Here is a 461373-nt window from a genome sequence, read left to right as displayed (position 1 = left end):
CCGGGCGCCGAGGCCGACGCGTGCGTCGGGTAAGGCCTTGCAGGGCTTGCGTTACGTCTGGGGACATCCGGAACTGCGGGCATGCCTGCTGCTGGTGGCCGTGGTGGCGCTGATCGGCCAGAACTTCCGCGTTGTGCTGCCGTTGCTCGCGCGGGACACACTCGGCGGTGGTCCGGAGGTCTACGGATGGCTGACATCCGCGCTCGGCGTCGGCGCGATGCTCGGGGCGTTGGCGAGCGCAGGCCGCCGATCGGTGACGTCGTGGTCGCTGCTGCGGTGGGCCTGGATCTTCGCTGGTGTCAATGCTTTCGCCGCGTTCACGCCGTGGCTCGCCGCCGCACTGGGCATGATGGTGGCACTCGGCATCGCGAACATCTCGTTCAACACGCTCGCCCGCACAATGCTGCAGATCGGTACGGAACCGCAGATGCAGGGCCGGGTGATCGCCTTGCACAGCCTGGTGTTCCTTGGCAGCACGCCGATCGGTGGCCCGCTCACCGGATGGCTGTGCGAGCAGTGGGGTGCCGGGGCCGGGTTCCTGCTCGCCGGTGTGGCGTCCGGGGTCGCGGCGCTCGCGGGCACACCGTTGCTGCGTCGCTCCCGGTCAGCCGTGTCCGAGATGAAGGCGGACGCTCAGGAGGTCTGAGCGACGCGGTCCGCCGTGCGCTGCAGGTGTGTGCGCATGATCTCGGTCGCGGTCTCGACGTCACCCGCTGCCACCGCGTCGACGAACTTCGCGTGTTCGGTCGCGCCCTTGCGGCCCATCAGCGGCGCCCGTGTCTTGGCTTCCCTGAGCGACATGAGCATCGGGCCGTGGAAGCTTTCCACCAGCATCTCGATGGCGGGGTTGTGTGTGCACGCCGCGACCTTGGTGTGGAACTCGGTGGAGAGCGTGAGCGAGTAGGTGCCGTCCTTGAGCGCGGCCTTCTGCCGGTCGCAGATCTCGCGCAGTTCGGCGATGTCCTCCTCGGTGGCGCGCTCGACCACCATCGGGACGATGCCGAGTTCGAACACCATCCGCGCCTCGGTGACCTGGGCCGCGGTCAGCGGGCTGAGCCGGAGCAGATCGGCGAGGCCTTCGCCGAGGCGCGAATTGCTCGGCTGGGTCACGAAAGCGCCGCCGTGGGCGCCGACGCGGATGTTGACCAGACCACCGGCTTCCAGTACCCGTAGCGCCTCGCGGACCGTCACGCGGCTGACGCCGAACCGGTTGCACAGTTCGCGCTCACTCGGCAGGCGGTCACCGGGGCTGAGTTTGCCCTCGTGGATGAGCATCTTGATCTGGTCGACGATGACCTGGGAAACGCGCCCCAACGAGACCGGGCTGAACAGGTCCGGCTCTGGCGCCGGCTTGCCGGAACCGGTCTTCTCGTCGACGGCCATGGGCCCATCCTCCCTCGTCGAGCCACGTGGCGCGACGCTGACGCGCGGCCGGGGTCGCGGTTGACGACCTACGGACTAACCGCAAAAATAATCATACCAATAGTCCATAACAGGCTGGGGAGGAATCCCTGAAGAGGACGGTCGCCCAGGCGTGCCGCGTGCTCGCGAACGCCGGTCTGGCCGAGGACATCCTCGGTCATGTCAGCCTGCGCACCGGACCGGGCACGATGCTCGTGCGGTGTCGAGGACCTCGTGAGGAAGGCCTGCTGTTCACGCTCGACGAGGACATCCGGCAGGTCGGCCTCGACGGTGGTGGCGCGGACCTGGAGGACTGGTCGGCGCCCCAAGAACTGCCCATCCATGCGGAAATCCTGCGGACCCGCCCTGACGTGGACGCCGTCGTCCATTGTCATCCGCCGTCCGTGCTCGCGGCCGCACTCGCCGGTGTCCAGTTGCGCCCCATCTTCGGCGCGTACAACATTCCTGCCGCCCGGATGGCGCTCGACGGTATTCCCATCTATCCGCGCAAGGTTCTCGTTCGCACCACGCAACTCGGCCGCGAGTTGGTCGATGCCATGGGCCAGGCGCCGGTGTGCGTGCTGGCAGGCCATGGCATCGTGACGGTCGGGTCGGGGGAGTACGCCGTCGAGCAGGCCGTCGTGCGTGCCCTGAACCTGGACGTGCTGGCCCGGATCAACGTCGAGCAGGCGCGGCTTGGCGCCCGCGCCGCCGACCTCACGCCCGAGGACATCGCCGAACTGCCCGATCTGGGCTCGTCGTTCAACGACCTGAACCTGTGGCGCCACCACATCGCCCGGCTCCGGCTGGCCGGGCTTGACCTGGGCTGAGCCGGAACCATCCCGGGTGACGTAGTTCCGATATGGCTGCTCGTAAGGTATTATGGTTAGACCATTGGTCATTCCGTCCGGCGAGAGGACCCGACAGTGCCCAAGGTCACCTACGTCGCGATCGACGGATCGCGCAGCACGATCGACGCGGTGGCCGGCGACTCGGTCATGTCGACGGCGGTCCGCAACGGCGTGCCCGGCATCGTCGGGGAGTGCGGCGGCAACATGTCCTGCGCCACCTGCCACGTCTACGTCGACGACGAGTTCGCCGCGCGGGTCGGCCCGCCGGGCGACCTGGAGGACGCGATGCTCGACCTCGGTGTGTCCGACCGTCGCGCGACGAGCAGATTGTCCTGTCAGATAGCGATTTCCGAAGAACTCGACGGTCTGATCGTGGCAACCCCCGAAGAGCAGCCGTGACCGGCGGGGCGCTGATCGTCGGCGCGGGCCAGGCCGGCGTGCAGCTCGCGGTGTCGTTGCGGGACAACGGGTACGACCGGCCGATCACGTTGGTCGGCGCCGAGGCCCGGACTCCGTACCAGCGGCCGCCCTTGTCGAAAGCGTTCCTCGCGGGCGCCGCGGGCGCCGCGGGCGCCGCGGGCGCCGCGGGCGCCGCGTCGCTGGAGCTGCGCACCGCGGCGTTCTACGACGCGCACCGCATCACCGTATGGCCCGCTGAGCGGGTGACCAAGCTCCACTTGTCCTCAGGGCCGCGTGGCAGCGGAGTCGTGTTGACGGACCACGGCTGCACGATGGTGTTCGACCGGCTCGCGCTCACGGTCGGCGCGCGACCGCGGCGGATCGACGTGCCCGGCGCTGACCTCGACGGCGTCTGCTACCTGCGGACGGCTGACGACTCGGACCGGCTGCGTGCGCACCTCGCGGTGGCGAGCGACGTCGTCGTGATCGGCGGCGGGTTCATCGGGCTCGAGGTGGCATCGGTGGCGCGATCTCAGGGCAGGACGGTCACCGTCGTGGACGTGGCCGACCGGCTGATGTCCCGCGCGGTCGCGCCTGTGGTGTCCGAGTTCTACCGCCAGGCACACGTCCGCCGAGGGACCGCGGTGCGTCTCAGCACGGGGGTCGCGGCGATCGAGGGCGTGGGTGACCACGTCACCGGTGTCCTCCTCGATGACGGCACCCGCCTTCCCGCCGACGTGGTTCTGGTGGGTGTCGGAGTGGTGCCGCGCACCGAGTTGGCCGAACAACTGGGGCTGGAGTGCGTGGGCGGGATCGTCGTCGACGAGCTCGCCCGCACCAGCGAGCCGTCCGTGGTGGCAGCAGGCGACTGCACTGTCATGCCCAACCCGTTGACGGGCGAGGGCCGAATCCGGCTGGAGTCGGCGCCCAACGCGATCAGCCAGGCGAGGATGGCCGCAGCGACACTCATGGGGGCACCCGCCCCGGCGCCCGAGGTGCCGTGGTTCTGGTCGGACCAGTACGACTTGAAGCTGCAGATCGCCGGTGTCGCCGACGGTTACGACCGGTACGAAGTGGACGGTGACCCCGACGCGGAGCGGTTCTCGGTGCGGTACTTCCGTGGCGGTCGGCTGTTGGCCGTCAACGCGGTCAACAGCGCGCGGGACTATCTGGTGGTGCGCAAGGAACTGTCAGATCACCGCCGACTCGCCTGACTCGGGGGCGAACAGCTCCTCGGGGCTTAGCAGGCGTTTCGACAGGCCTTGCTCGTGGTGATAGTGCAGGAACGTCTCCAGCGTGTGGCGGTTGGACTCCAGGCCGTAGGACCAGTAGTCGGTGCCTAGCGTCCGCTCCGCCTCCTCGATGTGCTGGTTGAGCCACGGCACCATGAACCGCAGCGCCGAGGAATCGTAGAGCTGCTTGCGCGCTTCCTCTTTGGCCAGAGCGAAAGCCTTGTACAGCGACGCGGCGACCCAGGGCGAGCGTTCGTAGACGTCCCGCCGGATCACGACGACGTGCATGATCGGGAAGATCCGGGTCGCCGCGAAGTACGCCTGCTCCGCGCCGACCACGTCGTCGAAGAGCCGCCGCACCCGAGGATCCCGCGCGGCGAACGGACTCGGGATGCGCGGGGTGATCAGGGCGTCGAGGTCTCCGCGTGCCAGCATGTCCGACAGAGTGCGTCCCGCTTCGACGCGCTTGACCCTGATGTCCGCGGGCAGGTTGAGTGCCTGCTTCTCGACCCGGCCGGGCTGTTCCTGCCCGCCGGTCAGGTGGGTCATCGACTCGATAGGGAGGCTGTGGTGCTCGGCCAGGATGCCCCGGATCCACACTGACGCGGTGAGCTGGAACTCCGGCGTGCCCACGATCTTGCCTCGCAGGTCGGCAGGTGTGGTGATCCCCGCTTCGGCGTTGACGTAAACCGAGCTGTGCCGGAAGCTGCGCGACGTGTACACCGGGATCGCGATGAACGGTGCCGGATCCTGTTGCAGCGAAACGACATACGAGGACAGTGACATCTCGGCCACCTCGAACTCCTGATGCCGCAGCATCCGGAAGAACGTCTCCTCCACTGGCAGCCGCAGGTAGGTCAGCTCGATGCCGTCCGGCCGGATCGTACCTTCCCCCAATGCCCGCGTGCGGTCGTAGTCGCCGCATGCCAATGTCAGCCGTAGCCGGGCCATGTCACCTCACAAGTAGCTTGTCCAGTCTGGGGTACACGCGCCGCGCGTTGCCTTCCATGATCTTCGCGCGGTCTACTTCGGACAGATCCAGGTTGTCGATGTAGCGCTTGGTGTCGTCCCAGTGGTGCCCGGTTTCGGGGTCGATCCCTCGTACGGCGCCGAACATCTCGGACGCGAACAGGATGTTCTCGGCACTGATCACCCGGTGCAGTAGATCGATCCCGGCCTGGTGGTACACGCAGGTGTCGAAGAAGACGTTGTTCATCACGTGCTCCGAGAGCGGCGGCCGGCCGAGCCGGTCGGCGAGCCCTCGGTAGCGGCCCCAGTGGTAGGGCACCGCGCCACCGCCGTGCGGGATCACCAGCCGCAGTGTGGGGAACCTGCCGAACAAGTCTCCTTGCAGCAGCTGCATGAACACACTCGTGTCGGCGTTGAGGTAGTGTGCGCCGAGCGTGTGCGCCGCGGGGTTGCACGACGCGGAGACGTGGATCATCGCGGGGACGTCCAGCTCGATAAGGGCCTCGTAGAGCGGGAACCAGTACTCGTCGGTCAACGGCGGGGCCGTCCAGTATCCGCCGGACGGATCGGGATTGACGTTCGCGCCGACGAACCCCAGCTCATCGACACAGCGCCGCAACTCCGCGATCGAGTCGTCGAGCGTGCCACCGGGGATCTGCGGCAGCTGGCACGCGCCAGCGAAGTGGTCAGGGAAAAGTTCGACAACCCGGTGCACGAGGTCGTTGGACGCCCGCGCCCATGCTCGTGCCGTCGGCGCGTCGGGCACGTGGTGTTCCATGCCTGCGGCCTTGGGAGAGAAGATCATCAGGTCGCCGCCGCGCTCCCGCAGCATCGCGAGCTGGGTGGTCTCGATGCTTTCGCGGATCGCGTCGTCGCTGATCCCGGCGGGCGCCGGGGCCGGCAGGCTCGGGTCGGCCAGCCTGGCGAGTTGGGCGTCGCGAAACGCTTGGTGCTCGCCGGGCGCGGTCGTGTAGTGGCCGTGCACGTCGATGATCATTCGGTCCGCTCCTGGTCGACGTACGTAAGTCCTTTGGCAGCGAGCCTGCCGCGCATGTCGGACACGTCAAGGCTCAGCTCGCCGGCAAGGTAGCGGGCCCGTGAGGCGGCTTCCTTCTCGTCACGGGCCTTCGATGCGGCGAGGACCGACTCGGCCGCGTGCCGAGGGACGACCACCACGCCGTCGTCATCGGCGACGACCACGTCACCAGGCCGCACCAGTTGGCCCGCGCACACGAGCGGCAGGTTGACGTCGCCGAGCGTTTCCTTGACCGTGCCGGTCGCACATACCGCGCGTGACCACACGGGGAATCCCATGTTGGCGAGCTCAGCGACATCCCGGCAGCCCGCGTCGATGACCAGCCCGCGTACACCTCGTACGTGCACGGCTGTCGCCAGCAGCTCGCCGAAGTAGCCTGCGTCAGACGGCGACGTGGGTGACGCGACAAGGATGTCGCCCTCCCGACATTGCTCGACGGCCACATGCAACATCCAGTTGTCACCGGGCGGCACGCTCACGGTGACAGCGGTGCCGCTGACGTGCGCACCCGCGTAGATGGGACGCAACCGCGACGCCATCAGGCCAGTTCGGCCCTGCGCCTCGTGGATTGTCGCCACCCCAATCGATCCCAGTTCGTCCACGATGGACTTGTCCGCGCGGGAGATGTTCCTGACGACGACTCCGGTCATAGTGACTCCAATCGGAGGATGCCCCTGCCTTCAGGTGCGGAGTGGAAGCTGAGCCGGCTGGTCCGGGCGTGGCATGACAGGTGGTGTCGGTCCTGGCTGCTAACGTTAGGTCTGTGTCTCGTTACCGGTTGTCGCCGACGCTGGAGCAGGAGTTGGGGCTGCTGGAGCACTGCGCGCAGGCTCGGTTCGTGTGGAACCTGGCGGTTGAACAACACTCGTGGTGGCGGCCGGGGCGTGCTGCGGCGCCGGGGTATGTGGAGCAGGCGCGGCAGTTGACCGAGGCGCGGGCGGAGTTCGCGTGGTTGCGGGCTGGGTCGGTGACGGTGCAGCAGCAGTCTCTGCGGGATTTCGCCCAGGCGATGCGGAACTTCTTCACGGGTACGCATCGCAAGCCGTCGTGGCGTAAGGCGGGCCGGGATGAGGGCTTCCGGCAGGTCGCGGTGAAACCGGAGCACGTTCTGCGGCTCAACCGCAAGCGGGGGCGAGTGTGGGTGCCGAAGGTCGGATGGGTTCGGTTCCGTTGGTCGCGTACCGTCCCGAATGGAGTCAAGTCGTATCGGGTCACCCGTGACCGGGCAGGTCGATGGCACATCGCATTCGCTGCGATCCCGGATCCGATTCCCGCGCCCGGCACCAACAAGGTTGTGGGGGTGGACCGAGGCGTGGTGGTGTCGGCTGCGTTGTCGACTGGGGAGCTGCTGAGCGTGCCCGGCCCGACATCCGGTGAGCAGCAACGGTTGGATCGCCTGCACCGCGCGTTCTCCCGCCGTCAGCGGGGATCGAACCGGCGCGGTCGGGTCCGGCGTGCGATCGCGCGACTGACCGCGCGTATCACGGACCGGCGCAAGGATTGGGTGGAGAAGACTTCCACCGGTCTGGCGCGAGGGTTTGATGTGGTCCGGGTGGAGGATCTGTCCATTCGGGGTATGACCCGTTCGGCGAAGGGCACTGTGGACAAGCCGGGCCGTAATGTGCGGCAGAAAGCTGGGCTCAACCGGGGCATCCTGACCAACGGGTGGGGGTTGTTGGTGACCCGGCTGGAGCACAAAGCGTTTGGCCGGGTGGAGAAAGTCAGTGCCGCGTTCACGTCGCAGCAGTGTTCGGCCTGCGGGCATATCGCGCCGGAGAACCGCAAGAGCCAAGCGGCTTTCCAGTGTGTCGCCTGTGGGTTTGCCTGCCATGCCGATGTGAACGCGGCAAGGAATATCGCCGCCGGGCGGGCGGTGACAGCGCGGGGAGCCTTCCAGCCACTGGGCGAGGCTGTGAACCGTGAACCTCAACTCGCTCCTCTCGCTTTCTCCAGTGGTGGTTGTGGGTTGGAATCCCCCGGCTTGAGCCGTGGGGAGGACGTCAAGGCAACACCGACACGTGGATGGCGCCCTCGTCACCCGAGGCAACGGTCTTGATCGCACGGTCCACGTCGGACAGTCCGAATGTGTGGGTGGTCAGGCGTTCCAGCGGGAACCGGCCGGACGCCAACTGCGCGAGGGCGAGTTCGACGGCGCGGTGGCTGTGCCCACGAGCGCTCTTGATCGTGATCGCTTTCTCCGTCACCTTCTTTACCGGGAAGTCCGGGAACGCGGCCAGTTCACCCTGGATCACGAGCGTGCCCGCACGACGCTTGAGCGCGTCGATGCCGAGCAGGACAGGTGCTGTACCGGCGCCTGCGGTGCAGTCGAGGACGACGTCGACGCCCTTGCCGCCGGTGATCTCCCGGACCTTGGTGAGCGGATCCTCCACCAGGACGTCGGTGACGTGGTCGGCGCCGAGGGCCTTCGCCAGCTCCAGGCGCGCGGCATCCCTGGTCGTACCGGTCACGATGATCAGCGACGCGCCTGCCTGCTTGCACGCGACCGTCTGCGCGAGTCCCTGCTGACCGGGCCCCTGGATGAGGACCGTGGAGTCGTAGCCGACGCCCGCGTCGAACAAGGCCCACTCGATGCCGTTGGACATCGGTGTGACGATCCCGGCGAGCTCGGCTGACACGCCGTCCGGCACCTTGTGCACCACAGCGTTCCACGGCAGGTACAGGTGGCTCGCGAACCCGCCCCACAGGTGGTACTGGTTCTCCGCTGAGGTGTAGCCGTAGCGGCGGGCGTCCGGGTTGGTCCGCCAGTCAGTCCACTCGCAGTGCTGGTACTGACCGAGGTGGCACCACTCGCAGCGCCGGCACGGGACGTAGTGCTGGACGAACGCCCGGTCGCCCTCCGCGAAGCCCTGGCGTTCGCGGAACGTCCGCCCGGCCTTCTCGATGACGCCGACGTTCTCGTGCCCCATGATCACGGGATCCTTGATCATCGGCTTGGCGTACATCTTCACGTCCGTGCCACAGATGCCGGCCACCTCGACACGCAACAGCGCGCCGTCGTCGGGGATTTCCGGCATCGGGTACTCGCGGTACTCCGTTGTGCTGGCGCCCGTGCGCACGGCCGCGACCACTGTGTCAGTCATGGTCTTATGGTATAACAATTAACATGCCGAGGTTACCCGTTCTGCGGACTGTGACGAGGACCCAGGGCAACAACCAGGCCCTCAAGGACGGCCACCTCACGCCGCGCGGCTTCACCTTTGAGTTCGAGGAGGTGCCGGTTCTCGTCGACGCGTTCCGGCGGATGGTGCGTGGCCTGGAGTTCGACGTCAGCGAGATGGCGTTCACCACTTACCTGTGCGCGAAGGCGTACGGCAAGCCGATCACCGCGGTGCCGGTGTTCCTGGTGCGCGGGTTCCACCACGGCGCGATCGTCCACAACGGAACCTCTGATGTGGCGGGCCTCGAAGGGCGTCAGGTCGGCGTCAACCGCGGCTACACGGTCACCACAGGCGTGTGGGTGCGTGGCATCCTGCAGGACTACTACGGCGTCGACCTCTACAAGGTGACGTGGGTGCTGTCCGGCGACGAGCACGTCGCGGAGTACCGGCCACCTGCGAACGTGGTGCCCATGCCGCCCGGTGGCGACCTGGCGACGATGGTGGCGGATGGTGAGCTGGCAGCGGCCATCGGGGTGAAAGGACGCCCGCTGATCCCGGACGCACAGGAGGCCGCGTACGACGCACTGCGCCGAGACGGCCTGTACCCGATCAACCACCTGGTAGTCGTCCGCGACTCGCTGCTCGCGGACCACCCGGGCCTGGCGGCGTCCGTGTTCGACGCTTTCGCACAGGCGAAACAGAAGTACGTGCAAGGGCTCGACGACATCACGGACCCGGCTCCGACCGACGTGATGTACCGGCGCGTCAGGGAGATCACTGGCACCGACCCGCTGCCATACGGCATCGCGCCGAACCGCCCGATGATCGACAAGCTCATCGACCACGCGATGCGGCAAGGGATTCTCGACCGCAGGCCGGCCGTCGAAGACCTGTTCGCGCCGGACACGCTCGACCTGACCGCTTGAGGGGACACCATGCGCATCGCGATCGCGGCCGACCACAACGGCGTGCCGATGAAGAAGGAACTCACCGAATGGCTTGTCACGCAAGGGCATGAGGTCGACGATCGCGGCGCACACGACGCCGAGGTGGTCGACTACCCGCCGCTCTGCGCGGACGTCTGTGCCGAGGTCGTCGGCGGGCGTGCCGAGCGGGCGATCGTGATCGGCGGAACCGGCGGCGGCGAGGCGATCGCATGCAACAAGGTCCGCGGTATTCGCGCGGGCCTCGGGCACTCGGTGTTCCTCGCCGAGATCTCCGCGGCCCACAACAAGACTAACGTGCTGGTGCTCGGCGCGAAGGTGATCTCGGCGCAGGACGCGGTCGAGATCACGCGGACGTGGCTGACCACCCCGTTCAAGGGCGACCGGCACCAGCAGCGCCTCGACCAGATCGAGGAGATGGAGAAGAACTTCTAGACCTGGTCGAGGAACGCCATAACGCGTTTCGGTGCCGTCTCGGCCGTTTGCTCCGCGACCGGTGCGTCCCAGAACTCCGCGTGGGGCAAGCACTCCTGCAGATATCGCGCCGCCGACGGTGCGTGCGAGGTGTCCTCGCCGGGCACGATCAGCGCCGGAATGTCCAGCAGCATCAGGTCCTCCGGCTCAGGGCCAGGCACGGTGTCACGATCGAAGAGCAGCCGGGACATGCCAGTGACGACCAAGGCGTAGCGGGCTGCATCGTAGGCCGCGTAGCTCTCTGCGAACATGGTGTCCCGACGGAGCACCGTGACCCACGGGCCCACTCGCGGATCCTGGGTGAAGCTGTCGGAACTGTTGCGCGCCAACTCGACGACCGCGGCGAGGCCGTGCTCGGCGACGTACGCGAGGTGTCGACCGAGGCGCGCGTGCTGCCCCATGCGGTAGCGCGGACCGCCAGCGGGGGAGTAGAGCACCATGCTTGACACCCGGTCGGAGTAGGTCACGGCCGTCATTGTGGCGATTGAGCAACCGATGCAGCCGCCCATCAGGTGCGCCCGCTCGATATCCAAATGGTCGAGCAACCCGATGCCCTGCGACGCGTACGACGCCCAGCCGATGCGCTCGATCCGGCCGCCCGACTCGCCTGTCTCGCGCTTGTCGAACGTGATGCACGTGTACCGCTCCGCCAATTGGGGGAGCAGATCGAGCCGCCGGTAGATGCCTTGGGTCCGCCAGGTTTCCAATGAGGCGTTGAAGCCGCCCGGCGAGAACATCAGCAGCGGCGGCCCGTCACCGGTCACCTCATAACGGGTGCGGATACCGTCGATTGTCGTTGTGGGCATGGGTCAGCTGCCTTTGATCTGGCGGCCGCCGCGCACGTCGTCCGCGTATGTGCTGATCGCGTCGAAGCTGATCCGCGCCACGTTCGCGTACGTGTCCGGCGGATTGTCCAATCCGGACGCCGCGTAGCCGATCGCCGCGTTGGCCATCCGCATCCGTCCGTCGAGCCATGGTCCGCCTCCGAAGCCGCCGACGACCGGCACGGACACCGATCGGGCCACCTCGGCGCCGACAACCGGCCCGGAATTGGTGAAGTTGAGCAGCACCGCACCCGCTGCCTCGAGCGCCCTAGCCTCGGCGACGAGTTCCGCCGTCATCTCTTCCGGCACCTGCGCGTTCGACGCGCCCGTGTACGGCACGCCATAGCGCAGCGCGGTTTGCGGCGTGATCCCGAATTGGGCGAACACAGGGATTCCCGCGCGGGTGACTGCGGTGACGGCGTCGAGGTGGTCGGCGGCGCCGTCAAGCTTCACCAGGTCGACGCCTGCCTCCTTCACGAGCCGGATCGCGGCCCGCACCGCGCTGTCCGGCCCCTCTTGCAGCGGTCCGAACGGGAAGTCGGCGCTGACCAGCGCGCGCTTGACTCCCCGCCGGACCGCCTGGGTGACGATGATCATCTGGTCCATCGTCACCGCCAACGGGTTCGCCTGACCCCAGAGGTTGACGCCGACGGTGTCGCCGACCGAGACGATGTCGACGCCCGCCCGGTCGGCGATCCTAGCCATCTGGTAGTCCCAGACCACCACACCGACGATCTTCTTCCCGGCCGGCTTCATCGCCCGCAGCACGGGCACGGTGATCTTGTCGTCCATGCCGTCCCTCACGCCCGCAGCGCGGTGAGCACTTCGGACACATCGTGCTCGTCGTAGGTCACCATGATCACCCTGGCATGCGGCCGCAGCGCCGACACTGCCGCTCCGGCGTCATGACTGCCGGCCAGCACCAGCCCGGCGGTCATGATCCCGCGCAAGGTGCAGGCGTCGCCGATCGCGGACGCCGCCGTGGCTCCGTCGTTCTCCGTCGCCACCATCACCACTACGTCCGCCCCGGTAAGGACCTCGGACAGGCGAGACTCTGAGCCGTCCGAGGAGATCAGCACGAGGTCGGCGACGTTGCTCGAAGACCCGTTGCCAGCCGGGGACTTGCACGTGAAGAACCGTGCGTCAGCCCACGGCTGCCCAGCGACGCGGTGGACCACCGCCTCGGCCCTGTGATCCAGTGCGATGACGCGAGTGGCCCTTGCCGGCGCGATCGGCGCGTCGATCCGGAAGCGGGCCTCGGCCGTGGTCGCGGCCCGCGCGCAACTGTTGAGCAGGATGGGTTTCATCGTCACACCGAGTGCTGCGGGACGCCGGGCATCACGGTGACCGCGTCGCGGCTCGCCTCCAGAAACGACTCCTGTTTGGGAAGCAGGACCGCGGCGGACCGGACCCGGTGGTGCGCCGGATCCACGCCGGGCGGAGCGATTCCCTCGTCCCGAAGCGCGAGCGCCGCCTGCCGCAACTTCTGGCGTGCCTTTATGATGCCGCTGTCCGCGGCGACGAGCCGTTCCTTGGTGCGGTCGACGATCGGGCCGAGACTCTCCTGCAGGGACGCGTCCTGGATCGCGATGCCCCGGACACCCGAGTAGTGCTCGCCGCGCCGTTGCGCCGCACGATCCATCTGGTAGTCGTTGTCCTTGTTCTGCACCGGGCGGTAGGTGCCGGGGATGTTCTCGCTGTGCACTCCGAAACCGTCCATCATGGCCTGGCGCTCCTCGGGGGTCAGTGCGCGGACCGGATGGTAGTCGAACGTGTAGACCCAGCAGTTCTCGTCGTCGATCGGCACCCAGAAGTGGCCGTGCACGGGGTGATCGCCGCGCGGTGGGACAAGTGTGAACGCGGGCATGACCCACGGGGTGATACGCCAGTAGTAGTTGCCGTCCTCGGCCGTGCGGCGTGCGCCGACGAACAACCCGCCGTCGGCCTCGGCGACCTCGAAAAACGGCTTGAGGTCGTTCATGTTGTACTTGTTTCCCCTGGCGCCCTTGAACAATGGGTCACTCTTGAGAGCGCCGGAATGCAGCCACGACACGTGGCTCGAGTCGATGCCGCCTTCGAGCGCCTGCAGCCAGTTGCTCTCCTGCCAGCGCTTCGACGTGTACGTCTGCTCCGGTGGGACGTGGACGAACTCGAACTCGGGCGGCGGTGGCTGCTTGGCCGGGTCGCCCATGTACGTCCAGAGGATGTCACCGATCTTGACCAGCGGGTACGACGTCAGCTTGACGTTCGTGCAGAAGGTGCTGTTGTCCGGTTCGGACGGCACCTCGAGGCACTGGCCGGTGATGTCGTACTTCCAGCCGTGGTAGGCGCAGCGCAGCCCGCCTTCCTCGTTGCGGCCGAACCACAGCGACGCGCCGCGGTGGGCGCAGAACTCATCGATCAGGCCGTAGCGGCCGTTGCTGTCACGGAAGCCGATCAGCCGCTCGGAGAGGATCTTGAGACGCACCGGGGGACAGTCGTCCTCCGGCAATTCCTCGGCGAGGAACGCGGGGATCCAGTACTGACGGAAGAGGTCTCCCATCGCAGTGCCAGGTCCTGTCTGCGTCAACAGCTCATTGATCTCTCGTCTGAGCATCCTCGTGCCTCCCGACGCCTGAAGTGCTAACTATCATACCATTAGACAGTAGCAGTGCAATCGGCACACAGACGAGAGCCTGCTGCCTCGCGGGCGGCAGGCATGCGGCTTTCAAGGATCAGTTCTTCGTCAGGATCCGGGCGACACGACTTGGTTCAGCAGGATCCGGAGCGTGCGGCGTGCCAGGTTCTGGTTCACCCCGACCACCGCGTCCTGGGCAACCCGATCGAGGCGCATTTTCGGGCAGATTAGGTCCACAATGGATGACGACAGCAGGGCGTTGCCCTGTCTGCGGCGAGTATCTGGTGTATGCCGATCACGCCCCCAAAGCCCCCAGGAGTAGGAACTGTGGTTTACCGTCGTCCACACCGCGATGCGCAAGCAGCACATCGTCTACTGGGGACGGGACACGCCGGACGAGAGCGAAATCCGTCTCGTTCACGTATACGGCCAACGCTGGGATGCGAACCAAACCTGACCTCAGATCGGCGGTACACACTGGAGATGAGCCAGCCCGCCCGTTCCCACGAGATAGAACCGGCGGGCTGACCGTGACGAACGTGCCGAGGGGGAGGTGCACGCCCATCAGGGCGGCTAGTGTTCACTTCGTTCTCAACACCGTCAAACCACGAATCAGTGGTCGTGTCGACGAGAGCTGGAACTCCAGCTACTCGCCCACGGCCGCTGCGACGGTCGGATAGACACCGAGAACCCCCGAGAGGCCTGCAATTTCGCGCACCCGGCATGCAGGCCGTGCCGGAGAGACCACGAACCGCATCGTGACGTGGCGTTCTTCGGCCATCTGTTGTGCTTTCAGATGCGCTGACATCCAGGCCGACGCCAGGAATGCGTGGCCGCTCAGGTCCACCACCAGCAGCCTGTTCACCGAGTCGTTCAGCGTCGCCACCATGGCCCTGTCCAGCGGAGGAGCCGTGGCGAGATCAAGTTCGGCCGTGACCACCAGGACGATGGCACCCTCGATGTCCTCGAGCACTGTGATGTCAAGGGATGCGCCAGCGTGGGCTTCCCGTACGCCGAGTCTCGGCATGGCTGTGTCGGTTGGTGGGGATCACGAATCGCTATCGAGCTGATGCGTTTTCTGGGTGGCCGTCGATGGCACGCTACGGTAATTGGTCGGGCGCGTTCCGTTAATCGCGCAGGGGAGGGGAGGCGCCGGTGGGCATGCCGGACGCGGCGATCGTGCGGGTGTTCCGCGGGCGGGAGCCTGTCGGTATGGGCTGCCTCGTCGGTGACCGGCATGTCGTTACGTGTGCACATGTCGTGGCCAGGGCGCTGGGGGTCGATGGGTCGGGCCCGGCGCCGGCGCTGCCGGTGCGTGTCGATTTCCCTTTGGTGGCGCCGGATCAGCATGTCGAGTCGACCGTGGTGGCGTGGAGTCCGTACGGCGACGGGTATGACGTCGCGGGTCTTGTCCTGGAGACTGCGCCGGAGCGGGCTCGGCCTGCCCGGCTGGTGTCGGCCGACGCGTTGTGGGGCCATGAGGTCCGCGCTTTCGGGGTGCCGTCCGCGCATGACGCGGGGGTATGGGCGACTGGCGTGTTGCGTGGCAGTACCGTCGGCGGGCTCGTGCAGATCGACGATGATCGCACGGCCGGATTCGCTGTGGCGTCTGGGTTTAGCGGCACGCCGGTGTGGGACGAGACGGTTGATGCGGTCGTGGGTATCGCGGCGCAGGCGGAGCGAGACAGCGGGCGCCGCACGTCCTACCTGTTGCCCACGGGTGTGTTGACCAGCGCTTGGCCGGAGCTGACCCGACTGTCTCTCGTGCGCTCGCCCTTCCGCGGGTTGCGCCCGTTCCGCGAGGTCGACGCAGCGAACTTCCACGGTCGCTCCGCGCGTGTGACGGACGTGGTCGATGCTCTGCGGCGGGACCGGTTCGTCGCGCTTGTCGGTCCGTCCGGTGTCGGCAAGTCCTCGCTGGCCATGGCCGGTGTCGTGCCGGCTCTGCGGCGTGCGGGCCATGCCGTCGCGGCGATGCGGCCAGGCGTGGAGCGGTCGATCTGGGCGGCGCTGGCCACGGCGCTGGCCCCGCTGGCGCCGGAACGTGAGATCACTGCGGACGCGTTGGGGGTGCTCACGCCCGAGTCGCTGCCGGATCTGCTGCCGGGGCAGCCTCTTGACGCCGACCCGCGGCGGGTGCTGGTGGTGGTCGACCAGTTCGAGGACGTCCGTCATGACGAGGATGCCCCCGACACGGTGCTGCGTGCCCTGGCCGCGTTGACGGCACCGCGGGTGGGCTGGTCGGTGTCGGTGCTGATCACGGTGCGCGGCGACATGGTCGGCGACCTGGTCGAGCACGCGGGCGTGGCCGGCATTCTCAATGATCGCGTGGTGCTGCTCGGCCCGCCAGACGCCGATGAGTTGCGGGCGATCATCGAGGAGCCGCTGCGGGCGCCCGGGATGCCGCAGTACGCACCGGGGCTGGCGGAGCGGATCGCCGCCGACGCACCGTCGGTGTCGCTGGCGTTGCTCCAATTCAGCCTGACGATGCTGTGGGAGCGGCAGCGCGCCGGGGTGATCGAACACACCGGCTACGCCGAGATCGGCGGTATCACCGGCGCGGTCGGCCGCTACGCCGAGGGTATCTGGACGGACCTGGACCCGGAGTCGGCCGACACGGCGTGGCGGCTGTTCCTCCAACTGTTGAGCCCGTTCGGCGACACCGGCTATGCCCGGCGGCGCCTTGACATGTCCGCGTTGAGCGACCCGCTGCGCGAGGTCGCTGACCGGCTCACTACCACTCGCCTGATCACCGTTGACGACGACGGCCGGGGCGGGCGGATGGTCGAACTCGCGCACGAGCAGCTGGTCGCCGGATGGCCCCGATTACGCGGGTGGGCCGACCGCGAACGCCAGTTCCGCCGCTGGCAGGACGACATCGCCAGGCAGACCGACCGCTGGCGGGCGGCGAACCGAGAGAGGGCCCTGCTGCCGCGTGGCAGCGAACTGCGCACCGCCGTGCGCCGCGTCAACGAGCATCCGGACAACGTGCAGCACGGTGAACTCGAATTCGTGCGGGCCGCCCAGCGGTCCCGCAGACGCACACTGGCGCTGCGTGTGGGAGCGGTCGTGGCCGTCGCCATGGTTCTCGCGGTCGCCGGATTCGTGTGGTGGCAACGTGTTGCCGACCGCCGGGCCGAGGAACTGGCACAACTGCAGGCGGACGCCGATCGGACACTCGACGCCATTGACAGCGCGCCGCGAACCGTACGGGAACGGCTCCTGATCGGCCTGCGCGCGGGAGCGGTGGCGGCGACTGAACGGACCGATGCCCGCCTGTCCGAGGACGTCGTCGCTCTGCGCCACGTCACCACCGTGACGGACCTGCGGTCAACGGCCATCGACCACGAAGCGGTCGACCCGACCGGGACACGCATGGCCCGCACGGACGGGCTGACGAACCGCGTCACGATCACCCCGCTCAATGGCAACGCCGCCGCCACCTTCTTCACGCTCTCCCCAGACCTGGATCTGGCCAACCGGGTCACGTTCGTCGACGCCGACACCGTTGCGGTGTCCGCCAAACGCCTTGCTCCCAGCGACAAGGTGGTGGGCGAGGACGTCATCGAGTTGCGGGATGTCACGACCGGCACGCTGGCCAGGTCGATCACGCCGAATCCCGGGAAGCTGTCCAGTGACAACCCACAGGCTCTGAACGTCGACCGCACGGGCCGCACCCTGGCCTACGGCGAGCCGAAATCCCGCACGCTGTCCCTGATCGAGCTGGATGGGCCGGGCCGGGTCGATCTCACCCTCGACACGCCGTTGCGCGGCGAGAACTCTGCGGGCTCGACCCTGGTCGCCGTTCGCGGCCCGGACAGCGTGATCCTGCTGGAACCCAGAGGCCCGGATGGCACCTATCCGCTGGTCAGCGTTTCTCCCGCCGGTCGCATCCGGCTGCCGACCATGCCCAACGGAGGTCTGGTTCACAACAACGCGGACGACGTGATCATGGCGGGATGCTTCGACGACAAGGCTGTCAAGCGGCACGTCGTGATCGGCCTCGCCGAGCGGCACATGTACCGGGAGCGGGAGGTGCACGGGTCAACGTGCGACCCGGACGAGCTCCGGCTCGACCGGACCGGACGCTGGCTCATCGCCCGGTTCCGGGCGGGCACGGGCACGGATGTGCTGGCCGTGTGGTCGCTCGATGGGGCGCAGCCTGACCGCCGGTTCGCCGTACCCGCCGTCGTCCCCGGCGAGGACCGGGCAATCGCCGCGGCCGATATCGCCGCGGACGGTTCTGGCCGGGTCGTGCTGCGGGACGACGAGAACGCCCTCGGGGTCCATATCCCCGCGATGTCCACTCTGGACTCGACACTGGCCGCGGCCGAGGTCGTCCAGTTCTCTCCGGACGCCACCCACGTCTACGTCCTGTGCATCGACGGGTCGCTGCAGGCCTGGGACATGCGAAGCGGGGCGATGGTTGGCGCGGGCGAGACCAAACGCCCGCGTGACCCGTACGCCGAAGTGGTCGAGCAGGCACTCGCGGTATCCCCGGACGGGCGGTGGGTCGTGACCGCAGACCTCGACGGCGGGCCGAACCGCATGGTCGACATCCACGAGGCGCCCGGGTTGCGCAAGATCGGCGAGTTGACGCTGCCTGAGCTCTCACTGGCCGATGTGGAGTTGGCCTTCACCGGTCCGGACGAACTGCTCACCCACATCGGCCGGCACGTCATCACCTGGGACCTACGCACCATGCGGGAGCGACGTGCCGTCGAGATCCCACAGCGCCAGGACAACGAAGGCCCGGTCGGGCCCGCCTACGTCCTCCCCGCCAGCCGGGAAATCGTCGTGGTCTACACCGATGGCACCGTCACCCGACTCCACAGCGGCGGCGGCAACCACATGGCGGACTTCCGCCTGCCCTACGACGTGAGCCGCGAGGTCGTGGCCGCCGCCCACGACAGCGGAATCCTCGCACTCGCCCTGGCCGACCGGGTGGAATTGTGGGACCTGGCGACCCGCGCCCGCGTCGACTCACTGCCCGTCAGTGGGCGCGTCGGTCACCTGGAGGTCACCAACAGCGGCGCAACCGTCGAGATCCGATACGCCACACGCGACAAACGCCCGGAGAACCTGCCTGCCGACAACGGTGTCCACCACCCCGACCCGCTCGGGCCGAACACACTCCGGTGGGAGCGCAACGGCGTCTTCGCAACCGGCACAGCAACCCCGGGACACACCTCCGACGGCGGCCACCTGCTGAACATCCACCCGGTTCCCGCGCTCGTCCCCGCCGACACCGCAACAGCGCGCGCCGCGATATGCCGCGTCGTCGGCACCGACGACCTACCCGCCGAGCTGACCAACACACTGCCCGAACCGGCCCGACGGGTCACCGGCTGTCCCTAACCTGGAGACGACATGACCGAATACCTCTCGATTCCCACCGAAACCGGCGAAACCGTCCTCGTCGAAGCCGCCGACGACACAGGCCGAGCCCCCATCGGCCGGGACGAGCAGGACACAACCACCTTGGAATCCCGCCTGGCCGGCCTGCGGCGCGTGCTGGTGTCAGCCGTGAGCACACTCGCCGACATCCCCCGCAAGCCCGACAAACTCACGGTGGAAGTCGGCGCGAAGTTCGTAGCAGGCGCGGGCGTCGTCATCGCGAAAACAAGTGCCGAAGCCAGCATCAAAGTCGTCGTTGAATGGAACGGCACCCGCACCGCGAGCAAGCCGGACGACACCGCGGCCACCGACCACGAAACCAACGCCACGTAGTTGAACCGGTAGGTCGTGCCGCCGTTGAGCCCGGTGACGTCGACGGCGAGTGCGTCATCGCCGAGCGCGACTGTGGCGTGGTGGTTGGCGACCTGCATGGCCACCGCACCCTCGGTGCCGGTCGAGGTGAACGCGGTGCACCTCGACAGTGCGGTCCGGGTGCCGATGAGCGTCCACTCGGCGTCTGCGGTGGCGAAAGCGGCGAGTTTGACGTTGTAGAGCACCGATTTCTTGGCGTTGTCGCGCAGGGACTCGTCGACTTCTGTGATCCGCCTGACCAGTGTGTTCACGTCGGCGAGGTGGTCCAGGATCGGTTGGCACTCGGCCGCGGCCCACATGCGGAATGATCCGTGGACTGCCGGCTGACGAGGCATTGCGTTTTGGCATCGGCGGACCTGGGTAGCCGGGTGCTGACACTGGTGAGGTGACCTCTCAGTGCGGCAGTTTGAAAGTCATGGTCCGCGGGCGAGGGGCCCGGCGGTTGTGTGGGCTGGGCTGGATCGCGGGCCCGCTCTGGTGGTGGTGGATCCGGCCGGTGAGGCTAGGCATGCGACGCTGCCCGCGACCTGGCGGCCGCTTGCCGAGCGGTTTCAGGTTGCTTGGTGCCGGGTACCGGCTAGTGGCGGGGCGTTGTGGGATGTCGAGGACGTGCTCGAGACGTTGGCGCAGGAGCAGGTCCAAGCCGACCTGGTGGCCAGCGGAACGGTGTCCGATGCCGCGATCGCCCTCGCCGCGCAGTTTGGCGCCACCGTCCGATCTGTGTTGCTGGTCGACCCAGGACCCGGCGAGCGTAACTCGCCAACGCTGTCCAGCGACCGGGGTGTTGCCGCGGGCCGGATGCGGATTCGAGTTGTCGCGCGCAGCGTACGCGATCACCGGAACCGGGTAGAGCCGCCGATGCCTCTTGGCCATCCGGATGTGGTGGGAGGTGTCCTCACCGCGTTGGCGGAGACAGACCAGCAATCCACAATCTGATGTCTTCAACGGCCAAACACCCGGGGCGCATCTGTCCTATGTAGACGCGGAACTGTGTTGTCCGGGCTGGCTGTCGGCTGCGTCCAGTTGATGTCTCGCCCGCTCAACGCATCCCGTATCCGGGTCGCTGGCGTCAGTGCTCGTCGTAGTGGTCTCCGTGAGCGGCGTGACGGTGGCCGTCATGCCCATAGTCCACGTGATCACCATGCGGTACGGCCACATGGCCGCAACTCTCACCGTGTTTGTGGTCGTGCCCATCGTGGATGGCGTGCTCGGTCAGCTCACACTCGTCGTAGTGCCCCTCGTGGCCCCGGTGCAAGTGGCCGTCATGCGCATAGTCGACGTGATCACCATGCGGGAGAGCAACGTGGCCACAGCCGTCGCCGTGCATGTGGTCGTGGCCCCCGGTGTGCTCGATGTGAGCGGTTGTCATCGATTCCAACTCCCCTCAGGTATGGCTCAATTGCCTCAGCATGTACCCGACACCATGCGCAATCACGCCGCTGGCGTTCATCCGCCATCACGAGCCGGCCAAGCAGGATGCCCTCACCAGATCGGGGCGCTGATGCGCCACCTAGCACCGAAAATATGCGCACGCACGATGCTGGAACGCCAGATTCCAATGCCCCATCGAAGAACGGTAAAAGGGGTGACTTCCGTATGGCCGGTGCTCGACGCGCGCTGGGGTGCGAGGTCGATGCCGGCGTCGGTGAGATCTGCCACACGGTCAGGTCGCTGTGGCGTTAGTCACTCTGTCCTCTGGTGAGGACGCCCGTTGAGGGGTGAAAATCGGTGTTGGCTGCCCGCTGACGTCGTTGTCTCTATGGTCTGTGAAGGCCGTGCGTTAGTCGGACGCTGGGAGCCCTTGGTGGGCCCTTGATTGTTGCTTCGAGCACGCGGATCAGATTCGTTGTTGCCTGGGCTCCCGCGGGTAGCCGCCCCGCCGGACGCTCGGGGAGAGGCCGATGTTGGAGCAGACACAGGACAACGAGGAGATCATCGCGCGGGTGGCCGCGTTGGATATCGGTAAGGCCGAGGTGATGTGTTGTGTCCGGGTGCCCGATGAGGCGCGTCCGGGTAAGCGGCTGCAGGAGGTCCGGCCGTACTCGACGATGACCCGGTCGTTGCTGGTGCTGGCTGATCGGCTGGCCGGGCTGGGCGTGACCCGGGTGGTCATGGAGTCCACATCGGACTATTGGAAGCCGGTGTTCTACCTGTTGGAGGCGCACGGGTTCGAGACCTGGCTGGTCAACGCCCGCGATGTCAAGCATCTGCCCGGCCGGCCGAAGACGGATCGATTGGACGCGGTGTGGTTGTGCAAGGTGGCCGAGCGGCAGATGATCCGGCCCAGTTTTGTCCCGCCGTCACCGATCCGCCGGCTACGGGATCTGACCCGGTATCGGCGTGACCTGGTCGAGGTCTGCACCGCGGAGAAGCAGCGGGTGGAAAAGCTCCTGGAAGATGCCCAGATCAAGCTCTCGGTGGTGGTCTCGGACATCTTCGGGGTGTCCGGCCGGGCCATGCTGGCCGCGCTGGTCGCCGGGCAGCGGGACCCGAAGGTACTCGCGCAGCTGGCCCGCACCTCGATGCGGCGCAAGATCGGCAGGCTGGAAGAGGCGTTCACCGGGTTTTTCACCGATCATCACGCGTTCCTGTTGTCGACCATGCTGGCCCGGGTGGATGCCGGGATCGCTGACGTCGCCCGAGTGGATGCCGCGATCGAGGAGTTGATCGCCCCTTTCGCCACAGCGGTCGACCAGCTTGATGAGATCACCGGCGTCGGGCGCACCGCCGCCCAGGTAGCCATCGCCGAGATCGGGCTGGACATGGCACGCTTCCCAACTCCGGGCCACCTGTGTTCCTGGGCCAAGTTCGCTCCCGGGGTGTCGGAGTCGGCCGGCAAGAAGAAAGGCAAAGCTGCCACCGGGCACGGCAACCCTTACCTGGCCCGAATCCTGGGCGAGGCCGCAGTGTCCGCCAGCAGGACCAACACTTTTCTCGGCGAACGCTACCGGCGCATCGCTCGCCGCAGTGGCGCCAAGAAGGCCATCGTCGCGGTCGGCCGTTCCATTCTCGTGATCATGTGGCACCTGTTATCCGACCCCAACGCCCGGTTCCGTGACCTCGGCGCCGACTACTTCGTCCAGCACACCAACACTCAACGCAAGGTCCGCAACCACATCAGCCAACTGGCCGCTCTGGGCTATCGCGTCACCCTCGAACCCGCGGCCTGACAACCCAACTACCAACCCGGCTCCGCTGCGCTACGCCGGGTGCCTTCGGCCTGCCCACTCACCATCGATTTTCGGATCAGCGTCGGCGGAGCAGGTCGCGATGCCAGCCTAGGACGGTGTCCGGGCGAACCAGCAGGGCGGAGTCTGGGCAAGGTCTGGCGTGTAGTCGGTGCGGGAGTGCTCAGGTGGTTGCGTGGTTGGTGGGGCGACGATCTTGAGCTATTCGGCCTACGAGCCATGAAGATCACGACCTACCGCGGCCAGGGCGACACGGTTGGCCTGCTCAGCCGTTGTGTTGATCTGGTGCTGTGGTCTGGCCGGGGGCCAGGAACGTGACGGGCGTGATGGTGGTGGGACGGTGACGTGGCGTGGCAGTGAGGGGTTGTCGTGCTCGCGGTGAGCCGGGTGGGTGGTGGGGCGTCCGCGCGTGGCGGGATTCCGGTCGAGCGGGGGCGGGTGGGGGTGTGGTGAGTGCGCGGCGGGCGTTGGTGATCCACAGTGTCCACATGGCGTGGTCGCGGTGATCGGCCATCTGGGCGTGCAGTGCGGACAGGATGCCGCGCACGCGCGCGGCCAGGACCGGATGGGTGCCGACGGCTGTCCACACCGGACTGGGCGTCGAGCCGCCGCGGACGAGGCGGCGGATATGGTCGGTCAGATCTGGGTGCGGCATGGCGAGCCACTGCTCGACGACGGCGTGGTGCTCAGGCACAGCGGCGGCTCCTGCGGGCGAGACGGGTACGACGCGTGATCATCTTTACCCATCGTGGTGGGGTCCGACACCGGTCGTGCCGGGTCTTGAATTCTCGCTCATCGGGACGATGCAGGGGAGGGTGCTGTTGACCCACCGCGGGAGCGCTCCCGGCTTACGGCGATGCCGTCCTACATACGACCGCAGTGCTCGGGTTGACACACGACACGGGCGGTGGAGCGGACCGCCTTGCCCGGTAGCAGGTTCATGTGTCTTCGGACCTGGGTATTCCGGGGTGCATGCAGTCCGTCGTCGGCGGTGGGGGAACTCTGCCGGGCGACCCGGGAGCTGCACTCGGTGTGCTCGTGCACAGTGTGGCGGACGGGGGCGCGGGCATGCCGGCCTGGTCGGATGTGTGCTGGTAGGACTCGGTGAATCCTGGTAAGCCGGTTCACGATTCGGTCGCCAGTTGCCTGCGGAGTTCGGTCAAGCAGGCGCCGAGGTGATCCAGGATGATGGGCGCCGAACCCGCGCCTTCGTCCACGATCGCGCCAGAAGGTCGGCCGGGCCGACACGCTGGCCGGGCGCGGTGCCAGGGGTGGTTTGCCCAGGGACGGTCGGGTCGCTGCCCAGGTTCTGCCGGGCCTGGTCGGTGTTGGTGGCCGGATCCACGTCCGTCGCGCGTGAGGCGTCCGCGTCGCTTCGCTGACCCAGGACCCGGTGCCGGCAGCCGCTCGGCTGGCACGGCCTTCAGTGTGATCCCGTTGTGGGCGCGAGTATCCCGCCGCCGGCGGTCCGCTCGTCGCCCAGCCCATGCAGTGTGGTACACCGCAACAGCAGAGCAGCACTTTCAGCAGTCGCTACGCGGGGAATGGGGTCAGGGGGTGCCGTGGCCTTGGAAGAGTTGATGGGCTTTAGTCCAGGCGCGGCGGCCGGTTTGCTGGCCGAGTTTGCGGGCTTCCTCGTCGCCTTCCTCGAGGTGGATGCCGCCGTAGCGGCGGGAGATGCCGGCTTCATCGGCGGCGGTACTGAATGTCGGCCAGGACAGGGCGACGTCGGTGCCCGGCGTGATCTCTGGTTCGACCTTTGAGGAACCGGCCCGGATGGTTGCCGTGAGCCCGAACCTGTCGCTGTGGGTGAATGCCTTCAGCACCTCTGCCGCGGCGGCGCTGAAGGTGGAGTGCCCGGAGGTGAACTCGGCGAACGGCGGGGTCGGGAAAAACGTTGGTTGGTATGGCTTCCAGGTGCCGCCGTCGATCGTCCGGGTACCGAGGCCGGGGCCGGCCCAGGCTCGCACCTGCTGCCCGCGGAACAGCAACCGCACGGCGGTGATCGGCCGGACCGAGTCGTAGAAGCGTTTGTTGTCCCAGGCGCCGATGCTGGCGTCAAGCAGCGCGTTGGTCACGGTGAAGAACAGCTTGACATCGGCGTCGAGGGTGTTGCCGTCGCGCTGGGACACGAACTGGGCGAACAGGCACCAATGGCCCGGGGGTGTCTCGCTGCGAGGGCCGTCCGCCCAGTATTCGGCGGTTGCCTTGTGCCGGTCGGTGAGATTGGCGCTGATGGTGAGCATCTCGCGGGCCTGCCGTTCGTAGGCCTTCTTGTCGAAGATGGCCGGGCCGGTGGGGCTGCGCAGTTCATCCCCGGACTTCAGCGCGAACGGGACGACCTTGCTCCAGTGCGGGGCGAGGAAGCTCTGCGTGACCTGTCGGCCGGACTGGTCGGGGAACACCAGCGGCTGCCATTTGTTCGGGTCGCGGACCGTGGCCGGGTCGATGGGCGCGGCCACCGTCATCGGGGCGTTGACTGGGTGGTAGCCGGTGTAGTCGGCGTACGGGCCGGGGGCGAGGTCGCCCAGTTGATTGGCGCCGTCGTGGTGCCGGAAGGACAGCACCGCCGCGCAGGCGGTTACCCCCACGCCTGCGGGACTGGTGGGATCTGTCGGGGTGTGCTGGGGGTCGTAGCCGAGGTGCCGCATGAGGTCGGCGAACTGTGGGCTGCTTGCCGGGTACAGGTCGACTGCGGCCCGGTAGGCGGCGAAGCTGATCGCCTCGTTTTTGTTCGCCAGAGTGCGTTCGTGGGGTGGGCGGCGCAGGTGCCCGCCCAGCCGGGTGCCTGCCGCCTTGTCGTCGTAGGCGGCCCAGGCGTCGTAGGCGCAGGTGTGCACGATGGCCAGGGCGCGGGCCACCATAGGTGGCCCGAGGGTGCCGGTGCGGATGGCCTGCAACAACGTCTGGTTCCAGCGCACCACGACGCTGTCGGTGCTGGCACTGGTGACGGCGTGAGACATGGATGTGGCCGGGAGGCCACTTGCTGTGGTCGTGATGGCGGTGACGGTCGCGGCCGCCACCAGCCAACCACGGATGAAGACACGTGTCGGCACGTCAACGCCTTTCTCGATGCTTGCCCCTTGCGTGAAAATGCGCGCTGCTACCCCAGCTGGAAATTTGGAATCTCTGGAATCGGAATCCGACGAGGACGCAGACGTGCTGGGTCAGCGTCGGATTTCCTGGTGTTTCGGACCACATGAAACGAAACAAAACGTTACAGCGATGCGAGAACTACGCCCGACCGGCGAACCATCGCTGGTTCTTTTTGTAATTGTCGCAGTACTCGGTCACCACGTACGCGCCGTCCTCGCGGTCGGAGCGGTAGACGCCCATGCACATGTCCGTGGCGGGGTTGTAGAAGACATGGTCGCCACGTCCCACACCGGTGATGTGCCATCGCTGGGTCACCCGGTAGTGGTCACAATGGTGGAGTACGAGATACGCGTCGTAGGCCCCGGTCACATCCAGGCATTTGTCGCTGTATCCGTGGCGGACGAGATACTCGTCGCCGCCGTAGTAGTCACCGGTCCAGATCTGGCTATAGCGCCGGTAGTCGCACCGGCGCTGCACGACGTACGTCTCATCGGATTGGGCGCCCTCGCTGGTGTCGCCGTACTTGATGTCCAGGCACTTGTAACTGTTGCGGTTGATGATCCTGTGCGGCGGCACCGCGAACGCCGCGACCTCGCCCGCCCCGGCCGGGCCGGGCGCAGCGGGCGTCGCGGACGCGACGGGACCGGCGACGGCGGTGATCCCGCCGGCTAACAGTGCGCATAACGCACCCAGGGTCGCTCGGGTCAGAACTTTGTTTGCCTTCCTGGCCATAAGCTCTTCTCCATCCAATGGTCTAGTCAGGACGTAACCAGAAGTAGGAAAATGGACGTAAGAATCTCTACGCTTGGCTGCGGGAGTGGTGCGCCATCTCCCTGCCCGTCCCGACGAGACACCCCCGTCAGGAATAAATGTGAAAGGAAGAAACTAAAGAGCAAAGTTTAGTGATGTGGCCGCGGGGCTTCAAGCCTGTCCTGTGGCGCCTTGTGGTCAATGTCGCGCTTCCGGCATTTCGTACACCACAGAACCATAATGCGTCGCTGGTCGCACATTGTCGGCCGCCGGGACGAGAAGGCCAGCAACGCGGGTGAGGCCGGCTGACAGTGTGGACTTGCCCCGCACGTCCACCGACCTCGTACGAGCGTCGCGACGGCCAGATCTACCACTGGAAGAGGGACCCGGGCCTTGGACGCTCGTAATGCAGATCACGGCTCCCACGGTCGTCATCCACGGAACGTCGGACCGCATGTGCCACTACTCTGGCGGTGAAGCGACAGCCGCCGCCATCAGCGGTGCACGACTCCTGCTCATTCCAGGCATGGGCCACGACTTCCCGCCCGGCGCATGGCCCACGATCGTCGGCGCCATCGTCGACAACGCCCACCGCGCCAAGCACACGGCTGGGCCCTCAGAAGGTCATCTCCTCGATGCAGATCGTCCATAGTGAGGACCGCCTCGGACGGAGACGCCAGGCGCTCCAGCGGAGCCCGTATCACCAACTGCAACTGGCACAAGGCGAGGTGGTGTTCGATCCGGTGATCGCGCGCCGGTTCGCCGACTATTTCTCGGCCGCATTGGCTACAAGGGCGGTTGCCTGGACTGCAGCGGGGCGACGACGATCGCATCCTTCGTGCTCTCGACGATAGCGACGAGGTCCTTCTCCTCCGCGCTCGATACCTCGAACTTCGCGAGCGACTTGTGCAAGTCATCCAGGAAAGCGGCCCACTCGTCGTCGGTGATGTTGAGGTGCCGGTGCGAGTCGCCCAGCGACCGCCCCGAATACTGCTGTGGTCCGCCGGAGGCGGAGCACACCATCTCCGTGACGAGGTATTTGAATCCGGGCGGGGAAACCCGATGATGTGCCTGGTCGACGGCCGGGTTCTTGTTCAGCCGGTCGTCGGTCATGATCCGATTGATGAAGTCGTCGACGACGGCGGCAATGTTGTATACGCCACCGAGGCGATCGTACAGCGACGGGAGCTCATCAGACTGCATTGCACCTCCTTCGCTCGCGGCGACGCGCGAGCTCGCCCACAGCGTCACCGAGCGGAACGTGTCGGCATTACCCGAGTCTCGTCAGCGCTCGTGATCAGGTCAACTCGGTGGCCCGTCCGGATGTCTGAGCACGGCAAGCGCGTCAGACGTCCTGCCGGGCGTACGGGCCACGGTGTGAGTTGGCCGCCGGGGAAGGGCAGGGGTCGTCAAAGTCGGTTTGTGCTGGTTGGGGTCGGGATTCCGAGCAGGGTGAGGGGTAGCGCTCGCCCCCGTCAGATGTCATCGCGACGACGTTGTGATGGGGACCCAGCCGTTGGGCGACGGCTAGCGCGATGAAGACGGCGGCGCCCGATGAGCCACCGAGCAGCAGGCCTTCGTTGCTGGCGAGCAGTCGGCGCGTGCTGAATGCTGCTGTGTCGCCACACCAGTAGGCCTCGTCGATTGTCGCCGGGTTGAAGTTGCCTGGGTGAACCCGGAGCCGAGGCCGACCAGCAGGTGCTGGTCCATGGGGCCGCCGATCGCGGCCGTCCACCGCTACCATCCGGCAGTCACGCCGGGTCTGTTTGATCTGTCGGCCCTATTCCGGTGATCTGGCCGCAGCTGCTGGTGGTGCACACCGGACTCGTTACTCGTCCGTGGTGGCCTGGTGCCTGTCTGTCTGGTTGATCTGCCGCGAGCCGTGCGCGGGCGTCGGTGCGGGGCCGCAGGCGGTGCTGGCGCGGCGGTCGGTGAAGGTCGTCATGCCGGGTACCGCCAGCGTCACGACGGCGGCGGCGATGACCAGCACCCCGCACGTGGTGAGCACGACCGGCCCGCCGGCGGCGTCGATGACCGCGGGCAGCGCGGCCAGGCCCAGTGGGCTGATGCCGTAGGAGACGAGGAAGTCCACAGAGGACACCCGGGCTTGGAGGTGTTGGGGGACTTCGCGTTGGATGGCGGTGAACCAGGGGATGTTGAAGATCTCGATGCCTGTGCCGCCCACAGCGCAGCAGGCGATGATCACCCAGGCATGCTGGGCGTGTGCCAGGGTCAGTGGCACCAGGCCGTAGCTGCCCAGCATGATCATCGCTGGGATGCCGGGTCGCCGGGGTCGCCAGCGGCTCATCAGCAGCGCGCCGACGATCGCGCCGGCCGAGTAGGCGCCCAGCGAGGCGGCGATCAGCCAGTCGCCGCCGAACCGTTCCCGGCCGATCACCGGCAGCATGAGGTACTTGGCGGCCTCGCCGAGCGCGAGCCACACCGCCAGCGCGCCGAGCCCGGCCAGGAACCAGCGGTGCCTGCGCGCCTCGGCTAGTCCCTCGGCGAACTCGGCCACCACCCCGCGGGGGGTGCGGGTCGGGTCCGGCCGGGCACCGCCGATCCGCGTGGCCAGTGCGGCGGCCAGCAGCCACAGCCCGGCGGCGAGCAGCAGGCTGGTCGTTCGGCCGGAGGCGGCGTACAGCCCGACCGCGGCGGTGGGCCCGCCGACCAGGCACACGCGCAGGCTCAGAGTGGTGGCGGCGTTGGCGGCCTGGCGGTGCCGCTCGGCCACCAGCTCGCCGATCAACGCCTGGTAGGCGCTGCGGAACAGCCCTTCGCCCGCGCCGGCCAGGAACACGGCGGTGCACGGCGCGACTATCGGCAGGTCGACGAATATCGCCACGATCGCCGCCCCGGCCGCTCTGATCACGCTGGACAGGGCGAGCACGGCGGCCCTGGGGTATCGGTCGGCGATTACCCCGGCCGGCAGCGACCCGGCCACGAAGCCGAGGGTGCGGGTACCGAGCACCAGGCCGAGCACCGTGAACCCGTCGTGGCGGTCCAATACCGCGAGGGTGAGTGCGGTGGGCAGCATGCCGGTGGCTATCGCCGAGGCGGTGTGGGCCAGCCACAGCCGCAACACCACGGGCTGGCGCAGGGTGGTGATCATGCCGCTCATCGCGCGTTCGCTGGGAGGTGGGTGGTGGTGGGTGTGCCGAGTGCGGTGGCGAGGTCGGGTCGGTAGTTGGCGCATTCCTGTGCGACCCGGGTCGAGGTGGGCCGCAGCCGGTCGGCGGCGGCGCGCAGTCTGTCGACGCTGGTGTCGGTGGTCAGGCTGTGGGCGCGCAGCCACTCGTCGTTGAAGGCTGTGGTGAGGTAGCGTTCGCCGCGGTCGTTGGCCAGCAGCGCCACCCGCTGCGTTGCCGGACGGTGCAGGGCTGCGGCCAGCGCCACGATCAGGGCGGCGCCGGTGGACACGCCGGCCAGGATGCCTTCGGCGCGGGCCAGGGTGCGGCAGGCGCGGTAGGCGTGCTCGTCGCTGACCTGGTAGACGGCATCGATGCGGGACAGGTCGTCGAGGTTGGCAGGGGTCCAGCTCAATCCCATTCCGGGGGTGAGGTAGGGGTGGGCGGTGCCGCCGAACACGGTGGAGCCCTCGACGTCGACCCCAATGATCGTGATGTGGGGGGCGCGGTGTTTGACCAGGCGGGCGATACCGCCGAGGTGACCACCGGTGCTCACCGTGCACACGATCGCCGACAGCTCGGGCCCGCATTGGGCGAGCAGTTCCTCGGCGGTGGTGCGGTAGTGGGCGTCGCTGTTGAGCGGGTTGAAGCATTGATCGGGCCGAAACGAGTTCGGGATCTCGCGGTGCAGCCGGTTGGCCAGTGCGATGCGGGTCTTGTGGTATGAGCCGGCATCGTCTGGCTCGTCTACCACGATGATCTGCGCGCCGAACGCCTCCAACAGTGCTCGGTTGGTCGGCGTCAGCTTCGGGTCCACCACCGCGATCACCCGGTACCCACGCGCCGCGCCGAACATCGCCAGCGCGATGCCGAAATTGCCGGACGACGATTCGATAATCGTACCGCCAGGTCGCAGATATCCGGCGCGTTCGGCGTGTCGAAGAATGTGCGCGGCGGGGCGGTCTTTCAGACTGCCGCCCGGATTACCGCTTTCCAATTTCGCCACCAGGTCTGCTTCACCGGGTCGGGTGAGGCGAGTCAGGCTGACCGTGGTGGTGGACCCGATCGCGTCCAACAGGTGCGGCACGACGGTGCCGGTGTTGGTGGTGTGCATGAGAAATCTGTTCATGGTCCTGGTCCCTCGAGACAACTGATGCGGGAAAGGTCGGATGAACCCGCAGCAGTCGGCGCACACCGAGACGTCCCAAGCGGATACAGGCGCTCAAGACAGTGGCGTGATCAAGTGAGGTGACCGGATACGGACGCCAATCGCGCGGCCGAACCAGCCACGATCGTCACCGACCGCCGCGGCCGATCCCAGATCAGGTCCGCGCAACACAAACAGAGAGCAGGATGGCACGCCCACACCGGCGACCATCAGGTGGAGGACGGATTCGATAGACACGACGCTGGGAAGACGAGTGTGGCCACGTGTCGCCCGCCGCCAACAGCAACAGCACGACACACGCCAAGAGCGCGGCGAGAAAAGCTACATTCTGAGATTTGGCAAGACTGTGCAGCCCGCAGGGAGCATGGATCAGCAAGCCGCAGCCATCACTGCCGGAGTGGTGGTCATGATGATCGGAGGCTTGCGGAGACAGGACTACCGCAGTCGAAACGAACGGCACCGAACTCGACCCATGATCGCGTTCGTCATTAGTGCAGGCTGCGAGATAGAGAGCAATGAATCCTGAGAGTACCAAGCAGGCCATCTCTGCGGACAACCGCGGGTTGCCGCACCGCATGCCTCCCCTAGCTCGCACAATCACAAAAGCCTACCCCTGAACAAGGGGCGTCATCGGCTGGCGAATCGGCCGGAAATGACGAAATATGGCCAATGTCGCCAAACGTCCACTGTGTGCTTCCCGTCACTGGACGCGCTGGCTGCCGTACTATATAACCGGAATTCGAGGATCGAGCCGGGATTCCGCAGCTTGTTCGTGGGTTTCCCGGAAGGGTCCTTGGTGTTGCCGACGCTGTCGGTGGCGACGTAGACCCGTTTGCTATCGGGGCTGATCGCGGTGTCGCGGTACCGGTTGGTGGTCCGCCACAGCGGCTTGACGGAAGTCACCTTCTTGCCGTCTGGGCTGAGAGCCAACCGATAAACCGTGCCTTCCTTCAGCACAGGCATGAGCAGTGAGCCGGAGACGTAGTCGAGGCTGGCAGGAGCGACTGTCGGCCAGCAGAGGTGCCAGATCTTGCTTTCGGCACACTTCGGGTCCTTGAAGTCGTGGTCACTGGGCACGGTGTGGAACGTCCTAATAGGAGCTGCGAAGTCCCGGCTGTGCCAGTCGGTTTCCTTGTTCTGCGGCACCGACGGCGGGATCGTGTAGTCGTCGAATGCCAGCTCCTCGCAGTCCGGCGCCGCTGACCAGTTGCCGTAGACGTAGGCTTTGTCGTCACGGAAACCAGCGACATGAGGCCAGCCGTAGTTCGTGCCACGGCTGATGATGTTGACCTCGTCGTCGGTCTTGGGCCCGTGCTCGCTGGAGTACAGGGTTGCGTTGGAGCCGAAGACAAGGCCTTGCGCGTTGCGATGGCCGTAGCTGAAGACGTGGCTGCGGACGCCGGCGAGAACTGGGTTGTCGGCCGGAATCGAGCCGTCCTGGTTGAGCCGCAGGACCTTTCCTTGGTAGGCAGTCCAGTCGCGAGCCTGCACCTCCGCGGCGGTCGGCAGTCGCTGCGCGAGGTTCGGCTCGCACTTGGCCGCGAACTGGTTCGCGCCCTGGTCGCCGATGGTGTAGTACAGCTTGCCGTCCGGGCCCAGCACGAGCCGGGCCGACTGGTGGTCGACGCCGCCAGGCAGTCCGATGATCACGCCGCCCGGGCGGACTAGCCGCTGCGACTGGATGTCGTAGGTGTAACGTGCGATCTTGGTCTGGTGCACGACGTCTGGGCCGGGGTCGACATCGTAAGTGTACGCGACGAAAACGAAATTCTCCCCGTGGAGCAGACCGGGATGCAACGCCATGCCCAGAACCCCGTCCTGGGCCGAGTGGATCGCGTCGGGAATCGTCACCGCGGTTTTCTGCGCACCCGTCTGGGGGTCGATCCGCACCACCCGCAGGCCGCTTTTCTCCGTGGCCCAAATGAATCCGTCCGGTCCCCAGGTGATCTCGTACGGGTCGGCAAGCCCGGACGTCACGACTCTGCTGACAACGGCGTCGCCGGTTTCCGCGGCAACCGGCGACGCCGCGAGGATCAATGTCAACGCAAAAGCGAGGCGTCTCACGCGCCCTCCCAGATTGTTTGACGGAACGTTGTGGGTGCCGACAACCCCATCCGCACGCCTTGACCTGCGCACCTCCGACACTCATGAAGCCTGCCGGTGGACAATGCACCAAGATGCGCCGTCGTGCTGCGACCCCTCTACCTCGCGCTCTCCAGCGTGTTCGCATTGCTCCGGCTCCTGCCGACAAGCAACACCGACAAAGACATCGAGATCCTCGTCCTACGCCACCAGTTGACCATCCTGCAACGACAAATCAGCAAACCGCGCCTCACCCCACCCGACCGCACATTCCTCGCCGCTCTGCTACACCACATCCCCAGACCCACACTGCGCCAACTCCACCTGATCATCTCCCCCGAGACTGTCTTGCGCTGGCACCGTGACCTCCTCCGCCGTCACCACGCCCGAGCCTCTCGGCCGAAACGACCCGGCCGACGGCCCACCATCCGCAGCATCCAAACCCTCGTTCTCCGGCTCGCCCGCGAGAATCCGAGCTGGGGTTACCGCCGCATCCACGGCGAACTGGCCACGCTCGCCATCAAGATCGCTCCGTCCACCGTGTGGGAGATCCTCAAAACCAACGGCATCGACCCAGCATCACGCCGCAACCAGCAAACCTGGGCCACGTTCTTGCGCAGCCAGGCACACGCCATCCTCGCCGCGGACTTCTTCGAAGTCCGAACCCTCACCGGCGCCAGGCTGTTCGTCCTCGCCGTCATCGAGCACACCACCCGGCGCATCCGCATCCTCAGCGCCACCGCGCATCCCCACCGCAGCCTGGACCACTCAACAGGCCAGAAACCTCATCATGGATCTCCAGGACACCGGAGCCACAGCTGTTCGGTATCTGATCCGGGACCGCGACAACAAATACACCGCCGCCTTCGACGCCATCCTCGCCGACAGCGGCATCACGACCATCACCACCGGCATCCGCCTGCGGGACTGTCAAATTTTCGGTGTAATTGGATCTTGATAAGGTTAGATTCGGTCGGCGGACAGGCGTCCGTCGAAGGCGATGTCGAAGGCGTTGAGGGCGGCTTTCCAGCGCATGGTCCAGCGTCCTCGGCCTTTGCCGGTCGGGTCCAGGCCCATCAGGGCCATGTACAGGCACTTGAGTGCGGCTTGCTCGGTGGGGAAGTGTCCGCGGGCATTGACCGCCCGACGCAGCCGGGCGTTGATGCTCTCGATGGCGTTGGTGCTGCAGATGACCGTGCGGATCTCGACGTCGAAGGCCAGGAACGGGGTGAACTCGGCCCATGCGTCGGTCCACAGCCGCACGATCGCCGGATACTTACGTTCCCATTTCTCGCTGAACTCGGCGAACCGGTCTAGCGCGGCCTGCTCGCTGGGTGCGGTGTAGACCGGTTTGAGGTCCTTGGCCAGCACGCCCCAGTCCTTCTTGGAGGCATACCGGAAGCTGTTGCGCAGCAAATGCACGACACAGGTCTGCACGATCGTTTTGTCCCACACGGTGTTCACCGCGTCGGGCAGGCCTTTCAGTCCGTCGCAGACGAGCATGAGCACGTCCCGCACGCCCCGGTTCTTCAGTTCGGTCAGGATCCGCAGCCAGTACTTGGCTCCCTCACCGTCGCCGTGCTCGCCGGCCCACAGCCCGAGGATGTCGCGGTCGCCGTCGATGGTGACCCCGAGCGCGAGGTAGATCGACCGGTTGGCGACCTGCCCGTCGCGGATCTTGACCCGGATCGCGTCGATGAACACCACCGGATACACCGCGTCCAGCGGCCGGTTCTGCCATTCGGTCATGCCCTCCAGCACCCGGTCGGTGATCGCCGAGATGGTGTCCTTGGACACGCTGGTGCCATACACCTCGGCCAGATGCGCGGAGATCTCCCCGGTGGTCAGACCCTTGGCCGACAGCGACAGCACGATCCCGTCGATGCCGTCCAGCCGGCGCTGGCGTTTGCGCACGATCGTGGGTTCGAACGAGCCGTCCCGATCCCGCGGCACGGTGATCTCGACCGGGCCGGTCTCGGTCAGCACGGTCTTGGCCCGCGTGCCGTTGCGGGAGTTGCCGCCGTTGCGGCCGGCCGGGTCGTGCTTGCCGTAGCCCAGGTGAGCGTCCATCTCGCCCTGCAGCGAGGACTCCAGCACGATCTTGGTCAGCTGCGCGATCAGCCCACCCTCACCGCTGATCGCCATACCCTCGGCTTGTGCTCGCTTCGCCAGTTCGGCCACGAGCTTCTCATCCACCACCGGGCTGGCCGCCGTCGTGGCCTGAGTCTTCGTCCTGTCAGTCACAGGTGTACCCTCCACTTTGGACAGTTACACCGAAATTTTTACACTCCCCCGCCTGCCGCGCATGAAACAGTTGGCATCAGACTGCGCTCCTTGTGGTTGATGTGGTGGTTGTTTCGGTGGGTGGGGCTGGTTTGCGGGGTGGTCGTCCGCGTCGTGGGCGGGCGATGTCGGGGCTGGGGAGTTGGTAGAGGTATTCGTTCTTGTCGTTGGCTCGGCGGCCGGTGAGCAGCCCTTGGTTGCGCCAGGTTTTGACGGTGCTGGTGCCGACTCCGAGGTGGCGTGCGATGTCGTTGAGGGTGAGCAGTCCTTCGTCGCGCAGGCGCTGGGTGTGGCTGCGTAGGTGGTAGGCCTTGCCGATCTGGCGGATGAGTCGGGCGTGCAGGGGCTGGCCGGTGCCGCTGACCATGCCCTTGCTGGTGAGGATGGCGGCGATCTCGGAGTCGGTGTGTTCCTCCAGCAGGGTGTCGATCGCTGATACGACCTCGGCCGGTGTCTGACGGATTTGCCATGCTGCCAACGGGATCGGTAGTGACAAGGTGCGATCCTGTCCTCCTTTGAGTCTGATATGGACAGTGATGGTGCTGTCGGTCCTGGCCAGGGTGGCGTCGGTAAGCAGCAGGCGGATGACGCGTTTACGTTCCCGCATCGGGGTGGCTGGATTCGCCCAGAGTGCGGGGAAGTCGGCGGCCAGCGCGGTGACGGCGTCGCGTTGTGTTTGGCTCAGTGGTCCGGTGTGCTGTTCGCGGGCGCGTTCGTAGGTGTCGGTGGCCTCGCCGAGCTCGCGCAGGGTGGCGTTCCAGGCGGCTTCGAGTTGGTCGGCGACCAGCCGGTTGGCGGGATCGACCGCGAGGTAGCGGCGGCGGGCCAGGTCGGCGTGGTATTGGGCGCGTTTCACGGCGGCGGCGCGGATGCGGTCGGCCTCGTCGGCGCGGGCGGTGAGCTCGTCGGCGACGGCCAGAGCGGTCTCCAAGGCCAGCGGGGTGACCGTGTCCAGGAGCAATCGGCTGACGGCGGTGTCGATCCCGGCGCCGGGGATGCGTTGGCAGATCGTTTTCCCGTGCTGGATGCCCTCGGATTGGCAGACGTATTCGGGGACGTGGTTGCCTTTGCGGGTGTGGTAGCGCACGGTCATCCGGCCGCCGCACTTGCCGCAGACGACCAGCCCTTGCAGCAGGGCGGGGCCTTCGCGGGGTGGGCTGGCGCGGCGGTCGTTGCCGTGGGCGGTGGCGTTGGCGGCCAGACGGGTCTGGTTGACCTCGAACTGTTCCCAGCTGATGTAGCCGGGATGGGAGTCGGTGATCAGCACCGTCCATTCCTCGCGCGGCAGGACGCGGGTGGTCATGGTGCCGTCGGCGCGGCGGTGATCGGTGCGCCGACCGTAGAAGAACGCACCGGCGTAGCGGGGGTTGTGCAGCACCTGCAGTACCCGGGAGTGTTGCAGCTGGCCCCAGACCAGCTCGCCCTTGCGCGGGCCTGTTTTCAGCCTGCGCGGGAACAGCAGCCCGTCAGCGGCGAACGCCTTGACCACGGCCAGCGCTGAACCGGTGGTGGTGAACGTGCTGAACACGCGCGCCACTGAGCCTTGGACGCTGGTGTCGGGATCGAGCACGACGTTGCCGACGGGGTCATAGACCAGGCCGACCGGCAGGGCCTGGACCAGCTCGCCGCGTCGGGCCTTGGACAACACCCCGCCCCGCAACCGCGCTTTCAGGAAATGCAGTTCGGCCTCCTATGCGAACCCGTCCGTTATGCCGACCTGGCGGGGGAAGTTGTTTGCTCCCAGCAAAATCTGGCTACCAAGTTCGGCGTAATCAGCGTCCTTGATCAGCGTCTCCTTTTCGCTCAACACCTTGATGGAGAGGAGAAGGTCATGACGACAGTTCCGTGTTGGGCTCGGGTGTGCCTACCGTTAGCTCCTTATGCTGATGGTTACCGGGCTGAGCTGGAGCGATTGGGTTACACGCCGCTGACCGCGGCGGCGCATGTGCGGTTGATGGCGCACCTGAGCCGATGGCTGGCTCGGGAGGGTCTGGAGACGTCGGAGTTGACCCCCGCGACGGTGGATACCTACTTCGTTTACCGCCGCGCGGCCGGCTACGTCAACGAGCGCACCGCACGAGCGCTGCGGCCGCTGGTGGGCTACCTGCAGCATCTGGGGGTGGTTTCAGCGTGGGTCCCTGCGGCCGCGACAACCCCGGTGGAGCAGTTACTGGTCCGCTATCGCGACTACCTCACCACTGAGCGAGGACTGGCCCAAACGACGGTCGCGCTGAATGTGCGCCTGGTACAACCGTTCCTGCTAGAGAGGGCGAACAAGACCGAAGATGACGTTGATCTGGAGCGCTTGACCGCGGGTGAGGTGGCCGCGTTCGTGGTGGTGCAGTGTCGGAAGCGGCCTCGGTCTGCTCAGCGGATCGTGACGGCTCTCCGGTCCCTGCTTACGTTTCTGTATCTGGAAGGTGTCATCGACCAGCCGCTGGCCACAGCCGTGCCTTCGGTAGCGGGCTGGACGCTGAGAGGTCTGCCTCAAGCGCTGGAAGCCGACCAGGTGGTCGCGTTGCTGGCCTCGTGTGATCAGCAGACCTCGACAGGGCGGCGGGATCTGGCGATCCTCACGTTGCTGTTTCGGCTCGGGCTGCGCGCTGGTGAAGTCGCCGCGTTGGGATTAGACGACATCGACTGGCGACTCGGTGAGATCACGGTGTGGGGCAAGGGTAATCGGCGTGATCGGATGCCGCTGCCGGCTGATGTCGGGGAGAAGATCGTCGCCTATCTGCGCAACGGACGCCCTGCCGCTGCCCAGGGCCGGACGGTGTTCGTTCGTGCGCAGGCTCCGTATCGGGCGTTGAGCACCGGCGCTGTCACGACTGCGGTGGCCTCCGCGGGCCGACGGGCTGGTATTGGCGTGGTGCACGCTCATCGGCTGCGGCACTCGGCGGCCACCGCCATGCTGCGTGGAGGTGGCTCGCTGAGCGACATCGGCCAAGCTCTACGACATGTTCGCCCGCTGACCACCGCGATTTACGCGAAGGTTGATACCGAGGCGCTACGGGCACTGGCCCGGCCTTGGCCAGGTGAGGCGGCATGACACAGTCACGTCCCCCGCTGCGCCGCGCGCTCGCGGACTACTTGGATTTGCGTCGCGCTGTGGGTTTCCGCTTGGCCAACGCCGGCCGCTTGCTGGGTCAGTTCGTCGACTACCTCGAACACGACGGCATCGACACCATCACCACCGAGAACGCGTTGGCCTGGGCGACGCTACCCGCTGGGACATCCCTGCATTGGCTGGCGATCCGCGTCAGCGTGGTGCGCGGCTTCGCCGCCTACCTGCACAGCCTTGACCCCTGTGTGGAGGTTCCGCCGGCCGGGGTGATCCACGCCGTGGGGCCCTGCCGGGCTACTCCGTACTTGTATTCCGAGGCTGAGATCCGGTCACTCATCCAGGCCGCGGCCATGCTGCGTCCGCGCCTTCGGGCCGCCACCTACCAAAGCCTGATCAGCCTGCTGGCGATCAGCGGCCTGCGGATCAGTGAAGCGATCGCCCTTGATGACGAGGATCTCGACGTCGAGCACGAATTGCTGATGGTGCGTGACACCAAGTTCGGCAAACACCGCCTGGTTCCCTTGCACCCCAGCGCGATGCGAGCCCTGACCCGCTATCGACAGTGTCGGCAGGAACGGCTGCCACGACCGGCCAGCCCAGCACTGTTGCTCTCCAGCAGGGGGACACGGTTGCTACACAGCAACATCAGCCTTGTCTTCGCCCGCCTGGCCGAGGGGTGCGGGATCACACGCCGCTCAGCGTCCTGCCGGCCACGAATCCACGACCTCCGGCACAGTTTTGCGGTCGCGACCGTGCTGGACTGGTACCGCCAGGGCGCCGACATCCCGGCCATGATGCCCAGGCTGTCGACCTACCTGGGCCACACCGACCCGAAACACACATTTTGGTACCTCTCTGCCGCACCGGAACTGATGGCCCTGGCCGGGCAGCGCCTGGCCGAACACCTGGCAGGTGGCGCATGAGCGGCACTCTGGCCCCGACCCTGCAAGCATTCTTCACCGACCGACTGGCCCGGCAACGCCAGGCCAGCGGCCACACGATCGCCGCCTACCGCGACACCGCCAAGCTATTGCTGATCTTCACCGAGAAACAGACCGGCAAACAACCCTCCACTATGGACATCACCGATCTGGACGCTCCGCTGATCGGCGCGTTCCTGACCCATCTGGAAACCGACCGCGGCAACAGCGTCCGCACCCGCAACGCCCGACTGGCAGCCATCCACTCGCTGTTCCGCTACGCAGCGCTGCACCATCCCGACCAGGCCGCGGTCATCCAGCGGGTCCTGGCAATCCCACCCAAACGGTTCGACCGCACCCTGATCACCTACCTCACCGAGGACGAGATCACCGCGCTGCTGGCCGCCCCGGACCCGAGCAACTGGACCGGACGCCGCGACCACGCCCTGCTCATGCTGGCCTGCCAGACCGGGCTGCGCGCCACCGAACTCACCCGCCTGAGGATCAGTGATCTCCACCTGGGCACCGGCGCGCACGTCAGTTGTCTGGGCAAGGGCAGAAAACAGCGGATTACCCCACTCACCGCTGGCGCCGTCATGGTGCTTCGTGCCTGGCTTGCCGAACGCGCTGGTTTGCCTGCCGACCCGTTGTTTCCGACCCGCCGCGGCGGCCCCATGAGCCGGGATGCCTTGCAGCGCCGGGTTTCCATACATGCAGCCACTGCAGCGCGATCCTGTCCCACCTTGGGTGAGAAGAAGATCTCACCTCACGTCCTGCGGCACTCCGCCGCGATGCGGCTGCTCCACGCCGGTGTTGACATCTCCGTCATCGCGTTGTGGATGGGACACGAAAACACGGCCACCACGCAGGTTTACATCCATGCCGATCTTGCACTCAAGGAGCGGGCGTTGGCCCGAACCGCACCCCGCGACGCACCACCAGGCCGCTACCAACCCCCCGACACCATCCTCGCGTTCCTCAACGGTCTGTGACTATAACGAACTTGGTAGCCAGATTTTGCTGGGAGCAAACAACTTCCCCCGCCAGGTCGGCATAACGGACGGGTTCGCATAGGAGGCCTTATGTGGACGTCCACATAAGGCCTCGGACATTGTCCCTTTGAGACCGAGCAGGAGCCGGTCGTTGAAGTTCGCCGGGTCGTAGAGGCCGTCCTCGTCCAGGATGAGGGTGCCGGCCAGCGCGCAGATCTCCAGCAGCCGGTGCCAGTCGGTGTTGTTGCGGGCCAGCCGGGAGACTTCCAAACCGAGCACGATCCCGGCGTGTCCCATGCCGACATCGGCGACCAGTCGCTGGAACCCTTCCCGGTCCGCGGCTGAGGCGCCGGACTGGCCCTGGTCGGTATCGATGACGATGATCTGCGACTCGGCCCAGCCGAGTGCGACCGCCCGGCCGCGCAGCGCGTACTGCCGCGCGGTCGACTCGGTGTTGGACAGGACCTGTTTCAGCGTGGATTGACGGACATAGAGGTAGGCGTCACGCCGCAGGTGCTCGTGGGTGACCTTGCCCGCCGCGCTGGCGGCGCTGGTGTTCACAGTCTTCTCCTTGATCGCGTGCGGGGTGATCGTGTTCGGGCCGCAGCGCTGCCAGTGCCATGCCGGCCAACACCCGCACCAGTTCGGTGGCATGGCCGGTCAGCGCGGCCGTCGTCGGGGCGGGGCGAGGTTCTGGATCCTGTTGTGCGGCAACGGGAATCTGTTGTTGCGCCGTGGTCCAGGCAGCCATGCCGCGGCCGGTCAGCACGCCCCAGCCCAGCCGCCATCCCTCGCCGTGGCCGGACAGCACCGCCGCGCGTAGTTCTTCGTATCGCGCGGCGGTGTCCGCGCCGTGGGTGGGGATGTCAGGGGCTGCTTTTGGGTCGCTCCTTGGATTCCGTGTGGCGGCGAGCCAGCGCCCGCTCGATCGAGCGTGGGTGCACGCGCGTGCCGAACCGCTGCTGGATCAGCTCTGCTAGCGCCGACGATCGCAGCGTGGGGTCGGCGGCCAGGAGTTCCTCGAGATGGTCGACGACCTCGTCGGTGAGTTTGCGCGGACCCTTGGGCCCCGGTTTGGCGGGAACCAGGCCGGCTGGTCCGCTCTCGGCCACCGCGGCCGCGGCCTGGTAGTAGCTCTGCCGGGAGAACCCGAACGCCGCCGCCGCGGTCGTCACCGAGACACCGTCGACTTCGACCCGGCGCACCATCTCGTACTTGACTTGCACGAGGTCGCGGGCGTCGAAGAACTCCGAGTCGGTGAACCGCTCGTCGGCCACCGACTCCGGATGCGGGTTCAGTGTTCGCGACTCACGCAACGTCTCGGCTTTCGGGTCTGCCCGTCGCCTGCCCATGCCTGCTCCACCACCATGATCTTGTCTATCTAACTTTGACGCGATGGGCGGTGACTCTAACCATGCGATGTTGTACTTCTCCAGCAGGACAACCGCTATTCACTCGGTCGTGTGCCTCCGTGAGCAACGAATGATGACCATTGTCGGCATAGTTGCCCTGACATTCGCGGCGCAATCTGGTTGACACGTGGATCAAGCTCAGACGGTCAGGGACGCAGGCTCGCCAGCACATCGGCCAACGCGAGCAGGTCCTGGATCCGGAACGGCGAACGGCCGGCCGCCATCACCACGAACGGATCCGGCTCCACCACGTCGGTCCAAGCCGTGGGCAGGGACTTCAGCTCACCGCGCTCATCATGGAAGCAGACCCGATCCTCACCCCAGTTGTTGCGGCGCGCCACGAACTCGAACTCCTGCCCACGCAACGGATGGAACGGATGCGTCACCCGCACAACTCGTTGCTCACCGGCTCCATCGGGTGCATTCGACGACTCGGTCCAACGCGATCATCGAACGCTGGATCCGCACCTGCCGAACCGAACTCCTCGACCGCACCCTCATCCTCAACCAAGCACATCTCCTACATGCGCTCCGCGAGTACGAAGACTTCTACAACCAGCACCGACCCCACCGCGCCTTACACGCCGCAGCACCACAACGATCACTTCCCCCACCCATCACAAAACCACACGCACTCGAACATCTCGACATCCGGCGACAAGATCGACTCGGCGGCATCCTCCACGAATATCACCACGCCGCTTGACCTGTACGGATGGAGTTTTCGGCACCTACACCGCCACAACTACTACCAGCGACAACGCATCAAACATCCCAGACTGCGGTTGCCGTATTAGCGGTGCGCCGAGTGCGACGACGACCGCGAGCCATACCGGGACTTCTACCGTCTTCATGCCCGGAACCTATTGCGGTCGTTGGCATCGAGCTGCCGTCCGGCGCGACTATCCGACCCGTTTGGCCTCGACAGGTCTGTCGAGCAGGTCAGTTGGGGTCGAACCGCAGAAGCGGAACGTCGTAGAGGTCGGGTTGGCGGACGCGGTGCATCTGGGGAGCGGCGACTTCGATGACGAGCATCTCGGTGAGGAACTGGACTTGTGCGCCAAGGAGGTGGCTGGTGTGGCCGACGGCGCTGTGTTCTTTGAGGCCGACCGCGACGTGGATGTGTGGCGCGACGCTGTTGTTGGTTGGGTCGTAGGCGAGGGTGCCGCCGCCGAAGGCTTCGACGTTGGTCAGGTGGACCTTGGTCCACACGGGTGCGTTCGGGTCGTCGAGTTTGTCGCAGGTGCCGACGATCTGGACCTCGCTGAATCCGGCGATGAAGCCGGGGATGTAGCCCTGACGCACCCCGTTGTCGCGGCAAAAGTCGGTGAGGGCAGTGAAGAAGTGGTCTCCGTGGTCGAAGGCGACGGCGAAACTGCGGCCAAGAGTCAATTCATGGCTACGCACGGGCGGCTCCCGGGACGGTGGTGTTGGCATGGTCGGGTTGCTGATCGAGGCTGGCGTAGCCGCCGGCGCGGGCGAACGTGGCGCGGATACTGGCAAGGTCGTGTCGGCTCGCCAGGAGGCGATGCAGCAGGATGCGGGCCTTGAAGGGGGCGAGGAAGCCTGCGGAGATCAGGCCCCTGCCCAGCAGGTCGGATTCGGATCCAGGGAAGGCGTAGGTGCGGGAGAGCACCGATCCGGCTCCCGTGCGGGAGGCCAGCACCACGGGCATCGCCGCAGCCAGTTCGGTCAGCGTGTCCACGACAGTGGCGGGGACGTGGCCGACGCCGAACCCGGCCACGACCAGCCCGTCGCAAGTGCCGGCGACTGGGCGCAGCAGGGCGCCGGTGTCGCCGAGCACCACCGTGACCAGCGCGACGTCGACTGAACGGGGTTCGACAGCTGCCGGGATGGTGGTGCGGCTTGTTGGGTGGTTGAGGACGCGGGCTTGGCCTTCCACGACGTAGCCAAGGGGTCCGCCGTTCGCGGAGGCGAAGGTGTGGCCGCTGGTGGAGTGGGTTTTGCGGACGCGGGCGGCGGCGTGGATCTCGTCGGCGAACACCACCAGTGCGCCGAGGTCTCGGGCGTCCGGGCTGGCGGCGGTCTGGATGGAGGCCAGTAGGTTGCCTGGCCCGTCGGCCCCGGCCAAGGTGGGGTTGCGCATGGCTCCGGTGACCACGACCGGTTCCGGCCGGGTGTGTGCGAGGTCGAGCAGGTAGGCGGTTTCCTCGATGGTGTCGGTGCCTTGGGTGATCACCACGCCGTCCACGCCCGCGACGAGCCGCGCTTCGATCGCGGTGGCCAGCGCGGTGAGGTCGTCGATGGTCAGGGACGCGCCGGGGACCCGGCGGAAGTCCTCCACCTCGATGGAGATGCCCGACTCGGCCAGGCCGGGCACGGCCGCGACGAGCTGATCTGCGGACAGCGCAGGCACCACACCGCCGCCCGAAGTGGAGGTCATGGCGATCGTGCCGCCCAACCCGAACAGGACCACGCGGCGTGCCGAGTTGGTGGAGAATTCGGGCACAGGACGCCCCTTCCCTGGGTCGATGTGGGATCGGTGAGGCAGCCTAGCGCGACGTTAGGCGTCACCTCGCCCACGACGCTGGGCTGCTTGCTTCGCCTCTGGATTGGTCTCAGTTCAGCAGTGAACGGCCTGTGCGAGGAAGCGGCAGGCTTGATCGACGCCGTCGGTGGACAGCAGGCGGCTGCGGGGTTGGGCGATGCCGCTGCTGCCGTACTCGCCGAGTTCGGCGCAGCGGCGGACCAGCCAGGCCCAATCGAGGTCGAGGTACTCCGCCAACGCCCGCAGTCGTTCGTCCGGTGTCTCGGCGGCGGCGATCGAGTGGGCGCGGGCGTATCCGGTGGCGTCGGCGAACTCGCGCAGCAGCGGCGAGGTGTCGGTGACGTCGACCTGCCAGATGCCGTCGGTGCCGACCCAGTTCGCGACGATTGCGTGCCGTTGGCCGTCGAAGACGAAGCCGGGGACGGCGGCGTATTCGGGCTCCGCAGTTACGTTGACGGTGATACCGAACGACTCCATCAGCGCCATCGCGAGCAGCAGCATGATCCGTTCGGGACGGCTGGAGTCAGCCACGGCCGATGGTGGGATGCAGAACGCGCGGGTGGGCGCAGTATCCGATCCGGGGCGTGCGCCGCCGGATTGACGTAGGTAGGCGTACTTGTGCGCGAACAACAGCCAGGTGCTGGCTTCTTCGCCGCGCTGCTCGCGGGTCCAGAACGCCGGGATGTCGGTGAGTTTTTCGGTGTGGCGCAGGATGTGGCTGGCGCAGAACTGCGAGCCCAGCCACATCTGCGACACCGGCGCGAGGTCGCCGGCGATCTCCCGCCCGGCCGCGGAACGGGGCAATCGCTCGTAGGCGGCCAGTTGCCCCCGGCTGTCGTCCAAGGGCCCGTCGTCGTCCAGCAGTGCCTCGTCGAGGTTGGCCACCGCCCAGAGGATGCCGAGGGTGAGGTCGTCGAGCGCGTAGGCACGCGACATCAAGAGCCGCGCCTGATCGGGTGTCCCGGCGAGGCGGCGGCGAGCCTGCCGGGTGTCCAGCCCGAACAGGCCGGGACCGTGCCCGTCCCCTTGGGTGACGCCGACGACCAGTCCACGCCGGGGCCGCCGCAGGAACGGATCGTCGGCGAACCCGGTCGGCACGGTGGCGAGGATGCGGCCGTCGTCGCTGGCCGGATACGCCCTGGCCGCGATCTCGGTGCCGGTGAAGAACCGGCCCGCCGGTGCTTGCACCGCAACCTCGTCCTCGGAGCTACGCCCGGTGCCCAAGGCGAGCCCGGGGACACCGGCGGGCGGCGGGCCGGGGACCGGGATCGATATCCCCGCCACCAGCGCGCCGGTGCGGGAGCGGCGCCGTGCTTGCTTGGCGTTTTCGGCTTCCTCACGCAGGCCGAGCAGCGCGCCGTCTGCGCCCAGGCCGTGGTCGAGGGCGCGAACCAGGTCGGCGGAGGGCAGGCCCTTGCGAGGCCGCTCGGCAAGCGACACGTACTGCCGGGAGTACCCGATCTTCACCCCGAGCTGGGCGTGGCTGAGGTCGGCCGCGAGACGGCGGCGCCGGATCTCCTCGGCGAGCAGGGCCGCTGCGGGCTCGACGTCCCCGCCGCCGGCCGTGGTCTCGGCCGTGTCGTCCGTCATCGTGGGCTCCTGGCGCTGTGCGTGTCACGGAGGGGGCAACAAGGTCCAACCACACGCTGTCGCGGATTTGCCCCATTCCGTGAGCATAGGTGTTCCTGGTCACATGGCAATCAGCTCACCGGACATCACGTCAGGAGGCCCTTGTGACGCTGCTGCTCGCCCTGGCCGAACAGTCCGGCCTGGACTGGCCGGGGTCGGTACGCGTCGCGCGGCTGCCCGGCTTCGACCGAGCCGACGAGCCCGATCGGCGAGGAGAACTGTGGTGAGCGTTTCACTCGAAAGGCCGATCACCATCGGCGTGCTTGGTACCCATTCCACGGGCAAATCCACCTTTGTGGCCCGCCTCGCGCACGAACTCCGGCTGCAGGACATCGACGTCGCCACTGTCACTGGTCTTGGGGAACAAGCACAGCGCCTTGGGTTGCCGATCGCGTTCAACCACACCTTCACCTCCACCCTGTGGATCATCACCCGAGGGATCAGCAACGAGCTGGAGGCGTGGCTGCACGCGGATGTGGTCCTGGTCGACCGTGCCGTTCCCGATGCCTTGGGTTACTACCGCGCCGCATTGGCCTACCGCAACGAAGAGCCCGACATCGCCGCCGTGGCCGACCTGGAATCCCTGGTCAAGGCGCACAGCCGCCACTACGACCTGATGCTGTGCACCACTCTGGACCCCAGCACGGCCCCGGGCGGGTACAAGATCCGCGATTCCCACAGTGACTTCCGCGTGTTGGCCGATCATTACGTCAGCCGGGTCCTGCACGAGATGCGGCTACCGCACGAGCTACTGCCCGCCGACGGCCACGACCAAGCTCTGGCCCGTGCCCTCGCGTTCGCCACCGCCCGGTTGTCCGGTCTGCACACCGGCCGATCACGTGACGGGCCAGCATCTGGGGCTCCCCCGGGCGAGCGGCTCCCAACGCCACCTCCAAAGGAGTGATTCACATTTCCAGTGTCGTGATGCAACACGATCCCGTCTCCGCTAAACACCACCAGGGCCACCGGCGCCTCAAGATTCCGCGTGCCGCGACAGTGGTGCGAGCGTTTAGCCACCCCGGTGAAGCCGGCGACCGCGACGTAGTGATCGCGGTCGCTGCGAAGCTGGCCGCCGAGCATCACATGCGCGCGCAGGCCTTCCAACTCATCCACGATCCCCACGCCGACGACCACGTGATGGCCGCCGCTGCTCGCACGCTCGCCGCGCGGGAGACCGCCTGCGCGGTGTTGATCGAGCAGATCGATCGCTGGGCGGCCGTCGAGTTCGGCGAAGCCCGCGCCACGGTGCTGAACACCGAAACCCTGGGCCAACTCGTTGACCGGCTCGCATCGGTATGGGCCCGCTCCCGTCTGATCACCAACAACGCCACTGGCCCGGCCGCGTCCACGTGGGCCCGGTTGGCTCTGCACCAACTCGGCGAGTTGTGTACCGGCTTCGACGACCTGGTTACTGACGTCGAGTGCGGCCGACGTCGCCTGCCGGTCTACCAGACCCCGACCGGTCCGACGTGAATCATGGGCGGGATACGCGAGATCGTCGCCGTCATCGTCCCGGCCGACAGCTCGGTCGGCCGGGCCGCCCAGGCGATCGACGACATGTCCGCGCACCTGCCGCCGCCGGACGATCCGCGTGCGTGCCCGCTCTGCTCCACCCAATCGTGGCCCTGCGCCCGTTTCGAGAACGCCGCCCACCATGTCCAGGCCGCCGGTGTTCGGCTGGGCGAACTGGTGCCACCGGACCTGCACACTCGCCTCTGGCCGCTGGCCCGGCCATAGCCGTCACCGCCCACCACTCGCCAGTCCGACACCCGGCTCGACAGGGAGCAGCACGATGGATGAAATTCTCGCTGGCACCATGCGCGATGCGGTGTACGGCCGCCTGGACTACCTGGACCAGCTCGTGGCCGACGGCGATGAGCCGTCCCGCGCCGCCCTTGCCAACACGGAGATCTCGCGGCTCACCACCGGTTGGCGAGACTTGCTCGCCGCGCACCACCCTGATGAACACGGCCGATGCCCACAGTGCTCCGGGTGGCGACGTCCTCGCCGCCACCCCTGTTCGGTGTGGACCACCGCCCACCGGCACCTGATCGCCGACGACGGACCTCGTGGGGCCACCTCCGGCAGGCACGCGGCTGCCACCGGACAGCCGACCGGCGCGGTACCCCGGGTCTCCTGACGAGGGACGTGCCAGCCGGCTCACGTCGGCCAAGTTTCGTTCTGCAGGACCGAGGAAGGAGGGCCACATGAAGGCAAAGGCTACGAGCGAGAATTCCCTCGCAGACGAGCAGATCACCATCTCAGAAAGGTTTGACTTCAGTGCCAGCCACGAACTGAGGCTGTTGCCGGACAGTCACAAATGTCACCGCAACCACGGGCACAACTATTCGGTTACTGCCTCGGCGCTCGTACGTGACGGCGCACGAGAGAGCTTGTCAGCCCTGGGGGACTACCTCGCCGAGACATTCGACCACCGTCTCCTCAACGACCGGGTCCCCTTCCACCCGACGTGTGAACATCTCACTGCTCACCTCGCCGAGTGGTTCCGGGACACCATCGAATCGGCTGCGCCGATCATGCTGGTCGCAATGGTGGTGTCGGAGACGACGACCACCTCGGCTCGTTGTGACGGCGTCACCGGCGAGATCACGATCTCGAAGACCTTTCCGACCGGCCACGGCGACATCACGCTGGTCCTGGGAGCGGACGACCTCGACGAATTCGGTTTCGTCACCGACTTCGGTGACCTGAAGCCGTTCGCGGCACACCTGCGTGCGGTCGGCACCGATGAGGGGCTACGCCGCGCGGGTCCCGCGCTGGTCGCCCACCTCGCCCACTGGTTCGTCGACAACCTCGAGCCGAAGATCCGCGGTCGCCTCGTGTCCGCACGAATCGAGTCGGGAACCACCACAGGACTGTGGGAACGGGGTGGGGCAGCGTGAACGCCCCTGCGCTGCTGCCCGAGCGCGTGCAGGGCACCGCGATCCTCACCGAGAAGTTCGAGTCGTTCCAAGGCGAGGGCCCATGGACCGGTCAGCGCTGCGCGTTCGTTCGGTTCTCTCACTGCAACCTCCGGTGCGGCTTCTGCGACACCCCGGAAAGCTGGGACTGGACAAAGTACAACCCGACCGAGGTCAGCGAGAGAGTCCCCGTCACCGGACTGGTGTCGTGGGTGCGCGAACGCGCCGTGGACCTGGTGGTGCTCACCGGCGGGGAACCCATGCTGCAGCAACCTGCCATGGTCGCCGTCGCCCGCGGCGTTGGACCATCGCGGGTGCAGGTCGAGACCAACGGAACGAGGATACCCATCCCCGAACTGGTGCCCCTGGTCGATCTGTGGGTGGTGAGCCCAAAACTCGCGAACTCCGGTATGTCCTATGGAGTTCGGATCAAGCCCGATGCGCTCGCCGCGCTGGCCGGGACTGGTCGTGCGGCGTTCAAGTTCGTCGTTACCGACCCCGATCATGATCTCGACGAGATCGCCCAGCTCGTCAAGGAATACCAACTGGACCCGGTGTGGGTGATGCCGGAGGGCACCGCCCGCGAGAAAGTACTGGCCGGCATGGACGCGCTCTACGACCCGGCAACCGCCCGAGGGTGGAACGTGTCAACTCGGCTCCACATCCTGACCGGTGCCCGATGATGCCAACCGAGTATCGCCGAGTACGAAGGCCAACTTTCCTACGTACCAATTATTCCGGAGCAAGTGCATCGGAAGGCTACGGCTGAATGTCTGATGAGGACCGTCCGGGTCGTCGCGGATTTCCCGGCGGGGCGCCTTCCCGGCGCGCGTACATATTCGACCTTCGTCGTGCCCAGCCCAGTTTCTCCAGTCACGCGGAAGCGAGGAAACGTCTATGACCAACACCGTCTGCAGCCCTGCGGTCGGCGGGAGTCTGGCTTTGGCACCGCAGCTCCAGCCGACCCCGCCGGGGCCGGTCGACACCGAGCGCGTCGCCGATCTCGTTAGCCAGCTCCTGGCCGCACTCGGTGAAGACCCCGCACGGGACGGACTGGTGGACACGCCGAACCGAGTCGCCGCGTGGTGGAGCACTTTTCTCTCCCCGGACTCGTCGGCCGCGCCGACGTGCTTCATCGAGAGCAGCCTGAGCGGCCAGTTGGTCGTGATCGGCGGCATGAGCGTCTGGTCGTTGTGCGAGCACCACCTGCTGCCCATGCACCTCGACGTCGCTGTCGGCTATGTGCCCGATGGCGAGGTGCTGGGCCTGTCGAAGTTCGGCCGGATCGCGCAGCGGCATGCGGGCCGCCTTCAGGTGCAGGAGCGGTTCACGCGGCAAGTCGCGGATGAGATCGCTGCATTGATCGAGAGCACGGACGTGGCTGTCACCGTGCGCGGCACGCATCTGTGCATGAGCGTACGGGGAGTGCAGATGGAAACCGCCCGCACCACCACACATCAGGCCGGCGGCCGGTTTCACAGTGACCCCGTTCTCTCCCAACAGTTTCTCACTTTCGCCACCGGCACATGGCAGGTCGGCTGATGACCAAGAACATCGACAAAGCGGTGATACAGCGCGTTTTCGAGCACCGGCGCATCTGGCGCCTCACGCAGGACGCCTTCGCCTCCGCTGCCGCGTTGATCGCCGGGCAGGAGCCGACGCCCGACGTGGTGGTCGGGATCGCGCGCGGGGGAGTTCCGTTGGCCCAGTTGCTCGCCAGCCACTACAGCGTGCCGGTTGTCGAGCTGACGGCCCGCCATAATCACAGCGACGACCTGCACGTTCCCGCGACCGGGAAGGTCGAGCTGCCGAAGGAACCCGATGCGGCGCTGGCGGCGCATCACGGTGCCCGGGTGCTGCTGGTCGACGACATCTGCGGCACCGGCTCGACCTATCGCGCGGTGATTCCGTGGCTGGCTACGCACCTGGCGCCGGCTGCCGTGCGTGCCGCAGCGCTCTGCCGCAGCAAGGCGTCGGCCTTCACACCGGACACGTGGGTGTGGGACACGCTGGACTGGGTCGTCTTCCCGTGGAACGAGCCGGTCCTGACCAGCGAGGACCTGATCGTGCCAGCCTCGCTGCGGGGCCGCTCCGCGCTCAGCGAATCCGAGGTCGAAGCCAACGAACGCGGAGACCACGGATGAGCGGGCAGAACCGGACGTACTCCGGCGGGCCGGACCCGCGCCGGTACGCCGTCACGGCGGCGCCGGCACTCCACCTGGACGATCCACAGGGAGCACATCGATGAACGCTGCGCAACTGCCGGAGCAGTACGCGACCCGGCCAGGAACCCCGATGGTGGGGCCCTACAGCACGAACCAGATGGACGACTTCTACCACGCACTGGGCCGCGGTGAAGCCAAGGCGTCGGGCCTGATGAACCTCCTGCAGCACCTGATCGTCGCTGAGCAGTGCGCGCCGGACTCGCGGGTGCTGGATGTGTGCTGCGGCCGCGGGCTGGCGCTGCCGCTGCTCTACCGCTACGCGCCGAAGATCGCGCGATACGTCGGACTGGACATCAGCGTGGACAACCTCGATGAGGCCCGCGAGCGGATCGAGGCTCTGCGCGCGAGGTACGGCGACCCGTTCCCCGTGGACCTGGTGGAATGCGACGTGGCCCAGCCCTGGCCAGCGCTGCCGTCGTTCGACATCGCGCTCTACACCTCGGCACTGGAGCATCTGCCGTTCGAACTCGGCGCGCAGAGCCTGCGTAACACCGCCGCCGCGCTGGCGCCGGGCGGAGTGCTCTACCTGTCCACCCCCCGCAGCCGTCGGCCCCCCGCCGCGCCCGCTGCAGTACCGCGTCCATGTTTACGAGTGGTCGCGAGACGAGGTCGAGCAGGTCATCGGCGAGACGGGCCTGGTCATCGAGAACGTGCTGGGCCTGCTGCCGCCCGCACCGGACGTCCTGGCGACCGCGCTCACGGACCGCTACGGGGACACCGCAGCCATCTGGTACCGCGACCTGGTCGAACGCGTGCCCAAGGCGCTGCTGGACGCGGTCTCCGCCGTCGCCGTTCCCGAGGTCGCCACGGAACTGCTCTACGTCTGCAGGAGGCCATCATGACGATGTCGATCACCACGCCGATACCTGGTGCCACGCCGCTGTGGGTGAGCATCGAAGGTATCAACGGCGTCGGGAAGACGAGCGCGGCCCGTTCGGTCGCCGCCACGCTCGGTGCGCGAGGTCTGCTACTGGATGAGCTGACCGACCAGCCCGGCGACACGCTACCCGGGCTGGTGATCGCCGCGTTGAGCGCCGAGGGCGACCCGTTCCTGCGCACGGGCCACCCGGTCGTGGAGACCCTCGCTCTGCTCGCGCTGCAGGTCCGCAAGGCCGAGCGCCTGGCTGAGCGAGACCTGGCCGGAGTCGACGTGATCATCGAGGACCGCGCCGTGGACTCCGTCGCTGTGTACCAGGCGGCGATCCTGTGCTCGCAGTATTCGGAGGCGTCGCCGGAAGCGGTGGTGCGGCACGTGCTCTCGAGTCTCCGGCGGTGGAGGGCGTTCCCGGACGTGACCATCCTGCTCACGGGTGACCCCACGGTGTGTGCGGCGCGCTTCGCCGACCGGATCGGGCATCCGTTGGTGCCCCCGGACGTACGGGTGATCGAACAGATCGACGCGTTGTACCGGGCGGCGGCGGATGACGATCCCGGGCGGTACACCCTCGTTGACGTGGGCGACTTGTCCCCGCAGGACACTGCCGCCGCCGTCGAGGACATCGTGACCACGCTGCTGGATCGGCAGGCCGCCCATGCCTCGTGACGTGACGTTGCTGTGGGGCCTGCGTTCCCCGTGTGCGTTCGCGTGCCCGCATTGCTACTTCGGCACCATCGAGGAGCACAAGGACAACCCGCCGGGGCAGGCAGGTGTCCTGTCGCACCTGTCCCGCACCGACCTGTCCGCCGAGGCTGTGACAGCGTTCGCGCGCACGCTGGCCGGCTCGGACGTCGAGAGGGTGGTTATCGCGGGCGGCGAGCCGCTCGACTGGCCCGGCACGCTCGGAGTCATCTCCCTGATCAAGGACGCGGGCTGCCAAGTCGTCATCGCGACGAACGGTGTCCCGCTCACCCGCCCGCACGTGGCCGAGCGCCTCGTCGACCTCGGCGTCGACGGCGTGTCCGTATCGCTCGACAGCGCGGACGCGGACACCAACGACCGGATGCGACCCTCGCGGTCGGGCCGTTTCGGCTACCACGACGTCCTGGATGGCATCAAGACTCTGCTCCGCGTCCGCGCCGGACGGGCCGCGCCCAGGGTCGGGATCTACACCGTGGTCACGCGATCACGTCCGCAAGAGATCACCGAAGTGGCGCGGTTGGCCGCCGACCTCGGCGTGGACTACTACGTGCCGCAACCGATTTCCCTCGCGCCCGACCACAAGCTCTTTCACCAGATGTCCCACACCTCCGGCGACGTCGCCGACGTCAGCGAGCAGCTCGACCGCCTCTACAGCGACCCCCACGGGCTGAACCTGCCCGACCCCTCGTACGTCCAGCGCTTTGTCGCCGCGATCTCCACCCACGACAGCGGACATGTCCCCGACTGCTTCGGCGGCGCTCGCCTGTTCTTCATCCAGCCCGACGGCTCGGTCTGGGACTGCCCCTCCGATCGCCGGATCGCCGCCACCACGTCCGAACGGCGAAGCACCATCCGAGACGGCGACGCGCGCACGCTGTTCGCCACGAGGCCGAAGTGCACGGACTGCTCACTCTTCAGCCGAGACTGCGTGAACATGTGGCCCCTCGTGCCAAGCATGCCGCAGCTGCTGCTGAACGAGGGGGCTGCCCGATGACGATTCCGCACACCCCCGGCGACGCACAGGCACTCGAAGATCGGCTCGGCGCGGCACTCCGGCAGATGCCTGACCCGAGCGGCGGACCGGTCGCCGCGGAACTGGAGCGCGAACTGGCGACTGCGTTCGGTGTCCCGCACGCCGTGGCGGTCGCCTCCGGCACCGCAGCTCTGCACGCAGCCTTGTCTGCCTGCGGTATCGGCCCGGGCGACGAAGTTCTCGTTCCGGCGCTGACCGTCGTGATGACGGTGGCGCCGCTGCACGCTCTCGGGGCAACGCCGGTGTTCGTCGACAGCGACCCGGCCACCCTGGACCTGGACTACGACGACGCCGCCCGGAAGGTCACCTCACGAACCCGGGCGATCATCCCGGTACACCTGTGGGGCCGGATGGGGAACCCAACAGACCTGACGTCGTTCGCCTCCGAGCACGACCTTGACGTCGTCGAGGACACTGCGCAGGCCGCCGGCACCACGCGCGACGGGCAGCGGGCGGGCACGGCGGGCACTGCTGGCTGCTTCAGCATGAAGGACGGCAAGATCCTGTGGAGCGGAGAAGGCGGCTTCCTGCTCACCACCCACCACGAGGTGGCGGAGCACGCGAGGGCGTTCCGCAGCCATTGGCAGCAGGCTCCGGCGGGCGAAGCCCCGCTGAGCCGCCTGGCAACCAACTCCCGCCTCGCCGCCCCCTTGGCCGCGATCGCCCTGGCCAACCTCCGGAGGATCTCGCACCTGGTCGAGCTGCGCCAGGAACAGACCCGCCGGGTGCTGCACGCCCTGGAACAGACACCCGGCTTGGCCGCCCTCGCCCCAGCTGCGGGTGAGGAGTGGAATGGCTTCGCCCCGTTGCTGCACATCGACCTGCCGAACCCTCGGGCGTTCGCCGAACATCTCGCGCAGCAGGGAGTGCCGAACTCCACCGGCAGCTTCCGACTTGTGCCCTGCGACACCCGGCCCATGTTCACCAGCCCTGACCGGCCGTGCCGCGGCGCCGCGCAGATCCTCGACCACACCCTTGCCGTCGTTCTCACCGAACGCGACACCGAGACCACGCTCGACCGCTACGCCGCCGTCATCGCCCGAGAGGCCACCGCATGGGTTCCGTAACCGACACCCCACAACCAGCATCGACAAATCCCTCGGGACCGCCCCTTCCGACAGCGCCTTGTCCTTGTCCCCGAACGGACCTGCCCGCATGACGACCACACAGGTACGCCACTCCTGTACCCGCGGCCCGCTGATTGCCGCCGAGGGCATCAACGGAGTCGGCAAGACATACCTGACCAAACGCGCCATCGACGCCCTCGACGACAAGCCGCTGATGCTCGACGGGTTCTCCCAGCGGACGACCGGGCGTCCGGGACTAGACAAACTTCTGCTTCGCGCGCTGCGCGAGGCCAGCGCCGGGGACCCGTTCCTGCGCGGGGGCGCTCCATTGGCCGATGCACTCATCCTGCTAGCCATCAAGCGCCATGACCTGGACACCGTCGTACCCGCGCTGTCCAGCGGACGTGCCGTCGCCGAGGGCCGCAGCGTCGACTCCACAGCGGTATGCCAAGCGCTGCTGCTGCACCCCGACAACCCGGACGCGGCCCTTCGGACGGCAACCGCCTTGCTAGACCTTGCGTCCTCCTACCGGCCGCTTCCCGACCTCACGATCCTCGTCACCGACGACGCCGCACAAGCCGTTGCGCGCGCGCAACAGCGCGACCAATGTGTCCTTACGACTGAGCAGGCCGTGTTCATGCGTGACGCAGCCGCCCTCTACGAGCGGGTCGCCGCCACCGATCCGGCACGCTACCGAGTCGTGGACCGGCGCAGCGTCGGCGAGCACGAGGCTGCCGAGCAGATCCGGGCATGGATCCATGGCGCCAGGACCGGCCTGGGCTGCGTGCGAGAGCCGTGGCAGGGCCCCGGGGCCCGGTGCATGTGCTGCGGCCGTCGTGGGGATGCGGCGCCGGCATGAGTCGGACGGCGCACCCTTCGATCGGCCCGGACTCAGCTCCAACGAGGAGCTGCGTGCCCGCGATTCCCGATGGCGTCGAGGCCCTGGTTTTCGACTTCGACGGCACCCTCGCCGACACGATCGACAGTCACGAGCAGGCGCTGCGAGCGGCGCTGCAGCCATATGGCCTCGACCTGGACCACGACTGGTATAGCCGTCACGTCGGCCTGTCCATCCACGACCTGTTGACGACGCTCCCGGGCGGCCAGCTGCTGCCCCACGACGAGATCATCAGACACAGCCGTACACATCTGCTGGCCACCGTGCACATGATCACCCCTATCGCGTGCGTCGTCTCGCTGCTGCGCGCCGCTCGCCGCGCTGGACTGCCCTGCGCTGTGGCCTCGGGAGCCAGCCGACTGCTGGTCCATCCCGGGATCGAGGCGCTGGGCCTGATGGACGAGTTCGCGGCTGTCGTCGCACGAGAGGACGTCATGCACGGCAAGCCAGCTCCCGACCTGTTCGCCGAGGCTGCCCGCCACCTCGACGTTGCGCCGGACCGGTGCCTCGCCGTCGACGACGCTCCCGACGGTGTCACCTCCGCCCGCGCGGCCGGAATGCAGGTCATCACGATGATCGACGGCCACCTGGCGACCGACGAGGATGGCGCTGTGGCAGCCGCACGCTTCGCCACGAGCGCCGGGACGCCGCAGCACCGCCAAGATCGGCGGACTCCGCCAGATGACGGCACGAGGCCGTCGCACCAGGGAGCATGATGCCCGTCCTCCACTCGACCAAGAACCTCGAGATTCTCGAACCGCCCACGGCAACGAGGGAGGGGGTCGGAATCTTCGAGTACACGGACAACTACACGGTGTTCCACTACGGCAGGATGCCGGACCTGATCCCTGGGAAAGGCGAGGCGACCTGCCGCATGGCCGTCTTCAACTTCGAGATGTTGGAGGCGGCGGGCGTGCGCACGCATTTCCGCCAGTTCATTGCTCCGAATCGGATCGAATTCGCTCTCGCGCGCGTCCCGGACCCGGACGCGAGGCCGCGAACCCCGGACGCTGGAAACTACCTGGTTCCTATGCAGGTCCTCTTCCGAAACGAGCTCCCTCAAGGAAGCTCCGTTCACCGCCGACTCGCAGCCGGCGCGCTGACACCGGCCGAGGTCGGGCTCGACGGCATTCCCGCCGTCGGCGAAACGCTGCGGCATCCGATCATCGAGTACGCGACGACGCGGGAAGACGTCAACCGGTTCATCGGCGGGTCCGAGGTCCAGCGCCTCGCCGGCCTAAGTGACGAGCAGTTCCAGGCAATGCACAACACCACCGTCACCGTCAACGACGTGCTGACCAGGCACGCACGCGAACTCGGGTTGCGTCACTCCGACGGCAAGATCGAGTTCATGATGTCGAGCGATGCGAACCTCGTGCTTGCCGACAGCCCCGGCACACCAGATGAAAGCCGCCTGATGTTCAACGGCGTGCACTGCGGCAAACAGGTCATCCGGAACTGGTACGTCGACAACGGACTCGAGGTGCCGGTCAACAGGCTGATCGCCGAGGGCGTGCCCCGGAGCCGGTGGCCGCGGCCAGCGCCACTCCCGCCCGAGTTCCTGCCGGTGATGTCGGACCTGTACCGGTCCCTGAGCGAAACCTGGACAGGCGAGCGCCTCTGGGACGCGCCGGACCTGCAGACCGCCACGCGGGCCGTTGCTCTCCTCGATCCGGCGGGCCAAGGCCGCAGGCCGCCACGGAACCTACGAGAACGGTGAACATATGGGCTTGACCGAAGACCCAGCCTTCCTGGCGACGACGTTCGTGGTCATCGACTTCGAAACGACGACCCCCACGGGCTACCCGGCCCAGCCCATCGAGATCGCTGCTCTCGCGCTGCGCTACGAGGAAGGAACGTGGGCGACGGTCGGCAGGTACGCCTCACTCATCCGCCCACCCGCGTTCGCCCCGGTGACCTCCGCCGATACGGCCCAGACCGGCCTGACCCCTGAACAGGTGAAGCAGGCCCCCAACCCGGCCGACGCGCTGGGCGCACTGGATCGGCGATTCACCGCGAACACCCGGTACCTGCTGGTGGCACAGCACGCAGCCACCGAGGCCAACGTCATCCACAATCAGCGTGAGCACTGCCCAGCGCTGGCCTGTGTCGACTTTCTCGACACGATCCCGCTGGCCAAACACCTCGTTCCAGGTCTGCCGAACTACAAGCTCGACACGCTGCTGGCACATTTCTCCGTCCCGCTGCCGGCGAATCGCCACCGGGCCACCGCCGACGTCGATGTCACCGCGGAGGTGTTCTTCCGGCTCATCAACGCTGCCGCCGAGACCTCTCAGATCAGCGATCTTGCGGCACTGGTGAAAATCGCCGGGCGCACGGCCAAATGCAACATCCCCGTCCAAAGTGGATTATTCGACATCTAGGACTGCCAACAGGAAAGGGCACATGCAAATCCGAACTCAGATTGGAAGGTGATCATTCTCGTGATCAAGGAACAGGCGGGCCGCCACGAGGTGCCGTTCTGGTTCGATCCGCTGTGCCCCTGGGCATGGATCACCTCGCGCTGGCTCCTGGAGGTCGAGCAGGTTCGGCCAGTGTCCGCCGACTGGCGGATCATGTCGCTGGCCTACCTCAACCTCGTCCAGCGCGAGGGCAAGGGCCTCAGCGACGAATACCGCCAGATGATGACGAACGCGTGGGGGCCGGTGCGGGTCTGCGCGGCAGCTGCTGAGCACAGTGGCAGCAGCGTCCTCGGGCCGCTGTACACCGCCATCGGCACCCGGCTCCACAACCACCGACGCCGCGACGATCCCACCGTCATCACCGAAGCGCTCGCGGAGGCAGGTTTGCCCGATTCGCTGGCGTCGGCCGCTACGAGCACGGAGTTCGATCAGCGAATCAAGGACTCCCACGACGAAGCGTTCAACGAGGTCGGCCTCGATGTCGGGACTCCCGTTCTCCGCATCGGCGGCACGGCCCTGTTCGGCCCCGTGGTCACGCCAGCCCCGCGCGGGGAAGCCGCAGGTCGACTCTGGGACGGCCTGGTCATGGTCGCCGGCACTGACGGCTTTTTCGAGCTCAAGCGGAGCCGGGACCGGAAACCGTCCTTCGAGTGAGTGGGCACCCGGCTACCTTGACCGGCGTCGGCTGAGGGTGCGGCCGTTGACGGTCTGCGTGCGTCTCGAAAGATGCGACCAACCGCCGCGCAGCCTCGGCCGGTCCGCACGGTGATCCGCTGCCGACCAGGAGCGTCTGAAAGGCCCAGTCAGCCGATCTGGGCTGGTGCGCTGATCGCCCGCGCGATGCGGGGCCCGACAAGGCGCTCGGCCACGGCGAGTGGGTACCAGGCGGCACCCGTCACCTCGGACTCCTGGATGTCCCCGATGTCCGCCTGCGCCGTCGTGAAGGAGTAGCCGATGTCGAGGTGGTAGTGCTCCGGCTCGTCCTTCGCCGGTCGTGCCGGGACCTGGCCGTACTCGATGTAGATGGGGGTCGGCGACGCTGGGACGACCTTGCCGGGGTCAAGACCGGTCTCCTCCGTCAGCTCGCGCACTGCCGCGTCGATCAGCGTGGTGTCGGTCGGCTCGAGGTGGCCTCCCGGCTGCAACGTGATCCCGTATGCGCGGTGCTCGACAAGCAGGATCTCGGCATCGTTGCGGACCAGCAGGGCGCCGACAGTCACGTGCATCGGGAAGGTCCGCCGCGAGGTGAAATTCTCCCCCGTACGCAGCAGCCGCATCGGCTCAGACAGCTGCGCGGCCTCGTCCGGGTAGCGCTCGAGGTAGGCAGAAAAGGCGCCCGAGATGTCCGAGTCACTGATCGACATGGGTCGCTTCCGCGCCAGTCCGAGGGCGCAACTCTCCGGGACTTCCTGCTCGGATGTGAACGATAAGACGCGACACAGTCAGCTCCGTAGAAAGCGCATAGCGTACGAGAAGATCCGTACTCTACAAGCTGGGCGTGAGCCGGTGCGCGCATGCCACGCCGAGGTCAAGCGGTAGGTCTCGGAGCAGGTTCGTTCCGGGCCTGCCATCAGGCCGCGCCGCCGGTGCTCGAGGCACGGGAGGGACACCGCGCCCGCCACCAGCTCGGTGACGCCGCCACGCGAAGCCACCTGGACCGCGGGTCCGTGCGATTGATCGCCCACTGCGTGACGGACTGATGGTGTACCAGCGACAGGCGTCAACGAGTGGCGATCGACTGTTCGGTCGCCAAGCGGCGCACGTGTGCGCGAAGACGGTCGCGATCCTCGGGAAACGCGCTCTCCCACGTCTCGTCCAGGTCGAACCACCTCGGCGGCTGGCCCCGTTCTCCGCCGAGCGGAGCGTCGCGGTCGACTACGGCGGCATAGGACAGGCCTAGCGTCGGCGACCAGTCAGCCCGATACAAGCGCACCGAGACGGCAGCCGGAATCGGCAGCAACTCGCCGGACAACCCGGTCTCCTCCGCGAGTTCGCGGGCGGCGGCCCTCCGAGGCGTCTCACCCGGCTCGACCGTGCCGCCGGGTGGCACCCATCCGCGCACGCGGTGCCGCACAAGAAGGACCTCGCGGAAAGACGGCTCGGTCACCCAGACCTCCGCCGCGAGCGGCGGCATTGGAGCATGACGAGCACGGGTCAGCCAAGCCCCGCGTCGTCGAACTCCACCAGGGCAAGGCGAGCCATCGGCGACCGCCGCTTCCACGGTCTCATGGTCGATCACCCAGCTCACCCTAGCTCCTTGGATCGCGTCATGGCTGGCAGAGCCGTGGGTGCACCACGGGAAGACCGGAGGCCCCGGCGTTCTCGACGACCAACTCGGGATCTTGTGCAGGAAGGACACCGAACTCGCGGCGACGATCGGGGAGTGTCACCTGACGGAAGAGAAAATTCATGATCCGTTGAAACAATGTCCGCTGCGGTACGGCCGCTGAGCCTCGCGTGCGGGCTGCCGTTTCGTTCGCCGGCAGGAGACGCACCGCGCCAGAGCCGCGCTCCGGCGCGGTGCACTTGGACTACGTGGCTGCGGGAACGCCGCGAGCGGTGTCGTAGATCCAGCTGCGGAAGTACGGCGAGCTCGTGTACACGGTTGGTCCGACGCCCGCGTACTGCGTGGCCGCGCGGCTGCAGCCACCCACCAGCTGCGGCACGCCGCGCACGTACTTCACGGCGGGGCCGCCCGAGTCGCCGCCACCGGGGCCATCCGTGCGGTTGGGGTTGTCGGTGCAGATTTCGCCGGCGGACTGCCCGGCGTCGGCGCAGCGGGCGGGCGCGACGACCTTGGTCGTGAGCTGCTGCAGTTGCGTCGGCAGGGTGGGGGTCGGGTCCGGCGTGTCGCTGATGTGAAGCCGAACACTGAGTTCTGCACCGTCGAGGCAATGCCCCGAGGACGGGCGTCGTGAAAGCCCTTCATGAATCGGTCGCTCCACCGAACAGGTGAGGCGACCGATTCGCCGCCGTCGTCACCCCACTGGTTGTGACGGTGTGAAGGCGGACAACCAGGTGGGTGACCGGCAGACGCGATGGCCGGGGGTCGTGCCTGCCGCGTCTGCCGGGCCCACAGCCGGGTCCACAGTTCAACTGCTGGGAGGTGGTGGATCCGGCCGCTCGGGTACGGCGAGCGATGTGTTCGCCTCGCCGCACAGCGCAGGTACCGCAATGACGGCACGATGACTTGGACGGCGTCACGCCGCGACAGTCGGCTTTCTGCCGGTCGGGACCATTGCGGGCGCGACATCGAGTCTGACCACACCGGACTGTGGTGCGTTCTCGGCACGTGCACCTGCCCGGCATGACGTGGTGGCGCTGGTGTCCGATCTCGCGGTGAGTATTCGGCCACAGTGGCATCGCATCCAGACACGGGAAACAACGCGAACGCCGGTCCAGGCGGCGACTGGTATCTGTGCGTCGATCTATCCATTGTAGACATTTTCTTGGAGGTGGTCACCGCGGCGCGCGGGTGCAACTCGGTGGTGCGCTGGGCCAACCCAACGATCATTCGCGTTGTTGAGGCTGCCGTTGCGTCAAAGGTTGACCATTCGCGCGGTCCAGGCGGCATTCCACTGGTAAGCATCCTCGGCCTGGGATGGTCAGCCACGGACAGCACTCCCCTCGTCCGTCAGGTTCCGTTCCTCGGGTGGCTCGGGGAATATCGGGGCCGGTGATGCCGGACGATCGTGTGTGGGCGGGTCCACCGTCGTGCCGCTGCGCTCGGCGATCCGCCGTTGATGCAGGAGTCGGCACATGAGGTTGTAGTGCCGCAGCAGGAACCGCCCGGACAACGGATGCCGGCGTAGGCTGGTGGTCAGCGCGTCGGTGTCCGATGTGTTGAGAAGAGTGCCGTGTTGGGCGGCGTGACATATTTCCAGCAATGTGTCGATGTGCCGTTCAAGCGGGCGCAGGTCGGGCAGTCGGCCACCAAACCACGCCTCGACATGAGCACGGGGCGTCCATTCCCACACAACCGCATGGCTGACGCCGCCGATCACGCGCCGGGAGGATACGAGGTGAAACAAGCGCACATCCTGCTCGGTGTGCCCCGGAACATCCGGCCGTGCGCTGACGATAACCGGACCGGTCCACCCACCACGGCTCGCGAGGTGTGCGGGCCTGCGTCGTAGATGGTCTGCGAAGCTCAACGCGAGCCGGTCGCTTGCCGTGATCCGCCCGCGGGGTTGGACAGCGATGGCGAGCACACCTTTCTGCCGCCGGATTTCGCGCGCTCGCCACAGTGGCTGGTCGGTGTGATGGTGCAGTACGTTTCCGTGGGAGCCAACCCGCGCGAGTCGCTCGTAGCCGGGTCGCCTGGTCCATTCGACGTCAGAGTCGACCAGGAGCAGCAATCCGTTCCGCGTGACCCCGGGCATCACCGGCAGGACAAGTGACTGGCTTGCGGCAGACCGGTGAACCTGCGGCGGCGTACCAGTGTCCAGGCGGTGGGACGTGGCGGTCGCTGGTGTGGTGAATTCGTGTGACATCTCGAACCTCATTCCGCGCTACAGCCAGGGTTGGCGCATCAACGCGCGGACACGGTCGTGTTGGTCAGCGAGCTTGTTCGGGAACACCTGGCGTTGGTCCCACAGTTCACGTAGCCAACGCAGCGCGCTGGTTCGTTGCGCGGCAAGGAATCGGCGACGTCCCTCGGTGTCATGAACGCCGAGATCAGGCAGCAGCGAGATCCAGTCGTCATCGGTGAATACCCGCGCCGTCGGGTGCTCGATCAGATCGGCCGCGTCGCAGCAGACATCGCTGTGGCCGGTGGCTGACCAGTCGACGAGGTGCACCGTGTTCGTCTGGACGTTCCACAACCAGTGGTCCAGGCTGGGGTCGCCAGGAGACAACACCCGCGTGGCAGGCTCTCGCAGGGTCGCGGCGTCGTCGAGATCAATCCACCGGGTGGCCAACGGCAGAAGAGCGCAGGACAGGCTGTCGTCATGGGCGGACAAGGCTTTCGGCCATTCGACGGTGAGGTCATGCAGGACGTCGAGAGGTGCGTCGCCGCGCGGGCGGTTGTCGAACGGGCCGAGCGGCAGCGCGTGAATACCTCGCACGGTGGCCACGATCGCGTCGAGGACGTGCGGCGGCGCCATCGGCGTGGCCGAGATCGGGTTCCCATCCAGCCAGGTCATCGTGGCCGCGGGCAGGGTGGGCTCTAGGTCATGCCACAAGAAACGCGGAACGTCCGCAACCTGTTGCTGCGCGAGGTGCTGCAGGGCGACGGCTTCACACCAGGCCCGAGACGGATCCGATGTGTACAGCTTAAGACACACCGTCGCGTGAGGGTCCCAGTCTGGCAGGTGCGGCACTCGCCAGGCGTAACACCGGTTGCGAGATCCCCATGGCAGTCGCTTGAGCTGAAACCCGTCAAGGTCGCTGTCAAGCAGGTCGGGGCTGGCCCCGTGGAAATGCCGCAACTCGTGGACCAAGCCGATCGGCGCGAACATTGAAGACACAACAGTTCCTTCATAACGAGAGCGCGAGACGTTGGACGGCGGCAGAAGCACGTGCGGTGCCACGAGCATCTGATGTGGACGCTCTAACAGAGCGCCAGCTCCGCTGGCCCGGTGGCGAGTCATGAGGTCAACACCAACGCGCCGGCCGCGATCGTGGTGACCGTCGCGACCAAGACGCGCAGCACTTGGGCGGGCAGGTGGTCGGTCAGCTTCTGACCGAGAACGCCGCCGACTGCCATGGAGACGGCCAAAACAGCCCATACGGGCCAGAGAACGAGGTCCGAGGCGGCGTACACCACGAAACCGATTCCGCTCGTCACCAGGCACAGGAGGTTCTTTGTCGCGTTGATCTGTTTCCAGGGCCACGAGGTGAGCCTTGATGCCACCGTCAGGATCATCACGCCCACTGAGGCGCCGAAAGCCCCTGCGTATAGCGACGTCACCGAGTATCCCATGGTCAACAGTGCCCGTGTGCTCTTCGGGGAGAACCGTTCTCGCCGGGCGCCGTCGTCGATACGCTGACGTACACGCTGGAAAAACAGCAGAACCACGACGCAGCCCACGAGTACATACGGGGTCACGGCACGGAATTGCGTGGGCGTTACCAGCTCGGCGACAATGAATGCGCCGACCATGGACGCAAGCGCGGAAAAAACGAGCGGAACGGCCATGACGCGAAGTGGGACGTCTTTGATTTCCCACAAAGCCCGAAGAAAAGATAGCGGTGTTGCGGCAAGAACCGTCGCGTTGGCCACCGGCATCGGGATGCCGAACCAGACCATGACGAGAAAGGGAACAATACTGCCCGAGGCAGCCGCATAGTTCAGGACCCCAGCGGCAAGCCCGACGAATGCCGTCACGACCAGCTGGAGTTCCTTCACAACAGGCTCCGAACCTGGATTTCCCATACCGCTTTGTGTAGTCGAGCAGTGATAGATTCACGGTCGGCCGAGCGAAGACGGGAACGCCGCCCCTCCAGTGGGTCGGACACATACTTGAGCAACCGAATTGCCACACTGACAGGCATGGAAAGCGTGACCACCCGTTCTGGTACACCCATCGCGGAAACCCTTTCCGGGCGCGCGGCAACGACATCCGCACGGGCCGAATGGCGACCGTCGGGTTATCGCACCGCTGAATCTGAGTGATCACCATATGCCTCCGCTGAGGAAAAAAATAATCCGCCGATAGGTGAGTGTTTGGCACAGGACAGGACCACTGGGAGTTGGGCGACTTCCATCGAACGCACGTGCTATCGCGAGCGACTCTCACGGAGCGCGATTGCGGACCCTCCGGGTTCCACCTATTAGCGGTTGACTATGACGCTCAGATGGCTCGCTGTCGGAGTTATTGGCGATGATGCACGGGATCATGGACCGAGAGCCAAGGTGCCTGCTCCGGCGGCGATCGCGGAGAGTGACGCCACGTCGGTGGCGCAGTCCGCGCCTCGTCACGGGCTTGGCTGACTCTCGTCGCTATCGATGGTCCGCCCCGCTGCTGCGCTAGTCATCCTTACGGTCTTCCGCTATCGCGGACTGACTTGGTGGGGGCGCCTGGTGCGGTTCGTGTGTGGTGGCCAGCAGGCCATCGACGCGTTTCGCGTCCTCATACTGCCCTGCGCCTGTGTAGTGCTCGGCTGCGAGGAGGTAGCAGAGGTTCGCGAGGTCGGCTTGGCCGTTACGCTCTGCCGCCCGTCCGACGGTCGTGGCAATGTCCGCGGCCTCGACTTCCGGCAGCGTGCCTGTGAACTTTCGCACCAGACGGGCCAATTGCACGCCGACGGCGTCAGCCTGGCCAGCGATCGACAGCTCGTTCGCCCGCTCGACAAGCAGCGCAGCGTACATACGTGGGTCCGGACCGACGGTCAGAGATGCTGCTGCCCGGTCAAGCGGGGTGATGGCATTGGAGACGCGGGCTGTGACACGGTCTGGATCCGTGCGCAAGACGGAACGATCGTCGAGCGGCGCATGCCGGACCGCCCGCAGGGCCGCGCGTTCGGCAAGCTGGTAATCCTGCACTGCCGCGACAGGATTATGACCCTGGTGATGGATTTCGCCGCGAACCTGATAGGCCGAGGCGAGCAGATCGGTGTTCGCTGCCTCGTGGGCGTGCAGCACCGCAGAGGTCGCGGCCCTCACCGCGTCATCAGTCCGCCCTGTCGCGCTCAGCACTTCCGCGTGCCTCATGGACAATTCCGCGCTGCGCTCGTGATGAATCGCGGCTTGTGCTTCCTGCGCGATCCCCACGGCGACCGCTGCGTTCTCAAACTGGTCCACCGCAAACCACAACCGTGCAAGTCCGTCAGCCAGCCTGCGAGCTAGCCCGGCCCAGCCGTGCTCCCACACGATCGTCAACATCGTCTGCGCCCGAACACCGTGCGTGCCGATCCACTCGCGCACGTCCTCGGGTACCGGAATGTCACGTGGAAGGCGTTGATTTAGTGACCGCATGTCGGCTTCACCGACCAGGCGTGCCAACCGGTCAGTCTCGTCAGACACTTCGCTGACCACGTTGTAGAAGAGTCCCGAACGTCCGCCATGGGATCGCCGCAACACTATGATGCGGCCGGCGTCGCCAGATTGGATGTAGCCGGCCGCATCAAGCTCGTCGACAATCACCTGAGCGACATCGCGCGCACAGTCCAGAATGGACTCAATGTCGGACACGGAGATTCGGTACGAATCGTGGCCAGGATCACGTGCCACGTGATTCAGCACATGCTGCGCCCTTACCGAAAGCGCACCTCCAGCCATGGGGCTTACCTCTCGCATTGCGACTACTGTGGACAGTGGACCGGTGGGGAACGGGCCGCCGTCCAACGCATACCGGCGAGAGTCACTCGTCGTTGCCTGGCGAGGGGCGCGGGGTCACGGACGCTCGAACGGCAATGGCGCTGTCGGCGGTTTTTCCGCCTTTACAGGTGCAATCAGCGCGAGCTACGAATCGAACCAGTTGGGGTCAAGATCCCTGGCGTTGCGCGGTACGTCGTCGCAGTCGCCGAGCGTTTCGCAGGCTGCGCGCAACGCTCTCTGGCCTGCTTTGTTACATGACCACGCGATAAACGCTGGATCGTCGAACCGACTCCATGCCCGCTCGGTCACGCTCTTCGTGCCAAATTCGACGGTCACGGTGACCCGCACTGGCGTGGTGGCATCCGGCTGGGTGTGTTGCTGACGGATCCATTCGCGGAAGGCGTGCCACGCGGCCCGGTCGTCGTGCGTCATGTCCACGCCGCCATCGCAGGTGTAGTAGGGCTGGGTCGTCATTGTTGGCGTCCTTTTCGGACAATCTCCACGAAAGTAAGCAGGTCGCCAGCGAGGAGTTCCGCCTCGTGGTCGTTGAGGACCGCTTGATCTCCGAAAGGCGTGGTGAGGGTGATCGCGTCTTTGTGTAGGTGTGCGGTCAGGGTCCGAATCTGCCCCTCCTTGTTGCGACAGGGCAGGGATTTCTCATAGTCGGTCACATGATGTCCGTGTTCGTGAAGTAGTAGACGATCGCGTTGCGCAGGGCGTTGTGCAGCATTGAGGCCTCGGCGATCGTCAGGACAGCGTTGTCGGCGAGGACGATGGTCGACCCCCGCAGGTCGACGGTGAGCTCGCGGGGAACGCCGTTCGAGTCATGGCACGGCACAACCCGTGGCTTGATTCCCGGACTCGGTGAGGTGGCGGCCGATCCGTTGTCTGAGACGAGACGGAGGTGCCTCTCCGACGTCGGAGCCGGTTGCGGGATCGGGTCAGTGAGGGCCTCGAAACAGTCGTTGCACCATGTGCCAGCGCCGTTGCGAATGATCTTGTCTTGTGTGACGACGTGTCCGCATGCTGCCTTGAGTTCCATCTCGACGAAGCCGTCGAGCGCATCGAACGAATGCACACGGTCGTCGATAGAGGAAAGCCATCTGATGGGAATCACGCTGCACTCCCGATCGGGAGTGCAGCGAACAGTGGAGCACCGGTCGACGCCGTGGTGAGGGGCGCGACGTCGACCGGTTGTTTAAGGCCTGTACCGATGCTTTCTCGCCGAGCGGCGCCCCACCCCAGCGGCTTGCGCTCCACGCCGCCAAGCGCCGACTCGCTTACGTCGCTGCTGCGGAACGAGCCGTTATCGGTTATCGCCTCGCTTAGACCGCCGGTGCGGAACGAGCCGACATCGGTACAGGCTTGCCCCAGGTTGCTGTCGGAGCTCTTGTCGCCCTGGGGACAGTGCAGCAACCCGGAGTTCGAGGCCTGCCCGCCGGGGCTGGTGAGTGCTGAACCGGCGGGCAGGGGGTGGACCGTCGCCTTCTCGCCGTGCTGCGACCTATTGCTCGCGGCTGCTAGCGCTGACCCATGTGAGTCCGGGTGCTCGTCGGCACCACGCGATGGGTTGACAACGGTCCGGACCTGTCCAGCACCAGGGCAGTCTGTGTGAGCAGCCGTGGCGGACAGGGGTTCTAGGCCCGCACCCGGGCAGCCTGGGGAGGCCCCGGGTGCGGGCTGGGACCGGTCGCCCACCACGACGACTGGGTCCCGTTTGAGGCCTGCGCCAGGCGAAGGGGCGATGACCCCCAGGCGCAGGCTGGGGGACTCGACGCTTGTCGGACAAGCGGAGTCCCGGTCAGTTCCCATGCCGAGAATCGAGGGAAAACCCTGCGCGGGGAACCGGCGGCCGTTCACGACACAAGCCCCGTCTGCGCGGCCCACCACGAGCAGTCCGGGCATCGGGAGGTCACAGGCGGGTACTCCCGCTTGTGGACGTCCGCAGTGCGGTCATCGACGGACTCGACCCAGAGATGGCCGTCGGCAGCGTGGACCTTCCCGTTGATGTTCGCCAGATGGACAAGGCCGGGCCGGAACATGTCCACACGCCATTGATAGTTGGGCGTCAACGACTCAGGGTCGTCCACGGCACCTGACTCCAGCGTGCTGAACCAGTCAGAGACCGGTTGCTGCTGTTGGCGGTCCATACGTCACTTCCCGATGCACTGGATGGATCCGACCCGGCTCCGTCGGCGGACCCCGGCAAGGAGTGGCCGACGGAGCGGGCCGCCGATAGCGAGCCACGGCCCATGTACCGTACATCATGGACCGTCCGTCATGAGATAAGCCGATCAGGGGAATGAGGGACCACGCTCTGTACGCACGGGTGCACACTTGGGCGGCCAGCCCCGACCCGAGGAGCACGATGACCGATGAGCCCGGCCCCGCAATCAGAAGGCGCCAGCTTGGCCGCCAACTCAAGGAGTTGCGTCTCGCCGCTGGCTTCAAGACCATGGACGCCGCAGCCGAGGCAACCGACCTGAGCCGAGCAACCATCTCGCGGATCGAGTCGGCCAAACAGGTGATCCTGCCGAAGACCGTACGAACGCTCTGCCATGCCTACGGTATCGGTGCGCCGATGCTCGACCACCTGGTACGACAAGCTGAGGAAAGCGACGATCGAGGTTGGCTGCTGGAGTACGCCGAAACCGTCCCAAACTGGTTCGAGCGATACGCCAAAGAAGAAGCCGAAGCACTCAAGATCTGGGGATACGAAGCGGAATTCGTGCCCGGCCTGCTACAGACCGACGAGTACACCAGGGCCGTCACCACAGCAGCCCGCGAGACGGTCACCCCCGCAGCGCTCGACGAATCAGTTGCGTTCCGGCGGGCACGACAAGCCCGGCTCGACACCGACACCGCACCCGAACTCTGGTTCGTGATCAACGAAGCCGCCGTCCGCCGACAGGTAGGCAGTCCACAGACCATGCGTGACCAGTTGGAACATCTTGTCGTCATGGCTCAGCGGCCGAACATCACGCTGCAAGTACTCGCGTTCAGCGCAGGCGCACATCCCGCCATGGTGGGCGCGTTCAAGCTGCTGACCTTTCCCGCCGAATCCGGGCTTGGAACCATCTATGTCGAGGTTCAAGGCGGCGCGGTCTACCCGGACAGGCCAGCCGACTTCGACCGGTACGGGTGGGTCTTCGAGACGCTGTGTGATCTTGCACTGTCACCCGAAAACACGATTTCCCTGCTTACTAGGCTGACATCGGAGTAACCCCGGCAAGGAAAGGTGGTGCGGGACGTGAACCCGGACACCACTGGAAAGTGGAGGAAGTCCAGTCGATCAAGCGGCCAGAACGGCGACTGCGTCGAGGTGAACCCCGAAGTCGGTGTACGGGACAGCAAGAATCCCGACGCCGTGCTCATCATCGGGTGGGACAGGTTTCAGCACGTCGTCACCGCCATCCAGGCAGGCCAGCTTGACCGGTGACCCGACCGGCCCCCGCAGGTGTGCGGGGGCCGGCCCACAACACAAGCGTGACCAACGCGCTGCACTCGGAGAGGAAACCCGCGACACCGGGGCGTCTCAGCCACGAATCATCGGCTGGCCGGGGCCCTGTCACGACTTCAGTCACCGCAAGGATTCACCCGCGGTCAAATCTCGCGAACAATAACCCCCGCGACCCCACCGGCTGCGGTCACCACCGACCAACAACTGCGGTCACATCAGACGGATGAAACCATAGCGCCACCGCTCGGGCAGATAGGCCGGTCTCGTAGGCGAGCGTCTCGTCGAATGTCCGTGGCCAGTGAAAAAAACTGAAAGGCCATTGACAGTCGAAGTTGGCGGAGTGCGCGACGCGGGGCGGCACATGTGAGTGCCCTGGTCATCCTCTGCTGGGTTTCTTCTTCCGAGCCTTTCCCCCTGGTGCGCGGTCATACTTGCGGTCACTTGCCGGCGTGGTGACGTCGCTGGGAGTTGGACGCCCGATCGGAGGACGCCGATGACCATGAGCCTTGGTGTTTCGGTGGGGCTGCGCGTGACGGGCGTGACGGGCGTGATCCAGACGCTGTCGTCGAGGCTGGTGTACCCGGCTGTGTGGGGGCCATGGTCTCCGACGATGAGGATGCCGAAGGGAGGGCCGGTAGCGGTGTAGTTCGTGGCTTGCGGCAGGTGGTCACGTTCCACCGCGATCCGGGTGGCTTTGCTGGATCGCCGCTTGATCTCCGCGACAAAGCGGTTTCCTGGTTGCGGGGTGTAAGTGATGTCGGTGCGGTGCGGCCCGCGGAGCTCAGCGGCTTTGCCCACGGGATCAACGCACTTAAGGCTCGGAGTGACCGCAGACAGGGCCGCGTAGCCCCTGTTCAGTCCACGTCCTAACAGCGGTTCTGATGTGAGAGCATCCGACCCCGCGATGTACATGGCGGCGTAATCTAGTAGTAGTCTGTTTCGTCGTCCTGGCAGGAGTCACAATGCGCGTGAGCAGTACCGGAACCACTGTTCGGACACGCGACGGCTTGCGTTTGAGCGGCACGTTCACGTCACCTGATGAGACACCTCAGCATGCTGCACTTCTCGTCCATGGTGCTGGCGTAACTCGGGAGGAAGGTGGATTCTTCGCCCGACTCGCGAACGGGCTGTCAGAAGTAGGAGTCGCGAGTGTGCGATTTGACTTGCCGGGCCACGGGGAAAGCGAAGGTCGACAGGAAGACCTATCGTTGTCGGCTCTGCTAAATGCAATCGACTCCGGCGTTGACCATTTGCGCGGCATGGTGAGTACACCCTCGATCAGCCTGATAGCAGCGAGCTTCGCAGGAGGCGCGTCGGCGTACTATGCTGCACATCGTTCGGGTGACCTTTCCACTCTCGTGTTGATCAACCCATTGATCGACTATAAGACCCGTTTCGTAGATGAGAAGCCAGCGTGGAGAAACGGCTATATCTCAGAAAAAGCTGGGCGTCAACTGCTCGAACAAGGCTATGTCGGGCACTCGCCTACATTCAAACTTGGACGCCCGATCCTAAATGAAGTCTTCTGGCTTCAGCCCCGGCCTGTATTGGCCAAGATCACGTCGCCAACACTCATCGTCCACGGCACCGAAGACACGTTCATTTCTGTGAACTCGTCACGCGAGGCGGACAAGCAAATGACGTGCAAGCATAGGCTGATAGAGCTTGACGGTGCACAGCATGGCATCGCTGTGCACGACGATCCCGAGTATGCTGACCCTCAAACGCAGGAATGGCAAGCGTTTGTGATCGGCGAGGTTGGAACGTGGATTACACAGAAGGTGTAAGGTCGTTCGGGTGCATCGCTTCGCGCAACTCCTTAACGGCGGGACGATGCTGCCACGGTTGCAATGCAACTAGAACACGCTGCAACTCTTGTTTAGTGCGCCGCGAGTCAGCGTTAGTTGCCCGCATAGCTGAGGCGATACCGGTCTTGGCAGGGTGATCGGGCTCACCAGCTACGGCAAGCGAGGTAGCCATCCAAGACAAGAAGAAGCCGTAGTCTCGCGGAGAGAATACGTCTTCTCTTAGAGCGTCCGCATACAGATCGACGGAGCGGCGCGGGTTTCCGGCTTCCGTATAGCAAATTGCGGCCTGCATCGTCAGGATGGTTTCATTATAGTGAGCCCCAAGCGCAGTATCTGAATTTATCGGATCTGCGGCCAGGAGTAGACTCCGGGCGCGGTCTAGTTTTCGTTCTACTGCATCGGTGGACGCTCCAAGCATTGCGTCCGCACGAGCTTCCTGCTGCACAGCCTCAGCTCTCAGCCGAGAAGGCAGCTCCCAAGGGCCATTCTGTGCAGCCTGGGCAAGGGTGAGCATGCGCGAAGGCTCACGGTCATCAAAAGCCAGCTGAGACTTTCGTATGAGAACATACCCTTGCATGCCAAGGTCACCGGTCTCTTGTGACCATTCCATTGCCCGATCGTGCCAGTACAAAGCTTGCGGGACATTGCGAGTGTCTCGGTATAGCCAACCGGCAAACTCCGCACCATCGGCACCGACCGAAAGCAATTCGCGCCGAATTTCTGGCCTGGCATCACGGGCACGACTTTCGATCGCCGACAAGATACCAAGCACCACCGGAAGTGTGGCACCAGATCCCAGCGTTCCGTCATCAGATTTACATTCTGCAAGTCGCTTGCGCAGGTACGTCACGACCGATCTATCCATGTACCGGGAGTCGTCCATCGCCAGCGCAACGTGCCGCAACTCGGACTTATCGACGGACGAGATCGCCGTAGCGAGCCCGGCCTTGAGAAGGGCGCGTCGATTCAGGGGGTTCATGGGCTCCACTTGCTCCGTAGCAGCAGGGCTTTCAGACTCGCCACGTACTGTCAGCTCATCAAGGAGAGCACCGAGCTCGCTCGTTGCCATCGTGCGGCCGTCGACCGGTACCAGCACGGTCCGGTTCCCGATCAAGACTGGCAACAACAGCCCACCGATCATGTGTCCATGACGAGACTCTTGTTCGCTTTGTGCACGTGGCTGTTCCGCAGTCTCCGAGCTCGTCAGCCTCGTTGCCGCTCTCGGTGCCCTGAACCACCATAGATCCTTAGGAATGCCCAGCACACCAGCCCAACGCATAAGTTGAGGCACGTCGTTGATCTTGACACCGTTCTCAATACGACTTAGCCGGGACTGGGTAAGACCAACCCAACCCGCGGCTACCTCTTGAGAAATGTCCTTGCCGTGGTACGTGTGGGTGCGGAACGCGCGCATCACCGCCGCCATGTCGCAGGCGTCGAGAGCGCTCCGCATTTCAGGGGTCTCCCAGAAGCTTTCCGGCACCTTTGGGGGGATGAAGCCGCAGGTTATGGTCACGTTTGGCGCAAGCCGTACACACCAGTGATCGGTTGCTTTGCGCGAGCCGAGTCCCGCATCGACAGTGCCGCACCTGTTGCTGCGATCCCATATGTACCCAGCTCCACCCCGTGGCTGTTCACCCTTCGAGCAAGCTTAGTGACTCTACGCGAGTGTCAATCCCCTCAGATCGTGGAGACGGTTTATGCCACTTCGGTTCTGACCTGCGTCGCTGATACTGCTCGTGCGTGTGCCATCTGATGCTCGAACGGGATCGGGGCCAGGCCGTCGTTGGCGCTGTGCCGGCGGGTGGTGTTGTAGAAGTCCGCGATCCAGGTCGCGACCTTGATCCGCGCCTCAGCTCGGGTAGTGAACCGGTGTCGGTGTACGAATTCGACCTTGAGTGTGCTGTTGAACGCCTCGGCCGCGGCGTTGTCCAATGCGGACCCGACCCGGCCCATCGACTGCACCACACCCAGCGTCCGGCAGGCCGCCGCGGTCGCTGCGGCGGTGTATTCCGATCCGCGGTCGGTATGGAAGATCACCCCGTCCACGTCCCCGCCCCGGGTGGTCGCGGCCATCCGCAGCGACGCCACCACCACAGCCGCGTCATGGTGGGCGGACATCGCGTAACCCAGCATCCGGCGGGAGAACAGATCCTCAGTGGTCGCGAGATACAGCGGCCCCTCATCGGTGTCGATCTGCGTGACATCCCCGCACCACAACACATCCGGTGCCACCGCGGTGAAGTTCCGCCGAACCAGATCGCGAGCCACTGGCCGTTTCCCCGGCCGGGTCAGCGACCGCCGGCGTTTCGGCGGTCGTCCGGCCAGACCGAGCTCGACCATCCGCGCCGCCACGGTGTTCTCCGAGACCTTCCAGCCGGCCTCCCGCAGGTCACGGGTGATCCGGGGACTGCCATAGGTCTCACCCGAAACAGTGAACAACCTCCTGATCTGCTCATCCAACTGCTCCCGCCGCTGATCACGGGCAGTGGGCTTGCGGTTGATCCACTTGTAGAACCAGGACTGCGAGACCTCCAAGGCCCGGCAGGCGATCGCATGCGGGACACCGTGCTTGGTCCTCTGGGACGCGATGAACTCCGCCACGATCACTGGTTCATCGCGTCCTTCACCCACAGGACCACGGAGCGCTTGAGCACATCACGCTCCATCTCCAACTCGGCCTTCTCCTTCGCCCACTGTGCTCGTTCGGCCCGCAGCCGGGCCAACTCCGCACGCTCGGCCTCGTTCAACCCGTCTGCGGGCTGCCCGGTCTGGCGCCGGTCGGCCTGTACCCAGTTGTGCAGGGTGTACGCGCTGATCCCCAGATCCCGTGCGACCTGCGCCACCGACTTGCCGGTCTCGGACACGATGCGCACCGCACCCGCCCGAAACTCCGGATCAAACCGGCGCCTCTTATCTCCCACGACCTGATCATCTCTCTTGGTTCAGGTCTCCACGCTACGAGGGGAAGCACACGAGTTCGGCGCGGACGTTCATGCCAATAAGGCATGAGAGGTCATGCGGAAGGCAAATGATCGTTTGGCTTGCTCACGCCCAGGATCGAGGTAGGTACCCGGCGCCGGTTGGCCCCTCAGCGCGTCTCAGCCACCCCAGTCTTGAGGCTCGTTGAACCTCTTCCCGTCGGTGTCGGGTGCCACCCACCAATCACCTCCATCCTTCCTGGGGAGCGGCCAGCTATGCCTCGTCTTGTTCGTCGTCTGTCAGCCGTCGCCTTAGCTGCGGGCTTGCTCATGCTGACCGGCTGTGGCCTGCTCGGTGGGGCCTCGCCAGACGCGAGCCCGAACGACAAGGTAGAGAAGTCCACTATCCGGGTCGGCCGCTTGGCCCTGGTCGATGCCATACCGCTGCACATCGCGATCGACAAAGGGTATTTCGAAGCCGAAGGTCTCAAGATCGAACTGTCCACGATGGGCCGAGGCTCAGATGGCGTTGACAAGCTCGCTGCGGGTGAGCTTGACGTTGGCCTGACGTCCTACCCTCAGCCGCTCATCGCCCATACCAAAGGCGTGGCCAAGCTCAAGGTGGTGGCCGACGCTGTCGAGACGACGCCCGATCTCATCTTGGCGGTGGTGAAGGAAAACGGCCCGATCACCGATGCCCGGCAGTTGGCGGGCAAGAAGATCGCCATCTCCTCCAAGCGTGGCATTTCGGAGTTGGTCATGACCGACCAGCTCACCTCAATGGGCGTTGACCCCAAGGCGGTCAGTTTCATCAGCATGCCGATTACTGACATGCCGGCGGCGCTCGGCCGGGGTGACGTTGCGGCGGCGATCATCGCTCAGCCACCGCTGGAGGAGGCCAAGCAGCAAGGGGCCATGAAACTGCTGGACCCGTTCACGGGACCAACGGTGTCGTTTCCGTGGTCCGGCTGGTTCGCTACCGAACAGTTCGTGCGGGACAACCCGAGGACTGTTGATGCGTTCCGCCGTGCGCTGAGCCGAGGCGTGACTAATGTCTCGGACCGCAACGTGTTGGAGCAGAGCGCAGTCAAGAACCTTGGTACCAAAGAAGGGACGGCCAGGATGATGACCGTTCCGAGGTTCCCGAGCACGACTGACCCGGTGCGTCTTCAGCGGGTCGCGGATCTCTTGGCTAAGTACGGCGAGATTCCCAAGGTGGATTCGCCCCAAGGTGTGCGGGCTGAGCTGGACATGCGCTCGATGGTGCTGCCGCCGCTACCGCCAGCCTTGTGGGCGACAACTACCACCGGTAATTAGAGGGCTGCTACCAAGCCATGCGCGCCGGGGGAGGTGCTGCGCGACATGGCCCTAGCCCGAAGCACAGGTGACACAGTCATGGGAGTACGTATCGTGGATCACCACAGCAACAGCAACGTCATTCCCTTGTATACCAGCAGAACGCCGTCCGATCGAGATCGGTCGACAGTAGTCGGACTCGAATTGCCTGACCTGTCGTTCGTCGATGCGCCATTGCCAGAGCCTAGCCAGCTGTATGGGCTGATTGTCTTGGCGTTCTTGCTACATAAGCCAACACGTGCGCAGCGGTGTGTCCGTTGTGGAACGCGCTGGCCATGTGAGCACCTGCGGTTGGCCTACCGTCTGCGGGAGGCGTTCTAGTCGTGCAGCTCTCGCAGCGGAAGTACCGTCAATCCGCTCTATCGGTTGCAGAAAGCCTTGTAAGGCAACAGGAAGAAGCCGTCGACAAGTCGCCGCCCCGCGGTCGTGGGCAACGAGCGCGAAGTAGTACGGCGTCGGCCACAACCCGGAATCGGTCGCTGCCCGCCGCGTAGCGGGAGGAGTACGAAGTGGATACGCATGAGGAACGCGTTCTTAATGCGCGCCTGGGCAGCCTGAACTCGGATCTCGCTCGTTTCGTCGTTGCGGTGATTGATGCGGATCATCAGAACAAGCGTTGGCCTCACACGCGTGAAGCAGAGAGCGAGCTTGGGACTCGGCTGGTAGAGGTTGGTCGACTCCTCCTGGATCACGCTCAGCGGCTGCCCAGCGCCGAGCCGATCGAACAGCGTGACCCACGCGTGATCGAGGGTGCTTTTCAGGTGCGACGTGAAGGCTGAGAGTCAGCACAATGAGGTGATCTCAGCGACTTTCACGCGATCTTGCCGTGTTCGAAATGCGTGAGGACAAGGGCGGCTTTGACGATGTCGCCGATCTTGCTGGGGTTGGCGGTGAGATGCCGCAGGCTGCGCCAGCGTCCGGTGAGTAGGGCGAAACCACGTTCGCCCAGACACCGTAGGCCACGCAGCAGAGCGTTGCGTGTGCGGGTGTCCACGTCGAGGACCTGGCCATCGGCAGGCTGTTTGACCGGGGTGTGCACGCCGATGCCGGCACCGTCGTAGCCGCCATCGGCCAGCGTCGGCAGATCAAGGTGCGAGGCGGCCCAGTACAGCGCACCCAGCACATGCTCGCGCGCCACGGTCAAGTCATGGAGTGAACCGGGCTCGACATCCGAGACCCACCACGGAAAACCGTCCGGCGCGCACAGCGCTTGGATGTTGCCGCCGTGCTCGCGGGCTTTGCCGGAGTACCACAGGTCGATCGGCTCGCCTTTCACGCTCAACGTTTTCTCGCTACAGCGATCGGCGGAGAAGACCTTTCCATCGAGGATCACGTAGGCCGTGCCCTCATCCTTGGCCCGCTGCAGGGCCTCATGCAGGTCCGGCGCCTGCTCGGCGAGCACGATGACGACCTCATCCAAGTAGCGGTAGCCGGTGGCGCGGGAGATGCCGTGATCGCGAGCCAGGGCGGGGACGTCGGTGTTCTGCCGGAACCAGCGCAGGCCCAGCACCGCGTGGCGAAAGCAGGTCAACGCCCTGCTGTTCTTGCGGGTGCCGCGTCGGCGGCGTTCGGCGTGCAGCAGCCGGCTGAGGTAGAGGGCCAGTTCACGCGGGACATCGAGCATGGCACGATACGCAATCACGGGGAGCCTTCTGGTCCGGACTTGATCTTCGCAATCCAGTTCTACCAAGGGCTCCCCGCCCATCTTTCCCCGGGTCGCACCACTCCCCAGTACATCGACCAGCGCTCGTCCGAGCAGCTTCGCGGCTCAACAAACGAACCAGAATCTTGGTGAGATTACCTCAATGAGCGCTCAATGGTTGCCAGCAGTCGTGATAGGGACTTTCATCGTTTCCGGCGTGACACGGTACCTGATCGACCTGCGGAACGACGTCAAAGCGGCCAAAGCGCCATTCCCGTTATATCGACACGAAGGAAGTCATGAGTTTCGCGTTCAAGGCGATCGGGTTCTTTGTCGCCGCGCTGGTAGTGGTCGGCCTGGCCAAGGGTGGTCTCGGGATAGTGAACGGCACCGACACCCCGGCCTCGGTTCCCTACCGCATCAACCAGGAGTTTGCTGAAGTCGGCCTGTCCGTACCGGCGCAGGGCGGTAGCTATGGCGGGCGTCAGCCGGTGCCGTACCAGAGCGTCCCGCAGGGCACCAACCTGGAGCGCCAGCTTCAGGAGCAGGCATTCGGGCGCTGAAACACTGCACCATTGATAACAACAGCTTCAGGTCCGTGAGCTGGGGATCGATGAATCGACTGCCGCGCTCATGACTGTGCCGACTTTCCCATCCACCACTGACCCGGTTCGCTTGCAGCGGGTTGCCGATTTGTTGCAGAAGTATGGCGAGATTCCGGGGCGACTGGACATGGTCACGATGGTGCTGCCGCCGGTCGCCTGATCACCTATCCCGGAGTATTTAAACGTGTGCCAAATGCCAGGTCAAAATAATGGCGTCCATCTATCGTCGCATGTGCAGTTGTCATTTGGGGACTACTTACTGGATGACGAGTCCACAGATTCAGCTCTCCTTGAGTTTCATCCGATGGCCGAACTTGAACTGGAGACTCTTTTCGTCCTGCTAGCGATGTTAGAGAGTCCGAAGGTAGAGATGGACGCAGCGACTCTGCATGACCGTGTTCAAGCGGTAGATTTGGAGTTTACGTCGTCGATCTTGGAGCGGCTGGAAATGGGCGGGTGGACCACCACGCGCTGGGAGCTATACGACATAACTGCCCAAGTAGGAGGCGGACGGCTGTTCTACAGATTCACGACAGCCGGATGTGCGACAGCCTATGCACTCCTGGACCCTCTCAAAGATCGTCTATTCGGCCACCTTGCGCGTCTGCTGAACTTCCGACTCGACTACATGTTTCCCGAGTTGGGTCCAGAGTCGGCCTGAGATCCCAGTTGCGCCTTCGTTCGACTGTTCTGCGTCAGATGGACGATCAGAAGCAACCTCCCCGCAGCGCGGCTGAGCAGGTTTCCCAAGAGCGAGGGCGGTCAGGGTGCGTCGACCTTCTCGCTAATGACCACCCTGGCTTTAGCAACATTCCACAGGAAGGTAATGATGGCGACCGTTGCCGAGGCGTTGATCGCGCATTTTCGGCCGTGGGAGTTTTTGCCCCCGGCGGATTGGGTCGACCCGGCCCACTGCGTACATCCGGGGCCGTACACGGCCTACCGGCCGGATGTCTGGCACTGCAACCCGTGCGGGCATCCGCTCATGCGCGCCGAGATCTCCGGTATCGCAAACCGCTCTGTGATCTTGCCGGGTGCCAGACCGACCACGTAACGCGACATCTTCTCTCGTTTCATCACATTGTGTGCAATCGGAGATACTCCCATGCCTAAAATTCAGTCAACTGTGGACAGTCGTCTGGAATGGCTGATGTTCCTGGCTGACCATCCCGAGCTACTACCCGGTCCGGTGGCGTGCTCTCATGCCACGACGGTCCACTACGGGTGCGGTCGGCACTGCACCATCTGCGGAGCATCCCTCCACGGCGCATGCAACTGATTTGGATCTTTCTGCATCGCCTTTGGCGCAAGCAGAGGATAACCGCCATGCGGCGACCTTGCGTGACCTGTAGCTGCAGCAAAGGGTCACCGCATGCTGGTCGTTAGCCTTACGTTCCAGTCGCATTGTCCGATGGAATTTGAACCATGACATTTCTGAAGAACGCGGAGTCCGGATGTGCTTTTTATTGTCAGCGGCTTCACCGCGAGCGGCAAGACAACATTTTGTGACATAGTCGCCAACATGCTGCAAACGCGAAGTATGCGAACATCCGACTTTCTCCTTCAGGAATACAGTGAGGTAATCTCACCAAGATTCTGGTTCGTTTGTTGAGCCGCGAAGCTGCTCGGACGAGCGCTGGTCGATGTACTGGGGAGTGGTGAGACCCGGGGAAAGATGGGCGGGGAGCCCTTGGTAGAACTGGATTGCGAAGATCAAGTCCGGACCAGAAGGCTCCCCGTGATTGCGTATCGTGCCATGCTCGATGTCCCGCGTGAACTGGCCCTCTACCTCAGCCGGCTGCTGCACGCCGAACGCCGCCGACGCGGCACCCGCAAGAACAGCAGGGCGTTGACCTGCTTTCGCCACGCGGTGCTGGGCCTGCGCTGGTTCCGGCAGAACACCGACGTCCCCGCCCTGGCTCGCGATCACGGCATCTCCCGCGCCACCGGCTACCGCTACTTGGATGAGGTCGTCATCGTGCTCGCCGAGCAGGCGCCGGACCTGCATGAGGCCCTGCAGCGGGCCAAGGATGAGGGCACGGCCTACGTGATCCTCGATGGAAAGGTCTTCTCCGCCGATCGCTGTAGCGAGAAAACGTTGAGCGTGAAAGGCGAGCCGATCGACCTGTGGTACTCCGGCAAAGCCCGCGAGCACGGCGGCAACATCCAAGCGCTGTGCGCGCCGGACGGTTTTCCGTGGTGGGTCTCGGATGTCGAGCCCGGTTCACTCCATGACTTGACCGTGGCGCGCGAGCATGTGCTGGGTGCGCTGTACTGGGCCGCCTCGCACCTTGATCTGCCGACGCTGGCCGATGGCGGCTACGACGGTGCCGGCATCGGCGTGCACACCCCGGTCAAACAGCCTGCCGATGGCCAGGTCCTCGACGTGGACACCCGCACACGCAACGCTCTGCTGCGTGGCCTACGGTGTCTGGGCGAACGTGGTTTCGCCCTACTCACCGGACGCTGGCGCAGCCTGCGGCATCTCACCGCCAACCCCAGCAAGATCGGCGACATCGTCAAAGCCGCCCTTGTCCTCACGCATTTCGAACACGGCAAGATCGCGTGAAAGTCGCTGAGATCACCTCAGTGACTCGCGACCGAAACAGCAACGCCTCGCGAGTTGGATATCGCATGACCGAGTAGCCGCAGCGAGTCGGGACGATCTAAACAAAGGAATGCGCGCCGATCGGCAACATCTTCTCTATATCGCCAGCCATGGCACCTCGACAACTGTGCACGAGTCTGTTGCCTTACCCTATCTGGCGATTGGTGGCAATAAGGTTACCGTCTGGCTCGATTGCGACTTGGAGTTGCGAGTGAGCCGGCTAAGGCGTCAGTACGACTTTACTCAACATCAGGCAAAGTTGATTCTCTTACGAAAGGACGCCCGTACCGCAGACTATCTGCGGCAAGCTTATGGCGTCGACATCTACTCGCAGAATGGCTTCGACGTGACCCTCACCTGTCGTGAACGGTCGTTTCAAATACGAAATGGGTGGGTTTCGGTTTCATTGTGAGGCCAACGTCGTTCCCATTGGCGAGTGTCGTATAATCTCGCGCATGACGAATACTGTCGCCATCGTCAGTGGATATTTCAACCCGCTGCACGTCGGGCACGTTCGAATGATGAAAGCAGCTAAGCAGCTTGGAGATACGGCGAACCGTGCGTCGTCGCTGACCCGCGTCATCGGTCCCTGCGCCACAGGCAACGCGGTACCGAGGGTTCGCGCCAGCGGCGAATTCTCGGTGAACACGTCGGCCGCGGTCTGCGATGACACGGCGTCGTACACCGCCTGACGGACACCACGCACCACTGCCGCTGTTCCAGACCAGCGGCGCGCGAACGCCGCAGCGAGCCAGCCGTCCTGGCCGATCGGTAGCAGGTGGTCTCCGTACCGCAGCCTTCGCAGGTCATCCTCGCGAACGACTTCGCTGCCGTCCATCCGCCCTACCAGCGCGCGCAGCTCATCCGGAAGAACAGCCTCTGGCTGCATCAACAACTGGCTGTCCAGCACGACACCCGCAGCCCCACCGACAATCGCGGCGGCAGCGGTACGTTGGCCGATACCGCCCGCCACCCACACCGGCACCGTTACCGCCTCGTCGCTGAGCAGCTGTTGCATCAGTACGAACGCGCTGAGTTCGCTGACCCGGCCGCCTGATTCCATTCCGCGCGCGACGAGTCCCGCCGCACCCGCGCACACAGCCGCGTGAGCCTCGGCCAGATCGGTCACCTCGACAACAACCTGGTGGTCTGCGACCAATTCAGCGATCGGCCACGCAGAATCCGCCGTCAACAGCACCACGGCGGGCCGCTGCCCCAAGGCACGTTCCACTTCGGCCGGTGAGAACGCACAGTCTCCGCCGATCCGCACTCCCAAGTTCCCCCGGGCTCGCCTGCCGCATTGTCGAAGGGCGCGTGACATCCACGCGTCACCCGCCGCGAGGTCGACAACACCAAGGCCGCCGCCTCGCACGACCTCGCCGAGCAGGTGCGGGCTGGGCTCCATTCCTGTTCCGCCAGTGATGGCGACGACAAGATGGTCCGGCTCAGGAACGGGTGACCTGTTCAATGAAGCCTGTCCTATGTAGAGGAAAGCAGACAACCTACTGTCCAATTAAGACGCACGTCAACCGATACCGGACACGACCCCAATATCACACCGAAAACGATCGGGACAACCGCACCCATCACGCTAGCCGGTTCTTCATACCATCAGTCCTCTGTGGATGGCGTGAACACGGGCTCGATGTCCTCGTGCGCACCGTTCGGTATCAGCGAGTTCATTGCAAACTATCGGGCGTTGCTACACAACTGGCTCGATTCAATGAACGTTGGCGTGAACATACCCTGGCCATCAAGTGCGGTCGCAGCGCCATCATCCACCTATAGACTCGACTGACCGGAAGACCATGCTCATCAGGTTCACAAAGGACATCCAATGACATTGGGACGACAACGAGTGGTGGTCGTCGGTCAGGGATACGTGGGCTTACCGCTGTCGCTCAGCGCAGCACAGAGTGGACACACAGTCATCGGTTATGACGTGGACGAAGGAAAAGTCAAGCGGCTGAGCGCGGGCGAATCGTTCACCGACAACGTGTCAACGGATCTGCTTCGGCAGATGCTCGGCCTTGGCCGCTACACGCCGACAACGAAATCGGACGATTGCGCCGAGTTCGATGTGGCGGTACTGGCTGTGCCGACACCACTACAGGACGGCGTTCCGGACATCTCCTTGCTGCGCACCGCAACACGCGAAGTGGCGGGTCACCTGCGACCAGGGGCGACAGTGATCGTCGAGTCGACGACTTATCCCGGCACCACCGCGGACATCATCGCACCGATCCTGCAGGACGGCTCCGGTCTTGTCGCGGGCTCCGACTTCCACCTCGGCTTCAGCCCGGAACGCATCGACCCGGGCAATCGCGTCTGGACGCTGACGAACACACCGAAGATCGTCTCCGGAATCGATCCGGCGTCACTCAAGGCCGTGCAAAGCTTCTACGAAACCGTAGTGGACCGAACAGTCCCGGTGTCCACCACCCAGGTGGCGGAGTTGGCGAAACTATTGGAGAACACATTCAGGCACGTCAACATCGCACTGGTGAACGAACTCGCGATGCTCAGCCATCGAATGGGCATCCCGATCTGGGAGACGATCGACGCGGCGGCGACCAAACCATTCGGGTTCATGGCATTCCAGCCAGGTCCTGGAGTCGGCGGACACTGCCTGCCGGTCGATCCGACGTACCTGTCATGGCATGTGGAGCGGACCTTAGGCTTGCCGTTCCGGTTCATCGAATTGGCCAACGGCATCAACAGCCGCATGCCGGAGTACGTCGCATGGCGTATCCAAAAAGGATTGTCCGAACGCGGCAAGCCGATCGACGGCGCCCGCATCATCTTACTTGGACTGGCGTACAAGAAGAACATCGGTGACACGCGGGAATCGCCCGCGGTACCGCTGGCCGAACTGCTCACCGCGAACGGGGCACAAGTCTGGTGCAGCGACCCGCACGTCGCCGCTCCACCGCACATGATGTCCACGACATCGCAACTACATCCCACCGCAACCGAACTGGCCGAAGCGGACGCCGTCGTCCTCGTCACCGATCATGACCTATTCGACCTGGAGATGATCCAGCAAGAGGCTCAGTTCGTACTAGATTGCCGGAATCGGCTCACTGGCGCCGCCGTCGAAGCTCTGTAAGCAGCGGCACCAACGTCCGGTCGTGGTGTTCCTGTGCACCTCGACGCGCGGACTACGACAACAATGCTGTGCTGGAAACATGGTGTAGGCGGAAGCCATTCGCCACAGCCGACGGTTGGTTCTTCCCGATCGCCGCTGCCGAACTCCCATCGACAGCGGCTCGATTCGCCTCTCGTACAGCGCGAGTGAGCGCCCTGGCGGTGGCAGCCCCGATCCGCAGATGCTTGCGCACCGTCTCCGCAGATACCGGCCGGCCTGCTTGGGCCCAGTGGTGCTCGTTGAGCCGCATCGCCTCCGCTAGCTGTTCGCCGTCTAGTCCACTCTTAGCCGTACCATCCACGGGCTGCGCCGTCTGGTTCCCGGCCTTGCCGGACACTGCGGCCTTGTCGCCGTCCTCACCGTCCATAAGCGACCTGAGTCGAGCACACGCTTCCGCCGAGCACACACCGGTTCGCAACATCCACACCAAGTCCGCGGGAGCCTTTCGCTTCCACCGGCTGCCATAGCGAATTTGCAACCGCGCATACGCCATGCGAAGGTTCAACTCCTCATCCAACGCCTGCCGATAGCTGGTGACCTGCCAGAGCACCATCCGCCGCCACAACAGCCACGTCCGCCACGGCGAGAGCAGCCACCGGCCCAACGGGATCCGGTCGCGCGCAGTCCCCGCCGCGTATCCGATGCGACGCAACAACACCACACGGGCGGCCTCCACCATCACCAGCAACATGACCGGCGCAGCCGAATGGAGCCCCACCGCGATCGGATCCGGCCAACCAGCAGACACATTCGCCGCAACAGTGCCCGCAGTCAGCAGCCGCGCAAACTGACGAAGCCAACGTCCACGCCAGCACCAAATCAAGGACCACCACACCGACAAACCCGCCATCGATACCCACCGGCACCCACGACGGCAACGGAACACCAACCCGGGAAGCAAGATCAGCAATCGTCTGGTACGACCCCGCCGCACCATAAGCCGCCAACCCCAGCCCGATCCCAGCCGCCACGACAAGCGCACACCGCTGCACACCGGTCAGACGCCGCACCTGCACCGAGTCAGACATGCGACACCTCCTCACCAGGCACCGCCGACACCGCATGACAGCACGTCGGCGTAGTCCTTCGAAGTGCCCGAGGGGAGCCCGAGAGTTCCGACACCACCCGACACATCACGGCACGATCCGGCACACCGTCATGGACACAACCAGCGAGATCGGCATCTGGCGACATCACTCGTCACCACCCGACAGCCCCGAAAGTTGGCTCTTAACCAGCGGGTTCGGGGTTCGAGTCCCTGGCGGCGCACCCCCAAAGCGCAGGTCAACATCCAAGTTGACCTGCGCTTTTTGGTATTCACGGCCGCATAACCCTCGATCGGTTCTCCGGCAGCGAGTGCAACCCCGCCGAAACGATCTCGCCGCCACGCACGGTCCGCCCCGCCCGCGATCTTCCCAGTCTTGCTGTGTCCGACGGCTCCAGGAACAACGTATGGCCACGTAACGCACCTGCAACCATTCGAGTGCGCGCAATAAAACGACAGTCTGACTATGCGGGGCAGAAACCACCGACGAATAAGCGGAACAACCGCATAAAGCCGGAAAGATGTTGTGGCGGGAACACGCCGTGTGGCGCCGACCTTTCGGCATTAACCTCGGCCTTTCGCGCAGTATTTAGTTGATCTTGCTTGTGGTTTTGTCGATCTTGCCGTGAGTGTTTCCGACTGTGAGCGTGGCTAGTACGGCAGCAGCCATTCGGGTTGTGACCTGTGGGGATGTGTAGCTGGGGCCGGTGGCGACATGGGGCAGCCGCCTGTTGATCATGTGTTTGTGAGAACTACAGGATCGCAGGCGGCTGCGGCTGCCAGGATAGGTGCTCGGTTGGCTGGGCGGAAACTGGGTGAGCTGTCCGAACGGCTGCGTTCGTGTTTTCGGCGGATCGAGCCGTTCGTGCAGGCGCGTAAGTACGTGCGGGCGGTGACAAGCGAGCTGCCGAAACGGAACGGCTGGACCATCGCTGAGTATGTCGGGGACCGGACACCGGATCGGACGCAGCGGCTGCTGAACCGGGCGGTGTGGGACGAGGCCGAGGCGATGGCGCAGATCCGGCGGTTCGCGGTGTCCGGGTTGGAGGAAGCGGCCCGCAAGGGCGGGCGCCGGCGCGGGAAGTTGGTGATCGGGGCGCTGGATGAGACGGGGCAGCAGAAGAAAGGTGAAGCCACCGCGGGTGTCAAACGGCAGCATCTGGGCTGCGCGGGTCGGGTGGAGAACGGGATCAACACGGTGCACCTGTCCTATGTGCGCGAAGGTGTCGGGCATGCGTTGATCGGGTTCCAACAGTGGATTCCCGAAGAGCACATCAGCGACCCGGTGACGTCGCTGCGCTCGGCGCTTCCCCTGGATCTGACGTTCCGCACCAAAGGACAGTTGGCCATCGACATCTGCACGACGGTGGCCGCGGACGGGTTCCGGCCTGATTTCTACTGCGGGGACGAGGTTTACGGCAGCTGCACCGAGTTGCGGGCCCACTTCGAGGCCGACAAGCAAGCCTATGTGCTGCGGGTTCAGAAGAACTTCCGGATCATCCTGTCCAGCGGCATGGAGCTGTCCTGCGACCAGGCCACGAAGACATTGCTGAAACGCGAGCGACAGTGGGAAATCCGCTCGGCCGGCAAGGGCTCCAAAGGCGACCGGTGGTATGCCTGGGCCTGGATCGCCACCAACTCGGCCCGCCACTACCTCCTCATCCGCAAACACCTGCGCACCGGCGAGTTGGCCTTCCACTACTGCTACGTGCCCGAAAGCGCACTGCTCACCAAGACCCGGCTGATCCGCGCCGCCGGGCTGCGTTGGCCTGTCGAGGAAGGATTCGAGTTCGGCAAAGACTGTTTCGGCCTGGACCAGGCTCAGGTCAGGCTCTACACCGCGATCGCCCGACACGCCGTGCTTGTATGCGCCGCTCTTGCGGTCTGCGCGGTCACCGCCGCACTGCTCCGCGACCGCACCGACAGTCAAGCCCCCGAACCCCTACACCCCGACCAGCTCCCACCCGCTGATCCCGGCCTGATCCCGCTCACCATCCCCGAAATCAAGCATCTGATCGCCGGCACCACCACACCCCGACCACCTGGACACGCAACCCACTGGGTGAACTGGCGCCGCAGGCATCAAGCACGATCACGCTGGTTCCACAAACGCGCCAGACTCGCCCGCGACATCAAGATCACCCAGGTCAGCTAACGAATGGCTGCTGCCGTACTAGCCCGCCGACCTGCTTGTGTCGGCCGCTCCGGTTCTTGCCGATCGTAGGGACAGGGGTGCGGATCAGGTGAAGGCGGCGCGGATCTTCAACCAGCCCTGGGCGATCGCGTGGGCATAGGCACAGGTTTCATCGATGCGGATCCGGACTTGCCGGGCACCACGAGTGATTCGGGCGCCCACGTGCAGCACCAAGTTCCGGAACGTAGCGATCTCGGCGCGCGCCAGCACGGGTGTGCCGGTGAAACCCAGGATTTTCGCCCAACACACCAGATCAGTGGCCGCCAGTAACGTCTCCAGCCAGGCGGTGTTCTCCGCGAACCCACGACAGGGCAGGTTGCGCAGGCCGGTGGCCTTGGCTTGGCGGATGCGGTCTTCCACCCGGGCGTGCTGGCGGTGGTGCAGTTCCAGACCGGCGGTCTGACCGGGGATGACCCGGTCGGGGATGTCGGTGATGAACGCGGTGATCCGATGCCCGTCCACATCGGTGAACCTCAACTGGGCGCCGGGATGGGGACGTTCAGCACGCACGATGACCTTCGATCCGGCAGGCCAACTCGACAGGTCGAGCATTCCGGTGATGTCGGCGACCCAGGCACCATCCCGGATCCCGCCCGCACGGTCGATGGCCGATTCCCATGCCTGGTCGGGAATCTGATCGACCACGACCTGGATGCGGGCATCCACCGGGAACCCGAAGGAGAACCACACTCCCCGCTCCCGGCACGCCTGCGCGAACGCGAGGGTGGCACCGGCGGAGTCCGAGCGGGCTACCACCCGCACCGAGTCCGGATCACCCGGACGTGGCCGGGCATGGGCGGGTAACGACGCCAACGCCCGCTCCAGCACCGCGATGTGGTCTGCTGCCGTGTTCGACCCGGCGTTACCCGCCCGCAGCAGGCCCGCCAGTGCTTCGCCTCCCGAGACCTCTGGGCGGTCCAGAAACGCCAACAACGGGTGAAAACCAAACGTCCGTTTCCAGGTTTTGGCCGCGTTCTCCTTGTCCTCAGCATGGGAAATCGTGACCGTGGCGTCGAAATCGATCCGCAGCAGCCCGGTCAGGTCCGGGCCGGCACCCGCGGCCCACGCCCGTTCTCGGGCCGCCGCCCGCGCGGCGAGTATCCCCGGCAGATGCGCTTCGTCGATCCGGTCCAGCATCCGCCAGGCGGTCGGCATGCTGGCCACCGGCCCGCACACCGCATGCTGGTCACCGAAGACCTCGATGTGCGAGACACAGTCGCCGCCATCGGCGATGGCCACGGCCATGTCGGCGAACACCTGTCCTGGTGCATGCATCCACGGACCGGCATACGTGTCGACCAACGCCTCGTTCACCCCCGCGACCAGGCCGGTGTCCTGGGCCAACTCCCGCAACATCCCCACCCCGGCATGCGACACCACACCACGCCCATCAGCACTGACCTTGACCCGCCTCGACCGCTTGCTACGCTTCACCTACGGAGTGCCCTTCTGCTTGGGATCTGCTGTCATCGCAAACAACAGTTTCCCTTGCAGGACGGCACTTCCGTGCATCTATAGCCCGTGTCGCACTATTTCGCGCGAAAGACGCAGGTTAACGTATCAGTGTTTTCCGTAGGGAACTGCACGAGTCAGGTGAATCTCAATTGAATGTAGACGCCTTCAGTTTCGGTGTCGCGATCTCCGCCCCGGCCAACGACATCCAGGTCCTCGCCGCGCGCACGGCGGACCTCCAAGCAGCCGACTTCCTCATCCTGACCGGAGGCGCGGGCGAGCGCGCCGGTCTGGCTCCGATCCCTGCGCTGGGATTCCTCGCACCACACACCACAATCGGTCTGGTGGCCGAGGTCGATGTCAGCTACGTCGAACCGTTCTTCGCATCGCGAGAACTGGCAACCCTCGACCACGCCACCGTAGGCAGGGCCGGCTGGCAGCTGAAAGTCGATACGAGTGGCGAAGCGGCACGCAAACGAGGACTCTCCGCCCCCTTGCCGCCCGACGAGCTGGCCGAGCGCGTCGTCGAGTACACCACTGTCGTGTGTGACCTGTGGGATAGCTGGGATGACGATGCGGTAGTCCGTGACCGGGCTCGTGGGATTTTCATTCGCGCTGACCGCGTGCACCGCCTCGACCACGTCGGCAAGTACTTCAGAATGCGCGGACCCGCGAACCTTCCCCGGCCGTTCCAAGGCCATCTGCCGACGTTCGTCAGCCTCACCGGCGACGCGCACAGCAGCCGTCTCGCTAGCGAAGTGGGTGAGGTCATCCGCATCCGTGCCACATCGGCCGATGAGGTCGGTGCGGTGCGTGCGCGGTTCCCGCAAGCCCGCGTGCTGGTGGACGTTCCGTTCACCGGTATGTCGGCCACGCTCGCCGCTATCGACGGGGTTTCCGAGGTGGCGCAAGGAATCGTCGTGGAGCTCGATGCCCTGGATCTCGGCGGCACGCCGCTTACGGTCCTCGCCGCCGAACTCACCAAGCGCGGCCTGCGTGGTGACGCCCCCCGCACTGGAACCTTCCGCGAACGGCTTGGACTACCCGCGGCCATCAGCCGTTTCGCCAGCAAGGAGATTTCATGAACTCCGCACGCCACATTCCCATCGGCAGCGGTTTGTACAGTACCGGCGAACCGGTCGCCTGGGCCCATCCCGACTCCGGTGACGTGATCGAGTTTTCCGCACATCGGCATTTCGCCACCGCCGCGGAGGCAGCCAAGATCGACTTCATGTTCTACGGCGAGACCCTGAGCATGGACGAAGCAGACGGCAAGATCATCGAATCGTACTCGGATGGTCGTTTCGACTCGCTGACCATCTATTCGGCCCTTGCCGCCGTCACCTCGAAGGTCGGGTTGATGGCCACCATCAACACCACCTACTGCGACCCGTACGAGCTGGCGCACCAGTACGCCTCCCTCGATGCGATCTCGGGCGGGCGCGCCGGGTGCAACCTGGTGACCTCGGCGGACCCGACGACAGCAGCGAACTTCACCGTGGGTGAGGTCCCCCGCGAGGAGCGTTATCCGAGAGCAAGCGAGTTCGTCGAACTGACCAAGCGGCTCTGGGCTTCCCCCGCGCAAGGTGTGTCCTTTCACGGCAAGTACTTCGACGTGACCACCCATGCCGGGCTGCCGCAAAGCCCGCAGGGGCGCCCGGTGCTCATGCAGGCCGGTGAGTCCCCCGCCGGGCGCGACTTCGCCGCGTCCAGTGCCGACCTGGTGTTCACCGGATTCGGCTCGGTGGAGCAGGGGCAGCCCTTCTACGCTGACGTCAAACGACGGGTCGCCGAGCACGGGCGCGATCCGGACGCGGTGAAGATCATGGCAGCCGCTTTCGTACACGTCGGCGAGACCGACGCCGACGCCGCAGCGGAGTTCGCCGAGATACAGAAGTCGCTTGCGACCCCCAGCATGGTGCGGAACTACCTCGGCCGGTACTTCGGCCGGGACCTGTCAGCCTACGACGTCGACGATCCTCTGCCGGATATCGAACCGGACTGGCAAGTCGCCAACGTGTACACGGCCAACCGCATCCGCGGCGAGCGTGATCCGCGCAAAGCCTTCGCACAGCTCAAGGAAATCGCGGAACGCGAAAACCTGTCGATGAGGCAATTGGTGGGACGTGTGTTCGACGACGCCTTGATGGCCACCATCGTCGGCTCGCCGTCCACAGTCGCCGATCTCATCGAAGACGCGGTGGACCGGCGTGCCGTGGACGGGTTTGCTTTCAGCTCCTCCCTGCAGCCCTACGGGATGGACCGGTTCTACGACCTCGTGCTCCCGATCCTGCGTGAACGTGGCCGGTTCCGTGAGGACTACACCGGCAGCACCCTTCGAGAGCACTTGGGCCTGCCAGCCTGAGAACCGGGCCATCGATGACTATGACGTGCTGACGCGAAGGCCTTTCACCAGTTCGGCGACCGAGTGGGTGGCGGCTTTGAGGCGTTCGGCGCGGTCCGCGTCATCCGGTGCCGCGGCGACCCACTTGGACGCGTTGGACAGTGCGCCGATGAGCATCGTGGCGATCGCGGTCGGCGAGATCTTCTTCGGAACGTCGCCGCGGTCCTTCGCCTCTTGGACGATCTCGGAAAGCGTTATGACGGCATCTTTGACCACCGCGGGCGCGTCACTGAACACGATCTGCTGGAAGACCGGGTCTTGCGTCTTCTCGATGTACGCGCGGACGCGAAGCACGAGCGCGCGCAGGGGATCCTTCGCAGAGCGCGGGAGCGCCTTCAGCTGGACGTTCAGCTCGTTGTCCATTTTCCTGACCACCGCGTCCAGCAGCCTGCTTCTTAACGCCGAAGTGGTGATATGCACCGGCTGCGAAGGAATCCGCCGGGCAGTCCTGCGTACCTACGGCAAAGGCCGGGGCGACAAACCGGTCAGCAAGTCTGAACTCGCTCCACAGCTATGTGAGGAAGTAGTGTCGGCCCGCCGGAGATCATCCGACGGGCCGACACGACGTTTATGATCAGCTGGATCATCCGGACAGGTTCTTACCGTAGACGACGTTGTTAGCGCCACGAATGAAAATGAGGATCGCGATACCGATGGCGTAGACGACTGGCGCCGAGAACGTGCGCCAGTTCTGCGGATCATTGTCGAATTGTCCACTCCACCCTGGGCCGCCGGTGAACCGTGTGCGGGTGATCGTGCGGCCGTCGTTCTGCGCAGGGTCGGCCCGTAGTGCGACAGCATCCATCTGGTTACCCGCGGCTACGACGCTCGGGCGCCCTATTACCACCGGTGAGCCTGGGATCATTTGGCTGCCGCTCCACGGCCCGTTTCCGTTTCTGGTTGCCCAGTACAGGCGGTTTGGTCCTGAGCGTCGGTAGACGAGCACCTCTGTTCCGGCGAAATTGGTGAGGGCAGGCGAACTCGGTGATTCCGCGCCGGTGTTCTGGCCGTTGCTCCAGGTGATCGCGAAAGTGCTGGTGTCCAGCGTGCCGTCGATGGTCGAAAGGACCGGATTGTTGCCTGCGTTGCGGTACGCGACCGTGACACGCCCGTTGATCTCGCTGATCACCGGGGTCGCCGACGTGCTGATCGGCCTGCCATCGAAATCCGGGATGGCCCGAGGCCTCGTCCACGTGAAGATGCCGTTACCACCCGAGTTGGGGTTGACCATGTAATAGATGCGGCTGTCAAAGCCTCGGTAGACGATCACGAAGCCGAACCGCAAGCGTGCCACCGATGGGGCATTGGCGGTGGCGTTCGCGATACGCAGATTCACACCGGTCGTGCCACCGCCGGTCCGAGCTTCGTACATGATCGAGTTATCCGCCGTATGCCAGACGACAATCGCGGTGTTTGTCCCCGGATTGTACGCAGCCGCTGGCGTATCGTCCGTTACGGCGCGATTGCCGTCAAAAGCACCCCACTGGGTTTCTCCCGGAAACGCCGCAGTGGCAGCGGAAGCATTTGCCGCAGTCAGCAGCAAAGCCGACATAGCGACACTGAGGCTTATTCAGGATGATTGTACTGCTGCGCATCGCCGCAGCTCAGGTGCGGTGTCGCAGGATCCACCTCGAGTCCGTGAATAAGCCTCACTGAGAATGATTATGGTAAATCTCCGGTGACGTGAGTTTTGCCGATCTTTGCTGAGCAGAGTCATCGAGTCTCCTGGTACGAGAGTTTCGGAGAAGGCGACCATTTCCACTCATCCGAGACTAGCCTGCGTCTTTCGCGCGAAATAGTGCGACACGGGCTATAGATGCACGGAAGTGCCGTCCTGCAAGGGAAACTGTTGTTTGCGATGACAGCAGATCCCAAGCAGAAGGGCACTCCGTAGGTGAAGCGTAGCAAGCGGTCGAGGCGGGTCAAGGTCAGTGCTGATGGGCGTGGTGTGGTGTCGCATGCCGGGGTGGGGATGTTGCGGGAGTTGGCCCAGGACACCGGCCTGGTCGCGGGGGTGAACGAGGCGTTGGTCGACACGTATGCCGGTCCGTGGATGCATGCACCAGGACAGGTGTTCGCCGACATGGCCGTGGCCATCGCCGATGGCGGCGACTGTGTCTCGCACATCGAGGTCTTCGGTGACCAGCATGCGGTGTGCGGGCCGGTGGCCAGCATGCCGACCGCCTGGCGGATGCTGGACCGGATCGACGAAGCGCATCTGCCGGGGATACTCGCCGCGCGGGCGGCGGCCCGAGAACGGGCGTGGGCCGCGGGTGCCGGCCCGGACCTGACCGGGCTGCTGCGGATCGATTTCGACGCCACGGTCACGATTTCCCATGCTGAGGACAAGGAGAACGCGGCCAAAACCTGGAAACGGACGTTTGGTTTTCACCCGTTGTTGGCGTTTCTGGACCGCCCAGAGGTCTCGGGAGGCGAAGCACTGGCGGGCCTGCTGCGGGCGGGTAACGCCGGGTCGAACACGGCAGCAGACCACATCGCGGTGCTGGAGCGGGCGTTGGCGTCGTTACCCGCCCATGCCCGGCCACGTCCGGGTGATCCGGACTCGGTGCGGGTGGTAGCCCGCTCGGACTCCGCCGGTGCCACCCTCGCGTTCGCGCAGGCGTGCCGGGAGCGGGGAGTGTGGTTCTCCTTCGGGTTCCCGGTGGATGCCCGCATCCAGGTCGTGGTCGATCAGATTCCCGACCAGGCATGGGAATCGGCCATCGACCGTGCGGGCGGGATCCGGGATGGTGCCTGGGTCGCCGACATCACCGGAATGCTCGACCTGTCGAGTTGGCCTGCCGGATCGAAGGTCATCGTGCGTGCTGAACGTCCCCATCCCGGCGCCCAGTTGAGGTTCACCGATGTGGACGGGCATCGGATCACCGCGTTCATCACCGACATCCCCGACCGGGTCATCCCCGGTCAGACCGCCGGTCTGGAACTGCACCACCGCCAGCACGCCCGGGTGGAAGACCGCATCCGCCAAGCCAAGGCCACCGGCCTGCGCAACCTGCCCTGTCGTGGGTTCGCGGAGAACACCGCCTGGCTGGAGACGTTACTGGCGGCCACTGATCTGGTGTGTTGGGCGAAAATCCTGGGTTTCACCGGCACACCCGTGCTGGCGCGCGCCGAGATCGCTACGTTCCGGAACTTGGTGCTGCACGTGGGCGCCCGAATCACTCGTGGTGCCCGGCAAGTCCGGATCCGCATCGATGAAACCTGTGCCTATGCCCACGCGATCGCCCAGGGCTGGTTGAAGATCCGCGCCGCCTTCACCTGATCCGCACCCCTGTCCCTACGATCGGCAAGAACCGGAGCGGCCGACACAAGCAGGTCGGCGGGCTAGCCACGCTCACAGTCGGAAACACTCACGGCAAGATCGACAAAACCACAAGCAAGATCAACTAAATACTGCGCGAAAGGCCGAGGCTAGTCCCGAATAGCGCTATGCCACCGGCACCATGCCCGAAATACTTCCCGGCCGTGCCCGTTGATTCAGGAGCCCGATTTACGCACATTTCAGTAATGCGATCAGCTGCTTGAATCATCCTTTTTATAGAGATTGATACGTCAGGTCAGAGTTCACCGGCGCTCTGGTACAGGCTTCGCACCGCGTCAGTGAAGGCCGCGGAGTTGACGTCCAAGGTGACGTTGTTCTCGTCGGTCGTTCCGCCACTGGTGACAGCGAAGATGGTTCCATTGCCGGTGGCCGGGTTGAAGTTCCGCAACCACGGGCCGCCGCTCGCGCCGCCCGCGAGGTCGCAGTTCGTCTCCCAGAACGACTGAACCGAGTCGACCTTGAGCGTGGCGGGTTTGACGCAGGACACCAGCGCCTGGCCGCGTGCCAGCTCGGACACCGGGTAGCCGAGGATGGTCGTGTTCGCGGGCGAAGGCACCTTGTCGAACGAGATGTCCTGCGTCCCTGCCACGTCGGCGACATGCTTGCCACCAACAGGGTCCAGCGCGATCACCGCGTCGTCATCAACCCTGCTGGACGGGCCCTCATACGTTTTGGACCAGGCGAACGCCCGCACCGGGAAAATCCCGTACGGCGTCTTCGCGTGGTCGTAGCCCGGCACGAACACCAGGTTGATCACCTTGACCGGCCGGTCGAGCGGGTCCAGACCGCCGTTCACGCAATGCCCCGCCGTGAAGGCCACGTCCTTGGTGCGGCTGGGCACAACGGTCGCCGTGCATGTCTCGTCGCCGCCAGGCACCTTGGTGAAGAACAGCCGCCCAACGCCCGTAGGCAAGGGTCCTTTCCACAGCTTGCTGATGGTCTCAGCCGGGGCTACTTCGTCGGTCTCGAAGAGCGTTCGCATCCGGTCCGGCGTCCAGTAGGACAACGCCGAGGCTCGATCGGCTTTGCTCACCTTGGTCACGACCTGACCGCCATAGGCCGCGGTTGCCGGAACGGCCATCGCCAGCGCGGCACCGACGACCGTCAGCAGCACCGCGGACCGCCGCAAGCTCAGCTTCTTCCAAATCATGGTTATTGGACGCCGCAAGTCCGGCTCGGTTGCCCCACCACAGTGCTGTACACCGTGGGGTGCGTCGCACGATCATTCCGAATCCCGGTCAAACCTTGTGCCGATGGCGATGTCTTCGCCAATCCCGGGATCACCTTGGCCGAAGGCGAGCAGGTGTTGCTCGGATACGAACCCCGAGGTGCTCCATAATGGACAATTCCTCGACTGACCCGGATACCTGGTGACACCAGTGAAATCCTGGTCACGCCGGGCGCGCTGGCTTCGGCGAGCTCGCTCGTGCTCATTCGAGCATTCGGATCCAGAAGACCGGCGGCCCTGTGCGGATCGAGAACATTCGCAACGCCGTCGGCCGCCTCGGCTGGAACGGGGTCGTCTTCTCGGCAGGGACGAGCGGGGACGCGAATTACCTGCTGATCAGTGCGTTCATCACGTTGCTGATAGCCATCGCGAGCCTGATCGTCGTGGCATTGGAACAGATGCGGGAACGCCGCCGTTCGCTCGCCGTGCTGAGCGCGAACGGCGTCCCACGGTCCACTTTGGCCAGAGCATTGCTGTGGCAGACAAGCATTCCCGTCACCGTGGTAGTGGTTGTCGCGACTGTCGCCGGACTGGCGCTGGCAGCCGTGTTGCTCACGGCTACCGGTCGCCCAGTCGACATCGACTGGGCGACCGTCGCCCTCCTCGGCAGTGCCGCCCTCGGCTCTGTTCTGCTGGTCACCGTGCTCACGCTGCCCGCGCTCTGGCAGGCGACCAGCACTACCGCGCTACGGGAGGTCTGACAGCCGAACCCGTTGAGCCACCAGCGACAGGCTGACCGCGCCCGGTTCGACGTCGATGAAGAACAACGACTGGTCGGCGCACGCGTCGTCGCCGCCCCAGCCGACGACGCGGTCGAGGTCCCGGACGATGGCACGTGCGGCGACCACCTGCGGCGCGAACAACTGGTTGCTCAGCCGGATGCGGATGGCCGTGCCCGAAGCGAGGTTGGACTCGGGCAGCAAGTCGTCCACCGCGTCCGGCGGGCACCAGCCGGTGACGTCCCCGGCGCGTAACTCGATCACTTCACTGTGGACTCTGCGGATCACGTACGTCAGCAGGGTTTTCACTTCACCTGTGCGAACCTGTACTCCCCCGAGCGGGGTTCCCGGCACCGGATGGGTGTGAATCCGGCCATACGTGTCCGCCGCCGACTCCATCTCCCAGCCGTTGAGCGACTTCAGCCCGGTCCGCACCCCGTCGTGCCGCTGCCGCAGCCGTTTCAGCACGTTGTCCAGGTCAGATGTTTCCGCCAGCAACGCCATGCTCCCAGCCCCCCAGCTAGCTCACATCGAATGGCCGGACCTTGACATAGTGCGCTGCAGCACGGCTGCAGTCTCACGGAAGTCCACTGGTCAGCGGTACTCTGCACGCACCAGGAGAGGGGGCCGGGGTATGCCGGGTGTCCGGTTTGGCGTGCTGGGACCCGTCACGGCGTGGCGCGGAACCCAGCCGGTGGGACTCGGCACCAGCAAATGCCGCCAGGTGCTGGGAATGCTCCTGCTGCACGCCAACCGCCGCGTGGACCGTGAGCAGATCATCGAAGGCGCGTGGGGCTCGAATCCGCCGCGCAGCGCGGTCAACCTGGTGCAGAAGTACGTCGGCGACGTACGCCGCGCGCTGGAGCTCGACGGCGATTCGCTGGTCACGGTCGGCACCGGGTATCTGCTGCGGGTCGCGCCCGACCAGCTCGACAGCACCCAGTTCGCCTCGGATCTTGAGCACGCGCGGGAGACGAAGAACGGCGGCGACCTGGACCGGGCGCGCCAAACGCTGGCCGACGCGATGGCGTTGTGGCGTGGACCGGCGTTCAGCGGAATCGACACACCCACGGCGGACACCGAACGCGCGCGCCTCGACGAGTACCGGATCGGGGCGCTGGAGGACATAGCCGAGCTCGATCTGCTGCGCGACAACCACGCCTTGGCGGTCGCGGAGTTGTCGCGGCTCGCGAGCGAGCATCCGTATCGCGAGCGGGTCCGTGAGCTGCTGATGATCGCGTTGTACCGCAGCGGCCGTCAGGCTGACGCGCTGGCCGTCTACCAGGACATCCAGCGTCTGCTCGCGGACGAACTGGGCACCAACCCAGGTCATGGGCTGCAGCGCGTACACGCCCAGATCCTGCGCGCGGATCCCGCGTTGTCCGAGGGCGCCGCGCCGCGTGAGCCGGAGTCGCTGCCGGTGTGCCAGTTGCCCGCGGACATTCCTGACTTCACGGGCCGCGCCGAGCAGCTCGAAGACGTCCTCGGCCTGCTGACCGGCGGCCGGAACGCGGTCATCGTCGGAGCGCCGGGGACCGGGAAGTCCACGCTGGCCGTGCGTGCGGCGCACCTGGCGCGGGAGATGTTCCCGGACGGGCAGCTCTACCTTGATCTGGCCGGGACCGCCGACGTCCCGCGTGACACGGCGATGATGCTGGCCGAGTTGCTGCGCGCGCTTGGCGTGACGGACGCGGTGATGCCGGACGGCTTGCACGAGCGGGCGGCGCTGTACCGGTCGCGGCTTGCGGGCCGTCAGATGCTCGTGTTGCTCGACGACGCCGCCGGAGCGCATCAGGTACGTCCGCTGCTGCCGCCGTCGACTGGCTGCGCGGCGCTCGTGACCAGCAGGCACCTGTTGGGCGATTTGACCAGTGCGCATCATGTTGAGCTGGACGTTTTGCCTAGTGAGGACGCCCGTGCGTTGCTCGCGGGCATTGTCGGCAGCGATCGGACCGACCGTGAACCTGAGCAGGCCGTCGCGATTGTCGAGCGGTGCGGACGCCTGCCGCTGGCGATCCGGATCGCGGGCGCGCGGCTGGCATCCAGGCAGGCCTGGACGCTGCAGGTGCTGCAGGACCGGCTGGAAGACGAGTCACGGCGGCTGTGTGAACTGCGTGTCGGCGATCTGGACCTGCGGGCGAACTTCGACCTGAGCGTGCGGATGGTGCCAGCCGACAGCGCACGCGCGTTCCGGCTGATGGGCCTGCTCGGCGCGGAAACCCTGCCAGGCTGGGTGATCGGCGCGCTAATCGACCAACACGACGCCGACGACGTGCTCGATGCGTTGGTGGACGCCAACTTGGTGCGTCTGATGGACACGGACTCGGTCGGCCAGCCGCGATACCGGCTGCACGATTTACTGCGCGCGTACGCAGCCAAGGCGGCCGAGGAGCATTACCCGTTGGAGGAACGGCGTGCTGCCGTCGAGCGGGTACTCGGCGCGTGGCTCGCGTTGACCGAGCAGGCGCGGGATCTGTTCTACCCCAGTCTTTTCGAGCCGACGCGCGGCGCCGCGTCGCGCTGGCAGCCGGTCTACAAGGTGGTCGACCCGATCGCGTGGTTCGACGTCGAACGCGGCAGGCTGTTGCACGCGATCCAGCTCGCGGTCGACTGGGATCTGGACGAACTCGCGTGGGAACTCGCGGTCGCGGCCGTGCCGTACTACGACCACCGGAGCCTGTACCAAGACTGGATCCGAAGCCACCGGATCGCGCTGACGTCCCGCACCCTGCGCGGTGAGGCCGCGTTGTTGCAAAGCCTCGGCCAGGTGCACATTTACCTTGACGAAGACGCCAAGGCGCTGCGGGCGTTGAAGCGCAGCGTGCAACTGCACCACGAAGCTGGCGACAAACGCGGGTCGGCGCTCGCGTTGGCAGGCCTGGCCACCATGCGACGCGTGCACGGCAACTACGACCTCGCGCTCGGCGACGCGTGCGCAGCTTTGAACCTGTGCGTCGAAGTAGGACACCAGCACATGGAAGCGCAGCTGCGCAGCGCGATCGGCCTGATCCGGCTCATCCAGGGCAACCTCGACGAGGCGAAAGAGTGGATCGACAGTGGACTGGCCGTGGCACGCCAACTGCGCGACCGGCACAGGCAAGCGGTGATCCTACGCAACTCCAGCAAGTACTTCCAGCAGGCCGACGACACACCGGCGGCGTTGCGGTGCTTGACGAAGGCGTTGACGATCTTCAAGGACCTCAACGACGAACGCTGCGCGGCGTACACGGAACAGCGGGTCGGCAACGTGTACGCCCAACTCGACGACCACCCACGTGCCCGATACGCCTTGCAGCGCGCGGCTGACGTGTTCTACGTCAACGCCGACCGTCGCAACGAAGCCGAGTGCTGGCAACAACTCGGCGAACTGGACGTCCGGCACGGCGAACTCGACGCCGCCCGCACGCATCTTGGCCGCGCATTGGAACTCTGGCAGGCAATCGAGCTCGCCGACCGTGCCGCGGCGGTGGAAATCGCGCTGCAGCGTATCAATTGACAACGTTCGGGTTGTCATGGAAGGTTTTTCAGCATGGATCTTGACCTGGTCCTCGTCCGTTCCTTTGTCGTCACAGCGGAAGAACTGCATTTGCGGCAGGCGGCCGATCGCCTGTTCATCACCCAGCAGGCGCTGGCGCAGCGAATCCAACGACTCGAGGACGGGGTCGGGCTCCGGCTTTTCCGGCGGACCACACAAGGCGTCGAGCTGACCGGCGCCGGTCAGGAGTTCCTGTCGTCGGCAAGGGATCTGCTCGCCATCGCCAAGCAGACCGCCGCGAAAGTGCTCAACCGGGACATGCGGCCGTTGCGGATCGACGTGGTCGACGAACGACTCTCGCCGCTGCGGCTCGTTCACCGGCTGCTCGCCGAGGAACCGGGCGTACCGCTGAAACTCACCATGCACCACGCCCTTGCCACGGCTTTGCCCAACATTTCCGCTGGTTCCCTTGACGCCGCGTTCGGCTGGGTCGACGGGGTCACTGGGCCGTGGCCGTCCGGTATCAAGCATCGGTTGATCCGCCTCGAACCGCTCGCCGCGCTGATCCCGAAGGATCACCCGCTGGCCGACCGGCACACCTTGCACCCCAAGGATTTACGTTCGTTTGGGCTCTGGACGCCGCATTACAGTGACGAATGGGAGCACTACCTTCAGGAATTCTCGGCTGCTTTCGACGTCGCGCTGACCATCTCGGACACGGTGGCGAGCGATTCCCATTTCCTGGCTGGCTTGAAACGGCGCCAGCCGCTCGTCTGCCTCGGTGGTGTGGAGGTGTCGTCTGAATACATGACGGCCTCTCGGGTGATTCCGCTGATCGAGCCGACTCCGGTCTATCCGTGGTCGCTGGCGTGGCGCGCGGACGACCCGCATCCGCTCATCTCCCGGCTGCTCGAGTTCGCCGAGGAAACCGCCGTGGACTACGTGCCCGGCGAGCACTGGCTGCCTCCTCTCACGCAGGGCTGAAGGTATGCCGATCTTCGGGCACGAAACGCCGCGGTGAGCTACGGTCATGCCCTGACGCGGGCAGGACTGGGGGCAGGACACAATGGACACCATCGAGGCCAAGCGGATCGAGGCCACGAACTACGAGCGCTACCAGTTGGCGACTGGCTATGGCTGGCAGTTCTGGGCGGACGTGCCCGCCCTGCTTGACCGGTGGCAGGTGCTGCCGTTCAACCAACGCGGGGACAAGCGGCTGGCGTTCGGCGTGGTCCAAGGCAACTACCAGGGCATGCCGTTCACGGTGTTCGATTTTCATCGGCGCCCGGTCGTCACGAGCGTGCACACGCGGTGGACGAACAAGAAGGTCAACGAGCTCGACACGATCACCATTGATTCGGTGTGGGTGATTACGCTGCCGGTGGCGTTGCCGTTCTTCCAGATCGTCGGTGACACCGAGCCGACGTTCGACACGGAGCCTTACCCGGAGCCGCCGACGCCCGACCGGAAGTTCAACCGCTGGTACAAGATGATCGATACGGATCCCAATGTCGCCATGCGGGTGCTGACGCCGCCGTTGATGGCCGCGATGCGGCAGCTCAAGCTGCACAACTGGTCCCTGGTCGGCAATGAGCTGCTCTATGTAGAGCACCCGATCTTCGGCCGGACGAAGCCGGACGAGATCGTGGAGACCCTGGGCAAATTGGCACAGTTGGTGCCGTTGTTGCCGCTACACCAGCCCGCTCCCCCAGCGCCACAACCGATGGCGCCGCAGTATCCGCAGCAGCAGTACCAGCAGCCTTATCCGCCGCAGCACCAGCCTTATCCGCCCCAGCAGCCTCCTTACGGATACCCTCCCCAACACCGTTACTGAACGGATAAGCTCGCCCCCAGCCAATCACGGGCCCTGTTCCTGGCCGACGCATCGTGCCTGGTCAGAGCTCGTGAGTGGTTAAGCGTGTTCTAACCCGCATAACCACTCACGACATCTCACCGGGGGGGGACTGTGGCTGAGCGCGTCACGTCGTGGTGGCGGATCGGCTTCATCTGTGCCGTTCTGCTGCTTGAGGGGATGAGCTCGTCCAGCATCAACGTGCAGATCGGCGCCCTTGAGCGGCATTTCGGCCTGTCTCCTGCCCTGCTACAGCTTGTCGTCGGAGCCTTCCTGATCGCCTACGCTGGACTGTTGCCATTGGCCGGGAGGTGGGTGGACACTCGCGGCGGCCGGACCGTCTTCCTGTGGGGTGTGGCGCTGTTCGGGCTCGGCTGCATTGTCTGCGCGGCGGCGATGTCTGGGTTTTGGCTGGTAGTCGGCAGATTCGCGCAGGGGGCGGGCGCGGCGCTCAGTGCCCCGGCAGCAGTTGCGTTGATCATCGCGGGCTTGCCGCCTGGACGGACACGTAATCAGGCGATGGGGTTGTACGCGGCGATGGGCGCTGTCGGGTTCTCCCTCGGTCTTGTGCTGCCCGCGTTCTTGGTGACCGAACTTGGTTGGCGTGCGAGCTTTCTCGTGTACCTGCCGCTCATCATCCCGATGTTGATCATCGGGCAGAGCATCGAGCGGACCCCAGCGCCTGGCGGAAAGATCGACCCACGGTCCGCGATCGCGGTGACCGTGGCGATGATGGTCGCGGTACACGCCATCGCCGACATCGGGAACGCTCCACTGTGGAGCACAGTACTGCAACTGGCAGCCGCAGCCGCACTCGGACTGGCCGTGAAGCTCAGCAAAAGGCGCCTTTTCCCAAGGGAAGTCACGACATCCCCAGGAGTGCTGAGCGGGAGTTTCGCACTCGCCGGGGTTTTCTCCTCGCTGATCACCTCGATGTACGTGGCCAGCCTTGCCCTGCAGGCGAAGTACACGGCCTTCGAAGTCGGCCTCGCCCTGGTCCCGCAGAGCATCAGCAACGCGATCGCCACGATGTTCGGCGCGAAGCTCGTCACCCGGTTCGGTGCACGCAAGATCCTCGCCATAGGCATGGCACTGGTCGTGGTCTCGCTCGCCTACCTTGGCACGGTCGGCATGCGGTTGCCTTACGCCACAGGGCTTCTACCCGCGTTCATCATCATCGGAATCAGCATCGCCCTGTGCTACCCTGCCGCGTCGATCATGGCCGTGGACTCAGTGCAGCCCGAGCATCACGGCTCAGCGGCCGGGTTGCTGACGACCTTCCAGAACATCGGCGGCGCGGCCGGGCTGGCCATTGCGACGGCCGCTGCCGTCGTTCCGTTGCCCGGCAGTGGTGTGCCGCCGGAGCCTGGTCAGCTGTTGTCGATGGGGATGATGGTGGTCTTCGCCCTGATTGTCGCCGTGATCAATCGACGGACCCGGCTGACCACGCGCGGCTGAGGATCTCGTCGACCGTCTCGTCCGGCGTCTGGTCGGACGTGTCCAGCCACAGCCCGATCTTCGGCGTGTCCTCGCGCAGGCCCTTGTCCAGCAGCTCGATCGTCCACTGGTCGTACGTGTCCGCCTTCGACCTGCCCTTTTCGCGGGCGAGGACGGCCTCCGGGCGCGGCGCGAGCACGACGACCAGCAACGGGCGCTGCTTGATCATGCGCACCATCTCGCCGAGTGGCTCACCAATGATGACGTCCTGAGCCACGACCGTGAAGCCTTCACGGAAGTACTCGTCGCACGCCATCGCGGTTTGCCGGTACCGCATCCGGAGTTGCCGCCACGCCTCGTCGGACGGGTTGGGCGTCATGTCCTCACGACCGTTGACGATCATGCGCCGGAACGAGTCGCCTCGCACGTGCACCGACCGTTCGAGCCGCTCGGCCAACTTCTGCCCGATGGTCGACTTACCGGCCGCCTGTATCCCGGTAATCAGGATGATCGCCTGCTGGGTCATAAGGGACATCTTGCCCGCTAAGGCAACGGGATTCGGATGACCTTGCCCGTACCAGGGCAAACACCGCAGTCGGAGACGTACGCGGCGCCGTCACGCAAGGCCAGTCCGCCCGGTCCGGTGAGCGCGGTCGTGACGATCTGGTGCGGTCCAAACCGGAGGCAACGGTGGTTGTGGCGTGCGCAACCCCCGGTGTGAGCGCGACAGTGAGCAGTGCGGCCCCGAGTACGGCGAGCGATCTCATGGATTCCCCTTCCGCTGAACAGCAGTCCAGCTCAAGGGGATACCGCCGCCCGCGGCCCCGGTTCAGCCCCTTTCGGCCCCTACCAAGCGATCCCGCAGCAAGGGCAGGTCGTCCGCACTCACGTATCGGCTGATGTCCAAGAAGCGCACGGTTTCCAGTACCAGCGCCCTGGTCGTCGTGCCGCGTCGTTCCACCATCGCCTTGGTGCGCTGCTCGTAGTCCTCGATACCGAGCGTCTGCGCCATCAACGTCAGCCGGGGAAAGCTCGCCTCGTAGTCGTCCGCGATCACCTCGCCGGACACGCCTGCCAAGGCCAGCAACAAAAGCGCCATCAAACCCGTCCGATCACGGCCGGCCGCACAGTTGATCAACACTCCGCCGGGCTTGGCGTGCGTGATCGCGCGCAGGACCGTCCACGGCAGATGCGGGAATCTTTCCAGATATGGCTGGAAATACAGGGCGGTGCCGTGCAGGCCGGTTCCCCATTCGGCCCAGAATTCCACGTCGTCGACCGGGTCCATCCGGACGTTGACCACGTCGATGTCGGCCAGTTCCGGCATTTTGTCGCGCTCGGCCGGGTTTCGCAGGTCCACGATCGTGCGGATGCCGTACCCGCGCAGGGCCGCCCATCCTCGCTCGGTCAGTTTGTCCGGCGCGTCCGAGCGGACGACCGCCTTCATCCTGGTGTGTTTGCCGTCGGCCGTGGCCAGTCCGCCGAGATCACGGACGTTGAAGCACCCCGGCCAGTCCAGCTGTCGAGCATCCATGATCCATACAGACGCCGTACCGCGTGATCAGGTTGCGTGGCCCATGCTGGAGACATGCGACTTGACGTTTCCGGCAAGACCGCACTGGTCACCGGCTCGACCCAGGGCATCGGCTACGTGGACTCGATCCTGCCGTAGACGGTGTGGCCGGACGACATGATCGTCATGATGCTCGGTGATCGCATCGACTGGGATGAGATCACCGAGCTCATTCCCCTTGGCTGTTCACTTCATTTCTTCAGCGCGACCTTCACGACACTGCCCTCACCCTGGCACGTCCCACAGTTGGAGATGTAGGCCGCGTTGTCCTTGATCGTCAGGCCACCCGGCGCGGTCAGGCCGGTGTCCAGCACGGTCTCGTGCGAGCCGTCCTTGTTGACCTTGATCAGCGCGCCGACCGGGGGACCACCCGATGCAAGGCCGTCCTTGGCGATCTCCAGCACGTACAGGTTCCCGCGCTGGTCGAAGGCGACGTCGATGATGTTGGTGAAACCGTCCGCGAACACCTTCGGTTCCTTGCCCGGCCACACCTTGTAGACCTTCGCCGAACCCGGCTTGAAGGGCACACCGGTCAGTTCGCCCACGTAGAACGCGCCATCCGGGCCCTGCGCGACCGAGGTCGGCACCGCCTGCGCGCCATCGTGGTTGGCGAACGTGGCGACCGTGAACAGGTGACCGCCCGGACCCACACCGACCAGCGAGTTTCCACCCGCGTCGGCCGCCGTGTAGCCCCACGGGCTCACGACAAGCGACGTCGGGTTGCTGTCCGGCAAGCCACCGTCGGGATTGGCCGTGGCCTCGTATTCACCCAGGTCAGCGATGGTCTTCAGGCCTCGGTAGCCGTCAGTGCGCAGGGTGGCCAGTCCCTTGGCTGCCTCGGGCAGCTTGCCGCGTTGGGCCGGGTCTGAGCCGAGGCCGACCGTGATGGCGAGCGAGCCGCCCTTGACCGCGACGTCGGTCGGGCCGAGTGCGTTGGTTCCAGCCGGGGCCGCGACCGAAGGAAGGCCGGTCAGGATCCGTTTCTGCTTACCCTTGGCGATCTTGGTGACCGCGCCGGACGAACCGAGGCACGCTTCACCCTCCGGCCCGGCGAAGCACCCGTCCGTGCCGCCCTTGCCGGATTCGGCGACGTACAGATCGCCGTCGAGCGAGAACGTCAGCCCGCGCGGGTTGTCAAGTCCTGTTGCGATCGTGGTGACCTTGGCGCCTCCGGCGTTCGCGACACCTGGGACCAGTGCGGCGGCGATCATTCCCGCTGCCAGTACAACAATCGTTCGATTCATCCCGACCTCCCCAATTGAGTCTATTTCGGACAGTTGGCTGCCGCGACTCGGCAAGAACGCTAGTCCCGTAGCACGTTGTGAATGAATGTCCGGAAGGGACAGCCGAGAAGGCCTTTCAGACACCCCAAGCCAACCGGCCTAGCCAAGGTCACCCCTCGTGAGTGGTTGGCCGCGTTCTAACACTGATAACCACTCACGAGGGGTGAGCTGGGAGAATGGCTGGCATGCGAAGGATTCTCGTGATCGGTGTCGGTGCTGGCGACCCTGAGCACATCACCATGCAGGCGGTCACCGCGCTGCGCCAGGTCGATGTGTTCTTCGTGCTGGACAAGGGTGAGGTCAAGCAGGAACTGGTCGACCTGCGGGAGGAGATCCTGCGGCGGTACGCCCCCGACGGCGACTACCGAGTGGTGTACGGCCGTGACCCCGAGCGCGACCGGACAACCGACGCGTACGTCGAGGCGGTGGACGACTGGCGCAGGCGCCGCGCGGACGTCTGCCAGCAGATGATCACCGACGAGCTTGCCGACGGACAGACCGGCGCGTTCCTGGTCTGGGGCGACCCGACCCTCTACGACAGCACGCTGGCGATCCTCGACGACATCGCGACCCGCGGCTTCGAGCTGGACATCGAGGTGATTCCGGGCATCAGCAGCGTGTCCGCGTTGGTCGCACGGCATCGCGTGCCGCTCAACCAAGTGGGCAAACCGGTCCAGATCACCACCGGACGCAGGCTCGCCGAGCACTGGCCGTCCGATGTGGACGATGTGGTGGTGATGCTCGACGCACGCACTGCTTTCACCGGATACCAGGACGCGGACATCTACTGGGGCGCGTACATCGGGACCCCTGACGAGATCCTGATCAGCGGCAAACTGTCCGAAGTGGCCGACGAGATCGTGGCCAAGCGCGCCGAAGCACGGCAGCGCAAAGGATGGATCATGGACACATACCTATTGCGCCGCATCCAGCCTGGTCAGGACTCGTGAGTGGTTAGGCGCGTTAGAACGCGCCTAACCACTCACGAGGGTTTTTCAGCGGCCTTGCAGCCGCTTGACGTTGTTGCCGAACGTCCAGCTCTTCGAGCCGTCCCAGTTGATGGACCAGGTCATCAGGCCCTTGAGGGCGCCGTTGTACCCGGTCCACGCCTGCGACACGAGGCTCGTGGACATGTAGCCGCCGCCCGCGCCTGGCTGCGCGGGCAAACCGGGCACCTGCTTGTCGTACGGCACACGGATCGTGGTGCCCTGGATGACAAGGCCACGGTTGAGGCAGTCGGTCTGCGCACGGAACCCTTGCACAGTACCGGCCTGGTAGGAGTCACCGGAGCAGCCGTACATGCTTCCGTTGTAGTACTGCATGTTCAGCCACCACAGCCGACCGTTGTCCGCGTACTTCTTCACGATCGGCAGGTACGCACCCCAGATCGAGCCGTAGACCACGCTGCCGCCGGTGACGTACGCGGTCTCCGGCGCCATCGTGAGGCCGAAGTTGGACGGCATCTGCGCGAGCACACCGTCGATGATCCGGATCAGGTTGGCCTGTGACGGCGACAGCGAGTTGATGTTGCCGCTGCCGACCAAGCCGGTCTCGATGTCGATGTCGATCCCGTCGAAGTTGTACTTCTTCAGGATCGGCACGATCGTGGCCACGAACCTGTTCGCCACGGTCGCGGAGCTGAGATCGATCCCAGCCGTCGCGCCACCAATGGACATCAGGATGGTCGAGCCAGCGGCCTTGGCCGCGCACATCTCCGCGGGTGTCGCGACCTTCACCGTCGCGTCCATGCCGTCTTCCCACAGCACGGTCCCGTCGGAACGGATCACCGGGAACGCGGCGTTGATGACGTTGTATCCGGCGTCACGGATGCGCACGTCGGTAATGGGCGTCCAGCCGAACGGCGGGTGCACGCCATTCGAGGCGCCATCCCAGTTCTCCCAGTAACCCTGGAGCACTTTTCCGGCTGGTTTGGACTTGACCGCGCACACGTCCGCCTGGACCTGTACGGGGTTCGCTGTCGCGGGAACGGGCACGGCGGCTGCGAGCAGCAGGCCGACGCCGATGGACAGCAGACGGGACATTCGAGCCATGACGGCTCCTTCCAGGGCACAGCCTGGCAACCGGCGTTACCACCGCCGGTTCGCGCCGCCAGAAACCGATCTGCAGGGTCCCTCGACCGTAATGGACTAGACCAGTCGGTCACAACCCCGCGATTGATGGCGCTCGAAACCTGTCGTCCCAGCGGTCGGTGCAACTCGGGCGGCGAAGATGTCCGATTGATCCTTGCCAGCCATGGGGAACACCGGGACGAACGAGCCACCCGAGGCCACCAGACCGTGGTAGTCCCCCAGGTACAGCGACTTCACCGGACGATCGACCGTCGGCGCGCCCGCGTAGTCGAACGACGCGACCTGCTGCTCCTGCCAGGTAACGCCATCACGGGAAGTCGCGAGGGAGGACCGAGTTGGCAGAGTCGCGGGATCCGAGGTGTTGTCGCGCAAGTCGTAGTACGTCACCCCGACCGTCCCGTCCCGCAGCACCGCCAGAGCAGGCGAAAACGCTTGCGCGCTCACCTGAACCGGAGTGCTCCACGTCCGGCCGCCATCACTGGAACCTCACTGCATTCCCGCGCGAACGGCGACGGCCCGGACACCTTGGACGTGTCCACGGTCAGCAAGCTCGCGGTCAGCGCGGTGATTGCCAGCAGTAGCATCCCTTGAACCCCCGGTCCCGAGTGCCGCGTCCACAGCATGGCATGGTTTTGCCATGGACGAAGTACTGGGGAAGGACGGTTCGTGGACGTTCGACCTGGAAACCCTGCGGATCACGCCAAGCCATAGCCGCGGCGTGCACAAACTGCGGCAGGCGATCGGGGAACTGTCCATTCCCCTCGAAGCGATCAACAGTGTCGTCTACGAACCCGGCCGCAAGGGCGGCAAGCTGCGATTGCGGCTGCGTGACGGCGCCGACCCGCTGCACCAGGTCACGGCAGGCCGCCTGTCGGACAACGCGGATCCATACCAGCTCGCCGTGGACGCCAACCAGGTTGGTACCAGCCAATACTTCGCCGAAGCCGTACGGACCGCGCTGATGGTCCATCAGGTGCCGTCGACTCCCGTCACCAGTTATCTGCTGCCACCGCAGGGTGTGCCGATCACCGCGACCGCTGGCGATGGGACCGCGACCTTCGACGGCGAAAAGATCCGGTTGGACTGGAGCTGGATGGCCGAGGACAGCAAGTCCGCGCCTGGTCCCGTCCAGCTGGCACTGTCCGATGTGACCGGCGTGGAATGGCAGCCGCAGAAAGGCGTCAGCTACGGGTTCCTGCGGTTCAGGACGAAAACCGACACGGCCGCCGTCGCGCCGGAGCACGACCGGCACTGCCTGTCCTGGGGAATTCAGCGGGAGGGCGGGACGACCGTCCTGGTCGCCGCCGCCGTCCTGTCCCGTCTGCCGCACCCGTCCGCCGCGCGCGAATTGCCCGAGGCGGCTGAACGGGCCAAGGCCGACGATGATCCCGACGCGATGCTCCGTCGCCTGCGTGAACTCGGTGAGCTGCACAAATCAGGGATATTGACCGATGAGGAGTTCGCCGCGGCCAAACGGAAATTCCTCGGTCTTTAGAGTGGCGGGAACTGCTCGACGGGCTTGCCCTTGAGGTAGTCGTTCATGAACCGCTGCCAGACCTGGCCGGGCAGGCCCTTGCCGGTCACGGCCGCGCCCGTCTTGTCCTTCAACGCCGAGTTGTCGTCACTGCCGAACCACACCGCGGTCGAGATCTGCGGGGTGTAGCCGGTCATCCAGGCCGCGCAACTGTCTTCGTTCGTCGTCTTTTGCGTGAGCGAACAGCCGTGGTCGCCTGGTTTGCTTGCACACGGCCGGTTCTCGGCGCACGGCAGGCCTGCTGGCAGCAGCGATTCGGTGACGGTACGGGCGATCTTGGCGTTCTCACTCACGTCAGACCGGGAGAACGCGGGCTTGGCGACGGTGGATTCATCTCCGGACCACACCAGTTTGTCGCCGTCCGAAGAGACCTTGACCGTGGCGACGATGTGCGGCGCACGCTTGGCGCCGTTCGCCGCGAAGGTCGCGTACGCACCGGCCATGTCGACCGGCCTGGCGACATACTTGCCGCCGCCGAGCACGATGTTGATGTCCGGGTTAGTTTCCAGCGGAATGTTCTGCGGGCCGATGTTCGCCGGGATGCCCGCTTCGATCGCAGCCGTGGCCACTGCCTTGAGGCCAGTCTCGTTGAAGGCGATGTCCGCGAAGACCGTGTTGTTGGAAATCCTCATCGCCTCGGCGACCGTGCACTGCTCGCCGCAGTTGCTGCCCTGGGCGTTGTTGATGGTGACGCCGCCGAACTTCCGTTCGGTGTGGCCGTTGTACGTCGCGTCGAGGCGTTTCCCCTTGTGCAGAAAGGCGACCAGGGCGAAGGGCGTGAACGCCGTGCCCGGGTTTTGCCAGCTGCGAGCGTAGTCGATCCCCTGCTTCTCTCCCTGATAGCCCATGTACGCGACGATCCGGCCGGTTTTCGGCTCCACCGCGACCAAAGCGGAACGCAGGGTGCCGGGTTGCCCGGCGCGGGCCTCGGCGACCGCCGCCTCGGCGAGCTGCTGCGCCTTCGGATCGACGGTCAGCTCGATCGTATAACCGTTCTTGTACAGCTCGTCCTCGCTGATCCCTGCTTCATTGAGCTCGGCCATCGCCTTCTTGATCAGCACATCGTCCCGCGGCTTGGCCGGGTCGAGCGCGGTGCCGTCGGCGAAGTGGAACGTGGGCGGGTTAACGGGCCTCGGCAGTGTCACCGTCTCGGTCTCCGCGTCACGCCCCCAGAAGATCACCACCGCGGCGATCACCCCAACGACCACCACCAAAGCCGTGATCCCTTTGGTGAAAGATCTCTTGTTCATCCGCACCCCCGTGCGAGTCATCCCCCGGTTCGGGGACGAAGTATGCCGGGGTCACACTCGACGAAGACGACCGGCCCACCAGAAAGCGAAGGCGAACAAGGCAACGGCGACAACGGTGAACAGTCCCGCTTCGATCCACTGGAAGGTGCCAAGCCGGTCGGCTGTCTGGAATTCAGCGAAATGCCCGGGCACGCCGTTCACGTATTCCACGCCGCTGTCCACCCGACGACCGTCCCAAGGCACTTGGTAGACATACGGCCCTGGCCCGTCCGCACGCGACGTCCGGATCGGCGGCAAATACCGCTCCCGCAGGAAATAGACGGCGAACATGCGCGTACCGACGAAACCGACGAGCGTGAGGCCCATTGACAGCAAACTGTTTCGGGTCAGCACACTGAAAGCCAGACCCAACGCGAAGCCGAACAGGGTATGCCCGATCAGAAGCGGCACGCTGGCGTCAAAGGACTCCGCGGCGAACGGCGCGATCGGGAAGAACGCCGTCCCCATGGCCATCTTGAGTTCACTGAGCAGGTTGATGACCAGCACGCCGAGCACTGCCGAGAACACGACAGCGATCCCGCCAAGGAACAACACTTGGCCAGCCAGCCACCGCCGCGGGCGGACATCCTGTGTCCACGCGAAAAGATGGGTCCTGTTCTCGTATTCGCGGCTGACCAGTGGCGCGGCGACGAACACCGCCATGATCGCGCCGAAAACTGTTGTACGACGCCAAGAACATGCACACGCAGCAGAACATGGTCACGCTCGACATGCTGTCGAACACGATCATGCGGGCGCCGGGCGAGGCGATCGGGTCGTTCGCGCTGGAGTCGGCGATGGACGAACTCGCCTACAAGCTGGACATGGACCCCGTCGAGCTGCGGATGCGCAACCAGCCCGCGCGTAACCCGATTAGTGGCAAGAGGATCGGCCACCGCATGCTGCGTGAGGCCTTCGCGCGCATTTCTGCGAGGTCAGGGTGGATCGGGACACCGGCGAGATCCGGATCTCCCGGTTCGTCGGCGCGTTCGACGTCGGCACCGTGATCAACGCCAAGACCACCGCGAGCCAGCTGCGTGGCGGCATCGTGATGGGACTGGGCATGGCGCTGTCCGAGGAGTCGCTGGTCGACCCGCGCAACGGCCGGATCATGAACCCGAGCCTGAGCGAGTACCACGTTCCCGTGCACGCGGACGTCCCGCGGATCGACGTGCACTGGCTGGGCGAGCCGGATCCGAACATGCCTCTCGGGTTGCTGGGCATCGTCGGGGTGGCCGCCGCCGTGGCCAACGCCGTGTTCCACGCGACCGGCAAGCGTGTCCGTGACCTGCCGATAACGCTCGACAAGCTGCTGTGATGATGGACGTATGGCGCAGGAGTTCCAGCGGGCGCGCCGCCCTGAACAGAAACAGCAGCGTTACGACGCGATCCTGAGTGCCGCGCGTGCTCTCGCCGAGCGTGACAGCGTGCGCGACACCAGCCTCGCCGACATCGCGGCCGAGGTCGGCATGCACAAGTCGGCCTTGCTGAAGTACTTCTCCACGCGCGACGAGATCTATCTGAAGATCGCCGCGGCGGACTGGCTGGACTGGTCCGCCGCGATGCGCGAGGGCCTGGCAGACGCCGACTCGGTCGAGCAGATCGCCAGCGTCGTCGCCGAGACGCTGGCCGCCCGCCCACTGTTCTGCGACCTGATCGCGCACGTCGGGCTCAACCTCGAACGAACCGTGCCGCTTGAGTCGGTTCGCGAGTACAAGCTCGCGATCATGCCCGCGATCTACGACATCCTCGCCGACGTCCAACGGATCCTGCCGTCCCTCGACGACAAGGCCCTGCTGCACCTGATGGCCACGATCACGGCGGTGGCCGCGAACCTGCACCAGCTGGCCAACCCCCGACACGCTGGCGCAGCTCTACCGGGAGATGCCCGACCTCGAGCATGCCTGGCTGGATTTCGAGCCAACGCTGCGCCAGATCATCGAGGATTTCCTGCGCGGCCAGCAGATCTGACCACAATGCCGTGAAGGCCACTTGGCGGCATCCAACGCGTCAAGGGAGGCCCTCACGCGTCTAACGCCGCCAGGGTGACCTTCACGGCACAACCAGACTGACGGTGCCCTTGCCGCCGTCGACCCGGATGTGGTCGCCTGTGGACAGCAGGTTCGTGGCGTTGCCGCAGCCGACCACGGCCGGGATGCCCAGCTCGCGGGCCACGATCGCGGCGTGCGACAGTGGCGCCCCGATGTCGGTGACCACGGCGGCCGCGCGCGGGAACAAGGGTGTCCAGCCGATGTTGGTCACGGTTGTCACCAAGATTTCACCGTCCCGCAATGACTCGGCCTCTTCCACTGTGGACACGACCCTGGCCACCCCTTCGACCACCCCTGGAACGCCTGGGAAGCCCTTGATCTCGGACGAGTCGTCTTCCGATGACCAGTGCGCCGGGTCGAAGCGGCCGCGGATCAAGGTCGGGTACGGCGGCAGCGCCGAGTAGTACTCGTACGCCGCGCGCCGGGCTGGGATCGCTTCCAGCGGCTCGGTCGCACCTTCCAGCACCGTGACGATCTCGGTGAACGGCAGGAAGAACAGGTCATGGCCGGTCAGTTCGCTCGCGCGCAGGATGAAGGCCCGGAACACCCAGAAGGACCGGGCGAACTCCGAGCGGGCACGTTCACGTTTGCGGGCCGAAGCCGCCGCCTTCGCCAGCTGCCGCGAGATCCCCTGAGCCTTCCGTGGATGTGCTGCCTTCAATCGTTCCCAGGCCGCTGCACGAGATTCCGCCTGCCTGGCAAGGAGTTCCTCCGGCGACCCGGTCATGCCGTCGAGCAAGCGCTTGATCCACGCGGGGTCCTCGCCCGAGCGCGGCACCGAGACCTCGAACTCGTCATGGCCGCGATGCCCCCACGCCTGCATGTACTCGTCCGTGGTGATCTCGCCGCGCCGCAGCCGCGCAAGGCCGATCATCGGGCCGAGGCTGACCAGTTCATCCGACGACGTGTGCAGCCCGGACAGCAGCAGCGCCGCGTCGGCGGGACCGACCAGTTCGGACAGTTTCACTCCGAACCGCGCCGCGGAAGCCTGGCGCGCACCCGCGTCGAACGTCCGGCAAGCAAGCAGTAGGTCAGCAATATCGGAGTGCCACAGCGCGGCGAGCGAGGACACCGAACAAGCCGCGGAGATCTTGGCACGCAAGGAAGAACACCGCGCCGGGTTCGCCGAAACCAACGAGTCCAGGTTCTTGCGGTACTCCCGGAAATCCCCCGCGACACGCACGCCCGCGGCCACGGTCGCCCGCAAGACAGCGAGCCGGGACAACGGCAACCGAGGAATGTCCATGTCGTCAGGAATCTCGCCGAAGATCTGACCGGCCATCCGCCGCGCCACACCGCCAAGGCCGAGCGCGGTCAAAGCAGCAAGGCCCGTACTGATGTTCAGATAGAACCGGCCGCCGATGTTGCCCGAAGTCGGATGCCCGGCGAGCGGTGGCAAAGCAAGCGATTGCGCGAGGGACCATGTCGCCGGGGTCATCACGCTCGGCACGGCCTCGCGCAGGTTCGCACACGTCCACAAATAGTCCCCGAGCAGGGAATCGTTCCAGACCTCGAACGACGGCAGCGTGGTGATCGGCCGGGCCTGCAAGATCATGAACTGTCCCTCGTGGACGGCCCATTCGATGTCCATCGGCATGCCGTACAAATCCTGGATTCGCGTGCCGAGCGCGGCAAGCTCCCGTACCTGCTCGTCGGACAGCACGGCCTGGGAGCGCTTCTGGTCGGCAACTGGTTGCGTCGCAGTGCCACCAGCCGTTGGGACAGTCATCACTGTCTTGTCGGCGATCTCCGAACGCAAGGAGTCACCAGTCAGGACATATGTATCCGGCGTCACGTCACCGCTGACCAATGCTTCGCCGAGGCCCCATGTGGCATTGATCATGATCGTGTCCCGCGCACCGGTGATCGGATCGGCGGTGAACATCACCCCAGCCGCCTCGGCCGGCACCATCTCCTGCACCACAACGGCGATCGCGATGTCCGACGTGGACACGTCATTACGAGCGCGGTAGCGAACCGCGCGGTCAGTCCACAGTGACGCCCAGCAACGCTTGACCGCGTCGAGCACATCATCGAATCCGACGATGTTGAGGAACGTGTCATGTTGGCCGGCGAAAGACAGGTCTGGCAGGTCTTCCGCGGTCGCCGACGAACGCACAGCGACCGGACCGGACAGTGCGGAATAGGCCGAACGGATGGCGGTTACGACATCCGAGGGAATTTCGGTGCCCGAAGCTGATACACAATCGCGATACACGCTGGTGGTCACGCAGAAACCCGGTGGCACGGGCAATCCGGCTTGGGCCAGACGGCTCAGCGACGCGCCTTTGCCGCCTACAGTGGCCAGGTCCGCGCGGTTGTCGGGCAGCGAGAGGATCAGCGGATGGGTCATGACCCACATCGTCCCAGGTGAGGTGTCCCACTAACCGGAACCGTACGGGCGGCCTTCCGTGCGTTAAATCGACGCAAATTCCGCCATCCGGCAGTATCTGCGCTGCATGCGTGAGTGATCAGGTACTTGCGGTGGTCGCTAAGCTGTCCGCCGGGAGGCGAAGGGCGTCGGGCTCTGCGCACGGTTCGCTAGGTATTAACGAGGGAAGCGGCCGGTTTTCGCAACGAGTCCTCTCGACGTTCGCCGGCGAAACATTGGCGTGGAGGGTAAACCAGGATGACCGGGTCTGGTGACGCTCCGTTGTGCGTTGATCACGGGCCGCGGGTCCGTCATCACGTTCGACGGCAAGCAAAGCTGCGTACGCGGCGTGTCATCGGCCACGGACCGCTTCCGGGTCTGACTGTTTCCGAATCCATCAAGGACACACGCGTCCCCATGTTCTCCCGTGAGGAATTCCCAAACATGGCGTTCCTCAAAGCACCGTTCGTTAAGGACGTTCGCATCCTCTGCACCGAGACCCGGTTCGGGCAATCGGGAATCCGCCGGATTCGCGTACCGCGCCGCCACGGCTATGCGCTGCGCGCATTGCCGTCCGGACGCGGTGGAGATCACGTCCGGACGTACGGGCAGAACTGAGAAAGCAAGATCAAGCACCGCTGACAACCACATAGCCGTCTATTCGGAACTCCCTACCCCGTCCCCCTGGAGTTCGTTGTGCGATCCCGTCCCCTTACCCGTCTACTCACCGCGGTCCTGTGTGCCGTCGGAATGCTCGGTGTGGCAGGCCTTTCCGCCTGCAGCAGCTCCGACGCGTCGGCAGGCGGCAAGATCACCATCGGTTTCTCGGCCTGGCCAGGCTGGAACGTCTGGCAGGTCGCACAGGAACAGAACCTGTTCGCGAAGAACAACGTCGAGGTCGAACTGAAGTGGTTCGACGTCTACACCGACAGCCTCAACGCGCTGGCGACCGGCGCGGTCGACGCGAACAGTCAAACTCTCAACGACACCTTGATGTCGGTGAGCGGTGGCGCCAAGCAGACCGTCGTGCTGGTGAACGACAACTCGACCGGCAACGACAAGATCATCGCCCGGGAGGGCATCGCGGGCGTCGGTGATCTGCGGGGCAAGAAGGTCGCGGTCGAAGAAGGTACGGTCGATCACTACCTGCTGCTGCTCGCCCTCGCCGAGGCGAAAATGACGGCGAAGGACATCGAGTTGGTTCCGATGCCGACCGATGCGGCTGTCGCCGCGTTCGCCGCCGGCCGGGTCGATGCCGTCGGCGCGTTCGCTCCGTTCACCACGAAGGCGCTTGAGCGCCCGGGCAGCCGCGCGATCGCCACGTCCGCCGAGTTCCCCGGCGCCATCCCGGACCACCTCGTGTTCAAGGCCGATGTGGTGCGTGACCGTCCACAGCTCGTGCAGGGCATCGTGAACACCTGGTTCGACACGCTGGCGTGGATCAAGGAGAACCGCGACCCCGCGGTCGACATCATGGCCAAGCGCAACGCGGTGACCACCGACGAGTACAAGGCCTACGACTCGGGCACGACGATCTTCACCCGCCAGCAGAACGTCGACGCGTTCACCCCTGGCACCACTCCGCAGCACCTGAACCACCAGGCCCGCCTGGCATCGGACTTCTTGCTGAGCACGGGTTTGGCGAAGAACCCCCCGAACCTTGACGGTCTGTTCAACGACACCTTCATCAAAGCGGTGCCGCAGTGAAACCGGGAGTGACTCCGGGTTCGTCGGTCGACGAGCAGGCAGCGGCCGCGCAACGCTTCCTCGAAGCCGAGCGGGCAAGCCGGGCCGCGGCGACGGTCACCACCGCGCCACGGCCGGAACACAAGGAATGGCCCGCACTTCCGGTGCGGTCAAGGCCGAAACCACCGTCGGCGTTGTTGAGCATCCGCAAGCCGGTCACGGCGAAGGCACGGCTGACGCTGTTGGTGCTGTCGTTCGCCATTCCGTTGTTCGCCTGGGTCGTGCTGAGCGCGACCCAGGTGGTCCCGGAGACCTTCCTGCCTGGGCCGGTGGCGACTTTCCAGGCCGGACTGGAGATGGCCCAGAACGGCCAGTTGCTCACCGACCTGTGGGCGACCGTGCAGCGCATCCTGACCGGGTTCGGGCTCGCCGTGCTCGTCTCGGTGCCGATCGGCATCGTGATGGGCACGTTCGCGGCGGGCAATGCGTTGTTCGAACCGTTCCTGAGCATGATGCGGTACCTGCCGGCGAGCGCGTTCATCCCGCTGATGATGATCTGGCTGGGTGTCGGTGAAGAGCCCAAGATCGCGGTCCTGTTCCTCGGTACGGTCTTCTTCAACACGTTCATGACCGCCGATGTGGTTCGATCCGTGCCGCGCCAGCTGATCAACGTGTCGTACACGCTTGGCGCCCGGCGCAACGAGATCCTCCGCAAGGTGATCATCCCGCACTCGGTCCCCGGCATCATCGACGCCGTGCGGGTCAACATCGCGGCGGCGTGGAACCTTGTCGTGGTCGCCGAAGTTGTCGTGTCCACGACCGGTTTGGGCCGCAGGATCATGCAGTCGCAACGGTTCCTCGAGACCGACCAGATCTTCGCGATCCTGATCCTGATCGGAATCTGTGGCGTGATCATCGATGTGGCGTTGCGCCTGCTGCGCAACCGCGTTGGACGGTGGGTGGCGTGACTGCCGAAGATCTGCTCGCAGGATCGAGAATCAGCACAGCTTTGCTTGAGATCCAAGGCGTTGCCAAGCGTTTCGATGTTCGCGGGCGTGAGGTGCAGGCACTCGACGGCATCGATCTGCGCGTCTCGCGCGGGGATTTCCTCTGCGTCTGCGGGGCGAGCGGGTCGGGCAAGTCGACGCTGCTGTCGTTGGTCGCCGGTCTCGATGTGCCGTCAGCGGGCCAGATCCTGCTCGACGGCGCACCGGTCACCGGCCCTGGGCCGGACCGGGGTCTGGTCCCGCAGGCCGGCAGCCTCTACCCTTGGCGAACGGTGGAGCGAAATGTCGCTTTTGGACTAGAGCTGCTGCCGGTGAGTTCAGCCGAACGGGCCAAGCGGGTCGACTGGTACCTCGCCGAGACGGGGTTGTCGAAACTGCGGAAGTCGTTGCCACGGCAACTTTCCGGCGGTCAGCAGCAACGTGTGGCGATCGCGCGGGCACTGGCGTGTGAACCGGAGGTGCTGCTGCTCGACGAGCCGTTCGGCGCGTTGGACGTGCAGACCAAGGAGGACATGCAGGTGCTGATCCGCCAGGTCTGGCAGGACACCGGCACAACGGTCGTGATGGTCACGCACGATGTCGAGGAGGCCGTGTTCCTCGGCCAGCGGGTGGTCGTGCTCGAGTCCAGCCCTGGCCGGGTCGCGGCGGACATCACCGTCGACCTTCCCACAACCCGGAAACTCGGCATCAAACGCACCCCCGAGTTCCTCGCTCTGCGGGCGAGGATCGAAGATCTCGTTCGCGCACAGCACAACAAAGCCGGCTGAGGCCGCGCGAGAAGATGCAGGAGGAGGTGGCATGAAGCACCTGAAGAGACCGCCGGGACGGGAAGCGAACAACACCACACTGCTCGGCAGGCTCGGCATCAGGGGCAAGCTGAACCTGCTCCTCCTGCTGCCGCTGGCAGCGGTGCTTTTGGTCGCGACGCCGTTCGTCATCGTCCAGGCCAACAGCGCCGCGTCGGCGGGACAGACAGCCGACGCGGCCCGCTACACGCGGGAAGTCGGCGGCCTTGTCTGGGAACTACAGCGGGAGCGGCTGCTCACCGCCGCGTACCTGGCCTCGCCGAACTCCGACAGCGGGGTGATGGAACGCCAGCAGCGCAAGGTCGACGAGACCGTCGGGCAGGTTCGTACCTCACTTGGCGACGAGATGTCCGACGAGCTCGCGTCCGCGCTCGTACGAATCGGCTCGCTGAACGAGCTTCGGCAAGGCGCGCTGCGCCGCGGTATTTCCGCTGACAGCGTGGCTCGTACGTACCACGCGATCGTCGAGGCGGTCATCGACTCGCTGCGGCTCGTGCCGCAGGTGACCAGTGACGCCGAGGGCACCCGGCAGCTGACCGCTCTCGAGGCGCTGTTGCGCGCCAACGAATGGGGCGAGCTGCGCGGTATGGCGTTGATCGCGACCGCGCTCAACCGGACCACCGGTGAAGTCCTGCTGGAAGACGCGACCCAGCAGGCCAAGATGTTCACCGAACGCTTCGTCCAACAGGCCGACGCCGAGCACGCCACCTTGGTCGTGCAGGTGGCGGAAGGCGACCCCGCGACGGCCGTGGAAGGCCTCGCCGCGCGGCTGCCTCCGGAAACGCCACGCAACCCCGTCGCCATCGAGGCGTTCGCCAACGACGCGCTGACAACCGTGGGGGCGCAGTCCGGTCTGCGCCGTACGGTCCAGGACCGCGTGACGAGCCAGCTGACCGACGCCGCGTCGGAACGTGCCGACAGCGCGCAGACCATCGCGTGGCTCGTCGGTGGTGGCGCCGCCGCGCTGATCGCGCTGGTCGCGTTCCTGACCGTGATCGTGAGTCGCGCGATCGCGTCGCCGCTGAAACAGCTGACCGACGCGGCATCGAACGTCGCCGAGCTCGCCGAGTCCGAACTGGTCCGAGTGAGCGACACCGAAACCGCACAGGCACAAAGACCACGGCTGACCGAGATCAAGGTCTCGACAAGCGACGAGATCGGCCAGCTCGCGGTGGCGTTCAACCGCGTGCAGTCGACCGCCGCGCGGCTGGTCGAACGGCAGGCCATCACCCGGCACAACGTCAGTCTGATGTTCGCCAACGTCGCACAGCGCACGCAGAACCTGGTGGGCCGCCAGCTGGCACTGGTCGACGAGCTGGAACGCAACGAGCAGGATTCCCGTCTGCTGGAACGGCTCTACCAGCTCGACCACCTGTCCACCCGCCTGCGCCGCAGCGCCGACAACCTGCTCGTGGTCGCCGGTACCCGGACCGACACCGGGCTGGCCGGGCCGATGCTGCTGTCCAACGCGATGCGCTCGGCACTGGCCGAGATCGAGGACTACCAGCGAGTTCACATCGGTGACACGCACGAGGTCACCTGTGCGTCCTCGCTCGGCGCCGACCTCGTGCTGGTGTTCGCCGAGCTGTTGGAGAACGCGACGTCGTTCTCCCCGCCGGACTCGACCGTCGAGGTCAACGCGTCGTTCACCAACGAGGGCGCGTGCGTGATCAGCATCGTGGACCACGGCATCGGCATGAAGCCGCCACAGATGGCCGAGGAGAACCGCCGTCTGGTCGACCGTGAACGCCTCGACGTCGCCCCGACGAGTGTGCTCGGCCTGTTCGTGGTCGGTCGGCTCGCGCGGCGGCACTCGCTGGCCGTCGACCTGATCCCGACCCATGGCGGCGGTGTGACCGCGCGGGTGGCCATCCCGTCCGCGCTGTTCTCGCGTCCGACCCCGGCCGCTCCACCGCCGCAGCCCGCTGCCCCGGCAGCTCCTGCGGTGGCACAGCAGTCGGCGGCGGTCGCGGCACACCAGGGCGCGGCGCGTGCCCGGCTCGAGGTGCCGAGCGTGCCGGAGATGCGGATCCCACCGGCTCTGCACGACACCGGGTTCTCGTGGTTCCCGGAAGGTGACTTCTCCGGCGACTTCGAACCAGCCCCGGCGGCGGTCTCACAGCCACCAGTCGCGGCACCCGTCGCGGCACCCGCTCCCCCACCAGTCGCTGAACCTCAGCCAGTCGCGGCCGCGCCTGCTGGCGAGCCCGAGACCCGTGGCGGGTTCAAGCGACGGGTCGCCGGAGCGCAGATCCCCGGCGGCGCGACCGTCCCGAAGACGCCGCCGACCGTGGTCACGGCGCCGGTGGCGAAGCCGGAGCCGGTCGCGGCCCGGCACGCACAGCACGACCCGGCAGCGGCCCGTGCGGCCATGGACGGGTTCCAGGAAGCTTTCGCCAAGGCAGCGGTCGCCCCGGCCACCCCGGAGCCTGCCATGGCGGCCTCCACCGCCCAGCCTCCACCGGCCCAGGCCCCATCAGCACAGCCGCTGATACGCGACGGGCTCAGCCGACGAGTGCCGGGTGCCAACCTCGCCCCAGGGTTGCGCACGATGAAGACGACGAGTGCCCCTCCCTTACGGGCCAAGCCGAAGTACAAGGCACGTGATCCGGAAGCCGAGAAAGCGTCGCTTGACGCGTTCTCCAGTGGTCTGGCCCGTGCCGGAGTACGGGAGGAACCCGTTGACACTGATCCCATGAAAGAGAGCACCACATGATCACGCCCCCCGGAGTCAGCACCGAGGCCCAGAACTTCAACTGGCTCGTGAGCCGCTTCGCACAGGGCACCGCCGGAGCGATCGCCGCGATCGCGGTTTCCGCCGACGGCCTGCTGATCGCGATGTCCTCTGACCTGGCACGGCAGAACGCCGACCGGCTCGCGGCGATCTCGTCGGCGATGCTCGGCCTTGCCAACGGAGTGTCCGACACCCACCCGCTCGGCCAGCCCGACAAGATCATCATCGAGCTGGAGCGCGGCTACCTGCTCGTCTGCACGATCAGCATCGGCTGTTCGCTGGGAGTTCTCGCCACGAAACAAGCGAGTCTTGGCACGATCGCCTACGAGATGGCAATGTTCGCCAATCGGGCCAGCGCTGTCCTGACACCGCAGTTGATCGAGGAACTCAAGAACTCCGTCGGCGCTTAGGGGAGGTAGGAAGGCATGAGTGGTAGAGGAGACGATCCCGACGTTTCCTTGCTGCGCCCGTACTTGATGACTTCTGGGCGTACCAAACCCGTCGATCACACCATTGAGATCGAAGCACAGGTGATGACCAGCAATCTTGGCGCCACCTCGGTACAGAACCTGACGTTCGAGCGGCGCGACATCCTGGCGCTGTGCCGCAAGACGATGTCGGTCGCCGAGGTCGCCGCGATGCTCAAGCTGCACATCGGCGTCGCCAGGGTGCTCGTCGCCGACCTCGCCGCCCTCGGTTACGTCGTCGTCAGACGGCCGGAAACCGAAACCCCGCAGGACCTCCGCATGATCGAAAGGGTCATCCGTGGACTCGAAGCCATCCGCTGAACCGATGTCGGCCCCGCGCAAGCCGCCGACACCGGTCAAGATCGTCATCGCCGGTGGCTTCGGTGTCGGCAAGACCACCGCCGTCGCCTCCATCTCCGAGATCCCGCCGCTGCGCACCGAGGCCGTGATGACCTCGGCGGCCGCCGAGATCGACCGGACCGGGCACGTGCCGTCGAAGACGACGACAACCGTGGCGATGGACTTCGGCTGTATCACCATCGACGAGGACGTCAAGCTGTACCTGTTCGGCACGCCCGGCCAGGACCGGTTCGGTTTCATGTGGCACGACCTGGTGGTCGGCGCGCTGGGCGCGCTGGTCATCGTGGACACGCGTCGGCTCGACGACTGCTACCCGGCGGTCGACTACTTCGAGAAGGCCGGCGTGCCGTTCGTCGTGGCGGTGAACAAGTTCGACGGCATGCTCAACCACGACCTCAACGACGTGCGCTGGGCCTTGGCCGTGTCGGACGAAGTGCCGCTGGTGACGTTCGACGCCCGCGAGAAGCTGTCGGTCCGTGACGCACTGCTCGCGGTGCTGCGTAACACGTTCTCCAGGGCACAGGCTCGCACTGCCGCGACCTGAGCCGGTGAGATTCGCGGTTCTCGGGCCGCTGCGTGCCTGGCGCGAAGCAGCCGAGATCGACCTTGGGCCGCCGCAGCAACGTCTGCTGCTCGCGGTGCTGCTGGTCCGCGAAGGACGGCCGGTCGGTGTGGACACCTTGGTGGACCTGTTGTGGGAGAACGATCCGCCGGCCAGCGCGGTCAACGTGGTGCATCGGTACGTTGGCGCGCTGCGGCGATTGTTCGAACCTGGCCTGCCGCCACGGGCGCAGGGTTCGTGGTTGATCAGGCAAGCGGGTTCGTACCGGCTCGCGGTGACGGCCGAATCGTGCGATGTGGCCGAATACCGGGACCTCACCGCGAAGGCACGTGAACTCGCCGGTGCGGACGCTTTCCAGGCGTACGCGGCGGCTCTGCAGCTCTGGCACGGCCCGGCCGCGTACGGTCTGACCGCTCCGAGCCGAACGAAGTCGCTCTTCCTTGACCTGGACCACGATGGCTGCCGGACGGTGTGCGCGGCCGCCGATCTGGCACTGGAGATCGGGTGTGGCGCGGACATCGTCGCGGACTTGCGCCAGATGGCGCGGCTGGACGAGTACAACGAGGCCATCCAGACGCGGCTGGTCCGGGCGTTGGCCGCGGCAGGCAACCAGACGGCCGCGCTGAAGGCCTACGAATCCTTCCGCCGCAAGCTGGCCGACGACCTAGGCGTCGCTCCGGGACCGGAACTGACAGGCGCACAGCGTGCCGTGTTGTCCGCGCCACAGCCGGAAGCACGGCTTTCGGTCAAACCGGGAATCCGGCCCGCGCAGCTGCCATCGGACCTGCGTTCGTTCGCCGGGCGGCGCACCGAGCTGGACGAGCTGGACGGCCTGCGGTCACGTGGCGTTGTCGCGATCGACGGGATGCCCGGCTCTGGCAAGACCACACTGGCCGCGCACTGGGCGCACTCGATAGCCGACGAATTCCCCGACGGACAGCTGTACGTCAACATGCGCGGATTCGACGTCCGGCACGCCCAGCTGACTCCGGCCGAGGCGTTGCGCGGATTCCTCGGCGGGCTCGGCATTCCGCCGAACCAGATACCAGGGTCCATCGAAGCCCAGTCGGCGCTGTACCGCACCGCGTTGGCCGACCGGCGGGTGCTTGTCCTGATCGACAACGCCCGGCACGCGGACGACGTCCGGCCGTTGCTGCCCGCCGCGCGCGGTTGCCTTGCCGTCGTGACGAGTCGCAACCGGCTGGCCGGGTTCGACGCGATCACGTTGCACCCGCTGACCATGGCGGAGGCCAAGCAAACACTGGCGATGCGTCTTGGCCAGGACCGCGTGGACTCGCAGGCCGAGGCGGTCGAGGAGATCATCGCGCTGTGCGGGCGTCTTCCGCTCGCGCTGGCGATCGTGGCCGCTCGTGCCGTGGATTACCCGCACTTCCCGCTGAGCGCTGTGCTGACCAGGATCAAGCAGGCGAAAGGGACACTGCACGGCCTGAGCGGCGACGACTTGGACATGCACACCGCGTTCTCGTGGTCGTACCGGATCCTGAGCCAGGACGCGGCCAGGCTGTTCCGGCTGCTGTCGGTGCATTCAGGGCCCACGACATCCGTCGAGGCCGCGGCAAGCATCGCCGGGCTGCCGGTGTCGCAGGCCCTCGCGTTGCTCAACGAGTTGGCCCGTACGAGCTTCCTGACCGAACAGGAGCCCGGCCGATTCGGGGCACACGACCTGATCCGGACGTACGCGGGCGAACTGTGCGACGAAGCCGACTCCGATGACGAGCGGCGAGAGGCACTCGGCCGGTTGCTCGACTACTACCTGCACACGTCCTACCAGGCTTATCTGTTGATGGGCATGCCGAACGTGATCGCCGCCCCGGCACCTGCCCGCGCGGGTGCGGCCGTCGTGCACATCGCCGACCAGACCGCCGCACAGAACTGGTTCCGGGCCGAACAGCGCGCGATCGAACAGCTCGCGCGCACCGCCGCCGAGCACGATTTCCTGCCGTACACCTGGTACCTGGCTCTCACTCTGCAGAACCACTACCACCGCCAAGGCCGCGCCCATGACTGGCTGACCACGATGACCACCGGGCTGAACGCGGCCCGCCGGGCGGGCGACAAGCAGGCACAGGCCCGCACCCACCGCGCGGTCGCGGGCGCGTACTACCAACTTGAGCGGTACGAGCAGTCACTCGATCACCTCAAGCAGACCGAGCACCTGCTCATCGAACTCGGCGACACCGCTGCCCTGGCTTACGTGTACAGCAACTACGCACGGGTGGCCACCGAGATCAAGCGGTCCGATGAGGCGGTCGAGTACCACTGCAAAGCACTGGCCCTGTTCAGGCAGAACGGCGACCGCGAGGGCGAGGGAACCACGGCGGGGCTGCTGGCGCTGGCCCTTGCCGAGATCGGCGAGTTCGACGAGGCCATCCCGCTTGGCCGGCTGGCGATCGACATCCAAGAGGGCAACGCGGACCGGCACGCACTCGGGGGGAGCTGGGACATGCTGGGATGCGTGTACAGCTTCATGCGGGAGCACGAGCAGGCTGCCCAGTGCCTGCGGCGTGCGGTGGAGATCTACCAGGAGACCGACGCTCCCAACCACGTCGCCGACGCGTCGTGGCGGCTTGCCGACGCACTGCGTGCCCTCGGCAAGACCGACGAGGCGTTGTCCGCGTGGCAGACCGTGTCGGACCTGATCGATGAGCGGGACATGTTCATCACCGATGAGGCACGGGCTAGGCTCACCGACCTGATCGCCGCGGCGACAGCCGATCTTGGTCGCCTCAGCGGATGATGGCATGATTGCGCCGGGAGCAGACCTCTGGGGAGCAGGGAGAGGTGCTGGTGAGCCCAGCCGTCAGGTTCGCGCTGCTTGGGCCGTTACGGGCATGGCGTCACGGGGTTGAGATCGAACTGGGTCCACCCCAGCAGCGCTTGCTGTTGTCGATGCTTTTGGCGTACGCGGGCAAGCCGGTCAGCCTGGACACCCTGGTCGACCTGCTGTGGGAGGACGAACCGCCGTCCAGCGCGGTCAACGTCGTGCACCGCTACGTCGGCACCCTGCGGCGGCTGTTCGAGCCTGAGCTGCCCACCCGCGCCACTGGTTCGTGGCTGATCCGGGAGGCGGGCGCCTACCGCCTCGCGGTGGACGCCGAATCCTGCGACCTCATCGAATACCGCGAACACACCGCGAAAGCCCGCAAACTGGCGGAATCCGGCAATGCCGCCGAAGCGGTCTCCACGTACGTCCTGGCGTTGCGGCTGTGGCAGGGCCGGGTCGCGCACGGTGTCGCGGCGCCTGCCAGGGCCAAGGCGATCTTCCTCGACTTCGACCACGAGGGCTGCCGGGTGATCTGCGAGGCGGCCGACGTCGCGTTGCCGATCGGCCGGACCGCGGACGTGGTGCCGTATCTGCGCCTTGCCGTGTCGCTGGACGAGTACAACGAGGCCATGCAGGCACGGCTGATGCTGGCCTTGGCCGCCGCGGGCAACCAGGCGGCCGCGCTGCAGACTTTTGAGACGATCAGGGACAAACTGGCCAACGAGCTCGGCGTGGCCCCTGGTCCCGAGCTGACCGCGGCCTTCCGTAAGGTCCTGACGCCACAAACGGTCGAAGAGACGCCGCTGATCACGCCGATCGTCCAGCCCGCACAGCTACCGCCGGACCTGCCCGCGTTCGCCGGGCGGGAGGCCGAGCTCAAGCACCTGGAGTCGTTGCTGCCGCAGGCGTCGACCGGCCTGGTCACGGTCGCGATCGACGGGATGCCCGGTTCGGGCAAGACCACGCTCGCGGTGCACTGGGCGCACTCGGTGGCCGACCGGTTCCCGGATGGCCAGCTGTACGTCAACATGCGTGGTTTCGACCCGGATCACGTGCAGCTGACCGCCGCTGAGGCATTGCGCGGATTCCTTGACGCGCTTGGCATCGCGGCGAGCCGGATTCCGCCTTCGGTTGACGCGCAATCAGCGTTGTACCGCAGCGTGCTGTCCAACCGGCGGGTGCTCGTGCTGATCGACAACGCGCGCGAGATCACGGACATCCGGCCGTTGCTGCCTGGCGCCGCTGGCTGCCTGGTGATCGTGACCAGCCGCAACAGGCTTGGCGGACTGGTGGCTGCCGAGGGCGCGCAGGTGCTGACGCTGCACTCGTTGTCGGCCGAGGAGGCCAGGGAGACGCTGATTCGCAGGCTCGGCCGGGAGAAGGTGGAGACCGAGGCCGAAGCGGTCGAGGAGATCATCGCGTTGTGCGGGCGTCTTCCGCTGGCCTTGGCCATCGTGGCCGCGCGGGCCGCGGCCTATCCGCATTTCCCGCTCAGCGCGATCATCACCAAGCTCAAACAGGCGAAGGGGACGCTCCAGGGTTTCCGTGACGACGACGGCGAACTGGACGTGCACACGGCTTTCTCGTGGTCCTACCGGATTCTGAGTCCGGACGCGGCCAGGTTGTTCCGGCTGTTGTCGGTGCATATCGGTGTGGACACGTCCATCGAGGCCGCGGCCAGCATCGGCGGTTTGTCCGTGCCGCGCGCCCAGGCGTTGCTGGACGAACTGACCCGGATTCGGTTCCTCACCGAGCACGAGCCCGGCCGATATCTCTCGCATGACCTGATCCGGACGTACGCGATCGAGCAGCGTAGACAGTTCGACTCGGCCGAGGACCAACACGAAGCCCTCGGCCGGCTGCTCGACTACTACGTGCACGTGTCGTACCAGGCGTACCGGAGTTTGCCGCCGCACCAGATCTTCCCGCCGCCGCCACCGGCGCGCCCCGGCGTGACCACCAACAAGATCTCCGATCTCAAGGGCGCGCTGCACTGGTTCAACAACGAGCGGCACGTGATCCAGCTGCTGGTGAAAACCGCGGCGGAGCACGGTTTCCTGTCGGCAACGTGGTATCTGGCGATCACGATCCAGCATTACTACCAGCGCCGCGGCCTTGCGCACGACTGGGAGACGAGCACCCGGATCGCGTTGGACGCCGCGATCCAGGTCGGTGACACGTATGTGCTCTCGCGCGTGCACCGGAGCCTTGCGGGTGCGTACTACTTGTTGCAGCGCAACGAAGAAGCACTCGAGCACTTGAAGCGTACCGAGGAACTGCTCACTGAGCTCGGCAGTACGACCGATTTCGCGTACCTGTACAGCAACTACGGCACGGTGTACTCCGACCTCGGCCGGGAAGAGGAAGCTGTTTCCTACCACCGCAGGGCGCTTGTCCTCTACGAGGAAGCAGGCGACCGGAAGGGTGAGGCGATCTCACTGCACGCGATGGCGGTCGGCTTGTCCCTTTTGGACAACAACGTTGACGCCATCGGCCTCGTCAATCGGGCGATGGACATCTACAAGTCACTTGCCGACCGGCACGGCGAAGGCAACTGCTGGGAGTGCCTCGGTGTCATCCACAAGAACATGGGCGACACCGAACAGGCCGTGAACTGTCTGAAACGAGCGGTCGAGATCTACCACGAGGTGCACGCGCTCGCCGAAGCCGCGAACGTGCTGATCATGCTTGGCGACACCATGAACCACGCCGCCACCGCCACCAGGGAAGCGCTGTCCGCATGGCAAACCGCCTTGAGCATTTACGAGGAACTCCGGCTGCCGAGCGACGGGGTGCGCGCCCGGCTGAGTGAGTTCACCGACAACTAAGCCGATTCGAGGTAGACCTCTTCACCGGCGAGAACCATCGCCTGCAGGCGCCGCAAAGCCGGGTTGGGGTCGCGGATCTCGCGGTACAAACCGAGCGCCTCGGCCCTGCGGTCGCCGAGAGCGAGCGCCATCATCAGCAGCTCGATGAACACCTGGCGGTCCGGGTAGGACATCACGAGGTGCTCGAGGTTGGCGATCAGGTCGTGGTGCACGCCGCGCTGAAGCTTGATCCGGTACAGCTCTTCCAGTACCTGCAACCGGCGCTCGGCAAGGCGGCGTCGCTCCGAATCGGCCCACGGTCCCGGCACTTTCTGCAGCGCGTCGCCGCGCCACAGGGCAAGGGCCATGGTGAGTGCCTCTTCGGCCTCACTCGGGTTGCGGGCGGCTTTCCCGCGCCAGTAAAGGCGTTCGAAGCGGCCGACGTCGAGCTGGTCCTTCTCGACCCGCAGGACGTACCCGCTCGGCGCGGTCTCCAGTTCGGTCTTCAGTACCCGGCGCAGGCCGGAAATGTAGCTGTGCAGGTTGCTTGCCGCACTCGCCGGCTCAGGTTCGCCCCACACCGCACGGATGATCGCGTCCCGGGAAACGACCTGTCCGGCGTGGGACGCCAGCACGGCGAGCACTGCCCGTTGCCGCGCCGGGCCAAGGGGCAGCTCCTTGCCGTCTCGAAGGACCCTGACCGGTCCAAGGAGCTCGATAGCTGTCATGGCTAGAAGATTAGGGATCAAGTGTGGACAAAGAGTGAGTGCTTAGTTACCGAGTCAAAGAAAGGGTAAAACCCCTGATCAGACCCCGGTTTTCGGGTGCCGCGACCCGCTGTTGTTACCGCCCTTGGTCACACAGGTGCAGTCAGGTCACTTCGTGTCCGAACGGGTGACGTTTGGGACATGAACTCCTCTCACATGATGACAAGTGAGTTCCTACGGCGATGTAGTGAACAGTCACCGACACGTGGGGAGGGTTCATGATCAGGGCCGCAGACAGCAGATTCCGCACCAGATCGGCCGATCCGTCGACGTTCGGACTCGATTTGGCTGCCTTGGGGCGAAAGCACCCGACGGTGTTCGACGAACATATGGGAGCGCTCCTTGTGCTGCGCCACCAGGATGTTTCGGCAGCACTGCGCAACCACGACACGTTCAGTACGAGTTTCTACGGTGTGGGGCCAATGGCGTCGATGATGATTTCCCACAACGGCACGGAACACACACGCCAGCGCCGTATCCACAACCGCTTCTTCAGCCCAGCAGCCAGTGCACGCTACGCCGCCCGGGTCGTCCCCATCGCCGAGGGCACGTTCGAACGGCTCGTCGGACGCGATCGGGCCGACCTTGTCGAGGATGTGCTCGCGCGCTATCCGATGGAGGTTTTCCTTGACCTCTTAGAGGGCATCTGATCTTGGTTGGGGCGATATGTCTGTGTCGGGTGACGGCTGATACCTTGATCAACTTGTGGGGCCCCGGCGTGCGTACCGCAGCGACTTGTCCGATACTCGCTGGGCGTTGATCGAGCCAACGCTGACGGCGTGGCGTGCTGCCCGGCGTGGGCCGGGAACCGTGATGCGCGTGCATGACTTGCGGGAGATCGTGAACGCGATCCTGTACGTGTGCCGGACCGGGATCGCCTGGGAGTATCTGCCGCACGACTTCCCGCCCTGCAAGACGGTTTATGACTACTACGCCAAGTGGGAAGCCGATGGCACAACGGAAACGCTGCATGACCTGTTGCGTGACCAAGTCCGCGTCGCGAAAGGCCGCGCTGCTGCCCCGACGGCGGCGATCATCGACTCGCAGAGCGTGAAAACCTCCTGCAATGTCAGCGAATCCAGTCAGGGTATCGACGCGGGCAAGAAGATCAAGGGCCGCAAACGGCACATCGCCACCGATGTGCTCGGCCTGCTGCTGGCGGTAATCGTGACCGCGGCGTCGGTGCAGGATTCCGCTGGCGGGCAACAGGTTCTCGATCATCTCGCCGCTGCGCATCCGACCGTGTCGGCGGCATGGGTGGACGGCGGCTACAACAACACAGTCATCCGTCATGGAGCCCAGCGGGGTATCCGGGTTGAGGTCGTCAAACGCCCTTCTGCCAAGGGATTCCACGTGTTGCCCCGGCGGTGGGTAGTGGAGCGCAGTCTGGGCTGGCTGATGCAACACCGCCGACTCGCGCGCGACTACGAAGCCCTGCCCCAGCGGTCGCGCACGATGGTCCACTGGGCGATGACTAACATAATGAGCCGCACCCTGACCGGGGAATCCACCCAAACCTGGCGAAACGATCCACCCAAAGCAGACATTCTTGCCTAACTAAGATCAGATGCCCTCTTAGGGATCCCGAACGACCTCGGTGACCAAGGCCTGGAATGGGTGCGCAAGATCGTGGCGTGGACCGGCTCGCCAATGAACGAAGAACTCGCCGCGCCAGGACAACAAGCATTCGAAGAACTCAAGGCATACGCCGGGGAACTAGTTGGCAAACAACAGGTTAACTCGAGCGACAACCTGCTGGGCGAGATAGTCCATGCCCACCTGGAAGAAGGCGGTTTCTCGGTCGACGCCTGCACAGTGGCTGTGGTCAGCCTGCTGCTAGGCGGTTTGGAGACGACCATTCAGATGTTGTCGGCGACCGTGGCCTCCCTGCTGCTCAACCCTTCGGCGCTCGCGCGGGTTCAGTCGGACCGTGCTTCGCGCGATACCGCTGTGGATGAGGCGTTCCGATGGGCAAATCCGTCCGCGGGCCTGTACCGGCTGGTCACCTCGGACGTCCAGATCGGTGGGACAGACGTGAAAGCCGGTTCGATGGTGTACCTCTGTATAGCGGCGGCCCACTTCGACGAGCAGGCATACGCCCGGCCCGAGGTTTTCGACCTGGACCGGCAGGGCGGCCAGCACCTCGGTTTCGGCCTCGGCCCGCACTACTGCGTCGGAGCGCCCTTGGCACGTATCGAAGTCCGTGCCGCATTGGACGCCCTGCTGGACCGCTTCCCCCGCATCCGTCTAGAACGTCCATTGGACTTCCGCTACGGCGCACGAGGATTCGTTCAGCACGGGACAGAGGAACTGCCTGTCCTGCTGAACTGAAGGTGCCTCGCCAACGCCGCCAATCCCAACACGGCGACCAACCCGCAAACCCCGGGCCATCCAAAGAATGCGTAGGCCCGTGACCCGAGCCAGGACCCCGACGCGCCACCAATGAAGGCACACGTCATATAGGCGGTGCTCAACCGGCTGCGCGCGTCGGGCCGCAAGGCGAAGTTACGGACAACGTTGGCGATCATGCCCGACTGCATGGCGACATCAAGCACCAACGTCCCCATGGCGAGTGCCACCAAACCGAAAACCCCACCCACAGTCCCGCCAAGCATGACCACAGCCGAGACAAGGACGCCGATCATGCACACAAGGTTGACCGGATCCGGCCCCCGCCGATCAACCTGACGGCCCGCGTACGGCGACGTGATCATGGTCGCCACATTGACGAAGGCCAAGACGCCAACCGCATGCACCCCCAGCCCGTAGGTCGGGCCGGTCAGCAACAAGGCAACGCCCGTCCACACCGCTTGGAACGCACCAAATATCAGCATTTGATAGAAGCACGAACGCCTGAGTTCCGGCTCCTCACGCACAAGCCGTACCGACGCCCCAACCAACGCCAGGTACGTTTGCGTTTGCCTTGACGGCGGCGTGGTCTCCGGCAACACGAAAACCAACACCAGCGCCAAGGTCAGAGCGACTCCCGCAGCCACCAGATACGGCGCCCGCCAGGTCAACCACTCGCCCAGCACCCCACCGAATGCCCGCGACAGCAGCATTCCGCCGATCGACCCGCTCAGCAACGTGCCCGTCACCGCACCTTGCCTGTCCTGCGCAACCAATCCCGCCGCAATCGGCGTGATCGCAGGCGCAAGCACAGTCGTCACTCCGACAAGGACACTCGCACCGAACAGCGGCGGCAGGCTATCGGCCGAACTCGCCACCACCAGGCTCAGGCCGGTCAGCACCAGCAACGTCACAACCAAGGGCCGCAACGCAATCCGGTCCCCCAACGGCACGAGCAGGAAGATCCCGACCGCGTAACCCATCTGCGCCGCCGTGACCACGAGGACCGCCGAGTCCACCGGGATCCCCAAGCCGGAAGCCACCAACGGGCTGATCGCCTGCGGGAAGTAGAGGTTGCCCACCGCGACACCACAGGTCAGCGCCAGCAGTAAGACGACTCCCCGACCGATCACCGGCCAAGACAACCACCCATGGCCAGCCCCCAGCCAGCCATTTTTCCCAGCGTAGGCCTCGTGAGTGGTTAGCCGCGTTCTAACGCGCCTAACCACTCACGAGGCCGCCTCCACATCCTCAACCGGGAAGTTCAGGATGGTGAACGTAGCCGGGACATGGTCCTTCTTCGGACACACCAGCGTGTCCCGGTCACCGGCGATGTGCAGGGTCAGCATCCCGTTGGCCTCCGAGATCCGCAGACCGAGCACTTCACCGTAGAACCGCCTGGCCGCGTCGATGTCGTCGACGGAGAAACCACTGAAAGCCTTGGTGTTCTCGAACACGTTGCCTCCTCCTCACGGCTGAAGGTCGAGCGCGGCGCCGAACGTGCCGTCCATGTAGAACGGCGTCGAGCTGTGCTCGTGGGTGACCCGCCAGCCGCCGTCGATCTTGCGCAGGCAGACCGTCACCCGGAACCACAGGTCGAACGCCGCCGGGCTGCCGACCGGAGTCGCGGAAAGCCGGTGCAGGCTGTGGGTGTACGCCACGTCCTCGCCCGCGATCACTTCGAGGTCCCGGATCTCATACGAGACCGGGCCCGCGAAAGAAGCGAACCAGTTCGTCAAAGCCTTCGCGTCCAGCGGCGCGACGTTGCGCAGGGGCGGCGCGAGGTCGTACTTGACGATCTCCGGCGCGTACTGGCCGACGATCGCCGCGGCGTCGCCTGCGATCATCGCGGCCTGCTTGTCGAACGTGATCTGCCGGATGCGGGTCTCGTCCTGGCTGGTCATGATGTGTTTCCTCTCGCGAGTGAGTACCTTGCATCCGGGACGTAGAGACCGGGCTCGAGATTTCGACACAGGTTCTGAACGACGCGCGAGATTTTTCTGGGAGGCACGCGTGAAGTACTTGATCATGATCCAGATGAACCCGTCGGCCAGGGCGATGTGGGAAGGCATGACCGACGACCAGCGCGCCGAGGGCTACCAGATCCACAAGGAGATGGTGTCGAGGCTGGAAGCGTCGGGCGAGCTGGTCATCTCCGAGGCGCTCGGCGACATCTCGCTGAACAAGCGCCTCAACGTCCAAGACGGCGTCGTGACCACGACCGACGGCCCGTTCGCTGAGGTCAAGGAGTACCTCGCCGGTTTCTATCTCGTGGACTGCGAGAACATCGACCGGGCGATCGAGCACGCGGCCCGGCTGCCGGAGGCCGAGTTGGGCCTGGTCGAGGTGCGGCCGGTGATGGAGCTGCCGTGAACACGCTCCTCCGGGACCTCGCGCCGCAGGTGCTCGGCGCACTGGTCCGGAAGTTCGGCGACTTCGACACGTGCGAAGACGCCGTCCAAGAAGCATTGCTCGCCGCCTCGGTGCAGTGGCCGGAGCAGGGCATGCCGGAAAACCCGAAAAGCTGGCTGATCACGGTCGCCTCGCGCCGACGGATCGAGCTGTTGCGCAGCGACACCGCCCGTCAGCGTCGCGAAGAAACGGTCGCGGCAACAGCGCCCGCAGATCCGGCGCTGGTACCGGGCGTGGACGACTCACTGACCTTGTTCCTGTTGTGCTGTCACCCGTCGCTGACCGAGGCTTCGCAGGTCGCGCTGACCTTGCGCGCAGTCGGCGGGCTGACCACGGCGGAGATCGCGCGGGCCTACCTGGTGCCGGAAGCGACCTTGGCGCAACGAATCAGCCGCGCCAAGCAGAAGATCAAGGCCGCCGGAGCGTCGTTTCACGTTGCAGGCGACGTCGAAGCGGTCCTCAAAGTGCTCTACCTGATCTTCAACGAGGGCTACACGGCCAGTTCAGGCGAGTCGTTGCACCGGGTCGAGCTCAGCAGCGAAGCGATCCGCCTGGCGCGGCAACTGCGTGCGCAACTGCCGGACAACGGCGAGGTGACCGGTCTGCTGGCGTTGATGCTGCTCACCGACGCCCGCCGACCCGCACGAACCCGTAACGACGGCGCCTTGGTCCCGCTCACCGACCAGGACCGGACGTTGTGGGACGCAGCGACGATCAACGAAGGTGTGGCATTGATCAGCTCGACCTTGTCCACCTCAGAGCTCGGGCCCTACCAGGTCCAAGCCGCGATCGCCGCCGTGCACAGCGAGGCGCACAAGGCCGAGGACACCGACTGGCCACAGATCCTGGCGCTTTACGACGTACTCGACCGGATCGCCCCGGGCCCCATGGTCACCCTCAACCGGATCGTGGCCGTCGCGATGGTGCACGGTCCCGCGGCAGGTTTGGCGCAGTTGTCCACGGCCGAACAGGATCCGGCGCTGGCGGGACATCACCGGGTGCACGCCGTCCGCGCGCACCTGCTCGACCTCGATGGCGATTCGGACAACGCGCGCGCCGAGTACGAACTGGCCGCGCGGCGCACGCTGAGCCTGCCTGAGCAGCGTTACCTTCGATCACGGGCCGAGGGTCTGGCGTAGATTCTTGGTATGGAACCGTGGGCGCGGCCGGAGGACATCCGGTGGATCCTGGAGAACTGCCAGACCTGGGCGATCGTCGGCCTGTCCGACAATCCCGGCCGAGCCGCGCACGGCGTGGCGCGTTTCCTGCAGCAGAAAGGAAAACGCATCGTCCCTGTGCACCCGTCAGCGCAAACCGTGTGGGGTGAACAGGGTTACGCCACCCTCGCGGACATCCCGTTCGCCGTCGACTGCGTCGACGTCTTCCGGCGCTCGTCGCAAGCAGGCCAGTTCGCCGACGAGGCCGCGCAGATCGGCGCGAAAGCCGTCTGGTTCCAGCTGGACGTCATCGACGACGAAGCCTTCACCCGGGCAACCGAAGCCGGGCTGCGCATGGTGATGGACCGCTGCCCCGCCATCGAATGGCCACGTCACGGCTCGTGAGTGGTTAGCCACGTTCTAACCGTGCTAACCACTCACGAGGGATTCAGGCGACGTAGTCCTTGAGGTGCCGTGCGGTCAGCGAATCGCTGGTCGTGATCAGCTGCTCTGGCGTGCCGGTGAACACGACCCGGCCGCCGTCGTGACCGGCGCCAGGGCCGAGATCGATGATCCAGTCCGCGTGCGCCATCACGGCTTGGTGATGCTCGATCACGATGACGGTGTTGCCGTCGTCGACAAGCCGGTCGAGCAGGCCAAGCAACTGGTCGACGTCCGCGAGGTGCAGGCCGGTGGTGGGTTCGTCGAGCACGTACGTGCTTGCCTTCTCCCCCATGTAGATCGCCAGCTTCAGACGCTGCCGTTCACCACCGGACAATGTGGTCAGTGGCTGGCCGAGCCCGAGGTAGCCGAGTCCGACGTCGACCAGCCTTGCCAGAATCGCTTTCGCCGGGCCGGTCGTGAAGAACTCCCGCGCCTCGGTCACCGACATGGCTAGGACCTCGCTGATGTCCTTGCCGTTCAACTTGTATTCGAGAACCTTGGGCGTGAACCGCTTGCCCGCACAGTCTTCGCACACCGAGGCGACGCCAGCCATCATCGCCAGATCGGTGTAGACGAGCCCGATGCCCTTGCACTTCGGGCACGCGCCCTCGGAGTTCGCGCTGAACAAAGCGGGCTTGACGCCGTTGGCCTTCGCGAAAGCCGTCCGAATAGGATCAAGCAAACCGGTGTAGGTCGCCGGGTTGCTGCGCCGCGCCCCACGGATCGGCGACTGGTCAGCGACGCTCACGTCCTTGCGTGTCGACACCGAACCGTGGATCAGCGAACTCTTGCCCGACCCGGCGACACCGGTCACGACGGTCAGAACGCCGAGTGGGATGTCGACACTGACGTCCTTGAGGTTGTGCAACTTCGCGCCTGTGATGGACAACTGTCCCTTGGGCTGCCGGACGTTGTCCCGCAGCTTGATCTTGTGGTCAAGGTAGCGACCGGTCAACGTGCCAGACTCGCGCAATCCAGCCAGATCGCCCGCGTAACAGATCTGACCGCCATTGCTCCCGGCGCCAGGACCGAGGTCGACCACATGGTCGGCGACCGCGATCACCTCAGGCTTGTGCTCGACGACGAGAACAGTGTTTCCCTTGTCCCGCAGGCGAAGCAGCAGATCGTTCATCCGCTGGATGTCGTGCGGATGCAGCCCGATGGTCGGCTCATCGAACACATAGGTCACGTCCGTGAGACTGGAACCCAAGTGTCGCACCATTTTCACGCGCTGCGCCTCACCACCGGACAACGTGCCAGATTCCCGGTTGAGGCTCAGATAACCCAGCCCGATCTCGACCAAGGAGTCGAGGGTCTCCCGCAGGGTGTGCAGCATCGGCGCCACCGATTCGTCGGTGACGCCCTTGAGAAACTCGGCCAACTCGTTGATCTGCATGGACGAGCACTCAGCGATGTTGCGCCCATCGATCTTGGAGGCCAGCGCTTCCTGATTGAGCCGGGTCCCGTCGCAGAGCCCGCATGTCGTGAACGTGACCGCGCGATCCACGAACGCGCGGATGTTCGCCTGCATCGATTCGCGATCCTTGGTCAGGTACAACCGCTGCACCTTGGTGACAAGACCCTCGTAGGTCATGTTCGTCGTGCCGACCTTGACCTTGGTCGCCGGCTTGTACAGAAAGTCCTGCCACTCCTGCTCGGTGTAGTCGGCAAGGCGGACCTTCGGATTGACGAACCCGGCCAGCGCGAGGCTCTGCCAGTACCAACTGTCCACAGCGAACCCGGGGACAGTGATCGCGCCTTCGTTGAGGGACAGTGACTTGTCGACGAGCTCGTCGACATCGACAGCCGAAACCCGCCCCATGCCTTCACATTCCAGGCACATACCCTCAGGAAGGTTGAAACTGAAGGCGCCTGACGTACCCACGTACGGATCTCCCAAGCGGGAGAACACAATCCGCAGCATCGTGTACGCGTCGGTGGCGGTCCCGACGGTCGAACGGGAGTTCGCGCCCATCCGCTCCTGGTCGACCACGATCGCCGCACTGAGGTTGCGCAGAGCGTCCACATCCGGCCGGCCGACGTTGGGCATGAACGACTGGATGAACGCGGTGTAGGTCTCGTTGATCAGTCGCTGCGACTCGGCCGCGATCGTGCCGAAGACCAGCGAGGACTTACCGGAGCCGGAAACTCCGGTGAAGACGCTGAGCCTGCGCTTGGGGATGTCGACCGAGACGTCCTGAAGATTGTTCTCGCGCGCGCCCCGAACCTGGATAAGGCCGTGGCTGTCCGCAATGAGGTCCCCCATACCGACCCTTCTGATTGCTTACGCCGTAAAGAGACAGCGTAGCAGCACGTTGTCAAGCCCCCAAAAATCGACCGCTGACCTGCAGAAACCCAGAACTGTCGGCCCCCAGGAGTAACGTTAAAGCAAGGGCTCCCCTGGATGGCGGGATTTGTCGCGGAGGGCGGTCGAGACAGCAAAACGCCCCGCAGCCGTCAGGCCGCGGGGCGTTCGTGAAGTCAAGCTCAGCCGATGGGCCGCTTGGCGGCGAAGAAGTCCTTGCCGCCCTTCTCCATCGGCGCGGACAGCACGGGAATGCCGTAGTCCGAAGCGTGCACGATCATGCCCTTGCCGATGTACATCGTCACGTGGTGGATCGAAGCCGCACTGGAACCGTAGAACAACAGGTCACCAGGCATAAGCTCGTTCTTGGACACCGGACGGCCGACCTTGTACTGCTCACGGCTGGTGCGCGGGAGCTTGTAGCCGTGCTGCGCGTACGCCCACATCATCAGGCCGGAGCAGTCGAACACCGGCGGCTTGCTGCCGCCGAGCGCGTACCGGTCGCCGCGGCGGCTCAACGCCGAGGTCACGGCCTTGCCCGCGATGCTGTTGCCGGGCGCGTACGTGCCCTTGTCCAGTTCGCCTTGCAGGGCCGCGCGGTCAGCGGGCGACAGCTTGTCGAGCGACGAGATGATCTCGGCGATCTGCTTGTCCAGCTCGGTTTTCTTGACCTTGATCTCGTCAGCCAGCTTCGCGGCGGCGTCACGGGCCTCGGTCGCGGTCTTCTGGGCGTCAGCGCCCTTCTTCTCCGCGGCGGCCGCCTCGTTCACCGCACCGACCAGTTCCTTCAGGACGGTGTTGTTGTCCGTGGCCAGCACGTTCAACGCCGACGAGCGCGCGAGGAAGTCCTTGGCCGAGGTGCCGGTCAGCAGAGCTGACAGCTTGTCGAACCTGGCGCCGCGGAAGGAGGCCTTCGACAGCGTGTCCACCTGGCCACGGAAAGCGTCCTCTTTGACCTTGGCGTCGGCCTTCGCCTTGTTCGCCGTTTCGATGTCGCGGCCTGCCTGGGTGATCTCGGCCTGGCGCTTGTCGCGGTCCTCGACGGCCTTGAGGTAATCCTCGTTGACCGCCTTGGCCTGCGTGTTCAGTTCGCGGTACCGCGTCAGGGTCGGGGACTCCTGCTGTGCGTACGCCGGTACTGGCAGGGCTGCGCCGACAAGTGTGATCACGGCGGAGGCAACCATCGCCCCGCGCTTGAGTCTGCTCGACACGCGCGCGTGTCTCCTTCTCATCCGATCGAGCACCTGTTGGCCGTGACACGTCGGCCAAAGATCTCGGCAAGATTACGAAATCACTCAGCGTGAGTCCACAGTGGGTGCGCGAGACGCATTTCCACACCGGAAGCCGATAGAAAAAGCCCAGGTCAAAGGGGGATTTCACGGTGTCAATTCCTGGCGGCGGTTACCGGACAGCGGCAAAGTCCGGCGCCGATCAGCGGGACCAAGCAGCCACTTCCGGGAGCTCCGCCTAGACCACCGCGGCATCACGGGACGAAAGCATCGATTCCCTGGAGCTCGACCAAACCTCGGCAGCCATCACCGGACCGAAGCCGCCGCCTCCGCGAGCTCAGCCATCCTGGTCTCGGTCAATTCCACATGGAACACCGCGGCGATAACCTGTGCCCAGCCGTGAATGAAGTACCGCCACCCGTCGACGATCAGCAAATCGTCGGCGGCCTGCCGGTCACGCGCGATCGCCAGGAAGTCAAGGCTGCCCCGGTAATTGATCTCCCACACCATGGATCCCGGTGGAAAGCAGCAGTGTTCCGAAATCGGCGACCCTGGAGTGTCCTTGCCCATGCCGGTCGCGTTGACCACGAGGCTGCCTGGCGGCATCAGTTCGATCAGACCGTCAGCGGGACCGGTGACCTCCACCGTGTCCAAATGGGACGTGGAGATCCCGGCGCGCCGAAGCATCGCGCGCAACGCAGCGAGTTTCCGTCTGGACGTATCAGTACAGAAGATCCGCTTGGGACGATCCACTCTGTGCATCAGGTACCAGACGATCGCGGTACCCGCACCTCCTGTGCCGAGGCAGAGCAGTTCGCCGCCGGTGCGCCGGAAATGGTCCTGTGGAATGAATTCCTCCATCGCCAGACCGGCGGTGACGGCGTCGAGCGCGTGCCCGACCAATCTTCCGTCCTTTTTGGAAACAGAGGAGATCTCACGGAACCGTTGCGCGTCCGGGTCCACTTCATCGAAAAGGTCCGCGGCCGCGTTGTAGACAGCGAGCTTGTGCGTGGTGATCAGCGCACCGGGCATCGCGGGATCGTCGGCGATCCGCTTGACGACATCACGGTACTGGTCACGGTCCGCGTCGAGCGGTAAGTCGAAGCCGGTCAGCTCGCGCGTCGGCAAGCCGAGGATCTCCGCCCACTGCGGGAAGACCCGTCGGATCGACGACTCGCCGGTGCTGACCCCGACGAACCCCATGCTCACCGCTGAACCTCCTCGATCCATGACTGGCCGTGCCAAATGAACGTAGCAAAGCCCACCGACAGTACTGATGGTCCTCGCTCCGCTCGGACGGGCTTTTGTCGCTGGAAGCCAGCCATTTCCACACCGCCCCACGCAGCCGACACCGCTCAGTGCCTGCTCTCCTCTGTGGCCGGGGCGGCATCGGGCGTGTTGCGGTGCGTAAATGACCGGCGCGACAAAGCCAGGTGCCCGCGAAAGCGACTATCCCGTCAGGAAATCGTCGATCAGCGCGTTCACCTCATCGGGGTTCTCCAACCCAGCCAGGTGCGCGGTATCAGGCAGGACAACGAATTTCGCGCCAGGGATGGCATCGGCCATGGCCTTGGTCTCCGCGACAGGGAAAGTCGCGTCCTGCGCCCCGGCGACGACCAGTACCGGCACGCTGATCTGCTTGAACAGCGGCAACTGGTTCGGCCGTCGGGGAACGACACTGGTCACGGCCCGTCCCGTTGACCGGACATCAATCCGCCGGATCGCCTGGTCGATCCTGGCCACCACCTCGGGCCGTGAGCACCGGGTGGTCGGGCCGGTGAAAGCGTCCACAGCCGACTTCACGAGCGGGCCACGCATGCCGATCACCCGGGAGATGTGCCGGAGCAGTCCATATTCGATCTTCTGCGCGCGCGGCGCGGGCGATCCGGTGCAGTTCATCAGTACGGCACTGATCACGCGGGACGGGTAGTGCGCGGCCAGCGTGCCGCCGATCATCCCGCCCCACGAATTGCCGACAAAGTGAGCGCGTTCCGCGCCGATCCCGTCGAGGATTTGGGTTACGCAGCGCGCGCACTCGTCGAAAGTGAACAGTTCGGTCAGCGGGTCGCTCTGCCCGTGTCCCGGCGGGTCGACCAGAACGACTTGGTAACGGTCGGCGAAGTGCTTCTCCTGCGCGGTCCACATCGAGCCGTCCATCAACAGGCTCGACCAGAACACGATCGGGGTACCCGATCCGCTCACCTGGACGTGGATCCGGCCCAGGTCGGTGGAGATGTGCACATCCTCAAGGGTCCTCCAATCGGCGCAGGGTGACGCCAAGATCTTCTGGTCGCAATTTTCGTGTGTGAGCTGCGTCATGGACTGCAAATTGCAGCGTCTCCATGCTGACAACACAGCACAACCTGGAGCGAACCGTGGCTATCCGTGACCGTGTCATCCCCGTCGGGCAAACTTTGCGGGTTCAGGTCCTGCCCAGTGCTATCAAAAACGGGGCAGTGAAAAACGTCGGCAAGCCCCGTGTCTACGGCTACGTCTGGGGCCCGGCGGACAGCACTGTCCACTCAGAGAACCAGGACCTGCTCACCGCGTGGACCTTCGAGCAGGGCTGGATGTTGAGCAAGGTCTTCCACGACGACCATCCCGGCTTCGGCCCGGGGATGACGGAGCTGCTCGAAACCCTGCGGACCACCGACGTCCACGCGGTCGTCGTCCCGATCAGAGACAGGTACGCGAGGGCGATCGCCCGCCGGATCGAGCGTTCGGGAACGTCCTGTCTGGTCGTTCCCAACCAGATCCGCGCCTAACCCCGCGGCACGCGGACAGCAGCGAACTGGTTGGCCTGTGCGACAACCCGTCCGCTGCTGTCCCACGCGAACGCGGCCTCGTCCATCCGATTGTTGGTCACGTCGCTGGCGTTCAACTGGACCTGGACAGACCCGGGAGCGGGCAACCGCCTGATGTACGCCGACATCTGCAAAGTAGGCGCCCACCCAGGTGCGCCGAGTTCGAAAGACACCGGCGGAACGGGATCCAGCGCGACGAGCAGGCTCAACGGATCCCAATCCGACCCGTCAGCCAGCCGTTGCCACGTCGAGATCGACCCCGTCCGGGTCGGCTCGCCCATCGCCCACCCGGTCGTCGACGGATCGATCCGTGCCTCGACCACATCAAGGATCGGGACTTCGAACGTAGCGCCGGGCGGCTTGCCCGCGAACCGCACACAGTCCTGCTCGGCAAGCATTTCCGGCGCTTGGAAGTTGGTCCACCAAGGGTCGTTGTCGGTCAACGTGCCCTGGGTGATCAGAGCTTCGACGCACGGCTTGCCGTTCTGCGACAGCCGGGCACGCAACTGCGTCAAAGTACGGCTGGCCTGCAGGAATTCAACGTGCACGGTCGCCGGGCCGGGGTCGGGCGCCATCGGGAACGAGCCACTGATGGCCGTGAGGTGCGGGTGCTCGGACAACTCGGCCGCGGCACGGCCGAGCACAGCCAGCAGATAGCCGCCGTGCAGTTTGGTACCCACACTCCACTGCGCGTCCAGGTCGGCCTTGAACTCACCGTCGCCGACCTTTTCGACCGCCGTGGCCTCTTTGAAGGACCCCATGGCGACACACTGACAGCCTAACTTGTCAGTGTCAAGATTTCTCTCTGGGTACGAGTTCTACACTAACCAGGTGATCCGGCGTGATGTGCGCGTCGAAGGGGTCGTCCAAGGAGTCGGTTTCCGGCCCTTCGTGTACTCCCTGGCCACCGGCCTAGGCCTGGCCGGGCGAGTAGGCAATGACGTCAACGGCGTCTTCGTCGAGCTCGAAGGCCCACCGGCCCAGATCGACGAGTTCCTGACCACGCTACGCACCCAAGCGCCACCACTCGCCGAAATCGAGCGGGTAACCGTGACATCGGCCGAGGTCAAAGGCGACACGGAATTCACCATCGCAGCCAGCGAAACCGGCGGCCCACGGCGAACACTGATCAGCGCGGACAGCGCCACCTGTGCGGATTGTTTAGGCGAGATGTGGGACCCAGCGGATCGGCGCTACCGCTACCCATTCATCAACTGCACCAACTGCGGCCCACGGTTCACGATCATCCGTGACGTCCCCTACGACCGTCCGTTCACGACAATGGCCGGATTCGAGATGTGCGCCGAATGCGCGGTGGAGTACCACGATCCGGCCGACCGACGCTTCCACGCCCAGCCAACATGCTGCCCAGCCTGCGGCCCCAGCCTCACCTTCACCGGCCCACCCGGCGACCCGATCCAAGAATGCGCGAACCTGCTCAAAGCAGGCAAGATCGTGGCGATCAAAGGCTTAGGCGGCTACCACCTGTCCACACTCGCCACAGACCCCGACGCCACAGCGCGCCTCAGACACCGAAAACACCGTGAGGACAAGCCATTCGCGGTCATGGTCGCGGACATCGAAACCGCCCACGAACTGTGCCAATTCACCGACGACTCCTTATTGACCAGTCGCGCCAGGCCAATTGTCCTACTCCCCAAGCAGATCGAGCTCGCGCCAGCCGTCGCACCAGGAAATCGACACCTCGGGCTGATGCTCCCCTACACCCCGTTGCACCACTTGCTCATGGACGCGGTCGGCGCGCCAATCGTGCTCACAAGCGGGAACGTCTCAGATGAGCCGATCGCCTACAAGGACGAAGACGCCTTCGAGCGCCTGAAAGACATCGCGGATGCGTTCCTGACCCACGATCGTGCGATCCACATGCGAACCGACGACTCCGTGGTCCGCCCGAACGGCGTAGTCCGCCGTTCACGCGGCTATGTCCCAGAGCCCATCAGCATCTCGCGGGCACAACGGCCGATCCTCGCCTGCGGGGCCGAGCTGAAGAACACGTTCTGCCTGCTGCAGGATCGGCACGCATTCATGTCACACCACATCGGAGACTTGGAGAACTACGAGACCCTGAAGTCGTTCACCACCGGAATCGAGCATTTCAAGCGCCTGTTCGACATCCGGCCGGAAGTAGTCGCCCACGACCTGCACCCGGAATATCTGTCCACAAAGTACGCACTGGACCTGACCGATGTGGACCATCTAGGAATCCAGCACCACCATGCACACATCGCGTCCTGCCTGGCGGACAACGGTTTCAGCGACCCGGTGATAGGCGTGGCCTTCGACGGCCTTGGCTACGGAACAGACGGCACGATCTGGGGCGGCGAATTCCTCATCGCAGACCTGGCAAGGTTCGAACGCGTCGGCCACCTCGCCCCAATCCCAATGCCTGGTGGTACAGCGGCAATCAAGCAGCCATGGCGGATGGCAGCGGCCTACCTCGACGCGGCCCAGCTGACGGTCCCGTTGAAATGGGAGAACATCGTCAAAGTGGCCCGCAGTGGCGTGAACTCTCCGCTCACGTCCAGCGCGGGCCGACTGTTCGACGCCGTCTCCGCATTGCTAGGCGTACGCGAGACGGTGAACTACGAAGGCCAAGCCGCCATCGAACTCGAACAACTAGCCGACCCCGGCGAGAAAGGCCGCTATCAAGCGGAGATAGCGAACGGCATTGTGTCCGGTGTGGACCTGGTGAAGGCGGTGTCGGCGGACCTCGCGGCAGGAGTCGGCAAGGACATCATCGCCGCAAGGTTCCACAATGGAGTTGCCGGTGTGGTCGCGCGCGTCTGTGCACAGTTGAGAGACGAGCATGACCTGAACACTGTGGCGCTGTCGGGTGGCGTGTTCCAGAACCTCCTCTTGCTCAACAGAGTGAAGGAAATGTTGCAGGGAAAAAGCTTCCATGTGCTGACGCATTCAAGGGTGCCGACAAACGATGGTGGAATAAGCCTGGGGCAAGCAGTGATCGCCGCAAGAAAAGACCTCGTGAGTGGTTAGCAGGGTTAGAACACGGCTAACCACTCACGAGGGTGACCGGTCGAGCAGGGCGATCAGCGCGCTCTCCCACGTCGGCAGGGCGTGCCTGGTTTTGTACCGCCGCAACGAATCCAGGGTTTCCCGGTGCACCTTCAACCACGCGCTGTTCGGGAAATGCACATCTATCGACTCACGCCAAGCCTTCACTGGCAACGGATACGAGGTCTCCTTGCTCCAAGGTACCTGCTGTACCTGAAGTTTTCCGGTGGAAGAGGAGAAAACCGTGCCGCTGAACAACAACAGCAGCGGGATCGTGCCGTCCGTCAGGCCGTTGAAGTACTTCGTGGTCGCGATCTCCATGTCGTACGTGAGCGGCAGCAAAAGGTCCACAGTGGCACTTCCGGTGAAGCCGGGAACCATCACCGACAAGTTGGCCAGCTGCATGGGTTTGAGAGTGTCGGCCCACCGGTCCGGCGAGCCGAAGAGATCATGCAGGCTCTCCGCCTCCTCAGCCGAATAACGCCGCCGATGAGGTTCGACCCGGATCTGGCAGCGCAAAGCGATCGCGTCGATCCGCACGCCCGAAGTTTCCGTGATCCGAAGTTCCAGCGTCATGGACGGCGTGACAGCGTACCGCTCAACACGTACGCCAACGCAGTCGAACACGAGCTGGTCCACCTCACGCTCCCGCCTTCGAGCGGACATCGGCGAAGAACGCCTCAATCGCTGACAGAGCCTCGGTCCCGCCGTCAAAACCCTTCCAGTACAACCGAACCGTGCCTACAAGCTGATAGCACGCATCGATCGGCACGAGATAACACTCGACGGTCCCGGAAACCTCCCTGATCAAGATCGCCTCAACCTCTGGCCGCGCCGAGGCGAGCAACGGATGCGACGACGCCAGATCGGTCCACGCAGCCAAATCGAGCAAGCATTCGGTCGCACCCGCGGGGCTCGGGTAGAACGCCGCCAACCCGGTTTCACCGCGCAGGAAGAACGCCGTCCCCACCGGTATCCCCAACCCTTGCCATTCCCCCAAAGTGAGTGACGGGTCCGACAGATACCGCTCAGGCACGGCCCGGAACTTGCCTGTATCACTGCGTGTGAACAAAAGGAAGCATGGGCGGCACACGCACAGCAAAGCCCGGTGGTCGATATCGACCACATGGTTGTGCGAAGACGCGACGTCCACGCCACACATTTCGCACCGCTCAAGCGCTTGCTTCGGCGATGGCGACGGAGGCGGCGCGCCGACGAACTTGCGTAACGAAGTCACGACGCCTCGGCTCCGGTCGCGGGACACACCGTGCCCGGTGCGTGCCAGTCAGGCGGCGGTCCCATCCCGACCTGCAACAAGCCGGGCTGGGACACGCCGGCCACATCGATCCCGGCGACCTCGGGGGCAGCCGCCGTTATCGCTGTCTCGATCGCCATCTTCACGGTGATGGTCGACGAAGGGCAGCCATGGCAACTGCCCTCCAGCCGAAGCCGCACGATCCCACCGGAATCCACACCCAGGTAGTCGACACCGCCAGCGTGGGATCCCAGATACGGCCGCACCCGATCAAGGGCACGTTGGATTCGGGTGTCCACATCGACCGGATGCAGATCGTGCAGCAGCAACAGGCTTTCCACCAACTCGTCGCCGGCGAGCCGGTCGAGCAGGTCCGGATCGTTCTTCAGGATCTGCACGATCCTGCTCAGCCCGTCGCCGTACATCTCGACGAGCAACCGGACCAGCTCCTCGGCGATCTCCTTGTCCCTGCCGGGACGCAGTGAGTCCAGCAGTTGCTCGATCTTCTCCCCGATGGCCATGGCTACGCGTACTCGCCGTTGAAGGCGTGCGGAGTGTGCAGCTTCTTGAGCACCTTTCCTGTTCCAAGGGACATGTGCACACCGCAGGGCAGGCACGGGTCGAAACTGCGGACCGCGCGCATGATGTCGATGCCCTTGAAGTTCTCCGGCGGGTTCTCCTCGAAGATCGGTGTGTTCTGCACCGCGTCCTCGTAGGGCCCGGGAGTTCCGTAGACGTCACGGACGCTGCCGTTCCACGGAGTCGGTGGATACGGGTGGTAGTTGGCGATCTTGCCACCGCGAATGACCATGTGGTGCGACAGCACACCGCGAACGGCCTCGGTGAAGCCACAGCTCACGGCCTCGTCCGGGACCTTGAACTGCTCCCACGTCTTGGTGTGCCCAGCCCTGATCTCCTCGAGCGCCTTCTGGCAGAAGTACAGCGCCAACCCGGCCGAGTATGCCTGGAAGTACGTCCTTGCCCGGTTGCGTTCGAGCGCGTTGCTCCACTTCGGAATCTTCCACTCGAAGGTGACCTCAGGTTTTGTCACTGTTCGCGGCAGGTTGATCAGGACACTGTGGCCAGTCGCCTTGACATGCGGTGTGTCCACAAGTCCCGCCAGCGCGGTCGTCCACAGGCGAGCGATCGGGCCACCACCTGTGTCCAGGGGCAGGTAGTCGTTGCCGTCGAACCACCGCGGCGACATCGTCCACGAGTACTTGTCGTCGAAGTCCCGTTTGGCCGGTCGTGGGATCGTGTGCTGGTTCCACGGATGTCGCCGGTCGACCGGGTTGCCAAGCGGGTCACGGGAGACGAACATCTCCTGGTCTTCCCAGTCCTCGTAGAACGAGTGTCCCAAGAGGATCCGGATACCGAGGTTGATGTCCACAAGGCTCGTGGTGACGAGCTTGCCATCGACGACAACGCCTGGGGTGACGAACATCTTGCGGCCCCAGTCGGCCATGTTCTCGTAGGTGAAGTCGCAGTGGTCCGGGTCGTTCAGGCTGCCCCAGCAGCCCAACAGGATCCGGCGCTGGCCGACTTTCTCATAGCCCGGCAGGGCTTCGTAGAAGAAGCCGAACAGGTCGTCGTGCATCGGCACGACCCGTTTCATGAACTCCACGTACCGCATCAGCCTGGTCAGATAGTCCGTGAACAACTGGACTGTCGCGACCGTACCGACACCACCCGGATACAAAGTGGACGGATGGACGTGCCTGCCTTCCATCAGGCAGAACATCTCCCGCGTGTACCGGCTGACTTGCAGGGCCTCACGGTAGAACTCGCCTTCCAACGGGTTGAGCGACCGCATGATGTCGCCGATCGTGCGGTAGCCGTGCTCGCCCGCGTGCGGCGCTTCGGTGCGGTTGGCCAGTTCCAGCACACCAGGGTTGGTCTCCGCGACCATCTTCTCGCAGTAGTCCACCCCGACCAGGTTCTCCTGGAAGATGTTGTGGTCGAACATGTACTCGGCCGCCTCGCCGAGGTTGATGATCCACTCACCGAGGTGTGGCGGGCGGACGCCGTATGCCATGTTCTGGTTGTAGACCGAGCACGTCGCGTGGTTGTCACCGCAGATCCCGCAGATCCGGCTGGTGATGAAGTGCGCGTCGCGCGGGTCCTTGCCCTTCATGAAGATGCTGTAGCCACGGAAGATCGACGACGTGCTGTGGCACTCGACGACTTCCTTCGCGGCGAAGTCGATCTTCGTATAGATCCCGAGGCTGCCGACGATCCTGGTGACCGGATCCCACGCCATCTCGGTGAGTTCACGGCCCGCTGTGCCGGTGTCCGCACTACGTTTCGTGCTGGTCATCACATCACCAAGTGCTCTTGTAGCCGGTCAGAAGCTCCGAACCCTTTTGCCGCCACTTGGGTTCCGCGTCGACGGACTTCATCGTGAAGCCACGCAACGCACGGATCACCGTGCCGTACATGCTGCTCGCGGCGGCCGACACACGCGCGCCCGGCGGTTCGTCCATGAACGGCATGAACTTGTCCGGGAAACCCGGCATGGTGCACGCGATGCAGATGCCGCCGACGTTCGGGCAGCCGCCGACACCGTTGATCCAGCCGCGTTTCGGCACGTTGCACTTGACCACAGGACCCCAGCACCCCAGTTTCACCAGGCACTTGGGCGATCCGTATTCCTTGGCGAACTCGCCTTGCTCGTAGTACCCGGCACGGTCGCATCCTTCGTGGACAGTCGCACCGAACAGCCACTGTGGACGCAGTGCCTCATCCAACGGGATCATCGGCGCCTGCCCGGCCGCTTGGTAGAGCAGGTACAGGATGGTCTCGGCGAGGTTGTCGGGGTGGATCGGGCATCCTGGCACGCAGACGACCGGGATTCCGGCTTTGGACTGCCAGTCCCAGCCGAGGTAGTCGGGAACGCCCATCGCGCCGGTCGGATTGCCAGCCATGGCGTGGATTCCGCCGTAGGTCGCGCACGTGCCTACCGCGAGGACCGCCAAAGCCTTGGGAGCAAGCCGATCCAGCCATTCCGATGTGGTCATCGGTTGCCCGGTCTCCGGGTTGTTGCCGAACCCGCACCAGTAGCCCTCGTCCTTGATCGCCTCGTTCGGGATCGATCCCTCGACGACCAGCACGAACGGTTCGAGCTCGCCGCGGTCTGCCTTGTGCCACCACTCGATGAACGTGTCCGTGCCTTGCTCGGGGCCGCATTCGAAATCAATCAGCGGCCAGTGCACGGCGATCTTCGGCAGGCCAGGCAGCGCACCGAGGACGATCTCCTCGATGCTCGGCTGGGTGGCCGCGGTCAAGGCGACCGAATCGCCGTCGCAACTCAAGCCACCGTTCATCCACAGAATATGGACAACAGGTTCTTCAGCTTCGCTCATGATCGAGCTCCAGACGAATACACCAGAGGTAGGAGTCCCCTCGTTTCGCGTCTTCCGACGCAGTGCCGCGTGATCCGGTTCCCTTGACCTTGCTGGGGCGAAAGGGAACCGGATCACCCGACACTAGACTTGGCCGGACGGTGCGGCAAGACATAGGCTTATATCGTGGAACCGGTCGAAGTACTCCCCGTCGTGGTGGTGTCGAAAACGTTTCCAGCACGCCCTTCCTCGATTCCGGAAATCCAGGAATTCGTCCGGGCGAGCCTGACCGATTCGCCACTCACCGAAGCGGGAAACCGGGAGCTGACCCAGACGGTGTTCCGTGCGCTGCTGGCCGCGGCCGGTCCGGTCGGCACGATTCAGATTTGTTTCCGGATCTTCCCTGAACACGTCGAGATCGACGTCCTGCACTCGCATTCCGGTATCCCGGCTGATCCTCGCACCGACGGCCAGAATCCCGCTCAGACGAACACGTTCGCCGAATGGATGACCGAGGTGCTGCGCAGCGAAGGCCTGACGCCACAGGACGTAGCCAAACAGCTGGGTGTGTCGGTACGGACGGTGAGCCGCTGGGTCGGTGGCGAGACCGAGCCACGGATGCGTGATCTTCGCCGGTTGCAGGAACGGTTCGGCGATCTGCCACTGGCATGACGGCCTCGGCGGTCTTACTGTGCGTACATGCGTATCGGACCTGAAAACGGCAGGCTGCTGCTCCGCACCGGGCGGCAAGGTGTTGCCGCACAAGCAGGTCACGACCTGACCATCGAAGTCACCCGATGGTCGGGCGAGCTCGTGATCGCGGACGATCTCGCCGACAGCACGCTCACGGTGACCGCCGAAACCGCGTCACTGCGGGTGCTGGAAGGAACCGGCGGGATCAAGCCGCTGTCCGAAAGGGACAAACGGGAGATCGGCGTGACCGCGCGGCGCCTGCTGGACACCGAACGGCATCCGGAGATCACCTTCACCAGTACGAAGATCACCGCTAACGGCGATAACGGAACCGTCGACGGCACGCTGAGCCTGCACGGGAGGGACCGGCCGCTGACGCTGAGTGTCGGCCATCCGAGTGAAAATGTGTATACCGCCACCGGCTCGGTGATCCAGTCCGAGTACGGGATCAAGCCCTATTCGGCATTCCTCGGCGCTCTGAAACTCGCCGATTCGGTGAGTATCGAAGCAGAGGTCGACGTGTCATGAAATTCCTCGTGCTGTGGCGGATGGAACTTTCCCTGCTGTCCGGCGAGATGGCCGCCGCGGTGGCACGAATGCCCAAGTACGCTGGGCCGTTGGAACACAATGGCAAGGTTGTCGCGCGTTACCACCTGGTCGGCCAGCACGGTGGCGCGTGGATGTACGACGTATCCTCCAATGAGGAACTCGAGCGACTGCTCGCGATGTCGCCGGTCTACAACTTCGCGCGTTACGAGATCCATCCGCTCGCCGAGATGCCGGATCCATTGAATCCATGATTCTTTGTTCGTAACGTTTGACGCGCCAGCGTGACAGGACGACACTTGTGTCGTTCCCCAGCGGACAGAGGTGTCCGGTGACTGCTGCCAGAACCATCAATCCGGCGCGCGAACGCCATTGGGTTTGCGCGCAACGTATTCGAGAACGCCGGTTGGCGCTGGGCATGACCCAGCGCGAGGTCGTCGCGAGATTGGCCGAGCGCGGCAACCAGACCACCAACCGGGGCCTCAGCGCGATGGAGAACGGCCGCGGGCTTGACCTCGGCCTGCTGCCGGAGCTGTCGATCGCCTTGCGCTGCACGGTGACCTACCTGCTCGGATTGACGCCCGACCCGCAGTCCTGGCGCCCATCCGCCAACGGAACGCCGGTACGGCATGTGCCCACGCCACGGGACTCACCCCGGCAGGGAACGGGAATACTCGGTCCTGACGTACCCGTGAACTGGGTGCCAAGAAGAAGGTGACCTGACCGCTCTCCCATCACTTGAGCTGACAATCGAAGAGGAAGTGTGGACGTGACAACTGTGTCACTGTCCGGGCGGGTCGGCGCGCTGCTTGAGCGCCGGACCGCTCCGTTGAACGACCTCGCCGATCATGCGACCGACGTGGCCGGTACGTGTTTCGCCATGGCCCGGCGTTTTCACCGGGGTGGCAAGCTTGTCGTGTTCGGCAACGGCGGGCCGAGCACCGACGCGCAGCACGTCGCCGTGGAGTTCGTGCATCCAGTGATCGTCGGCAAGCGCGCCCTGCCCGCGATCTCGCTGACATCGGACGTGGCGACGGTGACAAGCGTCGCAAACCGGGTTGGCCTTGCCGAAATTTTCGCGCACCAGATCGAGTTCCTCGCCGAAGCACCCGACATCGCGCTCGGCCTGTCCACCGACGGCCAGTGCGAGAACGTCCTACGTGGCCTACTCAAGGCCAGGTCCCTCGGTGTGTTGTGCATCGCGCTGACCGGCGGGGACGGCGGCCGGATCGCCGCACGCGGTGTCGCTGACCACGTACTGATCGCCGCGTCGCGCGATCCCCGTGTGGTCAAAGAGGTGCACGTGACGATGTACCACGTTCTGTGGGAACTGGTGCACGTGTTCTTCGAGCAGCCAGGAGTTCTCGATGCCTGAGTGTCACGACGATGTGTGCGTTACGTGTTCGGACATCGCGGTCGAGGTGACCGTGGTTCGTCTGCTCGACGACGAGATGGCCGTCGTGCGCACACCGGCGGGCGACGAGGAGGTGAGCGTCGCCTTGGTGGACGCCAGCGTCGGCGACACGATCCTGGTGCACGCCCGCGAGGCCATCGCTGTGGTGGGGCAATTATGAACCACGACATCGAGTCGCTGTATCCGTTCCTGTACTCCGATCAGTCCAACGTGGCCGCGGTGATGGAACAGGTGCGTCAGTCGACTGTGGACAAGGCACGGGAGATCGTTCAGCTTCGTGCGCGGGTGTTCGAGCGTGACGGGGTTCGTCTTGCCGAATGCGCTGAGGAGATAGCTGCTCGGTTCGCCCGTGGCGGGCGCCTGCTGACGTTCGGCAATGGCGGCAGCTCAACCGATGCACAGAATCTGACCAGTGTTTTCCTTAGCCCAGCTGGGTCCGCGCGACCGTTGCCCGCGTTCAGCCTGACCAACGACATCGCTGTCATCACGGCACTGTGCAACGACGTGGGTTTCGAGGTCGTGTTCGCTCGGCAGATCGCCGCGTTCGGCAGGCCGTCAGACGTCGCCATCGGGTTGTCCACCAGCGGCAACTCCGAGAACCTGTTGCGTGCCTTCGATGAGGCCAGCAGGCTCGGGTTGTTCACCGTCGGGATCGCTGGCTACGACGGCGGCAAGATGGCGGAACTCGACAGCATCGACTACTTGTTCGTAGTTCCTTCTCCGTCGGTGCACCGGATTCAGGAAGCCCAGACGACGCTTTACCACGTGCTGTGGGAGCTGACGATCATGGCATTGGACTCGCCATGATGGATCAAGCGCGTGCGATCGCCGACGCGGTGTTGTACGAGGGATATCTGCTCTACCCGTACCGTGCGTCGGCCGCGAAGAACAAGGTCCGCTGGCAGTGGGGCGTGCTCATGCCGCCCACCTTCGCCGCGAACGACACCGGTGAGCGGTCGATGGCACAAAGCCAACTCATTGCCGAACCACGCTCGCCTGTCCATCTGCGACTCCGTTTTCTCCAGTTGCAGGCCAGGTGCGTGGAAATCGAGGAAGGCGCCGGGTTCCGCGCGGTGGGATCGGTAGTCCTTGACGATGTCGAGTACACGACCTGGGACGAGGCCGTCGAACGTGAAGTCGATGTCGAGCTCGACGGCGACCCCGCCGACCATCAGATTCCGTTCACTGTAGACGGTGGCCAGGAGTTGGAGCCCTTGTCCGGCGGCCGCGTCGTTCGCCGACGCTATCCCTTGCAAGGAGCGGTCGTGGTCCGGTCGAAGCCGCTTCCGGGCCCGTTCGGAGGCGTGCAGCTGACCGTTCAGGTCAAGAACACCTCACCTGTGACCTCCTCCTCCTGGCCCGATGCCCTACGGCACGCCTTCATCGCCGCACACGTCCTGCTGTCGCTGGATGAAGGTCAGTTCCTGTCCCAAGTAGACCCGCCGGAGTGGGCGTCGCTGGCGACCAAGGAGTGCGTCAACGACGGCATGTGGCCGGTGCTGGTCGGTGGCAGCCAAAGCGTGCTGTGCTCGCCGATCATCCTCTACGACCAGCCAGAGATCGCACCGGAGAGCGCGGGAAACCTGTTCGACGGCACCGAGATCGACGAGATCCTCACGTTGCGCACTATGACGTTGACCGACGCGGAAAAGCGCGAAGCTCGGTCGACTGATCCGCGTGCGGCCGAGTTGATCGACCGAGTGGACCACCTGCCTGCTGAGCTGGTCGAGCGCCTGCACGGCACGATCCGCTACCTTCACTCGGTCACACCGCCGGAGAATCCCGCGGAGACCCCCTGGTGGGATCCGGGCGCCGACGCGTCCGTCTCGCCGGAGGCTGACAGCGTGCTGGTCGCTGGAGTCGCGGTGTCCAAAGGCTCGCGGGTTCGGCTCAGGCCGGGTAAGCGGGCTGACGCACACGACATGTTCCTCGCCGGCCGGACAGCCGTCGTCGAAGCGGTGTTCCAGGACGTCGACGACACCTGTCACTTGGCTGTGACCATTGAGGACGATCCGGGCGCCGAGCTTTACGCCTACCACGGACGATTCCGTTACTTCGCTCCGGATGAGGTCGAGCCGCTATGATCTTGGTGGCCGGAGTTGGCAACATTTTCCTCGGAGACGACGCTTTCGGCGTCGAGGTCGTCCGGCGGCTGTCCAAGCAGGACCTGCCATCGTGGGCCCGCGTTGTCGACTACGGCATCCGGGGCATGCACCTCGCCCATGACATGGCGAACGCCTCATATCCCGCGACGATCCTGATCGATGCCGTCGACCGTGACGATCCACCTGGGACACTGTCCGTGATCGAACTGGACACGGCGGCAATGGACGAAGTGTCCAGTTTGGACGCGCATGGCATGCAACCGGAACTCGTACTGGGACTGGTAGGTCTGCTCGGCGCGAAGCCGGGCCGGGTGTTGCTGCTTGGCTGCCAGCCGCAGTCCCTTGATGAGCATATGGGGCTCAGCCCACCGGTCAACGCGGCTGTCGGTGCCGCGGTCGTCGTGGCACAGGACCTGATCGCCGATCTGTGGAAGGAGCTGGCATGTGCCTGGGTATCCCAGGGGAAGTGATCGAAATCATGGCCGACCGGCCCGACCTCGCCAAGGTGGACGTCAGCGGGGTGAAGCGGGCGATCAACATCGGGCTGTTGGCAGACCAGGAGATCGGCCCTGGTGACTGGGTACTGATCCACGTCGGCTTCGCGCTTTCGAAGATCGACGAGGAGGAAGCCAAAGCCGCGATGGAGTTCCTCGAAAGCATCGGCAAAGCCTACGAGGACGAGATAGCCGCACTCAAGGAATCCCAAATCCTTTAGAGTTCCTAACAGAAGGTTTTGACGTGTCGGTAGCAGATCACGCATGTGGCCAGACCGAGGAACGCCTCGTGGATGTCGGCGCGGCGTTCCCATCGGATACGCAGGCGCCGCATCCCGTGGTACCACGCGATTGTGCGCTCCACGACCCACCTGATCGCGCCGAGCCCGGAGCCGTGTTCCCTTCCACGCTCGGCGATCTGTGGGTCGATGCCCATACCGCGCAACTCACCACGGTGTTGGGCAGAGTCATAGGCGCGGTCGGCGTAGAGCTCGTCGGGGCGGCGGCGAGGACGCCCGCGCCTGCCCCGCACTGGCGGGATTGCCTCGACCAGCGGGAGGAGTTGAGTGACGTCATTGACGTTGCCACCGGTCAGGCCGACGGCCAGCGGGATGCCGCCGCCCTCGGTGATCACGTGGTGCTTGGAGCCTGGCCGGGCGCGATCGACCGGGCTCGGCCCGCTTTTGGGCCGCGGCGCGCCGCCCGCGCGTGCGAGCTGTCGATCACCGCTCGCGACCAGTCCAGCCTCCCGGCCGCGTTCAGCTCGGCCAAAAGCGCCTCGTGCAGCCGTTGCCACACCCCGGCATCGTTCCACTCCGCCAGGCGCCGCCAGCAGGTCATCCCTGACCCGAACCCCAGCTCCTGGGGCAGGAACTCCCACTGGATACCGGTGTGCAGCACGAACAAGATGCCTTGCAGGACGAGACGATCCGGCAGCCGCTTGGGGCCTGGCCGGGACAACGCGTACTCCCAGCGCGGCAACAGTGGCTCGATTCGTTCCCACAGGTCGTCGGGGACGATCCATGGCGGCTGCTCACCTTTCCTCACTCGTTTCATGATCAACGATCACGAACCTTCAGGCACCACAAGTGATCAACTTGTTAGGAACTCTTAGAGGGCATCTGATCTTAGTTAGGCAAGAATGTCTGCTTTGGGTGGATCGTTTCGCCAGGTTTGGGTGGATTCCCCGGTCAGGGTGCGGCTCATTATGTTAGTCATCGCCCAGTGGACCATCGTGCGCGACCGCTGGGGCAGGGCTTCGTAGTCGCGCGCGAGTCGGCGGTGTTGCATCAGCCAGCCCAGACTGCGCTCCACTACCCACCGCCGGGGCAACACGTGGAATCCCTTGGCAGAAGGGCGTTTGACGACCTCAACCCGGATACCCCGCTGGGCTCCATGACGGATGACTGTGTTGTTGTAGCCACCGTCCACCCATGCCGCCGACACGGTCGGATGCGCAGCGGCGAGATGATCGAGAACCTGTTGCCCGCCAGCGGAATCCTGCACCGACGCCGCGGTCACGATTACCGCCAGCAGCAGGCCGAGCACATCGGTGGCGATGTGCCGTTTGCGGCCCTTGATCTTCTTGCCCGCGTCGATACCCTGACTGGATTCGCTGACATTGCAGGAGGTTTTCACGCTCTGCGAGTCGATGATCGCCGCCGTCGGGGCAGCAGCGCGGCCTTTCGCGACGCGGACTTGGTCACGCAACAGGTCATGCAGCGTTTCCGTTGTGCCATCGGCTTCCCACTTGGCGTAGTAGTCATAAACCGTCTTGCAGGGCGGGAAGTCGTGCGGCAGATACTCCCAGGCGATCCCGGTCCGGCACACGTACAGGATCGCGTTCACGATCTCCCGCAAGTCATGCACGCGCATCACGGTTCCCGGCCCACGCCGGGCAGCACGCCACGCCGTCAGCGTTGGCTCGATCAACGCCCAGCGAGCATCGGACAAGTCGCTGCGGTACGCACGCCGGGACCCCACAAGTTGATCAAGGTATCAGCCGTCACCCGACACAGACATATCGCCCCAACCAAGATCAGATGCCCTCTTAGAGGGCATCTGATCTTAGTTAGGCAAGAATGTCTGCTTTGGGTGGATCGTTTCGCCAGGTTTGGGTGGATTCCCCGGTCAGGGTGCGGCTCATTATGTTAGTCATCGCCCAGTGGACCATCGTGCGCGACCGCTGGGGCAGGGCTTCGTAGTCGCGCGCGAGTCGGCGGTGTTGCATCAGCCAGCCCAGACTGCGCTCCACTACCCACCGCCGGGGCAACACGTGGAATCCCTTGGCAGAAGGGCGTTTGACGACCTCAACCCGGATACCCCGCTGGGCTCCATGACGGATGACTGTGTTGTTGTAGCCACCGTCCACCCATGCCGCCGACACGGTCGGATGCGCAGCGGCGAGATGATCGAGAACCTGTTGCCCGCCAGCGGAATCCTGCACCGACGCCGCGGTCACGATTACCGCCAGCAGCAGGCCGAGCACATCGGTGGCGATGTGCCGTTTGCGGCCCTTGATCTTCTTGCCCGCGTCGATACCCTGACTGGATTCGCTGACATTGCAGGAGGTTTTCACGCTCTGCGAGTCGATGATCGCCGCCGTCGGGGCAGCAGCGCGGCCTTTCGCGACGCGGACTTGGTCACGCAACAGGTCATGCAGCGTTTCCGTTGTGCCATCGGCTTCCCACTTGGCGTAGTAGTCATAAACCGTCTTGCAGGGCGGGAAGTCGTGCGGCAGATACTCCCAGGCGATCCCGGTCCGGCACACGTACAGGATCGCGTTCACGATCTCCCGCAAGTCATGCACGCGCATCACGGTTCCCGGCCCACGCCGGGCAGCACGCCACGCCGTCAGCGTTGGCTCGATCAACGCCCAGCGAGCATCGGACAAGTCGCTGCGGTACGCACGCCGGGACCCCACAAGTTGATCAAGGTATCAGCCGTCACCCGACACAGACATATCGCCCCAACCAAGATCAGATGCCCTCTTAGGGGAGTCATGCGTTTCGTAGACGAGTTCCGGAACGCCGAGACGGCACGGGCGCTGTCCGCGAAGATCGCCCGGCTGTGCGAACCCGGCAGGGAGTACAAATTCATGGAAGTGTGCGGCGGGCACACGCACACGATCTACAAGCACGGCCTCGAGGACTACCTCCCGTCGAACATCACGCTGGTGCATGGCCCCGGCTGCCCGGTGTGCGTCATCCCGATGGGCAGGATCGACGACGCGATCCACATCGCGCGTCAGCCGGGCGTGCTGATGACGTCGTTCGGCGACATGATGCGCGTGCCCGGAAGTGACGGGAACTTCTTCGACTCCAACGCGGAGGGCACCACCATCCGGATGGTCTACTCGCCACTGGATTCGTTGAAGATCGCCAAGCAGAACCCGGACCTGCACGTGGTCTTCATGGCGATCGGCTTCGAAACCACGGCCCCGTCAACGGCGATGACGATCCTGCGGGCAACGAAAGAAGGGATCGAGAACTTCTCGGTCTTCGGCAACCACATCACGATCATCCCAGCGATCAAGGCAATCCTGGACTCACCGGACCTGCGCCTCGACGGGTTCATCGGCCCAGGGCACGTGTCCACTGTGATCGGTTGCCGGCCGTACGAGTTCATCGCTGCGGAGTACGGGAAGCCGATTGTGGTGGCGGGGTTCGAACCGCTGGACATTCTGCAGTCGATCTACATGCTGATGCTGCAGTTGACTGAGGGACGTTCGGAGGTCGAGAACCAGTACTCACGGGTTGTTCCTTGGGACGGGAACGTCACGGCCTTGCGGGCTATTGGTGAGACGATGGAGCTTCGGCCGTACTTCGAGTGGCGTGGTTTGGGTTTCATCTCGAATTCGGCTTTGCGGATCCGGGCGAAGTACGCGCGGTTCGACGCTGAGCTTGCCTACTCCGTGCCCGGGGTGCGGGTTGCCGATCCGAAGTCCTGTCAGTGTGGCGAGGTGTTGAAGGGCGTGCTGAAGCCTTGGGAGTGCAAGGTTTTCGGCACGGCTTGCACGCCCGAGACGCCGATTGGGACGTGCATGGTGTCGCCAGAGGGTGCTTGTGCGGCTTACTACAACTTTGGGCGGTTCACCCGGACCCGGGTGCGTGAAGCGAGCTTGTCATGAACGAGATATCGGTGCGAGAGCAACAAGTCCTCGATCGGATCGAGCGAGCTCGGCGGCGTCGGCCCAGGGTGAAGGAGGATCGGATCACACTGGCTCACGGGTCCGGCGGGAAGGCGACACAGACGCTGATCGAGGCTGTGTTCGTGGACGCGTTCAGCAATCCTCTGCTGGATGAGCTGGATGACGCGGCCTCCTTCTCGATTGGTGGTTCCCGTCTGGCGTTCACGACGGACTCGTTTGTGGTTTCGCCGCTGTTCTTTCCTGGCGGGAACATAGGCGACTTGGCCGTCAACGGGACCGTGAATGATCTGGCTGTGTCGGGCGCTCGGCCGTTGTATCTGACCGCGGGGTTCATTCTGGAGGAGGGTTTTCCGGTCGCGGACCTTCGTAGGATCGTTGCTTCGATGCGAGATGCCGCGTTTGCTGCGGACGTGCAGATTGTCACCGGCGACACGAAGGTCGTTCAGCGGGGTAAGGCGGATGGGTGTTACATCAACACCGCTGGGGTTGGTGTGATTTCCTATCCAACGAAGCTGGGCGCTTCTTCGGTTCAGCCTGGGGACGCGATCCTGGTTTCCGGTCCTGTCGGTGAGCACGGCGTGACCGTGATGCTTGCTCGGGGTGAGCTTGATATCGAGGCTGACCTTGAGTCGGATACCGCTGCTGTGCACGGCCTCGTGGCTTCTTTGTTGGCAGCGACTCCCGGGGTTCGCGTCATGCGGGACGCGACTCGCGGTGGCGTGGCCACGATTCTGAACGAGGTCGCCAAGGCCGCTGAGGTCGTCGACGAGGATCAGGTTCCCGTGGGGACTGAGGTTCGCGGGGCTTCGGAACTGCTTGGCATTGATCCGTTGTATGTCGCGTGTGAAGGCCGGATCGTGGCTTTCGTTTCCGGGGACTCGGCTTCGGCGGCGTTGGCCGCCATGCGGGCCCATCCGCTTGGAGCTTCGGCCGCGATCGTTGGCCGGGTGAAGGCGGATCCACCGGGGCTGGTTCTGTTGAACACCGTCTTCGGCGGGACCCGGATTTGCGACCTGCTGGTTGGCGACCCGCTGCCCCGGATCTGTTGATGCACGAGCTTTCCATTGCCCAGTCGATCGTCTCGCAGATAGCCGATCGGCTGGGCTCCACACGGGTTGTCACTGTCACGCTGGAGATCGGCAAAATCTCCGGGATCGTCGTGTCCTCCGTCCGATTCTGCTTCGACCTGGTGGCTTCAGGGACCATTCACGACGGTGCTTCCCTGGTCGTCCTAGAGCCGGTGGGGCGCGCGATCTGCCACGCCTGTTCGGAGGAGTTCACTACGACAGACCCCATTGTGCTTTGTCCATCGTGCGGCACTGCTTCGGTGGACGTCGTGGCCGGACGGGAACTTCGGATCAAGTCGGTTGAGGTGATGACATGTGCGGAACCTGCGGATGCTCCGAAACCGTGACAATAGAGGAGAAGGTGCTGGCCCGCAATGACTCGCTAGCATCACACAACCGCGCCGCACTGGCTTCGGCTTCGGTGTTCGCGGTGAACCTGATGTCCTCCCCTGGGTCTGGGAAGACAACTCTGTTGGAGCGTACCGTCCGTTCGTTGGACGTGCCTGTGTCTGTTGTGGAGGGTGATCAGGCGACGAGCTTTGACGCCGATCGCATCCGTTCGACCGGTGTCGCCGTCACTCAGATCAACACCGGCGCTGGCTGCCACCTTGACGCTTCCATGCTGCACGAGGCTATTCACACCTTGTCCCCTGCCCCTGGGTCCGTGTTGTTCGTTGAGAACGTCGGGAACTTGGTTTGCCCCGCACTGTTCGACCTTGGGGAAGCTGCTCGGGTCGTCATCATGTCGGCGCCTGAAGGTGTGGACAAGCCGTTGAAGTACCCGCACATGTTCCGCACCGCGGATCTGATCCTGTTGAACAAGGTAGACCTGTTGCCTTACCTGGACTTCCCGCTCGACGTGTTCAAGACCCAGGTCCGCCAGGTCAACCCCACAGCCCCGATCCTCCACGTCTCAGCAACCCGAGGCGACGGCATGGACACCTGGCTCGACTGGCTCAATTCCCACCGAGCCGCCCACTCACCGCCCCAACTCGGCGTGTCCACCAACCCCACACCATGAAATCCACGTTCCAGCACACCGTGTCCACCGTTCCGGCACACCGTGTCCACCGTTCCAGCACACCGTGTCCACCGTTCCAGCACACCGTGTCCGCCTTTCCTGCAAGCTGTCTTGACCTTTGCCTCCCACCACTCCTCGCGTTCACTTGTCCACTGCAGCGTTGTCCAGCGTTGGCACCCAATCGTGTGGTTGCCTTGTATTGCAGGGACTTTCACGTTGTGGCGGCGTAATCTGGAGGCATGGGGGAGATCACATCGACACACTGGCAGCTCGACGATCGTGAGCTTGTCGCGTGCATCTCCGCTTCGGAACGCAAGCTACGCCGAGACTATGCCGAGCACCTTGCTTTTCTGGCCGAAGCGGATGCGCGGGGCACCGCGTACTGCTTGGGCTACAGCAACACCACCGCGCTTCTCATGCACACCTTGAACATCACGCGCCAGGAAGGCAACCAACGGCTCGCCCACGCGGCCGCCCTGAACGACGCCAAGACACCCACCGGGACTGTGGTTGCGGCTTCCATTCCCTTGACTGCCAAGAAACTCGACGCTGGCGAGGTCAGTATCGGACAGGTCGAGGTGATCCGGAGGTTCGTCGCAAGCTTGACCCACCTTCAACCCGACAAGGTGTCACTGGCCGAGGAGTTGCTGATCGAACGTGCCGCGCAGGACGATCCGAACGCGCTAGCCCGGTTCGGCGAACGCGTCGTGCGCGACATCGTCGACCCGGACGGGAAACCACCGAACGTCGACCAGCCGCACCGACCGGAACGGGAGTTGCGGCGACACACCTACAGCGACGGACACCTCGAGTTCAAAGGGCGGCTCGATGCTGAAACCGCTGTCTTGTTCAACGAACTGCTCAAACCGTTCGAGAAGTACGAGGCCGACGACCCTCGCGGCTACGCCGAACGCGGCGGCGACGCGTTCGCCGACGTCCTGCAACAGGCCGCCAACTGTCCAGACCTGCCAACACACAATGGCCTCAAAACCGAAATCGCCGTCACCATCTCCCTCGACGCACTCAAGACCATGGCAGCCGACCGTGTCCTGCCGGAAACCCAACTGACCGCAGCCGAGGCACGACGAATCTGTTGCGATGCCCACGTTCTGCCTGCCGTGATGGGCGGTGAATCGAAACCACTCGACATCGCCGCGCCTTCCTACACCATCCCCGCGCACATCCGGCGGGCCTTGGTCCTTCGCGATCGCGGATGTACCTTCCCCACCTGCGAACGGCCAGCGAGTGTGTCCCACGGGCACCATATAGTGGAATGGCAACACGGCGGGCCTACCGCCGTCGACAACCTCGTGCTGCTCTGCGGTCGCCATCACAGACTAGTGCACCGCAGCGACTGGAAAGTCGAGCTGAAAGACGACGTCGCCTGGTTCACCCCGCCGGACTTCGTCGACCCCAATGCCGCTTAGTTAAGCGATCTTGCTGAAGACGTGCAGCTCAGCCGGTTTGTCGTAACGTGCGCCGATGTGGTTGGGGCGTTTGATGAGCTTGTCACCGACCTGACTTCGTTTCACCACTCGGGGATACGAGCGATGTCGACGTCCACGGGTGCGGCGTTGTCTGATCTCTTCACACGTCTCGATGATCGCCCTCTTCAGGCGATGAGGGGAAAAACCCGCCTGGTTGGTAACCTGGCGGCGGACAGCGTTGAGGCTGCGAACGAACGACAGCTCGTCGACATCCAGCCCATCATCAGGTCCGGCGTCATCTGCGGCCTCATGCATCAGATCCCGCACCGCGTAATGTGTCAGCAGCAGAGCCCAGATTTCTTGCCGGACTAGATCGGCCGATTTCGACCGTAGCACCCTGCTATGGGATATCTGATGGGTTTCGACCTCGTCCAGTGTCAACTCGAACTCCCATCGCTGCCGATACAACGCCGCTAGCTCCGCCGCGGCCGCCAACTCGTGATCCATGATCGTGGTGATCAACCGGATCGTCTCGGGCTGATCACCACGGTTGGTCACCATGTACTCCACCACGCGGATTGGCAGCCGCATCTCTGGACGCACGGTGCGTTGCTTGCCACGCTTGAGATCCACCTTGACCTGTCTGGGCAACAACTCCGAGCGGAACGAGCCATCCGGCAACCACTCCAGCACCGGCACCTCAACGCTATTCTTCAACCGCCACAACAAATCAGCACCGGTCTCGGTCGCCTGTTTCCACAACTCATAGCCAAAGAAACCACGATCAGCCACCACTAGCATGCCCGGCTCGAGATCATCCAGAATGCGCGTCAGCAACTCGCGCTCATAGACCCGCCACGAGTCGATCGCCGCGGCCACGATCGCATGGGTGCCGCACTCGCCCAAGCCGACGACGCGCACCTGCGGGAACGGGCTTTCCCCACCACCATGCGATTTCTTACCGAACACCGCGACGTTGTCATCAGTATCCGGCACGTCCAGCACCAGCCCATCCACGGCCATCACCCGCCACCCGTGAAACCAGGCTCCCTTCGTGCCTGGCCGAGCCATCGGCACCGCGACCCGCTCGAACAAGACCTGCAACGGTTCCGCACCCAGCCGTTGGCGTGCTTGGGAAAGCGCACTCGTGGTCGGCACATGCCAGTCATCCCGCCAGGTACCCAGAAACCGCAGACCGTTGACCAGCTTGCGCATCACCTCTTCATAACTGTCTTCGAAGAACAGGCATAGCGCCAACACCCAATAGACAACCACCCTGGCTGGCAGCAACCGTGTTCGCTTCTCCCGTCGACCCGTGTCGGCCAGCACCTCGTCCACCAGATCACGATCCAACAAACGTGTGAGAACACCGATACTGATCCCGTCGGTGAAGCGCCGGGATGGTGTGGCGGGCACGGTCACATGAGCAACGTATACGCCACTATTTCCATGCGCTACAAGGGGTTTTCTCCGAAGCCGTACACGTCATCGATCCACAGGAGACAGAAATATTTCATGTCTCCGCACCACTCACCACCCGCTTAACTAAAGATCTTTCGGTAATAGGGTGAGTCGTTGCGGGTGATTCGCCTTGCCTGGTAGGACAATCGTGGTATGCCAGAACCGTCACGATCGGCCGGCCAGCGTCGGAAAGCCCGGAGCGGCAAGAAAGTAGCTGCCCGCCGTGATTTTGAGGCGTTGCGGGAACGCCGGATGCGGGCTGCGGAGATGTTCGATCGCGGCAAGCGGCAGGTCGATGTGGTGGTGGAGTTGGGAGTCTCGGCGCAGACCGCTTCACGGTGGCACCGGGCGTGGTCGACCGGCGGACGGCAGGCATTGGCCGGGGCTGGCCGTGCCGGGCGGCTGCGTAAGCTGACCGATGAGCAGGTAGCCGCGGTGGCAGGCGCGCTGGCGCAGGGGCCGAAGGCGAACGGATTCCCGACCGACATGTGGACGCTGGCGCGGGTGGCCAAGGTGATCGAGAAGGTCACCGGGGTGCGGTACTCGCAAACCCAGACCTGGACGATCCTGCGCGAGCGGCTGGGCTGGAGCAGGCAGCGTCCCGCCCGCCGCGCCACCGAACGCGACCAGGAGGCCATCGACAGGTGGGTGAAAAAGGAGTGGCCACGCATAAAAAAAGCGCCCGGCGCCGAAGGGCCTGGATCTGCTTCCAGGACGAGTCCGGATTCTCCCTGCTGCCCGTAGTACGGGCCACCTGGGCGCCACGCGGCCAGACACCGGTGCTGACCCACCGGTTCTCCTGGAAACGCCTGTCGATGTCCGGCGCGCTGGCCTACCGACCCGACCGCAGCGAGGCGGTGTTCGTGTTCGGCATCAAAGAAGGCGCCTACAACACCGCCTCGCTGATCGAGTTCCTCACCGCTCTGCACGAGCACCTCGACGGCCAGAAAGTCACCCTGATCTGGGACGGCCTGCCCGCCCACCGATCGAACGACATGAAGGCATGGCTGACCACCCAACGACACTGGCTGCACGTGGAACCGTTGCCCGGCTACGCCCCCGACCTCAACCCGATGGAAACGGTATGGGGCAACGTCAAAGCACGCGAACTGGCCAACTTGTGCCCCGACACCCTCGACGAAGCCCACACCGCCGCGCAGACCGGCCTGGAACGCGTCGGCAGCAGCTACCAACTGTGCTTCAACTTCCTCGACCACACCGGCCTTTCCCTATGACATAACTCACTCAAATACCGAAAGGTCTTTAAGCGGCATTGGACTGAACCTAAAACAAAGGAGACAAGGCAATGAACGACATCACATCGACCTGCACATCGAGCCGGTCCTGCTCGGCGACGGCGTCCGGCTCTACGAAAACCCGGCCACCCGTGCGGCCAATGCCACTGACTTAATTTAAGAGAGTGAGCACGGCGTACCCGCGCCACCGATGGACGGGACTGTCCACAGTGGCCTTCATTCGGGCTCGTCACGGTCCGTGAGGGGAACCTTTGGCGCGTTGGACGCCGCGAAGGTGACCTTCACGGCGCCAACCCGGTTAACAGGAGTGACGTGCGGGGTAAGTGAGACTGATGTGACGATTAATCGTCTATTGTGGACATCAACGGCACCGGCAATCGGCCCTGCGCCGCTCGCGACCAGCCGGAATGCTTAAGTCAGTGGCATTGTCGTCGACCCTGAACGCAGGCGGAGACGGAATCTGTTACACCGGTGATCAGGTTGGGGTGTCTGGCAATTCGAGAGTTACCAACGCTCCGCCATCTTCGGCGTTGGCGAATGTGAGGGTTCCGCCAAGGACCTTTACTTGGGCGACGGCGATCGTCAGGCCAAGGCCATGGCCGGTGCCGCGATCGCTACTGCCCGTGCGGAAACGGCTTGGGCCGTCTCGAAGCAGTTCCTCCGAGAATCCCGGGCCGTGGTCTCGGACGTTCACCGAGAGGCCGTCTACCGTTACGTGGATTGGAGGTTTTCCGTGCTTGGAAGCGTTCACGAGGAGGTTGACCAAGACGCGTTCCAGGCGGCGCGGGTCCGTGCGAGCGGAGCGCTCCTCAAGCACCGAGACAACGGCTTCTGGTGCGACACCGGCAACTCGGCGGCGGACGAACTCGCCCAACGCCAACTCGGACAGCTCCGCTCGTTCGGTCGCTGTGTCCAGACGGGCGACCTCAAGAATGTCCTCGACCAATACTCGCAGCACTCGCACGCGGTCTTGGACCAATTCAGCTGGGCGAGAAGGGGGCAACAGTTCCGCTGCGCCAACCAAACCGGTCACAGGGGTGCGGAGCTCGTGGGCGATGTCCGCGGTTACCCGTTGCTCAGCGATCAGGCGTTCCTGCAACGCGTCCGCCATGCCGTCGATGGCTTGGGCCAGTTCGGCGGCTTCATCACGAGGGCGGTCACGGATGACGTCACGAACCCGGGCGGTCATATCGCCGTCGGCCACGCGGCGAGCGGCCCCTGCGGCGAGCCGCAGGCGGCGGGACAAGCGGGAGACAAGGAGTACACCGAGGACGGAACTCAGGACGACTACCGCGACCGAGCCAATCAGCAGGACCCGGTCCAGGCGGCTCAATGCCTCGTCACGGTCGGAATACGGGCTGCGTAGCGACAGCACCTTCCCGCTGGTCTCCGCTGCGGCCCAGATCCACGAGCCCTCAGGGGTTCGTTGCAGGTAAGTCGCGCGGTTTCCGCCCCGGACCGCGCTCAGCAGTTCCGGCGGAATTGTCGGGGAGTCCAATTCGCTGCCAAGGGCAGCTTGGCCCGTCAAGGCGTATTCACGGACCACCAACTGGATCCGCTGGTCCTGAAGCTGGCGGGCATCGGTGAGCTGGGTTTGCGCGAACTCTGTACGCACGAGCAAGCTCAGGGCGGTCGCTACCAAAGCGCTGACCACGGCGATCGCCGCGCTCAGCCGCCACCGCATCGAGGGTGGTAGCAGCTTCATGACCCGGTCTTCAGTTTGTAACCGAAGCCCCGCACTGTCTCAATCCGGTCCTGGCCAACCTTCGCCCGCAGCCGCTGCACGTGCACGTCAACGACCCGGGAGTCGCCACCCCACTGGTAGTCCCAAACCTGCTCAAGCAGGACATCACGGGTCAGCACGTTCCCTGGAGAGTCCACAAAGCACAGCAACAGCCGCAGCTCGGTCGGCGTCAACTCCACCGGCTGCCCAGCCACGCGGACCTCAAGGCCGTTGCGTTGTACCTCAAGGTCGCCGAAACGCAAGGGCTGCTCGTCGTTCACGGCCTCGGCCCGGCCCATCCGACGAACCACTGCCCTGATCCGCGCGACCAGCACTGTGCTGTCGAAAGGCTTTGTCACGTAGTCATCCGCCCCGGCTTCCAGGCCGAGGACGACGTCGATCGGGTCTGACCTTGCCGACATCATGATGACCGGCGTCGGGCTTTCTTCCCTGATCTGCCTGCAGAGGCTCACGCCGTTCATTCCCGGCAGCATCAGATCCAGCAGCGCCACGTCCGGGGCCTCGGCGCGGAACTTCTCGAGGCCGGTGATGCCGTCTTCGGCCACCGAGACCGTGAAACCGTCCCGTTCCAGGGAGAGCTGGGTTGTTTCCCTGATCACCGCGTCGTCTTCGACCAGCAGGATATGGGTCATCACTTGATTCGCTCGAATATCGTGCCGGTCCATTTGTAGTACGTGAAGGTTCGGGCTGACGGACAACATGACGGGTCGTTCGACCGGTACTCCCACTGGGTCACCTGCACCACACCGTCATTCTGGTCGAGAATGTAGCCCGGTTGGTCCACCGCCAGCAGGTCGACCGGCGGTTTCGCGACCACGTCGTACACATAGGTCGCCACCGAGCCGAAACGTGTGTCGATCACTTTGCCCACCGGGATTGTGGTGTCACAGTATGTGACCGCCACGATCATTTCCGCCACTCCGTCGCCGGTCAGGTCGACATAGCGGGAATCCACCGGGAATCGGCCGCTCTGCGGGCATGGCGTCAGCAAGCTCTTGATCTTGTCGGTGACCTTTGAATCCGTACGCAGCAGGGCGACCGGATCGAATGAGGGGATCACGCCACTCGGTGGCGGCGGTGTCGACGGCGGCGGTGTGACCTGGGTCGCTGGCCCTTCCACCTTGATTCCACCGGCCGTGGCACATCCGCCCAGCAGCATGAGGCACATCAGCCCTACTGCCACTCCGCGCATTCGGCCCTCCTTCGTCACTCCATTCTGCCGACGCCCACTAGCCCGGCCACTCGACTGTTACAAGCCCGCCGGAATTCTGCGGGCGGGCTGTTACACGACCGTCGGACTACCGCCGAAAAGCGTCCCTAACTTCGAAGGAGATCACGTTCTGGAAAACGTCGGGGAGTCAGGGGCCATGCTCGAGCGTCTCAAGCCGTTCCGCTATGTGGCATTAGCGGTGTTCGCGCTGGTGTCCGACACGTACGCCCGCGAGTTCCGGCCCGGCTCGATCGTGCTCACGCACTTCACCCCGAACTTCGAGAAAGACGTGGCGGCCTTCGTCACACGAGCCAGGACCAACGGCCTGACACCCGCACTACTGACGGACTGCCTGCGATGAGAACCATGAAGATCCTGTCGATCCTCACCAAGGGACTGGTCGCGACCGTCTCGTTGGCTGTGCTCGCGGTCACCGCGACCGGCTGGTGGACCTACCGGACCGCGACGACGAACCTGGCCACGGACGACGTGATCGTCCCGGACACGCCCGCGCCGACCACGAGCGGCGCGCCGACTCCGCTGCGTCAACCGCCGCAGGACACCACGATCCTGCTGGTCGGGCTGGACAGCCGCACCGACGCGCAGGGCAACCCGCTGTCTGCTGAGCAGCGTGCCGAGTTGCAGGCGGGCAACTCGACTGGTGAGCAGAACACCGACACGATGATCGTGATCCACGTTCCCGCGGATCCGACCAAAAAGGCCTGGGGTGTCTCGCTGCCGCGTGACTCCTATGTGAACATCGCGGGCGGGTTCGGCATGCACAAGCTCAACTCCGCTTATGCACGGGGAAAGAACGCCAGAGCCAGCCAGCTGCGCGGCCAGGGCGCCGATCAGGCCACTGTGGACCGTGAGTCGACCACGGCAGGCCGTCGCAACCTGATCGCCACCATCAACAACCTGACCGGTCTGCACATCGACCACTACGCCGAGATCAACCTGCTCGGGTTCAGCGAGATCACCAACGCGGTCGGCGGCGTGCCGGTGTGCCTGAACAACCCGGTACGTGACTCGTACTCGGGCGCGAACTTCCCTGCGGGACAACAGACTCTGCAGGGCGTTGACGCGCTGAAGTTCGTCCGCCAGCGGCACCAGCTGCCCAACGGCGACCTTGACCGGGTACGGCGCCAGCAGGCGTTCCTGGCTGGTCTGGCCAACCGGATGTTCAGCGCGGGCACGCTCACCGACCCGTCCAAGATCACCGGTCTTGTCGAGGCGCTGACGAAAGCCGTTGTCCTTGACAAGAACTGGGACCTGCTGTCGTTCGCGCAGCAGTTGGGTGAGCTGAGCGCGGGCAACATCACGTTCCAGACGATCCCGACCGGCCGGATCAACCTGTCGACGCCGAGTGACGGCAGTGCGGTCGAGGTCAGTCCCAACCAGGTCCGCCAGTTCGTCCAGGACCTGCTCGAACCGCCGGTACAGCAACAACAACCGCAACAGTCCAACCCGGACTCGACGAAGACCGAGAAACAGCAAAGGGTGCAGAAGATTGCCAGTGTCGAACCCATCAACGCCGGAGCGATCCCCTGTGTGGACTAGAGTTCCGCTGGTCCCAGGCTGGCTGGCAGTGCTCGGCCCTGCTGCCATCGCGGTCGGTGGTCTCATCGCGGGTGGTGTCTTCTTCCCGCTTTCGATCATCCTCGGTTGCGTTCTCGCTGCCGTACTCGCCGAACGGGCCGCGTTCTTCGCGGTCGCCGTCCAGCCGCCGCTGATCACCGCGGCCGCTGTGGCCGGTGCGGTGATCCTCGGCGAGCCTTTGCTCGACGGCGCAACGCAGTTGGCCGAGACGTTCCCGTACCTCGGTGGCACGATCGTCGCGGTGCTGGTCATCTTGGCGTTGCGGACACGGGTGCGGAAACGCCTCGTGGAAGCTGTGTAAGTCCACTTCAGACGATCTGCAGGACCGCTTTTCCGTCAACTCCGCGTGCCGACAAGGACTGTGCGGCCGTAGCGAGCTCGGTCCACGGCACCTCAAGGCCGACTTGAGCCGTCAGCGATCCGTCGGCCACAAGATCCGACAGGACTTTCAGGTCGGCGCCGAAGTCGGGACCGGACGCGTAGGACATGAAGATCTGGATCCGCGCGTTCTCGTGTCCTGGTGCGAAGTCCCGGAACGCGAACGGTGTGGCTTTGCCGGAGCTGAGTCCGAACACGACGATCAGGCCGTGCGGCGCGACCCGGCCGATCGCCTCGGACAGGCTCTCGCCGCCAACCGACTCGGTGATCAGGTCGAACGTCCCCTCAGCAGCCGCGGGGCTGCTCACAACCTCAGCGGCACCCAGCTTCAGCAACACTTTCTCGTGCTTGTCTGAGGCGACGGCCGTGACCCGCGCACCCTGCAACGCGGCCAGCTGTACCTGGTAGCGACCAACGCCACCGGCAGCGCCCGTGACCAGGACACGCTTGCCCAGCAGGCTTCCGCCCAGCCGCAATGTCCGCAGCGCAGTGGTGCCCGCGATGGGCAGCGTGGCGGCGTCGCCGAAGGAGACACGGTCGTCCAGCACCGCGATGCGGTCGGTGTCGACGGCCACGAGTTCGGCCCATCCGGAGTCATCGGCCAGCGCGACCACTCGTGTGCCCACGCTCGGCCCGGACCCGTCCTCGGCCGCCTTCTCGACGACGCCAGCGATGTCCTGACCAGGGCGCCATCCTGCGGGGCGGGTGGCCAGCAGGCGCAGCTCGCCACGGTTCAGCGAGCTCGCATGCACGCGGATCAACGCGTCGTGCGGCCCTGCGGTGGGTTCGTGGACGTCGGTCAGGCGGACGAACTCGTCCGTTCCAGGGGCATTGACCAGGGCTTTCATCATCTTTCTCCTTGACTTGCGGCTGCGCCTGCCCCTACCGTCGCATCGTTGGGAACTTTTAGTAAGGAGGTACCTCAAGGTGCCTACCCCCGCGTACAACGCCTTCAGCGCGGCCTGCCCGACCAGGGAAGTGCTGAACCTGATCTCCGGCAAATGGGTCGGCCTGACGCTGACCGCGTTGGCCCAAGGAACGCAGCGCTACGGCGAACTCGCCGGGCGCATCGGCGGCATCAGCCACAAGATGCTCACCCAGACCCTGCGCATGCTTGAGCAGAACGGCCTGGTCGAACGCAAAGTCACGCCGACCATCCCGGTCACCGTGGACTACTCGCTCACGCCATTGGGCAGCACGCTCGTGCCCGTTGTCGCCGCGGTCAAAGCGTGGGCCGAGGCCAATGTCGAGCAGGTTCGCGCCGCGGCGGCGAGCTACGAGATGCCGTTGGGCGGTGGCGCGGAGACGGCCGCGCTGGTCGCCGAACGCGCGTCGGTTTAGGCAGGCGAAAAGTTCCAGTGATCGAGAGCACCTTGCCTGGCCACTACCCCCTAGGGGTATAAATGCCGGGGTAGGCCGAAAGGGGATCTCGACATGTCACAGTCGACATACACGGTTGAGGGAATGACCTGCAACCACTGCGTCAGCTCGGTGACCGAGGAGGTCGGGCAGATCGCGGGCGTGCAGAGCGTTGACGTCGACCTGACCACCGGCACAGTGACCGTCACCAGCGATGCCGATCTGAGCGTCGACGACGTGCGGGCCGCGGTGACCGAAGCCGGTTACCAGCTCGCCAGCTAGCTAATCCCGCGCTTCCAGGGCCAGCAGCACTTCGCGCAACGCGTCGGCTGCGGCCCTTGAAGTGTGTTCCGGCACGGCTTTCAGCAGCTGTTGCTGCGCCTCCGCGGTCAGCCGGACCGCTTCCTCAGCGACCTGAACCCCTTGACGCGTCAGCTGAACCCACGAGCTGCGCGCGTCTTCTTCGTCCGCCGCACGGGAAATCAGCTCGGCTTCAGTCAGCCGACGCAGCACATTGCTTGTCCCGCCGGACGAAAGCCATAGCCTCGCAGCGAGTTCCGTCGGCTTGAGCCGGTACGGCTTGCCGGACGCCCGCAGCACCGCGAGCACGTCGAACTCCGCTTTCGTCAGCTTGAGTTTGCCCAGCACACGGCTCGCGGCCTCGTTGAGCCGCGCGTACACCGACCCCGCCCGTTTGCCGAGCTCCAGCTCGATCCCGAGGACGCCGGGAAGCTCCACATCCCACGCCGCGACGACCCCGTCGACCTGGTCACCCATGGTCCACAGAATACCTTGCGCCCTGAAAGCTTTCGAGATAGCTTTCTGAAAAGCTTTTGCGAAAGCAGGGCGCCTCGGATGAGTTCGACAACAAGGTCGAAATCTGCGCCCGTTGTTACTGGAGGCAGTCATGAGTGTGGTGTTCAAGGGTGGGTACGTCCTCGGCCATGGCATAGCCGATCTGCTCATCGAGAACGGCATCATCCAGGCGATAGGCGACGATCTGCCTGGCAAACGCGCGATCAACGCGTCCGGCAAGCTGCTCGTCCCCGGCTTCGTCGACACGCACCGGCACATGGCCCAGGCGCCGCTGCGCGGGTTCGGTCCGGACATGACCCTCGGCTACTACATGCAGCAGGTCGTCCAGCACGTCGGCGCGAGCATGAGCGTCCTGGACGTGCGCAACAGCCTGAAACTGGCCGCGGCCGAGGCGATGAACGCCGGTGTGACAACGGTTCTGGACTGGAGTTCGGTGTCGGATCCTGAGCAGGTCGACGCGGCGATCGAGGTGTTGCACCAGACCGGGTTGCGAGTCGTGTTCGGACACAGCAACCCGGACGACATGCATCCCCAAGCGGATGCGGTGGCTTCACTGGGCCCGGATTACCTTCCGGTTGACGACGTCGCTCGGCACATCGGGCTGGCGCGCGACCGCGGCCTGATCACGTCGATGCACGTCGGCGGCCAACAGGGCGGCGGTGTCCGTAAGCTGCACGATGCCGGGCTGCTGGGTCCTGACCTGCATTTTGTGCACGGCAACCGTCTTGAGGACGACGAGTTCAAGATGCTCGTCGACTACGGCTCGACGCTCACGGTTACGCCGGTCACCGAGCTGATGATGGGTCACGGCGACCTGGCGTACCGACGGTTCGCCGAGGCGGGCGGGGAACCCGCGCTCGGCGTGGACGTCGAGAGCGGCAATCTGCCGGACATGTTCAGCGAGATGCGTGCCGGGTTGATGGCCGAGCGTGCCACGGGTCCGCTCGCCGCACGCGACCTGCTGCAGGCAGCGACCATCAACGGCGCCAAGGCAATCGGGCTCGGCGATGCGATCGGGTCACTGGAGGTCGGAAAGCAGGCCGACATCGTCCTGCTGAGCGGCCTTGAGCACTTGTTCGGCGAGGACCCCGAGGTGCTCGAAGGCGCGGTGGCCACCAGTGTGGGGACCGAGGACGTGCACACCGTCCTGATCGACGGCACAGTGGTCAAACTGGACGGTGTGCTGGTCGATCACGACCTGCGTGAGCTGCGTGAACTCACGCTGCGGATCGCACGCCGGACACTGGCTGCGGCCGGCTGATCCCCGAGACGGCGCAGTACACGTCCTCGAAGGTCGTCAGCGTCCGGCCGATGTCGTGGTGCTCGATCATCTGGCGGCTGGCACTGCCCATCGCGGCGGTCAGCGCGGGGTCACGGAAGACCTCGTCGATCGCCGCGGCCAGGATCGCCACATTACCTGGCGGGAAACGGAATCCGTTGACACCCGGGTCGCACAGGTGCGGCAGGGCCATCGCATCCGCCACGACGACAGGCAATCCGGCGGCCATGGCCTCCATTGTGGCCAGACTTTGCAGTTCGGCCGTGCCTGGCATGCAGAACAGGTCGGCGCGCTGATAGGCGCGGACAAGCTCCTCATCGGACACAAAACCGAGGAAATCGATGCGGTCACGCACTTTGAGGCTGTCCGCGAGCGCGGTCAGCTTCTCCCGGCATGAACCGTCGCCGACGATCTCGGCACGTACTTCCGGCAGCCGGGCGACCGCTTTGATCAGCTCGTCGAGGTTCTTCTCCTCGTCGAGCCTGCCGACGAACAGCACCTGCTTGCCACTGGTTTGCCTGGCCGGATAGTGGTCGAGGTCGATCCCGCACGAGATCGCGCGCGGCGAGCCCGGCAAACCATTGGCAGTCAACAATTCCACCGCGCGCGGCGTGGGGGCAGTGACGAGGTCGGCGGTGCGGAAGACCTTGACCAGGTCCCGCCATGCCCACCGCACGGCCGCGGCACGCACAGGCTTGGGAATCGGGACGTAGCCGATGAGGTTCTCCGGCATGAAGTGATTCGTTGCGATCACAGGGATTCCGTGCCTCTGTGCCGCACGCAGAACCGCTCGGCCGACCGGGAAGTGTGACTGGACATGCACGACGTCCGGTTGGATGCGCTGGATCATCTCCTCGGCTTCCTTGGCGGCCTGCCAGGGCAACGAGATCCGGAACGTCGGATGGAACGGCGTTCGCTTGGACGTCACGGGATGCATCGTGATTGCCCCATCGTCTACCGGCACGGCGTGTTGCGGGCAGGCCACGTGCACGTCGTGACCGCGTTCGGCAAGCCCGTGTGCCAGTCGGCCAGCGAAGTTCGCCGCGCCGTTGATATCGGGCGGGAACGTGTCCGCGCCGATCAGAATCCGCAGCTGGCCGTTCTTTGCGAGCCCGTTCTTTGCGAGCACAGTCTTCTCCTTGGGTTGAGGATCTTTGGCCAGCGCTAGCACGCCGACGACGGACAGCAGGGCGAACCCAGCCAAGGCGAAGGCTTGGACAGGTGTGAAAAGCGCGGCTTCGCCGTAGACCCACAGGCCGACAGCGACAGCCGTGAACGGGTCGAGCACAGTCGTGCTCGCGATCACAGTGGACGTCGAACCGACCGCGTACGCCTGATGCACGAGCCAGCCGCCGATCAGGATCAGCGCGACCGACTCAGCACCGAGAACGAGCATCAGTGAGAAGTCCCCGGAGATGTTCACAGTGGCCGCGCGGATCAACGCCGAGCCTATGCCGAACATCACCGCCGCGGAACTGGCCAGCAGCAGGCAGTTTCGTACAACCAAAGCAAGGCAAGCGAACCCGAACGCGCCAAGCACGAAAAGCTGGATGCCTCCAGTTTGGACACCGGACATGTCGGCCCCAGCCGTGGCGGCGATCAACACGAACCCGGCCGTCCCCACCCCAACCAGTACCACGGCGATGGTTTGCCGTGAAGGCCACCTTCGCGGCGTCTGACCTGGATTCACCGTTGATCTTGGGTTGTGGTTGTGGTGGTGGGTGGTTGTGGTGGTGGGCTGGTGGTGTGTGGTGTGGTCGTGTGGGAGTTGCTGGTCTGCCCAGCTTTTCCACTGTGGTCTTTCGGGTTGGGCCTGGTCAGGCGGGTGGTTAGGGGTTCAGGCGGGGTGGGGTGGGGCGTGGATGGTGGTGAATAGTTGGGTGAAGTCGGTGGCCCAGGGCCAGTCTTGTGGTAGTCGCAGGGTGATGTGGCGGGCGGTGCGGGTGACGCGGGCGGCGATGGTGATCAACCGGCGGCGCAGGGTGGTCAGGCGTGTTCGGGCGTGGGTGGGGCCGGCCAGGGTTGCGGTGGCGCGGAGGAGGTTGTGGGTCAGGGCGGCCAGGGAGAGCCAGGCGGCGTTGGCGGCGAACAGTCCGGACGGGAAGTGGGCCAGTGGGCCGGCGGCCAGTTCGGCGAAGACGTGTTCGATCGCGCCGCTGCGTTGGTCGTGCAGACGCCAGGCGGTGGCCGTGTCGAAGCCGGCCGTGTCGGGCTCGGTGGTGTCGGGCCTGGTGGTGGCGGGCCTGGTGGTGGCGGGCCTGGTGGTGTCGGGCCTGGTGGTGGCGGGCTTGGTGGTGGTGGGTGGGAGGTTGGTGGACACCGCGTGGTAGCGCCTGGCTGGGAACAACTCGCCCTGCTCGTCGCGGGTGGTGATCCGGGTCCGGCGGACCAGTAGCCGGGCGGTGGTTTTCTGGCCGGGGTTGACGGTCGGGTTGGTGAACGCGGTATGGCTGGTCTCGGCGATCTGGGCGGTGTGGATCAGCTGCCCGGTGTGCGGGTCGAGGACCGGGTCGCGGTAGGTGTGCTGCTGCCAGGCGTGCTCGCTGATCGCGTCGATCGCCTCCCGGATCGCGGAATGTTGTGGGGCGGTGATGGAGAACCAGACCCCCTTCCCGCACCAGCATCGTGATCAATTCCCCGACATAGAACCCGGAATCGCCGCGTACCAGCAGCGGCCCGGTCGCGCCCGCGGCGCGGGCGGTGCCCAGCGCGCGCCGGGCCAGCGAGCTCACCGCGCGGCGGGTATCGGCGTTGCCACCCCGTAACCGGGTCGCCACGATCACCGGCCTGCCCGCCGCTGTGGTCAGGGTCGCGGCCAGCGTGTTCAACCCCAACACCCCGGTATAGCCGAACGCGGCCCCGTCTTTGCCCCGCCCGTAGACCTGGCTGATTTTCGAGTCCAGATCCAGCAACCCCAACCGGTCGGCCCCCGCCAGCAGCGGCGTCAGCTCCGCCAAGCGGGCCAGCAGCCGGGCGGAGAGTTTCTCCAGTTGAGCGACATGACCCATGCTGAACCAGCGCAGGAACGTGCCCACAGTGGACGGTGCGCGGATCCCGGTGAACAACCCCGCCATCCCGCCATGCCGCACCAGGTCCAGATCACTGATCGAGTCCGCGCCCGCGGCCATCCCGGCCACGATCGTGCTGATCTTCGCGCCCGCGTTCGCCCCGACCGGACCACCCAGCCGGACCAGCTCACCGGCCAGATCCGACAACCCCGCGTCCTCGGCCAGCCGCATCACCGCCACCAGCCCCGCGTGCGACACCAATCCCGGATCGTCGAACCTCACCGACACCGCGCCACGCGTATGCGATGCTTTCACTCAGCAGATGCCCTCTCACTCGGTCCGATATGTTTCTGTCATAAGAACAATCGTCCCAAGTCAGAGGGCATCTGCCCGTCCACGACACGACCAACCCACCAAGATCTTCGGTGAATCCAGGTCTGACGCCCCGAATCTTCCCCTCGCGCGGAGAACAGGACCGTCAGCACGAGGCTCAGCACACCAATTGGCTGAACAATCACCAGCGGTGCCAACCACAACGCGACAACGTGCAGACCGGCACCGAGAACCGCGAGCGAGGTCCCGACCAACCACCGGCGTGACTTCAATACCCGCAGGGAGAACCCGCTTTCCTGGACCGCGCCGTGCTGCATCGCGACCGACAGGGCGAAGCAGCACGCGGCCACGACCGCGAGCAGCACGGCGAGAGCGATCATCGGGCGGCCCTCCGGATGGTCAACGCGAGCACGACAACCAGCGCGACTTCAGCGGCCAACGCGAACCGCTCAAGCAATCCCTGCGGCAGCCACGTGACGAACTGGGCTACTCCGAACGAAGTCGCAGTCAGCACACCGACGACCGCGACCCCGCGCAACCGGCTGGCCGTCACCATCCACACAGGATGGTCACGCAGTGACCTCGCCAACAGCCAGCAGGCCACCGGAAGGGAGGTAAGGAAGACCGCACCGACAAACCGGTGAATCTCGCCAGCGACCGTCGACACATCGACACTCGGGTTGCCAGGGAAGACGGCGACAAGGGCCAGTCCGACGAACCAGAGTCCGAACAGGACCTTCACAAGGCCGGAATGTGGCACTCCCGCCCTGGTCAGGCCGGTCGCGACGGCGAAACCGCCGCTCATCAGCAGCAGCACCGACAGCACGAACGCGACACCGTTGTAGTGGACGTAGTCACTGACTGGGTCGAAGATCGGGCTGACCTGCTGGACCAGGGCGATGTTCAGGTACGCGACGAGCAGCATGGCGCCTGCCGCCGTGGTCACGGCGATCCGGCTCAGGTGCAGCACTGGGTTCACGCATCCGAGGCTAGGAAGCCGTAGGCAAACGGATGGTTAGCCCGGGTTACCGGAAGGCTGTCGTTTGAGTCGCTAGTGTGAGGTTTGTGGCCACACTGCTTCTTGTGGAAGACGACCGGACCATCGGTGAGGCGCTGGACTCGAGCCTGCGGCTGCACGGCTACGACGTCTGCTGGGCTCAAGCCGGTGCGTTGGCGCTGCACCAAGCCCAGCGAACGGCGTTCGATCTGGTGCTGCTCGACCTTGGCCTGCCCGACCTCGACGGGGTCGAAGTGTGCCGCAGGCTGCGCACGATGCAGCCGCAGGCCGTGCTGGTGATCGTGACCGCACGCCAGGACGAGATGGACGTGGTGGTCGGCCTGGAGGCAGGCGCCGACGACTACCTCGTCAAACCCGTACGGCTGGGCGAACTGCTGGCAAGGGTACGCGCGCACCTGCGGCGCGGGCCTTCGAGCGCACGCCACACCATCTCAGTCGGTGAATTGTTGGTCGACACCGCGAGCAGGCAGGTGACCGTGTGCGGGCAGGAGGTCGCGTTGCGGGCCAAGGAGTTCGACCTGCTGGCCCGGCTGGCCGACGCGGTTGGATCGGCGGTCAGCCGGGACACACTGATGACCGAAGTATGGGACGAGCACTGGTACGGCTCGACCAAGACCCTCGATGTCCACATCGCGGCGCTGCGGCGCAAACTGGCCGCCGTCGCGTCGTCACCGGAGCAGGCGCCGCGCATCTCGACGCTGCGTGGCCACGGCTACCGGTTGGAACGTCCGGCGGGCTGATCCATGCGCAGACGAATAGTCATTCTGGCCACGATGGCGGCGGTGATCGCCACGACACTGTTCGGCGTGCCGCTCGCGGTGTTCGTCGGCAGAGGCAACTGGGACAACGAGCGTACCGACCTGGAACGCGTCGCAACCGCGTCCGCATTGGCAGTCGCCAACGATTTGTCCGGGTCTGCCACGCCCCAGTTGCCGCTCGTTCCCACGGACGTCATCCTCGGCCTCTACACCCCGACTGGTGAGTTGCGGGCGGGCAGAGGACCGTCCGTAGCGGACCGCACGGTGCAACGCGCCACCAATGGCTATATCGACGCGACGGACGCGAAAGACGCGATCGTGATCGCGATTCCGATCATGGACGAAGGCCAGTTGCTCGGCGTCATGCGGGCGATGAAGACCCATACGACCGCCACAGCGAACACGATTTCCGCCTCGCTGGCCATGTTCGGGTGTGCGATCCTCGCGGTCGCCTTGACCTGGTTGCTGGCGCGTCGGATGGCCGCACGACTGGCCCGACCGTTGGAAGACCTGTCGGTAGCGGCGAAAGTGTTGGGAGAGGGCGACTTCACGGTCCGAGCCCGGCAAAGCGGAGTGCCGGAGATCGACTCGGTCGGGACGTCGCTGAACAACACGGCCCAGCGCATCGGGGACACGTTGGACCGCGAACGGTCGTTCTCCGCGAACGCCTCGCACCAGCTCCGCACTCCCCTAGCCGGATTGCGGCTGCAGTTGGAGGGAGCGCTTGAGTCCCCTCAGGACCCACGACCCGCGATCCGCAAAGGTATTGACGCCATCGACCGTCTGGACAGGACAGTCAACGACCTGTTGTCGTTGGCACGGGACGAGAACTGCGCACCAGTTGCGGACCTGGACGCGCTGCTGGCCGACGTCGAAGCGACGTGGCGAGAACCACTGGCTTCAATGGGACGGTCCTTGGAGATCAGTGTGAATGGGGCGCCAGCACCCAGGGCAGCCGAGGCCGGATTCCGGCAGATCCTGAATGTCTTGGTGGACAACGCCTTCACCCACGGTTCGGGCACTGTGCGGGTGCTCGCCAGGGACGCTGGCGGCGCGCTGGCCGTTGACGTGTCCGACGAAGGCTCAGGAGTACAGCCGGGCGTTGACGTGTTCACGCGACGCGCCGACGTCCACAACGGACACGGCATCGGCCTGGCGTTGGCTCGCAGCCTTGCCGAAGCAGACGGCGGGCGGTTGATGCACGCCGACGGCTCGACTTTTACGCTGCTGTTGCCGTCAGCAATGGAATCAGCTGATCCTCCGCCGTGAGCGACCCGTGCTGGCCGTTCAACGCAGACAACCTCGACTCCACTTTGGAGCGCGTGATCGCCGCATTGCCCTGTGCCGCAACGACCAAGTCACCGATGCGACCGCGTGCGTAATCCGCCACGCTCGGCCCGAACCACCCAGCCGCGATCGCCTCGTCCCTGGTCAGCATCCACGCGTGCTCGCCGACCAACGAGCCCCACGCGGCGTGAACATCAGTCAGCGCCCCGGGTTGGGTGTACACGTGCCGGACTCGTGGCTCGCCGCCGAGCATCCGGACACCGTTACGGAGTTCAGGAATTCCGTCGAAGTCGATCCGGTCGTTCTCCCCCACCGCCACCATGCCGTGATCGGCCGTGACGACAAGCATTCCGTCCGGCGGCAGTTCTTCGGCAATGGTCTGAGCCAGCCGGTCCACCTGCCGCAACTGGAATCGCCATGCCCGGCTACCCGGCCCGAACACGTGCCCGAGCAGGTCCAGTTCGGAGTGGTACGCGTAGCAGAACGCACGGTCACCGCCTGCCAAGGCATCCACAGCGCTGACAGCCAGATCACCGAGCGCCATCACGCCATCCAGATCGCCGCCACGGAACGCGGCCCTGGTCAGCCCGCTGCCTTCGAACATCCGCTGAGTCGCCAAACGCACGCACACACCACTGTCCGCCGCGCGTTGGAACATCGTTTCGACCGGCTGGAACTCCTCGGGCACGTACTTCTCCCGGAAGTCCTCATTGCGGCCACCGGCGTGCAAACCCCAGCTCAGTGCGTTGATCAGCTCATCGTCCGACGCGGCGAAGGAATAACCGACGATCCCATGAGTACCGGAGGGGACGCCTGTGCCGATGGTCGTCAGGCTCGTGGCCGTTGTCGCCGGGAAGCCTGCCGTAATCTCGTTGCCTGCCAAGCTGTTGAGGAACGGCGCGTCCTCAGGGTGCGCGCGAAGCTGTGGCCAGCCAAGACCGTCGACCAGCAGCAGGCAGACTTTCCTTGCCTCGGGCAAGGAAACGGTCGCGGACACACCGGGCACGCCAAGCCCTGCCATGATCGACGGGACCACGTCGGACAGTGCACCCGCGCCATAGTTCGGTATCAAGGGCGAAGCCATGATCCCAACTTAGCCGAACAACATCTTCAGTTCAGCCGGAGCCACCTGCTCGAGTTGCGCATAGGTGCAGGATTCCGGCGTCCGGTCCGGCCGGAAGCGCACCAGGCGGCTGCCGTGCCGGAACCGCCAGCCCTGCAAATGTTCATAACGGACCTCGGCAACCCACTCGGGCCGCAGCGGCTCCCATGACAAGTCTTTGCCGACCGACCAACGGCTGTACCCCAGGCCCTCGGTCTGCGCCTCTGCCCACTTGCGCCACGGGTGATCTTCCAGCGCGTTCTCTCGCAACGGCGCCAACTCGTCCACGAGTTCACGGCGGCGGGCCGCGGTGAAACTGGTTGCCACGCCGACCGGTAGCAACTTGCCTTCGTCATCAAACAGCCCGAGCAGCAAGGAGCCCACGGACTCGCCGTCCTTGTGCCACCGAAACCCTGTCACGACGCAGTCGGCTGTCCGAACGTGCTTGACCTTCCACATCACGCGTTTGTCCGGCAGGTACGGCTGATCCATCGGTTTGGCCATCACGCCGTCGAATCCGGCCCCTTCGAACCGGGTGAACCAGTCCTGGGCGACGTCCGGATCCGTGGTGATCGGTGTCAGGTGCACGCGTGCGAGCTTGTCGTCGAGCACGCTTTCCAGCAGCCGCCTGCGCTGCGCGAACGACTCGTCCAGCAACGAACGGTCATCGAGAGCCAGCAGGTCGAAGGCGACAAAGCTGGCCGGTGTCTCCTCGGCCAGCTTGTTCACCCGCGATGCCGCCGGGTGCAGGCGCAGCTGGAGCGCCTCGAAATCCAGGCCGGTGTCCGAGACCAGGACGATCTCACCGTCCACTACACACCGTTGCGGCAGGGCTGCGCGCAGTAGGTCGACCAGTTCCGGGAAGTACCGGGTCAGCGGCCGGTCGTTGCGCGAGCCCAGCTCGATCTCGTCGCCGTCCCGGAACACGATGCACCGGAACCCGTCCCATTTCGGCTCGTAGCTCAGCCCTGGCGTGCGCGGGACGTCGTGCACGGCCTTCGAGAGCATCGGTTTCACCGGTGGCATCACGGGTAGGTCCACGCCTGGAACACTAAAGCACTGGTCAGGGGGATGCGAGCGCTTCGGTCGGAGTCAGCGAGGACGCCCTGATCGCCGGGTACACGCCAGCCAGCACGCCGATGGTGACCGACGCGGCGAACCCGCCGAGCATCGCCTCACCCGGGATGACCAGCGGCCATCCTTGCAGGTGGGCGTACGCGGCGGTGCCCGCGATACCGAGCACCGCGCCCGCGATACCGCCTAGTCCACACAGGACTATCGACTCGGTCAGGAACTGGCCGCGGATCTGGCCCTTGCTCGCGCCGAGTGCGCGGCGCAGACCGATCTCACGCTTGCGTTCCAGCACCGAGATCACCATCGTGTTGGCCACACCGATCCCGCCGACAAGCAACGCCACCCCGGCAAGGCCGAGAAGCAGTGTGCCGAAGGCGTTCTGCGTGATCCGTTTTGCTGCCAAGGCGTCCGATGGCCGGTTGATCTGGACGAGACTGGGTTGTTCCGGGTTGAGGGTGCGCGGCAGGACTTGCCGGACGTCCTCGATCGCGGCCTCGTTCGACCGGACGTAGATGACCGTCGGCTTGCCGTCGAACCCGAGTTGGGACTTGGCCGCGTCCCAGCCGATCAGCACCGACCGTTCGACGTCCGGCGCCAGCGGCATCGGGTCGAGCACACCGATCACCGTGAACCACTTGTCCCCCAGCTTGATCTGCGGCGCCAGACCGTCGGGGATCTCTGTGATTCCCAGCCAGGTGGCGGACTTGCCGCCGAGCACGACCGTGGGGAACTTCTCGGTCGCCGCGCTCAAGAACGTTCCGGAGTGGACTTTTCCATTGAGGACTCGCAACAGGTCCGGGGTCGTGGCAAGGGTGGTGATGCCACTGCCTTGGAAGTTGATGTCCGACCGGCGGACGTCGGCGTGCACGTTGGCCACGCCCTCGACCTGTTCGGCAGGTCCGATCCGGCGTGCCATGTCGACCGCCTCGGGCGGCATGCCCGCTTCCTTGTTGTTCAGCTCGTCCCGCGCGGCCTGTGCCCGCAACAGGTTCGGGCCAAGCGCGGCCAGTTCGTCCACAACGGCCTGTTGGCTGGACGCCGGGATGCCAATGACCACAAGCATGGTCGCGATACCGATCGAGATCCCCAACGCAGCGAGGACGGCACGCAACGGCCGGGTCCGCAGACGTGCGAAACCCAGTGACAGCAAGTCAAACAGCGACACGGTCGGCCCCTATCCGCCCGTCCCGGATCTCCACAACGCGCGGCATGCCCGCGGCGATCTCCCGGTCGTGCGTGATCACCGCGATCGTCGTGCCTTCCGCGTGCAACTCGTGCAGCAACGCCAACACCGCGCGGCCGTTCGCGGTGTCCAAGGCGCCGGTCGGTTCGTCCGCCAGCACGAGCGCGGGCCGGTTCATCAACGCCCGAGCGATGGCGACACGTTGGCGTTCTCCGCCCGAAAGCTGGTGCGGCAAGTGTTTCGCCCGATTCGAAAGGCCAACGCGGGCCAACGCTTCCAATGCAAGCGGCCGACGCTTGCGGCGCGGGACACCCGCGTAAAGCAGCCCGGTGGCCACGTTGTCGGCCGCGGTCTGCCCGTCGTTGAGGTGGAACTGCTGGAACACGAACCCGATCTCCTTGCCACGCAACGCCGACAGCCGCCGGTCCGACAGGCTGGTCACGTCCTGCCCTTCCAGCTCGACAACGCCTTCCGACGGTTTGTCCAAAGTGCCCATCAGATGCAGCAAAGTGGACTTCCCTGAGCCGGACGGGCCGACGATCGCAAGGAACTCCCCCGGCATGATCGTCAGGCTTACGTGGTCAAGCGCCCGGACACCGCCCGCGTACTCCTTGGTCACATCCTGGATCCGCAGGACGGGCGTCACGAGGCCGTCACCACCTTCATGCCCTCGGTGATCCCCTGGCCACTGACCTCAACAAGGCCGTTGGCGAACATGCCGTCTGGACAAGCACGAGCTTGGTCGTGGTACCTGTCACCACTTGCAGCGCGTATCCGCCTTCTTTGACCGCCAGCAAAGCGCCGATCGGAACCGCGAGAACGCCGGACTTCGCCGACCCCACAAGCTTGACGGTCACCGAGCCTTCCGCGTTGGCCACCGCGGCCGGATCGTCCACAGTGATCGTGACCGTCGTCTTGGAGCCACCGCCGCCGACCGGATTGTCCTCCTGCTGCTTCTCAGGCCCCTTCGCGGCAGCCGCGACCACGCCGGTGGTCTTGGAGCCGTCAGGCAGCGAGATGTCCACTTTGGTCCCGGTCGCGATCGCGGAATCCGCTTGCATAGTCACGACCTTCACGTCAGACGTGTAACCGAGCAGTTGACCATCAGCCGAGGTGCCCAGTTGCGCGGTGACCGCGCCGATCCGGACAGGCGCGGGCAGAACCACGACATCCGGCAAGTCGACGATCCCGGTCTCCTCGACCTTCAGCGCCTTCTGCCACTTCTTCACCGCCGCTTGGGATGCCGCGGTGAAGGTGTCCGAGTTGCCCGCGGACTTGCTGTGATAGCCCATATCGGCAAGGTTCTGGTTGACCACCTTGACGTCAGGGCCTTTGATGCCAGGCGCGTCCAGCTTGCGGTAGGTCGGCGTGCCACCGATGAACAACACAGCGGGCTTGTTGTCCACTTTGTACAGAACGCCGCCTCGGCCGATCTTCGCACCGGACGCGGGCAACCACGTGACCGTTCCGGCACTACGCGCCTTCAGTTGCGTCTCTTCGCCGAAGCCCAGTGTTCCACTGAAGTCCTGGGCCAGCGAGAGATCCGTCTTGACAACGGTCGTGGTCTTGGCGGGTTCGGGTCCGCTCGCGGTGGCCGACGACTGCTTGCCACCGGCGAGGATCACCACGATCGCCCCAGCGACGGCGACGAGCAGTACGCCTGCCGTGATCAGGATTCCCTTACGGCTCACTTGTACCCACCCGCGGCGACTTCCCGCTCACATTTCGGCGTCAGGTCCAGGCCCTTGCTGATCGACTCAGGGTCGTTCTGCGGCCCACCGAACGCAGGCCCGACAATGCCCGTGTCCTCGCCTTTGCTGACCTCGACGTACTTGACGCCCTTGGCACGCAGGCACGCCACGACCCGCCGGGCGAAGTCGAACGCCTCGGGGTTGTTGACGTCGTTCTCCCACGCGGGCAGCGGCAGCAACCCGTCGCAGGCCTTGGCGGCTGCCTCCTGAACCTCCTTCGGCGGCATCTGGCCGCTCCCTCGCCCTCCGGCCTGTCCGGCGCCGGGCAGCACTGGACCCGCTTGGCCGTCGGTGCGGCCACGTCCCAGGTCCTCGGGCATGCCGTGGTCGACCATGCACTTGCGGTACGGGATGTACAGCGCGGCCTGTTCCTCGGATGTCATGTCGATGCGGAACCTTGGCCGGTCCTGTGGGGGTTTCGCCGTCGAACTGGGCTGGCCTTGCGAAGTGGGCGCTGTCGATTCGCTGGTCTGCACCGAGGCAACCTGCGGCGCGGGCTGCTCAGGCTGCGCCGAACAGGCACTGAGCGCTGCGACGCCCACCAAGAGGCCGGTGATCACGAGTTTCATACCGACGAACTTGCTTGATGATTATCAGGATCCTGTCAGGGAAGTGTCGTCAACTGGTAGTGCTGGGGTATACGCAGCCGGAACGTCGAGCCCCGGCCGAGTTCGCTCGCCGCTGTCGCCGTGCCGCCATGGGCCTCGGCCAGCTGCCGAACAATCGCTAGGCCAAGCCCCGAGCCGCCGGACTGCCGGTTGCGGGATTTCTCCGCGCGCCAGAACCGATCGAACACCTTCGGCAGGTCTTCGGCCGAGATCCCGGTTCCCGTGTCCACGACGTCGATGACCACCCAGCCGCTCTCGACCCGGCCATTGACCGTGACCGATCCCCCAGGTGCCGTGTGGCGCAATGCGTTCGTCACGAGGTTTCCCACGGCTTGACGCAGCCGGACCGGATCCGCGTCGAGTTCTGGATCGCCGTGCACGGCAAGCGAAAGGTGTACGCCGTTGGCCCGTGGCTGGTTCGCGGCGACGACCTGGCCGAGCAGCTCGGCCAGGTGCACGTGTTCCTTGTGCAGTCTGAGCCTGCCCGCGTCGGCTATCGCCAGGTCCTGCAGGTCGTCGACGATGTGCTGGAGCAGCAGGGCCTCTTCCATCAGCGATGAAACAAGCGCTTGGTCAGGTTGGGTCACGCCGTCCTGCGCGGCCTCCAGCCACCCCCGGATGTTGCTCAGCGGCGTACGCAGCTCGTGCGCGATATCGCTGACCATCGCTTTGCGTTGGCTTTCAAGGCGTTCACGGCTGTCTGCCATCTCGTTGAAGGCCGTAGCGAGCTCGGCGATCTCATCCGAGCCGCTCACCTTGACGCGTGCGGTGTCGTCGCCTTCCTTCATTCGCCTGGCGGCCCCGGTCAGCGCGCGCAACGGCCGGACCAGCCGGGCACCGGCGAACACCGAGGCCAGGACCGTGACCAGCAGGACAAGGGCGGCCACCCCGATGATCCGCCACCGGCTCGCGGCCGACAGGTCCAGCCCGGTCGACGCCTGGCTCGGTGTGTTCACGAACAGCAACGCCACCGGCGCGACGTACGGCTTCAACTGCGCGCCGCGGGCGGTGGCGATGCAGTCGGACACAACCTGGTTGCGGTCCATCGAAGCCGGAGCCGAGCTTTGTGACGGCAGCGGACCCTGGACGAAGTTCCCGTTCTGATCGAACTTCAGCGCCACGTGCCCCTGGTCCTTGGTGTCGAGGCAGGCGTTGGTCAGGCTCTCCAGCTGTGTGAGGGCCGTGCGCTCGGTGGGCATCGGTGTGGTGAGGTCGTTGCCTGTCGAGCAGGAAAGGACACTGGCCGTGGCGTTGTCCGGTCCGTGCACAATGGACCGTCCACTCGGGAGTTCCTCGATCGACCCGGATCCGGCCCGTGTCTGCACGCAGGCGAGCACGATCTCGGCCGCGCCTTTGAGCCTGCCGCGCTCGTCCGGCGTCAGCAGCAACGGGCCGACGGCGCGGCGGTCGATCCGGTCGGCGGTCTGCCCAGTGGCCAATGCGGAATCGACGGACAGTGGATCGATGACAGCGGAAGGCTTCTCGGGCAACGGGTCGGTGCCGATGATCAGCCGACGATCCGATGTGGCCAGTGAGATGTTCCTGCCGGTCTGCTCACTGAGCTGCCGCACAACAGGTTCGACCGCTGTCCAGTCCTTGTGGGTGGCGGCGTAGCCAAGGAGCGTGTCGTAGATCTTCGCGTCGTCGGCCAGGGCTTGACCTTGCGCTTGCTTGATCGCGACCGTAGTGGTCTGCGCCGCGAGCCAGGCCGTCGCGGCGATCGAGCAGAGCGCCACCACGATCGACACGACCAGCAGCCGGACCAGCAGGCTGCGTTTGCGCCTAACGGCCATCGTCGGTCAACTTGTAGCCGACGCCGTACACGGTCATCAGCCGTGTCGGCTTACGTGGATTGGGCTCGATCTTCTTGCGCAGGTTCATCACGTGCACATCGATGGTCCGCGTGGTGATGAACTTGTCGAAGCCGTGCAACTGCTCCAGCAGCTGCGCGCGGGTGAACACGCGGTCAGGCTGCGACGCCAGCGTGGCCATCAGCCGGAACTCCCCTGGCGTGCAGGAAATCAGGACGCCGTCGCTGATCAGCTCGTGCTTGCCGGGATCGATGGTCAGCCCGCCGACCCGCAGCACGGAGTCCTTTGGCGACTGTTTCGGCGCCGTGCGGCGCAGCAATGTCCGCACCCGCGCCATCAGTTCTCTCGGGCTGAAGGGCTTGGTGACGTAGTCGTCGGCGCCGAGGTCGAGGCCGAGCAGCAGATCGTCCTCTGTGGATCGCGCGGTCAGCATCAGTACCGGCACATCGGACTCGCGCCGCAGGATCCGGCACACGTCAAGGCCGTCGACCCCGGGCAGCATCACGTCGAGCACCACCAGATCGGGCTGCTGCCTGCGGACCTCGTCCAGCGCGTTGCGGCCGTCGTGCACGACCGCGACCGTGTGGTTCTCCCGCTCGAGGTACCGGCGGACCAGTTCAGCCTGCTTCTGGTCGTCCTCGGCCAGCACAACGTGGGCACACATATCGCCGATGATAGGTCGAAACCAGCATCCGGCCAGTGATGCTGACAAGACCCTCACATTCCACTCTGGACTAGTCCATCGCCAGGCCCACACCGGCCGCGCCGAGGCCAACGGCCAGGCTCAGACCCACGTAGGCAGCCGCGGTGCCGTACTGCTTGCGCTCGATGAGGTCGAACGTTTCGTAGCTGAATGTGCTGTATGTCGTGAGTGCACCACAGAAACCGATCCCCACCAGCGCGTACATGCCGCTTGACGCACCGGCCACCAACCCGAGGACGAAACTTCCGGCCACATTGACCGCGAACGTTCCCCACGGCTTGGACACCGCACGGCCGACCACATAACGCAGGGGCGCGCCGACCATGGCGCCGAGCACCACCATCAGCGCGGTCACGCGAACCGCCTGCCGATCAGGATGCCCGCTGTCACCGCGATCATGGCCGCGACCAGCGTGGCGGCCAGGTAGAGCACGGCCGGCCCGAACGTGAGCTCGAGCCCTTGGACCGTGTACGTGGAGAACGTCGTGAATCCACCGAGGACTCCGACGCCGAGAAACGGCCGGGTCAACCGGTGACCCGGCCGTGTTGGTTCCGTCTGGAGTCCCATCAGGATCCCGATCAGCAGGCAGCCAAGCGCGTTCACCCCGAAGGTGCCCCAGATCGACGGGATCGCCAGGCTGACGGCGTATCTGGCCAGCGCACCCAGCCCGCCGCCAAGGGAAACAGCGAGAACTACCTGCACCCGATCACTTTAGGCATAAGGCGCGGTGATGATCTCCATGACGTGCCCGTCCGGGTCGTCGAAGTAGACACCACGTCCGCCGAACAGGTGGTTGATCTCGTTCGGCGTCTCCTTGTGCGGGTCGGCCCAGTACGGGATGCCCGCGGCCTTGATCCGCTCGAACGAGGCGTCGAACTCCTCGTCGGTGACCAGGAACGCGCAGTGCTGCGCCTGGATGTCGGCCGTGGTGTCGATGTAGTCGAGCGTGACCCCGTTGGACACGACAAGCGGATAGAACGGTCCCCATTTGTCTCCGACCTCAAGGCCGAGGATGTCGGCGAGGAAGGTGGCGGATGCTTTGGCGTCTTTCGCGGAAACGATGATGTGGTTCAGCTCAACAGCCATGTCTCCGAGGTTAGCTAGAAAACGGGCTCGACGGCCGCGCACCGGCTGACCGTCGGCAGCTGCAGCGCCGTCAGGTAGTTGTTGGTCGCGGCCCTGGTGCATTCGCTGCGCCAGTACACGCCGTGCCCCCAGCCTTCGTACGTCAGCAGCACCGAGGTCTGCTTCGTCTGGCGATGCACGCCGACGGCCCACTCGTATCCGGTGGCCGGGTCGTACAGCGAGTTCTGCACGAGGACCTTCGGCGTGCCGCGGAACCGGAACCGATGCTGCGCGGGGTTCTTCACCTGGTCGGACAGGCCGTGGCAGTACAGGACGGCGCCGTGGCCACGCCACCCGCCACGCATGTCCGGCGCGACCAGGCGCTGCATGGTCTCGATGGCCTTGTACTCACCGAACGACCGCAACGGCAGGTACCAGTCGGCGCAGAACGTGGCGCGGAAAATGGACGCGCCCGGGTCTACGGGCAGCGCCAGCGGGGTGCCTGCGTCCAGCGCCGCCAGCGAGTCGGTCAGGTCCTTCCAGGCCGGGCCACGGAACCGGACCTCGGCGAAGAACAGGATCTACGTCGCGGTGAGCTTGCCTGGCAGCTCGCCACGGTCAGCCTTGCCGAGCAGGGTGTGCCACCAGGCGCGGAAATCCTTGCCGTGCAGGGCACATGCCGTTGACCGCTCGCACCATTTCTCCCACTCGTCGAAGGCGCTTTCCGACGTGGTCGCCTCGGTCCTGGCGAATCCCCACGTGTCCATCGTGTAGTCCATCGGGCTGTCCATCACAAGGGCCCGTATTTTGTCGCCGTATCGCTCGGCGTATTGCCCGCTGATCAAATTGCCGTACGAGCCGGTGTAAATGCTGACTTTCTCGTCGCCGAGACCGCGCCGGATCTCTTCGGTGTCCCGGACAATGGAATAGGTGTCGGCGTGGTCGTAGATCGCGCCACTGCGCGCGCGGCAATCCTCGCGCACCGATCGGTTGTATCGGGCGAACGCGTCGAGGTCGCTTTGGCTCGCCGGGTAGAGGCTCGGTTCGGCGGCCAGTATCTCCGGCGAGCAGGTGACCGGCGCGGTGCGCTTCACACCACGCGGATCCCAGCCGACGACGTCGAACCGGTCCTGGATCTCCGGGCTGAAGAAGTCCTTGCGGCTCACCGCGACGTCCACCCCTGAGCCACCGGGACCACCCAGGTTGACCAGCAAGGTTCCGATTCGCTTCGCCGGATCGGTGGCCTTGCGGCGAGCCACCGCCATGTCGAACGTCGGGCCGTCCGGCTTGGCGTAGTCCAGCGGCAGCCGCATGGTGGCGCAGTCAGCTGACGTGTCCTGGGCACACGGCTGCCAGTCGATCGCAGCGCTCTCGTTCAGGGCACTTTGGGCACTGGCCGTTCCGGTACCGGCCACTGTGCTGGCAAGCACACCGGCGAGCACGCTCACGATGAGTCGCAACGATTCCTCCCGACCGCAATACCTGGCAAGTCGGGGGAATATTCGCACCGGACAGTGCTTGATTCCGAGTCAACTTCTTGTTACGGCGAGAAATCGCCCTTGTCCGGTTTTGGGGTCAGCTGGTCGGCACGCGTGGTTCGAGACCGGCGGCGGTGTAGATCGCGTCGATCAATGCCATGTTCTTGACCGCGTCCGAAGGCGGAGTCAACACCGGCTCGCCTTTTTCGACCGCGTTGACGAATGCGTCGAGTTGGTATTCGTAAGTCGGCCGCTTGGCGAACCGTTCGACCCGCTTGCCACCACCGGCGACCACGGTCATCCGGTGGAACTGCTGCGGGGTGAACGGATTGGTCAGGCTCATCAGGCCGTTGGATCCGTAGACCGTCGCCGATACCCGCAGGATGTCACTCGACCACATCGAGCACGTGATCTCCGCGGTGTAGCCCTCGTCGAACCGGACCTCCGCGGTCATCGCCCGGTCGACGTTCGGCTTGTGCAGCTTTGCCCGTGCGGACAACACTTTCGGCTCGGCTCCGGCCAGTGACCGTACCAAGTGGACGGGATAGCAGCCCGCGTCCATCAGCGCGCCACCGGCGAGGCCGAGATCGTATCGGATATCGGAAAACCTCGGCAGCGGAAAGCACAACGCGGCTTCGATCCGTTCGATGTCCCCGAGTTCACCCTCCCGCATCACCTCGACGGCCCGCCGGAACATCGGGTGATAGTGGAAGTGGAACGCCTCCATCACCACAAGGCCACTCGACTCGGCCGCGTCCGCGACCGTTTGGGCTTCGACAGCGTTGGCGGTGAAAGGTTTCTCACACAACACGTGCTTGCCCGCGGCCAGCGCGGCGAGCGTCCACCGCCCGTGCAGTCCGTTGGGCAGCGGGTTGTAGATCGCGTCGATCTCCGGGTCGTCGACGAGGTCCTGGTAGCTCTCGTGGATCTTCGGGATGCCGTGCTTGGCCGCGTATCGCTTGGCTTTGTCGCCGTCTCGCGCGGCCACGGCTGCCACCTCGGCCCCGGCGTTGTTCCGTGCCGGGTTGATCAACGCGGCAGGTGCGATCTTGGCGGCGCCGAGCACTCCGAATCGAAGCATCCCCCGATCATGTCACGCACGAATGGAGTAGGTCTTCCGGCACTACCGGTAGGTAACCCGCGGTGGCTGAATTAGGCGACCCCAACTCAGTGGAGGGAATCCCCGTGGCAGCGACCGCATTGGCCGCACTCAGGACGTCCGAACAGGCACAGGTACTGACCAATCTCCTGCGGTCACACCCGGAACTCTCGGCGGAGGCCGAATGGCACGCGACGACGCTGCTGTCCGCGCCATCGCACGAGGAAGTCAGCGCGACCCTCGCGGACACGCTCACCGCGTACGAGTTCGCCGACATGGACGCGCCTGATGTCACCGTCTGCGACCCAGACGACGCCTGCGCGTACCTCGTGGACAAGGCCGTCGAGCCATACCTCGCGGAGATCCAGCGCCGTGCCGCACTCGGGCTCATCAACGCGGCCCACGGCATCGCGACCGGCGTGCTGATGAGCCTGTACGGGCTACGGGAGTACGAACACTGCACCGAGCACGTGCTCGGCAGCGCGGGCGACCTGGTCGACTACGCCCGCCGAGTCACGATCCTGCTGGAGCAACTGGAAATCCCGCTGCCAGAACGAAACCTGGCGATGGCGTGCCCAACCTGGCCGCTGGCCGCGGGCTGATTTTTCGACCAGCCCGCGGCCAGCGTGGTTGGTTAACCGAGCCAGCCCGGCAGACCTGGCTGCGGCCCGGCGGGCAGCGTGCTCAGCGTTGCCGCGGCAGGCGGTTCGACGGCCGCGCACCTGGCGCCCTGCTTGGGCGTCTTCAGCGTCGCCAAGTACGTGTCCACAGCACCGCGGGTGCAGGCACTGCGGCCGTAGACACCGTGGCCCCAGCCTTCGTACGTCAGCAAAACAGTGGTGTCCCGGCTCTGCCGGTGTGCGTTGACAGCCCAGGAATACCCGGTCGCCGGGTCGTACAACGCATTGAGCATCAGGATCTTCGGCGCGTTGTCGATGTCCAGCCGGTGCTGCGGGTTGTTGACCTTCTCCGGCAGCCCGACACAGCCGGTGATGGCCCGGTGCCCGAGCGCGCCGCCACGCATGTCCGGCGCGATCGCGTTCTCCATCCGTTCCATCGCCTTGTACTCGGCGAAGGACCTCACCGGCAGGCTCCAGTCGGAGCAGAACGCCGCCGGGAACACCCAGTTGACTTCCTGGTCCTGCGCGGCCAACGGCTGCGCGGGCTGGCCACTGTCGAGCGCGACCAGGCGGTCGGTCAGGGACTTCCACGACGGGCCATAGAACGCGCCGAACGCGGAGTTGATGATGTCGCGTGCGGTGACCTTGCGCGTCGGATCGGTCGGGTCGCTGAGCTCACCACGGTCGGCCTTGGCGAGCAGGTTGTGCCAGAACTTACGCACATCCTTGCCGTGCAAGGCACAGGTGGCGGTCCGGTCGCACCACATGACCCACTCGTTGAAGGAACTCTGCGCGGTTTCCGCCTCTGTGGCTGCGAAACCGAACGTGCCTAGGCTGTGGTCCATGTTGCTGTCGATGACCATGGCCCGGATCTTGTCGCCGTACCGCTCGGCGTACTGCTGGCCCATCAACGTGCCGTACGAGACGCCGTAGTAATTCAGCTTCTTCTCGCCGAGCGACCGGCGGATCGCGTCCATGTCCTGGATGGTCGCGCCCGTGTCGGCGTGATCCACGATCGGGCCACTGCGCTTGCGGCAGTCGTCGAGCAGCGTGCGGTTGAACGTCGCCAGCGCGTCGAACTCGGCCTGGTTCGCCGGATAAAGGCTCGGCGTCTTGTTGAGCAGATCGAGTGAGCAGTTCACCGGCTGGCTACGCGCCACACCACGTGGATCCCAGCCGATCAGGTCGAACCGCGCCTGGGTGTCCGCGGAGAACTGGCCTTTGGCGTTAAGCACCATATTGACGCCGGAGCCACCCGGGCCGCCCGGATTGACCAGCATGATCCCGATCCGTTCAGTCGGATCGGTAGCCTTGCGGCGAGCCACCGCGAGGTCGAATTTCTCCCCATTGGGTTTCTTGTAGTCGATCGGCAGCGTCAGGCTGCCGCATTCGGCCGTGGCGTCCTCTGGACATGGTTTCCAGTCGATGGACGCGACCTGGTACCGCGTGGTTTCGGTCTGCGGTTGCGCACTGGCCACGCCTGCGCTGGTCACCAGTGACCCGCCGACGAGCACAACCCCGAGCGCGCGCATGATTGGTCGCAAGATCTCCTCGCCCCTTTCCTTGGAGACCACCGACCCTGCCAAGGATTCACCGGGACAGATACCGCCTTGGGAAGGAACACGTCCCTGATTTGTCCCCTAAGAGGGCATCTGATCTTGGTTGGGGCGATATGTCTGTGTCGGGTGACGGCTGATACCTTGATCAACTTGTGGGGTCCCGGCGTGCGTACCGCAGCGACTTGTCCGATGCTCGCTGGGCGTTGATCGAGCCAACGCTGACGGCGTGGCGTGCTGCCCGGCGTGGGCCGGGAACCGTGATGCGCGTGCATGACTTGCGGGAGATCGTGAACGCGATCCTGTACGTGTGCCGGACCGGGATCGCCTGGGAGTATCTGCCGCACGACTTCCCGCCCTGCAAGACGGTTTATGACTACTACGCCAAGTGGGAAGCCGATGGCACAACGGAAACGCTGCATGACCTGTTGCGTGACCAAGTCCGCGTCGCGAAAGGCCGCGCTGCTGCCCCGACGGCGGCGATCATCGACTCGCAGAGCGTGAAAACCTCCTGCAATGTCAGCGAATCCAGTCAGGGTATCGACGCGGGCAAGAAGATCAAGGGCCGCAAACGGCACATCGCCACCGATGTGCTCGGCCTGCTGCTGGCGGTAATCGTGACCGCGGCGTCGGTGCAGGATTCCGCTGGCGGGCAACAGGTTCTCGATCATCTCGCCGCTGCGCATCCGACCGTGTCGGCGGCATGGGTGGACGGTGGCTACAACAACACAGTCATCCGTCATGGAGCCCAGCGGGGTATCCGGGTTGAGGTCGTCAAACGCCCTTCTGCCAAGGGATTCCACGTGTTGCCCCGGCGGTGGGTAGTGGAGCGCAGTCTGGGCTGGCTGATGCAACACCGCCGACTCGCGCGCGACTACGAAGCCCTGCCCCAGCGGTCGCGCACGATGGTCCACTGGGCGATGACTAACATAATGAGCCGCACCCTGACCGGGGAATCCACCCAAACCTGGCGAAACGATCCACCCAAAGCAGACATTCTTGCCTAACTAAGATCAGATGCCCTCTAAGAGGGCATCTGATCTTGGTTGGGGCGATATGTCTGTGTCGGGTGACGGCTGATACCTTGATCAACTTGTGGGGTCCCGGCGTGCGTACCGCAGCGACTTGTCCGATGCTCGCTGGGCGTTGATCGAGCCAACGCTGACGGCGTGGCGTGCTGCCCGGCGTGGGCCGGGAACCGTGATGCGCGTGCATGACTTGCGGGAGATCGTGAACGCGATCCTGTACGTGTGCCGGACCGGGATCGCCTGGGAGTATCTGCCGCACGACTTCCCGCCCTGCAAGACGGTTTATGACTACTACGCCAAGTGGGAAGCCGATGGCACAACGGAAACGCTGCATGACCTGTTGCGTGACCAAGTCCGCGTCGCGAAAGGCCGCGCTGCTGCCCCGACGGCGGCGATCATCGACTCGCAGAGCGTGAAAACCTCCTGCAATGTCAGCGAATCCAGTCAGGGTATCGACGCGGGCAAGAAGATCAAGGGCCGCAAACGGCACATCGCCACCGATGTGCTCGGCCTGCTGCTGGCGGTAATCGTGACCGCGGCGTCGGTGCAGGATTCCGCTGGCGGGCAACAGGTTCTCGATCATCTCGCCGCTGCGCATCCGACCGTGTCGGCGGCATGGGTGGACGGTGGCTACAACAACACAGTCATCCGTCATGGAGCCCAGCGGGGTATCCGGGTTGAGGTCGTCAAACGCCCTTCTGCCAAGGGATTCCACGTGTTGCCCCGGCGGTGGGTAGTGGAGCGCAGTCTGGGCTGGCTGATGCAACACCGCCGACTCGCGCGCGACTACGAAGCCCTGCCCCAGCGGTCGCGCACGATGGTCCACTGGGCGATGACTAACATAATGAGCCGCACCCTGACCGGGGAATCCACCCAAACCTGGCGAAACGATCCACCCAAAGCAGACATTCTTGCCTAACTAAGATCAGATGCCCTCTAAGGGAAAGAAGCCCCCGAGCGCGGGGATGGCCGCGGCTCGGGGGCTGTTTTTTCTTCAGGGAGAGATGGCTTTAGCGGCCGGCACGAATCTTCTCGCGCACCCACACACCAGCCTGCTTCAGCACGCCGGTGCCCGCGAAGTTGTTGCCAGCGCAGGTACCGGTGTTGAAGACGGCACCCGTACGGTTGTCGTCCGAGAAGTTCCAGTTCGTCCAGCCGATCTGCTTCTCCGCCATCAGGGCGATGTAGCGGTCGGACATACTGAAGTTGTTGCCGCCGTCACCACTCGCGGTCTGCGTACCGAACTCGGTGACGAAGACCGGGACACGGTCCGCGATGCGGCGCAACGCGTCGAGGTAGTTCTGGCCGTGCGACGCCGCGTAGAAGTGGAACGTGTACATGAAGTTGCTGGCGTTGATCGGGTTGTTGAACACTGACGTCTCGTTCTGACCGTCAGAGATACCGAAGGTCGACCAGCCGTGCGTACCGACGAACACAACGCCGTCCGGGTCCTGCGCGCGGATCACCGGGATCATCTCCTCGGCGTAGCGCTTGACGTTCGCCCAGCTGACGCCGTTGGGCTCGTTGGCGATGTCGTAGATGATGTTCTTCTTGTCCTTGTGCCGCTGGGCGATCTCGGTGAAGAACGTCTTGGCACGCGAGGTGTTGTAGTTCGGGTCACCCGGCGAGAGCTGGTGCCAGTCGACCAGGACGTACATGCCGCGCTTGGTGGCTTCCTCGATGTAGCCGTGCATCATGTCGGTGAAGCGGCGCGGGTTGGACTCGTAGCCGCCTTCCTGGATGTACATGGCGACCCGCAGGATGTCGGCCTTCCAGTCGTTCGCGAGCGCGTCGAGCGACGCGGTCTTGATGCACTGGGAGTACCACTGGATGCCGTGCGTGCTCATGCCACGCAACTGGACCACCTGGCCGCGCTCGTTGCAGAGCTTGGTGCCGCAGACCTTCAGCTGGCCGTGGCGCGCGACCGGGGTGTCACCCGGACCGGGTGGCGGTTCGGTCCCCGCGACGTCCACGATCAACGAGTCGGCGTTCGGGCCGCCGTTGGACGTGGTCGCCGTGGTGCGGATCGTGTTGGTACCAGCGACAAGGTCGACGTTCGTCGTGACGTTCTGCCAGTTGGTCCACGCACCGGTGCCGGGGAAACCGAGACCTGACACGGCAGGGGTGCCGTTCACGGTCACGTTGACCGGCCGGTTGGCCGTGGTTCCGTTGGCGTACCGGAAAACCAGCGAGTGGCTGCCGGCTGCCGCCGCGTTGACGGTGTACTCGACGTAGCTGCCGGTCAGGTTGTCGAAGTTGACGAACCCTGAGCCGGTGTAGCCGTTGTGATTGGACTCAACCACGCCTTGGGAGATCGTCGCGTCCTCGGACTGGTACGTGACGGGAGCAGCTGAAGCTGTTTGCGGAATGGTGAACACGGCTGCAGCGATCGCCGTCGTGATCAGCGCGGGGCTGAGCACGGCCGCGATCCATCTCGAGCGTGCCACTGATGCCTCCTGCAGGGGTTGGGGGCGGCGGCTTGACGAGTTACTCTTTGTTCAGTTGTGGGCGCTGGAACTTGCTGAATTGGATAGGAAACTTTCCTAACAGTAGGCGAATCACACCACTTGTCCGGTACGTGTGTCAATTGGCAACTGGAAAGGCTTGATCTGCCCTATTAAATGGTCTAGACAATTCCGATCCGCGTTTTCGCAGATCCTCGCGGGTTTGGTCGAGCCGCACCGAGGACGGCGCCGCTGCTTCCATCATCCGGAATTCCAGCTGTCGATCACCTGTCAGCGAGGCCTTCGTTACATCGGCGACGAACACTGCCACCCACATAGGAGGGTTAAGCTGGGGTGTGGACGGCATTCCAGTCGACGTATTCGGTCGCCCGATGGGCGCGCTGCGAATATCCCTCACCGATCGGTGCAACCTGCGGTGTCGCTACTGCATGCCCGAGGAGGAGTACGCCTGGCTGCCGCGCGAGGACCTGCTGAGCTTCGAGGAGATCGAACGCATCACCGAGGCCTTCGTCTCGCTCGGGGTCGACAAGGTGCGGCTGACCGGCGGTGAGCCGCTGCTGCGGCGCGGCCTGCCCGAGCTGGTCCAGCGGCTGTCCGGGCTGCCCGGCGTGAAGGACCTCGCGATGACCACCAACGGCGTGCTGCTGTCCAGGCACGCCGAACAGTTGCGCGAAGCGGGCCTGCACAGGCTGACGATCAGCCTCGACACCTTGCAGCCGTCCCGGTTCTCCCAGCTGACCAGGCGTGGCACCCATCCCGACGTGCTTGCCGGGATCAACGCGGCGGTGGCGACCGGGCTGACCGATCTGAAGATCGACACCGTGGTGATGCGCGGGTTCAACGAGGACGAACTGGCCGACCTGATCGAATTCGGCAAGAACATGTCGGCGGAGGTCCGGTTCATCGAGTACATGGACGTCGGCGGGGCAACCGGATGGACGCCGGAAAAAGTCTTCTCACGCCAGGAAATTCTGGAAAATTTGGCGCAAGCGTACGGTTCCGTCGAAGAACTTCACAAAACGGATGTGGCGCCAGCGGACCGTTTTCAACTTCCGGACGGAACGGTTTTCGGAATCATCTCCTCGACCACGCAGCCATTCTGTGCGACCTGTGATCGCAGCAGGCTGACCGCGGACGGGATGTGGCTGCGGTGCCTGTACGCGATGACCGGCACTGACCTGCGAACACCTTTGCGCGACGGCGCGTCGCTGGACGACCTGCGCGACCTGATCACCGGAATCTGGCAGCAACGACGCGATCGCGGCGCCGTCGAACGGGTTGGCCAGCGCGCTCATGGGCAGGTCTTCGTCAGCCTCGAGAATCTGAAACGGGACCCCCACCTAGAAATGCACACTCGCGGAGGATGACGTGTCCGACACACCAGGCCTGACCCATCTGGACTCGGCTGGCCGGGCTCGCATGGTGGACGTCGGCGAGAAAGCCGTGACCCACCGGGTCGCGGTCGCGGCAGGCGCGGTGCACATGAAGCCGGCGACGCTCGAGCTGATCTCGGGCGGCAAGATCGCGAAAGGCGACGTGTTCGCGACCGCGCGGATCGCCGGGATCATGGCGGCGAAGAAAACCGGCGAGCTCATCCCGTTGTGCCATCCACTCGGAATCGACAGTGTGTCCGTCGAATTGGAGCCGAACGGGCCGAGCACATTGGCCATCACCGCGACCGTTTCCGTGACCGGGAAGACCGGCGTGGAAATGGAGGCGCTCACTGCGGTGAGTGTTGCCGCGTTGACCGTGTACGACATGTGCAAAGCGGTGGACAAGGACATCGTCATCGGCGACATCCGGCTCGAGGCGAAATCCGGCGGCCGCAGCGGCGACTACCGGCGTCAACCCTCCTGACCGACTCGTTCCTGCGGGTGCACCGGCATGATCGGCATGCGCGGCAACGGAATCGTGGGTTCGGGGAGCATCGTGGTCGGCTCCGGAACGGGTTGCGGCTTGGGAGCGATGGTGTCCGGCCGGGTGGCCCGAACGCCGCACCACACCTGTCCGCAAAGCACGACAAGGGCCATCACCAGCGGCGCCGTCCAGCCGTTAGTGATGCTGTGCACCAGGCCGCACGCCAACGCGCCCACTCCAGCGATGAAATAGCCGAGGCCTTGCACCATTCCGGACAGCGCGGTTGTCACATCGGCGTTGCCTGCCGTACGAACCGAAATCATGGTGAGCGCCATCGCGAGGCCGCCCATGCCGATACCGAGGCCGATCGACCACACCCACGGCAGGAATGCGGGTGCGACAAGCAATCCGACCACACCAATGGCGTTCACGGCGACAAGTAGTACAACCAGGACCCATTGGCTGCGCCATTTGTGTACACAGAACGGCACGAGCCACATCATCGGCAGGCCCATCGCCATCGACAGCGCCAGGCAGAAACCGGCGGTGCTCGCGGACAGCCCGGCGTCCCGCAATATCACCGGCAACCAGCCCATGACCAGGAAAGTCAACGTGGACACCAGTCCGAAATAGACAGTCAGATGCCATGCCGGGCGGGAATGGAAGAGCCTTCTCGGGCTGACCGCGCTGTGCGCGAAGACCATGCTGGACCGTGGCGCGCTCTGCCACACGTGGACAGTGATCGCGGCGAGCAAAGCCCAGCACGCCAATGCGAACTGCCAGGAGAATGCCGCGACCAATGTGGGCGTGACCAGTGCGCCTATCGTACTGCCGAAACCCAGTGCGAGCGTGTAACTGGCTCTCGTGCCCGACGACGCGGGTTGCACGAGGACTGGCAGGACAGTGCCGACGACTGCAATTGCAAGACATGCGAGCAAAGTCCCGGAGAGCAGAAGTATGGGACCACCTTGGACTCGCAGGACCAACGAGATGCCAAGAATGATGAGCGCGCACGTGACCGCGTGGTGAATTCCGGCGCGTTTACGCAGCCAAGGCGTGCCCCAGCCACCGATTCCGCTTGCCCACAAAGGCAACGCCACAAGCACGGCACCGATCGCCGCGGTCATTCCCGGCTCTGCCGACACATCTTCGAGAGCGGCTCCGAGACTGGTCACAGCTGGTCGGAGGTTCAACGCGAGCAAGAAGACAACCGCGGTTGACACAGGTGCGGCTGGTTTCATCGCATCCCCCTTTCGAAGTGGGGTGTGCGCGACCGCCGGGCCGTCTGATAAGCAGGGCTGACGGCCCGTGGCCTGCGAATATAAAAAGGAGGATCCGCGCTATGCGGGCGATTGACCTATTTCCGGATGGTCATGCAATGACGGGATCGACGCTTCACAACCCAGACTCTTCATAGGAGCCTCCCTCTGGGCGCACACGGTGTGACTCCCCGCGAACCGCACCGGCGGCGACCGTCAATTAAGAGAGTCGCTGTTGTTCGCTGGCCGGTCAATCGCCCTTTTGGGCGTGTGCCGGACTATCCCGGTTACGAACACCAGTTCGAAAGAATCCGTTGAACTGCGAAGACGTTCCTTAGGGGTTTCCGGCCACCAGATTGGACCGGTCCAAGGCCCGCGGCGGGATTCCAAGATCCTTGCGGACGCGATTCCTGGATCACCGCCGTCCACCGGGCGTGACGGCGAATAATGAGGGCGTGATCAATACGGACGACGCCGTTTTGTCCTGGGCAGCAGACGATTTCGGCCACATCGTGCACACCAGACCCCGTGGCGTCCTGCGCCCGCGAACCGTGGGAGAAATCAAGGACGCCCTGGCCACAGGAGTGCGCCTCCGTCCCCGAGGCGAAGGTCATTCCACCGCAGGACAAGCGCAGATCTCCGACGGCGTGGTGGTCGACATGCGCGGCCTCGACACGGTCAACGTGACAGGCACCCAGGTCACAGCAGGTGCGGGCGCCCGCTGGAGTTCGGTACTCGCGGCGGCACTGCAAGCCGGCCTCACCCCGCCGGTGCTGACCGACTATCTGGAACTGTCGGTCGGCGGCACGCTTTCGGTTGGTGGAATCGGCGGAATGACGCATCGCCACGGGATGCAAGTCGACAACGTGGTGTCGCTGGATGTGCTCACTCCCGACGGGGTGCTTGAGACATGCGATTCCGGGGCGCCTTTGTTCGACTTGGTCCGTGGCGGCTACGGCGGCCACGGGATCATTGTGTCGGCCACCCTGCGGCTCGTGCCCGCGCCGTCGCGCGTCTACCGCTACAAGCTCCCGTTCTCGTCCCTGGCGCCATTCATGACGGCCCAACGTGAACTGATGGAGTCCCGCCGCTTCGACTACCTCGAAGGCATGGCGCTTCCGGACGGCACCTTCGAGATCTCACTGGCGACCTACTCCACGCCCGCCCTGGACCTCCCGCTCGACGAAGAAGTCTCGTACACCGAATTCGCCAACCGACTCGTGCTCGAGGACATGGACAAACCCCATCCGTGGCTGAACGTGTTCCTGCCAGAGGCAGCGGTCCCGGGTTTCGTGGCGTCCATCGGCGACGTCGGTCCAACGGGAACGATCCTGATCTACCCGTTCGACACCCGCCTGATCACCGCGCCAGCTGTCGCGCTGCCATCGGGAGAAGTGGCGTACCTCGTGGCGGTGCTGCGGACGGCACAGTCGCCAACGTCACTTACCCAGATGCTGGCTGGGAACGCGAACCTGCGACAGCGCACACTTGACGCGGGCGGGTGTGTGTACTTGGACGGGAGTGGTACCCCATGAGTGTGAAACGGCCTAATCCCGCGCTGTGGTTGTGGTACGCGGTTGGCGGCAAACTGCCAGACCGCTATCGCGAATGGGTGCTGCACGACGCGACCGTGCCGACATGGCTGATCCGGCACGTGCTCAGACGCCTCGTGTTCATGGCGCCGATCCTGGCGGCGCTGTACCTGGTGCTGGCCGTGATGATGGATTTCGACCTGATGATCGTCCTTGTCGGCCTCGGCCTTGGCGTGTACGCGGGCCTGTACTACTCGCTCGTCTTCTCGACCCACAGCGTCGACAGCCGCGTCACCCGCCACGGCTACCCGGATGAATACGCATCGCAGGTCCGTAAAGCGATGAAGCAGGTGGAGCGTGAGCGCTACAACGCCCGATGGCGCGACGACGGCGCCACCTCGCCCTGAGCTCAGCCACTGGTTGGGCGGTGGGCCGTTGCCGAGTGGCCAGGTCACGCCAGCCAAGGCCGCGACGACGTCGAGTTGTGACTTTGTAAGACGAGTCGTCCGAGTGCACAACTGGTCACTCCAGGTGAGAATGTCCCGGACAAGAGCCCCCCGGGAGGCAGCCATGACCAGCCCCAATGCCAGCGACCCGATTGTTGTGATGGACCTGCCCAAAGCGTGGGGCCTTGTGGTGCTGCGCGGCGTGCTCGCCGTGCTGTTCGGCTTGTTCACGCTGATCTGGCCGGGCCTGACCGCGCTGGCCTTCGCGATCGTCTTCGGTGTCTACGCCCTGGTCGACGGAATCGGCCTGCTGATGGACGCGTTCCGCAACCCGGACAAATCCAACCGCGGCATGCGCGTCTTCGGCGGGATCCTCGGCATCGCGGCAGGCATCATCGCGATCGTCTGGCCCGGCATCACGGTGGCCGCCCTGGCGATCCTGGTCGGCGCGTGGGCCCTGGTCACGGGCATCGCCGAGATCGCCGCCGCGATCCGGCTGCGCAAGCAGATCGAAGGCGAACTCCTGCTCGGCCTGGCTGGCCTGCTCTCGGCGATCTTCGGTGTGCTGGTCCTGCTGTGGCCGGCGCTCGGCGTCGCCGCGATCGCCGCGTTCATCGGCGTGTTCGCGCTGGTCTACGGCGTTGTCCTGATCGGCCTCGGGTTCCGGCTGCGCAAACTCGCCCGCACCTGACGCTCTATCTAGGCACCCACAAGGTGACCCGCGTACCGCCGCCGGGCCGGGACACGATGTCGGCATATCCACCCACCTGGCTCAGCCGGGCAATGATCGACTCGTTGATCCCGAACCCGCGTGGTCGTTGCGCCATGTCGAAACCAACGCCGTGGTCGCGCGTGGTGACCGCGATCCCGCCGTCCCGCTCCTCCACCCGAACGGTCACCTGGGTGGTCTGCGCGTGCTTCAAGGTGTTGCGCAGGGCTTCCTTGGTCGCGTCACGCACGGCCTTCCGCCGTGCCTCCGGCAACTGGTCGTCGATCTCGGCCATCACCAACTGCGCGCGCAACCCTTCACGCGCCAGATCCGTAGCCACGGCCGCCAGGTCCTCGGTCAACCGCCCACCGACCGCGAGCTCATCGAAGCCACGCCGCAGCGCGATCGCCTGCGCCCTGGCCAGGTTCCGGAACTCGGTGAGCTTCGCCTCGGCGTCGACCGAATCCGACGGCGTCCGCATCGCCATGGCTTCCAACGCCTGCAGGACGTTGTCGTGGATGTAGCGGTTGAGCTCAGCGCGTTCCGCCACACGTCCACGCCATAGGCCAATCAGATACGCCGCGACACCAGCGGCGCCGACCGCCAGCACCGCGATGAGAATCTCCATCGTCACACCGGCACGACCGGCACGTACGCAACGCCCTTCTCGATGGCATACCTGGTCAGCTCAGGCCGCCGACGCTGCCCGGTCTTGTCCCGGATCCGGTCGAGATACGACCGTACGGTCCGGATGCTGATGTCCAGCGCCTCAGCGATGTCCTGATCCCGCTCCCCGGCCGCCACCAGGGAAAGCACTTGGCGCTCGCGCGCGGACAACTCGATCACCATGCCGTTGTCCTTGCCAGGAATGGCGTCCAGCACGTGTGCCGCCAGCATCGGGCTGACGTAGCTGTTGCCGCCCGCGATCCGCCGGACAGCGTGCAGAATCTCGGCGCCGTCCGAGTCCTTCGACATGTACCCGCGCGCACCGGCAGCCATGGCGCCAAGCACCTCGGCACGCCCCGAGTAGGCCGAGAGAACGAGCACGCGATGGCCCATGGCGACAACCTCGACCACCGCCGACGAGCCTTGAACGCCGGGCAGGCACAAATCCAGGACCACCACACCCGCCGAGTTCTGGCGGTGGGCGGCGAACTGGGCCACTGACCCGGCGACCGCGTCCACTTCGATGTCCGGCGCGTCGGCCAGCAACTGGGCGACCGCGGCGCGGTAGAGCGGATGGTCCTCGATCACTCCGACCGGGATCCTGGTGGCGGCCATGGATCTCCCTCCCCATTCGGGTCGCTGGCCAGAACGCTAGGCGAGCCGAGGGGCGGGTGCTGACAGTCAATCGCCCCTCAAAGCTCGTCGACCTTGACGATGCCGTCCTGGATGGCGCGGGCGACCAGAGCGGCCTTGGTCGGCGCCTCCCTGCCGACGTTGGCGTACTTCACCCGGACCCGGTCGAGATACCCGTTGACCGTGCTGACCGTGAGGTTCAGTTTCTGCGCCACCATTTCCTTGGACTCGCAGTGGAACCACTCGAGCAGCACGTCAATCTGGCGCTGTGTCAGATTCGGCCGGTTCGCCCTCGTGTCCGTGCCCAGCGCACCCGACAAGGCAGGCGGCGTGTACGGGGTGTTGCTCGCCGCAGCGTGGATGGCGGCGACGAGGTGGTCCTCTCCCTCGGCCTTGGTGAGGTACGTGAAGGCGCCAATGTCCAGGCACGTCAGCGCCGTCTCGCGGTCCTCGCGCATCGTGTAGACGACCACCTGGCGTCCCGCGTCGACCAGCCGTTTGAGGTCGCCATACGCCGGACCAGTGATGTCCAGCTGCAGGTCGAGGACGACCACGTCAGCCCGGTCGCCAGGGTCCAGCCACGCCACCGACACGCTGGATCCCGAATCCAGCACCTCGATCGGCGGATCGGCGGCCTGACACCAAGCCTTGACTCCCGCGATCACAGCGGGGTGGTCGTCCACCACGACGATGCTCGTCATCCGCGGCCCCTCCAGGTCGCCTGCACCCACAACCGGTCCCCCGCCGTCACGGTCGAAGTGGTGATTTCATCGTTGTCCACAATCGGAACGGCATCCGGCACGGAATCCGCCACCACGCTGACGGTGACTTGCTCCCCCGCGCCAACGACCGTGAGCCGGACGTCGCCACGCGCCGTGGCCAGCACCGCGACAGCGGGTTCGGTGAGCAACCGGCGCATCGCGACAGGCACCGGCGGCCGCTCGCCCCGCTCGGAGAACCGTACCGAGACCCCATTTCGCTCGGCCAGGCCGACACACGCCATCAGTTCGTCCACCAACGGATCAGGACTCACCGTGGCCTCGCCGAAGAGCCTGCGCATCCGCGCGGCCTCAATCGCGCACGCCCGCCGGACAGACTCGTCGCCGGGATCAAACGTCCCGGACGCCAGTCCAGCTAGGACCGGCGCGGTGGTCTCCGCGAGCGCCGCGTACCGGTCCTTGCGATCCTCGTGCAGCTGGCCCGCGACGGCCTCGGTAGTCCGCACCTGCTCCTCCTCACGCGCCACCTTGGCCACCGACATGGCCACCCGGCGTAGCGCGTTGGCGAACAGGATGACCGCGACCTGAAACGCCGCAGAGACCACGGTCGTATTGACGGCGCCCGCGAACGTGACATCCGCCGGGCCGTCGAAAATGGCCAGCCCGAAAGCTGGCAGGTAGTGGGCCGCGAGCAAGCCTGTGAACAGCCAGACCGACCGTCCCATGGTCAGCAGGACCAGTGGCCACCCGACCACGCCGTCCGACCAATGCGCGATCCCCAGTCGGTCATTCGGAGCGACCGTCAACGTGGCCGCGACCGAGGCCACCAGCACGATCGCGACCAACCACCACCGCCACCGCCGCACGATCCGGTCCGAGGCTGCGATCACCGAGACCGCTGTCAGCACGACGACGACCAGGATCTGGACCTCGACCGGCCGGTAGGAATCCCAATGGTTGAACAGCTTCGGCAGCGACAGGCCATAAATGACAACCAGGCTGATCGCGGCCGAGCTCCACCGCATGCCCCGCATGTACTTGGTGGCGACGTCCTCGGCGTGGCCAGGAACGTCGTACTGCTCAGGCGCGTGCATCGGGCCACTCCAGCATGACCTCGGTGCCCTGGCCAGGCGCACTGGTGACAATCGCCTGGCCGCCCAATCGAGCCATGCGCTCGACCAGCGAACCTGTCACTCCATAGCCGTGGCCTGAAGTCTTGGCTGGGTCAAAGCCCTTGCCCCGGTCCAGGATCCGGACCTGCACCACGCCGTGGGCAGTCCGGGAGACGGAGACCTGGGCAACGTCCACATCGGCATGCCGGACGACGTTCGTCAACGCCTCGCGAGCGCCCCGGCACAACGCGACGGCCACCACCGCGGGCAGCATCAACGAGTCCTGCAGGTGCCACTCGATCCGCACCGGAACGTGCTCGACGACGTCACGCAGCATCGGAGTCAGATCGACCTCGCCGTCCGCGGGATCGACATGTCCCTGGATGACCTTGAGATCGCGGGCGGCCTGCTCGGAAAGCCACGTCTCCTGCCGCCTCGCCACACCTGCGCCAACCATGAGCAACGTGGCCGACGCCGTGTCATGCAAGGCCGCAAGGTACTCACGCTCGTCGGCGCGACGTGCGGTCGCGACCGCGGATTCACGCCGGACCCGCTCCCCACGTTCGAACTCGCGATCCGCGGCCCGGCCACCGCGCCGCACCAGGATGTAGAGGCCACGCCCAAGGACCGCTTCGACGGCCATCCATGAACCGATGGGCACGACCACGGTCCAGTCCTGCAGCTTCGCGAGCACCCCGCCGACGAGGTAGGCGGCCAGGATCACCAGCGCGGCCACGGCGCCAACCCACGTGGACGTGTGGAACTGGTACGCCACGACGATGATCGAAGTCGCGACGAGCACCCAGCTCACCCGGTCTGCCTGCATCTCGGGCGCGGCCGTCCACACCTGGGCCAGGCAGACGCCAGTGATCACGAGCAGATCGGCGACGAGTAGCCAGGTTTGCTGACGGCGCAGCATGCGGACGGCAAACAGCACGTTCCACCCGTTGAAGGCAAGAACAACCAAGGTGGCAAGCAGAAAGTCCCGTGGCGTGGTGGTGGCCCACGAGATCAGGCTGCAGAGCGCAGCGACGACAGCACGGATGACCACGGCGTAGAACAGGCCGAGGCGGTTGAGTTCCCGTTCTGCCGGTCCGGTCATGGGCGGCGAATCCAACTGAGCGGCCGACCGCCAACGGAAGGCTGGTCACTCATGCGCGCCACTCTCACTCGCTCATCCTAGTGGTGAGTAAGTCACTGCGACCCCGACGACACTGCCAACGTCAGGCAACGTTTTGCCCCGAAATCCGCGTTCGACCAGGCCAACCGTACACGGCGAACATATAACATCGACCTATCACATCTACCAACATCATGATAGAAACAGGCCATGGCCGTCGCTGATCGACTCGACCTCACCCTGCGGCTGGTACGCGGTGCCGAACGGATCTCGCTGAACGAACTGGCCGCCCGGCTGGGCGTCTCCCTGATGACCGTGCGCCGCGACCTCGACGAACTCCAAGCCAAGGGCCTGGTCCAACGGGTCCGCGGCGGAGCGGTCGCCCTCGCCGCGCCCGCGGAGGAAGCGGGCTTCGCCGCGCGCGAACCATGGCAAGCCGCGATCAAACACCGGATCGGCGCGGCAGCCGCCGAACTGATCGAACCCGGCCAAACCATCCTGCTCGACGCCGGAACGACCACAGCGGCCCTGACAAGCAGCCTCATCGCCCGCGCGCCGCTGACCGTCGCCGTGCTCAGCCTGCAGGCCGCGCAACGCCTCGCCGACCAGCCCGGTATCCGGCTGCTGGTCATCGGCGGCGAATCACGTCCCGGCGAACGCAGTCTCGTCGGCCACATGACGCTGCGGATGCTGGAAGAACTGTGGTTCGACACCTTCGTGATGTCCATCGGCGCCGTACACCGCGAGCTGGGGTGGTCGGAATTCTCGATGGAAGACGCGACTGTGAAGCAGCACGCGCGCTGCCGCGGCAACAAGACGATCGTGGTGGCTGATTCGACCAAGCTCGGCGTACGCGCCTTCGCCCGAGTGGCTGGCCTTGGCGACGTCGACACGTTCGTGACCGACGACCCAGGGCCCGGCCCCGCCATGGAAACCCTGAACGACATCCGCGACGCCGGCGTCGACGTCGTGCTGGCCTGAAGGAGCAGCCATGTCCCTGATGATCCTGGTCGCCGGACCGTACCGATCGGGCACCGGCGATGACCCCGACAAGCTCGCGGCCAACGTCGACACGATGAACCAAGCCGCACTGCGGGTGTTCCGGGCCGGGCACCTGCCAGTCACCGGCGAGGCATTGGCCCTCCCGTTGATCCAACTGGCCGGATCGACCCGAGTCGGCGACGCCGAATTCGACGAGATCTTCCACCCGATAGCCCGCCAGCTGCTGTCCCGATGCGACGCCGTGCTGCGGATCGGCGGGCCGTCGGCAGGGGCTGACGAGATGGTCCAGCAAGCCCGTGCCGAGGGAAAACAGGTCTTCACCAGCGTGGAAGAGCTCCCGGTCTGATGCGCGCCACGCAACCGGACGGGCCGAACGTGCGAGGTCTACGTACCGGATTCCGTAGTGCCACGGATACCCCGAATGGCCGACGCGGAGCAGGATTTCCAATATGAGCGATCGGTCTGCGCCCAACTCGCGGTACAAGAACCACGTCCTCGCGCTCAACCACGCCTTCAACACCGGCGACCTGGCGGGCGTGGATGACCTGCTCACACCCGACTTCGCCGAGCGAGACATGCCGCCCGGCCCGGAGGGATACAAGACCGCGGTCCGGCAGCTGCGTGCAGCGCTGGCCGACCCACGGTCGGAAGTACTCGGCCTCGTCGCCGAAGGGTCCACAGTGGTGCTGCGGGTCCGCCTCACCGGCGTCCACGTAGGCGAGATCGTCGGGGTGGCGCCCACAAGGCGCAAGGTCGACGTCGAGCAGATCCACTTCTACGAAGGCCGCGACGGCAGGCTGGCCACCCATCACTACATCAGGGACGACCTTGCCTTGCTCGACCAACTGGGCGTCCGCTCGGAAGTGCCAGCGACGATGTACCTCCGGCCAGGCCGACCAGCCAAACACGGATACATGACTCGTTTCGCCGGGTGACGAGCGGCCGAGATTACGTGGTGCCACGGATAGCGCGCGTGCACCGCAATAGCCACGATTCGGCCATGGAGAACAAGTGGGGGCTGATCGACGACGTGCCCGTCGAACAGGTGCCGATAGAACTGCGGGTACCGCCGGGTCTCTGGCAGCGCGAGGAGGCGCACATGCCGATGCCCCTCACACCCATGACCGAATCGGTGATGACGGTCGATAGTGCCTTCAAACAGGCCTGCGTTGATCACGGCCTGCTCGTCGAGCCGCACCTGATCTCGATCGGCGGCTGGCACTACTTCTCGATGCAGCCGGTGGGCGGGAAACCGGACGTCCCGCCCCCACCCGGCTGGCTGATGCCGTTGCTGCTTTGGCTGTCCCCAGCGAGCCGCGCCCGGATGCGCCGTTCCAAAGAAGCCGCCCGCAGCCACTACGCGGACGAGCTGATCGACCGCTGGATCACTGAGTGGCAGCCCGAATTCGAACACCGAATCGCTGAACTGCGTGACGCTGACCTGGCAGCGATGGACACCAACCAGCTCATCACCCACTTCGCGGCAGCCCGCAAACTGTCGGACGACGGCACAAGCACCCATTTCCGCGTCAACATCGCGAACTGGCTCGCCCTGGCGGACCTGGCCACGGCCTGTCGCGACTTGCTTGGCTGGCAGCAGAACGACATCGACAATCTCCTAGCCGGACTCTCACCCAGGACCAGCGAACCAGCCAGAAAACTCGCAGCACTCGCCGGCAAAAGCGAAGACTCCCCAGAATTCGCGGAATACGCGCGGCTTTACGGTTGCCGATCGCTCACCGTCGAACTGGCAAACCCGACGATCGCCGAACTCCCTGGCCTAGCCTGGCGCCTGCTCCAAGACCAAGTCGCCCGCGGATACAACCCCACGACCAGCGCGGACGCCCTCGCCCGCAAACGCGCCGAGGCCACCGCCGAAGCCCGCAATTCCTTGCGTGGCCGCGAACTGGCCTGGTTCGAGCGCGCACTCTCGCGCGCCACCAAGGCCTACCCAGTTCGTGAGGACAACGTCTTCTTCACCATCGACAGCCCCACAGCACTGCTCAGGTACGCGGCATTGGAGGTCGGACGGCGCCTGGAACACAACGGCCAAATCGACGCCCAAGCCGACGTGTTCTTCCTCAGCGCCGACGAAGCCCTCGCCGCACTGCAAGACGGCTCCGGCACGCAAACACTTGTCGTTCTGCGCAAAGGGGAACGCGAGTGGACCCTCGCCAACCCAGGACCGTCAAGCTACGGCCAAGACCACGGCCACCCCGACACACGGTGGCTTCGCTCAGATCTGCGTACCAGCACCGACGCCATCATCTGGGCGGCCGATCGCGTGCTGGCGCCAAAACTCAGCAACAGGGTCGCTGACCCGAAAACCTCAGCGCTGACTGGCATTTCCGGCTCAGCAGGCCGATACCGGGGCGTCGCAAAGGTCATCAAGTCGGACGACGAGTTCAGCAAGCTGAAGGCCGGTGACGTCCTGGTCTGCCCAACAACCCGGCCATCGTGGTCCATGCTGTTCCCATCAGCCGGCGCGATCGTCACCGACGCAGGCGGTCCGTTGTCGCACCCGGCCATCATCGCCCGCGAATACCGCATCCCCGCGGTAGTCGCAACCGGGTTCGCAACCTCCACTTTGCACGACGGCCAAATGGTCATAGTGGACGGTGTCCGGGGAGTCGTGGAGGTCGAGGCGTGAGCACACCGTACCTCAACCTCACCGACGCGGCAGGCAAAGTCGCCGCCTTCTCCACCGCCGTCCGGCTGGGCCTGCTCGACCGGATCGACCGCGAACCCGCCGACCCAGCCGAGCTCGCCCGCACCTGCGGCGCCACAGAACGCGGCGTACGAGTCGTACTCGCTGCCCTTGCAGAAGGCGGCTTCGTCGAACAACTCCCGGACGGCCGCTACCGCCCGGTGCTGACCGGTCTTGCCGCCCTGCACCCACTCATCCCGTTGTGGGACCACCTTCCCGACGCCGTCCGAACCGGCATCCCCGTCTACGACGCGAACTCCGCATCTCCTGGCAACGCCATCTACCCGCGCACGATGGCGTTCCTCGCCGGCCTCTGGGGCGATGCCGTCGACCAAGCCATCACAACGCTCCCAGCCGCGACCCGAATCCTGGACGTCGGCGCAGGTTCAGAACCGTGGACGATCTCGTATTGCCAGCGGTATCCGGAAAGCCACGTCACCGCGCTGGACCTACCGGAGATCCTGCCCTCGACCCGCCGCGCGATAACTCGAGCCGGCCTGACCGACCGCTACACATTCCTCGCTGGCGACGTCCTCACCACACCCCTTGAACCATGCACCTACGACCTGATTGTCGTGGCGCAAGTGTGCAGCCTCTTCGACCGCTCCAACGGATCCGCGCTGATCAAGCGACTCACTCCAGCATTGGCTGCGGGCGGCGTCCTGGCCATCATCGACACCCTTGCCGGCTCGCCAGGCTCAGCGATGCAAGAGCTGTCGCTGTACCTGCGGACGCAGGCCGGTGCTGTCCACCAACCAGACGCCTACCACGGCTGGCTCGCCGACGCGGGGCTCACCGAGATAACCAGCACCGACCTCCCGACCAAGCTGGCGATCACGGTGCTCACCGGCCGCAAAAGCCAGCAAGTCGCGTCCGTGCACGACCGATAAATCCGGAGGAACACACCAGTGTCGGCAGTCTCGAATCTCAGACGGACCTCCAGCGGATCTAGACCGCGACCGGGAAGGTTTCCCGGTCGGGATAGGTGCGTAGTCCCTACTGCTTGGGTGTCCGCCAGCGAGACGATCCAAGGATGCAGGCCGTGTCAGCCCACCACACGCTTGGTGTGGAACGGAGTCCCGCCGAAAGCGACGGAGACGCCATGACATCGCTGCCACCGGAGAAAGAACTGACAGTCGTCCTCGCGGACGACCACCCGGTAGTTCGTGGCGGGTTGATGGCATTGCTCTCCTCCGTCAAAGGGATCACGGTTGTCGCCGAGGCGACCAACGGCCGCGAGGCCGTTGACGAGACGGTGAAACACCGGCCGGATGTGTTGCTCGTCGACCTCCAGATGCCTGACTTGAACGGAATCGCCGCCACTCGTGAGGTCGTGCAAGCCGCCCCCGAGGTGGCGGTGCTTGTGCTCACGATGTTCCACGACGACGAGTCGGTGGTGTCGGCGATGCGCGCGGGCGTCAGGGGTTACATCCTCAAAGGCGCTGGCCAGGAGGACATTGTCCGTGCAGTACGCGGTGTCGCGGCGGGCGAGGCCATCTTCGGTCAGAACGTGGCGCACCGAGTTCTGGATCTGCTCGCCACACCACGGACTGCTGAACCGTTCCCTGACTTAACCGCACGCGAGCGCGAGGTCCTCGACCTAGTGGCAGCAGGACTCGGCAACGCCGTGATCGCCCGGCAACTGCACTTGGCGCCTAAGACCGTAAGCAACCACATCTCGGCGATCTTCGCCAAGCTGAGGGTCGTGGACCGGGCAGCGGCGATCGTGCGGGCAAGGGAAGCAGGCTTGGGCCGCTAAGCAGCAGGTTCTTCATATGGCTCCGCCACGTTCTGTCGTACCTGTTCTGTGGGCGTCACAAAGATCACGCGACCGGGTTCAGGCTGAGCGAGGACCCAACCTTTCGCCCGCGCGTACATCAACCTGTGTCGCTTGCAGAGCAATAGATAGTCTTGTTCTCGAAGGCGCCTTCGACGACCGTCTTTCTTCTTCGACAGCGTGTACACATCGCACTTTCGTCCGGGCACACGACAGCCGGGCTGTCGGCAGGTGCGGTCCCGCATCTTGATTCGCTCGGCAAGTCCCTGAGACGCGTAGCGATACGGGCTGACATCCAGCACTTTGCCGAAGTCATCGGTGATCAGTCGCCTGAGGACACCGTTCTTGGCGAGAGCACGGCATTGCTCTGCGGTGATGGGGCCGTACTCGGAAAGTTCACCCGGTTGGTTGTTCAATCCGATCAAGGTGGTCAGCGGCACGGTGACGTTGATATTGGCCCGTACTCGTTGCATGTGCTTGCCGACGATGAGATCGAGTAGCACGTCGGCCCTTCGTTGAGCGAGCGTTCGAGTGTCGTCGGGACTCTTTGCCTTGTGAGCAAAGTGATTCAAGACGTCGTACATACTTTCCGCTTCGCTGGCCAGCAACGTCGCGACGATCTTGGCCGAGCCGTCCTCGGCCTTACGTGTCACCACGTCGCGCTGTTCCTGTTTTTGTTTTCGTTTTCGTTCGGCGGCTTCAGGGTCGACCTTCATCGCCTGACGCCGTAGCGCGCGGCGATACTCCTGATAAGTCGCATGTGGCCCATAGGCGAGCACGGCATTCTCCACCTTCAGAGCGTCCTCATCGGACAGTCCTCTGGTGACCTGACAAGTCGCGCGTGTTCGTGCGAAGTCAATGATGCCTTGTTCCAAGGCGTTGAGCGTCGCGGGTAGTCGACGAACTATGTAGTCGGCTTCGAGTATTCGGTTGATGGCAGTCCTTATCGACATGTTCAGGGCAGCGGCGACCTCTTCCGGTGCGCCGTCAGCGAGTTTGATGCCTGGACGGCCAGGCGGCCTGCACTCCACGAACCTCGCGAAGTCGCGGATCTGCGCGGCGTGCCAGCGGGCGATCTGTTGCTCGGCAACGTGAATCGATGCTATTGCCCTGGTATCGGGCTTGGTTTGTTCCATGTGCGCGACAGTAGCGCGGGGGTCTGACAGTTTTGGGTTTCATTGGTGCTCGGCTTGACTGTTCGCTTGTTGTTTCCCTGTTCAGCGCATGGAAAATCACCCCGCCCAAGGACGGGGCGGGGTGATTCTCTGTCCGATCGCCGGCTGGGGGGGGGACGGCAATCGGCAGTCTGTGGTTCAGTTGCCGTCGACCTCGGTCGGTGCGGGAATGTCGATCTTCACCGGAACCCCGTAGTCGTAGAAGTCCCAAGTCATCGATCCGCCCTCGCCGTCACCGGACATCGACATCCAGAACCTGGCGAGCCTTCCCTTGCTGTCGACGAAAAGCTTCATGGCGCTGGACGCGTCGGCGGGAATACCGGACGTGTCCATGTCATCGGCGGGGATCTTGGCCGGATCGACGGTCACGTTGTAGCGGGTTGTGGCCACGCCACGCACGTTCTCTGTGCCATCCGGAGTGACGTCCGCAATCTCCTTGATCTCGTCGATGAACCTCATCGGGTCGCCGCTGACACCCCCGCCTTTGGTTCCACCGCCCAGTTGCCCCAACGAGGCTTCCAGCTGCTTCAAGTCGGTCTTGGACCACCTCGGCGCCGGGCCGCCCTCCGTGGCTGTCCGCATGTAAAGGGCGTCTCCGTCGGAGAGGATGTTCATCGTCATCTTCTTGCCGCCCATGTCCATCACGGACTCGACCTTGGAACGCTTGCTCTTGAAGTCGAACGCGCCCGTGCTGGTCCAGCCGCCAAGTCCGCTCTGTCCCTTGAACTCCAGCTTCGCCTCGACCTTGCAGCTGAGCTCGTCTCGCGTAGTCTTCGCGGCGTTGGCGATCAGTGCTTTCGGATCAGCGTTGACCGGTTGCCCCGCGGCACCAGCGGATAGCGGGCTGCCAGGCACTGCCGCCGTTCCACAACCTGCGAGACCGAGCACACACAACGCGGCTGCGACAATGACGCCGACTCGTGTACGCATGTGCTTAGTCCTCCGTGGCAAGGTGTCTGCGCCGTGTCCCCGACAACGACAACTCTGGAGCATCCGGACACCCAAACGGCAGGGGTCGGGCCCGGGAAAGGGCGGGAAACTGTCCGGACGAGATCGGGACGCCGATCCCAGGACAAATCGGCCGAGACGACGGAGTATTACGTGGTGCCCCCTTCCGTACACCGCTTGACGACCAGCCTGGCTTGGGGGATGTTCGCGGTCGCCGTCGCGGGAATCTCGGTCGCTCTGGTCTTGGCCGCAGCGGAAGGGACGAGTTGGCAACCGGTCGCCGCCAACACGACCATGGGTATCGCCTTGTCAGTGTGTGGTGCTCTGCTCTCCGCGCAACGGCCAACGAACCCGATCGGGTGGTTGTTGCTGACGGCCAGCTGGGCCCAGACAGCCAGTGCGCTCGCACTCCCGCTCGGCGACGTCGTCGGGCAGCAGGCGTGGATCTTGTCCGCTGCCCTGATACTGCCGCTGGCGCTGCTGGTGTTCCCTACTGGGCGATTGCCAGGGCCGTGGTGGGCGGTGCTTGCGTGGGCGCTTGTCGCGGCCACGCCGTTCGTCATCATTGGTTGGCCTGCGGCCAGAATCACCTGGTTGGGTTTGAACGTCGCCGTCTCGGCGTCGTTGGTGCTGCGTTATCACCGCGGCGACGAGGTGCTGCGTCGGCAACTGCTGTGGCTTGTGCTCGCGGTGATCGCGAACGCGTGGGCATTCCTGCCGTGGCTGGTGCGGCTCGGCCCTGGCCTCCTGCTCCTGACATCCATGCTGCTCCCTGTGGCCATCTCGGTCGCGATCCTGCGGTACCGGTTGCTGGATGTCCGGCTTCTGGTTTCCCGGGGCATGCTCTATCTGCTGCTGTCCGTCGGCGTGATCGCGATCTACTCCGGCTTGGTCTTGTTTCTCGGCCAGGACTTGAACCTTGAGACTCACCTGGGTGCGGCGGCGCTCGTCGCTGTCGCCGTGGCTTTGTTGTTCAACCCGGTCAGGGTCCGGCTGCAGCGGGTACTCGACCGCGCGCTCTATGGACACCGTCGTGACCCTGTTCGAGCGTTGAGCCAGCTGAGTGCACGTCTAGACGCCGAAATGGGCTCGTTGGACGACCTGCTCACTGCCGTCCGCGATGCGTTGCAGCTTCCGTATGTGGCATTCAGGTTGCAGGGCCGGGAAGTCGCGGCGTCTGGGTCCGCGGCCAGCGTGCTGGAAGTGGTTCCGTTGGCAGCGTCGGGGGCGGCGAGCGGCGAACTTGTCATTGGTGTCCGTCCAGGCCAGAACCGGTTGGGTGGCCAGGACATGCACGTACTGTCCGTCCTGGCGATTCCGCTCGGCGTCGCGCTGCGGGCGACGATGCTGTCCGAGGAACTTCAGCAGTCACGCGAGCGGATTGTCGCCGCGCGCGAGGAAGAACGGCGCCGCCTGCGTCGCGACCTGCACGACGGGCTAGGACCGACGTTGAGCGGCGTCGCGTACGCGACGGACGCCGCCAGGAACCTGGCTCGGTCAGACCCGGATACCGCGGTGGACCTCCTGGTGCGCCTGCGTGGCGACATCGGCGACGCGATCATCGAGATCCGCCGCCTGGTCGAAGGGCTCCGGCCACCCGCGTTGGACGAGCTCGGGCTGGTCGGCGCACTGCACCGGGAGGCGGAGCGGCTGTCTTATCAGGAAGGCGGGCGTCCGTTGACGGTCAGCGTCGACGCGCCGTCTGACATGCCGGAGCTGCCCGCAGCCGTCGAGGTCGCCGCCTACCGGATCAGCGCGGAGGCTCTCAACAACGCGGCCAAGCATTCAGGTGCCGAAAACGTCCGGGTGCGGATCACTGTCGGCGAGGAGCTTCACATTCTCGTGCGAGACGACGGCAGGCCTGGCCCGAACGGCTGGTCACCGGGCGTCGGAATGGCCTCGATGTCCGAACGTGCGGCGGAGGTCGGTGGCCGCTGCGAAGCCCGGCCTGGCCCGGATGGCGGAACCGTTGAAGCTGTGCTGCCACTAAAGCCTTGGTGAGATCACGCGATAGTGCGTGGTGAGCCGGTGATCGTCATCGAGGATGTGGAAGGCGATCGAGGGCGGCGCATCGAGATCGACGATCTTGTCGGTCTCCCATGGCAGCATCAGGGTCGACACGACACCTGGCGCGACGAGCAGCGGCAATCCTGTGAACGTGGTGGTCGCGCCGGTGTGCGCGTGTCCACAGAGAACCGCGACGACGTTGGGATACCGCATGATCAAGGCAGCTAGTCGTTCTTCGCCGTGTTGCTTGATGCCGTCGACGAATGGCACGTGCAGCACCACTGGCGGGTGGTGGAAGCACACGAACACCGGGGTGTCATCGGCTTCGATGAGCACAGTCTCCAGCCAGGTCAGTGTTTCCTCTGCGAGGAATCCGTCCGAACGGCCAGGAATGCTGGAGTCGCACATGGCGAACACAGCATCGCCGACCCGGTGCACCCGGTTGATTGGCTCGTCGCTGGCGCTCTCGCCGAGCAGAATTTCGCGGTATGGGCCGCGTGAGTCGTGGTTACCCGGGCAATGCAAGAGCGTTCGTGGCCCCGAGAACAACTTGGCGACTGTCTCGTACTCTTCGGCCAGTCCATGGTCCGCGAGATCGCCAGTCACCAGGATCGCGTCGATCTCGCCGGGCAGCCCTTTGAGGTAGTCGAAGACTCGGGCGGCGCGCTCGATGCTTCGCGGTTCGCTGTCGATATGGATGTCGCTCACGTGGGCCAGTACAAGCATGAGAGTCCCCCGTTCGCCACGGCCTCGCGCCGAGAACGACCGTATTGCGTACGCTGCCCATGCGCCACCATGTTCTTTCGCTGGTCAGCGCCGTGGCTCACTCAGTGCGCCAAACTCGGACCACGATCAGCGGGTCGGCAGGAGCTCGCCGACCAGATCCTGGGTCTTGGTCTGTCGGCGCCCCCACAGTACGAACAGAACACCGATGGCGAGCGCGACGCCTAGTGGAATGAGCTGGCTGAGTGTGTACGAAAGACGTTCGCCTGCGAACGCGGTCGGCAAGGAGTCATCGGGGTTTCCCTCTGTGCCGAACCAGCCGACACCGAGTCCTGGCCAAATCAATGTGGCGACGGTGAATGCGACAAGAAGAGTCGGCAGCATCGTCACGACTGTCGCCGTGCCCCATCCGCCAGGGACGCGGAACGGGCGAGGAACATCGGGCAGCTTCTTGCGCAGCACCAACAGGGAGGGGAATGTGACCACATAGGAGATGAACGTCATCGAGATGGTCAGGCCAAGTCCCGCCGCGAAGTACTTCTCCGACGAACCGCCGGTGAGGCTCAGTGCGAGCACCATGGTCACCGATGCCAGGACACCTGAGAGGGCATCTGATCTTGGTTGGGGCGATATGTCTGTGTCGGGTGACGGCTGATACCTTGATCAACTTGTGGGGTCCCGGCGTGCGTACCGCAGCGACTTGTCCGATGCTCGCTGGGCGTTGATCGAGCCAACGCTGACGGCGTGGCGTGCTGCCCGGCGTGGGCCGGGAACCGTGATGCGCGTGCATGACTTGCGGGAGATCGTGAACGCGATCCTGTACGTGTGCCGGACCGGGATCGCCTGGGAGTATCTGCCGCACGACTTCCCGCCCTGCAAGACGGTTTATGACTACTACGCCAAGTGGGAAGCCGATGGCACAACGGAAACGCTGCATGACCTGTTGCGTGACCAAGTCCGCGTCGCGAAAGGCCGCGCTGCTGCCCCGACGGCGGCGATCATCGACTCGCAGAGCGTGAAAACCTCCTGCAATGTCAGCGAATCCAGTCAGGGTATCGACGCGGGCAAGAAGATCAAGGGCCGCAAACGGCACATCGCCACCGATGTGCTCGGCCTGCTGCTGGCGGTAATCGTGACCGCGGCGTCGGTGCAGGATTCCGCTGGCGGGCAACAGGTTCTCGATCATCTCGCCGCTGCGCATCCGACCGTGTCGGCGGCATGGGTGGACGGTGGCTACAACAACACAGTCATCCGTCATGGAGCCCAGCGGGGTATCCGGGTTGAGGTCGTCAAACGCCCTTCTGCCAAGGGATTCCACGTGTTGCCCCGGCGGTGGGTAGTGGAGCGCAGTCTGGGCTGGCTGATGCAACACCGCCGACTCGCGCGCGACTACGAAGCCCTGCCCCAGCGGTCGCGCACGATGGTCCACTGGGCGATGACTAACATAATGAGCCGCACCCTGACCGGGGAATCCACCCAAACCTGGCGAAACGATCCACCCAAAGCAGACATTCTTGCCTAACTAAGATCAGATGCCCTCTGACAGGATGTTCACCCGGATCGGGGTGCCCCGCTTTGCGGAAATCTCCCCTAACCAACGCGGACCTGCACCGTCCGCACACGCCACCGCCTGCGCTCGGTGCGCGCCGATCGCCCATCCGACGCCACTGGTGAGCAAACCGATGATCAAGCCTGCGGCGCAGATCGTCCCGAACACCTGCCCCGCACCGGTAAGCGTGACGGTTCCCGATGGGTCGATGGAGCCGCCGTACACGGTCAGCACCATCTTGCAGGCGTCGATGAACCCGGACAGGCTGCCGATCCGGTCGGCGGGAACTACCAGCAGGATCCCCAGAATCGGTCCACCGTAAAGCAAAACAGCGCCCAACCCCGACCTGAGGATGGCGAATGGCACGGTCCGTCGCGGATCCCGCATCTCCTCGGTCGCGGTGGACGGCAGTTCGAAACCGACGTAGTTGTAGATCACGAACGGCACCAGTGCGATGAATCCGACGTAACTCGGCGTGAAACCGCTGGCGGTCAAGGGTTGCACGCCGTTCTCGATGCCGTAGACGACGACCGACACCGTGAAGAATCCAAGAAGGACAATCCGGGCGATGGCTCCCGCTGTCGGCACCCATTTGCCGACCCGCAAGGACGTGGCGACCGCGAGCACGCCGAACCAGATGAAGATCAGGCCGACGACATACGTGCCGACCTGCCCGAGGTCGGCGAAGAATGTCTCGAAGGTGGCAAGCGCGATGACCGTCAGGCTTCCGCCGACCCACACCGGATTGGTCAGCCAGTACAGCACTTGGTTGATGCCGGCGACGCGGCGCCCGAAGGCGAGCTTCGTCCACACGTACGGGCCGCCCTCGACCGGGAATGCCGTGCCGAGCTCGGCGACCAGCAGGCCGTAGGGCAGGAAGAACACGATCGCGAGGATGACCATCCAGGTCAGTCCTTGTGGCCCTTTCGATGCGACGCTGCCGATGGTGTCAAGACCGACGAGCGTGCACAGCAGGAAGAAAACCACGTCTACTCGGCGCAACGACTTACGCAACCGCGAGCGTTGTTCGTGCCACCCTGCGCCGAGTGTGTCCATGGCGACCTCCATAACTGGTCGGTCAGTCAGTTATTCCGCACACAGTGACCACCATCACCCGGTCGTGTCAACCCTTGACCGAGAACCACCCTTCTTGACAGCGTCGACGCAGCGGCGATACTGACTGAGTGGTCAATCAAGTTAAGTCGCCGTACCTGCAGGTGACTTGGCACGACCCGGTCACCGGGCGGCCAGGGTTCCTGGTCATAGACCGTCTGGTCCGCGGCGTGTCCAGCGGCGGCCTGCGGATGAGTGCCGGATGCACGCTCGACGAGGTCATCGGCCTGGCAGCCGGCATGACCGCGAAAGAGGCCCTCAACTACGACCCGGACAGCCGGTACATCCCGCTCGGCGGCGCGAAGGGCGGCATCGACTTCGATCCCCGCGACCCGGCAGCGGTTGACGTACTGCGCCGCTATCTCACGGCGGTCCGGCCGTACATCGAACGGTTCTGGACCATGGGCGAAGACCTTGGCCTGCGCCGAGACACCATCGACGAGGTACTGGCCGAGCTCGGTATGCAGTCGTCCATCCAGGCCATCTACCCGTTGCTCGACGACGAAGCCAAGGCGCGCCAGCGACTCGCCGATGCATTCGAGATCTCGGTCGACGGCGTCGCGCTGGACGAGTTGGTAGGTGGTTGCGGTGTCGCGGAGGCGGCGCTGGTGGGCATCGAGCGCCTGAACTTGGCTGCCCCGAAGGCGTTCGTGCAGGGATTCGGGTCGATGGGCGGCGCGACGGCGAGATTCCTCGCGCAGGCCGGGGTCCCGGTTGTGGGAATTGCCGACGCCGCAGGAGTCGTGGCGAATCCGAACGGCCTGGACGTAGAGCGTTTGCTGCTGACCCGCGACCAGTTCGGCATGATTGATCGTAGTCAATTGCGCCCCGATGACCGCGAGTTGCCGTTGGAGGCGTGGCTCGATGTCGAGGCGTCAGTATTGGTCCCTGCGGCCGTTTCGTACGCGATCGATGACGCGAGCACTGTGCACGCGGAGCTCATTGTGGAAGCCGCGAACATGCCGGTGACGTCGGCTGCCGAGGTAAACCTGGCCGAACGCGGTGTCCTGATCATTCCGGACGTCGTGGCGAACTCTGCCACCAATTCCTGGTGGTGGTGGACTTTCTTCGGCGACATCGAAGCCGATGCCGAGGCGGCCTTCACCAAGATCCGCGAGAGCATGCGGAAGTTGGTCAACCGCGTCCTGGACCGGGCCGCGCAGGATGGCGGCACGCCCAGGGCCGCGGCGACGGCCATCGCCGACGAGGCGACCGATGTCATCTCGCGGCGATTCGGGCCAAGTACGGTGTGATCATGCCCCGCCCCAGCGTCGAAGCCGAACGCAAGGACCAGATACTGCGTGCCACCTGCCAGGTGATCGCCGAGCAGGGATACGTGAACTTGCGGGTCTCCGACGTGGCCAAACAAGCCGGAGTCAGCGGCGGGACGATCCACTACTACTTCGACAGCAAACGCGACCTCGTGCACGCCGCGTTCGAGTACAACTTCGCCAGGTCGTTGGAGCGAAGGAGGTGGATCCTCGATTCTCCAGACGATCCGTTCTCCCGGCTCAGGTTCGTGATCGACTCCTATCTGCCGGTGGACGAGGAGACCATCGAGGCGTGGCGCGTGTGGGCGGCCTTGTGGGCCGAAGGCCTACGCGAGCCGAACCTGCAGGAACTCAACGAGCGGATGTACGGCGACTGGCGACGCCTGGTCGCGAGCATCATCCGTGACGGCCAGGACAGCGGCCAGATCCGCGCGGGCGACCCGGTCCAGTTCGCCAACATGCTGATCTCGATGATCGACGGGATGGCGTTCCAGGTCCTGCTTCATTCGCAGAACATGACCGTCCAGCGGATGAAGGCGACGTGCCTGGCCTATGTCGACGGCCTCAGTCAGGCCTCTCCCTCCAGCAAGTGAATCAACGTCGGACGATCGGCGTCGAAGGCCTTCTCCAGCACGCCAGGCAGATCATCGGGTTGCGAGATGCCGTGGCATCCCAAGGATCGCGCCAGTGCCGCGAAATCCAGTGAGGGCAGGTCCACCGCGACAGGGTTGTTCCCGCGCGCGATCATTTCCCGCCGGATCTCCCCGTATCCGCCGTTGTCGACCACGATCACCGCGATGGGCAGGCCCAGCGCCGCGGCCGCTGCTAGTTCTGGAGCACTGAACATAAAGCCGCCGTCGCCGTGCAATGCGGCCACTCGCGCGGTCTTCCGGCCGAGCTTGGCTCCGATGGCGGCAGGCAGGCCGTAGCCCAGCGTGCCAAGTCCGGTGGGATACAAGAACGATCCCGGCATGTATCGCGGCAAGTTGGAGTAGGCGCCGTAATAACAGGCCATGGCGCTGTCTCCAGCCAAGATTCCGTCTCGCCCCAACGTTTCGGTCAACGCGTCGACAAGTGGCGACCACGCGGCGCCCTCACTGGCGGCTTCGATGGCAATCCTGGCGCGCCATGTGGCAGCACGCTCAAGATCAGCACGCGAGTCCAGCATTCCCGCAATCGCTGCCATGGTCGGTGCGGCGTCGCCGACCAGCGGGATGCCAGGTTGGGCATTCGTGACGACCTGGGCCGGATCGATGTCGATTCGGATGAGCTTGCCGGTGAAGGTGAACGGTCCGTTCCAGAGGTCCGCGGGTGCCAGTTCGGTGCCAACCGCCAGGACCACGTCGCAGTCGGCGATGAACTCGGCAGCGGCCGGGTGGTGCAGCCCCGCGCCCAGGGAGTATTCGTGGTCCTCGGGCAGGATTCCTTTCCCGTTCGCGGTTGCCAGCGCGGGGGCGGCCAGGCGTGTCGCGAGCGCCATCAGCTCAGCGGCGGCGCCGCGTGCACCTCCGCCGACGATGATCCCGGGACGACGCGCACTACGCAGAAGCGCCGCAGCCGCGGTCGGGTCTGGCACGGATGGGCTGACCGGGATCGGAGCGACGATCTGTGTGTCTGCGACCTCGTCCAACAGGTCGTAGGGAATCTCCAGGTGCCGGGGACGCGGCCGTCCCGAAGACATTTCGGCAAACGCTTGCGCGACTGCCAGCGGGATCTCTTCCACGCTGTGGACGCGGTGGCTGCCTGCGGTGACCGCTTCCATAGCGGCGGACTGATCACGGACCTCATGCAGCATGCCGACCCAACGGCCGGGATGATCGAGCGGAGGGCCTGGCGAGATCAGCAACACCGGCACAGAGTCCGAATAGGCCTGTGCTGCGGCCGTCGCGGCGTTGAGAATGCCCGGACCGCTCGTCGTGATGCAGATCCCTGGTTTGCCTGTGGCGCGAGCGTATCCGTCGGCCGCAAATCCGGCGCCTTGCTCGTGTCGAGGTGACACGTGCTGGATGCCCAGATGTGCGTAGATGCCGAGGTTGTGTGTGCCCGGGATGCCGAACACCACCTCGACGTCGTGCGCGGCCAGAGAACGCACCAACGCCTCACCACCGCTCATCTTCGGCATCAGGGCTTCACTCCCACCACCAGCGCATCCACCGCGAGCGGACCATCCGCAGTGACCCGCACGGGATTCAGTTCGAGCTCGGCGATGTCTTCGCGCGCGGCGATCAGTTCGGACACCGCCACGATGACCTCGGCGACGCCTTGAACGTCGACGGCTGGCCTGCCGCGCCACCCATCCAGCAAGGGTGCGCAGCGCAGCCGTCGGACCATGGCCAGCGCATGCTCGATGTCAACGGGAGCCAGCTCCACAGAGGTATCCCGATCAAGCTCTGTGGTGACGCCGCCCGCTCCCACCATGACCACTGGACCGAATGACGCGTCGCGGTGGGCGCCGATGATCAACTCGATTGCATCTGGGCGGACGTCCATCTCCTCGACTACGTATCGGCCTGCCCCTAGGCGTGCGACGAGTTGCCCGTGCGCATCAGCGACCGCGGCTTCGTCCGGCAGCCCAAGGACCACAGCGCCAACCTCGGTCTTGTGTGTGAGCCAATCGGCCTTGAGCACGTAGGGCGCTTGCAGGCCCGGAATCTGGACCACGCCGTCGACCTGGGCACACGGCGGAAAACTGACGCCTGCGTCAGCGAGAAGTTCCCTCGCGGCGAGGTATCCGGAACCGACTTCGCCTGTCAGGCGACTGACTTCTGGAATCTTCCGAGGCTCCGTCCTCGCTGCCCGCGCTCCCCCGCGCAGCGCGACAAGCGTCGTGTCGACGTCACGAAACACTGGGATCCCGTTGGCGCGCAACGCGTCCACCGTCGGACCGTCGGCGGCCATGCTGTGCACGACGATTGTTCCGCCGCTGGCGGCAAGCTCCTGGACCACATCGAGTTCACGGGTGCACAGTTGCGGAATGTCCACGCCGTAGCTGCCGAAGTAGCCCGTGATCAAGACGGCGTCGATCTCCCCGCTCGTCGCCAGAGCCGTCGCGATGCGGCTGTAGACGGACAGGTCTTGCTCGCCCACACCGGCCAGGTCAACCGGGTTGCGACTGCTGGCGCGTTCAGGCAGCCACCGCGAAATCTCGGCAGTCAACTCCTCGGACAGCCGCGGAACCTGCAGGTCGGCCGCACTCGCGATATCGGCCGCGATCGCGCCCTGCCCGCCACTGTCGGTCAAGATCGCGACCCGGTCGCCGTTGACCTTCGTGCTGAGCACGAAATGCGCCACCGAAGCCAGTTCCGCAGGTGTACGAACCCGAATCGCACCGGCGGCGCGGCAGGCCGCGTCGACAACATCGAGTGGCGCGGTCAGAGCACCGGTGTGGGACTGTGCCGTCTCGCGGCCCGCGGCGCTGGCACCGACCGTGAGAACAAGGGTGGGTTTGCCTGCGGCCCATAGGTCCGCGATCGCGCCGATCAGTGCCCGGCCGTCGCCAAAGTCCTCTGCGTACAAGGCGACTGCACGTGTGGGTTCGTGATCGACCAGATCGGCCAGCACGTCGTTGACCGTGACGTCCACCTGATCGCCTACCGAGACGAACCGGGACACGCCGACGCCGAGAGACGCTGCCAGGTTCGCGATTTCCACGCCAAGCTGACCGCTCTGCGACACGATCCCCAGCGAGCCACCGGTGAAGGTTCCCCAGGCGAGCCTCAGGTCGGCGGACCCGTCGTACAGCCCAAGGCAATTGGGGCCGATCATGCGTACGCCCGCCGCGCGGACCCGCGCAGCAACATCCTTACTGGATGCCCTCCCTGCCGAGATGTCGAGCACGCCGCGAACACCAAGGGTGATCGCCTCGTCGACAACGGAATCAGTCACTGGCACCGCGAGAACGACCAGATCGGGCACTTCCGGAAGATCGCCGAGCCGCTTGTACGCAGGTTGTCCGAGAACCGTGTCGGCCTTGGCATTGACCATGTACACGGTACGCCGATGTGCGCCGGTCAACGCGCCGCGGCCAAGCCAGTGGCCCCATTTCGCGGGGTGGTCACTCGCGCCGACCACCGCGACCGACCTGGGATCACGGAAGACGTCGAGGGTCACGACCGGGCCAACCGACGGGAGATGACCAGCCGCTGGATGTCCGAGGTGCCTTCCTCGATCTCCTCCAACTTGGCGTCCCGCAGCCATTTCTCGGCAAGGAACTCCTGCGAGTAGCCCCACCCGCCGAGGGTCTGCACGGCCGCCCATGTGCACCACATCGCGTTCTCCGAGCCGACGAGTTTGGCCATCGCCGCCTCGGACGTGACGTCTTCACCAGCGTCGAAGAGCTGAGCGGCACGCATCGTCAGCAGCCGAGAGATGTCCACTTTGGTCGCCATGTCGGCGAGCCGGAACGCGACCGCCTGGTGGTCGATGATCGGCACGCCGAACTGCTGACGTTCCTTGGCATACGTTGTCGCGAGGTCGAGTGCGGCACGGGACAGGCCAGTGGTCGCGGCGCCGATCAGAGTCCGTGACGCGTCGAACGTCCGCATCAACCCATAAAAACCTTGGCCTTCGTCGCCGAGCCGGTTGGCCACCGGAACCTTGACGTTGTCGAGGAAAACCTCGGCGTTGACGATCGCGCGCTGCCCGAGCTTGCGCATCGGTTTGCCCACCGTCAATCCCTCGGAATCGCGCTCGACCACGAACGCGGTGACTCCCTTGCTGCGCGAGCCCGGTGCCACAGTGGCGAAGATGACGAACGACTGCGCGTAGGGCGCGTTCGAAATCCACGCCTTCTGTCCGTTGAGGACGTAATGGTCGCCGTTTCTTACCGCCGTCGTGCGCAGAGAGGCGGCGTCCGAGCCGACGTCGGGTTCGGTGACTGCGAGCGCTGTGAGGGGCGGGTCGTCGCTGCACAGGGGCTCGAGCCAGCGGCCGCGCTGCTCGGCGGTGCCCAGTTCCAGGATCGGCGCGGCGTAGAAACCATTGGAGGTGACCAGGTTTCCGATGCCGATGTCACCGTGGCACAGCTCTTCCTGCACGCGCGCCTGGGTCAGCAGGTCGGTTACGCCGCCTCCGCCCACCTCCGCGGGCAGCATGAAGGCGGTGAGGCCGATTTTCGCGGCCGCCCGCCACAGCTCGAGCGGAGACTCGACCTGCGCGTCGTCCACCGCCCGCGCCACGGGCCTGATGTCACGTGCGGCGAACTCCGCTGCGAGGTCGAGGAACTGACGCTGCTCGCCGGTCAGTTGCACCGCGTCACGAACCACTCGGGCCATGAAGCTCCTCCGAAAATTAACTGGCCAGTCAGTTATATAACTTCGCTGGTAGCGGAAGGCTTTGTCAAGAGGCTCCGAGCACTGTCACCAGCGGTGCGACCCTGTGATACTTCGCGGCATGACCTTGATCGGCCGGGCGGACGAGGTGGCCAGATTCCAGGCCACCCTCGACCGGCTAGGTACCAAACCGTGGGTCATCGAGGTCGTCGGCGAGCCGGGCATCGGCAAGAGCCACCTGCTCGACGAAATGCGCGTGCACGCCGTGCACCACGGAATGCTGGTACTGGGCTCCCGATCGACCGAGCGCAGCCGCCAAGTCCCGTTCAGCACGATCACCAAGGCGCTCACCGAGCACGTCCGCCCAGCGGATCTCGGAAAATCGCAGCGAGCCGCATTGGCTCCGCTGTTCCCGCAACTCGGTCCGCGAACCGGGGATGTCGAGCGATACCGGGTACACCGGGCGATCCGGGCATTGCTCGAGTCGCTGGCCAAACCCGCAGGCTTGGTCCTGCTGCTCGACGACCTGCACTGGGTCGACGACGGCACTGCCGAACTGCTTGCTCATCTGCTGCGCCACCCGCCCGCCGGGCCGGTGCTCCTTGTGCTGGCATACCGGCCCGCACAAGCGTCCGCCCAGGTCACTGCGGCCATCGACCAGGCGGTCCGTGACGGCGACGCCGAGCGAATCATGCTGGACGCGCTGACGGTCGACCAGTTCGCCGAAATCCTCGGCGAGGACATCCCGCCCGAGCGGTCCGAAGCGTTGCATCAAGCGTCCGGCGGCAACCCGTTCTATCTGCGATTGCTGACCACACCGCCGAGCGGAACTGCGCCAGCGTCACTGCTCGACGAGCTCACTGGGCTGTCGCCCGTGACTCGGCTGGTCGCATGGTCAGCGGCGGTCGCAGGCGATCCATTCGAGCCAGGGCTGGTCGCTGCGATCGCCGCGCTCAACACCACCGACACTCTCGAAGCGCTCGACGACCTGATGGCCCGTGATCTGGTCCGGGCCGACGACGAGCGCAGGTTGCGATTCCGGCACCCGCTTGTCCGTCAGATCACCTACCTGGACGGAGACGAAGTCTGGACGCGTCTCGCCCATGGCCGGGCCGCGGCAGAGCTGGCGCGGCGAGACGCCCCGGTGGCTGTGCGCGCGCACCACACCGCACTCGCCGCGCGCGCAGGGGATCTGGACGCGATCAGCACCCTGGTTCGTGCCGCCGCCTCGACAATGCGCGAAACGCCCGCGGCCGCAGCGCACTGGCTCGGCGTTGCGCTCGACCTGCTGCCTGACGGTCAGCCCCAACTCCGGCAGCGACTGCTGACCATGACCGGTCACGCGATGGCCATCACCGGGCGCCTGGTCGAAGGCCGCGAATTGCTCCGCAGCGCGCTGGCCGAACTTCCTCGCGAGGACGAGGAAACCCGGAGAACCGCGGCGACCCTGTGTGGCATGGTTGAGCGTTTGCTCGGCAACTATGAGACTGGCCGTTCGGTGCTGCTCGCCGAGATGCCCGACGGGACGCACACCATTGGTTCGGCCAGGCTGAAACTTGAAGTGATTCTTAACAGCGTCGTTCGCGGTGAGTTCGGCCAAGACATCGACCTTCTCGACGAGGTACTCGACTTCGCCCACCGGTCGGCGGACCGCGTGCTGGAAGCGGCGACGCTCACGCTGCGCTCGTGGGCCAGCTACCTCGGCGGCGATCTGGCCAGTTCCTTCGCCAGTTGTGACGCCGCGAAGGAACTGTTCGACGGACTGCCGGACGGCGAAATCGGCGAGTGGATCGACCTGGCGGCATGGCTGAGCCATACCGAAGGATTCCTGGACCGATTCGACGACGCGCTGCGTCATGCCGACCGAGGTATCGCGCTGGCCATGAACACCGGCCGCCAGTACGTGCTGCCGCACCTGTTGGTCAGCCGAGCGGTCCTGCTGCGCTGGCTCGGCAGGCTCGAAGAGGCGGACCGCGACGCCCAGGCCTGCGCGTCGCTCGCGTTGGACCAGGGCAGCGAGCCGTTCCGTGGTGCCGCGCTGCTCGTCGCCAGCCGTTCACGCCTCGCAGCCGGTGATCTCGCAGGAGCCGCAGAGGCTGCGCGATCGGCCGTCGAGGGCCCTGGCGACGCGTTGTCGTTCCCGCCAGGCAGCGCCCGTTACTCGGCGGCGGTCGTGACCGACCAGCTCGACCGGACGGACGTCGTGTTGGACCTCCTCGGCGGCCCGGAGTTGCCCAAGACCGACCTGTACAGCCGACCGATTCGCTACGAGGAGCTCGCCAGGCTCGACCTGGCGGCGGGAAACGCGGACCGAGCCAAGGAATGGGCATGGCGCGCTGAGCAGACCATCCATCCTGACCTGCCGATGCGCGTCGGGCTGGCCTATCTCGCGGCCGCCAACGCCGGGTTGGGTACAGGCGAGAACCGTGTCGCCAAGGCAAAGGCCTTGGCGGCGATCGAGGCCTTCGAACAGGTTGCCATGCGGTTCGACGCTGGACGGGCGCATCTGGCGTCGGGCCGGGCGTCGGCAGCACTGGGCGAGTCGGCGGAAGCGGTCGGCGAGCTGGAGAAAGCCGCGGCGCTGCTCACGGCCACGGGGGCGCCAGTCCTGGCCGCGCAGGCGGCCCGGGAACTCCGCCAGCTCGGCCGGCGGGCAGCCGGGTCGGAAACCCTGACCGCGCGGGAACAGCAAATCGCCGAGCTGGTCGCGTCCGGCAACTCCAATCGGCAGATCGCGGAGACACTCGTGATCAGCGAACGCACGGTTGGCACGCATCTGACGAGGATTTACGCCAAACTGGGAGTTTCTTCACGTGCCGCGTTGGCGGCGCAACACACACGCGGCGGATAGGGATATGGAGGCCATGGCGCACTTCGTGGGGCGGGCGGACGAACTGGCTGTGCTGACGGCACTCTTGGCTCGCCCGGGCTTGTGCGTCGCGGAGGTGGTCGGCGAACCAGGCATCGGCAAGACCCGCCTGCTGGCCGAGTTCCGGGCAGTGGCGTCCGCGAAGGGCCACCGCGTGCTCGCTGGTCAAGCCGGGGAACTGTCCGGCACCGTGCCGTTTTCCATGCTGGTCGACGCCATCGATGACGTACTCGTCGGTTGCCGTCCACCGTTGGATGACCAGTCCCTGGCGCTGCTGGCCGACGTCCTGCCGTCCATCGAGGACTTCGCACCCGCCGAACGTCCGGCCAGCGGTGGCCGGTATCGGGTGCACGCGGCGCTTAGCGAACTGCTGGAGTGGCTGGCCGCTCCCGGCGGCCTTGTCCTGACGCTCGATGACGTGCACTGGGCCGACGAAGCAACCTCCGAGTTGCTGGGACGGTTGCTGCGACGTCCACCGCAGGTTCCGATGGTGATCGTGCTGGCGTATCGACCGCGCCAGCAGCCGCCGCACCTGACCGCCGCGCTCGCCGGAGGCAACAGCGAGATTGTCGATCTGGCACCGCTGTCTCGGGCGCAGACTGCCGAGTTGGTCGGCCCGGATGTGTCCCAGCACCGGCTCAATCGACTCTACGACCTCAGCGGTGGCAATCCGCTCTATCTCGATGCATTGTCCAAAGTGGGCACTCTGGCTTCGTTCGACGCCGTGTTGCACGCGGAACTGGCGGTGCTCGCGGAACCGGAGCGACTGACGGCGCACGCCGCAGCGGTATTGGACGAGCCACTGGACCTGGACACGGTCGCGCGGGTGGCTGAGCTGTCAACGGCGGAGGCGAGGACCGCGCTCGACGGGCTCGTCGCACGCGATCTGGTTCGCTCTGACGGAAACAAATGGCGTTACCGGCATCCGCTCGTCCGGCGTGCCGCCTACCGGTCCGCCAGCCGGGGTTGGTTGCACGGAGCGCACACGCGAGCGGCCAAAGCCCTGGTGAACGCGCCCTTTGTCCAGCAAGCTCCGCATGTGATGCGGGTGGCGCAAGTAGGTGACCAGGAAGCGATCGACCTGCTCACCAGCGCAGCCCAGGAGGCGCTCGCGCATGGCCCAGCCACGGCCGCGCAGTGGTTGCGGGCAGCGATCGACCTTCTTCCGGAAACCGCGGCGGATCAACGACTGCGGCTGCTCGCCGAATACGGGCACGCGTTGTTGCTGAGCGGCTCGGTGCATGAAAGCCGCGACGTCCTTCAGGCCGTGCTGCATCAGTTGCCAGCCGACGAGCCCGCACGGCGTGCGGCTGCTGTGGTGTCGTGTGCGCGCGTCGAGCAATTGCTTGGCCACCACCCCGAAGCTCGCGGCCTGCTGCTGGCCGAATTGCAGCGCCTGCCGGAAACCCATCGCAGCGAGAAGGCCCGCCTCGAGTTGGAGCTTGGCTCGGTGGGACTGATCAGCTGCGATTTCCAGATCGAGATCCGCTGGATCGACGACGCGCTGGCGATCGCGCGCGAGCTGGGCGACCGCGCCATGGAAGCCGAGGCGTGCTGCGTCCACACTCTCGCCGCGTACGGCGCGTCGGACGCGGCCACCGCGCTTGAGTGGCAGCAAACAGCAGCCATGCTCCTTGACCAGCTGTCCGATGACGAACTGGCCGCCAACCTGAACGCCCCTGCGACGCTGGGCTGGGCCGAGCTGTACCTGGCCAAGCCACGCGTCGCCTTGCGGCATCTCGACCGTGGGCTGGCATTGTCGGCACGCACTGGGCAAAGCCAGCAACTCGTGTACTTGCTCACCGGGAAAGCCATGGCTCAGTTGCTGTTGGGCGACTTGGCCGAAGCGAGCGCAGCTGCGGCTGAGGCTGTGGAGGTCGCCGAGTTGTCCGCGAGCGACAAGCTGCGGGTGTCGTCGTACACGGTCCAGGCGATGGTGGAAACGAGCCGCCGCAACCATGATCTCGCGTTGCGGGCCGGTCGTCGGGCCGCGAGGGCGAGCGGTGACACGTTGGACTGGTGGTCGGCGGTCGCGGGCTGTGCGTTGGGCGGCGCTTGGTTGATCAACGGCGATGCTGACGCGTGCGTGGCCGATTTGGTGCGCCTGTCCGGTGGGCCGGAGTTGCCGTTGCTGGATCCCTTGCATCGGCCCGTTTTCGCGCGCGGGCTCGTCGCCGCCGAACTGGCTCGCGGACGCTCGGACGAGGCCCGGCGCTGGATCGAGTGGATGGAACAGTCCGTAGCCGATTGCCGAGGTGGCGAGCTGTTGGCCAATCGGGCGGGCCACATCGCGTTCTGCCACGCCACGATCCGCATGGCCGAACGTGACCCGCACGCGGCGATCGAGTACGCGACCAAGGCCGCGTCGGCCTTCCAGGCCACGGACCACCTGATGCCGGAAGTGGAAAGCCGCGAGATCCTGGGCAGGGCGCTGGCCGCGGCCGGCGACGTCCCCGCTGCGATCAAGGAACTGACCGAGGCCGCGCGTCTGTACGAGCGTTACGGCATGGCCTGGCGCCGTGACGGTGTCTACCGACGGCTGCGCACGTTGGGCCACAACGTGATGGCGCCGCGGCGGTCGTCAACGCAGGCCAGCCTCCCGCAGCTGACAGCGCGGGAGGCTGAAGTGGCGCAGCTTGTCGCCGACGGCTTGACCAACCGGGACATCATGCATCGGCTGCGGCTGAGCAGACGGACCGTCGAAACCCATATCTCCAACATCCGAGGAAAGCTGGCTGTCGAGTCAAGGGCCGCGCTCGCCGCAACCGTCATCCGTGCTGGTCAGGCCTCTTAACCGTTACGAGGCCACGGCGACGGTGACCTTCTTTTTCCGCATCGGCTTGGTCTCGCCGACCATCGTGGTGTCCGGCCGGACGCCAAGCTGGTCCAGCAGTTCAAGGTCGTCACGCACGCAGTAGTGCGTGGCCAGCCTGCCGTCGCGGCCTTCGTAGATGTGCACCTGCTCGACGCTGACGGCACACCGGGTCGGCGCGACGTTGAGGTACTCGCCCACGTGCACCCCGGAAAACCGCAGCCGGACAACCGTTGTGGTGCCCTCGGCGACCAGGCCGAGCACATCCCATCGAGCGTCTTTGAACGCGCGCCGCAACGCCTGGATGGAGCTTTTGAACCAGTCCGGCCCCGCTGACACGCCTAGGTCGGCGAAGTCCGGCGTCAGGTAATCGTCGATCCTGGAAATCTTCCCGTCGTTGAACGCCCGGCATAGCTCCAATACAAGGCGTTTGTAGTGAGCGGTCCCCGTCATTGCTTCCTCGACCCTCTCCCCAGGAGGTCCCCTTGCCCCGGACAATAGTGACGCACAGCGGCCGTCAGCGCTTCGTGGTAATTACGCACATCCTGGCCAAGCGCTACGTAAGTTGCTGCCGAACGTAACCAGCTCGACTCGTTAAGTAGCCAGAAGGGCATGCCGCACGTTCCGCTTCGCTCCCCTTTCCGCATCCAGGAAATACCCGGTGACCCGCCCAAAAGGACGTGCACACCGGGCAGAGGTTGCGGCTACGCCTCCTGGCCGTCGGCAAGGACCATCTCGGCTCCTTCCCACGTCCGTCGCAACCAGCGATCGTGCGACGCGATCACGACCGCGCCAGGCGCGGAGCGCAGCGCGTCTTCCAGCTCCTCGACGAGGTTCAGCGACAGGTGGTTCGTCGGCTCGTCGAGAAGCAGCACGTCAGGCGGCTGGCCGAGCAGGATGGCCAGGGCCAGCCTGCGGCGCTGCCCCACGGACAAGTGACCGACCGGGCGGTCGAGGTCCTTCGGCGCGACCAGGCCGAGCTCGGCAAGCGGCACCGAGCCCGAGTAGAGACTGCGTGGGCTCCTGTCCGGTTCGGTGAACTCCACGTCCTGTTCCAGCAGACCGACCCGCACGCCGCGAGCGCGCCGCACCTCGCCGCCGTCCGGCGCCAGCCGCCCGGCGAGCACGTGCAGCAACGTCGACTTCCCGGCTCCGTTCGCACCACAGACCATCAGCCGCTCGCCAGTCACGACATCGAGCTGGCCGATGGCCAACCGGCCCGCAATCCGGACCTGGCGCACCGACAGTGCCACCTTGTCCTCGGGCGGCGCGGCGGTCAGGGCTGCGGCGAATCGCAACGGTGCCGGAGGCTTACGCACCTGCGTACGGGTCAGCTCGTCGAGCCGATGTTGCGCGTTGCGGACACGCCGCGAGATCTGCTTCTGTACCCGGCCACCGAAGAAGTTGTAGCCCATTTTATTGCTGGTTGTTCGCGGCCTGGCGAAGTTACCCTTCGCACCTGCTTTGACCTGCTGGTTTCCGCTCGTTGCGGCCGGTTGCGGCTGAACGCGGCTGGACGTCGGACGGCCTGTAGACGGCCTGACGGCGACCGGGTGGGTCCTCTTTGGACGGGTCGGTGCGAACGTCTGGTTCAGCTCGTATCGAGTCCAGATCGAGAGCTGGTCGGGCATGGTGTCCTCCTGGCGTGACGGGCGAGAGCAAGGTGTTTCGGTCGGTCCCTGCCCGACCCCCTTCCCTCACCCCTGCCGCCAGTTAGCACCGGGACGGCGGTGTCAAGGGTGGGCGCTTGCGACCATGGCGCAGCCTCGCCGTAGGCGCCCTTGATGCCGGTGGCCCGGTGTTAAACGCTTGATGGGGAGGGTCCTCCAACGTGGCCATTTCTTGTCGTACGGGCGCTACGTCGGCGGGCGTCGACTTGCCCACCTGCCGGAAGCAATTCCGCGGTGACTTCCATGCTCTGACCTGCGTCGACTCGCCGATTTCTCTACGGAGCTACGCGCCGCTGTCGGCACAGGTATCCACGCGGGCGGCTCGGGGCCCAGCCGGTCGACCGACCGGGCGGAGCGGAGCGGGAGCCCGGTCGTGTCGGGATGGATTGGCCCGTGCCGCCGAGCGTGGCGCGCGCCGCCGACGGCCGCGCGCCTTGATCCCATAGAGCCAAATTCGGCAACAGATGATCGTAGGACTTGATCATAGGACCAGGACAATGACGGGAACCGACGCGAACCAGCAACCAGGGCGCGGACTCGAATTCCAGATTCACGCCCACGAAGGCTGAAAAACACTTCCAGAATGGATCAATAAAGAGGATCAGTGGACCGTTCCCGGTTTGGTGGACACAAGGTTAGGTGCCGCCCGATTGTTCGGGAGACGCATCAGTGGGTTCGACACGCCGCCGATTTACCGAGGAGTACAAGGCTCAGGCGGTAGCGTTCGTTATCGATGATCATCGGCCGATTGCCGAGGTCGCACGCAATATCGGTGTGCACGCGATAACGTTGGGGAGCTGGGTGAAGAAAGCCAGGGGGTCCGACAGGGCAATAGCAAAGTCGTTGTTGCTGTTCAGGGGGTAGATGCGGCCAGGAGCGGGAGGATTCTCATGCGGTCGGCGGCGATCCATTCCAGGGTGCGTTTGATCTCGGTGAGTCCAGCCAGGCGGATCAGGCCGATGGCCAGATTGCGGAGCATGGCCATGGCGTGAGCACCGTTGCCGGTGTAGGCGTGCTGGTGGTCCTCAGCGAACACGACGTCGCGGACCCAGTGGATTTTGTTCTCGATGCCCCACTGACCCCGTACCAGGCCACCAATGTCCCGAGCGGACGCTCGCTCGGTGTTCAGGCTGGTCACGCCGTATGCGATCTCTTTGTGGACGCGTTGCCCGGCGAGGTTGAACACGTCCCGGCGGATGCGGAAGACCTGGGCGGCATGAGGGAAATCGACGCCCTCGGCGACGGTCGCCCAGATGGCCCGGCGGGTGATCCGCCCGTGGCTGCGCTCGTCGTCCACATGGTCCTCCGACCCTGGGGCAGCAGGCGGCAGCAGGGCTTGGACCTGGGCCAACAGGGTCGGCTGGTTGCCTTTGACAGCAAGCACGTAGTCCGCCTGCTTGTCGGACACCAGGTGCCGCGCGGTGTCGCGCTGGGTGTGCGCGGCATCGGCCGTGACCACCGCACCCGCCAGATCCATACCCGTGAGCAACGACTTGACCTGCGTGGTCTCGGTCGTCTCGTCGGGGACCCGGATCTGCGAGATGACCACCGCCTGGCCGTGACGCATCGCCGAGAACAGGCGCACACCACCGGAATTACGCACGGCCTTGCCGTCGATGGCCACCCCGTCGAAGCCAGCACAGCCGTCGTCGCCGGCCAGGGCCATCGCTCGATCAGCCAGCCAGTGGCACACCAGCCTGTCGGCGGCCTCGGCGTCCACCGACTCGACCACCCGGCGGATCGTGTCCGCGCTCGGCGCCACACGCCGTCCCGATAGGACGCTCCGCCGCGCCCCGACCAGCTCCAGCAACTCCTGCGGCAAGTCCTCGGCCCGGTCACCGGCCTCCCGGTAGTTCTTCGCCCCCGCCAATACCGCCAGCACCGTCACGGCCAGCACCGTGGCGATGTGATGCCGAATCCCCCGGCGTTTACGGGGATCGGCGACCTTGCCCAGCAACGCGACCAAGTCGGCTAGCTCAGCCGAGCCCATCATGACCGACGCATCGACGGGTACGCAGACGGCATGCGACACTGACACCAGCGGCCTTTCGACAGACGATCAAGAGCGTGAGAACTCACATCGTCCCATCGAAGGGCCGCATCTCCTTACCCACCAGGGAAAACCTCACCCCGCCCCACCACTCCCAAGATCAACCGACTTTGCTTTAGCCCTGGGGGGTCCGATACCTCGGCGAGCACGCCATTGGAGGATTCAGAGCGCTGAGTTGGAGCGGCTGCGTGCGGAGAACGCCGAGCTGAAGATGCAGGTCGAGTTCGCAAAAAAAGTAGCGACCTGGTTCGCGAAAGACAAGCAGTGAAATTCGCTGCGATCGCGGACTGGGCGGCGTGCGGTGACTTCCCGATCGAGTTCATGTGCCGCGAGCTGGGCGTGTCTCGCTCGGGCTACTACGCCTGGCGCGACCGCGCCCCTAGATCAACTAGGCCCCTTGAACTTCGACATTTGAATCAAGTTTTTCGGCGGCATAGCGTCGAGTGTGCCCGCTCCATATCTACAGACTCGTTGTCTGACCAGCCACTTTGGAGTGGCACGGCCGGTCATCACGGATGATCGGACTTCGGCGCAGCGGGTGGTGGCGGTCTGCCGATCATGACCGCAGGTCCTTGCGTGAGCTTGGCCAAAATCAAGCTGGTCGCGGAAGCCCAGCTCAGCCACCTACCTCGGCGGTCCGAGGCGACGCCTCACTACTACGGCAGCAGCCATTCGTTAGCTGACCTGGGTGATCTTGATGTCGCGGGCGAGTCTGGCGCGTTTGTGGAACCAGCGTGATCGTGCTTGATGCCTGCGGCGCCAGTTCACCCAGTGGGTTGCGTGTCCAGGTGGTCGGGGTGTGGTGGTGCCGGCGATCAGATGCTTGATTTCGGGGATGGTGAGCGGGATCAGGCCGGGATCAGCGGGTGGGAGCTGGTCGGGGTGTAGGGGTTCGGGGGCTTGACTGTCGGTGCGGTCGCGGAGCAGTGCGGCGGTGACCGCGCAGACCGCAAGAGCGGCGCATACAAGCACGGCGTGTCGGGCGATCGCGGTGTAGAGCCTGACCTGAGCCTGGTCCAGGCCGAAACAGTCTTTGCCGAACTCGAATCCTTCCTCGACAGGCCAACGCAGCCCGGCGGCGCGGATCAGCCGGGTCTTGGTGAGCAGTGCGCTTTCGGGCACGTAGCAGTAGTGGAAGGCCAACTCGCCGGTGCGCAGGTGTTTGCGGATGAGGAGGTAGTGGCGGGCCGAGTTGGTGGCGATCCAGGCCCAGGCATACCACCGGTCGCCTTTGGAGCCCTTGCCGGCCGAGCGGATTTCCCACTGTCGCTCGCGTTTCAGCAATGTCTTCGTGGCCTGGTCGCAGGACAGCTCCATGCCGCTGGACAGGATGATCCGGAAGTTCTTCTGAACCCGCAGCACATAGGCTTGCTTGTCGGCCTCGAAGTGGGCCCGCAACTCGGTGCAGCTGCCGTAAACCTCGTCCCCGCAGTAGAAATCAGGCCGGAACCCGTCCGCGGCCACCGTCGTGCAGATGTCGATGGCCAACTGTCCTTTGGTGCGGAACGTCAGATCCAGGGGAAGCGCCGAGCGCAGCGACGTCACCGGGTCGCTGATGTGCTCTTCGGGAATCCACTGTTGGAACCCGATCAACGCATGCCCGACACCTTCGCGCACATAGGACAGGTGCACCGTGTTGATCCCGTTCTCCACCCGACCCGCGCAGCCCAGATGCTGCCGTTTGACACCCGCGGTGGCTTCACCTTTCTTCTGCTGCCCCGTCTCATCCAGCGCCCCGATCACCAACTTCCCGCGCCGGCGCCCGCCCTTGCGGGCCGCTTCCTCCAACCCGGACACCGCGAACCGCCGGATCTGCGCCATCGCCTCGGCCTCGTCCCACACCGCCCGGTTCAGCAGCCGCTGCGTCCGATCCGGTGTCCGGTCCCCGACATACTCAGCGATGGTCCAGCCGTTCCGTTTCGGCAGCTCGCTTGTCACCGCCCGCACGTACTTACGCGCCTGCACGAACGGCTCGATCCGCCGAAAACACGAACGCAGCCGTTCGGACAGCTCACCCAGTTTCCGCCCAGCCAACCGAGCACCTATCCTGGCAGCCGCAGCCGCCTGCGATCCTGTAGTTCTCACAAACACATGATCAACAGGCGGCTGCCCCATGTCGCCACCGGCCCCAGCTACACATCCCCACAGGTCACAACCCGAATGGCTGCTGCCGTACTAGCCAGCGCGAGCGGGCCGATGCGGGCCTGGTCGCGGTGATCAAGCACGTGTACGAACGGCTGCGTGGCAACCCCGGCGTGCGGCGCGTGCACGTCGGGCTGGTCACACTCGGGCACAAGGGGGGCACCAAAGCGGGTCTGGCGGCTGATGAAGACCGCCGGCCTGCAAGGACGCCACCCCAAGCCGTGGAAACGCACCACCATCGCCGGGGACGCGCCAGTGCCGGCGCCGGATCTGATCGGCCGCGATTTCACCGCCGAAGCGGTCAACCAGCGCTGGTGCGGCGACATCACCTACGTCAAGACCTGGAACGGCTGGGCATATGTGGCCACGGTGATCGATCTACACTCCCGCGCCGTGGTCGGCTGGGCCATCGCCGAACACATGCGCACCGAACTGGTCACCGCCGCCCTCGACATGGCCCTAGCCCACCGCAACCCGCCCGCGGGCGTGATCTTCCACAGCGACCGCGGCAGCCAATACACCTCGACCATCTTCGCCGAATACTGCGCGAAAAACGGAATCCGCCGGTCACTCGGCCGCACCGGGATCTGTTTCGACAACGCGGTCTCGGAATCCTTCTTCGCGACCTACAAGAAAGAACTCGTCCACACCCAGCCCTGGCCCCCACCGTCAAGCACCTGAAAAAGGAGACTTTCGACTGGATCGAAACCTACTACAACACACAACGACGCCACTCCACACTCGGATACTTGACACCCCGAGAATACGAGCTAGGATACAGAGAAATCAGTCAGATCGCGGCCTAAACCCGTGTCTATAAAACCGGGAACACTCCACAGCTCACTTCGCTCTTCAGGCTGATCCACTGCCAGGACAAAGCATTCGTCAACACAAGGCCAAGAGCGTTATTCTGGCGACTTGATCACCTCAAAATAGGACAACGACCCCAGGCAAGTAAGATCGTTTTCCTCTCGCAGAAGACAACTTACAGGCGGGGTCGTTGCGTTATCAGACTACTACAGGGCTTGCTGCTGACCAGATCCAGGAGCTTGTCGCGCGCATCTGGCAGATCATCCAATGCCATGAGAACCAAGCGTGGCCTCCGACCGTGGGACTGTATCGCGCTGTCGTGATCACTTTGGTGTACGTCCGACAGAATCTGAACCAGGCGGCCGTGGGCGATCTGTTCGGCGTCAGTCAGTCGACCGTATCGCGGATCTATCGAGGCATTCTCCCATTGATTGGGCAGGCCCTGTGCCTGCACATTCCAAACCTCAAGGAGGCCATCCGCGGCCGGCTCGTCCTGGTCGACGGAACCGATGTCCCGACCGGCAACCGTGCTGGTCACGAAGACAACTTCTCCGGCAAGCGGCGCCGCGCGGGGCTGAACATCCAGGTCGCCGCCGATACGGAGGGAGGCCTGCTGGGAATATCCGCCCCTCTGCCTGGCTCGATGCATGACCGGAAAGCGTTCGCCGAGTGTGACTGGGAAGATCTTCTGGCCGAGACCTCAGTCATCGGTGACCCTGCCTATCAGGGCACTCACACGATTACGCCTCGCAAAAAGCCACAGGGCGGCGAGCTCTCGGCTGGCGACAAGGTGAACAATAAATTCATCTCCTCACTTCGATCCGCCGTCGAGCGATGCATCGCGCATATCAAGAACTGGAAGATGATTGCGACCGGCTATCGAGGACGCCTTTCCGAGCTCCCCAACATCATCCGGATCATCACATCGCTCGAGTTCTATCGACTCGGCTGGTAACCCTCATGAATAACGCTCCAAGACCTAGCCAGTTACCTGGCATATTCTTGCCGCACGCCTAGGAACTAGGCGTTGTACGATCCTCGATGATTCATATACTGTAGACGCAGTGTCAGGCTGATCAAGGAAATGGACATTATGAAGGCTCTTAAGCGACTGCTGCTTGCGGGTGGCGCCGCTATGCTGCTGTCAGCTGCTGCTGTTGTAGCAACCTCCGGTACGGCCTCGGCTGAGCCTCCCACGGGATACAACGCGTATGCGTACTCGGAGGAGAACTACGGCGGGGCCCAGTACACAATCTACGGGCCACTCTATGCACGCTCGCAAAATCAATGGTATCAGGCTCCGGTTGATATTCGTTCGTTTATCAACCACACACCGTGGAATTTCCTGGGTAAGTCAAAGGACGGCCAGGTGACCTACACGTTCAACCACACTTCCACCGGCGGTTACCACTACATCGGCAGCCCGTTCGGGTCGGGCAACCAGGCGCTGCGGTCTCTCGCGGCCAACCTGTGAATTTACTCTAAAACCTCACCAACCTGCTGCTGGACTGACAGAATCGTCAGTCCAGCAGCGTTGGATGCAGCCATTACTGAGAGTTTCCGACCGAATGCAGCCCATCGACGGTCGACATCGAGGAAAGCTAGGATGCACATCGTCGAGCGCCGAACCCAGAAAAGGTATTCGCACATGTTGTGTAATTCATCCAGGTTCGGCTTGTCTAAGTGGCTGATGCGTACGGCCGGTGTTGCACTGTTGATTGCAGCCGGGGCGGGATGCTCGCAGGCCGGGAAGAAAGAGGCCGTATCAGATAGCATGGTCCTCTCCACGCTTAAGGACCTGTTGCCACCGGGCCGCACATCACAGCAGCAGGGGAACGGGTCGAGGATCGTTTCGCCCAGCGTTGCAGGTGGTCAACTGACCTATGATGATGGGGACGGAGCAGCAGCCTTAGTGGCCTCGGTTGAATGGAAGCCCACGCCCCTTCTGCCTACCGCGACAGCGTGCCCTCCTCGCGCCCATTTCCCTTATAACCACTGCACTCGGGAAGAACTACCCAGCAAAGATGTGCTCACCATTGATCGGGGATACAATGACCGATTGAATGTGTCTGACGTAGAGCGCTGGACTGCTACACTCACCGCGCCCGACGGAAAACAGGTAACAGTTCAAGAATGGAATGCAGCCACTCCAACCAGCTCGCAGAAAAGCCGCACACATCCCCCTCTAGGTAATCAGCAGCTGACGGAACTAGTGTCCGCAAAACCCTGGCAGAGGTTGTTGTCTTCCCTGAAAGCGCCACCGTCCAACCTGTCGGCACCTAATAAACCTGAGCTGCCAAAAAATCAGATTCAGGCCATACTGGAAAAAATGGTGCCGTCTAATTTCAGCCTGACGGACCAAGACGGCGTAACAGGATACTTCAGCGTCGTACTGGACGACGGGCAAGGCAAGGCATTGGTGACCGTCACCGTGCAACAATGGCAGCCCCACGAACCCAACATAAAACAGCTTTTTACTCGCGCTGACACGCTGCCAGATGGCACCAAGAGAGTGATCCGGAAAAACCCGGCGCCTGACGGGGCAAGCGGAACGGTGCAATGGGACGCCGACACCCTCCGGAAAGACGGATACAGAGTCCTGATCAGCGAACTTAACACGTGGGCATTCGGTTTGCCTCGCAGCCGGCAGGATCCACCTCTTTCACCAGAGCAACTCTCTGACATAGCTCTCGACCCGTCGTGGGTCACCCCTCAATAAAAAATCTCTCATGTGGCTACGTAGCCTCTTGGATGGAAACCCTGTCTATATTTATTTCTGATCCCCTTCCGGGGAGCACGCACGATGCGACCGCGTTCGACGAGACACCGATCGCGGAGATCCTACGCAACTCCGGCGGCGGAATCGGCGACAAAGGCTATCAAGGCACCAGCCTCGTCACACCACGAAAGAAGCCGAAAAAGGGACAGCTGAGCAAACGAGACAAAGAATGCAATGCCGCCATCTCAGCGCTCCACGCTCCCATCCGAACGCGCGTGGTCTCCCACTTCAAATCATGGCGAATCCTGCACACCGACTACCGCCGCTCCTACTCCACCTACCACGAAGCCTACGACGCAGCCCGAGGCCTGTTCTTCTTCTTGATCATTTGAGATTTGAATAAAACTCAAGATACTTGGCCTCAAGGCCATCACTGAAACTGCTTAAACCAGGTAAAAGCGCCACCGTTGGAGCACTGATTGTGGAGTTTTCTCCAACCGCAGACTCGAATGGCCCTAACAGCCTGATCTTTAAACGTCTCGAAACTCTCGCTATCTCCCTCTTTTCCCTGTACGGAAGTCTGGAGCGTATGCATAGAGTTGTCGTTCGTCAGGTAGTAGTCGACATGAGCCGGGGCCAAATAATTGCTGGTGTAGACCCAAATCCACCCCTTATTGCCGTCCCCGGGGCTGTCATCGGCCTTCGCCTCATAGTCGCCTTGGCCATGGAAAGTGGCGGAAATAAAATTGTCAGAAGCCAGGGCGGGCCGCCCCGCGAAACCCAGCCCTGCGATAGTCATTGCACAAGTGATGGTGACCCATCTCGACGTCTTCAGTTTCATTCTTCCTCCCGTGAATTAATTACCCGGGCGACGTTCGGCGAGTACATCCAAATTTATACCAACGGTAGAATGATCACTCAACCGGCGCAAGACTACAGTAGTGTCCTGAATCGTAAATTCTTGGCAGGTGTTCGCCAGCCTGGATGTGGATGGCGCGGTAGCAGCGAACAGTCGTGAACGCCGTGATCGTGGGCAGCATCGTGGTGGTCTCGGCCTTGTTGCCCTCAAAGGCGTTGAGCATCAACGGGAACCCGGCCGCGTCGGTCAACGCTGCGACGGCGGCGTGATGGCCGTGCTCGACCCGGCCGACCGCACCCTGCTGCGCTCCATGCCCAGCCCGTTGACCACCGGGGCTGTCGCCTGCCTGCGCGGCGCCCGACCGGCCGGACCACCACCCATCCCGCCACCAGCAGCACCGGTCACGGTCGAGCGGATCGTGTCCAGCAGCGGCGGCATCATGATCGCCTGCCAACGGATACAGATCGGCCGCCAACACGCCCGCAAAGTCCTCACCCTCACGTTGGACAACACCACCATCCCACATCCACGCCGGGCCACACCTCCTGGCCACCGTCCCCCGCACCACCGACCTCGTGGTCACCCACAAACGAGCGCAGAACCGCTAGATTGCCTAGATCCGACGCCAAGGATCAGGTGACACCAAACCGTCAACCATCACCTGAAGCCCGATAATGATCGTAGGACTTAAGGACACAGCCCTGGATAGTCGCCCGTGTGCTACATAATCCGGCCGCGGGCCCACTTCAGCGGGGTGGCGAGTAATGGCCGTTGACCTGATCGCTTACGCAGTTACTGTTGTGTTCGTACTCGCGATCGGGGCTGGTCAGGCGCCTTGTGCCTGGTGGACTGGCCCGATGCGGGTGTTCTACCGCCGGATGTGGTTGGCAGAGCACTGGCCACCGCACGACACCAAGTCCATAGGTTCCAGGTCGCCCGTGCGGAGGCCTGGACACAGTCCGAGGCTGCCGAGAACACGCACTCCCAGCTTCGAATCCTGATCTCCGGGCCGCTGGTCGCCTGCGTTGAGGTGACGTTCCCGCAGCTGCTCGGTGAGGCTCTGCTGTTGGCCCCCGACATGACAGCGAGCCTCGGCCCGCACCCGTTTTGCAGGGCGGGTGCGGGCCCCACAGCCCCGGACCGCGCGGCAACCTTCCCCCGGCGCCGGTCCGGGGACTCAACGGCTGGTCAATGCCCGTGGCGCCTGGTGTGGCACTGGCCGAGCCCGGTGATCACCGTGGACATGCTGCACACCGTGCTCTGCGGGCCGCGCCTGCAGCGAGTCCGTCGAGGCCATCCAGCGCGACCTGATCATCCCACCGGCAAACGCAAAGGCCGCAACCTGAGCCTGGCCAAGAACAGATTTGCGACAAAGGCCACATGGATCGTGGCCAAAAAATGCCGTCGTTCCCACTGTGCGATCTGACCGATGAGCAGTGGAAGGTGCTGGAGCCGGAAGCGCGGGCGGTGATGGCTGAGCTGCGCAAGAGCCGCCCCGAGCTTCACGAAGAGATGGTGCCGTGGGCCACCGTCGCGATCATGACCCGGCGCCTCACCAGCGAACTGGCAAGCGCCCCACCCCACCCACGCTGGGGTCAGCCCAGACAGCCCCATCCGACCGCAGCGTGATCATCTACCAACAGGCTCTTAAGAACGCATGGATCATCCCTGTGTGAATGACTTCCGCGTGCTGGCTATTACTTCGACGATGGAGCGTGCTGCACGGTCGTTGGGATACAAGCGCTGAATCTCGGCGGTGACTTCATCAGCGATCATGGAGAGCGGGGCGACCGATTTGCGGTTGATCGCGAGGGCGGTTCGCGTCCATTCAGCGGCGGCCTCGACGTCACCGTTGCGCAGCGATACCACAGCGAGGGCAAAGCGGGCTTCACTTGCACGCATCGGGCTTTTCTCGGCGCCATCGGGTCGTTTAGAGAGTCGGATCACCTCGTGTGCGTGCTCTGCGGCTCTCTTGTTGTCACCGACCATCCAATAACAATCCATCGCGTAGAAATCCCACTTTGTCGGATCTATGACGAAGTGGTTTTCGGGCCGCGTTGGATGCTCATGCTTGGCTAGCAACCGGTAACCATGATCGAGGATGCTTTGTACTTGGTCCATGTGCCCCATACGTGCTTGAGCCTTTGCCGACTGGGCAGCAAGTTGGACCGTCACCGACGCGTTAGCCCAGGTGTTTCACGCGGATAGCCGCGACACGAGCCGTAGATAGAACGAAGTGCCTGCCCTGTAAGGGAAACTGGGACTTGTCTAGGGTCCAGGTTCTCGAACGGGAAGGCACTTCGCGGATGAAGCGTATCGAACGGTCCCGCCGGGTCAAGGTCAGCGCGGACGGTACGGGTGTCGTGTCGCATGCCGGGGTCGGAATGCTGCGGGAACTGGCCTGGGATACCGGGCTGGTGAGCGGGATCAGCACTGCGCTGGCCGACACCTATGCCGGACGGTGGCAGCACGCGCCAGGCCGGGTGTTCACCGACCTGGCGGTCGCGATCGCAGATGGCGGCGACTGTGTCTCCCACATCGAGGTGTTCGGCGACCGGCACGAGGTATGCGGGCCGGTCGCGTCGATGCCGACCACCTGGCGGATGCTGGACCGCGTTGACCCGGCCCATCTGTCCAGGGTGCGTGCCGCGCGGGCAGCGGCACGGGAACGGGCCTGGGCCGCCGGCGCCACCCCGGACCTGACACAGCTGCTGCGGATCGATTTCGACGCCACAGTCACGATCTCGCACGCGGAGACCAAGCAAAACGCGGCGAAAACCTGGAAACGCACGTTCGGGTTTCACCCGTTGCTGGCGTTTCTGGACCGCCCGGAGGTCTCCGGCGGCGAGGCCCTGGCCGGGTTGCTGCGTCCGGGCAACGCGGGCAGCAACACCGCCGCCGATCATGTCACCGTGCTGGAGCAGGCGTTGGCCGCCCTGCCCGAGCACGCCCGGCCTCGGCCGGGTGACCCGGACACGGTGCGGGTGGTGGCCCGCTCGGACTCCGCCGGCGCCACCCACGCCTTCGCGACGGCGTGCCGGGATCGTGGGGTGTGGTTCTCCTTCGGGTTCCCCGTGGACGCCCGCATCCAGGCCATCGTGGATGAGGTGCCCGACCAGTGCTGGCAATCCGCGATCGAGTCGGATGGCGGGATCCGGGACGGCGCCTGGGTCGCCGAGGTCACCGGCCTGCTGGACCTGACAGCCTGGCCGGAAGGCTCCCGGGTGCTGCTGCGCGCCGAACGTCCCCATCCCGGTGCGCAGTTGCGGTTCACCGACGTCGACGGGCACCGGATCACCGCGTTCATCACCGACATTCCCGAGCGGGTGATCCCCGGTCAGAACGCCGGGCTGGAGCTTGACCACCGCCAGCACGCCCGGGTCGAAGACCGCATCCGGGAAGGCAAAGCCGCCGGGCTGCGTAACCTTCCCTGCCGGGGGTGGGATGAGAACGTCGCCTGGCTGGAAACCCTGCTGGCAGCCACGGATCTGGTGTGCTGGGCCAAACTGCTCGGGTTCACCGGCACACCGGAGTTGGCGCATGCCGAGATCGCCACCTTCCGCAATCTGGTGTTGCACGTGGCCGCCCGCATCACCCGCAGCGCCCGGCAGGTCCGCCTCCGTATCGACCGGACCTGGAAATACGCCGATGCCATCGCCGAGGCGTGGTTGAGGATCCGTGCCGCGTTCACCTGACCCGTCCACCCTGTCCCGACGACCCGAAAGACCCCGGAGCGGCCGACACGACAGCAGGTCGGCGGCATGCTCGCGCCTATCTCTCGAATCGCTCGCCGCGAGATCAACCAGACTCAACACAAGATCATCCCGGGATCACATGAAACACCTGGGTTAGCCCTGAGTATTCATGGCGATCTTGATTCGGGCGCCGTGTCGGAACAGGGAAAAGTGCTCCTGAGCTGGGAAGATGAGGTTGCTAATGCCTGTTCTTACCCATGAAGCTCTGGAGCACTTTCGACGTGGATGTTACTGGGTGGTCGCGGGATCTGGCGGTAGAAGTCGGTGGGCGTGGCGTGGTCAGTCATGCCGGGACCGCGGCGGTGCGGTTGCTGGCCGACCGCACCGGGTTGACGGAAGGCTTGTCGCGGGCGATGGCGCGGCGTGGGTTCATGCCGGTGCATGACCGTGGCCGGGTGTTCGCCGACACCGCGGTGTTGATCGCTGACGGCGGGCGGGTCCTGTCGGATCTGGCTGTCCTGCGCGATCAGGCCGAACTGTTCGGGCCGGTCGCCTCAGATCCGACGTTGTGGCGCACGTTGGACGCGGTCGGTCAGGTGCAGCGCAACAAGATCGCCCGTGTGCGTGCCCGGATCCGCGAGCATGTGTGGTCGTTGATCGAGCGACGGCACGGCCGGATTCCGCCGTCGCGGGTGGCCGACCGTGATCTGGGCACGACCGTGGTGGTCCGGTTGGATGGTTCGCTGGTGATCGCGCACTCGGACAAACAACTCGCCGCGGGAACCTACAAGGGCAGCTTCGGTCATCATCCGCTGCTGGCCATGTGTGACAACACCGGCGAATCGCTGGCCCTGTTGCTGCGCACAGGAAGCGCCGGATCCAACACGACAGCTGATCACCTCGAGGTCCTCGACGCCGCGATCGCCCAGATCCCGGCGAAACATCGAAGGAACCTTCTAGTCACCGTGGACGGCGCGGGCGCCTCCCACGGTCTCATCAAGTACATCACCGCGCTGAACGCCAAGCCAGGCAGGCAGGCGCACTACAGCGTCGGCTGGGAACTCGGTGCGCGGGAACGAGCCGCGATCGGCCGTGTCCCCGCGAAGGCATGGCAGGCAGTGCTCGATCACCACGGCGATCCTCGGCCGCTGGACAAAGCCGGCGTGGTGGAACTGACCGCGCTACTACGTCACCACCCCGACGGGGACCAACTGGAGAACTGGCCGGCCGATCTGCGGATCATCTGTCGTCGTGAGAAACCCCACCCCGGCGCACAGTTGTCCCTGTTCGAAGAAGCCGACGGCTGGCGCTACCAACTGGTGGCCACCAACACCCCGGGCAGCGGTTCGGGCGCCACCGTCCAGTTCCTGGAAGCCCGTCACCGCCCGCACGCCCGAGTCGAGGACCACGTCCGCTGCGGCAAGCAAACCGGCCTCGGTCACCTGCCCTCCACCAAGATCGAGATCAACCGGGCCTGGTGTCTGGCCGCCACCATCGCCATCGACCTGCTCGCCTGGCTGCGCCTGCTCTGCCTTGAGGGCACCCTCGCCAAAGCCGAACCCAAAACCCTGCGCTACCGGCTACTGCACACCGCCGCCCGCATCGTCCGCGGCCAACGCAAACGCAAGATCAAAATCCCGGAAACCTGGCCCTGGGCCGACCCTCTCGCCGCCTGCCTCCGGGCAGCGCTGGCCCTGCCACCACCAACTCGATGACCCCTGTCCCTGCCCCTCGACCTGAAAGGCCCGCCCCCCAACCCGGCGCCCAGCCAACACCGGCGGCCGGGCTCGAACCCTGACCATCACCACACAGCAACCAACTCAAGATCAACATCCGAACCGGCACAGGCGGACACGTCACCCACGTGAATGATCAAGGTTAGGGGCTGCTTTGGTTCCTGCCTCGGCATAGTCGCCAACCGAACGGAGTCGGCCTTGTGTGAGGGCAAACCAAGCGCTGAGCTCAAACGACCACGCCACAATTTCACCGTGACCGGTCTCCTTGCCAAGATTCTGAGCAGCCACGCGGGTAAGTTCCGCTTGACGGACTCGACCTAGGTCGTATTCAAGGCATCCGATCAGCAGTGAGAGCCATCCGGCATTCACTAGAAGGTCGCGGTGGTCTCGGAGAGTGCAGGGACCGTCAAGCAACTGGGAGATGTATTGCAACCAACTTTTGGCGTCGGTTCGCAACTCTTGGGGATCACGCCAGGCGTACTCACAACAAAGCTGCTCGACCACGACTTCTAGCTGCTCGATCGTCTCCTTACCAACGTCTGTACGGCGCATTTTGCGGAGTAGTTCACTGACATCCCATGGGTCGCTCTCACTGGCCACAATGAGAGAGTTCGGTTTTGGGTCACGAGCCGCTTGCAGAGCTCGGACCAGGCGGCCTTGGCCGTTCAGCAAGGCGTCGATACGCTCGACCATGCTTTCGTCCGGGACGAACAGGCCACCCTCAGCCCGGCTGATCTGGCTTTGACTCCACAGTGCCGCTTGCGCTAGTTCGCTCTGGCTCATGTGGGCTGCGGTGCGGAGCGCTTTGAGCGCCTCGCCGAACGCCTCCACCTGCACCGACCTCGATTCTTATGCGCATGTCATGCGTGCATCGCTCATATCGTCGTCTTCCTTCAGCCTAGCGCCGATGCTGATCAGAGCGGGGTGACCCGTCTTTGACCAACGAGGAGGGAGGTGCAGGCGATGAGCTTCTACGTCGTGATTCGTCCCCAAGTCGGCGATGAGGTCCGAGTGGTGGCCGAACCACGGGACCAGGTTCAACTCGTGGCGGAGCTGGGCACGGCGTGCCTGTCTGTGCAAGTCGACCGTAGGGAACCTGGCGGGCCTGAGGTTGCGGCGTTGTTCGCCCGACAGTTGGCGGCGGCGGCGCTGCGGTTCGCGAAGTACTGCGACGAAGTAGCCAAGCCCGTGGATGTGCCGGAAGTGTTGCCGCTAGTCAGCCGGGGGGCGACGAACGGAGCTGTCAATTTGGACCCGGTCCAGGACTGACAGCAGCCGGAGATCGGGAGGGGTGGAGTGCCATGGACGACAAAGACAAAACAGATGTTGAACCGACTTGGGCCGAACTGAAGGCGCTAGCAGGGCAGATCGAGACTCGCTTGATCGCGCTTAACGGTCGTGTGGACCGTCTTGAGGAGATTGAGAGGTCTCGCGATGGCTGACAACCTGCTCCAACGCAGCTACCCGACTGTCAAGGTCACCAAGCAGGTTCTCAATGCGATGCAGTTGCTGAACGAGACCGGTGGGGCTTTCGGATGTACCGGTCTTGACAGCTGTGCCAATCACGAACGCTCCGGCCCCTTGGCGCACCACAACAAGACCTTCAGTACTCAGGACTTTGATCGCTTCGCGGGCCGTCATCGTCGATACGTCGTATCGACTCTTGATCTCCGCGAGCGAGGGAAGTTGATCTCCCAGCTTGATCACGCCGTTAGTGATCGACCGACGAAGTTCGTCAGCGATTCGCTCATACACCGGACGGGGGTCTGCCGGGTCCAACTCCATGGCGCAACTGTATCGCTATAGCTGACATAGCGGTAAGTCACCTGATCGGCGCAGCAGGCACTTTCAACACTGCTAGCAGTATCCGCTATACTAGAACTGTAAACGGGCGGTCTGGCCGCCAACAACCAAGCGAAAAGGGTTAATGATCATGGCGATTGCCAAGGGCTACCGGTTTGAGATCCCGTTTGACCTGGCGTTCCCCAAGGGACTTGTCTTGGTCGGGGACGTCGTGCCGGACACTGAGTACCAGTCGCAGCAGGACCGGGCATCGGGCCGACCTGTGCGACAGCGGAACGACGACGTGACCGGGCTGCGGCAGTGGAAAGCGACAGTCACGGACCCCGACCAGCCCAACGCGAAGCGCGCGTCGTTCGAGATCGTTTTCACCGCAGATCATCAGCCCGTGCCGACGACGACCGAAGTTCTCCCCGGGATGCGGCCGATTGAGCTGGAAGGGTTGACAGCAGAGCCAAAGGTGGCCGGTAACGGTGAGTTCAAATACCTGTCGTACACATTTCGTGCGACCGGTTTCAAGGCTGCTGCCGCCTCGGGCGGTCGTGGCTCGGGCAAGGCTCCTGGTCCCGACACCTCAAAGTCTGCTGCGGCATGAGCAGCGACGCGATAGACAAGGCTCTGCGGCAAGCCATTTGGCCGATTGGCCCTAAGAGGGCATCTGATCTTAGTTAGGCAAGAATGTCTGCTTTGGGTGGATCGTTTCGCCAGGTTTGGGTGGATTCCCCGGTCAGGGTGCGGCTCATTATGTTAGTCATCGCCCAGTGGACCATCGTGCGCGACCGCTGGGGCAGGGCTTCGTAGTCGCGCGCGAGTCGGCGGTGTTGCATCAGCCAGCCCAGACTGCGCTCCACTACCCACCGCCGGGGCAACACGTGGAATCCCTTGGCAGAAGGGCGTTTGACGACCTCAACCCGGATACCCCGCTGGGCTCCATGACGGATGACTGTGTTGTTGTAGCCACCGTCCACCCATGCCGCCGACACGGTCGGATGCGCAGCGGCGAGATGATCGAGAACCTGTTGCCCGCCAGCGGAATCCTGCACCGACGCCGCGGTCACGATTACCGCCAGCAGCAGGCCGAGCACATCGGTGGCGATGTGCCGTTTGCGGCCCTTGATCTTCTTGCCCGCGTCGATACCCTGACTGGATTCGCTGACATTGCAGGAGGTTTTCACGCTCTGCGAGTCGATGATCGCCGCCGTCGGGGCAGCAGCGCGGCCTTTCGCGACGCGGACTTGGTCACGCAACAGGTCATGCAGCGTTTCCGTTGTGCCATCGGCTTCCCACTTGGCGTAGTAGTCATAAACCGTCTTGCAGGGCGGGAAGTCGTGCGGCAGATACTCCCAGGCGATCCCGGTCCGGCACACGTACAGGATCGCGTTCACGATCTCCCGCAAGTCATGCACGCGCATCACGGTTCCCGGCCCACGCCGGGCAGCACGCCACGCCGTCAGCGTTGGCTCGATCAACGCCCAGCGAGCATCGGACAAGTCGCTGCGGTACGCACGCCGGGACCCCACAAGTTGATCAAGGTATCAGCCGTCACCCGACACAGACATATCGCCCCAACCAAGATCAGATGCCCTCTAAGGCTGGGGCAGATCTCGTGAACTGGCATTCAGGGCAGCCCCCAGCACTGCTGCTGTCGCTTGATCCTGGTGACGCCATGGTGCTTCCACCAGTCACCGGAAAGCACAAGGTTGAGGTGGCGGCGTTTTTGCTGGCGCTGGCTGAAAAGGCTACCGAGCTGGCCGAGATTCTTGATCCAGACGGCATGCCCGCACCGCCAGAGGCAAACGACGAGGGAAGCTCTGGCGGGCGCCACATGTTGCGTGATGAGTTCGGAGACGCGGGCGGAGGTGTGCTGTGAACGACACCCGGCTGAGAGTTCCGTCCGCAGAGAGAACCGTTGTGCTGCGCGAACGTGCGTTCGCCGTCATGACGGTCGACGGCGAGAGAGCACCCAGCGTAGATCTCTTCGGATACGGCCGGAATGTTCGGATCGTGGCAAACGAGCTGGGTTGGGAGCTGCTTCGGGACGCAGTAACCGCAGTAGAAGCGTGCCTACAGGTGGGCGCCCGGTCCGGTGAGCTGATGCTCACGGCTGACAACTTGGTGGTACCGCTTGATGCCGGTGGCTGGATTCGCGCTTGGCGCAAGCATTTTAAGCTGACTACGGACCAGATGGCGTACCGCCTGAAGATCTCCAAGTCTCGGCTTACGCCGGTGGAGAATGGCGACAAGCGGCCAACAATGCTGCTGCTGGCCAAGGTTGCACGTTTCGCCAATATGACCTTGGCCGACGTTATTGACCCAGAAACATATGTCCACAACGGACGATCTTTCGAGGTCAAGCAAGATTTCCGGGGTTCAAACCGTGGATGAGAAGGAGGTGAACGGGTTTCCGCCTGATCCACCATACGCGGACGTGTTGGCTCGGGAGCTCGGCGAGCTGGCTACCTCACGGCCGGACGAGTCAGATCCGGTACCTGTTCAGGTGGCTTGGTTGCTGCGCAAGGCAAACATCTTGGACGAGATCGCCCGGGTTGACCTGGCAAGGCGGGAGCAGGCCACCAAGGCGGCACAAGAAGCTCGTGACGCCGCCACGTGGTTGCAACAGAAAGATGACGGGAGGTGATCGTAGTGGCCGTTGAGGACAACCGGACGACACAAGAGCTGATGCCTGAGATACTAGCCCAGGTGTTTCATGTGATCCCGGGATGATCTTGTGTTGAGTCTGGTTGATCTCGCGGCGAGCGATTCGAGAGATAGGCGCGAGCATGCCGCCGACCTGCTGTCGTGTCGGCCGCTCCGGGGTCTTTCGGGTCGTCGGGACAGGGTGGACGGGTCAGGTGAACGCGGCACGGATCCTCAACCACGCCTCGGCGATGGCATCGGCGTATTTCCAGGTCCGGTCGATACGGAGGCGGACCTGCCGGGCGCTGCGGGTGATGCGGGCGGCCACGTGCAACACCAGATTGCGGAAGGTGGCGATCTCGGCATGCGCCAACTCCGGTGTGCCGGTGAACCCGAGCAGTTTGGCCCAGCACACCAGATCCGTGGCTGCCAGCAGGGTTTCCAGCCAGGCGACGTTCTCATCCCACCCCCGGCAGGGAAGGTTACGCAGCCCGGCGGCTTTGCCTTCCCGGATGCGGTCTTCGACCCGGGCGTGCTGGCGGTGGTCAAGCTCCAGCCCGGCGTTCTGACCGGGGATCACCCGCTCGGGAATGTCGGTGATGAACGCGGTGATCCGGTGCCCGTCGACGTCGGTGAACCGCAACTGCGCACCGGGATGGGGACGTTCGGCGCGCAGCAGCACCCGGGAGCCTTCCGGCCAGGCTGTCAGGTCCAGCAGGCCGGTGACCTCGGCGACCCAGGCGCCGTCCCGGATCCCGCCATCCGACTCGATCGCGGATTGCCAGCACTGGTCGGGCACCTCATCCACGATGGCCTGGATGCGGGCGTCCACGGGGAACCCGAAGGAGAACCACACCCCACGATCCCGGCACGCCGTCGCGAAGGCGTGGGTGGCGCCGGCGGAGTCCGAGCGGGCCACCACCCGCACCGTGTCCGGGTCACCCGGCCGAGGCCGGGCGTGCTCGGGCAGGGCGGCCAACGCCTGCTCCAGCACGGTGACATGATCGGCGGCGGTGTTGCTGCCCGCGTTGCCCGGACGCAGCAACCCGGCCAGGGCCTCGCCGCCGGAGACCTCCGGGCGGTCCAGAAACGCCAGCAACGGGTGAAACCCGAACGTGCGTTTCCAGGTTTTCGCCGCGTTTTGCTTGGTCTCCGCGTGCGAGATCGTGACTGTGGCGTCGAAATCGATCCGCAGCAGCTGTGTCAGGTCCGGGGTGGCGCCGGCGGCCCAGGCCCGTTCCCGTGCCGCTGCCCGCGCGGCACGCACCCTGGACAGATGGGCCGGGTCAACGCGGTCCAGCATCCGCCAGGTGGTCGGCATCGACGCGACCGGCCCGCATACCTCGTGCCGGTCGCCGAACACCTCGATGTGGGAGACACAGTCGCCGCCATCTGCGATCGCGACCGCCAGGTCGGTGAACACCCGGCCTGGCGCGTGCTGCCACCGTCCGGCATAGGTGTCGGCCAGCGCAGTGCTGATCCCGCTCACCAGCCCGGTATCCCAGGCCAGTTCCCGCAGCATTCCGACCCCGGCATGCGACACGACACCCGTACCGTCCGCGCTGACCTTGACCCGGCGGGACCGTTCGATACGCTTCATCCGCGAAGTGCCTTCCCGTTCGAGAACCTGGACCCTAGACAAGTCCCAGTTTCCCTTACAGGGCAGGCACTTCGTTCTATCTACGGCTCGTGTCGCGGCTATCCGCGTGAAACACCTGGGCTAGACGGCCGTTTCGTGGCGTCGCTTCGGTCGTGGGCCTACTTCGAGCTGATTAGCTCTGTAGCCATTCGAGAGGCCAACCCGGCCGAAGCAGACGCACTGATCGAGCATGCTGAGCGGTTGATTGAGGACGCGGGCAACATCGAAAGGTTGACCTCGCACTACATGCAAGTGACAGCTCAAGTTTTGTTCTGGCAACAGTTCAATGTGGATGCGTTCGTGCAAGCCAACATACGAAAGCTCGCTACGTCCAAAACAGACAGTAAGTAACCACGCAAGGGAACACACGGCGAGGCGTGTGGCGATGACGCACGCCCTTGTTGTGTTGCAACAAAAAGATGCGGCACAGAAGCAGAAACCAACGGCTACCAACCAAGTTCCGCTTCTGTGCCTGTCTTCCACTAGGGCCTGTTTCACAAGTTGATCAAGGTTTGAGATGATCTTGATTCGTGGGGCGTGGTGATCTGACCAACGAGCAGTGGGCGAAGCTGGAACCCTTGCTGCCCAGGGGCAAGAAGCCTGGCAGGCCGCCGAAGCATGCGAAGCGGAAGCTTATTGACGGGATCCGGTTTCGGGTTCGAACCGGTGTGCCGTGGCGGGATCTGCCGGAGCGTTACGGCCCGTGGGAGACGGTGTATGGCTTGTTCCGGCGGTGGCAACGGGATGGCACGTGGAAGAGGATTCTGGTCGCGTTGCAGGCGGACGCGGACGCTGCGGGCCTGATCACCTGGGATGTCAGCGTGGACTCCACGGTGGCTCGTGCGCACCAGCACGCGGCTGGTGCGCGTCAAAAGGGGATCTCCAGAAGGAGTCTCCGGGCGGGGTCGAGGTCGAACCGGCCGATCACGGGCTGGGGCGCTCCCGAGGCGGGTTGACGACCAAGACTCACCTGGCGGTCGAGCAGGGACAAAAGCCCTTATCAATCGTGATCACCGCTGGCCAGCGAGGTGACTCGCCCCAGTTTCAGGTGGTGCTCGACCGTATCCGGGTACCCCGGCGGGATCGCGGTCGGCCGCGCTGCCGCCCGAATCGGGTGCTCGGCGACAAAGCCTACGGGTCCCGCGCCAACCGCGCCTACCTGCGCAGGCGCGGTATCCGCTGCACCATCCCGGACAAGGCCGACCAGGTCCGCAACCGCAAGAACAAGGGCTCACACGGAGGACGACCACCCGCATTCGACAAGGAGATCTACAAGCAACGGCACGCTGTCGAGTGCGGGATCAACCGTCTCAAACGAAACCGAGCCGTCGCCACCAGATACGACAAGCTCGCCGTTCGCTACGAAACCACGGTCACCATCGCAGCGATCAACGAGTGGCTCCCATGACTTTCGAAACAGACCCTAGGAGTAGACATGCAAAGCGTATCGCCTTCATCTGGTGAGCCTGCAAGGGGTGTCACCCAAACGCGATGCCCGAAGTGTCAGCGGTTCGCCCGGCTACTACCCGGCGACAGCGCGTGTGCGGTATGCTCGGGTGTCCTGGCCTTGGACTTCGTTGACATCAAGATCCCGACCGATGCGACCGCTCGGGGTGGTTACTGATGAAGGCGCAGAACGGTTCGCGCTGGGTCGACCCGGCGCCGTTAGAAGTTGCCCGGCCTCGGCTGCCTTGGTGGACCATGCTGCCAGGCTGGGTCAAACTCGTCATCTCGCCCGTGGTGCTGACGTGGCTGCTCGTCTGGCTTGTCGGCAAGCTCGTTCGGCTGTGTTGGTACTACCCCATTACAGCCTTGCTGGTCATCGCTGCGTTGTGGCTGGACTGGTGGGCTGGCCACTACTGGACTGGTGCTATCGCCTCGGTGGCGCTCGTCGGCCTGGCCGTGTGGTGGTGGCGGTGGATCGACACCTATCAAAGGCGGCTGCTGTGGCTCCGTTCGGAGGTGCGTCGGGTCACCGTCTACGCCTGGGATTGGCGCACGGTCATGCGCTTGTCGAACCTGACCGGGACTGCAAAAGGGCGCGAGTACCGGCCAAAGCTCAAGCGTGTACGGGCTGAAAGCTGGCGGGACAAGGTCCGTGTTCGGATGATCAAGGGGCAGGCTCCGGAGCAATGGGGGCTCTTCGAAGTTATGCGGGGTTGAGGCATCCTCGGGCTTTGCGGGTGGTGGCGCAACGGGTGCGGAGTCGCTGGCTGGCGGGGTTGCGGAAACCGTAGGCGTCGCGGGCGACGGTTTTGATGACACGGTTGGTGCCTTCGGATCCGGCGTTGGTGATGTCGGTGTCGAGGAAGGCGAGGATTTCGGGCCACCAGGCCGAGACCGTGCCGGCCAGACGCTCCAGTTCGGGTAGGCCCGAGGCGGCGCACCGCTCGTAGAACCGGGACAATCGGGCCCAGATCGTGGCCCGGTCCGGGTGGGTGCGGGCCAGGGCAAGCAGATCGAGCAGGTCTTCCTTGGCGTTCCACGCGGCCAGGATCGGCGTCCCGATTACCGCGGGCAGCGCGCGAAGATCGTCGATCATGGGGTCCAGGTGCTGCTCGTGCATCCGGGCGGCGGAGCGGGTCAGCCGGTTGCGCAGTTCCCATTCGCGGTTGCCTTTCCGTCCTCGCCTGCCCCGCACCTGCAGGGTGACCCTGCGACGTACCTCGGTGAGGGCCTGGTTGGCCAACTGCACGAGATGAAAGTGGTCCACGACCAGCCTGGCCTGCGGTAACGCGGCACGGGCCGCGGCCTTGAAAACCGTGCACATATCGATCGCCACGACCCGGACGCCCTGACGCCAGGCCTCATCCCACTGGGTGAGCCAGTCCCGCACGGCCACACTGGTGCGGCCCTCGACCTGCCCGAGCAGCCCCTGCCCGCCCGCCAGGTCCACGAACCCGACATGCCAGCGATCCACCGTGATCTCCCAGCACTGCTGTTCGTCGTTCCAGGTCCATTGTGGACGGCCCCGGCGGATCTCGTCGATCCCCAGCACCGCCACCGGTTGCGGCTTGTCCGGCAGCACCGCCGTGGCGTGTGCGGTGAACGCGGCCGAGACCACCGGCCAGGACAGGCCGTGATCACGCGCGGCTTGCACGATCGTGCGCCCACCATCGGCCACCGCCGCACCGGCCGCCTGCCGCAACCGAGTGGTCACCCGGGCTCGAGCCGGAATCTCCCCGATCGCCTCGGTGAACGTCTTCCTGTCGCATCCCTGCTGGTCACAGTGCCACCGACGCTTACACCACCGCAGCTCGACAGGCCGGCCGGCCACCGGCAGATCTCTCGGGCTGGTCGTCACCCACCCCTTGACCCGCCTCGCCCGCACTCCACATCCCGGGCAGATACAAGCCTGCTCGTCCGCGGTAACCAGGTGCACGACCGGCCCATCATGTACTGCGTCCTCGACCCGAACGACAGCCAGACCGGCAAGGCCCAGCAGACGGGTCGTATCGTTGACCATGCCCGTGGCTCTTCTGTTGTGATCGTTCTGCTTCGACAACAGACATGATCACTCACAGAGTCACGGGCCCTTGCCACTGGCTGCCCCCAGCAACATCACGACCAGTTCAAACCCCGGTCAAATTCGAAGAGCCGCAATGGGCCGAACGCGCCTCGGGCCTCGCGCACTCGTTCCATGCGAAGTCATGCCGGGTACGGGTCATCAGTCCAGGAAAGATTGAGCTTGACTTGATCCACTCTGACCCTTTGGTAAGCGTTCTGCCGCTTCCGGCGATGGCTTCCGATGAGTCTTCAGTGGACCTCAAGCGGATCACGATTGGACGCACCGAAACGGGCAAGCCGTGGCGGATTCGCCTGCTGGGTAACCAAATTCTCGTTGTCGGCGTTCAGGGCGCCGGTAAAGGTTCGATACTTTGGTCGGTTGTCTGGGCGCTCGCTCCGATGATCAAAGCGGGCAAGGTCCGGTTGTATGGGATTGACCCCAAGGGCGGTATGGAGCTTGGGCAGTGTCCGGACATTTTCCATAAGGTCGTCTTCGACAACGGCCCGGAAGCTGTGGAGCTGCTGGAAGAGATCGCGAACGAAGTTCGTGTGCGAGCGGGCTCGTATCGCGGCCTCCGGCGGTTCTGGACACGGGAGAGTAGGGAGCCGTTCACGCTCCTGATCATCGACGAATTGGCCGATGTCATCGCCTACCAGACAGACAAAAAGCTCAAAGAGCGTGCGCAAGCTGCAATCCAAACGATCACCTCGCAGGGCAGGGCTCCCGGGTTCGCGACGCTGGCTCTCGTTCAGGACCCTCGTAAAGAGATCGTGCCGTTCCGCAACCTTTTCACTACGCGCATTGCTATGCGGCTGGACGAGGCGACACAGGTGGACATGGTTCTCGGGGACGGTGTCCGGGAACGTGGCGCAGACGCTCACGAGATCTCTGAGCTGACGCCCGGTGTGGCGTGGGCCAAAGAGGACGGCAAGAAGGAACCGTTGCGCGGTAGGGCTTTCTACGCATCCGATGACAACCTGTGGGACCTGCGCGCGTACGTCAACGGCTGGTCTTTTGAGGTGCTGCCCTTCCCTGGATCGGCAGACAAGAGAGGCGCGGCGGCATGATCACGAACACACAGTTCCTCGATGTGCTCGGCGTTTTGCGGGACCATCTCATCTTGTGCCGAGACCTTCCTGAAATCGCGTCGGTCGACGTGCAAGACCACCTGGTCGACGGGATGGCCGTCACGGTCTACCTCTGTGCTCACCGACTGGTCGACGTCGCTGAGGGGTTGCTGGCGTGGGCCGACACACTGACCCGTGTCACGTGTGAGCTTTGGCGGCCGTCGGAAACCTCGATCCATGCGCACGTTTATGGGCGGCTGCCGGGCGAACTCCCGGTGAAAGTCTTCTGTGGCACACATTTCCGCGCTGACGTGTTCGGCTCGGAACTCCGAGTGAAGGAACGACGGACTATCCCTCTGGGACAATTGCGCGGCTGGGCGGCTGCGGATACAGCGGCGGAGGTGTCAGCATGATCACCTCACGCGTGCTCGTATCGGTGGCTGAGCACCTCGACGGCTTCGACCTGGCGGAGCCCATCATGATCACGGCTGCACCTTGTGAAGTCGGTCCAATGGCGACAGTTCAACTGTCCGGAGAGTCGTTGTGTGGCTTGGCCTCTGAGTTGCTGACATGGGCAGACACCCTCGACAATGTGACCGCGTTTGCATGGCGGCCGTCGATTCCCGACGCTGACCAGCAAGTTTTCCTAGAACTCCGCGGGAGGCTTACCGACGACACACCGGTGAAGATTTTCGGCGGTGTGCTCGACGGCCCGGGTATGCCGTTGGCGTCTGGAGATCGGATCGGGGCTGTCTTGGGGCCTACTGCGGGAGTGGGCTACACCAACGGTGGTGGTCGCATGAGTACCCCTTCAGAGGTCCGTACTCCCGTGCCGAGTGTGACAGCGGACGTCGGCAATCAAACGCGGGCCGAACGGATGCGTGTCCCCCTGGCGGCCGACGTGGTGAAGGCTGCGGCGGAACAACATGGCGTGTGCGTCCGGCCGTTCACGATGGAGGTCGGCGACCCTGAAACGGGAGAGCTGCGGTACGTGGCTGTGCCGTGTGGCTCAACGATCGAATCGATATGTGGTCCCTGCGCGAAGAAAGCGCGGGCGCTGCGCATAACCCAGTGTCGTGAAGGATGGCATCGGGCCGATGAACCGGACTTCACTCCGGAGCCACCGACGGAAGATCAGACGGCGCTGCTGACCCTGCGGGCGGACTTGTTCGGGGCGTATCAGCAAGCGGTCAGCCTCGGTGATCTGGACGAGGCGGAGGAGCTGCGGGAGGAGATCACCAAGACTGACGAGGAACTTCGGCAATTGGGCATGCGAGGCAAGCTGCCGTCTCCGGATGCGCCTGCCAAGCGGGCCGTGAAGCGGTCGACCAAACGGCGTCAAGACGCTCCGGACCTGCCTCGGCGCAAGGTATCCAAGGCCACCGTGGGCCGTGAGTATGCAGGCAAGTACCGACCGTCCATGTTCGTGACGCTCACCCTCGACACGTACGGCCGTGTGCACGATGACGGCACACCGATCAACCCGAATACGTACGACTACCGCCGTGCGGCAAGGGATGCGGTGCACTTCTCGTCGCTTGTGGACCGTTGGTGGCAGAACCTGCGGCGAGTAGTCGGCTGGGATGTCCAGTACTTCGCCACTGTGGAGCCACAGAAGCGCGCAACGCCACACCTGCACACGGCGTTGCGCGGCTCGATCTCGCATGACGTTCTGCGGCTCGTGACGGCGGCGACGTATCACCAAGTGTGGTGGCCGAACCATGACGAACGGGTCTACATTGACGGCGAACCGTTGCCAGTATGGGATTCTCGCGAAAAGGCCTTTGTAGACCCCAATTCTCGTGTCGTCCTAACTTCCTGGGATGACGCGGTGTCTGCGGTGGACGAACCCGCACACGTCGCCCGGTTCGGCGCCCAGGTACACTCCAAGGGCATCCTTGGCGGTACAGAAGAGGCTGGACGTCACATTGGCTATCTCACCAAGTACCTGACCAAGTCCACGGGTGAGGTCGTAGAGGCGACCAGCGACCGTCAAGCGGCACACCATGATCGGCTTCATGCAGAGCTCGCGGTCACGCCATGCTCGACGAAATGCGCGGTCTGGCTTCTCTACGGCGTCAATCCCCAAGGTGTACACAGCCGGATGATCCCGGGGCACTGCGAGGGAAAGGCACACCGACGGGCCACGCTCGGGCTGCCGGGCCGCAGGGTGCTGGTGTCCCGCAAGTGGTCGGGTAAACCCTTGCTGATCACAAGGAAGATCGCAAAGCGTTCATCGCTGAGACCCTCGCGGCGGTGGGCATCGTCAAACCGGTCACGGACACGTCGCGCCTCATCTGGCGCAAGGTCAACCCCGGCGACCAGTACGCGCCTCCCCGGGCGCATTTGCTCATGCACGCGATAGCCGAACGCATCCGATGGCGGGCCGAGTACGACACGGCCCTACTCGCTGCGGCGAGACCACCAAGTCCAGATCTTTCGGCAACTGCGGACGCGGCTTGATCGACGCTCGGGGAGGGGCGGACAGATGACAACTCGCAGGGAGGCCACGGCGGAACCGTTGTGGACATCGGCTGACTTGGCCACGTTCCTACAGGTTTCAGAGGCCACTTTGAAGGACTGGCGCCACAAGGGCACGGGTCCGGCTTACAAGCGCATGGGCAAGCACGTCAGGTACGTCCGGACGGCCGTAGAGGCCTGGCTTGAGGAGATCGACCGGGACAACGCGGCGTAGCCGGATCTTTCGGCAACTCCGCACGACACGAGAGACGGACATGGCTGGACACATCCAAGACCGCTGGTGGCGCGACAAAAAGGACAGTGAGGTAATCTCACCAAGATTCTGGTTCGTTTGTTGAGCCGCGAAGCTGCTCGGACGAGCGCTGGTCGATGTGCTGGGGAGTGGTGAGACCCGGGGAAAGATGGGCGGGGAGCCCTTGGTAGAACTGGATTGCGAAGATCAAGTCCGGACCAGAAGGCTCCCCGTGATTGCGTATCGTGCCATGCTCGATGTCCCGCGTGAACTGGCCCTCTACCTCAGCCGGCTGCTGCACGCCGAACGCCGCCGACGCGGCACCCGCAAGAACAGCAGGGCGTTGACCTGCTTTCGCCACGCGGTGCTGGGCCTGCGCTGGTTCCGGCAGAACACCGACGTCCCCGCCCTGGCTCGCGATCACGGCATCTCCCGCGCCACCGGCTACCGCTACTTGGATGAGGTCGTCATCGTGCTCGCCGAGCAGGCGCCGGACCTGCATGAGGCCCTGCAGCGGGCCAAGGATGAGGGCACGGCCTACGTGATCCTCGATGGAAAGGTCTTCTCCGCCGATCGCTGTAGCGAGAAAACGTTGAGCGTGAAAGGCGAGCCGATCGACCTGTGGTACTCCGGCAAAGCCCGCGAGCACGGCGGCAACATCCAAGCGCTGTGCGCGCCGGACGGTTTTCCGTGGTGGGTCTCGGATGTCGAGCCCGGTTCACTCCATGACTTGACCGTGGCGCGCGAGCATGTGCTGGGTGCGCTGTACTGGGCCGCCTCGCACCTTGATCTGCCGACGCTGGCCGATGGCGGCTACGACGGTGCCGGCATCGGCGTGCACACCCCGGTCAAACAGCCTGCCGATGGCCAGGTCCTCGACGTGGACACCCGCACACGCAACGCTCTGCTGCGTGGCCTACGGTGTCTGGGCGAACGTGGTTTCGCCCTACTCACCGGACGCTGGCGCAGCCTGCGGCATCTCACCGCCAACCCCAGCAAGATCGGCGACATCGTCAAAGCCGCCCTTGTCCTCACGCATTTCGAACACGGCAAGATCGCGTGAAAGTCGCTGAGATCACCTCAGTGAAGGTAAGTACGTTGTCGACGCGAAGAACAAGCGCGTCCGCGAAAAGACGCCCTTGTACGGCAAAGGGTTGCGGTACAAAGTCCGTTACCCCGATCCGGACAACCCAGGAAAGGAAATTTCAGAGTCCTTCGCCGACAAGTGTCTCGGCGACGCAAAGAGGTTCCTTACCAAGATTCAGAACGACATCCAGGAACAGACGTACATCCACCCGGATGCCGGGAAAGTAGAGCTTGAAAAGTTTGTCAACAACTGGCGCCAAGGACAGTCCGAAGACGCACACACGCGTCAAACCACTCTTAGCCGCTTGAACTCGCAGATATATCCCTTCTTCGGACGTCAGCGCCATCTCGACACGATAGGCGTTGACCGGATACGCGACTGGCAACAGTGGATGAAAGATCAGGGCACGGCTGCCTCATATCGCGGGCAAGTCTTCTCCCTTATGTCGGCAATCCTCGGGGCGGCTGCCGACGAGGGCAAGATTCGCAAGAACCCGTGCGTCGCGAAAAGCATCAAGGCGCCAAAGGCCGACAAGCGCAAGGTCATCCCCTGGGCCGAAACGAAAGTTCGGCAGATCGAGGCACATCTATCTGAGCGGTACAAGATCGTTGTGCCTGTCGGCGCGGGCCTCGGACTCCGACAGATGGAGATCTTGGGCATGAGCCCCGACGACATCAACCGGAAAGAAATGGAGTTCAACGTTAACCGCCAGATTCGTTGGATCGGCGGCGTACCGGTATTCGCGCCACCCAAGGGCGGCAAAACTCGAATCGTGCCGTTGTGCGAAAGCGGCTTGACGGCCATTGATGACTATGAGCGTTATTCATGAGGGTTACCAGCCGAGTCGATAGAACTCGAGCGATGTGATGATCCGGATGATGTTGGGGAGCTCGGAAAGGCGTCCTCGATAGCCGGTCGCAATCATCTTCCAGTTCTTGATATGCGCGATGCATCGCTCGACGGCGGATCGAAGTGAGGAGATGAATTTATTGTTCACCTTGTCGCCAGCCGAGAGCTCGCCGCCCTGTGGCTTTTTGCGAGGCGTAATCGTGTGAGTGCCCCGATAGGCAGGGGCACCGATGACTGAGGTCTCGGCCAGAAGATCTTCCCAGTCACACTCGGCGAACGCTTTCCGGTCATGCATCGAGCCAGGCAGAGGGGCGGATATTCCCAGCAGGCCTCCCTCCGTATCGGCGGCGACCTGGATGTTCAGCCCCGCGCGGCGCCGCTTGCCGGAGAAGTTGTCTTCGTGACCAGCACGGTTGCCGGTCGGGACATCGGTTCCGTCGACCAGGACGAGCCGGCCGCGGATGGCCTCCTTGAGGTTTGGAATGTGCAGGCACAGGGCCTGCCCAATCAATGGGAGAATGCCTCGATAGATCCGCGATACGGTCGACTGACTGACGCCGAACAGATCGCCCACGGCCGCCTGGTTCAGATTCTGTCGGACGTACACCAAAGTGATCACGACAGCGCGATACAGTCCCACGGTCGGAGGCCACGCTTGGTTCTCATGGCATTGGATGATCTGCCAGATGCGCGCGACAAGCTCCTGGATCTGGTCAGCAGCAAGCCCTGTAGTAGTCTGATAACGCAACGACCCCGCCTGTAAGTTGTCTTCTGCGAGAGGAAAACGATCTTACTTGCCTGGGGTCGTTGTCCTATTTTGAGGTGATCAAGTCGCCAGAATAACGCTCTATATGAAAAAGTACAAGCCATACCCGCTAACTCTTCCATGGCTTGAACCAAGCGGGGAACCGACCACGGTCGTGCTGATAATAAGAAAGATCAACGACCAGGGAACGACGTGGCGGAACCCTGGTAGCCGCTCGGTCGACGTATGGAACGGCACTCGATTCAATGACATCATTTGGAAACCGGCATTCGACGCAGCCGGTATTGAGTGCCGCAAGCAAATAGATGGCATGCACGCCCTTCGCCACTACTACGCGTCCGAACTGCTGGCACAAGGTTGCTCGATCTTGGAAGTCTCGGAATACCTCGGCCACCATGACCCCGGATACACACTTCGCGTGTACACCCACTTGGTAAAGTGCAGCCACCAACGGGCCCGGCTGGCCTCAAGCAAGATCTTTTTGCCAGCGGGGGCGGCTAGTACGGCCAGTCCGCCTAGGAGGCCGCTGAATAATCGGCGTGTCGCCCCAGGATGTGGGTTTGAGCTGGGAGAATCGTTTCATGCAGGGTGTGGAGCGTGGTGATCGGGAGCTGCTGGACGCGGAGGCGCTGGTCGGTCATCTGGTCCCGGCGGGGAGCATGTTCGCGTTCCTGGCCGGGCATCGCCGGAATCTGTTCCCCGATGGAGAGTTCGAGGATCTGTTCCCCTCGGGCAAGGGACGGCCCTCGATCCCGGCGTCGGTGATGGCCTCCATCCTGGTGTTGCAGACCCTGCATGATCTCTCGGATCGGGAGACCGCTGAGGCGGCCCGGTGTGACCTGCGGTGGAAGGTCGCGACCGGGATGGCATTGGACGACAAGGGATTCGACCCCTCGACGCTGGTGTACTGGCGCAAACGACTGGCCACCTCGGGGCGGCCGCATCGGATCAACGACGCGGTGCGCACGGTCGTCGAGGAGACCGGGATCCTGCGTGGCCGCCGCAAGCGGGCGGTGGATTCCACGATCCTGGCCGACGCGGTCGCCACCCAGGACACCATCACCCAGCTGATCTCGGCGATCCGGCGGGTGGATCGGCAGGTGCCCGGCGCGGCGGAGCAGATCGCGAAGGTGTGTACCGGCCATGACTACAGTCGGCCGGACAAGCCGAGGATCGACTGGGACGACCCGGCCGCCAGGGACGCGCTGGTCTCCGCGCTGGTCAACGATGCGAACGCGCTGGTGGCGGCGCTGGCCGATACCGAACTGGAAGGCGACGCGGAGTTCGCGTTGGCGTTGCTGGCGTTGGTCGCCGGTCAGGATGCCGAGCCCGCCGAGGGCAGTGACGGCACTGATGGGCGGTGGCGGATCGCCCGCAAGGTCGCCCCGGACCGGGTGGTGTCCACAGTGGATCCGGATGCGCGGCATACCCGCAAGTCCCCGGAGAACCGGCGGGACGGGTATCGGGCGCACGTGGCGGCCGAGCCCGAGACCGGGATCGTCACCGACGAGAAGGTGACCACGGCCGCCGGCACGGAGAACTCCGACCCCGCTGTGGCCGAGGAGTTCCTCGACGCCGAGGACGGCAAGCGCGCGTGGTACGGCGATTCCGCCTATGGCACAGGGGATCTACGCGGTGGGATCGACGATGCCGGGCATGAGGCGGTGATCAAGCCCAAGCCGCTGCGGGCTCCGGTCGAGGGCGGATTCACCGTGGACGACTTCACCGTGGACGACTTCACCGTGGACGACTTCACCGTGGACGAGCAAGCGGGCACGGTCACCTGCCCCAACGACATCACCCGCCCGATCAGCCGGACCCGGGTCGCCACCTTTGGCGCTCTCTGTCGTGCCTGCTCACTGCGTGCACAGTGCACCACGTCCAAGACCGGCCGTAAAATCGTTCTGCACCCACGAGATGACCTGCTGCGCCAAGCCCGACGCGACTGGGCGGACAAGCCCGAACTGCGCGAGAGCTACAGGACGTTCCGCCCCAACGTGGAACGGGTCATCTCCCAGATCGCCAGCCGCGGTGGCCGACGTCTCAAACTCCGATATCTAGGCACCGGCAAGAACAACGCCTGGCTCAAACGCCGCACCGCAGCCTTGAACCTCCGCAACCTCATCGGTCGCGGCCTGACCCATACGGCGGGCGCTTGGACCCTGGCTACCTGAGGGAAACCACGGCCCAACCCCCAGTCTTGGGGATTGTGAACCCCGTCGAGCAACCGCCCTAGGCTCCCTGAACGCCCAGCATCACCCATGAATCAGCAAGGCCCAGGTCCTCGCCTGCCATCACTCGGTGACAACCAACCCGCAAACCACCCTAATTCAGCGGCCTCCTAGGCGGACTGGCGTACCACCAGGATCGGCTCGAAGATCACCGACCGGACCGGCGCGTCGACCCGGTCGATCTGCCTGAGCAACTGGCGCGCCATCTCCGCGGCCATGTCCTCGACAGGTTGCCGGACCGTGGTCAACGGCGGGTCACAGCTGAGCGCGGCGCTGCTGTCGTCGAACCCGACGACGGCGATGTCGTCGGGCACCGAACGCCCGTGTTTACGCAGCACGGGCAAGGCGCCCTCCGCCATCAAATCCGACGCGATGAACACGCCATCCACATCGGGATACTCCGCGATCAGTCGTTCCATCGCGGCCGCCCCGCTCTCCCGTGTGAAATTCCCTTCGACAGACACGACATCCGGCTGGCCAAGCTGAGCCATCGCGGCCCGAAACCCGGCGAGCCGATCATGCCCAGGCGGACGATCGAGCGAGCCGGTGATCGTGGCGACGTTCCTGCAGCCACGCTCCACCAGATGCTGAGCCGCGAGCGCGCCACCCGCGGTCTGGTTCACGTCCACGTACGTAATCGGCATCGGCTCAGCCGGACGCGCCGAAAGCACAACGGGTTGACGGCTGCGCAAAAGCAGGCTCGGCAACGGATCAGCCTGATACGTGTGCACCAGGATCACCCCATCCAGGCGCCCCTGACGTAAGTCCGCGACAACCTGATCACCGGTGTCCGAGCCGGTCATCATCAGCACCAGATGCACACCGAGCGGCCGCAGCACAGTGGACACTCCGCGCACGATCCGCGTGAAGAACGGGTCGCCGACGATCCTGCTTTCACTGGGCAACACCAGCGCGATGGCGTCCGCGCGCCGGGTCACCAACGCCCTGGCCGCCAGGTTCGGCAGGTAGCCAGTGCTGGAGATGGCGCGCGACCGTCTGCCTGATGTTCTCGTCCACGCTGGCCACGCCGTTGACCACACGGGAAACGGTTGCCCTCGACACCCCGGCGACCCGTGCGACTTCTTCCAGCGTGACGCGCTTCTGGTGTCGTGACACCGATTCTTTATACCGGTACAACCGCGCCGAGCCGTTGGGTGAATCCGATTCGGTCCGTCTGCATCCGGCGGGCCAGCGCCCGTGTGGGTTCATCCGACACCGCCTGTGCCGCCGACCGGGCCACCGTGATCGACTCGTCAAGATGCGCTCGGAGCAACTTCGCGAACAGCGCGTCGAATCCCGGCCCGGCGGCCGTGAGCGCGGAGATTTCCTCATCGGTCGGCATCCCGGGCATGTCGTGTCCTTTGTGGTTGTTCACGTACTCGACCGCTGCGGCCGCCAGCAACCCGTGCAACTCAACGACTTCAGCCCTTCGCGCGGCGCCGATGTCATTCGCGAGCTGCCGCAGAGCGGAGTGCGTCGCCAGTTTGGCCCCCGCGCCGAGAAGTTTCACCGCCTGCTCGTCGGTAGCGATCGCCAGCTCGACGAACGCCCGCTCGGTCAGACCGAAGGAAGAAGTGGACCGGCCGGTCCCGGACGCAGGGGTTTCCGGGACCGAGCCAGTCACCTGCCCGCCGCAACCCGTCAGAACGAGCAGCAGCAGGATGAGACGGATGACGATCATCCGTGGTTGCCGTTGTGATCACACTTGATCACGACGTTGAGGCAGTTGCGAACCCGGCGCTCCATCTCAGCCACCGGCCAGACGTTGAAGAAGTCGCCGTGATACGTGTATCCCGACCCGGACGACAGCCGGAACGAACTCGGATCACCGCTCACCGGATAGCGAATCACGAAGCGCAGCTTGGGAAGCGAAACCGGATGCGTGGCAGGGCACCCACCCGCGACCGGATACGCCATGTGACTCTTGTGATCGGCCGAGTCAAGATCCCGGCCATTCCAGCACTGCGGAAAGTCCAAATAGGTCTCCAGCTGAGTCCCAGCAGGACAGTTGACGAAGTTCTTCGAAGGCGGGACATGACCGGCATGCAGGCACGACCACCGCGCGATGCTGTCACTGTCGCCGGTCGCCTTCGCATTGCCCGCGACAATCTTGAGCCCGAACGGCGTCGGCCGGATGTCCTGCGGCTGACTCACACCCTCACCAAGGTAGTAGAACGTGACAATGCTCGGCTGAATCGCCGTCTGTCCTCTGTAGAGCGTCGGAACCCAGTACGACGAGATGTCCGGCGCCGGATTGCAGTTGCCAGTCGCCCCATTGAGGCTGTTGACATCGGAGTTGGCGTTGGTGGAGTGGTTGCCGAAGAAGTCGTGCGAGTGCGACGCGCCCGCGAGCTTCGGCAGCACAATCGGGTCGTCCGGCAGCCGATGGCTGAGCGGACATTCAGCAAGGAACTCCGCAACACGCACCGGTTCCGCATCCGCGCGGTCCGGCACGCCTGCGAGTCCACCAGTCAGCAGGGCGCCGACAGCGGCGATGACCAGGCTCAATCGGGTACTGATCCGCCACCGGTTCATTGTCTTCTTCATTGAAGATGAACTCCCTCTCCTGTCGGAGTGACGGGTGAGAGCGCTCTCGCGTAACCGAGCATGACCCGCGTCACAGCAGAACGTCAACCTGAACGATCCAGAGACACACCGAAGTTACGCCACCCGACCCATTGCAAGAGCCCAAAAGGACCATCCCACCTACCGGTCCACACCAGCCCAGAGAGCGCTCTCTCCAACCCCGTGTCCACCGCTCCAGCACACCGTGTCCACCGCTCCAGCACACCGTGTCCACCGCTCCAGCACACCGTGTCCACCGCTCCAGCACACCGTGTCCACCGTTCCAGCACACCGTGTCCACCGTTCCAGCACACCGTGTCGACCGTTCCGGCACAGTGTGTCCGCCGTTGCTTGCGATCGTGTCGTCCTTTGCTTGAGGCCGTATCCATCGCTTCTTCTGCACAGCATCCGTCGCTCATCTTTGCTGCCCCGACTGCTAGACCACGGCTTCAGCCACCATCACACGGTTTTCAAAGAATGTCCTCGCAGGACGGCGGACCGCCCAGAGGGGAATGGCGTGCTCTCCGGGCTAAGAGCGTGTCTCACGTGGTTGCTTTTCGGAGTTTCTTGTAGCAGGTGAGTGTGGCGGCGAGGGTGAGGAAGGCGCAGAAGTGGTTGGCGTAGCGTTCGTATCGGATGCTGAGCCGGTGGTAGCCGAACAGCCAGGCGATGGATCGTTCGATCACCCAACGGTGTTTGCCCAACTTGGTGCTCGATTCGATCCCTTTGCGCGCGATGCGTACGGCGATGCCCTGCTCACGCACCCAGTGCCGCAAGTCGATCTGGTCATAGGCCTTGTCGCCGTGGAGCTTGGCCGGTTTGCGGCGGCGAGGGCCGCGTCGGGACTTGATCGCGGGGATGGCCATGACCAGAGGCTTGAGAGCGTAAGAGTCGTTGGTGTTCGCGGCGGACACCGCCACCGACAACGGGATTCCGGCACGGTCGGACAGCACGTGGATCTTCGAACCGGCTTTGCCACGGTCGACCGGGTTCGGCCCGGTCATGGGTCCTTACCTTCTTCCTGTGTCGATCGGGGCTGGTCGTAGGGTTCCGACGACCCAGGGGTGCTGGGTATGGCTTCCATGCGTCCGCCGTGGATGGCCCAGGGGATTGGCCGCCCAGCACCCCACGACGACCCGACCGCTAATTGGGATGCGCGAACAAATCGCTGTGTAAGGACACGACGGCGTGGTCGTTTGCTGGGACCATGAACCTGACGAACAGGAAGGTGACGCTCGTGCCCGGAGTATGGGCAGGCATCGATGCCGGCAAGACCCATCACCACTGCGTGGTGATCGACGCCGCCGGCAAGCGGCTGTTGTCGCGGCGGGTGGCCAACGACGAGGCTCCGCTGCTGGAGTTGGTCGGCGAGGTCACCGCGCTGGCAGACGAGTTGGATGGAGAGCTGACCTGGGCGGTCGATCTCAACTCCGGCGGGGCGGCGTTGCTGATCGCCTTGCTGGTCAACCACGACCAGCGGTTGCTTTACATCCCCGGGCGCACCGTCCACTACGCGGCCGGCATGTACCGCGGAGACGGCAAAACCGACGCCAAGGACGCCGCCGTGATCGCCGACCAGGCCCGGATGCGCCACGATCTGCACGTCGTGCACACCGGCGACCCGGTCAGCGTCGAACTGCGGATCCTGACCAGCCGCCGGGCCGATCTGGTCGCCGACCGCACCCGCACCATCAACCGGCTGCGCGCGCAACTGCTGGACTACTTCCCGGCCCTGGAACGCGCCTTCGACTACAGCACCTCCAAAGCCGCCCTGGTGCTGCTGACCGCCTACCAAACCCCTGCGGCATTGCGACGAATCGGTGCCAACCGCTTGGAAACCTGGCTGCGCAACCGAAAAGTCCGCAACCCCAGCACCGTCGCCCAGACCGCGCTGAACGCCGCCAACGCGCAACACACCACCATCACCGGACAAGACCTGGCCGCCGCGATGGTCGCGCGGCTGGCGAAGGGGGTGATGACTCTCGACGAGGAGATCAGCGAGATCGACACCTTGATCGAGAGCCGGTTTCGCCAGCACAAACACGCCGACGTGATCCTCAGCCTGCCCGGCTTCGGCATCCAGCTCGCCGCCGAGTTCCTCGCCTACACCGGCGGCGACATGACCGCTTTCGGCAGTCCCAACCGGCTGGCCGGCGTCGCCGGACTCGCACCAGTACCCCGCGATTCCGGCCGGGTCAACGGCAACCTGCACCGCCCCCGCCGCTACAGCAGACGCCTGCTGCGCGTGTTCTACCTTTCCGCCATGGTCAGCATCCGCTGTTGCCCCGCCTCGCGGACCTACTACGACCGCAAACGAGCCGAAGGCAAACGACACACCCAGGCCGTCCTCGCCCTGGCACGCCGCCGGCTGAACGTCTTGTGGGCACTGCTGCGCGACGGCACCACCTACCAAGCAACCCCCGCCGCAACGGCAGCGTGACCCCCTCACCACCGCAGCTCCCAACTACTTGACAACTTCATTGGGAATCCCCCTTTTTGGCCCGGACGGATGCTCCATCCAGCACCGCACGCGACCAGTCGATCAGGCCTTGGCTGCCCAACTCATCCAGCACCACGCGATGCAACCGACGCCACAGACCGGCCTTGGTCCAGTCGGTGAACCGGCGATGCGCCGTGGGGACGGTGACCCCGAACGATGGCGGCAGGTATCGCCAGGCACAACCGCTGGTCAACACGAACACGATCGCGGTGAACACCGCACGGTCGTCCACCGGTGCCGTCCCGCCACCCTGCGGACGTGGATCAAACCCCGGAATCAACGGCTGCGCCAACGCCCACAACTCGTCCGGCACCAACCGCCGCGACAGATCATCAACCACGTGGTTGATCATGACAGACCATGATCAACCACGTGAGACACCCTCTAAGGCCCCGGGACAAGAATGCCTGCGGGTAACGGAAGCACGTTTTCGCCAGTCGTCGAAATGTCATCGCTGGTCAAGGTGGCTGTGGCAAGCCAGGCGCGATGGGCTCGCCTTGACAGCGTGGCTGCCGTCGCTGCACCCTCATAGCTCGGGAGAGCGCTCTCGCACAGTTTCCCCCTGCCCCTCGAAGACCTGCCGCGGATCGTTTCCCTCGTGCATGGCGCAAAGGAGCACGCATGCAGAAACGGCTGTTATCCCTTGGGTTGGTCGCTACCTTGGCGATCGCCCTCGGCCAAGCGCTCACCGGCACGGCATCCGCCGCCGGCCCGCTGATCTCCCAGAACAAACCTGTCACGGCTTCCTCGTCGGAAAACGCGGCCTTTCCGCCGTCCGCCGTGGTTGATGGCAACGCTGGCACCCGGTGGTCCAGTCAGTTCAGCGATCCACAGTGGATCCAGGTTGACCTTGGCGCCAGCGCCAACGTCGATCAGGTCATCCTGAACTGGGAAACCGCGTACGCCAGGGCATTCCAGGTCCAGACCTCAGCCAACGGCACCAGTTGGACCACGATCTACACCACCACGACAAGCACCGGCGGCGTCCAGACCCTGCCAATCACCGGCACCGGCCGTTACGTCCGGCTCAACCTCACCACACGGGCCACAGAGTGGGGCTATTCCCTGTGGGAGTTCCAGGTTTTCGGGACCACACAAGGCCCGGGCCCCAATGACAACCTCCTCTCCTACAACAAACCTGCGACGGCCTCAAGCCACCAGGACGACGGCATGTGCGCGGGCTGCACGCCGGTCAAAGCCACAGACTTCGACCCAGCGACCCGATGGGCGACGAGTGCGACCACGGGATGGGTCGACCCGGGGTGGATCACGATCGACCTCGGTGCCACAGCGAACATCAGCAAGGTTGTCCTGCAATGGGATCCGGCCTATGCCGTGAGTTATCAGATCCAAGTCTCGGATGACAATGCGACGTGGCGTTCGATCTACCAGACCACGACTGGCAAGGGGTTCAAGGAAACCCTCGCGGTCTCCGGCACCGGCCGTTACGTCCGGATGTACGGAACTCAAAGGTCCAACGGTTACGGCTATTCCATGTGGGAGTTCCAGGTCTACGGCACCGGCGGCAACCCGACGCCACCGCCGCCACTCCCGCCAGCGCCGAACTTCACCCGCCTGGCTTGGAGTGACGAGTTCAACGGCCCCGCGAACTCCGTTCCCGACCCGGCCAAGTGGACCCCGGAAATCGGGCCGGGCGTGAACAACGAGCTCCAGTACTACACGAACAACGAGAACGCGAGGATGGACGGCGGCGGAAACCTGAACATCCAGGTCCGCAGGCAAGCCACCCCGGGCTCGGCCTGCCCGCCCGATCCGATCAGCGGCAGCACGACCTGCCAGTACACCTCGGGCAGGCTCAACTCGTACAACAAGTTCCAATTCACCTATGGCCGCGTCGAAGCGCGAATCAAGGTGTCCAGCTCGCAAGGCCTTTGGCCCGCGTTCTGGATGCTCGGGTCGAACTTCTTCTCCACGCGTACGCCGTGGCCCAACTGCGGCGAGATCGACATCATGGAGCACGTCGGCCGCGAACTGAACGCCGTCTACTCGACCCTGCACGCGCCCGCGTATTTCGGTGCGGGCGGGTACGGCCAGAAGCACGATCTTGGTCAACGGGTGGATGCCGCTTTCCACACGTTCGCGGTGGAGTGGGACTCCAGCCACATGACCTTCTTCGTTGACGGTCGGTCGTTCTTCACGGTTGACCGCACGCAACTTGAGCTGACGCGTGGCCCGTGGGTGTACGACCACGACCACTTCCTCATCCTCAACAGCGCGATCGGCGGCGACTTCCCTGGTCCGCCGGGCGCGGGAACCGTTCTTCCGCAGAACATGCTGGTCGATTACGTACGCGTCTACCGGTAGGGAACCTCGGGAGGCCGGGCGGTGTACCCACACTGCCTGGTCTTTCCACGTTGAGGGGTCCCGAGCATGCGAATACTCGCTGTCTTAGCCGCCATTGTCATGACGTTCCTGATCTCGCCGCTCGTCGCGAACGCGGGCGGGCCGACGAGTGTGCTCATCAGTTCGCCAACCGATCAGAAGGCCGCCGCCCTTTACTACTCGCAGAGCGACTACGGCAGGCTCATGAATCTGGTTGGCGGCCAGCCTGCCGCCGACCCGAAAGCTCCCGACAATCTCATCAGCGGGCCTGGGGCAAAGTCGGTCCGGCTGACCTGGCTGGTCCACGACGTGAGCGTCTGGCGCGTGGACCACGTGTTCCTCGACCTGCAGGACGGGGTCTGGGTCGAGACCTACATGGCCACTCCCGACGGCATCAAGCTCGACCCGCCCGGCGTGGTGCACCGCCCGACCGACCAGGACAACCTGCGGAAGCTGCTGTACAGCCTGCTCAACCCGGCTCCTGAGGCGACCGCGCAGGTCCGAAACGCGGCTGCGGAACCGCCTGCTGCTGAAGGCATCCAGTGGACATCGCTGTTGATCGGCGCCGCGTGCGGCGTGCTCATCGCCCTGGCAGCCCGAGTGCTGCTGTCACGCCGTCAGGTGTAGTCGAGGCCGTCCGGGCCGAGCCGGTGCTGCGTACCGCATTCGGGGCACTTCAGATCCGAGTCGAGACGGGCCGCGCACCGGCAGACCCAGCCTTTCTGCACACCTGGATTGCCCACGATGAACGCGTGCGCCGGAACATCGCGCGTGACAACAGAACCTGCGCCGACAAAAGAGTTTCGGCCGATTGTCGTTCCACAGACGACAACAACTCCCGCTCCAAGGGTCGCGCCCTCACAGACCCTTGTGGACAGCAGTTGGTCGCTGCCGAGTTTCTGGTGCGAACGGGGTCGCATGTCGTTGGTGAAAACCACGTTGGGACCGAGGAAAACGTCGTTCTCACACGTGACACCGTTGAACACCAGCACGTTGTTCTTCACGGTCACGTTGTCGCCGAGCACAACCTGGTTCTCAACAAAAGCGCCATCGCAGATGTTGCAGTCGCGGCCGATCTTCGCGCCTTCCAGCACGTGCGCGAATGCCCAGACCCGCGTGCCCTCACCAACATCTGTGCTCTCGCAGAGTCCGCGAGGGTGTACGAACGTCATGCCAACGCTCCAATCAGGACTTCGGCAACGCGTTCCTGCTGTGCTCTGGTGATCCCAGGGAAGATCGGCAGGCTGAGGATCTCACCAGCGACCTGTTCGGCGTTCGGGAACGACTCACCGGTCGCGAACGGCGTGGTCTTGTGAATCGGCGTCGGATAGTGGATCGCCGCGCCGACCCCATTGGCGCGCATCTCATCGTGCACGCGATTGCGGTCAGGTACACGGATCACGTACAGGTGCCAGACATGCGAGTTGCCCGGCAACACCTGCGGCAGCTTCACACCGGCAACTCCACCGAGCAAAGTGGCGTAATAGTCGGCCGCGGCAGCACGTTGCGCGTTCCACACCGCCAGCCGACGAAGCTTTGCCTGCAGCACGACGGCCTGCAATGTGTCGAGGCGGCTGTTGAAGCCCAGTACACTGTGGACGTACTTCTCAGCCGAACCGTGCTGGCTCAGCAACCGTACCTTCTCAGCCAATTCGGGAGAATTGGTCGTCACCGCGCCCGCATCGCCATAAGCACCAAGGTTCTTGCCCGGATAGAAGCTGGTCGCGGCAATGTCACCAAGGAAGTTCACGCCGTTACGGGTCGCGCCTTGGGATTGGGCCGCGTCCTCCACAATGGATACCCCAAGATCCCGCAACTCCTCTACGGGCGCCAATTGGCCGTACAAATGCACTGGCAGAACAGCCTTGGTACGCGAGGTGACAGCGGCAGCAGCTGCCTTGGTATCAATCAGGAAACTGTTCGGGTCACAGTCCACAAAGACCGGTGTGGCACCAGCGCGTGCGACGGCCTCGGCAGTCGCAATGAACGAGTTCGTCGGCAGGATGCACTCGTCACCATGCCCGACTCCGACCGCACGCAACGCCAACTCCAGCGCATCCGTGCCGTTGGCGACGCCGACACAACGCGACACATTGGAAAAGGTCGCGTACTCCTGTTCGAAATCGGCAACCGGCGGCCCGCCCACGAAGGCGGTCTTGGTGAACACGGCGTCCCAGCCCGTGGCCACCTCGACGGCGATCTCGGCGTGCTGCAGCGACAGGTCGACTGGCGGGATCATCGAATCCTCCTGGCCGGAACCCCGGCCCATACCTCGTTGTCCGGCACGTTCTCGAGCACCACGGCGCCCATCCCGATCAGCGCACCCGCGCCAACCGACAATCCTTCCCGCACAAGGGCCCCACTGCCCAAATAGGCGGCCTCCCCCACGGACACGTTGCCTGCCAACGCAACCCGGGCGGCAAATGTCACGTACGAGGAAACCTTGTCATCGTGGGTGATCGTCACATGCGGCATGATCACCACATGTTCGCCGATCTCCTGCGGCGCGGTCACGGCGACAAAAGCGAGCACAATCGACCCGGCACCAATCACAGTCCCGTGTGCGATGCTCGCAGTCGGATGCACAATGGTGGCGTAGCGCTCGGCAGGAAGCGCCAACCGCTCGGAAATCCGCTTACGAACATCCCTAGTGGACGATCGAGCCGCACAAATAACGATCTGCGCATCGGGATAGTCAGCGATCAGTTCGGTCGACCCAAGAACCTGAACCCCGTCGACAGTCTTGCCGTGCAGCGCCGGATTGTCGTCGACGAAACCCAAAACCTTCCAGGAATCCCGGGCGGCGGCCAAGGTTTCCCTTGCCAGGCCACCCGCGCCGATCAGGATCAGCTCGTTCATCGGACGATCTCGGCGAGCGCGGTGACCACAGTGTCCTGTTCGGCCTCGGTCATCTGGTGGAACAACGGCAAAATCACCGACCGGCTGGTCAGATACTCGGTCACCGGAAGGTCCACACGGGAGTACGCGGGCTCAAGATGCGCGGCCATGATCCCGCGCCGCGCCGAAACACCACGCGCCAACAGGCCTTCGAGCACATCGACGACCGTACCCTCGTACGAATCCGGCAAAACCACCCAGAACGACTGGTAATTCGTTGTCCCGTACTCCGGATCACTGACCCAGCGCAAGCCGTCGATCTCGGGCAGGAGCTTGTGGTACCGATCAGCCAACTCCCGGCGCCGCGCGATCACGTCCGGCAATTTGGCCAGCTGTACCAGGCCGATCGCGGCCTGGATATCGGTCATCCGGAAGTTGAATCCGACCTCGTCGTAAGACTCCAGTTTCACGCCTGACGACGTGTGCCGGTCCGCCGCGGACACGCTCATCCCGTGTTCCCGCAACCGTCGCAGTCGCGTCGCCCAGTCCGAATCGGACGTGGTCAGCATGCCGCCCTCACCCGTGGTGAGCAGCTTGCGCGGGTGAAAAGACCACGCCGCGAGCGAGGCGCCCGCACTGACCGGCTTGCCGCGATAGGTCGACCCAGCCGCACAAGCGGAATCATGTACCAGCGCAAGGGAGTGCTTCGAGCACACGGCTTCGATGGCGTCCACATCAAAGGGAACACCGCCCTGATGAACGCCGATCACGGCCACCGTCTTCGACGTCAGCACGGCTTCGATCGTGTCCGGCGTGAGGTTCCCGGTCAGCGGGTCCACGTCCGCGAAAACCTGTGTCGCGCCGACGTATCGAGCCGCGTTGGCGGTCGCGATGAACGAGAACGACGGCACCACAACTTCATCACCCGGGCCGACACCCAAAAGGTGCAGTGCCAGGTGCAATCCGGTGGTGCAGGACGAGACCGCGACACCTTCAGCAGCGGCTGAGTACTCAGCAAACGCTTGCTCGAACTGCGCTACCCGAGGTCCCTGCGCGACCCAGCCGGACCGCACGGCTTCCGCCGCGGCCTGGGCTTCTTCTTCGCCAAGCCAAGGCCTGATGACCGGGATCGTCATCGCTGCGCCCGCCACCACGAAACCAGCGAGGCGAGCCCGTCTTCCAGGCCGATGGTCGGCTTCCAGCCCAGATCCCGTTCTGCCGCACTGATATCAGCGAGTCTGCGCGTCACCGCGTTGACCGACCGGGCCGGACCGAATTCCAGCTCGGCGGTCGATCCCATCACCTTCTGCAATGCCTCGGCCAGCTCCAACAGCGAAGTCTCGGTGGCGGTGGCGATGTTGTACACCGTGTCGGTGACATCGGCCTGTGCCGCAAGGATGTTCGCCCGCGCGATGTCCTCGACGTGCACGAAGTCCATGGTCTGCTCGCCATCGCCGAGCACGAGCGGTGGCTCGCCTGCCTCGATCCGTTCCATCCAGCGGATCAGTACTTCGGTGTACTTGCCGTGCGCGTCCATCCGCGGGCCGTACACGTTGAAGTACCGCAGCGCCACGTAATCCAGGTCGTGCATGGCCTTGAAGCTGCGCAACATGCCTTCGTTGAAGGCTTTCGCGGCGCCGTAGAAGGTGTCGTTGTGGTACGGGTGGTGCGATTCCTTGGTGGGGAACTCGTCCGCGAGCCCGTAAACCGAAGCCGAAGAGGAGGCAACGACTTTCCGCACACCGGCTTCGACAGCCGCCTCGACCACGTTGAAAGTGCCGTCCACCAGCACTTCCAGCGCGACACGCGGCTCAGCGGCGCAGCGGGTGATGCGCAGCGCGGCGAGGTGGAACACGACATCCTTGCCCTCGCTGAGTTTGTGCATCAGCGCGACGTCCCGAATATCGCCTTCGACCAGCTCGACCTTGTCCGGCGCGCGATCCAGCGCGCTCTTCAGGTTGGCCAGCGTGCCGCGCGACAGGTCGTCGACCACGACCACCTGGCTCGCACCAGCGTCAAGCGCCTGGTCGACAACGTGTGAACCGATCGTGCCAGCGCCGCCGGTGACCAGGATCCTGGTGTCGGTCAGCTGCATCAGAACGTTCCTCCATTCACCGGCACGAACGTGCCGCCAGCGGCGTAACTGGCCGACGCGGCTTCCAGTTGGGCAAGCACACGAAGGCCGGACCGCCCGTCGGTGAGCGGTGCACGCCCTTCGATGATCGCCGCCGCGAACTCCGCCATTACGCCCCGCAGCGCCTCACCTGTCGGCAACGCGGGCGCGATCATGTCGCCGATGCGGTAGGAAACCCGCTTGGCCTCGGGATTCTCCGACCAGTCGACGCCACGGTTGTACACCGCGAGCGGCTGCGTCGGATCGAGGTCGTTCCACACCGCAGTGTGCTTGGACCCGCCCACGATCATTGTCCTGATCTTGGTCGGCGACAACCAGTTCACGTGCGCGTGCGCGATCGAGCCGTTGGACAGCTGCACCGAGATGTACGCGACGCAGGCGCGACCGGTGTGCATCGGGTCGGAGCCGTGCGCGGCGACCGCGACCGGGGTGACGCCCGGCGGCAGTATCGAGTCCAGGATGGACAGATCGTGCGGCGCGAGGTCCCACAAAACGTCGATATCGGGCTGGACCAGGCCAAGGTTGATGCGGACGGAGTCGATGTACTGGATGTCGCCGAGCTCGCCGTCGTGCACCAGACGGCGTAACCGTTGCACCACAGGGGTGTAGCAGAAGGTGTGGTCGAGCATCAGCACAAGACCGCGTTCCTCGGCGGCGTTGACCAGCTTGAGACCGTCCTCATACGACGAGGCCAGCGGCTTTTCCACCAGCACGTGCTTGCCCGCTTCGATGGCCGCGAGCGCGACTTCCAGATGCGTTGCCGCGGGTGTGGCGATCGCGACGGCCTGGATGTCCGGATCCGCAAGAGTTTCCGACAACGAGTCGCTCGCGCGAACCGTGCTGTACCGCCCGAGCACCTCCTGCGCGCGCGTGACGTTCAGGTCACACAGCGTCTTGAGATGCAGCTGCGGGGTCGCCTGGATGTTTCGCACCAGATTCGGGCCCCAGTAGCCCGCTCCGATGACGGCCACACCAACCATCGAGATCCTTCCAAGGTTCTCCCGCACGGGTGGGGAGCTACCTTCCGAATCGCGAGGAGACCCCCTTGGCATTACAGGGTTCGGGCAGGATCACTCGGGTTGGTACTTTCGGGCAGTCCGCTTGTTCATCTCTCACTCACCGGTACTTCACCGGGTCGCCGATCAACCGGTGCGCCCGGTAGCCGTGGCACTACTCCCCCGGTATGCCACCATGACACCCTGGGCCAGGCCACAGCTTTCGCTAGTGGAAAACCCTCCGGGAACAATTGTCTCACGGCCCGATTCCGGAAAAATTCTCTTGGCTGACGCGGATTTTCCTGGTTAGTTTGGCGGTATATCACGGGGAAGTGAGGAATGCCGAACATCCTTGCCAGTCAGTCCTCTTTCAGGCCATCCCGGTCAGCCCATTCCAGCAGAGGTTCGAGCGAATGGGCCTTGTCGTCGATCGCGGCGTGCAGGTCGCCGAGTTCGGCGAAGCGGGCTGGGACCGAGGCGATGGTGAAGTCCTGGGGGTCTACATCGTCGACCTCGTCCCACCTGATCGGCGTGGACACTGTGCCTTCCGGGTTGCCACGAACCGAATAGGCGCTCGCGATCGTATGGTCGCGGGCATTCTGGTTGTAGTCGACGAACAACATGGCCGGGTCACGGTCCTTGCGCCACCAGGTGGTTGTGACGTCATCGGGCACGCGACGTTCGATCTCCTTGGCGAAAGCGAGCGCCGCCCGGCGTACTTCCTGGAAACCCCAACGAGGTTCGATCCGGACGTAGACATGCAGTCCCTTGCCGCCGGAAGTCTTGGGGTAGCCGACGATGTCCAGTTCGTCCAGTACTTCGTGGACAACATGGGCAACTCGGCGCACCCTCGAAAAAGGACAGTCGGGCATCGGGTCGAGGTCGATTCGCCACTCATCCGGTGATTCCGTGTCAGCCCGCCGTGAGTTCCACGGATGGAACTCCACTGTGGACATTTGGACTGCCCAGATGACACTCGCGAGTTCGGTCACGCACAGCTCGTACGCGTGCCGGTTGTAGCGCGGGAAATGGATCCGCACGGTCTCCAGCCACGGCGGCGCGCCGTTCGGCACGCGCTTCTGATGGACCTTCTCACCGGACACACCGGACGGAAAGCGGTGCATCATGCACGGCCGTTCCCGCAGCGCGCGGACAATGCCGTCGCCAACCGACAAGTAGTAGTTGACCAGGTCGAGCTTGGTCTCGCCGCGGGCAGGGAAATACACCCGGTCCGGATTGGAGACGCGCACGGTGCGGTCACCGACCTCGAGTTCGATCGCGGACGCCATGCGGTGAACCTAACCCGAAACCAACGCTTCCGCCGCCGTCTTCGCCTGCCAGGCCGCGTCCGGATCCTCTCGGATGGCGGCGACGACGATCGCGCCCTCAACCAGAACGAGCAACTGATCGGCCAACGAATCGTCGTTGACCAGGCCGCGCAGGAAGTCGCGCAGCTCGTCCTTGTGGTACTGGACGATCGCGGTGATCTTCGGGGACGTGGCGCTCAGCTCGCCGAACGAGTTGATGAACGCGCACCCGCGAAATCCCGGCTCGGAAAACCACTGGTGCAGCCAGTGGAACACGGCGCCGACCGTGTTGCCGTGCTGCTCGACGTAGGTCCTCAGGTTGTCGCGCCAGCGCTTGTCCCTGCGCTCGAGATAGGCGACGACGAGCGCTTCCTTGGAGGGAAACAGCTGGTAGAGGCGCTTGAGCGAGACTCCGGAGGTGCTGCGGATCTGGTCCATCCCGACGGCTTGGATGCCCCGCTCGTAGAACAGTTCCTCGGCTGCGTCCAGTACGGCGAGTTCCTGCATCACACCTCCTCTAGCGCGGAGAACGGCCGTTCTCTAGCATAGCGGAGAACGCTCGTTCTCCGTTCCGCCCTACGGAAAGGTTCCGCCGTGGCTCCCCGACCGCCATTCCCGCCGTTCGACGAGGACACCGCCCGCACCAAGGTCCAGGCGGCCGAGGACGCGTGGAACACCCGTGATCCCGAAAAGGTCTCCCTGGCGTACACAGAGGACTCCGTTTGGCGCAACCGGGACCGGTTCGTCACCGGCCGCGCGCAGATCGTGGAGTTCCTGACGCGGAAATGGGACCGCGAACTGGATTACGCGCTGCGCAAAGAGTTGTGGGGCTTCCGTAACAACCGCATCGCTGTGCGTTTCCAGTACGAGTGCCACGACGCCGACGGCCAGTGGTACCGCTCGTACGGCAACGAGCTGTGGGAGTTCACGCCGGAAGGCTTGATGGCCCGGCGCGAAGCCAGCATCAACGACCTGAAGATCAGCGAGTCGGAGCGGCGGATCTTCGGCAAGCGGCCGGAAGAGGAGTACGGGGTCCCCTTCCCGATCCAGTGAACGCAGATGGGGCACCGGATTCCCGGTGCCCCATCGGTTTTGTGTTACGTCAGTCGCGAACCAGAAGGCGGCTGGTACCCGCCGTCGGGATCAGCGAACGGCTCGCGCCCGCCGAAGCGGACGTTTTCGCCGCGGCAGCGGGGTCCGGTGCGGGCACCGGGTCACACTGCAGGTCGGAGCGGCGGCCCGACTTGCGCTCGGGCAGCTTGCCGGTCGCCAGGTAGTCGAAGATGGCGGTGTCCGTACACTCGACGCCGCTCAGCGAACCGGAGTGCGTGCTGCCGCCGACGCCCTCGATCAATGCCGAGTTCGGGTACCGGCTGCGGACTTCGAGGCCGCCTTCGAACGGCGTTGCGGCGTCGTAGGTCTCACCGATCAGCAGCAGGCTCTGCGTCTTGCGACCGTCGATCTTGACCGGCTTGCCGGCTTCGCCGGTCCAGTTCAGGCACGGCGCGTTGAACCAAGCGTTGTCCCAGGTGTAGAAGGGCGCGCGGTTGTACGTGAACCAGTTGTCGACCTGCCACTTGACCCAGCTCTTCGGCCACTTCACGTCGGTGCACTGCGTCGAGAGGTAGATCGCGTAGCCGTTGTCCGCGCCGGGACCTGTGCCGTTGGAGTTCTCGTACAACCCCTTGATTGGCTCGAGGTCACCGTTCTTGACGGCCGCGGCGAAGGCCGACGCGACGTCAGCCCAGCCGTAAACGTAGTAACCGGCCCGTACGAAGGCGTCGTTCCACTCGGCCGCGCCGATCACGCTCGGCTTCTTGGTCAGCTCGGCCAGCTTGGCGTAGTAGGCCTTCTCCACCTCGGCGCCGGTCTTGCCCAGCTTGTAGACCGCCTCGTTCTTCGCGACCCAGTCGAAGAAGATCTTGATGCTCTTGTTGAACGCGACGTCCTGGTCGAGGTTCGCGTCGTACCAGACGCGGCGCGGGTCGACCGTGCCGTCGAAGACCATCCGGCGCATCCGGTCAGGGAACAGCGTGCTGTACACCTGGCCGAGGTAGGTGCCGTAGGAGAAGCCGTAGAAGTTGATCTTCTCCTCGCCCAGCGCTTTGCGGATGCTCTCCATGTCGTTGACGTTGTCGGTCGTCTTGAGATGGTCGAGCAGCTCACCGTACTTGGCGGTGCACGCGTTGGCGTAATCCTTGGCCCGCTTGAGCCACGCCTGCTCGATGTCGCGGGTCTCCGGCACGAAGGACGGCCGGACGGGCGCGAAGTAGTCGCCGTCGCAGGACACCTGCGGCTCGCTCGATCCCACACCGCGCGGGTCGAAGCCGATCCAGTCGTACGTGTCGCCGACGTCGGCCGGGATGGACCGCGACAACAGCGGGTAGACCAAGCCGGAGCCACCGGGGCCGCCCGGGTTGATCAGCAGCGGTCCCTGGTACTTGGCGTCCGGCGCCTTGTGCTTGAGCCGCGAAACAGCGATCTTGATCTTCTTGCCGCCCGGCTTCGCGTAGTCGAGCGGCACCTCCAGCAGGCCACACTGGGCGCCGATTCCCTGCAGCCGGGTGTTGGCGCACTGACCCCATGAGATTGGTTTCGGCTGAAAACCTGTCGGTTTCGGGGCGGCGTTCGCCACGCTCGCGCCGGACAGCGCGAGACCGGCGGCGACAACCGTCACCACGATTCTTTTCACGGTCACAGTCCCTCTCGTCCCCCTGTCGATCATTCAATGACCGGGATTGTGCACCGCTCCGATTAATTTGTGAACCACCCGAAAGTTCGTGTCCGGCAGGTCCGATTAGCCGCAACCCATGAACGATGACGCATAGTTGCCGACGCCGGAAACATCGCCCGTTGACCGGCGGCCAACCAAGGTTAGGCCGCCACACCGCGATATCCTCGGTCATTGAACGTGATCCGGACAAATTTCACGTTACTCGGCGCGATGGCCAGAAATCGCCCAGTCAAATTGTCGGTATTTTCTGCTCATCACTCCAGTAAAAGCGGCACGGATATCCCCGGATCACGGCCGAGCAGAACCGCGCGCGTCACCGCAGCCGATCCGAACTTGTCGTGCACGTTGTCCAGCACCGTGTCGAGCGCACTGCCGATGCCTTCGTCGAATGGCAACGTCAGCTGAACGGAGTCGGCGTTGTCGAGATTGCCGACCGAGATGCCGATCAAGGTCAGGCCAGCGCTGTCGATCAACGGCATCGTCTTGGTCACCAGCACGCGCAGGGCCGTCAGGACCTCGTCGGTCGACGACGTCGGCTGCGCCAACGTGTGCGAGCGCGTTGCCCTCGTGAAGTCGCTGAACCTCATGCGCAGTACGACAGTGCGGCCGACGCGTCCGGCGCTACGTAAGCGCCGGGTGACGCGGTCGACCAAGGCGACGACAGTGGCGTCTATTTCCTCGGGCGTTGCCAGGGCGCGGGATGCGCGCTGCGCGCCCATGGAGCGACGGCGACGACCCACATGCACCGGACGCGGGTCGTAGTTGTGTGCGAGCGCGTGCAAGTGACGGCCCAGCGCGCGCCCGAGCATCGAGACCAACATCGACTGCGGCAGGTCGGCTAGGTCACCCACTTTGGTGATTCCGTGGTCACGCAGTTTCGCCGCGGTCACCTTGCCGACGCCCCAGAGCCGTTCCACCGCGAGCGGATGCAGGAACGCCAGCTCGCGATCCGGCGGCACGAGCAGCAGACCGTCCGGTTTGGCCACTCCACTGGCCACTTTGGCAAGGAACTTCGTCCGCGCGACACCGACCGTGATCGGCAGACCGACCTTGGCCTTCACGTCCTGACGCAGCTTGCGCGCGATGTCGACGGGTTCGCCAGCGATCTTGCGCAGGCCACCGACGTCAAGGAACGCCTCGTCGATCGACAGTCCTTCCACCAATGGAGTGGTATTCCGGAAGACCTCGAACACCTCTTTGCTCGCTTGCGAGTACGCCGACATCCGCGGCGGCACCACGATCGCCTCGGGGCACAACTGCAGCGCCCGCGCGCCGCCCATGGCCGTGACGACACCTCTTCTTTTGGCCTCGTAGCTGGCCGCGAGCACGACGCCGCCACCGACAATCACGGGGCGACCACGCAGTTTGGGGTCGTCCCGCTGCTCGACCGACGCGTAGAACGCGTCAAGGTCGGCATGGAGTATCGTGGCGCTCATCACGAACACATGTTCGCATATTCAAACTCACCGCACGATCGATGAGTTTCCCGCACCCCCGTCGTTACAAGAGTTAGATCGACGGACAGGCCGACCCGAAAGGCAGTGACATGGACTGGAAGCTCGAGCTCGTCGTGGTGCCGGTGACCGACATCGACCGAGCGAAGGACTTCTACACGAGGAACGCGGGCTTCGCGCTGGACGTGGACTTCAGCGCGGGCGAGGACTTCCGGGTCGTGCAGCTCACCCCACCGGGTTCGAAGTGCTCGATCACGTTGATGCGCAACGAAGAGTGGGCAGGGCACATGATGGGTCTGCAGGTCGTGGTGAACGACATCGACATCGCGTACGCCGAAGCAAAAGAACGAGGCGTGCCGGTCGGCGAGATCCACTGGTACAACGACGGCGTGCGGACGCCAGGCCACCACCCGGAACGGGCCGACTTCGGCACCTTCGTCGCCTTCAAGGACCCGGACGGCAACAACTGGCTCATCCAGGAAGTCGGGAAGACCAGTGGATGAGCCGGACTTCGAGCAGCACCGGCGGGAGCTGCACCTGCACTGCTACCGGATGCTGGCGTCCTTCGACGAGGCGGAGGACGCGGTGCAGGAGACGTTCCTGCGTGCCTGGAAGGGCCGGGACACGTTCGACGGCAGCGCGCAGTTCCGTGCGTGGCTCTACAAGATCGCCACCAACACGTGCCTCGACATGGTCCGGCGGCGTTCTCGTCAGGTGCCGGTGCTGGAGTCGTTCGCCGAAGTGCCATGGCTCCAGCCCTATCCGGACGCGTTGCTCAACGAGATGGCACCAGCACGGGACGAGCCGGACTCGGTCGCGGTCGACCGCGAGACCATCGAGTTGATGTTCATCGCGACCATGCAGTTGCTCCCGGCCAGACAGCGAGCCGCGTTCATCGCGCGTGACGTGCTGGACTGGTCTGCCAAGGAAACCGCGACGTTATTGGGCACCAGCGTCGCGGCGTCGAACAGCGCGCTGCAACGGGCCAGAAGCACCATGCAGGAGCACCTTTCGCGGGAACGCTCCGAGTGGTCGAAGGCCGAACTGAGCGACGAGGAACGCGACCTGCTTGCCAAGTTCATCGACGCGCACGAACGGCTGGACGCCGAGCAGGCGATCGCGATCTCGGCAAAGGACATCCGCGTCACGATGCCGCCGCTGCCCGCGTGCTTCGACGGAATCAGCCAGGTCGCCACGCTGATCGAGCGGGCGTTCGGGCCAGAGCGCGACGGCGACTGGCGCCTGCTGCCCACGTACGCCAACCGGATGCCGACGGCCGCGAGCTACCTGCGCCGGCCTGGGGACACGGTCTACCGGGCGTTCAAGCTGGACGTATTGCGGGTGCGGATGGACGTGATCGTGGAGATCACCACGTTCGGCTCGGGCATGGTCAAGCACTTCGGCCTGCCCGAAACACTCTGAACTTTTTCTGGAGTGGTGTGTCGATCTGGGGGTGACTGGTTCGACGCACTGATGAGTGATCATCGATGAAGGGGACAAGCGTGCGTAACCGACTACTGACACTACTGACGGCCGCGGGCTTGCTGGCGGGCTCGGCTGGGGTGGCCAACGCCAGCGAACGCGGTCTCGTCTTGACCGACGCGGGCCCTGTCCGCGGCACGACCGCGACCGACCACCAGCTGTACCAGGGAATCCCGTACGCGGCGCCACCAGTGAGCGCCAACCGCTGGCGCTCACCACAACCCGTGACGCCGTGGACAACGCCCCTCGACGCCACCAAACCCGGTCCCGCGTGCGCTCAGACCGGAGGCGCCGGGTCACCGAGCACAACCGAAGACTGCCTGTATTTGAACGTGACCACACCGTCCGTGCACGGCCGCAAGCCCGTCATGGTCTGGATCCACGGCGGCGGCAACAGCTACCTGTCCGGCTCCGGGTTCAACGCGCAGCGAATCGCCGCGCAAGGCGATGTCGTCGTGGTCACTATCAACTTCCGGCTCGGCTTCTTCGGTTTCCTCGGCCACCCGGACCTGCCCGACTCAGGCGCGTACGGCATCGAAGACCAACAGGCCGCCCTGCGCTGGGTCAAACGCAACGCAGCAGCCTTCGGCGGCGACCCCCGCAACGTCACCATCTTCGGCGAATCCGGCGGCGCGTTCGACATATGCGCGCACGTCACCTCGCCCCTCTCCCGCGGACTGTTCGACAAAGCCATCGCCCAAAGCGGCGGCTGTTCCATAGCGTGGCCGAACAACGGCATCATCCACGGCCTGCCCGCCAGCTCACCATGGATATCGAAAGAAAAGGCCGCAGCCAACGCCATAGCCCTCGCCACACAACTCGGCTGCGCTGACGTCGCCTGCTTACGCGCCCTTCCCGCATCTGCCATCACCGCCATCGAAGGCGGCCTGACACCGGTCGTCACCGGCAACCGCGTACTGCCCGTACACCCAGTCGACGCATTGCGCTCAGGACAGTTCAACCGGGTCCCCGTCATCTGGGGCAACACCCGCGACGAAGGCCGCCTAACAGCCGCGACCGTCCCGGAACCCTTCAACTACGACGCACTGTTGGAGCAGGCATTCGGTACCAAGGCCGCGAAAATCGCCGCCGAATACCCACCGGCAGAGTTCGGCTCGGCACGTGTGGCATACGGCGCCCTACTCACCGACAGCATCTGGGCGTGCGCACAGCTAACAGATGACCGCTTCCTCTCCCGCAAAACAACCACGTACGCATATGAATTCGCCGACCGTGACGCACCCCTCGGCGACTTCACGGGTCTCTTCCCGCCCGGCTTCCCACCAGGAGCATTCCACGCATCGGAAATCCCTTACCTCTTCGTCACACCATCAGCGCACCTGAACGCGGAACAGCAAAAGCTGTCCAAGCAGATAACCGAGTACTGGACCACCTTCGCCAAAACCGGCAACCCCAACACCCACAGCCTGCCCCACTGGCCCCGCCACACGCCCGGCCAAGCCCAATCCCTCGCCCCCACCACAATCAAGCAGGTAAACGCCCACCAAGAACACAACTGCGCCTTCTGGACATCGCTCTGACCAGCCGTCCAGCCCTGTGTCACGTCGCCCGGCACCGAACCGGGGCAAGCGCCCCCCGTCGCAGAGCCTGCTGTCGCGAGGTCTTCTTACCTCGCGACAGCAGACGCCAACTCCCGGAGTTCAACTTACGGAGGCCCCGCGACGGCATCTCAAAGTCCACTATGGACCCCACCGCGCCTCGCACCCCACCTGTTAAGGGATGGCCGCGAAGGTCACCTTGACGGCGTTCAACGCCGCTAATCTTCCCCTCGCGACTGGCCTCCACCCTGACCGCGACCCAAGCGGCCCCGTCGTCGTGTCACCATTTACAACCCGCAGGTCACCGACCCGAACCCAGACTGAGTCACCCGCGACCACCGAGCCTTAGCCTGAATCCACCGATAGACCTTGTGTTGATCTTCCGGGGTGTTCTGGTCATGTGTGGATCTTGGGTTTTGGTGGTGGGCATGGTGAAACGGCTGGCTTGTCCAGCGTGTCCACGGGAGGTCTCCGGTCGGGCCCTGGCGGGCGGGTGGTGAAGAAAAGGTCAGGCGGCGGGTGGGCTGGCGGCGGTGTGCAGGGTGGTGAAAGCCTCGGCCCAGGGCCAGTGCTCGGGTAGGTGCAGGACCGGGCGGCCTTGAGGGCGGGCAAGGCGGGCTGGGACGCAGACGAGGTGTTTGCGCAGTGTCGCGCCGCGGGCTTTGGCGTGGAAGGTGCTGGTGAGGCTGCCTGCGGCGCGCAGCAGGTTGTGGGCGAGGGCGGTGCAGACGACCCACGCGGCGTTGGCGTCGAACTGCCCCGATGGCAGATGCGCCAGCGGGCCGTCGATGAGGTCGGCGAAGGTCGTTTCGACGATCGCGTGCTGCCGGTGGGCGAGATCAGCGTCTACTGTGGATAGTTCGGTGTTGGTGAAGAACGCGTGGTAACGCCAGATCGGGAACAGGGCGTTCTCGGAGTTCTTGTCCTTCACCCGGCGTACCACCAGCCGGGCGGTGATGACGTGGCGGGTTCCGGCGAAGGCGGTATAGCCGGTCTCGGCGACCTCGGCGTCAGAGATCAGCTCGCCGGTATCGGGATCTTCCACCGAACCCGGGTAGCGCACCGCGACCCACGCGTCCTCGGCGATCGCCGTGATGGCGGCCTGGATTGACGGGTTGGTCGCCACGGTGATCGAGAACATCGCCCCGGCGCGGCGTGCGGCACTGACCACTGTGCCGGCGTAGTAGGCGGAATCGCCGCGGACCAGGATCCGTCCCGCGCGTGCCCCGGCGGCTTTCGCAGTGTTCAGGGCTTGGGTCAGTAACCTCGCCGCGCCCCGCGCGGAACCGGCGTTGCCTGCCCGCAGACGGATCGCGGCGACGAGGGGTGCGGCCAGCCGGGTGGAGATCGTGACCACCAGCGGCGAGAGCCCTCGCAGCAACAATTGGTAGCCACCGACTTTGGCCGGCCCGAACCGCGCACCTCGTTTCTGGGTGCCGTACACGCGGCGCAGCAGCGAGTCGATGTCCACAAAGGTCATCTGATCCGCCCCGGCCAGCACCGGGGTCTTCGCCGCCAGCGACACCAGCATCGCGCGCAGCACCGCGGCCAGTTGCAGCGCATGGCCGTGGGTGAACGAGCGCAGAAACGATCCCAGCGTCGAGGGCGCGTACACCCCGGTGAACAGACGTTTCATCCCGCCGTGGCGGATCACGTCCAGGTCATCGATACAGTCCGCGCCCGCGAGCATCCCCGCGACGATCGAGGCGACCTTGCCTGCCGGGCTGGCCCCAGTCGACGGGATCGGAGCGTTCGTGATCTCTACCTTCTGCGCTACCAGTTCCGACATGCCCGCCCGCTCGGCCAGCGCCATCACCGGCACGATCCCGGCGCAGGACACGAGATTCTCCTCATCGAACCGCACCGCCGCCCGCGACCACCTGTGCGATAATTTCACTGAAAGTGCCTTCCATCCCCGGGTGATAATCGAGCCTCAGTAACTCGTATTATCACAGGTCAGAAGGCACTTTCACTTGTAACACGCCGCCCCGAACACCCACTCATCAGTGGATTCAGGCTTAGATTGCTGGCAGTGGCACTCAACGCCCTAATCAAGCCCGCACACCAGGCAAGCCGTCCTTCTCCACCGCCCGGCACCTCGCCCAAACCACAAAGCCCCGGACCCGGCCCACCGCCCGACGGCCCGCGCCCGGCATCGCGAAACCCCGTGGTCAAGCACTCAGGCCACCAGATACTCGTCACCGCCACCCGGGTACTCAAGAGCCATCCGCCCCTCCCCCTCGGGCATGCGGGCGCCATCAGCGGCGTTGGAGGCGACCGTGGATGATTCTCCTGTGGACCTTCGTACTGTCGAGGCGACTCGGTATGTCACGCCGTTGCGTGAAGGCGGTTCGTTGCCTGGCCTTATCGAGGCCGATGACCTCGGGATGTACGTGCTGAAGTTCCGGGGCGCCGGGCATGGGCTCAAGGCGCTGACGGCCGAGATCATCGTGGGTGAGCTGGCGCGCAGGCTGGGCTTTCGGGTGCCGGAGCTGGTGTTCGTCACCCTCGACCCGGCGCTGGCCCGTTCCGAGCCGGACCAGGAGGTGCAGGAGTTGCTGGCCACCAGCGGCGGCCAGAACCTCGGTTTCGACTATCTGCCCGGCTCGTTCGACTTCAACCCGATCGTCCGCGATCCTGGCCCTGAGCTGGCGGCGCGGCTGGTGTGGCTGGATGCGCTGACCCTCAACGTGGATCGCAGCTGGCGTAACCCGAACCTCCTGCTGTGGCACAAGAATGTGTGGTTGATCGATCACGGTGCGTCGCTGTATTTCCACCACAGCTTCCGCGAGGGCTGGAAACCCGCGCCGAGCTACCGATTCGACGTGCACGACCATGTGATGCTGCCTGCCGCTGGCCCGATCACCGGCGAGCCGGTCAGCACGGACATGCTCGAGGAGGTGCTCGCCATCGTGCCCGACGACTGGCTCACCTCCGACGGTGTCTTCGACCCGGATGGCGCGCGGGCCGCATATCTGTCGTTCTTCGAGTCGCGACTGGCCAACTCGGACCAATGGGTCAAGGAACTGGAGGCGGCCCGTGTCGCACGTCTTTGAGTACGCGCTACTGCGGGCCGTGCCCCGCCAGGAACGCGGCGAGTTCATGAACGTCGGCGTGCTGCTTTACTGCTCGGCAGTGGACTTCTTGCGGTGCAAGACCCATATCGACGAGGACCGGTTGCGTGCTCTCGACCCGAGAATCGACCTCGACCTGCTGCGCGACAGCCTCAAACTCTGGTGTGGCGCTTGTGACGGTTCGACCGAGGCGCAAGTGCGTGAGACGTCGTTGGGTCAGCGCTTTCGTTGGCTGACCGCACCACGCAGCACCCTGTTGCAGACCTCGCCAACACATACCGGTCGTACGATCAGTCCAGAACGCGAGCTCGACCACTTGTGGCGCACGCTCGTCCTGCTTCCCGAATAGGGAAAGTGCGGAAATCCGCAGTCCACATCGGACCTAGTGCCGCGTGGCACTAGCCACGTAAGTTGTTGGGCGCGCTCATCGAACCGGGTCATCGATGAGCGCGCCTGGAGTTCATCTGGCCAGAGACGAACCCCCATGTCCAGCGGGAGACCCCGTCAACGTATCGGCGACACCGGGTATTGCGCTGACCGTTGCTCCCCCGTCCCCCCTGGTGGCTTGTGTGTTCCCCCCTCGTCACGAAGACCCACCCCCAGGGGACCTTCATGAACCTTGGGCACCGCACTGTGCCGTACACCAAAGATCGCAGAACCGTGTTGCGCGATCGTTGACAGATGGCTGACACGGATCGACTAGTTTGGGGCAGTGGAATTTCGGCTGCTCGGCCCCTTCGAGATCGAGGCGTCCCAGCCGGTGTCGATCCCGCGCCGGCGCGAACGGTGCCTGCTCGCGGTCCTGCTGCTCGAACAAGGCCGCAGTGTCTCCGCAGAACGGTTGGCCGACCTGCTGTGGGACGGCGCGCCGCCGTCCACCGCGGGCACTACGTTGCGCAGCCACGTTAGCCGCCTTCGGGCGACAGTGCATTCAGCCGATGTCCAGATTCTGAAACACGGCCCCGGTTACATGGTGCGCACAGACCCTAACCGGATTGACGCGCACCGCTTCCGATCCATGGTGAACCAGGCACGCGCCGTGCCGCATGCTGAGACGCGGGCGGGCATGATGCGCGCGGCGCTTGAGCTGTGGCGCGGGCCAGTGCTGGTGGACATCGCCAACAGCATGATTCGTGACCGGCTCGGCGCGAGCCTTGAGGAACTGCGAATCGAGACGCTGGACCAGCGCATCATCGACGACCTGTCGCTTGGCAGGCACCGGGATCTGATCGCCGAGCTGCGCGAGATCGTGGCAGCGGAACCGAATCGGGAACGGTTCACCGCACATCTGATGCTCGCCCTGTACCGCTCCGGACGTCAGGCCGACGCACTCGCGGTGTACGACGAAAACAGGCGTTTTCTGGCCAGCGAACTCGGGTTGAGCCCGGGCAGCGAGTTGCGCGCGCTGCACGAACAAATCTTGCGCGGGGACGCCGCATTGGACCTGCCTGAACGTGTTGCGGTACAGACAGGCACCACACGGACCAACACGTTGCGACAGTTGCCACACGACATCATCCACTTCACCGGCCGCGACCGGGAACTGGCGCATCTCAACGCTGTCATTTCAAGTGCCGGTCCCGTACCGACAATCCTGTCCATCGACGGCGCCCCCGGTACGGGCAAAACGACCCTCGCGGTGCATTTCGCCCACCAGATCGCGCATCGTTTTCCCGATGTCCAATTGCATCTGAATCTGCGTGGATACGGCCGTGACGAACCGGTCGGCCCAGCTTCAGCCGCGGAGACGTTGTTGCGTGGGCTTGGCGTGGGCAGCGAATTGATCCCACCGAGTGTTGACGAGCGATCAGCGTTGCTACGCAGTGAATTAGCTGGTCGTCAGGTGCTGATGTTGCTGGACAACGCGCGCGATGCCCACCAGGTAAGACCATTGCTGCCCGGAACGGGCAGTTTGGTGATCGTCACCAGTCGGAACCAGTTGCGGGGATTGTCCATTCGGGACGGCGCGCACCGCGTCACCCTGAACCGCCTGCCCGCCGACCAAGCGGTCGAGTTGCTCAGCTCGTCGATCGGCGCCGAACGAGTCGGCGCGGAGCCAGCGGCTGCCGCACGTCTTGTCGAGCTGTGCGACCACCTCCCGCTGGCGATCTCGATCGTCGCCGAACGCGCGGACCGTAGCAGCACACTGGCCGAAGTCGTGCACGCGCTGGAGGACGAGAAAGCGCGACTGGACAACCTGGGCACAGGCGAAGACGATCCGCATACGGACCTGCGTGCCGCGATGTCGTGGTCGTACCGCGCGCTGGACGAAGACGCCGCGAGGATGTTCCGGATGCTGAGTTTGCATCCAGGCAACGACATCAGCCTCGAAGCAGCGGCCGCGCTGGTCGATCTGCCGCTGCCAAGGGCGAAAGCGTCGCTGGACAAGCTCCTTGCCTCGCACATGGTCGAACAACGCCGTGGCATCCGCTACGAACTGCATGACCTGATGCGCCTGTACGCCGCGGAGACCGCGGGCCGTGATGAAACGCAAGAAAACCGGAACGCGGCATTCCGCCGCATCCTCGACTGGTATTTCCACGCCGCCGTGAGCGCCGATTCAGCGATGCACACCCATCGCCAGCGGCTTTGGGTCAAGCCATACGAACCGCAGACACCACCACCCCAGTTCGCCAGTTCAAGCGAGGCCATTCTCTGGTTCGAGCATGAATATGACTGCCTCAAGTCGGTGGCGGGCTGGGCGGCGGCGAACGGATACGCCGGACACACGTGGCGCATCGTGCTCGCGCTGATCTCGTTCCTCGACCGCCGGATCCCCGCGTACGACGCAGGTGCGTTGATCAGCGACGCGATGAAGGCAGCCGAAGCAGCAGGCGATGTGTTCGGCCACGCGTATACACTGAACTCGTTGGGCGCACAGGAGCTCAACAACGGCAACCGGCAAGCCGCGATCATGCACATCACCCAGAGCCTGGAACGATTCGAGGAAATCGGCGACCTCTCCGGCCAAGCCATCACACTCGGCAACCTCGGCCTGGCATACGGCGAACTCGGCGAGTACGAGCAGGCAAAGGAATTCCAATCGCGCGCGCTGCGGCTCTGCGAGCAACTCGGCTACACAAGAGGAATCGCACTGAACCTGGACAACCTAGGCGTGGCGTACACGGTGACCGGGGACTACGAGAAGGCGAAAGACTGCCACCAGCAGGCCACAAAGATCCTCAACGAACTAGGCGACGCGCCCGCGGTCGGTACCAACGAATACCACCTCGGCTGGGCACTCACGAGAATGGCCAACTTCGCGGGCGCGGCAAGGGCGTTCCGAACAGCGATCGCGATCTTCCGCGAATACGGCAACGACAGATGGGCAGCGGCCGCACTGCGTGACTTCGGCCTGATGCTGCTGGACGCAGGCCACCCAACCCTCGCCCGCGACATGCTCAGCACGGCATTGGTGACCATGCGGGAGATCGCCGACCCCCGAACCCAGGAATTCGAGGCAGCATTGGCAAAGTTGACATGACTCCACTTCAGACCTTCTCGGCCAAAGACGGCTGGCCCGCACTACGCGCCCGCATTCGCTTGGCCAACACTGCTTTGCTGGACGAGGCTGTCGAGTTCGCCGTGCAGTGGCATGGCGATCAGAGGCGGCCAGCGGGCGAGCCGTACGTGGAGCATCTGCTTGAGGTTGTTGCGGTGCTTGTCGATGGCGTTGGTGTCACGGATATCGACGTGTTGCGAGCCGGTGTGCTGCACGATGTGGTCGAGGACACCGAATGCGACTTGGAAACCGTGCGCTCCAGGTTCGGCGACCGCGTGGCCGAGCTCGTGGGCTGGGTGACCAAGGGCGACGACCGGGCCGCCTACCTCGCGAGCCTCAAGGATGCACCGAGGGATGCGTTGACGGTGAAGCTGGCGGACCGGTTGAGCAACGTGCAGCGGCTGAACACGCATCCTCGGCCCGCGAAGCAACAGACCTACTACCGGGAGACTGTCCGCACGATTGTGCCGCTGAGCACGGGATTCCCGTGGTTTGAGCAGTGGTACGCGAGGTGGCAGCAGGAGTTCAGCCACCTCGCGTGAACGAAACTGTCGTACCCCTGCTGTAACGTAAAAATCGGGGGTCCCCCTGGGGAATTGCTGTTGTGGTGAAGGCTGCCCTGCTATTGACAGTCAGTCGCCGCGGATTGCTGACGCGATGGTGCCGACCTGGTCGGCGAGCAGTCCGACGGCGCCCACTGCTCGGCTCATCGGGTCGTCGTCATCGCCGCCAAGGGCCCGCTCACGCACATAGGCCGCCTTGACATCAGCCCACCGCTTCGCCTGCTCCGGCGTGAGCGTGCCGCGAAGTTCCCCAAGCTTGAGCAGGTTCGCCTCCGCACCCGAGGTCAAAGTCTGCGCCTCGGCAAGGTAGTGGTCGTCAACCACAGCCGCCAATTCGGCATCGTTCATCGCGGGGACGATCTTCTCAGCCAGCTTGTTCATGTTTCGGTACGAACCCTGCAACTGGTAAGGCGGCTCAACCCGGGAAGCATCCGACTGCGCGGCGGAAGCAATGTACGCCTGGTTGTTGGCGAGCACCACTTTCTGCACGGTCAACAGCTTTCGCAGCACCGACAACACCTGGTCGAGCTCCACCGACGAGTACGGATGTGCCAGCTGGTCAGGCCGGATTGTTGGGTCGCCCACCGCCAAACGCACCAGCTTCGGCACATCTGACCGGTCGCGTGTGGACAGCGGAGCCAACACGACGTTCGAAGTCAAGGAGTTCTCGACGAAGCTCAATGCGAACAGGTCTTCCTTGCCCGACAACACATCGCCGAGGTTCCAGACGTCCGCCCGGTTGGCGAGCATGTCCGGGATGCGGAACCGTTGCCCGGACTCCGTGTACGGGTTTCCGGCCATGCACACCGCGAACCGTTTGCCGCGCAGGTCATACGTCTTGGTCTTGCCGTTCCACACCCCTTCCATACGGCGCTGCGCGTCGCACAGCGAAATGAACTTCTGCAGCAGCTCCGGCGATGTGTGCTGGATGTCGTCCAGATAAAGCAGTACGTTGCTGCCCATCTCCAGTGCGAATGAGATCTTCTCGATCTCCTGGCGGGCAGTCGCGTTCGGCGCTTCAGCTGGGTCGACAGATGTCACCGAATGGCCGAGAGCTGGGCCGTTGACCTTGACGAAGACCAGGCCGAGACGGTTGGCGACGTATTCCATCAACGTCGTTTTTCCGTAGCCTGGCGGGGAAATCAGGAGCAACAGTCCCATTTGGTCAGTCCGCTTCGACTCGCCCGCGGTGCCCAGCTGCTTGGCGAGGTTGTCTCCGATCAACGGCAGGTAGACCTCGTCCAACAAACCATTGCGGACGAAGGCGCTCATCACCTTCGGCTGGAACTCCTCGAACCTCAGCTCCCGCCGCGAAGCCGAGACAAGAGCAGCGCGCTCCTTTTGATACGCACGGAAAGCCGGGACATGCGAGTTGTGGAACTGACGCATCCGGGCAAGCAATTCGTCCAGCCGGAAGGTCAGCTTGCGTTCCACGATCCGGGGATGTGAACCCAGCAGCCCATCAACAGTCGCCTCCAACGAGGCTGACGAGTCATGCCGAGGCACGTCCCGGCACAGCTCAAGAGCAATGGCCTCAGCAAGATCCGCACTGGCCGCGCCACCAAGGAACGCACTCAACCAAGCCGAGATCAGCTGATACTTCTCGGCAAGACCGTCGATCGCACGCAGGTCGTCATCGAAATCCTTGGCCGTACCCAGCTTCCGGCGGAACCGATCCACAAGGGACCGTGCACCAGCGCTCGTCACGAAACCGAACGGCGCGCTGGAAAGTTCCTCGAAGAGGTACTCCCCCGCCAACGGATCGCCCGAAAGCCCATTGGCCGAAAGGAATGCGGTGATTTCGTCGGTCAATTCCGCTGCGAGCTCGTCGATCGCCGGAGTGTGCCCGAAAGCGGCGCGGGCGCGGGCCAGTGATCCGGCTCGCCGGGACCAGACCTTCTTAGCGGCTTCGTCAGGACCGAAGGACCAGAAGATCGTTGCCGCGGCACGGGCCTGAGGCGGGTACCGCAGGACGCCTGCACCTGCGCGCAGGCGCAGGATCGCCTCGAGGATCTTGGCGGCGTCGTGATCGTGCACGCCGAGTTCGTAGCCTTCGTCGTACCGGGTTTCGGCGACCTTGCGCACGTGCTCCAGCACGGCACTTTCGTCCCAAGGGGACGAATCCAATGCCACTGTGGCCAGGAACTCGCCGCGATACACCTCAGGCGTCTCGGACACCAGGAGCTGGTTCCAGAATGGCCTGGTTGCCTCGAACTCCGCATCCACCACCGGGTCACGGAAGTCCGTGCCCGTGATCCCGATTGCGAGCCCGTCCTCGTGCGGGACCACGGTCAGGTCCATGGCCTGCGTATTCACCGCGAACACGTGTCGGCCCAACTTGATCGTCTCGCCGCCGTCGGCATAGAGGTCGAGGCGGTCCCGCAACGACCGACCGGCCTCTTGGCGGGCAGCTTTGATCCGGCCGTCCAGCTCGTCGGCGCGGACCTGGTCGCCCAAAGCGCGCAGATCATCAGCGACCGCACGGAGTTTGGCGACCATCGGATCGCCCGCGAAGTACGTGTTGACGTCGTCGAGCGTTTCCAACTGGCCCGCGCGGCGCTGCACACTGCCCAGGATCCGTTGAGCCGACTCGACCAAACGGTCCGCGCGCCGGGCACGCGAGTCGAGCAAAGCCTGCTTACGGGCGGAAAACGCTTCGTAAACGTCCGTACGCTTGGCGCTGAGTTCGGCCATGAAGTCGTCGAACTCCCCGAACCGCGACTCCAGGTTCTCCAGCTGCAGCATCAGCCTGCCGAGGCCTTCGTCGCACTTCTGCGGAGTGTCCGCGACGGCCAACGCGCCCGTGATCGCCTGGCCAAGCAGGGCAAACTCAGCTGCGAACTCAGCGCGCCCTTCACTGGCAGCGAGTTCACGACGGCGTCCGTCCACAGTGGCGCGTGCACGGTTGATCCCGCCAAGAACCTCGCCGACGCGCGACAGGATCCTGGTCCGGACGGTGGCATCGGCGATGTCGAGCGAGCTGACCACCTGGGTCAGCAGCTCAAGCCCTTCGGCCTGAGAATCCAGTCTTTCCTGTACCGGCGCTGCTTCGGCTACGGTCTTGATCGCGGCGCCCTCAGCTACCAGACGCTCCACTTCGGCGTGATACCCAGCGAAAGCGTTCTCACCACTGAGGAATTCGACCGCGCGTTTGGCCGCGGTGCCGAGTTCGGAAGTCAGCAACGAGTTCAGCGACTCAATACGGGCGGTGTCGATGTACCGCATCTCTTTCAGGGTGATCAGGTGCCCTTGCGCCTTGCGCAGTTCGGCCAGCTGGGTCACCCAGGCATCCGCTGACTTGGGCGCCTCGCCGCGGACCTTGCGGACGAGTGAAGCAATGTCCTGATCGGACGAAGCCAGCGCGGTCGCGGCCTGGTTGGTCAGCGCCTGAACGCCTTCGAACTCGTCCAACACCTGCTCGGCCGTCGCGCGCACCTCGGACAACGGCGTGCGCAGGTCGCCAAGCTCCTGCTCGCCGAGCCAGTGATAGTGATCGAAAGCCCGATCACACGCAGCGATCAGGCCCTCGAAGACCTCTGTGGACGGTGCCATCTCACCGACCATCCGCGAGACCGACAGACAGTCCGAGATTCCCCTGACCAAATCCGCATTTCCGACCCTACCCAGCGGACCTTCTCCGGTCTCCTGGGCGGCCGCGTACGTGTCGGACAAGTACGGCGTCTGCCAGACCTGCATCGGGTGCACACGGGTCGGCTCATCCGACACGGCACGGAAAACAACAAGCGTGCCGTCGTCGAACAGCGAATACCCGTGACACGGAATGGAAGTCCCGACTTCCTTACGGATCACGTTGTACGGCAACAGCAAATAGCGGCCCTCGGCCCGAGCATGGAAGACGTACAGCACGTCCTCGCCATTGGTCGAGCGGATCATCCGCTCGAACTCCAGGCTGGTCACATCCGTGTCGAACGTCTTCGCAACACCGGTCGCGAGGTAGTAGCCGCCAGGGAAGATGATGCCCTGGTCCTCAGGAAGCCGTTGGCACGCCTGACCAATACCGTCCAGCCGCGCTACACCCTTGGTCTGCGTGTTGAAAACCAAGTAGCGCCATTCGGTTTCCTTGTACGGCCGGATCTTCAGCAGAATCAACGTGCCGACGCGCGCGTAGGCGATGTCCGCGTCGGCCAGACTCTGCAGAGTCTCGGTGACCGGCTCGGAGTAAATGCCCTCGCCGGTCTCCGTGTTGTTCTCCAGTTTGATGGTCAGGTCACCACCGACAGCCTCGATGAACATCTCGTTCTGGATCGAGACGTGCGGGTGCCTGCCAAGGACGTGGTCGTCCCTTGTGGTCTCGACCCACTCGAAGTCGTGCGACGGCGGGAAAACGTGGTCACGCTCGCCACGATTGTCCTCATAGGACACCTTGCCGTCCGTGGTCACGTTCCAGCGCATCACCTTGATGTCGGTGGCGTTGGCGCCGGTCTGGAAAACGGCTAGCAGCTTGCCTTCCATCCGGCGCAGCTGCAGCAACCGGGTTTCCTTGTAGTACCGGTACAACTCGGCGAAGTCGTGCTGGAACTGCTGGTCTTCGAGCAGGCCTGCGACCGAGGCGTCGTCGAACCGGAAAGCGTCGCCGTCACGGACGAACGAGTGCAGCGAGAAGACGTCCTTGACCTCGGTCTCCGGCCGCAGACCGATGAACACGTTGTATCCGAACAACATCGAGCCGTTGACCGGCACGACGTCTCGTGGCACGCAGTTGTTCTCGGTACGGATGCGTTCAGTGCCGATCAGCCGCAGTTCTGTGCCGCCGAACACCTCGATGCGCTTGGTGTTCAGCTCCTCGGCACGGGCCGCGAGCGCGGCGGCGTGTTCCGCCAACCGCGCTCGAAGCAGCTCGTAAGTGCCCTCGTCCAGCGCAACAGCAGTCATCGCGGCAGCAGGCCTGCCACGGAGTGCTCACCGATGCCGAGCCGGTTCGCCGTGTCCAGCAGCTCCTGCAGTTTGCCCGATTCCTTGCCGCCCGAGCCGATCAGCTTGAGCAGCAACGCCGACACAGTCAGGTTCTGCACGTCCGACGAGCTGATCCCACTGAGGATGCGGCTGAGGTCGTCAGGGAAGCTCTGCTCGCCGTTGATCCACGGCTTGGCCAGCGACTGCGCGGTGTTCGAGTGCTCGACGAACCCGTCGACGCTCTTGCCCATCGTGACCGCGCCGACCAGGCGGTCGAAGAACATCGACTCGCCGCCGACGATGTCGATGTCGGCCTTCTCCAAGCCCGCCGCGATGACCGACGCCTGCGACGCGGCCACTTCGCGCTGCGCGTCCAGACCGGCCAACCGGATGTCCTTCTCCATCTCCAGTCGCAGCCGGAATTCCTCGTGGTCGCGGGTCGCGTCGTTCATCGCGGCCAGTGCGGCGGCCTTCTCGGTGAGTCCTTCCGCCTCGCCCTTCAGCTTCTCGCGCAACGCTTCCGCGATCGTGACGGCCTTTTCGCGTTCCACGCCGACCTCGGCCATACCGATCTTCTCGGCCGCCTCGGCCCTGGCCAGCGCCTTTTCGCGCTCCACAACGGCCTCCGCGCGGCCCATCTTCTCGATCGCCTCCGCGTCACGTTCGCGGATCTGGACCTGTGCAAGGCCTTCCGCCGCTGCCTCGGCCTGCACGCCTTCTGCCAGGCGAATCTTCGCGCGGGCGTCCAGTTCGGCGGTCTGCTGACGGGCCTCGGCCAGCGCGAGCTCGCGGCGTGCCTCGTACTTCGCGGCCTGCTCGGCCGCCTCCGCCGCCTTGATGTCCTTGACGAGCTTCTCCTGCGCCTCGGCTTCGGCCTGGATGACCAGTGCCTGGCGCATCCGCTCGGCCTCTTCGACCGCACGCAGGCGCTTGATCGTCTCTTCCTGCTCGGCCACCGTCTTGTCGACCGCGATCCGCTCGCGGACCACCTCGGCGATCGCGCGCTTCTCGCCTTCGAGCTCCTTGTCCTTGTTGATCCGGGACAGCTCGGTCTCCCGCTCACGGGCGATCACCTCAAGCTGGCGGTCCTTCTCGATCCGCTCGCTCTCGATCGCGATAACCCGTTCCTTGTTCTTCTCGGCCACGGCGATCTCGCGGGACCGGTTCTGGTCCTGGATGCCCAGCTGCTCCTCGGTGCGGATGTTCGCGGTGTGCGCCTTGAGCCGCTCCTCCGCCTGGACCTTGGCGATCTCGGCTTCCTCGCGGGCCTTCATCGTCTCGACCTCGCGGCGCTGCTTGACTTCCGCGTCGGCCTGGCGGCGCTCCAGTTCGAGGATCTGCTCACGGGCGTCGACGTTCTGCCGCGTGATCTCCTTCTCCTCGTTGCGCTGGTACTCGTTGGTGCGCACGTGCTCGATCGCGGTCAGCTCGGTGATCTTGCGGATGCCTTGCGCGTCAAGGATGTTCACCGGGTCCAGGTGGCTCATCGGGGTCTGCTCGAGGAAGTCGATGGCCGCGTCCTCAAGACTGTAACCGTTCAGATCCGTGCCGATCACCCGGATGATCTGGTCACGGAACTCGTCGCGCTTGGTGTACAGGTCGACGAAGTCCAGCTGCTTGCCGACGGTCTTGAGCGCCTCGGAGAACTTCGCGTTGAACAGCGCCTGCAGCGTGCCCTCGTCGCTGGCGCGGGCGGTGCCGATCGCCTGCGCGACCTTGATGACGTCCTCCGCGGTCTTGTTGACCCGCACGAAGAACGTGATCCTGATGTCGGCGCGAATGTTGTCCTTGCAGATCAGGCCTTCCTGACCGGCCCGGTTGATCTCGATGGTCTTCACCGAGATGTCCATCACCTCGGCGCGGTGCAGCACCGGAAGCACGATCGCGCCGGTGAAGGTGACGTGCACGTTGCGCACCTTGGAGATGATCAGCGCCTTGCCCTGTTCGATCTTGCGGAACAGCCTGCTGATGATGAAGACGATGATCAGGATGACGAGCAGCACGACGCCGATCAGTACGCCTGCTCCGATGCCGATAGCGTCCATGTCTCAGTCCTTCAGATGAGTCTCGACCGGGGCGACCCAAAAGAACTCGCCATCGGTGTCGTAGTCGTAGATCAGCGCCGTCTGCCCGGCGCGCAGGTCGTCCGTGCCGGTCTGCCGGACTTGGATGACGGCCGACGATCCGTCCTCGGCGTGCACCTCGGCCTGGCCGAAGTCGGTGTCGACGGTGCCCGTCCGGATCACGCACGTACGGCCGATGAAGTCGGCGCGCGATGCGGCCGGACCGGAGTGGAACACCTTGCGCAGGGGCGTCACGAGCAACCGGGTCACGAATAGGGAGAGCACGATCGCGACGAGGAGAACAAGCAACCCGAGCGCGATGCGCACGCCGGTTCCCGTTCCTGCCAACAGAACCGTGCCCACGAGGCTGAGAAACCACGCGACGACGATCGTGAGTGTCAGCACGATCGTCAGTGGCACGCCACCAAACCCCAGTGCGCCAAGCAAATCGCCCGCGTCCTCGTCCACATCGATGGCACCGAGCACGGTCAACAGCCAGTAACCGACGCAGACGACGAGCAGGAACGTGCACAGCACAGCCGGAAAAGACAGCGTCGCCTCGAAAAACTCGGCCAATCCGCCCCCTAGACGCCGAACTCCGGGGCCTCCCCTGGCCCGGCGGGGCGACTATATAACTCGGCAGTGCTCACTGTGAGTTTCCATGGCGGCCCCGTGACCCAATCGTGTCACAGGTCCGTCCAGTTGGGCACTTTTCCGGAGTTTTTCCAAGGCCCGGTGCTGCGTGATTCGCACGACTGCCGGGGTGCTGCCGGTCGCCTCCGCGGTCTGCTCGGCGGTCAGGCCGCACATCGCGCGCAGGATGAGGATCTCGCGTTCATCCGAGGGAAGAACGGAAACATCGATGGCCGAACCGGCGCAGCCAGGATCGCCGTTCAGTTCTTTGGTCACATTTTCCACGGCTATTCGGTAAGTGATTGCCAGCAATGGTTCGTCCGTCCCGGTCAATGACCGCAGAACAGCGTGGACCGTCTCTGCGGCAACCAGGTCGGCGACCGCGAACGAGTCGTCCCGCCTGCCGATCCGGGCGCGGCAGTACCGCACCACAACAGGTTTGATCGTGCCGAGAACGATGTCCCCGAGGCTCATGACGGCTCCCTGCGGACGGTGGTGTGACCAGTCACAGTTGAGACCGATGGAAACCTCCCGACTTACGCGACTTTCTAGGTTTTCTTCAAAGAAATACCGTGGGTGGCAAGCCGATTTCGAGACGTGTCGGTAATACTCCAGACGGCCCAATCACGCTGCTAACGGCCGGATAACTATTCGCCCGAATCGCCGTTACTGCGTTGATCTTCGGGTTGGCTGCGTGCCGTGCGGAACAAGATCGCCTTGGCGCTAGTCGGTTTGACGAGCGCGAGTGTGTTGATGGCGTGCTCGAGCAGCGAGTCGAAGTTCGCGGCCGAGCTGAAGGCGGCGGGCTTCGGCACCGTGCAGCCGACAAGTGAGACCGAGCGCAAGACCAAGAAGGTCGGCACGAAAACGGTCAAATCGAGCACGAAGGTGCTCGAGGCTGTCATTCAGGTCAAAGGCTGCGACCTCGAGTTCGAGAAGGTGTCCGGCCAGTCGGGCTACTGGCTCGACGAGTTGCACGTCAACGGCCAGGAACCGGAATGGCCCGGCTACCCCGAGAACCTGCGCAAACAGCAAGTGGAAGCGTTGCTCGCGGACAAGAGCCAGAAGCCGGCGGGCTTCAGCAGCTGCTACAAGCCCTGATCAACCCTCGTGAGTGGTTATCCGTGTTAGAACACGGATAACCACTCACGAGCTCTCATCAGCGGCGGGTGAGGAAAACCTGCAGCCCAGCCAAATCGTCCGTGTTGATGTGGTCGACGCCAGCCTTGCGCAACTCCAGCCATACAGCCTCACGAGCGGGCCCGGCGACATCGGGCGTTGCCCAGAAACGCACGCGCTGCTTGGCCTTGTGTGCCGTGGACACGATCTGCTTGAGCCGATCCCGTTCCACCCCAGGGAATTCGCCGACCCCGGTCCACGTGAACAGCTTGGTCCAGTTGTCCGACACCAAAGGCGTCAACCGAGCATCCGTGCCAGGCCCAAGGTCTGCAGGATCCACGATCCGTCCATCATAGAAAGCAACCCGGTGCCGCTGGGATTCCAGCAGCGCACGCGGCCGATCCCCGGAAATCACCGCGGTCACCGGCCCCGGCAGCACGAAACCGTTGACATACCTGGTGAACAGGAACGGATACTGCCGCAGCACCTTGTCCAGCTGCGTGTACGCGGCCACCCCGTTCGTCTTGATGTCGATCAGCAGCTGGAACTCGACGCCGCCGCGGTACACCTTGCCGTGGTTGGCAAGCACCCGCTTGCGCAACGGCTCCAGGTACAGCGACTGCAGCGTGCGCTCCGGCCTGAGGTCCTCCGGGTCGTGACCGACCAGGAGCTGCCCGTCAACCAGGTAAATGTCCGCTTCCACGCTCGCGAACCCGTGGTCGAGGGCGTCGTACAAGGGCCGCGTGTGCTCGTAGTCGTTGTGCGCGTGTGCCTGCGGCAAGGGACGCACCTGGGTCGCCGAGGCAACCGTCGACACACTGAAAACCAGCGCGAAAACGCTCAAAACCACCGTCAAAACCCGCATGCGGGTCACCCTAGGCGCGGAACGTGAACTCCGGCCGAACACTCAGCGGGCACGCCAGCGTTCGATGATCGCGGGCATCTCGGCCATCACGTAGCCGTAGAAGTCGCGCATATTGACCAGCCTGCGCCCGGCGACGCTGTCCTCGCCGGACTCCTTGATGCCGCGGTCAGCCGCTTCGAAGACCGCGTTGAGGGCCTGATTCTGCGCGGACATCAGCTGAATCCACGCGTCGTCGCGGAACCGGAAGTGCTCACGCCTACTGCCTGGTGCGGGCACTCGCTCGATCAACCCGGACGAACTCAGCGCCTTCAGCGCGGTCGAGACCGTGCCGGGACTGATCACGAGCCACTCGGAGAGCTCGCCAGCAGTGACTGTCTCCTGGTCGGCGAACAGCAACGCGGCCATCACCCGCGCGGTCATCCGCTGCATTCCGTTGCTGGTCAGAACCAGTGCGAGCCGCTCAGCAGCCTCCGTCATACCGGCCATGACGAAACCTTAACACTTGCCAATATTTCGAAAACTCAGAAAATTCGATACATTCGTGGCATGTCCGTCATCGAGGTCAACGACCTCACATTCACGTATCCCGGCAGCGCCGAACCAGCGGTGGCCGGCATGGACTTCGGCGTCGGCGCCGGGGAGATCTTCGGCTTTCTCGGCCCGAGCGGCGCGGGAAAGTCGACAACACAGAAGGTCCTCATCGGACTGCTGACCGGGCACGGCGGCAGCGTTTCGGTGTGGGGCAAAGATCCCGCCGACTGGGGGCAGGACTACTACCGGCGGATCGGAGTGTCGTTCGAACTGCCGAACCTCTACCGCAAGCTGACCGCGCTGGAGAACCTGCGGTTCTTCGCCGATCTGCACGGCGGCACCACCCGCGACCCCCTTGAACTGCTCGATCAAGTCGGGCTACGCGACCACGCGAATACCCGCGTCGCCAAGTTCTCCAAGGGCATGCAGATGCGACTGGTGTTCATCCGCGCTCTGCTGCACGACCCTGACCTGCTGTTTCTCGACGAGCCGACCTCGGGCCTCGACCCGGCCAACGCGCGGATCGTCAAGGACATGGTCCTGGCCGAGAAAGCCCGCGGTAAGACCGTTTTCCTCACCACGCATGACATGCACTGCGCCGAGGAACTGTGCAATCGGGTCGCGTTCGTGGCCGACGGCCGCATCGCCGTGCTCGGAACTCCGCACGACCTGAAACTCCGGCGCAGCGAACGGCTTGTGCGAGTGGCGTATCGCGGGACCAGCAAGGATTTCCCGCTCGACGGGCTGGCGAGCGATGCCACTTTCCAGGAGCTGCTACGCAACGAGCGCATCGAGACCATGCACAGCCAGGAAGCTTCCCTCGACGACATCTTCGTCGAGGCAACGGGCCGGAGCCTGACATGACTCGGTTCTCGATCGCACTGCGCATGGAATTCCTGCTGCAGCGGCGTTATCGCCTGCTGCACGCCGGAATCCTGTCCGGCGCGCTCTGGCTGGCGATGCTGCTGCCGATGCCGTCGGGCGTCCGGTCCATGGTCGAGCCGTACGTCCTGCTCGGCGATCTGACCATCGTCGGCTTCTTCTTCATCGCGGGCGCGGTGTTCTTCGAGAAGGACGAACGCACCTTGCACGCGCTGGTCAGCACGCCGTTACGGTTCACCGAATACCTCGCGTCCAAAGTGGTCTCGTTGACCACACTCTCGGTAGTACTGGCGGTCCTTGTCGCGATCGGGACACACGGCGTGGACTTCCACATCGTGCCGCTGGTGATCGGCGCCGTACTGGGCACAGTGATCATGCTGCTGGCCGGTTTCCTGTCCGCACTGCCGTTTCACTCGGTCAGCGACTGGTTCATGCCAGCGGTACTGCCGATCGCGGTGTGCAACTTGCCAGCGTTGTCCTACGCCGGACTGTGGGACACGCCTTTGCTGTACCTGATTCCGACGCAGGGTCCATTGTTGCTGTTCGGCGTCGCGTTCGACAAGAAGACGATCTCCTTCTGGCAGGCGAGTTACGCCGTTATCTATCCGATTCTGTGTGCCGCGCTGCTGTGGCTGCTGGCGCGCCGGATGTTCGACAAGTACATGGTCAGGGGGAACTGACATGTTCGCCGTGTTCGCCCGTCACGACCTGCGTGGGGTCGGGCGGGACTCGTTGCTCGCCGGGATGATCGCCGCGCCGCTGGTGTGGATCGCGCTGGTTCGATGGGTCACGCCGATGGTCGCCGACAGCTACGACATCGACCTGACGCCCTACTACCCGGTCATTCTCACCGGTTTCCTGCTGCTGACCAGTGCGATCGTCCCAGGTGGACTGATCGCGCTGCTCGTGCTGGACGAGCGTGATGCCCACACGCTGGTCGCCTTGCGGACCACGCCCGTGCCACTTCGGACATATCTCGCTTATCGCGCGATGATCGCTGTCGTGCTGGCAACGGTTTTCGTGGTCGGCACGATCAGCGCCAGCGGCTTGCTGCCGCCTGACATGATTCTGCCGTTGATCCCGATCGGCGTACTGACCGGATTGTCCGCAGTGGTGATCTGCCTGACCATGCTCGCCTTCGCGCACAACAAGGTCGAGGGGCTCGCGGTGATCCGTGGCATCGGCCTGCTGGTCGCCGGGCTGCCGCTGATCCCGTTCTTCATCGACTCGGACTGGCAGCTGCTGTTCGGCCTGATCCCCACGTACTGGCCAGCGAAGGCGTTCTGGGTGGCGTGGGATGACGGCATCTGGTGGCCGTATCTCGCCATGGGAACGGTGTTTCATTTGCTGTTGGCCTGGCCGTTGAGTCAACGTTTCACAAAAAGCGTGAGCTGACAGTAGTCGCTCTGTTACAGTCGCGCCCATGATCACGCGGCTCGGCAGCCTGCGCACGGCCATCGCGGTGGCCACCGGCATCGCCACCCTCTACATGGGAATCGTCGTCTTCAACAACGTCTTCGACTTCCCGACCAACAGGGCGTTCGTCGAACACGTGCTGGCGATGGACACCACGTTCAAGTCCGACAACACCATGTGGCGTGCGATCACGAACCCCACGATCGCGCTGATCGCCTACATCTTGATCATCATCTGGGAAGCGCTGACCGCGATCGCGCTCGGCATCGGGTTCGTACTCGGCGTCCGCAACCGGGACAACGCCCGATCCTTCGGCACGGTCGGATTCCTGATGATGATGGTGTTGTTCGGCGCCGGTTTCATCGCGATCGGTGGCGAGTGGTTCGAGATGTGGCAGTCGCAGCAGTGGAACGGCCTGCAGCCGGCGACGTTCAACTTCCTGATCGCCTCGGCTGGTCTGATCCTCACCCGGTTGCCTGAACGTTCAAACCCGTGACCTGAGCCTGACCAGCGTGTTTCGCTTGGTGGCCAACAACAGAATAATGCAGGCCCGCTTGATTGTGTTGCGGGCCAAGTGGATGCTGTGTTGATGACGCGCGCCACGCCGCCCCCATTACCCCCGATCGGCCCACGCTCGTACGACAGCGAGATGCCCAACGCCTCGCGCATGTACGACTACTACCTCGGTGGGGCGATGAACTTCACCGCCGACCGCGAACTAGCCGAACGTGCCAAAACCGTGTTGCCATGCACGCCGTCTTTGGCGCGGCTGAACCGATCCTGGCTCCGGCGCGTCGTGAATGTGTGCCTGGACGAAGGAATCGACCAGTTCCTCGACCTCGGTTCGGGAATTCCCACTGTTGGCAACGTGCACGAGATCGTCCAGCGCCGCGCGCCACAGGGGCGTGTGATGTACGTGGACTACGACGCGACCGCGGTGACACACGCGCGAAAGTTGTTGAAAGGTAACGAGAACGCTGGAATCCTGCACGCCGACATCCGCGATCCGGACACTGTTCTCGAAGCGCCGGAAGTCCGTGCCCTGCTTGACTTCTCCCGGCCGATCGGCCTGCTGATGGTCGGAATCCTGTTGTACGTCGGCGAAGAATACTCGCCAGCGGGGCTGGTGGCGGCCTACCGTGACGCGTGCGCGCCGGGCAGCCTGTTGCCGATCTCGGTGATCACGACACAGATCGTGGCCGAGCGCGATCCCGTGACACACAAGCAAATCCTCGACCTGATCGCGGTCTATGCCGATGCCAGCGAACAGATCCGCGACTGGAGCAAAGCCGACCTCGCGGCCTGGTTCACCGGAATGGACCTACTGGAACCAGGGATCACGATCCTGCCGGAATGGCGACCGGACGGCTCGCTGGAGGCAGACAACGACAGCGAAGCCAGGCTGCTCGGCATCGGCGGCATGGGCCGAGTCCTCTCGTGAGTGGTTATCCGTGCTCTAACCCGGATAACCACTCACGAGTCCTGACTAGCGGTTTAGCGGTCGCATGGGCTGTTCACCCATCTGGTCGAGGATGTCCTGCAGCATCGGGTTCGTGTCAGCAGCACTGGTTAGGTTGCGTGGCAACGGAACCGCCTTACCATTGAGCGGGCCTTTGACCTCGTAGACCGAACCGTCCTCAGGCAACGGCGCGGTGCCGCAGATCTCGTTGCGGCCAGGCAGTTCCCCGTTGAACAGGAACCTGTCGCCGAACTGCTGTACACACGATGACGGGCCGAGGATGTACTGCCCGTGCTGGCCTTCGTCGTCGATCGACACCAGACGCGACGCGTGCGTGATGTCCTTGTACGTCCGGATCGCGCCCTCGTACGCGGTCTGCGGGTCGATCTCGCTGTGCACCATCAGCATCCGCGGCGCGCCCTTCAGGTCAAGCTTGCGATCCTGCGGCTGGTACGGCCAGAACGTGCACATCGGCACACCGTTGAGGTACCCACCCCACGGGTATCGGTTGGCCATCCGGTCGGCTTCGCGCGTGTAGAACCTCGGATCCTTGCTCCACGCCGTGTCGTTGCAACGCACGGTCTGCGACAGCGCACCGAGGTTCACGACCTCACCAGCACTTGGCGGTCGCGGGGGTGCATATCGCGTCTGGACGTCTGCCAGCTTGTCGAATGCCTGCAGCGCGGGAGCGAGTCTGCCCCAGGCACGCTCGACGTGAACGGGCTGGATCGTGGCGGCCGGAGCCTTCCCGAACTCGTCGTACACCAGGATGTCGATCAGCGCGCGGATGAACCGGCGGTTGTTGCCGATCACGCCGAGCACCTTGTTGTCCAAGTCGTCCGGACGCACGTTGGTCGTCTTCTGCAACTCAGTCAGCTTGCCGCGAATGCTGTCGTAAGTCCGCTGCACCTGCTGGGCGGCGGTGCCGAGATCGCCGGTGATCTGGTCGGCATGCCTGGCGATCCACGGCTTGAACTGCGTGTCGAACCGCCGTTGATAGGACCAAGGATCGAAGTTGATGTTGTCCCACTGCGAGTGCGTCCAGTCCATATTGGAGTCAAGGACGAAGCGGCCAACACGCTGCGGGTACGTGTCGGCATACCACCCACCCAGCCACGTTCCGTAGCTGTAGCCGATAAAATGCAACAGCCGGTGACCGGACAACGCGCGCAGGAACTCCATGTCGTACACGGTCTGCTGGCTGCTGACGAACTGGCCGAACTCGGTGGCCGTGCAAGCCTTGGCCTGCAACGCCGCCTCGGCGATTTCGGCGCGATGCGTCCGTTCGTCCCTCATCCGGTAGTCGGGAGTCTTCGGCAGCGCGTTCAACTCCGCGCGCGTGGTCAGGCAACGCAGCGCTTCGCTCCTACCGAACCCACGCGGGTCAAACCCGAGCAGGTCGAAGTCCCGGAACATCTGCGGCCGGGAGACAGCGAGATTGGCGGTCCGGTTCAACCCGGCGCCCCCAGGCCCGCCGGGATTACTGGTGAGCAGGCCACGGACCGGCCCGGTGGCCTTGCTGTACGCGATGGCGACCTTGATGTCAGGGTGCGCGTCCGGATTGTGCCAATCCATCGGCACCATGACCGTGGCACAGTTCGTCGTTGGCGCCTGCGGGTGAGCCTTCTTGATCTCGGCGTCGAAATCACACGGCGCCCACGTGAGCGTCTGGTCAAGATAGCGCGGAGGAATGACCGGATTGCGCGGGTCGGAGGCTGACTCAGCGTAACTCGGCGTGGCGAGTGCTATGGCGGATGCGACCACGACGGCCACTAAGGCGCGTAAAGGGAACCATGGGTAGTCCCTATCTCACAGTCAGCGAGCAATGGCAGGGCCACACGTCGGAACTTAGGATCGGAACCGTGGAAAAACGCAAAATCGGCAGGCTCGGGCAGGACGTCTCGGTGATCGGCCTCGGCACCTGGCAACTGGGCGCAGACTGGGGCGAGGTGAGCGAATCCGACGCCCTGGCGGTGATCGACGCAGCAGTGCAGTCCGGCGTGACCTTCCTGGACACGGCGGACGTGTATGGCGACGGCCGCAGCGAGCAGATCATTGCCAAGTACATCGCAGGCAGGCCGAATCGGCCATTCGTTGCCACCAAGATGGGTCGCCGAATGGCCCAAGAACTCGGCAACTACACCCTGGCCAACTTCCGCGCGTGGACGGATCGGTCGCGTACGAACCTTGGGCTTGACGCCCTGGACCTGGTGCAGCTGCACTGTCCGCCGCCTTCGGTGATCGCCTCGGATGAGGTGTTCGACGCCCTCGATACCTTGGTGGCTGAGGAGCGCATCGCGGCTTACGGAGTGAGTGTTGAGACTTGCGCTGAGGCCTTGGCCGCGATCGCCCGCCCGGGGGTGGCGACTATCCAGATCATCCTGAACGCTTTCCGGCGTAAGCCTTTGGAGGAGGTTCTGCCCGCCGCGGCCGCCGCTGGGGTCGGGATCATCGCCCGGGTGCCTTTGGCTTCTGGCTTGCTGTCCGGGCGGTATCGGGCCGACACGACCTTCCCTGAGAATGATCACCGGAACTACAACCGGCATGGTGAGTCGTTCGACGTTGGCGAGACGTTCTCCGGCGTGGACTATGCGACTGGTGTCCAAGCGGCACAGGAGTTTTCGGCTCTTGCTCCTTCGGGTGTGACGCCCGCCCAGATGGCTTTGCGGTGGGTTGTTCAGCAGCCTGGCGTGAGCACCGTGATTCCCGGGGCTCGCAACGTTTCCCAGGCCCAGGCCAACTCGGCCGCCGCCGACGTCGCACCTCTGTCTCCTGAAACCCTTACGGCTATTGAAGACCTGTACGACTCGCGGATCCGCGCCCTCGTCCACGACCGCTGGTAGTTCTCGGTTTGTGACGTTGGGCCCGGCGCCCAACGTCACAACACAGCCCTCGTTCAAGCAGGATCGAAACCTTGCGCTTGCGAATCCCGCTCACCAGCTCGGGCCACCGACGAAGCCCGAGACGAGAGCCTCAGTTCACCATTTGGCATTATGTCTATAGTCACAGAATCGAGAACCTGACCAATCGCAGGATAGTCTTCCGGACCAACCTGCACTCCGTCCGCCAGCATGACAAAGTCAATAAAGGCCGGCACGCCCGAAACTGGACTCTCGATTATCACATCCACACCGAAGCGACCTCGATGCCCAACGACCCTGCAGCGAACTAGCTGAAACTGAATCAGACCAACCTTAGCCCATTCTCCAGCACGTTCCACAACCTACTCCAGCCTGATACATGTACCGCGACATCGCGCGTTGTTCGAGGACGCAATCTCCGACGACACCTAATAGGGCTCAAACACTGGATCCATTGACGGGAAGCGTTCCGGGAAGACCGAGACCGTGACTCTTCGTGTCAGGACATCAGCGAGGAATTCGCACACCCCAACCTCGAACCTGGACCACTCTTCACCTCGTGGTTCTTTGACCAAGACAGGCCATGTGTCCGGCGTATCGGGATCGATACGATGCCAGAACATAACATCTCCATTGTCGGTACGGCCGAACGAGAGCAACTCCGCTGGGTCATCAAGCCGATATGGCATCGACTCGCCATCGTCTCTGAGGTACTTCAATGCCCACAACGACTCCCCTGCCTGAGTAACAAGATCAATCGCAGACAAGTCGTTGGACGGCTGATAGATGTGGATGAACTTAGAGAAGTACCCAGGCCCGTAACGGCTGACCAACTGCTTATAGTCGAGGGGCAAGGCGCTGTTCAGCTGGCTTTCCACCGCGTGCCAGGCGATCTCACCAGTAGTCCGCTGGGCGGGCGGCGCCACGACCGAGACGAGCTCGTCGATGCTCATGGCTATCTACGCTTTCTATTCAAGACAGTGAGGCTTATTCACGGACTCGAGGTGGATCCTGCGACACCGCACCTGAGCTGCGGCGATGCACAGCAGTACAATCATCCTGAATAAGCCTCAGTTACGTTCAAGTTGAAGCCGCTGTCTCCGTGTGCCGAGAGGGTAACACCACGTGGAAGCACGTTACTTCCGTCGTAGAGGGCGGTGACTGTGTACTGAACGATTTCCCCACCTTCCACGGCTTTGCGCACTTTCCCCTCAAATCCACTCATGACAGGCGTATTAACCGGATTTTGGAAGAGTGTCACCAGGTTCTCGGCGATGTCTCCTGAACCACCCAACTGCTTGCCGAGCAGGTGGCCGCGCGCATGATCGCCGATTGGCCTGCCGCCGGCAAAGCCAGGCGGGCGGATATCGGAATCAGCGCTCGTGCCCTCTCCAATCATCTGCTTTGTTAGCGTTGCAGACATGGTCGTAGGACGTCCACTGCCGTCGGTGGTCCACTTGACCGCCCCACCCCACGTCGGATCCTGCTTACATCCCGGGTCGTTGTGCGTAAGAAGCGCTGACGTCCCGGCGAATACGTAGTACGTGTGGGTGGTGTCGACGGTCAGGTTGTAGACACGGCGGACTTCAGACCAGGATCGGGTTCCGGTGACAGTGGCGTCGCGGTTGTCGGCGGTGGTGATTTTGTGACCGGGTTTGAGATCAATCGCGTTCGACCAGCGATTCTCCGAGGCCACCCAGAACGGATGCTCGTCGGTCGTGACGACCGTGCCGCGGTCAGTGCCAGTGTTGCCGTCGACCGTGACTTCGACCAGGGTCCGCGAGGTGGCTTGGGACCGGACGTCGGTGATCTCGCGTGCCTCGGTCCTGCCCGTGGTCGGGTCGGTGGCCAGGACCTTGTCGCTGAGTTTGACGTCCTTGATCGGTTTGCGGGAGCCGTCGGCCATTAGGGTCTGTTTCGAAAGTCATGGGAGCCACTCGTTGATCGCTGCGATGGTGACCGTGGTTTCGTAGCGAACGGCGAGCTTGTCGTATCTGGTGGCGACGGCTCGGTTTCGTTTGAGACGGTTGATCCCGCACTCGACAGCGTGCCGTTGCTTGTAGATCTCCTTGTCGAATGCGGGTGGTCGTCCTCCGTGTGAGCCCTTGTTCTTGCGGTTGCGGACCTGGTCGGCCTTGTCCGGGATGGTGCAGCGGATACCGCGCCTGCGCAGGTAGGCGCGGTTGGCGCGGGACCCGTAGGCTTTGTCGCCGAGCACCCGATTCGGGCGGCAGCGCGGCCGACCGCGATCCCGCCGGGGTACCCGGATACGGTCGAGCACCACCTGAAACTGGGGCGAGTCACCTCGCTGGCCAGCGGTGATCACGATTGATAAGGGCTTTTGTCCCTGCTCGACCGCCAGGTGAGTCTTGGTCGTCAACCCGCCTCGGGAGCGCCCCAGCCCGTGATCGGCCGGTTCGACCTCGACCCCGCCCGGAGACTCCTTCTGGAGATCCCCTTTTGACGCGCACCAGCCGCGTGCTGGTGCGCACGAGCCACCGTGGAGTCCACGCTGACATCCCAGGTGATCAGGCCCGCAGCGTCCGCGTCCGCCTGCAACGCGACCAGAATCCTCTTCCACGTGCCATCCCGTTGCCACCGCCGGAACAAGCCATACACCGTCTCCCACGGGCCGTAACGCTCCGGCAGATCCCGCCACGGCACACCGGTTCGAACCCGAAACCGGATCCCGTCAATAAGCTTCCGCTTCGCATGCTTCGGCGGCCTGCCAGGCTTCTTGCCCCTGGGCAGCAAGGGTTCCAGCTTCGCCCACTGCTCGTTGGTCAGATCACCACGCCCCACGAATCAAGATCATCTCAAACCTTGATCAACTTGTGAAACAGGCCCTAGGACGGGGGTCTCTGGGGCGAAGCTGTTGCTCGCCGCTCCCCGGCCGGCCGGACAGGATGTCGGCGCGCCACCATCGCCCGCGTCGTCGTGGTGTTTGCCTCGGCTCTTGTTGCGGCCGCCCGGGCCACCCACCAGATCCAGGAACGATTCGGGGCTAGCGCCCCCCTGAGCAACCTCGGCAACGAACGCAACCGTGGCGGAGACCGTCTCCACGACGTTGCCATCACCCACGGCCTGTTTCTTGAAGTAGTTCGCCACACCACCGGCATCCTGAACGCCGGATTTGAAGGACTGCACGAGGCGGGCGGGAACCAGTGGCGAGGAGGAGACCAGGTCCATGCCCTTGAACACCGGCTTCAACGCCGCCTTCAGCGGCGGGATCGGGTTCTTCTTCGCGACCTTCTCCGCCATATTGCGAGCAGCAGCCGCCGCAGCCTTCTTACGAGCCAAAATCTCCGCAGCACGCCGAGCAGCCGCCGCAGCAGCTTTGCGCGCAGCCGCCGCTAAATCAGCAGCCTTACGCGCAGCCCCCGCAGCATCATCCGCATACCGACGAACCCCACCCGCCACATCATCGGCATAGCGACGGCCCGCACCGATGGCGTCATCCGCGTGACGGCCTGCCTGACGGCCACCACCCAGAATGTCATCGCCATACCGACGAGCCCACTTCGCAGCCGTGGCTGCGTTGCCGCCGAACGGGATCGCCCCAGCGATAGACCAGGCCGCGTTCTCCCAGTCACCTTCCGCCGCATAGATCGCGGCATTGGCAATGTCGGCGATCTCGCCGATGCCCGGGATCATGCCCGCGACATCCAGCGCGGTGTGCACGACGTTGGACGCCTTGTCCCACAAGTCACTGAACCAACCATGACCATCCGGGTCATAGAAATTCAGCGGCGACCCCAGCACGTAGGAGTACCGGTTGGCCGCAATCGACGGCGACGTGGGCAGAGCAATGTCGTCGCGGGAGGTGAAGGTGCCGGAGCCGGGTTGGTACCAGCGGGCACCCATGTTGACGTTGCCGTTGTCCGGGTCGGTCCAGTCGCCCTGGAAACCAACGGACCGAGTCGCCCCGGAAGTGGCGATCCGCTTGCCATACGGGTCGTAAGCAGCGGAGTCGGCCAGGCCACCAGAAGCAGCCGGGATGCCGCCCACCACGTCGCCGTGACGATCCGACAAGGTCAAGCGGGCATCGGTGCCTTGGGCAAGGGAGATAAGCGAGCCATCAGGGCCGCGGCCGAAGCGCGACGCGCCATCGCTGACGGCGTCGATCTCCATGCCCGCGTACGAGAACTTCTGCGTGCCCCGCAGCACCAGGCGATCGAGGTCGTCATACGTGTAGCTCGTCGAGCCGAACTTCAACAACCTGTCGAAGCCGTCGAACGAGTACTTCTCCTCCAACCCGGAGGACGTGCGCGATACCAGCGAGCCTCGAGGTGAGTAGGCATAAGTGTAGTCGCCATCGGCCAGCAGGCGGTTGCGTTCGTCATACGTGGCGGTCTTCGGGCCGTTCTTGGTTCGGTTTCCTGCCGCGTCCCAGCCGTACTCGGTCAGCTTTCCGGCTGGGTCGGTCCATGAGGTCATCCGGCCCTGGAAGTCATACGTGTACTTGTTCTGGCCTGCTCCCGCGGTGCCCGCTGTTTTCTTGGTCTTGACGCGGTCGTTGGCGTCGTATCCGTAGGTGATCGACGACAACACCGCGCCTGCCGCGTCCTTCAGGACGTCGGACTCTGGGCGGGCGAGGTTGTCGTAGCTATATGTACGAACCCGGCCAGCGCCGTAGTCGACAGTGGACAGCTGTCCCGCAGCGTCATAGCCGTAGGTCAAGCGCCCACCGGTGGCGCCGTCGACGACCGTGTTCAACCGCGCCTTGAGATAGCTGTACCGAGTTGTGCCTGCGGCATCGGTACGCGCAGTCAAGCGGCCGTCTGCGTCGTACTCGAACGACGAATCACCCGACGTGCCCTTGGCGGTCAACAGACCGCCGCGGTCGTTGTAGGTGTACGTGTTCGTGCCCGCCGTCAGCAGGCGACCGTCGGCGTCATACGTCCGCGACTTCGCGGTCGTGGCAACCTCGGCACCCGTGCCCGTCTCCGACAGCGGACGGTTCATCGCGTCGAACGTGCGGTCACGCACCACGTTGCCCGGGGTGGTCAGCCGGACCGCGTTACCCGAGGCGTCATACGACTGCGTCCACGTGCGGTCGCCAGCTGCCGGGTGGGCCGTGGTCGGCGGTTCGATGACCGATTCAGGCAGGTTGAGCGTGTTGTAGGTGTAGAGCGTCTTGTTCCCACGACCGTCGGTGAACCTGGTGCGGTTGCCCGCTGCGTCATACCCGAACGACGAGGTGATCGTCTCCGTGGCTGAGACTGGTTCTACCTGTTTGGTCAGGCGGTTCGCGGCGTCGTAGGTGAAGGTGGTTGTACGTTTGTCCCAGTCCTGGGCGGTCAACATGTTGCCCGCCAGGTCGTAGGTGAACCCGCGCTCCCGCAACGGTGGTTGTGTCGAAATCCATCCGGCTGGGACGTCGAATTCGGAGATCAACCGCCCGGCTAGGTCATAGTTCAGGCGCTTGGCTCGGCCTGCGCCGTCACTGGCACGCACCAGGCGGCCTTGACGGTCGTAGCCGCGCTCGGTTGTCACACCGGCGGGGTCGACCGCCTTTGTCAACTGGTTGAGCTTGTCGTAGGTGAAGGTGCTCGTGTCACCGCTCGGGGACTGCACCGACACCACGTTTCCGGCGTCGTCGTGTCGGTACCGTGTCGTGAACTCCGCTGGCGGATTGCTCTCCAACGCCGTCGCGGTGATCTTGCGGTCCAGCACGTCATACGTCGACTCGACCCGGGCGCCGGTCGGCGAGGTCACCGACAACGGCAGACCGGTCAACGTATAGCTGTACTTCCACACGCCGCCCGCTGGCTGCGGTTCACGGCGTTCCACGAGGCGGCCGAGTTGGTCGTAGCGCAGGTCTGTGGCGTTGTTTCGGGCGTCGATCTTCTTGATCACTCGACCCATCGAGTCGTACTCGAGGCTCTGGCTTGGTGTAATCGGTGTGCTGCTGCCCGGTGGCGTGTACGCGGGCAGGCTGATTTTGGTCATTCGGCCAAGGCGGTCGTATTCCGCCGTTGTCACGCGGCCGAGCGGGTCTTTGGTGTGTGTGGTCGATCCGAACGCGTCGTAGCCGGTCAGTACCGTCGCTTGGGTCTGGACCGGTGTTCCTCCGTTGGATTCCGTAGCGACCTGTGGTCCTGTCGCACGGATCGGTCGGGCGAGTTCGTCGTAGGCCGCCGTGGTTGTGTACCGGGTCGGGTCGATATCGCCACGCGGGTCCGTGACCGACAGCGGCAGTCCTCGCTCGTCATAAGACCACTTGGTGACGTACGACTGCTGTCCATTACGGACTGTCTGCTGTATCCGGTTTCCTGCGGCGTCGTAGACGAACTCAGTGGTCTCGGTCAGGCGGGCTTGTCCCGTTCCCGTGTTGGAGGGGTTGCCTTCTTTCTCGACCTTGGTTGTGTTGCCCCGCAAGTCATATGTGAACCGTGTAGTTCGGGCGAGGCCGCCCTCGTCCTCGGTGATCGCCTTTGCCCGGCTCGAGGAGTCGTATTGGTAGGTCGTCGTCCGGTTGCCTGCGGTCGTCTGGCTGATCAGGTTGCCCGCGCCGTCGTACTTGTTGTGCTCCAGCACAATCGTGCGGAGTGCGCTGGTGATTGGGTCTTTGTATCCCTCAGCCCACACCTGGGAAATCAGGTCGTCACCGTAGTAATGGGTACGCGTTGCGCGGCCCATTGCGTCAACGTGCAGCGTCTGGCGCCCAGATTCGTCGTACCGCAACGATTGCAGAACGGTTGGCTTAGCTTCCGGGTTCTCGTTCTCGTCTTCGTCGCCGTCACGCCCATCACCGTCGGACGGGTCGACAACGCCACCGTGCCAGCCGTGCAGCCGTATTTCCGCGACCTGGTTGCGGGCCGTATAGGCGTAGGAGGTTTTCACGCCGCTCGCGTCGATCACGAACATCCGGTTGCCGAAAACATCGAAACCGTAGCGGGTTTCTTTGCCAGCAGGGTCCACAATGTGCACGAGCCGACCACGGTCGTCGTAGCCGCGCGTCGTCACCCGTGACGGCGTACCTCCGGTGGTGTCCTGCACTTCGATGCGGTCGATGTTGCCGTCGGCGTCGTAACGAGTCAGTGTTCGAGCCGTGTGCTTCGTGTTGGTCACGGCGTTTGTCGTGGATGGACGGGTTTCCGCCACGATCCTCGACGAAGCGTCGTACTCGTATGTGGTCGTGATGCCGTTTGGGTAGGCCTGCACGTGGATCGTCGACGAGATCCGGCGGCCACCAATGTCATATCGGAACGTTGTCCGCATACCCGATGGCTCGAGGATCTCTGCCAGGTCACCGTTGCTGAAGTAGCGGAAAAACGTTGTCTCGCGGTCGGCTCCGACAGTTGTCTTGATCAGACCTTCCGGAACCGTCCCGAAACCTTCGAACGCTTCCTCAGTACCGTCGGTGTACATGTTCTGCACGACGCTCTTGTCCGGCATGGTCTGTACAGTGAGGTCGCCTCGGTCGTTGTACTCGAAGGCCGTCCTGAACTCGGTGTCGTTCGCGTCCGATGACCGGCCATCGTTGCGCCAGAGCATCTTGTCATTACGCGGATCGATCGCGTTGCTGGGATTGAAGAAGTAGTGGAAGTATTCTGTGTGGCACTCCTGCCCGGTTCGGCACGTGCGTTTGGTGGTGACGTTGCCTCGGGCGTCGAATCCAAGCGTGACACTGCTCAGGTTCTCCGAGACGATCGTGTTCTGGTTTCCTTGATCGTCATAGTCATACGTCCGGATGCCGTAGCCGACCTCACCCGCAGGCTGATCCAGTTGGTCCTCCGGCCGGACACCGAGGCCCAACGGCGTGACGGTGCGGAGAATCCTGCCCTTTACCGGGTCGTAGTCGAAGATGTGGTTGCGGTTACCCGGGTCAGCGAATTGCACTGTCCTAATGAGATTGTCCGGTTCGCCGCCGACGACGGGGACGCCTAGCTTCCACTTGCCACCGTTGCGATCGGTATAGGTCTGCACTCGCTCGTTGACGGTGTCGTATTCGATCTCGGCCGCGATCCTGCCACTGGGCATGACGACCTTGCTGAGCGACTCCGACGGCTGTGCCGCCTGGAAATGCTCCTTCACCACGAAGTCACTGAGCGGCTTGCTGTAGACCGCGATCTCGTCGATCGAACCAGCGAAGTAACCACGGTCGTTGGTTGGCTTCGCAGGCCAGTTGCCCGTGATGAAGCCAGCCCCCGCGTAGACCTTCGTTTGCTCGCCGTGGTCGATCACGCCGTCCTTGGTGCCGACCTGGATGCCGTCGATATAGAGCCACTGTTTCGCAACGGAACCGGAGAGCACAACATGGTGCCAACGGTTGTCGTTGACGGTCCCAGCACTACGAATCGGGTTTGTTGTTCCATCCGCGAACTGTCCATAGAGGCGTCCATCAGTACCGACATAAAGTGCCGGAGTGTGTCCACCTTGGACGGGGCCGGTGATGTCCTCCTTCTGATAGCCAAGCAACACACCGGAACCCGAGGTCTTGAACCACAGTTCGACGGCGAGGTCACGGCTCTTCCTCACCACGCCGTCCTGCATCTGCAGCACAGAACTCGACCCGTTGAACGTGGTCGACGTGTCCGCCGAGCCGGGCAACGCACCCGCGGCGGCGAGGGTGACGTTGGTGTACTTGCCGTTGTCCTTGCCCTGCTGCAACGCGACCTGACTAACTGCGGTATCGCCTACTCGGTCGCCAAGTCGCAGATAAGTGTCCGGTGTGGCGTCCATAACCACTGTCCGGAAACGGGATTGCGGAGAGTAGTCATAGCGAGTGACATTGCCAAGCACATCACGGACGCTGCTGAGCCGATTGCCTGTGTATTCGTAGAGCCATTCGCGGTGCTGACCGCCGGTGTCGTCGGCATTGACCTGCCGGATCCTGCCGCCAGATACCTGGAAGACCAACTGGCGTCCGGTGGCCAGGTCCTTCGCACTACGCGGGGCGTTGTTCTCCCACATCAGCTCCACAGTGCGACCGATGCCGTCGTTGATGCTGATCAATTGGCCGATCGAGTTGAACGTATACGTTGTCGCGGTCTTGTCGGTCAGTGTCCACCCGCCGTCCGATGTGGACTTGAAGTCGGCGAACCGGCCCGGCGGTGGCGCGTAGGTCCCATCTGGGTTCCAGCCATAGCGCAGTTGCTGACCGTCCTGATAGGTCACCAGGACGTTGCCCGCGTAGTCACGGTCGACCCGCATGTCGTACTTCGTGCTCCACCCGGTGCCGAACCACAGATTGCGGCGAGGATCGAGGCTGTTGTACGTCCGGACGACCGCGAGTTCCGGGCCAGCAGTCGGGATCTGCACGTCAACGGCGCTGGAGTAGTAGTTGCCGACCATCGGGTCGAAGTCCCGGTCGGTCCCGCTGTGCGGCGCCATCGCCATGTGCGACGTGATCGCGGGCTGTGGCACCGAACTCAGGATCGCGCTGTAGGGCAACGGGTCGCTCGGGCCGGAACTGTCGATCGCGAATGACCGCCACAGGTAGACCTTGTTCCAATACAACTTTCCGTTCGGGACGGTCCATGTTGGACTAGTGATGTCGTCGGACTTGAAACAGTTGACCGCGTTGTCGTTCGAGTCCTTCTCGCAGACCTCGAACCGGTACTTCAGCGTGCTGCCAGGTGGCGGGTCGAAGTCGATGCCATTGGCCCACAGTTGCGGTGTCAACGTCTGCGTCGATGCGCCGTTCGGCGGATACTGCGCCTTTATGAAGGGCGGCACATCGAAGACGTCCAAGGCGATCCGCGCCGGAGCGACCTGATGGTCGGTGAAGTAGTCGCTCGGGTTGCGGACCATGCTGAAGTCGAGCAGGTAGTGCCCGACCTCGATCGGCTTGATCTCAGCGTCCAGCGTCACCTGCGCGTCGCGCGCCACATCGGACGGCAGTGTCGCGGCGACCTGGGTCTCCTTCAACTGACCATTCTGGTCGAAGACCCGGTAACCCAGTACGAAGTCGTTGCGTCCCCAGGCCTGTGCGCTGCGGTTGGTGACGGTGATCTTCACCTTGCCCGAGGTCGCCCTCGTGACCGGCGGTTCCGGCGTCGCGCGATCGATCCGGTATTCAGCGTTGTACGGCGAGTGCGTGATGTACAACCGCGGTGGGTTGCTCGTGTTGTGCCCCGAAAAACGTTTCCACGCCGCCGGATCGGTCGGCGCCTGCAATGCCAGCCCGTAGTTGGCTCCGCCGCTTGCCCACTGCTGCACCAGATTGCGGCCTTCCGCACCCAGGTCGATCAGCTCGTGCGCGGTCGGGCAGTTCGATCGGGTCGCCAAGGGAGCCATGTAGCCGTGGGAGAACACGCCTCCGCCGATCGCCGGGCCGGTCGGCGGCGCACCCGAAGGACCCCAGTCAGCCGTAACCCGGTGCACCGACATCGGCCGCGGTACGCAGGAACCGGACCAGAAGTTGGTCAGCTGCAACTGCACACCGAAGATCCGGTTGTCCCGCAAGCTTGTCCCGATGCCACCGAACCGCAGGAAGCTCGACGCCGTACGGCCACCGCTGCGGCCGATGCGCAGCTCATCGGAGTTACGGATCTGCTGACCGTTCTCAACGATCATCGTGCCGGTCGTGGTGAAGTCGCGGACGATCGTCGGGTCTACGCGCACCGGGTACACGCGTGCCGGATCGCGCAGCCACGCCGAGTCCAGCTCGACACGCAGCACCGGACGGCCGTCCCGCTGACCCAGCGAATACTTCACGCCATACGACGTCGCGGGTTCTCCACTGTCCTGGCGAGTCGAGTCGAGCATGTACCCGGCGGGCACCCGTAGCACTACAGCGCCGGAGTTGTCCGTGAACACGATCTGGCCATCGACAACCTTGGCCTGTAGGCCTTTCAGATCAAGAGCGAACTCCCAGGAGTGTGGAGCGTTAGGGGACTTGAGGATGAACCATTCCTTGGCCGCGCCAGCCGCGAAATCCACCCGCAGATCCGCATCCCGGAATACGTCCGAATAACTGACTGAATTGCCTTCAGCCTTGCCCGCGGACGCAGCCGCACCCAGCAACGTAAACCCGGCTGACCGCTCGGCGTCCACCGTGATCCGCATCGATCCGGCTGTCTGTCCCATGTGGACTTGCAGCGAATCGCCTGCGTTGCGCCAGCCGTTAGTGCCGTCCGGCACCACCCGGGAGTCGATCGGCTCCAGTTTCCCGTCCGGTCGCCGATAGTTCAACGGATCCGCGCTGTACTCGGTGGTCTGTGTGCCGTCCGAGTTGTTGTAGACGCGGCTGTGGGTGTCGCGCTGCTCCGGGATTTCCTTGCTGGACGTGGCGTCGAACCCGCGCGGCTGGGTCGCGGGCGGCGTCTCCACCTTGCCCGCGCTGCGTCTCTGTGCCGGTGGTTCGGGATACTGGATCGGCGGGTACTTCGACTGTTCCGACTTGGCCAACGCCCGGTTGATCGTCGGATTTTGCGGGCTGTCCGGCGTTGGCTGGTCCGGAATCCCCGCGGCAGAACCCGAGATTTGCTTGGGCGACTTCGCCATCGCCGCTGTGATCGGGTCGGCCACCGGTGGAAACAGCTGCGACGCGGTGGGCCCGACGGTGGCCACCAGCACCACGATCGCCAGCAAGGCGACCGCTGCCCGCAAGCGCGTACGCACGACAGGACCACGATAATTCCGGATCACGACAACCCCGCCCCTTGCGATTCCACCCCTGGAAGGATTCGCCTGCCCGCGCAGACTTGGCCGTCTGTGATCCTGCTGGCCAGCAACAAATCCAGGCAAGAGCGAGCCGCGAATTTGGGCCGAATGGCCTCGATGCGTTAGTCGTGCGACCAAACTGACAGGATTTGTCGAAGGTCGATCAACAGTGCTCGTCAGCTGGCGTTGTCACGCTCCGAAGTGGACAGGCATAGACACAGTCATACAAACGGACGATGACTGCCGCAAGAGCATCAGCTAGCGTCCAGCGGGCCTATAGCCAAGGGGGGCCGTGGGGTGGATCACTAGCCGTTCAAGGGATTCAGTGCAGCCGTGGCGTTTTCGCGCCACGGCTATGTCGGCATGTGCCCTAGGCAAGTACGCCTGGCGACGCTCCATATCGAGAAGGAAGGCCTATGTGGACTCGAAGAGCTGGGGCTGCCGTCACGGCCGCCGCAGCGATGTTCGGTGGCGTAGTCGCCACATCACCAGTGGCACAGGCAGCGCCTGCCTTACCATCGGGTTTCGTCTTGGTCGACACCCCAACCGGCCAACAAGCTGGCACGTTGACCGACGTCGCGTTCCTGCCTGACGGCAGCACGCTGACTACCGGCCGACTCGGCTCAGTGCAATGGGCACCGCAGGGTGGCCAGCCGGTTCAGATCGCCAGCCTCCCTGTCTACACAGCTGGTTCGCTTGGCTTGACGAGCATCGCGGTCGCACCGGACTACGCCACGACGCGCACTGTTTATACGACACAAGCGGTTTCCACGGGCGGTACTACGAAGGCGTTCCGGGTCAGCAAGTGGCGGACGCTCGGCACGAACGAGCCAACTGGACTGGTCGACGAAGCCGTCGTCTTGGAGTTCCAGGGGAAAGCCGACAACAAGGGAATCCAGGATGTCGTCGTCGAGCCAGCACTCGGACCCGACGCGACGAAGACCGCCCTGTGGATCGCTGTCGGCGACAACTCCACCGTACGGTCAGTGGACGGCGCGACCAAAGACAATGTGGACCCATACGCGTTGAACGCGTTGGACATCAACCAGCCAACCGGCAAGATCCTCCGCGTATGGCCTGACGGCAGGGGAATCGAGAGCAATCCGTTCTTCACCACGGAAAACCCCAACAGCTGGAGTAGCCGCAACTACCTCAGCGGATTGCGCCACCCACGGCTCACGCTCGACCCACGCGGTGGTGTGATCGTCACTGACACCGGCTGGGCGGCACGCGACGAGGTCAACCTGGCGTTCCCCGGTCAGAACATGAAGTGGCCGTGTTGGGAAGGCACCACACAAACACCCGCTTACAAGGATCTCCCGGCGTGCGCCAATGTGGCGAACAACGCCCCATTGCACGAGGTCAACCGCGGTACTGCGACCACGACCATGTTCGTCGGCGGTCTCCCCTACACGGGCACGTCATATCCCGAGGCCTACCGTGGTGCCCACTTCCTGGCTGACAGAAACGCTCACACGTTGTCGACTCTCAAGTACGACGCCGCTGGCAAGGTCACGCAGACCGCAACGGTCTTCGCCACCGACATCGGCGATCCTGTCTCGGCCGCGACGGCTCCGAACGGCGACATCGTGATCGCCGACGCGGCCACATCGATCTTGCGGCGGGTCAGCTACAAGCCTGCCAACAAAGGCCCTACAGCCGGCTTCGAATTCTCGGTCGACCGGGACAGCAAGAAGATCTCCGTCAACGCGGGCATGTCCTTCGATCCCGATCGCGAAGCACTTACCTACCAATGGAACTTCGGCGACGGGAGCACTGGCACAGGCAAGCTCACCGAACACACGTACGCGGCAGGCGCTGGGGTCACCGTCACCCTGACTGTGACCGATCCACACGGCGCAACCAACACCAAGAGCCAGTTGGTCATCCCTGGCGAGGAAAGTCCGCAGCTCCCACTGACGACACCCGGCCCGGAAGCCGTCTTCTCGGTCAACGAGACCATCGCTGTCAGCGCGGAGGATGCAAGAGACTCGGTCGACGGCCCAATCGCGGTGGAATGGAAGGCTGACCGGGTCCGGTGCTTACGTGACCGCAGTTGTGAGATCACACAGCTGCACACGGGGTCCGGCCCCAACTTCAGTATGAAGTTCCCCAACGAAGCCGACGGACGCGTGATCATCACCGCCTCTGCCACCAACAGCCGGGGCGTGCCCGTCACCCGTCAATACGTCGCCAACCCGAGGCTCACCCGGTTCGGCCTGACTTCAACACATAACGCGCAATACCGTGTCGGCAGCAGCAATGAAGCCGCGAACCGCATGGTGACAGCCGGCTCGACCGTCGTCTTCGAACCGCCGCAGACCGCGCTCGAAGGTGCGGCAACGTTTTCGAAATGGATAGACAACCTCAGCCCGAACCGGATCCGACAAATCACCGTGCCTGCTGGCGGCATCACCCTCAACGCCGAGTACGTCTCACCGATCCACAAGCGATACACCAACGAGCCGATTTTGCGCGAGTGGATGGGCGAACCCGTCGGAATGGAGTTGCACGAGAGCAACTCCCACTGGCAGCAGTACGCTAGGGGCCGGGTCTACTGGACAGCCGCGCACGGGTTGGCGGAGACCCACGGCGCTATCTACGCCAAGTACGTGGCTCTCGGCGGACACAGGTTCCTTGGTGCGCCAAGCACGGACGAGCAGCGCCCACCGGACGTGATCGGCTACTACAACCATTTCGTGGGTGGTCCGGGCACAGGCGTCGGTTCGATCTATCACCATCCGACGCTCGGCACCTTCGAGATTCACGGGGAGATGCGGGCCAAGTGGGCAGCACTCGGCTATGAGACGTCCTACCTCGGCTACCCGACTTCCGACAGCCATGCGACCAACCCCGCGGGCGGCTTCTACAACCGCTTCGAACGCGGATCGATCTTCTACAGCGACGCCACCGGAGCACACAACGTCCAAGGCGCCATCCACGACAAATGGGCAGCCCTTGGCTACGAACGCTCCTATCTGGGCTACCCGACAACAGATGACACAGCTACCAGCCCCGCAGGCGGCTTCTACAACCGCTTCCAACGCGGATCTATCTACTACAGCGACGCCACCGGAGCACACAACGTCCAAGGCGCCATCCACGACAAATGGGCTTCGCTCGGCTACGAGAATTCGTTCATCGGCTATCCGACTACGGACGACACAGCCACAAACCCCGCGGGCGGCTTCTACAACCATTTCCAACGCGGATCGATCTTCTACAGCGACGCCACCGGAGCACACAACGTCCAAGGCGCCATCCAAGCCCGATACGCGGCGTTGGGCTACGAACGGTCATACCTCGGCTACCCGACGGTGTCCGACCGTGCGGTATCCGGCGGATACCAATCGGACTTCCAGAACGGCTACATCTTCTACAACAGCACCACAGATGAGGTGATCGACCGGCGGTACTGATCCAGTGACCTTGTGGGTGGTTGCCAAGCAGGCAACCACCCACAAGGGGGAGCATTCTCAGCGCGCATATAACACGTCCGCCTCGATCGTGCACACCAAGTTACGATCTTCACTCGTTTGTCTGAAACATCCCAGGGGTGCGCGGCGATGTCCCAGGTGACCCCGGCCCATAGGGGGGACCGGGTGATCATCTCGAGGGGATAAATGCGACCGCGTCAATGGATTCATGCTGCGACGACGGCGTTAGTCGCCGGCCTCGTCGTGGTTGTGCCCGCGGCCACGACGGCCCATGCGGCACCCAGCCTTCCGGCAGGCTTCCTGCTCGACGACATCCCGACGGGTTTCACCCCGGGATATCAGGGTGACTTTCTCACCGACTTCGCCTTCCTTCCTGACGAGAGCATGCTCATCGTCGGCAAGTACGGGAAGGTCAACTGGGTTCCCAAGACCGGCAACCCGCGCAACATCGCGAACATCCAGGTCGTCGGCACCCATGACTTGGGGCTGCAGGGCATCGCGGTCGCGCCGGACTTCGCGACCAGCCGGACCGTGTACACGGCCGGGTCAGCGCAGTCGACCGGCCCGGGTTCCGGGCAGCACGGCGTGCTGCGGCTGAGCAAGTGGACCGTCACATTGGACAGTGCCAACAACCCGATCGGCCTGACCAACGAGCAACCGATCCTGGAGACCTCGTCGGACGAGCCGGTGCACAGCATGAGCACAGTGCTGGCGGACGAGGACGGCACGCTGTGGGTAAGCATCGGCGACTCCTCAGGGTTCATCGGGGTCGACCAGCGCGCGTTGCGTGCGCTCGACATCAACGACCTCCACGGCAAGCTCCTGCACATCAAGCCGGACGGCTCGGGCGTCGCGTCGAACCCGTACTACGACGCCGCGAAGCCGAACGCGGTCAGCAGCAAGGTGTACGCCAGCGGGTTCCGTAGCCCGTTCCGGTTCAGCTTGGACCCGAAGACGAAGCGGCCGATTCTCGGCGACGTCGGCTGGAACGCCACCGAAGAGATCAACCTGGTCAACCCCGGGAACGAGTACGGCTGGCCATGCTGGGAAGGCAACCAGCGGACTGTCGAATACCGTGACTTGGCCGCGTGCGCGCAGGTCGCGACCGTCGCTCCGATTTGGAGCTACCCGCGGTCCGCAGGCAACAGCGTCACCGGCGGTGTGATCTACTCCGGCAAGAACTACCCGGCCGAGTACCAGGGCCGGTACTTCTACGGCGACTACGCCGTCCAACGGCTGTTCAACATGGCGTTCGACGCTTCGGGCAATGTCACTGTGCCGCCGAACAGCGCCTTCGGTTCGGACATCGGGCATGTCGTGAAGATCGATGCCATGCCGACCGGTGGCGACATCGTGTACGCCGACATCATCGGCGGAACCATTCGCAGGCTCGTCTACGCGCCAGGTAACAACGCGCCGGTCGCGGTGATGTCGTCGACGAATGAACCGGCCACGCGCAAGGTCACGTTCAACGCCGACAAGTCGTGGGACCCCAACGGTGACGAGCTCCAGTACGCGTGGGAGTTCGGCGACGGGACCACCGGTACCGGCAAGACCGCAGTGCACACCTATCCGGCCAGCCCGGAGAGCTTCACCGCCAAGCTGACCGTAACCGATCCGCTGAACAAGTCGGCTTCGAGGACGGCCACTGTGTACCCGAGCAACCGGGCGCCGGAACTGTCTTTGCAGGCGCCGGACCCGAATCGGAAGTTCTCCGTCGGTGACGTGATCAGCGCGACCGCCACGGCGACCGACCCTGAGGAAGGCCAGGTCCAGGTTTCCTGGACGACGGACATGGTGCACTGCCGCGGCGCCAGCAACTGCCACTCGCATCCCGGCGAACGGCAGGAGAACGCCTCGACGTTCAACCTGCACTTCGACGGCCACGCGGGTGACACCCGGCTGGAGATCACGGCGACGGCGACCGACAGCAAGGGCGCGTCGACGTCACAGACGTTCATCGCCAAGCCCAACCAGCGTCGCGTGACCATCCAGAGCAACCTTCCGGCCGAGTTCACCATCGGCGAGGAGCAGGGCGGAAGCGCCCTCTTCACGGCGGGCCAGTCGCTGACGCTCGTCGCCCCCGAGGTCGCCGCCAACAAGGTCGCGAGCTTCGACAAGTGGGGCAACAACAGCACGGACCGGGTGCACAACCTGGTCGTGCCGGACTCTGACGTGACGCTGAACGTCACCTACCTCACGCCGATCGACCGGCGCTACAACGCCGAGCCTGGGCTGCGGCAGATCTTGGGCACGCCGACTGAGGTCGAGCAGGGTGACACACAGATCCGCTGGCGCGAATACGCGGGCGGTCGGCTGTACTGGTCGCCGGAGACTGGTGCGCACCTGCTCTTCGGCGCGATCCTGGGGCGGTACCTCGAGTTCGGCGGGCATGCGGCTTACGGCGTGCCGAGCACCGACGAGCTGAGCACCGCGGACGGCCGTGGCCGCTACAACCTGTTCCCGAACCTCCGGTCGATCTACTGGTCGGAGCACACCGGTGCCAAGTTCGTTTGGGGCATGGTCTACGAAAAGTGGGACCGGCTCGGCAGGGACAACTTCAACGGCCTCCCGACAACGGATGAACTGGCCACACCGGACGGTGTCGGACGGTTCAACGCGTTCGAGCGCGGCTACATCTACTGGCATCCAGCGGTTGGCGCCTCCGAGATCCATGGCCGGATCTACGAAAGGTGGGCTTCCCTTGGCTGGGAACGCTCATCGCTTGGCTACCCGATCACTGACGAGCGCGTGGCGGCCGACGGGATCGGCCGGTACAACGAATTCCAGGGCCAGGGGTCGATCTACTGGTCCCCGTCGACCGACGCGTGGGAAGTCAAGGGCGGGATCCGGGCGAAGTGGCAGTTCTACGGCGGTGAAGGTGGCCACTTGGGCTACCCGATCACCAACGAGATGACCACGCGGGACGGACAAGGCCGGTACAATCGCTTCCGGAAGGGCAACGAGGAACACTCGGTCTACTGGCACCCGTTCATGGGCAACACCGCTTACGAGGTGCGTGGCGCGATCCGGGCGAAGTGGATGCAGCTCGGCGCTGAGCAGTCCCGGCTCAAGTACCCGGTCAGCGACGAGTTCACCATTCCCAACGGGTGGCGGTCGAACTTCCAGGGTGGCTACATCATCCACCGCTGGGGTGGGACCACCACTGTCACCTATTACTGAGTAAACAACCCTCGTGAGTGTTTTCGCCGGTCTGGTGTTTTAACGTTCCGGGTGGTTGATCTTTGACATGGAGGCGGCCACCGCTCGATGATCTTGGTTCCTTCCACAGAACTTTGATCACGAAAGCGGTGGCCGTGTCTGGCAGTGTGCCTGATGGATCCCTTGTAGGCCAACTCCGGCGGCTGCGGCGGTTCCGCCGGGCGGTGTATGAGTCGTTCACGAGGTGGCCGGATGTGTTGTTCGAGATGGTGGACGCGTTGTTGTGTCATCCGGGCCGGTTGGAGTCGTTGCCGTATCTAAGCTTGGAGCCGGTGTTGCGGCGTGGGCATGGCAGTGTGTATGCCGCGTTGGATCGGGGCCGGATCGACGCCGCGGTGTTGGCGGGTGTGTTGGCGGGTGTGGTGGATCGGTCCTCGGGGCTGGTGTTCGCGTTGGATTGTTCGCAGTGGCCGCGTCCGGATGCGCCGACCAGCCCGGACCGGACGTTGAACTACGACGCGGGCAAGGATGTTGGCGGTGGCAGCGGGGTGGTGACTCCGGGCTGGTGGTTTCAGTGGCTGGCCGCGACCGGGACGAGCGGTTCGTCGTGGGCGTCGCCGGTGGCGGTGGCGCGTATCGCGGTGGGTGAGAACCACAATGTGGTTGCTGTCGGGCAGATCGAGGCGTTGCTGAAGCAGGTGGCTGCCGACCGGGACCCGGACGGTGGTGATGATGGTGGTGGTCTGGTTCCGATTGTGTGTGCTGACGGGGACTACAGCCCGGTGTATCTGGGTGGCCGGTTGACCGGCGAGCGGGTGCAGATCGTGGTCCGGTTGCGTAAGGACGCGGTGGTGATGGCCGATCCGCCGCCGCGGGAACCAGGCACGATCGGGCGGCCGCGAGTGCACGGGCCAAAGATGAAACTGTCCGATCGCCGTAGCTGGCGTGACCCGGACGAATACCTCGCGGTGCCCGCCGAGCCTGGGCGGGCCGCGGTGAGTGTGTCGGTGTGGCATGGGATGCACCCGCGTGCCTCGGAATCGGCGGCACTGCGGGAACCTGGCTACCGGCCCGGGTACTCCCGCCCGGTGACCCGGGGCAGTGTGGTCTGGGTGTGTTCGGCCGACCCGGCGTACCCGCCGATGTGGTTGTTCTGGACCGGGCCTGAGGGCTCGTTCGATCTTGACCGGGTGTGGCGGGCGTATCTGCGCCGTTACGGCATCGAGCACCTCTTCCGGTTCCTCAAGCAATACCTGGCTTGGACCCGCCCTCGAGTGCGTGGCCCCGAGCAAGCCGAGCGGTGGAGTTGGCTGGTGGCTGTGGCTTATGTTCACCTGGTCCTGGCGCGTGGGCTCATCGCCGATCAGCGACTGTCCTGGGAACGACGCCGGGGACCGCTCAGCCCGCTACGGGTCAAACGCGGGTTTCGTGGGCTTCACCCGCGCCTGGGATCTCCGGCGAAACCGCGAAAACCTTCACGGCCCGGTCCGGGCCGCCCGACAGGGCATACATCCATCCCCGCGACGCGGCATCGCATCGTCCGTCCAGTGACAAAAACCTAAACCCAGCAACGAAAGCAGGGCCGCCGCTCCGCGACGGCCCTGCCCACCATGCCCTCACAACGTTAAAACACCAGGCCGGTTAGAACCGGCGAAAACACTCACGAGGTTTTTTAGAGGGTTTGGGCCAGTCGGTCGGCCAGCAGGCGGGTGAAGCGTGGGGCGTCGGCGAGTTCGCCGCCTTCGGCCAGCAATGCGATGCCGTACAACAGTTCCGCGGTTTCCGCGGCGCCTTCCTTGTTCTCCGAGTGGGCGGTTCGCAGGCTTGTCACCAGTGCGTGGTCTGGGTTGAGTTCGAGGATTCGCTTGATCGGCGGGAGTTCTTGGCCCATCGCGCGGTACATCTTCTCCAGCGTTGGGGTGACGTCGTTCGCGTCGCCGACGATGCACGCCGGTGACGTCGTCAGGCGCGAGGAGAGGCGGACCTCTTTGACGTTGTCCTTCAACGCTTCCGTCATCCACGTCAGCAGGTCTTCGAAGTCCTTCGAGCGGTCTTCGTCGGCGTCGTCGGAGAGGTCGACCTGGCCCTTGGCGACCGACTGGAACTGCTTGCCGTCGAACTCCGGCACCGAGCTGACCCACATCTCGTCGACCGCGTCGGTGAGGATCAGGACTTCGTAGTCCTTGGCCTTGAAGGCTTCGAGGTGCGGCGAGTTCTCGATGATCGACCGCGACGCGCCGGTCAGGTAGTAGATGTGTTCCTGGCCCTCCTTCATCCGCGAGACGTAGTCCGCGAGGGAGGTCGGCTTCTCCGGGTCGTGCGTTGAGGCGAAGGCCGAGATCTCCAGGATCGACGTGCGGTTGTCGAAGTCGTTGACCAGGCCTTCTTTGACCGCCGCGCCGAATTCCCGCCAGAACGTCTCGTACTTCGACTCGTCCATCGCTTTGATGGTCTGCAGGATCTTTTTCACCAGACGGCGGCGCATCAGCTGGATCTGACGGTCCTGCTGCAGGATTTCCCGCGACACGTTCAGCGACAGATCCTGCGCGTCAACGACGCCTTTGACGAATCGCAGGTATTCCGGCATCAGCGCTTCGCATTCATCCATGATGAACACGCGCTTGACGTACAGCTGCGGCCCGCGCTTGCTTTCCCGCATGAACAGATCCATTGGCGCGTGCGACGGGATGAACAGCAGCGCCTGGTATTCGAAGGTCCCTTCGGCCTGCATCTGGATGATCTCGAGCGGATCGGTCCAGTCGTGGCTGATGTGCCGGTAGAACTCTTTGAACTCGTCCTCGGTCGCTTCGTCCTTCGACCGTGCCCACAGCGCCTTCATCGAGTTGATCGTCTCGAATTCGGTCGTGGTCTCGTCGTCGACGGTCTTGGTGACCTTGAGCCGGACCGGCCAGGTGATGAAGTCCGAATAGCGCCGGACGATCTCACGCAGTTTGAACTCGGCGGTGTAGTCGAAAAGGTGGTCTTCTTTGTCCTCAGGCTTCAGGTGCAGGGTCACCGAGGTGCCCTGCGGGGCGTCTTCGACCGAATCGATCGTGTACGTGCCCTCGCCCTCGGACTCCCACTTGGTGCCCTCGGTCTCGCCTGCTTTCCTGGTCACCAGGGTGACTTTGTCGGCGACCATGAAGCTCGAGTAGAAACCGACGCCGAACTGGCCGATCAGATCGGCCGAATTCTCCTTCGACTCCTTGAGTTTGCGCAGCAGTTCCGCGGTCCCAGATTTCGCGATCGTGCCGATCAGGTCGATGACCTCGGCGCGGGACATCCCGATCCCGTTGTCGCGAATGGTGAGCGTGCGCTGGTCTTTGTCCGCTTCGAGCTCGATCCGCAGGTCGTCGGTGTCGGCTTGCAGGTCCTTGTCGGTGAACGCGGCCAGCCTGACCTTGTCGAGCGCGTCCGAGGCGTTGGAGATCAGCTCACGCAGGAAGATGTCCTTGTTCGAGTAGATCGAATGGACCATCAACTGCAGCAGCTGACGTGCCTCTGCCTGGAATTCGAGCGTTTCCATCTGGGTCTCCACTCCCCCATTATCTCGCCTGCCGCAGCCGCAAGGAACGCTGGGCGTCCCTTGCGGCAAGGCAAGATCACGTCAGCCGCGCCGGCAGGTGAAACTGCTGGCGGAATTGGGATCGCCGCCGACGTACCTCGACACCAACGGATACAGGCACAAGTTGCGGCTCGCCCTTCCGTCAGCTGTCCGTGCGGGCAGCGTTTCCGGAGCTTTGCCCTTTTCGACCCAGTTGACGACTGCGGCGAGCGGGTCGACCGGAGCCGCGCCCGCGCCACCGAAGCAGTGGTCGACACCAGGGGCGATGAACACGCGGTAGAAGTCGTTCACGTTGCCCGTCCGGCGGGCGACGCGGTCGCGGTAGTCGACCGTGCCCTGGTACGGGATGAGCGAGTCGTCGGTACCGTGCCAGGTGATCATCTTGCCGCCGGACCTGCGGAAGGCCGTCAGGTCAGGGTCGTCGGCCGCGATGATCGAGTTGTACCGCGCCTGCGAGGCCACGAAGATCCGGTAGTACTCGGCGTACGACAGCTTCGTCACGTCGAACTTCGGGTCCTGCTTGATGAAGTACTGCACCCAGGTCGCGCTGATCTCGAACGGCACCGGCCCCGCGGTCCACGACAGGTCCGCGCCCTTGTTGAAGCCGAACCAGCCGCGCGGCCCGTCCCAGATCCTGCGGACGACCTCGGCATCCGCCCGCGAAATGGTCACTTCGGCGCCGTCACAGACGATCTTGGTCCCGATCAACGCAGCCGGGTCATAACGGCAGGTACGAGGGTCGTTGACCACCCGGTCTGCCACGCCGTCGATCTTGTCGCACGCATCGACCGCTGCCTTCTCGAACGCGTCGAGCTCGCACACGCTCAGCCGGTTGCCTTCTTCGTTCTGCACGACCTGCGCCCACAGGTTGGCCACGATGAACCGGTCCCAGTTGACCGCGGGCGCCATCGCGTTGATGCCGTCGTAGTCGTCCGGGAAGCTCTGTGCGTTCTCCAGGCCCTGGCGCCCGCCGGTCGAGCAGCCGTTCCAGTACGAGTACTTCGGCGTGCGTCCGTAGTACTGCTGCGTCACAGCCTTTCCGACAACCGCCTTGTCATGCAGGGACCGTGACGCGAAGTTTTTCAGCAACTCGTGGTTGACGTTCCCCTGAGCGTCCAATGCCCAGCTGGCCGGGCTCATCGGGTTGGCTTCGACGCCGCCATCAGTCGTCGCGACCGCATAACCGAGCTTGACCTGGGTGGCCAGGTCAGCGTCCCAGGCACCCATTGAATAGCCACCGCCGCCGAGGCCCTGGAACCGGCCGGTCCAGCCGGACACCGGCAGCCACACCTTCACCGTGACCTTGTCGCCCGCGCCAGGGTGCGTGAGCGTCACCGTCACATCGCAGTACGGCGGGACGTCTGTGACTGGCGGAATCGGATACCCCGGCGGCCATTCGACGGTTCCGCCGGGCTTCTCGGCCGCCGTGACCGACACGGCCTCAGCCCCAGGCACGCTGAGCTTGCCGACCGAGCACCCCTGTGCCGCGGCCGCCGGTATGCTGACCATGACTGTCGCGGAGACGAACGCCACTAAGGCGCCGAACATTCGTTTCATTCGTTCTCCCCAGTTCAATGAACCCCCACCGCACCATACTCACGGTAGTGATCGACATCCCCCGGATGACGGTATCCGGACAGGCGTCATTTCGTTTAGCTATGGCTATGCAAATAGTCGATCTCGCGTCGCGCCCCGACCTGGCCGAGGCCGCGCTGAACCTTGGCGACGTCGGCGGCCAGTTCATCTACGCCGGAATGAGCGGCAAGATCATCACGGTCGAGCGGTTCCTGCGGCACTGGGGTCAGTACTTCCTGATCGCGCTGGAGAACGACGTTCCGATCGCCCGTACCCTCTCGGTCCCGCTCACCTTCCCCGCCGACGACCGCACGGAGCTGCCCGACCACGGCTGGGACGAGGCGATCCAATGGGCCGCGCAGGACAAGATGGACGGCCGCGCGCCGAATGCCCTGTGCGCGTTGGAGGTCGTGATCGACCCGGCGCACCGCGGCAGGCACCTGTCGTCGGAGATGCTCAAGGCGTTGAAGGCACGCGCGGCGGAAACCGGGCTTTCGAAGCTGATCGTGTCGGTCCGGCCGATCGGCAAAGAGGACGAGCCGAAGACGGCGATGGACGAGTACGTCAATCGCCGCCGTCCCGACGGCCTGTTCGCCGACCGCTGGCTGCGCACGCACGAGCGGCTCGGCGCCAAGATGATCAAGATCTGCCCGTTCGCGGTGACCATCTCCGGCTCGTTCGCGGACTGGCGGGAATGGGCGGGCATCGACCTTGTCGACGGCGACAACCTGTTCCCCGGTGGCATCGCGCCGATCATCGCCTCGGCTGATCGGAACTATGGCGTCTACGTGGAGCCGAATGTCTGGATGGAACACCCGATGTAGGCAACGCCCGATGGTCGAACGCGGCCGAGCCCAGCGCTAGCCGCGCCCGTCCCGCCGCCGAACACCCCCCGAACATCCCCCACCGCTCCCGGGGGGCGTCCCCTGGCCAGTCTATCGGTGGGGGGTGATCGGCGGCGTGTCGCGGACCGGCTGTGGATAACCGGATTTGCCGATGATCCCTTCGGCTCGATCTCGATCCGGATGAACGTCACGTCGCCGAGTTCGGCCAGCCGCTGGTCGTACACAGCTTTGCGATGCTCGCGGTCCAGGCACTGTCGTGGGCCAAACTCGTCGATTTTCGCTTCGAGGAAGTTTCCTGCCGCGCCGAACAGGAAGAGGGCAACGAACTCGTTGCCCTCTTCCCCTGCTTCGAACGGTGTGGTGAGAAAGAACTGCCTGCCGTCCGCGGTCTTACCGATGTGCTCGGCGTGGTCGATCGCGACTAACGCAGGTTAGGCAGGCAAGCGCCAGATCTGGTTGGCGGACGCGAAACAGTCCCAGATGGTCAGTCGCGTGCCATCGGCGCTCGAATTGTTCTGCGCGTCAAGGCAGCGGCCGGACAACGGATTCCGCAAAGTCCCGTTGCTTTGGGCTTCCCAGACTTGGGCACCGGTGCCATTGCAGTCCCAGAGTTGGACCAGGGTGCCATTCGCCGTACCGCTGGAAGTGATGTCCATGCACTTGCCCAGCGCCTGAAGCGTTCCGCTTTGCACCGTCCAGCGCTGAGCGCCAGTTCCGTTGCATCCCCACAGTTGGATCGGGGTTCCGTTGGCCGTGTTGGAGCCGCTCACGTCAACGCATTTGCCGCCGATACCAGTGATCTGGCCGACTCGGAGGCCTCCGCCGCCGCTGGTCAGGTAGTGGCTGTTGGCGACGTTCCATCGGGTGGCCAGGTAGCTGCCGGCTGGCGGGTTGGTGTGGAAGTAGTCGTCGCCGTTGCAGTCGATCTGGTTTTCCGGCGCGTTGGCGCACTTCAGGACCAAGTTGCCTGGCGGGTTGGGGATTCCGCCGTCGTTGTAGCACATGATGTCCTGGTCATCCCAGCAGTGACCGTGCAATGTCGCGTTGGGAGCACTGCGTTGTACGGCGCCAAGCGTGTGCAGCAGTTCGTGTGCGCTGGCTTGCCAGGTCCAGCAACCGGTTCCCATCATCGCGTAGTGCGGACCCGCGTTGTACGGGTTGTTCGCGCCGGGGCTGTCGTTGCCGCCGTTGCCGAACGCGAGGCCGCATCCGCCTGTGTCGTACCAGACCAGGTACTTGCGGTCGGATCGGTTGTAGCCTTGGGCTTGGATGGCACTGGTGATCGAATCCACTGATGCCATTGAGGATTGCGCGATCACGACGTTGTTCACCACAGCGCGGCAACTGGCATCGTGGACGTACCTGACGTGCCGGACTCCGCCGCCGAGTCGGGCCGCCGCTTCCACGAAGACGTCATCGATCTGGCTGGCAAAGGTTTGAAACTGCGCAGCAAACTGTGCGTAGCGGTCGGCTTGGCCGTTGCCGCGGACGTAGACCGCTTGGACACGTTTCCCGCTGACGCCATCGCCGTCACACACCGCCGACTGAGGTGTGACAAGGCTCGGCATCACTGATGGCGTACGGAAAGAGTCCGGAAGTTGTTCGGTATCAGGAGGTTGTGCCACCGATGGGACGGCAGGGGCAACCAGGACGCCGAGTAGCAACAGGGCGCCCGAAAGCAGAGATCTCATGCGGATCTGCCTTCCAGTGCAGGGGAGGGAAGGTCTAGACCAGTCCGCATCTTAGGGGCGATGATCGCGCACTGTCACTGACAAAAACAGACAAGGCCGCTGATCGTTGATCAATCCATTATGGATAGTTAACGGCCCGGTGGCGTGCGCTCGCCACCGGGCCGTAACCTTCTCTTGCTTACCTGATGTTCACGTCGATGCACACGTAGAAGGCGTTCGCCGTGTCCGCGATGTTCCAGATGGCGAGCAGCTTCTGACGACCACGGGCGCTGCCGAGGTTCACGTTGTGCGTGACAGTGCCGCCCGGCTGGGCGCCGCCGTCGTTCTTCGACCACACACGGGTTCCACCAATGAAGTATTCCCACGTGCTGGTGCGGTGGCGCGCGGTGATGGTCCAGGTGAACGTCTGGTTCGGGCTGACGTTCTGGACCTGCCAGCCCTTGCCGTCGTTGTTCAGCTCAGCGAACCTGCCGACGTTGCCGTGACAGTTGCGCAGACCCTTCGGGCCTTCGACGCTCTGCGGCTCGTACTTGATCTCACCGCACGCCACTGTTCCCGCCCGGCATTGCTGCTGCCGACTGGCCGGGCTGTTGATCCAACCGTGCGCACTGGCGGTTCCCGCGGGGAGAATCACGGTGAGCAGCGGGGCCAGCAGTACCGCGACCACGGCCGCGATGAACTTGCGCTTCATATTTCAGCTCCTCTTCACGACGAGCTGCGGTCCGGTGTCGCGCGCCGACCGGGCCCCTTGAAGCGTGGGAGCCGATACCAAACACAAGACCTGCAGGGGTTTTGTGGTCTAGACCATACTAACGTCCGACGAATCGGTCAAGAGATGTCGAATATCCCCAGCTACCTGGGGTTGTTCACGATACCGGGACGATCAGGTATTCGCCCTTGTTGCGAGTGGCGAAACTCAAAACGTCACCGTCAGTAGTGTGCGGCACGAGCTGGCCCTGAGAAAAGACGCGCACTGCATTGCGGAACATTGAACTGCGAACCTTGACAGCGTCCCCTTTTCCGGTCAGCAGCCTGATCTGAGTCGGCGCGCCGGACTGCCACGTGACGCCGACTGTCACGTCTCCCCTGGCTCGCAGCCCGTCGACCCGACCGTCCGGCCAACTGCGGGGCACTGCGGGCAGCACGTCGATCGCGCCAAGATGGCTTTGCAGAAGCATTTCCGTCGCGCCTGCGGTCGCCCCGAAGTTTCCGTCGATCTGGAACGGAGGATGCGTGTCCCAGAGATTCGGCAACGTGCTTGTCTTCAACTGATCGGCAAGCAGCTTGTGCGCGCGGTCGCCGTCGAGCAGCCTGGCCCAGAAGTTGATTTTCCACGCCTTGCTCCAGCCCGTTCCGGCGTCGGTCCGCGCGTTCAGCGAAACCTTTGCCGCCTCAGCGAGTTCCGGCGTGGTACGGGGCGACACCTGCTTTCCAGGGTGCAGCGCGAACATGTGCGAGACGTGCCGATGGGTTTCGTTCGGGTCATCGATGTCGGCTTTCCACTCCTGCAACTGGCCCCATTTCCCGACCCGCAGGCCAGGGTCGAGCTTGCCGAGAACCTCGGTCGCCCTGGCCGCGAAATCCTTGTCACCAACGATCTTCGCCGCCTCTAGGACATCGGTGAACAACAGCCAGAGGATCTGCTGGGACATCGACGCGCCCGCGGTGTGCGGGCCGATCTCCGGCGAACGGCTCGGCAACGCGACGAGCTTGCCGTCCTTCGGATCGGTCTGCAGGAACTCCAGCCAGAACTGCGCGGTCTCCTTCATCACCGGATACGCCTTCGTAGCAAGGTATTTGCTGTCCAAAGTGAACCGGTAGTGGTCGTAGAGCTGGTCGGACAGCCAGGCACCGGATTCCGGGAAGAAATACGCGGGGTGATCCCACGCGCCGGTCCAGCCGTAGATGTTCGAGGCGTGGTGGGCCACCCAGCCTTGCTTCACGCCGTACATGTCCCGCGCGGTGACCCGGCCGGGTTCCCGCAACGAGTCGACGTATTCGGCGAACGGCTCAGCCGTCTCAGCCAGATTCGTGGTGTCGGCTGGGAAGTAGTTCATCTGGATGTTGATGTTCAGGTGGTAGTCCGCCTGCCATGGCGGCGCCTCCAGCACGTTCCAGACGCCTTGCAGGTTCGCGGGCAGCGAGCCCGGCCTCGACGAGGCGATCAACAGGTAACGGCCGTAAGCGAAAAACAGCTGTTCAAGCGCTCGGTCGGCGGCTGCGTCCGTGCCGTACGCGGCGAGCACATCGTCGGTTGGCACGTCCGGCATGCGGCCGCCGAGGTTGAGCGAGACCCGCCCGAAGAGTTCCTGGTAGTCGGCAACGTGCCGGAACTGCAAGATCCCGAAGCTCTTGCGCTGCGCGGAGTTCACGGCCAGCGTGACCCGTTTGTGCGGATCGTCGCCGCGATACTTCGGGTAGTCGTTGGCATAGTCAGTGCCTGCCGCAAGGACAAGCGTGACTTCGTTCGCTCCCGCTACGGACACCGAACCATCCGCGTTGTCGGTCCGGCTGCCGCCTTGGTTGTTCACCTGCGCCTGGGTTTCGTAGCGCAGTCCGTTGCTGGCGAGGGCTCCGGTGACGGTGATCCGACCTTTGCTTGCCGCGACCGTGCTCGTTCGGTTGGCGGGGACCTGGATCCGGGTGTTCATCGTGATCTTGCCGGGCCGATCGGCGCTGATCCTGGCCACGAGCACGTCATCCTTGGCCGTGGCGAAGTACTCGCGGGTGTAGCGCACGCTGTCGGCAACGTAGGACACCTTCGCGGTACCACGGGAAATGTCCAGCTCACGCCGGTAGTCGGTGAACTGGGTATGCGGGAACGCCAGACGCAGGTCGCCGAAACTCTGGTACGCGCCAAACCGCCGGTGCCGTGGCGTGTCGGACTTCAGGCCGAGCGATGCGAGTACGTCCTCCGGCTTGACCTGCCCCTCGTTGATGACGCGCTGCCGGATCGCTTCGAGCGCGCCTGGCCTGGGCTCCGACCAGTTGCCGTAGTTGTAGTCCGAGACGCCAGGGCCGCCGGTCCACAAGGTTTTCTCGTTGAACTGAAGGCGCTCGGCCTGCACACCACCGAAGACCGTGGCACCCATGGCGCCGTTGCCGATCGGCAGCGAACGCGTCTCCCAGCCTTGGTTGGTGTCCGGCGCTGGTTCGTCGTACCAAAGCACCATGTCGCGACCAGGATTTGCCTCAACGACCGGCACGGGCACGGTCATCAGCACCGCGGCCAGTACCAGAAGACTACGTCGTCTCATGCCGAGCTCCCGCCAGTTCGCTCGATACATCGGAGGTGTGTCGCACCTTACCCACACCATGTCCCGATTTGCTAGATAGAGCTCCGACCTCTCTAGTAATTCGGCGATCGTCCAACAACAATGAGGATCATGGCCTTCAGTCATCTGTCGCATTTGGACTGTGCGCGCTGCGGCACCCGCTACGACGCCGACGAGATCAACAACCTCTGCACCTGCGGCTCTCCCCTGCTCGCCCGCTACGACCTATCCGCCGTAACCGTCGACCCTGGGGATATCGCGCAGCGGGAACCGACTTTGTGGCGGTACCATGAAGTACTTCCGGTACGTGAACGCGTGATCAGCATGGGCGAAGGCATGACCCCACTGCTGCCGTTGCCCGCGTTGGGGAGCGAGCTCGGCGTCCCGGGTTTGTTGATGAAGGATGATGGCCTGATCCCGACCGGATCGTTCAAGGCACGCGGCGCGGCGGTCGGCGTGTCCCGCGCGGCTGAACTCGGCGTCAAGGCATTCGCCATGCCCAGCAACGGAAACGCGAGCGCCGCGTGGACCGCGTACGGCGCCAGGGCCGGAATGCGCAGCGTCGTGGCCATGCCGGAGTCGGCGCCGCTGATCAACCGGACCGAATCCGCGATCACCGGCGCGCAGCTGTACTTGGTACGCGGGCACATCGGCGACTGCGGCCAGATGATCGGCGCCTTGATCGCGCGATCCGGTAGCGCTTTGTTCGACGCGTCAACGTTGAAGGAGCCGTACCGCATCGAAGGCAAGAAGACGATGGGGTACGAGATCGTCGAGCAACTCGGCTGGCGTGTTCCCGACGTGATCGTCTACCCGACCGGTGGCGGTGTCGGCTTGATCGGGATTTACAAGGCACTGCTGGAAATGCGTGAGCTCGGCTGGATCAGCGGCCCGCTGCCGCGCCTTGTCGCCGTCCAGGCCACCGGCTGCGCCCCGATTGTTGAGGCGTTCAAGGCTGGCGCCAAGGTCAGCGAGCCTTGGCCGAACCCGAAGACCGTGGCCTTCGGCATCACAGTACCCAAACCACTCGGCGACTTCTTGATCCTGGATGCCTTGTACGCCACCGAAGGCACAGCTGTCGCCGTCGAAGACGCCGACACCCTTGCCGCACAAGCCTTGTGCGCACGGCTCGAAGGCACGTTCATCTGCCCGGAAGGCGCAGCGACGCTGGCTGCCGTGCGTGAACTCCGCAACTCGAGCTGGATCAAGGAAAGCGACGAGGTCGTGGTGCTGAACACCGGCGCTGGCGCCAAGTACCCCGCCGATGTCGACGTCCCGATCCTCAACCCAGGCGACCCCCTCGTGAGTGGTTATGCGCGTTAGAACGCGCATAACCACTCACGAGGTCTGACCAGCGCGGATTACGTTTACCAGGCTCGCGAAACTCTCGCGGCCATGTCCTGCCGCTATCCCTCGGGCCGTCAGGGACTGGATCAGCCTGGGCAGACCCGAGTCCAGGCCGCGTTGCTCGGTCGCCGCGATCAGGTGCCGCATCAACGGTTCGTCGAGCTCAAGCCATTCCTCGTCGCCGGGATACCGTCCGGCGTCGATCTGACCGGCGTAGTCCTCGATGACGTCGACGACCGTGCTCTTGAGCCATTGGGTCAGCAGCGGCGTAAAGGTTTTGGCCTCGACATCCAGCAAAGCCGCGGTCTGCAGGTAGCCGATCAGCGTTGCCCACGCGAAGTTCAGCATCGCGGCGTCGTACAGCGACGCGGTCCCGGGATCCGGTCCGAGATAGATTGCCGAGCCAAGCTGAGCAAGCGTTTGCTCGTGGCGCGCGAACACCTCGGCGGATCCACTGTAGACAAGGACGGTCTCCGGCAGGCCAACGTGTTCCGGATGGGCCATCAGGGCGCCATCCAAGTACCTGTCGGGGAACCGTTGCGCTGCTTGGACAGCGTCGAAGCTGGTCCCGGACGTGAGGTTGACGATGTCCACCCCTGCGGGCAGATCCGGGATCGACGAGTAGTCCTCGACGCACACGACAACCAAACCCGACACCGGGTCCAAGGCGTCCGCGATGGCCTTGGCACGGGCATTCGCCCCGATCACTACCGTTCGCACGTAACCTACATTATGTAGCTTAGCGCCCGGCCGCAAGCCTCTTCACGATCAAGCTCGCCGTCGCGATCGCGTCGGCGCGGGAGATCCGCCGATCCGCAGCCGCCCTGGCGAGTCCTTCGACCGCGCTGAGCATGCCCGTCAACGCGGGCAAATCCAGCCGGGCGAACGGTTCCAGCGCCGCCGCGAATTCCGCGATGTAGAAGTCCCTCGACTCCACCAAAACCTTCCGGGTCTCCGGGCTTCCGTTGAGCGCGGCGAAAACCTCCTCACACTCCTCACCCGCGTCCACCACGCCGTCGACGTACGCACTCGCCAGCACGGAAGCGACGGCTCCGAGCGACCGGGCGCGTTGCTCAAGGCCCGCATGCATCGCCGTCACGATCCGCTGGTCATAGTCGCGATAGAGCTCGACCAACAGGCCTTCCCGCGTCCCGAAGTGGTCGTACACCACCGGCCGCGTCACGCCTGCCTTGTCCGCGAGCGTGACCAGGGTCAAGGCGTTCGTTCCCTCGGCGCGGATGATCTCCATCGCCGAGTCCAGCAACTGCCGCCTCCGGTCCGCCCGACTCAACCTGCCCATACATCCATTTAGCCATAGGCGCGGCCACAACAGACGCAGCGACCTTCGCCCGCCAGCGCCCTGGCCTGCTTGAGCTGGGCCTGCTGCCAGTTCTGGCGCCATCTGCGGGTTTCGGCTTCATGCTTGGCCGCGAGCGGCCCATCGTCCCGATATGTCGCCAGGGCGCGGACGAACGAGAGCACGAACTCCACCTTCGGCAGGCGTTTGCCGTTCAGGACCTCACTGATGGTCGACGGCGACAGGGGATGGCCGCCGGTCTCGGCGGCCAGTTCGCAGATCCTGGTATAGCTGGGTTTACCGCACTTGATGTGTAAGGCACGCAGGCTTTCGGCGAACTCATAGGCGTGATGGGTCGGCACGGAACAGATAATGGCAAGCCCGATATCCGTCATTGTTCGGCTTTGTTCGGCGATATTCGACGCGATCACGATCCGTGACGGTCCAGTCATCCCATCAACCAGCCATGTTGCCGTATATGCACTGCCAAGGCACCATTTGACTACTCCATTCGGTTGAAGATTTGATGTGCTGCCCGGCGTCTCAGACTGTGGTCCGCTTTGACAGTCACGCTCAGCCATCGGGACCATTCCGCCGGTCACAGCTCGTGCGTGGCATCCGAATACCACTCACGAGTAATTCGCGCGCTCTTTTCCCGTGAATGAACCAGGAGCTGTCATGTGGTCGAATTCGCCGAGATGGCGAAAAACCGTGATCGGAGCCGCGGCGAGCCTGCTCGCCGTCGGTGCCCTGACCTACAGCGGGGCGAACTCGCCCGCGTACGCCGACGTGAAAACCTTCGTCGACTCGGCGAAAGGCTCGGACGGCAAGCAGTACTGGGTGAAGAACCACTTGGTGACCAGCCAGCTCAAAGCAGCCGAGGACGGGCAGCGCAAGAAGTGGCTGCTGGTGTGGGCAGGCGACGAGAACATCGCGGACACCTTGGTGAAGGACCTCAAGAACCTGCCGGGATCGTTGGCAGGCGGCCTCGACAAGGTGACGAATGCTTTGCCAGGCCCGGACTTCCTGGCTGTCATCGACGCGACCGAAGGCTCACCGGCGTACGGCAAGGTCGTGAACACCGCGACGGTCGGCCCGCTGGTGGAGAACGAGCCACACCACATGCAATACGTGTGGCACAAGGGCGACACCATCTACGCGGGCGCGTTGTTCGCCGCGGCCACGTACACCTTCGACGTCAGCGCGCTGCCTGAGTTGAAGCTCAAGGGAATCAGCCTGCCGACCAACACCCTCGGCGGCTCAGTCCCGGACGCCTACTGGACGTTGAAGGACGGCACGGCCTACGGCACGTACATGGGTGGCCCGGTGGTTCCCGGTCCGCACAGCTACGCCAACGGCCAGACGGTCGTCGGCAACGGTTTCGCGGGCAGCCCAGGCGCGCTGATCAGGTTCGACCAGACCGGCAAGGTGCTGTCTCAGACATCGGCCGCGACACCGCAGGGCGATAACGAGAAGCTGTGCGCGAACCTGCCCAGGCTCGGCAAGCCGTCGTGTGCCAACCCGCACGGCATCCAGGCGCGTGAAGACCTGAACACCTTGGTTACCAGCGATTACGCGGAGCCGCGCAACATCATCCTCGACCCGGTCAAGGCGCCATCGCCGTACCTGCGTCGGCCGACCGTGCGCACGTGGGACATCTCCGAGCGGGATAAGCCGAAGCTGCGCGCGGTTTCGTATCTGCAGGACGGCCCGCGTGCCGACCCGGCCGACCCACTGCACCAGGAAAGCCGCGCGGTCATGGAGACAACCGTGACCAACCTGCCTGGCCACAAGGGTGCGTTCGCCCAGACCATGCAGGGCGGCGCGGTGCACTACACGCCGGACATCACGGCCCCGAACCCGAAATGGGTCGAGGTGTTCGACGATGGCGCGGCCAACAAGGCGATCCACCCGGCCAACGACTCGAACGGCGGCGGCTCGAACGGCGGCTGGATCCAGACGAGCCCGGACGACAAGTACCTGTACCGCGCGATCTCCGGGCGCGGCAAGGGCGCACTCGGCCCGAACGACCCCGGCACAACCGGCGGCGTGTACGTACTGGACATCCAGAAGCTCCTTGCCGCGGGCACGAACGTCAAGTGCAAGATCGACACACTGGATGAAGCCCGCAACGGCGGCGCCGAGGCGGACTGTCCGACCGTGGCCGGTGCCGTGCCGATCAACCCCGGGCAGCCCGCGGCAGGCCCGCACTGGGGTGCGTACGACAACTTCACGCTCGGCGAAGACGGTTTCTACCACGAGACCAAGTCGCCGGAACGGCTGGCGGTGTCGAACTACTTCGTCGCGCGAACCGGCTTGGATGGCGATCACAAGGTCAACATGTTGAAGCTGGGCAAGGACGGCAAACTCACACTGGACACGGCGTTCAAGGACGAGTTCAGCGGCCAGCCGGGCATCAACTTCAACCGGAAGCAGTGGCCGCACGGCGCCTTCGGCAACGCCAAGCCGCACTCGGAGCTGTTCGTGATCGCGGATGCGGATGTGAAGTAACCCATGGAGCACTCGCACGGCGGTGTCGCCGTTGCCGTTGAGTCGACCAACTGGCCGTTATGGCTGCGATTGGCACTGTTGTTGACTACGGGCTTGGTCGCCGGAATCGGTCTGGCACAGTCAGGTGAGCTGTCCCGGCGGGTCCGTAACGCTGTGGTTCTGCTCGCGGCTGTGTCTTCGGCGCTGGCACTGGTGTCCATTGTGGCCGTCGGGGTCAACGTGTTCGGCAGCTTGGCACACGTCGTCCTGGTCAGTGCGGTGCCGCTGCTGCTGGGCAAACCCCGGTTCGCTCGTTGGGCGGCAGCGGCATTGGTTGTCTTGGTGGTGGCCGAGACCGCCGTCGAGGGCTCCTTGCTCACCGACACCGCGTACATCGTCGCAGCGGTCGCTTGGTTGGGTTATGCGTTGCTCGACCGTACGCGCCCGGTGTGGTTGTTCGGCGGTGTCTTGGTGGTCGCGGGGCTGATCCGGTTGTTCACTTCCGGATTGGCCCTCGACCGCCGGGTTTTCACGACTTCGCTTGGCTTGGCGCTGTTGGTTGTCGTGCTCTTGCCGGTGGTCGCGTTGCTGATTTCCCGTAAATACACGGCCGGTGTGGTCGGGGCCGCACTCGTGGCCTGGGGTGCTGTCGCGGCCCTTCCGGTTCCGCCATCGCTGCCGATTCCCGGTGTTCCTGTGCTCGTGACGGCATCCGTTGCCGGAAAAAGGATCCCGGTTCTTGTTAGTCCACATCGGCCTGGGCGTAATCTCGTGCACGTCCCGGCCAGTGCAGGTTCTGTGCAGATCACTATGGACGGACGTGCGGTCAATGCCGCGCCTCTGGGTGGCGCCGAGGGTTCATGGGCCGAGGTTGACCTGCCTCCGGGCCGTAGCGAAGTGGTACTGACCAAGGATTCCTCGTCGACTTCGGTCGATGTGGACACTGGCTCCGGGCCGCCCCTCGCGACAGGAGTGGACGGTCCGGAGTGTGCCAGTGCCGCGTTGGGCGGCCTACTTACGGGTCGTCGCGAGGTCCTGGAACGCTGCCCATCCGACGCTCTGTCCGATGAGGACGCTGAGGCATTGCGCAAGGTGGTCTCGTTCCTGGATTCTCGCGGTGTCCAAGGAATCACTTTGGTCGAGGACAGTTCGCCGCGGAGTGTTCGGGCCGCTGCGGTTGTTCGTGATTCCGCTTCGGCCGCCGGGTTTCGTATCGACGCGGACCCACGGCAGGACAGTGCATTGGTGGCGGTATCGGGCTGGGCGGTGGCTTCGAGCATGTTGCCCAAGGTTGCCGCCCAACAGGCCGAGGTTCCGGTGTATCCGCACGGCATCTACGTGGCGCCTTGGCTGCTGAACACTCCCATTGGGACGTCCGTGACCACGTTCTCCGTGCCGTTGCGGTTCGACCCACGTGAGGAGTCGGCCATCGCCTACGCGGTGACGGTTGGCAACCAGTTCGGCGGCGAAAGCCCAACGGTGTCGGGCTTTCGAGCATGGCGGGGGTCCTCAGTGGATGCAGGGCTGCAGATCTATGCGGTTGCCCAGGTGACCGCGATGCCGATGGGCCCCGGCGAGGTACACGCGCCCGGAATGCCGATGACCGAGGAACTGGCTGGCCAATGGATAGCGAAAGCCACGGTAGTTCCCGTGAGTTCATTGCTCGACTAAATGCCAGACAAGGAGTAGTTATGCGCAAAGCTCTCATTCTCGCCTGTTCCGTCCTCGCATTGAGCCTTGCTACTGGTGGCATCGCTGCCGCTGATCCGATCTGGGTTCTGCCCGGGGTGGATCTCGGCGGCGTGCTCGCTCCCACCACAGGCCTGCCTCAGGCCATCGCCCCGGTTTTCGACCTGCTCAAGCTGGTCGGCGGCTGAAAGGAATCCGTTATGCGCAAGACCGTTGCCGTGGTGGCGGCCATGGTGGTGCTCAGCGCCACACCCGCTATGGCCGATCCGGTGATCGTGGACGAACCGGACACCAGTGATTTGACCAATGTGTGGACATTCGCGCCACTCGGGGTACCCGTGTTCGGACTTCTCCAATCGATCATCAAGGCACCCAACGGCATCATCCCCAACTAGGAAAACCCCTGGGTCCCAACCGCCTCCGTGCGGCTGGGACCCATCCAGAGTGGAAGTCCCGGTGAGTACCGAAACACAACTGTTCCCCACGTTATGCGCGGCACCCGTGCCACAGCCCGCGGAGCCGGTACGGGTCGTCCCGCTCGCGGTCGCCGGAGTCCTCGCCGCCGGATTGACCTGGTACGTCTGGGCTTGTTTCGGTGCCAGGTTCGCCGTACTCCTCATCATCGGATTAGGCCTGGGTTTGGCGCTCTTCCATTCCCGGTTCGGTTTCACTTCCGCGTGGCGCCAACTCATCGCGGTCGGCAACGGCCAGGGTCTGCGGGCGCACACGCTGCTGCTCGGTACAGCGGCCACCTTGATCGCGTTGATCATCTCGACCGGATCCGGCTTGTTCGGTGCGGTCCCGCAAGCCACCGGTGGACCACTCGGGCTCGCATTGTTCGCCGGTGCCGTGTTGTTCGCGATCGGGATGCAGCTCGGAGGTGCTTGCGCCTCAGGCACATTGTTCGCTGTCGGTTCTGGACAGTCGACGATTGTGCTGACACTCGGCGGTTTCATCGGCGGGTCGATCATCTACACGTGGGCTTTCCCACTGTTCAACGGCTGGCCCGCGCTGCCGGGCATACTGCTGGCCGATCACGTTGGCTGGCTTGGATCCTGGCTGATCACGATCGGCGCCCTTGTTGCCATCGTGTGGATCACGAAGCTGGTACAGGCCCGGCGTAACCCGCCTCCGGCGGACGTCGTTCCAACCGCGCACGGAATCGCCCGCGTTTTCCGTGGCTCATGGCCGATTCTCGTCGGCGCGGTCGTGCTGGGTGTACTGGCAGCAGCAGTTTTCCTGGTTTCCGGCGGGATCTGGGGTGTCACGTTCGCGTTCGCCTTGTGGGGCGGGAAGTTGCTGCAGTTGTTCGGGTTGCACCCGGAGGCGTGGGAGTTCTGGCAGAGTGCGTCGAACGCCAAGGCCTTGGCCGCGCCGATCTGGGTGGACAAGACCAGCCTTACCAACATCGGCATCATGATAGGCGCGGCGATCGCGGCAGCCGCGGCGGGCGCGTGGAAGATCCACAGCCAGATCCCGTGGCGTACCGCGTTGGCCGCGGTGCTCGGTGGCGTGCTGATGGGGATCGGTGCTCGGCTGGCCGGTGGCTGCAACATCGGCGCGTACCTCGGCGGTATCTCGGTCGGCAGTGTGCACGGCTGGTTGTGGGGACTGTTCGCGCTGGGTGGGACGTGGATCGGGCTGAAGCTGCGGCCGGTGTTCGGCCTGGCCAACCCCAAGCCGTCGGACAGCATCTGCTGAATGGTGTTGCACCCCGGACGGTGAGTGGGTAACCTCCGGGGTATCCCCTCCGGTGGATGCAGGCAAGCGTGCCTCCCACGGAGAGTCTTTCAAACCTTTCGCCGGACGTCCATCCCGGCATACCCACACCTGAGGAACAACCATGCACGAAACCACCGGCATACTGGACATTGTGGACAGTAAGGGCCACATCCGCGCGGAGGGTTACCTGCCAAGCCCGCACGATGTCCAAGTCCCGATCGGACTGATCCGCAAACACGGCATGCGCCGTGGCGACACGGTTTCCGGCGTCGCTGACGGCCAGAAACTCACCGAGGTCCTGCTGGTCAACGGCCTGACACCGCGACCGCGACCCGAATTCACCGACCTGGTCACGGTGCATCCGGACTCCCGCCTGAAGCTGGAGACCGAGCCGCACCTGTTGACCACCCGCGCCTTGGACTTGCTGATGCCGGTCGGCAAGGGCCAGCGCGCGTTGATCGTCGCACCCCCGAAAGCAGGCAAAACCACTGTCCTGCAAGCGATCGCGCACGGCATCGCGAAGAACCACCCGGAGTGTCACCAGATGCTCCTGCTGATCGGTGAACGTCCCGAGGAAGTCACCGATTTCGCCAGGGCCGTGCCCGGCGAGGTGATCGCCGCGACCTTCGACCAGCCACCGCGTGAGCACGTCGCGATCGCCGAACTGGCCATCGAACGAGCCAAGCGCCTTGCCGAAGCCGGTCAGGACGTAGTCATCACCATGGATTCGCTGACCCGGCTCGGACGTGCGTACAACTTGGCCGCACCGAAATCCGGCCGGGTGATGAGCGGCGGAGTCGACTCAGGAGCCTTGGTGCAGCCGAAACGACTGCTCGGCGCGGCCCGCAACCTGGAAAAGGGCGGCTCGATCACCATCTTCGCCACCGCGTTGGTGGACACTGGATCGCTGGGCGACAGCGTGATCTTCGAGGAATACAAGGCAACTGGCAACGCGGAGGTCCGATTGGACCGCGCATTGGCGAACAAGCGCGTCTACCCGGCGATCGATCACGGCCAAACCAGCACGCGCCGGGAAGACCTGCTGCTCACGCCCTTCGAGAACGCCACAACCCGGCTGTTGCGGCAAGCCTTGCACGGCCGTGACATCAGTGTGCTGCTGGACAGCCTGGCCCGCACGCAGACGAACGAGGAGTTCCTGCGGCAGCTTCGCAAGTAGTATGGATTCATGTTCCTGGAAGGCACCCGGTCATGGCGTGTGAGTTCCGGCGATTCACACCACGTCGACGTCGCGTTGTACGTCCGGGATGCCCTTGCCCTGTCCGTGGAAACCCGGCCGCACATACCCAGCCTTGACCCGTCCGTGCCCATCTTCATTCCCGATGGCATCGATCGAGCCGCCGTCACGGCCGAATGGCCTGGTTGGTGGGAAACAGTTCTGGAATGGCCGCGAACGGAAGTATCCGCAGAGCAAGAATTGACGTTCGGGCCTTCGTTCGACACGTCGCCTGCCTTGGCCAATCGGCCCGCGCTTCGAGCAGCGATCGCCGCGCTGACTGAGCCTGGCGGGATGTATCGGTCCGCGGCGGCCCGAGGCCTGACTCGCCCGTCATCGATGCCCATCGGTGAAGTGGTCAGTGAGCTGGCCAAGGAACTCGGCCGTCCGGTACGGCCGTTCAACCTGGAGATCACGCAGATAAGCGTGGCCGAACCGATGTGGGAACTGCTCACCGAGTCCCATGTCCTTGCGTCCTACCGGTTCACGGAGTCCAGTGCCGTGGTTCCCGCACTGCGCGAAGTAATCTCGCGACTTGCTTGGAAGGCAGCCCGGTAGTCCCGTGGTGTGGTGCCGACATGTTTGGCGAAGTGGTGCCGCAGGGTCTCCGGCGAGCCGAAGCCACACGACTGAGCGACCCGATCGACCGGAATCCCGGTTGTCTCAAGCAGTTCACGAGCCCGCTGCAGCCTTCGATCAAGCAGCCACCGTAACGGCGTAGTCCCCGTCTGGGCCCGGAAACGCCTGGAAAGATAGCGGGTACTCATAGTTGCCCGTGCCGCTATGTCCGCAATGGTCAGCGGATTGTCCATATTGGACTGCATCCACTGTAGAACTGGCGCCAGGTCATTGGTATCCGCCGCAGGCTCGACATGCTCGATGAACTGGGCCTGGCCACCCGGCCGTTGCGGCGGCATGACGATCCCTCGCGCGGTGGTCGCCGCGACGGCCGCGCCATAGTCGAGACGGACCATGTGCAGGCAGAGGTCAAGGCCTGCGGCCACTCCCGCTGATGTGAGGATCTGGCCCTCGTCGACGAACAACACCGACGGGTCGACCGTGACCTCAGGGAATGTCTTCGCCAGGTCGTCAGCCACGATCCAGTGCGTGGTGGCTTTCCGGCCGTTGAGCAGTCCGGCATAGGCAAGGACGAACGCGCCCGTGCAGACCGACGCGATCCGGGCCCCACGGGCGGCGGCGTCCCGCAGCAGTTTCAGAACCGCCCGGGACGGCTCCTTACCAGGCTCGATCCCCGGTACGACCAAGGTATCCGCGTCTTGAGCGTCCTTGAACGTGTAGCGCGAGGAGACACGGAAGAACTCCTGGCCGTGCGCCGTCGCCCGGACCGACCGTTCAGCGCACACGCGGACTTCGTAACCGGGCGTCGTGCCGAACACCTGGCACGGGATCGTCAACTCGAAGCCCACGACGCCATCCAGCGCCAGAACCGCAACCACGTGCATATGGCCGGATATTACGCATCGCATCCGAGGCATTATGGCCACTGTTGCGTGGCACACTCCGGCCCCAAGAATCGGACCATGTTTCGTGTGCACACAGTGCTGTACGACGGCGTCGAGCCACAGGACTTCATCGGCCCCACAGCGCCTTTACAGATCGCCGCCTGTGGACCGGGAAGCCAAGCGCGGCGCGATCGCCGAGGCGGTCCGGGGCGCCAAACTCCTCGGATCCGTGTGCACCGGAACGATGCTGCTCGGCGACCTTGTCGTGGGGCGCCCGTGCACGACCTTCTGGGCCGCCAAGGACGACCTTAAAGCGCGCGGGGCTCACGTCGTGGACAGCCGAGTTGTCGACGACGGCGACCTGATCACCGCAGGCGGCGTGACCTGCGGAATCGACCTCGGCCTTTGGCTGGTCGAGCGGCTGTTCGGGATCGAAACGGCACTGCTTGCCCAGAAGATCATGGAATACGAGCGCCGCGGGCCAGTGTGGCTAAGCCGCGACAATCCTGCGCAACTCGTCGGCTGACAGCTGGGCCTTTGCCAGAAATCCGGCCGCCGACGACCGCGCGATGGCATCGCCGTACTCCTCTTCCTCCCGGATCGAGCAGAAGACGACGACCAGGTCGGGGTGTGCCGCGTGCAGCTGGCGGCAGGTCACGAAGCCGTCCTGGTCGGGCAGGCCGATGTCGAGCAGGACGACGTCCGGTTTGACCTGGGCCGCGGCGAGCAGCGCCGCGGCCCCCGTCCCCACCTCGGCCATGACTCGGTAGCCGCCGGCCTCCAGAACAGTGCGGGCGACTGACCTGAAGGCAGCGTTGTCGTCAACGATCAGCACGCCGCCCACCCGGTCAATGTCCCGCATACGGGCATTCCCGCACATCAGGGCTATCCCTGAGATCTTCACTCCAGAAAGGCCAGTACCGCCAGCACTCTCCGGTGATGATCGGCGGCGTCCGGCAAGTTCAGCCGCTCGAAGATCCGCCGGACATGGGTCTCCACGGTCTTCGCTGCCACGTGCATCTTCGCGCTGATGGCCGAGTTCGAAAGCCCTTGTGCCATCAAGGAAAGGACCTCGCGCTCACGTACCGACAATGCATCGACCCGGTGCCGGGGCTTGGTGAGCATCGCGTTGACCACCTCCTGGTCGAACACGCACCCACCCCCAGCGACCTGCCGGACGGCATCCAGGAAATCAGGCCCGGAAGCACGATCCTTCAGCAAGTACCCGACGCCACGAGCACCGCCCTCGACAAGGTCCTTCAGGTGCGCGGCCTCGAGGTACTGCGACAACAGGAGCACGCCGACATCCGGGTGGTCGCGACGGATATCGACCGCCGCATGCAGGCCTTCGAGCTGATGGGTCGGCGGCATCCGGATGTCCACCACAGCGATGTCCGGACGGGTCGACGAGACCATCGCGCGCAAACCGGACGGGTCTCCAGCCTGACCAACAATCGTGAATCCGTTGGTCTCCAACAACTCGGCCAAGGCCGCACGGAAGAGCCGGGCATCATCGGCGAGCACGACCCGTAACGTCATTCGGTCTCCAAAGGCAAAACGACCCGGACTGTTGTCCCATTGGACGAGCTGTGCACGGTCAACTGACCGTCCGACGCGAAAGCCCTGTCCCGCAAGCCAAGCAGCCCGGTCCCTGCACTGAGCGAGGCCCCGCCGACTCCGTCATCGGCGACTTCGAGGGACAGCGAGGACGTGCACGACACAGTGATCCGGATGGTCTTGGCTTTGGCGTGCTTGAGCGCGTTGGTCACAGCTTCAGCTGCGACATAGTAAGCGGTCGCCTCGACCGACGCGGGCAGACTGGGCAACAAGCCGACGGAAACCGCGACAGGCTGCGGTGATCGGGCGGCCAAGGCTCGCAGGGCGGCGCCGAGACCGGCCTCGCTGAGCACAGCGGGGTGGATTCCCCTGGCCAGTTCCCGCAACTCGCGCAAAGCCTCCTGGAGTCCTTCGGAACTGCGGGTCAGATAGGAAACGAGCTTGGCGTCCTTTTCAGAAAGATCCGTGAGACGTTGCTGTGCCAGCTTCAGCAGTAACGCGACCGTCACGAGCTGCTGCTGCGCGCCATCGTGCAGGTCACGCTCCACACGGCGGCGTTGTTCATCTCCCGCCGCAACGATTCGCGCGCGTGACGCCCGTACCTCAAGAAGCTGAGCCCGTACCTCGGCGGCGAGACGTTGGTTGTCGAGCTCCAACGCGGCCGCGGACTTCACGGCCTCAAGCACATGACGGTCGTCGCGCAACGCAGGGTCGTGGAGCAACGCCGCCACCTGACGGCCGTCGCGAACCACAACGGACACCGACTGCGAAGGGGAAATGGTCAAAGGTTGGCCCTCTAGATCGACGTAGTCGCCGTTGTCCTCGCGGTAGTACGCCACACGTAACGACGGGTCGCCGAGCGCTTTGGCTAGGAGGTTCTGGAGTTCGCCCGGTGACGACCGTGGCAACTGGACAAGCAGGTCCGCGACGTTCGTACGACCGAGCCGGATCCGCCACACCCCAGCAAGGAACGCCAACGGCAGCAGCAGGATCGCGGCGTGGCCGATGTCGCTGAGCAGCTGCACGTTCAGGATCGGGCCAAGGAGCGACTGGGTGGCCCCGAGCAGCCCGGTGAGCACGACCGGGGCGAGCACTCGGCGCGCCGGGCGGGTCGCGGTGAGCCAGCGGACCGCCAGCACGACCAGAACCATCGCGCTGACCACGGCCTGGATCGCGTCGATCACCTCGCGGACCCAGTACACCGGCCAGATCAGCAGCAGGTTCTCGATGATCGTCGGGAACGCGACCGTGCTCAGCGGGACCAGCCCGAACACCGCGACGTAGCCGATCGTCACCATCACGCGGTCGATCCGCGATCGCAGCTCGCCGGTCGGGAACGCCAACACCAGGTGCAGCAACAGTCCTGTGGACGCCGAGCGCAGCAGCAGGCCGATCGTGTGCGTCAGCGGGTCGATCGAAACCTGCAGGTCCTCGGCGAACCAGCCGATGCCGACAAGCACCATCAGCAACCCGGTCCGGTTCTCGGGTTGACGCCAGTGCGCGATCAACCCGGCGATCAGATACAACGCACCGACCGTCCCGGAGAACAGTGTGGTCGTCGACGTGTCGTGTCTGCCGGACGCGCTCAGCACGAGGACCATCCCGCCAAACAACGCACCAGCCGCCGCGAGCGCGGCGATGAAACGCATCGACAGGGCTGTCACATCCGGAACTCGCCGTTGGTCTTATCGGTGTTACCGAACATTCGGGTGAAAAGTTCCGCCAGTCAGGCGATCTTGGCGACCAGGTTCTACGCCGAGCAACCGTAGATACGCCAGCAATGGCTGTGAGTGACTGTGCACGTTGGCGACCGGGTACGCCTGCATCGCCACGCCCATGTCCGGCATCGCCCAGGTCTCACCGGGACGGTCGCTTTCCGGCGGCAGGTACGCGTCCGGCCCCGACAACGTGCCTGACCAGATGTCCGGGTACGCGGCGGCGTGCGTGTGCAACGTCATCCGGCGCCATTCGTCCCACGCCATCGCCGGGTTGTGCCGGGCGGCTGCCCAGATCAAGGTCATGTTGATCGAGAACCAGATGGCGCCCGGCCTGCGGACTCGTGCGCCAAGCGGGGATCCGGTGCGGCAGGTGTCGTCGATCGTCCGGAGCAGGTCCCTGGCTTGCTCGGGTTCGGCCGCGCCGGACAGGATCGCCCACGGCTGGACCTCCAGCCACAGGTCGTCGTCACCGATCGGGCCGGTCCCGTACGCCCGCCGGAACCATCGGCCGTTCCACTCGTCCGCGACTCGCGCACGCAGGTCGTCCGCGAGCTTGCGGGCCTCAGCAGCGGTCTCCGGGTCCGCGATTTCGGCGTAGACAGGCAAAACCCACGCGGCCATCGCCGAGTTGAGCACGGATTCACCGTGCTCGACCATCCATTCTCTGTCCATTCCGGACTCGACGATGGCGAGATCGTTCCAGTCCGCGTTCAGGATCCGGACGTGCCCGCGTTCACCGAGCCCGACCTGGTCGACGAAGAACCGGAACTGCCTGCGCAGGTGCTCCCCCAACGGCACCGGTTCGGCTTGGTGGACCGGGTGATACGGCGCAGGTTCGGCGAGCGCCCGCGTGTCACCGGTGGCCGAGACGTACTCCGCGCCAAGCCACAGCGCCCAAAGATTCTGGTCCGAAGGCCGGAACAGCTGTGTCCACGGCTGTTTGCGGCCGTCGAGCGCGTACGGTAGATCACCATCAGGGCTGCCCCACGCGCATGTGTTGCGTAGCACGGACAACGCGAGGTCTGGTGCAAAGTAGACCAATGGAAGCGCGTGCTGCAAAGGATCTCGGGCGGCGCCATTGAACCCGTGCCGGAACGAATACGCCGACCCTTGGTCCAAGGTATGGCCGCCGAGCACGCCGTCGACGCACGCGGCCCCGGTGAGCATCGCCGCGTGCCAAGGAATCTCGATTTCGGCTTCCGGCGCATAGCCGGAACTGGCTTTCGGCAGTCGTTCACGCAGTATTCGCAGGCTGTTGACGTAGACGTCCGTATCCACTTGGCCGTCGTCGATTCCGAAGCGAAACCACACGGTTGTTGTTTCACCTGACACAAGATCAACTTGGTGTTCCACGGTCAAGGGTCCGTCGGTCGTCGCGGCACTGAGGCCGCCGATCTCTTCGAGCACCACCGAGGGCAGGTCCGGCGGCGCTTCTCCACGTGGTGGCCCGAATTCGAGGTTGACGAGGCGCTGCCGGACTTCCCAGCGCTCGGTCAAGGTCGCCTGTAACGCGGTCTTGCTGGTCACGTCAACCTTGATCAACACCCATGGCGATTCGCCTTCCGGGCAGAGCACGGTTCGTTCCAGCACAACGTTGTCGTCTGTCTTGGTCACGCGTAAGAACGTCGGGCCAAAAAGGATCTCCGGCGCCGCGTCGAGGCCCGAAAGATCGCTTTCGCCGGTATGTTCGGCGATCCAGCGGCAGTCGACGTATTCATCCCATACGCCACAAAGCCCATCGCAGTCGGCCACCAGGGTGATCCGGCGATTGCCCAGGTGGACGACGTTTCGTGTGGACACTGGATCGATCATCGGATCCCACTGCCGCGCCTTGGCCGAGTAGGCGAAAGCGGGCAGATCCTCGGCACGAGTCCATTCCCCGAACGCGCTCACACTGCCAGCATTGCATTTCATGCGAGCAACTGTCTGCGCCCTTGTGGCCGTTCTGCTCACGCACACCGTCACGGCCGCCAACGCCGCCGCCCCGGATCCGGGTTGCGCGACCGTGATCGACTCGAACGCGTTCACCACCGAAGCCGAACTGCGGCAGATGAACGCGACCATCGCGGGCTTCGGCCTGCGCACCACCGCGAGCCCGGCACACCGGCGAATGGTCGACTGGGTCGAACGCCAAGCCCAGCGGCTGCCGGGGATCAGCACACGATCGGAGACTTCCAGGATCCGCCGCTGGCTGCCGGTCACTGGCGACCTGGCGTCGACCGGGCTGCTTTTCGTTGGTGGCCAGCGGATCCCGATCGCTGGCGCGATTCCTTACACCGAACCGACGCTGTACAGCTCCGGAGAACTGATCTACCTCACGGATCCGATCACGACCGCGAACGCCCGCGGCAAGGTCGTCATCCGCGACTTCCCGGCCGTTGACCGCGGGTATCTCGCCGAATCCTTGCTGAACAAGGACCTCGTCGACGCTGGGAACGCTGGAGCCGCGGGTTTGATCATCGCTTTCGACTTCCCGCGCGCGCAGGTCCGCGGCTATTACGAACCGCACACGGGCACGCATTACCGCGTTCCCGGGGTGTTCGTCGGTGGCGCGGAGGCCCAGCAACTCAAGCAAGCGGTTGGTCGTCGAGCGAATCTCGCGATCCTGGCGGTCCGGGACCAGGCGACCACTCGGTCGGTGATCGCGACCTTGCCGGGACAGAGCACGGAAAAGATCGTCTTCGACACGAACACCGACGGCAATACGTGGGTGCAAGAGAATTCCAACGCGGCATTGCTGGCGCTGGCCAAGTACTTCGCGCACCAGCCACTGCGTTGCCGTCAACGCACGATCGAGTTCGTGTTCGCCACCGGGCATCTCCACCGCCCGGCAGAGGGAACGGAGTTGTACGCCCGCAAGCTCGATGCGCAATACGACGACGGCACAGTTGCTTTCGCGTTCGCTCTTGAACACCTCGGCACCCGCGAGTACGTCCGCGTCGGCAAGGAACTCCAGCCTTCGGGCCTGAGCGAGGTCTTCGGCTGGTTCGCTGGCAGCCCGGTTTTGTCTGCCGCTGCCCAGAACGCGATCGCACGGCACGGCCTTGACCGGGTGTTCGTGCTGCCGGGTATCGACCTGCCGGTGCCTGGCCGCGTACCGCCGCAGTGTTCCTTCGGTGGCCTCGGCACGCATCTGCACAGCCACTTGATCCCCAGTATGGCGATGATTTCCGGCCCTTGGTCGCTGTGGGCGCCGTCGTTCGGCTCGCACGCCATCGACTTCGCCCGGATGCGCGCCCAGACCCTCGCGGCCGGTGACACGGTCCTGGCCTTGGCCAACGTGCCTCACGCCGAGATCGCTGGTCCTTATCTGGGCTATCGCCAGGCCCGCGCTGGCGGGGCGCCCACGTGCTCACACGAGCTGCCGCCGGACGATTGACAAAGAAAGTATTTACGTTCAAGGTGGTCTTATCATGAAAGAGGTGTTTTACATTGACCGGTTCGAGCAGGCCGACGCCCTGCTCAAACCGCAGCGTGTCGAGGTACTCCGGCAGCTGGCCCAGCCGAAGTCGTGCACGGAGGTCGGCGGAGTGCTCGGCCAGTCGCCGCAGCGGGTGTACTACCACGTGAAGAAGCTGGTGGACGCTGGCTTGGTCACCCAGGTCAGCGAACGCAAGGTGCGCGGCATCCAGGAAGGCGTCTACCAGGCGAGCGCGCAGTCGTACTGGCTGTCGCCGCAGCTCGTCGGCACTGTCGGCACCAGAAAGGTCCAGGACGAGCTGAGCCTCGGCTACCTGCTCAACCTCGTCGAAGAAGTGCACGACGACCTGGCCAAGATCGACGGCGGCTCGACCCTGGGGGTTTCGGGCGAGATCCGGCTGCCGCGCGGGAACCGGAAAGCGTTCCTCGACGACCTCCGCACCACATTGCAGGACCTGTTCGCCCGGCACGGTGGCGCCGATGGCGAAGCCTTCCGTCTGGCCGTGGCCTGTTATCCCAAGGAGACACCGGATGAGTGACATCCTCGCGCTCGAAGCGCACCTCCCGAAACCACCGGCTGAGGTCTACGAGGCACTGACTTCCGAGGCGGCGCTGCGCGTCTGGCTCGCATCAGAAGCAGAAGTCTCGTTGCCGGACAAGCAATACACGTTCTGGGGCAGGTACACGCCACAAGGATCCCAAGCAGCACAGCAACTTCTGGCCGTATCGGATTCCTCCTTGAGCTTCGCCTGGACGCTCGACGAACTCGAAACCATCGTCACCTACACGTTGACCCCATCGACTTCCGGCACGGTTCTACGGCTGGAGCAGACGAACCTGCCGACGCTGGACGAGTTGATGAATCCGCCTGGCAGGCGCGATGGCAGGCATTCGATGCACACCTTCTGGGGTTTGTCGCTGGCGAACCTGGCCTCGTACCTGGAAGGTCGGACGCAAACCCCGAAGGCCGACTTCAGCGAGGACCGTTCGGCGGAGATCCGGGTCTCGTTCACGATCGACGCACCGGCTTCCGAAGTTTTCGCGAGCCTGATCGACCCGGCCGCGATCGCGAAGTGGTTCGGCTGGGAGGCCGAGGTCGAGCCACACGTCGGCGGCACGATGTCGGTGGGTGTCGACGGCAAGATCTTCGAGTTCGAGCCATCGAGAAAGCTGGTTTACGGCGACGACGAAGACACCGTAGTCCGCTGGGAACTGGAAGGTTCAGCCGGAAAGACGCACCTTACATTCGTCCAAAGTGGATATACGGACGACGAGTTGGACAGCGCGGCCCAGCACGAAGCAGGCTGGCTCGGCGGAATCGCCGAACTGAAGCGGATGCACGAGCTGGGCGAGGGTTGGACACCCCTGACAACCGAATTGCCAGCTCAGCCCTCGTGAGTGGTTATTAGGGTTAGAACACGGATAACCACTCACGACAGACCGTTCACCAACGTCCTTCACGCCAAGTTCGGCGGAACCAGACCAGCCTGAGTCGCCAGCACCGCCAGCCTGATCCGATTGGGACATCCGGTCTTGCTCAGCAGGTTGGCGATGTGCGTCTTCACTGTCGTCACACCGACGTACAACCGCGAGGCGATCTCCCCGTTCGACAATCCGGCTCCGACCAGCGCCAGCACCTCTCGTTCCCGTGCGGTCACCTCCGGCAGCGCGGGTGCCTTGGCCAATGCCCGGGAAACCAACCTGCGCATGACAGGCGGGCTGAAGGGGCTGTCTCCCGCGAACGCGCGACGGATCCCCGCGGTCAGCTCATCAGGCTCGCAATCCTTGACCAGAAAGCCACATGCGCCCGCGGCCAGCGCTGGATAGAGGTGATCATCATCGTCGAAGGTGGTCAGCGCGACCACCCGCACAGCTGGCTGCATGGCCAGAATCCTTTTGGTGGCAGCGATCCCGTCCATCCCTGGCATCCGCAGATCCATCATGACCACGTCTGGACGCTCACGCTCGGCCAGCCGCACCGCCTCAAGACCGTTTCCCGCCTCGCCCACAACGGAAATGTCCTTGGCAGCGGAACACAGCATCCGCACTCCGGCCCGAACAAGCCTTTGGTCGTCGGCCAAGAGCACCCGGATCATGAGACCACCGGCATGACCGCCAGCAGGCGCCAACCTTGGCCGTCAGCGCCCGCTTCCAATGTGCCACCCAGCATCTCCACCCGCTCCCGCAACCCGACCAGTCCGTGGCCGGTGCCGTCGCCCGCCACTCGGAAATCCCCGCCGTCGTCACGGATCTCCAGCCTTACCGCATCGGCGGTGACCGAAGTGGACAATCGGGTCCGCGCCGCGCTCCCGGCATGCTTGGCAACGTTGGCCAGACCTTCTTGCGTCAGCCGCAATACCGTGAGGCTTCGCGTGGCATCCAATTGCGCCAGAGCGGGATCGACCGACGCGTTCACTCGCAGGCCCACCTTTCGAGCACGTGCCACCGCCGCCTCGACCGCGGCAGGCAAGGAACCGGGCTCGACAAAGCTCTGAGTCGGATCACGCAACACCGTTACCAATTGCCTGAGATCGGCCAGCGCGGCGACCCCACTGTCGTGCACGTCATCCAGGACTTCACGCACCTGCGGGTCCTGCGGCGCCAAGACCTTCCGAGCCGCCTTGACCCGCAGAACAATCGACGAGACGTGATGCGCGACGAGGTCGTGCAGTTCCCGCGCGACTGACGTGCGCACCTCGACCTGTGCCAGTCGCCGCACTGAACGTACATACGTACCAAGCAAAATCGGCCCGCCTATGGCCATCACAGCCCGAAACACCAGTCCTGGCAGGTCGTCCGGCCGGTACAACGCGTACACCGCCGTCATCAGCGCGACCGCGACGGCCAAGGGCCAACCGGACCGGCGCATCGCCAACTCGAACAGGGCGATGCCTGCCAGGACCTTCAACGCCAGATGACTCGCGCCTGCCGGGGCCACCGCGAGCAAACCGGCCTGCGCGACAACGACAGCCAACGGCCACCTGGGACCTGCGGCCATCGCCAGCACAGCCCCGGCCACAAACACGACGTCCAACACAGTCGGGGTCTCGAACGCCAGGAAATAGCTTCCGGCCACGGCCACAAGGACGGCCAGCCGTAGCGGCACAGCCCGCCGGTCGAAGAACTGATCAAGCCAGGTGTGCACCACGAAAGCACAGTAGCCAACCGAACCTGAGAACTCCCCCAACTGGCCGCGACCCCGGCCGCTGGGCGGATCCGCCAGGCCTGGCGTGTCAGAGGGCATCTGATCTTAGTTAGGCAAGAATGTCTGCTTTGGGTGGATCGTTTCGCCAGGTTTGGGTGGATTCCCCGGTCAGGGTGCGGCTCATTATGTTAGTCATCGCCCAGTGGACCATCGTGCGCGACCGCTGGGGCAGGGCTTCGTAGTCGCGCGCGAGTCGGCGGTGTTGCATCAGCCAGCCCAGACTGCGCTCCACTACCCACCGCCGGGGCAACACGTGGAATCCCTTGGCAGAAGGGCGTTTGACGACCTCAACCCGGATACCCCGCTGGGCTCCATGACGGATGACTGTGTTGTTGTAGCCACCGTCCACCCATGCCGCCGACACGGTCGGATGCGCAGCGGCGAGATGATCGAGAACCTGTTGCCCGCCAGCGGAATCCTGCACCGACGCCGCGGTCACGATTACCGCCAGCAGCAGGCCGAGCACATCGGTGGCGATGTGCCGTTTGCGGCCCTTGATCTTCTTGCCCGCGTCGATACCCTGACTGGATTCGCTGACATTGCAGGAGGTTTTCACGCTCTGCGAGTCGATGATCGCCGCCGTCGGGGCAGCAGCGCGGCCTTTCGCGACGCGGACTTGGTCACGCAACAGGTCATGCAGCGTTTCCGTTGTGCCATCGGCTTCCCACTTGGCGTAGTAGTCATAAACCGTCTTGCAGGGCGGGAAGTCGTGCGGCAGATACTCCCAGGCGATCCCGGTCCGGCACACGTACAGGATCGCGTTCACGATCTCCCGCAAGTCATGCACGCGCATCACGGTTCCCGGCCCACGCCGGGCAGCACGCCACGCCGTCAGCGTTGGCTCGATCAACGCCCAGCGAGCATCGGACAAGTCGCTGCGGTACGCACGCCGGGACCCCACAAGTTGATCAAGGTATCAGCCGTCACCCGACACAGACATATCGCCCCAACCAAGATCAGATGCCCTCTCAGAGATGCTGATCCCGCAGACCACATCGGAAGGGATCGAGGATGAACAGGCGCACTCTGTTGGCGGGCGCGGCAGGCGGGGCCATGCTCTCCGCCGCCACACCCGCAGCGGCCGCGACACCCAAGCGTCGCTTTCACGGCAAGGTCGTGGCGATCACCGGAGCCACGTCCGGCATCGGCAAGGCCACAGCCATCGCTTTCGCGGCTCAAGGCGCGAAGGTCGGGTTCTGCGGGCGAAGGGCCGCGTTGGGCCACGAGGTCGCCGCGCAGATCCGGAAAGCGGGCGGCGAGGCCGTGTACATCCAGGCCGATGTCCGGCACGAGGACCAGGTGAAAACTTTCGTCGACCAGGTCGTCTCGCGTTACGGCAGGCTGGACATCGCGTTCAACAACGCAGGCATCCGCGGGCCCGGGTTGCCGCACGAAGTCAAGCTCGCTGACTGGGACGATGTGATGAACACCAACGTGCGTGGCGTGTTCCTGGCGATCAAGCACCAGGTTCCGCACATGCTCAAGGCCAAGAGCGGCGTGATCATCTGCACCTCGTCCGCCTCCGCCGAACGAGCCCGGCCCGACGGCGCGGCGTACTCGGCGAGCAAAGCCGGAATCAACGGACTGATCAAAGCGGTCGCCCTGGCGTACGGAACACAGGGAATCCGTGTCAACGCGATCATGCCGGGCACGACGGACACACCATTCGCCCGCCCGCCCGGCATTCCCGACCCGGATTGGGAGATGTTCAAGAAACTGTGGGGCCCACTGAACGTCGGCGGAATGGAGCGAATGGCGGAGGTCGACGAGATCGCCGACGCCGTACTCGGCCTGGCGTCCGACGACTTCCGATTCATGACCGGAATCGGCGTCCAGATCGACGGCGGCGACTCAGCAGGCCGCAAGATGGTCATGCCAACAAGATGATCGTGATCCCGATAACCACATCCACCACACCACACCATTCAGAGAACGCCCGCGGCACGACCTTGTCGTAGCGGTGATGGAAGTAATCCCAGATCCCGTGCGCCAGCCAACCCGCGCCGATCAGGTACTTCGCAACCTCCTCCGGCACCGAGAGGGCGAGGCCCACAAGCACCAGGTAGGCCGCGAATTGGCCGAGTTGAAGGGACAGCACGCCAGGTTCGCGCAAACGCTTGCGAAAGGCCCCGATCACCAGATATGCCGTCGGCAGGATCATCATCACGACCGCAGGCGGATACATCGGCCGGACCCAGTTGTCGATCGTGGCCAGCAATGCCAGCCATGTCGGCCAGCGTTCCTGCCAGAACCCCTTGGCAACATGGTTCCGATGGTGGCTGTACTCGTCGCGCCGCAGCAGCATTAGTCCGAGCATGAAAGGCAGCATCAGCACGTGCCCGCCAATCATCAGGACATCGGCTGAAAGGAGCCCTAGCCAGAAAGGACCGAGCAACAGCAGGAACGGTACGTACATCGCCGCGCCCATTTCCGCTATGGCCCGCCAGCTATGGTCACGGATTCGCATCCAGATCCCCATACCGAGGGTCATATTCGTGGCCATCACCAAAGCTTGAACGTCCGGACCTGGCACCGAGGGCCACAATGGACCGAACAGCAGCATGCCCGCGACCATCGCCGCAAGCATTTCCACGTAGTGCCGGGCAAACCGGCGATTGACTGTCAGCATCATCATGCACTGAGCGTGCAGCCATGGCCGCGCAACAAGAACCCGCACGATGTCATCACCGAACTATGCGAATCGCACGACCCGGGCATGCATACTGCGGTGCATGGGGAATGTCGACGTAAGACCGGCCACGGCCGAAGACGCGCCAAAGGTCGCGGCGATCTGGTACCAGGGCTGGCAAGACGGGCACCTGGGCAACGTGCCCGACGCACTCACGGCAGCGCGGACCAAGGAGTCCTTCTGGCAGCGGGCGCCGAAGCGGGTCGAGGACACGACGGTGGCCATCGTGGGCGGTGCCGTCGCCGGGTTCGTCATGGTTGTCGGCGACGAGGTCGAGCAGGTCTACGTCTCCGCTGAACACCGAGGCAGCGGTGTGGCCGCGTTGCTCATCAAAGAGGCAGAGAACCAGGTCGCCAGGAACGGGCACGACCGCGCATGGCTCGCGGTCGTCCCAGGAAACACCCGGGCCCGCAAGTTCTACGAGCGTAACGGCTGGGTGGACGAAGGACCTTTCGATCACCAAGCGGTTGGCATGCACGTTCCGGCCAACCGGTACGTCAAGTCAGTCAAGCAAAACTAGATCCTTGGGTACGAGGGTCGTCGATCGCAGCAACTCCCGAAGCAAATTGTCGTTAAGGGCGTTGCCAACCGGTTCGCCGACTTCCTCCCGGGTCAGGCCGGGCACGCCGTCGGCCGACAGGCGTTCACGCACGGTCTTCACGCGGTGCTCGACCTTCTTGGCCGTCCACGCGACCTCCGGGCGTAGTTCGGCCAATTGGTCTGCGGCCTGCTGCCAGGTCAGCGGGCGGGCGCCGGGATCGTGCAACAGGTATCGCTGGCCGAGCACGACCAGAACCATCTTTTCCTCGTCACTCATCGCATAGCGGCGGGGCATGTCGGTCTGCTCGGTGTGTTTCGACCCTGGTTTGTTGCCGTCCGCTCCGGTCACGAAGACTTCGAGCAGGTGCTCGCGTTCGCGGGAGCCGGGGACGTGCAGCGGTGTGTAGCCTTCGGCCAACGGGATGGCTTCTTCGTCGGCGAAAAGCCATTGGGAACGCGGGAGTCTGATTGGGCGGCGGCCGGTGTTCCGTAGCCACCAACGGCCTTGCCAGTGCCTCAGTTCACCGTGTCTGCGGCTGACTTGGCGGTCGTCCTCGCCAATGCAGATATGCACCTCTGGGCGGTTACGTCCGAAGTAGACGATTCGGCCTTCGGACGGGCCGACCGAGTATCCGCCGCCCAGTGCCAATGCGTGCACGGATCCGGACAGCGCTCTTGGCACGCCGTGGGCGAGGCTGTCATGTCCTTGTGGCAACAGCAATCCGCCCGCATACCTCAATTCTGGGTTCATGTTCACCTCTGGCACACCGCCCCTCTGACCGGTTTCGACTGGCTCAAATAAATCTGCGACGCGTTCGTCCCACGGACCTGGAAGCAATATCCACCGGCCGGTTTGACCGGCACGCGGATCGACGTCCCGCGCTCAGCGTTGACGAACTGCTGGCCGCCGCCGTCCGGGGTGACCACGACGACACTGTCGAGCGGCTGGGAGCTCGCCCATTTCAGCAGGACGTGATCGCCCTGATCCACCGGTTCCGCCAGATCCAAAGTGACCAACGGAGGCGGCGGTACAGTGGCAGGTGGGTCGGTTTGCGAAGAAGACGGCCACAGGAACGGCGCAACAGCCAAACCGGCAGCCACCAAACCGCCAGCGACGAAATACGGAACCTTGGACCGCCGACGAGCCTGTGGCAAAGCGATGTGCGGCACGGGCCGAGGCAGCATCTTGCCGAGACGTTCCATTGCCCACGTGGCCGTATCCGGACGGCGTTCGGCTTCCGGCGTCAGCATCCTGGCAACCATTGTGGACAGTTCAATCGGGACATCAGGCCTGCTGATGGCCGGAACAGGATCGCCGAGCACGCGCAGCACGCGCTCCCCCGGCTGTTCACCGATCCGGCTCGGATGCGGCGACTGCCCGGTCAACGCGAAATGCAGCACCGCACCGAGGCCATAGACATCCGTGCGTTGATCGATCACACCGGACCGCAGGGTCTCCGGCGGGATACATTCGATGGCGTGCAACGGGTTACGGCGAAAAGACTGTCGGATCGCGACGCCGAAATCCGAAAGAACCGGCGGCCCAAAGGCCCGGTACAGAACGTTATGCGGGCTGACACCGCCGTGCAGGATCCCAACCGAATGAGCGGCGGCGAGCGCGGAAGCCATGCCGTAGCCCAGTTCCACGACATCCTCGACATCAAGCGCGCCACTACGCTGCACGCGCCCACTCAACGACTCGGAGCACAGTTCCATTCGCAGCGCGTGCTTGCCTTCCCACTGGCCAATCGCCTCGATCGGCAGAATCGGCAGCGTGCCAGCGAGTTTCACGAGCTTGAGGCGTTCACGCTCGATCAACGTAAGCGTCTTGCGGTCGAACTTGCCGGGAAACACCTTCACCGCCACGGGCTGTCCCGAGGCGGTGGTGGCGTACACGGCGGCGACCGGGCCACGGCCAAGCAGTGTGTGCGTCATCTGATCGCGAACACCGCCCGGAACCTCTCAGCCAACGGCCGTCCAGCCAAAGACTTGCGGATCCGGTTGACCGAAGTCCACGCCTCGGCAACCAGGCTGTCATTCGTGCCCATACCCGACCACATAGCGACATCCATCTGCGTCGCCAACCCGGTCAAACTATCCACAATAGACCCATCAGTGGACGCACGAGCCAGATCGCGCGCGGTCATGCCGGGCGTCACGCGCGTTCCGTAAGCGCGCAGCAGATCCCTGGCCTCCCACCACGCGGCCACCACACCATTCGCCCCGGTCTGACGTTTGCGACGCAGGGTCCGGATCGCTTTCCCCAGCGGAATCGCCAGTATCGCGAGGACAAGCAAAACAGCAAGCGCGACAAGCACGGCCAGCGCAATGAACCAGATGTTGATCGACCCGCCTGGCTCGTCCTCCGGCGGCCGGGGAGGCAAAGGTTGCTCCGGCAACTGGCTCGGCGGCGGCAGGTCGGCCCGTGCCTTCGCGGTGATCTGTGCCAACCGTGACGGCGCGGGTCCCGCACCGGCGGCGCCACCAACCGGGTCAAGCGGCACCCAACCAATTCCAGCGACCGCGATCTCTGGCCACGCAAGGACATCGCGATTGTGCACCACAGTCTCGGCGCCAGCAGGAGCTTGCGGAGCCCGGTATCCCACGGCGAGCCGCACCGGGATGCCGACGATCCTCGCCAAAGCCACGTACGAAGCAGCGAACTGCTCGCTCGTGCCTCGCTTACTCTCCAACAAAAACTCCCGCAACTGCGGCCATCCACTGCCAGTCGGAAGTTCCGTACCCGTCGCCACGTTGTAGTTGCCGCGCAGGTACTGCTCCAAAACCAAGGCTGTCCGGAACGAAGGCCGCCCTCCTCCAGTCGCCTTACGCGCCAAGTCCTCAATCCCCGGCGGGATTTCGCCAACCGGGCCAGGAGTTTCCGAAGAGGACAGTGCGGCACCGGACAGGTCGTCGTCGACCTGCGGCTCCCACCAGCTCAGGTCGTACTGCAAGGCGCCTTTCCGTTCACGCACAAGCAAAGCGCCGGTCGACTGGTCGATGAGCGGTGCCGTGCCCGTGACCGAAGCAGGCATCGACTGGCTGGGCAACCATTGCCCTTCTGGTGCCTTGATCTTCGCCGTGTACTCACGGACCTGCGCACCAGTGGACGGTCCCACCTGCGACCCAAGCCTGCGGTAGTTGTCATCAGGCTCCCAGGAGACCCCGTTGAACTGGTTCAGCACGACCAACCGCCACCGGTCAACGGGCCCGGTGGTGGTGTAGCTGAACACCGGAGTCTCTGGGTTGGACAGTCTCGCGGCAACCTCGGTCAGCGGACTGATGGTTCGCGGCAACGGCACCTGCGCGACATCACTCTGCTGCAACGAATACGGCTCACCAGTGTCCACAACAGTAACCACGGCCGCGCCCACAAGGCCGAGGACGACCGTGGGAATCAGCACCAGCCCAGGACGCACAGGCATGTACAACCCAGCAGCCACAACAGCAAACCCAAGCGCGGCAAGGACAGCCGTGACTCCGGTCAATGCCACGAAGGCTTGACTGAGCACAAGGACCGCGACGGCAGGTACCAAAGCCACCGCGGGCCAGCGCAATAGTTCGATCCCGATCACAGCCGCGAGCAAAACCAGCAGCGGCACGAAGAACATCAGCTCGGCGTCAGGCCGCACAGGCCAGGTCGACTGCAACGTGAGCTGCCACGAATCCGTCACACCGGCCGCAAGAGCGGTTACGTCCACAGATCCGAACATGGTGACACTCAAGGCAAACAGCCCGAGAACGGCCATGGTCAGCGGCCGCCACGGTTGAAGCACCTTGACCTGAATACACAGTTCGACCGCACCATAGCAAGCCACCAGGACAACAGCGATCGGAAGCAGCAGGGGCCGCAAACCGAAGACTGGCGCGAACAACAGCCCGGCAATCGCCGAGGCCAACACGATCCACAGAGCCCGAAGCCTCGCGAGGGCCGCTTTTGGTGCGTCAGACTCCGCGAAGGTGGCCTTCACGGCAAAAACCCGTTTCATCGCGCGATCACCGACTGCCATTGCCTGGTCGCGTCGACGGCATTCGCGGGCTTCAGGATCTTGGCCCCGGGGACAACCACAGCCGGACGACCCAAGTTGATCACGACAAGGTCCGCGTACCGTGCCCGCAACATCGCCAAAGCAGCCTGATCAGCAGCACTCACGGCCGAGGAAATCACAACGAACTGACCACCCCAGGACTGCGCCAAGGCCCTAGGCACGAGTGGAAGATCCGTGTTCTCAGCCCGTTCCAGCACGCAGAGCTCGTCCAGCAACCGCTGGACAGCCGAGGCGCCAGGAGTGGTCACGATGTCAAGCCCGCCGGAAGTGACCAGTTGGCACCGGCTGTCCGCTTTCGCCGCCGCGACTACCAGCGAGGCCGCGACTTCCACAGCCTCCTCGAACTCGGGCGCCGCCGGGATCACCTGACGGTTGTCCAGCAGCACCGTGAACTGCGGCTGCTGCGGGTCGGCGTAATCCCTGATCATCAGCTGCCCGGTGCGCGCGGTCGCTTTCCAGTGCAGGTGCCGGACCTCGTCGCCAGGCACATACTCCCGCACTTCCCGAATGTCCAGCGATCCACGCGGCGAGTTCTCATTGGCGGCACCTTCATGATGGTGCAACGGAAGTCCACTGGCGACAGCACGGACCGGATGAGTCCGAGGGTAAACCCAAATCGTTGCCGTCGTCCCGACGAACAACTCGCTTTGCCCAAGCCCCAAGGCATCGCTGCGTCGCAAGGTCAACGGACCGACTTCATGTCGACCACGTTCCCACGTGGGCAATTCGTTCAAATAGGACTGTTCCGAATTGGGTGCCAACGAACGTACAGCAACCTTCAAAGTACTGGCGCCCAAGCGATCCACAGCCGTGAACCCAGGCTGCCGCCGTGTTCCTGGGTTATACACGCGAAGGGTCAGACCAGCACGGCTACCGCGCTCAACCCGGTCCGGGTACACGTCCCTGGCCACCTCGACCCGAGGTTTGCGACCAGCAACGGCAAGCGCGGCCACAACCGCACCGATCGCGATCGCACCCAAGGCAATCAGCAACGCATAACCCGCGAACACGCCCGCGGCGATCAAAACCACCGCAGCGACGAGAGTGACGATGCCACGCCAGGTCAGCCGCATACTCAGGCCCCTGTCACCACAGGAACGGGAATCTCGTTGAGCAGCTCGCCGACGATGTCCTCCGGCCGCCGCTGCCGCAACTCCGCATCCGGCGTGAGGATCAGCCGATGGTCAAGCACAGGATGCGCGACTTCCTTGATGTCATCGACCGTCACGAACGGGCGCCCATAAGTCGCCGCAACCGCCTGTGCGGCACGGACAAGCGCGATGCTGCCGCGAGGGCTTGCGCCGTAACGCAAATCCCCGTGCTGACGGGTTGCCGCGGCGATCGTGGCCGCGTACTCCACAACAGCTGTGTGCACGCGAGCCGACCGCACCTCGGCAACAGCCGCTTGCAACGTCGGAATGTCCACCACAGCGGGGAGTTCGTCAGGGTCGACGCCCGCGCAGTCGCTCAGAATGACCATGACCTCGGACTTCAGGTCCGGGTAGCCGATCTGCAGGCGCATCAGGAACCGGTCGAGCTGTGCTTCAGGCAACCGGTACGTTCCGGCCATCTCGATCGGGTTCTGTGTGGCGATCACCAGGAACGGCCGCGGGACCTCGTGGCGGACCGAGTCGACCGTGACCCGCCGCTCGGACATGACCTCCAGCAGCGCGGACTGGGTTTTCGGCGTACCACGGTTGATCTCGTCGGCCAGGACGATGTTGGCGAACACTCCGCCGGGGTGGAACGCGAACTTGCCGTCGTTCTGGTGAAAGACCTGCACGCCAGTGATGTCACCCGGCAGCAGGTCCGGCGTGAACTGGATGCGGCTCCAGGTTCCGTTGATGCTGCGCGAAAGGCACCGGGCGAGGGTCGTTTTGCCGAGGCCGGGGACGTCTTCGATCAGCAGGTGTCCCTCGGCGAGCAGCGCGGCGACGGCAAGCCGCACGACCTGCGGTTTGCCGCGCAGCACGCGCTGCACGTTGTCCGAGATCCGCGCGTAGACCTCGCCTGCCGACACGCTCATCCAGCCCTCCACGTGATCTCGTTCGATTTGACCTGGCCGTTCGGGCCCTGCGTGGTCACCCACACGGTCTGACCTGGCACGTCGTAGTTCAACTCGTTGTATTGCAAGGTGCCGCTCGCGTTCGTCCGCGCGCTTTCGGTGACGACTCCGCCGGTGTTGGCACGCGACCTCAGCGTGAGCCGGTATGTCGTATTCGGCTGGAACCCGGTCAGTCTGGTGTTCACCCAGAAGCAGTTCGGCCGATGGCAGTTGTCGGTACTGGACGCAGTGCCCTGGGAGATCTGGATCCGGGGAGTGCCACCACCCGGCGGCGGGGCTTGGTTGTCCCGATGCACCGCGGTGGCTGGCGCGCCGGTGAGCTGCCCGTCCGATGTCCTTGTGATCGCCCGGATCGTGAAGGTGATCACGCTGGTCGCCTGCACTTGCGAGTACGTTGTCGAGGTTCCAGTGACCTGACGTGTGCCGAGGCCGGTGGCAGTGACTTGGTAGTGCACCAACGTGCCGCCGTTGAGCGCGGGTTGGCCCCAGGTGACCGTCACGTCCCGAGTAGGCCGGTCGTTCTCATCGAAGTTCGCTCTCGCGTTGGTAGGAGCATCGGCTGGTGAGACCGGTGCCCGCGGTGTGACAGCAGCGGCCGACGCCCCTGCGCCAGTGCCTATGCGGTTCGTGGCTGCGACGGTGATGACGTAGCTGACGCCGTTGGTCAGGCCGTTCACGGTCGCTCGCCGTGCTCCGGCGCCTACGGTCATCGCGCCCGTCTGCCCAGTGCTCGCACGCCACGTCACCTGGTACGCCGTGATGTCGGCACGGTTGTCGGGTGCAGCACCCCAATTGACGGTCGCCGAACCATTGCCAGCCGACGCCGTAACCGAAAGCGGCACACCAGGACGGCCCGCTGGCACAGGAGGCGGCGTCGTTGTGGGCGGACGTGGCGTGTTCGTCGTTGTTTGCCTTGGTGGCACCGGTGCTTGGACTTGGATGTCGGACGAGCCGCCCGCGTTCGGCCGGTCAGCTTTGGTGTCGGGTGGTGCCGGGCGCTCCGCCGTGGACACGTCACGTACGGCGCCGTCCCTGGCTACGACCACAACCTGTGTGCCGTCGGCGTCTTCGACGTACACCCGGTTGTCCTCGCCACGGGCGAGCCTTGGCGTTCCGCCCTTCTGCTTGATCGGCTTGGTGTCCTTGCGTGCGCCATCTGGGGTGTAGGTCAACACGTTGCCGCTTTGCCTGTCTACCAAGACAACCACGTCACCCGTGGACATCGGGCCGTCGTAGTCGCCGACGGGCAGCGCGACCGTGAGCGCCTTCTCCGGCGGGTTCTTGGTGTCCGCCAGGATGAGGGTCTGCTTCTGCGGATCGAGGATCGCGATCTTGCCGCCGACTTCTGTCGTCGCCGGCCTGGCACTTGGCGACAACGGGACGCCGATCGGCACGCCCGCGCCAAGCTTGCCGCCGTCGATCACGTGCAGCGTCCCGGCGAACATGTCCACAAAAGCCGGTTTATCGTCCACAATGGTCATGGCGCCGGGATGTCCAGGCGGGACACTGACGGCGCAGCCGCCGATCCGGTCGGCGTTCTTGGCAATCGTGCAGATCTGCCCGACATCCTGGCGGTGCAGCCACATCGTGCCGTCCGTTGTCACGATCGGCGTCCCGACCGCGCCGCCGATGGTCACGATGGTCGGCGGATCGGACAGCCGGACGACCTTTCCCGCGTTGCGGTACACCAGATACGGCCCGCCGACGACCTCGATGAACACCGGAAGTTCGTTGGCAGGCGGGCTGATGCTCTCCAGTGTGGTCAGCGTTGCCTTGTCGAACCTGGTGATCACGCTCGGTCCGACGACGTACCCGTGGGTGTCGCTCTGCACGACCTGGCTGCCCGGTTCGCCGTTCACGTCGGCGTGCGCGTCGATGTTCGTCGTCGCGCCGTCGATGTGGAAGACCACCTGGAGAACCGAGTTGAACACCCAGTGGCCGGACAGCGCGAACTGCCCGGCGGGCAACGGCGTCGCCGCGCCGGTGAGCGCGGCAACCAAGGCGCCCACGACGAGAACGGTGACCAGAGCGAACGGCCTGCTCCGCTTCAACACACCCCGGAACCTATCGGTGCCCCTTCGGGAGGGGTCCCGGATGAACGTTCCCACAGGTCAGGCGGTGAACTTGAAGCTGTTGAAAATGGCTGTGGCGACCGGTGCCACGGCGTCCCATTCGGTCTGCAGCGTCTTTTGGTCGTTCGCGTGCAGCGTGAACGTCACGACGTACAGCCGGTTCTGGTTATCCGTGACAGCCTTGGCCAGAACGTGATAGCGCACGGGTCCCGCTGCGGAACCGTGCTGGTACTCGAGCTGGTCACCGTTCAAGTCGCCGTTGTAGTCGATGTTCTCACGGTCGGTGCGAACGCTTTCCTGCCTGTTGGCCAGGTATTGGCGCGCGGTGGTGCCGGTCGTGTCCCGCCGTACCTGCACCTCGGGTGCGCCCACCTGCGGATCGGGCTGCGGGCCGATGTAGAGCACGTCACTGCGGTCGCCCTGCGTGGACTCCGAGCGCTTCCACCCGTCCGGGACGCTGATCGTGAAGCCCAGAGTCTCCTGGTGTGGCACGAGCGCCGGCGCACTGCTCGCAGCTGCTGACGGTGGCTGGTTTTGCTGTGCCGCTGGCGGATCCTTCTGGGTCAACGCCACCACCACAACCACGATCGCCACCACCAGCACGGCACCCAGGCCGATCAGGATCCCGTGGTTTTTCCTGCGTGGCCTGATGGAAATCGGATCGAGCGTGATGTCCGCGGGCGAGACGGGCTGCCGGTAGACAGGTGGCGGCATCAACGGCGGCGCGGTCCGGGTGTTCGGCGCGGTCTCGGCCACCACCGTGACCTGGTCAGACGGGTTGTCCACCCAGGTAGGGCCTTCGGTCGGCGGCCTCGGCAGGCCGCCCCGCGGAGTCAGGCTGCCCGCGAAAGTCGTGAGCCGCTCGACCGCGTCATTGGCCGCCATCCGTTCGGCCGGCTGCTTACGCAGCAAACCCTGGATGACCGGCCACAACCGGCCAATCCGCGGATCGGGATCCGGGTCACGCGACGCGGCCGCGGCCAACGTGCTCTGGATGTCCTTGCGCTTGAACGGAGAACGGCCGACGACCGTGGCGTACAGCGTCACGCCGACAGCCCACATGTCCGCCGCTCGCGTTGCCTCGTGCCCGTCGATTCGTTCCGGCGCGATGTATTCGGGCGAGCCCGGCATCTGTCCGGTGCCGGTCAGCGCGGACGCACCGTCGATGACCGCGATTCCGAAGTCCGTCAGCACAACGCGTTCACCGTCGAGCATGATGTTGGCGGGTTTGACGTCCCTGTGCAGCACGCCTCGCTGGTGCGCGGCGTCGAGCGCACGCAGGATCTGGATCCCTACCTGCGCGGCCTGGTCGAGCGGCAGCGGGCCGTCGTTGTCGAGGATGTCCGCGAGCGACCGTCCCTCGATCAGCTCCATCACGATCCACGGCAGATCGTCCTCAATCACCACATCGTGGACGGTGACGATGCCAGGGTGCCTGAGTTTGGCCGCGGCTCTTGCCTCCCGCAGCATTCTGCGCACGGCCGCCGCCGAGTCAGCGGGGTCGGCCGACTCGCCAAGCCGGAGTTCCTTGATCGCCACATCGCGGTGCAGGTACTCGTCGTGGGCACGCCACACGACGCCCATTCCACCGCGGCCGATCGGCCGTTGCGCAAGGCGATAACGCCCGGCAACGACCCTCCCCTCGCCCTCAGTCACAAAAGGCAATGTACCGACCGCTCGATGTGACTACCTTCCGAACTGTGGACGTGATCTCCGAAGTCGAGTTACTCGGCGGTACGACCAAGACGGTGAAACGGCTGGTTCTGCGGGACGGTTCGACGTGCGTCTCGTACGTGTGGGACAAGACGTATTGGCCGCAGCAGCGTTCCGACGACTTGTTCGCGCACGCCTCTGGCGCCGATCTGTTCGTGCATGCACACGCCGAATTGGTCGCGGCTGGTGTACGGGTGCCGGAGATCATCGAGCGGCGCGGCGACACGATCTTGGTCGAGGACATCTCGGGTGGGTCGCTCGATCAACCCGCGCTGGCGCGGTTGGGTTCGATGGTCCGGGCGATGCATGAGCGCCGCAGCGACCGCTTCGGCAGGCAGGGACTTCAGCCGGACTCGCTTGTCGAGGACATCATCGTGCGGCGCGCGTTTTCGCATCTGTCGGATGCCGCACACCAAGTCGAGGAAATCGCGGCTGTGCGGTACGAACTAGCCAACGAGCTGACTTCTCGCCGCGCGGCCGTGCGGGCTCGGGCCGAGTACGGCTTGATCCACGCCGAGCTCGGGCCGGATCATGTCCTCGCCACCGCGTCCGGTGAGCCGGTGCTGATCGACATCGAAGGCGCGATGTACTTCGACATCGAGTGGGAGCACGACGTCCTCGCGCTGCGCTTCGGGCCGGACTACTCGCATTTCCAGACCGATGGCCTCGATATCGACCGGCTTCGGTTGTACCGGCTCGCGTTGACCCTGTCGCTCATCGCCGGACCGATGAGCCTGGTCGGCACCGACTTCCCCGGCCAGGACGCCATGCAGGACATCGCCGAGCAGAACGTCACCCGCACGCTGGCCGAAATAGGCCGCTGACCACGGGAAGCTTGAGCACGTACCATCGGTGGCCTACCGAGCGACTTCCAGAACCGCGTTGACGAAGGCCTTCGGCGTCTCCTGCGGCAAGTTGTGGCCTGCCCTGGGCACCACGTGATGCACGCGACGGCCCGTGTAGAACTTCGCTGACGCCGTTCCATCGGTCGGCGGACTGCTGCCGTCCGACGCGCCGTCCAACGTCACCGCGGGCATGACGATCTTCGGCAGTTTCGCCAGCTTTGCCTCTAGGAGGCCGCTGAATAATCGGCGTGTCGCCCCAGGATGTGGGTTTGAGCTGGGAGAATCGTTTCATGCAGGGTGTGGAGCGTGGTGATCGGGAGCTGCTGGACGCGGAGGCGCTGGTCGGTCATCTGGTCCCGGCGGGGAGCATGTTCGCGTTCCTGGCCGGGCATCGCCGGAATCTGTTCCCCGATGGAGAGTTCGAGGATCTGTTCCCCTCGGGCAAGGGACGGCCCTCGATCCCGGCGTCGGTGATGGCCTCCATCCTGGTGTTGCAGACCCTGCATGATCTCTCGGATCGGGAGACCGCTGAGGCGGCCCGGTGTGACCTGCGGTGGAAGGTCGCGACCGGGATGGCATTGGACGACAAGGGATTCGACCCCTCGACGCTGGTGTACTGGCGCAAACGACTGGCCACCTCGGGGCGGCCGCATCGGATCAACGACGCGGTGCGCACGGTCGTCGAGGAGACCGGGATCCTGCGTGGCCGCCGCAAGCGGGCGGTGGATTCCACGATCCTGGCCGACGCGGTCGCCACCCAGGACACCATCACCCAGCTGATCTCGGCGATCCGGCGGGTGGATCGGCAGGTGCCCGGCGCGGCGGGGCAGATCGCGAAGGTGTGTACCGGCCATGACTACAGTCGGCCGGACAAGCCGAGGATCGACTGGGACGACCCGGCCGCCAGGGACGCGCTGGTCTCCGCGCTGGTCAACGATGCGAACGCGCTGGTGGCGGCGCTGGCCGATACCGAACTGGAAGGCGACGCGGAGTTCGCGTTGGCGTTGCTGGCGTTGGTCGCCGGTCAGGATGCCGAGCCCGCCGAGGGCAGTGACGGCACTGATGGGCGGTGGCGGATCGCCCGCAAGGTCGCCCCGGACCGGGTGGTGTCCACAGTGGATCCGGATGCGCGGCATACCCGCAAGTCCCCGGAGAACCGGCGGGACGGGTATCGGGCGCACGTGGCGGCCGAGCCCGAGACCGGGATCGTCACCGACGAGAAGGTGACCACGGCCGCCGGCACGGAGAACTCCGACCCCGCTGTGGCCGAGGAGTTCCTCGACGCCGAGGACGGCAAGCGCGCGTGGTACGGCGATTCCGCCTATGGCACAGGGGATCTACGCGGTGGGATCGACGATGCCGGGCATGAGGCGGTGATCAAGCCCAAGCCGCTGCGGGCTCCGGTCGAGGGCGGATTCACCGTGGACGACTTCACCGTGGACGACTTCACCGTGGACGACTTCACCGTGGACGACTTCACCGTGGACGAGCAAGCGGGCACGGTCACCTGCCCCAACGACATCACCCGCCCGATCAGCCGGACCCGGGTCGCCACCTTTGGCGCTCTCTGTCGTGCCTGCTCACTGCGTGCACAGTGCACCACGTCCAAGACCGGCCGTAAAATCGTTCTGCACCCACGAGATGACCTGCTGCGCCAAGCCCGACGCGACTGGGCGGACAAGCCCGAACTGCGCGAGAGCTACAGGACGTTCCGCCCCAACGTGGAACGGGTCATCTCCCAGATCGCCAGCCGCGGTGGCCGACGTCTCAAACTCCGATATCTAGGCACCGGCAAGAACAACGCCTGGCTCAAACGCCGCACCGCAGCCTTGAACCTCCGCAACCTCATCGGTCGCGGCCTGACCCATACGGCGGGCGCTTGGACCCTGGCTACCTGAGGGAAACCACGGCCCAACCCCCAGTCTTGGGAGTTGTGAACCTCGTCGAGCAACCGCCCTGGGCTCCCTGAACGCCCAGCATCGCCCATGAATCAGCAAGGCCCAGGTCCTCGCCTGCCATCACTCGGTGACAACCAACCCGCAAACCACCCTAATTCAGCGGCCTCCTAGCTAGCTAGCGCGGCCTGAGGACGGCCCAACAAGATCACAAACTCCATAGTGGCTGGTCAGAGCAGTGCGTGGATAGTTGTAGCCCATCTTGTCGTTGTCCCGGGGCGCCCGGTTGTGCGCGACCCCGCGAGCGGTCACCGCCACGGAGTGCTTGAGGTGCTTCAGTTCGTCCTGCTCGGTCTCGTACTGCTGCTCCCAACGTGCGCGCTCGGCGCGCTTGGCGTCGAGGTAGTCGGTGTACGCGCCACCGTACGACGTGATCCCGCCGCGTGCCGGGTCGAGGTCGACGATCGACGTGCAGACCGCGTCGAGGAACACCCGGTCGTGCGACGCGACCACGACCACGCCGGGCAGTCGCGTCAGGCGGCTCTCCAGGAAGGCCATGGCCTCGTCGTCGAGGTGGTTGGTGGGCTCATCCAGCAGCAACGCCTGCGGTTGCCTGATCAGCAAGGCCGCGAGGCCCAGCCTGGACCGTTGGCCGCCGGACAACGAACCCAGCATCCGGTCGTAGCCGACACCAGCCAACCCGAGGCCCTCGATGACGAGCGCCGCGCGCCGGTCGGCGTCCCAGATGTCGTGGGCCTGCGCCCACTCCAGCACCTCGCCGTACTCGGCGAGCGCCGCGGGATCGTCCAGCCTGGTACTGAGCTCGCCAAGGCGCCGGTCGGCGTCGCGGATCTCGGCCAGTGCGCTTTCGACGACCTCGCCGACGGACAGATTCAGGGCGTACGGCAGCTCCTGGGCCAGGAACCCACAGTCCGCCGGCCGGAGGATCTCGCCAGCGTCCGGTTCGGCAAGACCGGCGAGCAATTTCAGCAAAGTCGACTTGCCGACGCCGTTCTCACCGACCAGCCCGAGGCGCTGCCCAGGGGACGCGGTCAGCGAGACGCTGTCGAGAACTCGTCGGTCGCCATAGACCTTGTTCAGGTCACGCGCAGACAAATAGAGGGAGGTAGACATCGCACACCGCCAGAGAAACTCGGTTGGACGTCCGCCGGGCAGCATGCCTCGGGCGCGGACGGGGTGGCGATGTCAGATGTCCATGATGATTACGACGCTAGCAAGGTCCGCAAACGATTATTGGTTCTCCGCAGATGCTGACGTAGATTGCGCTTGGTTCCGCAGATACGGAGGACGATCGTGAAGAAGCTTGCGGCCGCGCTTGTGGCTCCGCTCCTGCTCGTCGGGTGCGCCACCCCAACCCAACCAGCAGCCACCCCTCCGCCATCGAATGCGAGCCAGTCGATCACCGGTGAGGTCACCGTGTTCGCGGCCGCGTCGCTGACCGAGACGTTCACCCAGATCGGCAAGGACTTCCAGGCCGCCAACCCCGGCACGAAGGTCAAGTTCAACTTCGGCGGCAGCTCGGCACTGGCGCAGCAGATCGACCAGGGCGCGCCGGCCGACGTGTTCGCCTCGGCCAGCCCGACGAACATGAAGCAGGTCACCGACACCGGCGCGGCGACCGGCCCGGTCACTTTCGTGCGCAACAAGCTGCAGATCGCGGTCGGCAAGGGCAACCCGCTGAAGATCGCGTCCCTCGCGGACCTCGTCAAGCCCGAGGTCAAGCTCGCGTTGTGCGCCGAGCAGGTGCCGTGTGGCGCGGCGGCGAAGAAGGCGTTCGAGGCCGCGAAGCTGACGCCCAAGCCGGTCACGCTGGAACAGGACGTCAAGGCCACATTGACCAAGGTCCGGCTCGGCGAGGTCGACGCTGCCCTGGTCTACAAGACTGACGTCTCCGCCGCGGCCAATGATGTCGACGGCGTCGACTTCCCGGAGGCCGCGCAGGCGATCAACGACTACCCGATCGTGACGCTGACCAAGGCGCCGAACGCGACGGGCGCCAAGGCCTTCATGGACTATGTGCTGTCGCCCGCGGGACGCGACGTGCTGACCAAGGCAGGCTTTGACGTCCCATAGAAGCCACACTGAACAACATGAGAGCGGTTCGAGCGCGGGTTCCGGTCGTCCTGATCGTTCCCGCGCTGCTCGGCCTGGCGTTCCTGGTGCTCCCGCTGATCGGGCTGGTCATCAGGACGCCGTGGTCGACGTTGATCGACCAGTTGAGCACCGCCGAGGTCGGCGAGGCGCTGCGGCTGTCGTTGATCTGCGCCACGATCGCGACGCTCATCTGCCTGGTGCTGGGCGTGCCGCTGGCGTGGATGCTCGCACGGACTGAGCTTCCGGGCAGGCGCATCGCGCGCGCCTTCGTCACTGTGCCGCTGGTGTTGCCGCCGGTGGTCGGTGGTGTGGCGCTGCTGCTGGTGTTCGGACGGCGTGGCGTGATCGGCCAGTACTTGGATTCGTGGTTCGGGTTTTCGCTTCCGTTCACGACAACGGGTGTGATCGTCGCGGAAGCCTTCGTGGCGATGCCGTTTCTCGTGATCGCGGTCGAAGGCGCGTTGCGTGGCGCCGATCCTCGGTTCGAGGAGGCCGCCGCGACCCTCGGCGCTTCCAGATGGACGGCGTTCCGGCGCGTCACCCTGCCGACGGTGGCTCCTGGTATCGCCGCGGGGGCAGTTCTGTGTTGGGCTCGCGCGCTTGGTGAGTTCGGCGCGACGATCACGTTCGCAGGCAACTATCCGGGCACCACGCAAACCATGCCGTTGGCCGTTTATCTGGCGCTGGAACAGGACCCGGACAGCGCTACCGTGTTGAGTCTCGTGCTGCTGGTCGTGTCCATCGCGATCCTGGTCAGCCTGCGCGACCGATGGATCGGAACGCGCGCATGACTTTGCAGGCGAACTTGCAAGTCCACATAGGATCGTTCACTTTGGCTGCAGAGGTCGAGGTTCCGCCCGGCACGACGTTGGCGCTCCTCGGCCCCAATGGAGCTGGGAAAAGTACGGCGCTTCGGGCGTTGGCAGGGCTACGACCGTTGACGGGCGGGGTCGTCGAGTTGAACGACCGGACACTCGACGATCCGGAACGAAACGTGTTCGAGCCACCGGAGCGGCGGTCGATCGGCGTCGTGTTCCAGGACTACCTGCTGTTCGCGCATCTGTCCGCTTTGGACAACGTCGCGTTCGGCCTGCGGGCGCGCGGTATGCGCAAGCATGAGGCGAACGCGGAAGCCGCAGAATGGCTTGACCGCGTCGGTCTGGCGCAACAGGCGCGCAACAAGCCTCGGCAGTTGTCCGGCGGACAGGCCCAACGGGTCGCGCTCGCACGAGCACTGGCCATTCGGCCGGACCTGTTGCTGCTCGATGAGCCCCTGGCCGCGTTGGATGCCGCGACACGCATCCAGATCCGGGCACAGCTGCGTAAACACCTGGATGAGTACAAGGGCGCGACCGTGTTGGTCACGCACGATCCGTTGGACGCCATGGTGTTGGCCGACCAATTGCTTGTCGTGGAGAACGGGGCCGTCGTGCAGGCGGGCACGCCCGCCGAGATCGCCAGACGGCCGCGGACCGATTACATCGCGGCCCTCGTCGGGCTCAATCTGTATCGCGGTGTGGCCAACGGCGTGACCATCAAACTCGATGACGGCGGCGTTCTCACCACCGCGCACCCCATGGACGGCGCGGTGTTCGTGACGTTCCCGCCGACCGCAGTGAGCCTGCACAAGAACAAACCGGAGGGCAGTCCCCGCAACACGTGGCTCGCTGAAGTGGCCGGGATCGAGCAACACGCCGACACCGTGCGCGTCCGGTTGACCGGGACGCCGGACCTGCTGGCCGACGTGACCACGGCAGCGGTCGCGGAGCTGTCACTGAGCCCGGGGCTGCAGGTGTGGGTCACGGTCAAAGCGACCGAAACCCACGCCTACCCCATCTGAACACGCAGGTCAGCAACTATGGCCACGGTGGCGCGCCGTCACATGTCGCCAAGCAACGCCGTCGGACGCTCGACACAGTCGGCCACGAATCGCAGGAAGCCGCCCGCGACCTCGCCGTCACACACCCTGTGGTCGAACGCGAGCGTCAACTCGGTGACCTTGCGGACCGCGAGCTGTCCGTCGACCACCCACGGCCGGTCGATGATCCGCCCGACGCCGACGATCGCGGCCTCGGGGTGGTTGATGATCGCGGCCGAACCGTCCACACCGAACACGCCATAGTTGTTCACGGTGAACGTGCCACCGCTCATCTTCGCTGGCGGCAAGGTGCCTTCCCGTGCCTGCTCGGTGAGCTGGCCCAGGTGCGCGGCCAGTTCCCGGGTGGTCAGGTTCTGCGCGTCCTTGACCACGGGAACGACCAGGCCGCGAGGAGTTTGCGCGGCGAATCCGAGATGCACCGCCTCGGAGATCACAATCTCCCCGCGTTCGGTGTCCACAGTGGAGTTCAGCGCCGGGTAGCGCCGAAGTCCGAGCACGCAGAACCGGGCGATCATGGCCAGCAGGCTCACCGGACGGGCCGGGTCGGCGCTGTTGATCTCCTGGCGCGCCGCGAGCAGGCCGGTGGCATCGACGTCCACCCACACCGTCGCCTCGGGGATCTCACGGCGGGACCTGCTCAACCGCTCGGCCATCACGCCCCGGACCCCGCGCAGCGGAATCCTGGTCACCGGGCTGTCCGAGGCCTGGCCCTCGATCGCGGCCACCACGTCTTTACGCAGCACAAGGCCGTCAGGGCCACTGCCAGCCAGGCCCCGCAGATCTACCTGGTTCTCCCTGGCCAGCTTGCGAACCACGGGAGACACCACCGCGACCGGCCCAGTCCTGGCCGGTTCCACCTGGCTCACCACAGGAGCCGCCGAGCCGTTGACACTTGTCAGCGCGCGGCGACGTCCTTGACGACGGCCGCGCTTGGTGCCTCCGGCGCCGACCAAGTTCGGGCTCGTCTCCACGCCCGGCTCGGACAGGCCCGCGGAAGCGACCGACAGCAGCGGCGCGCCGACGTTGATCGTCGAGCCTGCCTCGCCGTGCAGCGCGGTCACGACACCGGCGTACGGAACCGGCACCTCGATCGCGGCCTTCGCGGTCTCGACCTCGACCACTGCCTGGTCCACCTCGACCGCGTCGCCGACGGCGACCAGCCACCGCACGATCTCCGCGTCGACCAGGCCCTCACCGAGGTCGGGCAGGGTGAACTCACGGACGTTCACTTGTCCTCCCACTGCAGCCGGGCGATCGTGTCCAGGATCCGGTCCGGGTGCGGGAGCTGGTGCTCCTCGAGGTCCTTCGGCGGGTATGGCACGTCAAAACCGCCAACCCGCAGCACCGGGGCCTCCAGCCAGTGGAAACACTGCTCGCTCACCGTCGCGGCGACCTCGGCGCCGTACCCGGAGAACACCGAGGACTCGTGCACGACGACGGCACGGCCGGTCTTGCGGACCGACGCGCACACGGTTTCCTCATCGAGTGGCGTGAGCGACCTAAGGTCGATGACCTCGACGTCCCAGCCCTCTTCCTTGGCTGCCTCGGCCGTCTCCATGCAGGTCTGCACGGTGGAGCCGTAGGAGATGAGCGTGACATCCTGGCCCGTCCGGCGGACCACCGCGCGGTTCATCGGGTCGGTGCGCTGCGGCAGTTCGAGATCCGCGCGGGTCCAGTACCGGGACTTCGGCTCCATGAAGATCACCGGGTCCGGGCTCTCGATCGCGGCCCGCAGCAGCGAGTACGCGTCGGCCGTGGTTCCCGGCGTGATCACGGTCAGGCCCGGCGTGTGCGTGTAATAGGCCTCCGACGAGTCACCGTGGTGCTCGACGCCGCCGATGCCACCGCCATAAGGAATGCGGATGACCATGGGCAGCGCGACCTTGCCGCGCGTGCGGTTGCGCATTTTGGCCACGTGCGACGTGATCTGCTCGAACGCCGGGTAGGCGAACGCGTCGAACTGCATCTCGACGACCGGGCGCATGCCGTACATCGCCATACCGACCGCGGTGCCGACGATTCCCGATTCCGCGAGCGGCGAGTCGAAACAACGGTCCTCGCCGAACTGCGCGGTGAGGCCCTCGGTGACGGTGAACACGCCGCCGTACGGCCCGACGTCCTCGCCGAAAACGACGACGTTCGGGTCCTCGGCCATCGCGTCGCGCAGCGCACGGTTCAACGCTTGCGCCATGTTGATCTGGGCCATCACGCCTCACCCCGGTCCGCCGCGAGCTCGGCCCGCAGTGCGTCGCGCTGCGCGCGCAACCTCGGCGTCGGGACGGCGTAGACGTGTTCGAACAGGTCGGCCGGGTCGACGTGCGCGTCCTGGTTCATCTCAGCGCGCAGCTCGGCCATCATCCGGTCGGCTTCCTCGGCGTACGCGGATTCGTCCAGGCCTAGCAGGCGGTTGAACCGGATGATCGGGTCCGCCGCACGCCACGGCTCAGCGTCACCGGGATCGCGGTAGCGGTTGGTGTCGTCGGAGTTGGTGTGCGGTTCGATCCGGTACGTCAGGCCTTCAACAATGGACGGTCCGCCGCCTGAGCGTGCCCTGGCGAGAGCGTCGGACACGACCGTGTAGACGGCCGCCGCGTCGTTGCCGTCGACCTGGTAACCCGGCATGCCGTAGCCGATGGCCTTGTGCGCCAACGTGGGCGCCTTGGACTGCTTGAACAACGGGACGCTGATGGCCCATTGATTGTTCTGGATGAAGAAAACGACCGGGGCGTTGAACACCGCCGCGAAGTTGAACGCCTCGTGCGCGTCACCTTCGCTCGTGGCGCCGTCGCCCATGAACACAAGCACAGCCAGGGAATCGCCGCGCAGGCGCGCTGCGTGCGCCAGCCCCACGGCGTGCGGTCCGTTCGTGGCCAACGGCGTGCACAACGGAGCGACGCGATGCGCGTACGGGTCGTAACCCGAGTGCCAGTTGCCGCGAAGCAGCGTGAGCGTCTCGACGGCAGGCACCCCGCGCGTGACCACGGCAACGGTGTCGCGGTACGTCGGGAACAGCCAGTCGTCGTCCTCGAGTGCCAGGGTCGCGCCGACCTCGCAGGCCTCCTGGCCCACCGAGGACGGATAGACCGCGAGGCGGCCCTGTTTGGTCAGTGCGGTCGCCTGCCTGTTGAACCGCCTGCCCAGCACCATGGCGCGGTGCAAGGATCGCAGCACGCGCTCGTCCGGCAGGTCTCCGACGGCCGACCCGTTCTCGTCGACCAGCTGGATGGGTTTCTGGCCCGGCAGCGTGAGCTCGGGGCTCGCCTCGATCGACTTCATGACCGAATGGTCAGTTGGTATCGTGACAGTTGTCCACGCTAGCGGCCGAGACCGAGACGACTTGTCCACGCGACGGCGACGGGAGGTCCGGATGTCCCATCAGATGTCCGGCCATGGCGCCCCCGATGGACGGATGGCGCCGGCTCTGGACGAGGTCGATCGCAACATCGTCGAGCTGCTGCGCGCGGATGGCCGAATTTCTGTGCGCAAGCTGGCCGAACAGGTCAATGTCTCGCGCGCCAACGCGTACGCCCGGATCGAACGGCTGACCTCGTCCGGTGTGATCACCGGCTACCACGCGACGATCGATCCGCACCGGTACGGCTACACGGTTTCGGCGTACCTGGCGGTCAAACTGCGCCAGCGGTCGTGGCGCGAGTTCACTCAGCGCCTGGCCGACATGCCTGAGGTCGAGCACGCGGCGATGGTGTCCGGCGGTTACGACGGCCTGTTGCTTGTCCGGACCACCGACAGCGATGCCCTGCGCGACGTCGTGCTGGACAGATTGCAGTCCATGCCCGAGGTCATGGCCACGCACACGATGTTCATCCTTGACGAGCTCAGGCCGAAGCCCTCGTAAGCGGCTCGCTGACCGAGCCACCCACGAGGGCCTGGAGTTTTCGCTACGGAGCTATATCCGGGCAGCGGCGGCGGCGATCGCCGAGGCGAACGTACTCACCTCGGTGTAGACGCCCGGTGCGTTGGCCCTGGCGCAGCCGTTGCCGTGGCTGACGATTCCGACGTTGATCCACTCACCGGCGTTATCCCGGCGGAACATCGGGCCACCGGAGTCGCCCTGGCAGGTGTCCACACCACCATTGGCCAGGTTGCCCGCGCAGATCTCGGCGGCAGGGATCAGGCTGGCGTAGTAGCCGCCAATGCCCCTGCAGGTGGTGTCGGACACGAACGGCACCTTGGCCTTGAGCAGGTAACGGCTACCTGAATGCGAGCCCTCACGGGTGTCGCCCCAGCCGGCGATGTCGAACGTGCCGGTGTCGAATTCCTTCGTGGTGGCGATCTTCAGCGGCTTGACGTTGGTGACCGAGCTGGCCAGCTTGATCAGCGCCCAGTCGCCGCCGGTGGACGCGCCGTACGTCGACGACCGGTGGACGTAGGTCGACCGGATCTTGGTCGCGGTGGTGTCCTGCAGGTCCACGACGCCGATCGTGGCGGTGATGCTGGTGTTGTTGCCGGTGCGGGTGACGCAGTGCGCCGCGGTCAGGACGATGTTCGGCGCGTACAGCGCGCCACCACAGCCCATGGACAGACGCACCATCCACGGGAATTCGCCCTTGGCTGCCCTCGTGCCGCCGATGACCTGGACACCGACCTCACCGTCGGCTCCCGGCGGCGGGGATGCCGCGGCCGGGGACGCGAGTCCGATCATGGTGGCGGTGCCGACAATGGCAACCGCCGATTTTTTGAGCGCGCTGAACCAGGTGTTGGTGCTCAACGGATCAGTCCTTCCGAAGTCCACTCAAGTGCAGGGAGGTGAACGCGAATCGATAACACCAGAGCGGAATCGGGCCAGTCAACCCGACTTTCTTCGGATTTTGATCCCGGTTGTGTTACCAGGATGTTGCCACGTAGGTGGTTTCCAGGTATTCGCCGATGCCTTCGAAGCCGCCTTCCCTGCCGAGGCCGGACTCTTTGACACCGCCGAAGGGCGCGGCCGGATCGGACACAAGGCCGCGGTTGAGGCCGACCATGCCTGCCTCGAGTTGTTCCGCCAGCCGGAAACCTCTGGCCAGGTCAGCGGTGTACACGTAGGCGACGAGACCCATCTCGGTCGCGTTGGCGAAAGCGACCGCGTCGGCGTCGTCGTGAATGGCGAAGATCGGCGCAACTGGACCGAATATCTCCTCGCGGGCCAGAACTGAGTCGCGCGGAACGTCGGTTACGACGGTCGGCGGATAGTTGAAACCAGCTCGATCAGTGCGCTTTCCGCCGAGCACCACGGTGCCGCCGGACAATTCCACCTTCGCTTCGACGTTTGTCACGGCGCGCTCGTTGATCAGCGGAGCGGACGGCACCGCGCGCATAGCGGAAACGAGCTTGGAAGTGAACTCTGCCGCGACAGATTCATGGATGAGAAACCGATTGGCCGCGGTGCAGGCTTGGCCGTGGTTCCGCATTTTGGCGATCATCGCGCCGTCGACGGCCGCGTCGAGGTCGGCGTCATCGAGCACGATGAAGGGCGCGTTGCCACCGAGTTCCATCGAGGACTTGACGATGTGACCCGCTGCCTGGGCCAGCAGAAGTTGGCCGACCCGGGTGGATCCTGTGAAGGAGAGCTTACGAATCCGATCGTCTTGCAGAGCCTTTTCTACAAGTTCCCCTGGCTTGTCCGTGGTCAGGACGTTGAGCACGCCGTCGGGCAAGCCAGCTTCGGCAAGCAGATCGGCCAGCAACAGCGCGGTCAGCGGGGTGTCCTCGGCTGGTTTGAGCACCGCGGTGCACCCGGCCGCGAGCGCGGGCCCGATCTTGCGGGTGGCCATGGCCGCCGGGAAGTTCCACGGAGTCAGCAGCAGCGAAACCCCGACCGGACGCCGGAACGTCATGATCCGGTTCGCCCCGCCGGGCGCGGTCCGCAGCTCGCCACCGATCCGTACGGCCTCTTCAGCGAACCACCGGAAGTATTCGGCCGCGTAGGTCACCTCGGCCGTCGCGTCCGCCAGTGACTTGCCCATCTCACGATGGATCAGCGCAGCGATCTCGTCGCGCCGCGCGATCATCGCCTCGAACGCCCGGCGCAGGACGTCGCTTCGTTCCCGAGGCGGAGTGGCTGCCCAAGTTGGCCAAGCCGCGTGAGCTGCGGTGATGGCCGCGTCCAGATCGTCGGAACCGGCGCGGGCGACCGACGTGATGGTCTCGCCGGACGACGGATCGAGAACCGGGAACGTGCCTTCCGAACCCGGCGCCCACTTTCCGTTGACGAACAGTTCCGTCTTCACAGGACCTCCTCGAAGGCAGCGTCCAGAATGTCGAGGCCTTCGGTCAGCAGGTCCTGGCCGATGACCAGCGGTGGCAGGAACCGCAGGACGTTGCCGAAGGTGCCCGCGGTCAACGTGATCAGCCCGGTCCGGTGGCAGGCCGCGGACACGGCACTGGCCAAGGCCGAGTTCGGCTCGGCGAATTCGATGGCCAGCATGGCGCCCCGGCCACGGACTTCGCCGACCTGGTCGTACTTCGCGGCCAACGCCGCCAGCCTCGGCCGCATGATGGATTCGATCCGCCGGGCGGTGCCACACAGATCATCGGCTTGCATGGTGTCGATCGCGGCGAGGGCTGCGGCGCACGCGATGGGGTTGCCGCCGTAGGTTCCGCCAAGTCCGCCGACGTGTACCGAGTCCATAAGCTCGGCGCGACCGGTGACCGCGGCCAATGGCAGGCCGCCCGCGATGCCCTTCGCGGTGGTGATCAGGTCGGGGACGAAGCCCTCGTGGGTCGAGGCGAACCAGTCGCCGGTCCGGCAGAAGCCGGTCTGGATCTCGTCGGCGATCAGCAGAATTCCCTCGGCCGTGCACCAGTCCGCGACACGCTGCAGAAAGCCGGGCGCTGGCACGATGAATCCACCTTCACCCTGGATCGGCTCGACGATGACAGCGGCGACGTTGTCCGAGCCGACCTGGACCCGAACTGTCGTCGTGAACGCCTCAAACGCCTCGTCAGCACAAGTGGCGCTGCCGGATGGCCATCGATACGGGTAGGCCATCGGAACGCGGTAGACCTCGCCTGCGAACGGCCCGAAGCCTTGTTTGTAAGGCATGTTCTTGGCGGTCAGTGCCATGGTCAGGTTGGTGCGCCCGTGATAAGCGTGGTCGAACGCGACGACAGCTGACCGGCCCGTGTGGTGCCGGGCGATCTTCACCGCGTTCTCCACGGCCTCCGCGCCGGAGTTGAACAACGCCGTGCGCTTCTCGAAGTCGCCGGGCGTGAGCTGGTTCAGCCGCTCGGCCACGGCGACATAGCCCTCGTACGGCGTGATCATGAAGCAGGTGTGCGTGAAGTCCTCCACCTGCGCGCGGACGGCGTCGACGACTCGCGGCGCGGAGTTGCCGACGTTCGTCACGGCGATCCCGGAACCGAAGTCGATGAGGTGGTTGTCGTCGACGTCGACGACGATGCCGCCGCCAGCGCGCACGACGTACGCGGGCAGGGTTGTGCCGACGCCGGACGCGACCGCCGCCACCTTGCGGGCGTGCAGCTCACGCGAGCGCGGACCGGGGATCTCCGTGCGCAGGACGCGCCGTTGCTCGATGCCTTGCGAGGTACCGGTGGTCATGCCCGAAGTACACACGCTGACCTGGGGATCTGTCAGTTGTACAAATGTCGTATCAGTTGTTCAAATGTAGTGCGACCCACAGTTCGGCCCTGGTCCCGACCGTGTCGAGGCTGCGGCCGAGGAGCTCCTCGATCTTGTGCAGCCGGTATCGCAGCGTCTGCCGGTGGATCTCCAGCCGCGCGCTCGCCTCGGTCCAGTTCCCGTCGCAGGCCAGGAAGGTGCGCAGCGTCCCAAGCAGATCCAGGGAAGAGTCGTGGCCGTGCAACGGCGCCAGCAACGCATCCGCGTACGCACGGACCTCCGGTGTGTCCACACGGGACAGCAACCCTTGGTCGAGCAGTTCCGCCTTGGTGATGATCACCGGACCGTCACCCGCGAGCGCGCTGGACATACTGAACGCCTTGGCCGCCGCGTCGGGGACGTTCTCCCAAGCCACAGCTTCACTGACGGCCGCACGTCCGCGCCCCGCCAGCAATTCAGCCAGTTGCCGGACGCTGTACCGGCCGAAGACGCACAACAGATAGTCGCCGCCTTGCACGGCGAGGGCCTCCGGCATCTCGCGTTCCACATGGGACGCGACGTCGCCGCGAATGATGGCCACCCGGACCGGCGCCTTGGGCAGCGTCACCCCCAAAGCCTTGGCGTCATCGGTCAACCCGTGAACCAGGAACCGCGTGGCAGCCGATCGCAGCAGCCGCTCGGCACCGCGAACCGCTGTGGCCTGTTCGGTCTGGAACGCCAGCAGGCTCAGCGCCGTGCCAATCACGCTATGCCCGTCGGCGCTCAACTTCGGCGTCCCGACGGCCAGGTATCCGCCCATGTGCTCGATCGGATGGACTGATACTTGGGCTTTGTCAGCCGACCACGATATGGAGAACCGCCCGGCTGGCGTGACCCGGTCGAGCTCGGCCCGCACCCGCTTCAGCTCACGCCGCGCCTTCGCCGGAGCCACGGCGACGACGCGAAAGTCCTGGTCAACCACCATGGCCCAGCCGTTGAGCCAACGTGCGAGCCGCCGGACGATCTCGCCAGGCACGTCCGGCGCGGCCAGGCAGCGGATGAGCGCGCGCTCGATTTCCGCCGTGGACCGCGCCTCACGGACCGCTGTCCGCGCCATGTCGTCGGCGACGAACTTGGTGATGTCCGCGAACCGCGTCTCCAGCGGCACCTCAAGCAGCGGAAGCCCTGCCTTCTGACACGCCTTGACCAGTCCGGCCGGGACAGACTGGTGCGAAAGGCCGACACCGAACCCGATGCCGACCACTCCGGCTTGCTTGAGCCGAGACACGAATTCGCCAGGTGGCCCCATTTGCAGGCCAGTGGTCAGCAGCAGCGTTTTCGCACGCAGGAACGGGCCGGGGTCGGCCAGTTCGCTGACGTGTACCCAGCCGATCGACTGATTCACCGCGTCTTCTCCGGCCAGCACACGCAATCCGAAGTCGCGCGCACGGACGAGTGCGGCCAGAGTGAGTGTCACCGGGTCACTGTCGCACGCGGCGACACGGACAACCGGAAAGGAACACCGAACGAGCGACGCACGAGACCAAAGGAGACGCGATGTCCGAATCCGCGCACGACGCCGTCGTGGTCGGTTACGACGGCTCCCCTGCCGCGCGGCGGGCCGCGCACTGGGCGGCCAGAGAGGCCGCGACCCGGCGCAGGCGCCTGACGATCGTGCACGCGTTCCGCTGGCCGTTGACCGAACTCACCCAGCTACGGACCGAGGCGCTGGTCCTCTCGGAGGACCCGTTCCGTACCGAGTACCAGAAACTCGTCGACGACCTCGTCGAGGAGTGCAGGCCGTTGGCGGGTGGCAACGACGTCACCGGAGAGCTAGTCCCTGGCGACTCGGTCGATGTCCTCAGCAGGCTCGGCGCGCACGCGAACCTGTTGGTGCTCGGCTCATCCGGGCACGGCGCCGTACACCAGGTGCTGCTCGGCTCCACGTCGGCGGAGCTGGTCCGGTCGGTCGCCGCGCCGGTCGTTGTGGTGCGCGAAACCGACCATCCGTCCAACCACCGCCGGGTCGTGGTCGGTGCGGACGGATCCGCGACGAGCGTCAGAGCGGTCGATTTCGCGTTCGACTACGCCACCCGGCACGACGCCGAACTTGTTGCCGTGCACGCGTGGAGCGATCTGCCGCTGGACGCGCTCGCCCCGGTCCGCGAGTGGGATGTGAACTGGGATGAGATCACCGAGCAGGCCAAGCTCGCGCTGTCGGAGAACCTGGCCGGGCATTCGGCCAAGTACCCAGACGTGCGCGTGCGCCACATCGTCACGATGAGCAAACCGGTCGAAGCGCTGCTGGAACAGAGCCAGAACGCGGACTTGGTCGTCGTGGGCAGCCATGGCCGCGGCTCGGTGCGCCGCATGTTGCTTGGCTCGGTGAGCCAAGCGATTCTGCACTACGCGAAGTGCCCGGTCGCCGTGTTGCGCGCGCCTTGATCCACTGTGGACGACGGAATGCCGGCGAGCCGGCATTCCGTCAGCGACTCAGGAGGCCGTGGCCGGCACGATCCACTTGCGCAGCCGCGGTGGAAGGCGCTTCTCCAGGCCGTATGGCTCGAGATGTGCTTGGAACACCTCGTTGAACGCATGCTCGACACCGTCGGAATCCCAGACGTCCCGCTCCAGGATCGGCGCCTTGAAGTACGGCTGCCCGACGATGTGCAACTGAGGGCCGTTGCAGCGGACCACCTGCCCAGTGATCCCATGCGCGCGGTCGGACAACAGGAACAGCGCGACCGGCGCTATCCGGCTGGCCGTACGGTCCGGCGGGCAGGCCCGCAGTGACCGCTCGGATTTCCACACCATTCTGGTGTGCGCCAACGGGCACAACGCGTTGACGCGGATCCCTGCCTCCTCCATGTCCAGTGCCCATGAATACGTCAGCGACGCGACGGCGCCTTTGGATGCCGCGTACGTCCCCAGCTTGCGCTGTCCAAGGTGCGCCCCGGACGACACGTTCACGATCGAACCGCCGCCCTGTGCACGCATCTGGCGCGCGGCCGCGACACCCATGTACATCACCCCGAGGACGTTGACTTCGACCAGCTCCCTCATCTGGTCGATTTCCTCGTCCCACGGCAGGGCCTCGTAGTTGAGGCCAGCATTGTTGATCAAGCCGTGTACGGCGCCGAATTCCCGGACGCACAAATCGATGATCTCCTGCGCCTGGCCCGGATCCGCGACCGAGTGGCCGCTGGCAACGACCTTGCCACCCTGCGCGCGGATATTCTCCGCGGTCCGTTCGGCCAGGTCACCATCGATGTCGTTGACCACGACCGCCGCCCCCGCATGGGCGGCGTGCAGTGCGAACGCCTCGCCAAGGCCGCGCCCAGCCCCGGTGATGACCACTGCCTTCCCGTCCAAGAACCTCATGTGTCCAGTGTTGACACCCGGCCTGGGCCCGAATGGGTGACCGGCGACGAACGGTCTGGACATTGCGCCAAACGCGCCAACGAGTTCAGCCCTACCGTAGAGCCCCGCCTATCACCGAACAACGCGAAGATGTGAATCCAACTGCCGATTTTCGGTGACAAATTGCCGGTCACGGATTGAGGTGACGGGCATTTTCGCTGGTCAAACGCCGTTAAGTGTTGCCGTTGAACAGCGTTCGGAAGTACAGGGAATCTTCACTGGAGATCCACTGACGACGACTACCGTTCGAGATGCCCGGACGGCGTATTACGGCATCGGGGGGTATGTCGTAATACGCTCCGGGCTTCTCGAGAAGATCGACATCTGCTCAGTGATCGTCGGCAAGGGGTACCCCAAGCGCGGTGAAAATCGCGTCCGCGGCACCGCGCTCGACCATCGCGTCCCCTGTCTCGCCGAGACCGCGCAGCACCATGCTCTTCGCCTGCCGCGCCCTCGCCTCCACCAGCCGCTGGCCCGTTTTCCGGGCAATGGTCAACGCCTGCTGTGCATGGTCGTACGCCCGTGAGAAGTCGTTGAAGGCAAGGTGGCCCAATGCGAGGACCGTCAACGCGCGAGCCTCAAGCAAACGCATGCCCGAGTCACGCATGACCGCGAGAGCGTCCCGTGCTGCCGTGAGCGCCTCGGCGACGTGGCCAGATCGGCGCAGCGCGGCGGACATTCCAATCAGGACGGAGGTCTCGCCGTACCGGAACTCGATATCCCTGGCCAATTGCAGCGCCTCGCGGTAGTGGCCCAACGCGATGTCCGTGTGGCCACGACGCATGTGCGCAGTCGCCACGATGTCCAGCCCGCTGACTTCGTGGCGTCGCTCCCCGAGTTGGCGCCCTTGCGTGATTCCTGTGCGCGCCAAGACGACCGCGCGCCGATAGCGGCCAGCGTCGCAATGGGTCTCAGCGAGGCAGATGATCGTGCTGACCTCGCCATGGCGGTCGCCGAGCTGGCGGCACGTGGCAAGCGCGCGCAGATGGCACTGCACGGAGTTGTCCAGTTCCCCCATGGCCCAATGGGCGAGCCCGGCGCCGTTCAACGCTCGCGCCTCGACGTACCGGTTGCCCAGTTCGCGCGCCAACGTGATCGATTGTTTGTGCCAGTTCAGTGCTTGATCCGGACGACCGAGCGACAGTTGCGCGACGCCGATGTAGTTCAGCCCGGTCGCCTCGCCGACGCGGTTGTCGGTCTCCCGGTTGATGGTCAGCGCCTGCGAGTAGTAGCTGGCTGCCTGCGCGGGCCTGCCCAATTGCGAGTGCACACGGCCAAGGTTGTGCAGCGAAGCCGCCTCGCCCGCGCGGTTGTTGATCCGGCGGTTGAGCGCCAGTGCCTCGTTGTGGTGCGTGATCGCGCGCTGGTAGTCGCTGAGGTTGTAGTAGACGAGGCCGAGGATGTCGAGCATCGAGGCCTCGGCCAGTTGATCGTCCTCCTGCCTCGCCGCGTCGAGCGCGGTGTGGCAGATTTCCAGGCCGTCGACACCGTGCCCGCGGCTGATGAAGTAGCCGCGCAGGACGTCGGTGATCTGCCAGGCGTACCGGCGCGGCCCGTTCGCCGCGGCCCAGTTCACGGCTGCGATCAGGTTGGGGCGTTCGGCGTCCAGCCAGCTGACGGCGTCGGTCTCGTCGGCCAGGGCGAGCACGTGCGCGCCCTCGACCATCTTGGGCACCGGCAGCCGGGACGTGTCCGGGAACAGCAGGCTGGTCGCGGTATGCGCGGTGTGCAGGTAGAAGTCGAGCAGCTGATCCAGCGCGACCACGGCATCGTCCTCGCGGGCCCGCAGGCTCGCGTATTCGGCCAGCAGGTCGTGCAGTCCGTAGCGGTCCCCGGCTTCGGGGTGCACGAGGTTCGCCGACACGAGATGGCCGATTCCGCGACGCACCTTTGTCGGAGTGCCGCCGGTCAACGCGATCGCGGCATCGACCGAGAAGTCCGAGCCGGGAATCAATCCAAGCAACCGGAACAAGTTCTGCGAGTCGGGTTCCAGCTGCGCGTAGGACAGATCGAACGCGGCTCGGACCGCACCCTGCTCGTCGCCTTCGACGGTCAGCCCGGCGAGCCTGCCCTGCCGACGAAGATCCGCGGTGTACCCCGCGATCTCGGTGTGCGGCCCGGAATTGATGTTGGCCGCAGCGATGCGCAACGCCAGCGGCAGATACGCGCAGGCCTCCAGCAGATCCTCGACCGACGCGGATTCGTCGCGCATCCGGTCGGGGCCGATGCTGCGCGCCAGCAAGGCCTTGGCTTCGTCCGGGTGCAGGCCGTCCAAGGCCAGCCGGTAGGCGCCTTCGCGCGCGGACAACCCACCGAGGCGGCCGCGGCTCGTGACCAGGACCAGACACCCGGCGCTGCCTGGCAGCAGCGGCCGGACCTGATCCACGCCGCTCGCGTTGTCCAGCACGATCAGGACCCTCCGGCTGGCCAGCAACGTCCGGTACAGGCCCATGCCCTCTTCGACGTCGATCGGCACCTGCTCGGCTGGCACGCCAAGGGCATGCAGGAAGCGGGACAACGCGTCCAGTGGCCGAACTGGCGCGCCAGCGGCGTATCCACGCAGGTCGACGTACAACTGGCCGTCCGGGTACTGGTCGCGGACCCGGTGCGCCCAATGCACCGCCAGCGCGGTTTTGCCGACGCCCGCGATGCCTTCGATGGTCACGATGACCACCGCACTGGCCTGGCTGCCCTCGGGGACCAAGGCGTCGAGGGACTCGAGTTGGGCCTCGCGGCCAGCGAATCCCGTGACGTCCGCAGGCAGCTGGGCCGGGACGCTACGGCCCGTCGGCGGAGCCACCGCCGGTGTGGTTGGCGCTTCCCGCTGCAGGATCCGCAGGTGCGCCTCGCGCATCTCCGCTCCCGGCCGGACGCCGAGTTCATCGGCGAGGCGATCGCGTACGTCGGCGAACAGGCGCAGTGCGACGGCCTGCTGCCCGGATCCGGCCAACGCCAGCATCAACCGGGCGTTGAGGCCTTCGTGCAGGCCACCGTGCAACGGATCCTCGCCGGACAAGCGCTGCAGTTGAACCGCTGCCTGCTCATGCTGGCCCAACGCCATGGCCAGGTCCGCGTAGCTCAAGGCCGCGGCCAGGCGGCGCTGGGCGAGAGCCATGGCGGCCGGATGTTGACGCAGCCGGTCTGGCATGTCGGACAGCACGCTGCCCCGCCAGCACTGCAGGGCTTCCACGAAGTTCGCCTCCGCGGTGTGCGGATCCTCCGCCGCGAGCGCACGCGCCCGGCTGGCCAGTTCGTCGAACCGCAACGCGTCGAGGCCGGTCTCGTCGATTTTCAGCAGGTAGCCGCCGTGTGCCGCGACGATCGGCTGTGCCGGATCGAGCGAACGTCTAAGTCTTGCTACATATGTATAAACGAGGTTCATCGAGGACTTCGGCGGGTGCTCGCCCCACAGGACGTCCACGATCTCCTCGCGGGTGACGACCCGGTTGGGCTGCAGCGCCAGCAACGCGAGCAGCGACCGCGGCATCGACGGTCCGATGTCGACCGGCCCGGCACCGGTCCGCACGCTCAATTGGCCGAGTACGTCGATCCGCAGTTCGGTCCGGCCGTCCAGGACCAGCCCGACGACCTCCGCGAGCCTGCGCATGGACGCGGGACGTGGCTTGGCGACCCGGCCTTGTTCGATGTAGCGCACCGCGCGGACACTCACTTCGGCCCGGTCAGCGAGCTCCTGCTGGGTCAGCCCAGCGCGGACCCGGTGAGCGCGAAGCAGCTCTCCCAATTCGTTCGGGCCGGAGGACATAGCGTTGATCCTGCCCGAACAACCCGGCTGGCCGTACCGGATCCAGTGGGCCACCCTTACCGACAGTCTCCACGCAGAACGGTACTTTCGGTGTGTGCGCAGGTTGCTGGGGGTGTTGGCGGTCACGATCGCGGCATTGACATTCGGAATAGTCGCGTCACGTCCGGCTCCGCCGTCCGACGTGGTTGCGCCGGGCAGCGATTTCGAGGCCGCAGCCAACGCCATCGAAGCCTTGCTCGACCCCGCTTCCGGGGTCGACCCGATCGCTTTACTGCCCGCGGACTTCACCGCTGTGGAAAAAGTTGTACCCGGCCGGATGCGTGCGCCGGACGGAACAATGCGCGCAGTCCACGCCGACGGCGGATGTTCGACGCCACTGGGGGACGAGAACACTCGATGGGATTACAGCGTCGGATGCAAGGCGCACGATCTCGGCTACGACTTACTCCGGTACGCCGAGAAAAAAGGCCACCCGTTGCCTGCGGACCTGCGCCGCAGGCTCGACGATCAACTGTCGCGGGACATGCACAAGCAATGCGAGCTCAACCCGCAGAACTCGGCGGGACTGTGCGCAATGGTCGCCGACGTCTACACGGTCGGCCTGGTGGTCAACTCGTGGCACCAGCGGTGGGGACCGCCGCGGGCCGAGCCGATCTCGTCATGGGCGGTTGGCCTGATCGTGGTGATCTTCCTGTTCGCTGGACGCCCGCTGTGGAACCGACGTGCCAATACCAGCCCCTGCGCACCGAAAGCGCCACCCGTGGATTACATGTCGATGCTGCGGGTGCTGAGCATGGCCGGGATCGTGGTCGGCGAAACCGTCCTCGCGTTCACGCACGCGAGCGGCTTCTGGTTACTGCAGCTCGCGCCGTTGTTGTTCTTCGCGGGCGGGCACGCGAACGTGCTGGCGTGGCGGTCTTCCGCAGGTGACTACGGCGCGTACCTCGCGATCCGGATCCACGCGTTGCTTCGGCCGGTGTTCGCCTTTGTGTTGGCGTGGCTGCTCATTCCGCTGACCCTGGAACTGCTGGACGCGCCCGAAGGTGCGATCGCGTCGGTCGGTTCGCTTGTGCTCGAACCGCTTTGGGTGCTCGGCATTTTCCTGATCACGGTCGCTGCCTGTCCCGCGATGGAATGGCTCTACGAGCGATTCAGGGCTGTGGTTCCGGTGGCGTGCCTCGTCGGCTCCACGGTGGTCCACGTGGTCGGCTCGACCGACGCATACCTGTTGGTCAGCGGATTGTTGCTGGCTCTCGGATTCGGCCAGCTGGCGTTTCATTGGGAGGACGGGCCGCTGCGCCGGGTCCCCCGGCCGGTGCTGATCGGCGTGGCCGTCGCCGCTCTCGTCGGCTTCGTGTTTCTGCGTTACCTGCCGTTGCTCGGGATCGCCCAGGTCAGCCTGGCCTGCACGGTCCGCAACTTCGACTGGATCCCGGCAAGAGCCGTCGGCTTCCTGCGATCAAGGCCCATGACGGTCTACCTCGTGTACGTCGGGATCGTCCTGCTGTACGCCGGGTTGACCAGCTCTGTCGGCCTTGAGTGGTTCGCGCGGCCGCGCACCTGGCTGGCGGTCTCGATGATCACAGCCGCGACCCTTGTCGCGTTCTTCTGGTACGAGCGGCGCCCGCGCCCGGTGGCCGCTTTGGCGGGCCCGGTCAACGGCGTCCAGGCACTCGCGTGCGCCCTCGGCGTCGGCTACGCGACCTTGGGCGTCCTCGGATTCGCGGTCACCGGCGTGACCTGGCACGTGGGCGCGCCCGCCCTGGTCGGAATGGCACTGGACCCGCTGGCCAACCTGATCCACCTGATGCTTGGCGGATACCTGCTGCACGTGGTGCATACCGGCAAATCCGGCAAGACATGGCCGTGGCTACTCACCGCGGCCGCCTGCGTCCCGCCGATCCTGTCCACGTGGAGCCCGTTCGGCACGGTCGTACACGGCGCCACGGTGGTCGTCGCACTCACGATTGCGGGCCGGGTCACACTCCTCAGGCTCCGTACGAAAGCGACAGTCGCCAGCGCTAGGTAGCCTCGTATGGATGTGGCGCACAAAACGCGCCATCCGATGCTGTGGGAGCGATCGCAGGTCAGGACCGGGAAAGTGGCCGGGTGAACCGGTCGCGGCACGCCGTATCACGGTGTGGTCGACACCATGTCGATGACGGTGTGCCACCCTACCGACAACCAGATGCCCTCCCTGCGCGTCCGATAGGTAGTCGGGACAACGGGCACACCTGAGCTGACAGGAGAGGTAGTTGGAGTACGGGCCGCCGAGGTCGAGCGGCCGCGCAGGCGACCAGGGCCGAGGAGGACGTCCGGTACCGCCGCGTGGTCAGCAGGGTGCGCCACCGCGCCGTCGGATCCAACCGGCGCCGTCTAGTCGCGACCAACCCTCCCGTACGCCGCTGCGTGACAGAGGAGACGACCGGGACGCCCCAGCGCGCAGCCGCGTGGCTCCGCCGCGCGAGCGTTCACGGCCGCGGCCGGTCGTTGAGCCGCAGCGACCGAATCGGATCGGCGGCAAGGTCCTGATCGCCGTCGTCTCCTTGGTGATCCTCAGCGCCACCGGTTACGGCTACGGCAAATACAACGAGATCGTCGGTGGCTACACCACAGCGAACGTGATCGGCGAGGGCGGAGGCGGCCCGAAGCCCGCCGACGGCGCGACCGACATCCTGCTGGTCGGCCTGGACAGCCGGGTGGACGCGCAGGGCAACCCGCTGTCCAAGGAGCTGCTGGCCAAGCTGAACGGCGGCAAGGCCGACGGCGTGCTGAACACCGACACACTGATCCTGATGCGTATCCCAAACGACGGCAGCAAAGCGGTCGGCATCTCGATCCCGCGTGACTCGTACGTCGACATCCCCGGTGGATACGGCAAACACAAGATCAACTCGGCGTACGCGCGAGCCAAGAACGACGCCATGCGCGAGCTGCAGAAGAAGCCAGGCAAGAGCCAGCAGCAACTGGAGGTCGAGTCCAGCCAGGAGGGCGCGAAGACCCTCATCGACACCATCCAGAAGCTGACCGGCGCGAAGATCGACCACTACGCCGAGGTCAACCTGCTCGGCTTCTCCGAGATCACCGATGCGGTCGGCGGTGTGCCGGTCTGCCTGGTCAAGTCGGTCAACGACAGCTACTCAGGCGCCCGGTTCGCGGCCGGCGAGCAGGAAGTGTCCGGAGCTCAGGCGCTGCAGTTCGTGCGCCAGCGGCACGGCCTGCCCAACGGCGACCTCGACCGGATCGTGCGCCAGCAGGTCTTCATGAAGTCCATGGCAGGCAAGGTGCTCAGCGCGGGCACCCTGACCGATCAGAGCAAGCTGGACAAACTGCTCGCCGCGATCAAGAAGTCGATCGTGCTCGACCAGGGTTGGAACGTCGTCCAGTTCGCCAAACAGATGCAGGGCATGACCGGCGGGGCGCTGGACTTCAAGACCATCCCGACCGGCCGGATCGACCTCAAGACCCCCGACGACGGCGACGCGATCGAGATCAAGCCTGCCGAGGTCAAGACGTTCGTCCAGGGCCTGCTCGGTGGGCAGGCGCCGGCGTCCGGCGCACCGTCGGGTGGCGGCCAGCCAGCCGACACGGGCAACAAGGCGATCACCGTCGACGTGCGCAACGGCAACGGCAAGACTGGCCTCGCCGATCAGGTCTCGGAGACGCTCTCGGGCCAGGGCTTCACGGCAGGTGAAACGGCTCCCGCGACGGCAAGGACGAAGACCGTGGTCCGGTACGCGCGCGGCGAGAAGGTCAACGGCGACAAGGTCGCGGAGGCACTCGGCGGGAGCTACACAGCGGAGCAGGACGCGAACGTGCCCAAAGGCCACGTGGTCATCCTGCTCGGCAAGGACTACACCGCGACCAACCGCTTCTCCGCGCAGCCGATGCTGCAGCTCGACCCGCCCGCTGGCGGCGTCAAGCAGCAGCAACCGCCGCGGATCGGCTCGAACGGCGCGCCATGTGTGAACTAGCTGAATGAGATTCACTCTTTGGGAGTAACCGTGAAAGAAAAAACTACTTCCGCGTAAGAGTGCGTCTACTGGCGAGTTCCTCCAGTGTGTTGTTCGACGTGGCTGTCTACCAACGGGTGCTCGGGGACGAGATCCGCAGACTGCGTAAGAAGCGCGGCCTGACTCGCAAGCAGCTCAACCGCCGCTTGCAGAGTGAAATCTCGCTGCAGACGTTGGCCACCTACGAGCTGGGCACCCGGCAGTGCTCGATGGTCCGGTTCGTGGAGATCTGCCTGGCGCTGGACGAGCTGCCCCACGAGTTGATCGCGCGCGTGCACGAGCGGGTGTTCACCGACTCGCCACGCGGCCGGGTCCGGATCGACCTGCGCGAGGTCGTCCGCGACGACCATCCAGAACTGCTGCCGCTGCGGCGCTGGGCTCGCGACCGGCTGGACCACCATCCGGCCGGTCACACCGTCGGCGCCGCCGAGGTCCAACTCGACTTCGCCGCGCTTGAGCGGATGGCCGAACTGTGCGGCGTCGACACGGTCGACCTGATCGGCCTGCTGCGCCGGATCGGTGGCACGCCAAGCGAGCCACCCGTCTATCACCAGAACAACGGCGATTTCGACAGTGATGACTAACCGCGGCGACGACTAACCGCGGCGACGATTGAACGCGGCAGGCCGCGGGACCTCCCTGGCGTCCCGCGGCCTGCCGCGTCGGCGAGAACTACCTGATGAGCTCGAAGTCGGCTGGATCGACCTTGCGGGTCTCCAGCCAGTAGCGCCATGTGAAGCCCGGCCACACCGTCCGGTTCACACCGGCCGCGTCCATGTACCAGCTCTTGCATCCGCCCTGCGTCCACACGCCTTTGCTGAGCTTGTGCTGGACCTGCTCGTTGAAGCTGTCCTGAACCTCCGGCCGGACGTTCAACGCTTGCGCTTCATTGCGTTCGACCAGGCCGATCGCGTCGGCCACGTACCGGATCTGCGACTCGATCATGAAGACGACCGAGTTGTGGCCCAGCCCGGTGTTCGGCCCCAGCAGGAAGAACAGGTTCGGGAAGCCCGAGACGGTGATGCCCTTGTGGGTCTGCATCCCGCGCTGCTGCCACTCCTTGGCCAGGTTCTTGTCCTCAAGGCCGATCACGTCCAGTTCGTCGAACGCGTCGGTCACATGGAACCCGGTCCCAAAGATGATCGCGTCGACTTGGTGTTCGGTGCCGTCGGCCGCGATCACGCTGTGCTCGCGCACGTGCGTCACGCCCTCGGTCACCACGTGGACGTTCTGCCGAGCCAGCGCCGGGTAATAGTCGTTGGACACGAGGACGCGTTTGCACCCCATCGTGTAATCCGGGGTCAGTTTGCGGCGCAGCGCCGAGTCCTTGATCTGCCTGGCCATGTGCCTGCGTGCGATCCACTCGCCCGCCTTCATCACGCCAGGACGGCCGTTGAACCCGATCGCCCTGGCCTCGAGCATCCAGTAGATGGCGTCGCGGTACAGCCGCTGGGCGCCCGGCAGCAGGCGGAACAACCGCTTGGTCCACTCCGGCATCGCGTGGTCCGGTTTCGGCATGATCCACGGCGGCGTGCGCTGGAAGACCGTCAACTCGGCCACCTGTGGCGCGATCTGCGGGACGAACTGGATCGAGCTCGCGCCCGTGCCGATCACCGCGACCCGCTTGCCGCGCAGGTCGTAGTCGTGGTCCCAGTCGGCCGAGTGGAACGTCCTGCCCTTGAAGTCCGGAAGTCCCAGCAACTCCGGGATCAGCGGGATATGCAGCGCGCCCATACCCGACACGACGTACTTCGCGACGTACTCGTCTCCGTTGCGCGCCAACAGATGCCACCGGCCCGCGTCGGCGTCCCACCGGGCACTGACCATTTCCACACCGAAGCGGATGTGGTCGCGTACGCCGTATTTTTCGGTCACGCGACGCAGGTAGTCCCAGATCTCGGGCTGCGGCGAGAACGAGCGGGTCCAGTCCGGATTCTGCTCGAACGAGAAGGAGTACATGTGCGACTGGACGTCGCAGGCGCACCCTGGATAGGTGTTGTCCCGCCAGGTGCCGCCGACGTCCTGCGCCTTCTCCAGCACGACGAAGTCGCTCCGGCCTGCCTTGCGCAGCTGGATGGCCATCCCCAGTCCGGAGAAGCCGGTACCGACGACAATCACGCCAGTCTCGTATCGCTCGCCCATGTGAGAAGACCTCCAAGCCTGCGGGCCACCGATGTTACCGATAGTAGGTTACTTCTAGTAGGGAACGGTAGACTGAAATCGTGACGAGTGCGGAGACCAAGACCGAACGCCGGCGCCGGATGCCACGAGCAGACCGGGAGCGGCAGATGATGACGATCGCCGAAGCGGTCTTCTCCGAACGCGGGTACGCGGCGACGTCGATGGACGAGATCGCCGACCGCGTCGGCGTGTCCAAGCCGATGATCTACGAGTACTTCGGGTCCAAAGAAGGCCTGCTCGTGGCCTGTATCCGGCAGGTGCGTACCGAGTTGCGCGAACGGACCGCCCAGTCGGTCATCGGCGCCAGCTCACCCGAGGAGGCCCTCCGCAAAGGCCTGCAGACGTTCTTCCGGTTCACCGACGACCACCGCAGGTCGTGGGAGCTGCTGCTGCGCACCGAGACAGCCGTGGTCGGCCCGGCGGCCGTGGCTGAAATGGAGACAGCCCGCCAAGAACAGATCCAGCTGCACATGGCGTTGTTCTCGGCGTACATGCCTGACACGGACCAGCGGTCACTCGAAGCAGCCGCCGAAATCCTCGTCGGCGCGTGCGAACGACTGTCCGTCTGGTACGTGCGGCATGACGATGTGACACCCGAAGAAGCCGCCGAACACATCATGCGGATGACGTGGTTCGGCCTTAAAGGCGAGCTGGAGCAACCAGACGACCACCGTCAGTAGCAAATCGGAACGACCAGTAACACTCTGGATCGATCACCCGTGACTGAACTGTCGGGATAGGCTCGTAAGACGTCTAATGGTGACGAGCAAGCTCGACGAATGAGCCGCGGCGAGAGGGGCCGGCCCATGATGGAACCGATCGAAGCGAACTACGTGCCAGACGGGGACGACTGGACCATCACGATCGTCGGCAGAGGAAAAACCCTCACCGCCACCGCACCCGGACTGATCGCGGCACGAGACCGAGCGGACCAGCTCGTCGAAGAACTCGCTGGCGATGAGAAAACCCGCACGGTCGTGCACCGGCTGGACGGCGACGCGTTGGAATTCACGACGGCCTACCTACACGCACGGCTAGCCAAACCGGCCGAGCCCGTCGCGGAGAAACCCGCCGAGGACAAGCCAGCGGAGAAAAAGGCCGCCGAACCCGCCGGGGACGAGCCGGCGCAAGCCGCCACCAGCTCGTAACCCCGGATGGCTCAGCGGAAGAGCCTCCGCACGACGATCACCGCGACCAGCACACCAACACCGATCAGCGCGGCCTTCACCCGAGGATCGTCGAACTTCGACTTCACGCTCGACGTGGCGTCATCGACCAGCTTCTTCGGGTCGGCCTTCTCACTGAGCTGGTCGAGCGTAGACGCCAGCGCATCACGAGCCTGCTCGATGTCGCGCTGGATGGTGTCAGGGTCGCGGGCCACAAGTCCTCCAAAGCTGCCTGGCTCTCGGGCGCTCCACGGTAGATCACCCGGCGCACAAGCGCGGCCCCGGGATGAAGGCGAGCCACGGACCACTAGGCTATGACCCCAGAAGTCGCATAAGGGGCCGTAGCCCAATTGGCAGAGGCACACGGTTTAGGTCCGTGCAAGTGGGGGTTCAAGTCCCCCCGGCCCTACCAGAGCACTCATTCTCGAACCCCGGCCAGCAAGATCAAGGCCGGGGTTCGATGTCTCAGCAGCCATGTGGTCCTGGAAGTCCCTGGTCAGCAGGGTGGCCCATGGCTCCTTCAGCACAGCGCCAGCGACGGTAGCTTCGTCATCTTCAACATTGATGCGGACCTGCTCCAGGAAGAACCGGTTGCACAGTCGTCGGACCTGAGGGCCGCCAAGCCGGTAGAGCTCGTCGCAGCGGCCGACGAGGGCGAGCGCCATGTTCAGCGTGTTCTCAATGCGGGCGAAGACCATGGTGGCGGTGGCGAGGATGCGCTCCGCTTGGCCACGCTCGGTCCTGATGCGCTCCTGCTCCTCCCGGGCCAAGTCCTCGGGGATAGCGCCGGTTACAACGCCCCGCGCCAGTCGGCGGCGCTCCTGCTCCAGCTCTCCGACGCGCTTACGGGCGTAGTCAAGCTCGGGCTTGGCTCCGCGCTCCTGGCGGTCCAGCTCAGCACGCAGGTCCTCCCGGATGGCTGCTTGTAGGTCTTCGGGGATGCGCACCGTGACGTAGTAGCGTTCGACGGCTCGTTCGACAGCTTCAGCTGGCAGGTACGGCAGGTCGCAGGTCGTCCGGCGCTGCTGACGACCGATACAGAAGAAATACATATATCGACCTTTAGCCTGCGTGATGCACAGGCGACTGCCACAGCGATCGCAGACGACGGTTGACTTGAGATAATGACGATGGACGCGTTGCTTCTCGCCGGTCTGGTCGTGCATGCGAAGAACCTCCTGGACACGGTTGAACAGAGCCTCCGGAATGAGGGGCTGGTGACGGCCGTCATACTCCACGCCTTTGAACGTAACTTTGCCGATGTAGTAACGCTTATTCAGAATGCGCGCGACATGGGACGGTTGCAGCGGGCCGGGCTGTTTGTCGCCTTTCGGCAACGCCCGAAGCCCTTTGGCTGCCAGCTCGGCTGTGAGACCGCGGATACTCCACTCGCCCGTGGCATAGGCCTCGAAAGCCCATTGCACGAATGGTGCTCGATCTGGGTCAAGCTCAACTAATCGGACTTCGCGGCCGTCAATGGTCCGCCGAACATTAAGGTACCCAACGGGAGCGCGGCCAGGCGTGCCACCAACCTTGGCCTTTTGGGCCATTCCCTTCACGACTTCGGTTGCCAGGTTCCGGCTGTAGAACTCCGCGATCCCCGCCATGATCGCGTGCAGCAGTTGCCCAGCTGGCGTCTCGTCGATGTTTTCTTTCACGGAGACCAATTGCGTGCCAACAGAACGCAGCTCAAACAACGTGTTGGCGTCGTCGCGACGGTTGCGCGCAAAGCGATCGACCTTATCGAGGATGACGTAGTCGATGTCGCCGCGCCGTTTGACAAAGGCGAGCATGCGCTGGAACTCGCGACGGTCAGCGGTCTTGGCACTCTCGCCCTTGTCGATGAACACCGTCACCACCTGAGCGCCCAAGGCCTCAGCCTTGCGGCGGCAGGCTTCTTCCTGAGCCGGTAAGGAGTAGCCGTCCGGGTCATTGTCCTTCTTGGCCTGCTTGGCCGTGGAGACGCGCAGGTAGATGACCGCTAGCTTGATCGGCGACGCAGTGTTCGCAGCTGCGTCACGAACATGGGCGTTGGTCTTCGATACATTCATGTGAGCCCTCCTTTCTTTACCTCATGAGTTGTCGTTAGATCGCCGGTGTTGTTGCTCGCCAATCCGCCGCATGCGTCGCCCCGTCAGCCCGTTGTGCTCATGGCTCACATGCGGGAGTGACGCGATTTCGAGTTCGGCCCCAGAGTCTTGGACGTCCCAGATGGCGTAGGTGTATTCGAGCATCGTGCGGGCCACACTCTGCTGGTCGTAGGCGATCACCCATTGCACGTCACGGCGCAGTTTTAAATCACTGAGCAGCTCCTTGAGCCGGGGCCGCTGGTCGAGCCCGCCGCTCCTGCCATAGTCGACGTACTCGCAGACAACCTCCAGCCCGAGTTCGCTTGCGCGATGTTCGCAAGCTTGGCGCTGCATGTTGATTTCCGTGTCCGTCTTACCTGGCTCCGACCTGCGCGCGACCCGCAGGTAGAGGACCGCCTTGCCTGGCGAGCGAGGTGCTTCGGCCACTCTTCACCTCCACGTCCAACGAAGTTTTGAAGGCCGCATGTAGGAGCTTGCGCATTACCACTTTCACGCAATACTCGCGTTCAACCAAAAGGGTCACACAATGCGGTTTTCTACGGTCCATTCTATTCCCTTTTTCAAATGCATCAACATATCCGCCATGCGGAATTTCGATTTCAAATCGAACGGAAATCGCCTATAGCGTGGTTGAGGCGGAAGGGAAAAGCGCAGAGCGCGCCTTTCCCTTCCGAGCGAGCTACGTCGTCGGCTCGCTCTTTCGCCGGGTAGCCGGTTTGGTCGACTCGGTGTCGGATGCCGCGATCTGCGATCCGAACAGGGCCTCCAGTGCGCCCCGCCGCAGCGCTGCTTCGCGTTGGACTTCTTCCAGGGCGCGGGCCGCTCGCGCCGCCATGTCGCCTTCGCTGCGCTTACGCTCGATGTACTGCTCGACCGCTTCACGGATAGCCTCGACAAGCGGTTGCCCGTCAAGGGACGCGATGAGCGTCAACTGGGCGTGGACGGTGTCGGACAACTTCACGCCGAGCGTCTTCCCGCCACTGTTTTTCGGTTCGGTCACCGGTGTTCCTCCTCGGTGCTGGTGCGGCTGCCCATTCCGCGCTGGAATGTGTGAAGCAGCCGCACGACACCGACGAGGACAGCTCAGGCGGCTAGGTCAAAGTCGGCACTGGTGGCCGGAAGTCGCCCGGTGAGGCCCAGTCGTTCCTCAGCCAGGCGCACAAAGTCCGGGTTCAGCTCGATGCCCAACCAGTCGCGACCGAGTTCACGCGCCACGAGGCCGGTGGTCCCGGCACCGAAGAAAGGATCAAGGACGAGGCCGCGGCGGGCGGGCGCGTGGCAGTCACAGGGCAGCGTGCCGGTGCTGACCTTCTGCCCCGCGCCGCACTGCGTACAGACCACCGCCGGACAGGTGGCGAGCATGGGGCGACGGACGAGTTCGGGTGGGAACGTGGCGAAGTGCGCGCCGCGAAAGCCTTTGGTGGGGATGGCCCAGACGTCGCCGGGGTTCTTTCCGTGGGGATTGCGCGGGAGCCCTTTGCTTAACCCACCGCGCGAAGCCGCCAGTGGTCCGGCCCAGTCCGGCCGGCGGGCGGGCGGCTCGGTGCGGCGGGTGGCGGGCTGCTGCGCGCGGTATGGCTCCCGGATGGCGTCAAGATCGAAGAAGTAGGTGCGTTGGCGCACGAGGAAGTAGACCAGCTCGTAGGTCAACGTCAGACGATCGTCCACCGAGGATGGCATGGGGTTGGTTTTGGCCCAAATGACTTTGTTGCGGACGAGCCAGCCGTCTTGCGCCAGGGCCAGGATGAGCCGCTCGGGAGCCAGCATCAGGCTCTTGGTCGGTGCGCCATAGCGCGTATGGCGCGAGAAGCTATCGCCAAGGTTCAGCCACAGGCCGCCGGTCGGCGTGAGCACGCGGGCCACCTCACGCAGCACGGGCCGCAAGTTCGCCACCCATCCGGCCACGGTCGGCTCCAGACCAAGCTGGCCAGGGGCCTGGTAGTTCCTGACCTGGAAGTAGGGAGGGCTGGTGACGACGCAATCCACGCTGGCTGTCGGGAGTTCGGCCAGCCGGGTTCGAGCGTCACCCAGCAAGATGGTGTTCCGGGGTGCGCTCATTGGTGCGCCCCTTGGGCTATCCGGGCCACGGCGTCCTCAGCCAGGGCCACCGTAAACAAGGGCCAGACGTCGACCGGTAGCCGCCCGAACACCTCAATGAGGGCGTCATACCGCCGCTGGTCAGGTACCAGCCACAGCACGCGCGGGAAGACCTCAAAGCGGGCTTGCTCGGCCCCGGTTTGCCAGTAACGCCGGTACAACTCGCATTTGCGCTGCACCACGGACACGGCTTCAGTAGCCCGGTCCACCTCAATCAGCCAGCGGTCCTCGAAGCGGCCTTGCTGCGTCACGACCGCGCAATCCGGTTTCAGAACCTGACGTCCGCCGCCGGGGCCGGAAAAGTGACGCCAGCAAGCTGGTTCGGCCGTGAAGCTCACGAGCGTAAGCTCACCGTGCCGATGGGCGACAGCCAGGTCTGTAAACAGCTCGCTTACCGCCAAGCTGTGGTCCAGTAAGCGGCCACCGGGGTCGTCCGGCCGCCGGAATGTTTGGCCCGGCTCCAGCAGGCGGCTGCCAGCCAGATCAAGTTGGTAGACGTATCCGGCCGAACCTGCGCGGAAGCCGCCGACCATACGCGGTAGCCGCGCAATGAGTCCGCGTTGCACCATGCTCGCCAGGTGCTGCCGGGCGCGCCGGGGTGTCACATCCGGATAGTGGGCGCGGGTCAGTTGACGGCCAGACGCCAGCCGCAGCTGCCGCAGGGTCATGAGCACCGTCCAGTCGCGACCGGTGAGCGTGACGCGTAGGGCCCCAAGACGCTTGGAGGTGACGTAGGTGCGACTCATGACGTGCACCTCAAGAAGAGACAACTTTTCATCGCAGGATTTAGGCGGCAAAGGGATGCTGACCTGAGCGAACCCCAGAGCGCTCGCCACGCGAAGGGAACAGCGACCGGAACCGCGGCTTGCCAGCGGGATGCAAGAGCGCGAGTCATGAGCGCACCTCCCGGCGACCCAGGCCACCACCGGGCGCTCGGCCTTCGTGTCGCGCCCGGATCGCGGCTTCGACGTCGGCGCGGTCGCGACCGTAGCGCTCACGTGATCGCTGATGGGCTTCCTCGGCCAATCCGGTGACCGGAGGCGGCAGCAACGTCCGACCAGTCACCGGCGGCGCGATCCGCGCTCCGGCTGACAGCGTGGCCACGATCTCGTACGCGCCCAGACCTTGCAGGTCCTCAGCGGACAAGTACGGTGCCAGTTCACGGGCCAGGCTGTGGGCGTCTCCCGCCGAGGTCTGGAAGATCACGCGGCTGCGGGCGTTGGCCAGCACGGCTTTTTGCAGCGACGTCGGGAGTTGGTCCAGGTTTTGGTGAGCTAAGGCCAGTCCGAGGCCCAGCCCGCGCGCTTGGGCGAGGATGTCAGCCACGCTCATGGGCAGCTTCAGGTAGTCCTGGAACTCGTCAATGAAGCCGAACGTTGTGGGGCGCTTGTCTTGCGGCATCATCGAACGCCGCTGCACGGCCTGCCAGACACGGGCAACGACGAGCGAGCCGATGAGGGCGGCGGCTTCCTCACCGAGCACGCCTTTCGCCAGCGGCACGAGCAAAATCTTGTTGCGATTCAGAGCCCAGTCGAGGTTCAGGCGGGGATGGGCTTGGCCCAGCACGTTGCGCAGTCGCCGCCGGAGCAGGAAGGCCCGCAGCTTGTTCATCACCGGGCCAATGGCTTGCGCGCGTTCCCCATCGCTCCACGCTTCGTACGCCGCCCAAAAGGGACCAAGTGCAATGGGATCATCGAGGCGACCGACCAGCCGACGGCGGAAGCTCGCATCGGTGAGTAGGAGCGGAATTTCGGCCAGCGTCATGCCGGGTGCGCCCACCAGGGTCAGTACGGCTGAGCGCAGGATGTCGTCGGTGCGTTGCCCCCAGCTGGCTTGGTAAAGGTTGTGCAGCGTGCCCACGACTTGCTCAGTCACCAGCTCCCGGTCACCCTCGGAAGCGGCAAGCAGGTTCAGACCGACCGGCCGTTCTTCGTCGGCGGGGTCCAGGATGCAGACGTCGTCGAGGCGGTGGGCTGGGACCCGGTCGAGGACGTCAGACACTAAGTCTCCCTTGGGGTCGAGCACCACCACACCACGGCCCGCCGCCATGTCCTGGGTGATCAGGCCAAGGAGCAACGTGGACTTGCCCGAGCCCGTTGGTCCTATGACATGTAAATGACGGCGTGAGTCCTCAACAGACAACCCAAGCGGGCGTTCAGCCCCAGGGAACGTGGCCTCGCCGATGATCCGCCCACGGCTGGGGATGTCGGCGGCCGGAGCCAACAGCCGGGTGCCGCCCAACTGCAAGCCGGGGAGGGCGACCGTGCCGAGCGGGAATGCCACCAGTCCGGCGAGTTCGGCTGCGTTTAAGGTGCACGGCCAGGTCAGGAGCGGCAAGCGCCGCTCGATGAGAGCGCCCCCAACGTGCTCGCTCGACCGGTCGAGGCGATGCAGGTGCACGCCGGGCGCGTTGGCCGTGTGAAACGCCGCCAACGCGCGCAGCAGGAGGGACCGGGCACGCATCGGCGGCGCAGCGACCCCGATGCGCAGGGTGGCCGCAAACAACGGCCTGGCTTGCTTGGCATGAGCGGCCTTGACCGCCTGCTTGTCGGGCTTATGGCTAGGGCCAGCTTGGCCGCTGAATACTTGCCAGAGGCCGGCAGGGGGCGGCTGGTGGCTGGCCGACACCGGCCCCAAGGGCGACAGGGCGCACTGGACCACCAACTGTTCCCCGGCCATCAAGGGCTGCAGGCTGGCCAGAATGGCGCTGCTGACCGCCCCTGCCCGGTCAGTGGCCAAGCTGCGATTGTGGTCGTTGAGGCCAAGTTCGGCCGCCAGCACCGGCCGTGCCAGGTGGTAGTTCGCGTCCTCGCGTGCCGTCACACTCGGCAGAGCCGCCCGAAGCGCCGATAGCACGACCTGCGCGAGCGAACGCGGCACCACCAGGTGATGGTTGATCCCGGCGGGCGTGGCGTTCACTTCCAGCACGACTGCCCGCGTGGCGACCGGCCGCTCCCAGTGCGACGCCACCACACCCGACAGGCCGCTGATGAAGGCGACGACCGCGCTCGGATCGAGGCCGCGGGGGAATTTCAGCACGTAGGCCACGAGTTCGGCTTGCCATGTCCGCCGACTACCAGCCCGCAGCCACAGAATGCCGGCAGCGGGTGTGAACCCCGCCAGCAGCAGCAAGAACAGCAGCTCAATCCCCCTCATGGTCGACCTCCTTAGCCTGCGTCTTTCGCGCGAAATAGTGCGACACGGGCTATAGATGCACGGAAGTGCCGTCCTGCAAGGGAAACTGTTGTTTGCGATGACAGCAGATCCCAAGCAGAAGGGCACTCCGTAGGTGAAGCGTAGCAAGCGGTCGAGGCGGGTCAAGGTCAGTGCTGATGGGCGTGGTGTGGTGTCGCATGCCGGGGTGGGGATGTTGCGGGAGTTGGCCCAGGACACCGGCCTGGTCGCGGGGGTGAACGAGGCGTTGGTCGACACGTATGCCGGTCCGTGGATGCATGCACCAGGACAGGTGTTCGCCGACATGGCCGTGGCCATCGCCGATGGCGGCGACTGTGTCTCGCACATCGAGGTCTTCGGTGACCAGCATGCGGTGTGCGGGCCGGTGGCCAGCATGCCGACCGCCTGGCGGATGCTGGACCGGATCGACGAAGCGCATCTGCCGGGGATACTCGCCGCGCGGGCGGCGGCCCGAGAACGGGCGTGGGCCGCGGGTGCCGGCCCGGACCTGACCGGGCTGCTGCGGATCGATTTCGACGCCACGGTCACGATTTCCCATGCTGAGGACAAGGAGAACGCGGCCAAAACCTGGAAACGGACGTTTGGTTTTCACCCGTTGTTGGCGTTTCTGGACCGCCCAGAGGTCTCGGGAGGCGAAGCACTGGCGGGCCTGCTGCGGGCGGGTAACGCCGGGTCGAACACGGCAGCAGACCACATCGCGGTGCTGGAGCGGGCGTTGGCGTCGTTACCCGCCCATGCCCGGCCACGTCCGGGTGATCCGGACTCGGTGCGGGTGGTAGCCCGCTCGGACTCCGCCGGTGCCACCCTCGCGTTCGCGCAGGCGTGCCGGGAGCGGGGAGTGTGGTTCTCCTTCGGGTTCCCGGTGGATGCCCGCATCCAGGTCGTGGTCGATCAGATTCCCGACCAGGCATGGGAATCGGCCATCGACCGTGCGGGCGGGATCCGGGATGGTGCCTGGGTCGCCGACATCACCGGAATGCTCGACCTGTCGAGTTGGCCTGCCGGATCGAAGGTCATCGTGCGTGCTGAACGTCCCCATCCCGGCGCCCAGTTGAGGTTCACCGATGTGGACGGGCATCGGATCACCGCGTTCATCACCGACATCCCCGACCGGGTCATCCCCGGTCAGACCGCCGGTCTGGAACTGCACCACCGCCAGCACGCCCGGGTGGAAGACCGCATCCGCCAAGCCAAGGCCACCGGCCTGCGCAACCTGCCCTGTCGTGGGTTCGCGGAGAACACCGCCTGGCTGGAGACGTTACTGGCGGCCACTGATCTGGTGTGTTGGGCGAAAATCCTGGGTTTCACCGGCACACCCGTGCTGGCGCGCGCCGAGATCGCTACGTTCCGGAACTTGGTGCTGCACGTGGGCGCCCGAATCACTCGTGGTGCCCGGCAAGTCCGGATCCGCATCGATGAAACCTGTGCCTATGCCCACGCGATCGCCCAGGGCTGGTTGAAGATCCGCGCCGCCTTCACCTGATCCGCACCCCTGTCCCTACGATCGGCAAGAACCGGAGCGGCCGACACAAGCAGGTCGGCGGGCTAGCCACGCTCACAGTCGGAAACACTCACGGCAAGATCGACAAAACCACAAGCAAGATCAACTAAATACTGCGCGAAAGGCCGAGGTTAGGCGTGACGTCATCGGTAGCAGCCTCAAACTTCGGCTTCTGTTGTTGGTCTTCGGCGGCTTGGAGCTCCCGGACATAGGTAATGAGCGCCTGCACGTACAGGCCCACGACTGGTTCCTTTTTCTTAATGGCGGTAATGCGAATGCGTCGGCCCATACGGACGACCTCCTCTCATCTCGTTACGTTGAGGCGTTGAACCTCGGAAAATTGGCAACGTCGAAGACGCGTCCGAGTTATCGGATCAGAGCTGCATAAGCAGCTGGCTCGTCTTATAGAGACCTCATGGACTCTCAAGGCCGCATCGAATACACCGCAAGGCACGCGAGCCCACAGTAGTTCGTTGTAGCTTGTTGTCGGTGTCGTGGGAGAAGGTGCGATGGGTGACCGTTGGGCCAGGGAGGGATGCGACCCAACCGTCACCATCGCCCACCTACTATGAATCGCATGCGCTAGGCATTCATTAGGCGAAACACAGCTGCATTCAGATCAAAAACCATTCATTAAATGATAGTGAGCGGGACATTTAATAACCTGTATAGCGCGGCCTGTCAAAGTTGACAAGCCCGTCAAATGGCCAGTTTCGGATACATTCGGTATTGCAAAAAGTCGCAAGCGACGGCAGCGAACCGCCTCGATGGCCGCGACAGTCTTGCGGGCCTCAGAAACAAGCCCCTCCGCAACGCGCCAAAGCTGCGAAACCACAACCCTAAGTTTACAAAAGGGCTTTGCCAAAGCCTTTGCGTACTATACTTTTTAAAGGCAATAGGCAGATTGCCGATAAAAAGTTGGAAAATCTGTAAAATCAACCATTTCTTACTTTCGTCATGGCCGGAGTCGAGTCCGATATGGAAGAGCAAAACAGTCATGCCATCGCCGCGGCTATGCGTCCTGGGCGACGACATGGCGGACTTCCCGCAGAACCTGTCCCGCTGTTGCGTTGGAGACTTGTAGCGCCGTCCGCAAGCGGTCCCTGGTGATCGGACGGCCGTGTTGCAGGCGGTGTTCCACGTCCAGCTGCCGGGCTCGCTCAACAAGCGCGTGCGCCGGAGCGTCCTTCGTGTCCGGGACCGTCCTGGCTGGCTGAGGCTTCATCCCGTGCAAGGCGGCCAGAAGTCGGGGACCGACCTCGCTCCAGCCGAGCAGCAAGAGCGGCGCTATGGCATAGAACGCCGCTTGTCCATACGCCCCAAGGAGAATCGGGTGAGCGACATTCATGGCGAGCGTCGCCACACTGCTGAACATGAGGAGCAGACGCGGCCCCAGCAGGCGGGTCTCGACACCGTTCGCTCTCAGGTACTGCATGGCGACGAGCAACGCCACCACCGTCAGGTCAACCGCCGGGGCGACGAGCGGCGCGATCGCCAGCGGCACACCCAGCTGTACGCCGATGGCGACGCCGTTGCCGAAGCCGAAGGCGAAGACCAGTCCGGCGATCGTGAACGTGACGAACGTGATGGCTCGCCGCACGTTCTTCGCGGCCGGACCGGTGAGCGTCGCCGCAGCCGGCTGAGGCGGTGTCTGATCAGCGGGCGGCACCGCGGAACGTCACGTTGGTCAGCTCAGAGAACGCGGCGGGCAGCAGGCAGAGCTTCTGCGGCGGCGGGAAGCCCTGCTGGTTGCCGTAGATCAATGCCGCCTGCTGCCCACGGGTCTCAGTGGTCAGGGCGCGCCTGGCCAGCGGTGAGTACAAGTAACTGTGCGCCAGCCAGGCCGCTTCCTCGCCGTCGGGACCAAAATCGCTGCCGGTCGCCGCGTGACCGAAGGCGTCGTGAACAGCCCGGAACATGTCGTTCTCATGGTCGGCGAGGTACGGGTGCGGGTTGCCGCAGGCGGCCGTCATGTAAATCCGCAGCCTGCGCCGCTCGCGCAGCTCATCCAGCATGGTGGCGGCCTTCGCGTGCGGGTCGCGCCATGAGAGGACGACCGCCACGCCCAGCCCGCCGCGCCAGGTGGGGCGGGTCAGGAGCTGGAACTGGCGCACCGTTTCGCGGATGAAGGCCTTGTACACGGGGATAGCGCTTGGTTCGAAGACCGGCGCGGCCTCGTAGGCCTCGGCGATCTGGCGCCCCCGGTCCGGACAGGCCACGACCATCGTGAAGTCGATAGCCGGGAGGGGACGCCCCACCGAGTGTGCATAGTCGGTCATGCCCTGGTGCATGAACGCGACGTGCGGGAGCGCCGTCACCGGCGACCGGGGTTGGCCGGCTGCCCGGTGAGCACCGGCTGGGTGAGTCGCGCATCCACCGGGTACACACCGGACTCCTCGGCTTCGCGCCACATCCGGTGGAGGTCGATCTCCAGCCGCTGGTAGAAGTCTTTGCGGTCCTGGCGAGCAATGTGTTCGATCTTGCGGTCCAGCTTCATGCGACTTGTTTTGGGCATAGTCTCCTGTCGTGAGAGTGCGGGAAAGGGTTGGTAGTAGCGGAATTCACTAGCTGCGGCGGCCGGAGCCTCACCGAATTGGCCCCGATGAATGAGGGCGGTCAGGACGGCCAGAGGTGGTCGGGTGGATAGATGTGTCGGGGCGGTGATCTACCGCCAACGACGTTGGAGCCACAAGGCCACACGAAGCCCCAGTCCGACAAGAAGAATTAGCCACACTCCTGCGGGCATCGTGCCAAGTGCCGGACCGAGCACCGGCAGCGCAACCCCCAGCCCGAAGAGCAACACCACCCCCCGGCTCCATGCGGTCAGACCCGGTCGTCCGGGTCGTTCGCGGGTGAAGTTGGTCATGCGGTGATGGAGCTTGAACAAGAACTTAATCGGGTCATGTGAGCTACCCATGCGGCTGCCCGCCCTTCTGGCCCAGTTCCCGGTCGACTTCTTGCCGGGCACGAGCCCACAGGGCCTGCACATGCCAGTCAGCGAAGGACGTGAACTCGTGGGTTAGTGCGGCGACGTCCGCCTCGACCTGATCCAACCGCTTTTCGACGCGGTTGAGGTCGTAGTGGTACGACCCGAGCACACCAACGAGCCCGACAGTAAGCAGAACTAAGCCGATGGCAACAATCGTGGGTGTCACCAGTGTCCTCGCCTTACCGGCCGCGTCACATAGTCCTCAATGAAGAGGCCAGCGGCCCGCGAGAACGCCACCATGTTGCGTTCTGCCAGACCCAGCGCCAAAAGTGAACGGCCCCGCTCGGCCGCGTCCTGAATCTGGTCGTCCAGCTCATAGAGGCACTGATTGGCTACTTCCGCAATGCGAGCACCGTGGACGATGTTCGCCATCCCCTGGTAGTAGCGGTCCAGCGCCTCGTACTGACTGACACGGCTAGGTGCCTCCGGGATTACGAGACTGCGGCGTAGGTGAGTCGACATCAAACCGCCTGACGTATCGCCGCTTGCCAGATGACTTTGGTCATTGACGGCGCGATTCCATGCTTGTGCCATTCAACGCTCCTCTATGAATAGTTATGGCGCTACCTCTGTTGAGGTAGCGCCACTGTTTGGTCTCTTAGCGATCAAGTCCATCCGTTTCGGCGTACCTCTTCGTTGATTCGTCGCTGCATGTCGGCTTGGCGACGCTCTCGCTGTTGCTGGGCGAGCGTGAGCATGCCGTTGCCGGTAAGCACGCCCAGCAAAAACACGAACAGCCCGACAAGCAGAGTGACTTCGACAGAACCCAATCAGTCAACCTCCTCTACGAGAAGAGGATCATCACCCCAAGGTTGGTAAACTTCGTATCTGACCTCATAGGCTCCAAGGAACCCATGAGGTCAACGATAGGGAGCAGTGAGATCAAAACCTATGATCATTTAGGGGACGGCTTCAGGTTCTAGCGGCGTACTTAGAACGATCAGGGAGCGGTCAGGGACACTACGAGGGATGGAGCGTACGCCTGATGGACGATGTACGTACGAAGTACGACGAACTCCTAAGCGAGCTGCGCCGAGGGCCCGGTTGCACCACTCAGAGGCTGGGTGAGGAAAGGTACGCTGACATAGTTCGCGCGCTCCGCTTCCGTCTTTCCCGTATCGGTAAGTCGACTGGACTAGACGAATGCCAGGAGGAACTGCAGTCCATGGCGGCCGGGTTGGATGATCGAAAGACGCGAGAAGCATTCTTGGTTGGATTTCGATTCGACCCTCGCTACATCGCGGATACAGTGCACGAACGCCGCGCAGCGTATCTCCGCGATATAGAATCGTCCAGTGACCCCGAAATTAAGAAGCTTCGTGCCGATATTCGAATCTTGGAACGTCGCGAGAATCGCGCTATTCAAGTTGTGGCCCGCTGGCTTGCCGAAGGCGGTAAACATATTGCCTACGCAAAGCCCGGACTGGTAAACGATGAGCATCTTCCCGAGCTTCATCGGTTTAGGAACTCAAGCGTCTTTTTCTATTCAGAAACAGGCTCCGTTATTGAGGCTAACCATGTTACCTGGGTACGCGCGCTTGTACACAACGCCAACCCTCAAATAGGGATTCACTACCAAAACTTCGCCGACGACCGCAGAGGGGTAGTGACAATCCGGCCGCGATACGGCTGCAAGCTCATTGCCCTGAAAGAGGCGGCAAGCGGTGCCGTCGAAGCCGTGCTTGAATTATTTACCCGGTTGAGCCCGGAAGATGGGGAGTATTGCTATGCGTGGGATGCAAGGCTTCAAAGTACCGCCCGAGCCCGAGGGTTTGCGCGCTGGCAAGTAGTAGCTCCGTTTGCGACACGGGCGGACTTTCATCTTATATTCCATGAAAAATGCACCCCTAAACGGGCGTGGTGGTTTAATACCTCGAACGACGCGAGCGCACAGATCGAACCGGACCAATCAGAAGGGCGTCATCTTCAGCTCTTACATGGCGGTACGTATGTCTATAAGGTGTTTGTCGCTGAAGAGTTCATGCCACCCGCCCATCTGGGCATTGGTTACGCTTGGGAATAACTGACCATAAGACTATAATTTATGTGGCGGTTGCAATTCGTTGTACATTGAGGTAATCTCACCAAGATTCTGGTTCGTTTGTTGAGCCGCGAAGCTGCTCGGACGAGCGCTGGTCGATGTGCTGGGGAGTGGTGAGACCCGGGGAAAGATGGGCGGGGAGCCCTTGGTAGAACTGGATTGCGAAGATCAAGTCCGGACCAGAAGGCTCCCCGTGATTGCGTATCGTGCCATGCTCGATGTCCCGCGTGAACTGGCCCTCTACCTCAGCCGGCTGCTGCACGCCGAACGCCGCCGACGCGGCACCCGCAAGAACAGCAGGGCGTTGACCTGCTTTCGCCACGCGGTGCTGGGCCTGCGCTGGTTCCGGCAGAACACCGACGTCCCCGCCCTGGCTCGCGATCACGGCATCTCCCGCGCCACCGGCTACCGCTACTTGGATGAGGTCGTCATCGTGCTCGCCGAGCAGGCGCCGGACCTGCATGAGGCCCTGCAGCGGGCCAAGGATGAGGGCACGGCCTACGTGATCCTCGATGGAAAGGTCTTCTCCGCCGATCGCTGTAGCGAGAAAACGTTGAGCGTGAAAGGCGAGCCGATCGACCTGTGGTACTCCGGCAAAGCCCGCGAGCACGGCGGCAACATCCAAGCGCTGTGCGCGCCGGACGGTTTTCCGTGGTGGGTCTCGGATGTCGAGCCCGGTTCACTCCATGACTTGACCGTGGCGCGCGAGCATGTGCTGGGTGCGCTGTACTGGGCCGCCTCGCACCTTGATCTGCCGACGCTGGCCGATGGCGGCTACGACGGTGCCGGCATCGGCGTGCACACCCCGGTCAAACAGCCTGCCGATGGCCAGGTCCTCGACGTGGACACCCGCACACGCAACGCTCTGCTGCGTGGCCTGCGGTGTCTGGGCGAACGTGGTTTCGCCCTGCTCACCGGACGCTGGCGCAGCCTGCGGCATCTCACCGCCAGCCCCAGCAAGATCGGCGACATCGTCAAAGCCGCCCTTGTCCTCACGCATTTCGAACACGGCAAGATCGCGTGAAAGTCGCTGAGATCACCTCATTGGCACACAAGCGCTTGTGCATCTTCGCTGAACGATCATTCCCTCTCACGCGGGGTGGAGCAGGTCGGTAGCTCGCCGGGCTTACTTCCCGGAGGTCGCAGGTTCAAATCCTGTCCCCGCTACGACATCCATTAATGCATGGCATGAAAGTGCTGTGCCGATTTGAGGGGAGGTGTTGCCGAGTAGGCGGAGGTGAAGGACCACCTTGCTAGTCGGACCCCTGACCCGGCTGTAGCCGGACAAGATCCGACAACAGCAGCGCACAAGCGCCCGGTATTCACGGCGCAAAACTCGCGCAGCGCTAATGAGAGTTCCCGGTAGGGGATTCGCTCGTTCAGCACAAACGCCCGGCCCTCTTCTGGGGGCTGGGCGTCATTACGTTTAGAGGTCAGTTTCACCTCCCTCGCCATTTGATGATTCAACCTCCCAACGGCGCTCCACTACGATAAAATGAACCATGCAACTGGATCTGCGAAAATATGACGCCGCTGCCGAAATCGACCGGGTCACCCAAGCCCTCGACGTCAAGCTCGACCGTGATACCCAGATACGCAAGCGCCGTTCAGTCGGCTTCCGCACCGATCGGAATACCTGGGTGCGCATTGAGCACCAAACCTTGGCGCAATTCGCGCGGCGCGGCAATGATGGCGTGCAGGCCGCCATGGTCCTCGACGGCGTCACCAAACCGGCTTGGTATCAGGCGTTGTCGTGGATTGACCCGGAGCACGGCCGGGTTTGGCGCGCCGACGAAACCGAATATGTTACCTCTTCCCATGTCATTCCCTACGGCTACCTCCGCCAAGCACCTGCCGTGTCGGCTACCTGGTGGGACGAGTTGGTTGCCTCGCTGGACGCGCTTGCTCGTCACACCACCAGCCGCGTCGCCGTCCGCCAGGCAAGGATCACCGAAGCCATTGCCACTGTCTTCCCCGAGGTAGACATCACCGTCACTGAATGGACCACCGCTCACGGTGACTTCTACTGGCAGAACCTCACCGCGCCCGACTTCTACATCTTGGATTGGGAGGATTGGGGTACGGCCCCGCGCGGCTGGGATGCGGCATCGCTGTGGCACAACTCTTTGCTTGTGCCCGAGCTGGCCGAGCACATCGCCACCGTCCGCCGGGCCGACTTGGATACCCATTCCGGCTTGCTCTGCCAACTGATGCGCTGCGCGGAAGTCCTGGCGGCCCCGCCTGGTTATGCCGACGAGTTCGTTGAGCCGTCACGACTTCACGCGCAGCGCCTCGTCAGTCAGCTGACGAGCCCGGCGTAACCGGCCAGCAATTCCGGGGTGGCCTCGGCACAGATGCCAGCGCGCACCAGCGCTGAGGCCACCGGCCGCACCTCCAGGCCGGTTTTGGCTTCCACCTCGTCGAGCCGCATGGGGTGGCCGGAGGTCAAGAGCTCGACGGCGGGCCAGAGGTTCGTCGGGGCGGTCACGCGATTGGCCGCTGCCACCACCGCCGTCATGCCGTCGCCATGCTCGATCTGCGGCGGGAACTCGGTCACGCACACCACCGCCTCCGGCTCCCCGAACACCCCGTGCGTGCGGATGTGCCGCCCCGCCGGGAGTCCAGCCGCTCGGGCCGACAGGAATTCCGTCGGCGTGCGGGTGGCCGCTAGCTGCGCCGCCATCGCCGCCAGGCGGTCTTCGTGGCGCAACCAGCCGTCCCGGTCGTCCGGGTCGAGGTCGTGGCGGAATAGTTCATTGGCGCGGGCTTCGTCGGACAACCACGTCATCCAGTCCGCGCCCGTGCGCCGGTGCAGGCCGAAGCTGGCGTGCAGGCTGTATCCGGCCCCGCGGTCGGTCCGGCCGGCCCGGTGCCACCAGCCGCGCGGGACGTACAGCGCTTCGCCCGCTTCGAGCCCGCCCGCCCAGTGAGTGTCGTCGCTCGGCTCGAAGTTGGGGGCGGCGTCGCGAAACAGCGGCGCGACGCGTGACGGCCCCCGCACCTCCCAGGATTTGTCGCCCGCGAGCTGCACCACGATCACATCGTGGTCATCCCAATGCAGCTCGAAGCCGTCAGCCGGCCCGGTGGTCAGATACAGATTGACCTGCACCGTGTGGCCGGTCCACCACTGAAGGGCTCGACAGGCCACCTCAAGGGTCGGGTCGTACAGGTTGACCTGGTCGAGCACGATGGTGCAGCCACTCTCCAGCAGCGCCCCGAGCCGGTCCATGTCGGCAATTGGGACGGCGTAGCCCCGGCGGCTCGTGCCCATCTTGATGTAGCGCTGTGGGTGCAGGTCCTGGCCGTCGACCAGACACCGGAAGCGGTGGTGCGCCAGGCTCCGCCGCATGATGAGGTCAAGCAGGCGTTGCGGGGTAAGCAGACGGGGGCCGAGGGTGGTGTTCCCCAACGACCCACGGGCAAACGGACTTCCGGCGGCCGGGGGCCGCTCCCAGTCAAAGGCCTGCCGAAGGTGGTGGATCAACCGGTGATCCATGAAGGTCCTTTCTGGTCGCTTCAAAACCAGCGGAGGCTCCGGGCCGCGCCGCCCGGAGCCTCCGTATTCACTTACTCGCCGCCATAGCCGCCGTCGTTGGTCTCGCCAGAGTCGCCGACTGCGCCGTCCGACAGGTTGAACTCGGTCCGGTTCTGCACCACCGGCACCGGCTCAACTGTCACCACTGGGGGCATGATTTCCATGACTGCTTTCACCTCCCTTGCTGGTCTCGTCGCTTTCGTGCAGGGCTGGGGGAAGCAGCACCTGCTGGCGTGCGGCCTGCTGCCGCAGCGCATGTCCGAGCGCTACCAGCTCGTCGCCCAACTCGGCCGTCTGCGCCGGCCAGATGACCGCCTGAAAGTTCTGGTCCATCGAGCCGAGCACCCCAAGCACAAAGGTCTCTAAGTTGCTGCGGACGAAGCTCAAGGCCGCGACGAGTTCGAGTTCTTGGTCGTCCATTACCGGCTCCGCGGCGGGCCGATGAGTGCCAGTACCGCTGCCACGAGCCCGCCAGCTGCGGTCGGGACAACGAGCGCCTCACCGAACTGCGCGAGCAGCGTCAACACGGCGCATCATCCTGCTCGGTGTCCGCGCCGTGGTCCTCACGTGCGGCGGACGGTGGACCGAGTGCCGTGACCTCGTCGACGCAGACCAATTGCACGCCGGTGCGCTGGATCTGCCGCTTCAGCACCGAAAGCGTGTCGTCATGACTCGACAGATGACTGCGGGCAGGCACCACGACGCCGTGAGAGCCGACCAGCTTGCAGACATCCACGAGCGAGGCAAACCCCGGTCGGGCCAGGGTTGTATCGTCCACGCCCCAGTCGGTGAACACCGTGCCGAGCATGTAGCCGTAGGTGCGGCAAAAGGCCATCAGGTCGGCCTTGAGGGCTGCCGCCCGGTCGGTGTCCCCGCGTATTACCCGCACGTAGCCGTACACCACGCGGGGTGGCAGCGCCGACGGTTCGCGGGGCGGAGAAGGTAGGTGCGGGTCCGTAGACATTGGCGTTAGAACCCTTCGCGCAGCCGGTAGGCGAGCCGCAGGTGGTCACAGGGCCAGTCGACGCTGCACCGCACGCACCACTGTCGTCCCACTGCCCGTGTCGGCGTGTGCAAGAGGAAGGCCAACACCACAAGGCCATACAGCTGCGCCGGTTCCGGTAGTGGCGCATCGTTGTGGATGGCTGGGGCTATGCCCGCGCGCCAGCCCGCCGCCTCTGCGCGCGGCTCCGGGCTGTCATCGTCGGGCATGTCTCCGAATCCCGTGGGATGCAAGGTAATCACGTTGCCGCTACGTGGTCGGTCACTGATGCGGACACCCATCGTTTCGTCACCTGCTTGTGTTTTGCTGGGGGATGAACCGACGCCGCACCTCCCCGAGCGAACGCCACTTCTTGATTGCGGGATAAGGGAATCGGCTCAGTTGCCAGCCGGAACCGGCGACGACGTCCACGTCAGCGGCGGCAGCACCATCGCATGCATGTCGAGGCGCGCGGGGGTCTCGCCGTACTTGGCAAGCAAGTCAGCCACCCGCTGCAACCGCACCGGGTCCGCCGTCGTGGGGAAGTTCGGCACGGTCATGAGCTTGGCAATGCCGTCCTTGACGCCCAGGTTCTTGACCGCGCTCTGCTCCAGCACGTTGCGGTCCGCCATATCGGCCACGCCCCGCGCCAGCGCCCGCCGGAAGGCTTCGACCGTCTTCGGGTTCTCGCTCGCGAACTTCTCCGTGGCAAACCAGCCCGACCAGGGGAATGCAGCTGTCGGCCCGGTGAAGGGGTCGAGCAGCTTCACCGCCCCCTGTTGCTTGGCCTCTTCGAGCGGTGGCTGCGCGATTACGGCCGCTGCGATGTCGCCGCGCTTCAAAGCGGCGGGCATGTCGCCGATGGGCATGCTGATGAAGTTCTCGTGCGGCATCGTGATACCCAGCTGCGTCAGCTGGTCGATCATCACGAGCTCTGAGATGCCGCGTTTCGACGACACCGCGATCTTCTTGCCCACCAGCTGATGCGGGTCAGTAACCGGCCCACCCGCTTGCACCACCGCCACGATCAGGTCGGGGGTGGTTTCTACTGCGTCAGCCACCACCTTGAGCTTCGCGATCCCCTTGGCGTGCGCAATCAAGGGCTGCGGATACGAGGTCAGCCCGATCTCCAGCTCGCCGGCTATCAGGCGGTCGACGCTATCCGAGCCCTTGGCCATGGTGGACAGCTCGATGGTCAGGCCTTCGGCTTTAAAGTAGCCGTTGTCAATCGCCTGGTGCAGCGGCAACGCGTCGACCAACGCCAGCCGCCCTACCCGGATGGTGCTTTTCTCCAAGCCGGTCGGGCTCGGCGCATCACGGTCCGCCGACGCGCCGCGCAGGAGGCCGCAACCGCTCGTGGGCAGGACTGCCGCCATACCCAGCACAAGCAGGCGGCGTGCCACCCGGTACCGACGGCCGGTTCTCCTTGCGGTGCCGGGGTTTCCTGCGCTCCTTGGCGTGGTGCCGCCCGTGTCCATACGTCGTCCTTATCCGGAAGTGTGGTCGGGAGTGGATGCCGGTGGGCGGCTCTTGAAGGGGTGTTTGTCCCCGCACGGGGCATGCGAAGACGCGGCTAGAACCGCTCACCGGCGGCGACCCGCTGCCCGCACGTCGGGGGAGGCACCGGGCCGGTTACTGCCCGTCAAGTGGCAGTGACGGCGACGGTACGACCATCCGCTGCTCCGGCTCCAGGACTTTGCTACAGTTTGCTCGATAAGTTTCCCGTTACCAGGATCTGTTGACGCACAACCGCTCGTCGCGGCACCATCGAGAACCGGAAGAAAACCGACGCAAACTGTTCGCGAAGGGGTCAGTCATGCGGCTAACGTTCCTCGGCAAAGAAACGCAGGGTGGCGGCTCGCCTACCCTGTTCGCCACTGACCGTGGCACCTACGTGGTGCAGGGCTGGAAGGTGGCCGGGCAATCCGACGACAACATCGAAATTCCCCAGCGCCTGCTGGCCCACCTCGAACCCCACACCTACCTCGGCGCAACGCTCAGCGACTCGGGGCGCGGCACCTTCTTCCTCTCCGGTGCACCCGTCACCGACGCCGAGGCACTGTCCCGGATGGACATTCCTGGTCACGAGGCGAGCGTAGAAGTTCCAAAGCACAAGGAGGTTTGGTTCGGTGAACCTGCTACAGGGCGAGGCGTTTGACGTGCTGTTCCGAACCTTCGAGCGTGAGGCGTTCCATCTGGAGGTTCAGGACTCCTACCACACCCCGGAAGAGTCCGGGCCGTTCCAGCTCTTCCTCAGCGGCCAACCGGACGACCTTGCGTGGCACAAGCCGTGGCTTGACCTGATTCGGGAGGTGACCACGAGCGGCAAGCGCGTCACGCGGGCCCGCGTCGTCACCGTCCCGCACGGCGACTACACCCGCTGGGGCCTCACCGTCGCCGAGCACAACATCGCCGCCGGGGAAGACATCCGCTGGTTGCCGCGCCACCTGATTGATGCGGCCGACCTCACCACCGACGACTATTGGCTGTTCGATAATGAGCGCGTGGTCTTCACGATCTTCGAGCCCGGCGGACAGTTCGCGGGCGGCGCGCTCACCACCGACCCGGTCATCGTGGCGCACTGCCGGGCCGTGCGGGACCGGGTGTGGGAGCGGGCCATCCCGCACCAGCAGTATCGCGCCAGCGACCACGTCACGGCCTAAGTCAGGGTGCAGTGACCAGCTCGGTTCATCAGGCGCGCGAAGCCCTCGGCCAGCGGCTGCGTGACCTGCGCAAAAATGCCGGTTTGTCCGGCGTGGGCCTCGCCGCCCGCGCCGGCTGGACCAACAGTTCCAAGGTGTCGAAGATCGAGCACGGCAAGCAGACGCCGTCCGAAGACGACATCCGCGCCTGGTGCCAGCACACCGGCGCTGCCGAGCAGATACCCGACCTCATCGCCACCGTCCGCAACATCGAAGCGATGTACGTGGAGTGGCGGCGCATGCTGGAAGTCGGTACTCGTCGCCGCCAACACGCCTCCAAGACCATCGAGGCCGAAACCCAGCTCATGCGCTGGTTCGAGCCCGTGCTCGTCCCCGGTCTCCTCCACACCGCCGCCTACGCGCGGGCCGTCATGCGCCGGGTCATCGACTTCTACCGCATCCCGGACGACCTCGAGGCGGGCGTCGCCGCCCGCATGGAGCGCCAGCAAATCCTCTACCGGGGCACCCAGCGTTTCCACTTCGTCATCGCCCACCAGGCGCTGCTCACCACCGTGGGCTCCACCGAGGTCATGATTGGCCAGCTCGACCGGCTGCTCGCCGTCACCTCACTGACCCGCGTCACCTTTGGGATTCTGCCCACCGATGCTGAGTACCGCGTGCCCACCAACCAGTTCATCATGTTCGATGACCGGCTCGTCAACGTCGAAACCATCTCCGCCGAGCTGGCCGTCAGCCAACCGCGGGAAATCGCGCTGTATGGTCGGGCGTTCAACGAGCTGGCGCAGCAGGCGGTGTATGGGCAGGCGGCCCGTGGGCTCATCTCTCGGGCGCTGGAGAAACGCCGCGCCGGGCAGGCGGCTGAGGAAGAAGCTGCACCGTTGCCGAAGCCTGAGGCCTAGGATCACCGCTGGCGCAGTTCTGAGCGAACCTCTAGGCGTATTCGACGGGGACCGCATACACGGACGAGTCCGTCCAAAGTCCACCACGTATACGACTGAGCAGTCGCCTTCCAACACGAAATAGCTGACGGTCGCCTTCAGTAACGCGGCCATATCACCTGAACGGGTGCACATTGGGCCAAATGCTTGCCGCGACGACTGCAGGGCGTAACGTTGTCGGCCACGTAGTCGATGCTCGATGTAGCACGTGCCGTACAGGAAGGTGATCATTTGGCGACACCAGGGCGTAGTTGACGGTAAACTTCACTTCCCGAAGAATGGTAAAATACAGCCGGTAAGTGGTTGTAGATGTGCGCCCTATTTTCGCTCAGATCGTACTAAGTAATGACACTAACCGTTTGCATGTGGTCGAAAGCCTGATTGTGCGCGCATCTTGCGCGCGGCGAAGAGGTACACTGTGAAGCGTTTTCCGGGCGGCTCGATATGGCGAAAATGGGACCTGCACGTTCACCCGCCTGGGACTAAGCTCAGTGATGGATACGGCAGTCCGCCCAACTGGGACGAGTTCTGCCGAATTCTCGAGGAATCCGATGTTGCGGTCTTTGGGATTACGGACTACTTCTCAGCGGACGCATTCTATACCTTCAAAAAGGAGCACAAACATCGGTATCCCGAATCGACCAAAGTGTTCATGCCAAACGTTGAGCTTAGGCTGAACGAGGCAGTCAATCGCGGCAATGAGATAGTTAACATTCACATTCTTTTTCGCCCGGACGCCGATGAAGGCGATATTCGGAAGTTCCTCGGTGAGCTTAAAACGCAGGTTACCGATCAGCGCGATCGAAACCTTAAATGCTCAGAGCTTATTACTACACAGCATTTCAAAGAGGCCACCGTTACCCGCGATGATATCGCAAAGGCTATAGAGGGTACTTTCGGAAGAAAAGCTGTTAGGTCCGATCATATTTTGATCATCGTGCCAGCGAATAACGATGGTATCCGGGCGCAAAACGGTATCGCCAGGAAGGCCAACATCGCTGATCAGATCGACAAGCTAGCGGACGCACTCTTTGGCAATTCCAAGTCGACAACGCATTTCCTCAAAACGGACCGGTTCGAAGACAAAAGACAGCGTTCTGCCCCGAAGCCGGTATTTAGCGGATGTGACGCCCATAGCTTTGAAGATCTGAACAACTGGCTAGGCAAGCATATAAATCGGCCTGGTAGCTACAAGGAGGTAACTTGGATAAAGGCCGACCCAACGTTTGAAGGTCTTCAGCAGACGCTGGTTGAGCCCGAACATCGTGTCAAAATCCAGTCAAGCAAGCCAGACGCAAAGCAACCCTATCAATATATCTCGAAGGTTCGATTTCAGGGGACAAATGATTTTCCTGACGAAATTACCTTCAATCCTAATCTTGTTTCAATCATCGGAGCGCGCTCGTCAGGAAAATCTGCGCTAATTGCTTATATTGCGCACGCCGTAGATCCTGACTATACGATCAATCAGCAGGTTGCGGCATCGCTGATCGACGACAAGAAGCGTATGGGTCCTGCTGCCGGTAAGAACTGGGATGCAGTCAGGCATATCGAATGTTCAGTCGAGTGGGGTGATACCGACGCTAAGACTGGAAAAGTAATTTACATACCTCAAAACTCGTTGTACGCCATTAGCGAGCGTCCAGAGCATATTACCGCGAAAATCCAACCTTCACTCTACCGACTAGACCCTTCTTTCGCGGCTGCACATCGACGAACTCTAGCTGATCTCCGCGCTTGTAACGCAACTATCCGTGAAGCGGTCACTGGATGGTTTGAACTCACAACCGAGCTGCAAGCCGCTCAAGCAGCGCTACGAAACCTTGGCGACAAGCATGGCGTTATCAATACCCGTGACCGGCTCGTAGCCAAGATCAAAGTTGTGCGTAGCGCCTCGACACTAACTGAGTTTGAAGTGTCTGCCTACGAGAAACTAGTCGAGGACCTTGCGTCTCATGACACTCGCATCAGAATAATTCAAGGTGAGTCTCGGCAACTTGAGCCCTATCTCATGCTCGATGACGGCAAGTATATTGAGGTGATCTCAGCGACTTTCACGCGATCTTGCCGTGTTCGAAATGCGTGAGGACAAGGGCGGCTTTGACGATGTCGCCGATCTTGCTGGGGCTGGCGGTGAGATGCCGCAGGCTGCGCCAGCGTCCGGTGAGCAGGGCGAAACCACGTTCGCCCAGACACCGCAGGCCACGCAGCAGAGCGTTGCGTGTGCGGGTGTCCACGTCGAGGACCTGGCCATCGGCAGGCTGTTTGACCGGGGTGTGCACGCCGATGCCGGCACCGTCGTAGCCGCCATCGGCCAGCGTCGGCAGATCAAGGTGCGAGGCGGCCCAGTACAGCGCACCCAGCACATGCTCGCGCGCCACGGTCAAGTCATGGAGTGAACCGGGCTCGACATCCGAGACCCACCACGGAAAACCGTCCGGCGCGCACAGCGCTTGGATGTTGCCGCCGTGCTCGCGGGCTTTGCCGGAGTACCACAGGTCGATCGGCTCGCCTTTCACGCTCAACGTTTTCTCGCTACAGCGATCGGCGGAGAAGACCTTTCCATCGAGGATCACGTAGGCCGTGCCCTCATCCTTGGCCCGCTGCAGGGCCTCATGCAGGTCCGGCGCCTGCTCGGCGAGCACGATGACGACCTCATCCAAGTAGCGGTAGCCGGTGGCGCGGGAGATGCCGTGATCGCGAGCCAGGGCGGGGACGTCGGTGTTCTGCCGGAACCAGCGCAGGCCCAGCACCGCGTGGCGAAAGCAGGTCAACGCCCTGCTGTTCTTGCGGGTGCCGCGTCGGCGGCGTTCGGCGTGCAGCAGCCGGCTGAGGTAGAGGGCCAGTTCACGCGGGACATCGAGCATGGCACGATACGCAATCACGGGGAGCCTTCTGGTCCGGACTTGATCTTCGCAATCCAGTTCTACCAAGGGCTCCCCGCCCATCTTTCCCCGGGTCTCACCACTCCCCAGCACATCGACCAGCGCTCGTCCGAGCAGCTTCGCGGCTCAACAAACGAACCAGAATCTTGGTGAGATTACCTCATTGTACGCGAAAACGTAAGCGTCGATATCCAGATATCGCCACCATTGACGGAGTTGCCTGGAAACCTGCGGGAGAAAGCTGCCGACTTAGTTCTGCAAAGCCATAGCGCGCTTACTAATCAGGTTAAGCAGCAGATAGTTGATTATCAGCGCGGACTAGACCAGGAGAAGCTAGCGCACGAAGAAGATTCTAAGACCCTTCGTGAGCAGAACAAATCTTTGATTGAGAAAAACAAAGCTAACACAGAACTCGATTCACTTCTGCAAGACCAAAAAAAGCAAGAAGATTTGCTGTTGGCAATTTCAACAAGCGAAGAGCGCATAACAAAGCTAGAGGAAGAACAGAGTGCGCGAACAGAGGTAATCGTGGAGGAGCTAGCCAAGCGAGCGCAATGCATCAAAGACTTGCAAGCCGCTTTTGAGAGCGCAATGACCGAATTTGATGATGGTATCTCGTTCGGACTTGAAGCAGAGCTGACCGAAGATACCTTGAAGGCAGTGTCTCAGCAGCTGAACCTCCGCGATACGAGTATTTATGTGAGCCGAGAGAAACAAACCGTCCAAGTAGATACCGTTCAGGAACTTCCGGCTCAATTCCTGCAAAGCCTTGCGTCGGGCAGTCAAAAAGTAAAACAGGGCGCGAACTTGTCAAACCTGGCTGGGGACATCCTTACTGCGACGCCAGAAATTCGATTTTTTGCCATGCTTGACGATGATCGCATCGGGGGTTTTAGGCGGTCGTCTATGACGCCAGGCAAACAGGCCCTATTCGCTCTTACATTGATTCTGGACGAAAGCGAAGAGGCTTGGCCCTTGCTTATTGATCAGCCAGAAGACGATCTGGATAGTAGATCGATCTATGATCACATTGTCCCTTACTTGGTTAAAAGAAAGACAGAGCGACAAATCCTCATGGTGAGTCACAACGCTAACCTCGTGGTCGGTGCTGACTCGGAGCAAATCATCGTCGCCAACCGGAACGGTGACGACCGAAGGAATCGAGACGGTCGCACATTCGACTATCTGTGCGGGTCGCTGGAACACAGCTCCCGAAAGACAGAGAATGGACAATATGTACTGGAGTCGTGCGGCATTCGCGAGCACACGTGCGAGATACTCGACGGCGGAGCGGAAGCATTTCAAAAACGTCGTGACAAGTACAAACTATGAGGAACAACAGCTAACCTGTCTGTGCAGGTTACCAACTGGCTGAAGGCCAATGTTTAACGCCCGGACAATGCCCCATCGTGTTGTCAGGCTGGTGGGTGTCTAGACCAGAGGGACCTGCAGATTGTCGGAGAGTCCTACTCTCGCGGCTCTGTCAGCTCCCGTTCTTCCCAAGGAACCGCTCACGGCTTAGCCATACGTTCTGGTGTTCCTGGTTGACGAACTTGCGCCCCATGAAAACCTCTTGCCCGCACCTGCACTGGCACAGAGAACATGCTCGTGTAGGCTTCGGGACCGGTAGTTTAAGATCAAGTAACGTTCGTACCTTTTGGGTGAATTGACCGTTCGAAAGGTGCTCCGTCAGGACTACGGAATTCGGGGTGACTCGGCTCGCCGGGTCACCCCGTCATCATCTTGGGGGCCGAGGCCCCCATAGTGCGAGCTCCTGCCGAACCAGCGTTGTCGCGGCTCGCAATGTCGACAGGGGGTTGTTCAGGACGTCTTCACATAGGGCTGAATGAACTCCAGGACGGCTTCCTTCGGGTCTGGGTACTCGTCGGTCTGATCTCCGAAGGCGATCAGGGGGCACTCCGTCTCTTTCAGGTCGATCGTCTTCGTTGCCACCTGCTCGCCGGTTTTCGCCGCGTACAGCGTCACTTCGAAGGTCGCGTTGTGCAGGGTCAGGACCTGGCCGGTGTCCTTGCCGTCCTTCTTGTAGCCGTCGCACTTCTTGCCGACCGTGTCTTTGGTCCGCTTCGCGCACACCACCAACTGGATCTCGGCGAGCGTGTTCTGGCCGTCCTTCCACTGACGGGTGAAGCCTTCCGGAACGTCCAGCTTGCTCAGGCGGCTCGCGTCCGACCGGGTCGACAGCGGCGAGAAGCCAAGCACCGGGTGGATTCCGCTCTGCGTCTTGTCGTACGCCGCCGCGCCCGCCTGCGGAGCGCCCGAGCAGAGGCCCTCGAAGTCGTTCTCGAACAGCACCTTGTCCTTTGTGGCCTCTTGGGCCACGCCTCCTGAGCCCGAACCGGAGGCGGGCGCGCCGCTCGTGGACGAGTTGCACGCGGACAGGCCCAAAACTGCGACCAGGAGTGGAGCGATCACACGAACGTGGGACAGCACAGGACGGCGCTTGACATGCATCGCGGTGCGACTCCTCAGGGATCCGATGAGCAGCGACGACCGCTGCGACAACGTGGTGAGCAGTGCCAGTCTGCACAGCGGCATTGCAATTCCGTTGCAGCCGGAGCAACTCTCCAGTTCGGACTCACGCCGACATATTCGTGATCTCTAATTCGCTTTTGGACACTCCGTATTCGTTTACCTATCAGCAAAAGCGGCCCGATCGGGCGACTTGTGCGACACGCGAGGGCGCGCAAGGGTCAACGCATGACCTTTCGAGACCTGACTATCCGAGTACTCGGTGATTTCACCAACCGGCAATATGCCAGTCTGGCCTACGAGATCAGCCTGCGCCTCGACGCCGCGGGCCTCGGCAAGCGGGCCATCCTGATGACCGACGGCAAGATCTCCGGCACCGAAATGGACATGGCATACATCTTGCGCGACACCGGCTCCGCCGACACCGCGGCGAATTGATTCGATCTTTCCGGCATGCCCGACTGTCCATTATCGACAGCCAAAAATCCCATCACCCCGCCCGAATGCGTGCCGCGCTGCACGGGCGACAGTACTGCGGTTCTGGCCACCCCTTACGAAACCTGGCGCGCTATTCGCGTTGCCTGTCGCCATACCCCGGGCCCGCCGCTCGGACCGGACTGACCACGAGCAGCGTGCCGTCGCGCGTGTCACTGTGGACGGACAGGATGGATTCCGGTGTCAGCCAGCCAGCTGATCGCCCCAGCCGCCTTGGACCATCGTCTGGAAGAACCACTTGCCGTCCCGCTTGACCAGTACGTCGGCGTACCGGACCCGCTGGCTCATTCCAAGGGTCGTGAAGGTCGCGTCGCTGATCACGAGGACGAGTTGCCTGGTGAGGAAGATCGGCGTGCGGCGTGACTCCATCTTCATCTTCACTTCGCCCGGCTCCCCCATGACCTGGGACATGCCCTCGACGAACTGCTGGCGCGTTTGCTGAGCCGCGCCGCCGTCGCCGGACTCGTCGCTGTCGCTGACGACGTTGAGCGGGAACATCGCCATGTCCGCCATCCGCTCGACGTCCGCGTTCGTCGCGTGGCCGTCGTACTCGGCGAACCACGCTTCGACGCTGGCGATGTCCTCCGCCGTCGGCTCGAAGGCACCGCTGGCGACGACAGCTGCTGGAAGTTCGGTCATTCCCCTGCCTTTCATTCGTACCGTACAGTGTACCGTATGACGTACGGCAGGGTAGGCCGTAGCATTCTGGCGCGATGACCGACCGGCATATCGTGGATGTCCACCTGCTTCTTGTCCGAGACGGCGAGCTGCTGCTCAGCCGCCGCCGTGACCCGCTGCCCCAGTTCGACGGCCAGTGGCATCTGCCGTCCGGCAAGCTCGACGCGGGCGAGTCCGTGCTCGACGCGGCCGTGCGTGAGGCCGAGGAGGAGGTCGGTGTGCGGATCGAGCCCGGCGACCTCAGACACGTCCACACGTCGCACGCGACTGGCTATGGGATCGAGCCACGGGTCGGGTTGTTCTTCGAGACGTTCCGCTGGGTCGGCGAACCGGTCAACCGGGAGCCGTCGAAGTGCTCCGAACTCGGCTGGTTCGGCCTCGACGACCTACCGGCCGACATGATCGAGTACCCCCGCGGCAGGCATCAGGGCGTACCGGGCCAATGAGTCGTTCAGCCTGCTCGGATGGCAGAAAATCGGAGGTGGCCGCGTTCCCGCGCCACCACAATGAGCCACGTGACACAGCTGCGAATGGCCCACACAGCCGACCTGGACGCGTCAGCTCTAGCCGCAGCCCGAGCGCTCATGGCAACCGCGTTCGACGGTGAGTTCTCTGACGACGATTGGGACCACGCCCTCGGCGGCATGCACGCTCTGCTGTGGGATGGCGAGGACCTGATCGCGCACGGCGCCGTCGGGCAGCGAAGGCTGATCATCGACGGCCGTCCGCTGCGAGCAGGCTACGTGGAAGCGATGGCCGTCCATCCGGACCACCAACGCCGCGGCCATGGCGGAGCGATCATGGCCGCGCTCGAACGGATCGTCCGCGGCGGTTTCGACCTCGGCGCGTTGAGCACGAGCGAGGAAGGCCAAGGGCTCTACGAAGCGCGCGGGTGGCAACTGTGGAAGGGCCCGTCGGCCGTCCTCGCACCCGGTGGGATCGAGCGGACCGAGGACGACGACGGCAGCATCTACGTCCTGCCGGTGGCCGTTTCCCTGGACCTGTCGGGCGAGATCGTGTGCGACTGGCGCCCCGGCGACGTCTGGTGAGCACCGGTACGTTGGACGCATGACGACGCCTGGGTCACTGCCACAGCGTTCGGTCTGTCACGGGTGCCGCCAGGTCACCCACATCCGCCTTGAGGACGAGGACGAGATGGCGGTGCTGCGGCCGATGACCGTGCCCGGCCAAGGGTCGATCTACCACGAGATCGCACCGGGCGTGATGGTCGAACGACCGTGCCCGGTCTGCGGCGAGTCGGCCGACCCCGGCTGGATCGAGGGCTTCACCCCACCCGTCTGACCCGGTAATTCGCCACCCGGTGACTTGACCCTTCCGGACAAACTGACACGATGTCGAAAGGTCGGTGTACGGGAGGGCGGATCCATGCGGGGACTCGAGCCGCTGCGGCGAGCGCTTCGCGTGGTCGACTGGTTCGAGGCGCGCGGCGTCTACGTCCCTGGTGAGGACAACCAACCGGTGTCGCCATGGCGTGATTTCGGCTGGTTGATCGCCTCGTGGCTGATCACGGTCGGCCTTTTCGTCGTCTTCTTCGCGATGGCCGCCTGACCAGGCCACCGGGTGGCCACGGTCACTCCAGGTGCCTCTTCGGTTACGGCTTGGCCACATCACGACACCAGCTCCGACTCGACACACGCATCACTGTGGGTATTTGGCGCGCCAGGCCCCACTCTGTGGGAGTCACACGCCTCCTCTCCCCACAGGCCGAAAGCAGGAACCGTGAAACCCGTCCGCCTGGCGATCGCCGCGTGCGTGTTCGGCGCGTTGGTGACCGGGTGCGACGCGGGTGTCATGAGCAGCGCGTCCGCGACCGGGGTCGCCCCCGTCGCCGCACCCTCCCGGATGATCGCGCCACCTGTCGCCATCGCCGATCGGCCGGCCAAGTTCGGCGAACGCCGGTCAGCTGGTGAGTCCCTCATGGTCACTGTGCTGGCCCCGAAATCGTTCGTGCCGGGGGAAACCGCGTATCCACGTGCGCCGCGCGCGGCCGCGTTCGAGGTCGCCGTGGAGAACCAGGGCACGAGGTCGTATCGGCCGACGCAGCTCGTGGTGAGGGCGACCGACCCAGACGGCAACGCGGTTGTTCCTGTGGTGGACAAGGCTCAGGGGTACGCGGGCAACGTCAGCGCCGACATCGATGTGCCGCCAGGCAAGAGCATCCGGCTGACCTTCGCGTTCGCCGTGCCGGTCGAGGAGACGGATCTGCGGGTCATCGTCCAGCCGGACATCGCCACAGCCAGTGACCGCGCCGAGTTCGGGGGCACCGTCTGAGCCGGGTAGGTTCTGCGGCTATGAGCGAGCAGAAGAGGCTGGCCGTCGGCGACCCGGCGCCCGATTTCACCCTTCCCGACAGCACCGGCAAGCCGGTGTCGCTTTCGGACTACCGTGGCCGGTCGGTTGTCGTCTACTTCTACCCCGCCGCGGGCACGCCGGGCTGCACCAAGCAGGCGTGCGACTTCAGGGACAACCTGGCCGAGCTGAACGACGCCGGTTTCGACGTCGTCGGTATCTCGCCAGACAGCCCGGCCAAGCTGGCCAAGTTCGTCGAGGCGGAGGGACTGAACTTCCCGCTGCTGTCCGACGAGGACCGCTCCGTGATGACCAAGTGGGCGACGTTCGGCGAGAAGCAGAACTACGGCCGGACCGTGATGGGCGTGATCCGGTCCACGTTCATCGTGGACGGCGACGGAAAAATTTCGAAGGCAGGCTACAACGTCAAGGCGACTGGCCACGTGGCCAAACTGCGTCGCGACCTGGGCGTTTAGGAATTTTCCTTCCGCTGGCTCAACCTTGCGGCCACGACCCGCGTTAACGCGCTGACCTGCGCAAAGGTTGAGCCTTACGGCCATCAACCTGCGGACATTCCCTGGGCGTTTCCGGGGCATGACGCGGACACTTTGGACGGTCGCGGCTGCCACAGTGACAGCCGCCGTGCTCGGGCTCATCGGGTGTGCCACCACCCAGCGAAGCCCTGAGCTCATGGAAGAAATCCCCGTGCAGACCGGGCCACCACCGGCGGAATGGACTCAGCCACCACCGAGCAGCCCGCCCGCGGTCAGGGGGAAGGTCAGCACCATCGACGTGCAGCAGGTGGTCAGGGGGGTGTCCGCGAACGCCACCGCGGCCGCTGTGGTCCTTGACCTCGATTCCGACACCGAGACGATCTCCGAGAACGCCGACCGGCAGTTCTACGCCGGTTCACTGGTCAAACTGCTGGTCGGGCTGGACACGCTGCTGCGCGCTCCCGGTGACGAGCTGAAGTCCCAGCAGGTCGCCACGATGCTCGTGTTCAGTGACGACACAATCTGCAGCGAGCTGTGGGTGGCAGGCGGCGGGGGCCGGGCCATCATCGGCCGGATGAGCCAGCTGTTGCAGCTCGACGGGACCCAACCGCCAAGGACACGGCCTGGCCAGTGGGGCGACACCCTGATCACCGCGCATGACTTGGTCCTGATCTACAAGTACATCCTCACCAAGGCTCCGGAGGAAATCAGGGAGACCATGATCCGCGCGATGGCCAACGCGGCCGAGCACGGGTCCGACCATTTCTTCCAGTACTTCGGTATCCCCTCCGCGTTCAGAAAAACCTCGTGGGCCATCAAACAGGCGTGGACCAACAACGCCGCGGCGGTGTCCGCCCACAGCACCGGCCTGATCGGCGCTGGCGAAGGCGGCGCCTGGCGGTACTTGATGATCCTGCTGACCGAGCATCCCCCGCGGCAGACGATCGACGTCGCGGCCGACTCGGTCAGCGAGGCCGCCGTGGCCATCGCGCCGCTAATCCAGCAATAACCCCAGGTCAGTCACGTTGTACAAGGTGGTGACCAGTTGTACATCTGGCTAAGAGACCGCAACATCACCGAGGCAGGCGTCAGTTTCATCAGTGCGTTGCGGACTGCGGCCATGGCAGGCGAGGTCGTCATGCCGAGCCTGCCTGCTTGCCTCGACCTCGCGGCGACCGACTGGGTCCGGCGCAGGCGCAGACTGTCGTAGTGCGCCAGGGCCCCGGCGAGGTTCTGGCCGCGAGCGACGGCACCGAGCGTTACGGCGTCTTCCAGTGCCTGGCACGCACCTTGCCCGATGTTCGGGGTCATCGCGTGTGCGGCGTCGCCGAGCAGCACCACGGGCCCGTGCACGTAGGACTTGAGCTTGGGCAGGTACGACAGGTCGTGCCGGAGGATCTTCTCCGGTGCCGCCTCGCTGAGCAGCTGCGGGATCGGGTCGGCCCACCCGTCGAACCTGCGACGCAGTTCGGCCAGTTCGCCGTCCTGGCTCGTCTGCCCGGCCGGGGCGACCGCGCCCGCGAAGACGTACACCTGGTCCTTGGGCAGCGGGACGACTCCGAACTCCTCGCCACGGCCGATGTACGCGCCCGCCACGTCCAGCCGCTGCCCGGGCCGGTCCAGCACCGTCCGCCATGCCGTGGCGCCGAAGTAGACAGGATCATTGCCAGGCCAGAACTGAGCGCGGACCGCGCTTCGGACGCCGTCGGCACCGACCAGCAAATCAGCAGGTGTTTCGCCTTGGCTGTGCGCGACGACCACTTGGGATCCGTCGAGCCGGGCGCCGGTGATCCGCGTTCCTGCCCGCAGCACCCCGGGCGGCACAGCCTCGGCCAAAGCGGTGTGCAAGTCGGCGCGATGCAGCGCCACGGCCGGGCCGTATCGGCGGTCCAGCTCCGAGGTGTCCGTGTGGACCAGCCAGGTGCCGCGGGGATCCATGATCCCGCCGCTCGCGGCGAACAGCCCGATGTCGCGGATCCGGTCGCCGAGGCCGATGTGGTCGAGCGCGCGCAACGCGTTCGGCCACAGCGTCAGCCCGGCGCCGACCTCGCTGAGTTCCGGCGCCTGCTCGAACACCTCGACGTCCCATCCTGCGCGGGACAGTGCGATGGCAGCCGCGAGGCCGCCGATTCCCCCACCCGCGATCACCGCTTTGGCCACGGCTTCCCCTCCTCTACATCTGTAGAGGACTCTACACTTGTAGAGTGACCGACCGCCGGGCTGAATTGATGGACGCAGCGATAGTGACACTCGCGCGCGAAGGCATGCGTGGGCTTACGCACCGCGCCGTCGATCGCGCGGCGGGCGTGGCAGAAGGGTCGACGTCGTACTACTTCCGCACCAGAGAGGCGCTGCTGTCCGGCCTCCTCGACCGGCTGGCCGAGCTGAGCACAGCGGAGATCGCGGCGGTAGACCCGACGGACATCGTGGGGGTCGCCGGATTGATCGAGCACTGGGCCACCGCGGGACGTGACCGGATGCTCGCCCGGTTCGAGCTGACGATGGAGTCGACCAGGCGGCCGCAGTTGCACGAGACCATGGAACGGCTCGGCGGCCACTTCCGGACGATGGCCGAGGAGTTCCTGCTCGCGGAGAGCGTGCCGGACCACAAGCGCCGGGCGGCCAACCTCGTGGCACAGATCGACGGCTTGCTGTTCGACCAGATCACGGGGGCCGGACCGGCAAGATCCCACGCCGACCTGCAGGACGCGCTGCTCCCGCTGTTCGTGTCAGCTTTCGCTGAATAGCCCGGTTGTGAAGCCTGGCTTCACAACCGGACGAGGTTCAGGATCCCAGTGCCCGCAGGTGCGGGAGCAGCAGCTCCAGCGCGCGGCCACGGTGCGAGATGCGGTCCTTCTCGGCCGACTCGAGTTCGGCCGAGCTCCGGGTCTCGCCCTCCGGCACGAAGATCGGGTCATAGCCGAAGCCGTTGGTGCCCCTGGCTTCGCGAATGATCCGGCCCGGCCAGACGCCCCGGACGACGACGTCCTCCTGGCCCGGCACGACCAGCGCGAGCGAGCAGACGAAGGCCGCTCCCCTGCGCTCGTCGGGCACGTCACCGAGCTGGTTGAGCACGAGGTTCAGGTTCGCCAAGTCGTCGCCGTGCGACCCGGCCCAACGCGCGGACAGGACGCCGGGCATACCGTTGAGGGCGTCGACCTCAAGGCCCGAATCGTCGGCCACCGCGGGCAGGCCGGTCGCCTTGACCGCATCGATCGCCTTGGCGTGCGCGTTCTCCTCGAAGGTCGCACCCGTCTCCGGCGCCTCCGGGTACTCGGGGACGTCGTTGAGGCTGATCACCTCGATGCCCGAGATACCGGCCGATTCCAGGATCCGGCGCATCTCCACCAGCTTCTTGCCGTTGCGGGTGGCGAGCAGCAGACGCGTCACGACTTCGCCTTCTTCTTGCGCGGCGAAGGCTCCGGCAGCTCGCCGGGGTATGGCAGGGCAAGCGCTTCGGCCTGCAGCGTGCAGAGCTTCTCGGTGCCCGCAAGGGCCAGGTCGAGCATTTGGTCAAGGGTCGAGCGGGCGAACGTGGCGCCCTCACCCGTTCCCTGCACCTCGACGAGGGTGCCGACGTCGGTCGCCACGACGTTCATGTCGACCTCGGCGATCGAGTCCTCCTCGTACGGCAGGTCCAGCCGGACGCGGCCGTTGACAACGCCCACGCTGACCGCGGCGATCGCGCACGACAGCGGCTTCGGGTCGGCGAGCCGGTCAGCCGCCGCGAGCCAGGTGATCGCGTCGGCCAAGGCGACGTACGCGCCGGTGATAGCGGCCGTCCGAGTGCCGCCGTCGGCTTGGATCACGTCGCAGTCGATCATGATCGTGTTCTCGCCGAGCGCGGACAGGTCGATGCACGCCCGCAACGAGCGGCCGATCAGCCTGCTGATCTCGTGGGTCCGGCCACCGACACGGCCTTTGACCGACTCACGGTCGCCGCGCGTGTTCGTCGCCGACGGGAGCATCGCGTACTCGGCGGTCACCCAGCCGAGCCCGGAGCCGATCCGCCAGCGCGGCACGCCCTCGGTGACGCTGGCCGCGCACAACACCTTGGTGTTGCCGAACTCGATCATCACCGATCCGGCCGGCCACTTCTGGAAGCCTCGCGTGATCCGGACTTCCCTCAGCTCGTCATCGTTTCTGCCGTCAGTTCGCGCCACCCGGCCACCCTACGAGATGGCCGTCAGACGGTGTACGTGTCCCCGAGCTCGACCAACCGCGAGTCGCCTTGGTACGCCTGACGAGCCTCCGCGAGGACGGCTTCGCGGTCGGTCCACGGCGGCACATGGGTGATCAGCAGGCGCCGCACGCCAGCCCGGCTGGCCAGCTCACCGGCTTCCCTGCCGGACAAATGCAGGTCCGGCGGCCGGTCCACGGCATGCGTCCACGACGCCTCAGCCAGCAGAACGTCGGCACCGTCGGCGAGCTCGTCCAGCGCCGCACACGGCCCGGTGTCGCCGGTGTAGACGAGGCTGCGTCCGTTGTGCGTGACGCGGAAACCGTAGGCCTCACACGGGTGGTTCACTTTCCGCGCCATCACCTCGAACGGGCCGATCGCGACGGTGTCGTCGGACAACATCCGGAAATCGAAGACGTCCGACAGGTCCGTCGTCGCCAGCTCGGCCGCGTCCGGCGCGTACGCGCGGGCGAACCTGTCGGGCGCCTCGGTGGGCGCGTAGACCGGCAGCCGATGCGCCCTGGGGTCCTTGGATGGCTTGGGGTGGTAGCGCCGGAAGACCGTCAGCGCGGTGAAGTCCGCGCAGTGGTCGGGATGCAGGTGCGACAGCAACAGCGCGCCGAGCAGGAACGGGTCGCAGTAGCAATGCAGCTCGGCCAATGTGCCGTTGCCGAGGTCCATCGACATCAGGAAATCGTCGGCCTCGATCAGGTATCCCGAGGCCGGCGAGTTCGGTCCGGGGACGCTGCCCGAACAGCCCAGCACGGTCAACAACACGGTGCATAGCGTTACATACGGGCGTGCCAACAATGGGTCAATTTCGCACCAACGGCCTAACTGCGGCCACTTCCAGCCCAAGGAAACGGCGCGACAGGCGGTGGAACGGTGCGACTGGACCGGTGGCCAGAAATTCGTGCCTGGGTTCCTCGTCGGTGTGTTCCCGCAGCAAGTCCCGTTCGGTGAGCGCGCGGACCACGTCCTTGGCTGTCTCCTCCGCGCACGACACCTGCGTGACCCCGTCGCCCATGACGATCTGCAACACGCCGGTCAGCAACGGATAGTGCGTGCAGCCGAGGATCATCGTGTCGACGTCCGCGCGCTGCAACGGCTCCAGATAACTCTGCGCGAGGCCCAAAACCTGGCGCCCGGACGTGACCCCGCGTTCGACGAACTCCGCGAACCTCGGGCACGGCACGGCCGTCACGGACACGTCATTCACTGCGGCGAACGCGTCTTGGTACGCCTCGGAGCGGATCGTGCCAATCGTGCCGATCACGCCGACCCGACCGGTTCGGGTCGTCGCTACGGCACGCCGTACCGCAGGCAGGACAACCTCGACAACCGGGACGGAGTAGCGCTCACGCGCGTCACGTAGGCACGCCGACGAGGCCGTATTGCAAGCGATCACCAGCAGCTTCACGCCGCTGTCCACGAGGCCGTCCATGATGGCCAGGGCGTGCGCTCGTACCTCGGCGATCGGTTTCGGGCCGTACGGCGCGTACTCCGTGTCGCCGACGTAGCGCAGTTGCTCGTCGGGCAGCTGGTCGCGGATCGCGCGGGCGACTGTCAGGCCACCGACGCCGGAGTCGAAAATCCCGATAGGCGCGTCCGCGGCGATCAAGCCGGCAGCTCCCCAACTGCGGGCCCGGCCTGCTCGACCTTGCCTTTGCCCCGGTTGGCGCGCGCCGTGAGCCATGCGGTCAGCACTCCGGCCAGCGCCCCGAAGAGATGGCCCTGCCAGGAGATCTGCGGGTTACCTGGAAGCACGCCAAGCAGCGTACTTCCCCAGTACAGGAACAACACGATGGCCACCGCGAGCTGCTTGAGACTGCGGTTGAAGATGCCGCGCACCAACAGGAACGCCAGCCAGCCGAACGCGATGCCGGAAGCGCCGACCGTGACCACCCCGGATGGCGCGGTCAGCCACACACCCAATCCGCTGACCAGCCAGATGGTCACGGTGACCGCGATCCATTGGCCCAGCCCGCCTGCCATGGCCAGGAAACCGAACAGCACCACCGGAAGCGTGTTGCTGAACAGGTGACTCCAGCCGTCGTGCAGCAACGGCGCCCAGATCACGCCGTCGAGGCCGGACCACGAGCGGGCGAGGATCCCCCAGCGGTCCAGGTCCACCGGCAGGATCACGTCGGCCAGTTCGACCAGGTACAGCAACGCGGTGAAGCCGAGGACCACCAGCACCGCCTGTTTCGGGTTCGGCGGCACGACCCGGTTCACCGGGCCGGAAGCGGCGGGCACAGCAGGCAAAGTGGTCACACTTCGAGGCTACGTCGCGCCACCGGCACCCGGCTCAGGTGAAACCCTGGCTTTCACCCGGGAAAACTGGGTTTCCGGGCGGCTTGTTTGAGCGACCGGCCGACCAGCCACGCGGCCACGATGCCGCCGATCGCGCCGCACAGATGGCCTTCCCACGAGATGCCCGGCTGGTTCGGCAACACGCCCCACAGCACCGAGCCGTAGACCGCGAAGACCGCCACGGCGATCAGGATCTGCGGGATGCTGCGCACGAACAGGCCGCGGACCAGCACGAACGTCAGGAATCCGAAAACGACGCCGGAGGCGCCGATGTGGATGCCTGGCGCACCGATCAGGAACGTACCGACGCCGCTGAACAACCAGATGATCGCGGTGACGCCGATGAACTGGCCCACTCCGCCCGCCGTCGCGAGCAGGCCGAGGACCAGGAACGGGACCGAGTTGGCGATCAGGTGGTCCCAGCCGCCGTGCAGCAGCGGGGCCCAGATGATGCCGTCCCACTGGTCGATCTCACGCGGCCAGATGCCGTGCAGATCCAGCCTGCCGCCGAGGACACTGTCGATTCCTTCGATCACCCACAGCAGCGCGACGAAACCCACGACCACGATGAGCGCCTGCAGCGGGCGCGGCGGGATGATCCGCTTGGCCGGTGGAACAGGCGATTTGGGCGGTCGTGGATTCTGCCCCCACGGCTCATCCGGCCGCGGGAATCCACTGGGCTCCATGAAATGAGAATATCTTTGTTCGTGACTGATCGTTTCGAGATCGCGGTGCGCGCGGAGGCCTCGCTCGGCGAGGGGCCGACCTGGGACGCCATGACTTCGACCCTGCTGTGGGTCGACATCCTCGCTCCGGAGATCCACCGGTGGAACCCGTCGACGGGCGTGAACGAGACCATGGCCGCGCCGATGGACGTCGGCGCCGCCAAGCCGCGCATGGGCGGCGGGCTGGTGCTGAACCTTCGTGACGGGGTCGCGATCGTCGATCCCGCAGGTGAACAGCGGTGGCTCGTCTACTGGGCCAGGGATGGCGTGCGCGGGAACGACGCAGCCGTCGACCCGGCCGGGCGGCTGTGGGCGGGCACGATGCGCTACGACACCGCGGAGGGCGGCGGGTGGCTGGCGCGAGTCGAGCCGAACGGCAAGGCGACCACAGTGCTCGAAAAGGTGTCCATCAGCAACGGCATCGGCTGGAGTCCGGACAACACCCGGATGTACTACGCGGACACGCCAACTGGACTGATCGAGGTGTTCGACTACGACCTCGACTCCGGGACGGTCTCGTCGCGGCGCCCGTTCGCTGACGTCGATGGCTCGCCTGACGGCCTGTGCGTGGACGCCGACGGGTGTGTGTGGGTCGCGTTGTGGGGCGACGGCCAGGTACGGCGATACACGCCGGACGGCAAGTTGCTCAGCACCGTCATCGTGCCCGCGCGCAACACGACGGCGTGCTGTTTCGGCGGTGACGGCCTGACGGATCTGTACATCACGACGGCGCGCGTCGGGATGACGGAAACGGACCTGCGGCGTGAGCCGATGTCCGGCTCGGTGTTCGTGATCCCGAACGCCGGTCAGGGCCTGCCATCCGCTGCTTTCGCAGGGTGACAGGCCTGGCCCGGCATATGCGCCACTAGGCCCAGAGGTGGCCGTCGAGACGTTCGGCGGCCTCGTCGAGCGAGCCGCTGTAGGCGCCGGTGGACAGGTATTTCCAGCCACCGTCGGCCACGATGAAGACCACGTCCGCCGTCTCGCCCGCTTTGGCGGCCTTTTCGGCCACGCCGAGCGCGGCATGCAGGATCGCGCCGGTCGACACGCCCGCGAAGATCCCCTCGGTCTCCAGGAGCTGACGGGTTCGGCGTAGCGCGTCGTACGAGCCGACGGAGTAGCGGCTCGTCAGCACGGACGGGTCGTACAGCTCGGGCACGAAACCCTCGTCGAGGTTGCGCAGGCCGTAGACCAGCTCGCCGTACCGCGGCTCGGCGGCGATGATCTGGATGCCGGGTTTGTGCTCGCGCAGGTAGCGGCCGACGCCGACCAGGGTCCCGGTGGTTCCCAGGCCCGCCACGAAGTGCGTGACCGACGGGAGGTCGCGCAGGATCTCCGGGCCGGTGCCCTCGTAGTGGGCGCGGACGTTGTCCTCGTTGCCGTACTGGTAGAGCATCACCCAGTCGGTGTTCTGCTTGGCCAGTTCCTTGGCCGTGGCCACCGCCTGGTTGGAACCGCCTGCCGCGGGCGAGAACACGATCCTGGCGCCGTAGGCCTGCAGCAGCTGACGGCGTTCGTCCGAGGTGTTCTCCGGCATCACGCAGACCAGGCCGTAGCCCTTCAGCTTGGCCGCCATGGCCAGCGCGATACCGGTGTTGCCCGAGGTCGGCTCGAGGATCGTGCAGCCCGGCGTGAGGCGGCCGCTTTTCTCGGCCGCCTCGATCATCTTCAGCGCTGGACGGTCTTTCACCGACCCCGTCGGGTTACGGTCCTCCAGCTTGGCCCACAGCCTGACGCCGTCGCCCGGCGACAACCGCGGCAGTCCGACCAACGGGGTGTCGCCGAGCGCGTCGAGCAGCGAGTCGTACCTGGCCACGGAAATCAGCCGCCGGCGACCGCGGGCAGGATCGTCACGGTGTCGCCGTCGGAGACCTTGGCCTCAAGACCGCCAGCGAACCGGACGTCCTCGTCGTTGACGTACACGTTGACGAACCGGTGCAGCGTGCCTTCCTTGACCAGGCGCGTCTTCAGGCCGCCGTGGCGCGCCTCCAGGTCGTCGATGATCTCGGCGACCGTGGTGCCGGTCGCCTCGACGGCCTTCTCGCCACCGGTGTGGGTGCGCAGGATCGTCGGGATGGAAACGGTCACAGCCATGGGAAATCCTCCGGGCTTCGGGTTTTTGCGAACTGCGCTGGGTGGTCGGCTCAGCCGCGGTCGGGGATGTCGTCGGCCCCAGTGTGCGAGAACAGGTACGACTCGACGACTTCCACCGGCTCCTCGGTGACCTGGCCATCCATGATCCGGTACGACCGCAGTTCGATCTCCTCCGAGTGCCGGGTGGAGACCAGGACATAGTGCGCGCCCGGCTCACTGGCCAGCGCGATGTCGGTGCGCGACGGGTAAGCCTCGGTCGCGGTGTGCGAGTGGTAGATGACCACCGGCACCTCGTCGTTGCGGTCCATCTCGCGATACAGCTTGAACTGCTCGGTCGAGTCGAACTCGTAGAACGTCGGCGACCGGGCGGCGTTGGTCATCGGCACGAACCGTTCGGGCCGGTCGGTCCCATCCGGCCCGGCGATCACGCCACAGGCCTCGTCGGGGTGGTCACGCCTGGCGTGGGCCACCATCTCAGCCACGAGGTCACGGCGGATCTGCAACACGACCCCATCCTAAGGGGTGGGTGGAGTGTTCCCACCCGGTGAGAAAGGCCACCAGATCACGGGGAATGTTCCGGCCAGACGTCGCGATACGCCGGGAGCTTGCCGTTGGCCTCGGCGGCGAGCAGTCCGTGGACCATGGCTCGGGCGAACGTGTCCGCGGCGGCGGAGCACAGCCGGTCAAGTCCGAGCGCGCGGAGTGGCTCCTTGACCGCGCCACCGTCATCTGCCAGGTCCTTTGTCCCCGTGGCGAGGGCGAAGATGGTGTCGCCGTCGAACATCGAGTGTGCCGGATGCACCGCGCGAGCCAGGCCGTCGTGCGCCGCCACGGCCAGCCGCCGGGTTTCCGACTTGGCGAGTTTCGCGTCCACGGCGACCACGCCTATGGTCGTGTTGAGCAGCCTGCGCGGGATGTCGGGCAACGTGGCCGCTCGATCGGGCCAGGGCCCGCCGAACTCGCCGTCCTGCGCGAACCGGGCCGCGAACGGGATGCCGGTCAGGTCGTCCACGGCCTCGCCGACGGCGTTGACCACCGCGAGGGCGCCGACGGTGAATCCGTCGACCACGGTGCTCGCGGTGCCGATACCGCCCTTGAGCGAGCCCACGCGAGCGCCCGTCCCAGCGCCGACGCTTCCTTGCTCGGGCCGCGCGTCTGACGCGGCCTCGCACGCCGCGTACCCGAACTCCGCGCCAGGGCGGTTGCCCCACGCGTTGACCGGGAGGTCGAACAGCACAGCCGACGGCACGATCGGGACAACCTCGTGCGGTCGCGCGCCGACGGACAGTCCCCGGTTGCGCTCAGCGAGCCACCGCATGACGCCGTCCGCCGCGGCCAACCCGTACGCGCTGCCACCTGACAAACAGACGGCGTTGACGTACTGCACGAGGTTCTCCGGCAGCAGCGTGTCCGTCTCACGCGTACCTGGCGCGCCACCGCGCGCGTCGACGGCGCCGACCGTCTGTGGCGGCGTGAGCACGACGGTTGTGCCCGTTGCCCAGCCGTCGCCGACCTGCTGGTGGTGGCCGACCAACAGGCCCTCGACGTCCGTGATCGCGTTGCGGGGGCCCGCGGTCATGAGCTCATGGCGTGGATGAGCTCTTCCTGCACGACCGTGAGCCAGTGGTAGACCGGCAGGTGACCGGCCCGTGGGTCGTCGTCCGGCAGCTCGTCCGGCATGTCGTCGTCGACGTCCAGCGCTGTACCCAGGGCCAGGCGCACGTCGTTCAACGCGGACAGCCAAGCGTCCGCCTGCTCCAGGCTGAGCCGCACCGGGCCACCGTCGGGTGGGCACGTCTCCAGTACCACCTCGGCGACGCCGGTTTTCTGGTCAAGCAGGGCAGGCTCGTGCAGCGAACGCAGCGCGGCCGCCGAGTCGAGATCCTCTTTGGAGGGCTGGTCCTCGTCCAGCCGATGGAAGTCAGGCAACAGTCGCGACAGGATCGGGTCGTCCGGCGCCGTGGATGGGCCAGTCCGGATCCCGGTCAGCTCGGCGAGCTCGTCCTGTGGCGCTTCGTCGGCCCTGGCCCGCAGCATGTCGTTGATCTGGCCGACCAGGCCGCGCAGCACGGCCGCTTCCTGGCGCTCCAGCTCGGTCACGACCTCGTCGCCGTCCCGGCTCCAAGGGTTCAAGAGTTCCGCTCCATCGTTGCCCAGAGCCCTGCCGCGTGCAGCTTGGCCACGTCCGCCTCGACCTTGTCCTTGTCACCGGACGACACCACCGCTTTGCCCTTGTGGTGCACGTCGAGCATCAGCTTGGTGGCCTTGTCCCGCGTGTAGCCGAACAGCTTCTGGAACACATAGGTCACGTACGACATGAGGTTGACCGGGTCGTTCCAGACGATCGTCTGCCACGGCTTGTCTTCGGCGCTCAGGTCCGCACCGTGTGTCTTCCCCAGCTCGACTGGCGTGGTCATACGTCAATGGTGGCATGCGCCCGTCCAACTGTTGTGGCGAGCTGTTGTGTCGAGTTCAGGGGTTTTGCCACGCCCGGGTTCTCGGCCCGGTGATCGCCCCGGCGCGCAGCGCCATAGGCTCTGGATTCATGAACGGACCCGGCGCGACCACTGCGCTGCTCACCGACCACTACGAGCTGACCATGCTGGCCGGTGCCCTGGCCGATGGCACCGCTGAGCGGCCATGTGTTTTCGAAGTGTTCGCCCGCCGGTTGCCGGACGGCCGCCGGTACGGGCTGGTCGGCGGGACCCAGCGGGTGCTCGACACGATCGCCCGGTTCCGGTTCGGCGACGACGAGCTGGCCAGGCTCAGCGAGGCCGAAGTGGTCGACAAGCAGACGCTGGACTGGCTGGCTTCTTACAGATTTTCTGGGGATGTCGACGGATATCCTGAAGGTGAGCTTTATTTCCCCGGCTCGCCGATCCTGACCGTGCGCGGTTCCTTCGCGCAGGCAGTCGTGCTGGAGACGGTCATCCTGTCGATCCTGAACCACGACAGCGCGATCCTTTCGGCGGCGGCCAGGATGGTCAGTGCCGCGAACGGCCGTCCGATCATCGAGATGGGTTCACGGCGGACGCACGAGAACGCCGCCGTCGACAGTGCGCGGGCCGCGTACATCGCTGGGTTCGCCACGACGTCGAATCTGGAAGCCGGTCGCACGTACGGCATCCCGACCGCAGGCACGTGCGCGCACGCGTTCACGCTGCTGCACGACGACGAGCGGTCCGCGTTCCAGGCCCAGATCGACGCGCTCGGCGTGGGCACCACGTTGCTGGTGGACACGTACGACATCACCAACGGCATCAACACCGCGATCGAGGTGGCCGGGCCGGAATTGGGCGCCATCCGGATCGACTCCGGTGACGTCGGCGTGCTCGCCCGGCACGCCCGCGAGCAGCTGGACTCGTTGGGCGCCAAGGACACCCGGATTGTAGTGTCCGGTGACCTGGACGAATACGCGATCGCGGCACTGCGCGCGGAGCCGGTCGACGCGTACGGCGTGGGCACGTCGCTGGTCACCGGGTCGGGCGCGCCGACCGCGGGCATGGTCTACAAGCTGGTCGAAGTAGACGGCCGTCCGGTGGCAAAGCGCAGCTCGCACAAGGAATCCCGCGGTGGCCGCAAGGGTGCGATGCGTCGCCACAAGCCGACCGGCACGGCCCTGGAAGAGGTCGTGTACCAGCCGGACAAGCAGTGGCCGCCGATGTCGGACAACGACCGCGATCTGCAAGTGCCGTTCCTGCGTGGTGGACAGCCGGTGGCCGATCCGCCCACCCTGGAACAGTGCCGCAAGCGTGTGAAGCGAGGCCTGGTCAGCCTGCCGTGGGAAGGCCTGAAACTGTCGCACGGCGAGCCGGCCATCCCGACGGTTTTCATCGACTAGAGGAGTCACCGTGGCCAACGCGTTGATCGTGGTCGACGTTCAGAACGACTTCTGTGAAGGCGGTTCGCTGGCTGTCACGGGCGGCGCCGCGGTGGCCGCGGCGATCAGCGAGCACATAGGCCACACGCCCTACGACGTCGTAGTGGCCACCCGGGACTACCACATCGACCCGGGCGCGCATTTCAGCGACAACCCGGATTACGTCGATACGTGGCCCGTGCACTGCGTCGCGGGCACGCCCGGCGCCTCGTTCCATCCGGAGCTGGACGTCACCGCGATCCAGGCGGTGTTCTCCAAAGGCGCCTATGCGGCGGCGTATTCGGGCTTCGAGGGCTCGGCGGGCGACGGCAGTTCGCTGGCCGACTGGCTGAAGGCGCGATCGGTGAGCCATGTGGACGTGGTCGGGATCGCGACCGACCACTGCGTCCGGGCCACGGCACTCGACGCGGCCCGTGCCGGGTTGGCCACGCGCGTTCTGCTCGAGCTGACGGCCGGGGTGGCGCAGCCGACCGTGGACTCGGCGCTGGGGCAGTTGCGTGACGCGGGCGCTGAGCTGGTCGGCACGCCCCGGGTCGGCTGAGCCCTGTCTTCACGCCGCTGCACGGTATGAACGGTTTGAGCGGTGTGACGGATCTTCGCCAGGCGGACCGCATTCCTGTTATTGCCGCGATTTCTCCGGCCTGGAATGGCCGTATCAGCGAAAAGCGACGTGCACGACCGGCGGCCCGGAACACGACCTGGACTTATCAGCGAAATCGCCGAGCAAGAATCAGCAAGGATTCCGTTGAATTGAATCCGCTGGTCACAACGACAGCGCCGCCACCGGCTGTCGATCGCAAACCCCGAATGATACCAAGGTTCACCACCGTCCACTAGTGACAGTGTGACGAGTTCGCTCGCGGCGACAGCCATGGAACGAGGCGTCGCCTACGCTCTTTCGCGTGACAGAATCGGTTTTCAGCCTCGACTTCACCGGCCGGATCCGCGTCGTGACCCGGATTTCGTGTCGAGGTGGCGTACGGCGATGCCGTGGAAGGAATGCTTCCGCGCATTGACCGTGATTGAACGCGAATGAATAAACCCGCCCGATCTCCGTGGAATGAGTGAACACGGGGATCGAGCGGTCGCGTGGCGAGGAAGAAGCGGTGAATTTCATCCGCGCCCTCGTTTTTTGCTCCGTCTGCCGCTGCCTTCGGCGCAGCGTTCAGGTCGAAAGAAAGTTCCCGAAGGGATCGCCATGGAACTGTCTCGTAGATCCGTGCTGCGCGGCGCGGCCGCGGCTGGTGTCGCCGCCGCCGCGTTGCCCGGCACGGCGGCGGCCGCGCCGGAATCCTCCGGCCCACCGCCCACAATTCCCGAAGCATCGTATTCGCGGCGGCTCGCGAGACGCGAGGACGCGCGGCTGATCACGGGAGCGGGCCGTTACGTCGGCGACATCACTGTCCCCGGATGCCTCGACGCCGCGTTCGTACGCAGCACGGTCGCCCACGGACGGCTCGTCCGGGTCGACACGAGCGCGGCGAAGAAGGTCGACGGAGTCGTCGCGGTGTGGAGCGCGGCGGATCTGGGCGCCGAATTGCCCATCGTGCCGGAGTATGGCCACCTTCCCGGTTCCGCCGATCGGCCGTGCACGGTCCTGCCGGCCGATCGGGTGCGCTACGTCGGCCAAGCGGTCGCCGTGGTCGTCGGCACCGACCGTTACGTCGCGGAGGACGGCGTCGACGCCGTGCGCGTCGAGATCAACTCGCTGCCTGCGGTGGTGGACCCCGCGGAGGCCGCTACGTCGTCGACATGGCTGTTCGATGGGCTGAACAACGTCTCCCGTGAGCTGGAATTCGGGCAGCCCATCCCCGACGAGGTCTGGCAGAACGCCCACGTCGTGGTCGAAGGCGCTTACAGCCAGCAACGAGTCGTCCCCACCCCGATGGAGCCCCGTGCGATTCTCGCGGTGCCCGAGCCGGATGGCAGGCTCAACGTCTGGGTCTCGCACCAGGCACCGCACCGGCTCAAGGGAAACCTGGCCAGCGACCTGAAAATGGACCCGGCACGCATCCGCGTGCGCGCCGCGGACACCGGCGGCGCCTTCGGCACGAAGAGCCCGACCTACCCCGAGTACCTGCTGGTGGTCCGGCTGGCGCTGGCGCTGGGCCGCCCGGTGCGCTGGCTGGAGGACCGGGCCGAGACGATGATCGGCGGCACCCACGGCCGCGCGCAGAACCAGCGGACGCGGATCGCGGCGGACAAGGACGGGCGGATGCTGGCCCTCGCCTTGGAGGCCGACGCGGGCGTCGGCGGGTTCCCGCTCGGTGAGTTCGTCGCGGTCGAGACCGGGCTCGCCGCGGGCAGCGTCTACCGGACGCCGAGGGTGCACGCGAAGATCCGCACCATCGTCACCAACACGACCACGACGGCGCCGTACCGCGGTGCCGGGCGCCCTGAACAGACCTACGCCGTCGAGCGGACCATGGACCTGCTGGCTCGCAGGCTCGGCCTCGACCCGGCCGAGGTCCGGCGGCGCAACTTCATCCCGCCGGAGGCGTTCCCGTACGACTCGCCGACCGGCAGGCGATTCGACAGCGGTCAGTACGAACTGGGCCTGGACAAGGCGCTGGAGCTGGTCGACTACCGGCACTGGCGCGCGGAGCAGAAGCGCCGCCGCCAGTCGGGCAGCGAGTGGCCGATCGGCATCGGACTGTGCAGCTTCGTCGAGCGAGCCGGGCTCGAGGCAAGGGACGGCGCACGGGAGTGGGCGTCCGTCGAGGTCGCCGCCGGAGGCGACATCATCGGGCGGGTCGGCACCTGCTCGACCGGACAGAGCCACGAAACGGCATTTCCCGACCTCGTGGCCAAGACCCTCGGCATGCCTGCCGCCCGCGTCCGGGTCATCGAGGGCGACACCGACGAGGTGGTGCAGGGACTCGGCACCTTCGGCGCCCGGTCGATGCAGGTCGGCGGTTCGGCATTGCACCGCGCCGCCCTCGACTTGATCGACGAGGCGAAGCGACGCGCGGCCCGGCTGGCGGGCAAGAAGGCGACCTACGCGAACGGCGTCGTCAGGGCGGGACGGTCCCGGTGGACGTTGGGTGAACTCGCCGCCGCAACGCCGGAACCCTTGCGGATCGAGGGCGTGTACGAAACCCCGGCCTCGTTCTCCTCCGGAACATATGTGGCCGTGGTCGAGGTGGACAAGGAACTGGGCGTGGTGCACGTGCTGCGCCTCGTGGCAGTCGACGACTGCGGCGTGCGGATCGACAACAAGTTCGTCGAGGACAGTCTGCACGGGTCGATCATGCAAGGCATCGGGCAAGCGTTGTACGAGGTGATGCCGTACGACGACAAGGGAAATCCCCAGGTCAACAGCATGCTCGGCTACTTGCTGCCGACGATCGGCGAACTCCCGCCGCTCGTCTTCGGCGAGGTCGTCACCCCGAACCCGAACACCGCGCTCGGCGCGAAAGGCGCGGGCGAGGCCGGCTGCCTCGGAGTCCCGCCTGCCATCGCCAACGCGGTCATCGACGCCCTCGGCCCGGCAGCCACCGGCACCGGTCCGGAAGGGACGGACATCGGCGGCGTGCAAATGCCGCTGACCCCTGAAGTGTGCTGGCGGGCGACCCGGCAGGAGAAGGTGGGCGTGAAATGAAACCGGCACGTTTCGACTACGTGGCTCCGGCCCGGGTCGCCGATGCGGTGGCCGCGCTCGCGGCCAAGGCCGAGACAGCGCGTGTGCTGGCCGGCGGCCAGACACTGGTGTCGCAGATGCATTTCCGCACGGAACGGCCTGCGCTGGTGGTCGACATCAACAACATCAAGTCACTGGAGACGATCGCCGTGCAGGGCGGCGCGTTGCGCGTCGGCGCTCTGGCAAGGCACCGTGCCTTCGAGACACCGAGCGTCGCACCGGGAGCCTTGGGCCGCCTGCTGAGCCGGGTCAGTCCGCTGATCGCGAATCCGCCAGTTCGCGCGCTTGGGACCATGGGCGGCAGCCTGGCCTGGGCGAGTCCCCAGGCCGAGTGGTGCGCGACGGCGGCCGCGCTCGACGCCGAGATCGAGCTGACCGGACCGGCGGGCCGCCGCATGGTGACCGCCGACAAGTACTTCCTCGCCCCATCGCGGACCGCACGACGGCCGGACGAACTCCTGACATCGGTGCGGCTGCCCTTGCTCCCGGGGCCTGGCGTGGCCGCGGACAAGGTGGGTGTCGGGTTCGTCAAGCACCACCGCACAAATCTGCGCTTCGCGCAGGCCGGGGTCGTCGCAGTGCTGGCACTGCGCAACGGCGCGATCAGCAGCGCCCGGCTCGGGGTGACCGGTGGTGCCCGCCGGCGTCCGCGTACGGCCGAGGCTCATCTGATCGGCCGTGAGCCGGTGCCCGCGGTCTTCACCAAGGCAGGCGAACTCGCGGCGGCCGAAGTCGATCCGTACGACGAGGTGCATGCCAGCGCCGAGTACAAGCGGCACGCCATCGGTGTGCTCGTCCGGCGTGCGTTGGTGCAGGCGTGCGCGGACATGGGGGTCCACCACAGCGAACGGGAGACACGATGAGCGGCGACACGCCGATCCGACTGAAGGTCAACGACACCGCGTACGACGTGCGGGTCGAGCCGCGCCGGGTGCTGGCGGACGTGCTGCGCGACGAATGCGGCCTGACCGGCACCAAGCTCGGGTGTGAGCAAGGGGTCTGTGGCTCGTGCACTGTCCTCGTGGACGGCGCGGGAGTCCGCTCGTGCATGATGTTCGCGGTGCAGGGTGCCGGGCGTGACATCCAGACGATCGAAGGTCTCTCGGCGGACGGGCAGTTGCACGCGTTCCAGGAGGCCATCTCGGCCGAGCACGGGCTGCAGTGCGGCTTCTGCACGGCCGGTTTCGTGATGCTGGTGGTCGGCGCGCTCGACCAGGACCCGACCATCGCCGACGATCCCGAGCGGCTGAATTCCCTGCTGAGCTCCAATCTGTGCCGGTGCACCGGTTACGAGGGAATCCGCCGCGCGGTGCTGCGCACGTACGGCAAGGGCGGGACCGCGCGGAAGTAAGGACCGTGCGTGCCTGGATCCGGTTGTGGACCGGGTCCAGGCACGCCTGGTCCAGTTTTCTGGCCACCCTCGTGACCTGGGGTTTTGAGCGCTCAGACCAGAGGCGTGCAGTAGACGCCGCCGACGACCAGTTCGCCGGTGATCGGGCCGCCGCCGTTGGGCGCGAAGATCACGTGCATCAGGTTGAGCGTGATGCTGCCGTCCGGCGGGGACGGCACGATGATCTCGTTGAGGATGATCTTGGCGAGCGGCGGCTCGTTCGGATGATCGCCCGGGATCATCACCGTGTAGTTCGGCGTGAGCTCCTTCGGCGCCTCCATCCCGACAAGGCCGGAGAACTGCATCCGCGCGACGCTTCCGTTCAGCGTCGTCGCGCAGGTCGCCAGGTAGTCGTTCATCCGGATTCTCGGGCCGCCGTACTCGGGCAACGCGTTCAGTTCGAACCGTTGCCCGGTGGCCTCGACCGTGATCCGCCCGGTTTGCTTGTCGGCGGTGCATTTCGTGGTGCCGTCGCCGAATTCGGCCACCCCGCGCAGCCTGATCCGCTTGCTCGCGTTCTGCACCGTGCCGCCGGATGTCAGGCACTGCCCGACCGGCGGCTGCACGATTCTCTTCTTGCCATCGAGCACGACGTCGACCGAGCCGACCGAGGCGGTCCCGCTGCCGGTGGCCGCAGACGCGGGTGCCGCGTTCACCACAAGCAGGGCAGCCGCCAACACAACAGCAATCTGCCTGTTCATGACCTTCATGATCAGCGCAACCGGCGCGGCTGACGAGCCGACCGCCGCCCAACCACCCGTTCCAGTGAGCCCGGGCGCACGCCCGCTACCAGCGGTTACGTCAGTGTTGGGTTCACCACAGCCGAAACCTTAGTTGGGGCAACTAATCTCCCTGTCGAGGAGATCAATTCGGGAGGTAACCGTGTCAGTAGTGCCTGTTACGGCTCGTCCGGCCGTCCTCGCCGACCTTGTGCCGCGCACGTTCGTCAAGGACGCGGCGCTCGTAGTCGGTGGCGCTGTGCTCACCGGACTCGCCGCGCAGGTCGTGGTGCCAGTGCCGGGCAGTCCGGTGCCGATCACCGGACAAACCTTCGGTGCGTTGCTCGTCGGCGCTTCGTTGGGATGGCGCCGTGGCGCCGTATCGATGCTGCTGTACCTCGTTGCCGGGATGGCGGGGGTGCCGTGGTTCCAGGACGGTAAGTCCGGCTGGCTCGGCGTCACCGGTGGTTACCTGATCGGCTTCGCGGTGGCCGCAGTGCTCGTCGGCGCGCTCGCCGCACGCGGTGGCGACCGTACGGTCCTGCGCACGATCGCCACGATGGTGCTGGGCAACGTCGTGATCTACGCGATCGGCGTCTCATGGCTCGCCGCGGCGACCGGCATGGACCCGACCACGGCGATCGAGCGCGGGCTGCTGCCGTTCCTGATCGGCGACGGGATCAAGATCCTGCTGGCGGCCGGGCTCCTGCCGGGCGCCTGGGCGCTGATCAACCGCCGGGCGTGACCGGCTCATCAGGACGCCGAGGATGATCAACGCCGCGCCGGCGACGGTGTTCAGGCCGACTGGTTCGGCCAGGAACACCGCGCCGAGCGCGGTGGAGAACAGCGGCGTGATGTAGGTGACCATGGACGCCACCGTGGATCCCGCGGCGCGGATCACCACGAAGTTCAACTGGTACGCCACGCCCGTCCCCAACGCGCCGAGCACAAGCAACGCGGCCATGGCGCCAAATCCGGGCCACGTCGGTCCACCTGCGAAGACGGGCGTGACCAGGCCCAGTTCCAGGGTTCCGCATGCGACCTGGACTGCCGCGAGCACCAGCGATGACTCGGGGCGCGCGGACATGAAACGCCGCGAGTACACGAACGCGGCGCCGTAACAAGTCGTCGCACCCAGACAGGCCAGGGTCCCGATCAGCGGCCCGGTGTCGACGCCGTTCCAGATCCCGAGGACGACGAGAACGCCGACGAACCCGATGGCCATCCCGACGAGCCGCCGTGCGGTCGGGCGCTCCTCCGGCAAGAGCAGGAGCACGAACACCAGCGTCGCCAGCGGCACGGTCGCGTTCCAGACACCAGCGAGCACTGAGCTGACCTTCGTCTCGCCGAACGCGAAGAGCGGGAACGGGACGGCGTTCAGCAAAAGCGCCACCACAGCGCCGTGACCCCAGACCTTCGGATCGCGCGGCAGACGCTGGCGTGTCACGAGGACCATCAGCCACAGCGCGACGGCGCCGAAGACGCACCGCCACAGCCCGACCCACATCGGCGAGACGCCCGCGTTCACGGCGACCTTGATGAGGAAGAACGTCGATCCCCAGATCATGGACAGCACCACGAACGCCGGAACCCAGGCGGCTCCCTCGTTGCGCCATACCCGTTGACCAGCATGAAGCTCGTTCATCACGTTCCTCACCCTGACGGCTCCCGCCGGGCGAGTCCGGCGGCGATCGGACATCAGGTTCGCCCGGTGAGGCAGAATGAGTCCAACAAGTCGTTCTGCACGATCCATGAGAGTTGCTCATGACTGTGAACCTGGCTCAGCTGAAGGCGCTCCTCGCGGTGGTCGACGAGGGCGGGTTCAGCGCGGCCGCACCGGCGCTCGGAATCAGCCAGTCCGCCGTATCCCACGCGATCGCCGCGCTCGAACGCACCGTGGGCAGTCCTGTGCTGCACCGCACCAAACAGCCACAGTTGACCACCTTCGGCACTCGGCTGATCGCGCACGCGCGCGCGGCTGTGGGCGCAGCGTCTGCGATCGACGACCTGGTGGCCGAAAACGCGAACCAGCCGACGGGCACGATCCGGCTCGCCGCGCCCGCGACCGTCTGCCAGGGTCTGCTGCCCGATTTGCTGACGCGCTGGCGCGGCGAGTTCCCCGGCATCAAGATCCGTGTCTTCGAAGGCGAGGACCACGAGATTGTCGAGTGGCTCGCAGAACGGACCATCGACGCGGCCGTGCTGGTCGATCCGGACAGTCACGACGGTGTCGAGATCGGCGCGGACGAATTCCACGCGCTGGTGCGCCGCGACCATCCGCTCGCGGACGAGGACGTGATCGACATCCCGGACCTTGACGACGACCCGTTCCTGTTGTCCGACGGCGGCTGCGAACGCCACATCCGCGACCTCTACCGCCGCACGATGAGCCGGCTCAGGCCCACTCACCGGGTACGGGAAGGCGCCACCCTGATCGCGATGGTGCAGGCCGGAATCGGCGTCTCGATCGTTCCCGGCCTGATGGCGGCCATGATCGACAATCGGGTCGTGCTCGTGCCTTTGAAGCAGAAGTTGAAACGACGGCTGGTTTTGACCGGTCCGGCTTCAGGATCGTGGCACCCGGCCGTTACCGCTCTCGTCGACGCCACGCGCCCCAGGGTCTGAAAGTTTTGACGGAGGCTGCCGGTACCGTCGATCCGTGCCCCGAACCGCCGACATTCTCCCCTCCCTGCGCGAACTGTTGACCACCGCCGTGGAGGCGGTCGGCGGTGCCGAGCGGCCCGGCCAAGTGACCATGGCCGAGGCCGTGCACAACTCGATCAAGACCGGCGAGCACCTCGCGGTACAGGCGGGCACGGGAACCGGGAAGTCGTTGGCCTACTTGGTTCCCGCGGTGCGCCACGCGATCGAAAGCGGGCGGACCGTCGTGGTCTCCACGGCGACCATCGCGCTGCAACGCCAGTTGGTCGACCGCGATCTGCCGCGGCTGGCGAAAGCGTTGAAGCAGTCGATCGGGCGCGAGCCGACGTTCGCGATCTTGAAGGGCCGCCGCAACTATCTCTGCCTGCACCGATTGGACACTGGTGCGCCAGAGGAGCCAGACGACGGCGGGCTGTTCGACCCGTTCGCGGTGTCGGCGCTCGGCAGGCACGTGAAGCGGCTCTTCGAATGGTCCTCGGAGACCGAGACGGGAGACCGAGACGAGCTGGTGCCGGGCGTCACCGATCAGGCATGGCGCCAGGTTTCCGTGTCGGCCAAGGAGTGCCTCGGCAAGGACAAGTGCCCGTTCGGCACGGATTGCTTCGCCGAACTGGCCAGGGCCGAGGCCGGGCGCGCGGACCTCGTGGTCACCAACCACGCCTTGCTCGCGATCGACGCGCTGCAGGGCTACCAGGTGCTGCCCGAGCACGACGTGGTGATCATCGACGAGGCCCACGAACTGGTCGACCGGGTCACCTCGGTCGCGACGGCCGAACTGACCGCGGGCATGGTCTCGGCCGCGGTCAAGCGCTGCGGCAGGCAGATCGCCGAGGACATCGTCGACCGGCTGGAAGAAGCCAGCGAAGGCATCAAGGAGATCTTCGACGACCTCCCCCAGGGCCGCATGGACGATTTGCCGCGCCCGCTGCACGGCGTCCTGTCAGTGACGCGCGACGCGGCGCACGCGTGTATCACGGCGCTCGGGCCGGACCGTTCGTCACAGGACCTCGAGTCGACAACCGCGCGGCGTCAAGCCGTCGCGCTCCTAGAGGAAATCCACGACACCGCGGTCCGCGTGCTGGAGGCGTTCGACGCGGACACCGGTCAACGCCGTGACGTCGTATGGCTGAGCTCCGACATGGTCGGCGGCAACCTCCGTCCGCCCGCGCTGCGCGTCGCGCCGCTCGGCGTCGCCGGGTTGCTGCGGGAGCGTCTGTTTGGCGAGTGCACCACTGTGCTCACGTCAGCAACGCTCACGCTTGGCGGTTCGTTCGACGCGCTGGCTCGCCAATGGGGTCTGCCGGTCGAGCAACGGCCCGCGCAGAAGGCCGAGGGCACGGCCACGGACATCACGCCGCCTGCCGACAACGACGCGCCACATTGGTCAGGCATCGACGTCGGGTCACCGTTCACCCATGAGAAAAGCGGGATTCTCTACGTGGCGCGCCATCTCCCGCCGCCCGGCCGAGATGGCCTGCAGCCCGCGTTCTTCGACGAGCTCGAAGGCCTTGTGAACGCGGCGGGCGGCCGGACGCTGGGACTGTTCTCGTCGATGCGCGCGGCCAGGCAAGCTGCCGACGAACTCAGGGAACGCCTGGACTTCCCGATCTTGTGCCAGGGCGAGGATTCCACGTCGCTGCTGGTCAGCAAGTTCGCCGAGGACGAGGCCACGTGCCTGTTCGGCACGTTGTCGCTGTGGCAGGGCGTCGATGTGCCCGGGTCGTCGCTGCAGTTGGTGGTCGTCGACCGGATCCCGTTCCCGCGCCCGGACGACCCGCTGGCGTCGGCGCGTCAACGCGCGGTCGAAGCGCGTGGCGGCAACGGCTTCCTCACAGTCGCCGCGACGCACGCGGCGCTGCTGCTGGCGCAAGGCGTGGGCCGGTTGCTGCGGTCGAACGACGACAAAGGCGTCGTGGCAATCCTTGATTCACGGCTGGCGACCGCCCGTTACGGAGGGTTCCTCCGGGCGTCGTTGCCACCATTTTGGACAACCTACGACCAGTCAGTTGTACGAGGTGCATTGACTCGGCTGAATAGTTGAACCGCCTTCCCATTGTCGTCCGTACCAACCTACGGAGGCATCGCGGAAGGTGAGGGAGTCAGCCGTATGGGGTCGCACCGGGAGCTCAAGCCACGCCCGCTCAACCGGAAAGTTCTCGTTGGGCTGGTGATTGGTGTGACGGTGTCGGCGACTCTCACCGCCGTCGCCACGACGAACTCACTGGTGAACCATGAGACGGTCGAGGTCGGATCGTCCACTCCCCTCGAACCGACGATGCGTAAGGACGTTCGGCTCACCGCGGACGAGGCCAAATCCCGCGCGACCGAAGAGGCCGCGCTCAGCAAGACGGTCGACGCGCTGCGCCGCAAGACCGGCGTGGCCTATGCGGGTGCCTGGTACGACAACACCAAGCGCAAGCTCATGGTCGGGATCATCGACCGCCAGTACATCGGCGACGTGCAGCGGGCCGGTGCCGAGCCGCGGATGATGAAGAACAACCTGGCCGGGCTGACCGGCCAGAAGACCCGGATCGACCGCCTGGCGAAGGAAGCGCCGAAGTCGGTCGTGTCCTGGGGCGTTGATCCGACCACCAACAGCGTCTTGATCGAGGCGCAGAAGGACGCGCAGGCGGAAGCGTTCATCGAGAAGGCCAGGGGCGGCGGCGACCTCGTCCGGGTCGAGTGGACCGAGCGGACCGCCCGTCCCCTCGTGGACGTGATCGGCGGCGGCGGCTTCACCGTCGGCGACGCTCGCTGCTCGATCGGGTTCTCCGCGCGCGGCCCGGCCGGGTCGAAGCACTTCATCACCGCTGGGCACTGCACCGCGTCCGGTGGCGTGGTCCTCAACAACGGCCTCGAATTCGGCCGGGTCAACGCGGGCACGTTCGACACCGACGGCGATTTCGGCCTTGTCGACATGACCGACCCGGCCTCGCAGACTCCCCCTTCGGTCGACACGCGTGACGGCGGGCCGATCACCGTGACCGGCACCGAGGTCGCGCCGATCGGCGCGTCGGTGTGCCGTTCGGGTGCGACGACCGGCTTCGCGTGCGGCGAGATCACCGCGATCGACGAGACCGTCAACTACGGCGAAGGCCGGATCGTGCGTGGCCTGACCCGGACGTCGGTGTGTGCCGAGCCTGGCGATTCTGGTGGGCCGTTCGTCAGCGGAACCCAGGCACAGGGTGTCACGTCCGGCGGGATCGGCGGTTGCGCCTCCGGGGGCACGACGTTCTTCCAGCCGATCAACGAGGCCGCGACCAAACTCGGCGTGACCGTGGTGACCGGCTGAAACCTCTGTGGCGCCTCAGGAACGCCACTGGGCAAGGACAGTGACCGTGCCCGGGTCGACCTCGGTGAATCCCGCGTCGCGGACCGCGATCACCCTGCGGTCCCGCCACGCGGCGCCGGGATCGTCGCCGGGATGCAGGTTCGCCCATTGCTCCTTGGCCGGGATGCGGACCGCGCACCGGAAGCCGATCTCGGTCCACGCCTTGATGTCCGGCTCGTCGAGCAACGCGGCGAGCAGCATGCTGGCGTGGCCGACTTGAGCAGCCGCCTTGCCCGCGGTCAGCGCAACGTCCGGATTCAGCCAGAGAACAGGCACGCCGTCCGGGATCTGGCCAGGTTCGTCGGCGGGCAGC

At 64.8% G+C, this 461373-nt stretch carries 447 protein-coding genes, 2 tRNA genes and 13 pseudogenes (2 of these 462 running past the window's edge); 229 read left to right on the top strand and 233 right to left on the bottom strand.

The window, feature by feature from the left end; translation table 11 throughout:
* On the top strand, positions 1-646 hold the 3' portion of the coding sequence (locus LWC34_RS29770; protein WP_233728390.1) for an MFS transporter. The gene continues 632 nt to the left of window position 1, outside the view; the window shows 646 of its 1278 coding nt (coding positions 633-1278); its start codon lies beyond the left edge, outside the window; its stop codon occupies positions 644-646.
* Here the strand turns inward: LWC34_RS29770 and LWC34_RS29765 are convergent.
* Positions 634-1383, bottom strand: a complete 750-nt coding sequence (locus tag LWC34_RS29765) for a FadR/GntR family transcriptional regulator (protein ID WP_233728389.1) — start codon at positions 1381-1383, stop codon at positions 634-636. The genes LWC34_RS29770 and LWC34_RS29765 overlap by 13 nt on opposite strands.
* Positions 1384-1511: 128 nt before the next feature.
* On the opposite strand from LWC34_RS29765, the gene phtC reads away from it, so the two are divergent.
* The 3 genes from phtC to LWC34_RS29750 all read left to right on the top strand — a co-directional run bounded on the left by phtC (position 1512) and on the right by LWC34_RS29750 (position 3865).
* Entirely contained in the window at positions 1512-2231 is a 720-nt protein-coding gene (gene phtC / locus LWC34_RS29760; RefSeq protein ID WP_235730194.1) for a 3,4-dihydroxyphthalate decarboxylase, read from the top strand.
* A 96-nt stretch (positions 2232-2327) separates the two neighbouring features.
* Positions 2328-2651 (top strand): 2Fe-2S iron-sulfur cluster-binding protein, encoded by a 324-nt coding sequence (locus LWC34_RS29755; RefSeq protein WP_233728387.1) that lies wholly within the window; start codon positions 2328-2330, stop codon positions 2649-2651.
* The gene (locus LWC34_RS29750; RefSeq protein ID WP_233728386.1) at positions 2648-3865 is read left to right on the top strand and encodes an NAD(P)/FAD-dependent oxidoreductase; all 1218 of its coding nucleotides are present in this window, start codon (positions 2648-2650) and stop codon (positions 3863-3865) included. The genes LWC34_RS29755 and LWC34_RS29750 overlap by 4 nt, the downstream gene beginning before the upstream one ends.
* On the opposite strand, the gene LWC34_RS29745 is transcribed toward LWC34_RS29750, so the two are convergent.
* Genes LWC34_RS29745 through LWC34_RS29735 form a run of 3 tightly spaced genes read right to left on the bottom strand, consistent with a single transcriptional unit; the run spans position 3842 to position 6538 of the window.
* The gene (locus tag LWC34_RS29745) at positions 3842-4834 is read right to left on the bottom strand and encodes a substrate-binding domain-containing protein (protein ID WP_233728385.1); all 993 of its coding nucleotides are present in this window, start codon (positions 4832-4834) and stop codon (positions 3842-3844) included. The two genes, LWC34_RS29750 and LWC34_RS29745, sit on opposite strands and share 24 nt — an antisense overlap.
* Before the next feature lies 1 nt (position 4835).
* Positions 4836-5849, bottom strand: coding sequence for an amidohydrolase family protein (locus LWC34_RS29740; protein ID WP_233728384.1), 1014 nt, complete (start codon positions 5847-5849; stop codon positions 4836-4838).
* Positions 5846-6538 carry a 4-carboxy-4-hydroxy-2-oxoadipate aldolase/oxaloacetate decarboxylase gene (locus tag LWC34_RS29735; RefSeq protein ID WP_233728383.1) on the bottom strand — a complete coding sequence of 231 codons (693 nt, stop codon included), beginning with the start codon at positions 6536-6538 and terminating at the stop codon, positions 5846-5848. Before LWC34_RS29735 ends, LWC34_RS29740 begins: the two co-directional genes overlap by 4 nt.
* A 113-nt stretch (positions 6539-6651) precedes the next feature.
* Here LWC34_RS29735 and LWC34_RS29730 point away from each other — a divergent pair, with 113 nt between their 5' ends.
* A complete protein-coding gene (locus LWC34_RS29730) occupies positions 6652-7944 on the top strand; it encodes an RNA-guided endonuclease InsQ/TnpB family protein (protein ID WP_233728382.1) in 1293 nt (430 codons plus the stop codon).
* On the opposite strand, the gene LWC34_RS29725 is transcribed toward LWC34_RS29730, so the two are convergent.
* Positions 7889-8989: a zinc-dependent alcohol dehydrogenase gene (locus tag LWC34_RS29725; protein WP_233728381.1), complete on the bottom strand. Its 1101-nt coding sequence runs from the start codon at positions 8987-8989 to the stop codon at positions 7889-7891. The two genes, LWC34_RS29730 and LWC34_RS29725, sit on opposite strands and share 56 nt — an antisense overlap.
* Positions 8990-9012: 23 nt before the next feature.
* Here LWC34_RS29725 and LWC34_RS29720 point away from each other — a divergent pair, with 23 nt between their 5' ends.
* Both LWC34_RS29720 and LWC34_RS29715 read left to right on the top strand, forming a co-directional pair.
* Positions 9013-9933 (top strand): substrate-binding domain-containing protein, encoded by a 921-nt coding sequence (locus tag LWC34_RS29720; protein WP_233728380.1) that lies wholly within the window; start codon positions 9013-9015, stop codon positions 9931-9933.
* Positions 9934-9942: 9 nt separating this feature from the next.
* Entirely contained in the window at positions 9943-10386 is a 444-nt protein-coding gene (locus LWC34_RS29715; protein WP_284051667.1) for an RpiB/LacA/LacB family sugar-phosphate isomerase, read from the top strand.
* On the opposite strand, the gene LWC34_RS29710 is transcribed toward LWC34_RS29715, so the two are convergent.
* The 5 genes from LWC34_RS29710 to LWC34_RS29690 form a co-directional block, all read right to left on the bottom strand.
* Entirely contained in the window at positions 10383-11231 is an 849-nt protein-coding gene (locus LWC34_RS29710; protein WP_233728379.1) for an alpha/beta fold hydrolase, read from the bottom strand. The genes LWC34_RS29715 and LWC34_RS29710 overlap by 4 nt on opposite strands.
* A gap of 3 nt (positions 11232-11234) precedes the next feature.
* The gene (locus tag LWC34_RS29705) at positions 11235-12053 is read right to left on the bottom strand and encodes a 3-methyl-2-oxobutanoate hydroxymethyltransferase (RefSeq protein ID WP_233728378.1); all 819 of its coding nucleotides are present in this window, start codon (positions 12051-12053) and stop codon (positions 11235-11237) included.
* Complete coding sequence (locus LWC34_RS29700) at positions 12050-12556, bottom strand: hypothetical protein (RefSeq protein ID WP_233728377.1); 507 nt, start codon at positions 12554-12556, stop codon at positions 12050-12052. Before LWC34_RS29700 ends, LWC34_RS29705 begins: the two co-directional genes overlap by 4 nt.
* Positions 12557-12558: 2 nt before the next feature.
* Complete coding sequence (locus LWC34_RS29695) at positions 12559-13845, bottom strand: Rieske 2Fe-2S domain-containing protein (protein ID WP_233728376.1); 1287 nt, start codon at positions 13843-13845, stop codon at positions 12559-12561.
* Between the two features lie 667 nt (positions 13846-14512).
* Positions 14513-14893, bottom strand: a complete 381-nt coding sequence (locus LWC34_RS29690; RefSeq protein WP_233728375.1) for an STAS domain-containing protein — start codon at positions 14891-14893, stop codon at positions 14513-14515.
* Between the two features lie 134 nt (positions 14894-15027).
* On the opposite strand from LWC34_RS29690, the gene LWC34_RS29685 reads away from it, so the two are divergent.
* Positions 15028-19224: an nSTAND1 domain-containing NTPase gene (locus LWC34_RS29685; protein ID WP_233728928.1), complete on the top strand. Its 4197-nt coding sequence runs from the start codon at positions 15028-15030 to the stop codon at positions 19222-19224.
* Here the strand turns inward: LWC34_RS29685 and LWC34_RS59320 are convergent.
* Entirely contained in the window at positions 19221-19934 is a 714-nt protein-coding gene (locus LWC34_RS59320; protein WP_233728374.1) for a hypothetical protein, read from the bottom strand. The two genes, LWC34_RS29685 and LWC34_RS59320, sit on opposite strands and share 4 nt — an antisense overlap.
* A gap of 97 nt (positions 19935-20031) precedes the next feature.
* Here LWC34_RS59320 and LWC34_RS29675 point away from each other — a divergent pair, with 97 nt between their 5' ends.
* Entirely contained in the window at positions 20032-20571 is a 540-nt protein-coding gene (locus LWC34_RS29675) for a hypothetical protein (protein WP_233728373.1), read from the top strand.
* Positions 20572-20704: 133 nt separating this feature from the next.
* Here LWC34_RS29675 and LWC34_RS29670 read toward each other — a convergent pair whose 3' ends face one another.
* Entirely contained in the window at positions 20705-21004 is a 300-nt protein-coding gene (locus LWC34_RS29670) for a hypothetical protein (protein WP_233728372.1), read from the bottom strand.
* 532 nt (positions 21005-21536) lie between these two features.
* Between LWC34_RS29670 and LWC34_RS29665 the strand changes: the two genes are divergently transcribed.
* Positions 21537-22805, top strand: a complete 1269-nt coding sequence (locus tag LWC34_RS29665) for an IS110 family RNA-guided transposase (RefSeq protein ID WP_233723845.1) — start codon at positions 21537-21539, stop codon at positions 22803-22805.
* Between the two features lie 283 nt (positions 22806-23088).
* Here the strand turns inward: LWC34_RS29665 and LWC34_RS29660 are convergent, their stop codons facing one another.
* The 8 genes from LWC34_RS29660 to LWC34_RS29620 form a co-directional block, all read right to left on the bottom strand.
* Positions 23089-23517 (bottom strand): hypothetical protein, encoded by a 429-nt coding sequence (locus LWC34_RS29660; protein WP_233728371.1) that lies wholly within the window; start codon positions 23515-23517, stop codon positions 23089-23091.
* A gap of 856 nt (positions 23518-24373) precedes the next feature.
* On the bottom strand, positions 24374-25879 hold the full coding sequence (locus tag LWC34_RS29655; RefSeq protein ID WP_233728370.1) for a vanadium-dependent haloperoxidase: 1506 nt from the start codon (positions 25877-25879) through the stop codon (positions 24374-24376).
* A gap of 178 nt (positions 25880-26057) precedes the next feature.
* The gene (locus tag LWC34_RS29650) at positions 26058-26651 is read right to left on the bottom strand and encodes an RICIN domain-containing protein (RefSeq protein ID WP_233728369.1); all 594 of its coding nucleotides are present in this window, start codon (positions 26649-26651) and stop codon (positions 26058-26060) included.
* An 804-nt stretch (positions 26652-27455) separates the two neighbouring features.
* A complete protein-coding gene (locus LWC34_RS29640; protein ID WP_233728368.1) occupies positions 27456-27872 on the bottom strand; it encodes a group I truncated hemoglobin in 417 nt (138 codons plus the stop codon).
* 625 nt (positions 27873-28497) lie between these two features.
* Entirely contained in the window at positions 28498-29865 is a 1368-nt protein-coding gene (locus LWC34_RS29635; RefSeq protein ID WP_233728367.1) for an MFS transporter, read from the bottom strand.
* Positions 29787-30911, bottom strand: coding sequence for a PLP-dependent cysteine synthase family protein (locus tag LWC34_RS29630; protein WP_233728366.1), 1125 nt, complete (start codon positions 30909-30911; stop codon positions 29787-29789). Before LWC34_RS29630 ends, LWC34_RS29635 begins: the two co-directional genes overlap by 79 nt.
* A gap of 681 nt (positions 30912-31592) precedes the next feature.
* Entirely contained in the window at positions 31593-33029 is a 1437-nt protein-coding gene (locus tag LWC34_RS29625) for a glucose/sorbosone family PQQ-dependent dehydrogenase (protein WP_233728365.1), read from the bottom strand.
* Positions 33030-33626: 597 nt separating this feature from the next.
* Complete coding sequence (locus LWC34_RS29620; RefSeq protein ID WP_233728364.1) at positions 33627-33815, bottom strand: hypothetical protein; 189 nt, start codon at positions 33813-33815, stop codon at positions 33627-33629.
* Positions 33816-33837: 22 nt separating this feature from the next.
* On the opposite strand from LWC34_RS29620, the gene LWC34_RS29615 reads away from it, so the two are divergent.
* Positions 33838-34005, top strand: coding sequence for a hypothetical protein (locus LWC34_RS29615; RefSeq protein WP_233728363.1), 168 nt, complete (start codon positions 33838-33840; stop codon positions 34003-34005).
* A 5-nt stretch (positions 34006-34010) separates the two neighbouring features.
* On the opposite strand, the gene LWC34_RS29610 is transcribed toward LWC34_RS29615, so the two are convergent.
* Both LWC34_RS29610 and LWC34_RS29605 read right to left on the bottom strand, forming a co-directional pair.
* Entirely contained in the window at positions 34011-35246 is a 1236-nt protein-coding gene (locus LWC34_RS29610; RefSeq protein ID WP_233728926.1) for an IS256 family transposase, read from the bottom strand.
* Between the two features lie 121 nt (positions 35247-35367).
* Positions 35368-36975, bottom strand: a complete 1608-nt coding sequence (locus tag LWC34_RS29605) for a recombinase family protein (protein ID WP_233728362.1) — start codon at positions 36973-36975, stop codon at positions 35368-35370.
* A gap of 186 nt (positions 36976-37161) precedes the next feature.
* Here LWC34_RS29605 and LWC34_RS29600 point away from each other — a divergent pair, with 186 nt between their 5' ends.
* Genes LWC34_RS29600 through LWC34_RS29590 form a run of 3 tightly spaced genes read left to right on the top strand, consistent with a single transcriptional unit; the run spans position 37162 to position 40306 of the window.
* Entirely contained in the window at positions 37162-38379 is a 1218-nt protein-coding gene (locus LWC34_RS29600; protein WP_233724686.1) for a tyrosine-type recombinase/integrase, read from the top strand.
* Positions 38376-39317 carry a tyrosine-type recombinase/integrase gene (locus LWC34_RS29595; protein ID WP_233724685.1) on the top strand — a complete coding sequence of 314 codons (942 nt, stop codon included), beginning with the start codon at positions 38376-38378 and terminating at the stop codon, positions 39315-39317. Before LWC34_RS29600 ends, LWC34_RS29595 begins: the two co-directional genes overlap by 4 nt.
* The gene (locus LWC34_RS29590; RefSeq protein ID WP_233724684.1) at positions 39314-40306 is read left to right on the top strand and encodes a tyrosine-type recombinase/integrase; all 993 of its coding nucleotides are present in this window, start codon (positions 39314-39316) and stop codon (positions 40304-40306) included. The genes LWC34_RS29595 and LWC34_RS29590 overlap by 4 nt, the downstream gene beginning before the upstream one ends.
* Here LWC34_RS29590 and LWC34_RS29585 read toward each other — a convergent pair whose 3' ends face one another.
* Entirely contained in the window at positions 40307-40867 is a 561-nt protein-coding gene (locus LWC34_RS29585) for a recombinase family protein (protein ID WP_233728361.1), read from the bottom strand. It lies immediately after the preceding gene.
* Between LWC34_RS29585 and LWC34_RS29580 the strand changes: the two genes are divergently transcribed.
* Positions 40830-41129, top strand: a complete 300-nt coding sequence (locus tag LWC34_RS29580) for a hypothetical protein (RefSeq protein ID WP_233724682.1) — start codon at positions 40830-40832, stop codon at positions 41127-41129. The two genes, LWC34_RS29585 and LWC34_RS29580, sit on opposite strands and share 38 nt — an antisense overlap.
* A gap of 43 nt (positions 41130-41172) precedes the next feature.
* Here the strand turns inward: LWC34_RS29580 and LWC34_RS29575 are convergent, their stop codons facing one another.
* Both LWC34_RS29575 and LWC34_RS29570 read right to left on the bottom strand, forming a co-directional pair.
* On the bottom strand, positions 41173-41658 hold the full coding sequence (locus tag LWC34_RS29575) for a helix-turn-helix domain-containing protein (RefSeq protein ID WP_233724681.1): 486 nt from the start codon (positions 41656-41658) through the stop codon (positions 41173-41175).
* Positions 41659-41864: 206 nt separating this feature from the next.
* Entirely contained in the window at positions 41865-42104 is a 240-nt protein-coding gene (locus LWC34_RS29570) for a DUF5372 family protein (protein WP_233724680.1), read from the bottom strand.
* A 32-nt stretch (positions 42105-42136) separates the two neighbouring features.
* Between LWC34_RS29570 and LWC34_RS29565 the strand changes: the two genes are divergently transcribed.
* The gene (locus LWC34_RS29565) at positions 42137-42424 is read left to right on the top strand and encodes an integrase core domain-containing protein (RefSeq protein ID WP_233728360.1); all 288 of its coding nucleotides are present in this window, start codon (positions 42137-42139) and stop codon (positions 42422-42424) included.
* Between the two features lie 236 nt (positions 42425-42660).
* Here the strand turns inward: LWC34_RS29565 and LWC34_RS29560 are convergent, their stop codons facing one another.
* From LWC34_RS29560 to LWC34_RS29550, 3 genes are all read right to left on the bottom strand, one after another.
* Positions 42661-43125 carry a PPC domain-containing DNA-binding protein gene (locus LWC34_RS29560; RefSeq protein ID WP_233728359.1) on the bottom strand — a complete coding sequence of 155 codons (465 nt, stop codon included), beginning with the start codon at positions 43123-43125 and terminating at the stop codon, positions 42661-42663.
* On the bottom strand, positions 43118-44188 hold the full coding sequence (locus tag LWC34_RS29555; protein ID WP_233728358.1) for an asparaginase: 1071 nt from the start codon (positions 44186-44188) through the stop codon (positions 43118-43120). Before LWC34_RS29555 ends, LWC34_RS29560 begins: the two co-directional genes overlap by 8 nt.
* Before the next feature lie 114 nt (positions 44189-44302).
* Positions 44303-45817: a helix-turn-helix domain-containing protein gene (locus tag LWC34_RS29550; RefSeq protein WP_233728357.1), complete on the bottom strand. Its 1515-nt coding sequence runs from the start codon at positions 45815-45817 to the stop codon at positions 44303-44305.
* A gap of 143 nt (positions 45818-45960) precedes the next feature.
* Between LWC34_RS29550 and LWC34_RS57165 the strand changes: the two genes are divergently transcribed.
* The 17 genes from LWC34_RS57165 (at position 45961) to LWC34_RS29470 (ending at position 58656) form a co-directional block, all read left to right on the top strand.
* Positions 45961-46083, top strand: a complete 123-nt coding sequence (locus LWC34_RS57165; RefSeq protein WP_284051666.1) for a hypothetical protein — start codon at positions 45961-45963, stop codon at positions 46081-46083.
* Positions 46080-46760 (top strand): AAA family ATPase, encoded by a 681-nt coding sequence (locus LWC34_RS29545; RefSeq protein WP_233728356.1) that lies wholly within the window; start codon positions 46080-46082, stop codon positions 46758-46760. Before LWC34_RS57165 ends, LWC34_RS29545 begins: the two co-directional genes overlap by 4 nt.
* 20 nt (positions 46761-46780) lie before the next feature.
* Complete coding sequence (locus LWC34_RS29540; protein WP_233728355.1) at positions 46781-47329, top strand: DUF4254 domain-containing protein; 549 nt, start codon at positions 46781-46783, stop codon at positions 47327-47329.
* A gap of 3 nt (positions 47330-47332) precedes the next feature.
* Positions 47333-47593, top strand: coding sequence for a hypothetical protein (locus tag LWC34_RS29535; RefSeq protein ID WP_233728354.1), 261 nt, complete (start codon positions 47333-47335; stop codon positions 47591-47593).
* 55 nt (positions 47594-47648) lie between these two features.
* The gene (locus LWC34_RS29530) at positions 47649-47996 is read left to right on the top strand and encodes a hypothetical protein (protein ID WP_233728353.1); all 348 of its coding nucleotides are present in this window, start codon (positions 47649-47651) and stop codon (positions 47994-47996) included.
* A 67-nt stretch (positions 47997-48063) separates the two neighbouring features.
* Complete coding sequence (locus LWC34_RS29525) at positions 48064-48759, top strand: 6-pyruvoyl trahydropterin synthase family protein (RefSeq protein ID WP_233728352.1); 696 nt, start codon at positions 48064-48066, stop codon at positions 48757-48759.
* Positions 48756-49460 (top strand): 7-carboxy-7-deazaguanine synthase QueE, encoded by a 705-nt coding sequence (locus LWC34_RS29520; RefSeq protein ID WP_233728351.1) that lies wholly within the window; start codon positions 48756-48758, stop codon positions 49458-49460. Before LWC34_RS29525 ends, LWC34_RS29520 begins: the two co-directional genes overlap by 4 nt.
* Before the next feature lie 214 nt (positions 49461-49674).
* Positions 49675-50319 (top strand): GTP cyclohydrolase I, encoded by a 645-nt coding sequence (folE, locus tag LWC34_RS29515; RefSeq protein WP_233728350.1) that lies wholly within the window; start codon positions 49675-49677, stop codon positions 50317-50319.
* Positions 50319-50921: a phosphoribosyltransferase gene (locus LWC34_RS29510; RefSeq protein WP_233728349.1), complete on the top strand. Its 603-nt coding sequence runs from the start codon at positions 50319-50321 to the stop codon at positions 50919-50921. Before folE ends, LWC34_RS29510 begins: the two co-directional genes overlap by 1 nt.
* Before the next feature lie 100 nt (positions 50922-51021).
* Positions 51022-52545: a methyltransferase domain-containing protein gene (locus LWC34_RS29505; protein ID WP_233728348.1), complete on the top strand. Its 1524-nt coding sequence runs from the start codon at positions 51022-51024 to the stop codon at positions 52543-52545.
* Complete coding sequence (locus LWC34_RS29500; protein ID WP_233728347.1) at positions 52535-53575, top strand: radical SAM protein; 1041 nt, start codon at positions 52535-52537, stop codon at positions 53573-53575. Before LWC34_RS29505 ends, LWC34_RS29500 begins: the two co-directional genes overlap by 11 nt.
* Complete coding sequence (locus tag LWC34_RS29495; RefSeq protein ID WP_233728346.1) at positions 53572-54681, top strand: DegT/DnrJ/EryC1/StrS family aminotransferase; 1110 nt, start codon at positions 53572-53574, stop codon at positions 54679-54681. Before LWC34_RS29500 ends, LWC34_RS29495 begins: the two co-directional genes overlap by 4 nt.
* 88 nt (positions 54682-54769) lie before the next feature.
* Positions 54770-55540 carry a hypothetical protein gene (locus LWC34_RS29490; RefSeq protein ID WP_233728345.1) on the top strand — a complete coding sequence of 257 codons (771 nt, stop codon included), beginning with the start codon at positions 54770-54772 and terminating at the stop codon, positions 55538-55540.
* Between the two features lie 53 nt (positions 55541-55593).
* Positions 55594-56295: an HAD family hydrolase gene (locus LWC34_RS29485; RefSeq protein WP_233728344.1), complete on the top strand. Its 702-nt coding sequence runs from the start codon at positions 55594-55596 to the stop codon at positions 56293-56295.
* Complete coding sequence (locus LWC34_RS29480; RefSeq protein WP_233728343.1) at positions 56295-57299, top strand: phosphoribosylaminoimidazolesuccinocarboxamide synthase; 1005 nt, start codon at positions 56295-56297, stop codon at positions 57297-57299. Before LWC34_RS29485 ends, LWC34_RS29480 begins: the two co-directional genes overlap by 1 nt.
* 10 nt (positions 57300-57309) lie before the next feature.
* Positions 57310-57963 (top strand): 3'-5' exonuclease, encoded by a 654-nt coding sequence (locus LWC34_RS29475; RefSeq protein ID WP_233728342.1) that lies wholly within the window; start codon positions 57310-57312, stop codon positions 57961-57963.
* Between the two features lie 48 nt (positions 57964-58011).
* Positions 58012-58656 (top strand): mycothiol-dependent nitroreductase Rv2466c family protein, encoded by a 645-nt coding sequence (locus LWC34_RS29470; protein WP_308200150.1) that lies wholly within the window; start codon positions 58012-58014, stop codon positions 58654-58656.
* A gap of 149 nt (positions 58657-58805) precedes the next feature.
* Here the strand turns inward: LWC34_RS29470 and LWC34_RS29465 are convergent, their stop codons facing one another.
* From LWC34_RS29465 to LWC34_RS29415, 11 genes are all read right to left on the bottom strand, one after another.
* A complete protein-coding gene (locus tag LWC34_RS29465; protein ID WP_233728341.1) occupies positions 58806-59366 on the bottom strand; it encodes an NUDIX hydrolase in 561 nt (186 codons plus the stop codon).
* 356 nt (positions 59367-59722) lie between these two features.
* Entirely contained in the window at positions 59723-60250 is a 528-nt protein-coding gene (locus LWC34_RS29460; protein WP_308200149.1) for an NUDIX domain-containing protein, read from the bottom strand.
* Positions 60251-60533: 283 nt separating this feature from the next.
* The gene (locus LWC34_RS29455; RefSeq protein WP_233728340.1) at positions 60534-60947 is read right to left on the bottom strand and encodes a trypsin-like serine protease; all 414 of its coding nucleotides are present in this window, start codon (positions 60945-60947) and stop codon (positions 60534-60536) included.
* A 660-nt stretch (positions 60948-61607) separates the two neighbouring features.
* A complete protein-coding gene (locus LWC34_RS29450; RefSeq protein WP_233728339.1) occupies positions 61608-62495 on the bottom strand; it encodes a hypothetical protein in 888 nt (295 codons plus the stop codon).
* Between the two features lie 18 nt (positions 62496-62513).
* Positions 62514-63470, bottom strand: a complete 957-nt coding sequence (locus LWC34_RS29445; RefSeq protein ID WP_233728338.1) for an aminoglycoside phosphotransferase family protein — start codon at positions 63468-63470, stop codon at positions 62514-62516.
* A 119-nt stretch (positions 63471-63589) separates the two neighbouring features.
* Positions 63590-64351, bottom strand: coding sequence for a sulfite exporter TauE/SafE family protein (locus tag LWC34_RS29440; RefSeq protein ID WP_233728337.1), 762 nt, complete (start codon positions 64349-64351; stop codon positions 63590-63592).
* Between the two features lie 621 nt (positions 64352-64972).
* The gene (locus LWC34_RS29435) at positions 64973-66136 is read right to left on the bottom strand and encodes a DUF2694 domain-containing protein (protein ID WP_233728336.1); all 1164 of its coding nucleotides are present in this window, start codon (positions 66134-66136) and stop codon (positions 64973-64975) included.
* 270 nt (positions 66137-66406) lie between these two features.
* Positions 66407-66736, bottom strand: coding sequence for a hypothetical protein (locus LWC34_RS29430; RefSeq protein ID WP_233728335.1), 330 nt, complete (start codon positions 66734-66736; stop codon positions 66407-66409).
* Positions 66733-66933 (bottom strand): hypothetical protein, encoded by a 201-nt coding sequence (locus tag LWC34_RS29425; protein WP_233728334.1) that lies wholly within the window; start codon positions 66931-66933, stop codon positions 66733-66735. Before LWC34_RS29425 ends, LWC34_RS29430 begins: the two co-directional genes overlap by 4 nt.
* Positions 66930-67379: a hypothetical protein gene (locus LWC34_RS29420; RefSeq protein WP_233728333.1), complete on the bottom strand. Its 450-nt coding sequence runs from the start codon at positions 67377-67379 to the stop codon at positions 66930-66932. The genes LWC34_RS29425 and LWC34_RS29420 overlap by 4 nt, the downstream gene beginning before the upstream one ends.
* A gap of 739 nt (positions 67380-68118) precedes the next feature.
* On the bottom strand, positions 68119-68412 hold the full coding sequence (locus tag LWC34_RS29415) for a hypothetical protein (protein WP_233728332.1): 294 nt from the start codon (positions 68410-68412) through the stop codon (positions 68119-68121).
* 218 nt (positions 68413-68630) lie between these two features.
* On the opposite strand from LWC34_RS29415, the gene LWC34_RS29410 reads away from it, so the two are divergent.
* From LWC34_RS29410 to LWC34_RS29400, 3 genes are all read left to right on the top strand, one after another.
* Positions 68631-69485, top strand: coding sequence for a helix-turn-helix domain-containing protein (locus tag LWC34_RS29410; protein WP_233728331.1), 855 nt, complete (start codon positions 68631-68633; stop codon positions 69483-69485).
* Between the two features lie 18 nt (positions 69486-69503).
* The gene (locus LWC34_RS29405; RefSeq protein ID WP_233728330.1) at positions 69504-69701 is read left to right on the top strand and encodes a DUF397 domain-containing protein; all 198 of its coding nucleotides are present in this window, start codon (positions 69504-69506) and stop codon (positions 69699-69701) included.
* Between the two features lie 983 nt (positions 69702-70684).
* The gene (locus LWC34_RS29400) at positions 70685-71509 is read left to right on the top strand and encodes an alpha/beta hydrolase (RefSeq protein ID WP_233728329.1); all 825 of its coding nucleotides are present in this window, start codon (positions 70685-70687) and stop codon (positions 71507-71509) included.
* Here the strand turns inward: LWC34_RS29400 and LWC34_RS29395 are convergent.
* The 3 genes from LWC34_RS29395 to LWC34_RS29385 all read right to left on the bottom strand — a co-directional run bounded on the left by LWC34_RS29395 (position 71493) and on the right by LWC34_RS29385 (position 74454).
* Positions 71493-73013: a helix-turn-helix domain-containing protein gene (locus tag LWC34_RS29395; RefSeq protein WP_233728328.1), complete on the bottom strand. Its 1521-nt coding sequence runs from the start codon at positions 73011-73013 to the stop codon at positions 71493-71495. The genes LWC34_RS29400 and LWC34_RS29395 overlap by 17 nt on opposite strands.
* Positions 73014-73228: 215 nt before the next feature.
* Positions 73229-74140, bottom strand: coding sequence for an IS3 family transposase (locus LWC34_RS29390; RefSeq protein WP_233722569.1), 912 nt, complete (start codon positions 74138-74140; stop codon positions 73229-73231).
* A complete protein-coding gene (locus LWC34_RS29385) occupies positions 74137-74454 on the bottom strand; it encodes a transposase (protein WP_233722568.1) in 318 nt (105 codons plus the stop codon). Before LWC34_RS29385 ends, LWC34_RS29390 begins: the two co-directional genes overlap by 4 nt.
* A 273-nt stretch (positions 74455-74727) precedes the next feature.
* Here LWC34_RS29385 and LWC34_RS29380 point away from each other — a divergent pair, with 273 nt between their 5' ends.
* Together LWC34_RS29380 and LWC34_RS29375 are read left to right on the top strand one after the other, a co-directional pair.
* Complete coding sequence (locus LWC34_RS29380; RefSeq protein ID WP_233728327.1) at positions 74728-75768, top strand: ABC transporter substrate-binding protein; 1041 nt, start codon at positions 74728-74730, stop codon at positions 75766-75768.
* A 548-nt stretch (positions 75769-76316) separates the two neighbouring features.
* Positions 76317-76586: a hypothetical protein gene (locus LWC34_RS29375; RefSeq protein ID WP_233728326.1), complete on the top strand. Its 270-nt coding sequence runs from the start codon at positions 76317-76319 to the stop codon at positions 76584-76586.
* A gap of 32 nt (positions 76587-76618) precedes the next feature.
* Here the strand turns inward: LWC34_RS29375 and LWC34_RS29370 are convergent, their stop codons facing one another.
* Entirely contained in the window at positions 76619-77449 is an 831-nt protein-coding gene (locus LWC34_RS29370; protein ID WP_233728168.1) for a transposase family protein, read from the bottom strand.
* A gap of 299 nt (positions 77450-77748) precedes the next feature.
* Here LWC34_RS29370 and LWC34_RS29365 point away from each other — a divergent pair, with 299 nt between their 5' ends.
* From LWC34_RS29365 to LWC34_RS58925, 6 genes are all read left to right on the top strand, one after another.
* Positions 77749-78012: a hypothetical protein gene (locus LWC34_RS29365; protein WP_233728325.1), complete on the top strand. Its 264-nt coding sequence runs from the start codon at positions 77749-77751 to the stop codon at positions 78010-78012.
* A gap of 70 nt (positions 78013-78082) precedes the next feature.
* Complete coding sequence (locus LWC34_RS57160) at positions 78083-78214, top strand: hypothetical protein (RefSeq protein WP_284051665.1); 132 nt, start codon at positions 78083-78085, stop codon at positions 78212-78214.
* Between the two features lie 669 nt (positions 78215-78883).
* Positions 78884-79108: a hypothetical protein gene (locus LWC34_RS29360; RefSeq protein WP_233728324.1), complete on the top strand. Its 225-nt coding sequence runs from the start codon at positions 78884-78886 to the stop codon at positions 79106-79108.
* A 684-nt stretch (positions 79109-79792) separates the two neighbouring features.
* Entirely contained in the window at positions 79793-80623 is an 831-nt protein-coding gene (locus tag LWC34_RS29355) for a transposase family protein (protein ID WP_233728168.1), read from the top strand.
* 109 nt (positions 80624-80732) lie between these two features.
* Positions 80733-81074 (top strand): cytidylate kinase family protein, encoded by a 342-nt coding sequence (locus LWC34_RS58930; protein ID WP_372496638.1) that lies wholly within the window; start codon positions 80733-80735, stop codon positions 81072-81074.
* Positions 81049-81354, top strand: coding sequence for an adenylyltransferase/cytidyltransferase family protein (locus LWC34_RS58925; protein ID WP_372496665.1), 306 nt, complete (start codon positions 81049-81051; stop codon positions 81352-81354). Before LWC34_RS58930 ends, LWC34_RS58925 begins: the two co-directional genes overlap by 26 nt.
* Positions 81355-81545: 191 nt before the next feature.
* Here the strand turns inward: LWC34_RS58925 and LWC34_RS58920 are convergent.
* Positions 81546-81983: pseudogene (locus LWC34_RS58920) on the bottom strand (nitronate monooxygenase); the annotation flags it as partial.
* A 516-nt stretch (positions 81984-82499) separates the two neighbouring features.
* On the opposite strand from LWC34_RS58920, the gene LWC34_RS29345 reads away from it, so the two are divergent.
* Positions 82500-83771 carry a nucleotide sugar dehydrogenase gene (locus LWC34_RS29345; protein WP_233728322.1) on the top strand — a complete coding sequence of 424 codons (1272 nt, stop codon included), beginning with the start codon at positions 82500-82502 and terminating at the stop codon, positions 83769-83771.
* Between the two features lie 52 nt (positions 83772-83823).
* On the opposite strand, the gene LWC34_RS29340 is transcribed toward LWC34_RS29345, so the two are convergent.
* The gene (locus LWC34_RS29340) at positions 83824-84660 is read right to left on the bottom strand and encodes a DUF2637 domain-containing protein (protein ID WP_233728321.1); all 837 of its coding nucleotides are present in this window, start codon (positions 84658-84660) and stop codon (positions 83824-83826) included.
* A gap of 1006 nt (positions 84661-85666) precedes the next feature.
* Between LWC34_RS29340 and LWC34_RS29335 the strand changes: the two genes are divergently transcribed.
* Complete coding sequence (locus LWC34_RS29335; protein WP_443667751.1) at positions 85667-87010, top strand: IS701 family transposase; 1344 nt, start codon at positions 85667-85669, stop codon at positions 87008-87010.
* Positions 87011-87094: 84 nt separating this feature from the next.
* Here the strand turns inward: LWC34_RS29335 and LWC34_RS29330 are convergent, their stop codons facing one another.
* Entirely contained in the window at positions 87095-88483 is a 1389-nt protein-coding gene (locus LWC34_RS29330) for an IS1380 family transposase (protein WP_233724823.1), read from the bottom strand.
* Positions 88484-88653: 170 nt separating this feature from the next.
* Between LWC34_RS29330 and LWC34_RS29325 the strand changes: the two genes are divergently transcribed.
* Together LWC34_RS29325 and LWC34_RS29320 are read left to right on the top strand one after the other, a co-directional pair.
* Entirely contained in the window at positions 88654-89586 is a 933-nt protein-coding gene (locus tag LWC34_RS29325) for an LLM class flavin-dependent oxidoreductase (RefSeq protein WP_233728320.1), read from the top strand.
* Entirely contained in the window at positions 89583-90866 is a 1284-nt protein-coding gene (locus LWC34_RS29320) for an LLM class flavin-dependent oxidoreductase (RefSeq protein ID WP_233728319.1), read from the top strand. Before LWC34_RS29325 ends, LWC34_RS29320 begins: the two co-directional genes overlap by 4 nt.
* 18 nt (positions 90867-90884) lie before the next feature.
* On the opposite strand, the gene LWC34_RS29315 is transcribed toward LWC34_RS29320, so the two are convergent.
* Both LWC34_RS29315 and LWC34_RS29310 read right to left on the bottom strand, forming a co-directional pair.
* Entirely contained in the window at positions 90885-91325 is a 441-nt protein-coding gene (locus tag LWC34_RS29315; RefSeq protein WP_233728318.1) for a TetR family C-terminal domain-containing protein, read from the bottom strand.
* Between the two features lie 163 nt (positions 91326-91488).
* Complete coding sequence (locus tag LWC34_RS29310) at positions 91489-92277, bottom strand: PLL family lectin (RefSeq protein ID WP_233728317.1); 789 nt, start codon at positions 92275-92277, stop codon at positions 91489-91491.
* A gap of 522 nt (positions 92278-92799) precedes the next feature.
* Between LWC34_RS29310 and LWC34_RS29305 the strand changes: the two genes are divergently transcribed.
* On the top strand, positions 92800-94188 hold the full coding sequence (locus tag LWC34_RS29305) for an IS1380 family transposase (RefSeq protein ID WP_233724823.1): 1389 nt from the start codon (positions 92800-92802) through the stop codon (positions 94186-94188).
* A gap of 295 nt (positions 94189-94483) precedes the next feature.
* On the opposite strand, the gene LWC34_RS29300 is transcribed toward LWC34_RS29305, so the two are convergent.
* The gene (locus LWC34_RS29300) at positions 94484-95377 is read right to left on the bottom strand and encodes a trypsin-like serine peptidase (RefSeq protein WP_233728316.1); all 894 of its coding nucleotides are present in this window, start codon (positions 95375-95377) and stop codon (positions 94484-94486) included.
* 338 nt (positions 95378-95715) lie between these two features.
* Here LWC34_RS29300 and LWC34_RS29295 point away from each other — a divergent pair, with 338 nt between their 5' ends.
* Entirely contained in the window at positions 95716-96177 is a 462-nt protein-coding gene (locus LWC34_RS29295) for an FtsX-like permease family protein (RefSeq protein ID WP_233728315.1), read from the top strand.
* Here LWC34_RS29295 and LWC34_RS29290 read toward each other — a convergent pair.
* Positions 96163-96699: a hypothetical protein gene (locus LWC34_RS29290; RefSeq protein ID WP_233728314.1), complete on the bottom strand. Its 537-nt coding sequence runs from the start codon at positions 96697-96699 to the stop codon at positions 96163-96165. The genes LWC34_RS29295 and LWC34_RS29290 overlap by 15 nt on opposite strands.
* A gap of 151 nt (positions 96700-96850) precedes the next feature.
* Between LWC34_RS29290 and LWC34_RS29285 the strand changes: the two genes are divergently transcribed.
* The 4 genes from LWC34_RS29285 to LWC34_RS29270 all read left to right on the top strand — a co-directional run bounded on the left by LWC34_RS29285 (position 96851) and on the right by LWC34_RS29270 (position 102980).
* Complete coding sequence (locus LWC34_RS29285) at positions 96851-99691, top strand: AfsR/SARP family transcriptional regulator (protein WP_233728313.1); 2841 nt, start codon at positions 96851-96853, stop codon at positions 99689-99691.
* A gap of 33 nt (positions 99692-99724) precedes the next feature.
* Positions 99725-100654, top strand: a complete 930-nt coding sequence (locus LWC34_RS29280) for a LysR family transcriptional regulator (RefSeq protein ID WP_233728312.1) — start codon at positions 99725-99727, stop codon at positions 100652-100654.
* 82 nt (positions 100655-100736) lie between these two features.
* On the top strand, positions 100737-101504 hold the full coding sequence (locus LWC34_RS29275) for a hypothetical protein (protein WP_233728311.1): 768 nt from the start codon (positions 100737-100739) through the stop codon (positions 101502-101504).
* 132 nt (positions 101505-101636) lie between these two features.
* A complete protein-coding gene (locus LWC34_RS29270; protein WP_233728310.1) occupies positions 101637-102980 on the top strand; it encodes an MFS transporter in 1344 nt (447 codons plus the stop codon).
* Here the strand turns inward: LWC34_RS29270 and LWC34_RS29265 are convergent.
* The 3 genes from LWC34_RS29265 to LWC34_RS29255 form a co-directional block, all read right to left on the bottom strand.
* The gene (locus LWC34_RS29265; protein WP_233728309.1) at positions 102946-103485 is read right to left on the bottom strand and encodes an AAA family ATPase; all 540 of its coding nucleotides are present in this window, start codon (positions 103483-103485) and stop codon (positions 102946-102948) included. The two genes, LWC34_RS29270 and LWC34_RS29265, sit on opposite strands and share 35 nt — an antisense overlap.
* Positions 103486-103788: 303 nt before the next feature.
* The gene (locus LWC34_RS29260; RefSeq protein WP_233728308.1) at positions 103789-104493 is read right to left on the bottom strand and encodes a tyrosine-protein phosphatase; all 705 of its coding nucleotides are present in this window, start codon (positions 104491-104493) and stop codon (positions 103789-103791) included.
* A gap of 230 nt (positions 104494-104723) precedes the next feature.
* Positions 104724-105776 carry a ScyD/ScyE family protein gene (locus LWC34_RS29255; protein ID WP_233728307.1) on the bottom strand — a complete coding sequence of 351 codons (1053 nt, stop codon included), beginning with the start codon at positions 105774-105776 and terminating at the stop codon, positions 104724-104726.
* A 224-nt stretch (positions 105777-106000) separates the two neighbouring features.
* Between LWC34_RS29255 and cobF the strand changes: the two genes are divergently transcribed.
* Complete coding sequence (gene cobF, locus LWC34_RS29250) at positions 106001-106765, top strand: precorrin-6A synthase (deacetylating) (protein ID WP_233728306.1); 765 nt, start codon at positions 106001-106003, stop codon at positions 106763-106765.
* A 45-nt stretch (positions 106766-106810) separates the two neighbouring features.
* Here the strand turns inward: cobF and LWC34_RS29245 are convergent, their stop codons facing one another.
* The 3 genes from LWC34_RS29245 to LWC34_RS29235 all read right to left on the bottom strand — a co-directional run bounded on the left by LWC34_RS29245 (position 106811) and on the right by LWC34_RS29235 (position 108489).
* Positions 106811-107866, bottom strand: a complete 1056-nt coding sequence (locus LWC34_RS29245; protein WP_372496637.1) for a chitinase — start codon at positions 107864-107866, stop codon at positions 106811-106813.
* Between the two features lie 96 nt (positions 107867-107962).
* Positions 107963-108349 (bottom strand): hypothetical protein, encoded by a 387-nt coding sequence (locus LWC34_RS29240; protein ID WP_233728305.1) that lies wholly within the window; start codon positions 108347-108349, stop codon positions 107963-107965.
* Positions 108346-108489, bottom strand: coding sequence for a hypothetical protein (locus tag LWC34_RS29235; protein WP_233728304.1), 144 nt, complete (start codon positions 108487-108489; stop codon positions 108346-108348). Before LWC34_RS29235 ends, LWC34_RS29240 begins: the two co-directional genes overlap by 4 nt.
* A 53-nt stretch (positions 108490-108542) precedes the next feature.
* On the opposite strand from LWC34_RS29235, the gene LWC34_RS29230 reads away from it, so the two are divergent.
* Positions 108543-109400 (top strand): DUF4429 domain-containing protein, encoded by an 858-nt coding sequence (locus LWC34_RS29230; RefSeq protein ID WP_233728303.1) that lies wholly within the window; start codon positions 108543-108545, stop codon positions 109398-109400.
* Here the strand turns inward: LWC34_RS29230 and LWC34_RS29225 are convergent.
* Positions 109397-110689: a penicillin-binding transpeptidase domain-containing protein gene (locus LWC34_RS29225; protein WP_233728302.1), complete on the bottom strand. Its 1293-nt coding sequence runs from the start codon at positions 110687-110689 to the stop codon at positions 109397-109399. The genes LWC34_RS29230 and LWC34_RS29225 overlap by 4 nt on opposite strands.
* A 51-nt stretch (positions 110690-110740) precedes the next feature.
* Positions 110741-111391, bottom strand: coding sequence for an ABC-2 membrane transporter-related protein (locus LWC34_RS29220; RefSeq protein ID WP_233728301.1), 651 nt, complete (start codon positions 111389-111391; stop codon positions 110741-110743).
* A gap of 20 nt (positions 111392-111411) precedes the next feature.
* Here LWC34_RS29220 and LWC34_RS59315 point away from each other — a divergent pair.
* Together LWC34_RS59315 and LWC34_RS29205 are read left to right on the top strand one after the other, a co-directional pair.
* A pseudogene (locus tag LWC34_RS59315) lies at positions 111412-112046 on the top strand (molybdopterin cofactor-binding domain-containing protein); the annotation flags it as partial.
* 10 nt (positions 112047-112056) lie between these two features.
* On the top strand, positions 112057-112713 hold the full coding sequence (locus tag LWC34_RS29205) for a TetR/AcrR family transcriptional regulator (RefSeq protein ID WP_233728298.1): 657 nt from the start codon (positions 112057-112059) through the stop codon (positions 112711-112713).
* Positions 112714-112780: 67 nt separating this feature from the next.
* On the opposite strand, the gene LWC34_RS29200 is transcribed toward LWC34_RS29205, so the two are convergent.
* Positions 112781-115132, bottom strand: coding sequence for a PEP/pyruvate-binding domain-containing protein (locus tag LWC34_RS29200; RefSeq protein WP_233728297.1), 2352 nt, complete (start codon positions 115130-115132; stop codon positions 112781-112783).
* A 462-nt stretch (positions 115133-115594) separates the two neighbouring features.
* On the opposite strand from LWC34_RS29200, the gene LWC34_RS29195 reads away from it, so the two are divergent.
* From LWC34_RS29195 to LWC34_RS29150, 10 genes are all read left to right on the top strand, one after another.
* Complete coding sequence (locus LWC34_RS29195; protein ID WP_233728296.1) at positions 115595-115768, top strand: hypothetical protein; 174 nt, start codon at positions 115595-115597, stop codon at positions 115766-115768.
* Between the two features lie 78 nt (positions 115769-115846).
* A complete protein-coding gene (locus tag LWC34_RS29190; RefSeq protein ID WP_233728295.1) occupies positions 115847-116857 on the top strand; it encodes an ABC transporter substrate-binding protein in 1011 nt (336 codons plus the stop codon).
* The gene (locus LWC34_RS58195; protein WP_233728294.1) at positions 116854-117804 is read left to right on the top strand and encodes an ABC transporter permease; all 951 of its coding nucleotides are present in this window, start codon (positions 116854-116856) and stop codon (positions 117802-117804) included. The genes LWC34_RS29190 and LWC34_RS58195 overlap by 4 nt, the downstream gene beginning before the upstream one ends.
* A complete protein-coding gene (locus LWC34_RS29180; protein WP_233728293.1) occupies positions 117801-118610 on the top strand; it encodes an ABC transporter ATP-binding protein in 810 nt (269 codons plus the stop codon). The genes LWC34_RS58195 and LWC34_RS29180 overlap by 4 nt, the downstream gene beginning before the upstream one ends.
* A gap of 31 nt (positions 118611-118641) precedes the next feature.
* Complete coding sequence (locus LWC34_RS57150) at positions 118642-121365, top strand: sensor histidine kinase (RefSeq protein WP_284051664.1); 2724 nt, start codon at positions 118642-118644, stop codon at positions 121363-121365.
* A complete protein-coding gene (locus LWC34_RS29170; protein ID WP_233728292.1) occupies positions 121362-121793 on the top strand; it encodes a roadblock/LC7 domain-containing protein in 432 nt (143 codons plus the stop codon). The genes LWC34_RS57150 and LWC34_RS29170 overlap by 4 nt, the downstream gene beginning before the upstream one ends.
* Before the next feature lie 15 nt (positions 121794-121808).
* The gene (locus LWC34_RS29165) at positions 121809-122171 is read left to right on the top strand and encodes a DUF742 domain-containing protein (RefSeq protein WP_037252704.1); all 363 of its coding nucleotides are present in this window, start codon (positions 121809-121811) and stop codon (positions 122169-122171) included.
* A complete protein-coding gene (locus tag LWC34_RS29160; protein ID WP_233728291.1) occupies positions 122149-122754 on the top strand; it encodes a GTP-binding protein in 606 nt (201 codons plus the stop codon). Before LWC34_RS29165 ends, LWC34_RS29160 begins: the two co-directional genes overlap by 23 nt.
* A 4-nt stretch (positions 122755-122758) precedes the next feature.
* Positions 122759-125530, top strand: coding sequence for an AfsR/SARP family transcriptional regulator (locus tag LWC34_RS29155; RefSeq protein ID WP_233728290.1), 2772 nt, complete (start codon positions 122759-122761; stop codon positions 125528-125530).
* Between the two features lie 50 nt (positions 125531-125580).
* Complete coding sequence (locus LWC34_RS29150) at positions 125581-128385, top strand: AfsR/SARP family transcriptional regulator (protein WP_233728289.1); 2805 nt, start codon at positions 125581-125583, stop codon at positions 128383-128385.
* On the opposite strand, the gene LWC34_RS29145 is transcribed toward LWC34_RS29150, so the two are convergent.
* Entirely contained in the window at positions 128382-129092 is a 711-nt protein-coding gene (locus tag LWC34_RS29145; protein WP_233728288.1) for an AfsR/SARP family transcriptional regulator, read from the bottom strand. The two genes, LWC34_RS29150 and LWC34_RS29145, sit on opposite strands and share 4 nt — an antisense overlap.
* Before the next feature lie 257 nt (positions 129093-129349).
* Here LWC34_RS29145 and LWC34_RS29140 point away from each other — a divergent pair, with 257 nt between their 5' ends.
* From LWC34_RS29140 to LWC34_RS29130, 3 genes are read left to right on the top strand one after another with little or no spacing between them, the layout of a single operon-like run.
* Positions 129350-129781 (top strand): cytochrome P450 family protein, encoded by a 432-nt coding sequence (locus LWC34_RS29140; protein WP_233728287.1) that lies wholly within the window; start codon positions 129350-129352, stop codon positions 129779-129781.
* 55 nt (positions 129782-129836) lie between these two features.
* Positions 129837-130688 (top strand): IS5 family transposase, encoded by an 852-nt coding sequence (locus tag LWC34_RS29135; protein ID WP_233723521.1) that lies wholly within the window; start codon positions 129837-129839, stop codon positions 130686-130688.
* Between the two features lie 60 nt (positions 130689-130748).
* A complete protein-coding gene (locus LWC34_RS29130) occupies positions 130749-131462 on the top strand; it encodes a cytochrome P450 (RefSeq protein WP_233728286.1) in 714 nt (237 codons plus the stop codon).
* On the opposite strand, the gene LWC34_RS29125 is transcribed toward LWC34_RS29130, so the two are convergent.
* The 3 genes from LWC34_RS29125 to LWC34_RS29115 all read right to left on the bottom strand — a co-directional run bounded on the left by LWC34_RS29125 (position 131423) and on the right by LWC34_RS29115 (position 133384).
* The gene (locus LWC34_RS29125) at positions 131423-132613 is read right to left on the bottom strand and encodes an MFS transporter (RefSeq protein ID WP_233728285.1); all 1191 of its coding nucleotides are present in this window, start codon (positions 132611-132613) and stop codon (positions 131423-131425) included. The genes LWC34_RS29130 and LWC34_RS29125 overlap by 40 nt on opposite strands.
* 96 nt (positions 132614-132709) lie before the next feature.
* The gene (locus LWC34_RS29120; protein ID WP_233728284.1) at positions 132710-132937 is read right to left on the bottom strand and encodes a VOC family protein; all 228 of its coding nucleotides are present in this window, start codon (positions 132935-132937) and stop codon (positions 132710-132712) included.
* Positions 132938-132949: 12 nt separating this feature from the next.
* Positions 132950-133384 (bottom strand): YybH family protein, encoded by a 435-nt coding sequence (locus tag LWC34_RS29115; protein ID WP_233728283.1) that lies wholly within the window; start codon positions 133382-133384, stop codon positions 132950-132952.
* A 109-nt stretch (positions 133385-133493) separates the two neighbouring features.
* Here LWC34_RS29115 and LWC34_RS29110 point away from each other — a divergent pair, with 109 nt between their 5' ends.
* Genes LWC34_RS29110 through LWC34_RS29100 form a run of 3 tightly spaced genes read left to right on the top strand, consistent with a single transcriptional unit; the run spans position 133494 to position 135454 of the window.
* Positions 133494-133853 carry a YciI family protein gene (locus LWC34_RS29110; RefSeq protein ID WP_233728282.1) on the top strand — a complete coding sequence of 120 codons (360 nt, stop codon included), beginning with the start codon at positions 133494-133496 and terminating at the stop codon, positions 133851-133853.
* Positions 133850-135031, top strand: coding sequence for an RNA polymerase sigma factor (locus LWC34_RS29105; RefSeq protein ID WP_233728281.1), 1182 nt, complete (start codon positions 133850-133852; stop codon positions 135029-135031). The genes LWC34_RS29110 and LWC34_RS29105 overlap by 4 nt, the downstream gene beginning before the upstream one ends.
* 9 nt (positions 135032-135040) lie before the next feature.
* The gene (locus LWC34_RS29100) at positions 135041-135454 is read left to right on the top strand and encodes a CoA-binding protein (RefSeq protein ID WP_233728280.1); all 414 of its coding nucleotides are present in this window, start codon (positions 135041-135043) and stop codon (positions 135452-135454) included.
* Positions 135455-135497: 43 nt separating this feature from the next.
* On the opposite strand, the gene LWC34_RS29095 is transcribed toward LWC34_RS29100, so the two are convergent.
* The 4 genes from LWC34_RS29095 to LWC34_RS29080 all read right to left on the bottom strand — a co-directional run bounded on the left by LWC34_RS29095 (position 135498) and on the right by LWC34_RS29080 (position 141268).
* Positions 135498-137759 carry an ATP-binding cassette domain-containing protein gene (locus tag LWC34_RS29095; RefSeq protein ID WP_233728279.1) on the bottom strand — a complete coding sequence of 754 codons (2262 nt, stop codon included), beginning with the start codon at positions 137757-137759 and terminating at the stop codon, positions 135498-135500.
* Positions 137760-137980: 221 nt separating this feature from the next.
* Positions 137981-139009, bottom strand: a complete 1029-nt coding sequence (locus LWC34_RS29090) for an NlpC/P60 family protein (protein ID WP_233728278.1) — start codon at positions 139007-139009, stop codon at positions 137981-137983.
* A gap of 324 nt (positions 139010-139333) precedes the next feature.
* Complete coding sequence (locus LWC34_RS29085; RefSeq protein WP_233728277.1) at positions 139334-140236, bottom strand: shikimate dehydrogenase family protein; 903 nt, start codon at positions 140234-140236, stop codon at positions 139334-139336.
* A gap of 240 nt (positions 140237-140476) precedes the next feature.
* Positions 140477-141268 carry an alpha/beta fold hydrolase gene (locus LWC34_RS29080; RefSeq protein WP_233728276.1) on the bottom strand — a complete coding sequence of 264 codons (792 nt, stop codon included), beginning with the start codon at positions 141266-141268 and terminating at the stop codon, positions 140477-140479.
* A 215-nt stretch (positions 141269-141483) separates the two neighbouring features.
* Between LWC34_RS29080 and LWC34_RS29075 the strand changes: the two genes are divergently transcribed.
* The gene (locus tag LWC34_RS29075) at positions 141484-141792 is read left to right on the top strand and encodes a recombinase family protein (RefSeq protein WP_250109455.1); all 309 of its coding nucleotides are present in this window, start codon (positions 141484-141486) and stop codon (positions 141790-141792) included.
* On the opposite strand, the gene LWC34_RS29070 is transcribed toward LWC34_RS29075, so the two are convergent.
* Entirely contained in the window at positions 141789-142592 is an 804-nt protein-coding gene (locus LWC34_RS29070; protein ID WP_233728274.1) for a thioesterase family protein, read from the bottom strand. The genes LWC34_RS29075 and LWC34_RS29070 overlap by 4 nt on opposite strands.
* 73 nt (positions 142593-142665) lie before the next feature.
* Between LWC34_RS29070 and hypF the strand changes: the two genes are divergently transcribed.
* Entirely contained in the window at positions 142666-144846 is a 2181-nt protein-coding gene (gene hypF, locus LWC34_RS29065; protein ID WP_233728921.1) for a carbamoyltransferase HypF, read from the top strand.
* A 24-nt stretch (positions 144847-144870) separates the two neighbouring features.
* On the opposite strand, the gene LWC34_RS29060 is transcribed toward hypF, so the two are convergent.
* Genes LWC34_RS29060 through LWC34_RS29040 form a run of 5 tightly spaced genes read right to left on the bottom strand, consistent with a single transcriptional unit; the run spans position 144871 to position 149481 of the window.
* On the bottom strand, positions 144871-145503 hold the full coding sequence (locus tag LWC34_RS29060) for a DUF6084 family protein (protein WP_233728273.1): 633 nt from the start codon (positions 145501-145503) through the stop codon (positions 144871-144873).
* 1 nt (position 145504) lies between these two features.
* Entirely contained in the window at positions 145505-146101 is a 597-nt protein-coding gene (locus LWC34_RS29055; protein ID WP_233728272.1) for a DUF5947 family protein, read from the bottom strand.
* On the bottom strand, positions 146098-146640 hold the full coding sequence (locus LWC34_RS29050; protein ID WP_233728271.1) for a NifU family protein: 543 nt from the start codon (positions 146638-146640) through the stop codon (positions 146098-146100). Before LWC34_RS29050 ends, LWC34_RS29055 begins: the two co-directional genes overlap by 4 nt.
* 2 nt (positions 146641-146642) lie before the next feature.
* On the bottom strand, positions 146643-148436 hold the full coding sequence (locus LWC34_RS29045) for a nickel-dependent hydrogenase large subunit (protein ID WP_233728270.1): 1794 nt from the start codon (positions 148434-148436) through the stop codon (positions 146643-146645).
* Between the two features lie 4 nt (positions 148437-148440).
* The gene (locus LWC34_RS29040) at positions 148441-149481 is read right to left on the bottom strand and encodes an NADH-quinone oxidoreductase subunit B family protein (protein ID WP_233728269.1); all 1041 of its coding nucleotides are present in this window, start codon (positions 149479-149481) and stop codon (positions 148441-148443) included.
* A gap of 165 nt (positions 149482-149646) precedes the next feature.
* On the opposite strand from LWC34_RS29040, the gene LWC34_RS58190 reads away from it, so the two are divergent.
* The 10 genes from LWC34_RS58190 to LWC34_RS28990 all read left to right on the top strand — a co-directional run bounded on the left by LWC34_RS58190 (position 149647) and on the right by LWC34_RS28990 (position 154933).
* Positions 149647-150132: a helix-turn-helix domain-containing protein gene (locus LWC34_RS58190; RefSeq protein ID WP_233728268.1), complete on the top strand. Its 486-nt coding sequence runs from the start codon at positions 149647-149649 to the stop codon at positions 150130-150132.
* Between the two features lie 27 nt (positions 150133-150159).
* Complete coding sequence (locus LWC34_RS29030) at positions 150160-150681, top strand: YceI family protein (RefSeq protein ID WP_233728267.1); 522 nt, start codon at positions 150160-150162, stop codon at positions 150679-150681.
* Positions 150678-150953 (top strand): muconolactone Delta-isomerase family protein, encoded by a 276-nt coding sequence (locus LWC34_RS29025; protein ID WP_233728266.1) that lies wholly within the window; start codon positions 150678-150680, stop codon positions 150951-150953. The genes LWC34_RS29030 and LWC34_RS29025 overlap by 4 nt, the downstream gene beginning before the upstream one ends.
* Positions 150954-151030: 77 nt before the next feature.
* Positions 151031-151417, top strand: coding sequence for a helix-turn-helix domain-containing protein (locus LWC34_RS29020; protein ID WP_233728265.1), 387 nt, complete (start codon positions 151031-151033; stop codon positions 151415-151417).
* Between the two features lie 60 nt (positions 151418-151477).
* Positions 151478-152074: a D-sedoheptulose-7-phosphate isomerase gene (locus tag LWC34_RS29015; protein ID WP_372496664.1), complete on the top strand. Its 597-nt coding sequence runs from the start codon at positions 151478-151480 to the stop codon at positions 152072-152074.
* A complete protein-coding gene (locus LWC34_RS29010) occupies positions 152067-152273 on the top strand; it encodes a HypC/HybG/HupF family hydrogenase formation chaperone (protein WP_233728263.1) in 207 nt (68 codons plus the stop codon). The genes LWC34_RS29015 and LWC34_RS29010 overlap by 8 nt, the downstream gene beginning before the upstream one ends.
* The gene (locus LWC34_RS29005) at positions 152270-152920 is read left to right on the top strand and encodes a D-sedoheptulose-7-phosphate isomerase (RefSeq protein WP_233728262.1); all 651 of its coding nucleotides are present in this window, start codon (positions 152270-152272) and stop codon (positions 152918-152920) included. Before LWC34_RS29010 ends, LWC34_RS29005 begins: the two co-directional genes overlap by 4 nt.
* Complete coding sequence (locus tag LWC34_RS29000) at positions 152920-154197, top strand: hypothetical protein (RefSeq protein WP_308200148.1); 1278 nt, start codon at positions 152920-152922, stop codon at positions 154195-154197. The genes LWC34_RS29005 and LWC34_RS29000 overlap by 1 nt, the downstream gene beginning before the upstream one ends.
* Positions 154194-154688: a hydrogenase maturation protease gene (locus LWC34_RS28995; protein ID WP_233728260.1), complete on the top strand. Its 495-nt coding sequence runs from the start codon at positions 154194-154196 to the stop codon at positions 154686-154688. Before LWC34_RS29000 ends, LWC34_RS28995 begins: the two co-directional genes overlap by 4 nt.
* Complete coding sequence (locus LWC34_RS28990) at positions 154661-154933, top strand: HypC/HybG/HupF family hydrogenase formation chaperone (protein ID WP_233728259.1); 273 nt, start codon at positions 154661-154663, stop codon at positions 154931-154933. Before LWC34_RS28995 ends, LWC34_RS28990 begins: the two co-directional genes overlap by 28 nt.
* A 5-nt stretch (positions 154934-154938) precedes the next feature.
* Here LWC34_RS28990 and LWC34_RS28985 read toward each other — a convergent pair.
* The 3 genes from LWC34_RS28985 to LWC34_RS28975 form a co-directional block, all read right to left on the bottom strand.
* Positions 154939-155768, bottom strand: a protein-coding gene (locus LWC34_RS28985) for an IS5 family transposase (RefSeq protein ID WP_233723282.1) whose coding sequence is annotated in 2 segments (ribosomal slippage) — positions 154939-155396 and positions 155396-155768 — 831 coding nt in all. Because the reading frame shifts where the segments join, the coding sequence is not laid out codon by codon here.
* A gap of 75 nt (positions 155769-155843) precedes the next feature.
* Entirely contained in the window at positions 155844-156695 is an 852-nt protein-coding gene (locus LWC34_RS28980; RefSeq protein ID WP_233722595.1) for an IS5 family transposase, read from the bottom strand.
* An 88-nt stretch (positions 156696-156783) separates the two neighbouring features.
* On the bottom strand, positions 156784-157635 hold the full coding sequence (locus LWC34_RS28975) for an IS5 family transposase (protein WP_233722595.1): 852 nt from the start codon (positions 157633-157635) through the stop codon (positions 156784-156786).
* A 78-nt stretch (positions 157636-157713) separates the two neighbouring features.
* On the opposite strand from LWC34_RS28975, the gene hypD reads away from it, so the two are divergent.
* The 5 genes from hypD to LWC34_RS28950 all read left to right on the top strand — a co-directional run bounded on the left by hypD (position 157714) and on the right by LWC34_RS28950 (position 162377).
* Positions 157714-158841 carry a hydrogenase formation protein HypD gene (gene hypD, locus LWC34_RS28970; protein WP_233728258.1) on the top strand — a complete coding sequence of 376 codons (1128 nt, stop codon included), beginning with the start codon at positions 157714-157716 and terminating at the stop codon, positions 158839-158841.
* Positions 158838-159911 (top strand): hydrogenase expression/formation protein HypE, encoded by a 1074-nt coding sequence (gene hypE / locus LWC34_RS28965; RefSeq protein WP_233728257.1) that lies wholly within the window; start codon positions 158838-158840, stop codon positions 159909-159911. The genes hypD and hypE overlap by 4 nt, the downstream gene beginning before the upstream one ends.
* A complete protein-coding gene (gene hypA, locus LWC34_RS28960; RefSeq protein WP_233728256.1) occupies positions 159911-160276 on the top strand; it encodes a hydrogenase maturation nickel metallochaperone HypA in 366 nt (121 codons plus the stop codon). The genes hypE and hypA overlap by 1 nt, the downstream gene beginning before the upstream one ends.
* Positions 160243-160950 carry a hydrogenase nickel incorporation protein HypB gene (gene hypB, locus LWC34_RS28955; protein ID WP_233728255.1) on the top strand — a complete coding sequence of 236 codons (708 nt, stop codon included), beginning with the start codon at positions 160243-160245 and terminating at the stop codon, positions 160948-160950. The genes hypA and hypB overlap by 34 nt, the downstream gene beginning before the upstream one ends.
* A gap of 239 nt (positions 160951-161189) precedes the next feature.
* Positions 161190-162377, top strand: coding sequence for an HNH endonuclease signature motif containing protein (locus tag LWC34_RS28950; protein WP_233728254.1), 1188 nt, complete (start codon positions 161190-161192; stop codon positions 162375-162377).
* A 195-nt stretch (positions 162378-162572) separates the two neighbouring features.
* Here LWC34_RS28950 and LWC34_RS28945 read toward each other — a convergent pair.
* Positions 162573-163799 (bottom strand): annotated as a pseudogene (locus tag LWC34_RS28945) (IS4 family transposase); the annotation flags it as partial.
* A gap of 192 nt (positions 163800-163991) precedes the next feature.
* Here LWC34_RS28945 and LWC34_RS28940 point away from each other — a divergent pair.
* Together LWC34_RS28940 and LWC34_RS28935 are read left to right on the top strand one after the other, a co-directional pair.
* Positions 163992-164483, top strand: a pseudogene (locus LWC34_RS28940) (winged helix-turn-helix domain-containing protein); the annotation flags it as partial.
* A complete protein-coding gene (locus tag LWC34_RS28935) occupies positions 164396-165073 on the top strand; it encodes an IS630 family transposase (protein ID WP_308200169.1) in 678 nt (225 codons plus the stop codon). The pseudogene LWC34_RS28940 and the gene LWC34_RS28935, both read left to right, overlap by 88 nt.
* Before the next feature lie 496 nt (positions 165074-165569).
* On the opposite strand, the gene LWC34_RS28930 is transcribed toward LWC34_RS28935, so the two are convergent.
* The 3 genes from LWC34_RS28930 to LWC34_RS28920 are packed head-to-tail and all read right to left on the bottom strand — an operon-like array spanning position 165570 to position 168030.
* Positions 165570-166799, bottom strand: a complete 1230-nt coding sequence (locus LWC34_RS28930) for a sensor histidine kinase (RefSeq protein WP_233728252.1) — start codon at positions 166797-166799, stop codon at positions 165570-165572.
* Positions 166796-167470 carry a two-component system response regulator CseB gene (gene cseB / locus LWC34_RS28925; protein ID WP_284051658.1) on the bottom strand — a complete coding sequence of 225 codons (675 nt, stop codon included), beginning with the start codon at positions 167468-167470 and terminating at the stop codon, positions 166796-166798. Before cseB ends, LWC34_RS28930 begins: the two co-directional genes overlap by 4 nt.
* Positions 167470-168030: an LppP/LprE family lipoprotein gene (locus LWC34_RS28920; protein WP_233728250.1), complete on the bottom strand. Its 561-nt coding sequence runs from the start codon at positions 168028-168030 to the stop codon at positions 167470-167472. The genes cseB and LWC34_RS28920 overlap by 1 nt, the downstream gene beginning before the upstream one ends.
* Before the next feature lie 175 nt (positions 168031-168205).
* On the opposite strand from LWC34_RS28920, the gene LWC34_RS28915 reads away from it, so the two are divergent.
* The 3 genes from LWC34_RS28915 to LWC34_RS28905 are packed head-to-tail and all read left to right on the top strand — an operon-like array spanning position 168206 to position 169948.
* Complete coding sequence (locus tag LWC34_RS28915) at positions 168206-168409, top strand: hypothetical protein (RefSeq protein ID WP_233728249.1); 204 nt, start codon at positions 168206-168208, stop codon at positions 168407-168409.
* Between the two features lie 5 nt (positions 168410-168414).
* The gene (locus LWC34_RS28910; protein ID WP_233728248.1) at positions 168415-169608 is read left to right on the top strand and encodes an LCP family protein; all 1194 of its coding nucleotides are present in this window, start codon (positions 168415-168417) and stop codon (positions 169606-169608) included.
* Entirely contained in the window at positions 169598-169948 is a 351-nt protein-coding gene (locus LWC34_RS28905; protein WP_233728247.1) for a DUF6542 domain-containing protein, read from the top strand. The genes LWC34_RS28910 and LWC34_RS28905 overlap by 11 nt, the downstream gene beginning before the upstream one ends.
* A gap of 7 nt (positions 169949-169955) precedes the next feature.
* Here LWC34_RS28905 and LWC34_RS28900 read toward each other — a convergent pair whose 3' ends face one another.
* A complete protein-coding gene (locus tag LWC34_RS28900; protein WP_233728246.1) occupies positions 169956-170873 on the bottom strand; it encodes a zinc-binding dehydrogenase in 918 nt (305 codons plus the stop codon).
* 79 nt (positions 170874-170952) lie between these two features.
* Between LWC34_RS28900 and LWC34_RS28895 the strand changes: the two genes are divergently transcribed.
* Both LWC34_RS28895 and LWC34_RS28890 read left to right on the top strand, forming a co-directional pair.
* Positions 170953-171366 carry a winged helix-turn-helix transcriptional regulator gene (locus tag LWC34_RS28895; protein ID WP_233728245.1) on the top strand — a complete coding sequence of 138 codons (414 nt, stop codon included), beginning with the start codon at positions 170953-170955 and terminating at the stop codon, positions 171364-171366.
* Between the two features lie 93 nt (positions 171367-171459).
* Entirely contained in the window at positions 171460-171666 is a 207-nt protein-coding gene (locus tag LWC34_RS28890; RefSeq protein ID WP_233728244.1) for a heavy-metal-associated domain-containing protein, read from the top strand.
* Here the strand turns inward: LWC34_RS28890 and LWC34_RS28885 are convergent, their stop codons facing one another.
* Positions 171667-172161: a MarR family winged helix-turn-helix transcriptional regulator gene (locus tag LWC34_RS28885; protein WP_233728243.1), complete on the bottom strand. Its 495-nt coding sequence runs from the start codon at positions 172159-172161 to the stop codon at positions 171667-171669.
* Positions 172162-172291: 130 nt separating this feature from the next.
* Here LWC34_RS28885 and LWC34_RS28880 point away from each other — a divergent pair, with 130 nt between their 5' ends.
* Positions 172292-173461, top strand: coding sequence for an amidohydrolase family protein (locus LWC34_RS28880; RefSeq protein WP_233728242.1), 1170 nt, complete (start codon positions 172292-172294; stop codon positions 173459-173461).
* Here LWC34_RS28880 and LWC34_RS28875 read toward each other — a convergent pair.
* Positions 173418-175118 (bottom strand): glycosyltransferase, encoded by a 1701-nt coding sequence (locus tag LWC34_RS28875; protein ID WP_233728241.1) that lies wholly within the window; start codon positions 175116-175118, stop codon positions 173418-173420. The genes LWC34_RS28880 and LWC34_RS28875 overlap by 44 nt on opposite strands.
* A 198-nt stretch (positions 175119-175316) precedes the next feature.
* The gene (locus LWC34_RS57140; RefSeq protein WP_308200147.1) at positions 175317-175799 is read right to left on the bottom strand and encodes a transposase; all 483 of its coding nucleotides are present in this window, start codon (positions 175797-175799) and stop codon (positions 175317-175319) included.
* Between the two features lie 126 nt (positions 175800-175925).
* On the opposite strand from LWC34_RS57140, the gene LWC34_RS28865 reads away from it, so the two are divergent.
* On the top strand, positions 175926-176108 hold the full coding sequence (locus LWC34_RS28865; RefSeq protein ID WP_233722972.1) for a hypothetical protein: 183 nt from the start codon (positions 175926-175928) through the stop codon (positions 176106-176108).
* Between the two features lie 40 nt (positions 176109-176148).
* Here the strand turns inward: LWC34_RS28865 and LWC34_RS58915 are convergent.
* From LWC34_RS58915 to LWC34_RS28850, 3 genes and pseudogenes are all read right to left on the bottom strand, one after another.
* Positions 176149-176727 (bottom strand): annotated as a pseudogene (locus LWC34_RS58915) (transposase family protein); the annotation flags it as partial.
* Between the two features lie 113 nt (positions 176728-176840).
* Complete coding sequence (locus tag LWC34_RS28855) at positions 176841-177200, bottom strand: hypothetical protein (protein WP_233728240.1); 360 nt, start codon at positions 177198-177200, stop codon at positions 176841-176843.
* Positions 177197-177799, bottom strand: coding sequence for a DUF998 domain-containing protein (locus LWC34_RS28850; RefSeq protein WP_233728239.1), 603 nt, complete (start codon positions 177797-177799; stop codon positions 177197-177199). Before LWC34_RS28850 ends, LWC34_RS28855 begins: the two co-directional genes overlap by 4 nt.
* Positions 177800-177885: 86 nt before the next feature.
* Between LWC34_RS28850 and LWC34_RS28845 the strand changes: the two genes are divergently transcribed.
* Together LWC34_RS28845 and LWC34_RS28840 are read left to right on the top strand one after the other, a co-directional pair.
* Complete coding sequence (locus LWC34_RS28845; RefSeq protein ID WP_233728238.1) at positions 177886-178578, top strand: response regulator transcription factor; 693 nt, start codon at positions 177886-177888, stop codon at positions 178576-178578.
* 3 nt (positions 178579-178581) lie between these two features.
* Positions 178582-179865, top strand: a complete 1284-nt coding sequence (locus LWC34_RS28840) for a HAMP domain-containing sensor histidine kinase (RefSeq protein ID WP_233728237.1) — start codon at positions 178582-178584, stop codon at positions 179863-179865.
* On the opposite strand, the gene LWC34_RS28835 is transcribed toward LWC34_RS28840, so the two are convergent.
* From LWC34_RS28835 to LWC34_RS28770, 14 genes are all read right to left on the bottom strand, one after another.
* Positions 179816-180967, bottom strand: a complete 1152-nt coding sequence (locus tag LWC34_RS28835; protein WP_233728236.1) for an alkaline phosphatase family protein — start codon at positions 180965-180967, stop codon at positions 179816-179818. The genes LWC34_RS28840 and LWC34_RS28835 overlap by 50 nt on opposite strands.
* 9 nt (positions 180968-180976) lie before the next feature.
* Complete coding sequence (locus tag LWC34_RS28830) at positions 180977-182026, bottom strand: ATP-dependent DNA ligase (protein WP_233728235.1); 1050 nt, start codon at positions 182024-182026, stop codon at positions 180977-180979.
* A gap of 22 nt (positions 182027-182048) precedes the next feature.
* On the bottom strand, positions 182049-183224 hold the full coding sequence (locus LWC34_RS28825) for an ABC transporter permease (protein ID WP_233728234.1): 1176 nt from the start codon (positions 183222-183224) through the stop codon (positions 182049-182051).
* Positions 183211-183888, bottom strand: a complete 678-nt coding sequence (locus LWC34_RS28820) for an ABC transporter ATP-binding protein (RefSeq protein WP_233728233.1) — start codon at positions 183886-183888, stop codon at positions 183211-183213. Before LWC34_RS28820 ends, LWC34_RS28825 begins: the two co-directional genes overlap by 14 nt.
* Before the next feature lie 16 nt (positions 183889-183904).
* Positions 183905-184933, bottom strand: coding sequence for a peptidoglycan-binding protein (locus LWC34_RS28815; protein WP_233728232.1), 1029 nt, complete (start codon positions 184931-184933; stop codon positions 183905-183907).
* Positions 184930-185562, bottom strand: coding sequence for a hypothetical protein (locus LWC34_RS28810; protein WP_233728231.1), 633 nt, complete (start codon positions 185560-185562; stop codon positions 184930-184932). The genes LWC34_RS28815 and LWC34_RS28810 overlap by 4 nt, the downstream gene beginning before the upstream one ends.
* A 35-nt stretch (positions 185563-185597) precedes the next feature.
* Positions 185598-187394, bottom strand: a complete 1797-nt coding sequence (locus LWC34_RS28805; protein WP_233728230.1) for a sensor histidine kinase — start codon at positions 187392-187394, stop codon at positions 185598-185600.
* Positions 187384-188076: a response regulator gene (locus LWC34_RS28800; protein WP_233728229.1), complete on the bottom strand. Its 693-nt coding sequence runs from the start codon at positions 188074-188076 to the stop codon at positions 187384-187386. The genes LWC34_RS28805 and LWC34_RS28800 overlap by 11 nt, the downstream gene beginning before the upstream one ends.
* A 70-nt stretch (positions 188077-188146) precedes the next feature.
* On the bottom strand, positions 188147-188470 hold the full coding sequence (locus LWC34_RS28795) for a fluoride efflux transporter FluC (protein ID WP_233728228.1): 324 nt from the start codon (positions 188468-188470) through the stop codon (positions 188147-188149).
* A complete protein-coding gene (locus tag LWC34_RS28790) occupies positions 188467-188817 on the bottom strand; it encodes a fluoride efflux transporter FluC (protein WP_233728227.1) in 351 nt (116 codons plus the stop codon). Before LWC34_RS28790 ends, LWC34_RS28795 begins: the two co-directional genes overlap by 4 nt.
* Before the next feature lie 9 nt (positions 188818-188826).
* Entirely contained in the window at positions 188827-189201 is a 375-nt protein-coding gene (locus tag LWC34_RS28785; protein WP_233728226.1) for a VOC family protein, read from the bottom strand.
* Positions 189202-189215: 14 nt separating this feature from the next.
* A complete protein-coding gene (locus tag LWC34_RS28780) occupies positions 189216-189605 on the bottom strand; it encodes an alpha/beta hydrolase (RefSeq protein ID WP_233728225.1) in 390 nt (129 codons plus the stop codon).
* A 156-nt stretch (positions 189606-189761) separates the two neighbouring features.
* Complete coding sequence (locus LWC34_RS28775) at positions 189762-190640, bottom strand: alpha/beta fold hydrolase (RefSeq protein WP_233728224.1); 879 nt, start codon at positions 190638-190640, stop codon at positions 189762-189764.
* 115 nt (positions 190641-190755) lie between these two features.
* Complete coding sequence (locus LWC34_RS28770) at positions 190756-191739, bottom strand: Gfo/Idh/MocA family protein (RefSeq protein ID WP_233728223.1); 984 nt, start codon at positions 191737-191739, stop codon at positions 190756-190758.
* Between the two features lie 104 nt (positions 191740-191843).
* Between LWC34_RS28770 and LWC34_RS28765 the strand changes: the two genes are divergently transcribed.
* The gene (locus tag LWC34_RS28765; RefSeq protein ID WP_233728222.1) at positions 191844-192359 is read left to right on the top strand and encodes a hypothetical protein; all 516 of its coding nucleotides are present in this window, start codon (positions 191844-191846) and stop codon (positions 192357-192359) included.
* A gap of 32 nt (positions 192360-192391) precedes the next feature.
* Here the strand turns inward: LWC34_RS28765 and LWC34_RS28760 are convergent, their stop codons facing one another.
* The gene (locus tag LWC34_RS28760; RefSeq protein ID WP_233728221.1) at positions 192392-193921 is read right to left on the bottom strand and encodes an alpha/beta hydrolase; all 1530 of its coding nucleotides are present in this window, start codon (positions 193919-193921) and stop codon (positions 192392-192394) included.
* 167 nt (positions 193922-194088) lie between these two features.
* Here LWC34_RS28760 and LWC34_RS28755 point away from each other — a divergent pair, with 167 nt between their 5' ends.
* Positions 194089-194940, top strand: a complete 852-nt coding sequence (locus LWC34_RS28755; RefSeq protein WP_233722595.1) for an IS5 family transposase — start codon at positions 194089-194091, stop codon at positions 194938-194940.
* An 88-nt stretch (positions 194941-195028) separates the two neighbouring features.
* Positions 195029-195880 (top strand): IS5 family transposase, encoded by an 852-nt coding sequence (locus LWC34_RS28750; RefSeq protein WP_233722595.1) that lies wholly within the window; start codon positions 195029-195031, stop codon positions 195878-195880.
* Between the two features lie 91 nt (positions 195881-195971).
* On the opposite strand, the gene LWC34_RS28745 is transcribed toward LWC34_RS28750, so the two are convergent.
* Complete coding sequence (locus tag LWC34_RS28745; protein WP_308200146.1) at positions 195972-197408, bottom strand: cellulase family glycosylhydrolase; 1437 nt, start codon at positions 197406-197408, stop codon at positions 195972-195974.
* A gap of 353 nt (positions 197409-197761) precedes the next feature.
* Here LWC34_RS28745 and moaA point away from each other — a divergent pair, with 353 nt between their 5' ends.
* The gene (gene moaA / locus LWC34_RS28735) at positions 197762-198793 is read left to right on the top strand and encodes a GTP 3',8-cyclase MoaA (protein WP_233728220.1); all 1032 of its coding nucleotides are present in this window, start codon (positions 197762-197764) and stop codon (positions 198791-198793) included.
* A gap of 1 nt (position 198794) precedes the next feature.
* A complete protein-coding gene (gene moaC, locus LWC34_RS28730; RefSeq protein WP_308200145.1) occupies positions 198795-199283 on the top strand; it encodes a cyclic pyranopterin monophosphate synthase MoaC in 489 nt (162 codons plus the stop codon).
* Here moaC and LWC34_RS28725 read toward each other — a convergent pair.
* Positions 199271-200458, bottom strand: a complete 1188-nt coding sequence (locus LWC34_RS28725; protein WP_250109454.1) for an MFS transporter — start codon at positions 200456-200458, stop codon at positions 199271-199273. The two genes, moaC and LWC34_RS28725, sit on opposite strands and share 13 nt — an antisense overlap.
* Positions 200459-200997: 539 nt before the next feature.
* On the opposite strand from LWC34_RS28725, the gene LWC34_RS28720 reads away from it, so the two are divergent.
* The 3 genes from LWC34_RS28720 to LWC34_RS28710 all read left to right on the top strand — a co-directional run bounded on the left by LWC34_RS28720 (position 200998) and on the right by LWC34_RS28710 (position 203211).
* Positions 200998-202077 (top strand): FAD-binding protein, encoded by a 1080-nt coding sequence (locus LWC34_RS28720; protein ID WP_233728218.1) that lies wholly within the window; start codon positions 200998-201000, stop codon positions 202075-202077.
* Positions 202074-202481 carry a DUF5313 family protein gene (locus tag LWC34_RS28715; RefSeq protein WP_233728217.1) on the top strand — a complete coding sequence of 136 codons (408 nt, stop codon included), beginning with the start codon at positions 202074-202076 and terminating at the stop codon, positions 202479-202481. Before LWC34_RS28720 ends, LWC34_RS28715 begins: the two co-directional genes overlap by 4 nt.
* A 163-nt stretch (positions 202482-202644) precedes the next feature.
* On the top strand, positions 202645-203211 hold the full coding sequence (locus LWC34_RS28710; RefSeq protein WP_233728216.1) for an HdeD family acid-resistance protein: 567 nt from the start codon (positions 202645-202647) through the stop codon (positions 203209-203211).
* A gap of 4 nt (positions 203212-203215) precedes the next feature.
* On the opposite strand, the gene LWC34_RS28705 is transcribed toward LWC34_RS28710, so the two are convergent.
* From LWC34_RS28705 to LWC34_RS28685, 5 genes are all read right to left on the bottom strand, one after another.
* Entirely contained in the window at positions 203216-203857 is a 642-nt protein-coding gene (locus LWC34_RS28705; RefSeq protein ID WP_233728215.1) for a sensor histidine kinase, read from the bottom strand.
* A gap of 2 nt (positions 203858-203859) precedes the next feature.
* Positions 203860-204510 (bottom strand): response regulator, encoded by a 651-nt coding sequence (locus LWC34_RS28700; protein WP_233728214.1) that lies wholly within the window; start codon positions 204508-204510, stop codon positions 203860-203862.
* A 77-nt stretch (positions 204511-204587) separates the two neighbouring features.
* Positions 204588-205229 (bottom strand): response regulator transcription factor, encoded by a 642-nt coding sequence (locus LWC34_RS28695; protein ID WP_233728213.1) that lies wholly within the window; start codon positions 205227-205229, stop codon positions 204588-204590.
* Positions 205226-206341, bottom strand: coding sequence for a hypothetical protein (locus LWC34_RS28690; RefSeq protein WP_233728212.1), 1116 nt, complete (start codon positions 206339-206341; stop codon positions 205226-205228). The genes LWC34_RS28695 and LWC34_RS28690 overlap by 4 nt, the downstream gene beginning before the upstream one ends.
* A complete protein-coding gene (locus tag LWC34_RS28685; RefSeq protein WP_233728211.1) occupies positions 206328-207461 on the bottom strand; it encodes a sensor histidine kinase in 1134 nt (377 codons plus the stop codon). Before LWC34_RS28685 ends, LWC34_RS28690 begins: the two co-directional genes overlap by 14 nt.
* Positions 207462-207689: 228 nt before the next feature.
* On the opposite strand from LWC34_RS28685, the gene LWC34_RS28680 reads away from it, so the two are divergent.
* From LWC34_RS28680 to LWC34_RS28655, 6 genes are all read left to right on the top strand, one after another.
* A complete protein-coding gene (locus tag LWC34_RS28680; protein ID WP_233728210.1) occupies positions 207690-208460 on the top strand; it encodes a DeoR/GlpR family DNA-binding transcription regulator in 771 nt (256 codons plus the stop codon).
* A gap of 10 nt (positions 208461-208470) precedes the next feature.
* Complete coding sequence (locus tag LWC34_RS28675; protein WP_233728209.1) at positions 208471-208827, top strand: DUF4406 domain-containing protein; 357 nt, start codon at positions 208471-208473, stop codon at positions 208825-208827.
* A gap of 103 nt (positions 208828-208930) precedes the next feature.
* Positions 208931-209416, top strand: a complete 486-nt coding sequence (locus tag LWC34_RS28670; protein WP_233728208.1) for an ester cyclase — start codon at positions 208931-208933, stop codon at positions 209414-209416.
* Between the two features lie 65 nt (positions 209417-209481).
* Complete coding sequence (locus LWC34_RS28665; protein WP_233728207.1) at positions 209482-211131, top strand: PEP-utilizing enzyme; 1650 nt, start codon at positions 209482-209484, stop codon at positions 211129-211131.
* Entirely contained in the window at positions 211128-212078 is a 951-nt protein-coding gene (locus LWC34_RS28660) for a methyltransferase (RefSeq protein WP_233728206.1), read from the top strand. The genes LWC34_RS28665 and LWC34_RS28660 overlap by 4 nt, the downstream gene beginning before the upstream one ends.
* Before the next feature lie 212 nt (positions 212079-212290).
* Positions 212291-212947 carry a response regulator gene (locus tag LWC34_RS28655; protein WP_233728205.1) on the top strand — a complete coding sequence of 219 codons (657 nt, stop codon included), beginning with the start codon at positions 212291-212293 and terminating at the stop codon, positions 212945-212947.
* On the opposite strand, the gene LWC34_RS28650 is transcribed toward LWC34_RS28655, so the two are convergent.
* On the bottom strand, positions 212944-214101 hold the full coding sequence (locus tag LWC34_RS28650) for a DUF222 domain-containing protein (protein ID WP_233728204.1): 1158 nt from the start codon (positions 214099-214101) through the stop codon (positions 212944-212946). The two genes, LWC34_RS28655 and LWC34_RS28650, sit on opposite strands and share 4 nt — an antisense overlap.
* A gap of 177 nt (positions 214102-214278) precedes the next feature.
* Positions 214279-215070 (bottom strand): SCO4651 family lipoprotein, encoded by a 792-nt coding sequence (locus tag LWC34_RS28645; RefSeq protein WP_233728203.1) that lies wholly within the window; start codon positions 215068-215070, stop codon positions 214279-214281.
* Between the two features lie 195 nt (positions 215071-215265).
* Here LWC34_RS28645 and LWC34_RS28640 point away from each other — a divergent pair, with 195 nt between their 5' ends.
* Positions 215266-217089 (top strand): sensor histidine kinase, encoded by a 1824-nt coding sequence (locus LWC34_RS28640; protein ID WP_233728202.1) that lies wholly within the window; start codon positions 215266-215268, stop codon positions 217087-217089.
* Here LWC34_RS28640 and LWC34_RS28635 read toward each other — a convergent pair.
* A complete protein-coding gene (locus LWC34_RS28635; protein ID WP_308200144.1) occupies positions 217075-217803 on the bottom strand; it encodes a metallophosphoesterase in 729 nt (242 codons plus the stop codon). The two genes, LWC34_RS28640 and LWC34_RS28635, sit on opposite strands and share 15 nt — an antisense overlap.
* Positions 217804-217947: 144 nt before the next feature.
* Positions 217948-218403: a hypothetical protein gene (locus LWC34_RS28630; protein WP_233728200.1), complete on the bottom strand. Its 456-nt coding sequence runs from the start codon at positions 218401-218403 to the stop codon at positions 217948-217950.
* An 85-nt stretch (positions 218404-218488) separates the two neighbouring features.
* On the opposite strand from LWC34_RS28630, the gene LWC34_RS28625 reads away from it, so the two are divergent.
* Complete coding sequence (locus LWC34_RS28625) at positions 218489-219340, top strand: IS5 family transposase (RefSeq protein ID WP_233722595.1); 852 nt, start codon at positions 218489-218491, stop codon at positions 219338-219340.
* Positions 219341-219346: 6 nt separating this feature from the next.
* Here LWC34_RS28625 and LWC34_RS28620 read toward each other — a convergent pair whose 3' ends face one another.
* Entirely contained in the window at positions 219347-220423 is a 1077-nt protein-coding gene (locus tag LWC34_RS28620) for an APC family permease (protein WP_233728199.1), read from the bottom strand.
* A 128-nt stretch (positions 220424-220551) separates the two neighbouring features.
* Here LWC34_RS28620 and LWC34_RS28615 point away from each other — a divergent pair, with 128 nt between their 5' ends.
* Both LWC34_RS28615 and LWC34_RS28610 read left to right on the top strand, forming a co-directional pair.
* The gene (locus LWC34_RS28615; protein WP_233728198.1) at positions 220552-221733 is read left to right on the top strand and encodes a Glu/Leu/Phe/Val dehydrogenase dimerization domain-containing protein; all 1182 of its coding nucleotides are present in this window, start codon (positions 220552-220554) and stop codon (positions 221731-221733) included.
* Between the two features lie 2 nt (positions 221734-221735).
* Positions 221736-222344 carry a TetR/AcrR family transcriptional regulator gene (locus tag LWC34_RS28610; protein ID WP_233728197.1) on the top strand — a complete coding sequence of 203 codons (609 nt, stop codon included), beginning with the start codon at positions 221736-221738 and terminating at the stop codon, positions 222342-222344.
* Here the strand turns inward: LWC34_RS28610 and LWC34_RS28605 are convergent.
* The 3 genes from LWC34_RS28605 to LWC34_RS28595 are packed head-to-tail and all read right to left on the bottom strand — an operon-like array spanning position 222320 to position 227024.
* The gene (locus LWC34_RS28605) at positions 222320-223873 is read right to left on the bottom strand and encodes a thiamine pyrophosphate-binding protein (RefSeq protein WP_233728196.1); all 1554 of its coding nucleotides are present in this window, start codon (positions 223871-223873) and stop codon (positions 222320-222322) included. The genes LWC34_RS28610 and LWC34_RS28605 overlap by 25 nt on opposite strands.
* Positions 223873-225861 (bottom strand): acetate--CoA ligase family protein, encoded by a 1989-nt coding sequence (locus LWC34_RS28600; RefSeq protein ID WP_233728195.1) that lies wholly within the window; start codon positions 225859-225861, stop codon positions 223873-223875. The genes LWC34_RS28605 and LWC34_RS28600 overlap by 1 nt, the downstream gene beginning before the upstream one ends.
* A complete protein-coding gene (locus LWC34_RS28595) occupies positions 225858-227024 on the bottom strand; it encodes an acyl-CoA dehydrogenase family protein (RefSeq protein ID WP_233728194.1) in 1167 nt (388 codons plus the stop codon). The genes LWC34_RS28600 and LWC34_RS28595 overlap by 4 nt, the downstream gene beginning before the upstream one ends.
* Positions 227025-227142: 118 nt before the next feature.
* Here LWC34_RS28595 and LWC34_RS28590 point away from each other — a divergent pair, with 118 nt between their 5' ends.
* Positions 227143-229872: an ATP-binding protein gene (locus LWC34_RS28590; protein WP_233728193.1), complete on the top strand. Its 2730-nt coding sequence runs from the start codon at positions 227143-227145 to the stop codon at positions 229870-229872.
* A 13-nt stretch (positions 229873-229885) separates the two neighbouring features.
* Positions 229886-232684, top strand: coding sequence for a helix-turn-helix transcriptional regulator (locus LWC34_RS28585; RefSeq protein WP_233728192.1), 2799 nt, complete (start codon positions 229886-229888; stop codon positions 232682-232684).
* Between the two features lie 3 nt (positions 232685-232687).
* Here the strand turns inward: LWC34_RS28585 and LWC34_RS28580 are convergent, their stop codons facing one another.
* Both LWC34_RS28580 and LWC34_RS28575 read right to left on the bottom strand, forming a co-directional pair.
* The gene (locus LWC34_RS28580) at positions 232688-233155 is read right to left on the bottom strand and encodes an ester cyclase (RefSeq protein WP_233728191.1); all 468 of its coding nucleotides are present in this window, start codon (positions 233153-233155) and stop codon (positions 232688-232690) included.
* A 251-nt stretch (positions 233156-233406) separates the two neighbouring features.
* Positions 233407-234141 (bottom strand): annotated as a pseudogene (locus LWC34_RS28575) (ATP-binding cassette domain-containing protein); the annotation flags it as partial.
* An 870-nt stretch (positions 234142-235011) separates the two neighbouring features.
* Here LWC34_RS28575 and LWC34_RS58910 point away from each other — a divergent pair.
* Positions 235012-235236, top strand: coding sequence for a transposase (locus LWC34_RS58910; RefSeq protein WP_372496624.1), 225 nt, complete (start codon positions 235012-235014; stop codon positions 235234-235236).
* Here the strand turns inward: LWC34_RS58910 and LWC34_RS28570 are convergent.
* The 3 genes from LWC34_RS28570 to LWC34_RS28560 form a co-directional block, all read right to left on the bottom strand.
* Positions 235226-236410 (bottom strand): ISAs1 family transposase, encoded by a 1185-nt coding sequence (locus tag LWC34_RS28570; RefSeq protein ID WP_233722717.1) that lies wholly within the window; start codon positions 236408-236410, stop codon positions 235226-235228. The two genes, LWC34_RS58910 and LWC34_RS28570, sit on opposite strands and share 11 nt — an antisense overlap.
* A gap of 687 nt (positions 236411-237097) precedes the next feature.
* Positions 237098-238441: an IS701 family transposase gene (locus LWC34_RS28565; RefSeq protein WP_443667751.1), complete on the bottom strand. Its 1344-nt coding sequence runs from the start codon at positions 238439-238441 to the stop codon at positions 237098-237100.
* Between the two features lie 113 nt (positions 238442-238554).
* Positions 238555-238716, bottom strand: coding sequence for a hypothetical protein (locus tag LWC34_RS28560; protein ID WP_233728190.1), 162 nt, complete (start codon positions 238714-238716; stop codon positions 238555-238557).
* On the opposite strand from LWC34_RS28560, the gene LWC34_RS28555 reads away from it, so the two are divergent.
* The 6 genes from LWC34_RS28555 to LWC34_RS28535 all read left to right on the top strand — a co-directional run bounded on the left by LWC34_RS28555 (position 238664) and on the right by LWC34_RS28535 (position 242485).
* Positions 238664-239245 (top strand): IS3 family transposase, encoded by a 582-nt coding sequence (locus LWC34_RS28555; RefSeq protein ID WP_308200143.1) that lies wholly within the window; start codon positions 238664-238666, stop codon positions 239243-239245. The two genes, LWC34_RS28560 and LWC34_RS28555, sit on opposite strands and share 53 nt — an antisense overlap.
* Positions 239152-239370: an integrase core domain-containing protein gene (locus tag LWC34_RS58905; RefSeq protein ID WP_372496663.1), complete on the top strand. Its 219-nt coding sequence runs from the start codon at positions 239152-239154 to the stop codon at positions 239368-239370. The genes LWC34_RS28555 and LWC34_RS58905 overlap by 94 nt, the downstream gene beginning before the upstream one ends.
* Before the next feature lie 194 nt (positions 239371-239564).
* Positions 239565-240329: a transposase family protein gene (locus LWC34_RS28550; protein ID WP_233728188.1), complete on the top strand. Its 765-nt coding sequence runs from the start codon at positions 239565-239567 to the stop codon at positions 240327-240329.
* A 129-nt stretch (positions 240330-240458) separates the two neighbouring features.
* Positions 240459-240848 carry a hypothetical protein gene (locus tag LWC34_RS28545; protein WP_233728187.1) on the top strand — a complete coding sequence of 130 codons (390 nt, stop codon included), beginning with the start codon at positions 240459-240461 and terminating at the stop codon, positions 240846-240848.
* 132 nt (positions 240849-240980) lie between these two features.
* Positions 240981-242093, top strand: coding sequence for a hypothetical protein (locus LWC34_RS28540; RefSeq protein ID WP_233728186.1), 1113 nt, complete (start codon positions 240981-240983; stop codon positions 242091-242093).
* 32 nt (positions 242094-242125) lie between these two features.
* Positions 242126-242485, top strand: a complete 360-nt coding sequence (locus tag LWC34_RS28535; protein WP_233728185.1) for a transposase family protein — start codon at positions 242126-242128, stop codon at positions 242483-242485.
* A gap of 38 nt (positions 242486-242523) precedes the next feature.
* Here LWC34_RS28535 and LWC34_RS28530 read toward each other — a convergent pair whose 3' ends face one another.
* Positions 242524-242934, bottom strand: a complete 411-nt coding sequence (locus LWC34_RS28530; RefSeq protein WP_233728184.1) for a hypothetical protein — start codon at positions 242932-242934, stop codon at positions 242524-242526.
* Positions 242935-243007: 73 nt separating this feature from the next.
* Positions 243008-243478 (bottom strand): hypothetical protein, encoded by a 471-nt coding sequence (locus tag LWC34_RS28525; protein WP_233728963.1) that lies wholly within the window; start codon positions 243476-243478, stop codon positions 243008-243010.
* A gap of 318 nt (positions 243479-243796) precedes the next feature.
* Here LWC34_RS28525 and LWC34_RS28520 point away from each other — a divergent pair, with 318 nt between their 5' ends.
* Entirely contained in the window at positions 243797-244378 is a 582-nt protein-coding gene (locus LWC34_RS28520; RefSeq protein WP_233728183.1) for a hypothetical protein, read from the top strand.
* A complete protein-coding gene (locus LWC34_RS28515; protein ID WP_233728182.1) occupies positions 244351-244581 on the top strand; it encodes a hypothetical protein in 231 nt (76 codons plus the stop codon). Before LWC34_RS28520 ends, LWC34_RS28515 begins: the two co-directional genes overlap by 28 nt.
* A gap of 33 nt (positions 244582-244614) precedes the next feature.
* Here LWC34_RS28515 and LWC34_RS28510 read toward each other — a convergent pair whose 3' ends face one another.
* Entirely contained in the window at positions 244615-245073 is a 459-nt protein-coding gene (locus tag LWC34_RS28510) for a tetratricopeptide repeat protein (protein WP_233728181.1), read from the bottom strand.
* A 185-nt stretch (positions 245074-245258) separates the two neighbouring features.
* Here LWC34_RS28510 and LWC34_RS28505 point away from each other — a divergent pair, with 185 nt between their 5' ends.
* The gene (locus LWC34_RS28505; protein WP_233723285.1) at positions 245259-246647 is read left to right on the top strand and encodes an IS1380 family transposase; all 1389 of its coding nucleotides are present in this window, start codon (positions 245259-245261) and stop codon (positions 246645-246647) included.
* A 257-nt stretch (positions 246648-246904) separates the two neighbouring features.
* Entirely contained in the window at positions 246905-248362 is a 1458-nt protein-coding gene (locus LWC34_RS28500) for an IS1380 family transposase (RefSeq protein WP_233722402.1), read from the top strand.
* Positions 248363-248503: 141 nt separating this feature from the next.
* Here the strand turns inward: LWC34_RS28500 and LWC34_RS28495 are convergent, their stop codons facing one another.
* Complete coding sequence (locus LWC34_RS28495; RefSeq protein WP_233728180.1) at positions 248504-249214, bottom strand: helix-turn-helix domain-containing protein; 711 nt, start codon at positions 249212-249214, stop codon at positions 248504-248506.
* A gap of 132 nt (positions 249215-249346) precedes the next feature.
* On the opposite strand from LWC34_RS28495, the gene LWC34_RS28490 reads away from it, so the two are divergent.
* Positions 249347-249652 (top strand): hypothetical protein, encoded by a 306-nt coding sequence (locus tag LWC34_RS28490; RefSeq protein WP_233728179.1) that lies wholly within the window; start codon positions 249347-249349, stop codon positions 249650-249652.
* Between the two features lie 120 nt (positions 249653-249772).
* On the opposite strand, the gene LWC34_RS28485 is transcribed toward LWC34_RS28490, so the two are convergent.
* Entirely contained in the window at positions 249773-250168 is a 396-nt protein-coding gene (locus LWC34_RS28485) for a winged helix-turn-helix domain-containing protein (protein ID WP_233728178.1), read from the bottom strand.
* 148 nt (positions 250169-250316) lie between these two features.
* Here LWC34_RS28485 and LWC34_RS28480 point away from each other — a divergent pair, with 148 nt between their 5' ends.
* A complete protein-coding gene (locus LWC34_RS28480) occupies positions 250317-250778 on the top strand; it encodes a hypothetical protein (RefSeq protein WP_233728177.1) in 462 nt (153 codons plus the stop codon).
* Between the two features lie 73 nt (positions 250779-250851).
* Here the strand turns inward: LWC34_RS28480 and LWC34_RS28475 are convergent, their stop codons facing one another.
* The gene (locus LWC34_RS28475) at positions 250852-251703 is read right to left on the bottom strand and encodes an IS5 family transposase (protein ID WP_233722595.1); all 852 of its coding nucleotides are present in this window, start codon (positions 251701-251703) and stop codon (positions 250852-250854) included.
* A gap of 59 nt (positions 251704-251762) precedes the next feature.
* On the opposite strand from LWC34_RS28475, the gene LWC34_RS28470 reads away from it, so the two are divergent.
* From LWC34_RS28470 to LWC34_RS28460, 3 genes are read left to right on the top strand one after another with little or no spacing between them, the layout of a single operon-like run.
* Positions 251763-252053, top strand: coding sequence for a hypothetical protein (locus tag LWC34_RS28470; protein ID WP_233728176.1), 291 nt, complete (start codon positions 251763-251765; stop codon positions 252051-252053).
* On the top strand, positions 252050-252568 hold the full coding sequence (locus LWC34_RS58185) for a helix-turn-helix transcriptional regulator (RefSeq protein ID WP_233728175.1): 519 nt from the start codon (positions 252050-252052) through the stop codon (positions 252566-252568). Before LWC34_RS28470 ends, LWC34_RS58185 begins: the two co-directional genes overlap by 4 nt.
* The gene (locus tag LWC34_RS28460) at positions 252561-252821 is read left to right on the top strand and encodes a hypothetical protein (protein ID WP_233728174.1); all 261 of its coding nucleotides are present in this window, start codon (positions 252561-252563) and stop codon (positions 252819-252821) included. Before LWC34_RS58185 ends, LWC34_RS28460 begins: the two co-directional genes overlap by 8 nt.
* A gap of 210 nt (positions 252822-253031) precedes the next feature.
* On the opposite strand, the gene LWC34_RS28455 is transcribed toward LWC34_RS28460, so the two are convergent.
* Entirely contained in the window at positions 253032-254420 is a 1389-nt protein-coding gene (locus tag LWC34_RS28455; RefSeq protein ID WP_233723285.1) for an IS1380 family transposase, read from the bottom strand.
* A gap of 135 nt (positions 254421-254555) precedes the next feature.
* Here LWC34_RS28455 and LWC34_RS28450 point away from each other — a divergent pair, with 135 nt between their 5' ends.
* The 3 genes from LWC34_RS28450 (at position 254556) to LWC34_RS28440 (ending at position 256622) form a co-directional block, all read left to right on the top strand.
* Entirely contained in the window at positions 254556-254810 is a 255-nt protein-coding gene (locus tag LWC34_RS28450; RefSeq protein ID WP_233728173.1) for a hypothetical protein, read from the top strand.
* Between the two features lie 179 nt (positions 254811-254989).
* Positions 254990-255867 (top strand): IS5 family transposase gene (locus tag LWC34_RS28445; RefSeq protein WP_233723324.1). Its coding sequence is split into 2 segments (ribosomal slippage): positions 254990-255328 and positions 255331-255867, totalling 876 coding nucleotides; the frame shifts between segments, so codons are not numbered across the junction.
* 215 nt (positions 255868-256082) lie between these two features.
* Complete coding sequence (locus LWC34_RS28440; RefSeq protein WP_233728172.1) at positions 256083-256622, top strand: hypothetical protein; 540 nt, start codon at positions 256083-256085, stop codon at positions 256620-256622.
* Here the strand turns inward: LWC34_RS28440 and LWC34_RS28435 are convergent.
* Positions 256609-257925, bottom strand: a complete 1317-nt coding sequence (locus tag LWC34_RS28435; protein WP_233725224.1) for an ISL3 family transposase — start codon at positions 257923-257925, stop codon at positions 256609-256611. The genes LWC34_RS28440 and LWC34_RS28435 overlap by 14 nt on opposite strands.
* Positions 257926-258218: 293 nt before the next feature.
* Between LWC34_RS28435 and LWC34_RS28430 the strand changes: the two genes are divergently transcribed.
* From LWC34_RS28430 to LWC34_RS28405, 6 genes and pseudogenes are all read left to right on the top strand, one after another.
* A complete protein-coding gene (locus LWC34_RS28430; protein WP_233728171.1) occupies positions 258219-259034 on the top strand; it encodes an FtsK/SpoIIIE domain-containing protein in 816 nt (271 codons plus the stop codon).
* A complete protein-coding gene (locus tag LWC34_RS28425) occupies positions 259031-259447 on the top strand; it encodes a hypothetical protein (protein WP_233728170.1) in 417 nt (138 codons plus the stop codon). The genes LWC34_RS28430 and LWC34_RS28425 overlap by 4 nt, the downstream gene beginning before the upstream one ends.
* Positions 259448-259911: 464 nt before the next feature.
* Positions 259912-261497, top strand: a pseudogene (locus LWC34_RS28420) (replication initiator).
* Positions 261498-261522: 25 nt separating this feature from the next.
* Entirely contained in the window at positions 261523-261729 is a 207-nt protein-coding gene (locus tag LWC34_RS28415; protein ID WP_233728169.1) for a helix-turn-helix transcriptional regulator, read from the top strand.
* Positions 261730-261979: 250 nt separating this feature from the next.
* On the top strand, positions 261980-262810 hold the full coding sequence (locus LWC34_RS28410; RefSeq protein WP_233728168.1) for a transposase family protein: 831 nt from the start codon (positions 261980-261982) through the stop codon (positions 262808-262810).
* Positions 262811-262901: 91 nt separating this feature from the next.
* Positions 262902-263663: a tyrosine-type recombinase/integrase gene (locus LWC34_RS28405; RefSeq protein WP_233728167.1), complete on the top strand. Its 762-nt coding sequence runs from the start codon at positions 262902-262904 to the stop codon at positions 263661-263663.
* A gap of 3 nt (positions 263664-263666) precedes the next feature.
* Here LWC34_RS28405 and LWC34_RS28400 read toward each other — a convergent pair whose 3' ends face one another.
* The gene (locus LWC34_RS28400; RefSeq protein WP_233728166.1) at positions 263667-264431 is read right to left on the bottom strand and encodes a transposase family protein; all 765 of its coding nucleotides are present in this window, start codon (positions 264429-264431) and stop codon (positions 263667-263669) included.
* Positions 264432-264534: 103 nt separating this feature from the next.
* Here LWC34_RS28400 and LWC34_RS58900 point away from each other — a divergent pair, with 103 nt between their 5' ends.
* Both LWC34_RS58900 and LWC34_RS28395 read left to right on the top strand, forming a co-directional pair.
* Complete coding sequence (locus LWC34_RS58900; RefSeq protein ID WP_372496616.1) at positions 264535-265053, top strand: tyrosine-type recombinase/integrase; 519 nt, start codon at positions 264535-264537, stop codon at positions 265051-265053.
* A complete protein-coding gene (locus LWC34_RS28395) occupies positions 265031-266623 on the top strand; it encodes an IS1182 family transposase (RefSeq protein WP_233725393.1) in 1593 nt (530 codons plus the stop codon). The genes LWC34_RS58900 and LWC34_RS28395 overlap by 23 nt, the downstream gene beginning before the upstream one ends.
* A 167-nt stretch (positions 266624-266790) precedes the next feature.
* Here the strand turns inward: LWC34_RS28395 and LWC34_RS28390 are convergent, their stop codons facing one another.
* From LWC34_RS28390 to LWC34_RS28370, 5 genes and pseudogenes are all read right to left on the bottom strand, one after another.
* Complete coding sequence (locus LWC34_RS28390; RefSeq protein ID WP_233728165.1) at positions 266791-267588, bottom strand: LacI family DNA-binding transcriptional regulator; 798 nt, start codon at positions 267586-267588, stop codon at positions 266791-266793.
* Positions 267575-267796 (bottom strand): LacI family DNA-binding transcriptional regulator, encoded by a 222-nt coding sequence (locus tag LWC34_RS28385; RefSeq protein WP_233728164.1) that lies wholly within the window; start codon positions 267794-267796, stop codon positions 267575-267577. The genes LWC34_RS28390 and LWC34_RS28385 overlap by 14 nt, the downstream gene beginning before the upstream one ends.
* Positions 267797-267803: 7 nt before the next feature.
* Positions 267804-268361 (bottom strand): DUF305 domain-containing protein, encoded by a 558-nt coding sequence (locus LWC34_RS28380; protein ID WP_233728163.1) that lies wholly within the window; start codon positions 268359-268361, stop codon positions 267804-267806.
* Positions 268358-269227 (bottom strand): DUF1996 domain-containing protein, encoded by an 870-nt coding sequence (locus LWC34_RS28375; RefSeq protein WP_233728162.1) that lies wholly within the window; start codon positions 269225-269227, stop codon positions 268358-268360. Before LWC34_RS28375 ends, LWC34_RS28380 begins: the two co-directional genes overlap by 4 nt.
* A 560-nt stretch (positions 269228-269787) precedes the next feature.
* Positions 269788-270255: pseudogene (locus LWC34_RS28370) on the bottom strand (IS5 family transposase); the annotation flags it as partial.
* Between the two features lie 197 nt (positions 270256-270452).
* Here LWC34_RS28370 and LWC34_RS28365 point away from each other — a divergent pair.
* Entirely contained in the window at positions 270453-271685 is a 1233-nt protein-coding gene (locus LWC34_RS28365) for an IS110 family RNA-guided transposase (protein WP_233723301.1), read from the top strand.
* A 43-nt stretch (positions 271686-271728) separates the two neighbouring features.
* Here LWC34_RS28365 and LWC34_RS28360 read toward each other — a convergent pair.
* Positions 271729-272085: pseudogene (locus LWC34_RS28360) on the bottom strand (transposase); the annotation flags it as partial.
* A 281-nt stretch (positions 272086-272366) separates the two neighbouring features.
* Here LWC34_RS28360 and LWC34_RS28355 point away from each other — a divergent pair.
* Together LWC34_RS28355 and LWC34_RS28350 are read left to right on the top strand one after the other, a co-directional pair.
* The gene (locus tag LWC34_RS28355; RefSeq protein WP_233728161.1) at positions 272367-274070 is read left to right on the top strand and encodes a discoidin domain-containing protein; all 1704 of its coding nucleotides are present in this window, start codon (positions 272367-272369) and stop codon (positions 274068-274070) included.
* Positions 274071-274136: 66 nt separating this feature from the next.
* Entirely contained in the window at positions 274137-274715 is a 579-nt protein-coding gene (locus tag LWC34_RS28350; RefSeq protein WP_233728160.1) for a hypothetical protein, read from the top strand.
* Here LWC34_RS28350 and LWC34_RS28345 read toward each other — a convergent pair.
* The 8 genes from LWC34_RS28345 to LWC34_RS28310 form a co-directional block, all read right to left on the bottom strand.
* Positions 274706-275260: an acyltransferase gene (locus LWC34_RS28345; protein ID WP_233728159.1), complete on the bottom strand. Its 555-nt coding sequence runs from the start codon at positions 275258-275260 to the stop codon at positions 274706-274708. The genes LWC34_RS28350 and LWC34_RS28345 overlap by 10 nt on opposite strands.
* Positions 275257-276327, bottom strand: a complete 1071-nt coding sequence (locus LWC34_RS28340) for a DegT/DnrJ/EryC1/StrS family aminotransferase (RefSeq protein ID WP_233728158.1) — start codon at positions 276325-276327, stop codon at positions 275257-275259. The genes LWC34_RS28345 and LWC34_RS28340 overlap by 4 nt, the downstream gene beginning before the upstream one ends.
* Positions 276324-276947 carry an acetyltransferase gene (locus tag LWC34_RS28335; protein WP_233728157.1) on the bottom strand — a complete coding sequence of 208 codons (624 nt, stop codon included), beginning with the start codon at positions 276945-276947 and terminating at the stop codon, positions 276324-276326. Before LWC34_RS28335 ends, LWC34_RS28340 begins: the two co-directional genes overlap by 4 nt.
* A complete protein-coding gene (locus LWC34_RS28330; RefSeq protein WP_233728156.1) occupies positions 276944-278062 on the bottom strand; it encodes a DegT/DnrJ/EryC1/StrS family aminotransferase in 1119 nt (372 codons plus the stop codon). Before LWC34_RS28330 ends, LWC34_RS28335 begins: the two co-directional genes overlap by 4 nt.
* Positions 278059-279021, bottom strand: coding sequence for an NAD-dependent epimerase/dehydratase family protein (locus tag LWC34_RS28325; RefSeq protein WP_233728155.1), 963 nt, complete (start codon positions 279019-279021; stop codon positions 278059-278061). The genes LWC34_RS28330 and LWC34_RS28325 overlap by 4 nt, the downstream gene beginning before the upstream one ends.
* Positions 279021-280040 carry a Gfo/Idh/MocA family protein gene (locus tag LWC34_RS28320; RefSeq protein ID WP_233728154.1) on the bottom strand — a complete coding sequence of 340 codons (1020 nt, stop codon included), beginning with the start codon at positions 280038-280040 and terminating at the stop codon, positions 279021-279023. Before LWC34_RS28320 ends, LWC34_RS28325 begins: the two co-directional genes overlap by 1 nt.
* 374 nt (positions 280041-280414) lie before the next feature.
* Positions 280415-281344, bottom strand: coding sequence for a non-homologous end-joining DNA ligase (gene ligD / locus LWC34_RS28315; protein WP_233728153.1), 930 nt, complete (start codon positions 281342-281344; stop codon positions 280415-280417).
* Between the two features lie 9 nt (positions 281345-281353).
* On the bottom strand, positions 281354-281869 hold the full coding sequence (locus LWC34_RS28310; protein WP_233728152.1) for a TetR/AcrR family transcriptional regulator: 516 nt from the start codon (positions 281867-281869) through the stop codon (positions 281354-281356).
* An 87-nt stretch (positions 281870-281956) separates the two neighbouring features.
* On the opposite strand from LWC34_RS28310, the gene LWC34_RS28305 reads away from it, so the two are divergent.
* Positions 281957-282415, top strand: coding sequence for a nuclear transport factor 2 family protein (locus LWC34_RS28305; RefSeq protein ID WP_233728151.1), 459 nt, complete (start codon positions 281957-281959; stop codon positions 282413-282415).
* A gap of 49 nt (positions 282416-282464) precedes the next feature.
* Here the strand turns inward: LWC34_RS28305 and LWC34_RS28300 are convergent, their stop codons facing one another.
* A complete protein-coding gene (locus LWC34_RS28300) occupies positions 282465-284054 on the bottom strand; it encodes an alpha/beta fold hydrolase (protein WP_233728150.1) in 1590 nt (529 codons plus the stop codon).
* A 296-nt stretch (positions 284055-284350) separates the two neighbouring features.
* Positions 284351-285541, bottom strand: coding sequence for a DNA polymerase IV (dinB, locus tag LWC34_RS28295; protein WP_233728149.1), 1191 nt, complete (start codon positions 285539-285541; stop codon positions 284351-284353).
* Between the two features lie 101 nt (positions 285542-285642).
* Here dinB and LWC34_RS28290 point away from each other — a divergent pair, with 101 nt between their 5' ends.
* The 3 genes from LWC34_RS28290 (at position 285643) to LWC34_RS28280 (ending at position 288573) form a co-directional block, all read left to right on the top strand.
* Positions 285643-286053 (top strand): VOC family protein, encoded by a 411-nt coding sequence (locus LWC34_RS28290; RefSeq protein WP_233728148.1) that lies wholly within the window; start codon positions 285643-285645, stop codon positions 286051-286053.
* A complete protein-coding gene (locus tag LWC34_RS28285) occupies positions 286046-286972 on the top strand; it encodes an RNA polymerase subunit sigma-70 (protein ID WP_233728147.1) in 927 nt (308 codons plus the stop codon). Before LWC34_RS28290 ends, LWC34_RS28285 begins: the two co-directional genes overlap by 8 nt.
* Positions 286973-287052: 80 nt before the next feature.
* On the top strand, positions 287053-288573 hold the full coding sequence (locus LWC34_RS28280; RefSeq protein ID WP_233728146.1) for a carboxylesterase/lipase family protein: 1521 nt from the start codon (positions 287053-287055) through the stop codon (positions 288571-288573).
* Between the two features lie 526 nt (positions 288574-289099).
* On the opposite strand, the gene LWC34_RS28275 is transcribed toward LWC34_RS28280, so the two are convergent.
* Positions 289100-290488 carry an IS1380 family transposase gene (locus tag LWC34_RS28275; protein ID WP_233722400.1) on the bottom strand — a complete coding sequence of 463 codons (1389 nt, stop codon included), beginning with the start codon at positions 290486-290488 and terminating at the stop codon, positions 289100-289102.
* Between the two features lie 397 nt (positions 290489-290885).
* On the opposite strand from LWC34_RS28275, the gene LWC34_RS28270 reads away from it, so the two are divergent.
* The 4 genes from LWC34_RS28270 to LWC34_RS28255 all read left to right on the top strand — a co-directional run bounded on the left by LWC34_RS28270 (position 290886) and on the right by LWC34_RS28255 (position 295709).
* On the top strand, positions 290886-291647 hold the full coding sequence (locus tag LWC34_RS28270) for a HipA family kinase (RefSeq protein ID WP_233728145.1): 762 nt from the start codon (positions 290886-290888) through the stop codon (positions 291645-291647).
* A complete protein-coding gene (locus LWC34_RS28265; protein WP_233728144.1) occupies positions 291631-292014 on the top strand; it encodes a DUF3037 domain-containing protein in 384 nt (127 codons plus the stop codon). The genes LWC34_RS28270 and LWC34_RS28265 overlap by 17 nt, the downstream gene beginning before the upstream one ends.
* A gap of 363 nt (positions 292015-292377) precedes the next feature.
* Complete coding sequence (locus LWC34_RS28260) at positions 292378-295149, top strand: AfsR/SARP family transcriptional regulator (protein WP_233728143.1); 2772 nt, start codon at positions 292378-292380, stop codon at positions 295147-295149.
* Positions 295146-295709, top strand: coding sequence for an HD domain-containing protein (locus tag LWC34_RS28255; protein WP_233728142.1), 564 nt, complete (start codon positions 295146-295148; stop codon positions 295707-295709). Before LWC34_RS28260 ends, LWC34_RS28255 begins: the two co-directional genes overlap by 4 nt.
* A gap of 90 nt (positions 295710-295799) precedes the next feature.
* Here LWC34_RS28255 and LWC34_RS28250 read toward each other — a convergent pair whose 3' ends face one another.
* Genes LWC34_RS28250 through LWC34_RS28235 form a run of 4 tightly spaced genes read right to left on the bottom strand, consistent with a single transcriptional unit; the run spans position 295800 to position 303814 of the window.
* Positions 295800-300623, bottom strand: coding sequence for a DNA repair ATPase (locus tag LWC34_RS28250; protein ID WP_233728141.1), 4824 nt, complete (start codon positions 300621-300623; stop codon positions 295800-295802).
* Positions 300620-302689 carry an SPFH domain-containing protein gene (locus tag LWC34_RS28245; protein WP_233728140.1) on the bottom strand — a complete coding sequence of 690 codons (2070 nt, stop codon included), beginning with the start codon at positions 302687-302689 and terminating at the stop codon, positions 300620-300622. The genes LWC34_RS28250 and LWC34_RS28245 overlap by 4 nt, the downstream gene beginning before the upstream one ends.
* A gap of 3 nt (positions 302690-302692) precedes the next feature.
* Positions 302693-303283: an OB-fold-containig protein gene (locus LWC34_RS28240; protein WP_233728139.1), complete on the bottom strand. Its 591-nt coding sequence runs from the start codon at positions 303281-303283 to the stop codon at positions 302693-302695.
* Positions 303284-303334: 51 nt separating this feature from the next.
* A complete protein-coding gene (locus tag LWC34_RS28235) occupies positions 303335-303814 on the bottom strand; it encodes a sigma factor-like helix-turn-helix DNA-binding protein (RefSeq protein ID WP_233728138.1) in 480 nt (159 codons plus the stop codon).
* Between the two features lie 225 nt (positions 303815-304039).
* On the opposite strand from LWC34_RS28235, the gene LWC34_RS28230 reads away from it, so the two are divergent.
* Positions 304040-304441, top strand: coding sequence for a hypothetical protein (locus LWC34_RS28230; protein ID WP_233728137.1), 402 nt, complete (start codon positions 304040-304042; stop codon positions 304439-304441).
* A gap of 58 nt (positions 304442-304499) precedes the next feature.
* Here the strand turns inward: LWC34_RS28230 and LWC34_RS28225 are convergent, their stop codons facing one another.
* Together LWC34_RS28225 and LWC34_RS28220 are read right to left on the bottom strand one after the other, a co-directional pair.
* Entirely contained in the window at positions 304500-305324 is an 825-nt protein-coding gene (locus LWC34_RS28225; protein WP_233728136.1) for a phosphatidylinositol-specific phospholipase C/glycerophosphodiester phosphodiesterase family protein, read from the bottom strand.
* A 42-nt stretch (positions 305325-305366) separates the two neighbouring features.
* Complete coding sequence (locus tag LWC34_RS28220) at positions 305367-305810, bottom strand: GbsR/MarR family transcriptional regulator (protein ID WP_233728135.1); 444 nt, start codon at positions 305808-305810, stop codon at positions 305367-305369.
* 60 nt (positions 305811-305870) lie between these two features.
* On the opposite strand from LWC34_RS28220, the gene LWC34_RS28215 reads away from it, so the two are divergent.
* The 5 genes from LWC34_RS28215 (at position 305871) to LWC34_RS28195 (ending at position 309594) form a co-directional block, all read left to right on the top strand.
* Positions 305871-306719 carry an ABC transporter ATP-binding protein gene (locus tag LWC34_RS28215; RefSeq protein ID WP_233728134.1) on the top strand — a complete coding sequence of 283 codons (849 nt, stop codon included), beginning with the start codon at positions 305871-305873 and terminating at the stop codon, positions 306717-306719.
* Entirely contained in the window at positions 306716-307417 is a 702-nt protein-coding gene (locus LWC34_RS28210) for a fluoroquinolone export ABC transporter permease subunit (protein WP_233728133.1), read from the top strand. Before LWC34_RS28215 ends, LWC34_RS28210 begins: the two co-directional genes overlap by 4 nt.
* A 1-nt stretch (position 307418) precedes the next feature.
* Positions 307419-308132 (top strand): Rv2686c family ABC transporter permease subunit, encoded by a 714-nt coding sequence (locus LWC34_RS28205; protein WP_233728132.1) that lies wholly within the window; start codon positions 307419-307421, stop codon positions 308130-308132.
* 28 nt (positions 308133-308160) lie between these two features.
* On the top strand, positions 308161-308649 hold the full coding sequence (locus LWC34_RS28200; RefSeq protein ID WP_233728131.1) for a DUF2165 domain-containing protein: 489 nt from the start codon (positions 308161-308163) through the stop codon (positions 308647-308649).
* A gap of 93 nt (positions 308650-308742) precedes the next feature.
* Complete coding sequence (locus tag LWC34_RS28195; RefSeq protein WP_233728130.1) at positions 308743-309594, top strand: SAM-dependent methyltransferase; 852 nt, start codon at positions 308743-308745, stop codon at positions 309592-309594.
* Positions 309595-309639: 45 nt separating this feature from the next.
* On the opposite strand, the gene LWC34_RS28190 is transcribed toward LWC34_RS28195, so the two are convergent.
* Complete coding sequence (locus tag LWC34_RS28190) at positions 309640-311376, bottom strand: alpha/beta hydrolase (protein ID WP_233728129.1); 1737 nt, start codon at positions 311374-311376, stop codon at positions 309640-309642.
* 98 nt (positions 311377-311474) lie between these two features.
* Here LWC34_RS28190 and LWC34_RS28185 point away from each other — a divergent pair, with 98 nt between their 5' ends.
* A complete protein-coding gene (locus LWC34_RS28185; RefSeq protein ID WP_233728128.1) occupies positions 311475-312455 on the top strand; it encodes an aldo/keto reductase in 981 nt (326 codons plus the stop codon).
* Positions 312456-312901: 446 nt separating this feature from the next.
* Here the strand turns inward: LWC34_RS28185 and LWC34_RS28180 are convergent, their stop codons facing one another.
* The 4 genes from LWC34_RS28180 to LWC34_RS28165 form a co-directional block, all read right to left on the bottom strand.
* Complete coding sequence (locus LWC34_RS28180; protein ID WP_233728127.1) at positions 312902-313426, bottom strand: SMI1/KNR4 family protein; 525 nt, start codon at positions 313424-313426, stop codon at positions 312902-312904.
* A 101-nt stretch (positions 313427-313527) separates the two neighbouring features.
* Positions 313528-314379, bottom strand: coding sequence for a DNA/RNA non-specific endonuclease (locus LWC34_RS28175; RefSeq protein WP_233728126.1), 852 nt, complete (start codon positions 314377-314379; stop codon positions 313528-313530).
* A gap of 18 nt (positions 314380-314397) precedes the next feature.
* A protein-coding gene (locus LWC34_RS28170) for an IS5 family transposase (RefSeq protein WP_233723324.1) occupies positions 314398-315275 on the bottom strand; the annotation gives its coding sequence in 2 pieces (ribosomal slippage) (positions 314398-314934 and positions 314937-315275; 876 coding nt in all).
* Positions 315276-315284: 9 nt separating this feature from the next.
* Positions 315285-324044, bottom strand: coding sequence for an RHS repeat-associated core domain-containing protein (locus LWC34_RS28165; RefSeq protein ID WP_233728125.1), 8760 nt, complete (start codon positions 324042-324044; stop codon positions 315285-315287).
* 458 nt (positions 324045-324502) lie between these two features.
* Between LWC34_RS28165 and LWC34_RS28160 the strand changes: the two genes are divergently transcribed.
* The 3 genes from LWC34_RS28160 (at position 324503) to LWC34_RS28150 (ending at position 332247) form a co-directional block, all read left to right on the top strand.
* On the top strand, positions 324503-327505 hold the full coding sequence (locus LWC34_RS28160; protein WP_233728124.1) for a PQQ-dependent sugar dehydrogenase: 3003 nt from the start codon (positions 324503-324505) through the stop codon (positions 327503-327505).
* A 204-nt stretch (positions 327506-327709) separates the two neighbouring features.
* Positions 327710-330706, top strand: coding sequence for a PQQ-dependent sugar dehydrogenase (locus LWC34_RS28155; protein ID WP_233728123.1), 2997 nt, complete (start codon positions 327710-327712; stop codon positions 330704-330706).
* A 128-nt stretch (positions 330707-330834) separates the two neighbouring features.
* Positions 330835-332247 carry a transposase gene (locus tag LWC34_RS28150; protein ID WP_372496548.1) on the top strand — a complete coding sequence of 471 codons (1413 nt, stop codon included), beginning with the start codon at positions 330835-330837 and terminating at the stop codon, positions 332245-332247.
* Between the two features lie 110 nt (positions 332248-332357).
* On the opposite strand, the gene htpG is transcribed toward LWC34_RS28150, so the two are convergent.
* The gene (gene htpG, locus LWC34_RS28145) at positions 332358-334211 is read right to left on the bottom strand and encodes a molecular chaperone HtpG (RefSeq protein WP_235729645.1); all 1854 of its coding nucleotides are present in this window, start codon (positions 334209-334211) and stop codon (positions 332358-332360) included.
* A gap of 81 nt (positions 334212-334292) precedes the next feature.
* Positions 334293-335807: a tannase/feruloyl esterase family alpha/beta hydrolase gene (locus LWC34_RS28140; RefSeq protein WP_233728121.1), complete on the bottom strand. Its 1515-nt coding sequence runs from the start codon at positions 335805-335807 to the stop codon at positions 334293-334295.
* A gap of 107 nt (positions 335808-335914) precedes the next feature.
* Between LWC34_RS28140 and LWC34_RS28135 the strand changes: the two genes are divergently transcribed.
* Both LWC34_RS28135 and LWC34_RS28130 read left to right on the top strand, forming a co-directional pair.
* Positions 335915-336649 carry an N-acetyltransferase gene (locus LWC34_RS28135; RefSeq protein WP_233728915.1) on the top strand — a complete coding sequence of 245 codons (735 nt, stop codon included), beginning with the start codon at positions 335915-335917 and terminating at the stop codon, positions 336647-336649.
* A gap of 254 nt (positions 336650-336903) precedes the next feature.
* On the top strand, positions 336904-337095 hold the full coding sequence (locus tag LWC34_RS28130; protein WP_233728120.1) for a hypothetical protein: 192 nt from the start codon (positions 336904-336906) through the stop codon (positions 337093-337095).
* 6 nt (positions 337096-337101) lie between these two features.
* Here the strand turns inward: LWC34_RS28130 and LWC34_RS28125 are convergent, their stop codons facing one another.
* The 3 genes from LWC34_RS28125 to LWC34_RS28115 form a co-directional block, all read right to left on the bottom strand.
* Complete coding sequence (locus LWC34_RS28125; protein WP_233728119.1) at positions 337102-338361, bottom strand: ricin-type beta-trefoil lectin domain protein; 1260 nt, start codon at positions 338359-338361, stop codon at positions 337102-337104.
* 178 nt (positions 338362-338539) lie between these two features.
* A complete protein-coding gene (locus LWC34_RS28120) occupies positions 338540-339052 on the bottom strand; it encodes a lytic polysaccharide monooxygenase auxiliary activity family 9 protein (protein WP_233728118.1) in 513 nt (170 codons plus the stop codon).
* A 175-nt stretch (positions 339053-339227) separates the two neighbouring features.
* Positions 339228-341618 (bottom strand): glycoside hydrolase family 95 protein, encoded by a 2391-nt coding sequence (locus LWC34_RS28115; protein ID WP_233728117.1) that lies wholly within the window; start codon positions 341616-341618, stop codon positions 339228-339230.
* Between the two features lie 129 nt (positions 341619-341747).
* Between LWC34_RS28115 and LWC34_RS28110 the strand changes: the two genes are divergently transcribed.
* Complete coding sequence (locus LWC34_RS28110) at positions 341748-342959, top strand: threonine synthase (RefSeq protein ID WP_233728116.1); 1212 nt, start codon at positions 341748-341750, stop codon at positions 342957-342959.
* Positions 342960-342974: 15 nt separating this feature from the next.
* On the opposite strand, the gene LWC34_RS28105 is transcribed toward LWC34_RS28110, so the two are convergent.
* The 3 genes from LWC34_RS28105 to LWC34_RS28095 are packed head-to-tail and all read right to left on the bottom strand — an operon-like array spanning position 342975 to position 344732.
* Positions 342975-343703: an imine reductase family protein gene (locus tag LWC34_RS28105; protein WP_233728115.1), complete on the bottom strand. Its 729-nt coding sequence runs from the start codon at positions 343701-343703 to the stop codon at positions 342975-342977.
* 19 nt (positions 343704-343722) lie between these two features.
* The gene (locus LWC34_RS28100) at positions 343723-344283 is read right to left on the bottom strand and encodes a TetR/AcrR family transcriptional regulator (protein ID WP_233728114.1); all 561 of its coding nucleotides are present in this window, start codon (positions 344281-344283) and stop codon (positions 343723-343725) included.
* 8 nt (positions 344284-344291) lie between these two features.
* Positions 344292-344732 (bottom strand): helix-turn-helix domain-containing protein, encoded by a 441-nt coding sequence (locus LWC34_RS28095; protein WP_233728113.1) that lies wholly within the window; start codon positions 344730-344732, stop codon positions 344292-344294.
* A 226-nt stretch (positions 344733-344958) separates the two neighbouring features.
* On the opposite strand from LWC34_RS28095, the gene LWC34_RS28090 reads away from it, so the two are divergent.
* The 7 genes from LWC34_RS28090 (at position 344959) to LWC34_RS28060 (ending at position 351973) form a co-directional block, all read left to right on the top strand.
* Entirely contained in the window at positions 344959-346791 is a 1833-nt protein-coding gene (locus LWC34_RS28090; RefSeq protein ID WP_233728112.1) for a selenium-binding family protein, read from the top strand.
* Positions 346792-346794: 3 nt separating this feature from the next.
* On the top strand, positions 346795-348441 hold the full coding sequence (locus LWC34_RS28085; protein WP_233728111.1) for a hypothetical protein: 1647 nt from the start codon (positions 346795-346797) through the stop codon (positions 348439-348441).
* A 20-nt stretch (positions 348442-348461) separates the two neighbouring features.
* Entirely contained in the window at positions 348462-348647 is a 186-nt protein-coding gene (locus LWC34_RS28080; protein ID WP_233728110.1) for a hypothetical protein, read from the top strand.
* Between the two features lie 12 nt (positions 348648-348659).
* A complete protein-coding gene (locus LWC34_RS28075; RefSeq protein WP_233728109.1) occupies positions 348660-348854 on the top strand; it encodes a hypothetical protein in 195 nt (64 codons plus the stop codon).
* 61 nt (positions 348855-348915) lie between these two features.
* Entirely contained in the window at positions 348916-350160 is a 1245-nt protein-coding gene (locus tag LWC34_RS28070; protein ID WP_372496603.1) for a YeeE/YedE family protein, read from the top strand.
* A 142-nt stretch (positions 350161-350302) separates the two neighbouring features.
* Positions 350303-351358 carry a transcription termination factor Rho gene (gene rho, locus LWC34_RS28065; protein WP_308200142.1) on the top strand — a complete coding sequence of 352 codons (1056 nt, stop codon included), beginning with the start codon at positions 350303-350305 and terminating at the stop codon, positions 351356-351358.
* Between the two features lie 9 nt (positions 351359-351367).
* On the top strand, positions 351368-351973 hold the full coding sequence (locus tag LWC34_RS28060) for a hypothetical protein (protein WP_233728108.1): 606 nt from the start codon (positions 351368-351370) through the stop codon (positions 351971-351973).
* Here the strand turns inward: LWC34_RS28060 and LWC34_RS28055 are convergent.
* The gene (locus LWC34_RS28055) at positions 351892-352878 is read right to left on the bottom strand and encodes a GlxA family transcriptional regulator (RefSeq protein ID WP_233728107.1); all 987 of its coding nucleotides are present in this window, start codon (positions 352876-352878) and stop codon (positions 351892-351894) included. The two genes, LWC34_RS28060 and LWC34_RS28055, sit on opposite strands and share 82 nt — an antisense overlap.
* A gap of 163 nt (positions 352879-353041) precedes the next feature.
* On the opposite strand from LWC34_RS28055, the gene LWC34_RS28050 reads away from it, so the two are divergent.
* Positions 353042-353404: a DJ-1/PfpI family protein gene (locus tag LWC34_RS28050; protein WP_233728106.1), complete on the top strand. Its 363-nt coding sequence runs from the start codon at positions 353042-353044 to the stop codon at positions 353402-353404.
* Here the strand turns inward: LWC34_RS28050 and LWC34_RS28045 are convergent.
* The 4 genes from LWC34_RS28045 to LWC34_RS58180 are packed head-to-tail and all read right to left on the bottom strand — an operon-like array spanning position 353369 to position 358046.
* Complete coding sequence (locus LWC34_RS28045; protein WP_233728105.1) at positions 353369-353740, bottom strand: response regulator; 372 nt, start codon at positions 353738-353740, stop codon at positions 353369-353371. The genes LWC34_RS28050 and LWC34_RS28045 overlap by 36 nt on opposite strands.
* A 38-nt stretch (positions 353741-353778) precedes the next feature.
* Positions 353779-354417, bottom strand: coding sequence for a response regulator transcription factor (locus tag LWC34_RS28040; RefSeq protein WP_233728104.1), 639 nt, complete (start codon positions 354415-354417; stop codon positions 353779-353781).
* Positions 354414-356084 carry a sensor histidine kinase gene (locus LWC34_RS28035; protein ID WP_233728103.1) on the bottom strand — a complete coding sequence of 557 codons (1671 nt, stop codon included), beginning with the start codon at positions 356082-356084 and terminating at the stop codon, positions 354414-354416. Before LWC34_RS28035 ends, LWC34_RS28040 begins: the two co-directional genes overlap by 4 nt.
* A gap of 45 nt (positions 356085-356129) precedes the next feature.
* Complete coding sequence (locus LWC34_RS58180) at positions 356130-358046, bottom strand: GH36-type glycosyl hydrolase domain-containing protein (protein WP_233728102.1); 1917 nt, start codon at positions 358044-358046, stop codon at positions 356130-356132.
* 19 nt (positions 358047-358065) lie between these two features.
* On the opposite strand from LWC34_RS58180, the gene LWC34_RS28025 reads away from it, so the two are divergent.
* Genes LWC34_RS28025 through LWC34_RS28015 form a run of 3 tightly spaced genes read left to right on the top strand, consistent with a single transcriptional unit; the run spans position 358066 to position 360971 of the window.
* Complete coding sequence (locus LWC34_RS28025) at positions 358066-359532, top strand: PA domain-containing protein (RefSeq protein ID WP_233728101.1); 1467 nt, start codon at positions 358066-358068, stop codon at positions 359530-359532.
* A 34-nt stretch (positions 359533-359566) separates the two neighbouring features.
* Positions 359567-360112 (top strand): ArsR/SmtB family transcription factor, encoded by a 546-nt coding sequence (locus LWC34_RS28020; RefSeq protein WP_233728100.1) that lies wholly within the window; start codon positions 359567-359569, stop codon positions 360110-360112.
* Positions 360105-360971 (top strand): SRPBCC family protein, encoded by an 867-nt coding sequence (locus LWC34_RS28015; protein WP_233728099.1) that lies wholly within the window; start codon positions 360105-360107, stop codon positions 360969-360971. The genes LWC34_RS28020 and LWC34_RS28015 overlap by 8 nt, the downstream gene beginning before the upstream one ends.
* A 59-nt stretch (positions 360972-361030) precedes the next feature.
* Here LWC34_RS28015 and LWC34_RS28010 read toward each other — a convergent pair whose 3' ends face one another.
* From LWC34_RS28010 to LWC34_RS28000, 3 genes are all read right to left on the bottom strand, one after another.
* Entirely contained in the window at positions 361031-361669 is a 639-nt protein-coding gene (locus LWC34_RS28010; RefSeq protein WP_233728098.1) for a response regulator transcription factor, read from the bottom strand.
* Positions 361666-362721 (bottom strand): sensor histidine kinase, encoded by a 1056-nt coding sequence (locus LWC34_RS58175; protein ID WP_233728097.1) that lies wholly within the window; start codon positions 362719-362721, stop codon positions 361666-361668. Before LWC34_RS58175 ends, LWC34_RS28010 begins: the two co-directional genes overlap by 4 nt.
* A gap of 106 nt (positions 362722-362827) precedes the next feature.
* On the bottom strand, positions 362828-363679 hold the full coding sequence (locus LWC34_RS28000; protein WP_233722595.1) for an IS5 family transposase: 852 nt from the start codon (positions 363677-363679) through the stop codon (positions 362828-362830).
* Between the two features lie 110 nt (positions 363680-363789).
* Here LWC34_RS28000 and LWC34_RS27995 point away from each other — a divergent pair, with 110 nt between their 5' ends.
* Positions 363790-364665: an SDR family NAD(P)-dependent oxidoreductase gene (locus tag LWC34_RS27995; RefSeq protein ID WP_233728096.1), complete on the top strand. Its 876-nt coding sequence runs from the start codon at positions 363790-363792 to the stop codon at positions 364663-364665.
* On the opposite strand, the gene LWC34_RS27990 is transcribed toward LWC34_RS27995, so the two are convergent.
* Positions 364649-365413 (bottom strand): hypothetical protein, encoded by a 765-nt coding sequence (locus LWC34_RS27990; RefSeq protein WP_233728095.1) that lies wholly within the window; start codon positions 365411-365413, stop codon positions 364649-364651. The two genes, LWC34_RS27995 and LWC34_RS27990, sit on opposite strands and share 17 nt — an antisense overlap.
* A 97-nt stretch (positions 365414-365510) precedes the next feature.
* Between LWC34_RS27990 and LWC34_RS27985 the strand changes: the two genes are divergently transcribed.
* Positions 365511-365987: a GNAT family N-acetyltransferase gene (locus LWC34_RS27985; protein WP_233728094.1), complete on the top strand. Its 477-nt coding sequence runs from the start codon at positions 365511-365513 to the stop codon at positions 365985-365987.
* Here the strand turns inward: LWC34_RS27985 and LWC34_RS27980 are convergent.
* The 7 genes from LWC34_RS27980 to LWC34_RS27950 are packed head-to-tail and all read right to left on the bottom strand — an operon-like array spanning position 365970 to position 375849.
* Positions 365970-366758: an FHA domain-containing protein gene (locus tag LWC34_RS27980; protein ID WP_233728093.1), complete on the bottom strand. Its 789-nt coding sequence runs from the start codon at positions 366756-366758 to the stop codon at positions 365970-365972. The genes LWC34_RS27985 and LWC34_RS27980 overlap by 18 nt on opposite strands.
* 2 nt (positions 366759-366760) lie before the next feature.
* Positions 366761-367942, bottom strand: coding sequence for a serine/threonine protein kinase (locus LWC34_RS27975; protein ID WP_233728092.1), 1182 nt, complete (start codon positions 367940-367942; stop codon positions 366761-366763).
* The gene (locus tag LWC34_RS27970) at positions 367939-369978 is read right to left on the bottom strand and encodes a transglutaminase TgpA family protein (RefSeq protein ID WP_233728091.1); all 2040 of its coding nucleotides are present in this window, start codon (positions 369976-369978) and stop codon (positions 367939-367941) included. The genes LWC34_RS27975 and LWC34_RS27970 overlap by 4 nt, the downstream gene beginning before the upstream one ends.
* A gap of 14 nt (positions 369979-369992) precedes the next feature.
* On the bottom strand, positions 369993-371129 hold the full coding sequence (locus LWC34_RS27965) for a DUF58 domain-containing protein (protein WP_233728090.1): 1137 nt from the start codon (positions 371127-371129) through the stop codon (positions 369993-369995).
* A gap of 2 nt (positions 371130-371131) precedes the next feature.
* The gene (locus LWC34_RS27960) at positions 371132-372082 is read right to left on the bottom strand and encodes an AAA family ATPase (protein WP_233728089.1); all 951 of its coding nucleotides are present in this window, start codon (positions 372080-372082) and stop codon (positions 371132-371134) included.
* Positions 372079-374175, bottom strand: coding sequence for a fibronectin type III domain-containing protein (locus tag LWC34_RS27955; protein ID WP_233728088.1), 2097 nt, complete (start codon positions 374173-374175; stop codon positions 372079-372081). Before LWC34_RS27955 ends, LWC34_RS27960 begins: the two co-directional genes overlap by 4 nt.
* A gap of 57 nt (positions 374176-374232) precedes the next feature.
* Positions 374233-375849, bottom strand: coding sequence for a serine/threonine-protein kinase (locus LWC34_RS27950; RefSeq protein WP_233728087.1), 1617 nt, complete (start codon positions 375847-375849; stop codon positions 374233-374235).
* A gap of 44 nt (positions 375850-375893) precedes the next feature.
* On the opposite strand from LWC34_RS27950, the gene LWC34_RS27945 reads away from it, so the two are divergent.
* Positions 375894-376730: an aminoglycoside phosphotransferase/kinase family protein gene (locus tag LWC34_RS27945; protein WP_233728086.1), complete on the top strand. Its 837-nt coding sequence runs from the start codon at positions 375894-375896 to the stop codon at positions 376728-376730.
* A gap of 33 nt (positions 376731-376763) precedes the next feature.
* Here LWC34_RS27945 and LWC34_RS27940 read toward each other — a convergent pair whose 3' ends face one another.
* Positions 376764-376943 carry an alpha/beta fold hydrolase gene (locus LWC34_RS27940; protein WP_233728085.1) on the bottom strand — a complete coding sequence of 60 codons (180 nt, stop codon included), beginning with the start codon at positions 376941-376943 and terminating at the stop codon, positions 376764-376766.
* A 98-nt stretch (positions 376944-377041) separates the two neighbouring features.
* Between LWC34_RS27940 and LWC34_RS27935 the strand changes: the two genes are divergently transcribed.
* Positions 377042-378649, top strand: a complete 1608-nt coding sequence (locus tag LWC34_RS27935) for an IS1182 family transposase (RefSeq protein ID WP_233728084.1) — start codon at positions 377042-377044, stop codon at positions 378647-378649.
* A 243-nt stretch (positions 378650-378892) separates the two neighbouring features.
* Here LWC34_RS27935 and LWC34_RS27930 read toward each other — a convergent pair.
* Positions 378893-379780 (bottom strand): annotated as a pseudogene (locus LWC34_RS27930) (ATP-binding cassette domain-containing protein); the annotation flags it as partial.
* A 180-nt stretch (positions 379781-379960) separates the two neighbouring features.
* Here LWC34_RS27930 and modA point away from each other — a divergent pair.
* From modA to LWC34_RS27915, 3 genes are read left to right on the top strand one after another with little or no spacing between them, the layout of a single operon-like run.
* Positions 379961-380740 (top strand): molybdate ABC transporter substrate-binding protein, encoded by a 780-nt coding sequence (gene modA, locus LWC34_RS27925; protein ID WP_233728083.1) that lies wholly within the window; start codon positions 379961-379963, stop codon positions 380738-380740.
* Positions 380741-380757: 17 nt separating this feature from the next.
* Entirely contained in the window at positions 380758-381552 is a 795-nt protein-coding gene (locus LWC34_RS27920) for an ABC transporter permease (RefSeq protein WP_233728082.1), read from the top strand.
* 41 nt (positions 381553-381593) lie between these two features.
* A complete protein-coding gene (locus tag LWC34_RS27915; protein ID WP_233728081.1) occupies positions 381594-382601 on the top strand; it encodes an ABC transporter ATP-binding protein in 1008 nt (335 codons plus the stop codon).
* A gap of 38 nt (positions 382602-382639) precedes the next feature.
* On the opposite strand, the gene LWC34_RS27910 is transcribed toward LWC34_RS27915, so the two are convergent.
* The 3 genes from LWC34_RS27910 to LWC34_RS27900 are packed head-to-tail and all read right to left on the bottom strand — an operon-like array spanning position 382640 to position 385916.
* Positions 382640-383869 carry a dihydrolipoamide acetyltransferase family protein gene (locus tag LWC34_RS27910; RefSeq protein ID WP_233728080.1) on the bottom strand — a complete coding sequence of 410 codons (1230 nt, stop codon included), beginning with the start codon at positions 383867-383869 and terminating at the stop codon, positions 382640-382642.
* The gene (locus tag LWC34_RS27905) at positions 383866-384846 is read right to left on the bottom strand and encodes an alpha-ketoacid dehydrogenase subunit beta (protein ID WP_233728079.1); all 981 of its coding nucleotides are present in this window, start codon (positions 384844-384846) and stop codon (positions 383866-383868) included. The genes LWC34_RS27910 and LWC34_RS27905 overlap by 4 nt, the downstream gene beginning before the upstream one ends.
* Entirely contained in the window at positions 384846-385916 is a 1071-nt protein-coding gene (locus LWC34_RS27900) for a thiamine pyrophosphate-dependent dehydrogenase E1 component subunit alpha (protein ID WP_233728078.1), read from the bottom strand. Before LWC34_RS27900 ends, LWC34_RS27905 begins: the two co-directional genes overlap by 1 nt.
* A gap of 91 nt (positions 385917-386007) precedes the next feature.
* Here LWC34_RS27900 and LWC34_RS27895 point away from each other — a divergent pair, with 91 nt between their 5' ends.
* Positions 386008-386496 (top strand): Lrp/AsnC family transcriptional regulator, encoded by a 489-nt coding sequence (locus LWC34_RS27895; RefSeq protein ID WP_233728077.1) that lies wholly within the window; start codon positions 386008-386010, stop codon positions 386494-386496.
* Between the two features lie 51 nt (positions 386497-386547).
* Here the strand turns inward: LWC34_RS27895 and LWC34_RS27890 are convergent, their stop codons facing one another.
* The 4 genes from LWC34_RS27890 to LWC34_RS27875 form a co-directional block, all read right to left on the bottom strand.
* A complete protein-coding gene (locus LWC34_RS27890; RefSeq protein ID WP_372496596.1) occupies positions 386548-387369 on the bottom strand; it encodes a S1 family peptidase in 822 nt (273 codons plus the stop codon).
* Between the two features lie 115 nt (positions 387370-387484).
* The gene (locus LWC34_RS27885; protein ID WP_233728076.1) at positions 387485-388870 is read right to left on the bottom strand and encodes an NAD-dependent succinate-semialdehyde dehydrogenase; all 1386 of its coding nucleotides are present in this window, start codon (positions 388868-388870) and stop codon (positions 387485-387487) included.
* Entirely contained in the window at positions 388867-390201 is a 1335-nt protein-coding gene (gene gabT, locus LWC34_RS27880) for a 4-aminobutyrate--2-oxoglutarate transaminase (RefSeq protein ID WP_233728075.1), read from the bottom strand. The genes LWC34_RS27885 and gabT overlap by 4 nt, the downstream gene beginning before the upstream one ends.
* A 52-nt stretch (positions 390202-390253) precedes the next feature.
* Positions 390254-391678, bottom strand: a complete 1425-nt coding sequence (locus LWC34_RS27875) for a PucR family transcriptional regulator (RefSeq protein ID WP_233728074.1) — start codon at positions 391676-391678, stop codon at positions 390254-390256.
* A gap of 80 nt (positions 391679-391758) precedes the next feature.
* On the opposite strand from LWC34_RS27875, the gene LWC34_RS27870 reads away from it, so the two are divergent.
* Positions 391759-392646: a universal stress protein gene (locus tag LWC34_RS27870; RefSeq protein ID WP_233728073.1), complete on the top strand. Its 888-nt coding sequence runs from the start codon at positions 391759-391761 to the stop codon at positions 392644-392646.
* A gap of 48 nt (positions 392647-392694) precedes the next feature.
* Here LWC34_RS27870 and LWC34_RS27865 read toward each other — a convergent pair whose 3' ends face one another.
* Entirely contained in the window at positions 392695-393582 is an 888-nt protein-coding gene (locus tag LWC34_RS27865) for an SDR family NAD(P)-dependent oxidoreductase (RefSeq protein WP_233728072.1), read from the bottom strand.
* 367 nt (positions 393583-393949) lie between these two features.
* Complete coding sequence (locus LWC34_RS27860; RefSeq protein WP_233728071.1) at positions 393950-397384, bottom strand: tetratricopeptide repeat protein; 3435 nt, start codon at positions 397382-397384, stop codon at positions 393950-393952.
* 94 nt (positions 397385-397478) lie between these two features.
* Here LWC34_RS27860 and LWC34_RS27855 point away from each other — a divergent pair, with 94 nt between their 5' ends.
* From LWC34_RS27855 to LWC34_RS27845, 3 genes are all read left to right on the top strand, one after another.
* A complete protein-coding gene (locus LWC34_RS27855) occupies positions 397479-399413 on the top strand; it encodes a phospholipase A2 (RefSeq protein ID WP_233728070.1) in 1935 nt (644 codons plus the stop codon).
* A 421-nt stretch (positions 399414-399834) separates the two neighbouring features.
* On the top strand, positions 399835-401358 hold the full coding sequence (locus tag LWC34_RS27850) for an LCP family protein (RefSeq protein WP_233728069.1): 1524 nt from the start codon (positions 399835-399837) through the stop codon (positions 401356-401358).
* Positions 401359-401444: 86 nt separating this feature from the next.
* The gene (locus tag LWC34_RS27845; protein ID WP_372496593.1) at positions 401445-401981 is read left to right on the top strand and encodes a helix-turn-helix transcriptional regulator; all 537 of its coding nucleotides are present in this window, start codon (positions 401445-401447) and stop codon (positions 401979-401981) included.
* 88 nt (positions 401982-402069) lie between these two features.
* Here the strand turns inward: LWC34_RS27845 and LWC34_RS27840 are convergent, their stop codons facing one another.
* Positions 402070-403539, bottom strand: a complete 1470-nt coding sequence (locus LWC34_RS27840) for a flavin-containing monooxygenase (protein WP_233728067.1) — start codon at positions 403537-403539, stop codon at positions 402070-402072.
* A gap of 80 nt (positions 403540-403619) precedes the next feature.
* On the opposite strand from LWC34_RS27840, the gene LWC34_RS27835 reads away from it, so the two are divergent.
* Both LWC34_RS27835 and LWC34_RS27830 read left to right on the top strand, forming a co-directional pair.
* Complete coding sequence (locus tag LWC34_RS27835) at positions 403620-404258, top strand: TetR/AcrR family transcriptional regulator (RefSeq protein ID WP_308200141.1); 639 nt, start codon at positions 403620-403622, stop codon at positions 404256-404258.
* A 126-nt stretch (positions 404259-404384) separates the two neighbouring features.
* Positions 404385-404726: a hypothetical protein gene (locus LWC34_RS27830; RefSeq protein ID WP_233728066.1), complete on the top strand. Its 342-nt coding sequence runs from the start codon at positions 404385-404387 to the stop codon at positions 404724-404726.
* Between the two features lie 11 nt (positions 404727-404737).
* Here the strand turns inward: LWC34_RS27830 and LWC34_RS27825 are convergent, their stop codons facing one another.
* A complete protein-coding gene (locus LWC34_RS27825) occupies positions 404738-404959 on the bottom strand; it encodes a DUF3618 domain-containing protein (RefSeq protein WP_033389208.1) in 222 nt (73 codons plus the stop codon).
* Positions 404960-405079: 120 nt separating this feature from the next.
* On the opposite strand from LWC34_RS27825, the gene LWC34_RS27820 reads away from it, so the two are divergent.
* Together LWC34_RS27820 and LWC34_RS27815 are read left to right on the top strand one after the other, a co-directional pair.
* Positions 405080-405156 (top strand) — tRNA-Leu (locus tag LWC34_RS27820).
* Between the two features lie 64 nt (positions 405157-405220).
* Positions 405221-405673, top strand: coding sequence for a hypothetical protein (locus LWC34_RS27815; RefSeq protein ID WP_233728065.1), 453 nt, complete (start codon positions 405221-405223; stop codon positions 405671-405673).
* A gap of 39 nt (positions 405674-405712) precedes the next feature.
* On the opposite strand, the pseudogene LWC34_RS58895 reads toward LWC34_RS27815, so the two are convergent.
* The 6 genes and pseudogenes from LWC34_RS58895 to LWC34_RS27780 form a co-directional block, all read right to left on the bottom strand.
* Positions 405713-406795 (bottom strand): annotated as a pseudogene (locus LWC34_RS58895) (recombinase family protein); the annotation flags it as partial.
* A gap of 21 nt (positions 406796-406816) precedes the next feature.
* Positions 406817-407260, bottom strand: a complete 444-nt coding sequence (locus tag LWC34_RS27800; RefSeq protein ID WP_233728062.1) for a recombinase family protein — start codon at positions 407258-407260, stop codon at positions 406817-406819.
* 253 nt (positions 407261-407513) lie between these two features.
* Positions 407514-407834 (bottom strand): hypothetical protein, encoded by a 321-nt coding sequence (locus LWC34_RS27795; protein WP_233728061.1) that lies wholly within the window; start codon positions 407832-407834, stop codon positions 407514-407516.
* Positions 407835-407917: 83 nt separating this feature from the next.
* Positions 407918-408892 (bottom strand): DNA-methyltransferase, encoded by a 975-nt coding sequence (locus tag LWC34_RS27790; RefSeq protein WP_233728060.1) that lies wholly within the window; start codon positions 408890-408892, stop codon positions 407918-407920.
* Positions 408889-409677 (bottom strand): replication-relaxation family protein, encoded by a 789-nt coding sequence (locus LWC34_RS27785; RefSeq protein WP_233728059.1) that lies wholly within the window; start codon positions 409675-409677, stop codon positions 408889-408891. The genes LWC34_RS27790 and LWC34_RS27785 overlap by 4 nt, the downstream gene beginning before the upstream one ends.
* A gap of 145 nt (positions 409678-409822) precedes the next feature.
* Entirely contained in the window at positions 409823-412063 is a 2241-nt protein-coding gene (locus tag LWC34_RS27780; protein WP_233728058.1) for a type IV secretory system conjugative DNA transfer family protein, read from the bottom strand.
* A gap of 157 nt (positions 412064-412220) precedes the next feature.
* Between LWC34_RS27780 and LWC34_RS27775 the strand changes: the two genes are divergently transcribed.
* Entirely contained in the window at positions 412221-413609 is a 1389-nt protein-coding gene (locus LWC34_RS27775) for an IS1380 family transposase (RefSeq protein WP_233724823.1), read from the top strand.
* Between the two features lie 124 nt (positions 413610-413733).
* Here LWC34_RS27775 and LWC34_RS27770 read toward each other — a convergent pair whose 3' ends face one another.
* The 7 genes from LWC34_RS27770 to LWC34_RS27740 all read right to left on the bottom strand — a co-directional run bounded on the left by LWC34_RS27770 (position 413734) and on the right by LWC34_RS27740 (position 417386).
* Entirely contained in the window at positions 413734-413916 is a 183-nt protein-coding gene (locus LWC34_RS27770; protein WP_233728057.1) for a hypothetical protein, read from the bottom strand.
* 723 nt (positions 413917-414639) lie between these two features.
* Positions 414640-415296, bottom strand: coding sequence for a hypothetical protein (locus LWC34_RS27765; RefSeq protein ID WP_233728056.1), 657 nt, complete (start codon positions 415294-415296; stop codon positions 414640-414642).
* On the bottom strand, positions 415283-415906 hold the full coding sequence (locus LWC34_RS27760) for a hypothetical protein (RefSeq protein ID WP_233728055.1): 624 nt from the start codon (positions 415904-415906) through the stop codon (positions 415283-415285). Before LWC34_RS27760 ends, LWC34_RS27765 begins: the two co-directional genes overlap by 14 nt.
* 35 nt (positions 415907-415941) lie before the next feature.
* On the bottom strand, positions 415942-416124 hold the full coding sequence (locus tag LWC34_RS27755; RefSeq protein ID WP_233728054.1) for a hypothetical protein: 183 nt from the start codon (positions 416122-416124) through the stop codon (positions 415942-415944).
* 412 nt (positions 416125-416536) lie between these two features.
* Positions 416537-416782, bottom strand: coding sequence for a hypothetical protein (locus LWC34_RS27750; RefSeq protein ID WP_233728053.1), 246 nt, complete (start codon positions 416780-416782; stop codon positions 416537-416539).
* Positions 416779-417150, bottom strand: coding sequence for a hypothetical protein (locus tag LWC34_RS27745; protein ID WP_233728052.1), 372 nt, complete (start codon positions 417148-417150; stop codon positions 416779-416781). The genes LWC34_RS27750 and LWC34_RS27745 overlap by 4 nt, the downstream gene beginning before the upstream one ends.
* A gap of 71 nt (positions 417151-417221) precedes the next feature.
* Positions 417222-417386, bottom strand: a complete 165-nt coding sequence (locus LWC34_RS27740) for a hypothetical protein (protein ID WP_233728051.1) — start codon at positions 417384-417386, stop codon at positions 417222-417224.
* A gap of 215 nt (positions 417387-417601) precedes the next feature.
* On the opposite strand from LWC34_RS27740, the gene LWC34_RS27735 reads away from it, so the two are divergent.
* The 4 genes from LWC34_RS27735 (at position 417602) to LWC34_RS27720 (ending at position 420978) form a co-directional block, all read left to right on the top strand.
* The gene (locus LWC34_RS27735; RefSeq protein ID WP_233728050.1) at positions 417602-418639 is read left to right on the top strand and encodes a hypothetical protein; all 1038 of its coding nucleotides are present in this window, start codon (positions 417602-417604) and stop codon (positions 418637-418639) included.
* Between the two features lie 211 nt (positions 418640-418850).
* The gene (locus tag LWC34_RS27730; RefSeq protein ID WP_233722715.1) at positions 418851-419681 is read left to right on the top strand and encodes a transposase family protein; all 831 of its coding nucleotides are present in this window, start codon (positions 418851-418853) and stop codon (positions 419679-419681) included.
* A 69-nt stretch (positions 419682-419750) separates the two neighbouring features.
* Positions 419751-419824: transfer RNA gene (locus tag LWC34_RS27725), tRNA-Val, on the top strand.
* A gap of 335 nt (positions 419825-420159) precedes the next feature.
* Complete coding sequence (locus LWC34_RS27720) at positions 420160-420978, top strand: hypothetical protein (protein WP_233728049.1); 819 nt, start codon at positions 420160-420162, stop codon at positions 420976-420978.
* On the opposite strand, the gene LWC34_RS27715 is transcribed toward LWC34_RS27720, so the two are convergent.
* From LWC34_RS27715 to LWC34_RS27695, 5 genes are all read right to left on the bottom strand, one after another.
* A complete protein-coding gene (locus LWC34_RS27715) occupies positions 420957-422153 on the bottom strand; it encodes a JmjC domain-containing protein (protein ID WP_233728048.1) in 1197 nt (398 codons plus the stop codon). The two genes, LWC34_RS27720 and LWC34_RS27715, sit on opposite strands and share 22 nt — an antisense overlap.
* A gap of 171 nt (positions 422154-422324) precedes the next feature.
* A complete protein-coding gene (locus LWC34_RS27710; RefSeq protein ID WP_233728047.1) occupies positions 422325-422612 on the bottom strand; it encodes a hypothetical protein in 288 nt (95 codons plus the stop codon).
* A 100-nt stretch (positions 422613-422712) separates the two neighbouring features.
* Positions 422713-423156 carry a recombinase family protein gene (locus LWC34_RS27705; RefSeq protein ID WP_233728046.1) on the bottom strand — a complete coding sequence of 148 codons (444 nt, stop codon included), beginning with the start codon at positions 423154-423156 and terminating at the stop codon, positions 422713-422715.
* Between the two features lie 5 nt (positions 423157-423161).
* On the bottom strand, positions 423162-423404 hold the full coding sequence (locus LWC34_RS27700; RefSeq protein WP_233728045.1) for a hypothetical protein: 243 nt from the start codon (positions 423402-423404) through the stop codon (positions 423162-423164).
* A gap of 168 nt (positions 423405-423572) precedes the next feature.
* Positions 423573-424652 (bottom strand): ABC transporter substrate-binding protein, encoded by a 1080-nt coding sequence (locus tag LWC34_RS27695; RefSeq protein WP_233728044.1) that lies wholly within the window; start codon positions 424650-424652, stop codon positions 423573-423575.
* 260 nt (positions 424653-424912) lie between these two features.
* On the opposite strand from LWC34_RS27695, the gene LWC34_RS27690 reads away from it, so the two are divergent.
* From LWC34_RS27690 to LWC34_RS27675, 4 genes are all read left to right on the top strand, one after another.
* Positions 424913-425332, top strand: a complete 420-nt coding sequence (locus LWC34_RS27690; protein ID WP_233728043.1) for a hypothetical protein — start codon at positions 424913-424915, stop codon at positions 425330-425332.
* A 1-nt stretch (position 425333) separates the two neighbouring features.
* Positions 425334-425837: a DUF6879 family protein gene (locus LWC34_RS27685; protein ID WP_250109453.1), complete on the top strand. Its 504-nt coding sequence runs from the start codon at positions 425334-425336 to the stop codon at positions 425835-425837.
* 11 nt (positions 425838-425848) lie between these two features.
* On the top strand, positions 425849-426736 hold the full coding sequence (locus tag LWC34_RS27680; RefSeq protein WP_233728041.1) for a helix-turn-helix domain-containing protein: 888 nt from the start codon (positions 425849-425851) through the stop codon (positions 426734-426736).
* Positions 426737-427193: 457 nt separating this feature from the next.
* Positions 427194-428861, top strand: coding sequence for a hypothetical protein (locus LWC34_RS27675; RefSeq protein WP_233728040.1), 1668 nt, complete (start codon positions 427194-427196; stop codon positions 428859-428861).
* On the opposite strand, the gene LWC34_RS27670 is transcribed toward LWC34_RS27675, so the two are convergent.
* Complete coding sequence (locus LWC34_RS27670) at positions 428830-429660, bottom strand: transposase family protein (protein WP_233722715.1); 831 nt, start codon at positions 429658-429660, stop codon at positions 428830-428832. The genes LWC34_RS27675 and LWC34_RS27670 overlap by 32 nt on opposite strands.
* A gap of 216 nt (positions 429661-429876) precedes the next feature.
* Between LWC34_RS27670 and LWC34_RS27665 the strand changes: the two genes are divergently transcribed.
* Positions 429877-430992 (top strand): hypothetical protein, encoded by a 1116-nt coding sequence (locus LWC34_RS27665; protein ID WP_233728039.1) that lies wholly within the window; start codon positions 429877-429879, stop codon positions 430990-430992.
* 489 nt (positions 430993-431481) lie between these two features.
* Here the strand turns inward: LWC34_RS27665 and LWC34_RS27660 are convergent, their stop codons facing one another.
* Positions 431482-432216: a hypothetical protein gene (locus LWC34_RS27660; protein ID WP_233728038.1), complete on the bottom strand. Its 735-nt coding sequence runs from the start codon at positions 432214-432216 to the stop codon at positions 431482-431484.
* A gap of 162 nt (positions 432217-432378) precedes the next feature.
* Here LWC34_RS27660 and LWC34_RS27655 point away from each other — a divergent pair, with 162 nt between their 5' ends.
* Positions 432379-432588, top strand: a complete 210-nt coding sequence (locus tag LWC34_RS27655) for a hypothetical protein (RefSeq protein WP_233728037.1) — start codon at positions 432379-432381, stop codon at positions 432586-432588.
* 240 nt (positions 432589-432828) lie between these two features.
* Here the strand turns inward: LWC34_RS27655 and LWC34_RS27650 are convergent, their stop codons facing one another.
* Positions 432829-433284: a nuclear transport factor 2 family protein gene (locus LWC34_RS27650; RefSeq protein WP_233728036.1), complete on the bottom strand. Its 456-nt coding sequence runs from the start codon at positions 433282-433284 to the stop codon at positions 432829-432831.
* A 74-nt stretch (positions 433285-433358) separates the two neighbouring features.
* Here LWC34_RS27650 and LWC34_RS27645 point away from each other — a divergent pair.
* The 7 genes and pseudogenes from LWC34_RS27645 to LWC34_RS27615 all read left to right on the top strand — a co-directional run bounded on the left by LWC34_RS27645 (position 433359) and on the right by LWC34_RS27615 (position 437136).
* A pseudogene (locus LWC34_RS27645) lies at positions 433359-433833 on the top strand (NUDIX hydrolase).
* On the top strand, positions 433788-434372 hold the full coding sequence (locus tag LWC34_RS27640) for a GNAT family N-acetyltransferase (RefSeq protein WP_372496591.1): 585 nt from the start codon (positions 433788-433790) through the stop codon (positions 434370-434372). Before LWC34_RS27645 ends, LWC34_RS27640 begins: the two are co-directional and overlap by 46 nt.
* A gap of 19 nt (positions 434373-434391) precedes the next feature.
* Positions 434392-434625, top strand: a complete 234-nt coding sequence (locus LWC34_RS27635) for a hypothetical protein (protein ID WP_233728034.1) — start codon at positions 434392-434394, stop codon at positions 434623-434625.
* Positions 434626-434709: 84 nt separating this feature from the next.
* Positions 434710-434892 (top strand): hypothetical protein, encoded by a 183-nt coding sequence (locus LWC34_RS27630; protein ID WP_233728033.1) that lies wholly within the window; start codon positions 434710-434712, stop codon positions 434890-434892.
* Positions 434893-435063: 171 nt separating this feature from the next.
* Positions 435064-435615, top strand: coding sequence for a hypothetical protein (locus LWC34_RS27625; RefSeq protein ID WP_233728032.1), 552 nt, complete (start codon positions 435064-435066; stop codon positions 435613-435615).
* A 20-nt stretch (positions 435616-435635) separates the two neighbouring features.
* Entirely contained in the window at positions 435636-436109 is a 474-nt protein-coding gene (gene bcp, locus LWC34_RS27620) for a thioredoxin-dependent thiol peroxidase (RefSeq protein ID WP_233728031.1), read from the top strand.
* 118 nt (positions 436110-436227) lie between these two features.
* Positions 436228-437136 carry a serine hydrolase gene (locus LWC34_RS27615; protein ID WP_233728030.1) on the top strand — a complete coding sequence of 303 codons (909 nt, stop codon included), beginning with the start codon at positions 436228-436230 and terminating at the stop codon, positions 437134-437136.
* Between the two features lie 11 nt (positions 437137-437147).
* On the opposite strand, the gene LWC34_RS27610 is transcribed toward LWC34_RS27615, so the two are convergent.
* Positions 437148-438287: an FAD-dependent monooxygenase gene (locus LWC34_RS27610; protein ID WP_233728029.1), complete on the bottom strand. Its 1140-nt coding sequence runs from the start codon at positions 438285-438287 to the stop codon at positions 437148-437150.
* A 44-nt stretch (positions 438288-438331) separates the two neighbouring features.
* Here LWC34_RS27610 and LWC34_RS27605 point away from each other — a divergent pair, with 44 nt between their 5' ends.
* On the top strand, positions 438332-438874 hold the full coding sequence (locus tag LWC34_RS27605; protein WP_233728028.1) for a TetR/AcrR family transcriptional regulator: 543 nt from the start codon (positions 438332-438334) through the stop codon (positions 438872-438874).
* Positions 438875-438911: 37 nt separating this feature from the next.
* On the opposite strand, the gene rdgB is transcribed toward LWC34_RS27605, so the two are convergent.
* The 6 genes from rdgB to LWC34_RS27575 are packed head-to-tail and all read right to left on the bottom strand — an operon-like array spanning position 438912 to position 443306.
* Positions 438912-439517: an RdgB/HAM1 family non-canonical purine NTP pyrophosphatase gene (gene rdgB / locus LWC34_RS27600; protein WP_233728027.1), complete on the bottom strand. Its 606-nt coding sequence runs from the start codon at positions 439515-439517 to the stop codon at positions 438912-438914.
* The gene (gene rph, locus LWC34_RS27595) at positions 439514-440290 is read right to left on the bottom strand and encodes a ribonuclease PH (RefSeq protein WP_233728026.1); all 777 of its coding nucleotides are present in this window, start codon (positions 440288-440290) and stop codon (positions 439514-439516) included. Before rph ends, rdgB begins: the two co-directional genes overlap by 4 nt.
* A gap of 23 nt (positions 440291-440313) precedes the next feature.
* On the bottom strand, positions 440314-441084 hold the full coding sequence (locus tag LWC34_RS27590) for an MBL fold metallo-hydrolase (protein WP_233728025.1): 771 nt from the start codon (positions 441082-441084) through the stop codon (positions 440314-440316).
* 37 nt (positions 441085-441121) lie between these two features.
* On the bottom strand, positions 441122-441928 hold the full coding sequence (murI, locus tag LWC34_RS27585) for a glutamate racemase (protein WP_233728024.1): 807 nt from the start codon (positions 441926-441928) through the stop codon (positions 441122-441124).
* Complete coding sequence (locus tag LWC34_RS27580; protein ID WP_233728023.1) at positions 441925-442581, bottom strand: rhomboid family intramembrane serine protease; 657 nt, start codon at positions 442579-442581, stop codon at positions 441925-441927. The genes murI and LWC34_RS27580 overlap by 4 nt, the downstream gene beginning before the upstream one ends.
* Positions 442582-442634: 53 nt before the next feature.
* Positions 442635-443306: a rhomboid family intramembrane serine protease gene (locus LWC34_RS27575; protein ID WP_233728022.1), complete on the bottom strand. Its 672-nt coding sequence runs from the start codon at positions 443304-443306 to the stop codon at positions 442635-442637.
* Positions 443307-443327: 21 nt separating this feature from the next.
* Between LWC34_RS27575 and LWC34_RS27570 the strand changes: the two genes are divergently transcribed.
* Positions 443328-444185 (top strand): SMP-30/gluconolactonase/LRE family protein, encoded by an 858-nt coding sequence (locus LWC34_RS27570; protein WP_233728021.1) that lies wholly within the window; start codon positions 443328-443330, stop codon positions 444183-444185.
* A 25-nt stretch (positions 444186-444210) separates the two neighbouring features.
* Here the strand turns inward: LWC34_RS27570 and LWC34_RS27565 are convergent, their stop codons facing one another.
* From LWC34_RS27565 to clpS, 6 genes are read right to left on the bottom strand one after another with little or no spacing between them, the layout of a single operon-like run.
* Entirely contained in the window at positions 444211-445161 is a 951-nt protein-coding gene (locus LWC34_RS27565; protein WP_233728020.1) for a PLP-dependent cysteine synthase family protein, read from the bottom strand.
* Positions 445162-445166: 5 nt separating this feature from the next.
* A complete protein-coding gene (locus LWC34_RS27560; RefSeq protein WP_233728019.1) occupies positions 445167-445439 on the bottom strand; it encodes a MoaD/ThiS family protein in 273 nt (90 codons plus the stop codon).
* Positions 445440-445489: 50 nt separating this feature from the next.
* The gene (locus LWC34_RS27555; protein WP_308200140.1) at positions 445490-445945 is read right to left on the bottom strand and encodes a M67 family metallopeptidase; all 456 of its coding nucleotides are present in this window, start codon (positions 445943-445945) and stop codon (positions 445490-445492) included.
* A gap of 56 nt (positions 445946-446001) precedes the next feature.
* Positions 446002-447018 (bottom strand): P1 family peptidase, encoded by a 1017-nt coding sequence (locus LWC34_RS27550; RefSeq protein ID WP_233728018.1) that lies wholly within the window; start codon positions 447016-447018, stop codon positions 446002-446004.
* Positions 447015-447572 (bottom strand): DUF2017 domain-containing protein, encoded by a 558-nt coding sequence (locus tag LWC34_RS27545; RefSeq protein ID WP_233728017.1) that lies wholly within the window; start codon positions 447570-447572, stop codon positions 447015-447017. Before LWC34_RS27545 ends, LWC34_RS27550 begins: the two co-directional genes overlap by 4 nt.
* Entirely contained in the window at positions 447569-447856 is a 288-nt protein-coding gene (gene clpS / locus LWC34_RS27540; RefSeq protein WP_233728016.1) for an ATP-dependent Clp protease adapter ClpS, read from the bottom strand. Before clpS ends, LWC34_RS27545 begins: the two co-directional genes overlap by 4 nt.
* Before the next feature lie 128 nt (positions 447857-447984).
* Here clpS and LWC34_RS27535 point away from each other — a divergent pair, with 128 nt between their 5' ends.
* The 5 genes from LWC34_RS27535 to LWC34_RS27515 all read left to right on the top strand — a co-directional run bounded on the left by LWC34_RS27535 (position 447985) and on the right by LWC34_RS27515 (position 454310).
* Positions 447985-449280 (top strand): nicotinate phosphoribosyltransferase, encoded by a 1296-nt coding sequence (locus LWC34_RS27535; RefSeq protein WP_233728015.1) that lies wholly within the window; start codon positions 447985-447987, stop codon positions 449278-449280.
* Positions 449281-449290: 10 nt separating this feature from the next.
* On the top strand, positions 449291-449860 hold the full coding sequence (locus tag LWC34_RS27530) for an isochorismatase family protein (protein WP_233728014.1): 570 nt from the start codon (positions 449291-449293) through the stop codon (positions 449858-449860).
* A gap of 657 nt (positions 449861-450517) precedes the next feature.
* Positions 450518-452920 carry a xanthine dehydrogenase family protein molybdopterin-binding subunit gene (locus LWC34_RS27525; protein WP_233728013.1) on the top strand — a complete coding sequence of 801 codons (2403 nt, stop codon included), beginning with the start codon at positions 450518-450520 and terminating at the stop codon, positions 452918-452920.
* The gene (locus LWC34_RS27520) at positions 452917-453822 is read left to right on the top strand and encodes an FAD binding domain-containing protein (RefSeq protein ID WP_233728012.1); all 906 of its coding nucleotides are present in this window, start codon (positions 452917-452919) and stop codon (positions 453820-453822) included. The genes LWC34_RS27525 and LWC34_RS27520 overlap by 4 nt, the downstream gene beginning before the upstream one ends.
* A complete protein-coding gene (locus tag LWC34_RS27515; RefSeq protein WP_233728011.1) occupies positions 453819-454310 on the top strand; it encodes a (2Fe-2S)-binding protein in 492 nt (163 codons plus the stop codon). The genes LWC34_RS27520 and LWC34_RS27515 overlap by 4 nt, the downstream gene beginning before the upstream one ends.
* A 92-nt stretch (positions 454311-454402) precedes the next feature.
* Here LWC34_RS27515 and LWC34_RS27510 read toward each other — a convergent pair whose 3' ends face one another.
* On the bottom strand, positions 454403-455050 hold the full coding sequence (locus LWC34_RS27510; protein ID WP_233728010.1) for a choice-of-anchor P family protein: 648 nt from the start codon (positions 455048-455050) through the stop codon (positions 454403-454405).
* Positions 455051-455231: 181 nt separating this feature from the next.
* On the opposite strand from LWC34_RS27510, the gene LWC34_RS27505 reads away from it, so the two are divergent.
* Positions 455232-455813, top strand: a complete 582-nt coding sequence (locus LWC34_RS27505; protein ID WP_233728009.1) for a biotin transporter BioY — start codon at positions 455232-455234, stop codon at positions 455811-455813.
* Positions 455814-455828: 15 nt separating this feature from the next.
* On the opposite strand, the pseudogene LWC34_RS27500 reads toward LWC34_RS27505, so the two are convergent.
* A pseudogene (locus tag LWC34_RS27500) lies at positions 455829-456713 on the bottom strand (DMT family transporter); the annotation flags it as partial.
* A gap of 119 nt (positions 456714-456832) precedes the next feature.
* On the opposite strand from LWC34_RS27500, the gene LWC34_RS27495 reads away from it, so the two are divergent.
* From LWC34_RS27495 to LWC34_RS27485, 3 genes are all read left to right on the top strand, one after another.
* A complete protein-coding gene (locus tag LWC34_RS27495) occupies positions 456833-457693 on the top strand; it encodes a LysR family transcriptional regulator (protein ID WP_233728008.1) in 861 nt (286 codons plus the stop codon).
* A gap of 34 nt (positions 457694-457727) precedes the next feature.
* Complete coding sequence (locus LWC34_RS27490; RefSeq protein WP_233728007.1) at positions 457728-459770, top strand: ATP-dependent DNA helicase; 2043 nt, start codon at positions 457728-457730, stop codon at positions 459768-459770.
* A 66-nt stretch (positions 459771-459836) separates the two neighbouring features.
* Positions 459837-461021 (top strand): S1 family peptidase, encoded by a 1185-nt coding sequence (locus LWC34_RS27485; RefSeq protein WP_233728006.1) that lies wholly within the window; start codon positions 459837-459839, stop codon positions 461019-461021.
* 15 nt (positions 461022-461036) lie between these two features.
* On the opposite strand, the gene LWC34_RS27480 is transcribed toward LWC34_RS27485, so the two are convergent.
* Positions 461037-461373 carry the final stretch of an aminoacyl-tRNA hydrolase gene (locus LWC34_RS27480; protein ID WP_233728005.1) on the bottom strand. It continues 425 nt past the right edge of the window, so 337 of the gene's 762 nt are visible here — the last part of the coding sequence; the start codon falls outside the window, past its right edge; its stop codon occupies positions 461037-461039.

The organism is Kibdelosporangium philippinense, from assembly GCF_021390435.2.
GTDB lineage: Bacteria > Actinomycetota > Actinomycetes > Mycobacteriales > Pseudonocardiaceae > Kibdelosporangium > Kibdelosporangium philippinense.
This window is presented reverse-complemented; position numbering and strand designations above follow the sequence as displayed.

Bases quoted from the DNA above. Each gene is read 5' to 3' on its own strand.
- LWC34_RS29735 (WP_233728383.1), bottom strand. From the start codon at position 6,538: ATGACCGGAGTCGTCGTCAGGAACATCTCCCGCGCGGACAAGTCCATC.
- LWC34_RS28180 (WP_233728127.1), bottom strand. From the start codon at position 313,426: ATGAGCATCGACGAGCTCGTCTCGGTCGTGGCGCCGCCCGCCCAGCGG.
- LWC34_RS28415 (WP_233728169.1), top strand. From the start codon at position 261,523: ATGACAACTCGCAGGGAGGCCACGGCGGAACCGTTGTGGACATCGGCT.
- LWC34_RS29430 (WP_233728335.1), bottom strand. From the start codon at position 66,736: ATGACGACCCAGCCCTACTACACCTGCGATGGCGGCGTGGACATGACG.
- hypE (WP_233728257.1), top strand. From the start codon at position 158,838: ATGAACGAGATATCGGTGCGAGAGCAACAAGTCCTCGATCGGATCGAG.
- LWC34_RS29070 (WP_233728274.1), bottom strand. From the start codon at position 142,592: ATGGGGTCCTTCAAAGAGGCCACGGCGGTCGAAAAGGTCGGCGACGGT.
- LWC34_RS29590 (WP_233724684.1), top strand. From the start codon at position 39,314: ATGAGCGGCACTCTGGCCCCGACCCTGCAAGCATTCTTCACCGACCGA.
- LWC34_RS29410 (WP_233728331.1), top strand. From the start codon at position 68,631: ATGACCGATGAGCCCGGCCCCGCAATCAGAAGGCGCCAGCTTGGCCGC.
- LWC34_RS28250 (WP_233728141.1), bottom strand. From the start codon at position 300,623: ATGACTGCTGTTGCGCTGGACGAGGGCACTTACGAGCTGCTTCGAGCG.
- LWC34_RS28585 (WP_233728192.1), top strand. From the start codon at position 229,886: ATGGCGCACTTCGTGGGGCGGGCGGACGAACTGGCTGTGCTGACGGCA.
- LWC34_RS29290 (WP_233728314.1), bottom strand. From the start codon at position 96,699: ATGGCGTTGCTGGCGGAAACATCTGACCTGGACAACGTGCTGAAACGG.
- LWC34_RS59320 (WP_233728374.1), bottom strand. From the start codon at position 19,934: ATGTGGGCCGCGGCCGAGTGCCAACCGATCCTGGACCACCTCGCCGAC.
- LWC34_RS29235 (WP_233728304.1), bottom strand. From the start codon at position 108,489: ATGCTACTGCTGGCAATCACCGCGCTGACCGCGAGCTTGCTGACCGTG.
- LWC34_RS29740 (WP_233728384.1), bottom strand. From the start codon at position 5,849: ATGATCATCGACGTGCACGGCCACTACACGACCGCGCCCGGCGAGCAC.
- LWC34_RS29600 (WP_233724686.1), top strand. From the start codon at position 37,162: ATGACGACAGTTCCGTGTTGGGCTCGGGTGTGCCTACCGTTAGCTCCT.
- LWC34_RS27985 (WP_233728094.1), top strand. From the start codon at position 365,511: ATGGGGAATGTCGACGTAAGACCGGCCACGGCCGAAGACGCGCCAAAG.
- LWC34_RS29710 (WP_233728379.1), bottom strand. From the start codon at position 11,231: ATGCCCACAACGACAATCGACGGTATCCGCACCCGTTATGAGGTGACC.
- LWC34_RS29575 (WP_233724681.1), bottom strand. From the start codon at position 41,658: ATGGGCAGGCGACGGGCAGACCCGAAAGCCGAGACGTTGCGTGAGTCG.
- LWC34_RS27520 (WP_233728012.1), top strand. From the start codon at position 452,917: ATGAAACCGGCACGTTTCGACTACGTGGCTCCGGCCCGGGTCGCCGAT.
- LWC34_RS27515 (WP_233728011.1), top strand. From the start codon at position 453,819: ATGAGCGGCGACACGCCGATCCGACTGAAGGTCAACGACACCGCGTAC.
- LWC34_RS29480 (WP_233728343.1), top strand. From the start codon at position 56,295: ATGCCCGTCCTCCACTCGACCAAGAACCTCGAGATTCTCGAACCGCCC.
- LWC34_RS28120 (WP_233728118.1), bottom strand. From the start codon at position 339,052: ATGAAGCGCAAGTTCATCGCGGCCGTGGTCGCGGTACTGCTGGCCCCG.
- cobF (WP_233728306.1), top strand. From the start codon at position 106,001: ATGCGAAGGATTCTCGTGATCGGTGTCGGTGCTGGCGACCCTGAGCAC.
- LWC34_RS29725 (WP_233728381.1), bottom strand. From the start codon at position 8,989: ATGACTGACACAGTGGTCGCGGCCGTGCGCACGGGCGCCAGCACAACG.
- LWC34_RS28590 (WP_233728193.1), top strand. From the start codon at position 227,143: ATGACCTTGATCGGCCGGGCGGACGAGGTGGCCAGATTCCAGGCCACC.
- LWC34_RS27525 (WP_233728013.1), top strand. From the start codon at position 450,518: ATGGAACTGTCTCGTAGATCCGTGCTGCGCGGCGCGGCCGCGGCTGGT.
- LWC34_RS28060 (WP_233728108.1), top strand. From the start codon at position 351,368: ATGTTCCTGGAAGGCACCCGGTCATGGCGTGTGAGTTCCGGCGATTCA.
- LWC34_RS28685 (WP_233728211.1), bottom strand. From the start codon at position 207,461: ATGACCGGACCGGCAGAACGGGAACTCAACCGCCTCGGCCTGTTCTAC.
- LWC34_RS28490 (WP_233728179.1), top strand. From the start codon at position 249,347: ATGAGCTTCTACGTCGTGATTCGTCCCCAAGTCGGCGATGAGGTCCGA.
- LWC34_RS28210 (WP_233728133.1), top strand. From the start codon at position 306,716: ATGACTCGGTTCTCGATCGCACTGCGCATGGAATTCCTGCTGCAGCGG.
- LWC34_RS28200 (WP_233728131.1), top strand. From the start codon at position 308,161: ATGATCACGCGGCTCGGCAGCCTGCGCACGGCCATCGCGGTGGCCACC.
- LWC34_RS28310 (WP_233728152.1), bottom strand. From the start codon at position 281,869: ATGCAGGAACTCGCCGTACTGGACGCAGCCGAGGAACTGTTCTACGAG.
- LWC34_RS27705 (WP_233728046.1), bottom strand. From the start codon at position 423,156: ATGTCTACGGACCCGCACCTACCTTCTCCGCCCCGCGAACCGTCGGCG.
- LWC34_RS29140 (WP_233728287.1), top strand. From the start codon at position 129,350: ATGATCAGGGCCGCAGACAGCAGATTCCGCACCAGATCGGCCGATCCG.
- LWC34_RS27745 (WP_233728052.1), bottom strand. From the start codon at position 417,150: ATGGCACAAGCATGGAATCGCGCCGTCAATGACCAAAGTCATCTGGCA.
- LWC34_RS29510 (WP_233728349.1), top strand. From the start codon at position 50,319: ATGACCAAGAACATCGACAAAGCGGTGATACAGCGCGTTTTCGAGCAC.
- LWC34_RS28125 (WP_233728119.1), bottom strand. From the start codon at position 338,361: ATGAGATCTCTGCTTTCGGGCGCCCTGTTGCTACTCGGCGTCCTGGTT.
- LWC34_RS28435 (WP_233725224.1), bottom strand. From the start codon at position 257,925: ATGGTCAACGATACGACCCGTCTGCTGGGCCTTGCCGGTCTGGCTGTC.
- LWC34_RS29265 (WP_233728309.1), bottom strand. From the start codon at position 103,485: ATGACCCAGCAGGCGATCATCCTGATTACCGGGATACAGGCGGCCGGT.
- LWC34_RS29380 (WP_233728327.1), top strand. From the start codon at position 74,728: ATGCCTCGTCTTGTTCGTCGTCTGTCAGCCGTCGCCTTAGCTGCGGGC.
- LWC34_RS28840 (WP_233728237.1), top strand. From the start codon at position 178,582: ATGCGCAGACGAATAGTCATTCTGGCCACGATGGCGGCGGTGATCGCC.
- LWC34_RS28375 (WP_233728162.1), bottom strand. From the start codon at position 269,227: ATGAAGAAGACAATGAACCGGTGGCGGATCAGTACCCGATTGAGCCTG.
- rho (WP_308200142.1), top strand. From the start codon at position 350,303: ATGCACGAAACCACCGGCATACTGGACATTGTGGACAGTAAGGGCCAC.
- LWC34_RS28810 (WP_233728231.1), bottom strand. From the start codon at position 185,562: ATGAAACTCGTGATCACCGGCCTCTTGGTGGGCGTCGCAGCGCTCAGT.
- LWC34_RS57150 (WP_284051664.1), top strand. From the start codon at position 118,642: ATGAAGCACCTGAAGAGACCGCCGGGACGGGAAGCGAACAACACCACA.
- LWC34_RS28330 (WP_233728156.1), bottom strand. From the start codon at position 278,062: ATGACGATCCCGGTCATCAGGCCTTGGCTTGGCGAAGAAGAAGCCCAG.
- LWC34_RS29340 (WP_233728321.1), bottom strand. From the start codon at position 84,660: ATGGCGGGTTTGTCGGTGTGGTGGTCCTTGATTTGGTGCTGGCGTGGA.
- clpS (WP_233728016.1), bottom strand. From the start codon at position 447,856: ATGACCACGCCAGTCGAGCTGGGGAAGACACACGGTGCGGACCTGAGC.
- LWC34_RS27485 (WP_233728006.1), top strand. From the start codon at position 459,837: ATGGGGTCGCACCGGGAGCTCAAGCCACGCCCGCTCAACCGGAAAGTT.
- LWC34_RS28655 (WP_233728205.1), top strand. From the start codon at position 212,291: ATGACATCGCTGCCACCGGAGAAAGAACTGACAGTCGTCCTCGCGGAC.
- LWC34_RS28110 (WP_233728116.1), top strand. From the start codon at position 341,748: ATGGCCTTCAGTCATCTGTCGCATTTGGACTGTGCGCGCTGCGGCACC.
- LWC34_RS28245 (WP_233728140.1), bottom strand. From the start codon at position 302,689: ATGGACGCTATCGGCATCGGAGCAGGCGTACTGATCGGCGTCGTGCTG.
- LWC34_RS27975 (WP_233728092.1), bottom strand. From the start codon at position 367,942: ATGACGCACACACTGCTTGGCCGTGGCCCGGTCGCCGCCGTGTACGCC.
- LWC34_RS27965 (WP_233728090.1), bottom strand. From the start codon at position 371,129: ATGCGGCTGACCTGGCGTGGCATCGTCACTCTCGTCGCTGCGGTGGTT.
- hypA (WP_233728256.1), top strand. From the start codon at position 159,911: ATGCACGAGCTTTCCATTGCCCAGTCGATCGTCTCGCAGATAGCCGAT.
- LWC34_RS28680 (WP_233728210.1), top strand. From the start codon at position 207,690: ATGGCCGTCGCTGATCGACTCGACCTCACCCTGCGGCTGGTACGCGGT.
- LWC34_RS29115 (WP_233728283.1), bottom strand. From the start codon at position 133,384: ATGACCAGCCAGGACGAGACCCGCATCCGGCAGATCACGTTCGACAAG.
- LWC34_RS28710 (WP_233728216.1), top strand. From the start codon at position 202,645: ATGACCAGCCCCAATGCCAGCGACCCGATTGTTGTGATGGACCTGCCC.
- LWC34_RS28695 (WP_233728213.1), bottom strand. From the start codon at position 205,229: ATGACGAGCATCGTCGTGGTGGACGACCACCCCGCTGTGATCGCGGGA.
- LWC34_RS27635 (WP_233728034.1), top strand. From the start codon at position 434,392: ATGACGACGCCTGGGTCACTGCCACAGCGTTCGGTCTGTCACGGGTGC.
- LWC34_RS28915 (WP_233728249.1), top strand. From the start codon at position 168,206: ATGCTCGAGCGTCTCAAGCCGTTCCGCTATGTGGCATTAGCGGTGTTC.
- LWC34_RS28605 (WP_233728196.1), bottom strand. From the start codon at position 223,873: ATGCCGAAGATGAGCGGTGGTGAGGCGTTGGTGCGTTCTCTGGCCGCG.
- LWC34_RS29450 (WP_233728339.1), bottom strand. From the start codon at position 62,495: ATGTCACACGAATTCACCACACCAGCGACCGCCACGTCCCACCGCCTG.
- LWC34_RS28485 (WP_233728178.1), bottom strand. From the start codon at position 250,168: ATGGAGTTGGACCCGGCAGACCCCCGTCCGGTGTATGAGCGAATCGCT.
- gabT (WP_233728075.1), bottom strand. From the start codon at position 390,201: ATGACCACCGGTACCTCGCAAGGCATCGAGCAACGGCGCGTCCTGCGC.
- LWC34_RS28355 (WP_233728161.1), top strand. From the start codon at position 272,367: ATGCAGAAACGGCTGTTATCCCTTGGGTTGGTCGCTACCTTGGCGATC.
- LWC34_RS29275 (WP_233728311.1), top strand. From the start codon at position 100,737: ATGGACACCATCGAGGCCAAGCGGATCGAGGCCACGAACTACGAGCGC.
- LWC34_RS28225 (WP_233728136.1), bottom strand. From the start codon at position 305,324: ATGCGGGTTTTGACGGTGGTTTTGAGCGTTTTCGCGCTGGTTTTCAGT.
- LWC34_RS28195 (WP_233728130.1), top strand. From the start codon at position 308,743: ATGACGCGCGCCACGCCGCCCCCATTACCCCCGATCGGCCCACGCTCG.
- LWC34_RS29525 (WP_233728352.1), top strand. From the start codon at position 48,064: ATGAAGGCAAAGGCTACGAGCGAGAATTCCCTCGCAGACGAGCAGATC.
- LWC34_RS28085 (WP_233728111.1), top strand. From the start codon at position 346,795: ATGGAGCACTCGCACGGCGGTGTCGCCGTTGCCGTTGAGTCGACCAAC.
- LWC34_RS27535 (WP_233728015.1), top strand. From the start codon at position 447,985: ATGAACGGACCCGGCGCGACCACTGCGCTGCTCACCGACCACTACGAG.
- LWC34_RS29260 (WP_233728308.1), bottom strand. From the start codon at position 104,493: ATGGATGCTCGACAGCTGGACTGGCCGGGGTGCTTCAACGTCCGTGAT.
- hypD (WP_233728258.1), top strand. From the start codon at position 157,714: ATGCGTTTCGTAGACGAGTTCCGGAACGCCGAGACGGCACGGGCGCTG.
- LWC34_RS29230 (WP_233728303.1), top strand. From the start codon at position 108,543: ATGGACGAAGTACTGGGGAAGGACGGTTCGTGGACGTTCGACCTGGAA.
- LWC34_RS29200 (WP_233728297.1), bottom strand. From the start codon at position 115,132: ATGACCCATCCGCTGATCCTCTCGCTGCCCGACAACCGCGCGGACCTG.
- LWC34_RS29650 (WP_233728369.1), bottom strand. From the start codon at position 26,651: ATGGCCAGGAAGGCAAACAAAGTTCTGACCCGAGCGACCCTGGGTGCG.
- LWC34_RS29495 (WP_233728346.1), top strand. From the start codon at position 53,572: ATGACGATTCCGCACACCCCCGGCGACGCACAGGCACTCGAAGATCGG.
- LWC34_RS28130 (WP_233728120.1), top strand. From the start codon at position 336,904: ATGCTCGCGGTCCAGGCACTGTCGTGGGCCAAACTCGTCGATTTTCGC.
- LWC34_RS29005 (WP_233728262.1), top strand. From the start codon at position 152,270: ATGAACCACGACATCGAGTCGCTGTATCCGTTCCTGTACTCCGATCAG.
- LWC34_RS28950 (WP_233728254.1), top strand. From the start codon at position 161,190: ATGGGGGAGATCACATCGACACACTGGCAGCTCGACGATCGTGAGCTT.
- LWC34_RS28540 (WP_233728186.1), top strand. From the start codon at position 240,981: ATGCACATCGTCGAGCGCCGAACCCAGAAAAGGTATTCGCACATGTTG.
- LWC34_RS27900 (WP_233728078.1), bottom strand. From the start codon at position 385,916: ATGAAGTCGATCGAGGCGAGCCCCGAGCTCACGCTGCCGGGCCAGAAA.
- LWC34_RS27650 (WP_233728036.1), bottom strand. From the start codon at position 433,284: ATGACCGAACTTCCAGCAGCTGTCGTCGCCAGCGGTGCCTTCGAGCCG.
- LWC34_RS29670 (WP_233728372.1), bottom strand. From the start codon at position 21,004: ATGACAACCGCTCACATCGAGCACACCGGGGGCCACGACCACATGCAC.
- LWC34_RS29540 (WP_233728355.1), top strand. From the start codon at position 46,781: ATGCAACACGATCCCGTCTCCGCTAAACACCACCAGGGCCACCGGCGC.
- LWC34_RS28930 (WP_233728252.1), bottom strand. From the start codon at position 166,799: ATGAAGCTGCTACCACCCTCGATGCGGTGGCGGCTGAGCGCGGCGATC.
- LWC34_RS28785 (WP_233728226.1), bottom strand. From the start codon at position 189,201: ATGGCTGTTGAGCTGAACCACATCATCGTTTCCGCGAAAGACGCCAAA.
- LWC34_RS27990 (WP_233728095.1), bottom strand. From the start codon at position 365,413: ATGATGATGCTGACAGTCAATCGCCGGTTTGCCCGGCACTACGTGGAA.
- LWC34_RS28155 (WP_233728123.1), top strand. From the start codon at position 327,710: ATGCGACCGCGTCAATGGATTCATGCTGCGACGACGGCGTTAGTCGCC.
- LWC34_RS29050 (WP_233728271.1), bottom strand. From the start codon at position 146,640: ATGGCCATCGGGGAGAAGATCGAGCAACTGCTGGACTCACTGCGTCCC.
- LWC34_RS29535 (WP_233728354.1), top strand. From the start codon at position 47,333: ATGGGCGGGATACGCGAGATCGTCGCCGTCATCGTCCCGGCCGACAGC.
- htpG (WP_235729645.1), bottom strand. From the start codon at position 334,211: ATGGAAACGCTCGAATTCCAGGCAGAGGCACGTCAGCTGCTGCAGTTG.
- LWC34_RS29700 (WP_233728377.1), bottom strand. From the start codon at position 12,556: ATGAAACCCATCCTGCTCAACAGTTGCGCGCGGGCCGCGACCACGGCC.
- LWC34_RS28800 (WP_233728229.1), bottom strand. From the start codon at position 188,076: ATGTGTGCCCACGTTGTGCTGGCCGAGGACGACCAGAAGCAGGCTGAA.
- LWC34_RS29205 (WP_233728298.1), top strand. From the start codon at position 112,057: ATGGCGCAGGAGTTCCAGCGGGCGCGCCGCCCTGAACAGAAACAGCAG.
- LWC34_RS29635 (WP_233728367.1), bottom strand. From the start codon at position 29,865: ATGCGCCAACTACCGACCCGACCTCGCCACCGCACTCGGCACACCCAC.
- LWC34_RS29030 (WP_233728267.1), top strand. From the start codon at position 150,160: ATGCGTATCGGACCTGAAAACGGCAGGCTGCTGCTCCGCACCGGGCGG.
- LWC34_RS29145 (WP_233728288.1), bottom strand. From the start codon at position 129,092: ATGACAGCTATCGAGCTCCTTGGACCGGTCAGGGTCCTTCGAGACGGC.
- LWC34_RS57160 (WP_284051665.1), top strand. From the start codon at position 78,083: ATGACTGTGCCGACTTTCCCATCCACCACTGACCCGGTTCGCTTGCAG.
- LWC34_RS29165 (WP_037252704.1), top strand. From the start codon at position 121,809: ATGAGTGGTAGAGGAGACGATCCCGACGTTTCCTTGCTGCGCCCGTAC.
- LWC34_RS29530 (WP_233728353.1), top strand. From the start codon at position 47,649: ATGGATGAAATTCTCGCTGGCACCATGCGCGATGCGGTGTACGGCCGC.
- LWC34_RS28055 (WP_233728107.1), bottom strand. From the start codon at position 352,878: ATGCACGTGGTTGCGGTTCTGGCGCTGGATGGCGTCGTGGGCTTCGAG.
- LWC34_RS28530 (WP_233728184.1), bottom strand. From the start codon at position 242,934: ATGAAACTGAAGACGTCGAGATGGGTCACCATCACTTGTGCAATGACT.
- LWC34_RS27550 (WP_233728018.1), bottom strand. From the start codon at position 447,018: ATGACCGCGGGCCCCCGCAACGCGATCACGGACGTCGAGGGCCTGTTG.
- LWC34_RS29170 (WP_233728292.1), top strand. From the start codon at position 121,362: ATGATCACGCCCCCCGGAGTCAGCACCGAGGCCCAGAACTTCAACTGG.
- LWC34_RS28515 (WP_233728182.1), top strand. From the start codon at position 244,351: ATGCCGTCGTTCCCACTGTGCGATCTGACCGATGAGCAGTGGAAGGTG.
- LWC34_RS27695 (WP_233728044.1), bottom strand. From the start codon at position 424,652: ATGGACACGGGCGGCACCACGCCAAGGAGCGCAGGAAACCCCGGCACC.
- LWC34_RS29720 (WP_233728380.1), top strand. From the start codon at position 9,013: ATGCCGAGGTTACCCGTTCTGCGGACTGTGACGAGGACCCAGGGCAAC.
- LWC34_RS29505 (WP_233728348.1), top strand. From the start codon at position 51,022: ATGAACGCTGCGCAACTGCCGGAGCAGTACGCGACCCGGCCAGGAACC.
- LWC34_RS27760 (WP_233728055.1), bottom strand. From the start codon at position 415,906: ATGACCGACTATGCACACTCGGTGGGGCGTCCCCTCCCGGCTATCGAC.
- LWC34_RS27790 (WP_233728060.1), bottom strand. From the start codon at position 408,892: ATGAGCGCACCCCGGAACACCATCTTGCTGGGTGACGCTCGAACCCGG.
- LWC34_RS28700 (WP_233728214.1), bottom strand. From the start codon at position 204,510: ATGGCCGCCACCAGGATCCCGGTCGGAGTGATCGAGGACCATCCGCTC.
- LWC34_RS27980 (WP_233728093.1), bottom strand. From the start codon at position 366,758: ATGAACCCAGAATTGAGGTATGCGGGCGGATTGCTGTTGCCACAAGGA.
- LWC34_RS28040 (WP_233728104.1), bottom strand. From the start codon at position 354,417: ATGACGTTACGGGTCGTGCTCGCCGATGATGCCCGGCTCTTCCGTGCG.
- LWC34_RS27575 (WP_233728022.1), bottom strand. From the start codon at position 443,306: ATGGAGCCCAGTGGATTCCCGCGGCCGGATGAGCCGTGGGGGCAGAAT.
- LWC34_RS28880 (WP_233728242.1), top strand. From the start codon at position 172,292: ATGAGTGTGGTGTTCAAGGGTGGGTACGTCCTCGGCCATGGCATAGCC.
- LWC34_RS28320 (WP_233728154.1), bottom strand. From the start codon at position 280,040: ATGGTTGGTGTGGCCGTCATCGGAGCGGGCTACTGGGGCCCGAATCTG.
- LWC34_RS28645 (WP_233728203.1), bottom strand. From the start codon at position 215,070: ATGCGTACACGAGTCGGCGTCATTGTCGCAGCCGCGTTGTGTGTGCTC.
- LWC34_RS27510 (WP_233728010.1), bottom strand. From the start codon at position 455,050: ATGAACAGGCAGATTGCTGTTGTGTTGGCGGCTGCCCTGCTTGTGGTG.
- LWC34_RS29360 (WP_233728324.1), top strand. From the start codon at position 78,884: ATGGCGACCGTTGCCGAGGCGTTGATCGCGCATTTTCGGCCGTGGGAG.
- LWC34_RS58925 (WP_372496665.1), top strand. From the start codon at position 81,049: ATGGGTGGGTTTCGGTTTCATTGTGAGGCCAACGTCGTTCCCATTGGC.
- LWC34_RS29245 (WP_372496637.1), bottom strand. From the start codon at position 107,866: ATGGCTCGAATGTCCCGTCTGCTGTCCATCGGCGTCGGCCTGCTGCTC.
- LWC34_RS28650 (WP_233728204.1), bottom strand. From the start codon at position 214,101: ATGGAACAAACCAAGCCCGATACCAGGGCAATAGCATCGATTCACGTT.
- LWC34_RS27785 (WP_233728059.1), bottom strand. From the start codon at position 409,677: ATGAGTCGCACCTACGTCACCTCCAAGCGTCTTGGGGCCCTACGCGTC.
- LWC34_RS28025 (WP_233728101.1), top strand. From the start codon at position 358,066: ATGCGAGCAACTGTCTGCGCCCTTGTGGCCGTTCTGCTCACGCACACC.
- LWC34_RS27735 (WP_233728050.1), top strand. From the start codon at position 417,602: ATGGACGATGTACGTACGAAGTACGACGAACTCCTAAGCGAGCTGCGC.
- LWC34_RS28690 (WP_233728212.1), bottom strand. From the start codon at position 206,341: ATGCACGCGCCTGAGCAGTACGACGTTCCTGGCCACGCCGAGGACGTC.
- bcp (WP_233728031.1), top strand. From the start codon at position 435,636: ATGAGCGAGCAGAAGAGGCTGGCCGTCGGCGACCCGGCGCCCGATTTC.
- LWC34_RS27840 (WP_233728067.1), bottom strand. From the start codon at position 403,539: ATGGGCGAGCGATACGAGACTGGCGTGATTGTCGTCGGTACCGGCTTC.
- LWC34_RS29415 (WP_233728332.1), bottom strand. From the start codon at position 68,412: ATGGACCGCCAACAGCAGCAACCGGTCTCTGACTGGTTCAGCACGCTG.
- LWC34_RS27630 (WP_233728033.1), top strand. From the start codon at position 434,710: ATGCGGGGACTCGAGCCGCTGCGGCGAGCGCTTCGCGTGGTCGACTGG.
- LWC34_RS28340 (WP_233728158.1), bottom strand. From the start codon at position 276,327: ATGATCCCGCCAGTCGACCTGTCGCTGCAGCACGCCGAGATCGCCGTC.
- LWC34_RS27495 (WP_233728008.1), top strand. From the start codon at position 456,833: ATGACTGTGAACCTGGCTCAGCTGAAGGCGCTCCTCGCGGTGGTCGAC.
- LWC34_RS28345 (WP_233728159.1), bottom strand. From the start codon at position 275,260: ATGACGTTCGTACACCCTCGCGGACTCTGCGAGAGCACAGATGTTGGT.
- hypB (WP_233728255.1), top strand. From the start codon at position 160,243: ATGTGCGGAACCTGCGGATGCTCCGAAACCGTGACAATAGAGGAGAAG.
- LWC34_RS27870 (WP_233728073.1), top strand. From the start codon at position 391,759: ATGTCCGAATCCGCGCACGACGCCGTCGTGGTCGGTTACGACGGCTCC.
- LWC34_RS29100 (WP_233728280.1), top strand. From the start codon at position 135,041: ATGGAACCGTGGGCGCGGCCGGAGGACATCCGGTGGATCCTGGAGAAC.
- LWC34_RS29630 (WP_233728366.1), bottom strand. From the start codon at position 30,911: ATGCACACCACCAACACCGGCACCGTCGTGCCGCACCTGTTGGACGCG.
- LWC34_RS28095 (WP_233728113.1), bottom strand. From the start codon at position 344,732: ATGACTGGACCGTCACGGATCGTGATCGCGTCGAATATCGCCGAACAA.
- LWC34_RS28205 (WP_233728132.1), top strand. From the start codon at position 307,419: ATGTTCGCCGTGTTCGCCCGTCACGACCTGCGTGGGGTCGGGCGGGAC.
- LWC34_RS27895 (WP_233728077.1), top strand. From the start codon at position 386,008: ATGTCCCATCAGATGTCCGGCCATGGCGCCCCCGATGGACGGATGGCG.
- LWC34_RS27710 (WP_233728047.1), bottom strand. From the start codon at position 422,612: ATGGACGACCAAGAACTCGAACTCGTCGCGGCCTTGAGCTTCGTCCGC.
- LWC34_RS28545 (WP_233728187.1), top strand. From the start codon at position 240,459: ATGGACATTATGAAGGCTCTTAAGCGACTGCTGCTTGCGGGTGGCGCC.
- LWC34_RS27720 (WP_233728049.1), top strand. From the start codon at position 420,160: ATGCAACTGGATCTGCGAAAATATGACGCCGCTGCCGAAATCGACCGG.
- LWC34_RS28910 (WP_233728248.1), top strand. From the start codon at position 168,415: ATGAAGATCCTGTCGATCCTCACCAAGGGACTGGTCGCGACCGTCTCG.
- LWC34_RS28670 (WP_233728208.1), top strand. From the start codon at position 208,931: ATGAGCGATCGGTCTGCGCCCAACTCGCGGTACAAGAACCACGTCCTC.
- LWC34_RS27700 (WP_233728045.1), bottom strand. From the start codon at position 423,404: ATGCCCGACGATGACAGCCCGGAGCCGCGCGCAGAGGCGGCGGGCTGG.
- LWC34_RS28855 (WP_233728240.1), bottom strand. From the start codon at position 177,200: ATGATCGCTCTCGCCGTGCTGCTCGCGGTCGTGGCCGCGTGCTGCTTC.
- LWC34_RS28455 (WP_233723285.1), bottom strand. From the start codon at position 254,420: ATGAAGCGTATCGAACGGTCCCGCCGGGTCAAGGTCAGCGCGGACGGT.
- LWC34_RS28580 (WP_233728191.1), bottom strand. From the start codon at position 233,155: ATGACGGGGACCGCTCACTACAAACGCCTTGTATTGGAGCTATGCCGG.
- LWC34_RS28620 (WP_233728199.1), bottom strand. From the start codon at position 220,423: ATGGACACACTCGGCGCAGGGTGGCACGAACAACGCTCGCGGTTGCGT.
- LWC34_RS28365 (WP_233723301.1), top strand. From the start codon at position 270,453: ATGAACCTGACGAACAGGAAGGTGACGCTCGTGCCCGGAGTATGGGCA.
- LWC34_RS29095 (WP_233728279.1), bottom strand. From the start codon at position 137,759: ATGGGGGACCTCATTGCGGACAGCCACGGCCTTATCCAGGTTCGGGGC.
- LWC34_RS29690 (WP_233728375.1), bottom strand. From the start codon at position 14,893: ATGCCGAGACTCGGCGTACGGGAAGCCCACGCTGGCGCATCCCTTGAC.
- LWC34_RS28510 (WP_233728181.1), bottom strand. From the start codon at position 245,073: ATGGACCAAGTACAAAGCATCCTCGATCATGGTTACCGGTTGCTAGCC.
- LWC34_RS28100 (WP_233728114.1), bottom strand. From the start codon at position 344,283: ATGGGCAGGTTGAGTCGGGCGGACCGGAGGCGGCAGTTGCTGGACTCG.
- LWC34_RS29025 (WP_233728266.1), top strand. From the start codon at position 150,678: ATGAAATTCCTCGTGCTGTGGCGGATGGAACTTTCCCTGCTGTCCGGC.
- LWC34_RS29665 (WP_233723845.1), top strand. From the start codon at position 21,537: ATGTTGGAGCAGACACAGGACAACGAGGAGATCATCGCGCGGGTGGCC.
- LWC34_RS28890 (WP_233728244.1), top strand. From the start codon at position 171,460: ATGTCACAGTCGACATACACGGTTGAGGGAATGACCTGCAACCACTGC.
- LWC34_RS28440 (WP_233728172.1), top strand. From the start codon at position 256,083: ATGAAGGCGCAGAACGGTTCGCGCTGGGTCGACCCGGCGCCGTTAGAA.
- LWC34_RS28335 (WP_233728157.1), bottom strand. From the start codon at position 276,947: ATGAACGAGCTGATCCTGATCGGCGCGGGTGGCCTGGCAAGGGAAACC.
- LWC34_RS28715 (WP_233728217.1), top strand. From the start codon at position 202,074: ATGAGTGTGAAACGGCCTAATCCCGCGCTGTGGTTGTGGTACGCGGTT.
- LWC34_RS29320 (WP_233728319.1), top strand. From the start codon at position 89,583: ATGAACTCCGCACGCCACATTCCCATCGGCAGCGGTTTGTACAGTACC.
- LWC34_RS28255 (WP_233728142.1), top strand. From the start codon at position 295,146: ATGACTCCACTTCAGACCTTCTCGGCCAAAGACGGCTGGCCCGCACTA.
- ligD (WP_233728153.1), bottom strand. From the start codon at position 281,344: ATGGCGTCCGCGATCGAACTCGAGGTCGGTGACCGCACCGTGCGCGTC.
- LWC34_RS27560 (WP_233728019.1), bottom strand. From the start codon at position 445,439: ATGGCTGTGACCGTTTCCATCCCGACGATCCTGCGCACCCACACCGGT.
- folE (WP_233728350.1), top strand. From the start codon at position 49,675: ATGACCAACACCGTCTGCAGCCCTGCGGTCGGCGGGAGTCTGGCTTTG.
- LWC34_RS28865 (WP_233722972.1), top strand. From the start codon at position 175,926: ATGGCTGGTCTCGGCGATCTGGGCGGTGTGGATCAGCTGCCCGGTGTG.
- LWC34_RS28045 (WP_233728105.1), bottom strand. From the start codon at position 353,740: ATGCGGGACATTGACCGGGTGGGCGGCGTGCTGATCGTTGACGACAAC.
- LWC34_RS27755 (WP_233728054.1), bottom strand. From the start codon at position 416,124: ATGAAGCTGGACCGCAAGATCGAACACATTGCTCGCCAGGACCGCAAA.
- LWC34_RS58900 (WP_372496616.1), top strand. From the start codon at position 264,535: ATGAAAAAGTACAAGCCATACCCGCTAACTCTTCCATGGCTTGAACCA.
- LWC34_RS28470 (WP_233728176.1), top strand. From the start codon at position 251,763: ATGCCCTCTAAGGCTGGGGCAGATCTCGTGAACTGGCATTCAGGGCAG.
- LWC34_RS29765 (WP_233728389.1), bottom strand. From the start codon at position 1,383: ATGGCCGTCGACGAGAAGACCGGTTCCGGCAAGCCGGCGCCAGAGCCG.
- LWC34_RS27860 (WP_233728071.1), bottom strand. From the start codon at position 397,384: ATGTCCTCCGGCCCGAACGAATTGGGAGAGCTGCTTCGCGCTCACCGG.
- LWC34_RS27995 (WP_233728096.1), top strand. From the start codon at position 363,790: ATGAACAGGCGCACTCTGTTGGCGGGCGCGGCAGGCGGGGCCATGCTC.
- LWC34_RS29715 (WP_284051667.1), top strand. From the start codon at position 9,943: ATGCGCATCGCGATCGCGGCCGACCACAACGGCGTGCCGATGAAGAAG.
- LWC34_RS29255 (WP_233728307.1), bottom strand. From the start codon at position 105,776: ATGAATCGAACGATTGTTGTACTGGCAGCGGGAATGATCGCCGCCGCA.
- LWC34_RS28885 (WP_233728243.1), bottom strand. From the start codon at position 172,161: ATGGGTGACCAGGTCGACGGGGTCGTCGCGGCGTGGGATGTGGAGCTT.
- LWC34_RS28140 (WP_233728121.1), bottom strand. From the start codon at position 335,807: ATGAAACGAATGTTCGGCGCCTTAGTGGCGTTCGTCTCCGCGACAGTC.
- LWC34_RS29695 (WP_233728376.1), bottom strand. From the start codon at position 13,845: ATGCTCAGACGAGAGATCAATGAGCTGTTGACGCAGACAGGACCTGGC.
- LWC34_RS28480 (WP_233728177.1), top strand. From the start codon at position 250,317: ATGGCGATTGCCAAGGGCTACCGGTTTGAGATCCCGTTTGACCTGGCG.
- LWC34_RS29225 (WP_233728302.1), bottom strand. From the start codon at position 110,689: ATGAACAAGAGATCTTTCACCAAAGGGATCACGGCTTTGGTGGTGGTC.
- LWC34_RS28395 (WP_233725393.1), top strand. From the start codon at position 265,031: ATGCAGGGTGTGGAGCGTGGTGATCGGGAGCTGCTGGACGCGGAGGCG.
- LWC34_RS28020 (WP_233728100.1), top strand. From the start codon at position 359,567: ATGAAAGAGGTGTTTTACATTGACCGGTTCGAGCAGGCCGACGCCCTG.
- LWC34_RS27905 (WP_233728079.1), bottom strand. From the start codon at position 384,846: ATGGCCCAGATCAACATGGCGCAAGCGTTGAACCGTGCGCTGCGCGAC.
- LWC34_RS28990 (WP_233728259.1), top strand. From the start codon at position 154,661: ATGTGCCTGGGTATCCCAGGGGAAGTGATCGAAATCATGGCCGACCGG.
- LWC34_RS28920 (WP_233728250.1), bottom strand. From the start codon at position 168,030: ATGCGCGGAGTGGCAGTAGGGCTGATGTGCCTCATGCTGCTGGGCGGA.
- LWC34_RS28525 (WP_233728963.1), bottom strand. From the start codon at position 243,478: ATGTGGGATGGTGGTGTTGTCCAACGTGAGGGTGAGGACTTTGCGGGC.
- LWC34_RS29280 (WP_233728312.1), top strand. From the start codon at position 99,725: ATGGATCTTGACCTGGTCCTCGTCCGTTCCTTTGTCGTCACAGCGGAA.
- LWC34_RS28770 (WP_233728223.1), bottom strand. From the start codon at position 191,739: ATGCTTCGATTCGGAGTGCTCGGCGCCGCCAAGATCGCACCTGCCGCG.
- LWC34_RS29500 (WP_233728347.1), top strand. From the start codon at position 52,535: ATGCCTCGTGACGTGACGTTGCTGTGGGGCCTGCGTTCCCCGTGTGCG.
- LWC34_RS28015 (WP_233728099.1), top strand. From the start codon at position 360,105: ATGAGTGACATCCTCGCGCTCGAAGCGCACCTCCCGAAACCACCGGCT.
- LWC34_RS27865 (WP_233728072.1), bottom strand. From the start codon at position 393,582: ATGAGGTTCTTGGACGGGAAGGCAGTGGTCATCACCGGGGCTGGGCGC.
- LWC34_RS28995 (WP_233728260.1), top strand. From the start codon at position 154,194: ATGATCTTGGTGGCCGGAGTTGGCAACATTTTCCTCGGAGACGACGCT.
- LWC34_RS29040 (WP_233728269.1), bottom strand. From the start codon at position 149,481: ATGAGCGAAGCTGAAGAACCTGTTGTCCATATTCTGTGGATGAACGGT.
- LWC34_RS28115 (WP_233728117.1), bottom strand. From the start codon at position 341,618: ATGAGACGACGTAGTCTTCTGGTACTGGCCGCGGTGCTGATGACCGTG.
- LWC34_RS29345 (WP_233728322.1), top strand. From the start codon at position 82,500: ATGACATTGGGACGACAACGAGTGGTGGTCGTCGGTCAGGGATACGTG.
- LWC34_RS28325 (WP_233728155.1), bottom strand. From the start codon at position 279,021: ATGCAGCTGACCGACACCAGGATCCTGGTCACCGGCGGCGCTGGCACG.
- LWC34_RS27770 (WP_233728057.1), bottom strand. From the start codon at position 413,916: ATGGGCCGACGCATTCGCATTACCGCCATTAAGAAAAAGGAACCAGTC.
- LWC34_RS28900 (WP_233728246.1), bottom strand. From the start codon at position 170,873: ATGAAAGCCCTGGTCAATGCCCCTGGAACGGACGAGTTCGTCCGCCTG.
- LWC34_RS29490 (WP_233728345.1), top strand. From the start codon at position 54,770: ATGACGACCACACAGGTACGCCACTCCTGTACCCGCGGCCCGCTGATT.
- LWC34_RS29465 (WP_233728341.1), bottom strand. From the start codon at position 59,366: ATGTCGATCAGTGACTCGGACATCTCGGGCGCCTTTTCTGCCTACCTC.
- LWC34_RS28380 (WP_233728163.1), bottom strand. From the start codon at position 268,361: ATGATCGTCATCCGTCTCATCCTGCTGCTGCTCGTTCTGACGGGTTGC.
- LWC34_RS28425 (WP_233728170.1), top strand. From the start codon at position 259,031: ATGATCACGAACACACAGTTCCTCGATGTGCTCGGCGTTTTGCGGGAC.
- LWC34_RS28665 (WP_233728207.1), top strand. From the start codon at position 209,482: ATGGAGAACAAGTGGGGGCTGATCGACGACGTGCCCGTCGAACAGGTG.
- LWC34_RS28610 (WP_233728197.1), top strand. From the start codon at position 221,736: ATGCCCCGCCCCAGCGTCGAAGCCGAACGCAAGGACCAGATACTGCGT.
- LWC34_RS29365 (WP_233728325.1), top strand. From the start codon at position 77,749: ATGAGTTTCGCGTTCAAGGCGATCGGGTTCTTTGTCGCCGCGCTGGTA.
- LWC34_RS29000 (WP_308200148.1), top strand. From the start codon at position 152,920: ATGGATCAAGCGCGTGCGATCGCCGACGCGGTGTTGTACGAGGGATAT.
- LWC34_RS28500 (WP_233722402.1), top strand. From the start codon at position 246,905: ATGAAGCTCTGGAGCACTTTCGACGTGGATGTTACTGGGTGGTCGCGG.
- LWC34_RS28705 (WP_233728215.1), bottom strand. From the start codon at position 203,857: ATGGAGATTCTCATCGCGGTGCTGGCGGTCGGCGCCGCTGGTGTCGCG.
- LWC34_RS29550 (WP_233728357.1), bottom strand. From the start codon at position 45,817: ATGACGGACGACACGGCCGAGACCACGGCCGGCGGCGGGGACGTCGAG.
- LWC34_RS29595 (WP_233724685.1), top strand. From the start codon at position 38,376: ATGACACAGTCACGTCCCCCGCTGCGCCGCGCGCTCGCGGACTACTTG.
- LWC34_RS27660 (WP_233728038.1), bottom strand. From the start codon at position 432,216: ATGCCGCTGTGCAGACTGGCACTGCTCACCACGTTGTCGCAGCGGTCG.
- LWC34_RS27940 (WP_233728085.1), bottom strand. From the start codon at position 376,943: ATGCCCGCGGTGACGTTGGACGGCGCGTCGGACGGCAGCAGTCCGCCG.
- LWC34_RS58930 (WP_372496638.1), top strand. From the start codon at position 80,733: ATGCGCGCCGATCGGCAACATCTTCTCTATATCGCCAGCCATGGCACC.
- LWC34_RS27960 (WP_233728089.1), bottom strand. From the start codon at position 372,082: ATGAGCGTGTCGGCAGGCGAGGTCTACGCGCGGATCTCGGACAACGTG.
- LWC34_RS28675 (WP_233728209.1), top strand. From the start codon at position 208,471: ATGTCCCTGATGATCCTGGTCGCCGGACCGTACCGATCGGGCACCGGC.
- LWC34_RS28035 (WP_233728103.1), bottom strand. From the start codon at position 356,084: ATGCGTTTCATCGCCGCGCTCGCGGCGGCTGGTGCGTTGTTTGGCGGG.
- LWC34_RS27615 (WP_233728030.1), top strand. From the start codon at position 436,228: ATGACGCGGACACTTTGGACGGTCGCGGCTGCCACAGTGACAGCCGCC.
- LWC34_RS29220 (WP_233728301.1), bottom strand. From the start codon at position 111,391: ATGGCGGTGTTCGTCGCCGCGCCACTGGTCAGCCGCGAATACGAGAAC.
- LWC34_RS28290 (WP_233728148.1), top strand. From the start codon at position 285,643: ATGGACTGGAAGCTCGAGCTCGTCGTGGTGCCGGTGACCGACATCGAC.
- LWC34_RS29615 (WP_233728363.1), top strand. From the start codon at position 33,838: ATGGATCTCCAGGACACCGGAGCCACAGCTGTTCGGTATCTGATCCGG.
- LWC34_RS28220 (WP_233728135.1), bottom strand. From the start codon at position 305,810: ATGGCCGGTATGACGGAGGCTGCTGAGCGGCTCGCACTGGTTCTGACC.
- LWC34_RS29400 (WP_233728329.1), top strand. From the start codon at position 70,685: ATGCGCGTGAGCAGTACCGGAACCACTGTTCGGACACGCGACGGCTTG.
- LWC34_RS28075 (WP_233728109.1), top strand. From the start codon at position 348,660: ATGCGCAAGACCGTTGCCGTGGTGGCGGCCATGGTGGTGCTCAGCGCC.
- cseB (WP_284051658.1), bottom strand. From the start codon at position 167,470: ATGACCCATATCCTGCTGGTCGAAGACGACGCGGTGATCAGGGAAACA.
- LWC34_RS27830 (WP_233728066.1), top strand. From the start codon at position 404,385: ATGATGGAACCGATCGAAGCGAACTACGTGCCAGACGGGGACGACTGG.
- LWC34_RS29745 (WP_233728385.1), bottom strand. From the start codon at position 4,834: ATGGCCCGGCTACGGCTGACATTGGCATGCGGCGACTACGACCGCACG.
- LWC34_RS28505 (WP_233723285.1), top strand. From the start codon at position 245,259: ATGAAGCGTATCGAACGGTCCCGCCGGGTCAAGGTCAGCGCGGACGGT.
- LWC34_RS29045 (WP_233728270.1), bottom strand. From the start codon at position 148,436: ATGACCAGCACGAAACGTAGTGCGGACACCGGCACAGCGGGCCGTGAA.
- LWC34_RS28235 (WP_233728138.1), bottom strand. From the start codon at position 303,814: ATGAGCCTCGGGGACATCGTTCTCGGCACGATCAAACCTGTTGTGGTG.
- LWC34_RS28090 (WP_233728112.1), top strand. From the start codon at position 344,959: ATGTGGTCGAATTCGCCGAGATGGCGAAAAACCGTGATCGGAGCCGCG.
- LWC34_RS28350 (WP_233728160.1), top strand. From the start codon at position 274,137: ATGCGAATACTCGCTGTCTTAGCCGCCATTGTCATGACGTTCCTGATC.
- LWC34_RS28080 (WP_233728110.1), top strand. From the start codon at position 348,462: ATGCGCAAAGCTCTCATTCTCGCCTGTTCCGTCCTCGCATTGAGCCTT.
- LWC34_RS29685 (WP_233728928.1), top strand. From the start codon at position 15,028: ATGCCGGACGCGGCGATCGTGCGGGTGTTCCGCGGGCGGGAGCCTGTC.
- LWC34_RS27715 (WP_233728048.1), bottom strand. From the start codon at position 422,153: ATGGATCACCGGTTGATCCACCACCTTCGGCAGGCCTTTGACTGGGAG.
- LWC34_RS29010 (WP_233728263.1), top strand. From the start codon at position 152,067: ATGCCTGAGTGTCACGACGATGTGTGCGTTACGTGTTCGGACATCGCG.
- LWC34_RS27920 (WP_233728082.1), top strand. From the start codon at position 380,758: ATGAGAGCGGTTCGAGCGCGGGTTCCGGTCGTCCTGATCGTTCCCGCG.
- LWC34_RS28160 (WP_233728124.1), top strand. From the start codon at position 324,503: ATGTGGACTCGAAGAGCTGGGGCTGCCGTCACGGCCGCCGCAGCGATG.
- LWC34_RS29310 (WP_233728317.1), bottom strand. From the start codon at position 92,277: ATGTACGAAGCTCGGACCGGCGGTGGCACGACCGGTGTGAATCTGCGT.
- LWC34_RS28135 (WP_233728915.1), top strand. From the start codon at position 335,915: ATGCAAATAGTCGATCTCGCGTCGCGCCCCGACCTGGCCGAGGCCGCG.
- LWC34_RS29640 (WP_233728368.1), bottom strand. From the start codon at position 27,872: ATGCAGTCTGATGAGCTCCCGTCGCTGTACGATCGCCTCGGTGGCGTA.
- LWC34_RS29195 (WP_233728296.1), top strand. From the start codon at position 115,595: ATGGCGTTCCTCAAAGCACCGTTCGTTAAGGACGTTCGCATCCTCTGC.
- LWC34_RS28175 (WP_233728126.1), bottom strand. From the start codon at position 314,379: ATGGCCGACGGCTCCCGCAAACCGATCAAGGACGTCAAACTCAGCGAC.
- LWC34_RS28535 (WP_233728185.1), top strand. From the start codon at position 242,126: ATGGAAACCCTGTCTATATTTATTTCTGATCCCCTTCCGGGGAGCACG.
- LWC34_RS28805 (WP_233728230.1), bottom strand. From the start codon at position 187,394: ATGGCCGTTAGGCGCAAACGCAGCCTGCTGGTCCGGCTGCTGGTCGTG.
- LWC34_RS27655 (WP_233728037.1), top strand. From the start codon at position 432,379: ATGACCTTTCGAGACCTGACTATCCGAGTACTCGGTGATTTCACCAAC.
- LWC34_RS28010 (WP_233728098.1), bottom strand. From the start codon at position 361,669: ATGATCCGGGTGCTCTTGGCCGACGACCAAAGGCTTGTTCGGGCCGGA.
- LWC34_RS28215 (WP_233728134.1), top strand. From the start codon at position 305,871: ATGTCCGTCATCGAGGTCAACGACCTCACATTCACGTATCCCGGCAGC.
- LWC34_RS28835 (WP_233728236.1), bottom strand. From the start codon at position 180,967: ATGGCTTCGCCCTTGATACCGAACTATGGCGCGGGTGCACTGTCCGAC.
- LWC34_RS27640 (WP_372496591.1), top strand. From the start codon at position 433,788: ATGGCAGAAAATCGGAGGTGGCCGCGTTCCCGCGCCACCACAATGAGC.
- LWC34_RS28595 (WP_233728194.1), bottom strand. From the start codon at position 227,024: ATGGCCCGAGTGGTTCGTGACGCGGTGCAACTGACCGGCGAGCAGCGT.
- LWC34_RS27935 (WP_233728084.1), top strand. From the start codon at position 377,042: ATGCAGGGTGTGGAGCGTGGTGATCGGGAGCTGCTGGACGCGGAGGCG.